Annotated in this window: 416 protein-coding genes, 11 tRNA genes, 1 rRNA gene, 2 other RNA genes and 24 pseudogenes (1 of these 454 cut by a window edge); 218 read left to right on the top strand and 236 right to left on the bottom strand. The window is 34.2% G+C overall.

Annotation, left to right across the window (positions count from 1 at the left end):
* The 9 genes from OM962_RS04760 to OM962_RS04720 form a co-directional block, all read right to left on the bottom strand.
* The coding region annotated (locus OM962_RS04760; protein WP_264330993.1) for an MFS transporter crosses the window boundary (this coding region is incomplete at its 3' end): on the bottom strand, nt 1-866 show 866 of its 1,083 nt. The annotated region extends 217 nt beyond the left edge of the window.
* 70 nt (nt 867-936) lie between these two features.
* Entirely contained in the window at nt 937-1,989 is a 1,053-nt protein-coding gene (locus tag OM962_RS04755; protein ID WP_006280070.1) for a threonine aldolase family protein, read from the bottom strand.
* On the bottom strand, nt 1,986-3,035 hold the full coding sequence (locus OM962_RS04750; protein ID WP_264331021.1) for a threonine aldolase family protein: 1,050 nt from the start codon (nt 3,033-3,035) through the stop codon (nt 1,986-1,988). Before OM962_RS04750 ends, OM962_RS04755 begins: the two co-directional genes overlap by 4 nt.
* A gap of 1 nt (nt 3,036) precedes the next feature.
* A complete protein-coding gene (locus OM962_RS04745; RefSeq protein WP_264330992.1) occupies nt 3,037-4,812 on the bottom strand; it encodes an ABC transporter ATP-binding protein in 1,776 nt (591 codons plus the stop codon).
* On the bottom strand, nt 4,813-5,802 hold the full coding sequence (locus OM962_RS04740) for a phytanoyl-CoA dioxygenase family protein (protein ID WP_319606758.1): 990 nt from the start codon (nt 5,800-5,802) through the stop codon (nt 4,813-4,815).
* A 4-nt stretch (nt 5,803-5,806) separates the two neighbouring features.
* Entirely contained in the window at nt 5,807-7,483 is a 1,677-nt protein-coding gene (locus tag OM962_RS04735; RefSeq protein ID WP_264330990.1) for a WG repeat-containing protein, read from the bottom strand.
* Nucleotides 7,444-9,771, bottom strand: coding sequence for a glycosyltransferase (locus tag OM962_RS04730; RefSeq protein WP_264330989.1), 2,328 nt, complete (start codon nt 9,769-9,771; stop codon nt 7,444-7,446). The genes OM962_RS04735 and OM962_RS04730 overlap by 40 nt, the downstream gene beginning before the upstream one ends.
* Nucleotides 9,728-10,681: an NAD-dependent epimerase/dehydratase family protein gene (locus tag OM962_RS04725; protein WP_264330988.1), complete on the bottom strand. Its 954-nt coding sequence runs from the start codon at nt 10,679-10,681 to the stop codon at nt 9,728-9,730. The genes OM962_RS04730 and OM962_RS04725 overlap by 44 nt, the downstream gene beginning before the upstream one ends.
* Nucleotides 10,682-10,805: 124 nt before the next feature.
* Entirely contained in the window at nt 10,806-11,555 is a 750-nt protein-coding gene (locus OM962_RS04720; RefSeq protein ID WP_151807609.1) for an NTP transferase domain-containing protein, read from the bottom strand.
* A 647-nt stretch (nt 11,556-12,202) separates the two neighbouring features.
* Between OM962_RS04720 and OM962_RS04715 the strand changes: the two genes are divergently transcribed.
* A complete protein-coding gene (locus OM962_RS04715; RefSeq protein WP_264330447.1) occupies nt 12,203-13,435 on the top strand; it encodes an IS256 family transposase in 1,233 nt (410 codons plus the stop codon).
* A gap of 91 nt (nt 13,436-13,526) precedes the next feature.
* Here OM962_RS04715 and OM962_RS04710 read toward each other — a convergent pair.
* The 9 genes and pseudogenes from OM962_RS04710 to OM962_RS04670 all read right to left on the bottom strand — a co-directional run.
* Nucleotides 13,527-13,985, bottom strand: a pseudogene (locus OM962_RS04710) (helix-turn-helix domain-containing protein); the annotation flags it as partial.
* Nucleotides 13,986-14,228: 243 nt separating this feature from the next.
* The gene (rsmD, locus tag OM962_RS04705; protein ID WP_264330987.1) at nt 14,229-14,777 is read right to left on the bottom strand and encodes a 16S rRNA (guanine(966)-N(2))-methyltransferase RsmD; all 549 of its coding nucleotides are present in this window, start codon (nt 14,775-14,777) and stop codon (nt 14,229-14,231) included.
* A gap of 104 nt (nt 14,778-14,881) precedes the next feature.
* A complete protein-coding gene (locus OM962_RS04700; RefSeq protein ID WP_264330986.1) occupies nt 14,882-15,511 on the bottom strand; it encodes a WD_0853 family protein in 630 nt (209 codons plus the stop codon).
* A complete protein-coding gene (locus OM962_RS04695) occupies nt 15,495-18,770 on the bottom strand; it encodes a TrbL/VirB6 family protein (RefSeq protein ID WP_264330985.1) in 3,276 nt (1,091 codons plus the stop codon). Before OM962_RS04695 ends, OM962_RS04700 begins: the two co-directional genes overlap by 17 nt.
* Nucleotides 18,771-18,851: 81 nt before the next feature.
* Nucleotides 18,852-21,857 carry a TrbL/VirB6 family protein gene (locus tag OM962_RS04690; RefSeq protein WP_264330984.1) on the bottom strand — a complete coding sequence of 1,002 codons (3,006 nt, stop codon included), beginning with the start codon at nt 21,855-21,857 and terminating at the stop codon, nt 18,852-18,854.
* Nucleotides 21,854-24,253: a TrbL/VirB6 family protein gene (locus OM962_RS04685; RefSeq protein ID WP_264330983.1), complete on the bottom strand. Its 2,400-nt coding sequence runs from the start codon at nt 24,251-24,253 to the stop codon at nt 21,854-21,856. Before OM962_RS04685 ends, OM962_RS04690 begins: the two co-directional genes overlap by 4 nt.
* A 17-nt stretch (nt 24,254-24,270) precedes the next feature.
* Nucleotides 24,271-26,844: a TrbL/VirB6 family protein gene (locus OM962_RS04680; protein ID WP_264330982.1), complete on the bottom strand. Its 2,574-nt coding sequence runs from the start codon at nt 26,842-26,844 to the stop codon at nt 24,271-24,273.
* Nucleotides 26,837-29,242 carry a VirB4 family type IV secretion/conjugal transfer ATPase gene (locus tag OM962_RS04675; protein ID WP_264330981.1) on the bottom strand — a complete coding sequence of 802 codons (2,406 nt, stop codon included), beginning with the start codon at nt 29,240-29,242 and terminating at the stop codon, nt 26,837-26,839. Before OM962_RS04675 ends, OM962_RS04680 begins: the two co-directional genes overlap by 8 nt.
* A 9-nt stretch (nt 29,243-29,251) precedes the next feature.
* The gene (locus OM962_RS04670; protein ID WP_006015054.1) at nt 29,252-29,548 is read right to left on the bottom strand and encodes a type IV secretion system protein VirB3; all 297 of its coding nucleotides are present in this window, start codon (nt 29,546-29,548) and stop codon (nt 29,252-29,254) included.
* Between the two features lie 64 nt (nt 29,549-29,612).
* On the opposite strand from OM962_RS04670, the gene OM962_RS04665 reads away from it, so the two are divergent.
* A complete protein-coding gene (locus tag OM962_RS04665; RefSeq protein ID WP_264330980.1) occupies nt 29,613-31,190 on the top strand; it encodes a lysine--tRNA ligase in 1,578 nt (525 codons plus the stop codon).
* A gap of 627 nt (nt 31,191-31,817) precedes the next feature.
* Here the strand turns inward: OM962_RS04665 and OM962_RS04660 are convergent.
* The 5 genes from OM962_RS04660 to OM962_RS04640 all read right to left on the bottom strand — a co-directional run bounded on the left by OM962_RS04660 (nt 31,818) and on the right by OM962_RS04640 (nt 35,337).
* Entirely contained in the window at nt 31,818-32,240 is a 423-nt protein-coding gene (locus OM962_RS04660; RefSeq protein ID WP_264330979.1) for a hypothetical protein, read from the bottom strand.
* Nucleotides 32,241-32,268: 28 nt separating this feature from the next.
* On the bottom strand, nt 32,269-32,745 hold the full coding sequence (locus OM962_RS04655) for an ankyrin repeat domain-containing protein (RefSeq protein ID WP_264330978.1): 477 nt from the start codon (nt 32,743-32,745) through the stop codon (nt 32,269-32,271).
* Between the two features lie 176 nt (nt 32,746-32,921).
* A complete protein-coding gene (locus tag OM962_RS04650) occupies nt 32,922-33,500 on the bottom strand; it encodes an RlmE family RNA methyltransferase (RefSeq protein WP_006014932.1) in 579 nt (192 codons plus the stop codon).
* Nucleotides 33,501-33,575: 75 nt separating this feature from the next.
* The gene (locus tag OM962_RS04645) at nt 33,576-34,091 is read right to left on the bottom strand and encodes a PopZ family protein (RefSeq protein ID WP_264330977.1); all 516 of its coding nucleotides are present in this window, start codon (nt 34,089-34,091) and stop codon (nt 33,576-33,578) included.
* A 10-nt stretch (nt 34,092-34,101) separates the two neighbouring features.
* Nucleotides 34,102-35,337: a TolC family protein gene (locus OM962_RS04640; RefSeq protein ID WP_264330976.1), complete on the bottom strand. Its 1,236-nt coding sequence runs from the start codon at nt 35,335-35,337 to the stop codon at nt 34,102-34,104.
* Between the two features lie 119 nt (nt 35,338-35,456).
* On the opposite strand from OM962_RS04640, the gene rplM reads away from it, so the two are divergent.
* From rplM to OM962_RS04625, 3 genes are all read left to right on the top strand, one after another.
* The gene (gene rplM / locus OM962_RS04635) at nt 35,457-35,915 is read left to right on the top strand and encodes a 50S ribosomal protein L13 (protein WP_264330975.1); all 459 of its coding nucleotides are present in this window, start codon (nt 35,457-35,459) and stop codon (nt 35,913-35,915) included.
* An 11-nt stretch (nt 35,916-35,926) separates the two neighbouring features.
* Nucleotides 35,927-36,364, top strand: coding sequence for a 30S ribosomal protein S9 (gene rpsI / locus OM962_RS04630; protein WP_264330974.1), 438 nt, complete (start codon nt 35,927-35,929; stop codon nt 36,362-36,364).
* A 145-nt stretch (nt 36,365-36,509) separates the two neighbouring features.
* A complete protein-coding gene (locus tag OM962_RS04625) occupies nt 36,510-36,821 on the top strand; it encodes an HU family DNA-binding protein (protein WP_264330973.1) in 312 nt (103 codons plus the stop codon).
* Here the strand turns inward: OM962_RS04625 and OM962_RS04620 are convergent.
* Nucleotides 36,814-37,521 (bottom strand): pyridoxine 5'-phosphate synthase, encoded by a 708-nt coding sequence (locus tag OM962_RS04620; protein ID WP_264330972.1) that lies wholly within the window; start codon nt 37,519-37,521, stop codon nt 36,814-36,816. The genes OM962_RS04625 and OM962_RS04620 overlap by 8 nt on opposite strands.
* Before the next feature lie 372 nt (nt 37,522-37,893).
* Between OM962_RS04620 and OM962_RS04615 the strand changes: the two genes are divergently transcribed.
* Complete coding sequence (locus OM962_RS04615; protein ID WP_007302039.1) at nt 37,894-38,349, top strand: Hsp20/alpha crystallin family protein; 456 nt, start codon at nt 37,894-37,896, stop codon at nt 38,347-38,349.
* Between the two features lie 855 nt (nt 38,350-39,204).
* On the opposite strand, the gene gltX is transcribed toward OM962_RS04615, so the two are convergent.
* Nucleotides 39,205-40,557, bottom strand: a complete 1,353-nt coding sequence (gene gltX, locus OM962_RS04610) for a glutamate--tRNA ligase (protein ID WP_264330971.1) — start codon at nt 40,555-40,557, stop codon at nt 39,205-39,207.
* A 151-nt stretch (nt 40,558-40,708) separates the two neighbouring features.
* On the opposite strand from gltX, the gene OM962_RS04605 reads away from it, so the two are divergent.
* Nucleotides 40,709-41,386 carry an ankyrin repeat domain-containing protein gene (locus OM962_RS04605; protein WP_264330970.1) on the top strand — a complete coding sequence of 226 codons (678 nt, stop codon included), beginning with the start codon at nt 40,709-40,711 and terminating at the stop codon, nt 41,384-41,386.
* 61 nt (nt 41,387-41,447) lie between these two features.
* Nucleotides 41,448-43,427 (top strand): ATP-binding protein, encoded by a 1,980-nt coding sequence (locus OM962_RS04600; protein ID WP_264330969.1) that lies wholly within the window; start codon nt 41,448-41,450, stop codon nt 43,425-43,427.
* On the opposite strand, the gene OM962_RS04595 is transcribed toward OM962_RS04600, so the two are convergent.
* Genes OM962_RS04595 through OM962_RS04570 form a run of 6 tightly spaced genes read right to left on the bottom strand, consistent with a single transcriptional unit; the run spans nt 43,410 to nt 48,102 of the window.
* On the bottom strand, nt 43,410-44,546 hold the full coding sequence (locus tag OM962_RS04595) for a COX15/CtaA family protein (protein ID WP_264330968.1): 1,137 nt from the start codon (nt 44,544-44,546) through the stop codon (nt 43,410-43,412). The two genes, OM962_RS04600 and OM962_RS04595, sit on opposite strands and share 18 nt — an antisense overlap.
* Nucleotides 44,528-46,117, bottom strand: coding sequence for a glycosyltransferase family 2 protein (locus tag OM962_RS04590; protein WP_264330967.1), 1,590 nt, complete (start codon nt 46,115-46,117; stop codon nt 44,528-44,530). Before OM962_RS04590 ends, OM962_RS04595 begins: the two co-directional genes overlap by 19 nt.
* A gap of 5 nt (nt 46,118-46,122) precedes the next feature.
* Complete coding sequence (locus OM962_RS04585; RefSeq protein ID WP_052264897.1) at nt 46,123-46,599, bottom strand: F0F1 ATP synthase subunit B family protein; 477 nt, start codon at nt 46,597-46,599, stop codon at nt 46,123-46,125.
* Between the two features lie 7 nt (nt 46,600-46,606).
* Nucleotides 46,607-47,086 carry a F0F1 ATP synthase subunit B family protein gene (locus OM962_RS04580; RefSeq protein WP_264330966.1) on the bottom strand — a complete coding sequence of 160 codons (480 nt, stop codon included), beginning with the start codon at nt 47,084-47,086 and terminating at the stop codon, nt 46,607-46,609.
* Between the two features lie 3 nt (nt 47,087-47,089).
* On the bottom strand, nt 47,090-47,317 hold the full coding sequence (locus tag OM962_RS04575) for a F0F1 ATP synthase subunit C (RefSeq protein WP_264330965.1): 228 nt from the start codon (nt 47,315-47,317) through the stop codon (nt 47,090-47,092).
* 59 nt (nt 47,318-47,376) lie between these two features.
* Nucleotides 47,377-48,102, bottom strand: a complete 726-nt coding sequence (locus OM962_RS04570) for a F0F1 ATP synthase subunit A (protein WP_264330964.1) — start codon at nt 48,100-48,102, stop codon at nt 47,377-47,379.
* A gap of 217 nt (nt 48,103-48,319) precedes the next feature.
* Between OM962_RS04570 and OM962_RS04565 the strand changes: the two genes are divergently transcribed.
* Nucleotides 48,320-48,589: a hypothetical protein gene (locus OM962_RS04565; protein WP_264330963.1), complete on the top strand. Its 270-nt coding sequence runs from the start codon at nt 48,320-48,322 to the stop codon at nt 48,587-48,589.
* Between the two features lie 112 nt (nt 48,590-48,701).
* Nucleotides 48,702-51,041, top strand: a complete 2,340-nt coding sequence (pheT, locus tag OM962_RS04560; protein ID WP_264330962.1) for a phenylalanine--tRNA ligase subunit beta — start codon at nt 48,702-48,704, stop codon at nt 51,039-51,041.
* 34 nt (nt 51,042-51,075) lie between these two features.
* Here pheT and tnpC (OM962_RS04555) read toward each other — a convergent pair whose 3' ends face one another.
* The 3 genes from tnpC (OM962_RS04555) to ileS all read right to left on the bottom strand — a co-directional run bounded on the left by tnpC (OM962_RS04555) (nt 51,076) and on the right by ileS (nt 58,548).
* Entirely contained in the window at nt 51,076-52,428 is a 1,353-nt protein-coding gene (gene tnpC, locus OM962_RS04555) for an IS66 family transposase (RefSeq protein ID WP_264330462.1), read from the bottom strand.
* Between the two features lie 61 nt (nt 52,429-52,489).
* The gene (locus tag OM962_RS04550; protein ID WP_264330961.1) at nt 52,490-55,333 is read right to left on the bottom strand and encodes a hypothetical protein; all 2,844 of its coding nucleotides are present in this window, start codon (nt 55,331-55,333) and stop codon (nt 52,490-52,492) included.
* Between the two features lie 44 nt (nt 55,334-55,377).
* The gene (gene ileS, locus OM962_RS04545) at nt 55,378-58,548 is read right to left on the bottom strand and encodes an isoleucine--tRNA ligase (protein WP_264330960.1); all 3,171 of its coding nucleotides are present in this window, start codon (nt 58,546-58,548) and stop codon (nt 55,378-55,380) included.
* A 138-nt stretch (nt 58,549-58,686) separates the two neighbouring features.
* Between ileS and OM962_RS04540 the strand changes: the two genes are divergently transcribed.
* Nucleotides 58,687-58,920 carry a hypothetical protein gene (locus OM962_RS04540; RefSeq protein WP_264330959.1) on the top strand — a complete coding sequence of 78 codons (234 nt, stop codon included), beginning with the start codon at nt 58,687-58,689 and terminating at the stop codon, nt 58,918-58,920.
* 63 nt (nt 58,921-58,983) lie between these two features.
* Here OM962_RS04540 and miaB read toward each other — a convergent pair whose 3' ends face one another.
* On the bottom strand, nt 58,984-60,306 hold the full coding sequence (gene miaB, locus OM962_RS04535; RefSeq protein WP_264330958.1) for a tRNA (N6-isopentenyl adenosine(37)-C2)-methylthiotransferase MiaB: 1,323 nt from the start codon (nt 60,304-60,306) through the stop codon (nt 58,984-58,986).
* A gap of 659 nt (nt 60,307-60,965) precedes the next feature.
* Here miaB and recJ point away from each other — a divergent pair.
* Complete coding sequence (gene recJ / locus OM962_RS04530; protein ID WP_264330957.1) at nt 60,966-62,705, top strand: single-stranded-DNA-specific exonuclease RecJ; 1,740 nt, start codon at nt 60,966-60,968, stop codon at nt 62,703-62,705.
* A gap of 18 nt (nt 62,706-62,723) precedes the next feature.
* Here recJ and OM962_RS04525 read toward each other — a convergent pair whose 3' ends face one another.
* On the bottom strand, nt 62,724-63,896 hold the full coding sequence (locus tag OM962_RS04525) for an NADH-quinone oxidoreductase subunit D (RefSeq protein WP_264330956.1): 1,173 nt from the start codon (nt 63,894-63,896) through the stop codon (nt 62,724-62,726).
* Between the two features lie 264 nt (nt 63,897-64,160).
* Here OM962_RS04525 and OM962_RS04520 point away from each other — a divergent pair, with 264 nt between their 5' ends.
* The 11 genes from OM962_RS04520 (at nt 64,161) to OM962_RS04470 (ending at nt 75,349) form a co-directional block, all read left to right on the top strand.
* A complete protein-coding gene (locus OM962_RS04520; protein WP_264330955.1) occupies nt 64,161-64,682 on the top strand; it encodes a cytochrome b in 522 nt (173 codons plus the stop codon).
* Between the two features lie 5 nt (nt 64,683-64,687).
* Nucleotides 64,688-65,683: an NAD(P)H-dependent flavin oxidoreductase gene (locus OM962_RS04515; RefSeq protein ID WP_264330954.1), complete on the top strand. Its 996-nt coding sequence runs from the start codon at nt 64,688-64,690 to the stop codon at nt 65,681-65,683.
* 132 nt (nt 65,684-65,815) lie between these two features.
* Nucleotides 65,816-67,195 carry a DUF350 domain-containing protein gene (locus OM962_RS04510; RefSeq protein WP_264330953.1) on the top strand — a complete coding sequence of 460 codons (1,380 nt, stop codon included), beginning with the start codon at nt 65,816-65,818 and terminating at the stop codon, nt 67,193-67,195.
* A gap of 104 nt (nt 67,196-67,299) precedes the next feature.
* Complete coding sequence (locus OM962_RS04505) at nt 67,300-67,665, top strand: hypothetical protein (protein ID WP_226079535.1); 366 nt, start codon at nt 67,300-67,302, stop codon at nt 67,663-67,665.
* Between the two features lie 51 nt (nt 67,666-67,716).
* On the top strand, nt 67,717-70,071 hold the full coding sequence (locus OM962_RS04500; RefSeq protein WP_264330952.1) for a VirB4 family type IV secretion/conjugal transfer ATPase: 2,355 nt from the start codon (nt 67,717-67,719) through the stop codon (nt 70,069-70,071).
* Complete coding sequence (locus OM962_RS04495; protein WP_264330951.1) at nt 70,052-72,853, top strand: hypothetical protein; 2,802 nt, start codon at nt 70,052-70,054, stop codon at nt 72,851-72,853. The genes OM962_RS04500 and OM962_RS04495 overlap by 20 nt, the downstream gene beginning before the upstream one ends.
* A 292-nt stretch (nt 72,854-73,145) precedes the next feature.
* Nucleotides 73,146-73,325 carry a transposase gene (locus OM962_RS04490; RefSeq protein ID WP_264330453.1) on the top strand — a complete coding sequence of 60 codons (180 nt, stop codon included), beginning with the start codon at nt 73,146-73,148 and terminating at the stop codon, nt 73,323-73,325.
* A complete protein-coding gene (locus tag OM962_RS04485) occupies nt 73,313-73,492 on the top strand; it encodes an IS630 transposase-related protein (protein ID WP_319606739.1) in 180 nt (59 codons plus the stop codon). Before OM962_RS04490 ends, OM962_RS04485 begins: the two co-directional genes overlap by 13 nt.
* A gap of 10 nt (nt 73,493-73,502) precedes the next feature.
* Nucleotides 73,503-73,901, top strand: a complete 399-nt coding sequence (locus OM962_RS04480; protein ID WP_319606757.1) for a transposase — start codon at nt 73,503-73,505, stop codon at nt 73,899-73,901.
* Between the two features lie 21 nt (nt 73,902-73,922).
* Nucleotides 73,923-75,155 carry an IS256 family transposase gene (locus OM962_RS04475; protein WP_264330447.1) on the top strand — a complete coding sequence of 411 codons (1,233 nt, stop codon included), beginning with the start codon at nt 73,923-73,925 and terminating at the stop codon, nt 75,153-75,155.
* 41 nt (nt 75,156-75,196) lie between these two features.
* The gene (locus tag OM962_RS04470) at nt 75,197-75,349 is read left to right on the top strand and encodes a transposase (RefSeq protein WP_264330950.1); all 153 of its coding nucleotides are present in this window, start codon (nt 75,197-75,199) and stop codon (nt 75,347-75,349) included.
* Nucleotides 75,350-75,370: 21 nt separating this feature from the next.
* Here the strand turns inward: OM962_RS04470 and OM962_RS04465 are convergent, their stop codons facing one another.
* The 9 genes from OM962_RS04465 to OM962_RS04425 all read right to left on the bottom strand — a co-directional run bounded on the left by OM962_RS04465 (nt 75,371) and on the right by OM962_RS04425 (nt 84,807).
* Nucleotides 75,371-76,444 (bottom strand): ankyrin repeat domain-containing protein, encoded by a 1,074-nt coding sequence (locus OM962_RS04465; protein ID WP_264330949.1) that lies wholly within the window; start codon nt 76,442-76,444, stop codon nt 75,371-75,373.
* Nucleotides 76,445-76,534: 90 nt separating this feature from the next.
* Entirely contained in the window at nt 76,535-77,314 is a 780-nt protein-coding gene (locus OM962_RS04460; protein WP_264330948.1) for an SDR family oxidoreductase, read from the bottom strand.
* 5 nt (nt 77,315-77,319) lie between these two features.
* Nucleotides 77,320-77,964 (bottom strand): alpha/beta hydrolase, encoded by a 645-nt coding sequence (locus tag OM962_RS04455; RefSeq protein WP_264331019.1) that lies wholly within the window; start codon nt 77,962-77,964, stop codon nt 77,320-77,322.
* Between the two features lie 208 nt (nt 77,965-78,172).
* Nucleotides 78,173-79,495, bottom strand: coding sequence for an ankyrin repeat domain-containing protein (locus OM962_RS04450; RefSeq protein WP_264330947.1), 1,323 nt, complete (start codon nt 79,493-79,495; stop codon nt 78,173-78,175).
* Nucleotides 79,496-79,650: 155 nt separating this feature from the next.
* Complete coding sequence (locus OM962_RS04445) at nt 79,651-80,016, bottom strand: hypothetical protein (RefSeq protein WP_264330946.1); 366 nt, start codon at nt 80,014-80,016, stop codon at nt 79,651-79,653.
* A gap of 94 nt (nt 80,017-80,110) precedes the next feature.
* The gene (locus tag OM962_RS04440; protein ID WP_264330945.1) at nt 80,111-81,907 is read right to left on the bottom strand and encodes an aminopeptidase P family protein; all 1,797 of its coding nucleotides are present in this window, start codon (nt 81,905-81,907) and stop codon (nt 80,111-80,113) included.
* Between the two features lie 8 nt (nt 81,908-81,915).
* Complete coding sequence (mnmG, locus tag OM962_RS04435) at nt 81,916-83,964, bottom strand: tRNA uridine-5-carboxymethylaminomethyl(34) synthesis enzyme MnmG (RefSeq protein WP_264330944.1); 2,049 nt, start codon at nt 83,962-83,964, stop codon at nt 81,916-81,918.
* 89 nt (nt 83,965-84,053) lie between these two features.
* Nucleotides 84,054-84,584, bottom strand: a complete 531-nt coding sequence (locus OM962_RS04430) for a hypothetical protein (RefSeq protein WP_264330943.1) — start codon at nt 84,582-84,584, stop codon at nt 84,054-84,056.
* A 147-nt stretch (nt 84,585-84,731) separates the two neighbouring features.
* Nucleotides 84,732-84,807 (bottom strand) — tRNA-His (locus OM962_RS04425).
* Nucleotides 84,808-84,938: 131 nt separating this feature from the next.
* Here OM962_RS04425 and murJ point away from each other — a divergent pair.
* A complete protein-coding gene (gene murJ / locus OM962_RS04420) occupies nt 84,939-86,435 on the top strand; it encodes a murein biosynthesis integral membrane protein MurJ (protein WP_264330942.1) in 1,497 nt (498 codons plus the stop codon).
* A 404-nt stretch (nt 86,436-86,839) separates the two neighbouring features.
* Nucleotides 86,840-89,338, top strand: a complete 2,499-nt coding sequence (locus OM962_RS04415; protein WP_264330941.1) for an AsmA-like C-terminal region-containing protein — start codon at nt 86,840-86,842, stop codon at nt 89,336-89,338.
* Between the two features lie 263 nt (nt 89,339-89,601).
* Here OM962_RS04415 and OM962_RS04410 read toward each other — a convergent pair whose 3' ends face one another.
* Genes OM962_RS04410 through OM962_RS04390 form a run of 5 tightly spaced genes read right to left on the bottom strand, consistent with a single transcriptional unit; the run spans nt 89,602 to nt 92,851 of the window.
* Complete coding sequence (locus OM962_RS04410; RefSeq protein WP_264330460.1) at nt 89,602-90,084, bottom strand: IS630 family transposase; 483 nt, start codon at nt 90,082-90,084, stop codon at nt 89,602-89,604.
* A 28-nt stretch (nt 90,085-90,112) separates the two neighbouring features.
* Entirely contained in the window at nt 90,113-90,232 is a 120-nt protein-coding gene (locus OM962_RS04405; RefSeq protein WP_264330464.1) for a hypothetical protein, read from the bottom strand.
* A 47-nt stretch (nt 90,233-90,279) separates the two neighbouring features.
* Nucleotides 90,280-90,459, bottom strand: a complete 180-nt coding sequence (locus tag OM962_RS04400; RefSeq protein ID WP_264330453.1) for a transposase — start codon at nt 90,457-90,459, stop codon at nt 90,280-90,282.
* Nucleotides 90,449-90,706 carry a hypothetical protein gene (locus OM962_RS04395; RefSeq protein WP_264330940.1) on the bottom strand — a complete coding sequence of 86 codons (258 nt, stop codon included), beginning with the start codon at nt 90,704-90,706 and terminating at the stop codon, nt 90,449-90,451. Before OM962_RS04395 ends, OM962_RS04400 begins: the two co-directional genes overlap by 11 nt.
* A gap of 18 nt (nt 90,707-90,724) precedes the next feature.
* Nucleotides 90,725-92,851 (bottom strand): ComEC/Rec2 family competence protein, encoded by a 2,127-nt coding sequence (locus tag OM962_RS04390; protein ID WP_264330939.1) that lies wholly within the window; start codon nt 92,849-92,851, stop codon nt 90,725-90,727.
* Between the two features lie 96 nt (nt 92,852-92,947).
* Between OM962_RS04390 and OM962_RS04385 the strand changes: the two genes are divergently transcribed.
* Both OM962_RS04385 and OM962_RS04380 read left to right on the top strand, forming a co-directional pair.
* Nucleotides 92,948-93,024, top strand: a tRNA-Met gene (locus tag OM962_RS04385).
* A 365-nt stretch (nt 93,025-93,389) separates the two neighbouring features.
* Nucleotides 93,390-94,070 (top strand): hypothetical protein, encoded by a 681-nt coding sequence (locus OM962_RS04380; protein WP_264330938.1) that lies wholly within the window; start codon nt 93,390-93,392, stop codon nt 94,068-94,070.
* A gap of 25 nt (nt 94,071-94,095) precedes the next feature.
* Here OM962_RS04380 and tmk read toward each other — a convergent pair whose 3' ends face one another.
* The gene (gene tmk, locus OM962_RS04375; protein WP_264330937.1) at nt 94,096-94,689 is read right to left on the bottom strand and encodes a dTMP kinase; all 594 of its coding nucleotides are present in this window, start codon (nt 94,687-94,689) and stop codon (nt 94,096-94,098) included.
* A 102-nt stretch (nt 94,690-94,791) separates the two neighbouring features.
* Between tmk and OM962_RS04370 the strand changes: the two genes are divergently transcribed.
* From OM962_RS04370 to OM962_RS04360, 3 genes are all read left to right on the top strand, one after another.
* Nucleotides 94,792-95,364, top strand: a complete 573-nt coding sequence (locus OM962_RS04370) for a thioredoxin family protein (protein ID WP_264330936.1) — start codon at nt 94,792-94,794, stop codon at nt 95,362-95,364.
* A 5-nt stretch (nt 95,365-95,369) separates the two neighbouring features.
* The gene (locus OM962_RS04365; RefSeq protein WP_264330935.1) at nt 95,370-97,088 is read left to right on the top strand and encodes a monovalent cation:proton antiporter-2 (CPA2) family protein; all 1,719 of its coding nucleotides are present in this window, start codon (nt 95,370-95,372) and stop codon (nt 97,086-97,088) included.
* Nucleotides 97,089-97,177: 89 nt separating this feature from the next.
* On the top strand, nt 97,178-98,338 hold the full coding sequence (locus OM962_RS04360; protein ID WP_264330934.1) for an aspartate kinase: 1,161 nt from the start codon (nt 97,178-97,180) through the stop codon (nt 98,336-98,338).
* Nucleotides 98,339-98,355: 17 nt separating this feature from the next.
* On the opposite strand, the gene recF is transcribed toward OM962_RS04360, so the two are convergent.
* Both recF and bcp read right to left on the bottom strand, forming a co-directional pair.
* Nucleotides 98,356-99,435: a DNA replication/repair protein RecF gene (gene recF / locus OM962_RS04355; protein WP_264330933.1), complete on the bottom strand. Its 1,080-nt coding sequence runs from the start codon at nt 99,433-99,435 to the stop codon at nt 98,356-98,358.
* Nucleotides 99,436-99,443: 8 nt separating this feature from the next.
* Nucleotides 99,444-99,911 (bottom strand): thioredoxin-dependent thiol peroxidase, encoded by a 468-nt coding sequence (gene bcp / locus OM962_RS04350; protein WP_006013317.1) that lies wholly within the window; start codon nt 99,909-99,911, stop codon nt 99,444-99,446.
* 63 nt (nt 99,912-99,974) lie between these two features.
* Here bcp and gshB point away from each other — a divergent pair, with 63 nt between their 5' ends.
* The gene (gene gshB, locus OM962_RS04345) at nt 99,975-100,901 is read left to right on the top strand and encodes a glutathione synthase (RefSeq protein WP_264330932.1); all 927 of its coding nucleotides are present in this window, start codon (nt 99,975-99,977) and stop codon (nt 100,899-100,901) included.
* Here the strand turns inward: gshB and OM962_RS04340 are convergent.
* On the bottom strand, nt 100,886-101,908 hold the full coding sequence (locus OM962_RS04340) for a UDP-N-acetylglucosamine--N-acetylmuramyl-(pentapeptide) pyrophosphoryl-undecaprenol N-acetylglucosamine transferase (RefSeq protein ID WP_264331018.1): 1,023 nt from the start codon (nt 101,906-101,908) through the stop codon (nt 100,886-100,888). The two genes, gshB and OM962_RS04340, sit on opposite strands and share 16 nt — an antisense overlap.
* 73 nt (nt 101,909-101,981) lie before the next feature.
* Here OM962_RS04340 and OM962_RS04335 point away from each other — a divergent pair, with 73 nt between their 5' ends.
* Together OM962_RS04335 and OM962_RS04330 are read left to right on the top strand one after the other, a co-directional pair.
* Nucleotides 101,982-102,317, top strand: coding sequence for a hypothetical protein (locus OM962_RS04335; RefSeq protein WP_264330931.1), 336 nt, complete (start codon nt 101,982-101,984; stop codon nt 102,315-102,317).
* A 34-nt stretch (nt 102,318-102,351) separates the two neighbouring features.
* Complete coding sequence (locus tag OM962_RS04330; RefSeq protein WP_264330447.1) at nt 102,352-103,584, top strand: IS256 family transposase; 1,233 nt, start codon at nt 102,352-102,354, stop codon at nt 103,582-103,584.
* Between the two features lie 35 nt (nt 103,585-103,619).
* Here OM962_RS04330 and tnpC (OM962_RS04325) read toward each other — a convergent pair.
* From tnpC (OM962_RS04325) to priA, 12 genes and pseudogenes are all read right to left on the bottom strand, one after another.
* Nucleotides 103,620-104,882, bottom strand: a pseudogene (tnpC, locus tag OM962_RS04325) (IS66 family transposase); the annotation flags it as partial.
* Nucleotides 104,883-105,159: 277 nt separating this feature from the next.
* Nucleotides 105,160-106,356 (bottom strand): 5-aminolevulinate synthase, encoded by a 1,197-nt coding sequence (hemA, locus tag OM962_RS04320; RefSeq protein ID WP_264331017.1) that lies wholly within the window; start codon nt 106,354-106,356, stop codon nt 105,160-105,162.
* A gap of 64 nt (nt 106,357-106,420) precedes the next feature.
* A pseudogene (locus OM962_RS07785) lies at nt 106,421-109,624 on the bottom strand (ankyrin repeat domain-containing protein).
* A gap of 38 nt (nt 109,625-109,662) precedes the next feature.
* A complete protein-coding gene (gene htpG, locus OM962_RS04305) occupies nt 109,663-111,567 on the bottom strand; it encodes a molecular chaperone HtpG (protein ID WP_264330928.1) in 1,905 nt (634 codons plus the stop codon).
* A gap of 150 nt (nt 111,568-111,717) precedes the next feature.
* On the bottom strand, nt 111,718-112,929 hold the full coding sequence (locus OM962_RS04300; RefSeq protein WP_264330927.1) for a KAP family P-loop NTPase fold protein: 1,212 nt from the start codon (nt 112,927-112,929) through the stop codon (nt 111,718-111,720).
* Between the two features lie 14 nt (nt 112,930-112,943).
* A complete protein-coding gene (gene recR / locus OM962_RS04295) occupies nt 112,944-113,531 on the bottom strand; it encodes a recombination mediator RecR (protein WP_264331016.1) in 588 nt (195 codons plus the stop codon).
* A gap of 139 nt (nt 113,532-113,670) precedes the next feature.
* Nucleotides 113,671-114,249: a hypothetical protein gene (locus OM962_RS04290; protein WP_264330926.1), complete on the bottom strand. Its 579-nt coding sequence runs from the start codon at nt 114,247-114,249 to the stop codon at nt 113,671-113,673.
* Nucleotides 114,250-114,360: pseudogene (locus OM962_RS04285) on the bottom strand (hypothetical protein); the annotation flags it as partial. It abuts the gene before it with no gap.
* Nucleotides 114,312-115,055, bottom strand: coding sequence for a hypothetical protein (locus OM962_RS04280; protein ID WP_264330925.1), 744 nt, complete (start codon nt 115,053-115,055; stop codon nt 114,312-114,314). The pseudogene OM962_RS04285 and the gene OM962_RS04280, both read right to left, overlap by 49 nt.
* A gap of 569 nt (nt 115,056-115,624) precedes the next feature.
* Nucleotides 115,625-115,924, bottom strand: a complete 300-nt coding sequence (locus tag OM962_RS04275) for a hypothetical protein (protein WP_264330924.1) — start codon at nt 115,922-115,924, stop codon at nt 115,625-115,627.
* 33 nt (nt 115,925-115,957) lie between these two features.
* Complete coding sequence (locus OM962_RS04270; protein WP_264330923.1) at nt 115,958-116,410, bottom strand: ankyrin repeat domain-containing protein; 453 nt, start codon at nt 116,408-116,410, stop codon at nt 115,958-115,960.
* A 117-nt stretch (nt 116,411-116,527) separates the two neighbouring features.
* Nucleotides 116,528-119,113: a replication restart helicase PriA gene (gene priA / locus OM962_RS04265; RefSeq protein ID WP_264330922.1), complete on the bottom strand. Its 2,586-nt coding sequence runs from the start codon at nt 119,111-119,113 to the stop codon at nt 116,528-116,530.
* Nucleotides 119,114-119,214: 101 nt separating this feature from the next.
* Here priA and OM962_RS04260 point away from each other — a divergent pair, with 101 nt between their 5' ends.
* Both OM962_RS04260 and tnpC (OM962_RS04255) read left to right on the top strand, forming a co-directional pair.
* Nucleotides 119,215-120,726, top strand: a complete 1,512-nt coding sequence (locus OM962_RS04260) for an ankyrin repeat domain-containing protein (RefSeq protein ID WP_264330921.1) — start codon at nt 119,215-119,217, stop codon at nt 120,724-120,726.
* Between the two features lie 138 nt (nt 120,727-120,864).
* Entirely contained in the window at nt 120,865-122,217 is a 1,353-nt protein-coding gene (tnpC, locus tag OM962_RS04255; RefSeq protein WP_264330462.1) for an IS66 family transposase, read from the top strand.
* A 106-nt stretch (nt 122,218-122,323) separates the two neighbouring features.
* Here tnpC (OM962_RS04255) and dapE read toward each other — a convergent pair whose 3' ends face one another.
* Nucleotides 122,324-123,520 (bottom strand): succinyl-diaminopimelate desuccinylase, encoded by a 1,197-nt coding sequence (dapE, locus tag OM962_RS04250; RefSeq protein ID WP_264330920.1) that lies wholly within the window; start codon nt 123,518-123,520, stop codon nt 122,324-122,326.
* 42 nt (nt 123,521-123,562) lie between these two features.
* On the opposite strand from dapE, the gene OM962_RS04245 reads away from it, so the two are divergent.
* Nucleotides 123,563-124,828 (top strand): iron-containing alcohol dehydrogenase, encoded by a 1,266-nt coding sequence (locus tag OM962_RS04245; protein WP_264330919.1) that lies wholly within the window; start codon nt 123,563-123,565, stop codon nt 124,826-124,828.
* A 556-nt stretch (nt 124,829-125,384) separates the two neighbouring features.
* Here OM962_RS04245 and OM962_RS04240 read toward each other — a convergent pair.
* The 6 genes from OM962_RS04240 to dnaE all read right to left on the bottom strand — a co-directional run bounded on the left by OM962_RS04240 (nt 125,385) and on the right by dnaE (nt 131,818).
* Nucleotides 125,385-125,456 (bottom strand) — tRNA-Met (locus tag OM962_RS04240).
* Nucleotides 125,456-126,748 carry an adenylosuccinate lyase gene (gene purB / locus OM962_RS04235; protein ID WP_264330918.1) on the bottom strand — a complete coding sequence of 431 codons (1,293 nt, stop codon included), beginning with the start codon at nt 126,746-126,748 and terminating at the stop codon, nt 125,456-125,458. The genes OM962_RS04240 and purB overlap by 1 nt, the downstream gene beginning before the upstream one ends.
* A 112-nt stretch (nt 126,749-126,860) precedes the next feature.
* Nucleotides 126,861-127,385 (bottom strand): 50S ribosomal protein L9, encoded by a 525-nt coding sequence (gene rplI / locus OM962_RS04230; protein WP_264330917.1) that lies wholly within the window; start codon nt 127,383-127,385, stop codon nt 126,861-126,863.
* A 3-nt stretch (nt 127,386-127,388) separates the two neighbouring features.
* Nucleotides 127,389-127,667 (bottom strand): 30S ribosomal protein S18, encoded by a 279-nt coding sequence (rpsR, locus tag OM962_RS04225; RefSeq protein WP_264330916.1) that lies wholly within the window; start codon nt 127,665-127,667, stop codon nt 127,389-127,391.
* Nucleotides 127,667-128,440, bottom strand: a complete 774-nt coding sequence (gene rpsF, locus OM962_RS04220) for a 30S ribosomal protein S6 (protein WP_319606755.1) — start codon at nt 128,438-128,440, stop codon at nt 127,667-127,669. Before rpsF ends, rpsR begins: the two co-directional genes overlap by 1 nt.
* Before the next feature lie 48 nt (nt 128,441-128,488).
* Entirely contained in the window at nt 128,489-131,818 is a 3,330-nt protein-coding gene (dnaE, locus tag OM962_RS04215) for a DNA polymerase III subunit alpha (RefSeq protein ID WP_264330914.1), read from the bottom strand.
* A gap of 199 nt (nt 131,819-132,017) precedes the next feature.
* On the opposite strand from dnaE, the gene OM962_RS04210 reads away from it, so the two are divergent.
* Nucleotides 132,018-132,968, top strand: a complete 951-nt coding sequence (locus OM962_RS04210; RefSeq protein WP_264330913.1) for an ankyrin repeat domain-containing protein — start codon at nt 132,018-132,020, stop codon at nt 132,966-132,968.
* A 210-nt stretch (nt 132,969-133,178) separates the two neighbouring features.
* On the opposite strand, the gene OM962_RS04205 is transcribed toward OM962_RS04210, so the two are convergent.
* Entirely contained in the window at nt 133,179-134,090 is a 912-nt protein-coding gene (locus OM962_RS04205) for an LD-carboxypeptidase (protein WP_264331015.1), read from the bottom strand.
* A gap of 293 nt (nt 134,091-134,383) precedes the next feature.
* Entirely contained in the window at nt 134,384-135,001 is a 618-nt protein-coding gene (gene lipB / locus OM962_RS04200; protein WP_264330912.1) for a lipoyl(octanoyl) transferase LipB, read from the bottom strand.
* A 304-nt stretch (nt 135,002-135,305) separates the two neighbouring features.
* Between lipB and OM962_RS04195 the strand changes: the two genes are divergently transcribed.
* The 8 genes from OM962_RS04195 (at nt 135,306) to OM962_RS04160 (ending at nt 142,178) form a co-directional block, all read left to right on the top strand.
* Nucleotides 135,306-136,718 carry a hypothetical protein gene (locus OM962_RS04195; RefSeq protein ID WP_264330911.1) on the top strand — a complete coding sequence of 471 codons (1,413 nt, stop codon included), beginning with the start codon at nt 135,306-135,308 and terminating at the stop codon, nt 136,716-136,718.
* A 273-nt stretch (nt 136,719-136,991) separates the two neighbouring features.
* Nucleotides 136,992-138,167: a phage portal protein gene (locus OM962_RS04190; RefSeq protein ID WP_264330910.1), complete on the top strand. Its 1,176-nt coding sequence runs from the start codon at nt 136,992-136,994 to the stop codon at nt 138,165-138,167.
* A 51-nt stretch (nt 138,168-138,218) separates the two neighbouring features.
* Nucleotides 138,219-139,211: an ankyrin repeat domain-containing protein gene (locus OM962_RS04185; protein WP_264330909.1), complete on the top strand. Its 993-nt coding sequence runs from the start codon at nt 138,219-138,221 to the stop codon at nt 139,209-139,211.
* A gap of 127 nt (nt 139,212-139,338) precedes the next feature.
* Nucleotides 139,339-139,929, top strand: coding sequence for an ankyrin repeat domain-containing protein (locus OM962_RS04180; protein WP_264330908.1), 591 nt, complete (start codon nt 139,339-139,341; stop codon nt 139,927-139,929).
* Nucleotides 139,919-140,266: an IS630 transposase-related protein gene (locus OM962_RS04175; protein WP_213864026.1), complete on the top strand. Its 348-nt coding sequence runs from the start codon at nt 139,919-139,921 to the stop codon at nt 140,264-140,266. Before OM962_RS04180 ends, OM962_RS04175 begins: the two co-directional genes overlap by 11 nt.
* A gap of 212 nt (nt 140,267-140,478) precedes the next feature.
* The gene (locus OM962_RS04170; protein ID WP_264330606.1) at nt 140,479-140,778 is read left to right on the top strand and encodes a transposase; all 300 of its coding nucleotides are present in this window, start codon (nt 140,479-140,481) and stop codon (nt 140,776-140,778) included.
* A gap of 180 nt (nt 140,779-140,958) precedes the next feature.
* Entirely contained in the window at nt 140,959-141,231 is a 273-nt protein-coding gene (locus OM962_RS04165) for a hypothetical protein (RefSeq protein WP_264330907.1), read from the top strand.
* Nucleotides 141,232-141,266: 35 nt separating this feature from the next.
* Nucleotides 141,267-142,178 (top strand): RluA family pseudouridine synthase, encoded by a 912-nt coding sequence (locus OM962_RS04160; RefSeq protein ID WP_264330906.1) that lies wholly within the window; start codon nt 141,267-141,269, stop codon nt 142,176-142,178.
* A 6-nt stretch (nt 142,179-142,184) separates the two neighbouring features.
* Here the strand turns inward: OM962_RS04160 and OM962_RS04155 are convergent, their stop codons facing one another.
* From OM962_RS04155 to OM962_RS04140, 4 genes are all read right to left on the bottom strand, one after another.
* Nucleotides 142,185-142,532, bottom strand: a complete 348-nt coding sequence (locus tag OM962_RS04155; protein WP_007302306.1) for a diacylglycerol kinase — start codon at nt 142,530-142,532, stop codon at nt 142,185-142,187.
* Nucleotides 142,533-142,803: 271 nt separating this feature from the next.
* Entirely contained in the window at nt 142,804-146,022 is a 3,219-nt protein-coding gene (carB, locus tag OM962_RS04150; RefSeq protein WP_264330905.1) for a carbamoyl-phosphate synthase large subunit, read from the bottom strand.
* A 116-nt stretch (nt 146,023-146,138) separates the two neighbouring features.
* On the bottom strand, nt 146,139-146,903 hold the full coding sequence (locus tag OM962_RS04145) for an SDR family oxidoreductase (protein ID WP_006013430.1): 765 nt from the start codon (nt 146,901-146,903) through the stop codon (nt 146,139-146,141).
* Entirely contained in the window at nt 146,890-147,705 is an 816-nt protein-coding gene (locus OM962_RS04140; protein WP_264330904.1) for a YihY/virulence factor BrkB family protein, read from the bottom strand. The genes OM962_RS04145 and OM962_RS04140 overlap by 14 nt, the downstream gene beginning before the upstream one ends.
* Nucleotides 147,706-147,833: 128 nt before the next feature.
* On the opposite strand from OM962_RS04140, the gene OM962_RS04135 reads away from it, so the two are divergent.
* The 3 genes and pseudogenes from OM962_RS04135 to OM962_RS04125 all read left to right on the top strand — a co-directional run bounded on the left by OM962_RS04135 (nt 147,834) and on the right by OM962_RS04125 (nt 148,904).
* Nucleotides 147,834-148,154 (top strand): TrbC/VirB2 family protein, encoded by a 321-nt coding sequence (locus tag OM962_RS04135; RefSeq protein ID WP_264330903.1) that lies wholly within the window; start codon nt 147,834-147,836, stop codon nt 148,152-148,154.
* A gap of 20 nt (nt 148,155-148,174) precedes the next feature.
* Nucleotides 148,175-148,527, top strand: a pseudogene (locus OM962_RS04130) (TrbC/VirB2 family protein).
* 179 nt (nt 148,528-148,706) lie between these two features.
* The gene (locus OM962_RS04125) at nt 148,707-148,904 is read left to right on the top strand and encodes a hypothetical protein (RefSeq protein WP_264330902.1); all 198 of its coding nucleotides are present in this window, start codon (nt 148,707-148,709) and stop codon (nt 148,902-148,904) included.
* 475 nt (nt 148,905-149,379) lie between these two features.
* On the opposite strand, the gene purF is transcribed toward OM962_RS04125, so the two are convergent.
* Complete coding sequence (purF, locus tag OM962_RS04120) at nt 149,380-150,765, bottom strand: amidophosphoribosyltransferase (protein ID WP_264330901.1); 1,386 nt, start codon at nt 150,763-150,765, stop codon at nt 149,380-149,382.
* A gap of 249 nt (nt 150,766-151,014) precedes the next feature.
* Here purF and OM962_RS04115 point away from each other — a divergent pair, with 249 nt between their 5' ends.
* Nucleotides 151,015-152,247 (top strand): hypothetical protein, encoded by a 1,233-nt coding sequence (locus OM962_RS04115; RefSeq protein WP_264330900.1) that lies wholly within the window; start codon nt 151,015-151,017, stop codon nt 152,245-152,247.
* A gap of 127 nt (nt 152,248-152,374) precedes the next feature.
* Here OM962_RS04115 and OM962_RS04110 read toward each other — a convergent pair whose 3' ends face one another.
* The 3 genes from OM962_RS04110 to def form a co-directional block, all read right to left on the bottom strand.
* Nucleotides 152,375-152,902 carry a demethoxyubiquinone hydroxylase family protein gene (locus OM962_RS04110; RefSeq protein WP_264330899.1) on the bottom strand — a complete coding sequence of 176 codons (528 nt, stop codon included), beginning with the start codon at nt 152,900-152,902 and terminating at the stop codon, nt 152,375-152,377.
* Nucleotides 152,903-153,348: 446 nt separating this feature from the next.
* Nucleotides 153,349-154,122, bottom strand: a complete 774-nt coding sequence (locus OM962_RS04105) for a uracil-DNA glycosylase (RefSeq protein WP_264330898.1) — start codon at nt 154,120-154,122, stop codon at nt 153,349-153,351.
* On the bottom strand, nt 154,112-154,651 hold the full coding sequence (def, locus tag OM962_RS04100; RefSeq protein WP_264330897.1) for a peptide deformylase: 540 nt from the start codon (nt 154,649-154,651) through the stop codon (nt 154,112-154,114). Before def ends, OM962_RS04105 begins: the two co-directional genes overlap by 11 nt.
* 131 nt (nt 154,652-154,782) lie before the next feature.
* Here def and ftsA point away from each other — a divergent pair, with 131 nt between their 5' ends.
* Nucleotides 154,783-156,021: a cell division protein FtsA gene (gene ftsA / locus OM962_RS04095; RefSeq protein ID WP_264330896.1), complete on the top strand. Its 1,239-nt coding sequence runs from the start codon at nt 154,783-154,785 to the stop codon at nt 156,019-156,021.
* A 103-nt stretch (nt 156,022-156,124) separates the two neighbouring features.
* A pseudogene (map, locus tag OM962_RS04090) lies at nt 156,125-156,922 on the top strand (type I methionyl aminopeptidase); the annotation flags it as partial.
* 30 nt (nt 156,923-156,952) lie between these two features.
* Here map and OM962_RS04085 read toward each other — a convergent pair.
* Complete coding sequence (locus OM962_RS04085; protein WP_264330895.1) at nt 156,953-158,164, bottom strand: MFS transporter; 1,212 nt, start codon at nt 158,162-158,164, stop codon at nt 156,953-156,955.
* A 205-nt stretch (nt 158,165-158,369) separates the two neighbouring features.
* Here OM962_RS04085 and rsmH point away from each other — a divergent pair, with 205 nt between their 5' ends.
* Nucleotides 158,370-159,326, top strand: coding sequence for a 16S rRNA (cytosine(1402)-N(4))-methyltransferase RsmH (gene rsmH, locus OM962_RS04080; RefSeq protein ID WP_264330894.1), 957 nt, complete (start codon nt 158,370-158,372; stop codon nt 159,324-159,326).
* A gap of 825 nt (nt 159,327-160,151) precedes the next feature.
* Here the strand turns inward: rsmH and OM962_RS04075 are convergent.
* Nucleotides 160,152-160,451 carry an ETC complex I subunit gene (locus OM962_RS04075; RefSeq protein WP_264330893.1) on the bottom strand — a complete coding sequence of 100 codons (300 nt, stop codon included), beginning with the start codon at nt 160,449-160,451 and terminating at the stop codon, nt 160,152-160,154.
* Nucleotides 160,452-160,593: 142 nt separating this feature from the next.
* Here OM962_RS04075 and OM962_RS04070 point away from each other — a divergent pair, with 142 nt between their 5' ends.
* Nucleotides 160,594-161,205, top strand: a complete 612-nt coding sequence (locus tag OM962_RS04070; protein ID WP_264330892.1) for a 50S ribosomal protein L25/general stress protein Ctc — start codon at nt 160,594-160,596, stop codon at nt 161,203-161,205.
* Nucleotides 161,205-161,759, top strand: a complete 555-nt coding sequence (gene pth, locus OM962_RS04065; protein WP_264330891.1) for an aminoacyl-tRNA hydrolase — start codon at nt 161,205-161,207, stop codon at nt 161,757-161,759. Before OM962_RS04070 ends, pth begins: the two co-directional genes overlap by 1 nt.
* A 377-nt stretch (nt 161,760-162,136) precedes the next feature.
* Here pth and recA read toward each other — a convergent pair whose 3' ends face one another.
* Nucleotides 162,137-163,204: a recombinase RecA gene (gene recA / locus OM962_RS04060; RefSeq protein ID WP_006012936.1), complete on the bottom strand. Its 1,068-nt coding sequence runs from the start codon at nt 163,202-163,204 to the stop codon at nt 162,137-162,139.
* A gap of 113 nt (nt 163,205-163,317) precedes the next feature.
* Between recA and truA the strand changes: the two genes are divergently transcribed.
* On the top strand, nt 163,318-164,055 hold the full coding sequence (gene truA, locus OM962_RS04055) for a tRNA pseudouridine(38-40) synthase TruA (protein ID WP_006013481.1): 738 nt from the start codon (nt 163,318-163,320) through the stop codon (nt 164,053-164,055).
* Between the two features lies 1 nt (nt 164,056).
* On the opposite strand, the gene dnaN is transcribed toward truA, so the two are convergent.
* The 7 genes from dnaN to ffs all read right to left on the bottom strand — a co-directional run bounded on the left by dnaN (nt 164,057) and on the right by ffs (nt 170,047).
* Complete coding sequence (dnaN, locus tag OM962_RS04050; RefSeq protein ID WP_264330890.1) at nt 164,057-165,208, bottom strand: DNA polymerase III subunit beta; 1,152 nt, start codon at nt 165,206-165,208, stop codon at nt 164,057-164,059.
* Between the two features lie 111 nt (nt 165,209-165,319).
* Entirely contained in the window at nt 165,320-165,817 is a 498-nt protein-coding gene (locus tag OM962_RS04045; RefSeq protein ID WP_264330889.1) for an invasion associated locus B family protein, read from the bottom strand.
* Nucleotides 165,810-166,703, bottom strand: a complete 894-nt coding sequence (locus OM962_RS04040; protein ID WP_264330888.1) for an RNA polymerase factor sigma-32 — start codon at nt 166,701-166,703, stop codon at nt 165,810-165,812. The genes OM962_RS04045 and OM962_RS04040 overlap by 8 nt, the downstream gene beginning before the upstream one ends.
* A gap of 304 nt (nt 166,704-167,007) precedes the next feature.
* Nucleotides 167,008-167,676, bottom strand: a complete 669-nt coding sequence (locus tag OM962_RS04035) for a P44/Msp2 family outer membrane protein (RefSeq protein ID WP_264330887.1) — start codon at nt 167,674-167,676, stop codon at nt 167,008-167,010.
* A 336-nt stretch (nt 167,677-168,012) separates the two neighbouring features.
* A complete protein-coding gene (locus OM962_RS04030; RefSeq protein WP_211908748.1) occupies nt 168,013-168,327 on the bottom strand; it encodes a YbaB/EbfC family nucleoid-associated protein in 315 nt (104 codons plus the stop codon).
* 21 nt (nt 168,328-168,348) lie between these two features.
* Complete coding sequence (gene dnaX, locus OM962_RS04025) at nt 168,349-169,932, bottom strand: DNA polymerase III subunit gamma/tau (protein ID WP_264330886.1); 1,584 nt, start codon at nt 169,930-169,932, stop codon at nt 168,349-168,351.
* A gap of 16 nt (nt 169,933-169,948) precedes the next feature.
* Nucleotides 169,949-170,047: signal recognition particle sRNA small type (gene ffs / locus OM962_RS04020), an RNA gene on the bottom strand.
* 109 nt (nt 170,048-170,156) lie between these two features.
* On the opposite strand from ffs, the pseudogene OM962_RS07765 reads away from it, so the two are divergent.
* A pseudogene (locus OM962_RS07765) lies at nt 170,157-170,279 on the top strand (WPE palindromic element domain-containing protein); the annotation flags it as partial.
* A gap of 203 nt (nt 170,280-170,482) precedes the next feature.
* The gene (locus OM962_RS04010; protein ID WP_006013494.1) at nt 170,483-171,136 is read left to right on the top strand and encodes a glutathione S-transferase family protein; all 654 of its coding nucleotides are present in this window, start codon (nt 170,483-170,485) and stop codon (nt 171,134-171,136) included.
* On the opposite strand, the gene OM962_RS04005 is transcribed toward OM962_RS04010, so the two are convergent.
* The gene (locus OM962_RS04005; protein WP_264330884.1) at nt 171,108-171,785 is read right to left on the bottom strand and encodes an O-methyltransferase; all 678 of its coding nucleotides are present in this window, start codon (nt 171,783-171,785) and stop codon (nt 171,108-171,110) included. The genes OM962_RS04010 and OM962_RS04005 overlap by 29 nt on opposite strands.
* Nucleotides 171,786-172,035: 250 nt before the next feature.
* Between OM962_RS04005 and OM962_RS04000 the strand changes: the two genes are divergently transcribed.
* The gene (locus OM962_RS04000) at nt 172,036-172,314 is read left to right on the top strand and encodes a DUF2671 domain-containing protein (protein ID WP_007302334.1); all 279 of its coding nucleotides are present in this window, start codon (nt 172,036-172,038) and stop codon (nt 172,312-172,314) included.
* Between the two features lie 28 nt (nt 172,315-172,342).
* Here the strand turns inward: OM962_RS04000 and OM962_RS03995 are convergent, their stop codons facing one another.
* From OM962_RS03995 to ssrS, 3 genes are all read right to left on the bottom strand, one after another.
* Nucleotides 172,343-173,035, bottom strand: coding sequence for a DsbA family protein (locus tag OM962_RS03995; protein WP_264331014.1), 693 nt, complete (start codon nt 173,033-173,035; stop codon nt 172,343-172,345).
* A 53-nt stretch (nt 173,036-173,088) separates the two neighbouring features.
* The gene (locus tag OM962_RS03990; RefSeq protein WP_416647722.1) at nt 173,089-173,550 is read right to left on the bottom strand and encodes a type II toxin-antitoxin system RatA family toxin; all 462 of its coding nucleotides are present in this window, start codon (nt 173,548-173,550) and stop codon (nt 173,089-173,091) included.
* 17 nt (nt 173,551-173,567) lie between these two features.
* Nucleotides 173,568-173,729: non-coding RNA, 6S RNA (gene ssrS, locus OM962_RS03985), on the bottom strand.
* Between the two features lie 117 nt (nt 173,730-173,846).
* On the opposite strand from ssrS, the gene OM962_RS03980 reads away from it, so the two are divergent.
* Both OM962_RS03980 and OM962_RS03975 read left to right on the top strand, forming a co-directional pair.
* Nucleotides 173,847-174,431 (top strand): MlaC/ttg2D family ABC transporter substrate-binding protein, encoded by a 585-nt coding sequence (locus tag OM962_RS03980; RefSeq protein ID WP_264330882.1) that lies wholly within the window; start codon nt 173,847-173,849, stop codon nt 174,429-174,431.
* On the top strand, nt 174,428-175,738 hold the full coding sequence (locus OM962_RS03975) for a bifunctional folylpolyglutamate synthase/dihydrofolate synthase (protein WP_264330881.1): 1,311 nt from the start codon (nt 174,428-174,430) through the stop codon (nt 175,736-175,738). Before OM962_RS03980 ends, OM962_RS03975 begins: the two co-directional genes overlap by 4 nt.
* 5 nt (nt 175,739-175,743) lie before the next feature.
* Here OM962_RS03975 and OM962_RS03970 read toward each other — a convergent pair whose 3' ends face one another.
* From OM962_RS03970 to OM962_RS03960, 3 genes are all read right to left on the bottom strand, one after another.
* Nucleotides 175,744-176,664 (bottom strand): molecular chaperone DnaJ, encoded by a 921-nt coding sequence (locus OM962_RS03970; RefSeq protein ID WP_264330880.1) that lies wholly within the window; start codon nt 176,662-176,664, stop codon nt 175,744-175,746.
* Nucleotides 176,665-177,495: 831 nt separating this feature from the next.
* Nucleotides 177,496-177,969, bottom strand: coding sequence for a hypothetical protein (locus tag OM962_RS03965; RefSeq protein WP_264330879.1), 474 nt, complete (start codon nt 177,967-177,969; stop codon nt 177,496-177,498).
* Nucleotides 177,970-178,030: 61 nt separating this feature from the next.
* Nucleotides 178,031-178,115, bottom strand: a tRNA-Leu gene (locus tag OM962_RS03960).
* 62 nt (nt 178,116-178,177) lie between these two features.
* Between OM962_RS03960 and tldD the strand changes: the two genes are divergently transcribed.
* The 3 genes from tldD (at nt 178,178) to OM962_RS03945 (ending at nt 181,334) form a co-directional block, all read left to right on the top strand.
* Nucleotides 178,178-179,608: a metalloprotease TldD gene (tldD, locus tag OM962_RS03955; RefSeq protein WP_264330878.1), complete on the top strand. Its 1,431-nt coding sequence runs from the start codon at nt 178,178-178,180 to the stop codon at nt 179,606-179,608.
* A gap of 867 nt (nt 179,609-180,475) precedes the next feature.
* Complete coding sequence (locus OM962_RS03950) at nt 180,476-180,823, top strand: IS630 transposase-related protein (RefSeq protein ID WP_213864026.1); 348 nt, start codon at nt 180,476-180,478, stop codon at nt 180,821-180,823.
* A 10-nt stretch (nt 180,824-180,833) separates the two neighbouring features.
* On the top strand, nt 180,834-181,334 hold the full coding sequence (locus OM962_RS03945; RefSeq protein ID WP_319606738.1) for an IS630 family transposase: 501 nt from the start codon (nt 180,834-180,836) through the stop codon (nt 181,332-181,334).
* A 170-nt stretch (nt 181,335-181,504) separates the two neighbouring features.
* On the opposite strand, the gene petA is transcribed toward OM962_RS03945, so the two are convergent.
* From petA to OM962_RS03915, 6 genes are all read right to left on the bottom strand, one after another.
* Nucleotides 181,505-182,104 carry a ubiquinol-cytochrome c reductase iron-sulfur subunit gene (gene petA, locus OM962_RS03940; protein WP_006014178.1) on the bottom strand — a complete coding sequence of 200 codons (600 nt, stop codon included), beginning with the start codon at nt 182,102-182,104 and terminating at the stop codon, nt 181,505-181,507.
* Nucleotides 182,105-182,198: 94 nt separating this feature from the next.
* A complete protein-coding gene (gene gyrA, locus OM962_RS03935) occupies nt 182,199-184,901 on the bottom strand; it encodes a DNA topoisomerase (ATP-hydrolyzing) subunit A (RefSeq protein ID WP_264330877.1) in 2,703 nt (900 codons plus the stop codon).
* 51 nt (nt 184,902-184,952) lie between these two features.
* A tRNA-Val gene (locus tag OM962_RS03930) sits at nt 184,953-185,025 on the bottom strand.
* Between the two features lie 64 nt (nt 185,026-185,089).
* Nucleotides 185,090-185,956, bottom strand: a complete 867-nt coding sequence (locus OM962_RS03925) for a tetratricopeptide repeat protein (RefSeq protein ID WP_264330876.1) — start codon at nt 185,954-185,956, stop codon at nt 185,090-185,092.
* 68 nt (nt 185,957-186,024) lie between these two features.
* On the bottom strand, nt 186,025-186,423 hold the full coding sequence (locus OM962_RS03920; protein WP_319606745.1) for a DUF1284 domain-containing protein: 399 nt from the start codon (nt 186,421-186,423) through the stop codon (nt 186,025-186,027).
* Nucleotides 186,420-186,947, bottom strand: coding sequence for a biotin transporter BioY (locus OM962_RS03915; protein WP_211907622.1), 528 nt, complete (start codon nt 186,945-186,947; stop codon nt 186,420-186,422). The genes OM962_RS03920 and OM962_RS03915 overlap by 4 nt, the downstream gene beginning before the upstream one ends.
* Nucleotides 186,948-187,043: 96 nt before the next feature.
* Here OM962_RS03915 and OM962_RS03910 point away from each other — a divergent pair, with 96 nt between their 5' ends.
* On the top strand, nt 187,044-187,616 hold the full coding sequence (locus OM962_RS03910) for a nitroreductase family protein (RefSeq protein WP_264330874.1): 573 nt from the start codon (nt 187,044-187,046) through the stop codon (nt 187,614-187,616).
* On the opposite strand, the gene OM962_RS03905 is transcribed toward OM962_RS03910, so the two are convergent.
* Nucleotides 187,592-188,704, bottom strand: coding sequence for a glycoside hydrolase family 5 protein (locus tag OM962_RS03905; protein WP_264330873.1), 1,113 nt, complete (start codon nt 188,702-188,704; stop codon nt 187,592-187,594). The two genes, OM962_RS03910 and OM962_RS03905, sit on opposite strands and share 25 nt — an antisense overlap.
* Before the next feature lie 105 nt (nt 188,705-188,809).
* Between OM962_RS03905 and dapF the strand changes: the two genes are divergently transcribed.
* Entirely contained in the window at nt 188,810-189,604 is a 795-nt protein-coding gene (gene dapF / locus OM962_RS03900) for a diaminopimelate epimerase (RefSeq protein ID WP_010403976.1), read from the top strand.
* Nucleotides 189,605-189,610: 6 nt separating this feature from the next.
* Here the strand turns inward: dapF and sucD are convergent, their stop codons facing one another.
* The 11 genes from sucD to hemF form a co-directional block, all read right to left on the bottom strand.
* Entirely contained in the window at nt 189,611-190,492 is an 882-nt protein-coding gene (gene sucD / locus OM962_RS03895) for a succinate--CoA ligase subunit alpha (protein ID WP_264330872.1), read from the bottom strand.
* Nucleotides 190,493-190,495: 3 nt separating this feature from the next.
* On the bottom strand, nt 190,496-191,656 hold the full coding sequence (sucC, locus tag OM962_RS03890) for an ADP-forming succinate--CoA ligase subunit beta (RefSeq protein WP_006014489.1): 1,161 nt from the start codon (nt 191,654-191,656) through the stop codon (nt 190,496-190,498).
* A 30-nt stretch (nt 191,657-191,686) separates the two neighbouring features.
* A complete protein-coding gene (gene rpsU, locus OM962_RS03885) occupies nt 191,687-191,887 on the bottom strand; it encodes a 30S ribosomal protein S21 (RefSeq protein ID WP_015588134.1) in 201 nt (66 codons plus the stop codon).
* Between the two features lie 198 nt (nt 191,888-192,085).
* Nucleotides 192,086-192,159: transfer RNA gene (locus tag OM962_RS03880), tRNA-Pro, on the bottom strand.
* A gap of 122 nt (nt 192,160-192,281) precedes the next feature.
* Nucleotides 192,282-192,977, bottom strand: a complete 696-nt coding sequence (locus OM962_RS03875; protein WP_007302351.1) for a 16S rRNA (uracil(1498)-N(3))-methyltransferase — start codon at nt 192,975-192,977, stop codon at nt 192,282-192,284.
* 32 nt (nt 192,978-193,009) lie between these two features.
* Nucleotides 193,010-193,081: transfer RNA gene (locus OM962_RS03870), tRNA-Glu, on the bottom strand.
* 68 nt (nt 193,082-193,149) lie between these two features.
* A complete protein-coding gene (locus tag OM962_RS03865; protein ID WP_264330871.1) occupies nt 193,150-194,289 on the bottom strand; it encodes a hypothetical protein in 1,140 nt (379 codons plus the stop codon).
* 60 nt (nt 194,290-194,349) lie between these two features.
* Nucleotides 194,350-194,832: an IS630 family transposase gene (locus OM962_RS03860; protein WP_264330460.1), complete on the bottom strand. Its 483-nt coding sequence runs from the start codon at nt 194,830-194,832 to the stop codon at nt 194,350-194,352.
* Nucleotides 194,833-194,860: 28 nt separating this feature from the next.
* A complete protein-coding gene (locus OM962_RS03855; protein WP_264330464.1) occupies nt 194,861-194,980 on the bottom strand; it encodes a hypothetical protein in 120 nt (39 codons plus the stop codon).
* A gap of 47 nt (nt 194,981-195,027) precedes the next feature.
* Nucleotides 195,028-195,207, bottom strand: coding sequence for a transposase (locus OM962_RS03850; protein WP_264330453.1), 180 nt, complete (start codon nt 195,205-195,207; stop codon nt 195,028-195,030).
* An 84-nt stretch (nt 195,208-195,291) separates the two neighbouring features.
* Nucleotides 195,292-196,116 (bottom strand): oxygen-dependent coproporphyrinogen oxidase, encoded by an 825-nt coding sequence (gene hemF / locus OM962_RS03845; RefSeq protein ID WP_264330870.1) that lies wholly within the window; start codon nt 196,114-196,116, stop codon nt 195,292-195,294.
* A gap of 159 nt (nt 196,117-196,275) precedes the next feature.
* On the opposite strand from hemF, the gene OM962_RS03840 reads away from it, so the two are divergent.
* The 3 genes from OM962_RS03840 (at nt 196,276) to OM962_RS03830 (ending at nt 200,546) form a co-directional block, all read left to right on the top strand.
* Nucleotides 196,276-198,756 (top strand): response regulator, encoded by a 2,481-nt coding sequence (locus tag OM962_RS03840; RefSeq protein ID WP_264330869.1) that lies wholly within the window; start codon nt 196,276-196,278, stop codon nt 198,754-198,756.
* An 84-nt stretch (nt 198,757-198,840) separates the two neighbouring features.
* Entirely contained in the window at nt 198,841-199,683 is an 843-nt protein-coding gene (locus OM962_RS03835) for a ParA family protein (protein WP_264330868.1), read from the top strand.
* Entirely contained in the window at nt 199,680-200,546 is an 867-nt protein-coding gene (locus OM962_RS03830) for a ParB/RepB/Spo0J family partition protein (protein ID WP_006014524.1), read from the top strand. Before OM962_RS03835 ends, OM962_RS03830 begins: the two co-directional genes overlap by 4 nt.
* 84 nt (nt 200,547-200,630) lie before the next feature.
* Here OM962_RS03830 and ispD read toward each other — a convergent pair whose 3' ends face one another.
* Nucleotides 200,631-201,836: a 2-C-methyl-D-erythritol 4-phosphate cytidylyltransferase gene (ispD, locus tag OM962_RS03825; RefSeq protein WP_264330867.1), complete on the bottom strand. Its 1,206-nt coding sequence runs from the start codon at nt 201,834-201,836 to the stop codon at nt 200,631-200,633.
* Nucleotides 201,837-201,937: 101 nt separating this feature from the next.
* Between ispD and OM962_RS07835 the strand changes: the two genes are divergently transcribed.
* The 9 genes from OM962_RS07835 (at nt 201,938) to OM962_RS03775 (ending at nt 210,765) form a co-directional block, all read left to right on the top strand.
* On the top strand, nt 201,938-202,828 hold the full coding sequence (locus OM962_RS07835) for an alpha/beta hydrolase family protein (protein WP_458694676.1): 891 nt from the start codon (nt 201,938-201,940) through the stop codon (nt 202,826-202,828).
* Nucleotides 202,829-202,877: 49 nt separating this feature from the next.
* A complete protein-coding gene (locus OM962_RS03810) occupies nt 202,878-203,951 on the top strand; it encodes an AI-2E family transporter (protein ID WP_264330864.1) in 1,074 nt (357 codons plus the stop codon).
* A 679-nt stretch (nt 203,952-204,630) separates the two neighbouring features.
* Nucleotides 204,631-206,178, top strand: coding sequence for a group II intron reverse transcriptase/maturase (gene ltrA, locus OM962_RS03805; protein ID WP_264330863.1), 1,548 nt, complete (start codon nt 204,631-204,633; stop codon nt 206,176-206,178).
* Entirely contained in the window at nt 206,175-206,336 is a 162-nt protein-coding gene (locus OM962_RS03800) for a hypothetical protein (protein WP_167470140.1), read from the top strand. Before ltrA (OM962_RS03805) ends, OM962_RS03800 begins: the two co-directional genes overlap by 4 nt.
* Nucleotides 206,337-206,354: 18 nt before the next feature.
* The gene (locus OM962_RS03795; RefSeq protein ID WP_264330862.1) at nt 206,355-206,990 is read left to right on the top strand and encodes a DnaA ATPase domain-containing protein; all 636 of its coding nucleotides are present in this window, start codon (nt 206,355-206,357) and stop codon (nt 206,988-206,990) included.
* Nucleotides 206,991-207,361: 371 nt separating this feature from the next.
* Nucleotides 207,362-208,348, top strand: coding sequence for a site-specific tyrosine recombinase (locus OM962_RS03790; protein ID WP_264330861.1), 987 nt, complete (start codon nt 207,362-207,364; stop codon nt 208,346-208,348).
* Between the two features lie 56 nt (nt 208,349-208,404).
* Nucleotides 208,405-209,130, top strand: coding sequence for a lysophospholipid acyltransferase family protein (locus OM962_RS03785; protein ID WP_319606754.1), 726 nt, complete (start codon nt 208,405-208,407; stop codon nt 209,128-209,130).
* Nucleotides 209,131-209,173: 43 nt separating this feature from the next.
* The gene (rpsT, locus tag OM962_RS03780; RefSeq protein WP_006013011.1) at nt 209,174-209,443 is read left to right on the top strand and encodes a 30S ribosomal protein S20; all 270 of its coding nucleotides are present in this window, start codon (nt 209,174-209,176) and stop codon (nt 209,441-209,443) included.
* An 80-nt stretch (nt 209,444-209,523) separates the two neighbouring features.
* On the top strand, nt 209,524-210,765 hold the full coding sequence (locus tag OM962_RS03775) for a citrate synthase (protein WP_264330860.1): 1,242 nt from the start codon (nt 209,524-209,526) through the stop codon (nt 210,763-210,765).
* A 44-nt stretch (nt 210,766-210,809) separates the two neighbouring features.
* On the opposite strand, the gene OM962_RS03770 is transcribed toward OM962_RS03775, so the two are convergent.
* From OM962_RS03770 to OM962_RS03705, 14 genes and pseudogenes are all read right to left on the bottom strand, one after another.
* Nucleotides 210,810-211,127: a hypothetical protein gene (locus OM962_RS03770; RefSeq protein ID WP_264330859.1), complete on the bottom strand. Its 318-nt coding sequence runs from the start codon at nt 211,125-211,127 to the stop codon at nt 210,810-210,812.
* A gap of 49 nt (nt 211,128-211,176) precedes the next feature.
* Nucleotides 211,177-211,533: pseudogene (locus OM962_RS03765) on the bottom strand (IS66 family transposase); the annotation flags it as partial.
* A 22-nt stretch (nt 211,534-211,555) separates the two neighbouring features.
* Entirely contained in the window at nt 211,556-212,908 is a 1,353-nt protein-coding gene (gene tnpC / locus OM962_RS03760) for an IS66 family transposase (protein WP_264330459.1), read from the bottom strand.
* Between the two features lie 107 nt (nt 212,909-213,015).
* Nucleotides 213,016-214,029, bottom strand: a pseudogene (gene tnpC / locus OM962_RS03755) (IS66 family transposase); the annotation flags it as partial.
* 318 nt (nt 214,030-214,347) lie between these two features.
* Nucleotides 214,348-216,282 (bottom strand): excinuclease ABC subunit UvrB, encoded by a 1,935-nt coding sequence (uvrB, locus tag OM962_RS03750; RefSeq protein WP_264330858.1) that lies wholly within the window; start codon nt 216,280-216,282, stop codon nt 214,348-214,350.
* Nucleotides 216,283-216,368: 86 nt separating this feature from the next.
* Complete coding sequence (locus OM962_RS03745) at nt 216,369-217,130, bottom strand: cytochrome c1 (protein WP_264330857.1); 762 nt, start codon at nt 217,128-217,130, stop codon at nt 216,369-216,371.
* Entirely contained in the window at nt 217,130-218,356 is a 1,227-nt protein-coding gene (locus tag OM962_RS03740) for a cytochrome b (RefSeq protein WP_211907500.1), read from the bottom strand. Before OM962_RS03740 ends, OM962_RS03745 begins: the two co-directional genes overlap by 1 nt.
* Nucleotides 218,357-218,486: 130 nt before the next feature.
* Nucleotides 218,487-219,860, bottom strand: a complete 1,374-nt coding sequence (locus OM962_RS03735; protein WP_264330856.1) for an ankyrin repeat domain-containing protein — start codon at nt 219,858-219,860, stop codon at nt 218,487-218,489.
* 30 nt (nt 219,861-219,890) lie between these two features.
* Nucleotides 219,891-220,763: an IS982 family transposase gene (locus OM962_RS03730; protein WP_264330502.1), complete on the bottom strand. Its 873-nt coding sequence runs from the start codon at nt 220,761-220,763 to the stop codon at nt 219,891-219,893.
* Nucleotides 220,764-220,798: 35 nt separating this feature from the next.
* A complete protein-coding gene (locus tag OM962_RS03725; RefSeq protein ID WP_264330855.1) occupies nt 220,799-221,071 on the bottom strand; it encodes an ankyrin repeat domain-containing protein in 273 nt (90 codons plus the stop codon).
* Nucleotides 221,072-221,325: 254 nt separating this feature from the next.
* Nucleotides 221,326-222,375 (bottom strand): ankyrin repeat domain-containing protein, encoded by a 1,050-nt coding sequence (locus OM962_RS03720; RefSeq protein WP_264330854.1) that lies wholly within the window; start codon nt 222,373-222,375, stop codon nt 221,326-221,328.
* 273 nt (nt 222,376-222,648) lie between these two features.
* Entirely contained in the window at nt 222,649-223,740 is a 1,092-nt protein-coding gene (locus tag OM962_RS03715; protein ID WP_264330853.1) for an ankyrin repeat domain-containing protein, read from the bottom strand.
* Between the two features lie 248 nt (nt 223,741-223,988).
* On the bottom strand, nt 223,989-225,089 hold the full coding sequence (locus OM962_RS03710; protein WP_264330852.1) for an ankyrin repeat domain-containing protein: 1,101 nt from the start codon (nt 225,087-225,089) through the stop codon (nt 223,989-223,991).
* A 90-nt stretch (nt 225,090-225,179) separates the two neighbouring features.
* Entirely contained in the window at nt 225,180-225,431 is a 252-nt protein-coding gene (locus tag OM962_RS03705) for a J domain-containing protein (RefSeq protein ID WP_245609393.1), read from the bottom strand.
* Between the two features lie 169 nt (nt 225,432-225,600).
* On the opposite strand from OM962_RS03705, the gene OM962_RS03700 reads away from it, so the two are divergent.
* The gene (locus OM962_RS03700) at nt 225,601-226,173 is read left to right on the top strand and encodes a NifU family protein (protein WP_006015115.1); all 573 of its coding nucleotides are present in this window, start codon (nt 225,601-225,603) and stop codon (nt 226,171-226,173) included.
* The gene (hisS, locus tag OM962_RS03695) at nt 226,170-227,393 is read left to right on the top strand and encodes a histidine--tRNA ligase (RefSeq protein ID WP_264330851.1); all 1,224 of its coding nucleotides are present in this window, start codon (nt 226,170-226,172) and stop codon (nt 227,391-227,393) included. The genes OM962_RS03700 and hisS overlap by 4 nt, the downstream gene beginning before the upstream one ends.
* Here hisS and surE read toward each other — a convergent pair.
* Nucleotides 227,390-228,160: a 5'/3'-nucleotidase SurE gene (gene surE, locus OM962_RS03690; RefSeq protein WP_264330850.1), complete on the bottom strand. Its 771-nt coding sequence runs from the start codon at nt 228,158-228,160 to the stop codon at nt 227,390-227,392. The genes hisS and surE overlap by 4 nt on opposite strands.
* Before the next feature lie 202 nt (nt 228,161-228,362).
* A complete protein-coding gene (locus OM962_RS03685; protein ID WP_264330849.1) occupies nt 228,363-229,724 on the bottom strand; it encodes a hypothetical protein in 1,362 nt (453 codons plus the stop codon).
* 169 nt (nt 229,725-229,893) lie between these two features.
* On the opposite strand from OM962_RS03685, the gene OM962_RS03680 reads away from it, so the two are divergent.
* Nucleotides 229,894-231,168 (top strand): APC family permease, encoded by a 1,275-nt coding sequence (locus OM962_RS03680; protein ID WP_264330848.1) that lies wholly within the window; start codon nt 229,894-229,896, stop codon nt 231,166-231,168.
* 70 nt (nt 231,169-231,238) lie between these two features.
* A complete protein-coding gene (locus OM962_RS03675; protein ID WP_264330847.1) occupies nt 231,239-232,525 on the top strand; it encodes an APC family permease in 1,287 nt (428 codons plus the stop codon).
* A 28-nt stretch (nt 232,526-232,553) separates the two neighbouring features.
* Here OM962_RS03675 and OM962_RS03670 read toward each other — a convergent pair whose 3' ends face one another.
* Nucleotides 232,554-232,970, bottom strand: coding sequence for a hypothetical protein (locus tag OM962_RS03670; protein WP_264330846.1), 417 nt, complete (start codon nt 232,968-232,970; stop codon nt 232,554-232,556).
* A gap of 138 nt (nt 232,971-233,108) precedes the next feature.
* On the opposite strand from OM962_RS03670, the gene OM962_RS03665 reads away from it, so the two are divergent.
* Nucleotides 233,109-234,131 (top strand): aspartate-semialdehyde dehydrogenase, encoded by a 1,023-nt coding sequence (locus OM962_RS03665; protein ID WP_264330845.1) that lies wholly within the window; start codon nt 233,109-233,111, stop codon nt 234,129-234,131.
* 1 nt (nt 234,132) lies between these two features.
* Here OM962_RS03665 and OM962_RS03660 read toward each other — a convergent pair whose 3' ends face one another.
* The gene (locus OM962_RS03660; protein ID WP_017532205.1) at nt 234,133-235,209 is read right to left on the bottom strand and encodes a 5-(carboxyamino)imidazole ribonucleotide synthase; all 1,077 of its coding nucleotides are present in this window, start codon (nt 235,207-235,209) and stop codon (nt 234,133-234,135) included.
* 106 nt (nt 235,210-235,315) lie between these two features.
* On the opposite strand from OM962_RS03660, the gene apaG reads away from it, so the two are divergent.
* Nucleotides 235,316-235,720: a Co2+/Mg2+ efflux protein ApaG gene (gene apaG, locus OM962_RS03655; protein ID WP_039950787.1), complete on the top strand. Its 405-nt coding sequence runs from the start codon at nt 235,316-235,318 to the stop codon at nt 235,718-235,720.
* Nucleotides 235,721-235,922: 202 nt separating this feature from the next.
* On the opposite strand, the gene OM962_RS03650 is transcribed toward apaG, so the two are convergent.
* Nucleotides 235,923-237,521: an ABC transporter permease gene (locus OM962_RS03650; protein ID WP_264330844.1), complete on the bottom strand. Its 1,599-nt coding sequence runs from the start codon at nt 237,519-237,521 to the stop codon at nt 235,923-235,925.
* 130 nt (nt 237,522-237,651) lie between these two features.
* Here OM962_RS03650 and trhO point away from each other — a divergent pair, with 130 nt between their 5' ends.
* The gene (gene trhO, locus OM962_RS03645; RefSeq protein ID WP_264330843.1) at nt 237,652-238,497 is read left to right on the top strand and encodes an oxygen-dependent tRNA uridine(34) hydroxylase TrhO; all 846 of its coding nucleotides are present in this window, start codon (nt 237,652-237,654) and stop codon (nt 238,495-238,497) included.
* 199 nt (nt 238,498-238,696) lie between these two features.
* Here trhO and OM962_RS03640 read toward each other — a convergent pair whose 3' ends face one another.
* Complete coding sequence (locus OM962_RS03640; RefSeq protein WP_264330842.1) at nt 238,697-238,894, bottom strand: hypothetical protein; 198 nt, start codon at nt 238,892-238,894, stop codon at nt 238,697-238,699.
* 386 nt (nt 238,895-239,280) lie between these two features.
* Between OM962_RS03640 and OM962_RS03635 the strand changes: the two genes are divergently transcribed.
* Nucleotides 239,281-240,171 (top strand): hypothetical protein, encoded by an 891-nt coding sequence (locus OM962_RS03635; protein WP_264330841.1) that lies wholly within the window; start codon nt 239,281-239,283, stop codon nt 240,169-240,171.
* Nucleotides 240,172-240,660: 489 nt separating this feature from the next.
* On the opposite strand, the gene OM962_RS03630 is transcribed toward OM962_RS03635, so the two are convergent.
* Nucleotides 240,661-240,960: a type II toxin-antitoxin system RelE family toxin gene (locus OM962_RS03630; RefSeq protein WP_264330840.1), complete on the bottom strand. Its 300-nt coding sequence runs from the start codon at nt 240,958-240,960 to the stop codon at nt 240,661-240,663.
* Nucleotides 240,944-241,177 carry a hypothetical protein gene (locus tag OM962_RS03625; RefSeq protein ID WP_264330839.1) on the bottom strand — a complete coding sequence of 78 codons (234 nt, stop codon included), beginning with the start codon at nt 241,175-241,177 and terminating at the stop codon, nt 240,944-240,946. Before OM962_RS03625 ends, OM962_RS03630 begins: the two co-directional genes overlap by 17 nt.
* Before the next feature lie 217 nt (nt 241,178-241,394).
* Between OM962_RS03625 and OM962_RS03620 the strand changes: the two genes are divergently transcribed.
* The 4 genes from OM962_RS03620 (at nt 241,395) to OM962_RS03605 (ending at nt 243,850) form a co-directional block, all read left to right on the top strand.
* Nucleotides 241,395-241,742 carry an IS630 transposase-related protein gene (locus OM962_RS03620; protein ID WP_213864026.1) on the top strand — a complete coding sequence of 116 codons (348 nt, stop codon included), beginning with the start codon at nt 241,395-241,397 and terminating at the stop codon, nt 241,740-241,742.
* 10 nt (nt 241,743-241,752) lie between these two features.
* Nucleotides 241,753-242,190 (top strand): IS630 family transposase, encoded by a 438-nt coding sequence (locus OM962_RS03615; protein ID WP_319606753.1) that lies wholly within the window; start codon nt 241,753-241,755, stop codon nt 242,188-242,190.
* 70 nt (nt 242,191-242,260) lie between these two features.
* On the top strand, nt 242,261-243,493 hold the full coding sequence (locus OM962_RS03610) for an IS256 family transposase (RefSeq protein WP_264330447.1): 1,233 nt from the start codon (nt 242,261-242,263) through the stop codon (nt 243,491-243,493).
* 9 nt (nt 243,494-243,502) lie between these two features.
* Nucleotides 243,503-243,850: a hypothetical protein gene (locus OM962_RS03605; RefSeq protein ID WP_264330838.1), complete on the top strand. Its 348-nt coding sequence runs from the start codon at nt 243,503-243,505 to the stop codon at nt 243,848-243,850.
* Nucleotides 243,851-244,538: 688 nt separating this feature from the next.
* Here OM962_RS03605 and OM962_RS03600 read toward each other — a convergent pair.
* Nucleotides 244,539-245,681: an alpha/beta hydrolase family protein gene (locus tag OM962_RS03600; RefSeq protein ID WP_264330837.1), complete on the bottom strand. Its 1,143-nt coding sequence runs from the start codon at nt 245,679-245,681 to the stop codon at nt 244,539-244,541.
* Between the two features lie 68 nt (nt 245,682-245,749).
* Here OM962_RS03600 and OM962_RS03595 point away from each other — a divergent pair.
* A pseudogene (locus OM962_RS03595) lies at nt 245,750-246,799 on the top strand (phage terminase large subunit); the annotation flags it as partial.
* 95 nt (nt 246,800-246,894) lie between these two features.
* On the opposite strand, the gene ltrA (OM962_RS03590) reads toward OM962_RS03595, so the two are convergent.
* Nucleotides 246,895-248,598 (bottom strand): group II intron reverse transcriptase/maturase, encoded by a 1,704-nt coding sequence (ltrA, locus tag OM962_RS03590; RefSeq protein WP_264330835.1) that lies wholly within the window; start codon nt 248,596-248,598, stop codon nt 246,895-246,897.
* A 504-nt stretch (nt 248,599-249,102) separates the two neighbouring features.
* Between ltrA (OM962_RS03590) and terL the strand changes: the two are divergent.
* Nucleotides 249,103-249,456, top strand: a pseudogene (gene terL / locus OM962_RS03585) (phage terminase large subunit); the annotation flags it as partial.
* Nucleotides 249,457-249,586: 130 nt separating this feature from the next.
* Entirely contained in the window at nt 249,587-250,108 is a 522-nt protein-coding gene (locus OM962_RS03580; protein WP_264330834.1) for a pyrimidine dimer DNA glycosylase/endonuclease V, read from the top strand.
* A gap of 204 nt (nt 250,109-250,312) precedes the next feature.
* Here the strand turns inward: OM962_RS03580 and trmB are convergent, their stop codons facing one another.
* On the bottom strand, nt 250,313-250,957 hold the full coding sequence (trmB, locus tag OM962_RS03575; protein WP_264330833.1) for a tRNA (guanosine(46)-N7)-methyltransferase TrmB: 645 nt from the start codon (nt 250,955-250,957) through the stop codon (nt 250,313-250,315).
* A gap of 103 nt (nt 250,958-251,060) precedes the next feature.
* Here trmB and OM962_RS03570 point away from each other — a divergent pair, with 103 nt between their 5' ends.
* From OM962_RS03570 to OM962_RS03560, 3 genes are read left to right on the top strand one after another with little or no spacing between them, the layout of a single operon-like run.
* Nucleotides 251,061-252,713: a 30S ribosomal protein S1 gene (locus tag OM962_RS03570; protein ID WP_264330832.1), complete on the top strand. Its 1,653-nt coding sequence runs from the start codon at nt 251,061-251,063 to the stop codon at nt 252,711-252,713.
* Between the two features lie 19 nt (nt 252,714-252,732).
* Entirely contained in the window at nt 252,733-253,011 is a 279-nt protein-coding gene (locus tag OM962_RS03565; RefSeq protein WP_006014469.1) for an HU family DNA-binding protein, read from the top strand.
* Nucleotides 253,012-253,054: 43 nt separating this feature from the next.
* Entirely contained in the window at nt 253,055-253,372 is a 318-nt protein-coding gene (locus OM962_RS03560) for a cell division protein ZapA (protein WP_010404232.1), read from the top strand.
* Here OM962_RS03560 and OM962_RS03555 read toward each other — a convergent pair.
* A complete protein-coding gene (locus OM962_RS03555) occupies nt 253,350-253,616 on the bottom strand; it encodes a succinate dehydrogenase assembly factor 2 (protein WP_010404229.1) in 267 nt (88 codons plus the stop codon). The two genes, OM962_RS03560 and OM962_RS03555, sit on opposite strands and share 23 nt — an antisense overlap.
* Nucleotides 253,617-253,715: 99 nt before the next feature.
* Here OM962_RS03555 and rseP point away from each other — a divergent pair, with 99 nt between their 5' ends.
* The 8 genes from rseP to ffh all read left to right on the top strand — a co-directional run bounded on the left by rseP (nt 253,716) and on the right by ffh (nt 265,270).
* Nucleotides 253,716-254,831 carry an RIP metalloprotease RseP gene (gene rseP, locus OM962_RS03550; RefSeq protein WP_264330831.1) on the top strand — a complete coding sequence of 372 codons (1,116 nt, stop codon included), beginning with the start codon at nt 253,716-253,718 and terminating at the stop codon, nt 254,829-254,831.
* Between the two features lie 7 nt (nt 254,832-254,838).
* The gene (gene bamA / locus OM962_RS03545) at nt 254,839-257,169 is read left to right on the top strand and encodes an outer membrane protein assembly factor BamA (protein ID WP_264330830.1); all 2,331 of its coding nucleotides are present in this window, start codon (nt 254,839-254,841) and stop codon (nt 257,167-257,169) included.
* The gene (locus tag OM962_RS03540) at nt 257,170-257,730 is read left to right on the top strand and encodes an OmpH family outer membrane protein (RefSeq protein WP_264330829.1); all 561 of its coding nucleotides are present in this window, start codon (nt 257,170-257,172) and stop codon (nt 257,728-257,730) included.
* Between the two features lie 4 nt (nt 257,731-257,734).
* A complete protein-coding gene (gene fabZ / locus OM962_RS03535; RefSeq protein ID WP_264330828.1) occupies nt 257,735-258,166 on the top strand; it encodes a 3-hydroxyacyl-ACP dehydratase FabZ in 432 nt (143 codons plus the stop codon).
* Nucleotides 258,167-258,211: 45 nt separating this feature from the next.
* On the top strand, nt 258,212-261,277 hold the full coding sequence (locus OM962_RS03530; RefSeq protein ID WP_264330827.1) for a WPE palindromic element domain-containing protein: 3,066 nt from the start codon (nt 258,212-258,214) through the stop codon (nt 261,275-261,277).
* A gap of 85 nt (nt 261,278-261,362) precedes the next feature.
* Nucleotides 261,363-261,764 (top strand): hypothetical protein, encoded by a 402-nt coding sequence (locus OM962_RS03525; protein WP_264330826.1) that lies wholly within the window; start codon nt 261,363-261,365, stop codon nt 261,762-261,764.
* A 618-nt stretch (nt 261,765-262,382) separates the two neighbouring features.
* Nucleotides 262,383-263,942, top strand: coding sequence for a proton-conducting transporter transmembrane domain-containing protein (locus tag OM962_RS03520; RefSeq protein WP_264330825.1), 1,560 nt, complete (start codon nt 262,383-262,385; stop codon nt 263,940-263,942).
* The gene (ffh, locus tag OM962_RS03515) at nt 263,927-265,270 is read left to right on the top strand and encodes a signal recognition particle protein (protein WP_264330824.1); all 1,344 of its coding nucleotides are present in this window, start codon (nt 263,927-263,929) and stop codon (nt 265,268-265,270) included. Before OM962_RS03520 ends, ffh begins: the two co-directional genes overlap by 16 nt.
* Nucleotides 265,271-265,483: 213 nt before the next feature.
* Here ffh and OM962_RS03510 read toward each other — a convergent pair whose 3' ends face one another.
* From OM962_RS03510 to OM962_RS03490, 5 genes are all read right to left on the bottom strand, one after another.
* Nucleotides 265,484-265,966 carry an IS630 family transposase gene (locus tag OM962_RS03510; protein WP_264330460.1) on the bottom strand — a complete coding sequence of 161 codons (483 nt, stop codon included), beginning with the start codon at nt 265,964-265,966 and terminating at the stop codon, nt 265,484-265,486.
* 28 nt (nt 265,967-265,994) lie between these two features.
* Nucleotides 265,995-266,114: a hypothetical protein gene (locus OM962_RS03505; protein WP_264330464.1), complete on the bottom strand. Its 120-nt coding sequence runs from the start codon at nt 266,112-266,114 to the stop codon at nt 265,995-265,997.
* Between the two features lie 47 nt (nt 266,115-266,161).
* Entirely contained in the window at nt 266,162-266,341 is a 180-nt protein-coding gene (locus tag OM962_RS03500; protein ID WP_264330453.1) for a transposase, read from the bottom strand.
* A gap of 128 nt (nt 266,342-266,469) precedes the next feature.
* Complete coding sequence (locus OM962_RS03495) at nt 266,470-267,171, bottom strand: ABC transporter ATP-binding protein (RefSeq protein ID WP_006014440.1); 702 nt, start codon at nt 267,169-267,171, stop codon at nt 266,470-266,472.
* The gene (locus OM962_RS03490) at nt 267,164-267,946 is read right to left on the bottom strand and encodes an MlaE family ABC transporter permease (protein WP_012481974.1); all 783 of its coding nucleotides are present in this window, start codon (nt 267,944-267,946) and stop codon (nt 267,164-267,166) included. Before OM962_RS03490 ends, OM962_RS03495 begins: the two co-directional genes overlap by 8 nt.
* 231 nt (nt 267,947-268,177) lie before the next feature.
* Between OM962_RS03490 and rpmF the strand changes: the two genes are divergently transcribed.
* The 4 genes from rpmF to OM962_RS03470 all read left to right on the top strand — a co-directional run bounded on the left by rpmF (nt 268,178) and on the right by OM962_RS03470 (nt 270,571).
* On the top strand, nt 268,178-268,360 hold the full coding sequence (gene rpmF, locus OM962_RS03485; RefSeq protein WP_006014434.1) for a 50S ribosomal protein L32: 183 nt from the start codon (nt 268,178-268,180) through the stop codon (nt 268,358-268,360).
* 8 nt (nt 268,361-268,368) lie between these two features.
* A complete protein-coding gene (gene plsX / locus OM962_RS03480; RefSeq protein WP_264330823.1) occupies nt 268,369-269,406 on the top strand; it encodes a phosphate acyltransferase PlsX in 1,038 nt (345 codons plus the stop codon).
* Nucleotides 269,399-270,355, top strand: coding sequence for a beta-ketoacyl-ACP synthase III (locus tag OM962_RS03475; RefSeq protein ID WP_264330822.1), 957 nt, complete (start codon nt 269,399-269,401; stop codon nt 270,353-270,355). Before plsX ends, OM962_RS03475 begins: the two co-directional genes overlap by 8 nt.
* Before the next feature lie 142 nt (nt 270,356-270,497).
* Nucleotides 270,498-270,571: transfer RNA gene (locus OM962_RS03470), tRNA-Arg, on the top strand.
* A gap of 8 nt (nt 270,572-270,579) precedes the next feature.
* Here the strand turns inward: OM962_RS03470 and OM962_RS03465 are convergent.
* Together OM962_RS03465 and OM962_RS03460 are read right to left on the bottom strand one after the other, a co-directional pair.
* On the bottom strand, nt 270,580-271,530 hold the full coding sequence (locus OM962_RS03465; RefSeq protein WP_176691187.1) for a complex I NDUFA9 subunit family protein: 951 nt from the start codon (nt 271,528-271,530) through the stop codon (nt 270,580-270,582).
* A 48-nt stretch (nt 271,531-271,578) separates the two neighbouring features.
* Nucleotides 271,579-272,955, bottom strand: coding sequence for a UDP-N-acetylmuramoyl-tripeptide--D-alanyl-D-alanine ligase (locus OM962_RS03460; RefSeq protein WP_264330821.1), 1,377 nt, complete (start codon nt 272,953-272,955; stop codon nt 271,579-271,581).
* A 184-nt stretch (nt 272,956-273,139) separates the two neighbouring features.
* Here OM962_RS03460 and OM962_RS03455 point away from each other — a divergent pair, with 184 nt between their 5' ends.
* The 7 genes from OM962_RS03455 to mdh are packed head-to-tail and all read left to right on the top strand — an operon-like array spanning nt 273,140 to nt 276,924.
* Nucleotides 273,140-273,874, top strand: a complete 735-nt coding sequence (locus OM962_RS03455) for a hypothetical protein (RefSeq protein WP_264330820.1) — start codon at nt 273,140-273,142, stop codon at nt 273,872-273,874.
* 3 nt (nt 273,875-273,877) lie between these two features.
* The gene (locus OM962_RS03450; protein ID WP_319606744.1) at nt 273,878-274,159 is read left to right on the top strand and encodes a hypothetical protein; all 282 of its coding nucleotides are present in this window, start codon (nt 273,878-273,880) and stop codon (nt 274,157-274,159) included.
* A gap of 6 nt (nt 274,160-274,165) precedes the next feature.
* Entirely contained in the window at nt 274,166-274,534 is a 369-nt protein-coding gene (locus OM962_RS03445) for an HIT domain-containing protein (RefSeq protein ID WP_264330818.1), read from the top strand.
* A gap of 17 nt (nt 274,535-274,551) precedes the next feature.
* A complete protein-coding gene (locus OM962_RS03440) occupies nt 274,552-274,905 on the top strand; it encodes an NADH-quinone oxidoreductase subunit A (RefSeq protein ID WP_006014410.1) in 354 nt (117 codons plus the stop codon).
* A complete protein-coding gene (locus tag OM962_RS03435; RefSeq protein ID WP_264330817.1) occupies nt 274,896-275,399 on the top strand; it encodes a NuoB/complex I 20 kDa subunit family protein in 504 nt (167 codons plus the stop codon). Before OM962_RS03440 ends, OM962_RS03435 begins: the two co-directional genes overlap by 10 nt.
* 1 nt (nt 275,400) lies before the next feature.
* A complete protein-coding gene (locus OM962_RS03430) occupies nt 275,401-275,976 on the top strand; it encodes an NADH-quinone oxidoreductase subunit C (protein ID WP_214249946.1) in 576 nt (191 codons plus the stop codon).
* 3 nt (nt 275,977-275,979) lie between these two features.
* On the top strand, nt 275,980-276,924 hold the full coding sequence (gene mdh / locus OM962_RS03425) for a malate dehydrogenase (RefSeq protein ID WP_264330816.1): 945 nt from the start codon (nt 275,980-275,982) through the stop codon (nt 276,922-276,924).
* A 5-nt stretch (nt 276,925-276,929) separates the two neighbouring features.
* Here mdh and OM962_RS03420 read toward each other — a convergent pair whose 3' ends face one another.
* From OM962_RS03420 to OM962_RS03410, 3 genes are read right to left on the bottom strand one after another with little or no spacing between them, the layout of a single operon-like run.
* Nucleotides 276,930-277,718 carry a TatD family hydrolase gene (locus OM962_RS03420; protein ID WP_264330815.1) on the bottom strand — a complete coding sequence of 263 codons (789 nt, stop codon included), beginning with the start codon at nt 277,716-277,718 and terminating at the stop codon, nt 276,930-276,932.
* Entirely contained in the window at nt 277,708-278,196 is a 489-nt protein-coding gene (locus OM962_RS03415) for an RNA pyrophosphohydrolase (RefSeq protein WP_264330814.1), read from the bottom strand. The genes OM962_RS03420 and OM962_RS03415 overlap by 11 nt, the downstream gene beginning before the upstream one ends.
* A complete protein-coding gene (locus tag OM962_RS03410; protein ID WP_405196972.1) occupies nt 278,189-278,710 on the bottom strand; it encodes a hypothetical protein in 522 nt (173 codons plus the stop codon). Before OM962_RS03410 ends, OM962_RS03415 begins: the two co-directional genes overlap by 8 nt.
* Before the next feature lie 168 nt (nt 278,711-278,878).
* Here OM962_RS03410 and OM962_RS03405 point away from each other — a divergent pair, with 168 nt between their 5' ends.
* From OM962_RS03405 to tyrS, 3 genes are all read left to right on the top strand, one after another.
* Complete coding sequence (locus OM962_RS03405) at nt 278,879-280,966, top strand: aldehyde dehydrogenase family protein (RefSeq protein WP_264330812.1); 2,088 nt, start codon at nt 278,879-278,881, stop codon at nt 280,964-280,966.
* 18 nt (nt 280,967-280,984) lie between these two features.
* Nucleotides 280,985-281,311: a ribosome silencing factor gene (gene rsfS, locus OM962_RS03400; protein WP_006014384.1), complete on the top strand. Its 327-nt coding sequence runs from the start codon at nt 280,985-280,987 to the stop codon at nt 281,309-281,311.
* A 230-nt stretch (nt 281,312-281,541) separates the two neighbouring features.
* Entirely contained in the window at nt 281,542-282,804 is a 1,263-nt protein-coding gene (gene tyrS / locus OM962_RS03395; RefSeq protein ID WP_264330811.1) for a tyrosine--tRNA ligase, read from the top strand.
* 102 nt (nt 282,805-282,906) lie between these two features.
* Here tyrS and OM962_RS03390 read toward each other — a convergent pair whose 3' ends face one another.
* Nucleotides 282,907-283,659: an ankyrin repeat domain-containing protein gene (locus OM962_RS03390; protein ID WP_319606752.1), complete on the bottom strand. Its 753-nt coding sequence runs from the start codon at nt 283,657-283,659 to the stop codon at nt 282,907-282,909.
* Between the two features lie 228 nt (nt 283,660-283,887).
* Here OM962_RS03390 and tnpC (OM962_RS03385) point away from each other — a divergent pair, with 228 nt between their 5' ends.
* Entirely contained in the window at nt 283,888-285,240 is a 1,353-nt protein-coding gene (tnpC, locus tag OM962_RS03385; RefSeq protein WP_264330459.1) for an IS66 family transposase, read from the top strand.
* A 149-nt stretch (nt 285,241-285,389) separates the two neighbouring features.
* Here the strand turns inward: tnpC (OM962_RS03385) and pdxH are convergent, their stop codons facing one another.
* Genes pdxH through OM962_RS03370 form a run of 3 tightly spaced genes read right to left on the bottom strand, consistent with a single transcriptional unit; the run spans nt 285,390 to nt 287,053 of the window.
* On the bottom strand, nt 285,390-285,983 hold the full coding sequence (gene pdxH, locus OM962_RS03380; RefSeq protein WP_264330809.1) for a pyridoxamine 5'-phosphate oxidase: 594 nt from the start codon (nt 285,981-285,983) through the stop codon (nt 285,390-285,392).
* Between the two features lie 15 nt (nt 285,984-285,998).
* Nucleotides 285,999-286,814 carry a bifunctional DNA-formamidopyrimidine glycosylase/DNA-(apurinic or apyrimidinic site) lyase gene (mutM, locus tag OM962_RS03375; protein ID WP_264330808.1) on the bottom strand — a complete coding sequence of 272 codons (816 nt, stop codon included), beginning with the start codon at nt 286,812-286,814 and terminating at the stop codon, nt 285,999-286,001.
* Between the two features lie 17 nt (nt 286,815-286,831).
* Nucleotides 286,832-287,053: a hypothetical protein gene (locus OM962_RS03370; RefSeq protein ID WP_264330807.1), complete on the bottom strand. Its 222-nt coding sequence runs from the start codon at nt 287,051-287,053 to the stop codon at nt 286,832-286,834.
* A 19-nt stretch (nt 287,054-287,072) separates the two neighbouring features.
* On the opposite strand from OM962_RS03370, the gene OM962_RS03365 reads away from it, so the two are divergent.
* Together OM962_RS03365 and OM962_RS03360 are read left to right on the top strand one after the other, a co-directional pair.
* A tRNA-Thr gene (locus OM962_RS03365) sits at nt 287,073-287,145 on the top strand.
* Nucleotides 287,146-287,342: 197 nt separating this feature from the next.
* Complete coding sequence (locus tag OM962_RS03360) at nt 287,343-288,575, top strand: IS256 family transposase (RefSeq protein WP_264330447.1); 1,233 nt, start codon at nt 287,343-287,345, stop codon at nt 288,573-288,575.
* 35 nt (nt 288,576-288,610) lie between these two features.
* Here the strand turns inward: OM962_RS03360 and OM962_RS03355 are convergent.
* The 4 genes and pseudogenes from OM962_RS03355 to OM962_RS03340 form a co-directional block, all read right to left on the bottom strand.
* Nucleotides 288,611-289,156 (bottom strand): annotated as a pseudogene (locus OM962_RS03355) (helix-turn-helix domain-containing protein); the annotation flags it as partial.
* Between the two features lie 698 nt (nt 289,157-289,854).
* Entirely contained in the window at nt 289,855-291,381 is a 1,527-nt protein-coding gene (locus OM962_RS03350; RefSeq protein WP_264330806.1) for an acyl-CoA carboxylase subunit beta, read from the bottom strand.
* 124 nt (nt 291,382-291,505) lie between these two features.
* Nucleotides 291,506-292,147, bottom strand: a complete 642-nt coding sequence (locus tag OM962_RS03345; protein ID WP_264330805.1) for a hypothetical protein — start codon at nt 292,145-292,147, stop codon at nt 291,506-291,508.
* On the bottom strand, nt 292,140-292,331 hold the full coding sequence (locus tag OM962_RS03340; protein ID WP_264330804.1) for a hypothetical protein: 192 nt from the start codon (nt 292,329-292,331) through the stop codon (nt 292,140-292,142). Before OM962_RS03340 ends, OM962_RS03345 begins: the two co-directional genes overlap by 8 nt.
* Before the next feature lie 135 nt (nt 292,332-292,466).
* Here OM962_RS03340 and der point away from each other — a divergent pair, with 135 nt between their 5' ends.
* From der to tnpC (OM962_RS03315), 5 genes and pseudogenes are all read left to right on the top strand, one after another.
* Nucleotides 292,467-293,792 carry a ribosome biogenesis GTPase Der gene (der, locus tag OM962_RS03335; protein ID WP_264330803.1) on the top strand — a complete coding sequence of 442 codons (1,326 nt, stop codon included), beginning with the start codon at nt 292,467-292,469 and terminating at the stop codon, nt 293,790-293,792.
* A gap of 132 nt (nt 293,793-293,924) precedes the next feature.
* Complete coding sequence (locus OM962_RS03330) at nt 293,925-294,977, top strand: hypothetical protein (RefSeq protein ID WP_264330802.1); 1,053 nt, start codon at nt 293,925-293,927, stop codon at nt 294,975-294,977.
* A 79-nt stretch (nt 294,978-295,056) separates the two neighbouring features.
* Entirely contained in the window at nt 295,057-295,536 is a 480-nt protein-coding gene (locus tag OM962_RS03325) for a disulfide bond formation protein B (protein WP_064085878.1), read from the top strand.
* Nucleotides 295,537-296,222: 686 nt separating this feature from the next.
* The gene (lpdA, locus tag OM962_RS03320) at nt 296,223-297,608 is read left to right on the top strand and encodes a dihydrolipoyl dehydrogenase (RefSeq protein ID WP_264330801.1); all 1,386 of its coding nucleotides are present in this window, start codon (nt 296,223-296,225) and stop codon (nt 297,606-297,608) included.
* A gap of 117 nt (nt 297,609-297,725) precedes the next feature.
* Nucleotides 297,726-299,077, top strand: a pseudogene (tnpC, locus tag OM962_RS03315) (IS66 family transposase).
* Between the two features lie 128 nt (nt 299,078-299,205).
* Here tnpC (OM962_RS03315) and OM962_RS03310 read toward each other — a convergent pair.
* The 4 genes from OM962_RS03310 to OM962_RS03295 all read right to left on the bottom strand — a co-directional run bounded on the left by OM962_RS03310 (nt 299,206) and on the right by OM962_RS03295 (nt 304,443).
* Entirely contained in the window at nt 299,206-300,438 is a 1,233-nt protein-coding gene (locus tag OM962_RS03310; RefSeq protein WP_264330447.1) for an IS256 family transposase, read from the bottom strand.
* A 29-nt stretch (nt 300,439-300,467) separates the two neighbouring features.
* A complete protein-coding gene (locus OM962_RS03305; protein WP_264330800.1) occupies nt 300,468-300,842 on the bottom strand; it encodes a hypothetical protein in 375 nt (124 codons plus the stop codon).
* A gap of 171 nt (nt 300,843-301,013) precedes the next feature.
* Nucleotides 301,014-301,520: a hypothetical protein gene (locus OM962_RS03300; protein ID WP_264330799.1), complete on the bottom strand. Its 507-nt coding sequence runs from the start codon at nt 301,518-301,520 to the stop codon at nt 301,014-301,016.
* Nucleotides 301,521-301,650: 130 nt separating this feature from the next.
* On the bottom strand, nt 301,651-304,443 hold the full coding sequence (locus tag OM962_RS03295; protein WP_264330798.1) for a collagen-like protein: 2,793 nt from the start codon (nt 304,441-304,443) through the stop codon (nt 301,651-301,653).
* Nucleotides 304,444-304,519: 76 nt separating this feature from the next.
* Here OM962_RS03295 and OM962_RS03290 point away from each other — a divergent pair, with 76 nt between their 5' ends.
* Both OM962_RS03290 and OM962_RS03285 read left to right on the top strand, forming a co-directional pair.
* Entirely contained in the window at nt 304,520-304,867 is a 348-nt protein-coding gene (locus tag OM962_RS03290; RefSeq protein ID WP_213864026.1) for an IS630 transposase-related protein, read from the top strand.
* 10 nt (nt 304,868-304,877) lie between these two features.
* Nucleotides 304,878-305,378 carry an IS630 family transposase gene (locus OM962_RS03285; protein WP_319606738.1) on the top strand — a complete coding sequence of 167 codons (501 nt, stop codon included), beginning with the start codon at nt 304,878-304,880 and terminating at the stop codon, nt 305,376-305,378.
* On the opposite strand, the gene OM962_RS03280 is transcribed toward OM962_RS03285, so the two are convergent.
* The 7 genes from OM962_RS03280 to purE form a co-directional block, all read right to left on the bottom strand.
* A complete protein-coding gene (locus OM962_RS03280) occupies nt 305,308-305,841 on the bottom strand; it encodes a hypothetical protein (protein WP_264330797.1) in 534 nt (177 codons plus the stop codon). The two genes, OM962_RS03285 and OM962_RS03280, sit on opposite strands and share 71 nt — an antisense overlap.
* A 352-nt stretch (nt 305,842-306,193) precedes the next feature.
* Nucleotides 306,194-307,657 carry a DegQ family serine endoprotease gene (locus OM962_RS03275; protein WP_264330796.1) on the bottom strand — a complete coding sequence of 488 codons (1,464 nt, stop codon included), beginning with the start codon at nt 307,655-307,657 and terminating at the stop codon, nt 306,194-306,196.
* 3 nt (nt 307,658-307,660) lie between these two features.
* Nucleotides 307,661-308,533 (bottom strand): protease modulator HflC, encoded by an 873-nt coding sequence (hflC, locus tag OM962_RS03270; protein WP_264330795.1) that lies wholly within the window; start codon nt 308,531-308,533, stop codon nt 307,661-307,663.
* Nucleotides 308,534-308,535: 2 nt separating this feature from the next.
* Nucleotides 308,536-309,561 carry an FtsH protease activity modulator HflK gene (gene hflK / locus OM962_RS03265; RefSeq protein WP_264330794.1) on the bottom strand — a complete coding sequence of 342 codons (1,026 nt, stop codon included), beginning with the start codon at nt 309,559-309,561 and terminating at the stop codon, nt 308,536-308,538.
* Nucleotides 309,562-309,694: 133 nt separating this feature from the next.
* Nucleotides 309,695-309,994: a hypothetical protein gene (locus tag OM962_RS03260; protein WP_264330793.1), complete on the bottom strand. Its 300-nt coding sequence runs from the start codon at nt 309,992-309,994 to the stop codon at nt 309,695-309,697.
* Complete coding sequence (gene mutL / locus OM962_RS03255; protein WP_264330792.1) at nt 309,969-311,798, bottom strand: DNA mismatch repair endonuclease MutL; 1,830 nt, start codon at nt 311,796-311,798, stop codon at nt 309,969-309,971. The genes OM962_RS03260 and mutL overlap by 26 nt, the downstream gene beginning before the upstream one ends.
* Nucleotides 311,798-312,298 (bottom strand): 5-(carboxyamino)imidazole ribonucleotide mutase, encoded by a 501-nt coding sequence (purE, locus tag OM962_RS03250; RefSeq protein WP_264330791.1) that lies wholly within the window; start codon nt 312,296-312,298, stop codon nt 311,798-311,800. The genes mutL and purE overlap by 1 nt, the downstream gene beginning before the upstream one ends.
* A 267-nt stretch (nt 312,299-312,565) precedes the next feature.
* On the opposite strand from purE, the gene OM962_RS03245 reads away from it, so the two are divergent.
* The 11 genes from OM962_RS03245 to OM962_RS03195 all read left to right on the top strand — a co-directional run bounded on the left by OM962_RS03245 (nt 312,566) and on the right by OM962_RS03195 (nt 319,568).
* Nucleotides 312,566-312,913: an IS630 transposase-related protein gene (locus OM962_RS03245; RefSeq protein ID WP_213864026.1), complete on the top strand. Its 348-nt coding sequence runs from the start codon at nt 312,566-312,568 to the stop codon at nt 312,911-312,913.
* Between the two features lie 10 nt (nt 312,914-312,923).
* Complete coding sequence (locus OM962_RS03240; protein ID WP_319606738.1) at nt 312,924-313,424, top strand: IS630 family transposase; 501 nt, start codon at nt 312,924-312,926, stop codon at nt 313,422-313,424.
* A gap of 653 nt (nt 313,425-314,077) precedes the next feature.
* On the top strand, nt 314,078-314,374 hold the full coding sequence (locus OM962_RS03235; protein WP_211907726.1) for a helix-turn-helix domain-containing protein: 297 nt from the start codon (nt 314,078-314,080) through the stop codon (nt 314,372-314,374).
* Nucleotides 314,375-314,434: 60 nt separating this feature from the next.
* The gene (gene rpoZ, locus OM962_RS03230; protein WP_264330790.1) at nt 314,435-314,827 is read left to right on the top strand and encodes a DNA-directed RNA polymerase subunit omega; all 393 of its coding nucleotides are present in this window, start codon (nt 314,435-314,437) and stop codon (nt 314,825-314,827) included.
* 28 nt (nt 314,828-314,855) lie between these two features.
* Complete coding sequence (locus OM962_RS03225; protein ID WP_319606743.1) at nt 314,856-315,101, top strand: monovalent cation/H+ antiporter complex subunit F; 246 nt, start codon at nt 314,856-314,858, stop codon at nt 315,099-315,101.
* A 6-nt stretch (nt 315,102-315,107) separates the two neighbouring features.
* A complete protein-coding gene (mnhG, locus tag OM962_RS03220; RefSeq protein ID WP_012481981.1) occupies nt 315,108-315,380 on the top strand; it encodes a monovalent cation/H(+) antiporter subunit G in 273 nt (90 codons plus the stop codon).
* A gap of 11 nt (nt 315,381-315,391) precedes the next feature.
* Nucleotides 315,392-315,916, top strand: coding sequence for a DUF4040 domain-containing protein (locus OM962_RS03215; protein WP_010404272.1), 525 nt, complete (start codon nt 315,392-315,394; stop codon nt 315,914-315,916).
* Nucleotides 315,909-316,328: a Na(+)/H(+) antiporter subunit B gene (locus OM962_RS03210; RefSeq protein ID WP_010404274.1), complete on the top strand. Its 420-nt coding sequence runs from the start codon at nt 315,909-315,911 to the stop codon at nt 316,326-316,328. Before OM962_RS03215 ends, OM962_RS03210 begins: the two co-directional genes overlap by 8 nt.
* Nucleotides 316,325-316,627, top strand: a complete 303-nt coding sequence (locus tag OM962_RS03205; RefSeq protein ID WP_264330789.1) for a cation:proton antiporter subunit C — start codon at nt 316,325-316,327, stop codon at nt 316,625-316,627. Before OM962_RS03210 ends, OM962_RS03205 begins: the two co-directional genes overlap by 4 nt.
* A gap of 139 nt (nt 316,628-316,766) precedes the next feature.
* Nucleotides 316,767-318,650, top strand: coding sequence for an RNA polymerase sigma factor RpoD (gene rpoD, locus OM962_RS03200; RefSeq protein WP_264330788.1), 1,884 nt, complete (start codon nt 316,767-316,769; stop codon nt 318,648-318,650).
* A gap of 774 nt (nt 318,651-319,424) precedes the next feature.
* The gene (locus OM962_RS03195) at nt 319,425-319,568 is read left to right on the top strand and encodes a hypothetical protein (protein WP_029237693.1); all 144 of its coding nucleotides are present in this window, start codon (nt 319,425-319,427) and stop codon (nt 319,566-319,568) included.
* 711 nt (nt 319,569-320,279) lie between these two features.
* Here OM962_RS03195 and OM962_RS03190 read toward each other — a convergent pair.
* Entirely contained in the window at nt 320,280-320,897 is a 618-nt protein-coding gene (locus OM962_RS03190; RefSeq protein ID WP_039950891.1) for a hypothetical protein, read from the bottom strand.
* 153 nt (nt 320,898-321,050) lie between these two features.
* On the opposite strand from OM962_RS03190, the gene OM962_RS03185 reads away from it, so the two are divergent.
* The 19 genes from OM962_RS03185 to rnc all read left to right on the top strand — a co-directional run bounded on the left by OM962_RS03185 (nt 321,051) and on the right by rnc (nt 340,985).
* Nucleotides 321,051-322,554: ribosomal RNA gene (locus tag OM962_RS03185) — 16S ribosomal RNA — on the top strand.
* A 102-nt stretch (nt 322,555-322,656) separates the two neighbouring features.
* The gene (gene sdhC / locus OM962_RS03180; RefSeq protein WP_264330787.1) at nt 322,657-323,034 is read left to right on the top strand and encodes a succinate dehydrogenase, cytochrome b556 subunit; all 378 of its coding nucleotides are present in this window, start codon (nt 322,657-322,659) and stop codon (nt 323,032-323,034) included.
* Nucleotides 323,031-323,396: a succinate dehydrogenase, hydrophobic membrane anchor protein gene (gene sdhD, locus OM962_RS03175; RefSeq protein ID WP_264330786.1), complete on the top strand. Its 366-nt coding sequence runs from the start codon at nt 323,031-323,033 to the stop codon at nt 323,394-323,396. Before sdhC ends, sdhD begins: the two co-directional genes overlap by 4 nt.
* Nucleotides 323,397-323,472: 76 nt before the next feature.
* Complete coding sequence (locus OM962_RS03170; protein ID WP_264330785.1) at nt 323,473-324,711, top strand: hypothetical protein; 1,239 nt, start codon at nt 323,473-323,475, stop codon at nt 324,709-324,711.
* Nucleotides 324,712-324,829: 118 nt separating this feature from the next.
* Nucleotides 324,830-326,131 (top strand): sugar phosphate nucleotidyltransferase, encoded by a 1,302-nt coding sequence (locus tag OM962_RS03165; RefSeq protein WP_264330784.1) that lies wholly within the window; start codon nt 324,830-324,832, stop codon nt 326,129-326,131.
* 116 nt (nt 326,132-326,247) lie between these two features.
* A complete protein-coding gene (locus OM962_RS03160) occupies nt 326,248-327,477 on the top strand; it encodes a lipoprotein-releasing ABC transporter permease subunit (RefSeq protein ID WP_006015719.1) in 1,230 nt (409 codons plus the stop codon).
* The gene (locus OM962_RS03155; protein WP_007302451.1) at nt 327,470-328,201 is read left to right on the top strand and encodes a hypothetical protein; all 732 of its coding nucleotides are present in this window, start codon (nt 327,470-327,472) and stop codon (nt 328,199-328,201) included. Before OM962_RS03160 ends, OM962_RS03155 begins: the two co-directional genes overlap by 8 nt.
* On the top strand, nt 328,198-329,418 hold the full coding sequence (locus tag OM962_RS03150; RefSeq protein ID WP_264330783.1) for a tetratricopeptide repeat protein: 1,221 nt from the start codon (nt 328,198-328,200) through the stop codon (nt 329,416-329,418). Before OM962_RS03155 ends, OM962_RS03150 begins: the two co-directional genes overlap by 4 nt.
* Before the next feature lie 166 nt (nt 329,419-329,584).
* Nucleotides 329,585-330,457: an ATP synthase F1 subunit gamma gene (gene atpG / locus OM962_RS03145; protein ID WP_264330782.1), complete on the top strand. Its 873-nt coding sequence runs from the start codon at nt 329,585-329,587 to the stop codon at nt 330,455-330,457.
* A gap of 18 nt (nt 330,458-330,475) precedes the next feature.
* Nucleotides 330,476-331,810, top strand: a complete 1,335-nt coding sequence (locus tag OM962_RS03140; protein WP_264330781.1) for a TldD/PmbA family protein — start codon at nt 330,476-330,478, stop codon at nt 331,808-331,810.
* Nucleotides 331,811-331,984: 174 nt separating this feature from the next.
* On the top strand, nt 331,985-332,236 hold the full coding sequence (locus OM962_RS03135; protein WP_006015726.1) for a cold-shock protein: 252 nt from the start codon (nt 331,985-331,987) through the stop codon (nt 332,234-332,236).
* A gap of 52 nt (nt 332,237-332,288) precedes the next feature.
* Entirely contained in the window at nt 332,289-333,425 is a 1,137-nt protein-coding gene (locus tag OM962_RS03130; protein ID WP_264330780.1) for a DEAD/DEAH box helicase, read from the top strand.
* Between the two features lie 369 nt (nt 333,426-333,794).
* The gene (locus OM962_RS03125; protein ID WP_264330779.1) at nt 333,795-336,074 is read left to right on the top strand and encodes an AAA family ATPase; all 2,280 of its coding nucleotides are present in this window, start codon (nt 333,795-333,797) and stop codon (nt 336,072-336,074) included.
* Between the two features lie 56 nt (nt 336,075-336,130).
* On the top strand, nt 336,131-337,129 hold the full coding sequence (locus tag OM962_RS03120; protein ID WP_264330778.1) for a molecular chaperone DnaJ: 999 nt from the start codon (nt 336,131-336,133) through the stop codon (nt 337,127-337,129).
* Between the two features lie 58 nt (nt 337,130-337,187).
* Nucleotides 337,188-338,078 (top strand): class I fructose-bisphosphate aldolase, encoded by an 891-nt coding sequence (locus OM962_RS03115; RefSeq protein WP_006015733.1) that lies wholly within the window; start codon nt 337,188-337,190, stop codon nt 338,076-338,078.
* A 6-nt stretch (nt 338,079-338,084) separates the two neighbouring features.
* Nucleotides 338,085-338,156: transfer RNA gene (locus tag OM962_RS03110), tRNA-Cys, on the top strand.
* Nucleotides 338,157-338,263: 107 nt separating this feature from the next.
* Nucleotides 338,264-339,061, top strand: coding sequence for a hypothetical protein (locus OM962_RS03105; protein WP_006015735.1), 798 nt, complete (start codon nt 338,264-338,266; stop codon nt 339,059-339,061).
* Nucleotides 339,062-339,132: 71 nt separating this feature from the next.
* Entirely contained in the window at nt 339,133-340,200 is a 1,068-nt protein-coding gene (locus OM962_RS03100; RefSeq protein WP_264330777.1) for a quinone-dependent dihydroorotate dehydrogenase, read from the top strand.
* Between the two features lie 92 nt (nt 340,201-340,292).
* Entirely contained in the window at nt 340,293-340,985 is a 693-nt protein-coding gene (gene rnc / locus OM962_RS03095; protein WP_039950902.1) for a ribonuclease III, read from the top strand.
* 52 nt (nt 340,986-341,037) lie between these two features.
* Here rnc and OM962_RS03090 read toward each other — a convergent pair whose 3' ends face one another.
* The 3 genes from OM962_RS03090 to OM962_RS03080 are packed head-to-tail and all read right to left on the bottom strand — an operon-like array spanning nt 341,038 to nt 343,051.
* Nucleotides 341,038-341,637, bottom strand: a complete 600-nt coding sequence (locus tag OM962_RS03090) for an SCO family protein (protein ID WP_264330776.1) — start codon at nt 341,635-341,637, stop codon at nt 341,038-341,040.
* Between the two features lie 35 nt (nt 341,638-341,672).
* Complete coding sequence (gene dnaQ, locus OM962_RS03085; RefSeq protein WP_264330775.1) at nt 341,673-342,377, bottom strand: DNA polymerase III subunit epsilon; 705 nt, start codon at nt 342,375-342,377, stop codon at nt 341,673-341,675.
* A 14-nt stretch (nt 342,378-342,391) separates the two neighbouring features.
* A complete protein-coding gene (locus OM962_RS03080; protein WP_264330774.1) occupies nt 342,392-343,051 on the bottom strand; it encodes a Tim44/TimA family putative adaptor protein in 660 nt (219 codons plus the stop codon).
* 163 nt (nt 343,052-343,214) lie between these two features.
* Between OM962_RS03080 and secB the strand changes: the two genes are divergently transcribed.
* The 21 genes and pseudogenes from secB (at nt 343,215) to uvrC (ending at nt 364,972) form a co-directional block, all read left to right on the top strand.
* On the top strand, nt 343,215-343,718 hold the full coding sequence (secB, locus tag OM962_RS03075) for a protein-export chaperone SecB (RefSeq protein ID WP_264330773.1): 504 nt from the start codon (nt 343,215-343,217) through the stop codon (nt 343,716-343,718).
* Between the two features lie 6 nt (nt 343,719-343,724).
* Complete coding sequence (gene acnA / locus OM962_RS03070; RefSeq protein ID WP_264330772.1) at nt 343,725-346,328, top strand: aconitate hydratase AcnA; 2,604 nt, start codon at nt 343,725-343,727, stop codon at nt 346,326-346,328.
* A 127-nt stretch (nt 346,329-346,455) separates the two neighbouring features.
* Nucleotides 346,456-347,686: pseudogene (locus OM962_RS03065) on the top strand (proline dehydrogenase family protein); the annotation flags it as partial.
* 46 nt (nt 347,687-347,732) lie between these two features.
* Nucleotides 347,733-347,912 carry a transposase gene (locus tag OM962_RS03060; protein WP_264330453.1) on the top strand — a complete coding sequence of 60 codons (180 nt, stop codon included), beginning with the start codon at nt 347,733-347,735 and terminating at the stop codon, nt 347,910-347,912.
* The gene (locus tag OM962_RS03055; protein WP_319606739.1) at nt 347,900-348,079 is read left to right on the top strand and encodes an IS630 transposase-related protein; all 180 of its coding nucleotides are present in this window, start codon (nt 347,900-347,902) and stop codon (nt 348,077-348,079) included. The genes OM962_RS03060 and OM962_RS03055 overlap by 13 nt, the downstream gene beginning before the upstream one ends.
* A 10-nt stretch (nt 348,080-348,089) precedes the next feature.
* Entirely contained in the window at nt 348,090-348,590 is a 501-nt protein-coding gene (locus tag OM962_RS03050; protein ID WP_319606738.1) for an IS630 family transposase, read from the top strand.
* Nucleotides 348,591-348,600: 10 nt separating this feature from the next.
* Nucleotides 348,601-350,511 (top strand): annotated as a pseudogene (gene putA, locus OM962_RS03045) (bifunctional proline dehydrogenase/L-glutamate gamma-semialdehyde dehydrogenase PutA); the annotation flags it as partial.
* Nucleotides 350,512-350,677: 166 nt separating this feature from the next.
* A complete protein-coding gene (locus OM962_RS03040; protein ID WP_064085711.1) occupies nt 350,678-351,319 on the top strand; it encodes a protocatechuate 3,4-dioxygenase in 642 nt (213 codons plus the stop codon).
* Between the two features lie 96 nt (nt 351,320-351,415).
* Nucleotides 351,416-352,912 carry a leucyl aminopeptidase gene (locus OM962_RS03035; protein ID WP_264330770.1) on the top strand — a complete coding sequence of 499 codons (1,497 nt, stop codon included), beginning with the start codon at nt 351,416-351,418 and terminating at the stop codon, nt 352,910-352,912.
* Between the two features lie 51 nt (nt 352,913-352,963).
* Nucleotides 352,964-353,113, top strand: coding sequence for a hypothetical protein (locus tag OM962_RS03030; RefSeq protein WP_264330769.1), 150 nt, complete (start codon nt 352,964-352,966; stop codon nt 353,111-353,113).
* 19 nt (nt 353,114-353,132) lie between these two features.
* Nucleotides 353,133-353,345, top strand: coding sequence for a hypothetical protein (locus OM962_RS03025; RefSeq protein ID WP_264330768.1), 213 nt, complete (start codon nt 353,133-353,135; stop codon nt 353,343-353,345).
* Nucleotides 353,346-353,350: 5 nt separating this feature from the next.
* Nucleotides 353,351-355,399 carry an NADH-quinone oxidoreductase subunit NuoG gene (gene nuoG, locus OM962_RS03020; protein WP_264330767.1) on the top strand — a complete coding sequence of 683 codons (2,049 nt, stop codon included), beginning with the start codon at nt 353,351-353,353 and terminating at the stop codon, nt 355,397-355,399.
* A 172-nt stretch (nt 355,400-355,571) separates the two neighbouring features.
* Nucleotides 355,572-355,832, top strand: a complete 261-nt coding sequence (locus OM962_RS03015) for a hypothetical protein (protein ID WP_264330766.1) — start codon at nt 355,572-355,574, stop codon at nt 355,830-355,832.
* A complete protein-coding gene (nuoH, locus tag OM962_RS03010) occupies nt 355,816-356,841 on the top strand; it encodes an NADH-quinone oxidoreductase subunit NuoH (RefSeq protein WP_264330765.1) in 1,026 nt (341 codons plus the stop codon). The genes OM962_RS03015 and nuoH overlap by 17 nt, the downstream gene beginning before the upstream one ends.
* Nucleotides 356,834-357,832: a porphobilinogen synthase gene (gene hemB, locus OM962_RS03005; RefSeq protein ID WP_264330764.1), complete on the top strand. Its 999-nt coding sequence runs from the start codon at nt 356,834-356,836 to the stop codon at nt 357,830-357,832. The genes nuoH and hemB overlap by 8 nt, the downstream gene beginning before the upstream one ends.
* A 590-nt stretch (nt 357,833-358,422) precedes the next feature.
* On the top strand, nt 358,423-358,770 hold the full coding sequence (locus OM962_RS03000) for an IS630 transposase-related protein (RefSeq protein ID WP_213864026.1): 348 nt from the start codon (nt 358,423-358,425) through the stop codon (nt 358,768-358,770).
* 212 nt (nt 358,771-358,982) lie between these two features.
* Nucleotides 358,983-359,282 (top strand): transposase, encoded by a 300-nt coding sequence (locus OM962_RS02995; RefSeq protein WP_264330606.1) that lies wholly within the window; start codon nt 358,983-358,985, stop codon nt 359,280-359,282.
* 134 nt (nt 359,283-359,416) lie between these two features.
* Nucleotides 359,417-360,175, top strand: a complete 759-nt coding sequence (locus tag OM962_RS02990; protein ID WP_264330763.1) for a phosphatidylglycerophosphatase — start codon at nt 359,417-359,419, stop codon at nt 360,173-360,175.
* Nucleotides 360,176-360,219: 44 nt separating this feature from the next.
* On the top strand, nt 360,220-361,059 hold the full coding sequence (locus tag OM962_RS02985) for a glycine--tRNA ligase subunit alpha (RefSeq protein WP_264330762.1): 840 nt from the start codon (nt 360,220-360,222) through the stop codon (nt 361,057-361,059).
* A gap of 3 nt (nt 361,060-361,062) precedes the next feature.
* Nucleotides 361,063-363,171: a glycine--tRNA ligase subunit beta gene (glyS, locus tag OM962_RS02980; RefSeq protein WP_264330761.1), complete on the top strand. Its 2,109-nt coding sequence runs from the start codon at nt 361,063-361,065 to the stop codon at nt 363,169-363,171.
* On the top strand, nt 363,155-364,972 hold the full coding sequence (gene uvrC / locus OM962_RS02975; protein WP_264330760.1) for an excinuclease ABC subunit UvrC: 1,818 nt from the start codon (nt 363,155-363,157) through the stop codon (nt 364,970-364,972). Before glyS ends, uvrC begins: the two co-directional genes overlap by 17 nt.
* A gap of 11 nt (nt 364,973-364,983) precedes the next feature.
* Here uvrC and OM962_RS02970 read toward each other — a convergent pair whose 3' ends face one another.
* Entirely contained in the window at nt 364,984-365,475 is a 492-nt protein-coding gene (locus OM962_RS02970; RefSeq protein ID WP_264331011.1) for a Smr/MutS family protein, read from the bottom strand.
* Between the two features lie 91 nt (nt 365,476-365,566).
* Between OM962_RS02970 and rlmB the strand changes: the two genes are divergently transcribed.
* Both rlmB and OM962_RS02960 read left to right on the top strand, forming a co-directional pair.
* On the top strand, nt 365,567-366,334 hold the full coding sequence (gene rlmB / locus OM962_RS02965; RefSeq protein ID WP_264330759.1) for a 23S rRNA (guanosine(2251)-2'-O)-methyltransferase RlmB: 768 nt from the start codon (nt 365,567-365,569) through the stop codon (nt 366,332-366,334).
* 121 nt (nt 366,335-366,455) lie between these two features.
* Nucleotides 366,456-367,688, top strand: a complete 1,233-nt coding sequence (locus tag OM962_RS02960) for an IS256 family transposase (protein WP_264330447.1) — start codon at nt 366,456-366,458, stop codon at nt 367,686-367,688.
* A gap of 82 nt (nt 367,689-367,770) precedes the next feature.
* Here the strand turns inward: OM962_RS02960 and OM962_RS02955 are convergent, their stop codons facing one another.
* Together OM962_RS02955 and OM962_RS02950 are read right to left on the bottom strand one after the other, a co-directional pair.
* Nucleotides 367,771-369,096: a hypothetical protein gene (locus OM962_RS02955; RefSeq protein ID WP_264330758.1), complete on the bottom strand. Its 1,326-nt coding sequence runs from the start codon at nt 369,094-369,096 to the stop codon at nt 367,771-367,773.
* Nucleotides 369,097-369,428: 332 nt separating this feature from the next.
* On the bottom strand, nt 369,429-370,589 hold the full coding sequence (locus OM962_RS02950; protein ID WP_264330757.1) for a hypothetical protein: 1,161 nt from the start codon (nt 370,587-370,589) through the stop codon (nt 369,429-369,431).
* A gap of 70 nt (nt 370,590-370,659) precedes the next feature.
* Between OM962_RS02950 and tnpC (OM962_RS02945) the strand changes: the two genes are divergently transcribed.
* The gene (gene tnpC / locus OM962_RS02945) at nt 370,660-372,012 is read left to right on the top strand and encodes an IS66 family transposase (protein WP_264330462.1); all 1,353 of its coding nucleotides are present in this window, start codon (nt 370,660-370,662) and stop codon (nt 372,010-372,012) included.
* Here tnpC (OM962_RS02945) and OM962_RS02940 read toward each other — a convergent pair.
* The 4 genes and pseudogenes from OM962_RS02940 to OM962_RS02920 form a co-directional block, all read right to left on the bottom strand.
* Nucleotides 372,009-372,815, bottom strand: a pseudogene (locus tag OM962_RS02940) (hypothetical protein); the annotation flags it as partial. The gene tnpC (OM962_RS02945) and the pseudogene OM962_RS02940 overlap by 4 nt on opposite strands.
* 171 nt (nt 372,816-372,986) lie before the next feature.
* Nucleotides 372,987-373,996 (bottom strand): annotated as a pseudogene (locus OM962_RS07680) (hypothetical protein); the annotation flags it as partial.
* Nucleotides 373,997-374,051: 55 nt separating this feature from the next.
* Nucleotides 374,052-374,948 carry a cation diffusion facilitator family transporter gene (locus OM962_RS02925; protein ID WP_264330753.1) on the bottom strand — a complete coding sequence of 299 codons (897 nt, stop codon included), beginning with the start codon at nt 374,946-374,948 and terminating at the stop codon, nt 374,052-374,054.
* 28 nt (nt 374,949-374,976) lie between these two features.
* A tRNA-Val gene (locus tag OM962_RS02920) sits at nt 374,977-375,049 on the bottom strand.
* A gap of 513 nt (nt 375,050-375,562) precedes the next feature.
* Here OM962_RS02920 and OM962_RS02915 point away from each other — a divergent pair.
* Nucleotides 375,563-377,977, top strand: coding sequence for a hypothetical protein (locus tag OM962_RS02915; RefSeq protein WP_264330752.1), 2,415 nt, complete (start codon nt 375,563-375,565; stop codon nt 377,975-377,977).
* A 20-nt stretch (nt 377,978-377,997) separates the two neighbouring features.
* On the opposite strand, the pseudogene tnpC (OM962_RS02910) reads toward OM962_RS02915, so the two are convergent.
* From tnpC (OM962_RS02910) to OM962_RS02885, 6 genes and pseudogenes are all read right to left on the bottom strand, one after another.
* Nucleotides 377,998-379,349, bottom strand: a pseudogene (gene tnpC / locus OM962_RS02910) (IS66 family transposase).
* A 199-nt stretch (nt 379,350-379,548) separates the two neighbouring features.
* Nucleotides 379,549-380,124: a glycerol-3-phosphate 1-O-acyltransferase PlsY gene (plsY, locus tag OM962_RS02905; protein ID WP_264330751.1), complete on the bottom strand. Its 576-nt coding sequence runs from the start codon at nt 380,122-380,124 to the stop codon at nt 379,549-379,551.
* Nucleotides 380,125-380,361: 237 nt separating this feature from the next.
* Nucleotides 380,362-381,828, bottom strand: a complete 1,467-nt coding sequence (locus tag OM962_RS02900; RefSeq protein ID WP_319606742.1) for an alanine/glycine:cation symporter family protein — start codon at nt 381,826-381,828, stop codon at nt 380,362-380,364.
* A 2-nt stretch (nt 381,829-381,830) separates the two neighbouring features.
* The gene (locus OM962_RS02895) at nt 381,831-383,165 is read right to left on the bottom strand and encodes an alanine/glycine:cation symporter family protein (RefSeq protein WP_264330749.1); all 1,335 of its coding nucleotides are present in this window, start codon (nt 383,163-383,165) and stop codon (nt 381,831-381,833) included.
* An 8-nt stretch (nt 383,166-383,173) separates the two neighbouring features.
* A complete protein-coding gene (locus OM962_RS02890; protein ID WP_264330748.1) occupies nt 383,174-383,959 on the bottom strand; it encodes a CDP-alcohol phosphatidyltransferase family protein in 786 nt (261 codons plus the stop codon).
* Nucleotides 383,956-384,639 (bottom strand): phosphatidylserine decarboxylase, encoded by a 684-nt coding sequence (locus tag OM962_RS02885; protein ID WP_264330747.1) that lies wholly within the window; start codon nt 384,637-384,639, stop codon nt 383,956-383,958. The genes OM962_RS02890 and OM962_RS02885 overlap by 4 nt, the downstream gene beginning before the upstream one ends.
* A 218-nt stretch (nt 384,640-384,857) precedes the next feature.
* Here OM962_RS02885 and OM962_RS02880 point away from each other — a divergent pair, with 218 nt between their 5' ends.
* From OM962_RS02880 to OM962_RS02850, 7 genes are all read left to right on the top strand, one after another.
* Complete coding sequence (locus OM962_RS02880; protein WP_264330746.1) at nt 384,858-385,724, top strand: ankyrin repeat domain-containing protein; 867 nt, start codon at nt 384,858-384,860, stop codon at nt 385,722-385,724.
* A 76-nt stretch (nt 385,725-385,800) separates the two neighbouring features.
* Complete coding sequence (locus OM962_RS02875) at nt 385,801-386,130, top strand: hypothetical protein (protein ID WP_264330745.1); 330 nt, start codon at nt 385,801-385,803, stop codon at nt 386,128-386,130.
* Nucleotides 386,131-387,033: a hypothetical protein gene (locus tag OM962_RS02870; RefSeq protein WP_264330744.1), complete on the top strand. Its 903-nt coding sequence runs from the start codon at nt 386,131-386,133 to the stop codon at nt 387,031-387,033.
* Nucleotides 387,034-387,254: 221 nt separating this feature from the next.
* Nucleotides 387,255-389,627, top strand: a complete 2,373-nt coding sequence (gyrB, locus tag OM962_RS02865; RefSeq protein WP_264330743.1) for a DNA topoisomerase (ATP-hydrolyzing) subunit B — start codon at nt 387,255-387,257, stop codon at nt 389,625-389,627.
* A 185-nt stretch (nt 389,628-389,812) separates the two neighbouring features.
* Entirely contained in the window at nt 389,813-391,279 is a 1,467-nt protein-coding gene (gene gatA / locus OM962_RS02860) for an Asp-tRNA(Asn)/Glu-tRNA(Gln) amidotransferase subunit GatA (RefSeq protein ID WP_264330742.1), read from the top strand.
* Between the two features lie 111 nt (nt 391,280-391,390).
* On the top strand, nt 391,391-393,919 hold the full coding sequence (polA, locus tag OM962_RS02855; RefSeq protein WP_264330741.1) for a DNA polymerase I: 2,529 nt from the start codon (nt 391,391-391,393) through the stop codon (nt 393,917-393,919).
* Nucleotides 393,920-394,818: 899 nt separating this feature from the next.
* Entirely contained in the window at nt 394,819-395,778 is a 960-nt protein-coding gene (locus OM962_RS02850) for a hypothetical protein (RefSeq protein WP_264330740.1), read from the top strand.
* Between the two features lie 37 nt (nt 395,779-395,815).
* Here OM962_RS02850 and OM962_RS02845 read toward each other — a convergent pair whose 3' ends face one another.
* Together OM962_RS02845 and OM962_RS02840 are read right to left on the bottom strand one after the other, a co-directional pair.
* Nucleotides 395,816-396,598 carry an exodeoxyribonuclease III gene (locus OM962_RS02845; protein ID WP_264330739.1) on the bottom strand — a complete coding sequence of 261 codons (783 nt, stop codon included), beginning with the start codon at nt 396,596-396,598 and terminating at the stop codon, nt 395,816-395,818.
* Nucleotides 396,598-397,305 carry a uroporphyrinogen-III synthase gene (locus OM962_RS02840; protein ID WP_264330738.1) on the bottom strand — a complete coding sequence of 236 codons (708 nt, stop codon included), beginning with the start codon at nt 397,303-397,305 and terminating at the stop codon, nt 396,598-396,600. The genes OM962_RS02845 and OM962_RS02840 overlap by 1 nt, the downstream gene beginning before the upstream one ends.
* Nucleotides 397,306-397,518: 213 nt before the next feature.
* Here OM962_RS02840 and OM962_RS02835 point away from each other — a divergent pair, with 213 nt between their 5' ends.
* Nucleotides 397,519-398,751, top strand: coding sequence for an IS256 family transposase (locus OM962_RS02835; protein WP_264330447.1), 1,233 nt, complete (start codon nt 397,519-397,521; stop codon nt 398,749-398,751).
* Here the strand turns inward: OM962_RS02835 and OM962_RS02830 are convergent.
* Nucleotides 398,748-399,944 (bottom strand): cysteine desulfurase family protein, encoded by a 1,197-nt coding sequence (locus OM962_RS02830; protein ID WP_264330737.1) that lies wholly within the window; start codon nt 399,942-399,944, stop codon nt 398,748-398,750. The genes OM962_RS02835 and OM962_RS02830 overlap by 4 nt on opposite strands.
* Before the next feature lie 134 nt (nt 399,945-400,078).
* On the opposite strand from OM962_RS02830, the gene OM962_RS02825 reads away from it, so the two are divergent.
* A complete protein-coding gene (locus tag OM962_RS02825) occupies nt 400,079-400,777 on the top strand; it encodes an alpha/beta hydrolase (RefSeq protein WP_264330736.1) in 699 nt (232 codons plus the stop codon).
* Nucleotides 400,778-401,023: 246 nt separating this feature from the next.
* On the opposite strand, the gene OM962_RS02820 is transcribed toward OM962_RS02825, so the two are convergent.
* Both OM962_RS02820 and OM962_RS02815 read right to left on the bottom strand, forming a co-directional pair.
* Entirely contained in the window at nt 401,024-401,698 is a 675-nt protein-coding gene (locus OM962_RS02820; protein ID WP_264330735.1) for an ABC transporter ATP-binding protein, read from the bottom strand.
* Nucleotides 401,699-401,724: 26 nt separating this feature from the next.
* Complete coding sequence (locus OM962_RS02815) at nt 401,725-402,171, bottom strand: HesB/IscA family protein (protein ID WP_264330734.1); 447 nt, start codon at nt 402,169-402,171, stop codon at nt 401,725-401,727.
* A gap of 47 nt (nt 402,172-402,218) precedes the next feature.
* Between OM962_RS02815 and OM962_RS02810 the strand changes: the two genes are divergently transcribed.
* Both OM962_RS02810 and ribD read left to right on the top strand, forming a co-directional pair.
* Nucleotides 402,219-403,418, top strand: coding sequence for a deoxyguanosinetriphosphate triphosphohydrolase (locus tag OM962_RS02810; protein WP_264330733.1), 1,200 nt, complete (start codon nt 402,219-402,221; stop codon nt 403,416-403,418).
* Complete coding sequence (gene ribD / locus OM962_RS07810; RefSeq protein ID WP_264330732.1) at nt 403,418-404,827, top strand: bifunctional diaminohydroxyphosphoribosylaminopyrimidine deaminase/5-amino-6-(5-phosphoribosylamino)uracil reductase RibD; 1,410 nt, start codon at nt 403,418-403,420, stop codon at nt 404,825-404,827. The genes OM962_RS02810 and ribD overlap by 1 nt, the downstream gene beginning before the upstream one ends.
* Nucleotides 404,828-404,898: 71 nt before the next feature.
* Here the strand turns inward: ribD and OM962_RS02800 are convergent, their stop codons facing one another.
* Nucleotides 404,899-405,384, bottom strand: a complete 486-nt coding sequence (locus OM962_RS02800; RefSeq protein WP_264330731.1) for a hypothetical protein — start codon at nt 405,382-405,384, stop codon at nt 404,899-404,901.
* 132 nt (nt 405,385-405,516) lie between these two features.
* On the opposite strand from OM962_RS02800, the gene truB reads away from it, so the two are divergent.
* Genes truB through pnp form a run of 3 tightly spaced genes read left to right on the top strand, consistent with a single transcriptional unit; the run spans nt 405,517 to nt 409,179 of the window.
* Entirely contained in the window at nt 405,517-406,608 is a 1,092-nt protein-coding gene (gene truB / locus OM962_RS02795) for a tRNA pseudouridine(55) synthase TruB (RefSeq protein ID WP_319606751.1), read from the top strand.
* A 7-nt stretch (nt 406,609-406,615) separates the two neighbouring features.
* Nucleotides 406,616-406,888 carry a 30S ribosomal protein S15 gene (rpsO, locus tag OM962_RS02790; protein ID WP_264330729.1) on the top strand — a complete coding sequence of 91 codons (273 nt, stop codon included), beginning with the start codon at nt 406,616-406,618 and terminating at the stop codon, nt 406,886-406,888.
* Between the two features lie 14 nt (nt 406,889-406,902).
* On the top strand, nt 406,903-409,179 hold the full coding sequence (gene pnp / locus OM962_RS02785; RefSeq protein ID WP_264330728.1) for a polyribonucleotide nucleotidyltransferase: 2,277 nt from the start codon (nt 406,903-406,905) through the stop codon (nt 409,177-409,179).
* A 100-nt stretch (nt 409,180-409,279) separates the two neighbouring features.
* Here pnp and rpe read toward each other — a convergent pair whose 3' ends face one another.
* From rpe to tnpC (OM962_RS02765), 4 genes and pseudogenes are all read right to left on the bottom strand, one after another.
* Nucleotides 409,280-409,960, bottom strand: a complete 681-nt coding sequence (gene rpe / locus OM962_RS02780; RefSeq protein WP_108783939.1) for a ribulose-phosphate 3-epimerase — start codon at nt 409,958-409,960, stop codon at nt 409,280-409,282.
* A 162-nt stretch (nt 409,961-410,122) separates the two neighbouring features.
* Nucleotides 410,123-410,788: a hypothetical protein gene (locus OM962_RS02775; protein WP_264330727.1), complete on the bottom strand. Its 666-nt coding sequence runs from the start codon at nt 410,786-410,788 to the stop codon at nt 410,123-410,125.
* Between the two features lie 57 nt (nt 410,789-410,845).
* A pseudogene (locus tag OM962_RS02770) lies at nt 410,846-411,592 on the bottom strand (IS982 family transposase); the annotation flags it as partial.
* Nucleotides 411,593-411,614: 22 nt separating this feature from the next.
* Nucleotides 411,615-412,967, bottom strand: a complete 1,353-nt coding sequence (gene tnpC, locus OM962_RS02765) for an IS66 family transposase (RefSeq protein WP_264330459.1) — start codon at nt 412,965-412,967, stop codon at nt 411,615-411,617.
* Nucleotides 412,968-413,344: 377 nt separating this feature from the next.
* Here tnpC (OM962_RS02765) and OM962_RS02760 point away from each other — a divergent pair, with 377 nt between their 5' ends.
* Together OM962_RS02760 and tnpC (OM962_RS02755) are read left to right on the top strand one after the other, a co-directional pair.
* Complete coding sequence (locus OM962_RS02760) at nt 413,345-414,139, top strand: hypothetical protein (RefSeq protein ID WP_264330726.1); 795 nt, start codon at nt 413,345-413,347, stop codon at nt 414,137-414,139.
* A 77-nt stretch (nt 414,140-414,216) separates the two neighbouring features.
* On the top strand, nt 414,217-415,569 hold the full coding sequence (gene tnpC, locus OM962_RS02755; protein WP_264330459.1) for an IS66 family transposase: 1,353 nt from the start codon (nt 414,217-414,219) through the stop codon (nt 415,567-415,569).
* A 16-nt stretch (nt 415,570-415,585) separates the two neighbouring features.
* Here tnpC (OM962_RS02755) and OM962_RS02750 read toward each other — a convergent pair.
* A pseudogene (locus OM962_RS02750) lies at nt 415,586-415,729 on the bottom strand (IS982 family transposase); the annotation flags it as partial.
* 58 nt (nt 415,730-415,787) lie between these two features.
* Nucleotides 415,788-416,372: an N-acetylmuramoyl-L-alanine amidase gene (locus tag OM962_RS02745; protein WP_264330725.1), complete on the bottom strand. Its 585-nt coding sequence runs from the start codon at nt 416,370-416,372 to the stop codon at nt 415,788-415,790.
* Nucleotides 416,373-416,491: 119 nt separating this feature from the next.
* Between OM962_RS02745 and tnpC (OM962_RS02740) the strand changes: the two genes are divergently transcribed.
* A complete protein-coding gene (gene tnpC, locus OM962_RS02740; protein ID WP_264330462.1) occupies nt 416,492-417,844 on the top strand; it encodes an IS66 family transposase in 1,353 nt (450 codons plus the stop codon).
* Nucleotides 417,845-418,271: 427 nt separating this feature from the next.
* On the opposite strand, the gene hslU is transcribed toward tnpC (OM962_RS02740), so the two are convergent.
* Complete coding sequence (gene hslU / locus OM962_RS02735) at nt 418,272-419,723, bottom strand: ATP-dependent protease ATPase subunit HslU (protein ID WP_264330724.1); 1,452 nt, start codon at nt 419,721-419,723, stop codon at nt 418,272-418,274.
* Nucleotide 419,724: 1 nt separating this feature from the next.
* Entirely contained in the window at nt 419,725-420,279 is a 555-nt protein-coding gene (gene hslV / locus OM962_RS02730; protein ID WP_026092657.1) for an ATP-dependent protease subunit HslV, read from the bottom strand.
* 82 nt (nt 420,280-420,361) lie between these two features.
* Here hslV and gshA point away from each other — a divergent pair, with 82 nt between their 5' ends.
* Together gshA and tnpC (OM962_RS02720) are read left to right on the top strand one after the other, a co-directional pair.
* Nucleotides 420,362-421,546: a glutamate--cysteine ligase gene (gshA, locus tag OM962_RS02725; RefSeq protein ID WP_264330723.1), complete on the top strand. Its 1,185-nt coding sequence runs from the start codon at nt 420,362-420,364 to the stop codon at nt 421,544-421,546.
* Between the two features lie 61 nt (nt 421,547-421,607).
* On the top strand, nt 421,608-422,960 hold the full coding sequence (tnpC, locus tag OM962_RS02720; protein WP_264330462.1) for an IS66 family transposase: 1,353 nt from the start codon (nt 421,608-421,610) through the stop codon (nt 422,958-422,960).
* A 40-nt stretch (nt 422,961-423,000) separates the two neighbouring features.
* Here tnpC (OM962_RS02720) and OM962_RS02715 read toward each other — a convergent pair whose 3' ends face one another.
* From OM962_RS02715 to OM962_RS02705, 3 genes are all read right to left on the bottom strand, one after another.
* A complete protein-coding gene (locus tag OM962_RS02715) occupies nt 423,001-423,858 on the bottom strand; it encodes a hypothetical protein (protein WP_264330722.1) in 858 nt (285 codons plus the stop codon).
* A 61-nt stretch (nt 423,859-423,919) separates the two neighbouring features.
* Nucleotides 423,920-424,873 (bottom strand): ferrochelatase, encoded by a 954-nt coding sequence (gene hemH, locus OM962_RS02710; protein ID WP_264330721.1) that lies wholly within the window; start codon nt 424,871-424,873, stop codon nt 423,920-423,922.
* A complete protein-coding gene (locus OM962_RS02705; RefSeq protein WP_319606741.1) occupies nt 424,870-425,631 on the bottom strand; it encodes a hypothetical protein in 762 nt (253 codons plus the stop codon). Before OM962_RS02705 ends, hemH begins: the two co-directional genes overlap by 4 nt.
* A gap of 105 nt (nt 425,632-425,736) precedes the next feature.
* Between OM962_RS02705 and ndk the strand changes: the two genes are divergently transcribed.
* The 6 genes from ndk to folD all read left to right on the top strand — a co-directional run bounded on the left by ndk (nt 425,737) and on the right by folD (nt 430,509).
* On the top strand, nt 425,737-426,156 hold the full coding sequence (gene ndk, locus OM962_RS02700) for a nucleoside-diphosphate kinase (protein WP_015587995.1): 420 nt from the start codon (nt 425,737-425,739) through the stop codon (nt 426,154-426,156).
* Between the two features lie 122 nt (nt 426,157-426,278).
* Entirely contained in the window at nt 426,279-427,457 is a 1,179-nt protein-coding gene (locus OM962_RS02695; protein ID WP_264330719.1) for an aspartate aminotransferase family protein, read from the top strand.
* A 68-nt stretch (nt 427,458-427,525) separates the two neighbouring features.
* A complete protein-coding gene (locus OM962_RS02690; protein ID WP_006014632.1) occupies nt 427,526-428,803 on the top strand; it encodes an HlyC/CorC family transporter in 1,278 nt (425 codons plus the stop codon).
* A gap of 9 nt (nt 428,804-428,812) precedes the next feature.
* Nucleotides 428,813-429,070, top strand: a complete 258-nt coding sequence (locus tag OM962_RS02685; RefSeq protein WP_006014634.1) for a DUF2312 domain-containing protein — start codon at nt 428,813-428,815, stop codon at nt 429,068-429,070.
* Nucleotides 429,063-429,638, top strand: a complete 576-nt coding sequence (locus OM962_RS02680) for a UbiX family flavin prenyltransferase (protein WP_264330718.1) — start codon at nt 429,063-429,065, stop codon at nt 429,636-429,638. Before OM962_RS02685 ends, OM962_RS02680 begins: the two co-directional genes overlap by 8 nt.
* Nucleotides 429,622-430,509 carry a bifunctional methylenetetrahydrofolate dehydrogenase/methenyltetrahydrofolate cyclohydrolase FolD gene (gene folD / locus OM962_RS02675; RefSeq protein ID WP_264330717.1) on the top strand — a complete coding sequence of 296 codons (888 nt, stop codon included), beginning with the start codon at nt 429,622-429,624 and terminating at the stop codon, nt 430,507-430,509. The genes OM962_RS02680 and folD overlap by 17 nt, the downstream gene beginning before the upstream one ends.
* Before the next feature lie 99 nt (nt 430,510-430,608).
* On the opposite strand, the pseudogene OM962_RS02670 reads toward folD, so the two are convergent.
* Nucleotides 430,609-430,791: pseudogene (locus tag OM962_RS02670) on the bottom strand (cell envelope biogenesis protein OmpA); the annotation flags it as partial.
* Between the two features lie 44 nt (nt 430,792-430,835).
* Between OM962_RS02670 and OM962_RS02665 the strand changes: the two are divergent.
* The 3 genes from OM962_RS02665 to OM962_RS02655 are packed head-to-tail and all read left to right on the top strand — an operon-like array spanning nt 430,836 to nt 431,693.
* Nucleotides 430,836-431,015: a transposase gene (locus OM962_RS02665; protein ID WP_264330453.1), complete on the top strand. Its 180-nt coding sequence runs from the start codon at nt 430,836-430,838 to the stop codon at nt 431,013-431,015.
* A complete protein-coding gene (locus OM962_RS02660; protein WP_319606739.1) occupies nt 431,003-431,182 on the top strand; it encodes an IS630 transposase-related protein in 180 nt (59 codons plus the stop codon). Before OM962_RS02665 ends, OM962_RS02660 begins: the two co-directional genes overlap by 13 nt.
* A 10-nt stretch (nt 431,183-431,192) precedes the next feature.
* Nucleotides 431,193-431,693 (top strand): IS630 family transposase, encoded by a 501-nt coding sequence (locus OM962_RS02655; RefSeq protein WP_319606750.1) that lies wholly within the window; start codon nt 431,193-431,195, stop codon nt 431,691-431,693.
* Between the two features lie 9 nt (nt 431,694-431,702).
* Here the strand turns inward: OM962_RS02655 and OM962_RS02650 are convergent.
* The 14 genes and pseudogenes from OM962_RS02650 to OM962_RS02590 form a co-directional block, all read right to left on the bottom strand.
* Nucleotides 431,703-432,230, bottom strand: a pseudogene (locus OM962_RS02650) (cell envelope biogenesis protein OmpA); the annotation flags it as partial.
* A 103-nt stretch (nt 432,231-432,333) separates the two neighbouring features.
* The gene (locus OM962_RS02645; RefSeq protein ID WP_264330716.1) at nt 432,334-432,891 is read right to left on the bottom strand and encodes a hypothetical protein; all 558 of its coding nucleotides are present in this window, start codon (nt 432,889-432,891) and stop codon (nt 432,334-432,336) included.
* Nucleotides 432,892-433,011: 120 nt separating this feature from the next.
* On the bottom strand, nt 433,012-435,471 hold the full coding sequence (gene leuS / locus OM962_RS02640) for a leucine--tRNA ligase (protein WP_264330715.1): 2,460 nt from the start codon (nt 435,469-435,471) through the stop codon (nt 433,012-433,014).
* A 4-nt stretch (nt 435,472-435,475) separates the two neighbouring features.
* Entirely contained in the window at nt 435,476-436,066 is a 591-nt protein-coding gene (locus OM962_RS02635; protein WP_264331009.1) for a murein hydrolase activator EnvC family protein, read from the bottom strand.
* A gap of 52 nt (nt 436,067-436,118) precedes the next feature.
* Entirely contained in the window at nt 436,119-436,445 is a 327-nt protein-coding gene (locus OM962_RS02630; protein WP_264330714.1) for a MerR family transcriptional regulator, read from the bottom strand.
* Nucleotides 436,442-436,741, bottom strand: a complete 300-nt coding sequence (locus OM962_RS02625; protein ID WP_264330713.1) for an integration host factor subunit alpha — start codon at nt 436,739-436,741, stop codon at nt 436,442-436,444. Before OM962_RS02625 ends, OM962_RS02630 begins: the two co-directional genes overlap by 4 nt.
* Before the next feature lie 38 nt (nt 436,742-436,779).
* Nucleotides 436,780-437,976 carry an MFS transporter gene (locus tag OM962_RS02620; RefSeq protein WP_264330712.1) on the bottom strand — a complete coding sequence of 399 codons (1,197 nt, stop codon included), beginning with the start codon at nt 437,974-437,976 and terminating at the stop codon, nt 436,780-436,782.
* Between the two features lie 917 nt (nt 437,977-438,893).
* Nucleotides 438,894-440,246, bottom strand: a complete 1,353-nt coding sequence (gene tnpC / locus OM962_RS02615; RefSeq protein WP_264330462.1) for an IS66 family transposase — start codon at nt 440,244-440,246, stop codon at nt 438,894-438,896.
* A gap of 138 nt (nt 440,247-440,384) precedes the next feature.
* Nucleotides 440,385-440,861 carry a hypothetical protein gene (locus OM962_RS02610; protein ID WP_264330711.1) on the bottom strand — a complete coding sequence of 159 codons (477 nt, stop codon included), beginning with the start codon at nt 440,859-440,861 and terminating at the stop codon, nt 440,385-440,387.
* A gap of 50 nt (nt 440,862-440,911) precedes the next feature.
* Nucleotides 440,912-441,039: pseudogene (locus OM962_RS07745) on the bottom strand (IS982 family transposase); the annotation flags it as partial.
* Nucleotides 441,040-441,183: 144 nt separating this feature from the next.
* The gene (locus OM962_RS02605; protein ID WP_264330606.1) at nt 441,184-441,483 is read right to left on the bottom strand and encodes a transposase; all 300 of its coding nucleotides are present in this window, start codon (nt 441,481-441,483) and stop codon (nt 441,184-441,186) included.
* 212 nt (nt 441,484-441,695) lie between these two features.
* Nucleotides 441,696-442,043 (bottom strand): IS630 transposase-related protein, encoded by a 348-nt coding sequence (locus OM962_RS02600; protein WP_213864026.1) that lies wholly within the window; start codon nt 442,041-442,043, stop codon nt 441,696-441,698.
* A 171-nt stretch (nt 442,044-442,214) separates the two neighbouring features.
* The gene (locus tag OM962_RS02595) at nt 442,215-443,096 is read right to left on the bottom strand and encodes an FKBP-type peptidyl-prolyl cis-trans isomerase (protein ID WP_264330710.1); all 882 of its coding nucleotides are present in this window, start codon (nt 443,094-443,096) and stop codon (nt 442,215-442,217) included.
* Nucleotides 443,089-443,871: a polyprenyl synthetase family protein gene (locus tag OM962_RS02590; RefSeq protein WP_264330709.1), complete on the bottom strand. Its 783-nt coding sequence runs from the start codon at nt 443,869-443,871 to the stop codon at nt 443,089-443,091. The genes OM962_RS02595 and OM962_RS02590 overlap by 8 nt, the downstream gene beginning before the upstream one ends.
* Before the next feature lie 127 nt (nt 443,872-443,998).
* On the opposite strand from OM962_RS02590, the gene acpP reads away from it, so the two are divergent.
* From acpP to thyX, 4 genes are all read left to right on the top strand, one after another.
* Complete coding sequence (acpP, locus tag OM962_RS02585; RefSeq protein WP_010406451.1) at nt 443,999-444,259, top strand: acyl carrier protein; 261 nt, start codon at nt 443,999-444,001, stop codon at nt 444,257-444,259.
* A 6-nt stretch (nt 444,260-444,265) separates the two neighbouring features.
* Nucleotides 444,266-445,537, top strand: a complete 1,272-nt coding sequence (fabF, locus tag OM962_RS02580) for a beta-ketoacyl-ACP synthase II (protein WP_264330708.1) — start codon at nt 444,266-444,268, stop codon at nt 445,535-445,537.
* Between the two features lie 222 nt (nt 445,538-445,759).
* Entirely contained in the window at nt 445,760-447,046 is a 1,287-nt protein-coding gene (murA, locus tag OM962_RS02575; protein ID WP_264330707.1) for a UDP-N-acetylglucosamine 1-carboxyvinyltransferase, read from the top strand.
* Complete coding sequence (gene thyX, locus OM962_RS02570) at nt 447,039-447,872, top strand: FAD-dependent thymidylate synthase (protein WP_264330706.1); 834 nt, start codon at nt 447,039-447,041, stop codon at nt 447,870-447,872. The genes murA and thyX overlap by 8 nt, the downstream gene beginning before the upstream one ends.
* Nucleotides 447,873-448,293: 421 nt before the next feature.
* Here thyX and OM962_RS02565 read toward each other — a convergent pair whose 3' ends face one another.
* The 10 genes and pseudogenes from OM962_RS02565 to trmD all read right to left on the bottom strand — a co-directional run bounded on the left by OM962_RS02565 (nt 448,294) and on the right by trmD (nt 455,852).
* Nucleotides 448,294-448,884 (bottom strand): hypothetical protein, encoded by a 591-nt coding sequence (locus OM962_RS02565; RefSeq protein ID WP_264330705.1) that lies wholly within the window; start codon nt 448,882-448,884, stop codon nt 448,294-448,296.
* A 27-nt stretch (nt 448,885-448,911) separates the two neighbouring features.
* Nucleotides 448,912-449,058 (bottom strand): annotated as a pseudogene (locus OM962_RS02560) (ankyrin repeat domain-containing protein); the annotation flags it as partial.
* An 8-nt stretch (nt 449,059-449,066) separates the two neighbouring features.
* The gene (locus OM962_RS02555; RefSeq protein ID WP_264330704.1) at nt 449,067-449,402 is read right to left on the bottom strand and encodes a transposase; all 336 of its coding nucleotides are present in this window, start codon (nt 449,400-449,402) and stop codon (nt 449,067-449,069) included.
* A gap of 176 nt (nt 449,403-449,578) precedes the next feature.
* A complete protein-coding gene (locus OM962_RS02550; protein ID WP_213864026.1) occupies nt 449,579-449,926 on the bottom strand; it encodes an IS630 transposase-related protein in 348 nt (115 codons plus the stop codon).
* Nucleotides 449,927-449,974: 48 nt separating this feature from the next.
* Nucleotides 449,975-450,913: an ankyrin repeat domain-containing protein gene (locus OM962_RS02545; protein ID WP_264330703.1), complete on the bottom strand. Its 939-nt coding sequence runs from the start codon at nt 450,911-450,913 to the stop codon at nt 449,975-449,977.
* A gap of 116 nt (nt 450,914-451,029) precedes the next feature.
* Complete coding sequence (gene tnpC / locus OM962_RS02540) at nt 451,030-452,382, bottom strand: IS66 family transposase (protein WP_264330462.1); 1,353 nt, start codon at nt 452,380-452,382, stop codon at nt 451,030-451,032.
* 66 nt (nt 452,383-452,448) lie between these two features.
* Nucleotides 452,449-453,279: a phosphoribosylformylglycinamidine synthase subunit PurQ gene (locus OM962_RS02535; protein WP_264330702.1), complete on the bottom strand. Its 831-nt coding sequence runs from the start codon at nt 453,277-453,279 to the stop codon at nt 452,449-452,451.
* The gene (locus OM962_RS02530) at nt 453,276-454,526 is read right to left on the bottom strand and encodes a PstA family ABC transporter permease (protein ID WP_264330701.1); all 1,251 of its coding nucleotides are present in this window, start codon (nt 454,524-454,526) and stop codon (nt 453,276-453,278) included. The genes OM962_RS02535 and OM962_RS02530 overlap by 4 nt, the downstream gene beginning before the upstream one ends.
* 253 nt (nt 454,527-454,779) lie before the next feature.
* The gene (rplS, locus tag OM962_RS02525; RefSeq protein WP_006014069.1) at nt 454,780-455,157 is read right to left on the bottom strand and encodes a 50S ribosomal protein L19; all 378 of its coding nucleotides are present in this window, start codon (nt 455,155-455,157) and stop codon (nt 454,780-454,782) included.
* Nucleotides 455,154-455,852, bottom strand: a complete 699-nt coding sequence (trmD, locus tag OM962_RS02520) for a tRNA (guanosine(37)-N1)-methyltransferase TrmD (RefSeq protein WP_063630865.1) — start codon at nt 455,850-455,852, stop codon at nt 455,154-455,156. The genes rplS and trmD overlap by 4 nt, the downstream gene beginning before the upstream one ends.
* Before the next feature lie 74 nt (nt 455,853-455,926).
* Here trmD and purC point away from each other — a divergent pair, with 74 nt between their 5' ends.
* Nucleotides 455,927-456,649 carry a phosphoribosylaminoimidazolesuccinocarboxamide synthase gene (gene purC, locus OM962_RS02515; protein WP_264330700.1) on the top strand — a complete coding sequence of 241 codons (723 nt, stop codon included), beginning with the start codon at nt 455,927-455,929 and terminating at the stop codon, nt 456,647-456,649.
* Here the strand turns inward: purC and purM are convergent.
* On the bottom strand, nt 456,646-457,683 hold the full coding sequence (gene purM / locus OM962_RS02510) for a phosphoribosylformylglycinamidine cyclo-ligase (RefSeq protein WP_264330699.1): 1,038 nt from the start codon (nt 457,681-457,683) through the stop codon (nt 456,646-456,648). The two genes, purC and purM, sit on opposite strands and share 4 nt — an antisense overlap.
* A 137-nt stretch (nt 457,684-457,820) precedes the next feature.
* On the opposite strand from purM, the gene OM962_RS02505 reads away from it, so the two are divergent.
* From OM962_RS02505 to virB9, 3 genes are all read left to right on the top strand, one after another.
* Nucleotides 457,821-458,096: a hypothetical protein gene (locus OM962_RS02505; protein WP_264330698.1), complete on the top strand. Its 276-nt coding sequence runs from the start codon at nt 457,821-457,823 to the stop codon at nt 458,094-458,096.
* 14 nt (nt 458,097-458,110) lie between these two features.
* Nucleotides 458,111-458,446 (top strand): histidine phosphotransferase family protein, encoded by a 336-nt coding sequence (locus tag OM962_RS02500; RefSeq protein WP_264331008.1) that lies wholly within the window; start codon nt 458,111-458,113, stop codon nt 458,444-458,446.
* A gap of 534 nt (nt 458,447-458,980) precedes the next feature.
* Nucleotides 458,981-459,766 (top strand): P-type conjugative transfer protein VirB9, encoded by a 786-nt coding sequence (gene virB9 / locus OM962_RS02495; RefSeq protein WP_006014058.1) that lies wholly within the window; start codon nt 458,981-458,983, stop codon nt 459,764-459,766.
* A gap of 7 nt (nt 459,767-459,773) precedes the next feature.
* Here the strand turns inward: virB9 and OM962_RS02490 are convergent, their stop codons facing one another.
* On the bottom strand, nt 459,774-460,367 hold the full coding sequence (locus OM962_RS02490; protein WP_264330697.1) for a ribonuclease HII: 594 nt from the start codon (nt 460,365-460,367) through the stop codon (nt 459,774-459,776).
* Nucleotides 460,368-460,372: 5 nt separating this feature from the next.
* Nucleotides 460,373-461,353: a phospho-N-acetylmuramoyl-pentapeptide-transferase gene (gene mraY / locus OM962_RS02485; protein ID WP_264330696.1), complete on the bottom strand. Its 981-nt coding sequence runs from the start codon at nt 461,351-461,353 to the stop codon at nt 460,373-460,375.
* Nucleotides 461,354-461,373: the final 20 nt, after the last annotated feature.

The following is a 461,373-nucleotide window of genomic DNA, read 5'->3' as shown; positions in this document are numbered from 1 at the left end:
GCTATACCCAACATATAAAGTGATGCCAGCAAGCTTCTATTTTGAAAGAAGTACATATCACTAATTCTTCCTGTTATTAAAGTTCCAAGGATTCCACCTAAATCATATACGCCTGTTATTAGTGAGGATTGTACAAGAGAAATTTGTAATTTATCCTTTAAAATTATAGGAAACCAAAAGAAGATTCCCATTTTTATAATATAAGCACAAAAAGTAGCACAACATAGAAACCATATGGAACTTGTTACCTTGATACCTATTTGAGATTTCTGCACCTTATAATAGGTAGTAAAGTTGGCACTTTCTTTGTAATATGCCTTTAATATTATATAAATTCCAAAAAGTAAGCATAAGAAACCAGAGTACAAAAATGCACTTTTTGCATCATATATTTTAATTATACTTGGTAATACAATTAAAGTAATACAAGAACCAAGTTGCTGAGATGCGCTCATAACTCCCCATGATGATGCAATTGAAGAGATGCTAGAGTTTGTAACCATAAACTTGGTAATAGCTGGCCAACCTAACCCTTGTGTCCAAGCTAATAATATTAATGTTAACAGTAATAAAGTTAGATTATTATATGATAAAGTTATACCAATGGTTAATAATCCAGTTGCAATATTGCATAGCCCAAACATAAATAATGGATTATTTTTGGAGTCCATGATTATTCCATTAACAAATTTTGATACTCCATAAAAAAAAGAAAAGCAGGCAAAAAAATAGCTTAATTTTACATGGTCAGTATCTATTAACAGTGGTAGAGCAATTGGTATACTTTGTCTTGATAAATAAAGCAGCATATATCCACAGAAGAATAGTAAATATTGAAAGAAGACAAAGTTCACACCTATTCCCAAATAGCTCTATGCAGATGCTAGCATAATACTATATTGGTATAATATTGTTTGACAAGAAGTTTGCAAACAATTAGTGCAGAAAATTACTTAGTATCTTTCTTATAGCAGATACAGTAGTATTAATATCTTCATAGCTTATATCTCTATGTGTTATAGCTCTGATTTTACCTTTGATGTTAGCCATTCTAATTCCATAATTTGTCATTAGTACGTTTATTAATTCTTGAGTAGATATACAATTAGTACGTAATGAAAAATACGCTATATTAGTTTTATACAGGTCGATATCAATTATAACTTGATCTATGGAGTCTAGGCCTTCTATAAGGTGCTGCATTTTTTTATGATCTTCTTCTAAAGAATTTACATTATTACGTAGAGCATATAAACATGCAGCTGAAATAATGCCAGCTTGGTGCATACCTCCGCCAATTTGAAACTTATAGTACCAAGCTTTTTCAATAAAATCTTCACTTCCAAGCAATATTGCGCCCATTGGAGCACCTAATCCTTTACTAAAATCAATGAATACCGAATCAAAATAACTTGCATACTCCTTTGGAGATATTTTAGTATGAGCACAAGCGTTGAACAGTCTTGCTCCATCTAAATGAGTGAATACGTCATTCTCTTTGCAGAGACTTGAGATCTCTTGAATATATTCTAAAGGCCACACAGCTCCACCACCAAAATTTGTCGTTTGTTCGATAGAAACAAGCCCAACTCTCGGAATATTTCTTAAACTAGGACGAGTAATAAACTCAACAATTTGTTCTCCAGTAAATATTCCTCTCGTACCTTTGATGGGCAAAGGAGTGGCATGTGCCTGGGCTGCGATCAAGCCAGATTGTACTATGAGCGGATGTGAAGTTTCATCAAGCAGCAAGTAATCACCAGGTCTTTGAATGTGTACTTTATAAGCAATTACATTGGACATCGTTCCTGAAATCAAAAAGATTCCTGCAGGTTTACCTAATATTTTACATGCGGTTGCCACTAATTCGTTCACAGTTGGATCTTCACATGCAGCTTCGTTTCCAACTTTTGCTTTAGCCATCGCTTCCCTCATTTTAGCTGAAGGGTCAGTGTTTGAATCGCTAAAGAAATCTATTTTTACTCTCATATTAAATTTAACACAACCTCCTTTATAATTTCAGCAGCTTTCATGATGTCTGTTTCCTTTGTGCCAAGATGGGTAACTGCTCTTATATGAGACTCGAGCCAAGGAAAAAGCAATAAACCATAAGCTTGGCACTTACTCAAGAAAACCTCATTAGTTACATTTAGTGCTTTTATACTAAAGCTTACTATATTAGTTTCTGGATAAGGTAGTACCAGTTTTATGTGTGGAATTTCCTTAATCTTGTCTGCAAACAGTTTGGCGAGTTTATTGTCTTCTTTAAGCCTAGAAATATTGTTCTGTAGTACATACTTTGCTGCATTAGCACAATACCCTATCTGATGATAACCACTACCTAGCCAAACCTGTAGCTTTTTAGCCCTTTCAATTATCTCTCTTTTACCCATAAGCATTGAACCAAAAGGAGCTCCAAGTCCTTTGGTAAAAGAAAAGCTCATTGTATCCACATATTTAGCATAATCTGCTAAAGCAATATTTGTTTCGACATGAGCATTAAATATTCTTGCACCGTCTAAATGAAGATTTACATTGTGAGCTTTTAAAAAGTGATATAACTCGACTTGTTTTTCAAAAGGATAAATTTTACCATTAAACCCGTTTATACTATTTTCTATAGAAACAAGACTCACCTGAGCAAAAATTTTGTACCTTGGCTTAGAATTAATAGCATATTCTACTTCATCAACATCTAAGATTCCGCTATTATTTCTAATACAATTAAATACGATATTATTTACTTTTGCATTGCCTGCGCTATCGAAAAAATTAACGTGATAATTATAATGAGTTATTAGTTCATCACCAGGACTTGTTTGACTGGCAATGGCTAATCTATTTGCAAGCATACCGCTGGTTACAAATAATGCTTCTTCTACTTTGAATAATTGTTTGCAATATTCTGATAAGTCATTACAGCTTTTGTCTTCACCATAAGCAAAATCTCCAACAGTTGCATTACTTATTGCATGTATAACGTTGGAGCTCTGCAGAGTTGTAGTGTCACTTCTCAGATCAATAATTTTTTCCATCTTATTTCTTGCCATTCAAACAACCAATTTGAGCATTCCAAAGTTCCTTGTAAAGACCTTGCTTAGAAACTAGTTCAGCGTGTTTACCATCTTGGACAATTTTTCCTTTGTTAAATACTAGAATTCGGTCCATGTGTAAAAGTGTAGAAATACGGTGTGCTATAGTAATCGTAGTTTTATTTTTCATCAGTTTAAATAAACTCATTTGAATTGTTTTTTCTGTTATAGAATCTAACTGACTAGTTGGTTCATCGAGAAATAATATTGGAGCGTTTTTTAAAAATGCCCTTGCTATTATTATTCTTTGTCTTTCTCCTCCAGATAGCTTGATGCCTTTTTCTCCGACTGTAGTTTCATATTGATCTGGTAGCGCCATAATGAAATCGTGAACACCAGCCAGCTTTGCAGCTCTCATTATTTCTTCGATAGTAGATTGAAGTTTACCATATATGATGTTTGCTAAAATAGTATCATGAAATAACAATGGGTCTTGAGGTATTACAGATATTTGTTGCCTCAAAGAACTCTGTGTAACTTCTGATACTATTTGATTATCAATCTCTATATTACCTTTTTTAACATCAAATAGCCTTAGGATTAAGTTTATAAAAGTAGATTTACCACCTCCAGAATAACCAACTAGGCCTACCTTTTCGCAAGGATTAATGGTAACTGAGAAATCTTGAAATAATGACTCCTGACCTTCATAAGAAAAAGAAACATTATTAAACGTTATTCTTCCACTTAATAAATTTAATTCTTTAGCATTTTCCTTATCTTGAATTTCTGGTACGGTATTCAAGATTGGCAATGCATCTGAAACTTTGCCGAAATGAGTAGAAAATTGGGTAAGATTCCTAGTTAGATGGTTAAGAAACTCTATAATCGATATATTAATTCCAAGTACAAGAGCAATATCTCCTATTGCGACCTTGTTCAATTGATAATCATGAATTAAAAAATACAAGTTTACTGCTTGGAGTATATCGAATGAATAGCCATATATAAACCAAAGACAAAAGTATGCCCATTGTAATTTTCTCTCTGCAATAGTTCTTTTCTTGCATATTTGAAAAAATTTGTGTCTCTCATGTGCTTGCTGAGAAAATAACCTTACTGATATAACATTTAAAATACTATCTGCTATACTAGCTATTACTTGTGAATTTTGTTTAGAGTAATTATCAGCTAGTTCAGTAAGTACACGAAAGCTGAAAATCGATACTAAAATAAAAATGCTTACCCAAGTGAATGTAGCGATTGCAAATTTTATGTTTACTAATGATAAGGTATAAATAGCTAAGACTAATGCTATGCTGTAACTGAAAAAACAATCTATAAGCAATCTTATTAACTCTATCACACTATCCATTAAGTTACTGACCTTATGTACTAAGCTTCCAGATAAATTGTTCTGATAATAGGAATGGTCTTGCTGGAGTAGCCTACAAAAAGACATATCAGCTATCTTTTGACGCATTAAGGTAAACATTCGAATGTCAACAAAATAGCCATAGAATCTAAAAGCAGTAGTGATAAGTAATGCCATACCAAGATAAGCGCTTACAGGTAATAAAAGATTTTCAATTACATTACCTTCCTGATATTTTACAGCTGTATCTAGAATATTTTTTACTAAATACTTTCTAAAAGACAAATCAACAGCTACCACCAGGGCAACTAAAGACATTATAAGTACATTAAGTTTGAATTTAGATACTATATTCAGGATGAACATCAATACACATTTGAAGCTATCAACTCTACTTCTGTTCATTTACAATGCTAGCTCCACTACGTTGACTTTTTTATTGAGAAATACAAGTAGTGAAAACCATAAATTTTTGTATATTTTTCCTGAGATGTCTCCAGCATCATGTAGTACTGATGCTTGATTTAGAATAAGCAGCTTATATAAATCTCGCTTAGCCTCAGTAGTGTCGATCTCAGAAATATTTGTAGTTGTGTCTATAATAAAGGCTAACCAGCTCTTGATAAGTTCTTCCATGTTTTTTGCTTTTATACTTTCCTGGTAGCCAAACAATGACAAGCATTCTCTCAGTATAGATTCTGTTAACTCACCACAATTGAGTATACCAAAAACTGAAGGCTGAGGTTTTGGCACATAGGGAAGGTCTTGATCTTTTATAATCCACCTTGTTACATAAGCAAATCTATCTTTAGCATCTGTATTTTTATCACTACCATGCCATAACCGTGAATCAAAAACTATCGCATCTCCTGCTGAAATAGGTAGTGACTTAATTTTGTAATTTTCTCGGTTGTTTGAGTACTGATCAAAAAAATATGGGTACCAAAAATCAACTAAAGGCTGTATTTCCCATTTATGACTGTTTTCTATAATTTGCAGTGCACCTGAAGTTTCACTGACATTATTCAAAGCTAACCAAACAGAAAAGTGGTAAGGATCATTGAAACTATAGGAGATGTCTTGATGGAAGGGAACTGCATCTATTAAATCAGCAGTTTTACATATAACATTTGATTTTTTCTGCAGTATCTGACACTGAAGTGACTTTTCAAGGTAATTTTTAATAATTTTATCTAATGCTTGAGAGATAATTCTAGTTACTTGAGATGACGTGCCCCATCTGCCGGTACAGTTTAAGTAGTCAGAAGTTGAAACACTTAGTTCTTGGGATAGCTTTGATATTTTATTTGTTATATCACTTAAAGACTGATTTATTAGTTCTAAAGGAACCAGATTTTTGATAATAAAAAAACCATTTTTTTGTAGTATTTCCATATGATTAATACCTGACATCAATGACTGACAAGTAATCTGTTAAAGGTACAACAGAAGAAATTTTGAATCCTTTTACTTGTTTGAGTATTTTTTCCCAATCGCTTAACGTTCTTAGTTTACCTCCTGTTTCAACCATTACATTAATATCTACAGAGCCTCCAGCTGGAGAGCGGTAATCTAAAATGGTTTCTATCAATAAAATACGAGATATTCCTTTGACCAATTTTAAATAAGATAATACTTTATCATCATCATAATGCTGCAGAAAGCGGCAAAAGACACCTAATTCATAATTTGTAGCTGATAGTTCTTTCTGAGTTATAAGTTTGACTTTTAAATTTTCTACTAACTGTCTTGGCACTTTATGTTCGTTATATAGGCCTATGGAACCTTTATTGTGTATACCAGAATAAGCAAGAAATAAAGAATGTACACCAAATAGCAATATATTCTTAGCATCATCTATATTAATTCTAGAATTAAACTCTTTAGTATCAAACCTAGAATATCCTAGCAATGCTTGGTAAAACGCTATTTTCTTATTTTCTGATGCTTCTCTTTCCTTAAAAGATTCAAATGAAGAGATTGACTTCTGTTTTAGTATATCGGCAATATTTAACCAATTCTTTTCAGCGGCAACTCTTGCCCACATCGTTGCTGCTTTTGGCAAAAATGGTATTCCCTTAAAACACTTACCTTTTGATGATAGTTGCCATAAGTCCTTGTCCTTATCGTAATCAATAAACCCTATTTCCCACAACGCCCTTAACAGCCTTTCTAGATTTGGTACGATAATGTTTAACTTTTTAGATAAAATCGGCATAGTTGCAGGTAAAATATTTAACAAATCAAGTTCAATAGCAACGTTTGTTAGGTACGTTTTCCAAAAGGCTGAAAGTTCTGCAGAAATCTTATGCACTTGAGATTCTTTACCTAAATCAAAAATATTAAACTTTACATTTCCGGTAATATCGATTTGTCCTAACACACCCTCAAAAGTTTCAACTTTTGCCATCCCATTATAGAATGCTTCTACCATTTTAAATCTCTGCTGGTAAACAGGATCACCATTAATATCTATATGAAACCAACCATGTTGATCTTCTGCAATAGAATATCCTTTATGAAAAACATTAAGTTTTTTATACCATTTATTATGTACTAACTTTCCATGATGATTAATATGTGTAGCTTTGCCATCCTTATAGACTACAGCGATACCATCCTTAAAATCTCCAACATAATCATATTCCTCTTGATAAATCCTGTTGCCATTTAAATTAATATGAAAACATTTATCATGTCTTCTAACTACACAAGCATCTTCCTGATAATTTCCAATCCATTGATACGACTGTTTGTATACTCTACATCCAGATGAATCAATATGGTAACACCCTGTATCATCTTCTACGGCCGCTCTATTAAAGTAGAATCCAAAAGTTTTTAGAAATCTATGATGATAAACTGCTTCTCCTCTCACATTGATATGATAAGCGCCTATCTGATCATAAACCGGTGCAAGACCGGGCTCATGAAATTTACCAACCTTTATAAACCTATTTTCATACAAAGGATTTCCTAGCAACTCGTGAAACCTCTCACACGGTGAAATTTTAATAGATCTAAGATTATCTTTGATTAATTGATCAAAGGTTTTCTCATGTTGCATGTTTTGCATAATTTGTAATTTAAATAATTCTTTTGTAAGCTTAGGTACTCACTACTCTGCCATATTTCCTCGAGTTTAACCTCATTAACATTACCAAAATTTCCTAATGTCTTACGGAGTTCATCTGGGGCACAGCAAGGACTAAACTTTCCTTCATTGTTTATCCATGCTTCTTTACCTAAAAATGGGCATTGACCACCTGGAGCCAAATCCTTAATACCTTCTTGAGAAAGGATTGTGAAATTTTCTAATTTTATCTTTTTACCATTTGGCAATAGCATATTATCTCTAAGTTCGTATAACCTTCTCACCTCCGTGTTCCATCTACTAATTGCTAATTCATCTCTTCTCATAGATAGATCCTGAATTTCCTCAAAATGTGCCCAAAGATGATGTCCTTTGACTCTATCTATGCCGTTCTTTATGGCCATCTTAACTATGTCATAGAGTTCATGTAAATTACTTTCCAAAAATGTTAATTGTAAAGTAACGGTACACCTTTCACCTGTATCGCTAAAGTATTTATCTCTAACTTCAAGGAAAGTTTTTAAATTTTCTGTCACTACTTCCCATTTTGAACCTTTCATGATTCTTTCATGAGTTTCTTTAGTTGCCCCATTCCAGGAAATCTTAACATCAGATAAAATTGGTACCAATAGTTCAGCCCATTTTCTAGCTCCTTTAATAGGAAAAGAACCATTAGTTGTTAGGTTAAGCTTCAAACCAAACTCATGGCACAAATTGATTATTTCATCAAAGCTTTTGTACATTAAAGGCTCACCCATAGTAGAAGGAATGATTTCCTTTAAAGGTGTGCCAGCTGCTTCCTTAATTACTTTTCTGATAGTTTCTATCGACAATATCTTAGGTTTTATTCCTTTAGCTTTCTTTTCTTCTTTAACTTTGCTGTATGGTGAAAAACATTCGCACATTATACAAGCAAAATTGCAGTAGTCTGGATTAGTATCAAAAGTAATTCTCCAAGGACCGGGTTTCACAGCTACTGATTTGCCTTTCTTTTCAATAGCATTACGGTAAATCTTGTTAAGTTTCTCAGTATGCTCACTTATAGAAGGTATATTTCCATTTTCAGTATAAGGATAGCCTTTTTGGGTAAGTTTATTGTATAACTCCTGATTTGTAGATAGGACTTGCATTTTTTCTGACAAACTACTTGCATCTCTGTGCTTAAATAATAGTCCATCTCTTACATATTCTGCCATGCCACCATAATCGGCTGTTATAACTGGTATTCTAAGTTGCTGTGCTTCATGTATTACTAACGGTGAATTTTCACCCCAAATTGAAGGAACGACTATTGCGTCAACTTTATTAAATACGTCAGTAACTATATTCTTATTATCATAACTTCCCATCCACTCTATTCTTTCTTTAACAACAGGTGAAAACTGATCGGCAATCGCTTTTAAAGCTTTAGTTTCTTCTCTTGCTGCTCCCCAAATTCTAAGTTTTGCTTTAGATGATAAGTGAGAAAAAGCTTTCAATAATAGATCAACACCTTTTTCGGGAGTATGAGTACCAATATAACCGAAAATAAACTCTTTTTCTTGTGCTCTATTTCTATTCTTAAGACGATTGAGATCAAAACCATAATCAAGATAAGAAATTTTGTTTATCGGAACATTAAAATCCTGAGTAAATTTGTCCATCAAGAATTTCGATGGGGAAATAAAGTAATCTATATAGTCTATTATTTTCCTTGTGTGCTTCATTCTAGTTGCAACCCATTGTTCCCAATAATTTATGTCTAAATTCAGGAATTCTTCATCTCCTGTAAAATATCCTTTGTAACATTGGGTTGCACATTTTTGATCCTTTTGTCCATCACAAAGCCGTAACAAATCTTCAGAATTGCGTTGAATAAACCTTCCTCTTGGACACATTAACCAAAAGTCATGTAGCGTAAAAATTGTAGGTATATTTTCTTTAAAAGCAATTTCTGGTAAAGTAATTGATAGATGATTAAGATGACCAAAATGTATAAGATCTGGCTGAAAGTTATCTATTACTCTTTTAAATTGTATATCTACTTCTTCATTGATAAATTTGTAACGATATTTAGCTATGGGTATATTAATTAAATGCAGTAAGATTCGAGAATCACTACGATCTAGGACTGTAGTGTAATAAAAATCAGGTAAAAAGCTATTTTCATACCTAGTAAATACTTGTACCTCATTGTTATTTGCTAGTTCATGAGCAAGAGTTTGGCTATAAACCTCTGAACCAGCACTATAATAAGGAGGGTAACCATGAATAACTTTTAATATTTTCATATATTACCATATCTATATTGTTAGGATATTCTTGTGTATTGTTTTGTAGACTTTTTATAAATTTACTTAATCCTACTTCTAATGAATGTTTTGGAGACCAACCAAGTAGCTCTTTAGCTCTAGTAAAATCACCATAGAACTTAGTTACGTCAAAATTTCTTGGAGGATAAAAATCAATTCTAGAATCACTTTTCGTGACTTTTAATATTGTTTTTGCTAAGTTTTCTAAAGTACATGGGCTATTAGTAGTAAGATGAATAGCAGGAAGAGAAGATTTTTCGCTTTGTAAATATTTAACAGTTAAGCATATACCCTCTATAACATCATACAAATAGGTAAAATCAAAAACACATTCTTTACCTTCTATTTTAATTGGATCACCTCTTAATGCATTAATACAGAGTGCAGGAATTACTCTACTGTTATGATCTAGTAAACCACCGTATACATTTGAAAAGCGTAATATTGCTACATTAAAATCTTTTGAACTTGTTATTTGTTCCTCAATAAATGCTTTACCTTTGGCATAATTATTTATTGGATCGATACTAGCAGATTCTGTAACTGGCAGTTCCTTCTGCTCTCCATAGACTTCCCTACTACTTGCATATATAAACCATGGTTTATTTGGAAGTGACTTACATAACCCTAAAAACCGCATTGTACCATCAACATTAATTTTTTGACACAGTGTAGGATAAAGTTCACCATGTATAACTCGAGAAATTGCAGCCAGATGAATAATTCCTGTACACTTAGCAAGTAGTGGTACTATATCTTCTGAAAAAAAACTGAGTGGATTGTTGCAAAACCTAATATCGCAGCTTATTACTTCATGGCCTTGGTTTTCTAACTTTTTCACCAAGGTCGACCCTATCAAACCTGCAGCACCTGTTATTAATATCCCCATGTATACCCTCTACTACAACTAGGAAAATTTGTCGTACCAATTATCTTACAAGTAAGAATCAAAAGGTATTATAAAACCAGTATAAAACAAATGTCAACTTAAATTAATGAATAAAAAAATTTAGTTATGAAAGAAGAATTGGCTGCCTTCTTTCTTGAAAATAGTGTTCGGCTTTAATCAAATCCTCTTTATTATTTACTCCCATTGCTTCTTTTTCATCAGAAACTACATAACCTACACTCAAGTTATTGTTTGCTGCAATGGGTACTATATCATTAAGACAATATTCATTGGTCGAATTATTAAATTTTATTTCTTTTACTAAGGTAAAAAGATCTTTAGCATATGAAACTATTATTCCAGAGTTTGCAAGAAGCATTTTATCGCCATTTTTTAGGATTTTTTGAACATTTCCGTAATTATCAATTACTAACCTTCCATATTGTTCATCTTGACTATTGAATCCAAGAAGAACTAAATTATTATACTTTAGACAATCAGTCATCTTCATAACTGTATCACTAGATATAAATGGAGTGTCCCCATACTGTATTAAAACCATATCTTGATCAGATAACTTCTCCAGATTTTCTAGGGCAATTTTAACTGCAGTGCCAGTACCTGTAATATCTTCTTGAACTATTAGTTTTATATTGTATTGATCGATTATACTTTTTAGGGTATCAAACCTTTGTAAATCTTTTAGAAGAGACTCATTAACAACAATTGATAAGCTTTTTAGACTCAGCGATTTTGCATTAGAAATTATATGCTCTAAAAGAGTAAGATTTCCCACTTGGTGCAACGCTTTTGAATATTCAGAATTCATTCTACTGCTCTTTCCTGCTGCTAATATTATCAAAATGTTACTCATACATAACTCAGGAATTAATTAGGTAGTAAGTTAATTTATAATTAATAAGATGTAAAGTCCACTTTGATTTTCTAGAGGAAGATAACTAACATCGAACAGACAAAATTCGTTAAATTAGCATCTGTAGTAATTCTTAGCAGTTCTTAAGTAAAATTTTAGAAAGAGACGCACCATAGTTATAATTGAGTGTGTGCTACTTTCAAGTATGGTTTTTATTGATGAAACCTCTTAGACCACTCTGTTTGAAATAAGGTAACTACTGCTTAATTCACCAAAAAGTCTGTAATTAAGTTTTAAAGCGAGTGTGCCCACCAACCCAATCGATTGTACCTCTTTAGCGCCTGTAATGCCCTTTAAAATTTGAATAAAAGGTACTTTTACTAATTCTATTAGTATAGAATAAACGTGTGCATAACCCTATAGTCATTGTTATTTATTGTAAAGAAAATTTTGTATGAAGGTTTTTTAGAAAACTCACTTACCCCTCTTAAATGTTCTCAACATCCTGAAAATTTGAATAAATGAAAACATAGGCTGTTTGTAACAAAAAAGTAATTGCTATTTTCAGAAACTTTTGGGAACGTTCAAAAAAGTGTGTCAAACCGAGAAGTAAAGTAATAAATTGATATAAAAAATGGAGGTTTGATATGAGTCAAGCAAATAGAACTAATGGGTTGGTAGATTATAAAGAATTAGAAACAAATATCCTGTCATCTATACGAGAAGGAAAACCATTGACAGGAAAAGATGGAGCATTAACACCGTTTATAAAAAGGTTGCTAGAGGCAAGTCTGGAAGGTGAAATAGAAAACCACATGTCAGCTAAAAGTGAAGAAAATAACCGAAGAAATGGGAGAAACGCAAAAACTTTACGCACGAGTGGAGGCTCATTTGAGCTGCTAACACCAAGAGATAGGGAGGGAAGTTTTGAACCACAAATAGTTAGAAAAAGGCAAACAAGCCTACATCCAGAACTTGAAGCAAAGGTATTAAGTACATACGCCAGTGGCATGGGATACAGAGACATAGCTTCACACGTTGAGGAAATATATGACCACAAAATATCAGCAGCAGAGATATCCAGTATTACTGATAAACTGCTACCAATAATCAATGAATGGCGCAGCCGTCCACTGCAATCAGTATATCCAATAGTGTTCATGGATGGCATGTTTTTTAAGGTTAAGGAGGATGGACATTGTGTAAGCAAGTGTATGTATAACATATTAGGCATAGATCAAAATGGCAGAAAAGAAGTATTAGGTTTTTATTTGGCTGAAAGTGAGGGAGCTAATTTCTGGTTGGGAGTGCTAAATGACCTCAAAGAAAGAGGAGTAGAAGATATTCTAATTGCCTGCATTGATGGGCTAAAAAGCTTTTCTACAGCTATAAATAGTATATTTCCTAAAGCAGAAGTACAACTATGTATAGTGCATCAGATAAGGAATTCACTGAAATATGTATCTAGCAAAGATGTAAAAGTTTTCATGAATGATTTGAAAAAAATATATCGTGCTTCAAGTAAAGAAATTGCCGAAAATTATTTGCTTGAACTGGAGGAAAAATGGGGCGAAAAGTATCCATTAGTCATAAAATCTTGGCAGAATAATTGGGAAAATTTGTCCAGTTATTTTAAGTATTCAGGTCCTGTTAGGAGGCTAATTTATACCACTAATCCTATTGAGGGACTGCACAGACAGATTAGAAAATTTACTAAAACCAAAGGCTCATTTACTAATACAAATGCCTTGTATAAACAGGTATATTGTGCTATAAAAAAAGTAGAGCAAAAATGGGCTATGGCTTTACCTAATTGGGCTTTAACTATATCTCAACTTGATATCTTTTTTCCTGATAGATTAAAAATTGAGTTGAATTAAAAATACGGTTTGACACACTTTTTTGAACGTTCCCACCCTTTTCAAAACCTGCTAGCTGTTGTTTCTTAAACCACACCTCTGAACGGATACCCTCTTTTTCTTCCTTAGCCTTTTCTAGAGCTGTTATCTGTTCTTCTGTTAAAATGATACCATCCTGAGCTACTTTTGCTTCTAATGCCTTTAACCTCTTTTTAAAATTTTCAAGATCGTTTCTTTGCCACACTGATCTTATTCCACTTGCAGAGATGAGAATTCCTCTCTTTTTCAGTTCGTTTGCTGCTCTTTCTTGTCCGTATGCTGGAAACTCTATTGCTATTTCAACTACTGCTTTTTCTATATCCTCCGACACTCTATTTGCATACAATGGCTTGCTTTTGCTTATCTCGTGTAAAGCCTCTTCTCCTCCTGTTTCATACAGTTCTTTGAAGCGGTAAAATGTATCCCTTGAATATCCCATTACTTTACACGCCTGTGATACATTTCCTAATTGCTTTGCAAGTTCTAGCAATCCCAACTTTGGTTTTAGTATTTTTTCTTGTGTTGTATTCATATCTGACACTCCTTTAAAACTTGTCTATATTTTTATCTTACTTTGTTTGCCTGTCAGATCAAGTCTAAACTATTACATAATACCATAATGGAACTTTATCATCCATTTTAGAAAATACTATAGTATATCAACTCGTATTGATTTGCTGTTACACACCCTATTCCCACCAAAACGAATTGATTTTTTCTTTCAGTCCTCGGAAAAATCTTACTTAGCTTAGCTATAGATGTTTACAAAAGAAATTCAAGTGAGTGAAGAAAGAAAAATTATTTTTGCAATACCGTAGGTACGCTCCACAACTATATTGAAGTTTTTATTGCACTCAAAACCTTCATTTTTCCTCATTTCTAGAATTATTAACGCATTATCATTTAACCAGCCTGAGTGAGCTAACTCGTCTAAAGTTGAGTTAACCAGATTGATATTATAAGGTGGGTCCATAAAAACTATATCGCACTTTGAAATAGGTCTTGGTAATCCGTTAGCATTGCAACAAATTAACGTGATATCGTTCGTAATTCCAAAATCTTCTGCTGTTTTTTTAGGCAGTTGCAAATTGTAATAATCTGAATCTACCATGAATGCATGTTTAGCACCTCGAGAAAGTGCTTCAAATGAAAAAGAGCCACTTCCGCAGAATAAATCAAGTACATTTAGGTTATAAATAGGTTTTCTTGAAGAAAGTATACTAAATATTGCTTCTCGGACACTACTCATAGTGGGCCGTGCAGATAAATTCTTGCCTGTAGTTATTTTTCTTCCACGATATTTACCCGCAATAACACGTAACATATAAAACAAGTTCGAAGTTAACTAATTATTTATAATACACATTTAATGTCAACATAGCTTCAGCAGTCTAATAGAAAGAAGGTTGCTTGTGGAGGAACGCAAGATCAATCGCTTTTCTTTGATTTATTTTCTATACTGATTGCACGACCAATCTCGTCTTGTAAATCATCATGGTTGTTTTTTTCATCATGACCCATCCCTTCAATTCTACTTTCTAACTCTAACTTAATTAAAGTATTGATTTTCTCTATACTATCGAGGAAATTGTGACACTCTTCATCACTATATTCCTCACCAGATGCTTTTTTTTCTATAAATAGACTTTTAAATCCTACTAAATCAGAACTCTGATCGGCATTCAACACAATATTTCTCTCTATAAAACTAAGATCTGATAGTAACAAACTAACCTCTAATAGATCTTCACTTTCAATGTTTGCAAGATTATCAAGATCGTCTAAAATAGAGAACATCTTAAGCTCCTTCTGTGCAATTTCTTTGTCTTCTTTGTCAAATTCTGACGATAGCCCTTTATCATCTATAAGTCTCTCATTCAGAGCTTTATTTAGCTTTGAAAGACTAACATCACCTTGCTTAGTGCTATCTAGTAACAAATCTACCCTCGCTCTGCGCGCATTTAAAACATCATTGTAATCGTTTAACTTGATATTACCATCTTCGTCTTGCTGAAGACCATAATCACTTAGCCCTTTGAAATTACGATTCTTCATCATTCTCTATGTTCTCATTCCTTTCATTATCTTGACGCTCTCTATCTTCTCCGGCACGTATAGCTTCTGTAGTGTTTTTTAGGGTTTCTGGTTCCGTACCTAATTTTCGATTTGATTGATTAGGCTTATTTTCTTTTGATGATTCATCTTCTTCTGGTTCTCTCTTGCGGCCAATAGTGTAGTCATGAAGCTTCTCAAGAAATTCCCGTCTATATGTTTTTGCTCTATAGAGTAGATTATGCTGGTAACCATCCTTTTCTCCTGTAGCAGGGTTAATTCCTATAGAGTCGAGACCATGTTCCCAAGTAAACTTCATAGCATCTTCTATTGTATAGCCCAAATGTGATCCTACATATCCTTTATAATATTCTAAATATTTATCAATTCTTCTATGTGCAATATCTTCTTTATCAATTCCAAACGCCCTGTAGATTTTTTCCTCAAGCTTATCAACATCATTTTTAGGTGATGTTGCAAATTTTGTTGCTTCAATAGTAGCACCTACAAGCTTACGTGGCACATTAATAGCATATTTCAGCACACCCCCAACTCCTGGTATTCTACCTAGCAAATTAGCTGTACCTCCAGCTAATCTGTCTGGTACATGAGTAGCCCAATCACCTAAAGACTCTAACTTTCCGCCAGCAAAGTTCTGCCACTGCTGCTTTAATCCCTCTGTGACACCAGTTAGAGGTGATGCTTGATACATACTAGATATATTGTAAACACCAAACCCACCACCGGCAATGCTTGAGCCCATCTGTTGTACAAACTCCTTCAAAGAAAACATCAAAAACGAAAGCAAGAACAATACAAAGATCTCTCCTGCGTTGATTAAATAACCTCTCTGTATGTCTTGCACCCTTTGGTAATCACTATTTTCTTGATAATTTTTGCAATCCTCACAATCTTTACAATCTTTACATTTCTGACAGTATTCACTATTGGGATCCTTATATAAATCATGAAGTTTCAGTATTCTACAACCTTGTTTTTCTACCGCACTCCGCACTAAAGATCTTATTTCATTAATTATTTCCCTATAACTATTGCATTTATTTATATCTTGACAGTAGCGTTTTATTATTTCACTAACATCACCTATCCTTTTCTCTATATTGTTGATCAGTAATATAATGTCAGCCCTCTCTGATGCATGTAATAAACTATTCGTTAGACGCACTAGATCTTTTTCACTACAATTAGCATCAACTACTATATCACTTTCTGCTATATAATGGTCTGCTGGATTTTTCTCAGTACCAGGCACTGGGTTAAAGAAAGGGTAATCTATATAACGAAACCCTTTTATATGTTCACCATTTTTATCTTTAGGGTAATTCGGTGGAAGCGGGATATATCCAGCGCCTCCAGTAAATTTTATTGTACCACCTTCTCTGCTTATCTTTTCTATACCTTCTATACTTTTATCCATGTTAAGAGAAGAAGCTTCTCCAAGAGTGTAAGGTACAAAAATTTGCCCTGGAGTCCAGCTAAAGTATTCTTTATCAATTATACAAAAACCACCAAATACCCATTTTGGAGCACATAACTTTATTTCAAGCCATTTATTATAGCACACAGTAAAGCCTAACTGTTTATAAAAGGTATTCATTATCATCGCAGCAAGTAATGACAGCAGGGTAAATATCATAATTGATTGCAAACAGAAACTAATACAGAATTTTATCCAACCTTCAAATAGACTTTTCAGTGGTGAAAATAAAATAGAGATTAGGAATAGCGGCATTATAGCTACAAGAAAAGCTATACCCATAAAACCAGAAAGGAATATTATGTAAGCATACATACACAGCAGGAAATATAAGACAATCCCTATAAAAATTGCCGGTATCATAAGGAGACTTGCCCACATTTGATAATGTAAAAATGCTGCAAACTTTTTCCAAACAGAATAAGCAAAAAACTTATTGAACATGTCCTCCATGAAGCTAAACAACTTAGCTTCATCTCCTTGAGTAATACTTCCGGTGTTCATGTTGGGAGCAAAGTTAGTAATTACACTTATCAAGTGTTCAAGACCTTTAACGAATAAAACAAGAAAATGATCATAGAAAAATCTAAAACTTCCAGGAGATATAAGCACTATTACTAGAGTGATTTTCATCATTCTGATGAGCATATCATGCTTAGTTTCTCGTATCATGCCAAAAAGATAAAGAAGCGATGAAATCATTACAAATAGAACAAGCAAGGAAAGAACAAAATTGTGAAAGCTCGTACTTTTTTCAGCTATATTTTCGAACATCGCCTGTGCAGCTGCAGGATCATTGCTATCAAAATGCTTTTTACAATTTTCGTTAATCAATAATACACATTTTAGATAGTTATAAACGTAATCAAAAAATCCAAAGTTACTTGGTTTCTGCACTCCGTTCAAAAATTCAAAAGAGTAGCCACCTGCATTATCTAGATAATATCTATCTAATATCTTTACATATATTTTCCATCCTTTTTCTAACCCCACCTTATTACAATTTCTGTCCTGTAATGTGGTGTTATTTCTGTCTAAAGTAAAAAGCCCACTTCCATCTTCCGCTACGGAATTGTAACCTAGATGTACAGTAGGAGACTCAGGGTTACGCATGGATTTTAAATTTTCGTTAGGACTAGAATCGCTAGGCCTTTTAAATAAAAGATAAGCACCATGGCCGTTAGTAAACCAACATGGAGCACCACGTGATACTGTATTTGCGCTATCATCTTCATTAATGCACTTGCAATTTACAGTGCAACTTGCATTAGGCTTACTTGAAAATTTTTGTATGCTAGGTTTATAATCATTACAAACCAAGTGAAAGTCAGGCAGACTGTTGTCACCTTCCCCTCTTTCAAATTTGGTTGCATATTTTAACTGCTCCAAACTTTCCAAACTATAACTACTTTGAGATTCCTTCTTATTACTATTGCTCCAAGATGTCCATGCACCATTTACTCGTACTACTAAACTATCTCCATTGGTTTCAAGGCCGGTATCCTTCCACTTCACTACTTGATTAGGGTGAAAACCATAATTGATTTCTCCGGTTTCAGGATCAATAGGTTCTCCACTTTCACCTTCTGGAAAAAACGCATCATGACCGATTGGAAAATGAGCACCAATTGCAATGGGTTCAGGACCAAAATAATCAGCAGATATACATCTTGGAAAAGGCATATCATTCTTACTACAACCTGTAACCAGCACACAGATTACCAAAATTAATAACCTAAACCAACATTTGCCTAAGCGTGATTGCATACCTAAACTTTTTCCAATACAGAATAAATTTCTAAAACCTTACTTCAAATATCTTTTTAATTAGTTACTCCATATATCTCATCAATCTTCCTTGACTTGTCCTTTTGTTTTATCAGAATCCTTTTGCTTATCTGGCTGGCTTAGTGTTTCAGATTTGCTCATTTCTCTGCCAGTACTCGCTTTCCCATCTGCTTGCTTTGGTGTATCAGGCAATTTAGCTTCAATTTTGCTACGATCTTTACTCATTCCCTGCTTGATGTTATGTATCATATTTTGGGTTCTATCATCAAGGCCAACAGTTGACAGCATAGCTTGTGATGCGCTCCTAGAAATATGACTAACACTTTGGGCAACTCCATAACCAGAGCTGAACAACGCCTGCGCCATAGTTTCTGATATAGAAACAAAAGCTTCCATTGCACTAGCAATGATGAGATATATAAATGCCTGGATTAGATCTATAGGTAATGCTGCAAAGTGCCCACCAGCCCTTTCTCCAGTACTGAGCGCAACATCAACACTAGTACCAGGACTATACCCAAGAGGTAATATTGATTTCATAAGACACAGATCATACGATAAAAAATTTACACTAATTAAGCATTGATAGCATGCAGAAAAATTTGTGAGGTTGTATAGAACTGAATACATTAACTGGTTTAAAAGAGACAAGGATGAAAATAAAATGACTGGTTGCAATGAAACATGAGCCAGCGTTTTTATCCAATTATCAAATAATGTTTTAGTTTGTTGAAATAGAATAAATACGATAAATAAAGGTGCCAACGACAATAAAAATGCTACTAAAACAGTAGATATTACATACTTAAACGTAGCACTAATAATGCATCTTAAAAACACAAAAGTGGCATAAAGTATTGCCAAAAATGCAATAAAGCCAAAAGGTCCTGATAGCATTAAAGACAAAAATTTCAGCCATGTTTCTCCTGTAAATAATACTCCCGCTGTTAAATCTAAGAATGCAAATTTTTTACCTCCTTCTCCTATATAGCCAGAAAAACTATCAACTAAATAAATGCTACCATCAACAAAAAGCCCAGACAAAGTTGTACCAAAGAATTCCCAACTTCTATCACTAAAAGCAAAAGCTATAAATGCTATTTTGAATATTCTTATAATAAAATCGAATTTACTTAATTGTATTGTTCCAAGCATATAGCCAACAACAGTAAATATAACGTATAGAATAAGCAAAGCTCTTACTCCTTGTAGAAGGCCTCTTGCATATCCTTTGTATAAATCTTCAACACTACCTACAATTCCTGTTTCGCATTTTTTTCCTGCTGTCTCAGTACATGAGGAGCATTTTTCTCTTGCTGTTGTATCACATGAGGGGCATTCTCTTCCTGTTGCAATACAAAAGATATTTCTTATAGTTGATGAAATAAAATCGTTTATTTTTCTTTTTAAAAATAAATTTACTGTGTATTTGTTATCTTCATAATATTTGCCTTCTTTGTCCGTAATATCATCTTTCTCTACATTGTGCACATTAATACCAAAATATACCTTCTTAGATTCTTTATCCCCCAAATGACTTCCATCTATTATGTAATATTTTATGCTATCTTCTTTAACTTTAATTAAATCTCTTACTCTTTTAAAATTATTAGTGTCAGCAGGTCTATTTTTAGGCAGCTCATCACCTAGATACACATACAACTTTCTGCCGTCAGTGAATTTGCACGATCTAGTCACTTCAACATGATATCCACCTCTATGAAGTTGGTAGTTGCCATTACTTGCTATAGCAAGCATCACACTACTACCAGGTGTTATACCTTTTATTTTATAATCATGATTTAATCTCAGAGAGTAATCTTCAAATTTATAATTAATCTGTGAACATACATTATCTCCTTTCGCACCTTTCTCATTTGGAAAACATTGAATACCTTTAGCAGTATCCTGATCATCAAAATCGCCAATTTTTGCAACAAGAGCTTCGGCCCAAGAAATATCTCCTCTGTCCTCTTTGAAGTTTAATTTAGAATTTGATATTAAATTAATGTCAATCTGCTTAGAATCCCTCTTATTTTCTTCAATCTTTTTTAGTTCATCCTCAATACCTTTAAGGTGAGAATACATGTCACATGTATTTCCTTTATCATACTTCTCATACCTGACAGAAGAAACACAATTTCGTTTTCCTTCTGCACCTATCCCAAAACTCCATATACCCTCTTTATTGTAACATACGTTCTGATAGTAACAATTAAGTTCATAAGAACTGTACTTGTTCAGCTCATTAAAATCACACCTTTTCCCATTACATAATTCATTCAGTCCTATTTTAGTTCGTCGTAAATCTAACAATGCACCATTTATCCATGAATTTTGAATATAATCCTTATTAAAATGTACCTTATTATCATATGGAGTGTAGCCATTGCCAACTAGCACTCTTCTTTTATTCATTTCTTCTTTATTCAGCGGCGGAAATTCTACTACAGTTCTTTTACCACTTTCTCCACAAAAGAACTTTCCTCCGTTTAGCATGTCTCTTATTGTAGCTCTGTCTTTTTCATCCCCTTTTTCAGTTCTATAGCAATTATCATCAAAACTGATACCTTTTCCTTGTGGATTGTCATAATCAATCGTTATCTCTCTGGGAACTAAGCTAAAGCTTAACTTATCACCAGGATTTGCTTTAATTCCAGTATCTACATAACGTCTATTGCTATAGAATTCATTATTTCCAAAGCCTATGTCCCCACATATTTCTCGTTCATCAAGACTAGCATTATCAGTTAACTTATTACTGTAATTTGGTATTAAATCATTAGCACAAAATACAGCGGGCACAAGTACTCTCTTTGGATTTTTCCCTTCTTTAAGAGGACAAAGATTTACTGACCCACCAAGAGTAAATTTGATTTTCTCATCCTTGCTAATTACTTGACCAGAATCAACCCAATGAATTTTAACTCCTTCGCCAGCTTCACGAACTGGAACATCTATACTGACACTAGTATTTCTGCTCTGCAACCCAGGTTCAACACAATCCATTGTGCAGCCAGTAATTACAAGACATAGTATCAATAATAATGATTTTCTGCTCATCATTGATTTCCTGTGTTTGTCGGTATTTTAGGTGCTGATCTTTGAGCTGATTGTGGTATTTGAGGTCTTCGACTTGGTGTACCAGATTGCTGACCTGCTCTTCTTTGGATACTTTGTTCATCTAAACCTACTGTTCCCATTAAGCTTTGCTGATATTGCCTTCCTGGTTCGCTTGCTACATAAACACCAAACAACGAATCAGATATTGTTGAAGATGCCTCAACTAAAGCTTTCATAGCATGTCCCAAAATCACAAAAGCCATCATAGCTGTGATGTTAGGTGCATGTTTGGAAGCATAACCATAAATAATACAAGGATTAAAAATCTTTAAGTTAAGATTAAGTATACATGTAGGACAGACCTCAAAATTAAAGACCGAATACACAATATAATCCATAACCTGGCTTATTAATGATATAAAAATTAAAAGCACTACCGGATGAATTGCAAATCTTGCTAAATTTTTGACCCAATTGTGAAACATCTGTCTAGTATATCCAAATAGAAGGCAAATAATAAAAAGAGGCGCCAAGGAAAGCAATAATGCAACTATTGCTATAGATGTGATAAAAGAAAATAAGGCGTTAAACATCGATAAGCTCACTGTTATCAAACCCCAAATCACCAAGCAAAACGATACAATACCCAAAGGACCGGAGAATATAAGAGATACTATTAGTAACACTGAGTGTGCTGATAAAAACCTATTGAGCGGTAAATCAAGAAATTCAAAAACATTTGATGTTGTACCTCTGAAATTTGCTATTTCTATTAACTGTTTTGGAGCATTAACAAAAATAGAAAATGCATTGTTATAAAAAAAACTCCAACTGTTATCGTTCAGCAATTGGGTAATAACTCCTATCTTTACACATATAATTAAAAATTCATATATAGAAGCATGAGACAATCCAAAAAAGTAATAAAGGGTGTATAAAACTATATATAATACTAATAACGACACTATTGTAGATCTGATGGTATTTGTTCTATTTGATGCTACAAAACTTTGATAAAGAGACTTCACAGGGCTAGTATCAGAGTGAATCGCGTTAGTGTCTTTGTAGCTAGAACCGAAAAATGCAGTTTTTACTTTTTCATCAAAAAAATTATATATCGCACTAAAAGTTCTTACAGGTGGCTCTTTAGTTGTAAGGTTAATGCTAAACTGACCCTCATTTTTCTTATAATCACAGCCATGATCTCTTATTCCGTAATATATAGTGCCACTCTTGTCCTTTAGCTTTTCTTTTAAGCCTTCCATATATTGAGTATTATAAACTTTGCTAATGTCTACAGGTATATCTCCCTGAGTTTCATCGGGCTCACGCTCAGGAAATTTGTCAGAAACGCTTATATATAAGCTTTTTTCTAAATTAGGGATTCTTGTTACTCTTATGTTGAAACCACCCTTGCCCTTACCATCACCTAAACTAAAAGTTAACTCTGGTTTTGGATGGTTACGATCTATCTTATGATCACAGTTAATACATATACCGCCTCCTGGAATGTGTTCAAATTCCTCATTATCCATGTGAACACGTAATAGTGTAATGTCAGTTTTTACCCGTTTTTCCTTTAATACGTTATCAATAATTTCAGCAATAACAGATTCACCTCTAGAATTTAAAGTATTGAATATCTCACCTTCTATACTATTGTATTCAATATATACGCAACCTTTTTCTCCGCTGCCGAAAGAAAATTTACATATACGTCCACAGAGTAAATTTAAAATGCGCGTATCTATCTTACTTGCACTGCTCTCTGAAAGCTTGCTACAGTCTACATTTTCCCCTTGCTGTTTTATAGAGTCGATGACATTTCTAATTTCCTCTCTTTCACTTTGATCTAATTCTGAAGACCAGTACTCTTTTCCATTTAACCATTGTGCATTGCCTATTTCATATTTATTAGGACATATTGTGTACTTGTATTCTCCATTTTGCCATATTGCCTGACATTCATTTTGATTTAAAACATGTGCAAAATACTCCGTCTCTCCTTCACCGCAATTTTCGTCAATTTTTTTGTAGGTGACCATGCCATTATTGTTTTTACACATTTTACTTCCAACAACACTAAAGCTTATCGCATCGCCAGCTTTAAGCGCAAACGGTAATGTAACGTTTCTTACTCCAGGTTCAATTGCAAAATCTTTATATTGCGAACAAAAATTAACCTTATTAGGTACTATATTAATCTCTGTTACTTTTATTTTATCCGAAATATAGACTCCAGAATCAACCCATTTCTGCTCTGTTGACACTATATCCAATTTCTCACGCAAACCTGATGAATCTTCTGGCTTAATACACCCGCACCCAGATAATAAAAAGAGTATCACAAAACTTATGCATAGCTTAACCAAATTTTGGTTGCTCAAATGTTCAAACATCTGTTACTCACCTGCGCTCACTCTCCACCTGATTTTATAGATTCACTAGAGGAAGATCCCGATCCCTTATTATCATCTCCACCTCCTCCAATAGTCCCTCTTGCCTTATTTACAGCCGCAGCAGCAACTTGACCAGCACCTCCAGCAGCAGCTTTGGCAGCAGATAAAGCTTTATTCACCATTTGTGCAGGAGTGCTACCTGAACCAAGTGCTGCTCTGTGATTACCAGCAAGCTCAGCAGCCATGCCGGGAAGAACGTTTAAAAAGTGGTAAAAGAGGAATAATACTAAACACAATTTTAATAATTCTCCGATTAGAGAGCTGCCAAACTCCATGTATGTAAAGTCGAATAGACCAAGTATGCTGCTCTTTTTAAAGCTATAATTTTGCATCATACATGCGAGAGTAGTTTCATTTTTATCACATTCCCTATCTTTCAACTTAAACCACTGTTTTTTCTTACTATATGAGATTTCTGCTTGTTTCTTTTCATATGACTTGTCTGGTTGTTCATTTTTATATGACTCGTCCAGTTTAAAATTTAAATTTTTAAAATAGATTTTATCACATGCTATGAACATAAAGGATAAAAACGCAAAAAGGATAACTGGGTATAAACTGTAGGTAATTAACTCTTTTAGCCAACCATCAAAATATCCCTTAGTATGTTGAAACAAAACCATAGGAATGAATAAAGGCGATAAGATGATAATTACACTAAGCGCAACTAAAGATAAGATAAATACATAGCACATCCACAAAATAACCATCATCATCAAAATGGCCATAAATATACAGACAAGAGCTACTAAGATCTGTCCACCAGCGAAAATAATACCAATCACCGAACCTGCAACTAACAAGACAGGAGCAGCGCCAAGCAAAACCGCTAACGTTGCAACACCTCCAGTACCAATTTTGCCACCAATTCCATCTAAAGGGGCACCTAAATAAAATAAAATTCTGCAATCAAGCCTATCCCAAGGTGCAAGATAACTGTAGGATACCCTCTTTCCTGCGCGATCGTATTCATAATCTGTACCTGACTCATAATTACATATATTTTTACTTTCAGATGACGCTTTAAGCACTATCTCTGACAAACCATTTGAAAGCTTTGTTAATTCCCCGTAATAATGAAACATAGTGCTACCTGTCGTAAAGTAAATCACTAAAGCGAATTTAATGATCAACATGTACATTTCTTGCGGACTACGCACTCCACCAGACATAACTTTTATAGAGAACAGTATTAAAGCTAAAACTAGAACAGCAGTTACAGTATTTTTCAACCTTCCTTGTGCTACAGACAAAAAACTACCCTTAGCATGCCCATTTTTGTCTGTAAGTAAGTTACCACTTGAATCAATACCTGCCACTAAATTATCTAACGACTCCTTAATACATTGCACTATCATAGAAGTTATGGGAATAGGAGATAATGACTTACTTCCCGCTTGATTGTAGCAAGCTTCAGAGACATACGAGCTAAAACAGCTTTTATTGTCATAACCTACAAAAATTTTTCCTTCTTTTTCTTTTTTCCTGATAAGAGTTTTATAATCGTCATCCCTGTTGATAAAACTCCTTTCTTCACCACCTGTACCATCTTTATTTTTGAATAATATCACAGATTGTTCACACATAGGAGCAATCGGATCAGGTGGTAATTCCGTGCATCCTATATCAATTCCTTGCGGCCAAGCAGTTCCAGCTGCCCTAACTTCAGCCAATTCCACACATAACCTACCCATTTTTCTCAGTGCCCTGAACGTTGATCCATATATGTCTTCGCTCTGTCCAGCTTTAAGCACTTTACATTCTAGATCGCCATCAACCTTCGGAGACCATGACCCACTTTCATATCCAGTATCTTTCTCTCTGATATCAAAGTCTATGTATCCATCTTCCCCTCTGAAATTAAAGTCATTCGTCTTGAAAAGGTTGCCAAATGTTAAAGGATTGCGATGACATACTTCTATGTATTCACTATATTGCACACCATTTTTTGGCCAGTAGTAGTGTTCCCTATCAACATTCACAACATCCCAATCAGTAAAGTTTAAAATATCTTTCTCTGTTTGTTTTCCATCTTTTCCTGATCTTTTCTGTAATGCAGAAAAATATTCATCTTCTGTTCGATAATTTTTATCTGTGTCACCACTATAACCTGTGTCTTTTAGTTTAAAATTTTTATATCTCCCATCATTATCGTATGCAACTGGATGCCTAACAAAACTATGCTGACAAACAATAAGTCCCCCCACTGCCTTCCAGACTCCAACAATTGCAGCTATCATTCCAACGATAACAAGAGCAGTAAATAAACCAGCAGAAGAGACAATCAAAACAATACCAGTAAATATTGCACCAATAGCAATTGCTATCCCAGCAACTGCTGCAGCTGTTTCAAACGCCTTACAGTCAGGATTAGAAGCACGACTAAAGCTGCCAGTAGAATTAAATCTGCTAACAAATTCCGTTTTGTCAGTACCACTTACTGTATCTGCAAACACTGGATATGAGAGCAAAAAATCTATATTTAACAAAAATATCGCAACTAACAGTAATGACAGTTTAGTTTTAAACATTTTTCACCTTTTGATAAAACACAGGCAACCACATCTTTGGATCATCTCCGACTTCTTTCAGTATATCATGTAACAATAGGACACTTTCTGCACGTCCAGATAACACGTTGACCACATCATCCAAATCTTTCAGATCTATTCTAGCTACTACAGCATTAACTCCCTGCTTTACTAAAAAGAATCTAGTACTTGGATCTGTGTGTTTGATCAGTATGTACTCACGTTCAGTTAACATAAAAACATCTCGATAGACACTAGTAGCTTTCAGATTTGGCAAAAAAATTTGTGTTGCTGTCTGCTGTACAAGTGTATCACTAATAGCACTTTTACTTGCATCTTCAACACTCTGAGTAGCAAAAACCACAAAAGCATTTAACTTTCTCAGCACTTTCAACCAGTCTTTTATCTTAGGTGCAAAAACTGGATTATCTATTAACGCCCATGCTTCATCAAGAACAATAATAGATGGAGTGCCATCAAGTGATATACTAATCCTATGAAACAAATAAATCAAGACCGGCCCAAGAGCAACAGGATCTTTTAGCAAGCTAGCCATTTCAAAGCCAAACACTCTTGCTTTTGAAAAATCTAGCAAATCTTCTTTATTGTCAAATATTGCAGCATGAGAGCCATCATCATGCCACATAGATATTGCTCCAGCTAGAGTATCAGGGCCTGCAAGTCCTAAAAATGGTACAAGATTTCTCAAAAATCTGTCTTCTTTTTTTAATTTAAAATTTCCCTCAATTGCATCATTAATTCTAGCAATATCTTCTGAAGTGAATTTATCGTTGTACACTAAAATTAAAGATTTTATCCATTCCATCAAAAATGTTTTATTATCAGGAGTATCGTCAAGTTGCAGAGGATTAAAATTTGTCTTAGTTCTTGGTTCTATTATAGTATAGATACCACCAAGTGCTCTTAAAAAAATTTCTGCACCGCGATCTTTATCAAAAAAGAATATTCTTGGAGAAAATTTCATTGCTTGAGCACATAAAAAATTCATTAAAACAGTTTTGCCAGCACCTGTTGGCCCAATTATCATAGTATGTCCAACATCCCTTATATGAAAGTTGAAGAAAAATGGAGTGCCAGATGTTGTATCAAAAACTGTAACAGCATCTCCCCAGTGGTTATTGAATTTTTTACCAGTAGGATAATTATGTTGAGATGCAAAACCGGCCAAATTAAGACTACTTATTGTACCTTTTCTTACTATATAATCAAAATTACCAGGAATTTGCGCCCAAAATGCTGGTTCTAGATTAACCCTCTCACGAACAGGATAAACACCACAATTAGAAAGCTCCGATTCAACCAATGATAAAGCATTGTCCAATGATTTAGGGCTTTTTTCTATACATAAGATAGTTAAATGGTGTTCACCAAACGCAATTTTACCACTCATTGCATCATCAAGCGCATGAGAAATTTCTGCTATTTGAGAAATAGCTTTATCTGCAGATTGTATCATACGATTTTGCTGTATCTGCATTTTCGCAATTGCCATTTGCCTATTTGTAAATTGAAAAGACTGCGTGATAATAAATTCATAAGGAAGTTGTAAAAAAGAATCAAGCATTCCTGCAGAAGTATTATTTCCATATTCTTTGATACTAACTATTCCAGCATATTTACTTTCATTATGAGTCACAACCTGTATCATCTTATGGCCAAAAAATAACCTATGAACTGGTAAGTATCTTGATATTTCAGTTTTTAGTGGAAAAAGCGTATTTGTAACAAAGCCACAATTTACAATTCTAGACAGAAACTCCATCATTTCACAAAACAGTCCGTTTGGAGTTTCTTTTACTCCAAGGACTTTAGGCGAATAATTCCTAAGGCTTGTTACTATACGATTTGTCGTTTCCTCTAAATCTTCATAGGTATCACGCATATCACTTTCCCAAGCATGTTTTGAAGTTACATGCCCAAATTTTTTCAGTAGATGTGATAAAAATTCTACTCCCTTTGTATCTGCCCTACGAATAATCGTAATGTATAAATCATTAATAAAAGATTGCCTAGTTGCGTGTTTTTCTCTCCATTTTAGATTTACATGGTTAGCAAAAAAATTTGGTAAACTCTGGTTTGCAAATTCATCAGAAAAGATATTCTTCTTACGCCTGATGGTATGAAAGTACAAACTAAATGCTGGAGATGAAATGCTTCTTAGCATCTGATTTCTGAGATTATTTTGTATCACCAAGTCTTCATCATCGGCCGTTTCAAACGCAAAGCCATTTAATTTTATAAATTTAACTAACCAATTCTGCTTTGTTATCAAGGTTGTACTATTCCAATAGCAAGAATAAGGTATAAATTCAGCAGCGTGAACCTCTCTACTTAGAATAGATTTATTCTTTGATTGAATAGCTCTAAATCTCAACATTGCATAACATCAAGTAATGTCATAAGAATTGGCTCCATGATAAAACCGATTTAAACATTTGGAGCATTTTCCCAACTTTACCATAAATAACTCAATAAACAACGGTTCCTTTGCAGAAGCTATATAGCCAAGTCCATGTATACCTGGTAACATCAGGAGAATTACTCTAAGATCATTTGTATTAATGAAAATTAGCATGCAAATTAGAACGTTTAATATTGCAAACATATAACTCACACCAAAGAGCATTGCAGGTCTTGTAAGACCTTTAAATAATTGATTCGTTTGTATGCTGCCAGTAGACATATCTTTAACCTTCTAATAAGAGCTCTAACACTAATACTACATCATTAATTAAAAATCTATTGAAATGAATAGCACTTTAGGTAAGATAATTAATTTAAATTCAATGATTATAAGCTGGCCATTTCAAGAAGCAGAAAAAATACTACAAGAATTCCCTAATAAAAAAGAGATAATATTTGAGACTGGTTATGGTCCCTCAGGTTTACCACATATTGGTACTTTTGGGGAAGTTTTTCGTACCACAGTTATTGCAAACGCTCTAAAAAAAATAGCTCCTAGTATAAAAACCAAAATCATTGCAGTTTCCGACGATATGGATGGTTTGCGAAAAATACCAGATAATGTACCAAATCAGGAAATGCTAAGAGAGAATCTGAACAAGCCATTAACCATGATACCTGACCCATTTGGCACTCATGAGAGTTATGGTCATCACATGAATTCGTTGTTGTGTAAATTTCTTGATTTGTTTGGATTTGAATACGAATTTAGGAGTGCAACAGAGTGTTATAAATCTGGCGTTTACGATGAAAAACTTTTACTCCTGCTGAAAAATTATGATAAAGTGATGGAAGTAATGCTTCCATCATTTCGGGAAGAAAGGCAGCAGACTTACAGTCCATTCTTGCCGATATGCCCAAAAACTTACCAAGTTTTACAAGTTCCAGTAATTGAAACAAATACAGATAAAGGAACAATCACGTATGAAGACCGAAACGGGAAAAAAATAGAAGTTCCAGTGACAAAAGGAAAATGTAAACTGCAATGGAAACCTGATTGGGGGATGAGGTGGGCTGCATTCGGAGTTAATTACGAAGCTCATGGAAAGGATTTGACTCCATCTGCTGTGCTTTCAAGTCAAATATGTAAAATACTTGGAGAAAAGCCACCGCTTTTGTTTTGCTATGAGTTATTTCTTGATAAAGAAGGAAAGAAGATATCAAAATCAAAAGGAAATGGTATTTCAATTGAGGAGTGGCTAACTTATGCACCCACAGAGAGTTTAGCGTTATACATCTTTCAGAGTCCTAAAAAAGCTAAACGTTTATATTTTGATGTGATACCAAAATCAACTGATGAATATTTGGAGTTTGTTAAGCGTTATAATGAAAGTAAAGAAAAGGATGTAAACAGTCCTGTATGGCACATCCATCAAGGTAAAGTTCCAAACGTAGAAACTTCAGGCATAAATTTTTCGTTACTTTTAAACCTGGCAGCAGCTTGTAATGCTGAAAATAAAGAGATTCTTTGGGGTTTTATATCAACTTATGCACCAAACGTTACACCAGAAAGCAACAAAATGCTAGATAGGCTTTCGGATTTTGCAGTTAGGTATTATCACGACTTTATCAAGCCAACAAAAGCGTATAAAGCTTCAAACGAAAAAGAGAAAGAAGCGTTACTAGATTTAAAGAACAACCTACATTCCCTGCCTATTACAGCCACTACTGAAGAGATTCAATCTCAGGTTTTCTCCATCGGAAAAAAACATAATTACAATAACTTACGCGATTGGTTTCAGTTTTTGTATGAAACATTACTTGGACAAAAAACCGGTCCTAGAATGGGATCTTTTATCAAGCTTTATGGGATAGATAATACAATCTCTCTTATAGAAAGTGCTACTGAACGTACACTTTAGAGTTTACCTTCTTTCATTTGAGCCCTATAGTTTTACTACTTGACAAACTTTCCCACTTTTCTTATCATACTAATAAGAGTATTTATCCTTGTTTTTGGGCTCAACGACAAAATTCAGTAAAAAACTCAGATATTTATTGGCAAATTACACAAAAATTATAGCGGCTTTTTTTATTTTTTCTACATTCAGCCAAAACGCGCTTTAAATAAGCGTTAGCACATTATTACAACGCCAATTTACATTATTATAGGGTCAAAACTCGCTATACGGGGATTCTTTTGTCTTTTTTTTATTCAGTAAATTTCTTAATATTTATAACTAAAGTAATTTTAGAGAGCCAGCGCGTGACCAACCTGGTCAGTTTTCTGGATCCCAGTACTGGGATGACAAGAAGAGAGCTGACTTGAATGACACCAAATGGACACTGGGACAGAGGCTACTTTAATAATATTTCACCATGTCATTCCAGCACTTGATGCTGGAATCCAGAAGTTTTTTTGAGCACAAAAGTTATGCTAAGTTTTTCTTGGTAAGAAACCAGTGTCAGCTACTTGAATGAAACTATTTTGGATGAAAATCAGTGTCAGCTACTTGAAAAGGAAGAAGGGACTTCTTCCTTCTACTTAACTACACTGTTACACTTGACTGTGAAGAAACTTCTGATTGTACAGCAACTCCATTTAGCTTCTGACCAGGACTTGACTTTGCTTTTGCAATAGCGTCCTTTAACTCATCACAAGGCTTATACACTTCATACGTAATACCACCAGCAACAAGTCCCATTACTACAGCAGCAGCCACAGCTATCCCAGCCATAGCACCTACTGATAATGACACACCAAAAAAATATGCATAAGTAACTACTATAGCAGCTATACAAGATGCAATAATAAATATATGAGCACCCAAGACTATTCCTCTCATAATCGCATCTTCAGTAACCATTTCTGCTAGATTTTTGTTATCACGATTACCTAATAAAGGATCAGCACCTTTTTCTAATAGAGCTCTTACTATCTTTTTATGATGTCCCCGAGCAGCAACGTACAAAGGAGTGTCTCCATATTTATTTGGAAGATCAATAACTAGGCTTCTTAGCTAATAGAGCCTCTACTATCTTCATTTTGCCTTTCTCAGCAGCAAGACATAAAGGAGTGCTTTCACTTTTATCTTGCAAATCAACATTTATTCTGTCTACTGCTAATAGAGCTTTTACTATATTTTCGTTACCTTCTTTAATAGCCAAATGTAAAGGAGTTTCTTGAGATTGATTTTGCAAATTAACATCTATACCTTGTGCTGCTAATAGAGCTTTTACTACATTTTCTTGATTATCTAGAAATGCTACATGTAATAATGTTAATTCTTTTTTGTTATAATAATCATTATAACTAAATTCATAATTTATATCAAAATTTTCCTTCTCCCATTCTTGATAAGTAGATAGGTCTCTTTCTCCTATTTCCTCTTTTATTTTTTCAACTATGTTATTACCATTCAAATCACTTCCACGATTTACTATACTTAATATCTGTTTCAACAATGCTAAATACATATCAAACTCTCCTATAAAAATAATAATATACTTTAATTATTATATACTTAAGTAATAAAGTCAAGAATTTAATTAATTATCATAAATATTTAAACAAGAAAAAGGGGCTTTTGTGCTAGAGTTATTAATCTTCAGTTTAATAGGATAAGATTCGTCAACGTTTCTGTAAGTACCTGCTATACAGAATAGTTGCCACCAAAAAAGCCTAAACTTACTAAATACATTTCTGTAGATTCAGATCTACTTGATTTTGGTTTGAAGTATCTTACTGTTTTGAACATTTTTTTTAGCTCATTGCAGAAATCTTTATCAGACTCTCCTTGAAAAATTTTTACTACAAATTTGCCATCATGATTCAAAAAATGCTTTGCAAAATTGAGTGCTGCTTCGCATAAAAGCATAATTCTGATATGATCTAACGATTTTAAACCGCAAGATTCTGGTGCCATATCAGATAAAATTACATCAAATTTGTGATCCTTGAATTTTTCTCTTAAAATTTCAAGTTCGCTGATAATATCACACTGTATACACTCTACTCCACTAATTGCGTTTATTGGTTTTATGTCAACAGCAATCACACTCGCTCCTTTCTTAGATGCAACTTGTGACCATCCACCAGGAAAAGCGCCAAGATCAATAATTTTTTGCCCTTGTTGGAGTAGTTTAAATTTATCGTCTATTTCTATTAACTTATATGCCGAGCGCGATCTATAACCGTCCTTATTGGTTTTTTGCACATACTGATCATTCAAATGGCGATGTAGCCATCTTGTTGAAGATAATTTTCTACCTCTAGCTGTTTTTACTCTGGTCTTTATACTAATAACCTACTTATTATTGATTATATCTTTGAGCTCTTTTTCAACTACTTCTTTTACCAATGCATGTAGATACTTATTCAGCCACTCTGAAAGCTGAGGTTTTAAAAGAGATACAACTAATTCTTCAACAGTAAGATCCGCTCTTTTTTGTTGTTTATGCCGTAGTTCGCTTTGCATCTTTTCAAGCAATGTTTTAATTTCCTCCATATTTTCTTTTAAAACTAAATGCTCGTTACTTTGTTCTTGATAGCTCACTTTGTTACTACTCATTTGGATATTATTATACAAATTTTTCTCTTCTGAGTTGTAACTATTAAATTGGTTATTCATTTTCTCACTTTGGCAATTATTCTCTTCTTCACTATTTTCTTTTTCTTCGATATCTTCTGGGTACTCCTCTTCAAGGCATAATACTTCATCATCTTCATCTATTATTTCTGCTCTATCGCCACTTGGATTTTTACCCGATATAGCTTTTTTTATATCTTCTAGTATATCTTTTACAGATTGATTATCGCTCATACCATTAAATTTAAAGGTTTATACTATTTATCATAAAAAGCAAGTTGTAAACACTAATTACATAATTGCTTTTTGCCTGAATTAGATCGGAACGTGCTTTAAATAGTTCATCTTCAGTATCCAAAAGATCAATTGTGCTCTTTAAATTTAAGTTTACTTCTTGCGCAACTCCTTCCAATGCTAAAGCTGCTGCTTTTTCTGCTTCTTGACTTGCTTTAATAATAGCTTTTGCTGTCAGCACGTTATTCCAAGCATTTATAACTGCTTGTTCTATATTTTTTACTGCTTCGTAATAATCGTAAGTGGATTGTTTTGCATCCATTTTAGCTCTACTAACACCAAAAACATTAACTCCTCTTTTAAAGATCGGAATATCAAGAGTAAAGACAACATTCACATTTTCTAGTAACGTGTCTAATTTTATATTGTCCTTTCCAAAATTTTTACTTGCGCTTAGATTCAAAGAAGGAAGCCACTTGGAACTTTCAGCAATCACTTCCATTCCAGCAGCTCTTTTTTTATAAATAGCTGCTTTTAGGGACAAGTTGTTGGTTTTTGCTAACTGTAAACATTCATTTAATTCTGGTATAGAAGGTAGTTTACCATTAGTCTCGTGAAGATTATCAGCATCTTCACCAATTAAATGATAGTAAGCAATATTAGCGAGCTTTAATTCACCTTCAGCATCAACTCTTTTGGATATCGAAGATGAAAATTTTGCTTTTGCGAACAAAACCTCAGCATTAGTAACTTCTCCAAGAGAAAAGCGTTTTTTCATAGCTGACAAATGTTCTAAAGAAACACGTTCTTTATGTTCCCCCAGTTTTAATATTTCTGCCTTTTGTAAAACATTAACATATGCTTTCACAGCGCTGAGTGCAACTTCTTGCTTAGATTGCTGAAATCTAATTTTTGCTGCTTTAAGAAGATGATTTGATCGGCTGAATGTAGCAAAAGTGCCACCACCATCTATTATTCTTTGACTTAATGTTAGACGTTTTCCAGAGTTTTGTAGACCGTTAATAATATTAAAATTACTATCGAAATTATATTGTAAATTGATGTCAGGTAAAAACCCAGCCAATCCAGAAGATTTTAGTTGTTTTTCAGCACTCTTATATTGGTAAAATTGAGACTTTATTTTTGAGCTGTTTTTGATAGCTTTGCTTATAGCTTCCTCCAAATCAATTGCATAGCAACCTATGGTACAAAAAGCAATTACAAATATAATAATCAATCGAAACATTTTGCTTTCTAGCATGTTGTTTAAGTTATTAGCATAAATTACTTTAATAATCAATAACTAATGTTGTTGACACTATCAAGCAACTTAGTATATCATAATCTACTGTTATGTATTGATATATGAAGACTTTTTTCTTAAAAGAGAAACAAATTGATAAAAAATGGCTTGTTATAGATGCAGAAGGATTAGTAGTAGGAAGGCTTGCAGCATTTGTAGCAATGCTATTGCGTGGAAAACATAAACCTGAATATACACCTCATATGGACTGTGGTGATAATGTAATCATTGTTAATGCAGAAAAGGTACATTTTACCGGAAAGAAATTTAAGGATAAAATCTACTATAGGCATACAGGTTATTCTGGTGGTTTAAAGAAAACTACTCCAGATAATATTTTAAATGGCAAATTCCCTGAGCGTGTGATAAAAATGGCAGTAAAAAGAATGCTTGATGATGGTCCTATGGCACGTAGACGATTTGAAAATTTGTATGTTTATTCTGGTTCAGGACATAAGCATCAAGGACAGCAACCTGAAAAAATAGATTTTGCCTCTTTAAATCGTAAAAATAAGAAATAATGGAGTAAAAAGTGAAAATAAATAATAATGATCAGCCAAAAAAGGCAATAATTGACTCACTTGGTCGTTCATATGCCACAGGTCGAAGGAAAGAATCTGTAGCAAGAGTATGGATAAAGCCAGGAAGTGGAAAATTTAGTGTTAATAAAAAAGATGATTTAATTTCTTATTTTAAAAGAGAATCAGTGTGTCAAATGATTAAAGCGCCATTCATAGTAACTTCTATGTTAGATAGGTATGATGTGTTTGCAACTGTAAAAGGTGGAGGACTATCTGGCCAAGCAGGTGCCTTAGCTCATGGAATAAGCAGAGCTTTAAATAGTATAAGTCAAGATCTACACTCTATATTACGTAAAGGTGGATTCCTAACTAGAGATTCACGTGTTGTTGAGCGTAAGAAATATGGTCAACATAAAGCTCGAAAAAAATGTCAGTTTTCTAAGAGATAATTGTTTCATAATGGTATTTTTTTGTAAATATTATACAAGTTCTTACAAGGGTTTATGACATTTTCTCTTTTTATGACGAATTTAGTTGACTATTAGCATTAGCATAATATGCTGTTTATGTAATTTTTCAATATTAAGGTAATTTATGAGTAAAGAAGATATAGTAAACCAACTGAGTAAAGAGTGCTCTAGTCAAGGTATAGATATAACAAAAGCTAGTTTAGGTAAGCTTCATGATATTTTTATGGAAACAATCAAGAACGATCTAATTTGTCAGGGTGAAATACGTTTGCATGGAATAGGGACATTCTCTACTGCTATAAGTAAGGAAAGACAATGCCGCAATCCTCAAAATGGTGAGATTATGACTGTTCCTGAAAAGAAAAGGGTAAAGTTTAAAGCAAGTCAAGCTCTTTCAAGTGCTTTAAATAACAAAGAGAAAGCATCAGCTATTTAGATATAGTCATTTTCATCTTTTTAGTTACACTGTGTAAGCCATGAAATATAGCCTCGCTGATTAAAGAATGGCCTATATTAAGAGCTGAGATGTGAGGTATCTCTTTTATTCTTTTAGCATGTTTATAATTTATGCCATGCCCTGCATGGCATTCTATTCCTAGCTTATTAATGTATTCTGCAGAGTTAGTAATAAGTTTTAATTTTTCTTCTGATGGATTATCACAGTAATTCCCCGTGTGAATTTCTATTATGTCAGGCTTTCTTTCTAGCTTCTCAAGATATTTTAGTTGATTAATATTTGGATCGATAAACAGTGAGACTTTTGTGTCAAAGCTGTGCATTTCCTCTATTATACCAGAAAGTTTACTGTGCATATTCACGATATCCAAGCCACCTTCGGTTGTTAATTCTTCTCTTTTTTCTGGTACTATACAAATCGAGTAGGGTTTTACTTCTTTTGCTATTTTGAGCATTTCTTCCGTAGCTGCAATTTCAAGGTTCAACTCAGTGCTAATGTTTTGTTTTAGATTGAATACATCCTCATCTCTGATATGCCTTCTGTCTTCTCGTAAGTGTACAGTGATAAAATCTGCTCCAGCATCAATAGCTATTCTTGCTGCTTTTAATGGATCTGGATAAGAAGCTCCACGTGCGTTGCGAAGGGTTGCAACGTGATCAATATTAACGCCCAATTTCACAATTTACCTCAAAAATTATTTATAAATTATACATATTATTAGATCTTATGCATGTCATTGTTTAATGCCATAGCTGAAAGACGGAGCTAGCAGTTATACCAATTCTCATTGTTGGCAAGTCAAATAAGAAACATTCAAAATTGTTTGATTGTGGAAGTGGAAAGAGAAGTAATAAATTTGCGTACACTTGCCCTTTTTTACAGTTAATCTAGTTTATAGAACTACTCGTGGTAATCCAAATAAGATTTTTTCTCATAATCAAGTTATAGTAAACTGGAACAATTTTTCGCATCTAAAAAATTTTAGATTTAGGATTGAAATTAATAAGTGGAGTGATTATATAATGCATGTATTAGTAAAAGGAGGTACAACATGAGTAATATAGTTCATTTAAATAAAAACAATAATCGTGATAATTTTAGTGTAAGAGGGTTACAAAGAGCCGTTGATGACATATTTGATAGCTTTTTTACAGGATGGAACCCAGAGCTTTCTAAAAGAGGCAGTAGCCTACTACCAGTTTGTGACCTTTATGAAACAAAGGAAAGCTATTGCCTATCATTAGAGTTACCAGGTATTCCTAAAGAAAGCATAGATATTAGTATATCTGGCGATAACTTAATAGTGAAGGGTGAAAAAACATGTGATAATGAATCAAAAGATAAGCAGTTTTACCATAAAGAAAGGTACTATGGTTCTTTCTATAGATCTATTCAACTTCCAACAAATGTAGAGCAAGATAAGGTATCTGCCAACTTTTTAGATGGGGTATTGCATGTAACCATACCTAAGTCAGAGAAACACATCAAGAAAATTGATGTAAAGTAACCAGTAAGTAATAGCAGGCTTCTGACCTTGAGGCTTGCTATTTTAATATCTGTTCAGCAGAGTGGCAAAATAAGGTAAACGAGAAAAGACAACTAAATGAGTGTCATGAAAGTAACTGATGCTGGCTCCCTTATGAAGGTGTCATCTTAGCACCCAGAGACTGTTTTTTGATTGAAAATATTGTCTTGTTTGTGATAAATTTTTCTGGATTCCAGTGCCGAGCACTGGCATGACATTATAGAAGCTGGAATTACAGTGTCAGCTACTTGAATGACAATATTTGCTGTGTAATTTACCTTAAAAATGAATATTCCTACAGCTACGTGTAAGCTACTTTCATGATACTCATTTACTTGTCTTTTTTGCCACTCTGCTGAACAGATATGTAAAATATTAACTTAGCAATACAAAAAATTATCTATAGATTAGACACACCATTAGATCTTATGCATAGTCATTTTTTAATTCCATAGCTGAGACGGAGCCTGCTCCCCTTATCATGAAACTGAAGTCTATATGGTACCACAGTATAATGATATAATAAAATATGAAAAAAATACCAATAAAAAAAGGCAAAAAAAGTCCGTATTAACTTTAACAATTTAAAATGATTTAATGTGAAAACCATAGGCGCCAATTGTTTTTTTAACTTAAAAATAAAAGTCAAGTATCAGGAATTCTAGACATAAACCCTCCTATATGAATAAAGAGCTAGCAAAAATAAACTTATATATTTTTTGCTGAAATTTGATTATTTGGTGAAAAAACCTGCAGGTGAAGATAGATTTTGGATCCTAAAAAATCTTAATTTTCCACTATAATGAAGCCACCAGAGTCTGTCAAGTAATTTTTTATTTAAACTGCTCGCAATCTTTTTATACACTCATCTTTACCAAGAATTACCATGATATCGATGATTCCAGGCGCATCCATTATTCCAGCTATTGGGGCGCGTAATGAGTGGTATATATCGCTCATTTTTATATTATGTAATTTTGAAAATTCCTTAATCTGAGAAGATAAAAAATTCTTATTCCAATCTTCACTACCTACACTCGAAAGAAATGATGCAAGTAACTTAATTACATCGAGGTTAGATTTGACAATTTGCTGAGCTTCTTCACTAAAATCAACTTGAATATAAAATTTTGCTAAATCCAATAATTCGGTCAGATAGTTTGCTCTTTTTTTCAGCTCTGTCAGTCCCTGAAGTAAATAGCCCTTTTTTTTGTCAGTTAGAGTATTTTCTTCAAAAATAAGAGTAAGGATATCTTCATTGCTCATGTTACTAATATAATGATTATTTAAATGTTCCAGTTTTTTAAAATCAAGTCGTGCAGGTGAACGACCGATATTTTCCAAATTAAACCACTCTATTGCTTGCTCATCGCTAATAATTTCATCGTTACCATGACTCCAACCAAGTCTAAGAAGGTAGTTACGCATTGCTTCTGGCAATATTCCCATCTTTTCATAATCGCAAACACTTGTAGCACCATGTCTTTTAGATAACTTATTCCCGTCTTCTCCATGAATTAGCGGTACGTGTGCAAAGCGTGGGACATCAAAATCAAGAGCCTGATATATCAGCAATTGTTTAAAGGTATTAGTGAGATGATCAGAGCCACGTATAATATCGGTTATTCCAGCATCATGGTCATCAACCACTACAGCAAAAATATATGTTGGAGTATTGTCAGAGCGCAAGATTACTATGTCATCAAGCTGGTCGCTACTTATTGTAACTTGGCCGTATATTTTATCGTCAACAACAATATTTTCTGAGTCTGGCACTTTAAAGCGAACAACAGGCTCTGCATTTGATGTCGAATGAGTACACTTATGCTTATATATTTTTCCTTCTTCTCTTGCTCTTATTTTCTTCTCCGCAACTTCATTCTCGGGGCAGTAACAATGATACGCCCTACCCTTTTCAACTAAAAGATTTGCAACCTCAATGTGCTGCTCTATTTTTTTTGATTGATATATTATTTCCCCATCATAGTTTATTCCAAGCCATTTTAACCCATCTATTATTGCATCAATTGCTTCCTGTGTTGAACGTTTTCTGTCGGTATCCTCAATCCTTAGTAAAAACTGGCCACCATAACGCTGCGCATAGAGCCAATTAAATAAAGCTGTGCGAGCTCCTCCAATATGTAAAAATCCTGTTGGTGATGGAGCGAATCTAGTGACTATACCTGGCATATTTGTCTATTGTGATAACGTAACCGATGATAACTAAAATTTGCACTTGCAACAACGTGGAACTATAGTAAATTTGAAAGATCAATTTACATTTATTTTTAACAAACTGCATTGTATAATTTAATATTAGTGAATGCAGTGAGGTGTATATATGGATAATTTATTTGAAATTGCAAGAGGAGTTGTAACAAAAGAGGATGAAAATAAATTTATTGAAGCTTGCAAGAAAAGAGTTGCTTGTGTAGCTAAGCATAGAATTGATAAAAATGGAAACCCATTTCATATAGCAGCAAGTAAAGGGTTTCTATTATCTGCGTTACAGGAGATCATAAAGTATTTAGAAGAAGATACTGAGAGCAAAGTCAAGAAAGCAAAAGAAGCTAAAGATTGGGAAGAAGTAAAAAGATTAGAAAAGGAACTTAAGAATAATAAGAAATATATTAAGGAAGCACTCCTCGATAAAAGCTATATTAAGGATGACGGGAAGAAGGCAGTATCACCCCTTTATTTCTTGGACCCTGCAGAGCGGAAGGAAGTTAAGCAAATTGCAGATATAAAATGTGGCTTTATATGTAATAAGAAGTTTCATATATGCTTATATATAGTAGGAGCTATAGTGTGTGCTATCACTATGTGTGTATCTTTGTATCTTCTATTTTCGGCTTCTCAATCTCTTGCATTGGCTTCAATAGCAACAATAGCTTCTGGAGGATCTTCATATCTGTTATTTAAGGCATGTAATGAAGTATATGGCCTCTATAACGAAAGTACTATAGTGACAGATCCTGATGTTATGCAACTTTTAGATAGTGGTTTAGCCCCAGTGTGAAGTATTTGCAGGTAGTAATATAGAAATTTACTTTCTTAACTTAAGAAAGTATACTGATAAGATGATAAGAAAGAAGTATAGTAAGATTTTAGTAGCGAACAGAGGGGAGATTACCTGCAGGATAATCAAAACTGCGCACAAGATGGGCATATCTTGTGTGTCTGTGTACTCAGATGCAGATGCAAATTCTGTGCATGTAAAGCAAGCAGATGAGTCAAGGCACATTGGCCCTTCGCCTGCTTATCTTAGTTACTTAAATATCGAAAAAATATGCGAAGTAGCAGTTGAAACAGGTGCCGAGGCGGTTCATCCTGGCTATGGGTTTTTAGCAGAAAATCCAGATTTCCCCCGTGCTCTGGAAAAACATAACATAGATTTCATTGGTCCAAGTGCAGAAACAATAGAAGTTACAGCCAATAAAATAACAGCAAAAGAAGAGGCAAGAAAAGCTGGAGTAAATGTAGTGCCAGGATATATGGGTAAGATCGAAGATGCTGCCCACGCAGCCATCGTTGCTGAAGAGATTGGTTTTCCTGTGATGCTCAAAGCTGCATCAGGCGGTGGTGGCAAAGGAATGCGAATTGTATATTCCAAAAAAGAAATTGAACTAGCATTTACATCAGCAACAAATGAAGCAGAGAAAAGTTTTAAAGATGGTAGTATTTTCATAGAAAAATATATAGAACTACCAAGACACATCGAAATACAAATTATTGCAGATAAATACGGCAATATAGTGTGTCTTGGGGAGAGAGAGTGCTCGGTACAGAGGAATAACCAGAAAATAATAGAAGAAACACCAAGCCCATTTATTAGTGAAGAAGTAAGACAAAAAATGTATGCTCAATGTGTTTCTTTGGCAAAGCAAGTTGATTATTTTTCAGCAGGTACTGTCGAGTTTGTTGTAGATAAGAACCAAAACTTCTATTTTCTTGAGGTAAATACGAGATTACAAGTTGAGCATCCAGTAACAGAATTTGTCACTGGAATAGATATAGTGGAAGAGATGATCAGAATTTCTTGCGGAGAAAAATTAAGATTTGGTCAGAATGATATTAAACTTATTGGCTCTGCAATAGAAAGCAGAATTTGCGCTGAAGATCCATCAAAGAGATTTTTTCCTTCCAGCGGAAGAATCAAATATTACGACAAACCAGATGAAAATGGTCATGTAAGAATAGATGATGGAGTAGCTAGCGGTTCAGAAATCAGCATGTTCTACGATTCAATGATTGCAAAGGTGATAACCTATGGAAAAGATAGAATAGAGGCAATCAGCAGAATGCAAAAAGCTTTGTCTGAGTGCTATATAGGGGAAGTAATAAACAACATAGAATTTCTAGAATCCATCTTCCATAATCCAAATTTTATTGCAGCAAAACTCCACACAAGATTTATTCCCAACCATTATCCCAGTGGATTTCAAGGTGATTTTATCACAGAGGAATATATTAAAATATTTATTTTTACTGCACTGTATGTTCACTTAGAAAATGAGGAAAGGTATTACAGTAAGTCAATAGATGAAGCATTCATAGTGAAAATAGACGATAATGAGTACTCCGTAAATGCAAAGTATCAAGATAACACATTAACAACAGTATATAACCACAATAAATACTCCGTGTTAGGTAGGTGGAAATCAAGTTACAGATTACTATATATCACAATTAATGACGATACCAACATAGCACTTAAAATAGAAAGACAAGACAGCAAATATTTCGTAAGGCACGCAGGTATGAAAGCTGAATGTTGTGTATTGAAACCTCATGTAGCTAAACTAAGCAAATTAATGCTAAACAACAAAACAGAAGGGATTTCAGTAGACACTGTGAAATCTCCAATATCTGGTTTATTGGTTAAATTACATGTAAATGCTGGAGATCATGTAGAGGTAGGACAACCTCTATTTGTTGTAGAGGCAATGAAAATGGAAAATATAATATGTGCTGAATCAGAAATGGTGATAAAAAATATCCCTGTTAAAGAAGGAAAAAATATACATGCTGGTGATTTAGTATTAGATCTGGTTTCTTAAATAACATAAGCAGTATAAACTTGACCCGAATAAGATAAATGAAAACATCTGATGGGCTATAGCAATGGCCATTGGTATATGCAGCAACAAAGTGACTACTCCTAGAATTACCTGAATGATGACGGAGAATAGCATAACATATAATGGTTTTATACTGGCATTTTTTATTGTGAGTATTGCTGTCAGAACTAATATCAGCAATGCCAATGCCCGGTGTATGAATTGCACTGTTACTCTATTTTCAAAGATATTTAGCCAAGCAGGCTGTAAGTAAAATAAATCTTCTGGAACAATTTGTCCATCCATTAGTGGAAAGGTATTATAAATTAAACCAGCATTTAGCCCTGCAACAAATGCACCGAAGATTATTTGTATTGCGATTAGAATCAGAGTAAGTGTTGTGTAATATATACTACTGTTAATGGATTGAAATTCTGTCATCCCAGTGCGTGACACTGGGATCCATTTACATTTAAAAAATTTAAGAAAAGCATAGATTCCAGTGTCACGCACTGGGATGACAACATTGCTTTTTTTCACACAAGGCAATTCTGAAGTACATCTAGTCTTAGTTTTGTTTTGTAAACTTATCTGATAGTCAAAAAATTGATATGACAATAATGCAAAAATAACCAATGCAAGCAGTAAGTGAAGTGCGAGCTTATAGTGACTAACATGAGGATTGGCTACCAAACCGCTTTTAACCATATACCAACCAGCAAAAGCTTGTAAAATCCCAAATAATAGTGCTGTAGATAACCTTATTACTGCATTTTTAGGTATTCTTTTTTTTAGTGTAAAATATATAAATGGTAAGATAAAAACTAAACCTGTCAGCCTTGCAATCAACCTATGCACATATTCTATTAAGTATATGGTGCGGAATTCTTCCATACTCATACCATAGTTAAATGCTTTATATTCAGGTGTAGCTTCATATTTTGATTTTTCTTTTAGCCAGTCTTGTTCACTCAGCGGTGGCAATGTTCCGGTAATTGGTTTCCATTCCGTGATTGACAATCCTGCTTTTGAAAGTCTGGTAAATCCACCAATTCCCACCATGCAAATCACCATGAGAGAGCAGAGAAAAAGCCAAATAGCTACAGGTTTTGCTTCCATAATCCATGCTGAGTTTTATTCCATTGCTGAGGGTGAATAACAAATTCCCACAAAGCGAGAAAAGCTGCAACGCTATGTAGTAGACTATAGACGGGAAAAAATATTGATACTATATAAAAATAAAAAGGCATTTTTTGTTGTCTGATAGCTATTATCAAAAAAATCAAGTTAATACCGTATACTATTATAAAATAATATAAGAATAATTCATTCAAAATTTGAGTCAGCACCAATGAAAGTAACAAAAAAGGAGTCGTGAAAAATATAAAAGCTGAGGAACCAACAAAAAGGTTTAATAGCAAAACTCCCTTAAGCCCAGTGTGCTTAAAAAGTAATTTTATATTTTTTAAATGAATGATATAAGTTTGCATATAACCTTTAATCCAGCGTGCTCTTTGTTTGATCCAAGCAAACACAGTAGTTGGTGATTCTTCCAATGTTTCTGAATCAATAATCCTGGTTTTATATCCCATTTGCGCAAGTCTCAAACCAAGATCAGCGTCTTCAGTGACATTGTAAGCATCCCAAAAAAGCACTTTCTTTAAAATTTCCACTGAAAAATGGTTACTGCTACCACCCAAAGGTATTGGCATGTTCATTTTTTGAAATCCAGGCAAAAAATATTGAAACCAGTTCATATACTCGAGAGAAAAGAATTTTGTAAGAAAATTGCAACCAAAGTTATAGTAATTTAATTTCGCCTGTACACAAGCCAACTTTTCGTCACCATTATTAAATTCAATTAGTGCTTTTTTCAACTGCAACGGATCTGGCCTATCATCTGCATCATATATTACCACATACTTTCCTCTAGCAAAGCTCATAGCATAATTGCATGACTTAGCTTTTGTTCTAGGCAGAGAATGAGGCACTTTTATTACTTCAAAATACTGTGGTAAAGTGCATTTTTCTATAGCTGCCAACATTTCTTGGTCATCGCTCTCTATCACAAGCTTTACATCTAATTTTGATTTTGGATAATCCAAACTTTCAATGCTCTTAATCAATTGCTTTATAACCGCATTCTCTTTAAAAGTAGGCAATAAAATAGTATATATAGGTTCATTCATCTTATCATAATCTGCTTTTTGGTTAGAAATTTTACGCAAGCCAAAAATTTTAGTTACAAATTTGAATAAAGAACTAGAACATCCGATTATAAATATCAACATCAAAGCAAAATATGCATATTTTTTTGTCAGTGTTAAAGTCGAAATTATAACAAAAAAAGAGGAAAAAAAGATTGAACTGAGCCTAATGCTTTTAGCTGAAAAATTACGATTCTTATAATATAAGTAGTTACTTGCGAATTCTGAAATACCAAAGTGCGAGTTAAGAAGATTTAAAATCTGTTCACTATTCGCTTTTATTAATACATATTCAATACCGTAATGAGATTCGACCCAAAGGTTGATATCTTGGCTTATGTCTTCAACCATAAAAAAAGTAGTATCATTTAATTTTTGCCAAGGAATTATATTAAACCTATAGTAGAAAAGTTTCTCTTGTTCTTTGCATAAACTAGAATCAAATTTAATTTTTTCTACATTATCAGTTTGAAGTACAGGCATTAAACTTAATGCAACTTTTTGCTCAAGTCACGTGAAAACGAAGATATAACCTCACTACTACGCTTATCATCTTTACGTTCATGCATTATTTTTTTTACAGCATCAGCAGCTATACTCGCTGTGTTAGCTTGTAAATCCCCAAGAGCTTTTTCAACTTGGTCAGTAACTTTCTTCAAATTAGAATGGGCATTTTCATCTAACGTTTGATCGAGTTGCTGTCTATTATGCTTAATAATACTATTAGCCTTATCAAGTGCTTCATTCATCATTTTGTTAACTTCTGCATCTAATTTTTTGTATTTTTCAGAAGATTTTTTGTAATACTCCAACATATCTTTTCTGAATTTTTCAGTTTCTTCACTTGAAAACTTGCTTTTGTTACGTTTATTGTTAAGTGCGTTTTTTATTACCTTCCTTAGCAATTTATACGAAAGGATAAAACCTACTAAAAAAGCAAGACTGATAACTAGTAATGTAGACATAAAAACCCTAAAATTCTTTGGACACCAAGTCAGCAACAAATTCCTCTTCAATTTCAGAATTAGTTAACTTAGTGTAGTAAATTAAAGCAATACTAGTAGCCATTTGTTTTAACTCACTAATATACTTAGATTTAAATTTCGCCACTCTTTCTTCAACAAGCTTGACTATTTTTTTGTCTTCCTCTTCTAATATATTCTTAACACTCGCTCTCATTTCTTCCACCTGAGCAAGTGCATCATCTATGATTTTTTTTGCCCGTACTTTAGCTTGATTTAAAGCTGCATCATACTTGGCAATCTGCTCTTCTGCACGTCTTAAAAGGTGAATAGAACTATTAAAAGAATCTAATACTGCTTTACTCCTAGTGTTTATTATTTCATCTAACTTTGGTAAGAATAAACAACTTACTACAAAAAAAAGTGAAGAGAAAAAAATCAAAAACCAAAAAATTTGAGAAGAGAAAGTTGAAACATCAAGCTGTGGCATCTGTTAAGCAGCAAATATTAATAACATTGCAAGTACAAACGCAAGCAACCCCATGATTTCAACCATGGCAGCACCAATATAAACGTAACTTTTCATTTTACCTTCTGACTCAGGGTTTCTCGCAATCCCATTTAACATAGTAGAGAAGATATTAGCTATACCTAAACCAGCACCGAGCATTCCAAATACAGCCAAACCAATTGCTATAAATTTTAAAGCCACTAAATCCATATATTACCTTTAACTATTTCTTTATAATATAATTGTAAAATATTCTGCAAGGAAGTCAATTACTTTACTGCATCTGACAAATATACACATGTTAATATAGTAAATATATAAGCTTGCAAAACTGCAACAAATACTTCAAATCCTATTAGTGCAATTATAAACAAAAAAGGTGCAGGTGTAAAAAATATGTTCATATTTACGATAAATCCTGCTATCACTTTAATGATCGTATGACCCGCAATCATATTTGCTGCAAGCCTTATTGATAGGCTAATCGGTCTTACTAAATAAGCAAATAACTTAATAATAATTATTATAGGCGCAAGCCACGAAGGAGTTCCTTTTGGTAGCAATATGCGCAAAAATCCTACTCCTCTTTCCTTAAACCCAACAATCGTTATATAAATAAAAGCCACCATCGACAAAGCAAAAGTGACTATTACATGACTTGTGACCGTGAAACTATAAGGCAGAACACCAACTAAATTACATGATAAAATGAAAATAAATACTGTAAATATCAATGGAATATGTTTTAGACTCTTACTTCCAGTGTTATTTTCTATTATTGAAATAACAAAATCATATACATATTCAACTGCGGCCTGCAAATATCCTGGTATTACTGCCCCTTTTCTTACTCCAAGAAGCAAAAAGAGTACTGCCAATATTACCGAAATCATCATAAAAAGAGATGAATTGGTAAAGCTTATGTCATATCCAAATAACTTTGGTAGCTCTATTATTGTATATACTTTAAATTGTTCTAGCGGATTTAACGCCATTTTGACCCTGTATACTTAAACTGCAGAAGTAAATAAAGTATAAATTTTATAGAATAAAGTCAAGAATTAATCATAGGGAGCTCTGTATTATTATAGCATTAACATATTAACAAAATATACAATTAAAATGCAAATTATAGTCAGCTACCAATCTTATTCTAAATTCTTGACTTAACATCTTATTTTAACTATAATTTAATTTTAATATGAGGCAATTATGAACGAAATAGATTTTACTAATCCACCTTTAAATTTAGAACAAGAATGTGGCAACGGTTATGTCAAGTTTACAGATTATTCTTCTAATCCAGACACTGGTCTTTTCCACATGGCAGGTGAAATGCTAGATGAAAACCATGATATTATAGGAAATTTCACCGGCGATGCTTACATTTATAATTTCCATATAGATGATCACAATATGAATATTCAACTCTGCATGGAGATGGATTATAAAGGTGATATAAAGAAAATTCTTTCTTTGTAGAAAAAGTAGGCTTCTCCTTCGTTTTTTACAATTAGAGAAGCTACTCACTACAACAAGCTTTAAAATCATTATATTTTACATTACAATAACTTTTTTATTTTCTGTTAAATAAATGAAGTTCACATTATCTTGGTTACTAGATCATCTAGAAGCCAATGCCAGTTTAGAAGAAATTACTGATAAGCTAACTCACATAGGATTGGAAGTAGAAGATGTGATCGACAATGCTAAATTGGCTGGGTTTATTGTTGCAGAAATATTAGAAATCGCACCTCATCCAGATGCTGATAAACTAAAGCTATGCAAAGTAAATGATGGAAGTAAAGTTCTGCAGATAGTCTGTGGAGCAAAGAATGTTAGAGAAGGAATGAAAACCGTACTTGCATCTCTTGGCAGCACATTACCAAAAAGTGACTTCACAATTAAGCTTGCAAAAATACGAGGAGTGTTAAGTGAAGGAATGCTCTGCTCTGCTTTCGAACTTGCGCTGACTCAAGATGAAAGTGAAGGAATCATTGAGCTTTCTGATGATTATAAAGTAGAAGATAAATTTTTCAATTGTGATCCTGTAATTGATATAAATGTCACTCCAAATCGTGGAGATTGCCTAGGTGTTTATGGAATAGCACGTGATCTAGCAGCAACTGGAATTGGGACACTCAAGACTTTAAGCATTACACAACTTACCTATTCTATGGCCTCACCAATAAACGTCAAAGTCATCGATGGGGAGAGCTTTATTAGTGGAATATACATCACCAATGTAAAAAATAAAGAGAGCCCAAAATGGCTGAAAGATAAATTGGAATCGATAGGAATGCGCTCCATTTCTGCAATAGTTGATATTACTAATTACATCATGATATCCTTTAATCGCCCAATGCATGCATATAATGCAAAAAAAATAGAAGGAGAGCTCACAGTACGTAAAGCAAACGATGGAGAAAAATTTATTGGTTTAAATGATAAAGAATACTTATTGAACAAAGACATAAGCGTTATTTCTGATGATAAAAATGTTCATGCAATTGCTGGAGTTATGGGTAGTAAGTACAGTGAATGCACTCTTGAAACTACTGACATCTTTTTAGAGTCTGCTTGGTTTGACCCTATTTCTATCACTAAATCTTCAAGGCAGCTAAGCATCTCCACAGACTCAAGTTACAGGTTTGCACGTTCAGTTGACCCTAGTTTTACCCTTGATGGACTCAATCTTGCAGCCCAGATGATTTTAGATTTATGTGGTGGAGAAGTGTCAAGTGTAGTGTCTGCTGGCAATCTGAATAAGGCTGATACCAAGATAAATTTCGATTATCAAGATGTAAACAAACTTGGAAGTGTATCTGCATCACCTGATGAATTATTCAATATTCTAACAAAATTAGGGTTTAGTATTGATAAAAGAACTGAAAATAATTGGAGCATACATGTACCAACCTGGAGATCGGACGTAACCATACCTGCTGACTTAGTTGAAGAGGCAGTAAGAATATACAGCTATGATAAAATAAAGGAAGAGCCACTAGCAGAAGACGTTACAGTAGAAGAAGAGACACAAGATGATTTGCGCATTTTTATGACGAGCAGAGGGTTTCATGAAGTGATAACTTGGTCTTTTATGAGTGAATCAACATCTGAAAAGTTTGGTTACTTGAATAAATTATTTATTATCGATAACCCATTTAATAATGACTTTAATATAATGAGACCAAGTATCATACCAAATTTGTTGAAAGTTACTGCAGATAATACTGCCCATGGTACACTTGATTTTGCAATTTTTGAAATTGGACCAATTTATAATGATGAAGCTCAGTCTAAGTATGTTTTAAGCGGAATCAGGTCAGGAAATAATCTACCACGAAACCATTATAACACTGACAGGAAAGTAGATGTTTTTGACGCAAAGGCTGACCTCATAACAGCTTTGGAACTTTTTAATGTCAATTGTGATAATTTAGCAATAGAGAGAGCAGAAAAAGAATATTACCACCCAGGAAAGTCAGGTACCTTATCTTTTAGAAGTAAAATAGTTGGTTATTTTGGAGAACTGCATCCAAGTATACTGAATTTTTTTAACATCAAACAAAAAGTTGTAGGCTTTGAGTTAATATTAGAAAATATTGAAAATTTACCTGTAAGTAAGAAAAAATTTATCGATTATAAATATCAAAGTGTAAAACGCGACTTTGCATTTATTGTAAATAAAGATGTAGCAGCAGGTAATATAATCAATATGGTGAAAAAAAGCTCAGAGCTCATCACAGAAGTTTTGATATTTGATGTATATCATGGAAACAATATAGAATCGAATAAGATGTCTATAGCATTTTCAGTTACTTTCTGCTCTCCAACTCACACTTTAACTGAAGAGGAAATCCAAAAAGAATCAAATATGATAGTCAACTTAGTGTGTAAAAATACTGAAGGAACTTTGAGAGCTCATTATTAAGCTGTAATCACAGGTATCCGTTCAGAGGTGTGGTTTAAGAAACAACAGCTAGCAGGTTTTGAAAAGGGTTTAATTCCTTTTGTTTCCAAGTCAGATACAACGAAATTATCCGCTCAAGAAATCTATTCCCTCGCTCTGACTGTGCAAAATATGAATTCTTACGATAGACAACATAATGCCGTATCTGTCGCTCAACATGGTTATTCGTTAATGGAATATTCTCTGGGTCATCCAAAAATGTCCACATCATTGACTCGGATTTTATAATACCCTTTACCGTTCGTGAAGCTCCTTTTGCTTCAAGTATATAAGATATTTTTATCATGCAGTACTGTATGTATCTTCGTAATTCTTTAGCTTGCTTAGTGAACTTTGAAATACTAATTTCATTTTCTGACAAAGCGTTTTTTAATACAAACAATCCATTAGCTGCGTCTTTTAAACAATGGCCAAGTCTCATTACTTCACTATTCCAACTATGAGATAACCTCTCGAAATTTCTCAATAAGTGAGCCCAACAAATTTGTCGTTTTTCATCACTGAAGTGGTTGTAAACTGCATATCTGTCAGTAATTACCAGGTTTTTGTAATCACAAAATGCACTATTCTTTAAAAATTTCATTCCTCTTGTATCTGCTAACTTCATAAGACTTGCTTTATTGTTGGCAAACATCCAGCACCATCCCAATTTGCCTTTGTTGTAGTGACTGGTTTCATCAATATGCAAAATTTCGCTTGCTTTTATTTCTTCCTCTATTTGTTCATAGGCTTCTTTACATTTTGACGAAACCCTTGCTTCACTATTGGACACACTACCAACACTTATACTCATGTTAAAGATGTCTTTCATAATATTCGCTATTTCTCGCTTTGAATTCTTATAAAACCCACTTAGTGATGCAACTACTGACTTAACTCTAGGACCAAAGGTATCCGGTGTAACTCCTTCTGGTAATTTGCTACTCCTTCTTTTTCCGCATTTACGACAGCGACCATGTTCTAATTGATACTCAACTACGTAAGGCTTAATTTCTGGTAAATCAACTTTTTGATAGACATATGGTTTTTCCGATATTGCGATTTCTTCACCACACTCGCATCTATTTGGTAACTCTACCTTCACCACCTCATCTGCTTCCATTTTAGCTCGGCAATTCCCCTTATGTCCAACTTGACCACCTATCTTCCTGCCGCCCTCTGACTTATCTTCTGGTGTGTCTTTTTTTATTTTGTACAGCTCTTTTGAACTTGGTAAAGATGAATTCCTTGAGTTTAAGCCGAGTCTCTCTCTTAGTTCAGCATTCTCTATTTCTAAGATTTTATTTTTTTCTTCAAGCTTTGCTACTTTCTGCTCTAAGTTTTTACATAACTCTACAATACTGATCAACAATTGAAGCATCTAGCCTTACTTTACTATCAACATTTTGTGTTATTACTACTTTAATATATTATGTCAATTGTTTTTTATCCTTGCCACACCTCTGAACGGATACAATCACAGTTCCCTGATTTTGCTGTGTCACGTTTACTTCATCCAATTTATTCCCTATCTTGAATTCAATATCCTTGAAAAACCTATCCCACATTCCATGCAAATGCTCTTCTACTTTAGGCCATACATCATTTTTAAATGTCGTTCCATCATCAGAAAATAAATTGCCTAAAAAGCCTCCAACTCCTTCATAACTTGATTGAAAATGTTGAAGAAATGTTTCTACTTCCTTATGAGTATCATGCGCCACACTCAACGCTTTTCCCTCTGCGCTCTTATCCCCATGCATTGCAACGGCAAGACCTGTTTTAATATATCCCAAACCTGTCTTAACAGCTTTCATAGGCTGGAGCCATGAACTCTTATCGCTTTTTGGTACATTATTTACTATATTTTCCACCAATCTGTTTATTAAAGGAGACAGTAAATCTTGACAAAAGTGTTTGATATTATCTTTTGTTTTAATTACAGGACTTTTTATGAACTTTTCTGCCAAATAGTACTCAAGTTCTGCTCTCCCTAGTAACTTCTTAATTGCTTCTTCATCAAGAATTTCATGCTCGAATGCTTTAAGTAAATCATCTTCTATTATTGCAAATTTTATTTTTTCACGAGATTCCAGTTCTTCTCTATAATCATTTTTTGTTTTTTCATTTATCAACAATCCTTTTTCTTCTAATTCTAACTGTTTTAATGCTTTCAGAATTTCTTGGTTATTTTTCAAGTGCTTCTCTATTAATTTTGTACTTGGATGCTTTTCTCCTTTTATCTTTCGCTCATCTTCTAAGTACTTATTTAAATCCTTACTCCCTTCTATTATTTTTCTCAATAGCATAGGTTGTTCAGGTCTTTTTAAGTATTTTTCAATTCTCACTCGATGTGAATTAATCTTTTCTACTAGATCTGGTGCCTCCCTTTCTAATAACTTACATGAATTCTCTATACCCTTTGCTTGACTTTTAAACAAATCTTGCGTTTTACGTTTCGTTATTTCTAAATACATCTTTGCTATAAAAGCATTCACTTTACCTGAAGCTTCTTCTAAACTTTCCCCATTCAAAGGACCTTTTATCTCCTCTTCTAAATCTCGAAACTGGTCTATTAAGCTTAGTATTCCTAACAGGCCTAACTCACCCTTAGCTTTTTTCATTACTGATTCTACTAGCCTTCGCTCAACTTTTTGATCACCATACTCGAACTTAAAAAGACCTTCTAATTTCCTTTTTAAATCATCGTTTGTTAAGTTGTTTTTCCCTTCATCATATACTTCTTTCAATTTTTCGCGTACTCTAATATATCTTTCTCGTCCTTCTTCTTTTAAATCCTTAATTCTCTTTTCAGCATTATTTAGAGCTTTTTCTGTTTCTCCAGGATTTATACCCTTATAAACATCAGTTATTGTTTTCTTAGTTATCCTCCCTTCTTGTATAAATCGTTCCCATTCTGCTTTAAATACAGGAAGTGCATCATCACTTATATCACCTACTTTCATAAGGGACTCTAGCAGATCATCTTCATCAGTCAAATTACGTGACTCCTTTATTTTTAGTTCTTTCAAATCTTTGATTATCACTTCTTTCTCATTTGGTAATTCCTTACCTTGATTCTCCAGTTCTTGTTTCACTAAAGTATTTTTTAGCTCATCTTCCAGTGAAAAATCTTCTCCCCGTCTATTTTGCTGAAACTTAATTGCTTGTATAAAGGCAACTTGATAAGCATTTTCTATTAAGTGAGTTGTCAACTTAGAACCTATACTATCCACCACTTTTAACCTGAATTCGTCCAACAATTCCTTCAATTTATCATATGTAATATCTTTCTTTTCTAACTTCATCAGCTCTTCCATAGTCTTTGCGAATTCCTGAATAGAAGTTGCAAGTACATCCTTGATTTCATTGCGTAAGGGCTTAAGACCATTTTTTAAATTGATGTTAGTTGACAATTTCAGTACGATGCTATGCTCTGAATCCCGTGTCACATCAAACCACTTGTTATTTTCATTTTCATACAAATCTCTAAGCAATCGTTTAAATTGCGGTGGAAATTTTACTTCCATATCCCATGCAATATTTGGCTCAGAAACTTCCTTTTCACAAAAAGACACCTCAATATTTTGATGCTTATTAGAATACTGCCCCATACTTATTTTAAGAGCAGCAACTAAAGAGTGAGATAAATCTCTATTTAAAAGATAAAAAGTAGCCAAAGCAACTGTTGCAGGAACGATTAAGGCTACAAGTACAGTTACATTAACAAAAATTGCTATTGCAGCAAGAGCTCCGTATGCCAATCTTTTTGGTACACCGGTTTCACTCTTTTTTGTCTTATCTTCCCCTACACCTTCTTGTGTCTTGCTATTTGCTTTAAATCTACTGTATATGACTAACCCTAGTGCAGTAAAAGCAATATAAGGGAGCATTAAAACTGACAGAGCTAAATTTAATACTTTCTTCTCTGGGCAAGCTCTGTTTATCTCTTTCAATATTTCGCTTGACATATTATACCAGGAGGTAAAAAAGTCAGAATTATAACCTTTATAATGAAATATACTGAGTGGGATATTAAAATCAGTTAACCAATTCTGCTTACTTACAGCATCAAAAAACTCTTCTTCCTCTTCTGAATTAGCAAGACCTAAATCATTCCCTTCTTCTACATTAGAAACATCTTCCATAGCATCAAAAAACTCTTCTTCCTCTTCCAAAGCAACATTGGAAATAGATTCTACTTTACCTAAACCATCACTGTTGTTATTTAAATCAATAACTTCTCTATGACCATCTGCAACAACTTGATTCATATCACCACCCTACTTAAAGTAATTTAAGTATAGCATAAACATTACTAACTTTGCAACTTTATTAACTTAATACCAACTGTCAAACCTTGGTATTCCTTAAAATAGAAATCGGCCTCGATCTCTTTATTAGTGTCAAAAGATAAGGCAAGGGTCTGCTCTTTTATATATTTATTCCATGTAGTTATTGCTTCCTTAATTTTTTCATCTTCTGTTTTTATTGTTACTCTAATTCTATCTGATATATGAAAATCAGCTTGTTTTCTAGTTTCTTGAATAAGCCTCACAACATCTCTCGCAAGCCCTTCTAGAATTAGTTCGTCATTGAGCTCAGTACTCAGAACAACAATCCCTTTATTGTTATCAAATACAGAAGAATATTCACTGTCTGCTTTTAACAATAGTTCATATTCACCTTTTTCTATAGTATAGTTCTCTGTTTCATCCCCCAGAAATATTTGCTCATTCTCAATTTGCTTCCACTTTTCTTCTTTGACATATTGAACTAGTTTCTTGATTTTATCTGCAATCTTCTTACCAAGTAGCGGAAAATTTAGTTTTAGCTCTAGTGATGCAATATCTTCAAGTCTGTTTACTAATTCTAATTTTTTTACATTTACCTCATCTCTTATTATCTCTTGATATTCATTTTCAAGGAAATCGCAGGAAGAACTATGATAAATGGTCATACTGCCAAGTGGCTGCCTGATACGTATATTAAACGTATTTCTGATGGATAATGCAGAGTTACATATCTCTCTTACCAAATCCATCTTGACAATGAGTTCACTGTCATATCTATCTGATTGTGGAAAATCAGCCAAATGAACAGATGTTTCTTTGTACTTAAGCCCTTGCCATATAGTCTCTGTTATGAGTGGCAACAAAGGAGCTGCAGCTCGAAGCATGTAATAAAAAACTGTGTACAGAACATTATAAGCGTCGGTTTTGTCTTGATCTAAATCACCTTTCCAAAAACGCTCACGACTGCGACGAATATACCAGTTATTTAGCACTTCAAAGAAATCTGTCAGGATTTTGCAAGCCTCCTGGGAGTTATAGTTGTTCATAGAAGCTTGGATACCTTCCACAGCTTCAAAACATTTTGAAATCATGTAACGATCAATAGTACTTTGATAATCTTGACAAATCTCAGCTTTAATTCCATCTGCATTTGCATACATAGTAAAAAAGTGATAACTGTTCCAAATAGGTTTTATTACGTTTTTTAGAACATCACGCACTAAATTTCCTTCTTTATCGAGTAGTAAATTACCACCGCAAACAATGGAACCAGACAGCATAAGAAAACGCAGCGCATCAGAACCATATTTGTCAAAAACCTCCATTGGATCTGCATAATTATTCAAACGTTTGGATAATTTCTGACCTTTCACATCAAGAACCACACCGTGGCATATGCAATTCTTAAATGGCTCACTATCAAATAAAGCAGTGGAAAGCACAAAAAGCGTATAAAACCATCCTCTTGTTTGTGCTATATATTCAGTGATAAAATCCGCAGGGAAATTACTCTCAAACCACTCCTTATTTTCAAAGGGATAGTGAACTTGCGCGAACGGCATCGATCCAGATTCAAACCAACAGTCAAACACATCAGGCACACGACGCATAACTGATTTTCCTGTTGGATCATCAGGATTTGGTCTTATCAAAGTATCGATAAATGGTCTGTGCAAGTCATCTATTTTAACATTAAAATCTCGCTCTAGTTCTGCTATTGAGCCATACACATCCACTCTTGGATATTTTGTATCGTCTGATTTCCACACGGGAATTGGAGTACCCCAAAATCGATTGCGTGAAATAGACCAATCGTGTGCTCCTTCAAGCCATTTTCCAAATTGACCATCTCTAATATGATTCGGCATCCAATTAATTCTCTTATTCAGTTCTGCCATTCTCCCCTTGAACTTTGTCACAGCAACGTACCAAGAAGGCATAGTGCGATAGATCAAAGGAGTATCAGTTCTCCAGCAGTGAGGATAATTATGAATATGTTGCTCAGTCTTAAACCAACTCCCCTGCTCTTTTAATTTTTTTATTACTGTATCATTGGCATCAAAAACATGAATTCCTGTTAAATCTGAAACTTCAGCAGTAAACTTTCCAGCGTTATCAATTGGACAAACAGCCCGAATATCATGTCTTTGGCAAAGGTAAAAATCTTCTTCACCAAAGCCAGGAGCAGTGTGCACAACACCAGTACCATCTTCTGCTGTAACATAATCGGCAATGAAAACACGGAACGCATTTTTTGTATCTTTAAAGTAATCAAACAGTGGTTTATAGGAAAGACCTGCAAGATCACTCGCTTTAAGTTTTGTATTACAGTTTTCATATTGAATATTGCTTTGTTCACAGTGGCTGACAAATTTCTCTAAATAACTTTCAGCAAAGATGCAGACTTCACCATTTACTAACACCATACAATACTCAATATCCTCCCCTACTGCCAGTGCGAGGTTGCTTGGCAACGTCCAAGGGGTTGTAGTCCAAGCAAGCAACTTACATTTTTGTTTAAATTGCTTTGGGTTTTCTAAAAGTTCAAACGCAACAGTTACAGCCTTGCTAGCTTTTTCTCTATAAGCATTATCTAGTCTTGTTTCAAAATTAGAGAGTGGAGTTTCGCACGCCCAGCTATAGGGAACAACGCGTATTGATTCATACACCAGACCTTTATCATAAAGCTGCTTAAATGCCCACATGACCGACTCCATGAATGACTTATCCATAGTCTTATAGTCATTGTGAAAATCTACCCATCTTGCTTGTCTATTTACATACTTCTCCCATTCTGATGAAAATTTCATCACAGAAGTACGGCAATGATTATTGAATTTTTCAATGCCAAACTTCTCTATCTCAGTTCTACCAGATATTCCAAGTTCCTTTTCTGCACCCATCTCAGCTGGTAAGCCATGGCAATCCCAACCAAATCTACGCTCAACCCTTTTTTGCAGCATAGTTTGATATCTTGCAAATGCATCTTTTATAAAACCAGTAAGCAAGTGTCCGTAATGCGGAAGTCCATTTGCAAACGGAGGCCCATCATAAAATACAAAACAATGACCCTTGGAACGTTTCTCGACTGACTGCTCAAAAATTTTATTTTCCTGCCAAAATTTTATGATTTCCTTTTCTAGCAATGAAAAATCAGGACTGCTGCTTGTATCAGGATAATACTTCATATTCATTTTAACTGGATAAAATCAAAGAATATAGAGCTTTCTGGAAAATTACAAATTCAAAAACTCTGTTTCTATAAACATAGATAGGTATTGACATCATTATACAACATATTAATTCATTAGACTTATTTATTGAGGTTGAAGATGAATAAAGACAATAGAAGTTGGCCTTATCAGAAATTTCATGATGCTAACAAAAATAATAGTAAAAGCAGCTTTGTTTGGGAATCAGTTTCTTATGAATATAATAATTCTGGAAAGATTAAAAAGGTACACTATCAGTGGGAAAAGAAAAAAAATCCCGCAAATCTATTATATCAAGTCTCATATGATTACGTAACAGAGAGCTGTAGTCCTTTAAGGATTAAATCTAGATAGCTTATAAACTTATAAAACACACAAAGTGCTTCTACATGAGACCATGGGAGCACTTTTCTCTAATTAGGCAGCGCATCCCAACAAACTATTTTGCCTAGCTTCCAATATCCTTACATTTACTATTTTATCTTTGTATTTGTCGTCAGGATCATCAACGCATACTGATTGCATGTATGGGCTTTTACCAATAATTTGATTTTGGTGTTTACCTTTTTTATCACTGAATAGAACAGGAATAGTTTTTCCTATCATACTCTGATTAAATTCAAGTTGTTGCTTGCTAATTAATTCCTGTAACCGAAGAAGACGCTCTGTTTTAACCTCTTCTGGTACTTGATCTTTTCTTTCCGCCCCTGGCGTTCCTGGCCTTGGGCTATATTTAAAACTATAAGCCTGAACATATTTTATTTTTTCTACTAATTTCATAGTTTCCTCAAAGTCTTTTTCAGTTTCTCCAGGAAAACCAACAATAAAATCAGAAGAAAATTCAATTTCAGGTTTCAATTTGCGCAATCTGTCTATTATTTCCAAATACTCCTCTGCCGTGTGTTTTCTATTCATTGCATGCAATATTTTATTCGAACCTGACTGCACAGGTAGGTGAACAAACGGCATGAGTTTTGATTCCTCCGCATGTACCAAGTAGAGAGATTCGTGCATATCTCTTGGATGAGAAGTTGTGTAGCGGATTCTTTCTAGCTTTTCAATTTTAGCAATGTGACTAATTAATTTTCCTAAATCCCACACTTCTCCCTCACACTCCCCATGATAAGCATTGACATTCTGACCAAGCAAAGTAATTTCCCTTGCTCCACTTGCAACTAACTTTAATGTTTCACGGAATATTTCATTTACTGATCGTGAATACTCAGCCCCGCGAGTGTAAGGCACCACACAAAACGTACAAAATTTATCACAACCTTCTTGTATAGCAAGAAACGCAGAAGACCCCTGGCTATTGCCATAGCATTCATCTGGCAATTTATCAAACTTTGCAACTTCTGGAAAATCAGTATTTATTACATGACCTTTACTTCTACTTGCTTTGACTATCAGCTCCGGTAAAACAGCGATACTCTGTGGACCAACAACAATATCAACAAAAGGAGCCCTTCTGAACACTTCTTCTCCCTCTGCTTGCGCTACACATCCAGCCACCACTATGGTCATTTCCTTATTTTTTTGTGATGAATGAATTCTTCCAAGCTCTGAGTAGAGCTTTTCTGCTGCCTTTTCTCTAATATGACAAGTATTTAATATCACCAAATCAGCTTGTTCTGCATCACTCACAACACTGAACCCTAGAGGCTTAACTATATTCTCCATTAAAACAGAGTCATAAACGTTCATCTGACAGCCGTAAGTTTTAATATATAGGCCTTTCATATTTAAAATTCTTCACACAAATTCTAGCAAATTATACGAAAAACTGAATTCTAGTACAACAGCCAATAAAGATTGCTTGACAAACCTTCTCGCTTTCCTTACTCTAACAGTAGGGGTATTTTAAGAGCTCAAAAATCTATCTCAGTCTGCAGACTTTTCAGTCAATTTCTCAATAAAAAGTGTAGCGTATCCTCTTCGGTGTATACTGTAGTATGTGCGCTGCATTTTCTTTCTAATCTTTCAGGAGGATTTTATGTCCAGAATTCCAGATACTTAACCTTTATTCTTAAGCTAAAAACCGATTGGTACCTATGGTTTTTATAAAGAAAGTGCAAAAAATACTTTAAAGAATATGAAATAAAGTTAGAAAAGGCTTAAGTAGCCAAAAACTGTTTCCAGGCATAAATTTGTCATGTATACCAAAAAGTAATTACACTAATATAATGTTCACACTTACATGCTAATATAGATATGATGCTAATTAAAGAGCATGTTATGCAAGAAGAAGTATCAGATTTTACAGATGCTCTTTGTCAAAATAAATGTGATTCCTTTCGAGTGACACTCTCCTATATCCTTCCTTTAGGTTATACAGAAATCTAACACAATTATAGAACAAGCGTAAAAGTTCTGGTAAAGTAGTTTTATTTATAAAGAGCATGCTACTTGATATTGAAAAACGCAGCATAACAAATGCACTGTGGAAGTTACAAGAAGCAGATCAAAGGGAGATTTTTACTCTTATACAGAGATTTGAGTTGCCAGAAATATTAGCAAGAATATTAGTTGCTCGTGGTGTTAACATAGAAAATGCACATGACTTCTTACACCCACTAATTAGATCGCTATTACCAGATCCCTTTCACCTCCTTAATATGGATAAAGCTGTTTCTCGCATAATAAAAGCAATAAACAATAATGAGAATATTGCAATATTTGGTGATTACGATGTTGATGGTGCAACGTCATCAGCATTGATTAATAGGTACCTAAGAGCGATTGGGACACACTCTATAATCTATATTCCAGATCGTGTTGATGAGGGCTATGGATTGAACACAGATGCTTTATTACAACTTAAAAAGAATGGTATTGATTTATGTATTTCTGTTGATTGCGGTACGCTTGCATATCAACCAATAGAAGAGGCAAGGGTTTTTGGACTTGATATTATAGTTGTCGATCATCACCTTGGTATAGAAAAATTACCAAGTGCTGTAGCAGTTGTTAATCCCAACCGCCTTGATGAGAGCTCTCCTTATAATAACTTAGCAGCAGTTGGAGTGTCATTTCTGCTAATTGTTGCTCTTAACAGAAGCCTACGTGAGCAAGGATTTTTTACCAACAAAAAAGAACCAGATTTATTTGATCTACTGGATTTGGTTGCTCTTGGAACTGTTTGCGATGTTATGCAGATTACAGGCCTAAACAGGGCTTTTGTTTTACAAGGATTAAAAGTTATGTCAGCAAGAAAAAATGTTGGCTTACGTGTTTTGTTTGACGCTTTGGGAATCCTTGAAAAACCAAGTGTTTCACGATTAGGGTTTAGTATTGGGCCATGTATAAATGCCGGAGGAAGAATTGGAGAAGCATCGCTCGGTGCAAGGTTGCTTTCCACTGATGATGAAGAAAAGGCGCATTCAATCGCGCTAAAACTAATAGATTTGAATAATGCAAGAAAAATGCTAGAAAATGAGGCTATTTTGGAAGCTACAACACAAGCGGAAAATTTTGCCCACTTAGGTGTAAATTTTATAATGGTAAGTGGTAATTGGCACCAGGGAATAATTGGTATCATTGCATCAAGACTAAAAGAGCAGTTTCACTTACCAACGATAGTGATATCTTTAAACAATGGAATAGGAAAAGCAAGCTGCAGGTCAATTTCTGGGATAGATATTGGCGCTGCGGTTCTTTCTGCAAAATTTACCAACCTAATCATTGAAGGTGGTGGTCACAGTATGGCAGCAGGATTTTCGATTGAAGAAGATAAAATAAGTGATCTACATGATTTTTTTACTGCAAGATTTGCAAACTCTACAAATGACAAAATCATAAAAGCCGATGGCATAGTAACAGCTAAAGCAATAAACTTATCCCTGTGGAATCAACTGCAGCGCTTAGAGCCATTTGGAGCTGGCAATCCTGAACCGAGATTCATCATTCAAGGAGCAAAGATAAGGAGGCCTGAAGTTGTAGGAGTTGACCATATAAAATGTTTTATTGCTGACGATAATGTTATGGTCAAAGCTATTGCGTTTCGCTGTGCAAATACTGAGCTTGGCTCTGCTATTATGCAGGGTAATGTTAAAGCCATTTTGGGTAAAATCTCTATGAATTACTGGAATGGCAATGAATTTATACAACTTATGATAGAAGATGTTTTAACCATTAGTTAAGTTACTATTTTACAATAATTACCTATCAATCTCACCAAAGACTATATCGAGTGAACCGATAATTGCTGCAATGTCAGCAAGCATGTGTCCTTTTGCCATGAAATCTAAGGCCTGTAAATGCGCAAAGCCAGGTGCTCTTATTCGACATCTATAAGGTCTATTGGTACCATCTGAAACTATATATACTCCAAACTCACCTTTTGGTGCTTCAACTGCAGCATATGCTTCACCTTCTGGCACATGATATCCTTCTGAATAAAGCTTAAAATGATGAATCATAGCCTCCATAGATTCTTTCATTTCTGCTCTTGGCGGTGGAGAAATTTTTCTATCTTCAGTTTTTATTGGCCCTTTAGGAATTTTCTCTATGCATTGCTTCACTAAGCTAATAGATTGCCTAATCTCTGCCATTCTTACTAAATAACGGTCATAACAGTCACCATTTTGGCCGATAGGTATATCAAAATCTAATTGATCATATATCTCATATGGCTGGCTTTTCCGCAAATCCCAAGCGAGACCAGCAGCACGCAGCATCGGTCCACTAAAGCCCCAATCAAGAGCTTCTTTAATTGATATCTTGCTGATTTCTACAGTGCGTTGCTTCCATATCCTGTTTTCTGTTAGAAGCTCATCAACATCATCTATATACTTTGGAAATTGCGCTATAAATTTTGCAATATCCTCAATCAAACCTTCTGGAATATCTGCTGCAACTCCACCTGGTCTTATATAAGCTGCGTGAAATCTTGCACCTGAGGCCCTTTCATAAAATTCGAGTATTTTTTCTCTCTCTTCAAAGAGCCACAAAAGAGGGGTCATTGCCCCAACATCAAGCGCTTGGGAAGAGATATTTAGTAAATGATTTAGTATTCTTGTCAGCTCACAAAATAGAACACGCAAATATTTTGCCCTAATCGGAACTTCGCACTGCAATAATTTCTCTACACATAACGAATATGCATGCTCTTGCGACATTGGTGACACATAATCAAGGCGGTCAAAATAAGGCAGAGCTTGAAGATACGTTTTATGTTCTATTAACTTCTCAGTGCCGCGATGCAAAAGTCCAATGTGGGGATCTGCCCTCTCGATCACTTCACCATCCATTTCTAAAACAAGACGTAGCACCCCATGTGCAGCTGGGTGCTGAGGGCCAAAGTTTAGCATCATTGTCTTTAGATCTGGCATGTTTGGAAGTTTAAGATGTTAAAATTGTATAGGGTAAAATGTGCTTAAAGTCAATAGGCTTCTTGTACAAGCTATAACTCATCGTTACAATAGAAAAACTCTCAAAAACTTCACCACTTCTTCATGATCTGATAGACAATGTTTATGTATCACATACAATTATTGCACTTATGTTGATCAAGGCAGCGAAATTATGTATAGATAATTTTGATTGAGAAATAGTTTTTCTACTATATAAATTCTACTTTAGAGTAATCAAAATTAATGAAAGACAATAAATATAGTTTAGGCTTAAGGATCATTCATTGGTTAATGTCTGCTCTTATTATTGGCATGCTTTGTTCTGGACTTTACATGAAAAGTTTGCCGATTAGCAGTGAAATTAAATTCAGCATATACACTATTCATAAGGCTTGTGGTATCACCGTTCTTGGATTAATTATAGTACGTATATTTTTTCGCGTCTTTACTTATGTTCCGCCATTACCAGCCAATTTTTCTCGATTCGTAATCAATGCGAGCAAAACGATACACTTTGGTTTGTATTTTTTGATGGTGCTAATGCCATTATCTGGTTATGTCATGTCTTCTGCTTCTAGTAAAGAGATCAAATATTTTGTTCATATCCCTTTGTTAATCAATGAAAACAAAGAGCTAGCTAGTGCAGCTAATCAGCTACATTCGATGCTTGCATATCTTATGATAGTCTTTATAACCTTGCATATACTTGGTGCTTTAAAACACACATTTATAGATAAACAAAACATTTTTAAACGTATGATATAGGTTGTATGTTAAATAGCCTCTGGAAAAAAGGAACGAATTTTCTTGGTAGTGAGTTTGCAGTAATGGGTGGTGCTATGAGCTGGGTTTCAGAGAGAAATTTAGTTTCAGCAATCTCAAATGCCGGTGGTTTTGGTGTAATTGCATGTGGTGCAATGTTTCCAGACTTACTGAAAAAAGAAATCATAGAGACACAGAAATTAACTCATAAGCCATTTGGTGTCAATCTAATTACTATGCACCCAAATTTGAGTGAGTTAATAGATATATGCATTGAAACAAAAGTAAGCCATGTAGTTCTTGCTGGCGGATTACCAACAAAACCTAATATAGCAAAAATCAAGAATGCAGGCATTAAAGTTATGTGCTTTGCACCAGCATTAAGCCTTGCGAAAAGGTTAGTAAACATGGGGGTAGATGCGTTAATAATAGAAGGTATGGAAGCAGGAGGACATATCGGTCCTGTTAGCACTTCTGTTCTCGCACAAGAGATATTACCTCATTTTAAAAATGAGAAAACACCGGTGTTTGTTGCAGGTGGAATAGGAAGAGGCGAAATGATAGTGAACTACCTAGAAATGGGAGCAAGTGGCTGTCAAATAGGTACATTATTTGTCTGCACGAATGAGTCAATCGCTCACAAAAATTTTAAAGAAGTATTCATCAAATCAGCTGCGCGTAATGCTGTATCTTCTGTGCAGATTAGTGCTGATTTCCCTGTAATTCCAGTAAGGGCTATAGCTAACAAAGCAAGTGACGATTTTATGGAGCATCAAAGAGACATTATTGATAAATATCAAAATGGAGAAATCTCAAAAGAAGAGGGGCAACTTGAAATAGAGAAGTTCTGGGCTGGTGCTTTAAGAAGAGCTGTAATTGAAGGGGACATTGAAACAGGATCTTTAATGGCCGGTCAAAGTGTTGGCATGGTTGATAGAGAAAAGCCTGTAAAAGAAGTAATAGATATGCTAGTTCAACAGGCAAGCAATTATGTTGAAATGTAAAATCAGTAATCAGCAAAGAAAATAGTTAGCAAATTGCTATAATTATCCGCAATAAGGCATAATTGCCCAGTTTTAATGTAAAATTAACGCTAAAGAGGTATTCATACATTTTATTTGTATGAGAGGAATGTTATGCTAGGTACTTCAAAAAAATCTAGGAGTAATGATTTACCTTGTAAAATAAAAGAGCTTATTCAATCTTTGAGTAATGAAGAAGATCGTAAACTGTTCACCAATATATACAAAAAGGTCACAAAAAAAACACATAATCATGAAAATCTAAAAAAGGGAGATGGAACTATCGCAAAATGCATAGAGTTGTTCAACAAAGAAGCTGATCCTAACATATTAATTAAATTAGCAAAATTACTGAGAGAGAAAGAAGAATATCAAAAATATTATAATTATTACACCGAGAAATTTCTTCCAGCATTGGAAAAAGAAGTAATGGGATCAGAAGTCGGACTTCCAGTATTTAAGAATGAAATAGAACAATCACAAGGATCACCAACAAGAAGAGGAAAAATATTAGGAATAATTTCAAAGCTTACTAATAAAAGTAGTAACAAAAATCATTCTAGTAGCGTTATTCAAAATCAAAAAGATAGACAAGGTAATGCTATGGAACTATTTAACAAACAAAGTCTTTCTGGTGAAGTTGAAATTCCCAAAAATTCAGGTATTAATCCTCTGGAAAAGGATTCTTTAGCTAAGGGTGTAAGTGGAACAGGAATCTCTGGAACATATAATAAATTTGGAAGTTCAATTCATTGTGGTGATTTAACAACTCCTACATCAAAACAATCACAAGCAAAAAAGGAGATCCCACAATTACAATTGAATAGTCAATCTGACCTTTCGATTGATAGTAAAGATTTAAAAAATGAAAAGCCTAATATAACTGTGAATGCTGTAGAAGTGCCAAGCGGTGCAAATACTTCTAAACTCAGTAGTAGTGATTTAGATAGTGGAATAAATTCATCTAGCTTGGCATCAAGTAGCAGAAGGAACAGCTTAACTTCAGTAACAAGCATTTCATCTGAGGAAAGTGTACACTTAAAATTAAACCCTGCTGAGGAAGATAATAGTTTGCAACTAGAAGATGAAGAAAAAACAAAATTAGCACATCCGAACAAAACAAGGCCCAAAGGCCCAAGCGGAAGAATATCCCCTTCTAAACATTATAAGAAGACTGAAGAAGGGCCTCATTGTGTGATCTCAGTGACAGGCAGTAAGGTAAAAGATACAATGCAATCCAATAATTATGAAAATAATAGTAAAATCAAAAACAAAAATCTTCACGTCGCACTTGTAACAAGTTCTGCTCTCTTAGCAATAGGGTGCATTGTTGCAGGAGCAATGACATCAGGATTAGTAGGAGCAGGACTGTTTGTGGTGGCTGCGGTGTTTGCTACAGCTGCTGCTGCTGAATTGTGTTCAAACTTTCTGTCAAGTAAATTGACATCCATTAGTGTGAGTCCTCTTGTTGATAATAAAGAGCTAACACGGTGATAAAAGTTAAATATGAGTTACTTATGGTGAGCAAGTGAATTCGGTTCTTGCCTATTGATGTAAAAATTGTTACATTTGAGGAGTATCTTAAAGGTATTTAGCTGATGCATATTCAATTGGGTAGAGTTTTTGCTATTGTAGCCCTGTTAAGTTTTATCTTCATGTCATGTTCTAGCAAAGCAAGTGATGAATTGAAAAATATACCAGGAACGTTGAAAGAACTTATTTCTTCATTTTCAGTTAAAGATACTGTAGAAAATATGAGTCCCTCAACAATTATAGGTTTATGTATAGCTACAGTGATACTTGCAGTAGTGTTCAGAGGCCTAATTTTTTTCATGATAATATTTGGCGTACTGATCATGATGTTTGGAAGCACAGAAAAGGCAACAGATTACCTGAAAGAAAAATTCAACTTTGCAAAGGACATACAGTTACAATCCAATAACAAAAAAGAAGATAAGGATTAAGTAAGATAGATGATTCTTTATTATCTTTTTATTGAATACGCATGATATTGTATGCAACCAAAAGTACCAGCCACTAGCTCTAATTCTGAAAAAAAGAACAATTTAGCGTTACTAGAAAGTATTAATTTAGATTTTATCCCTTATGCTTGCCACTACGATGAAGAAACTATACTAACAAAACAGGGGGAATTGTTAAAAATAATCAAATTAGAAGACTATTCTTCAGTTGATAACTATGGTGATCTTAGAACTGAAATTAGAAAAAGTATATCAAAAAATATCAAGAGTTTATATTTTACCGTTTGGATTCACACTGTCCGTAAGCGCAATAAACTGAGCTTACAGTGGAATAAAACTTCAGACTTTTCCGATCAGCTACACTCAACGTGGTTTAATAAACTAGTTGATAGTAAACTACAGTATATAAATGAGCTATACATTGTGGTGTTACTTAGTGATTTTGGCAAACATATTAATAATGCATTTTTTTTTGGCGGGATAAAGAATAGGCACAAGTTATTTTTACAAAAAAATCATCAAGAATTACAAAAAATAACTGACCTGATTCAAAAAGATTTAGAACCTTTTGGAGCTAAAAAACTGGGCCTTAGATCTAGTGAAGGCAAAATATATTCTCAAATGATGGAATTTCTCCATTACATTATTACATTAACGCACAAAGATTATCCAATATGTGAAAGGGATCTATCGCAGCATGTGAAAAACCTAAAAGTAGCTTTCGGTTTCAATAAATTTCAAACATCGTTTGAAGGTCAACAGAAGTTTGGTTCTATTTTTTGCATAAAGGAATATCGAGAAATCCCCTTAGAAAATATAGATAGGTGTTTGCAACTTGACTCTGAGCTTATCATCACAGAAATAATAATATTTACTAGTAATAATAAAGCAGTAAAAGAATTCAAAAAACAAATTAATATACTGCAAATCAGTGAGGACAATACCTTACTTCAAAACTCAGGAATAAATGAAATAATAGAGCTTGAAAAAATTTCTGCTATGGATTTTTGTCAACAGAAAATTATTGTTACAATCTTTGCAGATGATAAGAATAGGTTAGCTAAAAATATCAGCGATTTATCCTCTGTAATGTCGTTAATCGGGTTGATGATGTTTAGGACTGATCTGCACATGGAAAATCATTTTTGGGCACAGCTTCCTGGAAACTTTGCTTTTGTTACACAACCAAAAAATATATTAGAAAAATATGCTTGCAGCTTTGCTATGTTGCATGATTTTACATCAGGTACGTTAAAAGGAGGAAGATGGAAAGAAGCAGTAACAGTTTTTTTTTCAAAAAAAGGCAGTCCTTACTTTTTTAACTTTCATGGAAAGAAAAATAATGGTCATACCACAATACTTGGAGCTCCAAATTCAGGTAGAACCTCACTGATCAATTTCTTACTTTCGGAATCAAGAAAATTTAACCCTAGGATTGTTATATTGGATAATACTGGAAAATCAATAATATTTACTAAAGCAGTAAGCGGCCAATATTACATAATTGATCCAAAATATAAAGATAAAAGTCTAAAATTTAACCCACTGAACATTGAAGATAGTGCTTCTAATCGCAATATGCTTGTTGAATTGATCAAAAGGATGGTTGCAGATGCAAGTTTGGTAGACGTAGAAGAAAAGACAAAAAAAATTGTAGATTCTATATTTGCTATACCAAGAGAATCGCGCTCTATTTCTCAAATTTCTGAAGTGCTTTTACTTCTTGGGGGTAAAATAAGTAAATGGTGTGGTGATGGTGAATTTGCTTACTTATTCCAAGATGGTGATGAGTCAGACATTGACTGGGAAACAAAAATCATATCTCTCAATACTGCGAATCTCACTAAGCAAAAAGAATGTATGTCCGTGATACTTTACTATTTCTTATACTCTTTCGAAGCAAAATGTGATGGCTCACCTGCAATACTTGTTTTGGATGAAGCATGGGAGATAAGTAATATTTTTCCTACAGAGGGAGAGTTTGACAACTGGATGCAAAGAATGACAAAGTTAAATGTTGTAGTCATTCTAAGTACTGAAAACTTAAACCTAGCATTTGCTAGCAAGTTTACTCAATATTTAGATAAGCATGTCGATACCAGGATTCTGATGCCGAACATCAATGCAAACAGATTATACATGAAGGCATTTTCTCTGTCGAAAGAGGAACTGAATGTCATTTTGCAAACACCAACACAGGAAGGTTTATTTTTGATCAAGCAATACAAAGGTTTAGTAACTTTAAATCTAGATTTGAAAAATATGAAAGAAATACATGTACTTTCAGCTAATAAAGAGACTATAAAGTATATGTATGAGGCGATGAAGGAAAAAGGCGAAAAAGTGAGTAAGTGGTTACCGGTGTTCTATGAAAAATGTAAAGCTTAATTTTTTATTGATATTCTCCTTGATATTTTGTCTTTCTTACCAAGGATATGCTGATTGTCCAACATTTGTAAAAAGTAATACTGAAATTGAAGCTGCAGGAAGTAAAGCAGGAAAAGGTATTGCAAATTTTTTTAAAGGCAAGTGGAGCGATTTAGACTTTGACGAAAAATTATTGCAATTTATTAAAGTTACAGCAGTAAATAATCAGGGACCAGAAGGTTACTTCGATCCAAAGATTAAGGTCTGCGATTACGAAGGAAACGACAACTGTTATATATTATCCAGTGGAACATTCTGCCGCCAGATATATGGAACGCAGAGTACAGGAGCTGGAATTTCTGCAGCAGCTTTTATCGATTGGGAAGGAGATAAAACAAAAGCTGGAGGAGAAATTGCCCAAGGTCTTGGATGGGAATGGGCAGATGGTGTTACTGATGAAGAAAAAGTAAAATTTGCTAATGCCCCTAAAATATGCGCTTGCAGTCAGAAAGGGGCTTGTATGTCAGGAATTTCTTCATGGGGCTCTAGAGTATTTTCTGGGGAAAATATTTTTCGTCCTGGAGAGATGGAAAAAGCTTGTGATACATGCTATCAAACAAAAGTAAAATGTGCCCCTGTGCCACTTGCACCTGGTCCACCTCCATTTTGTGAACAACTTGCGATGTCACCACCGCAAATTAGAATTGTTCCTATAAGAAACCAAGATAATGATTACTTTAATCCAAGAGTTGGAGTCATTATTGGTGAGACGAGAGAAAGAAGAGAGCTACCTTTTCCACGCGTTGTTTCAAGCAATGAGAATATTCAAAGTGCTACATACTCTATTCCAGATCAAGATACTTACCATTACTTCAAAACCTATAGAAAAAAAGGTCAGCTCTGCACTGAATATTATGGTACTGAGAGAGAAGAATCTAAAAGAAAATTACAGTTTCCTGCCCGTTGTTTTCCATCACCAACTGCTCCAAAGCCTGAGGAAATAAAGGTAGTAAATGAAAATACGCTAGAGGTAAAAATGAAGATGAGTGAGAACGTTTGTACTTATGACGCACGTGGAACTCACAGTAATGGCATCTGTACTTTTTATGTTAATAAAAATTCTCCTACATACATTGGCCATCTGCCTTTAATAGTAGTAAAGCCAGCAATAGTAAAAAAAACAACTGGTAACGGTAACATAAAAAGCGATATCGATAACATAATAGAAGGTATATTAAAAAATAACTCTCAGTTTGAGGTTTTAAAAAAGTATGGATATGTTCCCGATATTGAAACAGAATGTAAAGAGCTTCAGAATGGTAAGTGCAAACTAGATGACTCAGGATATCCAAAAGTAGAAATAAAATATAAAGAAAATCCTAAAAGTAAAATGCTCTGCCTTTCTGGTTGGCAGCCGGAACCAGAAGAGCTTGTTCTTGAAAAAGGAAGTGAGCTAATATCGCTGAAGTCAGTAGGAGCAAGCTATGCTAAACACAATACTGTTTACTCGAAAGAATCAAATCAATCTTATTATTTTCCTTGCAAAAAAGGGGAAATTATTGAATTAGTTGATGTTTTAGCAAAGCCACAAGATGCACTGAATGAAATAATATTCAATAAGAAAGGATATATTTCTATTCCTGAAGAAAATAAGCCTAGAGACAATTGCATGGCAAAAGAGGATAAAGAGGTAGATACAAAACAAAATTGTGACAAATGCAAGATAGTATATGAATTAACAGATGGGAAACACAAAAAAGAATGTAAGCAAGGTGATGATGGTTGCCTCTGCTTTGATGGAGTGTGTAGTCGCTCAACACAGTATGTGAACAAGGACAACAAGCCTTTTTACTTAAGAGTTTCACAGGATGAAAATGGAGTTGTAAAGAAGTTAGATAATCCAATTAAAGCAAATAGAACAGAAGTCTTTTTCGCTGATAAATTATGCAGGTTCGATTTAGACGGTTTAAAAAAGAGATTGCGTGAAATAATAGTAACACAATTGAAACATAAGAAGCAGATTATTGAAGACAGGGATCAAAAACTTTATGAGCTTGGAGATGGCTATACAGATGATCTGTCAATGTACGATTACGTTGAAATAGAAGCATGGGGAGGTGGTGAAGCCGGTCATATAAATAGTACAGCTCAGTCTACAGAAAATAGACCAGGAATGCCAGGTGATTACATTAAAGCTAAACTGAGAGTCAACCCTAGTTATCCATATATTAAAGTAAAAGTAACAGAAGGAAGTGGTGGACAAGAAAATGATAAATCTAACAAGGATGGGGGACCTACTTTAATAAAAATGTGCAGAGACCTTTCAGAAACAATTTGTAAAGATTTAATTACTGTTGCAGGTGGAGGTACATACAGAACCTATGGGGGAAAGAATTACAAAGATACAATAATTCATGAGCAAAATTTAAAGCTAGAAGAAGAAGTTGTAAAAGGAGATAAGTTAGACTCTAGAGAGGATAATGAAATAGCATACATAAGGAATGGTAAGATTGAGTATGAAAATGTACCAGAATGTAGTAAAAGCTACACTAATATAATATATGGTGCTGGCGGCTGCATCAACGAAAGCAGCAAAAATTATAGCAAGGGCGCTCCTGGTTATGTGAAAATTAAACCTATATTTGAGGAAATTAATGAAAAAAGAGTAAAAAAAATAGATGATGCTATTGAAAAAATGATACAAAATCCAGATGATATCACAGGTATTGATGATTCCTTAATAAATAAACTTGATAAAAAGATTATTGAGACAATTAAAAAAGAAATCGAAAACGAATTGTAAGGACCCTTGAGGGTTACAAATGGAGTAACAGTGAATTTACATCACTGAGAGTATCTATTCAGATTGCATGTCAAACCAGTGTTTCTTTTCTTGTATCTCAGTTCCCATAATGTCATCCCAGTGCTTGACACCCATTTCTTTCTAGTGCTTCCTTCCTTGTCATCACAGCTTCCATAATGTCATTCGAGTAGCTGACACTGAAATCCATGTAAATTTAACTGGACGCCAATGTCACAAACTATAGTATTTCCTAAAGTAAATGATAAAGGTATAATAAAGTATTTGAGTTATAATGGCATATAGTGTGGATTTAAGGGAAAAGGCAGTATTGATGATAGAAAAAGGTAAGACAAAGGTTGAGGTAGCAGAGCTTATGGAGATAGGAATAGCAACTCTGTACCGTTGGTTAAAAAAGAAAGCTGCTGGTGAAAGCCTCAAGCCATCTAAAACGGTAGCTTTATTCGAAAAATAGACCCCAAAATACTCGAAGAATATGTTACAAAGAATCCAGATCATACTCTGGCAGAGATGAAACAAAATCTTGGATTTGGAATAAACTCAATTTGGTATAGACTAAAACAGCTAAAAATTACTTTAAAAAAAAGTCACACTATATCAAGAGCGCAATCAAGAAGATAGGGAGCAATTTATTGATAAAATCTCAAAAATAGACCATTCCAGCATCTTATATATAGATGAAGCAGGAGTTGATAATAAGTTATACCGAGAATATGGACGCGCTCCAAGAGGAAAGAAAATTTATGCAGATATTCCAGGGAGAACTCGAGAGAGAATCAGTATAGTAGCCGGGTGGATTGGAAAGAGATTTATTGCACCAATGACTTTCAAAGGTGGGTGTGACAAAGAGGTATTCAATACATGGTTGGAGAAGATGTTATTACCTAAATTGCCACTTGGCACAACTATAGTTATGGATAATGCTACATTTCATAAGACCACTAAAACAAAATCATTAATAGAGTCTTTTGGCTGTCATTGGGAACGTTCAAAAAAGTGTGTCAAACCGAGAAGTAAAGTAATAAATTGATATAAAAAATGGAGGTTTGATATGAGTCAAGCAAATAGAACTAATGGGTTGGTAGATTATAAAGAATTAGAAACAAATATCCTGTCATCTATACGAGAAGGAAAACCATTGACAGGAAAAGATGGAGCATTAACACCGTTTATAAAAAGGTTGCTAGAGGCAAGTCTGGAAGGTGAAATAGAAAACCACATGTCAGCTAAAAGTGAAGAAAATAACCGAAGAAATGGGAGAAACGCAAAAACTTTACGCACGAGTGGAGGCTCATTTGAGCTGCTAACACCAAGAGATAGGGAGGGAAGTTTTGAACCACAAATAGTTAGAAAAAGGCAAACAAGCCTACATCCAGAACTTGAAGCAAAGGTATTAAGTACATACGCCAGTGGCATGGGATACAGAGACATAGCTTCACACGTTGAGGAAATATATGACCACAAAATATCAGCAGCAGAGATATCCAGTATTACTGATAAACTGCTACCAATAATCAATGAATGGCGCAGCCGTCCACTGCAATCAGTATATCCAATAGTGTTCATGGATGGCATGTTTTTTAAGGTTAAGGAGGATGGACATTGTGTAAGCAAGTGTATGTATAACATATTAGGCATAGATCAAAATGGCAGAAAAGAAGTATTAGGTTTTTATTTGGCTGAAAGTGAGGGAGCTAATTTCTGGTTGGGAGTGCTAAATGACCTCAAAGAAAGAGGAGTAGAAGATATTCTAATTGCCTGCATTGATGGGCTAAAAAGCTTTTCTACAGCTATAAATAGTATATTTCCTAAAGCAGAAGTACAACTATGTATAGTGCATCAGATAAGGAATTCACTGAAATATGTATCTAGCAAAGATGTAAAAGTTTTCATGAATGATTTGAAAAAAATATATCGTGCTTCAAGTAAAGAAATTGCCGAAAATTATTTGCTTGAACTGGAGGAAAAATGGGGCGAAAAGTATCCATTAGTCATAAAATCTTGGCAGAATAATTGGGAAAATTTGTCCAGTTATTTTAAGTATTCAGGTCCTGTTAGGAGGCTAATTTATACCACTAATCCTATTGAGGGACTGCACAGACAGATTAGAAAATTTACTAAAACCAAAGGCTCATTTACTAATACAAATGCCTTGTATAAACAGGTATATTGTGCTATAAAAAAAGTAGAGCAAAAATGGGCTATGGCTTTACCTAATTGGGCTTTAACTATATCTCAACTTGATATCTTTTTTCCTGATAGATTAAAAATTGAGTTGAATTAAAAATACGGTTTGACACACTTTTTTGAACGTTCCCCTGTCATTTGCTGTATCTTCCAACATATTCACCAGATTTGAATCCTATAGAATACTGTTGGCATACCATCAAAAGCCGCCTCAGACCTCTCATGTATAAATATACAGACTTACAGCTTTTGGTTGGTAATACCATAATGGAACTTTATCATCCATTTTAGAAAATACTATAGTTTTCTCATCTATCTTATTTTGCTACTCTGCTGAACAGATACGTCAATTTCATCTACTGATGAGCTAGGTCTGCTATCCTTTATATGTTGTACCAAAAGCTCCATAATTTTTTTTTGCTCATAAAATTGCTGAAATGAATATATTCCATTCGAGCCAACTAACACGAAGAATCCTCCTTGTACATTTGGAGGATTATCATGCCAGCTAATGTTTCTTACGTATTCAGCAGCTTGTAAGGAAGTATCTCCTGAAAGGTTTTTAATATTAGGATCAGCACCTTTTTCTAGCAGTAATCTTGCCATTTTTTCATTACCTTTCATAGCTGCTATATGTAGAGGTGTATTGCCAAGCTGATTGCCAATATTGACATCCACCCCTCCTACACTAAGTAATAATTGAGCTACCTCGTCATGGCCATTATTAATAGCTACACACAAAGGATTCATACTGGTATCACAGCCATTGACTTTAGCACCATTATCAAGAAGCAACTTAACTACTGCTGCATGCCCATTCTGAGCAGCTAGATACAAGGGTGTGACATTATTTTTTTTATCTACTATGTTAACATCAGCATTTTTTGTGCTAATTAATAGTTCAACTATTTCAGTATGTCCGTTCTGAGAGGCTAAGTACAGAGCTGTTATACCAAATTCATTGTCTTTAGCATCAATCTTAATTTCTTGAGTATTAAGTAACACCTTTACAACTTCTACAAGTCCATTTTGAGCAGCAATATGTAAAGGTGTCTTACCATCAGTACAGTCTTTTATATTGGGATCAGCTCCCGCTTTAATTAACTCCTCTACTATAGCTTTGCTTTTAGCTACAACAGCAAAGTGTAAAACTGTACTGCCTTTAGTAGTTCTTGCATGAATATTAGCTTCTTTACTGATTAGTAACTTTACTACGTCTAAATGTCCTGAATAAACAGCAAAATGCAAGGCTGTAAATCCTTTTTTATCCTTGATATTGATATCAGTTTTTACATTAAGTAATAACCTAACTTCATTTATGTTACCGTTATAAGCGGCTTGATTTAATAGAATATTTTCAACCGGAAGCGATTGAGTGCTGAACATATTTACCTCTATATAATAGTATGCCTAGTGGTACTACATCAAAACAAGGAACATTCAAGAAAAATTTTTGCATCTGGCAATCTATTTTCTCTATTCTAATATATACAAACTCTTTAAACCTACCTTGTAATCAGGATAAACTAGAGAGACACCAAGATCTTTTTTAATTTTAGTATTGCTTACTTTTTTTGACCCTAAATAAAAACCCCGTGCGTAATTTGGTACGGAAGAAATCTCAACTGGCTCTGGAGGGCTAATATTGAGAAGCTCGGCTGCATACGTGACTACTTCAGATTGCGTAGCAGGTAAATCATCTGCACAATTGTATATCTCATAAGGCTTTATATTTTGCATGGAAGAAAATAAAATATTCGATATATCTTCAACATGAACACGAGAAAAAATTTTTTTTACATTTCTTGCTTTGCCAAGCTGCAGGTCAATTAGCGCATTTCTACCAGGACCATATATCCCAGCCAAACGAAAAATATGTACAGGCAATTTGCTACTTAGCCACTTCTTTTCAGACTCAAGGCGCTTTTCTCCTCTTATTTCTATAGGCTTTGTTTCAGATTCCTCATTCACCCAATTACCACAGTGGTCACCATAAACATTAGTTGCAGACAGATAACCAAGCCATTTAATATTCTCCAGACAATGACCGTATCTCTCCATAACATCATCGCCGTCTGGAGGAATAGAAACTAAAACATGCGTTACGCTTTTAAGCAGATCTTGATCAACCTTGTCATAATCAAAAAGTTGTATATCTTTATTTCTTGATGTACCGTTAACTTTCCAGCCTAAGTTTAGCAATTTTTTCGATAGAAATTTAGCTACATATCCGTAACCAAAGCAAAACAAGTGCATGGAAATTAATTTCCAAAATTCTTCTTGATAAACTCAACCCCTAACCTTATTCCTTCTTCATTAATAATATGGCCTAATCCATGAATTGGGTATCCTTGAGCGTTTACTCCATTTTCTTTCAGAGCTTTAACCGCTAAATCAAGGGAAGAAAAAGGTACCACATCATCAGCGTCACCATGAATAACACATATGCTGGGTTTTGATTTGATCTCCGGTGCAATTTTTGAAGGTGAAAGAAACCTACCAGAATATGCAACAACCGATGCACAAGACTGAAGCCGGGTAAGAGCTACATGCATTGCAAGCATTGCCCCTTGAGAAAATCCAACTAAAGAAAGCTGAGTATCTTTTAAATTAAGCTCCTTTAATTTTGTACCAATAAAATGATTTACAATTGATGCAGCATTTTTCACCCCATTATATAGTGCTTCCTCACTACGATCCTCTAAACTAAACCACTGATAACCATCACCTATTTCTCTTTCAAATGGAGCATTGGGAACTACTAAATATGAATCAGGCAAAAACTTGCTCATAACTTTAGCAAGATGCACGAAATTATCGCCACTTGAGCCCCAACCATGAAAAAAAATAATCAAATTTTTCTTATTTCCATTTGGGCAAATTTCTTGGCTTTGTAGTTCAATCATCTCTTTTGTGTTTATGTTTTTTTGTAAAACTGACTCATGCATCAATATTAAACAAAATTCTATAAAATTCAAGAATTTCCACATCACCCAAAAAGGTAAAATACTATTTTAAAGATAAAAATCCTATTTAAAAACAAAGCAGTATCTCAAAAGAGCTATATCTTTTCAAATACTTTTTTATTGTTATTTAAATCCGAGCTTCTCGTCCTTAGCATACTGTCGGCCAGGTACTCCATTGAATAGTAAGGATATTTTTAAGTGCAGTAACTACAGCTATATCTGGATCTTCACGTTTTTCTCTTTTTACTTTTATAGCTAAATAACCAACTACTGCACCCAATAATAAACCAGTAACAGCTGATGTTGCACACGTTGCAATAGCTGCTTGTGTATTATATGCTACCGCAAAACCTGTAATAAAACCTACTGCACCACAAACGCTAATGCAGACACGCTCCTTCCGAAGTTCTATTTCATTAATTTTTCGTACATGATTTTTCAAGTACTTTCTTACATCTTGAGTAGTACGTATTAGAGCAGTTGCTCCATAGTAGTTTTTTGTGTTAGCATCTGCTTTTGCTTCTACCAGGCACTTTACTATACCTAAATCACCTCTCTGAGCAGCTAGCATTAGAGAAGTGTTTCCTTTTCTATCTTGCGTATTAACATCTGTATTTCCTTCTTTTACTAGATACTTTACTACATCCAAATGAACCTTATATATAGCTGATATTAGAGCAGTTGTTTCTTCAAAGCGTCTACCATTACTTCTTGCATTAACATCTGCTTTTGCCTCTACCAGGCACTTTACTATACCTAAATGACCATTTTCAGCAGCAAATATTAGAGGAGTATCTTCACAGTCATTTCTTGCATTAACATCTGCTTTTGCCTCTACCAGGCACTTTACTATACCTAAATGACCATTTTTAGCAGCAAACATTAGAGCAGTTTCCCCAAATTCATTTTTTGCATTAACATTTGCTTTCGCTTCTTTTACTAGATACTTTACTACATCCAAATGACCATCTTCAGCAGCAAATATTAGAGGAGTGTTTCCAAATTCATTTCCTGCATTAACATCTACTTTTGCTTCTTTTACTAGATACTTTACTACATCCAAATGACCACTTGCAGCAGCAAACATTAGAGAAGTGAATTCAAACATATCTTGTGCATTAACATCTACTTCTGCTCTTTCTACCAGGTATTTCACTGCCTCTAAATCACCATTTTTGGCAGATGAAAATAATTTAAAAAGTAGCTCAGTACGACTTCTAACTATTCGTGCAATTGATAATGCTTGTAACGTAGAAGGTTGTCTCAATTCTTGAGTATCACCTTCTAATTTTGGTACAAGATTTTTTAGCCAAGGAGCTACATGTGTGAAATAATTAAGATTCTCTTTTGTGAAACGATTCAATAAATTTTTTACAGTATTAGATTTGTCACTTTCTTCAATTTCTCTATTTATACCATAATATTCTAACAAAGCATCAAGTATTGCTTTATTGTTAAAATTATACACCATTTACTAGCCCCCTGAATAAACTTCGAAACCATCTTAATCCCTATTAAGGAATGAAAGCATTTTGTAGACTTTTTCTTTTAATACTTATGCCTTTTATTTAAAATTGGAATGAGAGCAACCTCACTACTGCTATAGCTCTTTGATATGAATAAATACTACTTAGCTTCAACTTTCTCTATCAATTTCTTGACCAAGCCTCTCAATCTTCTGCTGGAATCATCAAGCTCTTGAATTTGTGAAGCATCTTTTCCCATGAGCTCTTTGTGATTACTCTTTATGTAATCATACATTTCCTTCATCTGAGCAATCATCTTGTTGATATCCATACCACCCATATCAGGTATCATGCTAGGCATATTTCCTTCTAGCATACCACCAGCCATAAGTTGCTGAGACATTTGCATGAATGGCTTTAAGGTCTGTTGAAGCAAATTAGGGTCGCTTGCCAATTTTTCTATTTGCTCTTTGCAAGTATCCATGTACTGCTTCATAAATTCATCATCTTGCATTTTATCTGTCATAATTACACCTATTTGAAACTAATATTATATATTGTTTTTAATTAAAAACAATACAAGAACAACTATATTAATACTTGATTAAATGACAAATTAACTATTTTAAAGGTTCACATACTCTCTTTAACCATTCCTTATCTTTTATGCCATTTTCTATATTTTTATAAACAAATTGGTGATAGCTATTTATCCATTTAACTTCATCTTCAGTAAGCATTTGTATATCTATTAGCTTTTTATCATAAGGAACAGAGGTCAATTGTTTAAAGCTTAAAAAGACGTTTTCTCGCCTTTCAATATACATCAGATTCTCAATTCTTATTCCATACTTTCCTGGAATATAATAACCAGGCTCGTTAGAAAGTATCATGCCTGGAATGAGTTCCACTTTATTTCCTCTTGATATTGCTTGCGGTCCTTCGTGTACTGAAAGGTAACTTCCTACTCCATGTCCTGTACCGTGCATGTAATCCATTCCAAATTTCCATAAATGTATACGCGCTAATATGTCCAATTCCCCACCAGTGGTGCCAGGGAGAAAGACTGCACTTGCTATCGAAATGTGAGCTTTTAGTACTATTGTGTAATGAGCCCTTTGCTCATTAGTTGGATTGCCAACTGCTATAGTTCTTGTAATATCGGTTGTACCATCAAGGTACTGACCACCAGAATCGATCAAATATAGTCCATCTTTTTTAATAGCTTTATTTGTCTTATTGCTTGCACGATAATGAATGATTGCTCCATTCTCGTTGAATGCTGAAATTGTTGGAAAACTCGATTGCTTAAACAAATTCTGCCCTTTTCTGTATTCTAAAACTTTTTCTTCAGCTTCAAGCTCAGTAATTTCACTGTCAATATTGTTTTCAAGCCAACATAGAAAATTTGTAACTGCTACTCCATCTTTGATGTGCACACTTATAGCTCCAGTTATTTCAGTTTGATTTTTTACCGCTTTGTGAATCAAACAAGGATCCTCCTTCTCAATTATCTGCTTATTTTCTATTAGACCTCTTTCATTACTTATTGTCATCCCAGTGCTTGACACTGGGATCCATGCTTTTTTATTTCTGGTCAAGCACTGGAATGACACCGAAGCTGATTTTTCATTTAAATAATGGTTATACAAGGGATCTATTGCATTCATAATGCTCATTGGAGTCGTGCTTGGATCTATCACCACCAAATTTAACTTATGTAGTGAATTTTCTAGCTCACTAATATCAAAAACATTTATATGGTTATCAAAATTTGCTTTTATAGTTGAATGTTCTTTATCTTGAATAAATAAATCAACATTGGCATTTTTATACAATATAGCACGACCCAATATACAAGGAGTATATTCAGCACTTTCATTTCTTAAATTTAATAACCACGAAATTGAATTTGGATCAGTCAGAAGCACTGCTTCAGCCTCTATGTTTTTAGCTACTCTTTCACATTTATCCTTACCACTCTCACCAGATACATGTGAGACTATTGTTTGTGCTTTATGACTACTATCTTTTTCAATTAAGTATGGTACTAGTTTACAAATGCCTTCATATTTTCTTATGTCCTTCATAGTAAAATATTGCGGATAGTAACCCAGTGAGGTAGTCAATGTTAAGTTTGCTTTTACCCATTTGTGTGGATCCTCTTCTTGTATATTATATACTCGAAAACTGCCCTGATCGAGCTGACTGCGAGCTTGTGTGATATAGCGTCCATCTGTAAAAAATGGGCACTTATTACTCTTTGTAACGATAAGTAGCCCATTTGTTCCCGTGAAGCCACATAACTCTGCTAACTCTTTTGAATATTCATTTAAATACTCGTCTTTAGTATGCAACATAAATGCATCAACATTTATTTCGTGCATAAAAGAGCGAAATTCTTCGATTTTTGACATGGAATACCTTACGCAGAATTAGCAGCTATTTTCGTTTTCTTATTCCTAAGGTACACTAATATGCTAACTATTGCTGCTGGAGTGATGCCCTGTATTTGCTTTGCAATGCCAATTGTTGCTGGTTTTATTGATTGCAACTTCTCTATCACTTCAGTTGACAAGCCTTTAATCTGTGAGTAGTTGAAATTAGTTGGAATTTGAGTATTAACTTCCTCTTGTAGAAACTTCATATCTGCTTCTTGTCTTACTAAATAAGGCTTGTATTTTGCTTCAATTGCAACTGCTTCATATATTTCATTCTTGGCTATGCTATCAGTTATAGTGTTATTCCAGCACATGACGCTGGAATCTACATTTTTTTCAGTGTCAACTGCATCCATTCCATCATCATTCAAGTACTGGATCCCAGTGTCAGCTACTTGGATGACAGGAAGAGGTGCTTTGGCGTTATGCAAGTAGCTGACACTGGAACCCATGTTTAACTCTTGCCATATTTCTCGTAATTTATTCCAGTCAATATTTGGATAACCGAGCAAATCTAATGCTGTTTTTCTTATTCCATCATAAGATATTTTAATGCCATAGGACCTGAGATGCTCAGGAGTAATTGTTAGGCTCTCTAATTTCTCCTCAAGTTGCTTAATGGATTTAAGTTTACCCTGCAAAACAGAGTATCTCTCATGCGATACAAGGGAAATGTCATAACCTTTTTGTGTCAACCTTCTATCTGCATTATCTGACCTAATCGCCAGCCTGTACTCTGCGCGTGAGGTGAATAATCTGTAAGGCTCAGCAACTCCCTTAGTGACCAAGTCGTCTATCATTACACCGATATATGAGTCTGTACGATGAAGAACAAAACTTTTTTGAGATAAAGAGAGTGCTGCATTGATTCCGGCAATAATTCCCTGCCCGGCTGCTTCTTCATATCCAGTGGTACCATTAATTTGACCAGCAAAATATAGTCCTTTAATTTTCTTAGTTTCGAGAGTATGAAATAGCTCTCGTGGATCGATATAATCGTATTCAACTGCATATCCAGGTCTTAATATTTCTGCATTTTCAAGCCCTTTTATACTCTTTATCATTTCATACTGCACTTCGATGGGCAATGAATTTGAAATTCCATTTGGATATATAGTGTTATCATCAATCCCTTCTGGTTCTAGAAATATTTGGTGATTATTTTTTTCTGCAAATTTTTTAACTTTAATTTCAATTGATGGGCAGTATCTTGGTGCAATAACGTTATCTAAATATGAAGAAGCTGATCTGTGAAGATTCTCTCGAATTACTCTGTGTGTATGTTCATTAGTATGAGTAATAAAACATGAAACCTGAGGCTGGTTAATTTTCTCTGTAAGATAAGAAAATGGTGTAGGTGGATTGTCACCCACTTGTTCTTGTAATACCGACCAGTTTATAGTGCCACGATCAAGCCTCGGTGGAGTTCCGGTACGTAACCTGCCCAGTTTAAAATCATACTTCTTTAGCGTGTTTGCAAGCTCTATTGCAGGTTTATCTCCCATTCTTCCAGAAGGAGTTGTTTGCTCTCCTATATGAATCACACCACGTAAAAAAGTCCCTGTAGTCAAAACAACTCTGCTTGTCAGTATACGTTCACCTGAGTCTGTTATTACAGCTTTTATATAAGATTCTCCATTGCTATCACTTTCGATAAGAAAATCGTCAACTGACTCTTCTTTTACTGTCAAGTTGTTATAATTTAGAATAATTTCCTGTATTGCTTTTTTGTATAATTTTCGGTCTGCTTGTGCACGTGGGCCCCATACTGCTGCGCCTCTGCTGCCATTTAAAACGACCGAGTGTATGCTTGCTCGGTCGATAGCTCTCCCCATTATTCCATCAAGGGCGTCTACTTCTCTAACTACAACACCCTTTGCAACTCCTCCAATTGCTGGATTACAAGACATCTCTCCTATAGTTGAAATTTTGTGAGTTATAAGTAGCGTGCTTGCACCAAGGCGTGCTGCAGCTGTAGCTGCTTCACACCCGGCATGACCGCCACCTACTACCACTACGTCGTACTTATGCATCTTCTTGAGTAATTCCTACTCTATAATATTCCAACTATCAGTGATTGATGTCAAATTTTACAGATTCCAGTGTTACACACTAACTTAGCTCAAATTATCGTCTCTTTTACAGAAGAAACTTTTTCAACTGTAGGAGAGGTAATACACTCATCCACTTCTTCTTCCTGAGATATTCTAACAAATGTAGAATCTGTAATCGAAGTTGCACTTGCTGCAAATGTAATTGCTGCTTCATCTGCACAATGCACTAAAGATGTGGCTACATAAACCCCCATAATTGTTGCTATTAGCCCTGTTATTGCACTTACTAAGATAATCACTGTTACTACTGGATTAGGAAGAACAGCAATCACACTTGCATTAAGCACTGCCCCAATCATAGTACTTATAGGTATAGCCATACCCAAAAAAATTGCTATTTTTCCATGATCTTCCTCAATAGGATCTCTTTTGCAAAACTTATATAGCAAACATCCTACGTGCAAAACCGCAATCAATGCTAGAGCCATAGAACCAGCAATTGCACCTATGGCTAAAGGTGATGAAGTGTCAAAACTCAACCACCAAGCTAATATTCCTAGTGCTGACACTATACTATAAGCTAACAAACAAATATACATACAATCCCTCTCACTAATTAATAGGCATCATTTTTACTCTAAATCGCAAACTTCCCCTCCGCCATCTAAATACTAGAGCAACAAGGAATGCTAACGGCCGTGCAAAAATATCTAATGTTTATATTTATGTAAAGTGAAAATTTTCAGTGGGGCGAGCGACCAGGATTGAACTGGCGACATTCAGTACCACAAACTGACGCTCTACCAACTGAGCTACGCCCGCCAAGATATAAAATTTTTAACATACGAGCACAAATAGTCAATTAATTATTTAAGCTACCTCCTTTTGCAGAGGGTTTTAAATATTTTCATTCATGCTTTTATCATTATACTCAATCGTATTGACACCGTGATATGTTTAAAAGTATTTTCACATTTAGTTTTTTTACAGCTATTTCAAGAATCTCAGGGCTAATAAGAGATGTATTGATTGCTACGGTTATTGGTGCAACCTCTCTTGCAGATATATTCTTTTCCTCGTTTCGCTTTGCTAATTTATTTCGATCGTTTTTTGCAGAGGGGGCATTTACTACCTCATTCATACCATTATACTCTGCAGAGTCATATGATAATAAAAAGGCATTTAATTTCGCAAGTAGTGTAATATCCATTACGTTTATTATTCTAGTAATTTTTTGCCTTATCACACAAACCTTCTTCCCTTACATGATCAAAATCTTCACTCCTGGATTTGACCAAAATAAATTTACCTTTACTGTAACTTTGTCGAAAATTATGATGCCCTACATAATCTTCGTGTCAATCGCATCACTTATTGGTGGAATGTTGCAAGTAAAACAGCATTTTGCTTCAACAGCTATTTCACCAATCATTTTGAACCTCTGTTTAATCATCAGTTTGTTTTTACCTTACATTGAAACACCGGCTCATAACCTTTCTATAGCCGTCCTGATTGGAGGGATTTTGCAGCTACTTTTAATAATATTTAGTGCATACAAATTAAAGGCTTTCTTTTCTTTTAGTTTAGAATTAAGTAACGAAGTGAAGTTGTTTTTCAAGCGTGTAATACCTGCAATTATCAACAATTGTGTAATACAAATAAGTGTATGGATTGACACAATCATGGCGAGTTTTATACCAAATGCAGTTTCTTATATATATTATGCCGATAGACTAAATCAACTACCGCAAGGAGTAATTGGCACTGCAATTGGTACAGTACTTCTTCCCCTGATTTCAAAACGAATAAATGATACTGAGAATATAGTCAAAATACAGAACAAGGCCCTTAATATAGGGTTAATATTAATTATGCCAATAACTGCTGCTTTTATCATTATTCCTGACATAATTTTACTTACGCTTTTTTCTTACGGCCGATTTGATTATTATGCAGTGCAGCAAACTGTTCCTACATTAGTAGCATTTTCTCTTTCTTTACCCGCATTTATTATAAATAAAGTATTGCTACCCACATTCTTTGCTAGGGGAAAGCTAAAAATACCAACTATGTTCTCATTAACGTGCCTTGGAATTAACGTAATACTAAATCTCCTATTAATGAACAAATACCAACATATAGGAATTGCTATTGCTACTTCCATTTCCACTTGGATAAATTCTATTTTATTGATTAATTATTTAACAATAAATAAGATGTATAAGCTTAGCCAAGCATTATTACTAAATATTGTAAAAATTCTCACTGCAACATTGGTTATGTCAATAGTTCTTTATCTCTCTAATTACTTATCAGCAGGGTTGTTTTTCGATAGAGGGCTAGCTCGTATTGTTTATTTAGTAACTTTAATAGCTTTGAGTGTTATTATTTATTCTAGCACTCTTTACCTAATTTTTAGAGGAAATTTGAATAATTTGAAATATGTGTAAATTACACCCTTTGTATTGCTATATGTCATTTCAGCTACTATTCCAATATCCACTCCTTTCATCCCATAACCTATTCCTTTCATCCCAGCACCTATTCCTGTCATCCCAGTGCTTGACACTGGGATCCAGAAATTTTGTTGATCATATAATCTGGAAAACCTTATTTAAGTCACACTGGATCACAGTGTCACACACACAACTGTATAAGTGTTGTGGTTTGAGAGCAATTTCCACTGGGAACCCAGTGCTCATCAGACCAGCTTCTCATGTAAAAATGCTGTGCTTTAACATAAGAATAGCTACTTTTTTGCTAATTAACTTAATGTCTAATCAAATTTCCTGGATCCCAGTGTCAAGCACTGGGATGACAAGAAGAGAAGGGATGCTGGAATGAGAGGTCTATTATGAAACTTTCTTTATACGCCATATTATCAATCTCGTTGCTATTAATTCTCATGCACGTTGCTGCAACTTTCAAGGATTGGAGTGGCTACAGAGAATATATCGTAAAAGAGTTAGAGAAGACGTATGATGCTAAAGTACATGTTGGAGGAAAAATTGAAGTTTCGCTCATTACTCCAAAACTTACTATTCACAATGTATATGTACAATACAACAAAAACAAGGAGCAAAAATTATCAGATTTAATTAGTGCAAAAAAAATTGAAATAAGGCCATCGCTATTATCGTTGTTTTCATTTTCATTGCAACCAAAGTCAATCTCATTTTTGGGCATGAAAAGCAACAAAGAAAATTTACTTAATATTATGAATACGAAAGCCAATGATAATACAGTTGATATATTAATAAAGGACAGCCAAATAAGTTTTAACGCCGATACTATTAATATCAAGGAAGTTGCTATAAAAAAAAATAAGCAGTTTTTTGGTGAAGTACAGATTGGTGACAACAATTACGATTTTTCTGGAAAGGTTAATGTCACAAAAAATAATGTACACATTAGTGTTGATTCAAATTTTGCAAATTTGCTATTTAAAGGTAATAGAAATCAAGAAGAGCTCAAGGGCAATTTAGTATTGACGATTAATAATAATTCTGATTCTATGAGCGACTTGGCAAAAATCATTAATCTTAGCTTCCTTTCTTATGTAATTCCCAGCGAAAATATTGAGATATCATCCAATATCAATCTCAATGAAAGCGAGTTTACGGCAACTGATTTAAAAATTGAGTCCAAAAGCATGCAAGGCACTGGTATAATACAAAATGATAGAAAAAGTGATCATACTAATATCAATATTAGTTTTAGTAAAGTCGACCTAAAAAACGGCTCACACAAAACAACAGATATGAAGGGTCTTTTAGAATCTTTTAGAGAGGTTGTGCCAAAGAACCTGAGCTTGGATTTTAATATGGAAGCTTCAAATATTCAATATCAAAACAGGATATTGGACAAATTTCATGCTACGCTAAAATTTGCTAATGGCGAAATAAACGTTGATACTCTTCTTCAGTTTCCTGGAACCAATAATATATCTCGCTTATCAGGAAAAGTTTCAAACAATGGCAACTTGTCTGAATTTAATGGTGATATATTGATAAAGGGTGAGTCGTTCATTTCACATATTTTACCTTCTATCAAGATGCAAGAAAGAGAGAAAAGTCAATTTACAGCAAGTTCTAAACTATATTTAGCACCTAGAATATTATCTCTTTCAGATATCAGATTGCTAAATAACAAAGAATCTTGGCAAGGATCAATTAAGGTAAATCACACAAAAAAACACAATATGATCGATAGTAAATTTAGCATACATAACATTAATATAGATAAATATGATTATTCATTATTCAGCAAAGTGCAATGGCTGAAAAATCTTAAATATGATGTAAATATAAGAACTAGTGTTAAAGATTCTATATTCAATGGTACAAAAATTGAAGATTTGGATTTTTCATTAAAAATACAAGAGAACAAGCTAGTTGCAGATAAAATAAAGTTATTCGGAGAAGATTTCGACATTACCGGTAGTGTAAAAATATTAGTGGATCAAAAATACACTAAGCCTTTATTAGACGTAAACCTTACAGGTAATAAATTTAATGGAAATATCTTTAAATTACCAAAACTATTAGAGGTAAAAAGAAACTCAAGAAATGAAATAAATCAAATTCAATGGTCAACAAAGCAGCTTAATTTTTTAGATGAGAAAGGAGATTTTGATGCAAACGTGCAAATCAAAACTACAGAATTTAAAATTGGGCAAAACGTCTTAAAAGATTTTAACTTGGATACAGTGATAAGAAACAACACTATCACTATCAAACAGATAAGTTACATACTAGAACATGGACAAATGTTTTTTCAGGGTTATCTAAAAGCAGGCTCAATTCACATAAAATTTTCTATTGCAAATTTGGACACCAAGGAAGTTATAGGAGTTAATAACATAAATGGCAAGATAAGCTTAAGTGGTGAAATCAAAACTCAAGGAACAAGCTTTGATGATTGGGCTAGTAACTTATCAGGAAATGTAAACTTTCAAGCACAGAAAATAGAGTTTACAAATGTGGATTTTAATTCATTCATCACTAAGTTGTTAAGCAGTAAGAATAAACCTGAAATTTCCAAGCTTGCTTACGTTGATATATATAATGGCAGTACGCTTTTTGAAAATATTAATGGAAAAGTAAGTATTAACAGTGGTGTATGTTCAACTAGTTCACAGTTTAGTATCGATCAAGCATCAGGTTCTATCTCTTCTAATTTAATCTTATCTAAGTTCTCCTTAACTTCTATATTCAGACTCTTTTTCATACTACCAAATCATAATAGTCCTCTTTATATCGAGGCACACTTAGATGGCCCTATTTGGTGCCCTAAGATGAGTTTTGATGTAGACCAAATTTACAACACCTTAGTTAGCAAGAAAAATAGTTAACTCATTTAGCTACATTATTTAGGGTATCCGTTCAGCAGGGTGGCAAAATAAGATAGACAAAAACGTAGCAACAAATGGTCAGTGCCTGACACTGGCTTTTTCACAAAAAACGTTGTAGAGCGCTTTCGTCAAACTGGATCCCAGTGTCAGCTACTTTCATGACAAGAAAAAAAGGACTAATTTCACATGAATCTGAACAGATACGATTTAGGAGATAGTAAACTTCATCTACCCTCTAATAATAAGACTTACTATAGTATTTTCTAAAATGGATGATAAAGTTCCATTATGGTATTACCAACCAAAAGCTGTAAGTCTGTATATTTATACATGAGAGGTCTGAGGCGGCTTTTGATGGTATGCCAACAGTATTCTATAGGATTCAAATCTGGTGAATATGTTGGAAGATACAGCAAATGACAGCCAAAAGACTCTATTAATGATTTTGTTTTAGTGGTCTTATGAAATGTAGCATTATCCATAACTATAGTTGTGCCAAGTGGCAATTTAGGTAATAACATCTTCTCCAACCATGTATTGAATACCTCTTTGTCACACCCACCTTTGAAAGTCATTGGTGCAATAAATCTCTTTCCAATCCACCCGGCTACTATACTGATTCTCTCTCGAGTTCTCCCTGGAATATCTGCATAAATTTTCTTTCCTCTTGGAGCGCGTCCATATTCTCGGTATAACTTATTATCAACTCCTGCTTCATCTATATATAAGATGCTGGAATGGTCTATTTTTGAGATTTTATCAATAAATTGCTCCCTATCTTCTTGATTGCGCTCTTGATATAGTGTGACTTTTTTTTAAAGTAATTTTTAGCTGTTTTAGTCTATACCAAATTGAGTTTATTCCAAATCCAAGATTTTGTTTCATCTCTGCCAGAGTATGATCTGGATTCTTTGTAACATATTCTTCGAGTATTTTGGGGTCTATTTTTCGAATAAAGCTACCGTTTTAGATGGCTTGAGGCTTTCACCAGCAGCTTTCTTTTTTAACCAACGGTACAGAGTTGCTATTCCTATCTCCATAAGCTCTGCTACCTCAACCTTTGTCTTACCTTTTTCTATCATCAATACTGCCTTTTCCCTTAAATCCACACTATATGCCATTATAACTCAAATACTTTATTATACCTTTATCATTTACTTTAGGAAATACTATAGTTATTATTATTGCAGCTACATAAGCCAAAGAAAATTGAAGCCAAGTATTTACAGCCGCTATGGGCAGAGTGTTACTTACAGAATACTTTCTTGCTGCACGCCATAATCTAGGGAAAAAACCAATAGCATCATCTATTTTGGCAAAATTATGATCTACTTTAACACTTAAAGGATTTATTATATCTAAAGGCATAAACTTTCTAGCACCTAATTAATTATATACTAATAACACTTTTAAAACAAGTTTTTTTGGCTTATGCCAAGGACGATTAGAACGCACTTTACTAACCTTTATGCCACCATCTGTTAGCCAAACAGAGTGTGTGCCATATGCCTCTAAGTCAGCATACTTGATGGTTTTAGTATTGCAAGCTGGATAGTTGAATTTGCTTAGCTGAATTATTAGATTAACGTTATCACAACTTTCCATAATATCCTCTTTCTTATAAGCTAACAACACTGATCTATCATTCTCTTTGCTATATATGCAACTATACTTTAGCCTTTTGTTTGAGTTGTGGTATTTAGTGTGATTTACAATTTGATTCTGCCCATTTTGCTTTGCCCACGTTTTGACAACAAAATTCCTGTTTTTTCTAGTAAGAGAATATAGCAAATTGTCATCTTCTTTTACAGCAGCATTATCAGCACTAACTAGAATGTCAGGGGTTCTATACATAGCGCTAGAGAAAATACCCAGTACAATAAAGAAAATTCCAAAGAAACGCCAATTTCTTTCCCACAGGCATAGCCATAATAACCCAAGTGTTATGATAACAATTGATGAGGCAGGAAAAGTGTGAATAGGAATAACCAGATACTGAAGACTAGCAATCGCGTTTGTTATATATAGAACGCTGTCAATTGGGCGTTCTATGAGTAGCGTTATAATCCATTCAATGCCTAAAGGAATCAATAAAACATAGATTATTCCAAGTGGAATAATAATGAGTGTAACTATTGGTATAGCAATCAAATTTGTGATAATGCCACTGATTGAAAAATAGTTGAAATTACATATTGTGTACGGAACAGTTGCTAAGCTTGCTATTACTGAGCTGATCATTATCGACACAAAATATTTTATTATTTTTATTTTAAATAACTTATTGGCATTAATCTGATAACTGGCAACTAGTGCCAAAACAGCAGAAAATGACATTTGAAAACCTGGCTTTAAGATTGCTTCTGGCTCCACTATGAGTATCACCGAAGCAGCAAACGCAATTGCTATTAATCCTCGATATTTTCTCTCTATCATTATTGCAACAAGTACTAAAATTACCATAATATACGCGCGCTGAGCGGAAATTTGCATACCAGTGATCAATAGATAAAACGTGGTTGGCAAAATGGTAAGAAATGCAGATATTTTCTTGGTGTTATACTTAAGAGTCAAAGTTTCAGATATTGCAAATAAATTACGGAATACTATAAAAAATAGACCAGCAACAAACGATAAATGTAAACCAGATATAGCGAATAAATGTGCTATACCTGAATCTCGTATCGCATTCATAGTTTTTTGATCTATCCCGTCTTTTTTGCCAATTAATAATGCAGAGATTATGTCCGCGTGTGGCTTTTTGGTATTTTGCTGTAGGTTTTCATAGATATATTGACGGAAAGATTCTATATACTCTTGAAATTTTCTTGCTTCAGCCTTTTTGTACAGGACTATTTTGCTTGTTGCAAAGCCTGTTGCACTTATTTTCTGATAATATGCTATTCGTGCAAAGTCATATGCATACTCCGAAGGCACAATCTTTAGAGGGAAGAGTTTTGCTGATAATTTTACTTGATCGCCTATTTTTATGCCTTCTTCCACTTTAGTTCTAACTGATATTCTGATGTTATCTAGAGCTCTATACGGTGTCATTCCAGCGCGTAACGCTGGAATCCATATCTTTTTTTTCTGGATCCCAGTATCAAGTACTGGGATGACAGGAGAGGATTTTGAGGTAGTAGAGACAGAAAGCAGAAATTGTTTGTATGAGCCCCTGTTATTAATATCCTTCACTGTAGCAACAATATCTTTCACATACCTTTCCTTATCAAGAATGTGAGTATTAACTGAATCTGTTCTGAATTTGCTGGTTGTAAATCCTATGAGCACTGCAATTAAAGAAATGCATAATATTACGCACTTCCTGTATAATGTTGCAATCAGAATTAGTATAGGTGAAAGCAAGAGAAAAATAGATATAGTGAAAGCACAGCTTGGTTCAAAATTTAATGAGAAATAGGTTAAAATTCCTGCACACTGAAAAACAGGGAACCACAATATCAAGTTATATTTTTCATTGCACAGATTGTTATGTATATAATTTACTATCATGTTAAGAAAGGTTAATAGATATATAAATATATGTAATAGTGTGATTTTATTCTTTTATTTATTATTATTACGCATATAATAATAAATAAGCAACGACGCGGGATGGAGCAGCTCGGTAGCTCGTCAGGCTCATAACCTGAAGGTCGTAGGTTCAAATCCTACTCCCGCAACCATCTTGCAATTGTACAAACATCGCGATTTCTCTTAATTATAATAGCAATGATATTTCTGACTCAAAGCTTGTTTTTGACCTGTAGGCTCAATCGCAGCATTCAGTAAAAAACTTAAGGTATTTATTGGTGAATTACATTAAATTATAGTGGCTGCATGTCTTTTTTATTTTTTCTACATTTAGCCAAATCACGCTTGTTAGTACATTATCAATTTAAATTATTAAAACTCGCTATTCGGGACTTCTTTTGCCTTTTTTCTATTTGGTTGGATGATTTTATAAATTAATTAAAATATTCATAATATTGATTTCTTATCACAACAATGCTATTATTAAGCTAATATTACTTTTAGTGAGGTGTGAGCAATGGTTGATGTAGCTTTTATTGGTGTAAATACAGTTATTGATAACGGATACAGAAGAAAAATAAAACTCGTTATGTCAGGGTTATTTTTAGCTGTATCAGCAGCAACTGCTGTTTGGTTTATCTTTCCTGGATCGCAAAATGTACTTGCTCCTTTCTTGCTTCCAGTTATATTCCTTCTTTTGACCCTATCTATGGGATATTATACGTTTCTTTTTGGTTGTGAGAAAAAGTCTGTAGTAGAGAATGTTCTTGGTATGGTTGAACCTGCTGAATCAGTTAAGAGGGTGCGTTGCCAAGACGAGATCGAATATTTGCTAGCAGAAACAAGAGATATTACAAAAAGTAAGTTTTGTAACGTACTGATTAATCTTTGTTTTGAGGATCGTAGCAAAGCGCACAAACTTGCTTTATATGTAAGAGACATTGATAGCGTTGCATCCTTGATAAAAGACGAGGATCTGTTAAATCACTTTGATCAATTTTTTACCATAACTGAAGCAAGCAATAAGAATAGTAGAAATGAGCTAATTAATCGCGCAAGAATATATAGAACAATAAGTGAAAAACCTAAAAATGAAATACAAAGTTTTTTAGATAATCAAAAAGAGAGTCTTTCATATGAAATAATGTCACCTAAAATTGACAATTTTTTGCTACAGGCTAGTATGGTGACTGTTTAAACTAGCAAAAGTTCAATGCGTGTAGCTAAGTTTTTGCAATATCAATAATTTCATTTTGTACGTGATTATCACTTTTTGTTTCAATTTTAGTAATAACACTGCACCTGTTGGGTTCTTTTTTAGCTATTTCTTGAAATCCTTCTCGAACTTTATTATAAAAATCAACGTTCATCTCTTCATATTTATTTTTGTCTTTTGCTCTGCTGAGTCCAACTTGAACATCAATATCTAAAATAAATGTGATATCTGGATATTTAATTTCCACTAATTTGTGTAAGTCTCTTATTAGACTCAAGTCAACACCTAGTCCATACCCTTGATACGCAATAGTTGAGTCAATAAACCGATCACAAATCACTATTTTCCCTTCTAAAAGAGCTGGCAATATTAATTTTTTCATATGTTCGTGCCTCATCGAGATAAGCAGCAAGAGTTCAGAAATAGGATCAATATTATCCTTAAGTAGTAATCCTCTTATTTTTTCTGCAAAATCAGTACCACCTGGTTCTCTAGTCAATACGACATTATTTTCACCGTGAATTTGCTTGAAATAATTTGCAAGTAACTCAGACTGTGTTGTTTTACCAGAACCATCTATTCCTTCAAAGGTTATGAACATAAATTTTATAATTACAATGCTAAATGCAAACAGTTTACATAGAAACCATTTGACATTTAAGCAATAAGATCATAAATTATGGTATACAATTCTCTATGAGCTATGGTTACGCTAGACACTCCTAAGATAAATTTAGACTTTACTGCAAAGAATTTCAATCTCCTGGGAGTGGATAACAAATATTATACATTAAGTGACTGCTATGGGGAAAATGGTCTCATTGTAATGTTTATATGCAATCACTGTCCTTACGTTCAATCAATTATTAGCAATCTAGTAAGCGATGTTAATTTGTTAAAAAAAGATTATCAGGTAAACACCGTTGCAATCATGCCAAATGATGTAAATGAGTACCCAGAAGACTCCTTTGAAAACATGATTAATTTTGCCAAGGAAAATAAGTTTACATTTCCATATTTGATTGACAATAACCAAGAAGTAGCTAAAGAGTATGGTGCTGTTTGTACCCCTGATTTTTTTGGCTTTAATTCCAAACTAGCCCTCTGCTATCGCGGGCGTTTTAACAACACAAAAAAAGAGAAAGTTCAAAATTACGAAGTAGGAAGTAGTGATTTATTTCAAGCCATGAAATTTATTGCAGAAACTAGCAATCCTCCAGTTGACCAAAAATCAAGCATTGGTTGTTCAATAAAATGGTCTAATTCTACAGGTTGAATATTATGCACAGCGGCTCTCAGCATTTGTTTGATATTATAATTTTACTCTCTGCTGCTGTGTTTATAGTCATAGCGTTTTGGAAAATGAATATTAGCCCAGTACTTGGTTACTTTGTTGCAGGTGCGTTGATTGGTTCTCATGGGTTTAATCTGATAAATTCAGTTGAAGTAATGGATAACTTTGCAGAGTTTGGCGTAGTTTTCCTATTGTTCATTATAGGTCTTGAATTGACATTTGAACGCCTTATCGCTATGCGTAGGCATGTGTTTGGGTTTGGTTCCCTTCAAGTTATAGTTACCATGATAGCAATATGGTGCATTGCTCTTGCCTTTGGAGTAAATACAAACATGGCAGCAGTTATCGGTGGTGGACTTGCACTATCCTCAACAGCAATAGTGTTGCAGGTTCTGCAAGAAAAGGGTTCTCAAGCAAGCCAAGTTGGTAGATTGTCAATAGCAGTGCTACTAATGCAGGACTTTGCAGTGGTACCTCTAATAGTACTAGTGCCTCTGCTTACTGGCAATTCTGAACACAGCTTAATAAGCTCGTTGGCAGGCTCATTAGTGCAAGCAGCTATTGCATTGGTGTTGATATTTGTAACTGGTAGGTTATTACTGAGGCCATTGTTTTCGGTTATTGCCAAAATGGAGAGTAATGAGATCTTTATATCAACAACACTTCTGATAATATTAGGATCAGCATTTATTACTGAACAATTTCATTTATCAATGGCATTAGGCGCATTTGTTGCTGGGTTACTAGTTGCAGAAACAGAACACAGGAATTCGGTAGAGCATGCAGTATTGCCATTTAAAGACTTATTTCTTGGTTTATTCTTTATGACTGTTGGCATGTCTATTGATATTGACCTTTTACTCAATAAGTTACCACTCGTTACTTTATTATCAATTATCCTTATCGTTTTAAAGACGTCCGTTATATATACATTGTGTAGATTTTTTGGATTTAGAAGTGCACCTGCAATACAAGCTGGATTACTGCTTGCACAAGGCGGTGAATTTGCATTTATTTTATTCCGTTTAGCAGATGAATTAGATGTACTATCAAGTGAAATCGCTCAAGTGCTTATGATGGTAACTACAGTAACTATGGCTTTTACTCCTCTTTTATCGGGAATAGGAGACTGGATAGCAAATTCATTTAGCACTGAAAAAATAATACTAGACGATGAAGCAATCGAAACAGACACACAAGATCTTTATAACCACGTAATAGTTGCCGGGTTTGGTAGAGTGGGATATATGGTAACGAAAATGCTTACTGCAGAGCATTTAAGTTATGTTGTTGTAGATATTCAATCAAAAATAGTGAAAGAAGGAAAAAATGACAGTTTCCCTATATATCTTGGAGATGCTACAAGATATGAAATTTTAAAATCAGTAGGAATAGAAAGAGCTCAAGCTCTTGTGGTTTCAATAAAGAACGAAGTCACTATAAAGAAAATAGTTTCTCTAGTTGCAACAAACTTCCCGCATGTAAATATTATAATACGTTTACCAGATTTGAATAATGTGGAGGTTTATAAAGATCTAGGGGCTAGTAAAGTTATTCCCGAAACGTCTGAAATTGGATTGCAGCTAGGTGGAGCAGCATTAAGTTTAAGTGGTATTAGCGAAAGCGGAGTTACATCTTTAAAAGGTAAATTCAGAAAAGGCAACTACAGTATGTTAAAAGACCTTGGTAGTGATAAAGATGAATAATCCTCTATCACTTTAATTAGTGACCAGAAAAACACATTTAATTAAGCAACTATACTCTCTAGAAAGGTGAAATTGACCTTATTGTAACTATGAACAAAATAATAATAAAAAAATTTGGTGGTACTTCGCTAACTGACTTAAATCGAGTTGCAAATCTAATAAAAAACGATATTGAAAAAGGTTATAATGTAATTGCTGTTGTATCTGCTGCTGCAGGATTCACTGACCAAATGGCTTTTCAAGCCAGGCAAATTTCAAATTTAAATTGTAGACAAGAGTTATCAGAGTATGATGTCCTGCTTTCAGCAGGAGAACAAATCTCTTGCGGGTTATTAGCTATCACTCTTCTGTCTGTTGGAGTTAATGCTAAATCATGGCTCGCCTGGCAGTTACCAATTCTAACGGATAATTTTTATTCTGAGTCTAAAATAAAAAAGATAAAAATTGACCATGTAAAAAGATCTTTTGCTGAGGGTTATACTGCTGCAATCATTGCTGGTTTTCAGGGTATATACGATGATAGAATCACTACTTTTGGTAGAGGAGGATCTGACATCTCAGCAATTGCCTTTGCTGTAGTCTTTGGTATTAGGACTTGTGAAATTTTTACTGATATTGACGGAATATATACAGCAGACCCAAAAATTGTTCCAAGGGCACGCAAGCTTAAATCTATCTCTTACAATGAAATATTGGAGATGTCGTCATCTGGTGCTAAAATATTGCATAATCGTTCAGTACAACTTGCAATGAAGCATAATATTAAGGTGCAAGTGTTATCCACTTTTGAGGAAGTAGAAGGCACTACAGTACTACACGAAAAAGATGTACTGGAAAGATACTTAATTACTGGAATAACTTATAGCACTCACGAAGCTCTTGTAACTTTTACTAACTTTGCAAATACTCTGGATACTTTAAGAGATATAGCAGGAGCAAACGTTAAAGTTGACATGATACATGGGTCAAGCTTTTTGATTTCTAAATTTGATGTTGATTTAATGACAAAGTTATTGAACAAAAATGAAAATTATGTCGTAAACAATAATATAGCTAAAATTTCAATAATTGGTATTGGTATTATGTCTAACACTGAAGTGATGTACCGCACACTCAAGGTTTTAAGCGAAAAAAAGATAGAAATACTTGCTGTCACAATGTCCGAAATCAAGATCAGTATAGTTGTTCAAAAAAAACACGCTGAGGCTTTAATTAGAGATTTACATACCGAATATGAGCTTGATGTATGAGACAGCACGCTTGAAATTTATTTACTTGATAATTCAACAAACTTGAAAGAGCAAAGATAGTTATTGAAATTATCTTGATTTACATCGGTTATCCAAGTTTGACATTGAATGCTTAACACCTCCTCCATTAACACCTTTCTGTAATCTTTATCCAGATGCGACATTATATCGTCAAGCAGAAGAAGAGGTGCTTTATTGTAGTAAATACACCTTGCTTTTACACTGGATAAGATGATAGAAAGCAGTAATAGCTTTTGCTCTCCAGTAGAACAAAGATTTATTGGCATGTCCCCTTTTTGGCAAAAAACCCGAAAATTATCATTATGTACAGAAAAGGTTACTCTACCAGTTAATGAGTCTTTTTCTCTGTTTTCCTTTAGACGATTCTGAAAATATTCTGCAGTATCGTTCAAAGTTAGCTGACTGCTAAATTTCAAACTTGCCTTTGGAAAAAACTCACAAGAATGGTTATCAATTGTGCCCTGTAGTATTTTTAAAACAGACAAACGCATACGTAAAATATCAACTGCATTGGTAGCCATGACATTTTCAAGGCTAGAGAGCCAATTTCCGTCTAAAATATTCTCTCTAAGCAGTTTACTTCTCTCATGTTTAGCTTTCCTGTATTTCATATAGCAATAAGTGTAATTTTCTTCAAACAGTGAGACGATACGGTCTAAAAATTTTAATCTGTCGCTCGGAGAATTAAGAAGAATATAGTCCATTTGTGGAATGAGCCATATTACATTGGATATTCTATACAGAGATGAATAACTTGATTGTGTTTTTCCATCAATTTGTATTAGTTTATTATTAAGATTCTTTCCTATACCAATTGAGTTAAAGTATGTTCCATTAAAAAAGTCATAATGCACTGCCCAATCTTCATTACTGAGTCTATTTTGCATCTCACTAATTTTTACTTTTTTCATGCCATTACTTTTAGCAAGCAATGAGATTGCTTCAAGTATATTAGTTTTACCAATACCATTTTGACCAGTTATTACAACCGATCTATCGTCTAAATCCAGTTCGAAATTTGAATGACTACGGAAATTATGTAATTTCAATTTTTTTATATAGCAATGGGTAGCCATTCTTTAATTTATATTCTGCTTACTTCCTCTAAAACCTCATCAACATGTCCACTCACTTTTACATTTTTCCAAATCTTCACTACTTTGCCTTTTTTATCTATTAAAAAAGTAGTACGCTCTACTCCCATATACTTTTTGCCAAACATACTTTTCTCTACCCAAACACCATACTTTTCCAACATTTCAGCATTTTCATCAGAAACTAAAGAAAATGGCAGAGAATATTTTGCTTTGAAGTTAGCGTGGCACTTAACGCTATCTTTTGATACACCAATTATCACTGTGTCAAGAGAAGAAAAATTTTCTATATTGTCTCTAAAGCCTTTTGCCTCCATTGTGCAGCCCGGAGTATCGTCTTTAGGATAAAAATAAAGAACTACATTTTTTTTATTAAAAAATTCACTCAGTGATAAAATCTCACCAGAATCTGTTGGCAAGCTAAAATCAGGTGCATTATTTCCTATTGTTAATTCCATACTTTGCTCCATTATTAACACTTTTATGGTACTATATTATATTGTAATAGGAAGGGAGGATAAATGAAAGTAGCTTTTCAGATGGATGAAAGTATAAATTTTGAAGCTGATACTACATTTTCATTAATAAAAGAAGCGCAAAGAAGAAGGTACGAAATTTTTGTTTATGTACCTAATAATTTAGCACTCAAGTTAAATCAGCCAATTGCCCTTTCTCAGAAAGTCAGCGTTGATGATTGTAGCTTCATTTCAAAAGAGGATGTAGTAATCAACCTAAATGAAATGGATATCATATTTATCAGACAGAATCCACCATTTGATATGCGGTACATTACAACAACCTATATCTTAGAAAAGACTACTGCGTTAGTAATAAATAATCCAACAGAAATAAGAAACTGTCCTGAAAAATTAATTACTTCACTATTTCCAGAGCTAATTCCTCCAACTTTGATCACTGAAAATATATCGATGATTAGAAATTTTTGTCACGACTATCAAGATATCATCTTGAAACCACTATATAGCTATGGAGGAAATGACGTAATAAGAATACAAGACCAAAATAGCATTCAAGTGGTAGTCGATCTCATGATTGCAAAATATGAATGTCCTGTAATTGCACAAGCATTTTGTAAAAAGATAAATACAGATAAAAGAATACTGCTACTGGATGGAAAGCCAATAGGAGTAATGAAGCGAGTTCCAAAATCTAGCGGAGAAATCAGAACAAATTTGAGACTCGGAGCAAGTTTTGAGCCTACCCAAATGAATGATAGAGACAACGAAATATGTAATAAAATTGGTCCTGAGCTAAAGAAAAGAGGGCTAATATTCGTTGGCATTGATATTATAGATAACTTCCTTCTTGAAATTAACACAACTTCGCCTACGGGAGTAGTTTATATCAATAAGTTGTATAGTAAATCACTAGAAAAAGAACTATGGAATGCATTTGAAGAAAAAGCAATTCGTCAACTAAGTTCTTGAGCTATTGCCTTAATAAATTCAGTAACTCCATTCCTTATTCTTGTTTTCTTAGTATTATTAGCCATATCACGCAATTTTTGACAATTTTGCAATAAATCAACTAGCAACTCTCCTAGATTCTTTTTCGCGTTACTATTTTGCTCAAACATTACAGCTGCTCCCGAATCTTCAATATGTTTTGCATTATAAAATTGATGGTTATCTTTTGAGTGAGGATAAGGAATATATACAGCAGGACGCTCAGCAAGAGTAATCTCTGCTATTGAAGTTGCCCCCGCTCTGCTAATTACCAAATGAGCATTGGCCAGTTTATTTTCCATATCATCGAAAAACTCACTTAACTCACAATCAATTCCTTCACTTTTGTATAGACTCTTGACCTTGTTTATATTTTTCTTCGTACATTGCTGCGTTACTCTAATCCTCTCTTTTACTTCAACAGGTAGATCACAAATTACGCTGCTCACTACATCATCAAAAAAATTTGCACCCTGACTGCCTGCTATTATTAACACGTTTAAAACTGTTTCAGCTCTAGAATAGCCTTGTGCTTCTATACCGACAAAATTTCCTGTAAAAACGCATTTACTACCTTCTGCATACTTAGTCTCTGGAAAGCTAGTTGCAATTAATTTTGCACTCTTGAAAAAGAATCTATTTACTCTCCCTAAAACTATATTTTGTTCATGTAAAATTATAGGTATAGAAAAAATCTTTGCTGCAAAAAGAGTTGGAAAAGAAGCGTAGCTACCAAAACCAATGATTAGCTTTGGTTTTAATTTTCTTGTTTGATACAGTGCTAATACACAACTATACATTAACAAAAAGAGAAACTTCAATTTGTTGCCACTTGGCTTGCACAATGGTAAAATATAACTTTCTATATTGATGGTTTTTTGATCAGTGAATAATATACAATTGTGCCCTTGTACCTTTAGTGCTTTTGCTAAGGTTATAGCTGGAAAAACATGCCCACCTGTACCGCCTGTTGCTAGAATAATATCCATCTGTAAATAGCAATTTGATAATAGATTATTAATCATTTTTTAATAATCTGCATGTTAAATTTTATTAAGCTTTATGATAGTTGAGTTAAAAATGCCTGAAAGCAGCAACAGTAAAAATGTGAAAAACAAGCCTCAAGAGCAAAGAGAAGGCGGAAGCGGAGGTTTTATAGGATTGTTAAAAAGCATAACAAAAGCTCTTTTTAACTCAGTTGTTGATCTACCTCAGCAAGAACAACTCAATAAAAATATTGATAGACAACAAGGTTTAGAAAGTAAAAGAAAAAGCCCAGAGGATCTTAATCAGGAAAAAAAGCTTGAAGTGAAAGAAGCCGCTGAAGGGTTAAAAGAAAAGTTAGAAAAATCTGATATTGGGGGAACGTTCAAAAAAGTGTGTCAAACCGAGAAGTAAAGTAATAAATTGATATAAAAAATGGAGGTTTGATATGAGTCAAGCAAATAGAACTAATGGGTTGGTAGATTATAAAGAATTAGAAACAAATATCCTGTCATCTATACGAGAAGGAAAACCATTGACAGGAAAAGATGGAGCATTAACACCGTTTATAAAAAGGTTGCTAGAGGCAAGTCTGGAAGGTGAAATAGAAAACCACATGTCAGCTAAAAGTGAAGAAAATAACCGAAGAAATGGGAGAAACGCAAAAACTTTACGCACGAGTGGAGGCTCATTTGAGCTGCTAACACCAAGAGATAGGGAGGGAAGTTTTGAACCACAAATAGTTAGAAAAAGGCAAACAAGCCTACATCCAGAACTTGAAGCAAAGGTATTAAGTACATACGCCAGTGGCATGGGATACAGAGACATAGCTTCACACGTTGAGGAAATATATGACCACAAAATATCAGCAGCAGAGATATCCAGTATTACTGATAAACTGCTACCAATAATCAATGAATGGCGCAGCCGTCCACTGCAATCAGTATATCCAATAGTGTTCATGGATGGCATGTTTTTTAAGGTTAAGGAGGATGGACATTGTGTAAGCAAGTGTATGTATAACATATTAGGCATAGATCAAAATGGCAGAAAAGAAGTATTAGGTTTTTATTTGGCTGAAAGTGAGGGAGCTAATTTCTGGTTGGGAGTGCTAAATGACCTCAAAGAAAGAGGAGTAGAAGATATTCTAATTGCCTGCATTGATGGGCTAAAAAGCTTTTCTACAGCTATAAATAGTATATTTCCTAAAGCAGAAGTACAACTATGTATAGTGCATCAGATAAGGAATTCACTGAAATATGTATCTAGCAAAGATGTAAAAGTTTTCATGAATGATTTGAAAAAAATATATCGTGCTTCAAGTAAAGAAATTGCCGAAAATTATTTGCTTGAACTGGAGGAAAAATGGGGCGAAAAGTATCCATTAGTCATAAAATCTTGGCAGAATAATTGGGAAAATTTGTCCAGTTATTTTAAGTATTCAGGTCCTGTTAGGAGGCTAATTTATACCACTAATCCTATTGAGGGACTGCACAGACAGATTAGAAAATTTACTAAAACCAAAGGCTCATTTACTAATACAAATGCCTTGTATAAACAGGTATATTGTGCTATAAAAAAAGTAGAGCAAAAATGGGCTATGGCTTTACCTAATTGGGCTTTAACTATATCTCAACTTGATATCTTTTTTCCTGATAGATTAAAAATTGAGTTGAATTAAAAATACGGTTTGACACACTTTTTTGAACGTTCCCTATTCCCTCGCTCTGACTGTGCAAAATATGAATTCTTACGATAGACAACATAATGCCGTATCTGTCGCTCAACATGGTTATTCGTTAATGGAATATTCTCTGGGTCATCCAAAAATGTCCACATCATTGACTCGGATTTTATAATACCCTTTACCGTTCGTGAAGCTCCTTTTGCTTCAAGTATATAAGATATTTTTATCATGCAGTACTGTATGTATCTTCGTAATTCTTTAGCTTGCTTAGTGAACTTTGAAATACTAATTTCATTTTCTGACAAAGCGTTTTTTAATACAAACAATCCATTAGCTGCGTCTTTTAAACAATGGCCAAGTCTCATTACTTCACTATTCCAACTATGAGATAACCTCTCGAAATTTCTCAATAAGTGAGCCCAACAAATTTGTCGTTTTTCATCACTGAAGTGGTTGTAAACTGCATATCTGTCAGTAATTACCAGGTTTTTGTAATCACAAAATGCACTATTCTTTAAAAATTTCATTCCTCTTGTATCTGCTAACTTCATAAGACTTGCTTTATTGTTGGCAAACATCCAGCACCATCCCAATTTGCCTTTGTTGTAGTGACTGGTTTCATCAATATGCAAAATTTCGCTTGCTTTTATTTCTTCCTCTATTTGTTCATAGGCTTCTTTACATTTTGACGAAACCCTTGCTTCACTATTGGACACACTACCAACACTTATACTCATGTTAAAGATGTCTTTCATAATATTCGCTATTTCTCGCTTTGAATTCTTATAAAACCCACTTAGTGATGCAACTACTGACTTAACTCTAGGACCAAAGGTATCCGGTGTAACTCCTTCTGGTAATTTGCTACTCCTTCTTTTTCCGCATTTACGACAGCGACCATGTTCTAATTGATACTCAACTACGTAAGGCTTAATTTCTGGTAAATCAACTTTTTGATAGACATATGGTTTTTCCGATATTGCGATTTCTTCACCACACTCGCATCTATTTGGTAACTCTACCTTCACCACCTCATCTGCTTCCATTTTAGCTCGGCAATTCCCCTTATGTCCAACTTGACCACCTATCTTCCTGCCGCCCTCTGACTTATCTTCTGGTGTGTCTTTTTTTATTTTGTACAGCTCTTTTGAACTTGGTAAAGATGAATTCCTTGAGTTTAAGCCGAGTCTCTCTCTTAGTTCAGCATTCTCTATTTCTAAGATTTTATTTTTTTCTTCAAGCTTTGCTACTTTCTGCTCTAAGTTTTTACATAACTCTACAATACTGATCAACAATTGAAGCATCTAGCCTTACTTTACTATCAACATTTTGTGTTATTACTACTTTAATATATTATGTCAATTGTTTTTTATTCTTGCCACACCTCTGAACGGATACGATTGTTTAGACTGGATCCTATGGTCAAGCCATAGGATGACAAAAGAGTAAACTTTACCTGTGTGAGCTATAGATCCCAGTGTTAGCTACTTTCATGATAAGAAATAAAGCACTGATTTTGTACATTAACCATGCTTTTAAATAGATACCTTATTCTTGGCAACTTTAAACTCAACAACAGACACAAACAGACAATTTCTCAAAAACTTTTACAAGAGATTTTGTTAAATGCTCTATCATTTCATTTGTATGGTAAGGCGTAGGAGTAATACGGAAGCGCTCAGTCCCCTTTGAAACTGTTGGGTAATTTATATGTTGTACATATATTCCATACTCATCAAATAACAATTTTGATGCTTTTTTGGACAACTCAGGATCGCCAATTATGATTGGAATTATATGAGTTTCTGTTTGCATAAAATTCACTCCTGCGTTTCTCAGTGAGTCTTTTACCTTTTCAACAGACTGCTTTTGCTTCTCTCTTTCAACATTGCTCGATTTTAAATGCTCAACGCTTGCCTTTGCTGCTGCTGCTAAAACGGGTGACATAGCAGTAGTAAAAATAAATCCTGGGGCTGAACTTCTTATTACATCCACCAAGCTCTTTGAAGACGCTATATATCCACCCATCACTCCAAAAGCCTTTGATAATGTACCCTGAATAACAGTTATTCTATCCATCAAACCTTCTCTTTCTGCAATTCCGCCACCGCGCGGTCCATACATGCCAACTGCGTGTACCTCATCCAAATAGGTAATTGCATTATACTGATCTGCTAGATCACATATCGCTTCAAGCGGTGCTAAATCACCATCCATTGAGTATACAGATTCAAGCGCTATTATTTTCGGTGTTTTTATATCTATAGATCTTAGCAATTGCTCTAAGTGATCAGTGTCATTATGCCTAAATATGTGCTTCGGTCTTTTGCCTGACTTTATACCTTCTATCATTGAAGAGTGATTTTTCTCATCTGAAAAAATTACCACACCCGGAATAACAGACGATAAAGTACTAAGTGTAGTTTGGTTGGCAAGATAGCCACAAGCAAAAGTTAAAGCAGCTTCTTTTTGATGCAAGTCAGCCAAAGACTTCTCGAGCTCAACAACTTCCTTTGTTGTACCTGATATATTTCTTGTTCCTCCAGCACCAACAGATGAATTTTGAATAGCAGCAATGACACTATCGTTTTGTGACATTCCCAGATAATTATTACTGCACCAGACAATAACCTCTCTATTTCTTTCATAATCCATAATATAGGGAAGTTTGCCAGGTAATGACGCAAAATGCGTGAATTCACGATAGCGCCCTTCTTCTTTTATATCTTTGATTTTATTTAAGAATATTTTTTCGTAGTCTACCAAGTTTTTATCTATTAACAATCAATATAATTATAATAAATTATTAAATGATAGACTACTATATTTATTACTTAGACTGACATTCTTCTGTCTGCATAACCTTTTTGACCTGATTATCCTCAACTAAGCTTTTAGGCCTATAGCAGTACGTAATTGTAGCTGCAATAAGACAACAAACTGCAACTGCTATTCCTATTGCTAACATTTCCAAGTAAACTGCAACAGCTGCTCCTAAGGCAATACCAGTTATTGCAAGCGCAGAAGCAGCTACGACATACTTTTTTGTGTTTTGTGAATTTTTTTTGAGGCCACTTTTGCTGCTTTGCTCATTAATTCTTGGCAATTCTGTTTTTGGCTGTCCATTTCCGTTAGCAACTTGTTCTACATGTCCAGTAGGTTGATTAACGTTAACACCATTATTAACATCTTCAATTGCAATCGAAAGAAATTCATCTTCATCATCACTTGTTAATTCTATTCTTGAAGTACAAGGAACAGGATTACTAGAAACATTACCATTAGCTGTTGCTTCAGCTTCCACTGTGTCAATTACAGATATTCTTGTTTCATGACCTTCTTCACTAATTTTTTCAAATGGAGAATTACTATTAGAGTCTGAGGAAGTTCCGGCAGAGCAATCACTTTTATTACCTTTAAGTTTAGAAAAATCATCATCTTCAGAACTCGACGATGCTAAATTTGATTTACTTCCTTCAAGCTCCAATACAGGGACTTCTTGTCTACTTACAGTAGTTTCTACATCATTGCTCATTGATAATATGGCAATATTATCGAGTTCTTTTTTAAGCAACTCTTTAATTTTTTTGAGCTTTTTTCTAAATGCTGTACTTTGTTGCTTAACTCTCGTCTCATTAGCTTTCTTGAAAGCTTCATTCATGATAGGTGCTACATTATTGCCCTCTTGCTTTGCCTGCTCTACTAAAGACCTTACTTTTTTACAATCAAAACTAGAGATAGCATCAAACAACATTTCCCTTACAGTTTTTATATTTTGATCACTACTATGCATTTTACCCCTCCTATAATTATTATTATCTATAGTTTCTTCTATTGAAACCTTTTTATTATTCATAATATCTTCTTCTTTATTAACAATACTCCTTTGTGGCTGTTGATTATCAATATTTTTGGATTCTGGATCTTTTTTAATATTTAAATGCAAAGGTGTTCTATCATCTAAACCTTCAAGAAATTTTGTGATTTTTGATTCACTAGAAGATTTTTCCCTGTTTTCTTCCCTTACCAAATATAAACTTTTCGTTCCTACCAGATCTAAAGCTGTTTTGCCATCTCTATCTTTAATGTTCCAATCAGCTCCCTTGTTTACAAGTAATTTTACTATTTCAAATTTATCATGGTAAGCAGCCCAATGTAAAGCTGTTCTGCCATGCCTCTCATCTTGAACATCAACATTAGCACCATTTTTAATAAGTAAGCCAATTAATTCTAAATTATTACGTGCCACAGCCCAATGCAAAGGTGCATGCCCTGAATTGTCTATACTATTAATATCAGCAATTTTATGATTAATAATAGTCTTTGCTACATCTATAAAATCTTGTTGTATAGCATAGTGCAAAAATTTTTCTGACATATCAGAAACTCTAGACCTGGCTTCAGTATCTTTAAATTTATCTAATACCGCTTTCACGCATTCTTGATTACGAATAGACAACGCCCTTCAAAGTTTTTCACATATGCTATGCCAAGGTAGAATAGTACTTCGATTTTTTTCCAAATCTTCTAATAAAAGCTTAGTATAGCGCTGTCCACCAACACCAATAAGTAGCCTATCGAGCCCTTCATCTTGCGTAAATAATATACTTTTATGCGTTTCTGCATACCTTTCCACAAGTGTGTCATCAGCTGCAATGGCTAGTAGTGAAAGCTCTTTTACTGAATAATTATAATAACCATTTGTTTCATCATAGCTATTATTCAACAGCACATTGTGCATATGATCAGTCAAATTAAGCTGTTGAGAGCAAAAATCCTTCAAATTACCACAATTCAAATCAGTAATAAATTTATCGCTTTCCTCTATATTATTTATAGTTTTATCTAAACCTGTGTAATCACCATAATTTTTTGCTTTATTTATAACGTCTATTAATCCATCAAAGGTTAAATTTTTAGGGATAATGGTAAATTCTTCTTCATTATGCCTTGGTTCTATATTAACCTGATCTTGAGGCCAAAATAACTCTGTTGCTACAACTGCTGTCACTTCTGCAACACCTACCAATACATTCGCAACATTACCTAAAATGCCTGGATCAGTAACTACTTTGTTTGCTACTTCACTACTATCAGATGAACTCTCAGTAATAGACAAGTCTTCAGCAGCAAATGACTTAGGTCCTTCATTCATATTTTTCTCAAGAGTCTCTGTAATTCTATTATCCTCATCTTCGAAATGCCTATTTATTTCATCTAACAAACTTTTGCCATCAGCTTTGTAATTCTCTAATTGTTCAGGAATGGCAAGTGTTACTTTGCCGTTTTCATACTCTACCTTACTATCTCGAAACTTAAGGGTGAACTCTAAAATAGCATCAACCCTGCATATTTCCTTATTCGTATCAAGTTCTCTAACAGGCATACTTGGACAATACTGAATATTGAGAGAACCTTGGCTATTATATACAATACTTATCTTTCTATCGTTGGCATGAGGCAAGCTTAGTTTATGCTTAGAGAATATAGGGGAAAGCTGCATTAACAAAGAGCCATCATACCCAGCCTGATTGCAACTAGTAATTAATTCTTCTAATAGATTATCATTTGGAATTTCTGCTTTAGCATGTTCAAACATTTTTGTAAAAACATGTTTTGCGATTTGGCGTTGGTCATTTTGATTACATTTATCACGAAGCTGGCTAACAAAATTCTTGTCTATAACTTGACCATTAATTACAAAATCCATCCTGGGTAGGTCTTTGTAAGCTTGCTTGCCAGAATTTGCATCCCTATTATTCTCACTTGCCTTTACTTGACTTAGCAGAGATTTTGTTAGTTGAAACTGTAACGTAATTGGTACACTAGGTTCAACATCAGAATCCCTCACATCAGCTTCTTCTTGACTCTCATTACTTGAATCTCCAGAGTAGCGACGCTCCTTAATTTCTTCTCGCCCTAAAATTTCAAACTCCTCTTCAGTGCCTGAATCTCCAGAATGGCGACGCTCCCTTTCTTCTGCAGTATCTACTGCTGGCGGCATGAGCCCACCAAGTAAATTCCAACCACCCATGATTTACCCCCTAACTATTAGCTAAGTTAATTATAGCATTAAACAGAAATTTTGCCAAGCAAATTATTGAGTCTTTTAGCAAACAGACTTACGTCTTCCATCTCTTCACCTTCTACTATACAAGCTTGATAGAACAATAAGTAAATCATATCTCCAAGTGTTGAATTTTCACCATTTTCAGCGTGAGATTCCATTATGTTTCTTATCAAAGGATGCTTAATGTTAATTTCAAGTACTTTTGGCGTGCGGTAATTTAGCTGCTTCTGTTCACGTAAAAAACGCTCCATACGAAGATCCATAGTTCCTTCATCAACTGCTAAACACACAGGACTATCGGTTAATTTCTTAGAGATCTTTACACTTTTTACTAAGCTTCCAAGAACCTTGGTGAAGTATTCGAGTATAGAATCCGCGTTTTCTTCGCTTTTGTTTTCATCTGATTTATTTTCTTCATCTTTCTTACCTTCTTCTGAAGAGAATTTTTCTAAATCAACATCAGCACGAGTTACAGATTTAAATTTTTGATCTTTATATTCATGAATCACGCTAGTCCAGAAATCATCAACTGGATCAACAAATAGAAGCACTTCCAATCCTTTGCTGACGAATCCTTCAAGTTGTGGACTGTTTTTTACTGAATCGAGACTATTTCCTGTGAGATAATAGATATGTTCCTGTTCAGGCTTCATTCTGCTTATATAATCATCAATACTAACTAGCTTATCATCACTGGTGCTATGAAATCTGCAAATGGAAAGCAACGCTTCTCTTTCATCAGTTGGCATAGCTTCGCAAAGACCTTCTTTTAACACCGCACCAAAATTGCCCCAGAATTTTGTGTATTCCTCTAAATTATCTTTTGCTTTTTTGCCAAGCTCTGATACCGCGCGTTTAGTTAGGGATTTCCTAATCTGCTCAACAACGCGATTATTCTGCAGTGTTTCTCTGCTGATGTTGAGAGGCAAATCTGGTGAATCAACCACACCTTTCAAGAAACGCAGGTATTGTGGTATAATTTGTACATTATCTTCAGTAATAAATACTTTATTGACATATAACTTTACAGAGCAGCGTCTATCTGGATGAAACAAATCATAAGGCTTGATAGAAGGAATATAAAGCAAATTCGTATATTCTATTGCACCTTCATTTTTATTATGCAGTATCATCCAAGGCTCACCACCTACATGCGCAACACCACGGAAGAAGTCGTTGTGCTCTTCTTGAGTAACGTCATTTTTTGGCTTAGTCCAAATTGCAGCTTTGCTGTTTAATTTTTCACTTTTTCCCTCTTCATTTACAAACTCAACGGGAAAATTTATGTGGTCAGAGTAAGTAGTAACAATGTTTTCAATACGAAATTTGTCTAAAAATTCGCTTTCTTCAGGACGCATGATGAGCGTAATTTTTGTGCCACGAGAGATTTGACCATCTAACTTGCTGATTGAATATTCTCCATCTCCTTTAGATTTCCATACCCAAGACTCTTCTTCTCCTGCTTTTCTTGATTCTACTATAACTTCTGAGGCAACCATGAAGCTTGAATAAAAACCAACACCAAATTTTCCAATCAGTTCTACAGCTTGGTTTGAATCTTTATTATTCTTAATTGCATCCAAGAATTTTTGCGTACCAGAACTTGCAATCGTACCAAGATTATCTATTAAATCCTGTCTGTTCATTCCAATTCCATTGTCGGTTATATACAGCTCATTCTTATCTTTACTGGAGCTAATAGTAATCTTCAACTCATCACTTGAATCTAATAAATCAGCATTTAATTGTGATTCATAACGCAATTTATCACATGCATCTGATGCATTTGATATTAACTCACGCAAGAAAATATCCTTATTGGTATAAAGTGAATGAATTACTATATTTAGTACTTTGCCTACTTCAGCGTCAAATTTTAAACTTTCAGTTTCTTGTATGTTGTGCATTTTGAGCTCCATTATTAGCCTGCTATTCTAATAATTTAAGTATTGCACAGCGATCTTTCAAGGTCATATATGCTAAAATTTATGTGAGCCAATTTGTCATGCAAGCTGAAATGATAAGAAGAGGGTTCTGTTCTACAATTCTCTTTATTCTTAGAATAAGATATCTCTTATTTGCTTCAAAGATTTGTGAGTCTTTGATTCTTTTTCTTTAAAAGTAGTCTCAAGAGAAGTTTTAAGCTTTTCCCATTCTTCCTGACCGTTTAGAATCAAAGCGCTCTCAATCTTCTCCAGTGCTTTTTGAGGTGATGAATATAATTCCTCATACAAATCAGTGTTTACTGACTGTAGTATTACTAAAAATGTAAATAAATTTGGATCAACTTTCACATAGTTTAAAAAACATAGCTTTATTTTCTTTACGCAGTACTGTATTGCTTTTAATGATAATGAGAAGCTTTCTGCGTAAAATATAAAGCTATCTATTATTAAACTCTTTGATTTTTTCGGTAATTCAACACTTTCAAATAGCTTTCTTATAAACCTCTCTGTTGGCTCTTTTGGTAAATGCAAAGAGAGATCAGTAAAAGATTTTAGGCTGAAATTTGGTCCAAGTATTGTGCTGATTGCTCTTTGCACGTTACTTTTATCTTGACTAACAGAGATAATGAAAACCAGTCCCTCAACATCAAGCATGTACTTTATGGATTCTAAAAAATCGACAATGAATTTAGGGCGACATATATCAAGATCATCCACCATTATATAAATGTTTTTGTCTTTCCTGATTTTATTAACCACATCTGCTAGTTGTATTTTAAAATCTCTAATGTTCTCTTTTCTCCTTTGGAGAAGATTTAACTCATCCAAGACAAAACCAATATCTTTCTTATCAGCCTCTTTTGCAGCATCGAGAAATACTGAAAGCATAGCAAGTGGAGATTTACTGATTAACTTTCCTAATGTATTGAGAGAAAATAGTTCTTGGTTTATGTTTTTGAACTGCTGTATAACACTCCTTTTTACTTTGTATGATGCGAATAGATCCTCAAACAGGAAATGCAAAAAAGAAGGCAATGGTTGATCTAGCGCACTAATATCCCATGCGCTGTAATAAGCTGCAATTTCATTTTGCTGCTCTAGATCCTTTACCCATTCTTTCAAAAAAAATGTCTTACCCCACTTATCATATCCTTCTAAGGATACGATCGAAAAAAACTGATCAATTGTCTTAATTATATTACTAAATCTACTTGCAACTTGTTTATAGCCTAAGCAATCATTCTCCCAAGTTGTTACCTTAGGCAATTGCTCCTCTTCTTTTTTTTTAAATGTTATTAGCGATATAAGTTTTTTTAAGCACATACCTTCTTTTGTATTTACTCATACTCTTGTCTTGAAGTAAGTGCTATCTTCAGCGTTCCTTCATCTAGGTAGTCGATTTCTCCACCTATCGGTATGCCGCAAGCAAGGCGCGATATTTTGACATTCAAGTTTTTTAGCAATTCAATTATATATTGTGCAGTAACTTGGCCTTCTAATGTCGGATTGATTGCAATAATGACCTCTTCAATTTTAAATTCTGTAACTCTTTTGGGAATGTTATCAAGATTCAGTTCTTTTGGACCTATACCATTTATTGCTGATAGCCTTCCACCCAAAACATGATACATACCTGAATATATATTTCCTTTTTCAAATGCCCATAGATCACCCAATTCTTCTACTACACACATTAACTTGGTGTCACGCTTTGGGTTAGTACAAATAGAACACGGCGATTTAGTATCTAGGTTTCCACAAATCTTACACTCTATTATAAGATCTGCTAACTCTCTAATCAAAGATGCAAGTGGTAGCATGACCCTCTCTTTGTTCTGGAGCAAATGTATAACTAACCTCCTTGATGATGATGGCCCTAAACTTGGCAATTTAGAAAAAGCATGAACTAAATTCCTTATATTAATGTTCATTCAGTAAATTCAAGATAGTTCAAAAATGATAACATCAAACCTTTCGTAAAGAAAGTAGTAAGTCTTTATCTTGCTTAGCTATAGAAAAATTTTTCCACTTTTCTCAGAAGTTGTCTTGAAAAAAGTAATGTAATCACAATCTACTGTAACTTAAGTCTGACTCAGGTGTAACTGAAATTATCTCAGACATTTGAGTATTTGTTCTAGTATTTCTTTTTTGAAAATGACGCAATTTATTTTTCAACATATTTCTTTCTTCTACATAACTGTCTGACTCTTTATTCAAACTAGAATTTTTTTCTTCATACTTGGAAAGTATTGTATCGATCAAATAATTAAAAAATAATATTAGACCTGTAGTGTTGGCAAGCAATGCAAGAGAATAATATAACATATCTTCACTCACTTCTTCATTTATTATGTCATGGGAATTTCTATACATTCTAAAACAAGAGCCGAAGGCTGCTAAGCATACACAAGTAAGTTTTGTTTTGTTTAGGACGCACTTAATTCGTGCTAGTTTTTTATTATTATCTTCTAATTTTATACGTAACTCACTAATTTTACTACTATAGTGCTGAATAAACAATTCTATTACCTCTTTGTTATTAGCATAATTATATGCTTTGTAAGATTCCTTATCTATGAGTTCAGTATCTATATCCTTTGATTTGAGAAGCTCTTTGATTGCTTCATTTTTGTTAAGAAGCATAGCTTCGTGTAGAGGTGTGTACTCATTTTCAACATCTTTTCTTCTGTTAATATTTTCACGAGTTAAGTAGTTAAAAAGAGCTGAAATGCATTCTGAATTATTGCTTTCAATAGCCAGAGTAATTGCATCTTTTCCATCCTTGTTATTAGTATTAATAACTTTGAAAAGCGGCTTTTCATTCTCTTGCTTATGTGTTCAAAATATTTGCGTTTGTAAAACTCACTTGAACAGTATGGTTCCTTAAGAATACACAAAAGTTTTTCTACAAAACAAGTACGATTTCTTTTTATAGCTACATGTAAAGGTGTGTCATGATTCTCCTCGTCTTGCAACAATAAGACATCATACAAATAACCCTCTTTATATAAAAAATTAATCTCTTGATCAAAAGAGATATCTTCTTCTCCTTTACAGATATTTAGTAGCCGTAACCCTATACTTTCTGTAGTACTGTAATCAATTGCAGAGCTACGTTGCACTTTAGATTGATAAAGGGTTACGTCCATACTATTCCTACCTTTAAACAACCCAGCTATACCTCTAAATATTCCAGCTATACCTGATTCACTCCGAGCAGCACAAGGCGTTTTATCTTGAATGTGAATCTCAACATTTTCATTAGAAAAAAGTTCTAAAACATGCGAGCTGCCTCTTCTACTGGAAAAAGGCGCCTCATTCTTTTTATCTTTAGCTTTAACACTATTTTCTAGATTTTCATTCGAAGCACTTATAGGGTTAGCTAAACAATCAAAATCCTTATTTTTAGATACAAAGTCTTCTGATTGAAAATTTGCTGCAGCGTTCATTTCACCTTTCATATTTCTTTTTTTACAGAAGTTGCATTTCAGGTAGGGTATCTCATCTTTAAAATTTTTCAACTCTATTTAAATTTTTTTAAAATAGTTTTTGATAAAAATACTTATGAAACTAACTTCTGTGTTAATTTTTTAGAAGATTTTATAGCTAAAAAATTACTTCCGCATATTTTAAATCTGATTACAATTACAGTTAGAGATATTTATTGAGCTCAAAAATCTATCTCCGTCTGCAGACTTTTTTATTAAACTCATTAAAAAATGTAGCGTATCCTCTTCAGAGCATATCTGTCGTATGTTCACTGCATTTTTTCTAATCTTTTTTATACAGGGGGATCTTATGTTCAGAATTCCAGATACTTGACCTTTAATTTAGCTAATAAAAACCAACTGGTACCTGCGGTTTTTATAGCTACGTTTTCTCAAATAAGTTTTAAATGAATAGATTTCTTGCATAATCAGATGTCATCCCGGTGCTTGACACTGGATCCAATAAGAAAAATGCGCTGGAACTTTCGAATTCCAGTTATGCAAGAAATCTAATGTTAAAAAACTCACAGTTATCCTAGTACTGCTTTATTATCTGCAGTCTTTTCATGCTCGACAGAAGAGAATTGAGAATTAACAGCTTCTTCTATTGATTTAGCCTGTTTATAGTCTTGACTTAGGAAATATATAGCCACTCCAACTGCTATTCCAGCAACAAGAGCAGATACTGCGAGTGCGCATAATATAATAGTCATTGAAGGGACTAAAGCACCACCAACACCGAGTCCAATGCCAAGAAAAACGCCAGGTATAATGCCAATCAAACTATTACATCTAGCACTTTCTTTTTTCGATTTAGCTTGATCTTTCATAGATTTAATGAGTGCTTCTCTTGTTTTTTCTTCTTAAGCTAAATCTAATGGCATTTTGTCTCCTTTATTCCTTATCAAAGGATTTGCACCATATTTCAAAAGGGCTTCTATTGCATCAGTGTTATTGCTTATAACAGCTTGGTGTAATAATGTATTTCCACTTTGATCTCGAAAATTGATCAATTTGTAGAAATACTGGGGAGTAACAAATCTATTCACCGCTTCATCTAAAATCCTCATCACGTTTTGGAACGATAATTTCTCTTTTTTCTCAGATATTGCACTATCGTGTGCAATGCAGTGTTGCAAAATAAGATGCACCATCTTTTTTCTTACATCTACAATATCCTCTGTAAATAAAACAGATTTAAATAATTCCTTGTCAATAGTTATTTCGATATCCTTATTAAGGAATTCCTTCAATTCTGTAATTTTTTCGTTATGCCTTATCCCTTTCCTACAGACGATTTCAAGTAAAGTAGTCATATTATTTACCCATTCTAATTATATCAATAATATAATAAATTCTAATAAAAGTCAAATTTTTAATTAAAGAATTAATAGAACTTATTAGCAATAAATGTCAAATAAATTCAAATAACATTAAAAAAAACTCACAGGATCAACATCTATTGTTATTGCAATGTTTGAACTCAAGTTACAGCAATGTTTCAGCTTTTTCTTTATAAATCGACTATGTTTATTGTATATCTTGAGTAACACTCTGTATCGATATTTATTATTTAAAAAATTTATTGCTGCTGGTGATGGGCCAAAAATTTCAAGTTCTCTCAGCGTCAAGTGCTGAAAGGTAGTTGAACATTGATTATGTAAAAAGCTTGTTAACTCACTTGCTGCTTTCTGCGTGGCAAATTGATCCTTACCGCAAACTATAAGCGCTATTAGTCTACTAAATGGGGGCATTTTAGCTTTGCGTCTTGACTCAAGTTCAATTTCATAAAACAAATCCCTTTTTTGCTGCTGCAATGCTTTTATTATCAAACTTTCAGGATTATTAGTTTGCACTATTACCGTTCCTTTTTCGTTGAACCTCCCAGATCTACCCGCAACTTGATGCAATAATTGATACGTCTTTTCTGCTGCCCTGAGGTCAGAATTTTCAAGGCCTAAATCTGCGTTTATCACTCCAACCAAAGTTAACTTAGGGAAATTATGCCCTTTAGCAATCACTTGTGTACCGATTATAATATTCACTTCTTCTTTGAGCACTGAGTCAATTACGCTACCAAGCGACTTCTGGTCGCTGCTAATAATCGCAGTCTTTGCGTTTGGTATTAATTTTACTATTTCTTCAAGTAACCTCTCAATTCCTATACCACAAAGGGATAATGACTGCTGACTTTGACAATTAGAACACTTTTCTGGAAGTTTTAATTGATAAGAACAGTGATGGCATAAAAGGACATTCTTTTTCTTGTGATACGTAAGCCAAACAGCGCAATTTGAGCAGGAAATTTTGTATCCACACTTTTTACAAACTACAAGTTGTGCATACCCCCGGCGGTTTAGAAAGAGCATAACTTGCTGTTTTTTCTCTATGGTTTGTTTTATGCCTTCGAAAAGCTCATTGGAAATCCATTGTTTGTTGTTTCTCATATCTACCACTTTAATTAGTGGCAGTTCTGCACCACCGAATCTTTTAGTTAGCTTTACATGGTTGTAATTCCCTTTTTTAACATGATAAATTGTTTCAAGCAGCGGAGTAGCGGATGATAAAATAATCGGAATATTTTCGAGCTTGGCTAAGATAATGGCCATATCTCGAGCATTATATATAATCCCCTGTTCTTGTTTAAAGGATGAGTCATGCTCTTCATCGACGATAATTAATTTTAGGTTTTTATAAGGCAAAAAAAGCGCTGACCGTGCTCCAATAATTATCTGCGCACTTCCATTTGCAATACTGAGCCAATTATTTCGGCGAGCTTTTGGAGTAAGTCCTGAATGCCACTCAGCTATATTGCCAGATGTCTGACTGCGAACACGATTTACCAATTGTGAAGTTAGAACAATTTCTGGCAGAAGGATAAGGACTTGTGCATTACCCTCTTCTGGTGTCATTCCAGTGTGTAACCTTTTGGTGTTTGAACATTTGCAGGTAGTTTTAGTAGTAGATGATGTCATTCCAGTGCTTGACACTGGAATCCAGTCTTTATCGTACAACTGCTTAGTGTACTGATTTGAAATTAAGTTCCAGTGTCGGGGCACTGGGATGACATCCTTTTTGGTAAAAATTACTCTTATATTGTAACATTCGTCTAGTTGTGTATTGAACGCTGGAATGACATAACGTTTATTTTTGAAAGTAAATTGCATAGCAAATGGTGTCATTCCAGTGCTTGGCAAAGGCAGTATGCTAAGTGTTACAGTGGGTTTTACCTTAAATATAAGGGTGTCATTCCAGTGTTTATCCAGGAATTTTGATTCTAAATTTGGTATTGATTTTAAATTAAAATAAATGTTTGTGATGAGATTATATGAAAAACTGGATCCCAGTGTCGGGGCACTGGGATGACAAGAGAAGAGGGCACTGGGATGACAAGAGAAGAGAGCATTGGAATTGCAAAAAAAGTAGGCGCTGTGATGACAGGAGAAGGAGGTACAGGAAAAGGAAACACCGGAGTGACACCTTTTTGGTAGACAATGTTCGTAAATACTATGATTCTTAATTAACTGTGCAATCACAGAGAGATAAACTTCTGTTTTTCCAGACCCGGTTTCACCGTCAAGTAAAGTTACTGAATACTCATTCAAATTACTTATTATTTTATCTCGAGCTGCTTGCTGCTCAGGGCTTAATTGGTAATCTATTTCACTTATTTCTTGCTTTTGCTTAGTGCAAACTAACTTATCTATTTGATTTACCTTTAATACTCCTCCCATTATCACTTTGGCAAGCATACCAATAGGTATTACATTATATTGCGCAACCCACTCTGCAAATTCGATCAGTTTTGGTCTGATGCTCGGCAAATCGATCTTTTGCTCAATAAATTTTAATTCTCGATCGCTTTTGCTACTTTCTCTCCAAACTATTCCAATCAAACGCTTTCTGCCAAACGGCACCACTACGTAATCTCCAATTGAAACTTCAGTATCTTCCTCAACTGCATATGAAAATAACTGATCAATTGGAAGCGGTAGTAATACGTCAACTGCTTTCTTCATAGTACCTTAAGTTTAGCACCGTTTTGAAAATATTAGTTTTGATTTTTGTGGGTTAAACTGGTATAATGTTATACTAAATTAATTTGATTGGGGGAGTGAGTATGATTCCAGAAACACGTAAAGAGGCATTCAAAGTATTAGGATTGTCAGAGAGTGCAAGCACAGAAGAGATTAAGAAGGCATATCGCGAGCTTGCATTGAAATGGCATCCCGACAAATGGTCAGATAAAAGCCAAGAAGAGCAAAAGACAGCAACAGAAAAGTTTAAAGAAATATTAGTAGCATATAAAATATCAATAGGCGAGATAACTGAAGAATTCATTAGCCAACAGCCTAATGATGATTGGGTTGATGAGTGTATGGGAGGCATTTTTGGATCACACTTAAATTATATAGAAATTGATTTATTCACTGTTCTTGCAGGTAGATTTTTGAAAGAAGCGGAGTTATTATTACCAAAAATTACAAATCCTAATATAAAGATTCAACCTGGTAATGTTGGTATTAAGGGCAAAGCACCATTACATTATATTGTGCAAAATGCTTGTGATAAGCCTAACAGTGGTTGGGAAGTACTTCTTGAGAAATTTTTATCATCAAATAATGATACAGGAACAGGTGTAGCCATAAATTCGATGCTCCCACAGAAAGAATTTGTAGATGTTAATATTGGCGATCAAATAGGTACTACCCCTCTTCACGTGGCTTCAAAGTACGGTCGTATGGACTTGATACAAGTTCTTTTAAAATATGGAGCAGATGTGAATAAGCTGGATAAATTGTCATGCAGTCCATTATATCAAGCTGCTAGTGGTAACCATGTTCAAGCTGTAAAACTGCTTTTAGAGCACAAGGCTAAAATTAGTAATGGTGAGAGGTTTCTTAATTATGGTACAATTCTTTATGACCTTGCTAAAGGGGAATATAGTGCAGAAGTGACAACAATGCTTTTAGACAGAGCTTCTACCGAGGAAAAGAATAAAGTATTTTTAGAGTCTTGTAGGATAGGCAAGGTTGAGCTTGTAAGCAAGCTACTTTCTGAATATAGAGTTAATCCTAATCTGATATCGATAGATGGGTGTGCAACTATTTTGCAAGATATATGTCAATTCAACAAACCTAATTCTGTTAACATCGCTAACCTTTTATTACAAGCAGGAGCTGAACAAACGCTAGTAGTAGGAAAGTGGCCAAGTGCATTAGAAATTGTTCAACAAGAGAAAAACAAGGAATTTATAGAATTATTTGCTCAGTATAAAAATAAAACAGGTTCACCCGTACAACACACTAATAATCATTTCCAACCAACTTTAGGACCAGAAGTGCAAAGTGCTCAGCCACCTATAACAGATAATAAGAATCATCATTCTCCACAAAAACAATTTTCAGGAATTTCTTCGAGAGAATGGACAATGGGCTTAGCATTATTGTTTGGTACTGTAGGAGCTACATTAGTTGCAATAGGAATTATACCTGAAATTACTGCTATTGGAATAATTGCAACTGCTGTGTTATTAGGAATTGCGAGTGCAGCATTAGGTGGCGTAGTAGGGTATCTTATAGACATAACAGTAAACAACTTTCATAGCGAAGCTACTATGAAAGTTGCATAACTCATCTCATTCAAATAAAACATACTTTTTCTGTATCCGTTCAGAGGTGTGGCAAGGATAAAAAACAATTGACATAATATATTAAAGTAGTAATAACACAAAATGTTGATAGTAAAGTAAGGCTAGATGCTTCAATTGTTGATCAGTATTGTAGAGTTATGTAAAAACTTAGAGCAGAAAGTAGCAAAGCTTGAAGAAAAAAATAAAATCTTAGAAATAGAGAATGCTGAACTAAGAGAGAGACTCGGCTTAAACTCAAGGAATTCATCTTTACCAAGTTCAAAAGAGCTGTACAAAATAAAAAAAGACACACCAGAAGATAAGTCAGAGGGCGGCAGGAAGATAGGTGGTCAAGTTGGACATAAGGGGAATTGCCGAGCTAAAATGGAAGCAGATGAGGTGGTGAAGGTAGAGTTACCAAATAGATGCGAGTGTGGTGAAGAAATCGCAATATCGGAAAAACCATATGTCTATCAAAAAGTTGATTTACCAGAAATTAAGCCTTACGTAGTTGAGTATCAATTAGAACATGGTCGCTGTCGTAAATGCGGAAAAAGAAGGAGTAGCAAATTACCAGAAGGAGTTACACCGGATACCTTTGGTCCTAGAGTTAAGTCAGTAGTTGCATCACTAAGTGGGTTTTATAAGAATTCAAAGCGAGAAATAGCGAATATTATGAAAGACATCTTTAACATGAGTATAAGTGTTGGTAGTGTGTCCAATAGTGAAGCAAGGGTTTCGTCAAAATGTAAAGAAGCCTATGAACAAATAGAGGAAGAAATAAAAGCAAGCGAAATTTTGCATATTGATGAAACCAGTCACTACAACAAAGGCAAATTGGGATGGTGCTGGATGTTTGCCAACAATAAAGCAAGTCTTATGAAGTTAGCAGATACAAGAGGAATGAAATTTTTAAAGAATAGTGCATTTTGTGATTACAAAAACCTGGTAATTACTGACAGATATGCAGTTTACAACCACTTCAGTGATGAAAAACGACAAATTTGTTGGGCTCACTTATTGAGAAATTTCGAGAGGTTATCTCATAGTTGGAATAGTGAAGTAATGAGACTTGGCCATTGTTTAAAAGACGCAGCTAATGGATTGTTTGTATTAAAAAACGCTTTGTCAGAAAATGAAATTAGTATTTCAAAGTTCACTAAGCAAGCTAAAGAATTACGAAGATACATACAGTACTGCATGATAAAAATATCTTATATACTTGAAGCAAAAGGAGCTTCACGAACGGTAAAGGGTATTATAAAATCCGAGTCAATGATGTGGACATTTTTGGATGACCCAGAGAATATTCCATTAACGAATAACCATGTTGAGCGACAGATACGGCATTATGTTGTCTATCGTAAGAATTCATATTTTGCACAGTCAGAGCGAGGGAATAGATTTCTTGAGCGGATAATTTCGTTGTATCTGACTTGGAAACAAAAGGAATTAAACCCTTTTCAAAACCTGCTAGCTGTTGTTTCTTAAACCACACCTCTGAACGGATACGTTTTGAGTCAAAAATACCCTTAATATTATAATAAGGGGTTAGTAAAATGTGTCTAGTAAGTTTTCTTCTCTATGCAACTGCACCTCAAGCTAATAATGGACCATCAGGCGTATTACCAATTACATTGATTTGGTTTAATATTTTATTACTGGGGTAAAAATAATTTTTTATAAACTCCTTATATATAGCTGTTAATTTATGTATATCGTCTATTGATACGCATTCATTTACCTGATGTGCGGTTTTGTTGATCATACCAAATTCAATTACTGGACAAATATCCTTAATAAACGCAGCATCAGATGTGCCACCATTTGTACTCAGCACAGCATCAATACCGGTAATTTTATTTATCGCATCAAGCATAATATCAGTATTTCTATCAGGAATAGAGAGAAAAACGTCCCTGCTGCTCTGCATAGACAGTTTATAATCGTTAGTCACATTGGTGCATATTGCATCAATCATCTTATATAAAACGTCTGGTGTTTGTGTATTGTTATATCGAACATTAAAACCTGCTGCTATTGAACTAGGTATTAGATTATTAGTATTATTTCCAACGTCGATAGTAGTAATTTCGCAATGTGAAGGCTGAAAGTATTTATTACCAGTATCAAAAGTGGTATCTTTTATCTTACTTAGTATCGATACCATTTTATATATTGGATTATCTGCTAGATCTGGGTAGGCAACGTGCCCTTGTTTACCATGGCAAATCAATTTAAATGTTGCAGAACCTCTTCTACCTATTTTTATGGTATCACCTAATTTCTCACTACTCGTTGGTTCTCCAACTATACAAAAATCTATCTTTTTTTGCTTGCTTTTCATCCATTCCAAAATGGCCTTTGTTCCATGTTCTTCCGTGCTTTCTTCAGCGCTGGTAATCAATGCACTGATTGAACCGCTGAATCGAAACTTACCTGCAACTGAATCTACGATAGCAGCAATAAATGCAGCTACTCCGCCTTTCATATCAGCTGCTCCTCTTCCATATAGCATTCCATCTCTAACTTCTGGCTTAAATGGATCAGATATCCAATCTTTTAACTCACCTGGTGGTACAACATCAACATGTCCAGCAAAACACAAGTTTGGTACTCCATTTATATATTTCGCATAAAGATTTTTAACTTTATCACCAAACTCTAAAATCTCACATTCAAAACCACTTTTCTTGAGAATGGCTGCTATATGCTCTATTGCCCCATCGTCTTTTGGTGTTATACTTTTAAAAGAAATTAATTTCTTAGTTAGTTCTACAGGGTCAATCTTCATATCAATCTTGAAATACTAACATTACCGTATTGTAAACATTCTATGCGATATTTAAAACAAATATTACAGCACACAGAACAAGTTCTTATAAGGGAAGTAACAGTACTTGCTGATAATATCTATGAAATATGTAGACAATACGGAAATGACATTTTTCTGATTGCAGATGAAAATACAGCAAAACTTTTAAACAAAAACATACTTAATAAAGTTTCTCATTTAATTATTCCAGCCACACCTGTCATTCCAGTGCGTGACTATGATGGATCGCAGTGTCACGCTACTTGGATGACACCAAATAGACTGAACAGAGCTGCTTCTCTCCAAGCTGTAAACCTAGTTAGAAATAAAGCAAAAGATAGTGACTTAATGGTTGCATTTGGCAGTGGCACTGTTAATGATATCTGTAAGTACGCAAGCTATTTAGAAGGCAAAGACTACATATCCTTTCCAACAGCTGCTTCCATGAATGGATATAGCTCTGCAAACGCTTCAATATTAGTTGATGGATATAAAAAATCGTTCGGAGCACATCTTCCAAAGGCAATATACATTGATACCGATATAATTGTCAACGCACCACTACGCCTCACATTAAGTGGATTTGCAGATTTCATCTGCCGTTCAACAGTACAAGCCGATTGGCTATTATCTAATCTATTACTTGGCACAGAATATAATGAACTCCCCTTTAAACTTGTTCGGGATCTGGAGGAAATTTTGCTCAGAGAACACTTGGCACTTGCTAAAAAAGATAAAAGAGTAGTTTTATTACTTATGGAAGCCTTATTGATTTCAGGACTTGGAATGGTGATGTCAAAAGGCAGCTACTCTGCAAGCCAAGGAGAACATATGATAGCTCATGCAATGGAGACGGTAACAAAAGATTATTCCTCCTCGTTACATGGCGAAAAAATTGCTGTTACGACGATTACTATGGCTAACTTGCAAGAGGAGATATTGTCAATACAAAACCCGATTACCAAACCGATCACTTTAGATGTAAAACATATAACTCAGTGCTTTGGTAATACCGAATTTATAAAAATTCTAAAGCAGAAGCAAATTATGCAGCAAAAAATTCAAGAGATTATTTGCAAAGAATGGAGTAATATTTCTAGTTTAATTAAGCAAAATTTACTATCTGCAAAACACCTGCAGAAAGTATTTGAAGATCTATCAATTCCGTACTTACCGGAGCATCTTAATTGGAACAAAGAGCAATATTGCAAGGTAGTCAATCTTACATTTGCAACAAGAGATAGATTCACCTTTCTTGACCTAGCTGGTTGTATAGAAAAAAGTTAGATTTTGTGTATTCGTTCAGTAGGGTAGCAAAATAAGATAGACAAAAACACAGTAACAAATGGTGTCATTCAAGTAGCTATCCAGCCTTTCTTAACAACAAAAACTTAGCATGACTTTTGTGCTCAAAAAACTTCTGGATTCCAGCATCAAGTGCTGGAATGACATGGTGAAATATTATTCAAGTAGCCTCTGTCCCAGTGCCTATTCAGTGTCATTCAAGTCAACTCTTTTCTTGTCATCCGAGTGCCTAGACACTGGGATCCAGAAAACTTCACTTTAAATGAGTGCATTAGATTGTCTTTATATAGATGCCAGTGTTAGCTACTCGGATGAAATTCATTTAGTTGTCTTTTCTCATCTACCTTACCACTTTCTTGAACGGATATCATTAGCCATTTCCCTGAATAGATACAACAAATGTTGTATCTTTATCACTTCACATACATTATTCCATATACTATATGAACAACTGAAAAAAAAACTTCAGTTAATTGGACAATGAATCACGTTATTTTGTCAAATGCGCTGCTCTTGCCAAACCATAGTTTAGCTTGAGTGGCTGAGGAGGGATTTGAACCCCCGACCAAGAGATTATGATCCTCCTGCTCTACCACTGAGCTACTCAGCCTAATTAAAAACCTTGCTATATATGTAATCTATATGTTTCATATAATACTTCAAATCAAACAAAGACTCAAGTTTTTCAGAGTCAATAATTCCATGCAAGGATTTATCTTGTTTCAATTCGAACAGAAAATCACTGTTATCTTGCTTTACTTTCATTGCATTATTCTGAACAATTTTATATGCCTCTTCCCTAGTTAAACCACTACTTACCAACTCAAGCAATACACGTTGTGAAAAAACCAAGCCTTTTGAAGAATTTAAGTTCTTTTCAATATTTTCCTTATTGATCACCAATTTATCTATCAAATCTGTTAATCGTACTAAAGCAAAATCCATTGCTATACAAGCATCAGGAGCAATGCACCTTTCCACAGACGAGTGCGATATATCTCGTTCGTGCCATAGTGCAACATTTTCTAATGCAGGAAAAACATAGCTGCGTATTAAGCGTGAGAGCCCAGTCAAATTCTCACTTAAAATAGGATTACACTTATGCGGCATAGCAGAACTTCCCTTCTGCCCAGTGGAAAAATATTCAGAGATTTCGCCGACTTCAGTTCTTTGCAAATGACGAATCTCAATTGCAATATTTTCTATTGAGCTTGCAATTACTCCCAAAATTGAAAAGAACATGGCATGTCTATCACGAGGGATGACTTGAGACGATATGGTTTCAGGTATGAGTCCCATTTCTTTCGCTACATACTCTTCAACAAATGGATTAATATTTGCAAAATTACCTACTGCACCTGATATTTTACAAATTGAGATCTCTTTTTGCGCGCTAATTAATCTCTGATAATTGCGTTTAAATTCAGCATAAAATCTAGCAAATTTTAACCCAAGAGTTATTGGTTCTGCATGCATTCCATGACTGCGCCCAACACAAACAATATCTTTATAGTCCTCAGCTTTTTTTTTCAATACTATAAGTAAATTTTTTAGATTCTTGAGTAAAATATCACATGACTCTTTCAACTGCACTGCAAGGCATGTATCTAAAACATCAGAACTTGTCATTCCGTAATGGAGATAACGAACATCAACTCCCGCTTTTTCAGCAATATATGTCAAAAAAGCTATAACATCATGTTTTACAATGGATTCAATTTCGTTAATACGCTCAATATCAAATTCAATAGCACCAGAGAGCTTTTCAGCAACATCATTTGGAATAACTTTTAATTTTGCTTGAGCTTCACATGCTAATTTTTCTATTTTGAGCCATATGTTGAACTTATTTTTTTCTTCCCAAATGGAAGAGATTTCTTTGCGGCTATAGCGTGGGATCATTAGATGATCCCTGTCTTATCTTTGAACATGCTAGATCCCAGTGTGTAACACTGGGACGACAGAAAAAAAGTGCACTGGAATGACAGGAGTAGTTGAAATATTTTATTCACTGCTATTCGTTATTTGTATCTTCTTGTTGCTCAGATTTCTGATTTTGCAACTTTACTTGCCTCAATTCATGTGCATCTTTCTCAGATCTGACAACGTATATAGTAATTGGCACTATCACTTTACTATGTAATTCTATATTCACTTGATACTCGCCCAAATTTTTGATACTTATTCCACCAAAAGATAAACTATGATGACTTATATCATATCCTTCTTGTGATAAAGTTTTTGCAATTTCACGTGTGGTTACAGAGCCAAAAATCTTTCCATCCTCTGAAGCTTGCTTTATTAATATAATAAATTTATCATGCAGTGATGATGCAAGCACTTTTGCTGCATTTAATTTTTTGGTATTTTCTTCTTCCAATAATAAACGCTGTTCCTCTAACTTTATTAAATTTTCCTTAGTGGCTTTTATCGCCTTTTTTTGTGGAAAAAGAAAATTACGTGCATAACCTGGCTTAACTTTGACAACTTCACCAATCTTACCTAAAGTTGTTATATTTTCCTTTAAAATTATTAACATAAATTACCTAACTTTTTTAGTACAGTAAGGAGCAAGAGCTAAAAAGCGTGCTCTTATAATTGCTAAGCGCAACTTTCTTTGTTTTCTTGCGCACATACCTGTTAACCTTCTAGGTAATATTCTACCATAGTCAGAGGTGAATTTGGACAATAAATCTATATTCTTATAGTCTATGTCCTCATCTTTAGATGCAGCAAGAGGACAGACCTTAGGACGCCTAAAGCCAGTTCTGTTATTTACAGACACGTAAGAATTATTAAAACTATTTCGTCTTTTCATCATTATGCACTTTTCTCCTCAATTTGTTTATCCATCATGTAAGATTTACCTTTAAAAAACTCATTAACCCGTACAGACAAGTGGCGAATAATATTCTCATTCAGTTTTACTCTACGCTCAAATTCATCCATAATGCTTGAAGTAAAACTTATACACATCATACAGTAATGACCACTTTTCATCTTATTTATTGGGTATGCAAAATCCAATAGACCCCAATATTCATATTTTATCAATCCTGAAGCTTCAATATTTTTCAAAAGCACTTCCAGCGTTTTACTCAATTGATTTGAGTCTACTATTTTAAAACTTTTTAAAACCTCTTGAAGGGGCTTTATTAGATGTTGTGAAATATTTTCCTTAAAAGCATTTACTACATTATAGATAAATGCACTTTTAGTTTTAGCTCCTGGAAGGTCCATAAAATTTTGTTTTATTCCCGTATCACTTAGTTCATTTTTCAATTCTTTATCGATTCTTGACTTTATTTCTTTTAAATTTGAAAAATCTTCTTCCAATTCAAACCATAAAATTTTTGTCAGAGTTTCCAAAAAATCAGAGTAAACAATCAGACTTTTTTTAATGCTTTCAGTACTTGCCTCTAGCTCTTGTTTTGTAACTGTGCTATGTTCTCTTTCTATGAGACCTTTAACCTCCTGAGAAATAACATCTGCTTTAATATTTTTCAACAAAATAGCCAATTCTTGGACCATTTCTTCTACTTCTTGCTGCAATAAGTTCGGTTGTGCTATAAAAGTAAATTCATAGAGATTCACTATATCTTCCTTTAATATCAATTAAACACTTTATTATATAAAACTTTTTTATATAAGCAAGTTATTTGTATTAATTTCTACGCCTTCAATCCAACTTAAGTGAGATATTTCATAAATAGCTTGGGGGGTGATTGAATATGCACCTGGCAACAAGATGCTGACTTTATGTTTTTCGAGAAGAAACTTTAGCATTATTTTGGTTTTGCCTCCATTTTTCAATACTGAATTCAACTCCTCAGCAACTTTTTGCGAGTCTGCACATACAGCAGTTAAAACTAATCCTTTCATTAGAGAAGTAACCTTCTCTGTAAATTCAGATATGTCCTTTCCTGATAGTCTCGTTGTGTTTTCTGAAATTTCAAGATCAATTATCACAAATGCTCCAGGTGAAAATAGATTCCTTTTTTCTTCTATTATTTCATTATTGTAGAATGCTATTTCAGAAACATTGTGGGGATCAGAAAGTGTTAGGATAACAAATCTTCCACGTTCTGAGGTTCTCATACGCACATTTAATATTACACCAGCAGTTTTTATCGTCTTACTCTCTCCGATAAACCCAATATTTAATTTTTTCAAAAGAGTTTTAAATTTTTTAAGCGGGTGATTAGTTAAATAAAACCCTAGTGAAAACAACTCATGCTCTAATTTTTCCTCTTCATTAAAATCTTCCACGTTCTCAAGTTTTGGCTTGAGGACATCAAGATTGCCAAATAAAACAGCTTGATTTGACTGCCTATTTTTATTTGCAAAGTAAATCAATGTGTCTATTGACTCGTATAACTGCTTTCTATTTTGGTGCACACTATCGAATGTTCCAGATTTAATTAAACTTTCTAATGCCCTTTTATTTATTATATGCCCCAAATTTTGAATGAATTCCCATATGTCCTTATAAGAACTTGAGCGTGCATTTACTATTCCTTCTGCTATAGCAAAACCAACATTACGCAAAGCAGCAATTCCGTAGCGTATGTGCTCACCCTCTATTGAAAATTCAGCCTTAGATTTGCTGATATCAGGCGAAAGAACAGCAACTCCACTGAATTTTGCAGCATGATAAAACAAATTCAGTTTGTCTCTATCATCAATATTGAGATTCATCAAGGCCGTAAAAAATTCTAGCGGGTAGTTAGCCTTAAGGTAAGCTGTGTGGTAAGATATAATCGCATATGCTGCAGCGTGGGATTTATTAAATCCATAACCAGCAAATTTTGCAACAAGATCAAAAATATAACTTGCCCTGTCGTAATCAACACCGTTTTTTGTTGCTCCTTGAACAAAAAGTTCACGTTGTTTATCCATCTCTTCCTTAATTTTCTTACCCATGGCACGTCTGAGTAAATCCGCCTCTGCTAAGCTATATCCAGAGAGAATACGCGCTATTTCCATTACCTGTTCTTGGTAGATTATTACTCCGAATGTTTCTTTTAACACCTTCTCAAGCAATGGATGAATGTAATCTGGCTTTTCAAGTCCATGCTTTCTTGCAACATAAGTTGGAATGTTATCCATAGGCCCTGGGCGATAAAGAGAAATTAAAGCGATGATATCTTCAATGCAGTCTGGCTTTAGTTTGATTAAAGCTTCTCTCATTCCCGAACTTTCAAGCTGAAACACTCCGATTGAATCACCTCTTGAGAGCATTTCATAGGTTCTTTGATCAATCAAAGAAACCGAGGAAATATCAAATTTTTTTTCATCACGATTAATTAAACGACATACATGATCTATTAGTGTTAGCGTACCAAGTCCAAGAAAATCAAATTTTATTAACCCAGCTTTCTCTACATATTTCATGCTGTATTGAGTGATTGGCAGAGCCGAATTTGGATCATAATAGACGGGAACAAAATTTTCTAATTTTTGATCGCATATTACAATTCCAGCAGCATGAGTTGAAACGTGACGATATATTCCTTCGAGCTTTAGTGATATATCAAGAAGCTTTGCAATTACCTCATCACTATCTCGTTCTTTCTGCAGGTTTTGATCAAGCTCTATCGCTTGCGATAAAGTTACAGGATTTACTGGATTAAATGGAACCATTTTAGATATTTTATCCACTTGAGAGTAAGGCATTTGCAATACTCTACCAACATCACGCAATACTGCCCTTGCTTGCAATTTTCCAAAAGTGATTATTTGAGCAACATAACCGTACTTTTTCTGAACATAATCAATAACCAGGTCCCTTTTCTCTTGGCAGAAATCGATATCAAAGTCAGGCATTGATATACGATCAGGGTTTAAAAATCTTTCAAAGATCAGACCAAATTTTATTGGATCAAGATCTGTAATCTGCAAGCTCCAAGCAACAATTGATCCAGCACCAGAACCTCTTCCCGGTCCAACTGGAATGCCATTTGCTTTGCTCCAACGAATAAAATCAGAAACTATCAAAAAGTAGCCAGCGTAGTTCATCGAAGTTATTACGCTTAGTTCGTAATTCAGCCGATCGTAGTATTGTTTAAGGTCTATGTCCGTTTCATTTGCAATGCGGAATTCTAATCCTGCAACTGCCTGCTCCCTCAGTTCTTCATTCTCAGTTTTATTTTCTCGACAAGGAAATTTAGGCAAGATAGGCTGCCTGCTTCTTGGCATGTAAGAGCACCGCTTAGCTATCACTAAAGTGTTATAAATTGCTTCGGGAATGTCGCTGAACAGTTCCTCCATTTCTTCCACAGATTTGAAGTAATGCTCGGTAGTTAACTTCTTTCTGTTATTCTCCAGGCCATAACTGCCCTCCGATATGCACGTTAATATATCATAAGCTTCATAATCAGATCTATTTGAAAAAAACACATCATTCGTTGCAACTAGTGGTATATTGCGCTGATAAGCAAAATCTATTAAAGCTTCTTCAAGCTCTAGCTCTTTATTCAGCCCATGACGCTGCAATTCAACATATAAATGACCATCGAATGCTGAAAGCAGTTTTTCAACCGTTTCTTTGTCTTGCTTCAATAACAGTTGAGCCAATATGCCGTCATATCCACCAGTTAAGGCGATTAAGCCTGAACTTAAATTTAATAGCTCATCAAAATCAACGTAAGGAATATCGCTGTTATTCTTGCGCTTTTTAAAAGACTCACTCACCAAGGTGACTAAATTAGTGTACCCTTGTTCATTTTTTGCAAGTAGCAGTATTGATAAATTTTGTTCTAAGTGTCGAACGATAATATTGCATCCTATTATTAACTGTATTCCCCTATTAGCTGCATATTCTGCAAATTCAAGTGAGCCAAATAAGTTGCCTGAATCAGTAACTGCAACTGCCGGCATTTTGTTCTGCAAACAAAGACCAATCAGCTCCTCAATTTTAACCGAACTCTCAAGCAGAGAATAAACGCTATGAACACGCAAGTGTATGAACATAAAAAACTTTAGATTAGCAATAAAAGGATAACATTAATTTGCTTGTAAGGATATGAAAAGGTCTAACACTGAAATAACACAAAGAGGCTATTTGAATCTAATTTACTATTCACAATCCCGGTTATTAGCTTATTTGAGTTGACTTTTCATCATAATTATGTAATAATTAAACATATTGTTTAATATTGAAGGTAAAATTATGCCATATAAATCACTGAAAAAAGTACTGAGAACAATTAACGATAAGAAAGATTTAGATAAAGATAATATAATTGAGAAAATAAAAACAGAACTAAAGGAACAGGATCAAGGTCTATATCAAAAGTGGGAGAGCAATGGATCTGATGTAAATTATGTATTTAATTCTTCCCTCTCATCGATGAAATTTACGTTATTAACGATAGCTGCTGAGTATGGTTACGCAAATATAGTAAAGATTTTACTAGAAAAAGAAGCAGATGTTCATAAGAAAGGTCACTTCGATATGACTCCTTTGCATTTCGCTGCTCGGAATGGTTACGCAAATATGGTAAAGATTTTACTAAAAAAAGGAGCAAATGTTAATGAGAAAGGTTACTTCGATACAACTCATTTGCATTTCGCTGCTTGTAATGGTCACGAAAAGACAGTAGAGGTTTTACTAGAAAAAGGAGCAAATGTTAATGAGAAAGGTTACCTCGATATGACTCCTTTGCATTTCGCTGCTTGTAATGGTCACGAAAAGACAATAGAGGTTTTAATCCAAGCAGGAGCAAATGTTAACGCAGTAGATGAATATGGAAAGACTACGTTAGGTCGTGCTAAGGAATATATTAAAAAGTGTGCTGAAGGTTATGCTAAGGGTAAAAACGCAATAAAAGCTCTATTAGAGGCAGGAAGGGGCCCTTTTGTGAAAGCGTGTAATAAATCAATGATTGCCGGTGGAGTAACTGGATTATTAGGCACTGCTATAGCAGTGGCACTTTTTACAACTGGAACAATTGCAGTTCAGTTGATACCTATAGTTATAGCAGTGGTTGCAGTTACAGCAGCAGCACTGGTAGTTGGTTGTGCTACATATGAATTGTTAAAGCCTAGTACTAAAGTTGATGGAGCAGAAAAATCATCGGCCGTCTTAACAACAAATGAACAGCGAGAAGCTGCTTTATAGTAGAGCGCGTTACGCACATCTGTACAGAGTTGAAGATGTCATGCAAGTAGCTGACACTGGCATCCAGTTTTTTTTGTGCAATTCCGTCAAAAAAAAGCGCTTTCGTGTTTACCAACTTAGTTGGATTCCAGTGTCAAGCACTGGAATGACACCAAAGAGGCTACTCGGATGACAACGAAGATGCTGGAATGAAAGGAGTGTTAGATAAAGCTACTTGTATAACTGTTGCACATCCATAAACTCCTTCTCGTTTTGAATGCTGATGATAGTGTGAGTGTTGAAAGGTAAAGGGTCATTTATATGTCCATGGCCTACTCCTTTCATTGTAAATACTGGAAAGTTGACACTTTTTGCAAACCTTTCTTTTACAATTTCGACAAGATTATCATTATAACAGTTAATAAAGTCTCCAAAGATTACTGCATCTACTCCATCAAAAATATGAGCTTGTTTTAGGTGATCTAGACTGCGCTCAATTGAATATGGATAAACTTTTATGTCTTCTAAAAATAGAATTTTGTTTTTTGCGTTTATTTGCCAAGCAGTTCCTATGCTATTTTCAACCAAAGTCATATTACCACCGATGATTTTAGACTCTAATCTGCCATTTTTTAGTCTAACTCCATTATTTATCATCTTTAAGTTGTCAAATCTGATAGAGTTGTGTTGGTTAAGAATTAATTCTTTTAATTTTTCAACAGAGCTTTCAGCAACAGAGTTATTTACTATCATTTCCAACATGGTACCGTGAAGAGTTTGCCAATCATATTTAACTTGCAGATAAATATGTAAAGCAGTGATATCACTATAGCCTATAAGAATTTTTTTGTTTTGAGCAATTCTTTCTTTTTTATCATCGGGCAGCTTTTCTAGGTAAGGAATTAGCCGAGAAGCCCCTTCTCCTCCTCTGATACACCAAATTATTTTGCTATCATCAGTGAGCGCATTAACCAAATCATTCGCTCTAAACTCATCAGAGTTAGAATAAAATGGGTTGTCATTACTGTATATTTTCTCCGAAATGTGAGGATTAAAATCCAAAGTTTTTACGTATTCTCTTATAGTAGGCAGATCTGATTCTTTTCCTTTCGAAGAAGGAGCAATAATATCAACTTGGTCCATTGCATGAATATCTGTGTTAGCACCATAGCTGTACGAACATTCATTTTTGAAGACAGCAAATGGTGTCATTCCAGTGCTTGACACTGGAATCCAGAAATTTTGCTTATAACTGAGCTGATGAGCTAAAGGTAGTTGTCTTACGCTAAAACAAACGTTTTTAATTAAGTTGCATAGAAGCTGGATCCCAGTGTCTGGGCACACCCCACTGGTGGGAATTGCTCCCAAACTACAACGTTCGTACAGTTGTGTGTTAGCACATAAAGTGAAAATAAAATATAAAAGGTAAATGATCATTAAAATATCTTATAAAACTCTTTTTTTAGTATATCATCGAGTTCAGAAAGTAGAACTTTTACTCCTAGTTTTTCCATTGATGTAACGCCGTAATCTTTTAGTCCACAAGGAATAATACCCTCATAGTGGGAAAGGTTTGGAGAGACATTAAGTGCTATGCCATGATAAGTTACCCATTTTCTCAAGCGAATGCCAAAAGCTGCTATTTTTTCTTCTACTCCGTTGTTGTTCACCCAAATGCCTATTCTATCTTCCTTAAATTCCCCAAGTATATTAAAGTGTTTTAAAACATTTATGATCCAATTACTTAGGTCTCTGATATATAGTTTTATGTCACATTTGTTTCTTTTTTTAAGATTTAGCATTAAATATATAATGCGCTGCCCTGGTCCGTGATATGTATATTTACCACCCCTACCTGTTTTATATATAGGAAATAATTTTTCAATAATGTCATCATCTGTTGCACCGATTCCTGCAGTATAAAGTGGAGGGTGCTGGAGCAGCCATACTAGCTCATCAGATAAATTATTGTAAATTTGTTGAATTTTTGCTTCCATGAATTCTACAGCATTGTTATAATCAATAAGTTGGTTAGATATTAGCCATTCCGTCATATTCAATTTCTTTTATTAAACTTCATACTACTCAATAAGTAACTTGATTTTCAAGCAAGTTTAGGCTTTTGGTGAGCTCCTAAAGCTTTCCGTGTAAAGTTGTGTAGGGCTTTGTAACGAAAAAAGGAAGCCATTGCCTGATGATGAAGAATTTGACATATGTTGCTAGATATGCTAACATCATTAATAAATATTTAACATTTATATTTTTAGCTAGGAGGTAATTATACCAAATATAAGTACAGAGTTTAAACAAAAAACTCAACTTCTTGAAAAACATTTTCATGATAGAACACTTCAGCCTATGAGCGAGTTCAAGAAAGTAGGAGAGAAGGAAGTAGGCTGCAGTTCAGGATTTCAAGCAGAGCATGAGTATAGTAACAATGAAGGTGACAAGGCAGCTTTCATGGTTAAGTCTGTTCTAAACCATACTCTGACAAAAGAGGAAGAACAGTCTAAGTTAGCACAATTCAAAGAATCTTTTTACAAAGGATCAAGAAAAGCTACAAAATTGCAAAATCCTTATTTGCCGGATTTTATAATAAACAGTCTTATTGATTTATTATGGCTGCAGGTAGAAAGCAGTATATGTTATGACGACTTAAATATTGCTGATTTTATCAGGGAATATGTTGCTGGTGATTTATATAAGCTGTTTTTATATGACAGAGCTCCAATTGTTGAATTGGTAACAAATAACGATTTGCCAGAGGAAAGATTTGCTAATGGTAATGATCAATTTAAAGAGCGCATCGAGCAAGAGAAAGATCAAGAGCAACTTCATCTGAGATCAAAGTTTTTGAGTAAGTTTACAACATTAATGGATCTTAAGAAAAAAGGTGAAAATTACCAAGATGCAAAAGGTTTTGAGAAAATACTGGCTGCTCAAATATTGCTTGGAGAAGCTGATATTGTGAACCCAGAAAATTTTGGTGTAATAGAAAAGGAGTATGAAAATGCAAAGGGTGAAAAAGTAAAAGAAAAACTCTGGGCAAAAATTGATCATGGTAGGTCATTCTATTTAAGCTTTAGTAATGTCAAAGGTTATTTACAAAACTTTTTTACCTTTCTGATCCCATTGAGAAGCTATGGCATAAAAATAGATCTAGAAAAGCTATCAAAAGAATTAGAGGATTTTATTGACTATTATGATCAGAATAAAGAAAAATTTGAAGCTTTAATAGATAGGAAGGCAAGCACTTTAAATCATGTATTGAATCCTAATATGGAATTTAAGCTTAGGTATACTAATGGATCCAGATTTAATGTTAGGAATTTTAAGTACATGAATGGGGAATTTAAAGTCCAAAAGAAGCAAGTAAGTTTTTTTATTAAAACTCCTGATAACAATTCTCCAAGTACTAGTTTTAGTGATTACTTTAAGCAAAACTTAGAAACTCAGGTTAAAATGGCAAGAAATCTTACTGGTCCATTGAAAGATCTTGCTGAACCATGGAAAATTTTCGATAAAATTGAAAAGATTAATAGCTACATAATTAAACCTTCATTCTGTCTATTTGTTCCAACGTTAATAGCAGCTATATTCACAAGTGGAACTTTATGCACAGCTTTTACTGTAGCTGCAGCGGTAACAGGAATGTGTATGCTCGTTGGAATAGTGACAAGCATTTGTCTTAATGTTTATGCAATGAGTAGCTGCAATAGCAAAATTAACAACCCAAAAGTTGAGGGATTTCAAGGAGAGCTTCAGCTTTGATAACAGCTTTTCTGGTTTCTTTAACGATGGTGTAGTTGAAGTAGTCCATGTTTGTCATCCGAGTAGCTGACACTGGGATCCAGCTTTTCATACAATCTAGTCAAAGGTGTTCGTTCTGGTATAAAACAGCTATGCTCACTAGTTAAGTGCGCTATCTACAATTAAATTCTTGGATCCCAGTGTCAGCTACTCGGATGACATCATTCTTGTAACACTAATTGATATAATTCAACTACAATTTCAAATTTTTAACAAAATTTTCAGGAGGCACATATGAATTTTAATATTTTTCAAAGAAAGAAAAGCAGTGAATACTCTGCTTTGCAACTAATGATGGAACCAAGTTGGAGTAGGCGCGATTATGCAAGTTTTGCTGAGGAAGGCTACATAAAAAATGTCATTGCCTTTCGAGCAATTAATATGATCGCAAGTGCTGCATCTTCGGTACCTTTTATTCTCTGCCAGCTTACTGACCAGGGAAAATCACAACTAAAAACACATCCTTTACTAAAATTACTTTATTCTCCTAATCCAATGACATCAAAATCGGAATTTATTGAAGGGATTGTGACTTATCGATTAGTTAATGGCAATTCTTATGTATTGATGATTGAGGCGCAGAACAAACCAACAGAGCTTTATCTTCTGCGCCCCGATAGAGTTGAAATTGTTCCGGGGAGAAGTAACGTTCCTTATGCCTATCGTTATACCGTAAATAACAACAGTTATGACTTTAAAGTTGATAAATTGACTGGGCGTTCAACAGTACTGCATCTTAAAACCTTTAACCCTTTGAATGATTGGTATGGACTTTCACCAATTGAGGCAGCTGCATATAGTATATATCAGCATAACCAAGCGGGAGCTTGGAATCAGGCAATGCTGCAAAATGGAGCAAGACCAAGTGGTGCAATAGTTGTGAAATCAGAAAAGGATGGAAGCGTTGGAAACTTAAGTCAAGAGCAGTACCAACGCTTAAAAGCGCAGATAAATGATCATTACTCAGGTCCTGTCAACGCTGGAAGACCTATATTGCTTGAAGGAGGTTTAGAGTGGAAGGAAATGAGCTTATCACCGAGGGATATGGATTTTATTGAGTCAAAACATAGCTCAGCTCGTGATATTGCGCTAGCTTTTGGCGTTCCGCCGCAGTTGCTTGGCATACCAGGTGATAATACTTATAGCAATTTGGTTGAAGCACGCCTTTCCCTTTGGGAACAGACAGTCTTACCGACGCTAGAAAATATTATTTGTTACCTGAATTCTTGGCTAGTGCCCAAGTTTGGCAAAGATTTATGTTTGTCATATGATAAAGACGCGATAGAAATTCTAATGGAGAAAAGACAAAAGATGTGGAAATACGTAGAAAACGCAAGCTTCATGACGCTCAATGAAAAAAGAGAAGCTTTTGGCTTGCAACCGTTACCCGGTGGTGATAAATTGGGTTGATATTATTTTTTTGCATATTAAATTAACTACAATGAAATTGTGGGGTAAATTATGAATGAAAGGGAACAAAGAGAATTGGATGAACTATTAATGAATTCTTCTAAAGGAGAGAATATACAGCAGATTACGGAGTTGATAGAAGCTGGAGCAAATATTAATGCAGTAACAACTGTGCAAAAGGAGACTCCTTTACATATTGCAGTTAGGTATGGTCATAAGGAAGTAGCAGAGTTGCTGCTTAATAAAGGGGCAAATGTTAATGCAGTAGAAAGGCGAAAGTGGACTCCTTTACATACTGCAGTTAAAAGTGGCAAGGTGGAGGTAGCAGAATTGCTGCTTGATAGAGGAGCAAATGTTAATGCAGTAGATAATCTGGATATGACTCCTTTACATTTTGCACTTAAGTATAATCGGGAGGAATTAGTAAGGTTGCTGCTTGATAGAGGAGCAAATGTTAATGCAGTGGACAAGAAAGGAAGGACCCCTTTATCTATTGTAGCTAGTGATGATTACCACATAGGGTATTGCGATAAACCGATGGTAGTAAGAACTATAATTGCATATGCTGTGGTACATAGTGGTATCACAACGAAACCAGAGTGTATTGTCAAAAATATTGAATTGTCCAAATTTTGGGATGATTATCAGAATGAGATGATGAACGTCAGGCTTAGTAACAGCAATATATCATTATATCAGTTTCTGCGGGAGACTGATGAGAATAAATTAGCAGGTTATTTTTCTGGTAGAGAATATGATGAAATAAGGTGTTCTGACGCATTGGAATATATATCAGAATTTCCTGAACACGTTAGTACGATAGTAAGCCAATTTGATAAGGCATCGGACAGAAGGGGTTTATTGGATAAAAGTAAAGCAGCTATAGAGAATTCTAATTTGTGGGTGTTACATCAAGTTTTTGACGAAGTAACTTATCACTTAACAGATAAAGAGTTAAAGAACATTATAGAGGCATTTCCAAGTCGGAATTTGGATAATCCAAGTGCTGAACAACTTCAAGCAGCTGCTCAAGCTCATAATTAGAGTAATGTACACAGGCCTATGCTCATTATAAAAGGAAAAAGTTTTACCATTACCCTGATGATAAGTTGAATTGATGTTTATATAGTGTAGATATTTATACTAAGCTGTAAGAAATTAGAGGTATTTTATGTATCAAGAACAAGAAAATTCAGTAAGTAATTCTCGATTTACTCTTCCTCATATGGAATTATCGTTGAGAGCCAAACAAGATACTAATCCAACAGATAATGAAGGTCTTGTCCCTTTACATTATGCTGCTTGCGGAAATCGCTTAGAGCAAGTGAAATTATTGCTTAAAAACGGAGCAAATGTTAATGCAGTGGATAATTATGGTTTTACTCCTTTACATTATGCTGCTTCCCTAAATTGTAAAGAGGAGGTGGAATTATTGCTTAAAAACGGAGCAGATATTAATGTAAGAAATCATTTCGGTGCTACTCCTTTATATTTAGCTGTTCAGGGAGGCCATGAGAATGTGGTAAAATTATTGCTTAAAAGCGGAGCAAATATTAATATAGCAGATAATTCTAGCAAGACTGTTTTACATTTATCTGTTCTCAAAGGCCACACAGAGATAACAAAGTTATTGCTTGGAGATATGGAGAGTCCAAGTACAAGCTGCAGCGATATAAGCATTGAAGAGTTACAAGTAACTATAGTATTTCCTAAAGTAAATGATAAAGGTATAATAAAGTATTTGAGTTATAATGGCATATAGTGTGGATTTAAGGGAAAAGGCAGTATTGATGATAGAAAAAGGTAAGACAAAGGTTGAGGTAGCAGAGCTTATGGAGATAGGAATAGCAACTCTGTACCGTTGGTTAAAAAAGAAAGCTGCTGGTGAAAGCCTCAAGCCATCTAAAAACGGTAGCTTTATTCGAAAAATAGACCCCAAAATACTCGAAGAATATGTTACAAAGAATCCAGATCATACTCTGGCAGAGATGAAACAAAATCTTGGATTTGGAATAAACTCAATTTGGTATAGACTAAAACAGCTAAAAATTACTTTAAAAAAAAGTCACACTATATCAAGAGCGCAATCAAGAAGATAGGGAGCAATTTATTGATAAAATCTCAAAAATAGACCATTCCAGCATCTTATATATAGATGAAGCAGGAGTTGATAATAAGTTATACCGAGAATATGGACGCGCTCCAAGAGGAAAGAAAATTTATGCAGATATTCCAGGGAGAACTCGAGAGAGAATCAGTATAGTAGCCGGGTGGATTGGAAAGAGATTTATTGCACCAATGACTTTCAAAGGTGGGTGTTGACAAAGAGGTATTCAATACATGGTTGGAGAAGATGTTATTACCTAAATTGCCACTTGGCACAACTATAGTTATGGATAATGCTACATTTCATAAGACCACTAAAACAAAATCATTAATAGAGTCTTTTGGCTGTCATTTGCTGTATCTTCCAACATATTCACCAGATTTGAATCCTATAGAATACTGTTGGCATACCATCAAAAGCCGCCTCAGACCTCTCATGTATAAATATACAGACTTACAGCTTTTGGTTGGTAATACCATAATGGAACTTTATCATCCATTTTAGAAAATACTATAGCAATGAAGACAGTGCTATTCCTCCTTCTCCTCTTGAAGAACAGCGAGATGAAGAGAGAAAAGCAATAGAGAAAAATAGACTATTAAAATCAAAAAAAAGGACAAAAGAACTGGAGAAAGAAAATGCAAAATTGGAAAAAGAATTATCTGAACAAGAAAAAGCAGATGAATGGAAAAAAAAATTAATGGCAAAGCAAGTGAGTTTTTCTTCTATTTATTAGAATCTATCAAGTTGGAAGAAAAAAAAGATGATAAGGAAGAAAAAGTCAGTGAGGTAACATTAAGAAATTTTGATAACAAGGTAATAATCCACTGGAAAGATGGCTCTCAAATGACTTTTAATATCCAGAAACAAGATGGGCTTCAAGCTCAACCTAACACAAAAGTTGATTTTGTGGATCCAGATGTTCATGCAGCATTTGAAGTAGCTTATTCAAGGTAGCTACTATAGATATATAGTCTTAGATATTGTTAGTAATGAAAAGGCTAGATACCTACATAGCTAAAAAGTGTAACATATCACGCAGTAAAGCACAAAGATTGATACAAGATGAGAGGGTAACATTACTTGGCACGCCGATAATTAATAATGACCACATAGTAAAACCAGGTGAAGAGTATATAGTACATCTCGTTCAACCTGACATATCCACATCAATTGAACCTAACTATAATATAAAGCTTGATATCATCTACGAAGATGGGGACATTATAGTTCTGAGTAAACAAAGTAGATTAACAGTACACCCAGGTGCTGGAACAAACAATGATACACTCCTGAATGCAGTGATCGCTCACCTTGGCAAAATTCCATATACAAATACAAAACCAGGAATTGTTCACAGGCTTGATAAAGATACTAGTGGACTCATGGTAATTGCAAAAAATGAACAATCCCACAGCTTCTTGTCTGAGCTGCTATCAAATCGTAAAATAAAACGGGAATACTTAGCAGTAATTTGGGGAGCATTACCTAATCTGCAAGGAACAGTAAAAACCCATATTGCTCCAAAACGCAGTAATAAAGAAATGATGTGTGTCACAAAAACAGCAGGTAAATTAGCAATCACTCATTATTCAGTGAAGAAAATTATAGGGCAAGCAAGCCTGGTTAAATGTACTTTAGAGACAGGCAGAACACACCAAATTCGAGTACACATGAGCCACATAGGACATTCTGTAGTTGGTGATCAAGTTTACGGAAAAAATAGTAGTAAAAGTGAAAAACATGCTAAAAACTCTGACTTTATCCGTAATTTCAATAGACAGGCACTACATGCTCACACGCTAGGCTTATACCATCCAAAAAGTAAAGAATATATGGAATTTGTTTCTGATTTACCACAAGACATGCAAGTCTTAATCGGTGAATTTGAAAATATATCTTAACAACATTCATATCAATATTATCATCCATGTTATCAAGAAGTTAATTAATGAGAGAAAAACTGCTGCACTACCTAGATCTTTCACTTTTTTTGAAAGTATATGTTGTTCACTGGAAATACGCTCAATTGTTGTTTCAAAAGCAGTGTTAATAATTTCTACAATTAACACCAAAAATAGGCTACTTACCATTACTGCACGTTCTAAATTACTTACATCTAAAACAAACAAAGTTGAAACACATATTATAAAAAGCAGTAACTCCTGTCTGAACGCAACTTCTGATACAAAAGCTGATTTTATTCCTTCACAGGAGTATTGAATTGCTTTTATTAGACGAGTAATGCTTTTCTTCATTATCAATTTTGGAAACTCAATGAATTACACTTATTGCACTCAGGTAAAAAATGCATGAAAACACCTTTCAGTCGTGATCACTTACAAAGATTTTTAAGTTAAAGTCTAGCATATTGTTTGAATCAAGAAAATTAGTACAAAGCCTTTCAACAAACGCTCAAGGCAGTTATATATTGATACTGACACAAAAATCCTTTAATTACATTTCTCTCGCCTTAGCTTACACGATCCTCATTTTGAAATAAGTAATAATTTATTATAGTCTTGATATTTAAACATTTTGTATCTGCTGTAATGATTTCACTTCCAATTTGCTATTCTTTACATATTGAATTGCAAGCGCTAACGCTTTACTCCCAGAAGCTGTGGTGCTATAAGCTATATTTTGCAAAATAGCAGTTCTCCTGATATCTTTGCTATCTGAAACTGATTTCACACCTTTTGAAGTATTGATTACTAGATTTATTTTTCCATCTTTGAGCATATCAACTATGTGGGGTCTGCCTTCTCTCACTTTATTTACAGCTTTTGCAGCAATGCCGTTATTGTTCAGATACAAAGCTGTGCCTTTGGTGGCATATATTTCAAAACTCAGTTCTTTCAACATTCGTACAACAGGCAATATATACTCTTTATCATCATCTTTTACTGAAACCAGAGCTGTTCCTTCTGTTGGTAACTTGTATCCTGCAGCCATGTGCACTTTTGCAAGTGCAGCTCCGAAAGATAAGTCAATTCCCATCACTTCTCCTGTTGATTTCATTTCAGGACCAAGTAAAGTGTCAATTCCCGAAAAACGCGTGAATGGAAAAACAGCAGCTTTAACTGCAAAATGATTGAAAGGCTTGTTTTCCTGATTCAATTTTTTACCCAAAATAACCTGAGTGGCAAGCTTTGCAATAGGAATATTGATTACCTTGGAAATAAAAGGAACTGTACGGCTAGCCCTTAAATTCACTTCAAGTATGTATACATCACTCTCTTGAACAGCAAACTGAATGTTTATCAGACCTTTCACTTCTAGTGCAAGAGCTATTCTTTCAGTTTGGAGCTCGATCTCTTTTATTACTTCGTCACTCAATGTATTTGTCGGTATTGAGCATGTTGAATCGCCAGAGTGGATACCAGCTTCTTCAATGTGCTCCATGACCGCTGCAATGAAAACTTTTTTCCCATCACATACAGCATCAACGTCAACCTCAACTGCATTGACTAAAAATTTATCAAGAAGCAGTGACCCGTGTTCAAAAATTTTGGTTTGATTCAAGACATACTCTTTAAAGCTCTGAGTATCGTGTCTAATCGACATAGACTGACCGCCGAGGACATATGATGGCCTGACTACTAGTGGAAACCCCACCTTTTCTGCGTTGGTTAACGCTTCTTTTACTGAATGGCAGATAGAACTTTCAGGTTGTTTTAAATTAAGTTGCAAAGCAAGGTTTTTAAATCTCATGCGATCTTCTGCAAGGTCAATAGAATCAAACGAAGTTCCCAGAATTTTGAAACCTCTCTCGTTAAGCACTTTGGCTAACTTTAAAGGTGTTTGACCACCTATTTGAACTATTACACCAACCAGTGTGCCATTTTCTTGCTCTTTGCTTAGTATTTCAAGCACATCCTCTGCAATCAGTGGGGCGAAATATAAACGATCAGCGGTATCATAATCAGTTGAAACGGTTTCCGGATTACAGTTAATCATTATTGTTTCATACCCCATTTCTTTGGCGGCAGAAGCTGCATGTACGCATGCATAATCAAACTCAATACCTTGACCAATGCGATTTGGACCACTTCCTAAAATAACAACTTTTTTTCGATCCGAAATATTCGCCTCACATTCCGTTTTATTTTCAACATCACCCTCATAGCAGCCATACATATAAGCAGTGCTCGATTCAAATTCAGCTGCACAGGTATCTACACGCTTATAAACTGGATTAACATCAAATTTTTTCCTTATTGCTTCAATTTGTTCTACTTTCTTATTGCTTAATTTTGCCAATCTTGCATCTGAAAACCCCATTTTTTTCAGCTCTAACATTTCATATGCAGTTCCAGGAAGGCCGTTTTCCTTGATTTTTTGTTCAGCCAAGATGATTTGCTGTATATTTTGCAGAAACCATAAGTCATATCCTGTAATCGAATTTATTTCTTCTATGCTAATTCCGTGACGCATTGCGTCAGCAGCAATCAGTAATCTGTTTGGCAGCAATTTTGCTAATTGAGATTTAACATCTGTGTCTTCAGAAAACACTTCATCAAGTCCCGTGAGCCCTGTTTCAAGTGAGCGAAAAGCTTTCTGTAGTGACTCATTAAAAGTGCGGCCTATAGACATTACTTCTCCCACTGATTTCATGGAGGTTGATAGTTCACAATTCGTCCCCTTAAATTTCTCAAACTCAAATCGAGGAATTTTAGTGACGATATAATCAATCACTGGTTCGAATGCAGCAGGTATAACTGGAGCACAGTCGTTACATATTTCATCGAGCGAATAGCCAATAGCAAGTTTAGTTACAACTTTTGCAATAGGATAGCCTGTTGCTTTCGAAGCAAGTGCAGAGGAGCGAGAAACCCTTGGATTCATTTCAATTACAACGAGGCTTCCATCTTCTTTAGGATTCACTGCAAACTGAACATTTGCACCACCGGCGCTAACATCAATTTCTCTCAGCACTGCTATAGATGCATTTCTCATTTGTTGATATTCAGCATCACGCAGAGTCAAAGCAGGAGCAACTGTGATACTATCTCCGGTGTGCACTCCCATTGGATCAATATTTTCTATTGAACACACTATTATACAGTTATCCTTGCAGTCACGGATAACTTCCATTTCATATTCCTTCCAGCCCATAATTGATTCATCTATCTGAACTTCATTTATTGGTGAAATTTTTAGAGCACTTTCTGCAATATTGAAAAACTCCTCTTTATTGTATGCTATGCCGCTACCTGCGCCACCAAGAGTGAATGATGAACGGATGATTGCTGGTAATCCAATGTAATCCAAAGCCTTTTTTATTTGTTCTTGATTTTTTATAATGATACTTTTGGGGTATTTTAGACCTATTTTATCCATGGATTGGCGAAATAATTCTCTATCTTCCGCTTTTTTTATTGCTTCTCTATTTACTCCTATTAATTCTACGTTGTATTTGTCTAACACTCCATCATCTGCAAGTTTTATTGCACAATTAAGTGCTGTTTGCCCTCCCATTGTTGGTAATATTGCGTCTGGCCTCTCCTTAATTATAATTTTCTCTATGATTTCAGGTAGCACCGGCTCAATATAAGTTGCATCAGAGAATTCAGGATCTGTCATTATAGTTGCGGGGTTGGAGTTAACTAAAATGACTTTATAACCTTCACTTTTTAATACTTTACAGCTTTGCGTTCCAGAATAATCAAACTCGCATGCCTGACCTATAACTATTGGGCCTGCTCCTATTACTAATATAGATTCTATATCTGTGCGTTTTGGCATAATTACAATAATAGTCTCGACTCAAATAATGTTACCAATCTTTCCTGTGTATGTGAATTTTTATTAAACCTAACTACCTTTAGGCTTAACGGTATCTTTGCAGATACTATGGTAATTTACTCGGGAGATTTGCTAAGTGGTAAGATTTGTCCTGATATGCTACAATCTTCAGAAGCAAGTTCTACAAATTTGTCTGTCAGTTTATCAGGTGGCACCAATTCAGATATATCTTTTCCCGAAAATGCTTGCTTATACATTTCACTATCGATAGGCCCTTCCGAATACACGGCATTTATGCATAAGTTCGTATGTTTTGTCTCAGATGCATATATCTTCACCATTGCTTCTAGTGCAGCCTTACTTGCAGCATATGGTACCCAATATGGATAAGAGGAAGGAGAAAGTGTTATCTCTGAGGTCATGAATATCGCTCTTCCAGCATTAGACTTTTTTAGTATTGGACCCAAATTTTTTAGCAAGTACCAACTGGCAGTAAAATTTGTATTCATTACGTTCTGTAGATCTTCAAGCTCACAATCATGAACAGAGCTCAACTTACCTAAAATTTCAGTGCATGCAATCAGTATATCAAGTGTTCCAGATTCTGATAATTTTGGGCTTTCTATCATATTTGCCAGTTTTTCTACGTTTTCAAAGTCTAAAAGATCAAGCTGAATTAGTTTCACAGAGCCTTCTTTCAGCTCTTCAATTTCGTTATACAATGGCTTGAGATTATCAAGAGATCTGGAAATCAGAATTACACATGCACCTTCTTTTACAAATCTTTTTGCAACAGAAGAGCCTATTCCACCTGAAGCTCCGGTAATTAAAGCTATTTTACCTTCTAAGTCACCCATTTCTTTCTCCTTAGCAAGATCCATTGAAATATTTTAGCTGAAAATTAAATTTTGCTCCATATATAAAAATCAAACTTAGCACATAAAAAAATAGTAACGATACTATCACACCACCTAAACTTCCATATATCAAATTCAGTTGGTCAAAGGAAGCTTTTAAGTATTGCTTGAAAGCTGAAGCAGAGATCGTCCAAAGAATAACAGCTACACAAGATCCGGGAAATACGTCTGATAAGTTTTGTTTTATGTTTGGCAATGTAAAATATAGCCAAGATACTATAGTAAAAAGCACAAACTCAATAAGTAAATATCTAGTATAACTTAGCCCTTGGTAAGAAAAATCAATTAACATTGGCACTAATGTAAAAAATACTATAGTCAGAGTTGTAACAAGCGTAATTGCTAAAAATTGTAATATACTGAGCACCCTTCTCCATATATAAGGCGATGAAACCGGGACTTTATAGGCCTTATTCAATATCGTTCTGAATCCTTCAATTGTCGATGAGGCAGTCCAAACAGCGCCTACAATTGCCAAGGTTAATAAGCTTTGCGGAGGGCCTGATATTATCTCCCTAATACGTGGCATCAAAGATGATAAAATATCCTGTGGCATGTTATCAATAATAAATGCCCAGCCGACATTGTATTGATCTAAGAAATTTGCGAACGTTGATGCCATGGCCATTAAAACAATAAGAAAAGGAAATATTGATAACAGGATTAAAAATGATAGATATCCTGCGTGCTCCACTCCATCATTATAAATTGTGTCAATTAAAGCACGATAAAGGCAATAAACGATACTATAAAATTTCTGTAGCACTTGTAATATAAATAAACTAAGAAAAGTATTCTAAATGAAATAAAGCATACTTTTAAGCAAAAAATCCTCACCGTTTACTAAAATTTAATCAAAATGATAGATAATCCAGTGTTAAATACGGAGGCATAATGAAAAATTTTCTTCTACTTGTAGCTTTAATTCTTTCCTTTGCATTTGATGCAAATGCTAAAAATACTTTTGTTGATAAAAATGATACAACATCATCAGTGATATGCAAGATAATAGGCTATACTCACGGCATAGGTGGACCGATGATCACAATAGTGATAATTGGTGCAGCTTTGCTTGCGATATTCGGCAGAATGCCATGGCCAGCGCTTTTTGCACTCGGTGCGTTCACTGCTGTGTTTTTTGGCGCTCCTGTAGTCGTTTCAAAAATAACACCAGAAGGTGTGATTTGTAAAGACGGTGCAGTAGCGGATAAGTAATAGAAATTACTGGAGGCATAATGAAAAATTTTCTTCTACTTGTAGCTTTAATTCTTTCCTTTGCATTTGATAATGCTTTTGCTGCTGCTGTTACTGATGATGCAACAACCAATACAATATGCAAAATGTAGGCTATACTCACGGTATAGGCGGGCCTATGATTACAATAGTGATAATAGGTGCAGCATTGCTTGCAATATTTGGCAGAATGCCATGGCCAGCGCTTTTTGCACTTGGTGCATTTACTGCTGTGTTTTTTGGTGCACCTGTAGTTGTTTCAAAAATAGTACCAGGTGGTGTGATTTGTAAAGATGGTGCAACTGCTTGCCCTGATGGTAAAACATGGAATGCAACAACAAATACATGCGCATAATAAGCATTAAAGCTTCAAAACATTAGCAAATGGTGCTTCTTAAAGAAGCACCATCATTGCACGAACTTGTGATTTAAGAGCAATTTTTGCCAGTTCATCCAAGTACTGGTTTACTTTATGACGGTGTCATCCCAGTGCTTGACACTGGGATCCAGGAAATTTGATTGGATATTAAGTTTATGAGCATAAAAGCAGTTAATTTTATGTTAAAACACAACATTTTTGATGATCATGAAAAAACTGGATGCCAGTGTCTGGGCACTGGCATGACATCATCTTTTTTATCAGATACATATGAAATCAGCGCTTTCTTTCTTGTCATCCCAGTGCTTGACACTGGGATCCAGCCTTTACTTACCAACAAAAACTTAGCATAACTTTCATGCTCAAAAAATTCCTGGATTCCAGCGTCACGCGCTGGAATGACATCTGTGCTCTTTTTGCTATAAATATTAAGAAATTTACCAAACGAAGAAAAAAGGCAAAAGAATCCCCGTGTGACGAGTTTTGACCCTATAATAATGTAAATTGGCGCTGTAATAATGTGCTAACGCTTAAAATAAGCGCGTTTTGGCTGAATGTAGAAAAAATAAAAAAGACATGCAGCCGCTATAATTTTTATGTAATTTGCCAATAAATATCTGAGTTTTTTACTGAATTTTTGTTGTTGAACCCGCGCGGATCGAAAACAATGATAAATACTCTTAGTATCATAGTAAAGGGAATGACGAAATTTGTAAAGTAGTTTTCACTCAAATGACGCCCAGGCAAAAACTATATGGTTATGCAAAAAATCTATTTTTAAAACTGTTAATATAACATAGAAAAAACCTCACCTTCATTAATAATAGATTACTTACCAATCGGATAATCACCAGTGAAACAAGCATCGCAATATTGCGGTGTAGCGTTGTTACGTTTTTCTTCTTTAACAGCCCTGTATAGTCCATCAATACTCAAGAAGGCTAGGCTATTTACTCCTATAATTTCCTTAATTTCCTCTACAGATTTATTTGCAGCAATTAAATCTTTGCACTCTGGCGTATCTATTCCATAAAAACAAGAATGCTTAATTGGTGGGCTTGAAATTTTGAGGTGAATCTCTTTTACTTCCGCATCCTTTAGCATAACTATTATATTTCTGAGCGTACTACCACGCACTATACTATCATCTATTAAAATTATGTTTTTGCCTTTCAAAGTGTGCTTATTAGCATTGAATTTTAATTTTATTCTAACTTTACGTACTTCAGCGGTGGGTTGTATAAAAGTTCTTCCTATGTAATGATTACGAATTATCCCCAGTTCCATAGGTAATCCTGAATGCTTTGCATATCCAATAGCTGCAGGTATTCCAGAATCAGGTATTGGTACAACCATATCTACATTGTTTTTTGGTGGGCTCTCTTCTGAAAGTATTCTTCCTATTTCTTTTCTTATGTCATATATGGACCTATTCTCCATTATGCTGTCTGGTCTCGAGAAGTAAACGTATTCAAAAATACAAAAACTTGATTTTTGCTGTGGGAAAGGAAACATTGAGGCTAGCTTACTATCCGAACTGATGGTAACTAATTCGCCTGGTTCTATTTCTCTAATAAACTCTGCATTTATTATATCAAGAGCACAAGTTTCAGATGCAAGAACGTAAGAACCGTTTAACTTTCCTAAAACAAGAGGCCTGATTCCAGATGGATCACGTACTCCAATAACTACTTCTTGATTGATTGCCACAAAAGAATAAGCACCTTGTATTTGCTTTAATGCATATATAAAACTCTCTAAAAAGCTATCTTTTTCACCGCTTGCTGTCAGATGCACTACTACTTCTGTATCAATATCTGACTGAAAAACGCACTCTTGTTTAATTAATTGTTCGCGTATCGGAGAAATATTAATTAAATTACCATTATGTGCTATGGCAAAATCCCCAAATTTGCCACTTTTGCCAAACATGGGCTGCACTCCAAATTTACTACCACTTGTTGAGTATCGAACATGACCTATTGCACAATCTCCAGGTAAGGATTTCTTTATTTCATCTATATCATCAAATACACTGCTCACTTGACCTTGAAAGTGATAAGAGTGCAGCTTATCGTTGTTACTGGTTACTACGCCAAAAGACTCTTGACCTCTATGCTGCAAAGCGTGGAGAGCAAGTATAGAGTTAAAAGCAGCACTTTGGTTGTAACTTATGCCAAATACCCCACACTCCTCATGTACTTCATCAAGCATGAAAAATATTAAATAAAGCCTGATTGTACTTTAGTAGAGGCAAAGTACAAGAATTTTATTTGTTAATCCCTTTCAAAGTTGAAGCTTTCTACGGTAGTTTTGATGTATACCAGAAAGTAGGTTATATGCAATTAACCAATTTTGAGATTTTTGACAATTTTTTAGTACTGAAGAGAAAAAGATATTTTTATTGACTTATCTATGTATTGAAGTAATCACTAAAAAGTTTTAGTGGTTATGGTATATAATATGTCTAAGCAAGTAGGTAAACAAGGTGAAAGTAATCTTATTTTAGAGCCTGAACAGTTCTCTAACAGCTTCTTCAATAGTCAACAGAGTAGTTCATCAAATCCAAAATTACCGACTATAAGTCGTAAAGATAGGCATATGGATTTAACCAAGAAAAGGTACGCAAAAAACAAAGATGTTGCAGAATATCTAAGGAGTTATGACTTTATTAAAAGAGCAGAGGAATTGTCAATAATTTATCTTTTTGAGCGAGACCCATCTTCTACGAAATTGCAAATACCATTGACTACAGATGAACAAATTCTAGTTAAAAAATTTTGTGATGAGATGATAAAAGGTATAACAGAACACGATGAGCAAGAAAGCGTTTTAAAGTACATGGAACGCATAATAGAGGATTATTTAAATCAAGGAATAAGATTAAACTCATATTACGGTAAGGATAATAAGACTGTAACAAATTTTATATTTGAAAAAATGGAAGAATTAATTAATCGCTTTCATGCAAATCCACACAATTCAACTACAAAAAATATCATACAAAAGATCACTCGTAATTTAGTGTTAAAAGGTGGGGTAGAAAAAGGATTATCTTTTTACAGCGATATTGAAGGCGGATATTACGGCTCTAATTATTTAAATGATCTTAACGAACAATGTAAGAGTAAGAAAAAAATGCTAGAGGGTCTAGCATATGAAGGTATTGTGAAAGAAAATAACAAGCAAATTGATAAATATGATCTTGAAGTAGAAGTAGATAATAAATATTTTTATATTAAGTATCCACAAGGTAGTATTGTTGAAACTGCAAGAACTTTAAATAATGAAAAAGCTAAGGATTTAGAAGTTGGCATATTTCAGATTGAGGAAAGTATAGTAAAAGTTGAAATTACAGAAGATGGAAAAAGAAATTACACAGATATCTTAAAAGGTGGTATTGAAATATTTTTTACTACTAAAATAGGAGAGATTAGTATTTATCTACGGAAAGATGGTAACAAAATGGTAGTAGAAATTGATGAGAAAAGCAAAATAAGGTTTAGCAAGTTAGAAAACAAATCAAGCTTTGGAGGGAATTGTCTTATACAGGGGAAAAGTGTTTTAGAAGTTATGGGCAAGAGTTTTGAAAATATTCCTGAGGAGTTAACTCAGACTATTAAAAACGTTCCATCTACTAGTCTTATGCAAACATGTTTACAACAACAAGAAAACTCTAGTAGGGAATTAAATTAATGTATTTTTAGGATAAGAATTAAGAAGTTAATTATAAACATCCATACGCATTCGATTGGAGTAGAGGATATGGGGCAGCAATTAGCACAAGGACTAAAGGCAAATATGGTTGTCAAATAGTGATTGATTAAATCAATTTAGAGAAGTAAATAGCAGCTTTGCAGCTTGTTTTTATGAACAAAGATAAAACGTTGTAGCCAAGTGCGCTTTCAGCATTGTGCTGAATTGCAATATCTCTGTGTTCTAACTCCTCATCACGAAACTTACTTATAGTTTCTCTTAATTCCCCATCTTCTAAATGTAAGACCTGCTTCTTGTAATGCTCTCCGATCACCTCTTCAACTGCAGCAGTGCAAGCCATAGCAGCTTTTTTACCCATCATAGCAGTTACAACACCAAGTGACACCCCTAAAACATTCCAAACTGGCAGCAAAGCAGTAGGACGAACTCTTTGCTCCTTGATTTTCTCATTAAAATAGTGGAAATGTTCTTTTTCCTGCTCCTCCATTTCAATTATTTTGTCAATTATAGAAGATTTTTTAAGAATAAATTTTTGACCAGAATAAATGCAAATGGCTCCATATTCGCCAGCATGATTTACTCTAACTGCTTGTTCTAAAAAATTTCCTTTCAATTTTTTTATATTGCTTTCCAATGTCTCCTCCCTTTATTTCTGCATTAGTACTACTATAAACCAACATATTATAGAGTAAATAAAATTCCATGCGTACATTGCACAAACATTGTGATTACAGGAACTCAAGCAGCTATAGCAACGGCAAGAGTTACTTGACGGACTCCTCCATTCTCCTTAAAATAAGGGTGAAGATATATTATTTATCTTCAGTCTGTGCAGATAAAGCGACAAAAAGCTCAATATACTTGATGTTTAATTTTTTGCACTATGTGCACTCTATGTCTTTATAAAACTTTTACCCACATAAGCTAAAATGCGCTTATCAAAGGATTTAACACAATGAAAAACGCCAATTAAAAAAATAGGTAGTAGCTGATAGATTTTCTTTTGCCTTTTTCTCTGTTTAGTAGATTTTTCAATATTTAATTCAATTAGCCGGTACTAAGATGATAACGAGTAGTAAGCTAAACATCCGTGTAGTTATTGGTATTATCAAGATATTCCCTAATCTTCTTCAAATCTTCCCAAGCTAAGCGTTTTTGTGCTGGTTGACGAAGTAGATAGGCTGGATGAAATATAGCGGCTGTAGTAATTGAATGAGATAAATATTGGTTAGTATAAGTATGAAATCTGCCACGCAAGTTCGATATAGTCTTTGTGTTATCAAGAAGGCTATAACATGCAATTCCTCCGACAAAAATCAGAATTTGCGGTAAAATAAGAGCAATGTGCTTCTCAACAAATGGTCTGCACATATCAAGCTCTAGGTCAGTTGGTTTTCTATTACCTGGTGGACGCCAAAACACCGCGTTGCTTATGTACACCTTAGTGCGGTCCAAACTAATTGCACTGAGCATCTTATCAAGCAGCATTCCGCTTGCACCACAAAATGGTATGCCTTTAAGGTCTTCATTTGCTCCTGGTGCTTCACCAACAAGCATGATTTTTGCATTTGGATTACCATCGGAAAAAACAGTATTAGTTGCAGTTTTTTTTATTTCACAACCCTCAAATGACTTAACTGCACTTCTTAGTTCATCTACACTACCACATTCACTTGCAAGTTTCCTTGCTTCAATGATCCAGTCACTTGGGAACATGGCTTTTTTCTGCTCGATGACAGAAGACTGTACAGCTCTCTCATTTTCCATTTTTTTTTCCTCTTCACTTTCAGTTAGTGTGCAATCAACTCCCACTTCATGATAGAACTTCAACAATTCTAGATCTTCATTGCTCATAGTGTCTCTTAACCTTTTGTGCTTTTTTCATAGCCAAATCATACTTCAACTTAGATAAATGTCTAATGTATAATATACCATTTAAGTGATCCAATTCATGCTGAATACACCTTGCAAGCCAACCACTAGCTTTTAGCGTCTGTTCTTCGTTATTTAAGTTTTTATATTTTACAGTTAAATATTTTGGACGCTTGATTTCATGGCTTTGCTCCGGAATTGAAAGACATCCTTCGCTCATAATCACTTGTTCATCGGATAATTCCTTAACTTCAGGATTAATCATGCAAAACTTACCAACTGAATCATATCCTACTAACTCATCTCCAGCCTTTTCTGTCTGAACGTCCATGACAAAAATTCTCTTCAGCACTCCAACTTGTACTGCAGCAAGACCAAGACCTTCTGCATCGTACATAGTTTCGAACATGTCGTTTACTAATTCTTTAATTTTATCGGTTATATCTGTTACTTCACTGGCGCGTGTAGTTAATCTTTCGTCAGGGGCAATTACAATTGGTAACTTAGACATAAAAATTGTAATTCTGTGTTTTATTTTTCTTTTTGTCTAGGTATATTAAAATGTTGCTACATTTATGATAGAAATATAAATTCATTCAGGGAAGCTACAATTTAAATGGAATCGCATCATAAGGTCAACCAATGTACTCTGCAGTAATAACAAAACCAAAGCAGAATGTTTTTGCTGTTTTAGACGTGGGTACAACAAAAATTATCTGTCTCATTGTTAAAATCAATAGCAATTTTAGCTATAAAATAATAGGAGTGGGTTATAAAAGTGCAGAAGGTATAAATGGTGGATCAATAACTGACGCAAAGCATGCAAGTTACTCTATTTCATCAACTGTAGGTTTAGCTGAACAAGTATCAGAAGAGACTATAGACCAGATATATGTGAATGTGGCTGGATGTGGGATTTCGTCTTTTAACGTACATAACGAAATAATTGCAGCTAATCACGAAATTTTAGACCGAGATATAAAACGTGTAGTCTTTCAGACATTTGAGAAATATATCGAAGAAAATGTTATAATTCACAATATACCACTTAAATATCACTTAGATGATATGACTGACATAAAGGAGGTCAGTGGATTATATGGAAAAAGATTGTCTGCTGATGTTAATGTTGTCACTGCTTCGCGTCCAGCTCTTACCAACATTGAAAATTGCATAACTAATAATAGTGGGATAAGTATGGCTGGTTGTGTTGCTTCTGCATATTCTGCAGGTCTTGCTTGTCTAAGTGAAGATGAAAAAGAGCTAGGGACTGCCATTGTTGACATAGGAGGTGGATGCACTGCAATTGGAATTTTTAAGAGAGGAAAACTTGTGTACACAAGCAGCATTCCAATTGGTGGCATTCACATTACCCGAGATATAGCTTATGGACTATGCACAAGTATAGAGCATGCTGAACGCATAAAAATACTATACGGTAGCACTATTGTAACTTCAATAGATGAGAATGAATGTATTGCAGTGCAAAGTAATGAAAGCGATGAACCAACTCAAGTGTTTAAGTCTGAACTTGTTAACATCATAAGACCAAGGATTGAGGAAATACTTGAGCTGATAAGAGAACAATTTCAAGAACAGAAAGATCCAATTAATAAAGTAGTGATCACAGGTGGAACCAGTCAACTCACAAGCATGAAAGAAATTGCAAGCTATATATTCAATAAACAAGTCCGTATCGGATGCCCTGAATCTTGTAGCGGTCTTGATGGCGAATACGACAAAAATCCTGTATTTTCTGCTGCTTTAGGCTCTATAAAGCTAATAGTTGACACCTTTTATAGAAATAATTCTGGAATGCTTGGTCACGATGGCAAAATAAGTAAGTTATACCATTGGGTTAAATCAAAAGTCACAGTCTAGATTTTTGTCTTTATCTCTTAATATACAAATGGCTTGATCTAGGAGCTTATTTTTATAGTATTATTACACTGATGTATCCGTAAGAGAAGCAGAAAATTACAATAAAAACGTAAGAAACATGAACATAACTATACATTCACAAGAAGATTTTGACTTTATGCGTAAAGCTGGCAGGCTTGCAGCTGAAACCCTTGATTTTATTGCACCATACGTCAAAGTAGGCGTAACAACTAATGAATTAAATGATCTATGTCATAATTTTATAATCAATGCAGGTGCAATTCCAGCACCACTGAATTATAAGGGATATCCGAAATCAATTTGTACTTCGAAAAATGCTGTTGTATGTCATGGTATTCCTGATGATAAACCTCTTAAAGATGGAGATATTTTAAATATTGACGTTACAGTGATTTTAAATGGCTGGTATGGTGATACAAGTCGCATGTTTTGGACTGGTAAACCCTCAATAAAAGCAAAGCGTTTGTGTAATGCTGCCTACAATGCGCTAATGGAAGCGATAAAACAAGTTAAGCCCGGCAATAAGTTAAATGAAATAGGATTTGCTATAGAAAAATATATTGAAGATTTTGGATATTCTATCGTACGCAATTATTGTGGACATGGCATAGGAAAGGTTTTTCATGCTCCACCAAATGTTGTACATTTTTATGATGAAGGTGAGGATCTTATCTTAAAAGAAGGCATGTTTTTTACGGTAGAACCAATGATCAATGCTGGAAAACATGAAACTCTTCTCAGCAAGCTAGATGGCTGGACAGTGACAACACGTGATCTTTCACTTTCTGCACAGTTTGAGCATACGCTTGGAGTCACAAAAGATGGAGTTGAAATATTTACACTATCACCTAAAAATTGGCATTTTCCACCTTATGATTAGATTTTTTAAACACTTGGTTTTTGAAAAAATCTAACTCTTAACTTGTGATATAGCAACTAACCCAATTAGTGCACAGAAAATCATGTAAAAACTTGCTAAAGTTCCTTGTCCTGTAACTTTGATAATAGTTGTGCATATAAATGGTGCAAGACCACCAAAAAATCCCGAAGCTATATTTCTTGATAAACCAAATCCACTGTATCGTACCTTTATTGGGAATAATTCGCACATAAACGCGCTAACAGGACCAAGAGAAGCAGCTATTGGGATTATAAAAAGAACGTGCGCCATTATGGTGAGCAAATTATTACCACTTAGTATCATTGAAAAAACTGGATAACTTACTACTATAAAAGTCACAAATGCAAATTTCATGACTCTTTTTCTCCCTACCTTATCAGAAAGCATTGCAAATAGTATAGTCAATCCTCCAAGTGCAACCTGATTCAATATTTCTACTGCGTGATTAAAGTGAGTGTTTATTGTTGATGCAAGTAGATTAAAAAACACTAAATATATGTAAAGAGATGCATTCTCAACTATGTCAACTCCAATTGATATTAGAAAAGGTTTTTTATAGCCATTTAACAGTTCTTTTAACGGTAGTTCATGTGGCTTTTCCTGCTTTTTATATTCTGGGCTTTCATCGAGTATATATCTCATATATATACTGATTAATCCTATTACAAAACTGAAAATAAAAGGCAATCTCCATCCCCAAGATTCAAAATCGGATACTTTTTTGCATATAAGCACCACTATAAGACTTAATATTGAGCCAAGAATTGCGCTCAATACTTCAATACTGCCAAAGAATCCTCTTTTATTTTTAGGAGCATGCTCTATTAAAAATGGGGCATTTCCTGCCTCTCCTCCAAGAGATATACCCTGCAATAATCTTAAACATACCACCAGTACTGATGCGAGTACCCCAATGTTCTGATACCCTGGAACAAATGCAATAAGTACGGTTGATAGAGTCATCAATATGATAGAGAGAAATAGAGCAATCCTTCTTCCATATTTATCGCCAATGTGGCCAAATATAGCAGCACCAATTGGTCTTATTAAGAAACCCACTGCAAACACTCCAAAAGCTTTAAGTATGCTGACTAATTTGTCGTCTGATGGAAAAAACACATCTCCGATTATGCTTATTAGATGGCTGAAAAGCATGTGATCATACCACAACAAAGTGTTACAAATTAAACTTGATAGTATTACTTTTGTTATTTGTTGCACAAAATCTTCCGTAATTTGTTTGATATTATAGTAATATTACTTACTTTTTCAAACGTGAATTATGTAAATGTTATATTAATAATATTATCTTATTAAATTTTTATATCGTTGATTATATTTAAATATTCTTATACTATACCTATATATTTCCATATATTTTTTGGCGAGAAAGTTATTTTAGTTTAAGTGCACAAAGTCTCTTGATATGACACATATCCCAGTTTTGTTAAAAGAGATGCTACTGCAATTGTCACCACACAGTGGTGGTATATATGTGGATGCCACGTTTGGAGCTGGAGGATATAGCAAAGCAATATTGGAATCTGCTGATTGCAAAGTTTATGCAGTTGATAGAGATGAAACAGTTACTAAATTTTATGATGATCTAAATGTTAAATACCCTAATAGAATAAAGTTATTTATTGAAAAGTTTAGTAATATCAAAAGTATACTGAATAAATCCTCTGTCATCCCAGTACTTGATACTGGGATCCAGAAGAAAAATAACTGGATTCCAGCGTCACGCGCTGGAATGACATCAAATGGAGTGGACGGCATAGTTTTCGACGTTGGAGTTTCATCTATGCAGCTTGATAATGGAGATAGAGGATTCTCATTTCTACGTGATGGCCCACTTAACATGAGCATGGATAACTATTCTCATATGAATGCTTCGACGTTTGTTAACGTTTTACGTGAAGAAGAGATTGCAAACACTATATATAATTATGGGGGTGAGCGTCATTCCCGCAGAATCGCAAGAGCGATAGTAAATGCGCGGAAGAAGAAAATTATCAAAACTACATTTGAACTTGCGGATATTGTACGTTCTGTAGTGTTTCGTGGAAAAAGCAAGATTGACCCTGCAACTAGGACATTTCAGGCAATCAGAATATGGGTAAATGATGAGTTAGGAGAGCTTGAAAAGGGTATTAAAGCTGCGTCTGAAATTTTAAGTGAGAACGGCAAATTAATTGTAGTTACTTTTCATTCTTTAGAAGATCGTATAGTCAAAACTTTTTTTAAAGATTTATGTGAACCAGGATCTACTAAAACATTCTCCCTTTTAAACAAAAAAGTGATTAAAGCAAGTGCAGAAGAAATAAATGCAAATCCGCGTGCGCGTTCAGCAAAATTAAGAGCTATACAGAGGTTGTCATGAGAACCTTCTGTATTATTTCAATAACTATGTTTTTATTATAGGGTTATTTAAGGTAAAATTACATGTCCACTCACTAAATAAATAGCTAACACAAATAAAACGTGAAATTAATTTAGTGCAAAGCGGCATAAAAGTCCTGCGAGCAGAGTGGAGTTATTTGAGTAATCCAAAAAAACTTGCAGTCTTACGGAGAAATACCTAAAAAATAACTCTTTGATACCTAGCTAGCCAGGTTCAACTCTCTAAGTAGCCGCAGTGCGTTATCACAATTTAAAACCTAGAGTAACAATTAGAACCTATCTTGAAAGGGAAATTTGAAATATTAACGTAAAAAATTGCTTCCATATATTTTAAATCTGATTATAATTACCAGTTAGAGATATTTTAAGGGCTCAAAATCTATCTTTGTCTGCAGACTTTTCAGTCAAATTTTTAATCAAAAAGCGTATTCTTCAGAGCATGTAAGTGTGCTTAATTTCTGTCGTATGTGCGCTGCACTTTTTTCTAATCTTTTTTACACAGGAGGATTTTATGTCCAGAATTCCAGATACTTGACCTTTACTTTAGCTAAAAACCAATAGGCGCCTATGGCTAATTAAAATAAAAATTTTTCTAATATATAGAAGAATTACAAAATCACTGTTACTGAAAACGGGGCAAGAAAGCTGCTAATGTCAAAGAATTTTAGGTAAACATTGTTTGCTTGACGTATGAGCGTGCTCTCCTTATTTCAAGAACTCTTTAATATGACTATGCTTGCTACTTAGGTCCTTTCAAGACAGGTTCTTAAATTTAAGCTTTTAGATAAACACATTACGATAAAATTTATTTTAGTATGAAATTATTCGTATAAGATTTTGGCAGTCTTTTAACATCTTTTGGCATTTCAATTGTGTACTTTGTGTTGTGTTTCTTTGCGTAAGATACTGCTTTTTCAAGAGAATCAAACTTTAGTACAATCTGTTTTTTGGGGTCTTTTGAACCAATCCATCCCATCAAAGGTTCAATATAGTAAGAACAAGTCTCAATTTTTAGGTGCCAGAATTTTGTATTACCTAAACCAGATTGTGTTGCAGTTTTTGTTGGCTTATAAATCTTAAAAACTACTTGATCGTCAATACTCATAGTCCTTACTACGTAATCTTAAGTATATATCTAAATAAATTTTTCCACAAAGAATTAGTGTGAAAGAATGAAGTTTGAAATAAATATTTTTATGTTATATTATTAAATTATATAAAAAGGATTAGCTGAATAGGAGTAATCGATGGCACAGCAAGAAATGGTAACAATTAATGCAGAGTTACGTGATGTAAAAAAAAAGAAAGCGATGCAGGCTCTGAGGGAGAAGGGAAGTATACCTGCAGTTATATATGGTAAAGGGCATGATAACGTAAATTTGACATTTTCTGCAAAGGAATTTACTAAACAATATAAATCAGGTGCTCTTTCTGCACATTTAATAGAACTAGATATTTCAGGGAAAAAAGAATATGCTCTTGTTCGTGATATTCAATGGCATGTAGTAAAGGATACTGTGCAACATGTTGATTTTCAGTTTGTTGATAAAGGTAGTGAAATTAAAATAGATATACCTTTATCATTCATCAATGAAGGTAAATCACCAGGAATCAAATTAGGTGGAGTGCTTAATGTTTTGTGTCGTTCTATTACTGTCAAATGCTCTCCTGAGAAAATACCTCAAGTCATAGAAATTGATTTGTCTGGCAAAATGATTGGTCAGTCTATACATATCAATGATGTAAAATTGCCAGAAGGTGTTAAATTTGTAGCTCATGAGGAAGAAAATTTTACCATTGTCACAATTTCTGCTGCTGATAGTGATGTTGAAGAGCCTCAAACAAAAACAGAGGAGTAGTGCATTTAATAGCTGGGCTTGGTAATCCTGGTAGTAAATATGAATTAACTCACCATAATATTGGCTTCATAGTTATTGATGCAATTCACAAATATTGGAACTTTCAGTCATTTTCTAATAAAGCTGATTACTTGATAACCTCTGGCATAATTAATAATAATAAAATTATGCTGATAAAACCTTATTCATTTATGAATAATTCAGGTATTCCTATTGCAAAAATAAAAAATTTTTACAAATTATCGCTAGACAATATTGTTGTCATACATGATGATGCTGACTTGAAATTTGGAAGAATAAAAGTAAAAAAGGGCGGTAGCTCAGCCGGACATAATGGACTTAAGTCTATAGATAGCCTTATTGGTAATGATTATTGGCGTCTGAGATTTGGAGTAGGTAGGCCTGAAGACCAAAAAAGCTTAGCAGACTATGTGTTATCAAAATTTGAAAATTTTGATAACGTTATCCTCTTAGTGGAAAAAATAGCAAAAAATATACACCTGATGCTACAAGGAGATAACACAGCTTTTATCAACTCAGTTGGGAGAGTGTGAAATATAGCAATTGAACAGGACATCCTATTCAATATAAAACTTGTATCCGTTCAGCAGGGTAGCAAAATAAGATAGACAAAAATATAGGAACAAATAGTCAGTGTGCAAACACACAGCTATACGAACATTGTGACAATTTGCGTAACAAATGGTGTCATCCCAGTGCTTGACACTGGGATCCAATTTTTCATTTAAGCTCATTAATTTAGCATAAGCTTACCGAATTAGTTTGCCTGTGAATTTTCTTAGATCCCAGTGTCAAGCACTGGGATGACACCAAAAGGGCTACTTAGGCGACAAGAAAAGAAGCACTGATTTCAACATTTGCACATTAGCCATGCATCTGAATGGATACTAAAACTTCACCCTAATCTAGATTAGAATACTGATTCTTCTAGAAGTTGTTCGCGTTCCTCTTCTATTACAATAGAATTATCATTATTTTTAAATAAATCTCTGATTTTTGTTTCTATTTCATTTGCAATTTCTTTGTTTGCCTTGAGGTAACTTTTTACATTTTCTCTTCCTTGGCCAAGACGCGTATTGTTATATGAATAATAAGCGCCTGCCTTTTCAAGGACACCAAGTTTTGCTCCTATATCTATTATTTCCCCAAGTTTTGATATGCCTTCATTATACATTATATCAAATTTTGCCTCTCTAAATGGAGGAGCGACTTTATTTTTTACAACTTTAACTCTCGTTTCATTACCCGTAATATTCTCTTTATCCTTTATTGCACCAATTTTTCTTATATCAAGTCTTATAGAAGTATAGAATTTTAACGCATTCCCACCGGTGGTAGTTTCAGGATTTCCATATACTACTCCTATTTTCATACGAATTTGGTTAATAAATATCAATATACAGTTTGCTTTTGAAACTGCAGAGGTGAGCTTTCGTAGCCCATGACTTAGAAGTCTTGCTTGTAGTCCCATGTGCTGATCGCCCATATCTCCTTCAATTTCAGCTCTTGGAGTTAGTGCTGCAACAGAGTCAATAACTATTACATCAACTGCACCAGAACATACTAAATACTCAACAATATGCAACGCTTGTTCTCCAGTGTCTGGTTGTGAAATCACTAAATCATCGGTGTTTACTCCAAGTTTACGAGCATATATAACATCCAGTGCGTGCTCCGCATCGATAAATGCACATAAACCTCCTTTTTTCTGTGCTTCAGCAATTACATGCAAAGCAAGGGTAGTTTTACCAGAACTCTCAGGGCCAAATATCTCAATTATACGTCCTTTTGGCAATCCCCCAACACCCAGAGCTGAATCAAGTGCAATCGACCCTGTAGATATCGTGTCTATTTTTTCTACAGGGTTTTGCTTTAGCTTCATTATTGCACCTTTACCGAATGCTTTTTCAATTTGACTTATTGCATTATCTAGTGCTTTTTGCTTATCATTATTTCTTTCTTCTGGATTATGTGCCATGGATCATTTATTAACTTGTATAGTCTCCATGGTAATTGAACGCAACCAATCTGCCAAGGGTTTTTTAATAACGAAGAACGTTAGTTACCTAAATTAGATAGATAGACTTTGTAGTGCGATACAAAATAACGATAGAATACAATGGCAGTGGTTTCTCTGGCTGGCAAAAGCAACAACACTCTGCTAACTCAATTCAGGAAACCATAGAAAACGCTATATTTAATTTCAGTGGCGAGAGAGTCTCTTTGCATTGTGGTGGCAGAACTGACGCAGGGGTTCATGCTTTAGGGCAAGTTGCTCATTTCAATATGGAAAGGCAATTTGAGCTTTACAGAATAAGAAATGGAATAAACTATCACTTAAAAGCGATTCCTATAGTTGTGCTTGGTGCAGAAGCTGTAGATGATGCATTTCATGCACGCTTCTCAGCAAAAAAAAGATGTTATGAATATAGAATAATTAATCGCTACGCTCCTGCAGCTCTGGAAATCGGTTATGTGTGGCAAGTATTTAACCCACTTGACGTAAACATCATGCGTGAAGCTGCTAGACACCTGCTTGGAAAACATAATCTTTCAAGCTTCCGCTCAAAAGATTGTCAAGCTACAAATCCGGTCAGAACAATCGATGATATTGATATAGTACAAAATGGAAGTCACATATACATCAAAATATCTGCGATTTCCTTTTTACATAACCAAGTGAGAATTATTGTTGGTACTTTAGTTGAATTTGGAAAAAATAGAACTAATCCACAAGAAATGCTAAATATATTAAGTCAATGTAAAAGAAACGCCGCTGGGGTCACTGCGCCGCCTCACGGCTTATACTTAGTAAAGATAGATTACTAGCTTAAGTCCTCATTGGCATTACTATATATAGTGCACTTGGATCATCTTCATCAGTGATAATTGTAGCGCTATTACCATCTGATAGGCTGACCTTACATTTGTTTTTTATACAAGATAAAGCATCAAGCAAATAACGAGAATTAAATCCTACTTCCATAAGAGCTCCATCGTAATCCACCTCTATAGACTCAGTCGCATCACTGCACTCTTGGGAATTTGAATGTAGAGTTAATAAATTCTCTTGCAATGAAAATTTAATTGATTTTATTTTATCGGATACAACAACGGAAACTCGGTCTATAACACTAGCAAGTTTGCTACTCTCAACAATCATTTGTTTATCTTGAGACGTTGGAATGACAGCTTTGTAATCTGGAAAAGTCCCATCTATCAATTTTGATATTAGAATATACTCACCACATGTAAATTTGATTTTTCTATCTGAAAGTTTTATATTTATCTCATTACAATCACCCAATACTTTCAACAGTTCCATGATAGTTTTACGTGGAATGATCACACCAAATTCTCCGTTGATATCTTCAGGTTTAGGCCTTTTTATACGTGATAAACGGTGGCCATCAGTTGCAACGCAGTACAGAAATTGCTCATCTGTATGCAGATATATCCCGTTTAAATTATACCTTGTATCATCCAGCGACACAGCAAACTTCGTTTTAGTCAACAAGTCTACCAAATCTGCACTTAGTAGAGTGAAATCGTATTGATGATCACCTTCTTCAAGAACAGGGAAGTTATTTGAAACTACGTTCGGTAAAGAAAAGTTTGCATTTCCACAGGATATCAATAATTTTCCTTGATTATTCATTTCGAAATTGACATCCAAATCAGTTGGCAACTTCTTCACTATGTCATGTAAAGTATGTGCTGAGATTTTCACTTCTCCTTCTGCTGATACATTTGCAGTAAGTGAGGCAAATATTGAAATATCAAGATCAGTAGCCTTTAGTTTTATGCTACCATATTGTGCTTTGATATTTATACACGCTAAAACATCTATTGCGTTGCGCCTTTCAACCACTCCACTTACCCTGGATAGCGTATTTAAAAGGCTTGCACGACTTACACTAAAACGCATTTGTTCACACACAGAACCTTGTTCTTTGATTCCTATATCTACAATTTTTGACATATTAATTCTCAAAAATATATTTTAAATGATATTCATATTCTATGTAAAGTGATATCCATATTTTTGTCTGAGAGGCAAAAGAGCCTATCTTATACTTTAGTGATCAATAATTTACTTTGTATGGCATAAGTCATGCATTTTTTGGTACGCTTTTTGAAAGCCAAGCAAGGAATAATTATCATCAACATTTGCTGTTTTTACTTTTCCATTAACTACCATTGATAATCCCTGCTTCATTTTTAGAATCAAATCTTGGTCCATTTTTGTATCATCTGTCCACGCAAGACTTCCCTGTATTATTGGCAATTGATATTTAATTTTTTTATCGATATTGAGAACTACAGGCTCATTATTATACTGAAAGCCAGAAGTGACGCTCACCTCATCTGCTTTTTTATCAACGTAACTGACCATTACATACGGCTTGCGATTGGCTGTATAATGTTCACTTTTTTTCTTAGGATATGACACAATATAACACACTTTTTCACCATCTTCCAGTGCAGTATACACAAACCAATCTTTATATTTTTCGCTCAGTTGTACGTTATTAACCGATGCAAGAGCACCTGCTGAGAGAAATATTAGAAGTACGAAAAGACTACGCATGTAACCCAAGTTTCAAACTCTCTGATTTTATGTATTGTTTTACCTTACTCATCGCTTGCTCAGCCAGCTGTCTTATTCTTTCTCTTGAAACACAATATTTTTTGCTAAGCTCATCCAAAGTCTGAGTATTCTCAGACAAATATCTGCTAATGAAAATGTCTCTTGATCTTTCATTAAGACTTGCCAGCGCATTGCTTAAAATTGTTTCTTTTAATGCCTTTTCTTCATGATTCTGGTAAGCTAATTCTTGATTGACTAAATTACACGGAATCATATCTTGTAACTCCTTTTTAGAGTCATCACCTATTTTTATACAATTATTTAACGACTGATCCTTACAAGCCAAACGATAGTTCATCTGTACAACATCTTCTTCAGATACAGAAAGCTCGTTTGATATTGCTTTTATTTCTTCTTTACTCAAAGTTTCTCTGTTTGTGTATTGTAAAATTCTTTTTTTTATTTTACGTAAACTAAAAAACAATCTCCTTTGTGCTTGCGTTGTACCTATTTTTACAAGTGACCAAGATTTTAATATAAAGTCTTTCATTGAAGCTTCAATCCACCATACTGCATAAGTTGAAAAACGAAATCCCAAGTTAGGATTGAACTTTTTCACTGCATGCATTAAACCCATATTTCCTTCCATGACTAGGTCCATCAACAATAGATCGTAATTCTTAAATTTCATTGCAATTTTTACTACCAAATTCAAATGGCTAGTAATCAACCTGTGAGCAGAAGAAATATCCTGGTATTCTTGCCAATTTTTTGCTAATCGAACTTCCTCTTCTTGTGAAAGCATAGGAAATTTTCGCACTTCAGCAATATATTGCATGAGATTAGTGCTACTATTAACAGATAAATTCGCTACTGGGGTCAACATAATAACTTAAATTAAAACTCCATGTATATAATATATTGATTTTCAGTGAAAAATTCAAGCTTTAATTAAAAAAAGCATAACTTTATATCTAATTAAGATCTTAGCAACATTAAACTTCAACAAGAACTACCTGAATGTAGAATTAAAATTACTAATGTGTAATGATAGGCTATATAATTTAAAGTAAACAGTGTGTTATTCCAGTGTTTAAACACTGGAATTCACATTTCTTTTTTCTAGATCCCAGTGTAATGCTACTTGGATGACAAGAAAAAACCCACTGGGATAATAAGACAAAGATAGACTAGAAATTAAATGCTACTCCAGCTTCTGCACCAACAGCGCTGTAAAGGACGTTGATCTCTTTAGTAGCTGATACTGTTTCTTTATTAAAACTAGCACCATAAGAACCAAAATAACGAGCACCAGCAAAGAGTTTGATTTCTGGAGTTACATCATAACTAACACCAGCTTTTGCTTGATAAGCAAAACCAAATCCTTTTTGCTCTTTAACTGCATCAGCTTTTGAAGGATTGCTGATATATGCTGCACCAACACCAACACCAACGTATGGAGTGATAGGCATATCTTCAATCGCTATATCGTAATAAACGTTAACCAATCCTGAAAATGCTGTTACACTATCTGCAGCCTTGTTATCAGATACTACAGTTGCATCTTTAGCCAATTGTGAGTAAAGCCCTTCAACATCAACTCTAATGTCGTCCATTTTATAACCAAATGCACCACCACCAGCTATAAAAGATGCTTTTAAGGGACTTTGACCTGATGTATGTGTAATACCATCAATCTTTGTTTTAAAAGGTAAAACTTCACCATTATATTGCAAACGAACATAGTAGCTAGTTTCTTCATCACTTATTGGACCAATAGGGTCTGATGAAAAAGCAGAGTTTGATAGGCTTAGCAACGTCACTAAAGCAGCTGCCGAAAAAAACTTTTTATAATGCATAATTGCCCTCGTTAAAAAAATTAAAATTCCACTTTAGCAGTCTAAATAATAACTAAAGTTAAGTCAAGTGCTAACTTAATAACACAAAACCTTCTGTATCTTAACTAACTTTTAGGAAAATACAAAGATTTTATTAATTAATAAATAGAGTTACTCTACTTTTTTTACTCTTGATCTTCTGACACCTATTTCACTGATGTCTTTTTATCTTCTGATCTGCATTCATCATTGTGAATTGCTTCATATTCATGCAGTAATATGAATGTACTTCATGGAAGTACTAGTATAAAAAGAAAACACTTAGTTACTGCATTAAGGTAAACTTCAGTAATAAATTTAAAAAGGAAGTTTAAGTCCAGGCGGTAAACCCATCATACCTGCAAGATCAGAAGTTGCATTTGCCATATCTTCTTCTGCTTTTTTGATGGCATCATTGAATGCTGCTGTCACTAAATCTTCTACTATATCTTTTTCTTCATTTCTCATAAGTTCTAAGTCTATATTTACCTTTTTAGCTTTATAGCTACCTATTTTTATCACTTCCACTAATACAGAAACTTTACCACCACCAGAAATACCTTGAAACTCTTTTCCTATATACTTTTCTTGAGCTTCCGCAAGCTTTTTTTGCATTTCTTGCGCTTGCTTCATTATTTGACTGAAATCCACAACCTACTCCTTATTTTCTATATTAACTACCTTTGCACCTTTAAACGTATTTAATATATCCTTAACTGCAGGTGCATAATTTAAATTACTCACTTCCCTATTCATATAACTCGTATCAACTATAATAACCCACTCCTGATTAGTAGCTTGATTTAAGTAACTTTTCAAGTCATTACAAAAATTACTGTTCAAGTTAGATACAGCTTTTAATTTTAAATACCCAAATTTACAATCTATTAATTGTAGATTACTACACAGTTGTTTGTAAAGATAAATTTGGTTACTCCGCCTTAATAGTTGCAAAATCTTATCAAAATCGTAATTTTGTTGTTTATTTTTCACATGGATCCCAGTGTCACACACTGGGATGACAGAGTGGGGTTTTTCCACATATTTTTTTGGATCCGAGTAGTCAGCTACTTGGATGACAGAGGGGGAAGGTGCAACAGGTCTGCCCTGTCTATTTCCTTGCTCTACATTCTGTGAAAGAATTTTTTTGATCACCTGTTCTGGAGAAGGTAGATCAGAGAGATAGCAAAGACTAATTAGCATCATTTCAGCAGCAACATCGTTGCATGTTGAAACCTTTATATCTTGAATACCCTTAAGCAGCACCTTCCACAATCTCGAAAAAAATATTAAAGACTTTTTTGCACTCAAATCTTTTACTCTGCTCTTCTCATATTCTGTATCAATCTCTTTTGTAATTAAAAAACGGCATATTAACTGGATTGTTTGCAGCAGATCTTCAAAAATATTGAGCGGATTTGCTGTTTTTACCACATTGTCGAATACTAACAAAGCCTTCTGTAAATCACTATCTAATACTGCTTCCAGTAGATCAAATATAACGTTTCTATCTACTAGACCAAGTATGTCTTTAACACTTTGAGTGGATATTGTACCATCTTTGCTATATAGCACTGCTTGATTCATCAAAAATAAAGCGTTACGCATTGAATGATTGCAGTGGTGAGCAATTAATCCCGACGCTTCTTTTTCAATAAAATAATTTTCTTTTTGTGCAATATCATTTAAACGCTCCATTATCTTAGCTGAAGGAATGTTATGTAAGTCAAACCTTTGACAACGTGCAATAATAGTTATTGGTATCTTTTTTATTTCTGTAGTTGCCAGAATAAACTTTACGCTAGATGGTGGTTCTTCTAGAGTTTTAAGTAATGCATTAAATGCATTACTGGATAACATGTGTACTTCATCTATAATGTAAACTTTAAATTTAGAACTTATTGGTAAATAGCAAATATCTCCCAAGATCGCTCTAACATCCTCAACACTAGTGTGACTTGCCGCATCGATTTCAACTACATCTGGATGGCTTGAATTTTTTATTGCCAGACAACTTGTACATGATCCACAAGGTTCAAAAGTTGGCCCCAATGAGCAGTTCAAACATAAAGCTATTATTCTTGCAGTGGTGGTTTTACCAATTCCACTGCTACCAGAAAGCAGTATAGATTGTGGAATTTTGTTGAGAGTAAAAGCATTTTCTAGTATACGCACCAATATATCTTGACCTACTAAATCTTTAAAGCTACTAGGACGATATTTTAATGCTATGTTCATAGCCTAGAATAAAACAAATAGTACAAATAGGTATGCAACCCAAAAAGATTCTGATATGGTTGCTTCATTTCTGACCTGACCAAGTTACAGAATTTTTGCCTGCATACCTTATAAAAGGTTATACTTTTTTTTTTTTTTAGCAAGGTATATTCTATATTAGCCTTATAATTTATATGTTAGACCTTTTGCAACATTACTTTGGAGTAAACAGCTGTTACCTAAAATACTCTTCTTCTGTCATCCCAGTGCCCAGACACTGGGATCCAGAAAACTTAATTTTAAATGAATACATTAGGCTGTTGTATAATAAGAACTGGATTCCAGTGTCAATCACTGAAATGACACCCTTCCGGTGGGGATTGCTCTCAAACTACAATGTTCGTACAGTTGTACTGGGATCCAAGTATAAAAATATTTGGAAATTACACAATGTACAATGGATTCTAGGAATATATGTTAAAAGTAATGTCCATAATGAAATAAGCTGGATTCCAATGTCACGTACTGGAATGACAACATATAGGTATTGGAATAACAAAAGAGGAATATTATGATTTTATATCATTTTCCTCTTTGTCCGTTTTCACGAAAAGTTAGAGCTCTTCTCAAGGAAAAAAAGCTGAGTTGTGATTTGGTATATGAAAATCCATGGGAAAAGCGGAATGAATTCATGGAGATCAATCCAATCGGACAAGTACCAGTATTAATAGATAATAACTTTGTAATAGCGGATAGTAATGCCATTTGTGAATATATAGAAGAGACTTACAATAGCGACGTCAAATTACTTGGTTCATCCACTATTATTAAGTCTAAAATACGCGCTTTAATCAATTGGTTCGATAGCAAATTTTACAATGAAGTTACTAAGTATATTATGAATGAAAAAGTAATTACTAACCGCAGCCCTGACTCTAGATTTCTTCATGCAGCTCAGCATAACCTGCCTTGCCATATGGAATACATCGAACACTTAATTAACAAGAACGTTTGGCTTGCAACCGATAAGTTCACTTTAGCCGATATTACTTTAGCATCACATATTTCTATAATAGACTACGTAAATAGTTTCCCATGGGAAAAAAGTAAGATTTTAAAAGAATGGTACTCCATTGTTAAATCAAGGCCTTGTTTTCGCGAAATATTATTAGAGAGAGTTTTTGGCTTAACTCCCCCTAGACATTACGCTGACCTTGATTTTTAACTTGCGTTAGTTTTAAAGCTACAGTCATTCCTTCGTCAGTAGGAATCAATATGGAGAAATATTTTTTTTCATCTGACAATCTATCATTAAACTCTCTCATAGCATGCCATGACTTTTCTGATACTTCTTTTGGAGGAGATTCTAAAAATACTGTATCAAATAATAGAGTGTTATCTGCAACGATTAGCCCATCTTGTTTAATGTATGACTCTGCCCAATCTAAATACTTAGGATAACTACTTTTATCAGCATCGATGAATATCATGTCAAATGGTGCCTTTGCTGATAATTCATTAATTTTTTCCAGTGCATCACCTTCTATTAGGGTAATTTTATCACTTAGATTAAAAGCACTAAAATTTTTTTTTGCTATTCTTGAGTGTTGAGGATTATTTTCTATTGTATATATATGACCATCTTTCGGTAAAGCTTTTACCATACAAATTGACGAATAACCATATAACGTGCCAATTTCAACTATGCTTTTAACTTTATGGATTTTGATAAATAAATTTAATAATTTTCCTTCTTCAGGAGTGATTTGAATACGTTGTTTCTTATCAAGAGTACAATGTTCTTCTACTTTTTTATACTCTTTTGCAAATAAGCTTCTTATGTACAACGATTTTCTGCTAAAGTTATGACGCATTAAGTTTTATAATATAAACTAAGGAGGTTTAATCTATATAAGATTTATAAATATAACAATAGGGTTAAGAATAATAAAATTTTTTATTTTAAGTTGTTATTTTATAAAGTAAAATTTTAAGTGACAAAGATTATTATATATTTTACTATAGTTAACTAGTATAATAACCAATTGTTATACTAGAATTAAGGGATCGTTTATTTACATCTCTCTTAAAATGTAATTTTTATAATCAATTAGAGGGGGTTATATGTCTTATAACATTGCTAACGAAGTTGAAACGTTAAGCAAGAAGTCTAATAATAATGAAGGAGTGAAATTACTGCACAATCCAGCTTATCGCGAGAAGTACAAAGAACGCTTTAACGAAGCTCAGAAAAAAGTTATGGATATGGTCCAATTTTATGATGGAACGATAGTATTAATAGAGAATAAAATTGCTATGTATTATTATGCTTGGCACAGTAAAAAAAGAGAGTTTGAGCGTAAAAAGCAACAAACAGTATCAAAAAATAATGATTCAGCATAGGGTTTTTATATGGTAAGCTACAGTGTTATTACTTCACTATAGCTTTTCCATATAACTCATCTATTACATTAGTGAAGTATTCCAGCTCTCTATATCCTTCATGTTTGATTTTACCATTCTCTACATATGATTTGTCATCGTTAAGCTTGATGATGAATACAGGAGTAGCTGTGATATCAAGTTTATTAATTGCAAGTGATTTATCATTTATAATTTTGTCCATCATCTTTTTATCATTAATGCATTGGTTAAATACATCTTGCTTCAAATTGCTTAGTGCAGCAATTTTTTGTAGTATAGTTAAATCACTAAAATTAGAGTAGTTCCACGAGTCTATTGCATTAAACACAGCTTTGTTAAAATTAAAATAGTCTTCTTCTTTTTCATAGCAATAACTTAGCATTGCAGCTTTTAATCCTCTGTAATCTAGAGGAAAATGACGGAATATGTATAACATCTTACCTGTATCTATGTACTTCTCTTTGATTTTAGGAAAAACTTTCTTATGAAAAAGAGAACAGTGATAACAAGTGAGCGAGGCGTATTCTATCATTAAAATTGGTGCTTTTCGATCTCCTAATAATTTATCATCAGGCAATAGCAACAGTAGTTCTTTTGGTGTTATTTCATCAGTTTTTTGAGTGTTGGGTAAGTTTTGTTCAATAGCTGCATAAGAACTAACACTTATAAAAATAAGCAAGAACAATAATCTAAAAATCATTACAATGGAAATACTGAACTTATTAAAAAATTTATGCATTTATATAAATAATGTCAAGATAACTTTTGCTTAGCAAGACTTTCTACTCTGTCTTTAAATGCAGTAATTATTTTATTTTGTGCATATTTATACACCGAGTTTAATAAAGTAGAAAACAAATTGGATTTAAACTCAAACTCTATATAGAACTCTACCATAGTTTTATTTTTGCTCATAGGAGTGAATTTCCATTCATTGTATAAATGTTTAAATATTCCATTTGATGACACAGCTTTTATCCAGCTTTCATTTATTCCATTTGGAGAAAGAAAGGTCACTTCTGATGTATAACTTCCTTTAATGCCATGAAAAGCTGCAAGGAGGTCCACAATCATTTGGCTATCAGTTTTTTCTTTTATATAAACAGCTTTGCACCAAGGAACAAAATCAGGATACTTCTCAACGTCAATTACAACTTGAAACACCCTATGAGATGAACAGAAAAAAATACCTTTTTCTTTATATTGGTGAAGCATAAAACTGAATAATAAAAATGGGATCCATATCTACCGTCAGTCTTAGTAGATTCCTGAGACCTAAAGTTAAGGTGGGTATCACATACTAATTTCAATGAAATTAACAGAGGCAATCCCCTTGATCAGAGATTATCGCTCGGGAAATTTAACTTAACTCATAACGTATAGCACAGACCCCTAAATTAATTATAGATTATTTATATAGAGTATGTCTATAGATATATTAAAACTAGCGATCATTATTTTGCCTTTGTTAAATTTTGCATTTTAAGTATCATAGCTAATAAATATATCTTATGAATGTTATTAAGCTCTTAACCATTTTTATTTTAATATCCTCAAGTGCTTATGCGAGTTGTATAGGTCACAAAACTTTTGTGCTTGCCATGAAGCAGCAAGTAGATAATACGTCTATGAAAGGGAATAGAAAAAATTCAGAACATATACACGAAAAGCTTCAGAAGATTATTCAGAATAATGTTAACCTCAAAGGAATATCTCGATTTGTCATAGGGAAATATTGGAATTTATCTACTCAGAAAGAAAAAGAAGAGTTTCTAAAAGAATATGAAGTATATCTCGCGCGTTTGTGCGCTAAAATTTTGTATAAATACATAAATAATAGTGAAATGATCATAATGAGTACAAAAGCAGTTAACGATGAAACTTGTCTGATAGGAACAAGATTTTCTTATGGTGATGAGGAATTTACAAATATTGACTTTAAAGTTACTAAAAGTGACAGTTCTTTCTTAATAAACGATGTTGTAATGAGTGGAATAAGTATTTCTATTAATCAACGTTCTCAATTTAGTGAAAAGATCGACACGAATGGCATGGCAAGTGTAATAGATGAATTAAAACGTAACAATAATTTATGATATACATGCCTCATTGGCCTAAGCCGATTGGCAGTAGGCCAAAGGATTTTTCTCTTGATCGCATAAAAAGTTTTCTAAATAAACTGGGTAATCCCGAGAAAAAAATACCGCCAATAATTCACATAGCTGGCACTAATGGCAAAGGATCAACACTATCCTTTATAAGATATATAATGCAAGCAGCAGGGTATAAAGTTCATACGTACACTTCTCCACATTTAGTGAATTTTAATGAGAGAATAGTTGTTGCAGGCAATGATATCGATGATAGTGAATTACATAACTCACTGGAAGAATGCCGTATAGCAGTCGCAGAACAACCCATCACTCTATTTGAAGCCGCAACGACTGCAGCCTTCTTAGCTTTTTCTCGTCATAAAGCTGATATTACTTTAGTTGAAGTGGGTCTGGGTGGAAGGCTTGATGCAACAAATGTTATAGATAATCCGATTCTAACGATCATCACTTCCATTGCACTTGACCATACAGAATATCTTGGTCCTACCGTAGAAACCATAGCGGGTGAAAAGGCTGGAATAATGAAACCTAATGTTCCTTGCGTAATAGCACCACAAGAAAAATCTATAATGAACACGCTAGAACAACACGCAATAAACAAAAAATCTCCCTTATATAGAGGAGGATTTGAGTGGAATTGCGAAAAACAGAATAACAGAATAGTCTTTCAATCGACTATTCAATCAATAGAATTTTCTTTGCCATCTTTAAAAGGAGATCATCAAATAATCAATGCAGGAAACGCAATTGCAGCATGTAGCATTTTAAGTGGGAAGTATGGATTTAATATTGGAGAAGAGGACATTGCTTCAGGTTTACAGCGCACTTATTGGCCTGCGCGGCTAGAGTCTATAAAAGAAGGTAATTTAATTTCTTTATTACCAAAAGATTGGCAATTATTTCTAGATGGCGCGCACAACAATGATGGTGCCAGAGTGTTAGCTAAGTGGGTAAGAGACAATTTTGCTGAAGGTATCTATATGATCTTTGGTGTTACTCGTAACAGAAACGTCGCAGAGTTCTTAGAGCACTTAAAGCCATATATCAAACTACTATGCGCGATTTGTGTTAAATCTGAACCTAAAGCAACAAGTACAGATTTAATTAGAGAAGGAGCTCATAATATAGGAATCAATGCTATCGAATGTGAATCAATCAGAGATGCTATATCAAATCACATACTAAAAGCTTCTATACAAAACGTCAAAACCATACTAATCTGTGGCTCGCTATTTTTAGCCAGAGATTTGAGTATGGAGAATAGCTATCAATTAATCCAAGAACAATAAATGCACTACACAACTTGCTCTCTTCCATGAGCGTGAACACTATCGGGATTTATAATGCTGCTTGGCTTTTCGGTTAATGCTCCTATAGGTACATTTTGTTCATCACCTCTTCCTTCAGTTTTTACAAGATTTACAACTTTTCTCTCGTAGATCTCACTTGCTAATTGTAATAATAAAGTACAACCTAGTACTATAGCAAATCCAATGAGTATTTTACTGTCTACGCAACTAGATTGGTACTGTAACACCAAACCTGCTATTAATAAAATAGGAGGGAGATAACTCGAACATTGGGAAGTAAAAATGAAATATTTAAATCTTTTACTTTTTAATATTTCTTCCCGTCTCTCTTCTTGATCTAAATTTTCACCTTGTTCCCGTTGAGAATTTTGCAAATCCACAGCTTCTTTAACTACAGAAGCTATCAAATAAACAGATAAGAAAAAAGTTGTAACTAATGTTATTAGGCTCGCACTAAACAAAATGCCAGGTGCGTCAGTAAAATTAGCAGCCTTATATAGCTTAAACCCCAAGTAAATATACGACACTAATGACGAGACGGACAGTAGGAATCTTACCAAACTAAAAACAACATAATACTTTGTACGCTTATCATTCTGACCTTGCTGAATTGACTGTAAACACCTTTTCCATTCCTCAGTAATGATTAATCCCTGATTCTTTCCACTTAGTGGTTTAATATATTGCAAAAGTGCTGCTTTATTTCTGTTAAGGGCCTGCATTTTTTCATCGCTACCTCCTGGTTTATCTGGGTGACACTTTCTTGATAACCTTTTATAATTTTTTGCTATTATATTAGATATTTCTAAGAAGTTACGACCTTCTACTTCTTGTACTTGAATACCTATCTCTTTAAATAAACTTTCATTATAATTATATTCTCTTTTTCTTAACTTATATCCCATATCTCCACCTAATAAATTAACTAACTATTAATACTTTATAATATGTAAATTCTTTCATTCATGCTTATTGTACGAATTATTTCTTTCACGACAACCATGACAAGTGTATGAAAGTTATCATTTAGTGCATAATAGTGCTTCAATGTTTAGGGTTACAGTTTTCATTGGTCATTTGAGTTACTCAAATCCAATTCATGCCAGTTCTATCTATCTTGTCATTTAAGTAGCCTCTATTTCAGCACAGGAATCTACTTTATAGTGATGTCATTCAAGTATCTGACATTGATTCCTTTATAATGCTGTCATCCCAGTGCTAGACACTGGGATCTAGTTAAATTTACGAGTATAAAAGTAATCAATGTTTTGATGATTATGAAAAAGCTGGATTCCAGTGACCATCTACTATATAAATAGTACCTTCAAAAATAAACGTTAGTGCGGTTGTGTGTCCCACACTGGCTCTTTTAAATTACTTTAGCTACAAATATTAAGAAATTTACTAAATAAAAAAAAGACAAAAGAACCCCCGTATAGCGAGTTTTGACCCTATAATAATTTAAATTGGCGTTGTAATAATGTGCTAACGCTTGTTTTAAGCGCGATTTGGCTGAATGTAGAAAAAATAAAAAAGACATGCAGCCGCTATAATTTTTATGTAATTTGCCAATAAATATTTGAGTTTTTTACTGAATTTTGCTGTTAAATCCGCGGAGATTAAAAACAAGGGTAAATACTCTTGCTATCATAGTAAGGGGGATGGCGTAATTTGTCAAGTTAAATAAGCTAAGTTATTAACATGTAATAATTAGGCAGCTATTGCAGATTGAATGTTCAAATGATCACTAACTTTGAGGTTTTGGTTTCATCTATTTGCGGCTGACTAATCATAGTTCGAATGAAATTGGTTGCCATAAAGGTACAACCTAGAATAAAAAAAGCAACGGAAATAAAGGGGATAATAGGAAATTCAAGAGGTAATATAGATGTAATTCCTCCTATTAAAAATGAAACGTTAGATGCAATGTCGAGGCAGATCTTCATTAATTTCTCTTGCCAAGAGGTATCGAGTTGCTTATTAAGGCCACACTGCCTAAAATGATCAGTTAATGACCATATATTTAAAGCAAGCGAAAGTGCACTTAGCATAGTGCTGACAATAGTAAAATACAAGCTTAAGGAAGAAATATTTAGGGCTAATGCTGCTATGTACCCACTCAAAGAAGCAATAGATAGTGCAGTAACTAAGCGTTTTGAATAAGTTCGTATTTTTTTTCTGTAAATAAGCCCCTCTTTCTCATAACTCATAAACTTAACAGTAAATACATATTATATCATAACATTAATTGACTTGAAAATCAATACAGAGTGCCCGGGAGAAGACTTGAACTTCCACAACTTGAAAAGTTACTAGCACCTGAAGCTAGCGCGTCTACCAATTCCGCCACCCGGGCTTTTTGTGATTTACTATGTTAAAATAAAATAATATACTCAAATAGTTTTTAACTTAAAGGTAATGCCAAATCTAGATCAAATATTTTTTGCTCAGAACAATGTTAATATTAATAATGTATATAAAATAGTCAACAACGCTTTGAGCAATAGTGATGGTGGTGAGCTATTTTTAGAGTTTTGCCAATCAGAATCCCTAGTTTTTGATGATAATATATTAAAACATATGGATTTAAATATCAGAAGAGGATTTGGTCTAAGGTCTTTTTGTGAAGATAGTACGTCTTTTGTTTGCTCTTCTGAGATTAGCGAAAAAGAAATTAGTAAAGCTGCTTCCATGGTAAAAAGTTCAGCATCTTTAAGCAAAACGAATTCAGTAAACTTAAATGAGGAGGCAAAAAGCCTGTATTCAACGATTAATCCCATAAATGAAATGGACCTGAGCTCAAAGATTAAACTACTTAATGAGGTTAATGAGTATGTAAGGTCGAAGAATAATTGCGTGAAGCAGGTAAAAATAACTCTAAATGGAGAATGGCAAGTTGTACAAATAATAAAAGATGATCACAGGTTAAGCGATATTAGGCCTTTGGTACGTTTTAATGTACTAGTCATCGTAGAGAAAAATGGCCGAGCTGAGAGAGGTTCTGCAGGGCACGGTGGAAGAGACTCTTATAGTAAATTTGTTTCTGAGAAGAAGTGGAAAGAAGTTGCAAACCAAGCGTTAGAGCAAGCGCTAGTAAATCTTGAGGCAATTCCAGCTCCGGCTGGAGAGATGACAGTTGTTTTAGGTTCAGGTTGGCCAGGAATATTATTGCATGAAGCTGTAGGTCATGGACTTGAAGGTGATTTTAACCGTAAAGGAATCTCGGCATTTTCAAATTCTATGGGTAAACAAGTGGCAGCCAGTAACATTACTGTAATTGATGATGGAACTCTACCTAATTTGCGTGGTTCTATTAGCATAGACGATGAGGGTACTTTACCTGGCTATAATGTGCTTATAGAAGATGGAATTCTAAAAGGATATATGCAAGATCATATGAACGCTAAACTTATGGGTGTAAATCCAACTGGTAATGGTAGAAGAGAAAGTTACAAAGAAGTTACTATGCCACGCATGACAAACACCTATATGTTGCCAGGAAAATATACACCAGAAGAAATAATATCCAGTGTAAAGAGAGGCCTATATGCAGTAAATTTTGGTGGTGGACAAGTTGATATAACATCAGGAAAATTTGTTTTCTCATCTTCGGAAGCTTACCTAATAAAAAATGGTAAAATTACACAACCAGTCAAAGGAGCAACGCTAATTGGTGATGGGCCAACAGTGCTAAAAAAAGTATCAATGATTGGTAATGATCTAAAGTTAGATCCTGGTGTTGGCACGTGCTCAAAAGACGGACAAAATGTGCCTGTTGGAGTTGGTCAGCCAACACTCAAGGTCGATGCAATAACTGTTGGTGGAACTGAATATGTAGATAAGGGCTAAGCGAACTCAGCTCATGCTGTACAATTGTACAAATATTGTAACCATTATTCAAGTAGCTCATATAGATGCAAAAACTACTTAACAAATCTCTCTGCCTTCCTTGCCATAACGTGTATAACAATCTCACAAAAAATAATATCATAGAATTCAATAGGTGGTCTTTAAAAAATCCTTAAGGAAAGTAAAATACTGTTTAAATAGGCCGATATAGATGGTTTTACGATATAATAAAATTATTATAAACAAGAACTTATAAACTCTAGCAAATGAATTTGTGAGTTTAGTGGTGTTAGGAATACCTGGCTCTTTTATGTGGATTGACATTCTCAATAACCTGCTCTAGAGATAGATTATATAATTTTGACAAGGTTCTTGGCATGTGATATTTTTCTCGAATATAGGGAATGGTATAAATGACTTTATATCTATATCCAGCTCTAGGGGAAGATCTTCAATGTTTACGTCCATCCCTGATAAAGGATATTCTATGTCAATGTGCAGCTTTGGGGGATAGTTCTACTTTGAAGATTTCTTTCACTTTTACTATTGCGACTCCCGATTCCATTGAAATCACTCTTTCCCTTAATTCATATTGATATGGTTACTCCATTTATTCCCTCACTTTCAGCTTTTCTTGCTTTACCATATCTCTTCCCCTCTTGTCTCTATCTTTATGTATTAAGCTATATAACTCAAAATCTTGATAAAATGCAGAAAAGTTTTTTTAATTTCAGCTCCATCCTCGAAGAGTTAGAAAATAACTTTAAGCAAGTTAGTCAGAATTTTTCTGACGCAAAGGAACAAGTTTTAAATTTATAGTATTTCCTAAAGTAAATGATAAAGGTATAATAAAGTATTTGAGTTATAATGGCATATAGTGTGGATTTAAGGGAAAAGGCAGTATTGATGATAGAAAAAGGTAAGACAAAGGTTGAGGTAGCAGAGCTTATGGAGATAGGAATAGCAACTCTGTACCGTTGGTTAAAAAAGAAAGCTGCTGGTGAAAGCCTCAAGCCATCTAAAAACGGTAGCTTTATTCGAAAAATAGACCCCAAAATACTCGAAGAATATGTTACAAAGAATCCAGATCATACTCTGGCAGAGATGAAACAAAATCTTGGATTTGGAATAAACTCAATTTGGTATAGACTAAAACAGCTAAAAATTACTTTAAAAAAAAGTCACACTATATCAAGAGCGCAATCAAGAAGATAGGGAGCAATTTATTGATAAAATCTCAAAAATAGACCATTCCAGCATCTTATATATAGATGAAGCAGGAGTTGATAATAAGTTATACCGAGAATATGGACGCGCTCCAAGAGGAAAGAAAATTTATGCAGATATTCCAGGGAGAACTCGAGAGAGAATCAGTATAGTAGCCGGGTGGATTGGAAAGAGATTTATTGCACCAATGACTTTCAAAGGTGGGTGTGACAAAGAGGTATTCAATACATGGTTGGAGAAGATGTTATTACCTAAATTGCCACTTGGCACAACTATAGTTATGGATAATGCTACATTTCATAAGACCACTAAAACAAAATCATTAATAGAGTCTTTTGGCTGTCATTTGCTGTATCTTCCAACATATTCACCAGATTTGAATCCTATAGAATACTGTTGGCATACCATCAAAAGCCGCCTCAGACCTCTCATGTATAAATATACAGACTTACAGCTTTTGGTTGGTAATACCATAATGGAACTTTATCATCCATTTTAGAAAATACTATAGCTGTCAACTCTGAAGATTTGGCAGGCAAGTTTCTTAATTATCACCCGAATATGTGCATAGTATAAAATTAGCTTGATAGACTTCAAGAGCTTTGCCTATGAAGTCAGTGTGCTTCTTGAAATGGAATATACTTTTATTACTTTAATTATAAAAATCCGTTAAGCCTTCTTGCCAATTACTACAATATTTTCACTTGGAAAAAAGTAGTCAGGTATAGCCATGTTTTTTGGTGCAGGACCGCCAATTACTCGGCCTGATGTGTCATAATATGAACCGTGACAAGGGCAGAACCAACCGTTGCCGTCTTTTGTAGCGTGATCAACTGGTACACATCCAAGATGGGTGCATATTCCAATCATAATTAACCATTCATCTTTGCCTTTGTATACTCTTTTTTCATCTGATTCAGGATCTCTCAAATTTTCTGCATTTATGGCTCTTGCAGCCTCAATCTCTTGTTTTGTGCGCTTACGGATAAATACTGGCTTACCTTGCCATTTTACCTTTTTTCCTTGTCCTTCTTGAATATCAGATAGATTAACCTCAACCGTAGACATCGCTAAAACCTCAGCAGAAGGATTCATAGACTTAACCAATGGCCAAAGACCGCTTGCAGCTCCTATACCTGCCATGGCACACGTAGTTAATGTGATAAAATCTCTTCTACTCTTATTTTTGGCAAAATCTTTAACAAGAGATGTTTTTTTATTCTTCTCATTCGTTAATGATTTTTTATTTTTAGTTAACTTCTTATCCATCAATCTCTACTTGAACATAGACATATATTTTAATTTAAATACTATAGATTAATCAATAGAAATTTGCACTATTTGCTTAACCTTTGCTATACAGTTAAGAAGAAACAGAGTTTTCAATTTCGGAAATACTATCTTCAGTGGAATCAGGATCCTCAATTTTCGCTACTGACACCACCTTCTCTCTACTCTCTGTTTTAAACAGAGTGACTCCTTGAGTGCTACGTCCTGCAATTCTGATATCATTTACTGAAATACGAATTAACTTTCCTTTATCTGTAATAAGCATGATATTATCACCCTGTTCAACTGGAAAGCTAGCAACAACATTACCGTTTCTGTCGGTAGTAAGGATATTTGTAATACCAACACCACCTCTATTTGTTACCCTATACTCGTACGCAGAAGTTCTTTTACCAAAGCCATTTTCAGTAATAGTTAATATGAACTCCTCATTCATTGCAAGTTTTAAGAACAGTTTGTTATCTATTCCTAAATCATTCAAAGTTTTTTCTAATTTAGAATCAATTGAGTTGTTGGTTACAGCTTCCATCCTTTTTGCAAGCGGAACTCTTAAGTAAAGCTCTTTTGTTTCTGTTGCAATACCTATGCCGTTTAGTATGGTCATGGATATCACACTGTCATTTTTTGCAAGTTTGATACCTCTTACACCATCTGAATTACGACTCTTAAATTGACGCACATCGCTTACAACAAATCTGATGCTTTTTCCAAGTGTTGTTGAAAGTAGAACATGATCAATTTCGCTACATACTTTAACTGATATTAACTTATCCCCTTCGTCGAGCTTTATTGCTATTTTTCCATTGCTTGGAATATAGTGAAAATCCGCTAAGGAGTTACGCCTTATGTTCCCATGAGCAGTAACAAAAACTATATTTTGATTTTCGTCATTCTCACTCGGAAGCGGCATAATGTTAGTTATTGTTTCACCATCGCTAAGCGGAAATATATTAACAAGTGCTCTTCCACGTGCAGTTGGTTCTGCAAGAGGCAGTTTATAAACCTTTAATCTGTAAACTCGACCAGTATTAGAAAAGAATAAAAGACTAGTGTGGGTATTTCCAACAAATAATTTTGTAATTACGTCCTCCTCTTTTAATCCCTGTCCTAGCTTTCCCTTTCCACCACGATGCTGGGTTTTATAATGAGAGAGTTTCACACGTTTGATGTAACCATTCATAGTTACGGTTACTACCATATCCTCTTGTAGAATTAGATCTTCAGCTTCGATGTCCATATCTGATTCTTCTATTGAAGTTTTTCGCGGCACAGTAAATCTGTTCTTTATTTCTTGTAGATTGTTTTTTATTTCTTTCATCAACTTCTCTACTGAACCAAGAAAAGCGATATATTCTTTTATCAGGTTAATCATTGAACTTAGCTCAGCTTCTAATTTGTCTTTTTCAAGGCCTGTTAAACGTTGCAATTTCATGTCAAGAATAGCTTTCGTTTGCAGCTCAGTTAATCTATACACTCCGTCTTTCAAAAAGCTCGTGCTGTCTGAGATTAATCCAATAATTGTGCTTATCTCAGCTGAAGTTTTCCATTCTTTATTTAAAAGTTCTCTACTTGCTTCCGCAGGATCTTTTGCACCACGGATGATTTTTATCACTTCATCTATGCTCAAGACCGCAATGTAGAGCCCTATATATATATGAGCTTTTTCCCTCGTTTTTCTTAGACGACACTCTGTTCTCCTGATTAATACTTCTTTTCTAAAATCAATAAAAGCAGCTATAATTTCTTTCAACGACATCAAAGCAGGCCTGTTGTTGTTGAGGACTAAAGTGTTAACACTAAAACTACTTCTTAGTGGAGTTAGTCCCAATATTTGATTAAGTATAAAACTTGCTTCAGCATTTCTTCTGAGGTCAATTACTACCCTAATACCAGACTTATCAGATTCATCCCTAATTTCTGTTATGCCATCAATTCTTTTTTCTTTTACAAGCTCACCTATCTTCTCAATTAATTTTACTTTATTTACCTGGTAAGGTATTTCATCAATCACTATTGCTTGCCTATCTTGTGGCAGGTCTTCCATGTGAGTCTTGCCTTGCACAACAATTGATCCACGACCCGTTGCAAATGCTGATCTTATTCCAGACCTTCCAAGAATCGTTCCCCCAGTTGGGAAATCCGGTCCTGGCATCACTTCAAGTAACTCATCCAAAGTAACTTCAGGATTATCTATATATAACATACAAGCATCTATTATTTCTCCAAGGTTGTGAGGAGGAATATTGGTTGCCATACCAACTGCAACACCGCTTGCACCATTTACCAATAGATTCGGAAATTCTGCAGGCAGTACAACAGGCTCTGTTTCATTTCCATCATAGTTTGGCCTAAAATCAACTGTATCTTCGTCAATATCATTTAGTAAAAAATGCGACACTCTGTGGAGCCTTGCTTCTGTATATCGCATTGAAGCTGGCGGATCTCCATCTATCGAACCAAAGTTACCTTGCCCATCAATAAGTGGTAAAAGAAGAGAAAAATCTTGAGCCATCCTGACCAAGGAGTCATAGATAGCCATGTCACCATGTGGGTGATATTTTCCCATTACATCCCCGACTATACGAGCTGCTTTTTTATACGGTTTACCGGCATCGAACCCAGCCCTCGACATTGCGTATAATATGCGCCTATGAACAGGTTTAAATCCATCTCGCACATCAGGTATAGCTCGACTTATGATCACACTCATTGCGTAGGAGAGATAAGAATCCTCTAGCTCTTTCACTATTGAAACTGGTACTATGTTGTCTTGCATTTTCTATACTTTGATTGAAATAATTGTAATATTAATATTCAACTAGGCTAATGGGCAATGACAGACTTGAACTGCCGACCTCCTCGGTGTAAACGAGATGCTCTACCAGCTGAGCTAATTGCCCCTCTAGATATAATTCTATAGTTCAATGTTGTTGTTGTAAACAAAAATAGCGATACAAGCAACTCTTATGGAATCGCTGGGTGCGCACTATGGAGTTGTATGAATTTTAGTCTTGCTGCTACCTTGTATAAAGGTATTCTTTCACTTGCATTTTTTGACATGTTCAACAACTTTGAATAACATGCTGTGGCATTTTTAAAATCTGAGAGCTTATCTAGAATAACAGCTAAATTATAGGTATAAAAAATATTGTTTTGATCTAAAGAAATTGCTGCTTTCATATATTCTTTAGCTTTTACGTAATCCCCTTTTTTCATATAGATCAAACCTAAATTTGCTGATAAAGGGGCGCTATTTCTGAGTGTATCATACAATTTCAACATTTCACTCAATGCTAAATTAGGATCATATTGTGAGATTATCGTCAGAAAATTCTTTAATACATAAGGGTTGCTAGGATATTCTTTTAACAGTCTTGTGTAAATCTCTACAGCTTTTTTAAATTCTTTGTTAGCGTAATAGATATTCCCTAGTCCAATTAAAGCACTTTCATGATAAGGAAATTTTGCGATAATCTGATTGAGGAGAGAAGTAGCTGTTTCACTATCTCCTAACTCAAAGGAATCTTTTGCTTTTTTTAAAATAGAGTATATGTCAAAATTCTTGCCAGAATTCTGCGAAATTTTGATATTAAATTTGTCACTTTTTCTCTCGAGAACATCAAGATCTTTATATTTTTTATCAGCTTTTATATGCTTGACAACACTATCAAAGACCTTCTGTATCTCCAAATTTTCACTAGCATAGGTAACAGAAGACCTCCATAAAATCACAACGCAAATTAACATGCAGACAAACATAGATCCTAGTGTTATGGCATTGGCTGCAGCGCGTAACCAGTAAATCTTATTTCTTTGAACTATACGCAACACATTACAAATTCATAAATGCTAAATTACTTATCTAATATAATAATAAAGATATTATTAATTGGCAGATACTATTTAGAATGAGTTAAAAGAGCACTTCTACACATTCCATATGGTTGACAATTACACTCCTCACATGCGTAGTCAAATTTCTCTAAAGACATTTTCTTTCTAATTCTTTTTACTGCTTCATTCCAGGTCAAAATCTCGCCAATTTTTATTCCTAAAATTTCCATATGCCTTCTATCTAGCTCTAAAACTTTAGCCTGTGTGGTACATTTACCTTGTTTAGTCTGGTTTGGGCAAACACTACAAATAGCGTCAAGATTATCAACTACTTCGATTTTAGTATTAGGATCACTAATTACTTTACTTGCTATCTTTTTGTAATTTTCTACAAAGCTCTGAGAATATCCATACCCTTGAAATGTAAGAGTGCACATAAAATGATGAGGACGAAACCTTATCACTTTTTCAAATACTGCAAAGCTGCTACAAGTAGAAAAATTTTTACCAAACCAGGAAGGATGAATGGTAAAACACCTACCATTATTGCTTGTTTCAGACCCACGTAAATAGTAAGCCAACTAATACCACAAATAAAGATTACGACTGTACCCGCCAGACAACTTAAAGAATTACACATAAATGATTTATATTTAGAGTTCAGTAATTCATTTACTCTGCTCATTACTACAACAGCAACTAAACAGCCAATCAAATATCCACCTGTTGGCCCGAGAAAAATATGATGACCACCAGAAAAATTCGCAAAAACAGGAAATCCTGCTGCACCAAGTGATAGATATGTAAGCACAGAATAGAATGCTGTTCTGCGGTTAAATTTAAGCCCAACAAGCATTAATCCCAAAGTTTGCAATGTGATAGGCACAGGCTGCAATGGTATGCTTATTTGAGCCATCAAGAATAAAAGTAAAACGCAAGACAATATTTCAGCCAGTGTTGACCTACTGCTTGATTGTGTTATAAACATATCTTCCCAATAAAAATAACTTACTAGATATAATATATGTGTATAAGAGGTTTTGCAATTTAAATTTTGCTTATATTGCGCTACAATGAATTATTTATGCACTATTTAAAAATGATGAGTAAACAAGATCTATTATCGTTGATGAAGGAAAGACACAGCGGACGTTCATACGATCCTACAAGAGCAATATCTCAGAAAGAAATGGATATTTTAATAGAAGCTGTAAGGCTAACACCCTCGTGTTTTGGTGATGAACCTTGGCGATATGTGATATGCAACAAACAGAACAATCAAAGCGCATGGAAAAAATTGCTCGGTTGCCTTGATGAATCTAATCAAAAGTGGGCAAAAGATGCACAAATACTAATTATATCTCTAAGCGCTAAGAACTTCCGTAAACAAGGTAAAGGAGAAAATTTTTGGGCTAAGCATGATACTGGTGCAGCAAATTATGCACTTATGCTGCAGGCTGCAGCTATGAACTTAATGGCACATCAGATGGGTGGCTTTGACAAGAAAAAAGTAACAGAAAGTTTTAATATACCTGATGATTTTAACATAATGTCAATAATAGCAGTTGGTTATGAGGAAGAGGGTGCTGAAGTCAAAGAAAAAAAAAGAAGACCAATAGAAGAAACATTTTTTTATGACGAATGGCCAGCGAGCTGACTTGACCATTCTTCTCTTAATATCTTAAAAACTGGATTATCTGGCAAATAACTTTTTTTCATCCTACCCTCTTCAATTGCTTGCCAATCTTTCCACGGTAATTTCTTACTTCCAAGTTCATAATCCATACCATCCCACATATCTTCTCGAAAGCCATAAACAGCAAAATGCCAATTATATTCATTAAAAATAGAAGTAAGATCTCGAAAATAGTTCTCTAATCCTTTTGAACAGCGATGCCCGCCAAACTCTCCAACAAAGATCTTATAATTTGGTATATTATATCTCTCTTGGAAAACTTTGACTGGTTCTATATATGATTTTAACTGATTCTTATCCCAATGCTCCATTTTATTTGTATCAGAAGATTGAATATGCCCAGGGTAGGCAAAGTTACCTTGGTTTAATTTTAAGTTTGTATAAGCAAAGGGCTCATATATATGAAATGAATAAAGAACATTTTTATCACTAACTGGTTCAAATTTGTTAAAAGTATTAGAGTCAGCATAACTGCTGCTATCAAGTATTATTGGGGTCTCTGAGTCAACTTGGCGGATACTGTTTACCACGCTGCTATAAAAGCCAAATAGATTCTTCTGAACTTTGCTTTGTTCTACGTTATAAATAGCCGAATCTGCAGTATTATAAAGCCTTTCTGGATGTGGTTCATTTAAGATATTATATCCAACAATAGCAGGATGATCTTTAAGCTCTTTCGCAAGATCTTGCCAAAATTTTGCTGCTTGTTTTTGAAAAGCTTGATCTGACCATAAACGTAAATCATCTTTATCGTTATTATTTTGCTTCCATCTAGATCCAGGTAAGCTAAGCATCGTTAATACTACTGGTATTTTTTGTTGATGAAAAGCATCTAAAACATCTTTCAGAACTTTCAGGTCTTTGGAAATCAGGCCCGGATAATTGTCTGCATTGCCTAAGAGGAAGTCACGTTGCGTAGTTTCAAATTTGTCAGGAGCAAGACGAATAAAACCAATTTTGTATTCCTTTGCTGCTTTGATTAAGTCACTATCAACTTTTCTATTGAAAACATTTGCTCCCTTTCTAACTCCAGTTTGCCAAAAGAGCATTTTGCTGTTCTCCGGTATTGACTTAGCACTCACATTACAGAAAACTATAGAATACAAAACAGCTGTAATTAGAAGAAAAATTTTCACTTATATAATTTTGCTATAATGGTAAGTAACCTAACAGACAAGATCCCGTTTGTAAAGATGCACGGTACTGGCAATAGTTTTGTTATCATAGACTCACGTTCAGCAAATAATTTAGACTGGAATTATAGGCAAATTGCTGATCAAGGCAGTTGTGATCAAGTGATAATTATAACAATGTCTAATGCTGCAAACTGCTTTATGCATATCTACAATGCTGACGGTAGTCGAGCTGAAATGTGTGGAAACGCAGCACGCTGTGTTGGATATTTGATAATGTTAGAAAAAGGTACTGAATATATCACTATTGAGCTGATAAATAATCGTATCTTAGAATGTTTTAAAGTAGGCGATAAATCAATAAAGGTCAATATGGGTAAACCACTGCTTAAATGGAATGAAATTCCTCTTTCTTGTGAATGCGATCCCCTTTATCTACCTATAGAGCTTGAAATGCTGAAAGAGCCAGTTGCAGTAAATATTGGTAACCCTCATATAGTTTTTTTTGTTGATAACATAAGCGAAATACCATTGCAGAATTTAGGACCAAAGCTAGAAAATCACGAATTATTTCCTCAGAAAACAAATGTTAGTATTGCACAAATAGAAAAATCTGGAGAAATAAACTTAAGAGTTTGGGAAAGAGGAACAGGTATTACTGCTTCATGTGGTAGTGCGGCTTGTGCAGCATTTGTTGCATCTATACTTCGTAAGTGTTTGGCTACTAAACAAACTTCAGTACATTTACCAGGAGGTCAGTTACTGATTGAGTGGTCAAAAAATATACTGATGACTGGGGATATAGGGTTTTTATGACCTAGGCTAGGCACTGACACTCATTACTTCTAACACCTTTTTACCAATCACAGCAGGAGTTTCTGCAATTGCAATTCCAGCACTCTTCATAACTTCTAACTTTGCACCAGCACTTCCTCCACTTGAAGAAATAATAGCTCCAGCGTGCCCCATACGTCTTCCTGGAGGTGCTGTTTGGCCTGCTACAAATCCAATAATTGGTTTTTTAGTTTTTTCCGCCTTTATAAAATGTGATACATCTTCTTCTTCGTTTCCACCTATTTCACCAATAACTACAATACCATGAGTATCGTCATCTTTTAAAAAGAGCTCCATACAGTCAACAAACGTCATGCCATGAACAGGATCGCCTCCAATTCCTATACATGTTGACTGACCAAGACCAACAGCGGTTGTTTGTGCTACCGCTTCATAAGTTAAAGTTCCAGAGCGAGACATAATTCCTATATGTCCACGTTTGTGAATATGTCCTGGCATAATTCCTATTTTGCATTCTTCGGGTGTAATAATTCCTGGACAGTTTGGCCCAATCAATCGGCTTTTTGAGCCAGTAAGTGCATGCTTCACTTTTACCATGTCAAGTATAGGAATGCCCTCTGTAATACAAACTATCAATTCTATTTTTGCATCTATTGCTTCAAGTATTGCAGCAGCAGCAAATTTAGCAGGTACATATATTACCGTAGCATTCGCATCAGTTTTTTCTCTAGCTTCTGCTACAGTATTAAAAACTGGTAAATTAAGGTGAGTGCTATCACCCTTTCCAGGAGTTACACCGCCAACCATTTTCGTCCCGTAGTCAATAGCTTGTTCTGAATGAAACGTACCTTGTGCACCAGTAAAACCCTGGCATATTAACCTTGTATCTTTATTTACTAAAACGGACATGCTTTATTTTACCTCTTTTACTATCTTTTGCGCGGCTTCATCTAGCTCATCTGCAGCAATAATATTTAATCCCGACTCTTCTAAAATTTTTTTTCCTTCTTCAAAATTAGTACCTGATAATCTAACCACTAGAGGAACTTTAATGCTCATTTCTTTTGCAGCCGCAACAATTCCACTTGCAATAATATCGCAACGCATTATACCACCAAATATGTTAACCAAAATTCCTTTTACGTTGCTATCAGACAATATGATTTTAAATGCTTCAGTTACAGTTTCTTTACTCGCTCCACCACCAACATCTAGAAAGTTAGCAGGCTCTGCTCCGTAGTACTTTATTATATCCATTGTTGCCATAGCAAGACCTGCACCGTTTACCATACAGCCAATATTGCCATCCATTTTTATATAACTGAGCCCATGCTTTGAAGCTTCTATTTCTTCTTTGACTTCTTCATCGTAATCACGTAGGCTCACGATTTCTGAATGACGGTATAGAGCATTGTCATCAAAATTAATTTTAGCATCAAGTGCAATAAAATCTCCGGCATTCGTTTCAACTAGTGGATTAATTTCTATCTGGCTCGCATCAGTTGTAATAAACGCATCATATATATTTTTTGCAATATTCGTTACCTTTCCTATTTGTTCCGAACTCAGATTAAAGCTATTGAAAAGCTTATTGTTATCAAGACTTGTAAAACCAGTAGCAGGGTCAATATTAAAATTCACAATCTTTGTAGGAGAATTTTTTGCCACTTCTTCGATATCCATTCCACCTTCTGAAGAAAATATAAATACTAGCCTACTAAGCTTTGGATCGACTACTAGACTCAAATAGTACTCTTTTTTAATGCTTGAACCTTCTTCAATGTATACTTTCTTTACCTGCTGTCCGCTTGACCCTGTTTGATGAGTAACTAAAGTTATGCCAAGCATGTCCTTTACAAGTTGTTGAGCTTCTTTAGTTGACTTTGCTAGCTTTACGCCACCAGCCTTACCCCTACCACCTGCATGAATCTGAGCTTTAACCACAAACACGTCAGATTTTAGTTGATTTATTTGAGTTTCTACTTCTTCTGCAGATGTAGCAACAAAACCCTTTGGTACCGGGACATTAAACTTGTGTAAAATTTCCTTTGCTTGATATTCGTGAATATTCATAAGATAACTAATTATTAACCTTAGTAAAAACTACCAACCATAACGCTGTCTTCTGCATTCTTGCTGATATCTCTTTTTCCTTGCTTCAGCTTTTTTTTTAGCTGTTTTCTCTGATTTCTTTTCGTGATATTTTTTTTTCATTTTGAGCCCTCTTCCTTCCTTTTGAATTATTTTTTTCAACACTGGAAGAGCTCTATCTACATCACCATAATGGACTGATACTTCAATCAAACTCTATACCTCCTTCGGTAATCACTTCAAAATCCATTTATAAATTAGAAAATTAACATTGTCAATTATTTTATAAACTTGAGCGATAGAATATGATATGCAGTGATTTATATGAAAAAAGCTTCATTCTGCTGTCAATCATTTACTTGCTGATAAAAATTGCTCTTAGGTTACAGTGCTCTTGTAATTTTTCTAATCTCGGGGCGGAGAGATTTGAACTCCCGACCCTTTGGTCCCAAACCAAATGCGCTACCAGGCTGCGCTACGCCCCGACTTCTTTACTAAGAGTATCGATAGTTCGGAAAAATGCAAGTTTCATTTATTTCTTTTAGGAAAAATATAATGCAGATTTCTTTATATAGAGTGTCAAATTGCACTAGCCATATTAAAAAATCTAGCTATACCAATTGGTGAAGGTTAATGCAGCAACTACAGCAGTATCAACTCTCAAAATTCTTTTTCCTAGACTCAGTTTCTGACAAAATTTATTGGCAGAATCAAGTTCGCAAGATGAAAAACCACCTTCGGGGCCAACAATAATAGCAACGTTTTTCTTGCCTTTTAGAACTTTATTAGGAGGTTGTCCTTCACCTGTTTCATCACACAAAACAAAATTTTTATTCTGAGAATCGGATAATTCACAAAAATTAATAGGAAGAAAAATCTGTGGTATACTTGTCCTACCGGATTGTTCCGCAGCTTCAATTGCCTGTAATTTCGCTCTACTTAGGTTAATGTTTTTTACTACTGTACGTTCTGTTGAAATAAATTGAATGCAGGTTACTCCCATTTCAGTTGCTTGTCTTACTATGTTGCTTAAGGCGCCGCTTTTTACCAGAGCACAATACAAATATAGATTTTTTTCATGTTGTTGTTGTTTAGTGCGTTCTTTTATTATAATTTTTGTCGATTTACTTGATATATTCACTACTTCTCCTAACCATTCTCCATCCTTTCCATTAAAAAGATAGATGTTATCATGCTTCTTAAGCCGCATTACATTGTAAATATAGTGACTTTGTCGTGGATGAAGCGCCAAACTTACATTTTGTGATAAAGCTTCTTCAACATAAAGCCTAATTTTTTTCATTCAAAACTTTAGTTATTTGCATTCTGTTTGAGTGACTCTTACGGGATTTGAACCCGTGTTACCACCGTGAAAGGGTGGTGTCCTAACCACTAGACGAAAGAGTCGACTTGAATCTAACAGAGTTATATCGATTATACATATAAAGTCAATTCAATTATTTTGAATCACACAGTTAGAGTGATATATCAGTGATTTTATATCGACAGCCTCCTATTACCCCATGTTCAATGCTTACTGAACCTATCTCAGATTTAGGAGCTTTAGATCCTAATTCTAATTTTTGTTCAACTTTTGTATCTGAATCATAGCCAGAATCGTATCCAGAATCTCTACGCTCAAAATTTTGCCTTATTTCTTTTACGTTAAAGCCAGCCTTGGTCTTGATTTGCTGACTCGCTGGCTTATTAGCACTTTGCTCATTTAGTTTTACTTGCAAATTATTCACTTTATCCTGCACTAATCCATGATAAGTCCCAGAATTATCTTTTATATGTTTTGCTTGTCTTTCTGATCTCTTTTTCGATAAATCTACCTTAGCATAAATAGGCTCTGGTTGCTCTTTATGATTTAAGCTAGTGGGCTTTTTTTGCTCTGAGAAATCATCTACATCTTCATAAATAGGTTCTCCTGATATACTAGAACAACCACTATCTTTCAATGATAAATTTTCAGTAGATCTTTTATGCAAATCATATACTTCAGCATAAATGGATTCTTCCGATACGCTCAACTCTTCTAATGAGTTACTAACCTTAGCGTCATATACCTCATCATAAATGGGCTCTTTTAAAAGTAAAATATCATCATGCTCAAAAATTCTAGGAGGTTTTTTAGGTGAGTTGGCCTTAAATTTTAGCTCTACTTCCTCTTTAAGCTTGTCACAACTTTCCGTTTGTTTCAAAATCTCCAATATTTCTTTTCTTTCTTTTTTTATTAGCTCACCAAGCACTAAACAACATTTTTCTTTACGATCTTTGAGACTGTCCTTATCTCCGTACTGCATAGCTTCTGATGCTCTTTTGTATTGAAGGATTACATTTCCTATACTATTATTTATTTCACTAATATTTGCTCCAGCACTAATAAGTAACGTCATTACATTATGATCAAGATTTGTTACTGCATACTCTAAAGCTCGATTTAAAGTTTGATCATTATTCAAGTCAAATGACCCCTTGTTCCTAAAAGGATTAATTCTAGAAAAGAGTTTTTCAAAGCTGTTTACTATATTATGAAGACTTAAAGCTAGCCTCAAGCCTCTTATATTGCTATTTCTAGCGGATTTAATTAAAAAACTATCTACTATACCCATGATTGTACCCCTCTATACAAAAGCTCACCATTGTGGTACAATTTTAAACTATAGTATTTTCTAAAATGGATGATAAAGTTCCATTATGGTATTACCAACCAAAAGCTGTAAGTCTGTATATTTATACATGAGAGGTCTGAGGCGGCTTTTGATGGTATGCCAACAGTATTCTATAGGATTCAAATCTGGTGAATATGTTGGAAGATACAGCAAATGACAGCCAAAAGACTCTATTAATGATTTTGTTTTAGTGGTCTTATGAAATGTAGCATTATCCATAACTATAGTTGTGCCAAGTGGCAATTTAGGTAATAACATCTTCTCCAACCATGTATTGAATACCTCTTTGTCACACCCACCTTTGAAAGTCATTGGTGCAATAAATCTCTTTCCAATCCACCCGGCTACTATACTGATTCTCTCTCGAGTTCTCCCTGGAATATCTGCATAAATTTTCTTTCCTCTTGGAGCGCGTCCATATTCTCGGTATAACTTATTATCAACTCCTGCTTCATCTATATATAAGATGCTGGAATGGTCTATTTTTGAGATTTTATCAATAAATTGCTCCCTATCTTCTTGATTGCGCTCTTGATATAGTGTGACTTTTTTTTAAAGTAATTTTTAGCTGTTTTAGTCTATACCAAATTGAGTTTATTCCAAATCCAAGATTTTGTTTCATCTCTGCCAGAGTATGATCTGGATTCTTTGTAACATATTCTTCGAGTATTTTGGGGTCTATTTTTCGAATAAAGCTACCGTTTTAGATGGCTTGAGGCTTTCACCAGCAGCTTTCTTTTTTAACCAACGGTACAGAGTTGCTATTCCTATCTCCATAAGCTCTGCTACCTCAACCTTTGTCTTACCTTTTTCTATCATCAATACTGCCTTTTCCCTTAAATCCACACTATATGCCATTATAACTCAAATACTTTATTATACCTTTATCATTTACTTTAGGAAATACTATATAACGATTTATTTTATATTAATAACCGCTTTTCACACCCACTTAACAAGAGGCGGCATCGACATCATAATTGCATCGGGGTTACCATTAGTCATTAAACCAAACCTTGTACCACGATCATAAAGAAGATTGAACTCCACATATCTGCCACGTTTTATCAATTGTTCTTCTCGTTGTTCTTTTGTCCAAGATTTTTGCATATGTTTGTGTATGATGTGTAAGTAAATTTCTAAAAAGGCTTCACCTACTGCTTTTGTGAACTCAAAATCATTTTTCCAGTTGCCAGAAGTTAGATTGTCATAAAAAATTCCACCAATACCACGTGGCTCTTTTCTATGTTGTAAAAAAAAGTAATCATCACATTGCTTTTTAAATTTCGGATAATATTCGATGTTGAACTCATTGCAAGTTGCTTTAATTGATTCGTGAATATACTTGCAATCTCCCTCATCTTTATAAATTGGAGTAAAGTCCATTCCTCCACCAAACCATTGTTTTGAGGTATATATCAGCCTTGTGTTCATATGTGCTGCAGGGATAAGGGGAGATTGCATGTGAGACACTAAAGATATACCGCTTGCCCAAAACTCTCCATTGCTTTCACTTGCACCAGGAATTTCATTAATGGCTGAGTCTTCGAGCTTTCCGTATACTCTTGAAACGTTTACTCCAACTTTTTCAAAAATATTACCAAAGATAATTGTAGATTCACCACTTCCTCCACCTGGTCGGTTCCACTTTCTTTTTTTGATTTTTGGTTCTGTGAATGACTGTACCTCAATTGATAAGAAAGATTCGGTGATCTTGTTTCTCAGTGTGCAGAACCATTCAAATGCTTGTGCCTTTTGTTTTTCCATAATACCTTCTATTGGCTTATTAATATTATTGTACTCTATATTTACAGGACTTAATTAGATTGGGATAGTAACTACCCATCAAGGATGTTAATAAATCTATAATAATTAAATCAATATAGTAGAATATTTTTATATGTGCAAGGATGCCAAGCAATAATAATGAGTAAAAGATACATAGATAACAAAAAAGAGAACAGAGTTGACTTCATACTAAGAAATTATGGGATGTCAATTATTGTGATGGCAGTCATTATGTTCTTACCTCCAATAGCAATATCAGTACTCTATTTTTCTAATGTATATAGTCAGCATGTTAATATAGAGATTAATTTATTAATTAGCATTCTAATGACTCTCTTTGTGGTATATAATATAAAACGTTACAAGTATCTACTTAATATCATAGAGTTTCAAAATGCAATATTTGCAAATGCGCTGAATCATAATACAGAGTTTTGTCTCATTTTACATAAAGATGAGGGTATTATTTATGCTGATGCGAGGTTCTACGAAAGGTTTAAAGATCACATAAACGATGATGTTACGCTAGATAAAATTCTTGAAGCAGGAGATGTGTCAGAAAAAGACAGAAAATCACTCTATCATGCGTTAAGAAATAACACTTCTGTAAAAGTATGCATTTCCTTAAGCAAGAAGAGTAGAATATCTAACTTTCTTTTGCTCTCTGAACCAATACCGGATAATCCACAAATTGCTATAAATAGTAATAAGACTTTAAATTTATCATTAGTCCCAATAGCAAGACCGAATGGGTATTTTGTACTGAAGGCAACACAGATAAACAAAGAGCAGGTATATGAAGAGTTGATAGAGAAACACAATATAGCAACTTACGTTGCAAATACAAAAGGAGGTATCTTATCTGTAAATAAAAGATTTTTAGACATGTTTGAACTAAAAAAATTGGAAAAAGGTAGCTCAATCAATGATTTTATATCTCAATCTAAGTATGACGATACAATAACCAGAAATGAAATTATGTTTTTTACTATAAGCGGTGCTCCATTTAAGGCTTATATGAGTACTGCTATATTTTGTGATAAATACAATCATAGCTATATACACGGCTTTATAACACCAACTGAATCAAATATTGTTGATTATCAACTACACCCTTGTTTTACAAATTCGTCAATTGCTATTGCACAATGCGACATAAATGGCAACTTTATAAAGAAAAATATAGCATTAGTAAAACTTGCGGGGTCAAATAATGGTTCTATCTTTGCATTGATATCAGATGGTTATCATATGAAAGTGCGTGAATATTTTTCAAGTAATAGGATAAATAATGCGTCCTTTGACGTGCAGCTCAATGGCGGTAATAACATGAAAATATATTTTAATAAGTTTCTTCATAATAAAGTGATGTTCATACTTTGTTATTTTATTGATAATACTGAACGTAAAAAACTAGAGATAAAACTTGAGCATTATCAAAAGGTGCAAGCTATAGGGCAATTAGCAGGTGGTATTGCACATGATTTCAATAATATATTAACCGGAATAATAGGATTTTGTGATTTGCTTTTACTCCAGCACTCAGCTAGCGATCCATCTTTTGGAGATATAATACAGATACAGCAAAATGCAAAACGTGGGTCAAATTTAGTAAGACAACTGCTTGCTTTTTCAAGAAGACAGACTTTGCAGCCAAAGATTATTAATGTAAATGGTACGATAGCTAATCTTTATGAAATGATCAAAAGATTAATAGGTGAAAATATAAAATTTAATATTTATTATGGTAGCGATTTGGGCGCTGTTAGGGCTGACCAAGGACAATTAGAGCAAGTTATGCTTAACTTAGCAGTTAATGCTGGTGCTGCTATGGAAAAGGGGGGAGAGTTAACTATACGAACCTTTAATCAAAAGGTTGATTCATTAAATTCTACACCTCAGGATATGTTTTCTCCAGATAAGGAAACGATTGAACATGGGAATTATGTTGTGATTGAAGTGATTGATACTGGATGTGGAATGACGAGTGATATAATTGAAAAGGCATTTGATCCATTTTTTTCTACCAAAGATATTACTTCTGGTACAGGTCTTGGCCTCTCTACTGTATATGGCATTATTAAACAAACCGAAGGATACATCTATGTTGCTAGCAAAGTGAATCATGGAACTAAATTTAGCATATTTTTGCCCATAGTTTACATATCGGATGAAAATGATAAAGAGGAAGATAGTAAAGAAATAGAGAAACCGGTAGAGATTAAAGGTAATGGTATAATTTTATTAATTGAAGATGAAGATTCAGTAAGGGAATTTACTGCTAAGGCTCTTACAAGAAAAGGATTTAATGTAATAGAAGCGAGTATAGGCAGCGAGGCACTAGAGATCATTAGAAAAAAAAATCAACACATAGATCTAATAATCACTGATGTAATCATGCCAGAGGTGAGTGGTCCAGAAATAGTTAAAGAAACATTGATACATAGGCCAAACATCAAAGTTATTTTTATTTCTGGGTATGCAGAGGATGCTTTTTTAAAGAGCGATGAAATCAATATAGAAGACTTCCATTTTTTACCCAAACCATTTACTCTGAATGAGTTAGGAAATAAGGTTCAAAGTGTGTTACACAAGACAAAAAAAGGCAGTTTACTTTGAGCATGATTGGCAACAAAAATTTTTCTAATGCAAAAATTTCTTGCATATATACAATAGAGTTATTTTATACATAAGATAAAAGGCGTGAGCAAGATCATTGCAATAGTAAATCAAAAGGGTGGAGTTGGTAAAACTACAACTAGTATAAATTTATCAACAGCCTTTGCTGCTGTGGGAAAAAGTACTTTACTGGTAGATCTTGACCCTCAAGGAAATGCTAGTACAGGACTTGGGATTTCTTATCGTAGCAGGGAAGAAAAAAATATATATAAAATACTGCTGAGCAGAGAAAGTGAATTGGTGGAATCGGCAATTTTCAATATAAAGGAAATTCCAAATCTATCGCTGATTTCATCAGTGGTTGACTTATCAGCTGCAGAAATTGAGCTATCACAACTTGAGCAGGGAAAATTCGTACTAAAAGATACGCTAGAGAAAGTACGTAATAATTATGAGTACATAATTATCGATTGTCCTCCATCACTTGGTCTGCTTACTATCAATGCTCTGACCGCTGCTGACTCGATTATTGTTCCTCTTCAGTGTGAATTTTTCGCTCTGGAAGGATTGAGCCATTTAGTTAAGACTGTAGAGCTGATAAAAAGAAATAACCTAAACCCTTTCCTGTTAATAGAAGGAATATTGCTCACAATGTATGACAGACGCAACAAACTTAGTGAGCAGATTAAAAATGATATTTGCCAATATTTAAATGATAAAGTATATAAAACTATTATCCCCTTGTATGAGACCATTATTCCACGTAATGTACGGTTATCAGAAGCGCCTTCTCATGGAAAACCTGCTATTGTATATGATCTTAAGTGTCCTGGTGCACAAGCATATATAAGTTTGGCAAAAGAAATTTTAAAGAAACACATGAGCATCTGTAAAGAGAAAAAGCTGATAAGTGAGGGTGCAGCGTGAAGGACAATAGGCGCTTAGGTAGAGGTCTTGCTGGCCTCATAGGCGATAATTATGGTAATAAAGAAGATCGGTTACCTATTTCATTACTACACCCGAGCAAATTTCAGCCGAGAAAATATTTTGATGAGGAGTCATTAAAAGAACTTGCAGGTTCGATAGAGAAAAATGGTATAATACAACCTGTTGTGGTGCGCAAAGATCCAAATAATGAAGGTTATGAAATAGTAGCAGGGGAACGTCGTTGGCGAGCAAGTAAGGTCATAAATCTTGATAGTGTGCCGGTTATCATAAAAGATTTAAATGACAAGGAATGCTTAGAAGTATCGATAATTGAAAACATACAGAGGCAAGATATTAATCCAATAGAAGAAGGTGAGGCGTACAGAAAATTAATAGATGAATTCTCCTATACACACGAAGAATTAGCCTTAACTTTAGGCAAAAGCCGCAGTCACATAACCAATATGATACGAATGCTGTCACTCCCTAATGGAGTAAAAACAATGATCAACGAGAAAAAATTGTCTATGGGTCATGCAAGAGCATTGATTAATGTTGAAAATGCGGAAAGTATTGCAGAAAGAATAGTTTCTCAGGGCCTGAGCGTTAGACGAACTGAAAAATTGATAAAAGACTTACAACAAAATAACGACCGAAAAGAGCATAAGTGTACTAAAAATCAAGATATGGCAGCATTAGAAGGAGCTATATCTTCTCAGCTTGGTTTAAAGATCAAAATTAATGACAGTAATTCTAAGGGTAAAGTCATGATACGTTATAACAACTCAAATGAATTGGATTTTATATTGAAAATTTTGAATAGAAGACTTGAATCAGCTATTAATGTCGAAAGTAGCTCATAGAAATTTCTTGACAAACCTTCCCACTTTCCTTGCAATGGAAGTGAAATGGTGGAGTTTGTCAAGTAAATTATTTCGTTTCTACCTTCAATAAAAATTTGCACGCAATAGCACAGAAGCATACGTTGCTATTGCCTCATTTCTTCCAATAGAACCTAATTTTTCCGCTGTGGTTGCTTTGATATTTACGAATTCACCATTAATTTCTAATATTTTTGATATGAATTCCTTCATTCCTGCTTTGTAAGGCGATATTTTAGGCTCTTCACAAACTATAGTAATATCTAAATTAGACACGCTATATCCTTTTTCCTGTGCTTTTTTAGCAGCAAAGTCAAGAAAATGAGATGAATTGCAATCCTTCCATTTAGAGGAATTAGGAGGAAAATGTTCTCCTATATCGCCACATCCTAGTGCTCCGAGTATTGCATCAACGATTGCATGTATTGCAACATCACCATCGGAATGTGCCTCTATTGCCATATTATGCTCAATTTCCACACCGCAAATTTTTATAAAGCTCTTAGCATCATTTTGAATTTTAACAAATTTATGTATATCATAACCGGTTCCGACACGTAATTTTGGCTCTCCAAAGAGAAGTTTTGCCATATTGATATCCTCTTTTGTAGTTAACTTAAAATTCTTTTTCTCACCTTCAATAATCGCAACATGTTTTTTATGCTCCACCATTAGTGATGAATCATCAGTAAATTCTTTGACTGATTGATGGCACGATAATAATTCTCTGAAATTAAAAATTTGAGGAGTTTGCATGGCTCTAAGTTTTTCTCTTGAAATCATAGATTCAATGAAATTATTACTCACCAACGATATAGTATCCTCGACTTCTATTGCTGGAACTACCCCTGTATATTGACCATTAATCATAGATTCAATCAAGTTGTTTATTAGAATATTTGATACAAAAGGCCTACAAGCGTCATGTATAATAACAAAATCTGGATTGATCTTTTGCAAACTCTCTAGTCCAAGTTTAACTGAACTCTGCCTGCTTTTTCCTCCACATATTGGACTCAGCAATTTAGTATCTATAGTTGATGACGTAACTTCTTTATAGAAATCTTTTTGACTTTCATTCACTACCACTCTTATGTAACTTATGTACTGATTAGCTAAGAATTTTCTAATTGTGTGAAATAAAACAGACTTACCTGCCAATTTTATATACTGTTTAGGGATTTTGGCATTGCATCTACTGCCTACTCCTGCTGCAACTATTAATGCTGCTATCTTGTATTCCTCAAGTCTGTTAGTGTGCATGCTTACCATTTTCGGTGTTAATACAAGTTATCTAGCATTTTAAAAAAGTTGATCCAATTCTCAAAAAAGAATATTCTTTTACTAGGTGTAATATATGCTAGAGGAAAATAATACACGTTGCTAAGTATAATAAAGAAAATGAGATACATCTTATATTTTTTCATGGAATAGGTGATAATTATAAGAATGCGGCCAGGTATATACAAGATAGATCTACATATCTCCATAGGTCTAATTTTCACACTCATGCACATAAATACCCAATTGCATTTCAAAACTATATAACTTACGCAATAGCTAGTTTCTTGTTTTTAGGAACATCAATACTATTACCAACTTTAATATTACTTACTAATCCAATGACATCTAGGATAGCAAGTTTAGCCATCTTAGCAGCTTTAACTTGCACCTTTTTATCTGTACCACCACTCATGATTCCGTTTATAAATAAGAATCAAAGCTTGTCTCAGCCTTCAATAAAAGAAATCAGTAAATTAATTGACAATGGTGTGAAGCCTGAAAACATTATACTTCTCGGCCATTCCTTTGGAGGAGCAATTGCATCAGAAGTGCTGAAATATTTTACAGACAGAAATATTAAACTCGGAGGTATTATTTTTACCAGCACTTTCAGCTCTTTTTACAATGCAATAAAGCATTTTCCAATTTCTCAGACAAAAATTCTAAGCATACTACCCTCTTGTTTGTTAAAAAAAATGCTTAAGTTCCTAAATTTAGACTTTGATATAGTAAGCAATATACAAAAGCTACAAAATAATGATATATCAATAGCGGTCATTAATCATGAAAGAGACACCTTAATACCATATCCTGCACAATTAGCAAAAGGACTAGAAGATAATCAATCGTTAAATAGAAATTTGACCAAAATCGTTAATTTGAAAAGCTTTGAATATGACCCGCACAACGGAGTTTTATCTGGTTGGGAATTGGATGAAAATTTAGCTGATCTAATACTTAATAAAACAATGAATAGATAGTATTTACAAAAAACTGTATATTTTTTGGTAAATCGACTATGTTAGACATATGCAAAAACGTCATATAACTATTTGTTGTGTACTACTTTTTATAATAGGGGCATTATTTTTGATGCGTCCTATGATTGCTCCGTGTCTAATATCCGTTTTTGTTGCACATTTGTTTAACCCTCTAGTAACCAAGTTTGAAAAATACAGAATACCGCGTTCATGTTCTGTAGTTTTTATAACACTTGCCTTATTGATAGCTTTTATATTAGTTATTACATTTGTTTTACCTATTATATATTTTCAAATTACTTTAATATTAAATTTCTTAGTGAATAAGATACCTTCACTAAAACTTAAAGTGATTCCTTCTGTGCTAGAATTTCTTAATATAAAAACTGAAGATAGTTTATTTGATCACTTGTCTAAAAATCTAGTAGAAAATTACAGTGATTATATATCTTATTTTATAAATGCTCTTAGCATGGGCAGTAATCTTATAATTCAAGTGCTAAGTTCAAGCTTTAGTTTGATTTACATGGTATCATTAATAGCTATTACGCTTATGGTGTTTTTTTATGTATTACGTGATTGGCCTTCAATTGTAGAAAAGGTTAGTAAACTAATACCCATTCTTTACAGAGAAAAAGCTGCAGGTTATTTTTCCAAAGTAGATTTCATTATATCTAATTACCTAAAGGGACAGCTAAACGTATGTATAGTTATGATGATCTTTTACTCCGTGGGCCTTAGCATAATTGGGCTGAAGCATTCTGTAGCGATTGGAATTTTATCAGGAACATTAACATTTATACCCTATATAGGTCCATTATTATACATTATTATCGGATTTTTGAGCGCCATTACTCAATTTAGTGGATGGTTTGAAAGTGCTGCTGTCTTGCTATTATTTAGTGTTGGTCAATTAATAGACTCAAGCATATTAGTCCCTTTATTAATAGGAAAAAAAGTTCATATACATCCAACTATCATTATTTTAGGAGTTGTCATATGCACCTCATATTTTGGGTTTATAGGTATATTATTTTTTATTCCAATAATAGCAATGTTCAGTGTATTAGTAGAATATACAGTCAATAAATATTTTGAAAGTGAGCTTTATAAAAATGGCTAATTAGTTCATGATAAAAAGAAAGGATCTCTGATACATTTGAGAAATGGTGCGACCTGAAAGTCTTCGGTCATATTGTTTAAAAGGAGAGGAATTCATTCAGAAAGAAACTGAAAGGATTCTAAAACTTATTAAACCAGATGTTTTGCCGTCTGAGTCTACGCATTAGTGCGAATCGGGCAACCGGTTGGTGCCAAGCGATGCGGACAATGAACCTCCTCTTGAAAAAGAAGATGCTCAATCGTGAGAGGGGCATAAACTGCAAGCATCATGTGGTTGGAGGGCTAGGCTAGTGGTATGGTGAACGTAAGTGAAGCTTTATAAGTACCGATACGATGAAAGAGCTAAAGATGCTGATAAGCTCTGACCAAAAGGTAATGTGGATAAGTTACATTTTTCATTTCTAGATGTACGCAAATAATAACTCCACCGGTATAGAGAAGCCACCTAACCCACTGTTGTATGACTGGAGAAACAGGGTAAGCCTGTATTTTCGCCTACATGGCAAGCAAACCGCAAGGAATGCTGATGGAAGTGCAGGTAAAGGAGAATGGAGAAAGCGAATGCCATTTTGTAACGAAATGGATAGAATTTGTAACATTAATTCGCGTGAAAACGAGCAGACTTCCGTTTGGTCCCTCGTGACAAGAAACTTTGTTAACCACTTAAGGTAGGAAAGCAGATGATTACAAGTAAACCTGTAAGTGCATCTACCAAAAGCTTTGAAGCATGGAAGCAGTTGCCATGGAAGAAATGCCAGAAAGTTATTGTGAGGCTACAAAGACGTATTGTTAAGGCTGTCCAAGAAGGAAGATGGGGTAAGGTAAAAACTTTACAACATCTTCTCACACGCTCTTTTAGCGGAAAAGCTTTGGCTGTTAAGAGAGTAACTGAAAACCAAGGAAAAAACACAGCGGGTGTAGATCGTCAACTATGGTCAACTTGCAATGCTAAATTTCAAGGAATAAAGCAGTTAAAGCAAAGAGGATATAAACCTTCTCCGCTAAAACGGATTTATATCAGTAAATCTAATGGCAAAAGAAGACCTCTTGGAATACCCACGATAAAAGATAGAGCCATGCAAGCATTATATCTGTTTGCTCTGGAACCGATAGCTGAAACGATCAGTGATCGTCACTCCTATGGCTTTAGACCTAAAAGATCCTGTGCAGATGCTACAGTAGCTTGTCATTTGTTACTGGCAAGTCGTAATCAACTACAATGGATACTTGAAGGTGATATCAAAGGATGCTTTGACAACATTAATCATGAATGGCTTATGAAGCATATTCCTATGGAGAAGAAAATTCTGCATAGTTGGTTAAAAGCTGGCTTCCTAGAATCAAAAACTCTGTATCCCACAACTGCAGGTACCCCGCAAGGTGGTATAATTTCTCCAATACTAGCCAATTTAGCCTTAAACGGACTTGAAAAGTTATTGGAAAGTCGATTTGGTAAACTCGGCAGTAGAAAAAGAAACAAAATCAGAAGTGGAGTGAATGTAATCAGATACGCAGACGACTTTATTATTTCAGGTTTCACACATGAAGTACTGGAAAAGGAAGTTAAGCCTTTAGTATCATCTTTTCTTCATGAGCGAGGTTTAATTCTGTCAGAAGAGAAGACAAAGATTACATCTATCACAACAGGGTTTGACTTTCTTGGTTGTAATGTACGTAGATATAATAAGAAGTTAATTATTAAACCTTCGAAAGAAAGTATTAAAAGACTTCTTAATAAAGCACGTACATTGATAAAAGCAAATATAGCGAACACTCAGGCTATAGTAATTAAGTCACTCAACTCTCTACTGAGAGGATGGGGAAATTACTATCACCATGTGTGTGCTAAAAAAGCGTTTAGAAAGATCGACAATGAAATTTGGCATAGTTTATGGAAATGGGCAAAGAAAAGACATCCTCGTAAAGGATTACGTTGGATAAAGAATCGTTACTTCAAAGTAATGGGTCAACGCCAATGGGTTTTTGCTGCACCCCTATGCAAGAACAAACCAAAAGAGATACGGTATTTAAGACTGCTTAAGCTGATTGATATACCTATCAGACGACATGTTAAAATCAGAGCGGATGCAAATCCCCTTGACTTAAAATGGAAAAAGTATTTTGATGAGAGAGTGAAACGAACAAGAATGTTAGCAAGCTCTTTCTCAAGAGAAGGTTCTCTACTGTTGGTGTCACCATTAAGAATGATGTTTCCTGAGGAATCATGAAGGACAAGCCGGTTCTAGAAAAGAAGAACTTAGATAAGGGGCTCAAGCGTAGTGTGGGGAAACCTGCATGCTGCGTTTCTAAGGGAGGGGGTAGTAGTAATACTGCTTCCTTACCTGACCAAGTAAATTCTTATGCAAAAATTATTATCAAAAAGTAGAAGTGTCAGAGGCTTTACGTGCAATTAAATTTATTTAGCAATAATCAAGTTGATTATTGCTGGCAAAACTATATCACCTTAGACGAAAATAAGCACGTATATAACTCAATAGTTAACGATTTATCTTGGAAATGCCTGATTCTTTTTGGACCTAACAGCTCTGGAAAAACTCACCTTGCTCATATTTGGCAATCAATAAACAATGCAATTTTTATTAATGTGAATAATTTTGTAAGCGAAATTAGGTATAGCGATGCGTTTATTTTAGAGGATGTACAAAACATTAAAGATGAGGAAATGTTGTTACATTGTTATAATTATATGAAAGAAAATGATAAGAGACTGCTAATCACTTCTTCAATTTCACCAAAAAAGCTTAACTTCAAACTAAGAGATTTAAGCTCCCGAATATTGTCAACTACCAGCGTAAAAATTTTGCCTGCAAGCGAGGAATTATTAAGAATTATGCTAATAAAACGATTTTCAGATAAACAGTTAAAAATTGATTTAAAAGTGATTAATTATATTCTAGCAAGAATAGAACGTTCTTTCCACAGCATTAATAAAATTATAGAAAAAATAGATAGTGAATCCATAGGATCAAATGTAACCATTCCTTTTATTAACACTTTATTAAAAAAAAGTGCCAATTGATTCCTTTTTTTGTAAGGTATTTATTATATATATTAAAAATTTATTAATACCCATACAATAATGAAGTTGAAATCACTATTTCTTTATGTTAAAATTATAATAAATACTATGATGTAATAAGAATAAACAGACATAGCTAAGGGATATTTTATACGATAGTAAAATTTACTCTACAGGATGTTTTTTATAGATTCAATGTTATAATTGAAATATGGTAAAAATAAGATCAAATTTAAAAAAAAGGTTAAAACAAAGGTTTGTAGTACTTACTTTATTGATAAATGCTTTGTTTATCTCATATTTTCTTATAAAAAACACAAAAAATACTTTCAATCAAATTATAGTCAAAGAAATAAATATAGGAGCTGATAATGAAAAATAAACAACTACAAAATAAAAAAGAGAATCTTTACATAACGTATTACATAGATACTTTGATTTCCGAAAAATCCTCTACACAAAATACTTTGGAAAGTTATCGTTCAGATTTACACCAACTTGAAAAATTTTTATTAGAAGGAGGCACTACCTTAGTTGGTGCAAGTAAAGCTAATATTAAAGATTATGTAAACTTTTTACGTACACAAAAGAAATATAAAACTAGCTCTATATCAAGAAAAATATCTGCTATCAAAAATTTCTATAAGTGCCTATTTAATGATGGAATAATAGACTTTAATCCAGCACCGGCTAATGATAATGAATTAAGAAATCCAAAGGTTTCCCTTCCTTTGCCTAAGTATTTAAGTGTTCAAGAAATATTTTTGCTCATGGAAACAGTAAAAAAATCAGCAAGCGGATCGAATAAAAAGATAAGCAGTAAAAGGCTATGTGCAATTTTAGATATCCTTTACTCTTCCGGGATGCGTATTTCTGAACTAATTAATATGAAGTTATGTGAAGTATCACATTTAGTAAACAGTAACGGTAAAGAAGGCTATATAATAATAAAAGGAAAAGGTGGCAGAGAAAGGCAAATCTTTTTTAATGAGCAAGCATTGCAAAGCCTTAAAGATTATTTATCAATTCGTGACAATCTGCTCCCTAACAACAAAAAATCTGATTGGCTATTCCCAGGTGATAAACCTAATAAACCAATTACAAGGCAAAGAGTTGGTCAATTAATAAAGGAATTAGCAAGAAAGTGCGATATTGATGAAAATAAAATCTCTCCACATGTGATTAGGCATTCTCTTGCTACCCATCTACTGAATAGCGGAGCAAATATTGTGCTGATACAAAAAATTCTTGGCCATACTAATCTTTCTACAACGCAAATATATACTCATATTGCTAACGAAAAGTTAAAGGACAAATTAGCTGATTCTCATCCTATTACTCAGATGATCAATAATTAAACTTATTGCTTTTAGTTTTGTAGTAAAGTTAAATTCAAATAAGTTTACGTGTGTTTGTGATTGCAAGTTTATTGTTTAATTTACTCCTTATATTATGGGAAATATTCTATACTTTAATTACTCTCCCTGTAATTTTCTTTCCTGAGTGTGTAATAACCATTTTCCTTGTTTGCTCGGTGAGAGTTGTATTATTCATGTTGCGTTTATTATGTGGCATTAAATATGAAGTGAGGGGAATGGAAAACATTCCTAAGCAACCTTTTATAATTGCATCTAAACACCAATCTCCATTTGAAACATTTATTTTTATACTACTCTTTAGAAAAGCAGTTTTTATTTTAAAACGTGAATTGAAATGGATTCCATTCATTGGTTTGCATCTCATGGCATTAAAAATGATTTTTATTAATCGCTCAGATGGTATTAGTTCTGTGCGTCATATCATGAAATTAGCAAAAGTGTGTATAAAAGAAAATAGAGGCATAATAATATTTCCTGAAGGTACAAGAACAACTATAAACCAAAATATAAAATATCAATCGGGTATTGCTGCTTTATATAGCGTATTATCTGTTCCTGTGTTACCGATTGCTTTAAACACTGGTTTGTTTTGGCCAAAAAGCATACTTTCTCTGAGAAAGAATCCTGGAAAGGCGGTAATAGAAATATTACCTCCCATATATCCTGGGTTAAACAAAAATGAATTCTTGCAAAGTTTAGAAAAAATCATTGAAGAAAGAAGTAGTAGATTAATTGCAGAAAAAACTGATATTGCAAATTAACAAAAAAACTTTATAATTAAAAGAAAAGTACAGGTATTAATATATGGCAAATCATAAGAGTGCTAAAAAAATGATGAAGGTAATAGCAAAGCGTACTTTAGTAAATAAGATGCGAAAAAGCAAAACTCGTACTGCTATTAGAAAATTGGTTGATATAATCAAGTCTGGTGATAAAGAGAATGTTGTCTTGGCATTTCGGAATGCTGAATCCAATTTACACAAATGTGTAAATAAAGGTGTCATTCATAGGAATACCGCTGCGCGTAAAATAAGTCGCTTAAATGCAAAAGTAAAAGCATTGATGACCGCTTAATACGGTTAATGTAAAGTTAGCTGTATTAATATATACTCTTCAGTTTGTATATTCTGTATAAAATTTAAGTAGCTCAAGTGATGGATAAAAAAGCATTATTGGAACTAAGTAATGGGTCAAAAATTGATCTGCCCGTATTAAGTGGAACAGTAGGTCCTGATGTGTTAAATATTAAGGACTTATATAAGAAGACAGGATTATTCACTTACGATCCAGGGTTTGTTTCTACAGCTTCATGCTCTTCTACAATTACATTCATTGATGGAGATGAAGGAGTTCTTAAATATAGGGGACATAATATAGCTGATTTGGCAGAGAATAATAATTTTACTGCTGTGATTTATTTATTGCTCTATGGTGAATTACCCAGTTCAGAGCAACACAAAAAATTTCTTCTCAAAATACAAGAATCATCCAAAGTATCAGAGCAAGTTACAAATGTAATCAAAGCATTTCCAAAAACTGCTCACCCTATGTCGATTTTAGTTGCATGTTTTGCAAATTTGTCAGCGTCTTACCATGAAATGCATGGCAAAAATGTCAATGGTGAAGATTTAGATTTTGGAATTTCTGCAATAGCAAAAGTTCCTGCAATTGTTGCAATGATTTATAGACATATCAACAATCAGGAATTCATAAATGCTAATAATAAATTAAGTTATAGTGAGAATTTCTTAAATATGATATTTGGCAGTGCTGTTAATAATACCCTTTTTGTAAAAGCTCTGGATAAAATATTTACTCTCCATGCTGATCATGAACAGAATGCTTCTACAGCAGCTGTCAGATTGGTAGGGTCAGCTGGTTCTAATCTATTTGCAAGCCTGTCTGCAGGAGTTGCTACACTTTGGGGTCCAGCACACGGTGGAGCTAATGAGGCAGTTATAAATATGTTAAAAGAGATAGAGCAAAGTGGAGATGTAGATAGATTCATTGAGAAAGCTAAAGATGATAAAGATCCATTTAAGCTAATGGGATTTGGACATCGTGTTTATAAAAACTATGATCCGCGCGCGCTTATATTAAAGGATGCTTGTCATGAGATTTTAAGCAAACTAGAGCAAAACAATGAATTACTTGAAATTGCAAAAAAACTTGAAGAAATAGCTTTAAAGGATGAGTATTTTATTACACGTAAGTTATATCCAAATGTTGATTTTTATTCAGGTATAATAATGAATGCTATTGGTATCCCTTCAAGTATGTTTACACCCATTTTTGCACTTGCAAGAACCACTGGGTGGGTTGCCCAGTGGTATGAAATGATAAACGATAAAGAAACCAAGATTTGTAGGCCAAGGCAGCTATACCTTGGCAAATAAACTTTCATTCACAATTCGTCCTCAAATAGTCTAATTTTCTTTAGCTATAAAATACAACAAGTTGATGTACGCTTTTTTGAAGAACATTGGTCAGGCTGTGATATAGAAGGTTGGTTAAATGTTGTTTTGGGCTTATTAAAAGAAGATCGTGCTGAAGAATGTCCAAAGCCACTATCTTTAGCCGAAGCATCACCCCCACCTTTACCTTCACCATAGTAGTCGGGCCTAAGGAATTTGCTTGAGTTTCCAGTATGTGATTTACCTATAGCTGAATTCTTAGGTGAACCACCAAAACCACTATCTGCACTTGGTCCATCTATCCCTACTTTTTCTTCAGAAGGGGCAAGAGTTTGTGGTTTCATAGCTGGCACACGCGCAGGATCAATGGACGTATCCGTTCAGAGGTGTGGTTTAAGAAACAACAGCTAGCAGGTTTTGAAAAGGGTTTAATTCCTTTTGTTTCCAAGTCAGATACAACGAAATTATCCGCTCAAGAAATCTATTCCCTCGCTCTGACTGTGCAAAATATGAATTCTTACGATAGACAACATAATGCCGTATCTGTCGCTCAACATGGTTATTCGTTAATGGAATATTCTCTGGGTCATCCAAAAATGTCCACATCATTGACTCGGATTTTATAATACCCTTTACCGTTCGTGAAGCTCCTTTTGCTTCAAGTATATAAGATATTTTTATCATGCAGTACTGTATGTATCTTCGTAATTCTTTAGCTTGCTTAGTGAACTTTGAAATACTAATTTCATTTGTATCCGTTCAGAGGTGTGGTTTAAGAAACAACAGCTAGCAGGTTTTGAAAAGGGTTTAATTCCTTTTGTTTCCAAGTCAGATACAACGAAATTATCCGCTCAAGAAATCTATTCCCTCGCTCTGACTGTGCAAAATATGAATTCTTACGATAGACAACATAATGCCGTATCTGTCGCTCAACATGGTTATTCGTTAATGGAATATTCTCTGGGTCATCCAAAAATGTCCACATCATTGACTCGGATTTTATAATACCCTTTACCGTTCGTGAAGCTCCTTTTGCTTCAAGTATATAAGATATTTTTATCATGCAGTACTGTATGTATCTTCGTAATTCTTTAGCTTGCTTAGTGAACTTTGAAATACTAATTTCATTTTCTGACAAAGCGTTTTTTAATACAAACAATCCATTAGCTGCGTCTTTTAAACAATGGCCAAGTCTCATTACTTCACTATTCCAACTATGAGATAACCTCTCGAAATTTCTCAATAAGTGAGCCCAACAAATTTGTCGTTTTTCATCACTGAAGTGGTTGTAAACTGCATATCTGTCAGTAATTACCAGGTTTTTGTAATCACAAAATGCACTATTCTTTAAAAATTTCATTCCTCTTGTATCTGCTAACTTCATAAGACTTGCTTTATTGTTGGCAAACATCCAGCACCATCCCAATTTGCCTTTGTTGTAGTGACTGGTTTCATCAATATGCAAAATTTCGCTTGCTTTTATTTCTTCCTCTATTTGTTCATAGGCTTCTTTACATTTTGACGAAACCCTTGCTTCACTATTGGACACACTACCAACACTTATACTCATGTTAAAGATGTCTTTCATAATATTCGCTATTTCTCGCTTTGAATTCTTATAAAACCCACTTAGTGATGCAACTACTGACTTAACTCTAGGACCAAAGGTATCCGGTGTAACTCCTTCTGGTAATTTGCTACTCCTTCTTTTTCCGCATTTACGACAGCGACCATGTTCTAATTGATACTCAACTACGTAAGGCTTAATTTCTGGTAAATCAACTTTTTGATAGACATATGGTTTTTCCGATATTGCGATTTCTTCACCACACTCGCATCTATTTGGTAACTCTACCTTCACCACCTCATCTGCTTCCATTTTAGCTCGGCAATTCCCCTTATGTCCAACTTGACCACCTATCTTCCTGCCGCCCTCTGACTTATCTTCTGGTGTGTCTTTTTTTATTTTGTACAGCTCTTTTGAACTTGGTAAAGATGAATTCCTTGAGTTTAAGCCGAGTCTCTCTCTTAGTTCAGCATTCTCTATTTCTAAGATTTTATTTTTTTCTTCAATCTTTGCTACTTTCTGCTCTAAGTTTTTACATAACTCTACAATACTGATCAACAATTGAAGCATCTAGCCTTACTTTACTATCAACATTTTGTGTTATTACTACTTTAATATATTATGTCAATTGTTTTTTATCCTTGCCACACCTCTGAACGGATACTTTCATTTTCTGACAAAGCGTTTTTTAATACAAACAATCCATTAGCTGCGTCTTTTAAACAATGGCCAAGTCTCATTACTTCACTATTCCAACTATGAGATAACCTCTCGAAATTTCTCAATAAGTGAGCCCAACAAATTTGTCGTTTTTCATCACTGAAGTGGTTGTAAACTGCATATCTGTCAGTAATTACCAGGTTTTTGTAATCACAAAATGCACTATTCTTTAAAAATTTCATTCCTCTTGTATCTGCTAACTTCATAAGACTTGCTTTATTGTTGGCAAACATCCAGCACCATCCCAATTTGCCTTTGTTGTAGTGACTGGTTTCATCAATATGCAAAATTTCGCTTGCTTTTATTTCTTCCTCTATTTGTTCATAGGCTTCTTTACATTTTGACGAAACCCTTGCTTCACTATTGGACACACTACCAACACTTATACTCATGTTAAAGATGTCTTTCATAATATTCGCTATTTCTCGCTTTGAATTCTTATAAAACCCACTTAGTGATGCAACTACTGACTTAACTCTAGGACCAAAGGTATCCGGTGTAACTCCTTCTGGTAATTTGCTACTCCTTCTTTTTCCGCATTTACGACAGCGACCATGTTCTAATTGATACTCAACTACGTAAGGCTTAATTTCTGGTAAATCAACTTTTTGATAGACATATGGTTTTTCCGATATTGCGATTTCTTCACCACACTCGCATCTATTTGGTAACTCTACCTTCACCACCTCATCTGCTTCCATTTTAGCTCGGCAATTCCCCTTATGTCCAACTTGACCACCTATCTTCCTGCCGCCCTCTGACTTATCTTCTGGTGTGTCTTTTTTTATTTTGTACAGCTCTTTTGAACTTGGTAAAGATGAATTCCTTGAGTTTAAGCCGAGTCTCTCTCTTAGTTCAGCATTCTCTATTTCTAAGATTTTATTTTTTTCTTCAATCTTTGCTACTTTCTGCTCTAAGTTTTTACATAACTCTACAATACTGATCAACAATTGAAGCATCTAGCCTTACTTTACTATCAACATTTTGTGTTATTACTACTTTAATATATTATGTCAATTGTTTTTTATCCTTGCCACACCTCTGAACGGATACTCACTGTTTACTGAAAACGGGCCAAGAAAGCTGCTAATGTCACAGAATTTTAGGTAAACGTTGTTTGCTTGACGTATGAGTGTGCTCTCCTTACTTCAAGAACTCTTTAATATGACTATGCTTAACCACTTAAGTCCTTTCAAGATATGTTCTTAGATAATAGTTTTTCAAATCTTTGGTAAATCAAAGTCAGCTTAACTATTAATTATTTATCCTTTTTCTAGTTATGTAACGGGTCTGTTATTAAATTTTTCAATAATACCTTTTATTTTTGCCGCCTCTTCAAACTCTAAATTTTCAGCATGCTTCAACATTTGCTTTTTCAAACTATTTAGATCATTCTTACTAAAATTCTCAACTACCACTTTTTCCTGTAAAGTATTTGATATAGGCTTTATTATAGTTTTTGGTACAATATTATTCAGTGTATTATGCTCTGTCTGTTTCTTTCTTCTCCTTTCAGTTTCTTTCAGTGCACGATCCATAGAATTAGTAATTTTGTCTGCATATAAAATTACTCTGCCTTCAACATTGCGTGCAGCACGGCCTATCGTTTGAATGAGCGAAGTCTCTGATCGTAAAAAACCTTCTTTGTCAGCATCTAAAATTGCAACCAGCCCACATTCGGGAATATCAAGACCTTCCCGCAATAAGTTAACGCCAACAAGAACATCTATTTCTTTAGATCTTAATTTGCATATAATTTCAATTCTTTCCAGTGCACCAATATCTGAATGTAGGTAAGTTACTTTCATACTGAGCTCACTCATATGCTCAGCTAGCTTTTCAGCCATTTTTTTTGTCAATGTGGTAATTAGAATACAAAATCCTTTTTTTATTGTTACTTGCGCCTCGTGAATCACATCATCAACCTGACTCTCTGTTGGTTTTATGGTGCAGATGGGATCTGTCAGTCCTGTTGGGCGGATAACTTGCTCTATGAATGCGTGATTAGTCTTTTCTAACTCATATTTTCCTGGAGTAGCCGAAACGTAAATAGTCTGGGGCCGTATTGCCTCCCACTCTTCCAATTTTAATGGACGGTTATCAAAAGCAGAAGGTAGCCTAAAACCATAATCTATCAATTTCTTTTTACGTGCTTCATTACCGCTATACATTGCACCTATCTGGGGAACGGTTACATGGCTTTCATCAACAAATAAAATTACATCTTTAGGTAAATACTCAAACAATGTAGGCGGTGGATCTCCGGCTTTCATTCCATAAAGATAACGCGAATAATTTTCAATACCTTTACACACTCCCGTTGCCATCATCATTTCAATATCAAAATTAGTACGCTGCTCAAGGCGTTTTGCTTCAACAATTTTGTTCTGTGAATAGTAATAATCCAGGCGTTCATGTAGTTCTTTTTTAATCAGTTGAACTGCTTGCAAAAGAGTCTCACGTGATGTAGTGTAATAGCTATTTGGAAAAATGGTGACTTTATCTATGCGTCTGATAATATTGCCGTTCATGGCATCAATCTCAGAAATTTCTTCTATTTCATCACCAAACAATGATAAACGCCAAGCTTTATTTTCATAATAGGCAGGAAATATATCAATAATATCGCCGCGCACTCTGAAATATCCTCGCTCAAATCTGACATCAGAACGTTTATATTGGAGATTAGCTAAATTATTCAGAAAGTCATTAACATGAATCTTATCTCCAGCACTTAAAGTCAAGGTCATGCTGAGATAGCTCTCAGGCGAACCAAGACCATATATACAAGAAACACTCGCAACTACAATCGTGTCCCTACGCTCCAAAAGAGAGCATATAGCAGAATAGCGTAGCATATCAATTCTTTCATTTATTAAAGAGTCTTTTTCAATATAAGTGTCTGTTTGTGGCGAATAAGCCTCAGGCTGATAATAATCATAATAAGAAATGAAGTATCCAACAGCATTGTGGGGGAAAAATCCTCTCATCTCCTCGTAAAGCTGTGCCGCTAAAGTTTTATTATGCGCCATAATTAACGCAGGCCTGTTTGTTCTTGCAATAACATTTGCCATAGTAAAAGTTTTTCCAGAGCCAGTTACTCCAAGTAAAACCTGATCTCTTTTTTTGTTATTTAGTCCTTCAACTAAACTATCTATTGCTTGTGGTTGATCCCCAGCTGGCTGAAAATTTGTAACTATTTGAAATGCCATAATCCCTATACTTTCATAATATATTTATCATTACATAATACACATGATATTATGAGTAAGGTATAAAAACGAGCGTAAATGAAGTTCTATTTTCCTTTTTTATAGAGTTGGCTCCAAACTCTATTGTTAGTGAGAACAAAAAACACCGTCAAAATTATAAAATATGTCACTACTTTTAGCCCAAGTTTATGTCGGCGCTCCAGTTCTGGCTCTGCTGCCCATTGTAAGAAATTTACCACATCATATGCCATATTTTCAACTGTGGCTTGCCTTGTACCATCATATTCTACCATTCCTTCAGAGAGTGGTGGTGCCATAGCTAACCTGCCTGTTGAAAAATATGGATTAAAATATAAACCGTTCTCATCATGTTCACCGTTTTGATAACCAATTAGTAGTGAATAGATATAATTTGCACCATCGTGCCTTGCTTTAACAATGAGTGATAAGTCTGGTGGAATTGCACCATTATTACTTGCTGCAGCTGCTTCTTTTGTATCAAAAGGTGCAATAAAATAATCCGAAGACACTCCCGGCCTATCAAACACTTCACCCAAATCATTTGGACCATCTTTCACTTGGTAAGAGGCTGCAATTTGTTTTACATCCTCTTCGGAAAAACCAACATCTTGCAAATTACGAAACGCTATTCTATTCATTGAATGGCAAGCAGCACAGACTTCCTTGTATACTTTATAGCCACGCTGAATTGACTCTCTATCGAAAGATCCAGTAATTCCATCAAAACTCCAGTCGATTTTCTTATTTGGTAAAGGTTTAAACTCCTCTGCAGAAAGAGAATTAGTGAGAAATAATACACAAAACAGAGCAACTTTAACCAACAGCATCACTTCATCTCCGGAACGGAATCGCTTATTGTTTTTGGTAATTTTTTTGGTTTCTCATATTTACTAAGTAAAGGTAAAACTATCACAAAATATGAAAAATAATAAAGAGTTGAGAGTCTACTTAAAGTAATGTAAGGCTCTTTAACTTCCTGCCCCCCAAGCCAAGCAAGAAATGCAAAATTTATTGCAAAAACCCAAAAAAATTTCTTAAATAATGGGCGATAAGCACCACTTTTAACTTTTGATTTATCAAGCCAAGGCAAAAGAAACCAAACTAAAATAGATCCAAACATGGTAAGTACACCAATGAGCTTATTTGGAATTGAGCGCAACATCGCATAAAAAGGTAGGAAATACCACTCTGGTACTATGTGTACTGGAGTTACCATAGGATCAGCTTCTATATAATTATCAGGATGCCCAAGATAATTAGGGGCATAAAAAACAAATCCAAACAAAATTATAAAAAATAAACCAAAAGTTATGCAGTCCTTTGCTATATAATAAGGATAAAAAGGGATAGTGTCCTTACCTGACCTTACTTCTATTCCACTTGGGTTATTAGAGCCAAATCTATGCAGAGCAACAACATGCAACATAGCTAAAGCAATAATAATGAAAGGAAGAAGATAATGAAGTGCAAAAAAACGATTGAGCGTTGGGTTATCAACGGAAAAACCACCCCACAACCATATAACTATTTTATTGCCAATTAAAGGTATGGCTGAAAATAAGTTAGTTATAACTGTTGCACCCCAAAAGCTCATTTGTCCCCATGGAAGAACATATCCCATAAAGGCAGTTGCCATCATTGCAAAAAATATAAATATGCCAATAAACCACACCATTTCTCGCGGTCTCTTATAAGATCCGTAATATAATCCACGCATGATATGAACATAGACCACCATAAAGAAGAGTGACGCCCCAACAGCATGAGTATAACGTATCAGCCATCCATAACTTACGTCACGCATTATACGCTCCACACTATTAAATGCATGATCAACATGCGGAGTGTAGTGCATGGCAAGAAATATACCTGTTATTATCTGCAAAATTAGTGCTATACCAGCCAAAGAACCAAAATTCCAAGCATAATTTAAATTTTTTGGTACTTGATAAGAAGCAGTATGTTTTAGAAAAGAAAATATAGGCAGTCTATACTCTATCCAACCTAATATACCTTTTTCTTCTGTTATTTCTTTCTTGCTATCATCTTCCATAACTTAAAGTTTTTTCATCTTAACTCATTTTATTGTAACAACTTACCTACAACGCACAATAAAAAGTTTAATTTAAATAATAGATTTCACGAAAACAAGCACTCAGACTTGAGTGCTTGTTTTAACTGATTTAGAGGTGCTTTTGATGACGTACACCCTTGGATATTGTTAAGTTGCTTGATGAACTTTCAGGACATTGATAAAGTTTTTCATACTTACTGAGTGCCATCTCAACATTTTTTACCATAGCGTTAAGCTCTCTTTCTGTAATTCCTTCTTTTATAAAAAGCGGATTATTCAATGGGTCTAAACATTCTTCCCCTGTAAACTTCTTGAACATTAAATAACCTAACATGGCTGTTCCATTAAAATCAACTTGTGAAGAGTAGATGGGACTTCCAGCCGAATGAGCAACAGATTGCTGTGCAGAAGGTAAAGTAGGAGTATTTCGACCCAATGTAGAAGCAGTTGTCCAACTAAATATACTATTAATAAGAGAGGAAGGTTTTACTGCACTGCTTGTTGCGTTACTTGCCACGCTGCTAGCTTCCAATTCTTCTTTAAGACTTACTTTAGTAGAAGTTAATATCGCTTTGCAATCAATTGAAACGGCACCACTTAATATAGATACTATTCTTTGCATTGCACTACTGTTATTACACATATCTCTTCTGTAACCTCCAACAACATCCGATGCTGTTCTGCCATTTACATCTTTAATACTAATATCAGCATTGTTGCAAAACAAGAGTTTTACCATATCTGATTGACAATGAAACGACGCTAAGTATAAGGGTGTAAAACCTTTATAATTTGTAGCATTGATATTAGCACCACTATCAATTAGAAGTTGTGCTATTTCCTGTTTACCATTAATAGCAGCAATGTGCAGAGAAGTATTAAAATATTCAGTATTAGTAGCATTAATATCAGCACCTTCATTAAGCAAAAGCTGCAATATTTTTAAATCGCACTTGTCAGTAGTAAAATGTATAGGTTTTATACCATGCCTTTCACTACTCAAGATTTCGCTTTTTATACCTATACTCTCCGCCTCTTTAATGCACTTTTCAACTTTCTGAAAATTACCTATGTTTATAGCAGCAAATAATTCATCTATGAATAGTTCAACTTTTTTGCTTGTTACATCTGCGGTACTATAATTATTACCCATTTCTAACACTGTCTGTATAGTTCCTATAGAGCTAACTTTAGCAGTATGTTCTAGCATAGATGCTATTTTTCGTCTTGCATCGCTATCACACATATTTCTTCTATAACCTTCAACAACATCCGATGCTGTTTTGCCATTTACATCTTTAATACTAGTATCGGCATTATTAAAAAGCAAAAGTTTTACCATATCTAGGTAACAATAGAAAGATGCTAAGTACAAAGGTGTAAAACCTTTATAATTTGTAGCATTGATATTAGCACCATTATCAAGTAGAAATTGTGCTACTTCTGCTTCGTTAGCAGCAGCAATATGTAAGGGAGTACTCAAATATACAGTACTAGTAACGCTAACTATGGATTAGCGAACAAAAAAAGAATTGGAAATGGAAGGTTTTTTACGTTGTAAAGAGTATGAAATGAGTGTAGAAAAAATATGAACCAGAAAGTTAAAAGGAGATCGGTGGCGAGTGTGCTCAATTTCTAATCTATTTTTTAGGTAACCAAAAACTGTTTCAATAATAGATCTTTTCCTTAAAAAAATCTTCTCATTTAGAGAGATTAATGCGTTTTTCATCCCTTTTTTTATCTTGGTAACAAGCTTTAAATTTCTATCAAGTAATTGTAGAAATAGACCTTTTTGGATATAACCTTTATCTCCAAATAATAAACCCGTTAGTTTTTTAGTCAGATCTAAAACTGGCTTTCTATCGTCAATGTTACCTCTGGTTAGCGTAACACCTTGAATTTCGCCTATTTCATTGATTACTACATGTAATTTAAAACCAAAAAACCAGCCATAAGTGCTTTTGCTTAATTTTGCAATTCCAGTAAAAACTTTATTTTTAGATATTCTTTTTGCATGACAGACCGTGATAGGAGTTGAATCAATGTAGGAAATACCTGTATTTTTTGCCTGCTCACATAACCACTGTAGCAACATTGCTAAATACCATAAAACTCGAGGTTTTAGCGCAATAAATCTATCATAAGAAGGTAGTCTGGAAAAGTCTGACTTATGCAGCAACTGTAAGTAACATATGTAAAATGATTTAAAGTTTTCATATCTAGATTGCTGATATAACAGAATTATTGTTATAATTTCGGAATGCGTTATTTCTGGCACTCTTGTAGGTTTTTTACCATTGGATAATAATCTACCTGCAAAATTTTTGTCTATTATTTTACAATAATCATCTACAAAACAGAATAATTCTGTTACATTCTTATTCACTGGGTAACCTCCTATTATCTCTAAAATACTGGAGTTTACCTTCTTTTCTTCTTCTCTTCTAATCCATAGTTAGCGTTAGTAGTAACATTAATATCGCCACCTTTGGCAATTAAAAAGCGTAATATCCTTAAGTTACGTTTTTGAGTAGCAAGACGCAGAGGATTTATAACGTGCTCTCTACTATTCAAAACCTCATTCTTTACATGCTCACTCTCTGCCTCTTCAACATATTTTTCAACTTTCTGAAAATTACCTATGCTTATAGCAGCAAGTAATTCTTTTCTTAATTTCTCAACACTTATTGGCATAAAAACACCTTTAAAAAAATAACATTCCCGGCTTTATATCATGTAATTGAGTATGCACAAGTGAAATTTATAGAGAAAAAATTTCAATAGTGAAGAATTAGGTCTTTCAACAACCTATCACGCAACTTTTTTGCAAAATATTTTAAGCCCCTAATTCAAAATTTTTATTACTTGATAATAAGCAATCTGCTTTAGAAGAGGAAACAAGGGATAGAAAAACAAGCACTCAGACTTGAGTGCTTGTTTTAACTGATTTAGAGGTGCTTTTGATGACGCACGCCTTTAGATATTGTGAAGTTGCTCAGTGAGCTTTCAGGATACTGATAAAGTTTGTCACACTTGCTAAGTGCCATCTTGACATCTCTTTCTAGAGAATTAAGTTTTCTTTCTTTAACCTGTCTTATCGTTAAAAGTGAATCATCCAGTGGCATTGAATATCTTTCCCCTGTGAATTTACTTATTGCTATAGCAGTTAGGAGAACTGTTCCATTACAATCGACTTGTGAAGAACCAATTGAGCTTCCAGTCGAATGTGCAATAGATTGCTTTGCAGGAGGTAAAGCAGGGGCACTCTGAAATAGGCTACTGAGTGCAGCAGTTGTTGAAGTTCCCATCCAACTAAATACACTATTAATAAAAGAAGAAGGTTTTACTGCGCTGCTTAACACACTTGTACTATTATGATAGCTAAAGTTATTGCTAGCTTCTATTACCTTAAGATTTGTCCTAGAAGCTAATGTCTGACAATTAACTTTATCAGCACATTTTAATATAGATATTATTTTTTGCCTTGTATTACTATTACATATAGATTTTGGATCATCTCCAACAACATCCAGTGGTATTCTACCACCCGCATCTCTTATATAAATATTAACATCATGCTTGATCAGAAGTTCCACCATTTCCACTTGGCAATGGAAAGACGCTAAGTGCAAAGGCACCTTACCCATTATATCTTGCAAATTGATCTTAGCATAACGACTAAGTAGAAACTGTCCTGCGTCTTCTCTACCATATTCAGCAGCAACGTGCAAGGCAACTCTCAAACTTTCACTACTAGCAGCATTAACATTGGCACCGTTATTAACCAAAAACTTCAATGTCTTGAAGCTATTTTCTTTAACAGCAAAACTTATAGGTTTCATACCGTATCTTTCACCAATAAAAACCTGATTTTTTAGTTTCATCATCACTGCAGTTTTGATACATATGTTAGCTTTTAGAAGACTATGCTCTTCTATAGCAACAAATAACTCATCTATAAAGTTCTCAATCCTTATCCGTTTTTGCATATATTGCATTAAATACTTCCCAAATTACACCGTTCCTGGCTTTATATCACACAAGTTAGTATGCGCAAGCAAAATTTACAGAGAAAAAATTTCAATGGTTAAAAATGAGGTCTTCAGCAACTTATCACGTAACTTTTGTGCAAGATATTCGAAGCCCCTCATTTAAATTTTCAGTACTTGATAAGAAGCAGTATGCTGAAGAAGGAGGAAAATAAGCACTCAAACTCGAGTGCTTATTTTAAAGGGACTTTTGATGCATGCCTTTAGATATTGTTGAATTGCTTAATGAATTCGAGGACATTGATAACGTTTTTCACAATTACTAATTGCCGTCTCGACTTTTTTGTCTATAATATCAATTCTTGTCAGAGGTGGATTGTCCAGTGGCCTTAAATATTGTTTTCCTTTAATATAACTTACTGCCATAGCAATTAGCGTAGCTATTCCATTACAGTCAATTTGTGAAGAACCAATAGGGCTAACAGCCAAGTGATCAACAGATTGTTGTGCAGGAGGTAAGGCAGGAGCACTGCTGAACAAGCTATTGATGGTAGTAGTTATCCCACTAAATATACTATTAATAAAAGAGGAAGGTTTTACAGCATTGCTTGCAGTGCTGCTAACTTCTTCAAAATTTTCTCTGATAAGAGTGGAGGAAGAGTTCACTGTGCTACTTGCCAAGTTTTTGGTATTACTAACTTCCAATTCTATCTTAATTGCTTTGGTAGGGGATAATTGAAGACTCGCTGCACTACTTACAAAATCTGTGCTGTCGTTAGCGTCTTTAATACCTGCTTTTATAGAAGTTAATTTTGCTTCACAGTCAGCTTCAGTAGCACTGCTCAATACAGATTCTATTTTTTGAATTTCACTACTACTACATTCATCTTTTCTAGCATTTCCAACAACATCTAATGCTGTTTTGCCGTAACGACTTTGAATACTAGCATCAGCACCTCTACAGAGTAGGAGTTTTACCATATCTAAATGACAACCGTTAGATGCTAAGTACAAAGGTGTAAAACCTTTATAATTTGTAGCATTGATGTTAGCATCACGATCAAGTAAAAACTTTGCTATTTCTAGTTTGTCATGTCTAGCAGCAATGTGCAAGGGAGTACTCAAATATCGATTACTAATAGTAGTATTAACATCAGCACCGCTGTTACATAAAAACTCTAATATCTTTAAATTACCCAAGAGAGTAGCATGATGTATAGGTTTCATATAGTATCTTTCATAATTCAAAACTTCATTTTTTATTTGTTTATACTCTATCTCTTTAATACATTCTTTAACTTTCTGAAAATCACCTCTGCTTATAGCAGAAACTAATTTTCTTCCTAAAATCTCAATTATTTTTTGTTTTTCCATCAAATACCTCCTAAAAGAGAATGCTCCCGGCTTTATATCATGCAACTTAATATGTGCAAGCAAAATTTACAGAGAAAAATTTCAATAGTTAAAAATTAGGTCTTCAGCAATCTATCACTTTAACTTTCGTACAAGACATGCTGAGCTTCCTTATTCACATTTTTTTGCTCTTAATAAGAAGCAATCTGCTTTAGAAAAGGAAATAAGGGATAATAAGCACTCTAATTAGAGTGCTTATTTTAACTGATTTAGAGGGACTTTTGATGCATACCTTTAGATATCGTTAAATTACTTAATGAACTTTCAGGACATTGATAAAGTTTTTCACACTTACTCAGTGCTGTCTCGAAGTTTTTTTCTATAGTGTTAAGCTTTCTTTCTCTAATTTCTTCTATTGTGAGAAGTGAATCTTCTAGTGGGCTTGAGTATTTTTTCCCTGTGAACTTTCTGATCATTACATCAGTTAGTAGAGCTGTTCCATTAAAATCAACTTGTGAAGAACCAATTGGGCTACCATCTAAGTGGTCAACAGATTGCTGTGCAGAAGGTAAAGCAGGAGCACTGCTGAATAAGCTGCTGAGTGTGGCAGTGGTTACCCAACTAAATATATTATTAATAAAAGAAAAAGATTTTACTGCACTGCTTGGTGCAGGATCTGGAGTATCACCAGCTTCCAATCCTATCTTAGTATCTGCCCTGGTGGAGGCTGAGAAAGGGTTCGCTGTACTACTTGCTGCATCTGGAGTATCACCAGCTTCTAATTCTAACTTAGTATTTATTCTAGCAGAAAGTAATAGTTCTGTACAATTATTTTTGTGAAATTTTGATAAATCTAAGTATATTTTGCTCATGTCACAGCCATCACTGCAAAGGCTTTCATAACCTGGAATAACCTCAAATGCCGTTTTGCCATTTGCATTTCTAATAATAACATTAATAATGTTATTATTGAGCAGAAGATTCGCGATATCTAATCGACAATAAAAAAAGGCTAAGTGTAAAGCTGTAAAACCTTGCATTACTTGGGAAGTGGTACTACTAGTACAATGATATATCATTTCTTTTATTTCTGTTTTGCTACTCATGGTAGTAACGTACGAGTAAGGAACAAGACATCCATCACTAACAGCATTAATATTAGCATTATTTTTAAGCAAAAACCGCACTATCTCTAAGCTACCTTTATAAACAGCAAGATGTATAGGTGCCATACCATCTTTTTTACCATTAATAATCTCTTTTTCTTTATTTATATATCTTGCCTTTTTAACATATCTTTTAACTTTCTTAATATTAAGCTCATCTATAGCCGCAAATAAATTCTTTCTCAATCTCTCAAGTTTTTTCATCAAATACCTCCTAAAGAATAATGTTTCCGGTTTTATATCATGCAACTTAATATGTACAAGCAAAATTTACAGAGAAAACAATGGTTAAAATTAGGTCTTCATCAACCTATCACGTGCTGCGTTTAACTTTTGTGCAAAATATTCCGATCCTCCCTTGTCTGGATGGACCAGTTTCATTAAATTTTGGTATGCCTTATTGATTTCATTTTGGCTTGCCTCGGAATTCAGCCCCAGTATTTTTAATGCTTCATCTTTGGACATATTATCACCAGTGTAATTTTTGGTGTAACTTTTACTACTGTTAAATTCGTTCAAAAACTTACTTAATATAGAGTTCATCATAAAACTTATGTTATTTCTCTTTGCCAAAAAGAGAAAAAATACAACAACGCTAGGTAAAACAAACGTGATTATTGTGAATATCAAAAAAAGGAAGAAGATGAATGACATGTATATTTTTTTATCATTTTATGATTAAATAGTAACAATTATAATTGTCATGGTAAATAACATGTTTATCCAGATTGAAGAAACACCAAACCCAAACACGCTGAAATTTCTTCCTGGTTTTGAAATTCTGAGCGAAGGAGAAACAGCTGATTTTTCAAATGCAGATGAAATAAAGAACTCCAAACTAGCAGTAAATCTTTTTCAAATAGAACATGTTGTAAGAGTATTTTTTGGTCATGATTTTATTTCAGTAACAAAATCAGATAGAATGAATTGGGATATAGTAAAGGTGGAAATTTTAACTACAATTATGGATCACTTTACTTCTGGTGGAAAAGCATTTGATAAAGAAGGAGTAAGTGATAATAAAATGCTAGAGGAAGAATTCTTTAATGAAAATGATATAGAAATTGTAAATAGAATAAAAGAATTGATGGAAAGTTATATTAAACCTGCAGTTGCTCAAGATGGTGGTGATATCAAGTTCCGTGGCTATAAAGACGGAATAGTTTACGTTGAACTGCAAGGAGCTTGCTCTGGGTGCCCAAGTGCTGCAATTACCTTAAAACAAGGAGTGCAGAATATGCTAAGCTATCACATACCAGAAGTTTCAGGTATAGAGACTATGCTATGACTAATCAAACAGTTAAAGGAACGAAAGATCTTCTGTTTGATGAATGGTATAAATTTAAATACATAGAGCAAACAGCAAATAGAATCTCAAGTTTATACGACTTTTTACCTGTTCAAACTCCGATATTTGAATACACAGAAGTCTTTACAAAGACTTTAGGTGATAGTTCAGATATCATAAATAAAGAGATGTATACTTTTATTGATAAAGGAGGAAAGAGCATGACTCTGCGTCCTGAATTCACTGCAGCTATTGTTAGGTTACTCATTGAAAAAAAACTGCAAACACCGATAAAATTATTCTCAACAGGACCTGCATTCCGCTATGAAAGACCACAAAAGGGACGACAAAGGCAATTTCATCAGATAAATTTTGAGATTTTTGGCATAGAAGATCCGAAAGCTGATATTGAATTGATATCACTTGCTCAGCATTTACTCACTGAATTTGGCATCAATGAGAATGTAAGACTGGAAATCAACTCTTTGGGTGAGAGTGAAACAACAAGTAAGTATAGAGAGGCTTTGATATCGTATTTAAAAAAGTTTCAAAATGACCTATCAGAAGATAGTCAAAATAGATTGATTAAAAACCCACTCAGAATATTAGACTCTAAGGATAAGATAGATAAAGAAATAATCTCTGACGCACCAAAAATCAGTGATTATTATACAAAAGAATCTTCATATTTCTTTGACCAGGTGTTAAATGCACTGCAAGCTCTTGGCATACCTTACACTGTAAATAGCAAATTAGTTCGAGGTCTAGACTATTATTGTCACACAGTATTTGAATTTGTCACAGAAGATTTAGGTGCACAAGGAGCAGTTTTTGCCGGTGGAAGATACGATAATCTAGTATCTTCAGTAGGTGGAAAACACACTCCAGCAATAGGATTTGCAGGGGGGATTGAGCGTATAATGGAATTAATCAACTATGCTGAAAAAAAAGAGAGGCCTATTTATATAATTCCAATCGGTGGAGAAGCTGAAGAACATGCTCTAACACTTGCAAGTGAATTACGCAGAAATGGTTTATATGTGATTTACGAATATAGTGGAACTCTAAAAACCCGAATGAAAAAAGCAAATCAAGCAAATGCAAAAGTTGTATTAATCTTTGGTGATGAAGAGCTAAGCAGTAAAACTTTAAAAATTAAAAACATGGACACGGGTGAAGAAAAAATGATTGCTCGAGATAAAATCGTAGAAAATATCTAATCAGAAGCAATAGGAGTGTTAGCTATAGAAGAAAATTCCTCTGCACAAGAATTTTTCATAGCATTTAATATATCATAATCTGTAAAATCTAATTTTATCGGTGTAATAGTAATAAAACCTCCTTTTATTTTATTTATACTACCACTGCCTGAGTGCTCTCGAGACCAATTTAAGCTCAAAGAACCATTCAAGTTTTCAGTAAAAGTTAAATCACCATCAATGTTATATTCACCTTGTTCAGCAAATTCGACCCCTTTCACTTTTTCTGTAGCAGGAAAATTTATACTCATCACTATATTCTTAGGCCAACCAACTTTCATTAGCTTGGCAATAACCTTTGGTGCAAAAATCTTTGTATTGTTCCAGTCTATTTTACCATGATAAACTTGGCTCAGCGCAATAGAAGGTATAGATCTTGCAGCACCTTCCATTGCAGCACCGATTGTGCCTGAATAACAAATATCATCGCCGACATTTGATCCAATATTTACTCCAGATAATATTAAATCTGGTTTTTTATTCATAATCTTATTTAGTGCAATAATGACACAATCTGCGGGAGTACCAGACACACTAAACTCCCTTTCACTATGTTGACTTATTTTAATAAATTGCTTTACTGGATAGTCAAGAGACCTTGCAGCTCCACTCCTATCAGTATCTGGTGCCACTATCCATACTTCCGATGCAAAATTGTGTGCAATTTCTTTAAGTAGTCTTATTCCTTCACTTTCAAAACCATCATCATTTGTTATCAATATTATCATATGTAATACTAACCTATCAAAGTATACTAATGAGGTTTGAAGTTTCTTTTCATAACCATAACAAAGAACCTGCCACAAATCAATAAGGAAAAATTGAAGTGTTTCCAGGTTGCCATTGTTTAGTTTGCTGTGAGTTAATTGTAAATACCAATTTTAACTTTACGCCTAACTCACAATCAAAGCTTAGGCAAGTCTCAGAGCTCTAAGCAGCAGAGAATCTTGTATGCCCTGCAAAAAATGCTTTCATCTTTTCAAGATAAGTAGATGGTTTTTCAGGGATTTCTATATTATCTATTACAGCACTTACTGCTTCCTTGATATCCTCATCTGTAATTAGTTCTTTCAATTTCTGCTTTATAGGGCCCCTTCCAACTTCTTGACCATATCTATTATAATAATCAATATACAATTTATTAAAGACAAATTGCTTTGCCTCTTCCATCAACTTACCCATACTATCTTTTACTTCAAGATCCATATCATTCTCAGAGTAGAAATTGTCAAAATTATCCTTTAAAATCTTCATCTTTTTACTTTTACAATGCTTAAGAAACTCTTCCGTAATGCTCGGCATTCTTTCGTATACTTGAGCATTTACCTCGACTGTAAAGTTGTTTTTTGCTTCAAGACAACTAAGTGAATAAATAATACGATTAAACATTCCAAGATGACATGCACCACTTCCTTCTTGTAAACGCATGAGTAACATGCATTTTAGTAAGTCTACATCTAACTTCTGATTCTTAGCTGCAGCTAAAACTAAGTTTGCAGCTTGTGTTAGCGTTAATCCAGTTCTTGATTCTCTATAAGTTGCTCTATTGGAGCCATTAAAGTTAAGATAAAGGTTTAATTGCTCTTTTTGTGGAGGTGTAAGCTCATCTGAATTATTTATGTAGTCTGCAAACTCTTTATTGAGCATATTTGGTTGATTTCCGAATTTCTGCTTTAAGTCTTGAGCGCATTGGAGAATGCTGTATTCAAAACTACTCGTATGAACACTCTGACTGCCGGTGCCTACATCACTTACATTAAACAAAAAGCTCATTTGCTTTACACTTAAACCCAGAGGCGAGAAGAGCTTTATCAATGGATACTTTATTAACTCAAGAAGTGCTACTGGGATCAATAATATAGTATTAATAAGCACTAAACATATTCTAAGACCCAACGCTCTACTATTTGATAATGTTCTGCTAAGCTCTGATATCTTCGATGAACAATACAAAAATGGTAATTGGATACAATATATTGAGTATATAGAAAAAAACAGAATCTTATCTTTCAACCCTATTGTCGGGTCATTATATACTTCAGAAAAAATGTTATCATTACTATTTTCATTTTTGAAAGACTGATAGCTGCTTGTAATCCTTTCTGTAAAAATAGAACAGAGCTTATGCAGTCCGTAACACGAAACGCCAACAGCTAGAAAAATTGCAAGTGTTCCCAAAAAAGCTAATATTTCACTTGAAGTTTTAGCAAGAAGAAATTGAAAAAGCATATCAGTGAAGATATCAAGCAAATATTCAAGTAAAATTATTGCTGCAATAGCGGAAACAAGCAATAAAATACTTCCACAAATAATCAAAAAATTTCTTAACCTCGGATTCATAACCCACCCCTTAATATACTTCTCATTGTATGCTTAAATTAAAAAAATGCAAATTTTGTAAAGACCGATTGAAATTTCTGAGCTTCAATCATATTATTAATCTATTAAGATAAAAATTATTGTGTCAAATAAAATAGGCTTTTTGGCTATTTTCGCCTTGGTGATCAGTAGCCAAATCGGCTCTGGAATTTTTATGCTCCCAATTAGCCTTGCACCATACGGCGCTTATAGCCTCATAAGCTGGGTTATATCAGGATTTGGTGCTATATCTCTTGCTTTAGTTTTTGCTTCACTCTGCGCAAAATTTCCAGAAACGGGTGGTCCTCATATTTATGTGAAACATGCCTTTGGCTCTACAGCAGCTTTTTTTGTTGGCTGGACATATTGGGTAAGCTCGTGGGTAAGCTCAACAGCTGTGACAATTGCAAGTATTGGTTATTTAGCCCCGCTTTTTCATAATGATATACAAGATATACGTTTGCTTTTAGAAATAACATTAATTTTAGCTATCATGCTAATAAACTTAAGAGGGGTAACTACTGCTGGGCATGTTGAGCTTCTTCTGACCATTGTTAAAATTATCGCACTTCTTGCAATACCCATAGCAGGATTATTTTTCTTTGATAGAAATAATTTTGTTGTAAGTGAGGAAGTATCAAACTTTACGATGTCTCAAGTCCTTGCGCGCTCTACACTCCTTACTCTATGGTGTTTTATTGGACTTGAATCAGCAACAGCACCTGCAGGATCGGTTAATAATCCAGCTAAGACAATACCAAGGGCCATTGTGCTCGGAACAATTTGTGTTGCTGTGATATATTTCATCAATAGCCTTTCAATCATGGGGTTAATAAGCGGTCACGACCTAGCAAGTTCAAAAGCACCATATGTTGATGCAGTAAAAATTATGCTTCCAGGTAATTGGCATTTGATAATTTCTGTTATTGCTTTTATTGTCTCTGTAAGTAATTTAAATGCTTGGTTTTTAGCTGATGGACAGGTCACCTTAGGCCTTGCAGAAGATAAGTTAATGCCGCAATTTTTTGCAAAAAAAAACAAGTACGATGCTCCATTCTGGGGAATAATACTCAGTACTTTAGGGGTGTTAGTTTTACTTATCTTAACGTCAAACAAAAGTTTTGCTGAGCAAGTAACTTCAATAATTGATATCTCTGTGGTGTCATTTTTGTTTATCTACTTAGCATGTAGCCTTGCTTTTCTCAAAGTTAATATACAAGACAAAAGCTACTGCAAATTTTTAATTGGAGGTGTGGCTGTATCTTTTTGCTGTTGGATAATATACGAGACTTCTATAAAAACATTGTTAATATCAAGTCTATTCCCTTTAAGCGGAACACTTATTTATCTACTTTGGTATCATAAACTAAAAACTTAACTTAAATTTTTTATTTGCTAAAATTCTTAAGCTATACTACTGGCTTACATTAATAGAATTAAGAGGTATTGTGTCAAATAAAATAGGTTTTTGGGCTGTTTTTGCTTTAGTCATTAGTAGTCAGATCGGCTCTGGGGTTTTTATGCTTCCAATTAGCCTTGCTCCATATGGCGCTTATAGCCTTATAAGTTGGATGATATCAGGAGCTGGTGCTGTGTCTCTTGCGCTAGTTTTTGCTACGCTATGTGCAAAGTTTCCAGAAACAGGAGGTCCTCACGTTTATGTGAAACATACTTTTGGTCCTGCTGCAGCGTTCTTTGTTGGTTGGACATATTGGGTAATCTCATGGGTTAGTACAACAGCTTTAATAGTTGTGGGTGTTGGCTATCTTACACCATTTTTCCATGAAGATATCAAAAGTATGCGTTTATTTTTAGAGCTGTTGTTATTTACAATCATTACATTAATAAATTTAAGGGGAATAGCTACTGCAGGGCACGTTGAGTTTCTGCTCACGGTTGTGAAGGTTGCTGTATTGCTTGCAATACCTGTAGCAGCGTTGTTTTTTTTCGATAGAAATAATTTTATCATAAGTGAAGAAATATTAAGTCTTACAACATCGCAAATTCTTGCGCGCTCTACACTCCTTACTTTATGGTGTTTTATTGGACTTGAATTGGCAACAGCACCTGCAGGGTCAGTTGATAATCCAGCTAAAACTATACCAAAAGCTGTGGTGCTTGGCACAGTTTGTGTTGCTGTTATATATTTTATCAACAATTTTGCGATTATGGGATTGATCAATGGCAACAATTTAGCAAGTTCAAGAGCACCATATGTTGATGCGATAAAAATTATGTTTTCTGGTAATTGGCATTTAATTGTTTCTATAGTTGCATTCATTTTTTGTGTTGGCAGTCTAAATGCCTGGGTTTTATCTAGTGGACAAGTTGCTTTTGGTCTTGCAGAAGATAGACTAATGCCAAAATTCTTTGCTAAAAGGAACAAGCATGGCTCTCCTTTTTTGGGAATAACAGTTAGTTCAATTGGAACTGCAATTTTACTAATTCTCACTTCAAACAACAATTTTGCCCAGCAGATTACGTCGATTATTGACTTTTCTGTAATTTCATTTTTGTTCGTTTATCTTGCGTGCTGTTTTGCCTTTCTAAAGGTTATTATACAGGAGAGGAGTTGTTATAAGCTTTTAATTGGTAGCATAGCAACAACCTTTTGTTGTTGGGTGATATTAGAAACCCCTGTAGGTACTCTGCTGATTTCGAGCCTGTTCACTGCAAGTGGCATACCCATTTATTTATTTTGGTACTGCAAAACTTCTGTGCAACAAATTCAGTAGTGAGAGATACACTTTAAATGGTTAATATTTATGGGCCAAGGTTTTTTTTCTCTTTATCTACTTGTTCAATATTACCATTCTCAAGTTTGCTACCTACTTCTTCTGTGCGTTTATTATCTATGTAGATCTCATTTTTTGCTTTATTAGAAAGACCTATTTGCGATTGCAGTTTTTTATACTCTTCTTTTTCAGGCGTGAAAATTTTCACTAAAAATCTTCCTATTATTGGTATTGAACTTAAAAAATCTCTTAATCCAAAAGATTCTTGCTTCTTGTTTGAAAGATGCTGGTCTATCTTAGAAATTTTCACACCATACTTTTTATCATCAAAATTTATCGCTGGCTTGCTTTTTTTCGAAAGAACATTTTGAATCTCTAATCTATTGACTTTTTCAGGCTTTTGAAATGCAGATTTGACCTTAGTGTCATCATGTTTTTTACTCATTTCATTCTACCATGCAATATTACTAGTATCTTATAATTATAACTAAATTATGGTTAATTGCAAGGTAAAAATATTAAAGTAATTGTAAATTTTATCAGTAAAAATATAATATAGCTTTAAAGTCAGAGGTTTATCTATATGGGATATAAAATTGCTGTTATTGGAGCAACAGGAAGAGTAGGGCGTGAGGTATTAAGCGCCCTTGCCGAGTTTCAAGACGAAGGAAAAATTTCAATAGATTCTGTTGTTGCTTTTGCATCAAAAAAATCAGAGGGAAAAAAGGTAAGTTTCGGCGATGAAGAATTAACTGTCTTAGACCTTGAGAACTACGATTTTGTTGGAATTAATATAGCAATTTTCTGTGCTGGGTCTCATGTTTCCGAGAGATACGTACCGATTGCAACTGAAGCTGGATGTATTGTCGTAGATAATACCTCTCGTTTTAGGATGAAAGAAGGCGTGCCACTAGTTATTCCAGAGATCAACAAAGATAAAATTATGGAGTATAAAAACCATAACATAATATCTAATCCAAACTGTACTACAATACAAATGTTGCTGGCATTACATTTATTACACCAAAAAGCAAAAATAAAGAGAATCGTTGTTTCAACTTATCAATCAACTTCTGGTGTAGGTAAAGCAGCAATGGATGAGCTTTACAATCAGACAAAAAAAATCTTTATGAATGAAGCTAAAAAACCTGAAATATTTCCTAAGCAAATAGCATTTAATTGCATTCCTCATATAGGAGAGTTCATGGAAGATGGTTCTACAAAAGAGGAGTGGAAAATGCAAGAGGAGGCAAAAAAAATTTTAGAAGAGGATATAAAAGTAACTGCAACTTGTGTCCGAGTACCTGTTCTTGTTGGTCATGCTATAGCAGTAAATGTAGAATTTGATCAGCATATAACTGAAGAAGAAGCTCGTGAAATGCTCAGTGAAGACGATGGAGTTTTAGTGCAAGATAAGCGCGAAAATGGTGGATATATGACTCAGATTGATGTTGTGCAAGAGGATGCCGTATACATATCGCGTATTAGACAAGACGATACCGTTAAACACGGATTAAATATGTGGATAGTAGCTGATAATCTACGCAAAGGTGCAGCACTAAATATAGTGCAGATCTTGGAGATCTTGATCAAAGAGCATTTATAGCTCAATAACTTAAATCTATATTGACATGTCCCATTTTACGCTTGTCCCTAACCTCTTTTTTCCCATATATGGTTAAACTAGCTTTTTCGTTGCTCAAATATTTGTGAGAATTATATATATCATTACCTATTATATTTTTTGTCATGCAAGGAAAGCGTAATACTACTTCCTGCATAGATAGACCGCATATTATCCTAACTAGCTGCTCGAATTGACTAACGTTGCATGCATCCAAGCTCCAGTGGCAAGAATTGTGGGGTCTTGGGGCCAGTTCATTAACTAGTAATTCATGATTTTGAGTGATGAAAAATTCAATAGCTAGAATTCCTACTACATCAAGTGCAGTTGCTATTTTCTCTGCAGTTTTTTGTACCTCTTGGGCTAATTTATTATCTATTTTAGCTGGTGCTATTGAAGTATTAAGTATTCCGTCAACGTGGTGATTCTCTGCTATAGGAAAAAAAGCTACTTTACCGTTTTTATCTCTTGCAACGACTATTGAAACCTCTTTCAGTAAATCAACACTTGCTTCAAGAATGTACTCTTTATTCCAATCGAAGGAAGCAAATTGCTTCAGTTCAGAATCATTTTCAATCACATATTGTCCTTTTCCATCATAACCCATTTCTGTTGTTTTTAGCCTCACTGGATAGCTAAAAGTTTCACTACTTTCTAGTAGCTGATTATAATTTTGTATACTTTTGTAATCAGCAGTTTTTATGCTTAAATCTCTAATAAAATCTTTCTCTCTCAGCCTATTTTGCGAAATGTGTAACGCCTTTTTACCTGGATAAAAATCTGTATGCTGCGACACAATATCAATTGCACTACATGGAATATTTTCAGACTCAATAGTGACTAAATCCACACTCTGTGCAAAAGATTCAAGTGCCCTCTTATCACAGAAGTCTGCTATTGTTAAATCATCAGCAACAGAACAAGCTGGATCGTTTTTAGTACTGGCAAAAATATGCGTTTTGTGCCCAAGTTTTATTGCAGCGATAGCAGTCATTTTACCTAATTGCCCACTTCCTATTATTCCTATCACTTTTTTATCCAGTGGATCTGTTTTGTTCATCATGTAGATTAATATTTCCTAGTTAGAGTACGATAATATGCTTGGAAAATCTATGAAAAAAGTGTATAATTGAAGTGTGTTAAACTTTTATCATGAACACTTTACGATGACCATGAAATACACACTTATTACTAATTCTGTTGAAGTTACAGTTTTGCCAATTTACATTGAAGAGCAATCCATTCCTTATGAAAATTGTTACGTATGGATGTATAATGTTAAGATAAAAAACAAAAGCTCATCAACCATTCAATTATTAAGTCGCTATTGGCAAATAATAGATCATAAGGGCAAAATAAATGAAATTGCCGGAGTTGGTGTTATTGGAGAACAACCTGTAATAAAATCTGGAGAGGTATTCAAATATACAAGTGGAACATACTTAAATACACCATCAGGAATAATGCAGGGTAAATATGAATTTCTGAACGAAGAGAGCATAAAAACCTTTGATGTTATGATACCACCCTTTTCCTTAGACAGTCCATACGTTAACACTAGACCTCATTGATTATCAAGATAGTGTATTTGTTCAAGTGCATCTGAAACCAATGCTTCTTGTTTTGTCATTTGAGCTTCCATAATGTCATCCGAGTAGCTGATACTGAGATCCAACTAAGTTGATAAACACGAAAGCACTGACCATTTGCTTCTATAGTTGTCTTTTTTCGTCTATCTTATTTTCTTACTCTGCTGAACAGATGCAAAATAGTTTATTTTTGATTCTTATCATCAAGTGTGAATAAGATTATTGTAGAGGTTAAACCTATAATAACTATCATTAACGAAAATGGGGCAGCTTCTCTGTAACGCTCATCGCTGACAAGTTCATATACTCTAGTTGATATAGTTTCAAAATTAAATGGTCTGATAATTAGTGTTGCCGTGAGTTCTTTTACCGTATCCATAAACACAAGCAGAAATCCCGATAGTATACTTTTCTTGATAAGGGGAATATGAATATTCAGGCACGTGGAAATAGGCCCATGACCCATAGTATATGCAGTCCATTCAATTTCATTTGGTGTTTTTTTGAGTCCCGACTCTATCGCCTTGAAAGATATAGCAAAAAAACGAAATAAATATGAGTAAACTAATGCGCCAATAGTTCCTACCAAGCTAATTTCTACAATATATTGAGTAATGAAAGAAGATATTCTGCTTAAAAACATTATTATGCTAATTGCAATAATTGCATTTGGAATTGCATATCCAAGAGAAATGAGACGTGCTATATTGCTTATTACCTTATTTTTACGTGCTGTATATCCAATAATTATTGCAATGCTGATCGAGATTAGCGCGGTAATAAATGATAAACTAATACTGTTTGTTATTATATTATAAAATCTTGCTTCGTATATGAAAAAGCCTTTCTCTATGCTCCAATATATAAGTGGAATCATTGGTAAAATAAAGCCTATTAATATCGGCAATAAACACATAAGATAAGAAAAGATCAACGATATAGAACCGTTTATACTACGTTTATTGTGATAATCTGCATTAGTATTGATTGAAGAGTAAGATATTTCTCTTTTTTGTAGTTTTTTCTCGATAACTATTAGTGTTGCAACGAAAATCAGTTCTGCAACTGCCAAAACAGTAGTTGAATATTTGTCATGCAATAAAAACCAAGTACGGTATATTCCTGTCGTGAAAGTATCGATAGCAAGAAACTGTGGTGTGCCGAAATCTGTAATTACTTCCATTAGTACCAAGGATAACCCAGCTATAATTGATGGACGTATGGAGGGTATGATGACAGAAAACAGACTCTGTAATGAGGAGAACCCAAGTGTTGATGCAATAGTGACTGAGTTACTAACGCTCTTTAGACTTGAGCGGACCAACATATAAACGTATGGATATAGACTAAATCCCATTACTAATATTCCACCACCTAGGGATTTGATCTCGGGAAACCAATAGTTACCTTTGCTCAATTGAAAAGTATCTCTTAACAAGCTCTGAATTGGACCTGAAAACTCTAACGTGTTTACATAAACAAACGATACTATATATCCAGGAATTGATATCGGAAAGAATAAGGCAATCTCAAAAATTCTACTTCCGGGAAACGAAAAAAATGTAGTAAGCCAAGCTGGAATTACTCCAAATATAAAGGATATTAACCCTACTCCTACCATCAAAATCAACGTATTGAGTATATATTCAGGAAAAAGTCTACTAATTACCCATCCAGAGTTTGCTGATTCTGTAAATAGAATCGATATTAACGATAGTATAGGGCAGACAAATAATACACTTACTAAAAACAAGAATATATTTTTAAATACTCTCAGAAACATTAACTTGAATCTATATTTGATATTGAAATGTTATATGCAAAAACTAAAGATATCCAGTAATTAACAGCCGTCCTATTGAATATCTTCATAATTTTATATATTATGTTTTAAATCGATAAACTAATTAATTATGAGTTTTGTCATTGCAACTTTCTATCATTTTGTAAAACTCTCTAATTATTATGACATGAAAGACGAAATAAAAGTTGTATGCGACAACGTTGAATTAAAAGGCACTATACTCCTTGCAGAAGAGGGTATTAATGCAACTGTATCTGGAAAAAGAAACGCAATTGATAAAATACTTGATTTTCTACGTTCTGATGACAGGCTAAAAGGTCTTACTTGGAAAGAGAGCTCGGCAGAATATCAACCATTTAGTAAGATGAAAGTGAGATTAAAAAGAGAAATTGTGAATCTTGGTGTAAGTAATCTCGGTACTTCCGTTAGAGGCCAGTACGTTGATCCAGAACATTGGGATGATTTTATCTCTCAACCTGATGTTTTAGTAATAGACACACGAAACGAGTACGAAGTAAAACTAGGCAAGTTTAAAAATGCAATTAACCCACATACTCAACGTTTTCGCGATTTTCCTCAGTGGGCAGAGTCTTTCTCTGAGAGTAAAGATCTGAAAGTGGCTATGTACTGCACTGGTGGAATCAGATGCGAGAAATCTACAGCATATATGAAAAGCCTTGGATTTAACGATGTTTACCACCTTAAAGGCGGTATTCTTTCCTACCTTGAAAAAACTCACAACAAAAGTGGTAGTTGGGAGGGCGAGTGTTTTGTTTTTGATGATAGAATTGCTGTTGATCACTCACTCGCCCCAAGTGATAAAATAAAATGCATATTCTGCTCAAGTAAAGTTTCAACTGATGAGCTGAAATCAGTTCCACGTGGCCAGGTAGTTTGCTCTGATTGTAAATCTTTAAGTATTGAAAGAAATTCAGAATATAACACGAACCTTTAACAACTTCTTTCTCCTTGCATATTTGTAACCTTAATTTTGTCAAGGCATTTACCTACGACATAGCCCGCTCCAGCTCCAAGTAATGCACCAACTATAGCAAATGCAATCAACACTACACCAGAAACGCCAATAAGAGCTAAAGTTTCTTGCCCTAAACAACATCCTGCAACTAGACCAGCAACTAAACCAATTCCTACACCTATGCATCTAGGTTCATATTATTACCTCTTCTAGATTTTATGTTATGACTAGTATCATGATCTCCAAAACCAAATTCTTTGATATCTTTTCTTTCTTTTATAAAATCGATAAGCTCACATATTTCTTTGTTACTTGTGTCGTTACGCAAATCATATAAATTTATAATACCATCGTTTACATATTTTTCAAAGTCCATTTTATTTTTCCATACTATTAGAATATATTTTTACTACACTTAATGTCTTAATAGTTGGTAAATTCCCATATAAGAATAAGTAGATAATCTTACCACTATAGGTGGGACTAAAGCGCTATAAGATTAAATTCCTGAAAAATGTTGGTAAGAAGAGCTTTTCCAAAAACAATAAAGTTAAGAGTTGAAGAGATAGTAAAAGAGCGACTTACAGTTAATCCAATTGATTTTGGTGAATCGTTTTGTTACAAACTCAAAGGATACAGAAAACTGAGAACTGGCGATTATATGGGAGCTTTCTTGTGAAAGCTCTTTTGCATAAGAGATTTATAATTGACCTAGAAGGTCAACGCTGATATACCTTTATATAATTTAATGCGTGGAGGTATATGTTAGGTAATCCTAAAGGTCTAATTAAAACTATAGGTTCTCTTAGTCAAGAGACAGGTGAGAATTTTTATTTGTGCTTAAAGGATGAGTTCTTTAAAAGTGTAAGCCCAGATAGTAAAATACTTATAGATTCTGAAGAGAAGAACGAAGAAGTTAGTATTGATGATGATAAAGTGTGGTTTAAACACTTTTCTACTGTGGTTCCTAGTGAAGAAGGGCAGCAACAGTATAGATATGAGGTTAACGGCAGATATGAATACAAATATGCTAATAAGTACGATAGCAAAAATATTGTAGGCAAAATTGCTCAAAAAATTGCACAAGGCGTAAATGAAAGTATAAAAGACAATACTTTAGAATATGTAGGAATTAAAGAAAGTAGAAAGAAAGGTAAGATTAAACCTGCACTCAGAATTATGCTCAGCGATCTTACAAAACCAGTAAATATGGTTGATATTCTAAATAGTGATGCATGCAGAAAATATAATGTAGATGGAATTACATTATTACTGCCTAATCAAAGTAAGTGTGAAACAAGAGGAATACGCTGCAGAGTTGATGAGAATGGAGTAAGAATTTATGAGGTGGCTAATGGTTCATATGATATGGATTTAACGTGGTATGTTGAGGGAAAAGAGTGTAAAATAAAAATTATCATTAGGGATAATGGTTCTGTAGAGTTTATTGAAAGCAATGGTGTCACTTGGGATCAATTAGCTGCACATAAAGAGGTGAAAGTAGGAAGACAATATGAAGCAAAAACTCTATATGACGCATTGTCATATTTAAAGCAAGAAAGCTCTGAAGTAATAAAAGCTTCATGTCAGCCTCCAACAAGTGTGGAAAGCATCCAAATCACTACGGGAGTTAACAGACAAGCAGCTATTTAAATTTAGAATTTGAAATGAAGCCTTTTTTCAAAGGCTTCATTTCAATATCCTGCCAGTATCAACCTGATAACGCACAGTGACTTTGCCGGTTGAGCCACTTCTATTTTTTGCAACGTTTATCAAAAAAACTCCGTAAAACCCCATCCTTCAGGGCGGGGATATAAGGCGGAAGCGGACCGAATATACGCCAAACTATAATAGATTTAGCGGCAGGGCATGCCGTGTTATGCCTGTGGAGGGGATAGTGCATTTAGCCTCCCGATGAAGCAGGAACCCGCCGAGATGATTCAGACTTCGGTCTGAACGTGGTAGGAATCCTTGCCCTTTAGGGCGGGGAGGATGTCAAATTATATATAAATAATATAACTTATAGTGGGGGGTACCCCAAAAAAATGGTTTTTTTTGAGCTGAGCAAAGCCGCCTAAGGTGAAGAGGAAGGAGAGCTGTATAATAATATATTTATAATTTACTTACTTAACGAAACAGAGTTTATTGAAGAACATAGTTATTTAGTACTTTAAGAGCCTTCTCGTAAATAGTGTCTCTATGTCCTATTGTAACGATAGTTACTTCATGTTTTTTGGTGTCTGTATAATACATGATACGATAGTCGCCAACCCTTAGTCTTCTGAACCCTTTAAAGCTATGATATAAAGGCTCACCAAGATTAACTGGATCGACTGTAAGGCGTTCCTGTATTGCTTTATTTACTCTTGATTCTATTTTTATCGGTAAAGCTGGAAGATCTTTTTCAGTGACATTCTTCAAAAATTTAATCTTGTAATCCACTTGATCTCCACTTTACATCTTTGTAATCAACTGTTTCTGCACCTTCAATATCATATTGATCAGCAACTACAGATAGTAAAAAATCTTCCATTTCACTATCTATTGCTTCTTTAAGTAGTTTTTCTGCTAATGCTTGAGCAGGTTGCTTAGTAAGTTCAGATAATTTAGCAAGATGCTGTAAGGTTTCTTTACTGAAAGCTAAATTAGCGTTTGCCATAAGTTTTACCAAGTTCTACTACTGTATAATTATACAATATTTTCCTAAAATTTTCAATAAAGAATTATATCGGAAGAATGGATCAGGAAGAAGGGCTGTATAATGTATATTTAATGTTTATATTTATTTTTTATAAATATCACATCTATGTCCTATCTCTGTGATATAGTATTTCCTAAAGTAAATGATAAAGGTATAATAAAGTATTTGAGTTATAATGGCATATAGTGTGGATTTAAGGGAAAAGGCAGTATTGATGATAGAAAAAGGTAAGACAAAGGTTGAGGTAGCAGAGCTTATGGAGATAGGAATAGCAACTCTGTACCGTTGGTTAAAAAAGAAAGCTGCTGGTGAAAGCCTCAAGCCATCTAAAAACGGTAGCTTTATTCGAAAAATAGACCCCAAAATACTCGAAGAATATGTTACAAAGAATCCAGATCATACTCTGGCAGAGATGAAACAAAATCTTGGATTTGGAATAAACTCAATTTGGTATAGACTAAAACAGCTAAAAATTACTTTAAAAAAAAGTCACACTATATCAAGAGCGCAATCAAGAAGATAGGGAGCAATTTATTGATAAAATCTCAAAAATAGACCATTCCAGCATCTTATATATAGATGAAGCAGGAGTTGATAATAAGTTATACCGAGAATATGGACGCGCTCCAAGAGGAAAGAAAATTTATGCAGATATTCCAGGGAGAACTCGAGAGAGAATCAGTATAGTAGCCGGGTGGATTGGAAAGAGATTTATTGCACCAATGACTTTCAAAGGTGGGTGTGACAAAGAGGTATTCAATACATGGTTGGAGAAGATGTTATTACCTAAATTGCCACTTGGCACAACTATAGTTATGGATAATGCTACATTTCATAAGACCACTAAAACAAAATCATTAATAGAGTCTTTTGGCTGTCATTTGCTGTATCTTCCAACATATTCACCAGATTTGAATCCTATAGAATACTGTTGGCATACCATCAAAAGCCGCCTCAGACCTCTCATGTAGGGAACGTTCAAAAAAGTGTGTCAAACCGAGAAGTAAAGTAATAAATTGATATAAAAAATGGAGGTTTGATATGAGTCAAGCAAATAGAACTAATGGGTTGGTAGATTATAAAGAATTAGAAACAAATATCCTGTCATCTATACGAGAAGGAAAACCATTGACAGGAAAAGATGGAGCATTAACACCGTTTATAAAAAGGTTGCTAGAGGCAAGTCTGGAAGGTGAAATAGAAAACCACATGTCAGCTAAAAGTGAAGAAAATAACCGAAGAAATGGGAGAAACGCAAAAACTTTACGCACGAGTGGAGGCTCATTTGAGCTGCTAACACCAAGAGATAGGGAGGGAAGTTTTGAACCACAAATAGTTAGAAAAAGGCAAACAAGCCTACATCCAGAACTTGAAGCAAAGGTATTAAGTACATACGCCAGTGGCATGGGATACAGAGACATAGCTTCACACGTTGAGGAAATATATGACCACAAAATATCAGCAGCAGAGATATCCAGTATTACTGATAAACTGCTACCAATAATCAATGAATGGCGCAGCCGTCCACTGCAATCAGTATATCCAATAGTGTTCATGGATGGCATGTTTTTTAAGGTTAAGGAGGATGGACATTGTGTAAGCAAGTGTATGTATAACATATTAGGCATAGATCAAAATGGCAGAAAAGAAGTATTAGGTTTTTATTTGGCTGAAAGTGAGGGAGCTAATTTCTGGTTGGGAGTGCTAAATGACCTCAAAGAAAGAGGAGTAGAAGATATTCTAATTGCCTGCATTGATGGGCTAAAAAGCTTTTCTACAGCTATAAATAGTATATTTCCTAAAGCAGAAGTACAACTATGTATAGTGCATCAGATAAGGAATTCACTGAAATATGTATCTAGCAAAGATGTAAAAGTTTTCATGAATGATTTGAAAAAAATATATCGTGCTTCAAGTAAAGAAATTGCCGAAAATTATTTGCTTGAACTGGAGGAAAAATGGGGCGAAAAGTATCCATTAGTCATAAAATCTTGGCAGAATAATTGGGAAAATTTGTCCAGTTATTTTAAGTATTCAGGTCCTGTTAGGAGGCTAATTTATACCACTAATCCTATTGAGGGACTGCACAGACAGATTAGAAAATTTACTAAAACCAAAGGCTCATTTACTAATACAAATGCCTTGTATAAACAGGTATATTGTGCTATAAAAAAAGTAGAGCAAAAATGGGCTATGGCTTTACCTAATTGGGCTTTAACTATATCTCAACTTGATATCTTTTTTCCTGATAGATTAAAAATTGAGTTGAATTAAAAATACGGTTTGACACACTTTTTTGAACGTTCCCAATATAAGCCAAATTTCTGCAAGTTACTTAACGATAAACCATCTTTTTTTATTGCAAAAGGAACTACTAATCAAGATTCTTCAGGCCACTGCCCAGCTGATGTATTTGAATTAACAAAAAGTGGAAAAGGTAAGAAAATGGCTACATTAATTGATCAATTTGGCGTTTTTAATAAAGAGGGTAAGTTTCAATATTGTGATTACCATAGAAAAGCAGATTACGATATTTATGATTCTTATAAAATTAATAAAGAGTACACAGCAACAGATGAATTTCTCTTCAATGATGACATAGTTCTTTATACTATTCCAGAGCTATCTTAACCACACACAAAGTATATTTGAATTGTTTCAATAATTGTTTTAAAATCGAATTGAGTAAACTTTCAAGCAGTGTAAGAATGTATTCTTTTTAGTTTAGATTCGCTACCATTTTACCGCTCGTTAGTACCGCAGTGGTTTTGTAATAGAACACAAGCTGCAAAAACTTAAGGAAAAATGGGTCAGTGCTTGACACTGGCATCTAGTTCTTTCCATCAAAAATGCTGTAAAGTGTTCACCAATTTAGTTGGATACCAGTACTGGGATGATATTATGAAGACCTAGCAGTTTATGACGGTGTCATTCCAGCGCGTGGCGCTGGAATCTAGTTCTTATTACCTGAGTCTTCTGGGTCCCAGTACTCGTATGACAAGAAAAGGGAGTATTGGTTTCAGCATTAGCCATGCATCTGGATCCCAGTATCAAGTACTGGGATGACAAGAGAAAGAGAACACTGGGATGAAATTATGAAGGCCGGGATAAACACTATGAGGACTGGAATGACATTATGAAGACCTCTAGCAGTTTATGACGGTGTCATTCCAGTGTGGAATCCAGCTTTTTTGTAACTTCATTGAAAATATCGTATAGCTATTTGTTCACAATTAATTCTTCTGGATCCCAGTACTCGGATGATAAGAAAAGAAACACTGGTTTCAATATTTGCATGCATCTGAACAGATACAGATGGCTAAAATATTGAAGAAAGCATACGCGTCAAGTTAAGAGCAACTAGCCTTCTTTGACTTGTTAAGAAAGGTCTTTTTTCCCCAGATTCTATTATCACATGCTGAAATGACATCAAAGGATGCTCTTGCTTCTTCATGTAATTATGCAAAAAGTCCTTTGAATTTTTGCAGCTTGAAAAATCTTTATAAAATTTACTTTCTTTAAATGCTTTAATCTTCCCTTCATTATTTAATGAGCCATATTTAGAAAAATATTCATCTGTAATGTGAATATATAAACTAATCAACTCAGGAAAAGTGTAATCAGTTTTGTTGGAAGACTTTAAACACGTAATTGGCAATTTATGTATATCTTTATCAGCTTTTTTAGAATCAATACATTTATCATTCTTTCTTAATGTTGTATGCTGCTTAAAAAAGCCTTCATATTCCTCAAAATCTTCAAATATTTCTTTCTTTTGATAATCTTTCCTTCTACCGCTTTGATCTATTTTTTCTATTTCTGTTGCAAGTTGCGCTGGCTGTTTTATCGTTTTATCTCCCTCTCGATTAAAGTAGATTGTATAAGGAGTAATTGAATTTACGATTTTATATGTCTTCCAGTGGCAGCCAAAAATCTTTAGTACCAATTTGATTATCGGAGCAAGAAAAATTTTTAATTTTGCTATGAATCCAAAATAATAAAGAGAAGCTTGTTTAAGTGAACTTGCAGCATTGCTAACGATGCATCTTAAATGTATATCCTTACACTTAAAATTTTTATGAACCTCTGCAGCCACATGTCCACCTAGGCAGTCTCCAAACAATATAATATCATCTGGTTTTATACCTTTTTCCAACAAGTTAGTTACAACTGCTATACCAGATTTAACTCTATTGCTACGTATCAATGAACTGTTTTTACTTAAACCAAGTCCAGGATAATTAAAAAGATGTACAGTTATCCCTTGCTCTGTGGCCCAATTCCAATTTTGGGAATAATCTTTACTAGGACTTAATGCTCTATTTCCGCCAATAAAGTATATCAGATGTTTTTCACCTTGATTACTATTTTGATTTTTACCAAGAAGCGTAATTGTCTCAATTTTCATCCCGTTTTGAGTTTTTATAAATTCTTCTTTAGTTCGTGTTTTAATTTTTCTCATATTTCAATCCTCACTATCCTAATTTAATAATAAATAAAATCTTAAAAAAATCAACAAATCTTAATTTTATGAACAATATAAACTTTTCAAAATTTATTGAACTATGCTTTCAAACGGTAGTGCCGGGGTGTGAGTATAACAATTATCAGTATATAAAAGTCATAGCAGATAGGCTTGAAGCAGCAAGTGCAGGTGAAGTGAGACGAATAATATTCAATATGCCGCCACGTTCAATGAAGTCCATTTGTGTAAGTGTTGCATGGCACGCATGGATACTTGGGAATCAGCCAACTGCAAGAATAATAGTTGCAAGTTACTCTCGGCTGCTTAGCGAAAAGCACTCACTCGATACCAGGTGCATAATGCAATCTGATTGGTATAGAAAGCTATTTCCGAAAGTAGAATTATGCAAAGATCAAAACACTAAATATAAATTTCAAACAGTGCAAAGAGGATGTCGAATTGCAACATCAGTTGGGGGAACATTAACCGGTGAAGGTGGAGATTTCATTATCGTGGATGATCCACTAAGTCCCGCACAAGCTTTGAGCGAAACATTTAGAAAGCGTGCTGCAAACTGGTTTGATCAGGCTTTAGTAACCAGGCTCAACGACAGAAAAAAAGGAGTCATTGTTCTTGTAATGCACAGGTTACACCTGGAAGATTTAACTGGTCACCTCCTCTGTAAACCAAAAAACATATGGCACCATGTATGTTTACCAATAATAGCTGAAGATAAGGAGATTATTTATTCAGTTAATAATCATATTCCAGAGCATGAACAGGAAATATACTCAAGAAAAGAAGGTCAATTGTTGTATTCCCTAACTGAAGGAAAAGAAGAAATTGAGATGATAAAAGCTGAACTTGGGAGTTATGGTTTTGCTGCTCAATACCAACAAAACCCTCTACCACTTTCAAGTGGTATAATTAAACGAGAGTGGTTGAAGCGCTATAAAAATTTTCCTGATAGCCTCTTGCATGTAACACAAAGTTGGGATACTGCAATTTCAACAAACAATACAAGTGACTTTAGTGTCTGCACTACCTGGACAAAAGTAGATAATACATTCTATTTACTCGATGTATATCGCGCAAAACTTGAATATCCAAAACTGTTGTCTAAGTGAAGAAGGTCGCCCTTCCTCACTCGACTGCAAAACCGTACGTGAGACTTTGCGCCTCATACGGCTTCTCTCTAATTTGGTGCTTTTCATGCACACCTCCTGTGTAATTCATCGTGACAATGTCCATGTAACAAAGATAAGTTTGTGATCATATTGTTTCGTCTATTCCGGTCTTTGTGATGTATTTCTATTATATCATCACTTTTAAACCATAGTCTACAATTATCGCATTTACTTTGTTGCAACCTCAATAATTTTATTACTCCTAGTGGCTTATCTGGTATTTTTCTCAGACGTTTACCCCAATATACCCAATCACCATCATATGGGGATCTGGTTTTTTGCACTTTGATATGTCGTTTAATAACATGATCGCTGTGTATAGTAAGACGTACCTTGTTACTTGTCATAAAGCGCCAGTTTTCGTTATTATACTTCTTAAAGTACTTTCTTTTTATCCAGCATCTCCCTTTGTTTGGGTGCCTAAAAACTGCCCACTTCCAGAGTTTTCTATGCATAATATTATCCAATGAGCTAAAGATTTTACATGAAACTACCGAGGAGTAATATTGACTCCATCCTCTGTTTATTGGATTGAGATCCTTTATCACCCGTTCTTGTGGTGCTCCACGCATTTCTCTGAGTTTATGTTTAATAGCTAGTGTATGCTGTTTTATAGAATTACGACTTGGTTTGATTAATAACTTGTAACCTTTCTTACTTTCTTTTATTGGATATTGTCTTATTGAAAATCCAAGAAAATCAAATCCTGGTTTTGTTTCGTCAATGGTTCTTAATGTATGAGAAACTCTTGTTTTAGAGGGCTTTAATTTTAGTCCAATGGTTTCTAACCATTCTTCAACTAAAATTTTTGCTTTAAGAATAATCTCTTCGTTTTCATGTATGATGACAAAATCATCACAGTAGAAAATTACACTAATAGACTTTTGCGCGTTTCTATGCGATATCCTACCATATTTTCTTTTCATGCATTGAAAGAGTTCGTTTGTTAATGCTTTTTTGACATGTTGCTCTAATCCGTGTAATGCAACACAAGCTAGCAACGGTGAGATCGTCCCTCCTTGAATTGTACCACGTTTTGTGGATTGAAGCTTTCCATCTTCCATAACACCAGCTCCTAACCATCCTTTTATGATTTTCTTTAATGTTGGTGTGGTATTGAGCTTTTCAAGCAATTTATTATGGTTAATATTGTCAAAGCATCCAGAAATATCAGCATCTAATACATATGCTGTTTTCTGTTTTAGCACATCAAATATGGCTTCAATTGCATCATAACATGATCTACCAGGTCTAAAACCATAAGTGTTTGGCTCAAGTTTTGCCTCCCATTCTGGTTCTAAAGCCATTTTTACAAGTGTTTGTTTTGCTCGACACGATATAGTGGGTATACCAAGTGGGCGATGCTCCGATGGCTTACCAGATTTTGGAATCCAGACACGTCTTGATGGCTTTGCTTTTTCTTTTATATCTAAAGAATATGATAGTTGTAATCTTTCTTTTTGATTAAGGTTAGCTTTTCCATCAATACCTGCAGTCTTCTTCCCCCTATTGTCCTGTGTTACTTTCTTAACAGCGAGTGTTTTTGCACTTGTTGATTTGAGTAATAATCTCTGAAGATTATGCATCTTTTTGATATCATTACATTTAGAAGCTTGGTAAATTCGTTTTTGTAGCTTAAATGAAGATTTCTTTAGCTTGCGCCAAGGAATTCCATTCCATTCATACCTAACTTTTTGCTGGTCCATAACATATTCACTACTATTCACCACTTTACCTTCCAAATTAAAGTGTTTACGTCTGCATATCCCAGATATTACTTTGGGCATTAGCTTCTTAAACAATCCTTCCACATAGTAGCTTGTGGCTGGCTACTTACTTATATTTTAATGAATATAAGAGCTTCTATGTGGTTACTCTGTTCCATGGCTTCGTTTCACGTTAAACTTAGATTCCTACTATTTGCCGGAAGCTTGGAACATCAATAACTAAAGTCTTCAATCTTTAGTTCCCTTTTTGCTTCGTACCATTTTGGTCTATGCGTAGTTCAATCTCTTTTCGCATATTATGCTTTGACGACAATTCAAACATAGGTTTCTCTCGTAATCATATCTAACTCTGTTTGCAGGGATTCACCACGAGATTTAGTGTTACCTGCTTTTATCTCATGCTTGCATCCCAGAGGTTGCCACTCTTTGAAATGTGAGATATACATTATCCCTGATGTCTGGGAAGATGGAATTTAACCACCACAAAACCATGACCTTCCAGGTCGCACTAAAGAGAAAGTTCTATCGCTGGCTGCAAGGTGGAAGCCACACGCAATTTTAATCGAAGCAAAAGCAAGCGGTCAGCAATTGGTTCAGGAGCTCAGGAAAAACAGTGATTTACCTATTATTCAAATAGTACCACATGATGACAAATTAACTCGATTTCACCGAATTGTCCCAATTATAGAATCTGAGCGGGTTTTTCTCCCTAACCAAGGAGTATGGCTTAGCAACTTTGAGTATGAGATTTTAATGTTTCCAGAAACCCGTCACGACGATCAAGTAGACAGTACCGTGCAATATCTTCAGTGGGTGAGAAACAATATTGCTAGAGTGGTAGCTATACGTTCATTGTAGCTTGAAAAGGTTCCTCGGAATTGTGTATAATTTTTTTAACTGAGCTTATTTAACTTATCCATTTTCTAAATGATATTTTAGGGTTTATTGAAATAAATACTACGCAAAAATTCTATCTCTGGGTGCTTAGATGAATATCTTTATATTAGACGAAAATCCTGTAACTGCAGCACAAATGTTATGCGATAAGCACATAGTAAAAATGCCGCTAGAAACTGCTCAATTGCTTAGCAGTGTTTTTTCAATAGCATTAAAAGAGCCAAATCCTTTAGTTAGCATTACAAACCAGAATATAGAAGTTCCATATAAACTTACTCACAAAAACCATCCTTGTTCTTTATGGGCTAGACAATCAAAAGGAAACTTTGATTGGTTAATAAAACATGGAAAAGAATTGTGTATAGAATATAGCTTGCGATACAAAAGAACGCATAAATCCGAAGAAGTTATAGATTGGTGCAATAATAACAAGGATTTGCTAATATTTCGATCAGCTGATATACAAGCTTTTACACAAGCGTTACCTGATCGATATAAATGTAGTAACCCAATAGAAGCCTATAGAGAATATTACCTAAAAGAAAAGATGAGATTTGCTAAGTGGGAAAAAGGTAGAGAAGCACCAGATTGGTTGCTAGACAAAATGCTATAGATTATAAAATTATCCAAATCGGTCATAAAAAAGGTAAATTGAAGCTACAAAAGCAATGCTGGCTGATAATGTTGATATTTATCAAGTTTATTGATCTTCCTAGTGAGATTAAAGAATTTAGTGAACTGTTATTTCCAATACATAATGGGCTACTTGCACTATAGAATGTCATGTACACATCTGTACTAACAAGTAGAGGTAAATCTAAGTCAGTTTAGATATAACACTTACTTTAAAAAACTTTATTTTACGCTGATATTCTAGCGCTTTTCTGTGGTATTTTGTTGGGGTATAATTTGCAAAACTATCTTCCTTATAAGTTAAAGAGTTACACTGCTTTATATGTAACTCTATCCACTCTGCATAATCCTGATGATCAGTTGCAATAAATATTTCCCCTGTGACAAGTATTTTTTTTGCTAATAAATTTAAAAATTCCGTATTAATTAACCGTCTTTTGTTGTGACTTCTTTTCGGCCATGGATCTGGAAAGAGAATAAAGAATTTTTCAACACTGTGGTCAGGAAAATTGACAATTAATTCTCTTGCATCTTCTGTCCATATTAAAATATTTTTTATGCTGTGTGCTTCTATGCTTTTTAGCAAGGAAGAGACCCCCTTTAAATAAGGCTCACATCCTATAAATAATAGATCAGATTCATTGAATGCCTGATGGAGCATATTTTCACCATTACCGAAACCTATTTCTACCCGTATTCTTTTTTGTAAGTCTACGATCTTTTTTATAGATTCCTTGCTGTTTTTAATAGAATACTTCTCCAAAACATTCAACTTCAACCTAGATCTTCTGGAAAATGACCTAATCCAATTATTATTCCTAGATAGCATATCTTACATAACTTAATCTTTTATAGCTTAAACAATTCTCGAAATGAATTAATGAGAATTTACTTGTCACTAATTATTAATATTATATAATATATGAGTTCTAATGAAGTTAAAATTAAAAGGTATGGAAAGTACAGTTGCTATCAAGAGACTATTATCAAATAGGTTCATAGAAGAGATATTTCAAGATCAATTTGATAATCAAGATAATGACTTTTGTGAAGATTCTTTTGCTAACAAAATCAAAGAAGGAGATGTGGTAGAAGGTATAATCACAAGAAGAAATTCTAATGACATTGTGGTTGATGTTGGTTTAAAGTCAGATGGAAGAATTCTGATTAAGGAGCTCAGTTGTAATGATGATATCACTGTTGGCTCGAAAATTAGAGTTTATGTTGAAAGAATTGAAGATTACCATGGTAATGTTGTTCTTAGTCGTGAGAAAGCAATCAGAGACGAAAAATGGAATAAATTGGAAGAAAGCGCAGTTACAAAAGATGAAGTAACAGGAATCATTAAACGCTCAATTAAATGCGGTTTTATTGTTGATCTTGGTGATGGAATAAGTGCGTTTTTACCGCTGAGTCATGTGGATTTGAAGCAAATAAAAGATGCTAATCACCTTATTGAAACTGAACAAAAATTCATCGTGCTTAAAATGGATAAGAAGCAGGGGAATATTGTAGTATCAAGAAAGCTGGTATTAGAGAAATTGCATGCTGGTGAAAAAATTAAGTTTTTAGAATCTTTAAATGAAGGTGATGTAGTAGAAGGCAAAATAAAAAGCATCACTAACTACGGTGCATTTGTTGGCATTCATGAATCAGATACAGTGGGAGTTATAGATGGGCTGCTACATATTACAGATATCTCTTGGAGTAATGTAAGTCATCCATCTGCAATTTTTTCTTGTGGTCAGCATATAAAAACTAAAATTATAAAAATAGATAGAGAAAATGGAAAAATCTCCCTGGGTGTAAAACAATTAGGAGCCAATCCTTGGCAAGATCTAGAGTCAAAATGTCCAATTAACAGCGTACACAAAGGATGTGTAACGGGTATAAAAGATTGTGGATTCATTGTTGAGATTAAACCTGGGATTGCGGGTTTGGTACACTCATCAGAAATAACTTGGAGCAAGAGTAATTTACCAATTAGTAGTTTTGTAACAATAGGACAAGAAGTGGATGTAAAAATTCTCGGTATTGACATTATTAAAAATAAGATGAGTTTAAGCACAAAAAGGTGCGTAGAGAATCCTTGGCAAGTATTTATTGATAAATATCCCCTTGGTTCTATTGTTTCTGGTAAAGTTAAAAGCAACAATGGTTCACAAATATCTGTGACTTTTGATGATTCTGAGATATCTGAGGATGTAGAAGGAACAATTTATATGCAAAATCTAAGTTGGTCCAAAAACAATTCAGATGAAATAAAAAAGTATAATGTAGGTGATGAAATAGAAGCAAAAGTGATAAGGGCTAACGTAGATCGAACAAGAATTTATCTTGGAGTAAAGCAAATAGAGTATGATCCTCTTGAAGAACTGATAGAGAAAGTTAAAGTAGGGGATAAAATGCAGGTTACTGTAAATAAGAGAGAGGAAAATGGTCTAATCGTTGAAATTGAGAACAATGTAACCCTTTTAGTAGATCAAGAGCATTTACCAGAAAATAAAAAGTTTTCTATATCAGAAAAAATACAAGTGGAAGTAGTAGGTGTTGAAAAATATAATATCATATTATCTGCCAAATAACTTCTTGTGCTTCATATAAATGGCAACGAAATCTGATATAACAGCAAGAGTGGCAAAAAAACACCTTTTGTTAGATAAGGTCATTATAGCAGCCATAGTTGATATTTTTTTTCAAGTGTTTTCAAACACGTTGAAATATCATAATAGAGTTGAAATCAGGGGGTTTGGTTCTTTTTCAATTAGAAGCTATAACTTGAAAGAAGCAAGTAATTTGACGTCACAGAAGGTTGCAAAACATCAATACTTTAAAACTTATTTTCGTAGCAGTAAAAAGTTATCCCTCTTGATAAATGAATGAAAATCTATATTGTAGATTTGAAAGTTGTACAATATAGCATCATATGCAAGTAGTAGAAATAGTTATACATAATAACACATATAAAATATCTTGCGAAAGTAAAAAGAAGGACCATTTATTACAACTTGCTAATAGCTTCAACAAGCTAGTTAGCTCCATATCTCAAAGAACTGGAGGTAAGGGCTCAGATGCATTAAATTTCTTACTTGCAGCATTGACTCTCGAAGACAAAATTTTAGAATTAACAAAGCGATTAGACGAAATAAATCAAGAATGCAAAAAGTATAGGGAGGAAAAAAGAGTAGAATATGCTGAAGTATTAGATAGGGTAAACAAGATTATTGGGTGCATAAGTGATTAAAGCAAGCAATCAAATCGACTACCTCACTACTCAAATCAGGGGGGAGAAGTTTCTTACGAGTTATGTAACAATATAATTCGCAATCATCAAGATCAACTATTTTTTCGTATTCAATTAGTTCACTTAAGGAAAATTTATCAAGATATTTCAATGCAAAATGCCCTAAAAGTATATCAGTTTCTTTACAACCCCTATGCCAACTCCTATACATCAGTTTTCTTCTTAATAAGGAGATATCTATCATTGTCATTAAACTTTTTTTTAATTTAAAGACTAAACTAAATACTTGTCAAGCAAGGCGCATTTTAATATACTCAACGTTTGATTAAGATTTAAAACATAGGTGGAATTAATTTCTCATCAACTTAGCGCTGGAATATATTATTTTTTATCGTTTTCTTTAATAATTTCTCTCATAGTATTCGTGCATGAATGTGGGCATTATATTGTCGCTAAAGCATGCAAGGTTAAAGTTGAATCTTTTTCTATAGGCTTTGGTCCTGAAATTTTTGGTTTTAACGACAAGTCTGGAACTAGATGGAAATTAAGTGCCTTTCCATTGGGTGGCTACGTTAAAATGTTAGGGGATACTAATGCAGCAAGCGTTCCTGTTGATCAACAAAAATTAACTGAAGAAGAAAAATTATACTCATTCCATACAAAACCTCGATATCAAAAAGCAGCAATAGTTTTTGCAGGGCCTTTTGCAAACATGATATTTACCGTTATAGCTTTCACAATATTTTTCAGCGTGGCAGGTTATTATCGTACTCCACCAGTAATTGGTAATGTAATTGAAGAAAGTGCAGCAAAGCAAGCTGGCCTATTACCAGGTGACACTATTACACAGATCAATGAGTACAAAATAAAATACTTTGAAGATATTTCACGCGTGATAATGTCCAACCCTGAAACAAGAATAGAAATTAAGTATAGCAGAAATAACGAAGAGTACAGAACTATTCTAACTCCGTTTATAGTTGAGGATAGAGATGTCTTTGGTAACATAATAGAAAGAAAAACTATAGGAATTACCTCAATTAATATGATAGGGTTAAAACAGTCATCTTTTCTTGGAGCTGCTAGCCTATCAGTGAATGAAACTTACCACACTATGTGTTTAACAATCAAAGCACTCTTTCAAATTGTTGTTGGTAAAAGGAGTATAAATGAAATAGGTGGGCCAATAAAAATTGCAAAATATTCAGGGCAATCAGCTAAAAAGGGACTTATTATGGTTCTATATTTTATGGCAATTATTTCAGCTAATTTAGCTGCAATTAACTTGCTGCCAATACCACTACTAGATGGTGGGCATTTATTTCATTATATTATAGAAGCAGTTATACGTAGAGATTTGAGTTTGAAATATCAAAAATATGCAGTCACTTTTGGTGCTACCATACTGTTTTTGTTGATGGCAGTTGCAATCACAAATGATATTAGGCATCTTTTTTAAGATACATATGAAAAAGTTATTTCACATACTAATAATATTTATTTCTTTTCCCACTCTACTTGTTGCTCTAGAAAATAAAGAAAAAGTACAGATAAAAAATATTAAGTATATTGGCAATGAGCGAGTAAGTGATCAAACAATAAGGTTTTATACAAAATTAGAACCAGGTAGTCATATAAATGATGATGATGTAGATTCAGTTATAAAAGATTTATACAAAACAAAGTTATTTGCTAGTATTAACGCCTATATCGATGATGAAAAAAACTTAGTAGTAAAAATTCATGAGAATCCATTGATTAACAAAGTAATATTGAAAGGCAATAAGTTATTTAACAGTAAAGAGTTGCTAAATAACGTTATCCAGTCAAAATCACTAACTATTTTCACTGAAACAAAATTACAAAACGATTTAATAAATATAGCTACTCTTTATAGGAACAGTGGTAAAATTGGTGTTAAAATTGCATATGAGCTAGATAAGCTTGGTAGCAATAGGATAAACCTAATTTTTAAGATAAAAGAAGGAAGAACGTCTAAAATTAAGGGTTTACGATTCATAGGTAATAAAAACTTTTCAGCAAATGAGCTAGAGCAAGTTATCAAAAGGCATAGCAATGATATATTTAGTAAGTTATTTAGAGCCATTTTTAAAAGAGGAACTCATTATTCACCTCAATATCTACTGATTAACACAGAACTGCTTGATCGCTTCTATTCATCTAAGGGATATATTCAAAATAATATCCAACCAATTGTTGAGGTTGATAATAACAACCAAATAGAGTTAACTTTTTTGATTGATGAAAAGCAGCAATACTTATTTGGAAATAATGAAGTTGATATTGAAACTGAGATTCAGGATTTAAGTTTAAGGGAAGAAATATTAGAATTTATCAAAGAGGAAAATAATCAAATATTTAATAGAGTTAAAATTAACAATACAGCAGAAAAAATAAGTAAACATTTAAACGAAAAAGGATATATATTTGCAAAAGTTAATCCAGAATATACACAACATAACAATATTGTGGATGTAACTTACAAAGTGCTACCAGGTAAAAAGATTTATATAAACCAAATTACCATTGATGGCAATGACCGCACTTTAGATAAAGTAATTAGAAGAAAACTTAGCATGGCAGAAGGCGACGCATATAACACATCTGAGATTCAAAAATCACGTAGAAAACTTATATATAGCGATTTTTTTGAAACAGTAAAAATAAATAGTTATATAGTGGATGAAAATGCAGTAAATCTTGATTTAAATGTCAAAGAAAAAAGAACTGCCTCGTTATCTTTAACAGGTGGCATGTCTCTTCCTGGTGGAGTATTTGTTAAAACCGATTTCACAGATCGTAATTTATTTGGTAGTGGTAAAGAGGTATCTTTTGCTCTTGAAAAGAGTCAATATGTTCTTTCTACTAGTATAGACGCTGTTGAAAATAATTTTAACGACTCTGATACTTCACTAGGCATGAGTATTTTTTATGAAAAACAAGACAAACCAAACACTACTTTCGATACCTGCAACTGGGGAGGAATAGCAAAAGTATCATATAAAATCTCAGAAAATCTAACCAATTCCTTTCAATATTCTTATAAGTATAATCACATACACATGGACAATAAGGGTGGAAAAGATGAGGATATCTCTGAGATAATAAGAGATCAAGAAGGTGAGTATCAGGTTTCATCAGTGGGATACACGTTAGCGTACAATAAACTGGATAACCTCTATACTCCTAAAGAGGGATATTTATTGCGCTTAAATCAAGATATTTCAGGATTGGGAGGAAATGTAAATTTCCTAAAATCTGAGTTTTTGTCTTTTTATACACGCCCTATACTAAGCAAAATTGATGATGATATAACACTGCGCTTTAAAATAGCAGCAGGTCATATTTTCTCTTATACCGATAAAGAGCTAAATATTGGACAGCACTTTTTTAAAGGTGGTAATGAAATTAGAGGATTTGACCTCTCTGGTATTGGACCAAGAGCAAAAGATAAAAATGATAGCTCGTTAGGAGGTAAAACTTATTTTAATTTAACACAGCAAGTAGATTTTCCATTACCTAAATTATACGACTACACTGGTATCAAAGGCTCACTATTTGTTGACTATGCAACACTTTTTGGTTTAGATGAAAAAGAGGTATATAGTGGAGAATATTACGATAGTAAGCTTATAAGAGTATCACCAGGTTTTGGCTTTTCAATGCCTTCTCCTTTTGGTAGAATTAGATTAGATTTTGGGTTTCCTTTAGTAAAGGAAGCTTATGACATAATACCATCGACAAACGTTAAAATTTCTATTGAAGCGGGGATTTAAATGAAATATATACAGTTATTTACATCAGTTATTGCCTTAATTATTTCCTTATTTGTGGGGTATAAGTTTGTAGGGTATCAACCTCAGAGCACGCTTAATACAAAGGCTGCCATTATTGATAGTGATAAGGTTATCAATGAATCTCTGGCTCTGCAAAATATACAACAACAAATAAAGGAGCAGAATTCTAGATTACAGAAGGAATTTGAAAATGAGTTAGAAAAATTTAAGCCATCGAAAGAAGAATTTGACCTTTTGTCAGAAGAAGCAAAAAAAGAAAAGACAGAACAATTTAGTAAGCATACTGTAAGTGTTAGGGATAATTACGCTAAGAAAATTTCACATTTAGAAGAAAATTATAGAGAAGCAGTAGAAAGTGTCTTTAACAAGATAAAAGAAGTTGCTAAAAAAACAGCAGAAAAAAACAACATAGATTTGGTACTATTTATTTCAAAAAAGAATCAAGTTTTATATTCTATGGATGAAGTAGATTTATCGGATGTAGTATTAAAAAATGTAAACAAGGAAATACCCGAATTTGCTTTGCAAAACATTGAATAGACTTATGCAATGTAATATCAATGATATTATAAAAATACTACCACATTCTTATCCTTTTCTCTTAGTAGATAGGGTTATAGAATGCGATCCTGGTATGAGTATAAAAGCAATTAAAAACGTGACTTTCAACGAGCAATTTTTTATTGGTCATTTTCCTGGCCATCCGATAATGCCAGGAGTTTTGATAATTGAATCTTTAGCTCAGGCATCTGCTATATGTGTTCTCGATAAAAAAACAGTAGAAAATAAAGTTGTATACTTTATGTCCATTGAAAACGCAAAATTCAGAAAGCCAGTCACTCCAGGAGATACCTTAATTCTTCAATCTAACTTTGAAGGTTTGCGTTTAGGTGTATACAAATTTAAGTGTGTTGCATCTGTTGGAAAAGAAGAGGTTGCAGGAGCAACAATCTTAGCAAAACTGCAAGATAAATAAAATCTTCATCTGCAAGAAACAGTATGTACACTGTATAGTATAGCGATGCAACTGAATTTCAAAATCTCATTTTCAAACTTATACACTCGTAGTGGATTAATAAAATTAGATGAGACGTTTTTAGATTATATAAAATCGTCCGATGAAAGCTTGTTTTGTTCATTAATTGAAGCAAGAGAAAAAGCAGCTTCTTCTTCGATGTCATCCCAGTGCTTAACACTGGGATCTAGAAAACAAGAAGGATGGATTCCAGCTTGGATGACAGATGATTGTAATAGCCAGTTAATAATAGACCTCTCATATTTACTTGATGAATTTATTGCAAAACTTTTTAATATTGGAAAAGAAGTAGAGAAGCTAAAGAAAAAGCACAACGACTTTGCTGCAATATATAAGTGTAAAAGGTTATTTGTTCAACGCTATGCATTAAAGAAGTACACTGATATAGCAGATATAGATATTGATTATGTTACCAGCAAATTAAATCGCTTTCTTGTCCTACCAACAACAGAAAAAAATTTTGTTGAGCAGGTGATGCGTTGGTTTGAAAATAAAGAGGATCACAAAGAAGAAATAGAACTTGCAGCGCAATATGCGGTGTGGAGAGTGAAAAATAAACAGAGTATACTTTTTAGTATTCACAGAAAAATTGATCACGAAAATCTCGTATCGTTCTTCAAAAAAGAGGTAGACAAAGTTGAGGTATTGTATTCAAGCAAAACAAAAAGACGACATGGTTTTGATCTGACAAGTGAAAAGGTGAGTTTGAGTAAAGCATTGGATAATGCTCATTACTGCGTATTTTGTCATAAGCAAAATAAGGACAGTTGTTCAAAGGGGCTAATTAATAACGACAATACCTTTAAACAGTCCCCACTCAAGGTTGAGCTGCACGGTTGCCCACTAGAGCAGAAAATATCAGAAATGAATCTGGTAAAAAGCGAAGGATACAGCATAGCAAGTCTTGCAATTGTGATGATAGATAACCCATTATGTGCGGCTACTGGACACAGAATATGCAATGACTGCATGAATTCGTGCATATATCAAAAACAAGAACCCGTAAATGTGCCAGCAATTGAAACAAGGATTCTAGATGATGTGCTTAGTTTACCGTATGGATTTGAAATATATTCTCTGCTTAGCCGTTGGAATCCTTTAAATTTTCAGCGTCCATTGCCAAAAGGAAACACTGGAAAAAACGTTCTAGTTGTAGGCCTTGGTCCTGCGGGTTTTAATTTAGCTCATCATTTATTAAACGATGGGCATAACGTTATCGCCATTGATGGACTAAAGATTGAACCTTTGATCGATAATTTACAGCTAATTAAAGATTTTGAACACGAAAAATTGAGTGAACGCACGGCAGATGGGTTTGGTGGAGTGTCAGAATACGGCATTACTTCTAGGTGGGATAAAAATTACTTAAAGATTATTAGATTACTGCTGGAAAGACGTGAGAATTTTGCACTTTATGGAGGCATTCGTTTTGGCAGCACGATAACTGTTGATGACGCATTTAACTTGGGTTTTGATCACATTGCCTTGGCACTTGGCTCTGGTAAGCCACGAATGATCAAAATAAAAAACATACTAGCCCGTGGAGTGCGCATGGCATCTGACTTTCTTATGTCGTTACAACTGACTGGCGCTCTTAAATTTGATTCTATAGCAAATCTGCAAGTTCGTATGCCGATAGTTGTCATAGGTGCAGGACTCACTGCAATTGATACTGCTACTGAAGTTTTAGCTTACTATCCGATTCAAGTAGAAAAATTTCTTCTTCGTTATGAAATATTGGTTGATAAGTATGGAAAGAAATATGTCGAAAAAGATTGGAAAGAAGAGGAATATGAACTTGCAAATGAGCTGATATCACATGCACAATTGATCCGAAAAGAGCAAGAATCAGCAAAAAAAGAGAATAGAGAAGCAAAAATATTGGAACTAATGCAAAGTCTAGGGGGAGTGAAAATTGTATATAGAAAAGAGCTAAAAGATTCACCAAGTTATCGATTAAATAGCGAAGAGGTGCAAAATGCACTATCAGAAGGGATTTACTTTATTGAAAACTTAGAGCCGATTGAAGTTGTAACAGATAAATATAACCACGCTGAATCAATAAAACTAATAGACACAAAATCTGATGAAATCAAGCATATAAAAGCACGTTCTATTTTTATAGCAGCAGGTACTGAGCCAAATACAGTTATTGCAACAGAAGATAAAAAGCATTTTAAATTAAGTAACGGATATTTTACTCATTTGAATTCATCGGGAAAAGAAATAGATCCTATCTTTTCTCCTAAGATGCAGAATAAAGACAGAATATTAGTATATAAGCAAGGCAATAAAACAATTAGCTTTTTTGGTGATCTTCATCCTTCGTATAGCGGCAGCGTCGTGAAAGCTATGGCAAGCGCTAAGAATGGTTACCCTATCATTTCTCAGCTTTTGAATAGAGTTAATAGCTTCATTTATGTCACTCCGGCTAGAATCTCGGAGTCATATGCACAATTGTATGAATGTTGTAATATAAGAGTAACTTTCACCAAAAAAGATGTCATTCCAGTGCCCAGACACTGGAATCCAGAAAACTTAATTTTGAATGAGTACACCAGATGGTTGTATAGTCAGAACTGGATTCCAGTGTCAGCTATTTGCACGACACCACCTGCTATGCGAATTACCTACAAATTGCAGAATTTGCACACTAAAGCGTCACGCGCTGGAATAATATCAGAACACCTAGCTAACAAAGAATTTTTCAATAAAATCAAAGAGCAATTCACTGCAAAGGTTATAAAAGTTCAATATTTAACAAACAAAGTTGTGGAAATAGTGATCAAAGCACCACTTGCGGCAAAGAATTTTAAACCTGGACAATTCTTTAGGTTGCAAAATTTTGAAACCAATAGCAGAAAAGCCAATAATACAAACCTTGCTATGGAAGGTATAGCAGTAACCGGCACTGAAGTAGACAAAAAAAAAGGATTTATTTCCACTATTGTGCTTGAAACTGGCGGTTCCACTAATTTATGTAAATGTTTTAAAAAAGGTGAACAAGTAATTCTTATGGGTCCAACTGGGAGTCCTACTGAGATTGGTTAAACCTATTTTGTACTAATTATACCATAATGTATATTATTTATTAATAAATCTATACTACAATAATGATTTTTATTAAGGTAGTATTATGACACATCAGTTAATATTCACACTTCCAAAAGAAAGCTACTCTATAGCTATAGGACCATGTTCTGCAAAAAGTAGAAAGTGTAAGGAGTTTATAGCAAAAAACGAAGACGTAGGTATGAAATTTCTTATTTCTACTAAAGATGATACTGGCAAAACAGGAAAAATGTCCCTTTGTAAAGATAATAACGGTCAAGATGAGTGTACAACATCCTACACAGTTCAATTTCCAGTAATTTATAATGATCTTTTTAATGATAGCTTGAGCTACGTAAGTGTTCTTTTGGATCATGATAAAGGACATTTAACTAGGATGCGCAATGAATTCGATAAATATAATATTGATTACACAGTTATGGACAATGATACAACACAGAATGTGTTGTCAGAGGTTTTTATATAATCTAATTTTCATTATACAGCTACTCAGAGCTCTCTTGGTTCCATTATCTCTACTCGAATGCCGTTATTACAGTGCTTGATACAGGGATCTATAGATAAACAATTTAATATTCCACTACGTGTTAGCGGAACCTATCTATATCATTATCCAAAAAACATAAAAAACTAAATTAACGAAGAATTCTTTAATAGAATCAGATATTGCGAAGAGCATAAAAGTCGAATGAGTGCATTAAAAACTGGCAGCTCCATTATATTTATGCAAATACTGAAGAGAAAGCGAGTAAATAACTCTCAACTGACAGACTTAATGAAGTTCTAGATATTAAAGTGATGCCAAACTTTATTTCAAAAAGTAAATAATTTACTAACGCTCGTGCACAAATTAAAAATAAATTATGCACGAGTGTAGCACTGTGAATTAGGAGTGCTATATTAAAGCTTACCTCACTATTAAAGCTATCGGTCAGATTAGATTAAAAACCTAATCTGACCGGTTTCTCTATAACCTTCTAAACCCTGATATAATTATATGGTAATTAGCTTAACTAGTGGTTAATATGCAAATTGATTTTATTTGTATGTTGAGGTAGCATAAACCATACTGTTTTACATCATTGTGCAACTTTATAAATTTTTATTGCTACTTCTATTGACTACATTAATAGTGATAGTCCTAATATTACCTGAAAATTTAGGTACTACACTGAATTGCTCTCATCCAGTTCTAAATTTTGATTTATCTTTTCGTATCATACTAATATCTTTTTTATCAGTTGCATTTTTAGCTGTTCTACCAGCACAAAATTTGACTTTTTCAGAAATGCTATCTTTTGCTGCTTACACTATTAGTTCACTTTATGCAGTTTTATCTGAACATATGATATTGGTTATAATATTCTGTGAATTAATGACCGTCAGTGCATTTTTTACTATCGCAGCTGGCTGTAGAGATAGTGGACCTACAATAAGGTACGCTTGTGTACACTTTTTCGTTGGAGTTATATTAATAGCAGGATTGGCACTTCAAAGCACTAACCTGATGATTTTGGGTTTATTGATAAACTGCGCTTGTTTTCCTTTTTCGTTTTGGATTGTTGATGCATATCCTGCTGCATCGCTACATGGCACCACATATCTCTCTTTATTTACCACTAAAGTCTCTTTTTTAGTGATGCTTTTACACACTTATAACCTATGGCAAGATTGTACTGAAATATTAGCGCTTGTAGGCGCCATCACTGCAATTTACAGCATTATATTTGCTTCTCTTGAGCAAAATATTCGAAGATTTTTATGCTATAACGTTGTAGGACAAATGGGCTTGCTGATTATTGCAGGAAGTTTGCTCAGTCCTTCGGAAAAAGCAATACCAATTTTGATACTGCATATAATTTTCTCTCTTGTTTATCAATCATTATTGTTTGTGGTCAGTAATTCGATTATTTTACAAACAAAAACAATTAGTTTTAATGGAGTGGGTAAACTGATGTCAGTGGAAGGCATGTGTGCTATAATCGCAATACTTACAATGGCTGCATTTCCTGGAACCGTTGGATTTATCAGTAAATCATATATCACAGCTGAAATTGAAATGAACACTGTTGCCTTAAAAGGGTATAAAAATTTATATAAGCTTCTAAATTTGCTGCTTCATTTAAGCGTGGGACTAAAGTTTCTTTATTACTTATTTATTGCAAAAAGTAAGTCAAAACCTTTAGCAGAGAGGGGAGGCAAAATGACTATGATTATTTTAGCATTTATATGCGTAATCGCTGGCAATCCTTACTTACCTATTTATAATAAATCTTCGATTTTCGATTTTGTGTACAACACAAAAAATATTTTGTCGCAATTTAATTTGTTACTATGTACCACTTTATTGTTTATTCCTTTACGCAAGTTATTTTACCCGAGAGTAAATTTTAAAATGGATGTTGATTGGACTTTTAGAGCTTTCATACCCTATATTGTCTTGCTGTTCAATCAACTGGTCCTTAAAGTGAGAGAAATGTCTGCCAATGTACTGCAAAACTTGACTAATTCACTTACTAGTTTATACTTTAATAATATTACCAAACTTAAAGAAGTGCTGAGTTATAACTCAGTGAGTTTTGTTTCAGTTTCTTCTCTCTTTTTAATGAGTATTCTACTAATGCTATTATGTTTAAATCGTTAACCGAAAGTTTAAATTCCGTATTTAGTAAACTGAGAGGAAAGTCAATCATTTCTGAAGATGATTTTAATCTTGCCATGCGTGAAATACGTATAGCTTTAATTGAAGCTGACGTTTCACTTGAAGTTGCGAAAAAATTCATCAATGACATTAAAGATAAAGTGATCGGGGAAAAAGTCATAAAAAGTGTTTCCCCAGCGCAAATGATAATCAAAATTGTGCAGGATAATTTAGTTGCAGTTCTCGGATCAGAGAAAAGCGACTTAAACCTAGCAACTAAACCCCCTGCTGTGATTATGATGGTGGGCTTACAAGGTGCAGGTAAAACAACTACCTCAGGAAAGCTTGCTTTAAAACTAAAAAAGCAAAAGAAAAAAGTGATGCTTGCCTCTTTAGACATTTATAGGCCTGCTGCCCAGAAACAACTTGAGGTGCTGGGTAAACAAATAGACGTACAAACTTTATCTATAGTAAGAAATGAAGGGCCTATTGCAATTACAAAAAGGGCACTAGCAGCAGCAAAGAACGATAATTATGATGTATTAATACTAGACACCGCAGGCAGGCTTCATATTGACAATAATATGATGAATGAGTTGAAAGTCGTAAAGGAAATAGCTTCACCTACAGAAGTTATTTTAGTAGCCGACGCAATGATAGGCCAGGATGCGGTCAATATTGCCAAATCATTCAATGAGGTAATAGGTGTAACTGGCATTATTCTCACCCGTGTTGATGGTGATGCACGTGGTGGTGCTGCTCTTTCTATGAAAATGATCGCCAATTGTCCAATTAAATTTATTGCTTGTGGTGAAAAATTAAGTGACCTCGATGATTTTTATCCCGATAGAATTGCAAAAAGGATACTTAGCATGGGTGATGTTGTATCATTGGTTGAAAAAGCTGCTGAGATTGTTGGTCAGGAAGAAATTGATAAGTTACAAAAGAAAGTAAAAAAGGGTAAATTCGACCTAAACGACCTAGTGGGAATGTTAAAAACTCTGAGTAAAATGGATGGCATTAGCAACATAATGAAATTCATCCCTAGTTCATTCACAAAAAAGCTAAGTAGCAGTGTGCCAGATGACAATAAAGTGAAAAAATATATAGCCATCATAAACTCAATGACCGAAAAAGAAAGGCAAAATCCAGATATTTTAAATGGCAAAAGAAGACTTAGAATTTCTAAGGGGTCCGGAACAAGTGTAACTGACGTTAATCTTCTAATTAAGCAGTATAATCAAATGAGCTCTATGGTGAATAAGTTCAGTAAAGTTGACCATAGTAAACTCAAAGAATCTGATTTGATGGATATGCTAAGCAGAAAGTAAGTCAGCAGGTAGTGGAATGAAATAAAATCATCAGTTGTAATTGCTGTTGAATAGTAAAGTATATTATTTTAGCGTGAAGTAATAAATTCAATAAATTTCTTCAGTTGGAATTGGCATGATAATAAAAATTGATACAAGTTACTTTATCTATATTTAATGCGCTGTTTTATAGCTAACACACTATACCACCGTAGCACTACACTATAGTATTTTCTAAAATGGATGATAAAGTTCCATTATGGTATTACCAACCAAAAGCTGTAAGTCTGTATATTTATACATGAGAGGTCTGAGGCGGCTTTTGATGGTATGCCAACAGTATTCTATAGGATTCAAATCTGGTGAATATGTTGGAAGATACAGCAAATGACAGCCAAAAGACTCTATTAATGATTTTGTTTTAGTGGTCTTATGAAATGTAGCATTATCCATAACTATAGTTGTGCCAAGTGGCAATTTAGGTAATAACATCTTCTCCAACCATGTATTGAATACCTCTTTGTCACACCCACCTTTGAAAGTCATTGGTGCAATAAATCTCTTTCCAATCCACCCGGCTACTATACTGATTCTCTCTCGAGTTCTCCCTGGAATATCTGCATAAATTTTCTTTCCTCTTGGAGCGCGTCCATATTCTCGGTATAACTTATTATCAACTCCTGCTTCATCTATATATAAGATGCTGGAATGGTCTATTTTTGAGATTTTATCAATAAATTGCTCCCTATCTTCTTGATTGCGCTCTTGATATAGTGTGACTTTTTTTTAAAGTAATTTTTAGCTGTTTTAGTCTATACCAAATTGAGTTTATTCCAAATCCAAGATTTTGTTTCATCTCTGCCAGAGTATGATCTGGATTCTTTGTAACATATTCTTCGAGTATTTTGGGGTCTATTTTTCGAATAAAGCTACCGTTTTAGATGGCTTGAGGCTTTCACCAGCAGCTTTCTTTTTTAACCAACGGTACAGAGTTGCTATTCCTATCTCCATAAGCTCTGCTACCTCAACCTTTGTCTTACCTTTTTCTATCATCAATACTGCCTTTTCCCTTAAATCCACACTATATGCCATTATAACTCAAATACTTTATTATACCTTTATCATTTACTTTAGGAAATACTATAGTAACAGACCGAAGGTTATCGATATCTCAAGTTAGGCTAGTTACAGCATCCACAATATCGTTTGTAAACCTGTAGCTATATACAATAAATGAACTTTTTTATATATTCGTTGTTAGTATTTTGTATTTCCTGAACAGTTCCGTGAAAAATGATCTCCCCTTCATATAATACTGCTATTTTGTCAGCTATTTTAAATGCACTATGAATATCATGTGTAATCGTGATAATTGTAGGACGAAGATCTTGAGATAATTTTATTATTATCTCGTTTACTACATCTGACATGATTGGGTCTAATCCTGAAGTTGGCTCATCCAATACAATAATTTCTGGGTTGTGTGCAATTGCTCTTGCAAGTGCCACTCTTTTCTTCATTCCACCTGATAGTTCTACTGGAAACATGTCTGCTATGTTTGCTTCCAGTCCAACGTCATTTAACTTCTCGATTGCTAGGCGTTTTGCCTCCTTTATGCTGATATTAAAGCGTTTTTTATAATTAAAAGATATATTTTCCCACACTGTAACGTAGTCAAACAAAGCGGAATTTTGAAATAAGACTCCAAATTTATTTTTGCTTTTACTATTTATTTTAATAGACCCTGAGTCTGGTGTCAGTAATCCAATAATTATTTTTGTTAATACAGATTTACCACTTCCTGAGCCGCCAAGTATGACTAATGATTCTCCTTTCGATATATTGAAAGTTATGTTGTTTAATATCGTTCTATCATCAAAGGATAAGCTTAGATTCAATATTGATATTATGGGGCTATGCATGTATTAAAGTAATCAAGTAATTTGCTAAAATTATCAATATAGAGGATATAACAACAGTTGATGTTGTTGCAATACCTACTCCTCGTGCACCTTCCCTACAATGGTAACCGTAATAACAACTTGAAACAGAAATTATGGCGCCAAAAGCAGTCGCTTTCATTAGCCCAACAATAAAATCGTACATATTAAAGAATTGAGCTGTATATTTTATGTATATATTTAAATTGTGGTTAAATTCAAAGACTGCGGTGACATACCCTCCAAATATTCCTATTAGATCTGCACATACTGTAAGTATTGGAAATACTATAACTGACGCTAGAATTCTTGGTACAATTAAATATTTGAAAGGATTGATGTCCAAAGTTGTAAGTGCATCTATTTGTTCAGTGATGCGCATCGTGCCAATTTCTGCTGCAATTGAGGACCCAACCTTTCCTACCATTATTAAGCTGATCAAAACTGGCCCTAACTCTTTAATGATAGTGATCGTAACAAGTTTAGGTACTACTTGTTCTTGATTAATCAATATACCACTTAAGCTACTCTGTAAAACTATCACTGCTCCTATAAAAACTCCAGTGAGCCCAACAATTGGCAAAGAGAAAAAGCCTATCTCTATAATTTGTCTTGCCACATTGCTAAAATAATATGGAGGAATAAAGCAGTGGTATAGAGATTGAATAAAAAATACAAATGCGTTACCAATCCTCAACAGAAAGTTCATAAAGCATCTACCGATTATTCTAACGCTGTCTATATTAAAGGAACTCACTTTACATTTATCTTAGCTAAAATTAGTTTTACTGATTTTATTAAAATTTTTATTAACTTCGCCAGAGTATAGTCAAGATATGTCTTAAGTTCAATATACTTTGATCAAAATGCTTGAGTTTAAGTTTATAAGACTGAATTGTATAAGAAAACCTTACTTATTTCGCTATTTACTTCTTGTAAAAAACATGCTACTAATAAATTGTGTTATATAGTTGAATTGGAGTAAGTTTTGGCAGTTCCAAAGAGAAAAAAGTCAAAGTCAAGGCGTAATATGCATCGTTCTCATCATGCTATTAAGCCTAAGAATATTGTGGTATGTGCAACAACTGGAGAATTCATGTTGCCTCACAACATAGCAGTTGACAATAGTTACAAAGGAAAACGTGTTTTCATTAAACAAAAGGCGGAGTAACTCATGATATGTTACCCACGGTCAACAACAACATAGTTATCGCACTTGATGCTATGGGAGGGGATTTTGCACCTCTCTCCGTAATTCAGGGTGCTAGTTTTTTCTTGGATAATCTTGTTGACCCAGGTGTTGAAGTTTTTTTTCATATTTATGGAGATCAGAAAGAAATATCTCCTTTGCTTTCAAAATACAAAAAAGTAAGCGATAACTCCGAATTTACCCATTGCTCTGATAATGTTCTCCCAAATGATAAACCCTCTTTTGCACTTAGACATCGCAAAGATTCAAGTATGAAGGCAGCTGTTGAAGCAGTGAAAAAAGGTAAAGCTTTTGGGATGGTGTCTTCAGGCAACACTGGAGCATTGATGGCTATCTCCAGATTTATTTTAGGAACATTACCCAATATCTATCGTCCTGCTATTGCATCTGTCTGTCCAACTAAGACAAAAAGCTTTGCATTGCTTGATCTTGGTGCAAATGTTGACTGTAATACTGACTCATTATTTCAATTTGCATTAATGGGGAGTATATTTGCAAAAATAGCATTAAAAGTTGAAAATCCTGAAGTTGCTTTGCTAAACATTGGTACAGAAGAAGTGAAAGGTACTGACTCAGTAAGAGGAGCTTTTGAGTTACTCAAAAATGCTCCAAGTATTAACTTCAAAGGATATATAGAGGCAAGTGAATTTTTAGATGGTAATATAGACGTAATTGTTGCTGATGGTTTTGTTGGTAATGTAATGCTCAAGACAGCTGAGGCAACTGCTGGTACTTTTATCAGTCTAATAAAACAGGAAGTATTTAATTCATGGATGACAAAAATGCTTGTCGGCATATTGTTGAAACCCAAGCTAAATAAAGCATTAGAACGTTTTAATCCTAAAATTAGAAGTGGAGCTATGTTTTTAGGGCTAAATGGTATCATTATAAAGAGCCACGGAAATTCTGATGCTATTTCTTTTGCTCACGCTATGAAATTTGCAGTAAATGCAATCAGTCAAAATTTAAACCAGAAGATAATTAACGGGGTAAGTCATATTGAATAAAAGTTTCATATTAAGCACTGGTTCTTACCTACCAAAAAAAATTTTGAGTAATAACGAAATTGCATCGATAGTTGAAACAAACGATGAATGGATAAGGCAAAGAACAGGAATAGTTCAAAGACATATAGCAGATGAAGAAGAATTAACGTCAGATCTAGCTGTTAATGCAGCAAAAAATGCTATAGAAAAAGCGAAAATTTCAATAGATGAAATTGGTTTGATCATAGTTGCAACAACAACACCTGACAAAACTTTTCCTAGCTGTGCAACGATTATACAAAGTAAATTAAAGTGTAAAAACGCATTTGCTTTTGATGTACAGGCGGCATGCTCTGGTTTTATATATGCAGTTACAGTTGCTGATTCACTTATAAAGTCTAACGATAGAATTAAATACGCGCTTGTTATTGGTGCTGAAATAATGTCTAGGATTGTTGATTGGGAAGATAGGTCAACTTGTGTACTCTTTGGTGATGGTGCTGGTGCAGTGATAATGAAATCAGAAATGAGTAGCAGTAGCATTATATCAACAAACTTACACTCTGATGGCAATGTGGACTTATTATGTACAAACGGAGGAATATCCTCTACTCGTGATTCTGGAAAGATACTTATGAATGGAAGAGAAGTGTTTAAACATGCAGTAGAGAAATTAACAGCCTCAGTAGAGGAAACTCTAAAATGCAATAGTTTGAAGATTACTGATATTGACTGGTTAATTCCCCATCAAGCAAACATTCGTATTATTGAAGCAGTAGTAAAGAAATTAGATTTTCCTATAGAGAAAGTGATTAATACCGTTGATAAGCATGCAAACACCTCAGCAGCATCAATTCCACTGGCCTTAGACTATGCAATACAAGAATCAAAAATAAAATCAGGAAATCTGGTACTGCTGATTTCAATAGGTGCAGGCCTGACCTGGGGTTCTGTGTTACTGCGCTATTAGACTTCCTATTACCCACGCTTCTTTTTTCTCAGTTTTATCGTTACATGCTGTACTGACAAAGTTTTGAGATATTATCACAAACATTATATTCACAAGAAATACTTGACTTCACGTGTACTAAGAAGCATTTTATATATGATGTGTGCCCGTAGCTCAGTTGGATAGAGCAACAGCCTTCTAAGCTGTGGGTCGTAGGTTCGAATCCTACCGGGCACATTCTTCTATCAATGCTTTCTATAAATTTTCAAGTATTCTGGTACCACATTTTCAATTGCTAGTGGTCTAATTTTCATTGTTCCGAGATCATCTGACTTTTCGATTGAACTACTCATCATAACTTTCACCTGATCTCGAGTAAGTATAGGGCTTGCATCTCCGGTTATAGGTTTTAACAGCACAGAAACAACTTTACTTTCTAAGAAAAAGGCTATCAATCTTGCCATTGGAAAAGGTACATTGATCAGTAGACACTTTCTGTTAGTCACATTCAGAATAAACTTTAATAAGCTTTTAAAAGAGTAAACTTTTGGTCCACCTATATTATAAATTTTTTTATCTTGCTTATTAAAGCTGATAATACGGTATACCACTTCAGCTAAGTTTGTTACACATATCGGCTGAAACTTCGTTATTCCACTACCGATTAACGGCAAAAAAGGAAGAATTGTTGCTAATCTTGCAAATTTATTGAAGAAACTATCTTCTTTACCGAATACAAGACTTGGCTTAATTATTATTGCTCCCTGAAATGCTGAAGTTACAGCTTTTTCACCTTCTAATTTACTGTGGGCGTATCTTGACAGCTTACTATTTTCTATTCCCATGGCAGAAAAATGTATCATCATGTATACACTTTTTATTTGCGCAGCTTTTGCTATTCTTTCAGCTACTCCAACATGAACGTCATAGAAATCGTATTTTCTTTTTTCATATAATATTCCTACTAAATTTATAACAACATCACACCCCTCCATACTTTCTAAAATTGATTTTTCATTAAAAAAATCTCCTTCAATTATTGATATTTGTCCTAAATTTCCACATAACTTCAGACAAGCAGCTTTTTCCTGATCACGAGTAAATATTCTTATTAAATACCCCGCCGCTGCCAAGCGTCTTACGATGTGTTTTCCTATAAATCCCGTTCCACCAAAAATAACTATACGTTTTATCACAGTTAAAACTTCCAATAACTTAACTTTAAATTAATACAATAGTTTTATTTAATATTCTATTGTGAATTCCTGCACTATAAGGTCCATTCTCATTCCATGAGAACCTTTAACTAAAATTACATCATTACCTTGAACAATATTAGCTAAATTACTTTTCAATTGGTTAGAATCATCGAAATGCATGCCTTTTATATTCTCCGGTAAAAGTTTATTCAATTCTAACATAAATTTACCAACTGTATGAACTTTATTCACATTTTGTTCTACTATAGAGTCAAGCAATTCTGTATGAAATACTATGCTTTCATTACCAAGTCCTAACATATCGCCAAGTAGTGCCACTTTTCTTAAATTAGAATATGTACCTAAAGTTCTTATTGCAGCCTTCATTGAAGTAGGGTTAGCATTATAGGAGTCGTTAATCAAATGTACTAATTTTCCATTGTATTTAGCTTGATGAACATTACCTCTACCTTCTGTTACAGTAAAATTCTCAAGTGCTAGTGGTAATTTAGATAAATCAAGTTCGAGACTTTGCAAAACTGCTGTAACAACTAATGCAGAGTATGCAAAATGTTCGCCTTTTACAGGTAAATTACAGTTCATAATTTGACCACTGTTCAGTTTGATTTTTAAATTTAGACCGTTATCGTCTCTTATTAGGTCTAACAAACAAACAGTAGCACTTTCATTCTTACCAAAGCTTACTACATTTCTGTTAGCATTTGATAAGAGATAATCATAATGTTCATTATCCTTATTCAAAACCAAAGTACCATTATTTTTCATACCATGTAGAATTTCTAATTTCGCTTGCGCAATATCAAGTAGAGATGAAAAATTTTCAACATGCGCAGGTTCAATGTTGGTAATAACTGCAATATCCGGATTGCTAATCTCCGATAACTCTTTTATTTCACCAGCTCTACTCATTCCTATTTCAAGGATTAAATACTGGCAGTCTTCTGGCGCTTTTAGAATCGTAAAAGGCAATCCTATATTATTATTCAAGTTACCTTCATTTACATGAGATACTCCATAATGCAACAAAACAGTGTTAAGCATATCTTTTGTAGTGGTTTTCCCAACACTACCTGTAATTGTGATAACTTTAGCATTAACAAGAATATTTCTAATGTAATATGATGCCATATTATGCAAAGCTTTTAGAGTATCTTGCACAATAATTAGAGGAAAATTTCTATATTTATCTTCGCTTACTACCGCAGCAACAGCTCCTTTTAAAAATGCTTCATGTAGAAAATCATGCCCATCAAATTTCTTTCCCTTGAGAGCAATAAATAAATCACCTTTTTTTATGCTTCTTGTATCCGTTGAAATATTTGAGCTATACACCGAATTACAAACACCATCCCCTCTTCCGCCAGTAGCATCGATAATATTATTTGCGTTCCATTTTAACATAATTTATCTTTAAAGGTAATTTGAACAAGAAAAGCAGCAAAAATACTACATACTTTGGTAATGTACAAATAATGATTGCTATCTCTATAATTTCATCTTATAATAAATATACAAGCTTAAATATTTTCGTCTATAATTGGGTGTATTTTACTATCTGATTGTAGAAAGTGACTTGGAGGTATGTATGGCAAAAGATGAGTTAAATAAAAAGTCTATTTTGGCTAGGATAAAAGGCGTGTTTTTTCTTGTGCCTAAAGCACTTATTTATCCTATAAAGAAACCGTTTGCTTCAATTGATGAAATGAAGCATGATGCTAAAGTTTCATTAAAAAAGGCTGTGAGTGATGTACCTAAAGAAGAAGAGAAATATGACCCACCTATAAAAACCACAGAAGCTAGTAAGTACCTTGGTATACAAATAACAAAACAAGAAAAAGGTAAGGTAAGTTTTTTAGCGTCAAGAACTTTAACGGGGGATATACCTTACTTGAGTCCAGAGAAGTTAGATAAAATAAGGAAAGATCTGCCAAATATAACTATTTTTAGAGAAGAAAACAAAATTGTAATTGAAGTTGATGTTGAAAAGATTATCAAAGAAATAAAAGATAAAAATCCAGGTATAGATGAAAAAGTAATGAAAAAGTACGCTCTTGAAGGAATTTATAATAAAATTGATTGTGATCTCAAAAATTTGGCAAAAATTACTGGTGGAGAGTTTAAAGTTCACACAGACCGAAAGTTGCTGTATGATATTGCAGAAAAGTTGTATAGTGGATACGATAGTAAAAAGCAGCAGTCAAAGGAAGTTGTAAGTCCCACGGATAAAGAAAAGTCATCAGAGAAAATTCTAAATAATTGGCAAAAAGCTATTAAACAAGATTTTGAAAGTTGCGAAAGCATAAGAGGTAGGGGGAAATAAATTATGGAGAGTGTTATGAAAGAAGTTAAAATAGAGGAAAGGTATCATAGCCTAACTATTCCTGGAGATATGTATCATTTACAACCAGAAGTTATTGCTGCAAGAAGGGCAAATAGAATAGAAACGTTTTCAAAAAGACACCAAATGGACTATGGGTCAGTTTTACGTGGACAAGATATACAGCTAAAAGACGTTTCAAGTCTTGAAGATGCTTCTAGCGAAGCAGCAATAAGCCCACCTTCTACACCAAATCATAAGCAAAATAGAAGAGGACCAGGAATTTAATAAAGTATGGTTAGTACAGCTTATGATGACAATAATATCTTTGCTAAGATATTAAGAGGTGAGTTGTCTTATGAGGAAATACACAAAAATGAAAATGTGCTAGCTTTTCGTGATAAGTATCCTGATGCACCAGTTCATATTCTAGTTATACCAAAAGCTCAATACGTTTCATATGATGATTTTGTTCTGAAAGCTTCCGAAGAGGAAATAGTAAGTTTTTTTAAAACTGTTAGAGAAATAGCACATAAATATAACTTAGAAAAAACAGGATATAGATTAGTTACTAATCACGGTAAAGATGGAGAGCAAGTTATACCGCACTTTCACATACATATTTTAGGTGGTAAAAGATTAGGAAAGCATGTAAATTCATAGTGTTATATGTTTTTTAAATGAGTGAATATTTAACCATATTAATTTTTATCTGTGTATCAATTGTAGTATCCTTTACTTTAGGTGTATTACCTATGTTTCTTGCAGTCAGTAACCCAGATGGTGAAAAGCTTTCTACATATGAGTGTGGCTTTAATCCTTTATCAAGAGCCAGAAAAAGTTTCGACATAAAATTTTACTTAGTTGCAATATTGTTCATAATATTCGATTTAGAAATTGCTTTTCTTTTCCCTTGGGCCGTTTCTTTATCTAAAATAAGCTATTGCGGATTTTGGTCTATGATGATATTCCTTGCAATACTTACTATAGGCTTTATTTATGAGTGGTGTAAAGGTGCGTTGGAATGGAAGTAAATTTATCTAATGGCGACTGGAATCGTTACAAAAAAGAAGGTTTTCTTATCACTAAATTTGGCGATTTAATAGATTATATAATGAACTGGGCAAGGTCTGGTTCATTGTGGCCAATGACATTTGGTCTTGCATGTTGCGCAGTAGAGATGATGCACACTGCATCCAGTCGTTATGATCTTGATAGATATGGCATAATCTTTCGTGCAAGCCCAAGGCAAGCAGATGTTATGATTGTTGCTGGCACGTTAACTAATAAAATGGCAGCAGCATTGCGTAAAGTTTATGATCAAATGGCGGACCCCAAATACGTCGTTTCTATGGGAAGTTGTGCAAATGGCGGTGGCTATTATCATTATTCTTACTCAGTAGTCCGTGGTTGCGACAGAATTGTACCAGTTGATGTATATGTTCCTGGATGCCCTCCAACTGCTGAGGCGTTACTATATGGAATGCTATGTCTACAAAATAAAATAAAACGAACTAAGAATATATAGCATGGATAAAACTGCAAAATACATACAAAAAAAGACTAAATGTGAATGTATTCAGAAAAATGATGGCACTATTGTAATATATTCAGCTTTGAATGACATTGAAAATCACTTACTCTTTCTACGTGATGATGAAAAGTGTAGGCTTGAATTATTAGTTGACGTTTTTGGAGTTGACTACCCAGATAGAAAAAAACGTTTCGAGCTAATATACAATTTGCTCAGCCTTGTGCACAATATCAGAGTGCACATAAAGCTTCAGTTATGTGAAGGTGATATACCTCTAAGTGCAGCAAAGATATTTAACGCAGCTTCGTGGTTTGAGCGTGAAGTATTTGATATGTATGGAATAGAGTTTTCTAATCACCCAGATTTACGTAGGATTTTAACGGATTATGGATTCAAAGGTCATCCAATGTTAAAAGATTTTCCTCTCACTGGCTACGAGGAAGTAAGATACGATATAGAGGCAAAAAAGGTTGTATATAATCCTATAGACTTACCGCAAGATTTTCGTATGTTTGACAGCTTATCCCCTTGGGAAGGTAGTAAAGCCACAAAAGTAAATATAAAGGAGTAGAAAATGACAGCACAAAGAAAAAAAATATCTTTGATTGGTGCAGGAAATATCGGTGGGACTCTTGCCCATATGATTGCACTAAGAGAGCTAGGAGATGTTATTTTGCTTGATGTAAGCGATGGAATACCACAAGGTAAAGCGCTTGACATTACAGAATCATCTCCTATTGATCGATCTAATGTCAATATTACTGGTACAAATAGGTATGAAGATATAAAAAACTCTGACGCAATTATAATAACTGCTGGAATTGCCAGAAAACCTGGAATGAGCAGAGATGACCTTCTGCAAACTAATGCTGCAGTAATGAAAGAGGTTGGGGAAAATATTAAAAAACATTCTCCAAACGCATTTGTAATAGTGGTTACCAATCCTTTAGATGCTATGGTTTCAGTGGTGCACAAATCTTCGAGTCTGCCAACTAATATGATTGTTGGTATGGCAGGAGTGCTTGACTCTGCTCGTTTTCGTTATTTTCTTGCAAGTGAGTTAAATATTTCTGTCGAAGATGTATCTGCTTTTGTGCTTGGAGGACATGGTGACACTATGGTACCACTAATCAATTATGCTTCAATTGCTGGCATTCCACTTACCCAAATCATTGAGATGGGTTTGATTACGCGAGGAAAAGTTGATGAAATAGTTGAGCGCACTCGTAATGGTGGAAAAGAAATAGTTGATCTACTTAAATCTGGATCTGCATACTATGCTCCTGCATCTTCAGCCATAAGCATGCTAGAATCATACTTAAAAGATAAAAGGCGTATATTACCATGCGCTGCTTATCTTAATGGTGAATATGGTGTGAAAGACTTATTCATTGGTGTTCCTACTATTATTGGCAAAAATGGAGTTGAGAAAGTTCTAGAAGTTAAAATGAACGATAGTGAACAAGAGATGTTTTATAAATCTGTAAGTGCAGTAAAAGAGCTCTGTCAGCTAAATTAATTGCCCTATAGAATTTCTTTGAGCTCAAGCTTCGAAAACAGTCTAAAAAAATTATTTGTAGTTATTTTTGCTACTTCTTCTGGCGATTCATTCCATAATTTCGCTAAACAATTCACAACGTATTTCACCATTGCCGGTTCATTTTTTCTTCCTCTGTAAGGCTCAGGAGATAGATAAGGTGCATCAGTTTCAACTAAAACACGCTCACGTGGCACATTTTGTGCAATTTCTCTTAGTAAGTTTGCATTTTTAAAAGTAATAATTCCAGAAAATGAAATGTATAATCCCAAGTCCATAGCCTTATAAGCAAGCTCTTTAGAAGAAGCAAAGCAATGCATTACTCCACTAAAAGCGTCCTTCTTCATTTCTGAATTTAACATATCAATCATCTCACTATCAGCACTTCTAGTATGAATAACTAAAGGTAATCCTGTTACTTTTGCCGCTTCTATGTGTGATGCAAAACTTTTTTTTTGATTGCTTTTGTTATCAGATTTATAAAAATCTAATCCAGTTTCACCGATACTAATTACCTTTTGACCCTTAGTAAATTCAATCAATTCATCAGCATTTATACACTCACCTTTTTCCACAGTAGTATCAAGCGGATGTATACCAACGGAGCAGTAGACTTGATCATAGGATGAAGAGATTTTTAATAATTTAGGGATATCATTAATGCTTATACATATGTTATGCAAAATTCTCACACCATTTTGCTCTGCTCTTGAAATTACCTTTGGTATTTCATCATCAGAAAAATAAATTAGATGACAATGAGAATCAACTATCATAAATAGATCCTTTTATGATAGAAGAAAACTCTTCTATCACTTTTTTATAAACTTCTTTTTTGAACGGTATGGCACTGGCTACCAAATCATCCACATTTTGCCAACGCCACTCTTTGAACTCTGGATGATCAGTATAGTTAATATTAATATCCTTATCCTCCCCACAAAATTTCATTAAGAACCATCTTTGCTTTTGGCCAGAATATCTCCCATTCCAGCATGTTGGTATAACTTCCTCAGGTAAGTTATAGTGTATCCACTCTTTATTTTTAGCCACAATTTCTGCTTTATCAGTACCAACTTCTTCCAATAGCTCACGTAGCGCTGCCTGCTCTAGCTCTTCACCATCGTCAACTCCCCCTTGCGGCATCTGCCAATAAGAGTCACTATCAAAGCGTTTTCCAATAAAAATATTCCCCTGTTTGTTAAATAGCATTATGCCAACACAAGGGCGATACTCTTTCTCCTGGCTAACCACAAATATTCTCTGTTACTAAATTATCTATCATAGAAGTTTCAACTACTTTTTTACCATTCATTCTTTCAACAATTTTTTTTGCAACTTCCTTCGCGCTTAGGTTTGAGTTATCAATTTCAAGTGAACCTTGAGGCACAAATAGTTTCTTTCCTTTAATTCTTCTCATAGCAAAATCTGAATCAGTAATTTTTCTCTCCTGCTCTCTTTCCTTTAATTGAACGCGCTTTACTAGTTCTCCACTATTACAATATAACACCACAGGGAGAATCTCCACATTCATTTTTTTACTTAAATTCACCACTGAGTTGTATACTCTTTGATCATAGGAATCACCTTTTATCAATTCGTTTGTAAATATATAATGCTTTGATTCTATATGGTATTTTTCCAATATTGCTAACATATTCTCTCTAATCACAAAAATTTTTTCCCATATTTCACTTGTAACCTCAGCATTTCTGAAGTCAATCATATCAAATATAATATTATTAAACAGGTTATTGTCTACTATCACCCCATCAATAATATTACACAGCTCTTTTGCAATCGTAAGTTTGCCACTACCTGGAAATCCGATTAAGTAAATAAGAGTAGTATTCATAATAATGTGTGTCTTTAAATTTGAATTATAATTTCTTAATGTTTACAATATCATGAAATTGTAAATAAGCTAGAGGTATCGATGAGTATATTTTATGGAAATCAAGAAGAGCAAGAGATTTATAAGAAATACGATGAATTAAGACAAATTCTTACAGATAGTAAAAAAGGCAAAGATATTAAAGATTTACTTATTTCATACCAACCCGTCAGCGTAACACAGTATGAAATTGATCGCTGTGTATATACGCTGGAAAATATTCGCACAATCAAAAAATATCTAAAAAATCAAGCAGATATTGACATTACTGTTTTCTTACCTTCAAATTTGCCATTGTATTCATTATTGCTGTTCGTAATAATGCCCAGCTTTGTTTCCAGAAGTGTGGTTTTACGCCCTAATACCGCATTAATAGAGAAATGTGCTATAGAAGAATTATTTAACATATTAAGGTTAAAGGATATTTGTCCTAATATAGAAATTTTTTCAGGAAGTAGGGATGAATTTCTACAAAATCATGTTAGTCGGTCAGATTTAATTATTTTTACAGGTCGTAATGAGACAAAAAATAAAATTAAAAAATGCATGAAACTTAATGCATTGATGATAAATAACGGGTCTGGTCATAATCCGATTGTAGTTACTGAAGATGCTGATGTTGACAAAGCTATAAAAGGCCTTGTATACTCAAGGTTCTTCAATAGTGGTCAAGATTGTGCAGGTCCTGATGCAGTTTTTGTTCATAAAGAAATAAGAAATAAATTCATAGAAAAGCTAAAGGAAAAAGTTTCTAGCTTAAAAGTGGGAGACCATTCTGATCCAGATACAATATTAGGCAGGATACATAGAAAAGAAGAATTAGAAAGATTGCACAGCGTAATTGAAAGTAATAAAAGTAAAATAATTCTAGGTGGAAGAGTGGATATGCAAAGTACAATTGTGCATCCAACGATTGTTCTATCAGGTATTGAATCTGGAAACTTAAATTATAAGGAAGTATTTGGTCCAGTTTTATTCCTTTATACGTATCAGGACGATGAGCAATTACAACTCTATTTTGAGGATAAAAATGGAGTGTACATACAAAATAAGATGTATGTTTCTTTGTTTGGAACAAGTCCATATATTGAATCTAGAGATGATAATAATTTAGTGAGGGAAAATGGTAGTGCAAAAGGTAAAGTGGGAATAGTTCTAAATAATAAGATTATACACGACATTATAATAGATAATGGAACTGTACCTTATGGTGGATACAGTAAGGGTGCATCTTCTATAATACGTAAAAGAGAAGACAAAAAATTTGAAAGCATTGCAATTCCTATATTAATTCCAGAGGTAATATATGAAATTTTTATAAAAGAGATTAAAATAAATGACTTGGTGCATAGAGTTGAATCAGAGCAAGTACAGGAGGTCATTAACAAAAAAAATTTACAAGAAACAAGACGTAAAATATCAGCAGAATTTATTAAATTAACAAAAGAAACATTTAAGGATAATCTAGTATTTGCATTTATATTCGGCAGTATAGCAAGCTCTACTTTTCAGCACAATAAAAGCGATATGGACACTTTTGTTTGCTTGAAAAAAAAGGAAGAGAAAATTAGATACTTTATAAGTGAAGTGAAAGTTCTTCATGAGAAATTTAATCTAAAAGTTGACGATGATTATCCATCTGAGATAGTGGAATATTCTACTTTAATAGAAGAGATATATCATTTATACTATCAATTATATGGTATAAATTACAATCCTTGGTTAGACAATGAAAAGTATGATTACCGTTTTCTTGTAAAGTTTGAATGTTGTAGCGATAAAATATATGATATAGTGCTTTGGTCAGCTATAATTGCAACAGGTGCAAAAATTGCTTTAATCAAGAAGGATAGTAATTCATTGTGTCAGCTTAAAGAACATGCCAAAGATTTAATAGCTAGTATAATTGAAGAAATTCTACAGAATATTGAAAATATTGAAACAGCTGATTTGCCAAAAGCTTTAAAAAAAGAATATCCTGGGTGCAGCAGTAAGGAAATAGCTAGTAAATTAAGAGAATTGAACTTTTGTGAAATATTACTGCATACTATAGATTGGCCTAAGACGGAACTTATCGACGTAAAGGTAAGTAGCTATGGCAAAAAGGTTGCTTCTTGTTCACCACTTTAGTAAAATGAATTAAAAACAATGTCTAAGGTATACAATAACACAGAATCAATAAAAAGTAAGATTGTAGATATAATAGATCAAAACAAAGGTCAAGATATAGTTACTTTTGATGTGCAGAATAAAACTGTCATTGCAAAATATATGATCATTGCATCCGGTGATTCGAGCCGCCATGTAAAAGCATTAGCTGAGCACGTGATGAAAAATCTCAAGCAATATGATAAAATAGATGTAGAAGGTATGGATGAAGGTAACTGGGTGATTGTGAATTTTCAAGGTATAATGGTTCACCTATTCAGGCCAGAAGTAAGAGAATATTATAAGATAGAAGAGTTATGGAATTGATTATCCAGGTAGCTGGTATACACTTGCTCAAATGTTGTAATTTTGAAGGCAACCCTTATGAAGTTGGTGGTGTCATTCCAGTGCTTGACACTGGAATCTAGAAAACTTAATCATAAACGAGCACACTATACAACATTTTTGATGAAATTTCATAATAAACTGGATTCCAGCGTCAAGCACTGGAATGACACCATCGTTAACAACACCGTTTACACACAAAATAACATATTATGAAACATAAATCCGAGTTTTTAAATTTCATTCAAGAAAGAGGATACCTATATCAATGTACAAACATTGAAGGGTTAGACCAGCTATTATCACAAGATAATTATATAATTGCATACATTGGGTTTGATTGCACTGCACCAAGTCTGCATATTGGTAGTCTCATTCAAATTATGATGCTCCGCCACCTACAAAAATTTGGTTATAAACCAATAGTTCTACTTGGAGGTGGTACAACAAAAATTGGTGACCCTTCTGGCAAAGACAAAGCAAGAAGCTTCTTGCCGATAGAAGATATCAAACAAAATATACTAGTTATAAAGAAAACTCTCGAGAAAATGATATCTTTCGATGATGGAAAGACTGGCGCAGTGGTAGTAAATAACTCAGATTGGCTAGATAACATAAAATACATAGATTTTTTGCGTGATATAGGTGCACATTTTTCTGTAAATCGCATGTTAGGCTTTGATAGTGTGAAAATTAGGCTAGATAGGGAGCAAAATCTAAGCTTTCTCGAGTTTAACTACATGTTGTTACAAGCCTATGATTTTGTCGAGTTGAATAAAAAGTATGGCTGTCGTCTCCAGATTGGAGGATCAGACCAATGGGGAAATATAGTAAATGGAATTGAACTTGGCAAAAAGTTGAATTTATCTGAGCTGTTTGGTCTTACCACGCCTCTTTTACTAAATGCACAAGGAAAAAAGATGGGCAAAACTGAAAGTGGAGCTATATGGCTTGATGGAAGTATGCTAAATCCTTATGACTACTGGCAATATTTTCGCAATGTTGATGATCGAGATGTTGGCCGTTTTTTGAGACTTTTCACCGACTTATCAATTGATGAAATAAAAAAACTAGAGTCCTTGAAGGATCAAGAAACAAACGAAGCAAAAAAGGTTTTGGCAACAGAAGTGACGAAAATATGTCACGGTTGCAAAGAAGCCGAACTTGCACGATCTGCTGCAATCTCTGCTTTTGAAAATGAAGACAGTTCATTGCTTTCTGGTTACACTATTACAAAAGAACAAATTGCAAATGGTATACCCTTGATAGACCTGCTGTATGACACCGGTTTTGAACCTTCAAAAGGTGCGGCAAAGCGTTTAATACAAGGCAATGGATGCAAAGTTAATGATAATACTATAAACGATGTTAACTATACAATAAAATCTGAAAGCTTTAAAGGTCAGCCATTTATAAAATTATCTGCAGGAAAGAAACGCCATATTAAAATTTTAGTGAGTGAAGTAAGAAAGTAAATTTGTCTCTGTTCAGCAGAATAGCAAAATAAGGTAGCCAAGAAAAGACAATTATAGGAACAAATGGATATCATTGAAGCAGCTGACACTGTGGCAGAATCGCTAGGCAACCCTACTATCGCTAGCAGTTTCTTGCTGTCGATTTGCTGAGATTGGTTTATCAACTTGAGTATCAGGCTTTGACAATTTATATATAGCATTGCCAACTATTAGTGCTGTTGCTGTAATTGCAACTACTGCTATCACTATAGGTATTAACTCAGCTGTAATTGCTCCGGCTGTAAAAAGTGCTATAGATATAGCAGTACCTAATAATGCAGTTACTCCACCGGCAATCCACCCTTTCTTGATTGCTTGACAATTAAGATAGTATAAAGGAGTCTCTCCCCACATATCTACTGCATTAACATTGACACCTCTTTCTACAAGAGCATCTATTATGGCCATACTGCGAAATAAAGCAGCATAGTGTAAAGGAGTCCTTCTCCATATATTTATTGCATTAACATCTGCACCTTTTTCTATGAGAGCGTTTGCTATGTTTATACTATCAAGATAAGTAGTATTATGTAAAGGAGTATCTCCTTTTACATCTTTTTCATTAACATTTGCCCTTTTTTCCATGAGAGCCTTCGCTATATTTTCTAGGTTAAAGGAAGCCACCAAGTGCAAAAGAGTCGCTTTTTCACCATCTTTAAACACATAATTTATATCAAAGCCAGACTTTTCCCACTCTTCATATTCCTTTGAATATCTTTTCAGCTCATTTTGTATTTTTTCAATTACGTTATCTTTGCTTAAATCTTTGTCAACATTAACTAAACTCAATAATTCGTGCCAATTTGAAATTTCCATTGCCATAACCTTACCTTTAATTTTCAATAATGTATTTAATTATATGATAAGAAGTCAATTTAAATAAATTACACATACATGGAACTTATCAGATAAATATATAATATGAACTAGATTCCAGCGTATCCGTTCAGAGGTGTGGCAAGAATAAAAAACAATTGACATAATATATTAAAGTAGTAATAACACAAAATGTTGATAGTAAAGTAAGGCTAGATGCTTCAATTGTTGATCAGTATTGTAGAGTTATGTAAAAACTTAGAGCAGAAAGTAGCAAAGATTGAAGAAAAAAATAAAATCTTAGAAATAGAGAATGCTGAACTAAGAGAGAGACTCGGCTTAAACTCAAGGAATTCATCTTTACCAAGTTCAAAAGAGCTGTACAAAATAAAAAAAGACACACCAGAAGATAAGTCAGAGGGCGGCAGGAAGATAGGTGGTCAAGTTGGACATAAGGGGAATTGCCGAGCTAAAATGGAAGCAGATGAGGTGGTGAAGGTAGAGTTACCAAATAGATGCGAGTGTGGTGAAGAAATCGCAATATCGGAAAAACCATATGTCTATCAAAAAGTTGATTTACCAGAAATTAAGCCTTACGTAGTTGAGTATCAATTAGAACATGGTCGCTGTCGTAAATGCGGAAAAAGAAGGAGTAGCAAATTACCAGAAGGAGTTACACCGGATACCTTTGGTCCTAGAGTTAAGTCAGTAGTTGCATCACTAAGTGGGTTTTATAAGAATTCAAAGCGAGAAATAGCGAATATTATGAAAGACATCTTTAACATGAGTATAAGTGTTGGTAGTGTGTCCAATAGTGAAGCAAGGGTTTCGTCAAAATGTAAAGAAGCCTATGAACAAATAGAGGAAGAAATAAAAGCAAGCGAAATTTTGCATATTGATGAAACCAGTCACTACAACAAAGGCAAATTGGGATGGTGCTGGATGTTTGCCAACAATAAAGCAAGTCTTATGAAGTTAGCAGATACAAGAGGAATGAAATTTTTAAAGAATAGTGCATTTTGTGATTACAAAAACCTGGTAATTACTGACAGATATGCAGTTTACAACCACTTCAGTGATGAAAAACGACAAATTTGTTGGGCTCACTTATTGAGAAATTTCGAGAGGTTATCTCATAGTTGGAATAGTGAAGTAATGAGACTTGGCCATTGTTTAAAAGACGCAGCTAATGGATTGTTTGTATTAAAAAACGCTTTGTCAGAAAATGAAATTAGTATTTCAAAGTTCACTAAGCAAGCTAAAGAATTACGAAGATACATACAGTACTGCATGATAAAAATATCTTATATACTTGAAGCAAAAGGAGCTTCACGAACGGTAAAGGGTATTATAAAATCCGAGTCAATGATGTGGACATTTTTGGATGACCCAGAGAATATTCCATTAACGAATAACCATGTTGAGCGACAGATACGGCATTATGTTGTCTATCGTAAGAATTCATATTTTGCACAGTCAGAGCGAGGGAATAGATTTCTTGAGCGGATAATTTCGTTGTATCTGACTTGGAAACAAAAGGAATTAAACCCTTTTCAAAACCTGCTAGCTGTTGTTTCTTAAACCACACCTCTGAACGGATACAAATATTTTGCGTAAGTATTACAATACGTTACATACAACAAGTTTTTAAACCATAAAAAGTTACTTGATCAGGTCCTGTTATGACAATAAATCCTTATCTTTGATCTGCAGAGTAGCTTTCTCTAACGTTAGGGATATAATTGTTCCACTTTCCAATTGCTTTTCTCAACAAGAGTATATCTAAATCTAGTGTGTCTCCTATATTCACCTTCTTGCCAAAATTCAATTACCTTTGGGATTACGCAAAATCCCACCCAAAAGTCAGGACGAGAAACTTGTGTATTGTAAAATTCTTTCTCTTTCAATTCTATAGCCTGCTCAAAATCTTGCCAATTTTTCAGAACTCTTGATTGTTTTGAGCACCACGCGCTAATTTGACTATCGCGTGCTCGAGAAGAGAAATATTCGTCAGCCTTTTTGCCGCTTAGAAGCCTAACTTCTCCTTCAATTCGTACTTGTCTAGAAAATTCTGTCCAATGAAATACGAGTGCAGCTTTGGGGTTCTCAGTCAATTCTTTTCCTTTTCTACTGTTTACGTTAGTAAAGAACACAAAACCTTCCTTACTATATTCCTTTAGTAATACCACTCTTGCAGATGGAATGCAGTCTTTGCTACACGTTGCTAGCGTCATTGCAGTTGACTCTTTACACGGAAAATTAAGTACTTCTTGATACCACTTTGAAAACAAATCAAAAGGATCTTTTTCAGGTAAGAGTGTCATATGCAAAAATAAAATTTAATTCTGACATGCATTGCAAAAATAAGTGCTACGACCATTTTGTCGTATAAGTGTTATGATATTGTTGCAGATTCTGCAAGGTTTTTGCACTTTACCATATACGTAAAAGTTATTTTGAAAGTATCCAGCAGATCCAGATGGTTGTGCATAATCTTTCAGTGTTGAACCACCAGCAGCAATTGCATCACTCAGAGTATTTTTTATTTCGATAGCAAGTTTTTCGCACTCTATATATGTTAAATCTTGCGCTAGCCTAAGTGGTGATATGCGAGCTCTAAATAAGCTCTCAGAAGCATATATGTTACCTACGCCAACTATTAGCTTATTATTCATTAATACTGATTTGATATTTGCTTTTCTGTTCTTTAGCAACTTCTGTAAATAATGTCCGTCAAATTCATCTGTGAGGGGTTCTATTCCTAGGTTATTAAAAAAATTTAGTTCTTGCTCTCTGTTTAAAACAATCACTAATCCAAACCTTCTTGGGTCATTAAAGATTAGTGAAGTGTTGTCAGAAAATAAGAATATCACATGATCATGTTTGTTCTGTGCTTGATTGTCTTCAGCATATATAAGCTTTCCGCTCATGCCGAGGTGTATGATTACAGCCATACTAACATCTATATTCGAGATTATATATTTACCTCTACGCTTGATATCATTTATAACTTTGCCCTTTAGCAAATCATCAATATTTTTTGTTATTGGTACACGCAAATTACAATTATTGACTGTCACATTGCTTATTTTCTTATTTTTGATTTTATCAAATAAGAAGTTAGAGATGACTTCCACTTCTGGCAGCTCTGGCATGATACCTCCTTAAAAACTTAAGTTTCTGATGGTAATTTTGTCGTTAAAGCTTCCTCAAATATGTTTGGGTATTCTGCGGCGCTTTCTCCTAAAAATTCCTCACCACAAACAAATTTTGAAAGGGGTCTGCTTTGTCTACTCTGTTGCTGTTTTTTTCTTTTTAGAATATTTTGCTTTAAAGCTTTTGCCAATCTTTTTCTCTCTTCTTCTTTTTCCTTATTTTTTTTTATGTTATTCATTATCATAATACGTGAACTTGCCGTTGTAGCTCAGGTGGTAGAGTACGTCATTGGTAATGACGAGGTCCCAAGTTCGAACCTTGGTAACGGCAGTTTAGAGGACGATATTCATAAAGTCAACCCTCTAGATGCTAATTAGATTATAGAAAAATGTCTAGTAAATACCTTTTATACACTACCATTAAGCTGCTTTTTCAGTATCACTATTCAATAATACCGGGAACGTTCAAAAAAGTGTGTCAAACCGAGAAGTAAAGTAATAAATTGATATAAAAAATGGAGGTTTGATATGAGTCAAGCAAATAGAACTAATGGGTTGGTAGATTATAAAGAATTAGAAACAAATATCCTGTCATCTATACGAGAAGGAAAACCATTGACAGGAAAAGATGGAGCATTAACACCGTTTATAAAAAGGTTGCTAGAGGCAAGTCTGGAAGGTGAAATAGAAAACCACATGTCAGCTAAAAGTGAAGAAAATAACCGAAGAAATGGGAGAAACGCAAAAACTTTACGCACGAGTGGAGGCTCATTTGAGCTGCTAACACCAAGAGATAGGGAGGGAAGTTTTGAACCACAAATAGTTAGAAAAAGGCAAACAAGCCTACATCCAGAACTTGAAGCAAAGGTATTAAGTACATACGCCAGTGGCATGGGATACAGAGACATAGCTTCACACGTTGAGGAAATATATGACCACAAAATATCAGCAGCAGAGATATCCAGTATTACTGATAAACTGCTACCAATAATCAATGAATGGCGCAGCCGTCCACTGCAATCAGTATATCCAATAGTGTTCATGGATGGCATGTTTTTTAAGGTTAAGGAGGATGGACATTGTGTAAGCAAGTGTATGTATAACATATTAGGCATAGATCAAAATGGCAGAAAAGAAGTATTAGGTTTTTATTTGGCTGAAAGTGAGGGAGCTAATTTCTGGTTGGGAGTGCTAAATGACCTCAAAGAAAGAGGAGTAGAAGATATTCTAATTGCCTGCATTGATGGGCTAAAAAGCTTTTCTACAGCTATAAATAGTATATTTCCTAAAGCAGAAGTACAACTATGTATAGTGCATCAGATAAGGAATTCACTGAAATATGTATCTAGCAAAGATGTAAAAGTTTTCATGAATGATTTGAAAAAAATATATCGTGCTTCAAGTAAAGAAATTGCCGAAAATTATTTGCTTGAACTGGAGGAAAAATGGGGCGAAAAGTATCCATTAGTCATAAAATCTTGGCAGAATAATTGGGAAAATTTGTCCAGTTATTTTAAGTATTCAGGTCCTGTTAGGAGGCTAATTTATACCACTAATCCTATTGAGGGACTGCACAGACAGATTAGAAAATTTACTAAAACCAAAGGCTCATTTACTAATACAAATGCCTTGTATAAACAGGTATATTGTGCTATAAAAAAAGTAGAGCAAAAATGGGCTATGGCTTTACCTAATTGGGCTTTAACTATATCTCAACTTGATATCTTTTTTCCTGATAGATTAAAAATTGAGTTGAATTAAAAATACGGTTTGACACACTTTTTTGAACGTTCCCTTCGTCCAATACCTTTGATATTACCAACATAATAACTGTCTTGGCTACCTAAGTATCCTGGATGCTCTGTTTCAATTTCTCCATGGGCCTCTTTTTCTTCCTTAGCCTTTTCTAGAGCTGTTATCTGTTCTTCTGTTAAAATGATACCATCCTGAGCTACTTTTGCTTCTAATGCCTTTAACCTCTTTTTAAAATTTTCAAGATCGTTTCTTTGCCACACTGATCTTATTCCACTTGCAGAGATGAGAATTCCTCTCTTTTTCAGTTCGTTTGCTGCTCTTTCTTGTCCGTATGCTGGAAACTCTATTGCTATTTCAACTACTGCTTTTTCTATATCCTCCGACACTCTATTTGCATACAATGGCTTGCTTTTGCTTATCTCGTGTAAAGCCTCTTCTCCTCCTGTTTCATACAGTTCTTTGAAGCGGTAAAATGTATCCCTTGAATATCCCATTACTTTACACGCCTGTGATACATTTCCTAATTGCTTTGCAAGTTCTAGCAATCCCAACTTTGGTTTTAGTATTTTTTCTTGTGTTGTATTCATATCTGACACTCCTTTAAAACTTGTCTATATTTTTATCTTACTTTGTTTGCCTGTCAGATCAAGTCTAAACTATTACAATTTTATTGCTAAGTAGGTGATAAGGATAATTTTAATTATCTCTTTAAAACTTTACTCTTCCCATATTATTGAACACCTTATAATAAAGACTGAGAAGAAAGTTATAAAGGATTCCATATTCTTATCATCATAGCGCTGTTACTATAGTAATAACACTAAGAATAACTATAAGTTTCTTTGAATGATAGTTGAATTTTGATTGAAATTTTGAGGCTATAAAAACCGCAGGTACCAGTTGGTTTTTATTAGCTAAAGTAAAGGTCAAGTATCTGGAATTCTGAACATAAAATCCCCCTGTGAAAAAAAAGATTAGAAAAAAATGCAGTGCACATACGACAGAAATTAAGTATGTGTGTATGCACCCACATAAGCTGAAGAGGATACGCTACATTTTTTTATGAGTTTAATAAAAAAAGTCTGCAGACAAAGATAAATTTTTGAGCTCTAAAAGTATCTCTAATTGTCATTATAATCAGACTTAAAATATGCGGAAGTAATTTTTAGCTAAAGTAAGAATACATTGTAGAAAAAAGAACCCAAAAGTTAGCGTTATTGGTAATCCAAGCGCTAGTCTTGGTGTAACGGCACTGTAGACCTTACAATAAAGACTGAGAGGAAAGTTACAAAGGAAGATTATCATGCTTCTTCCATATTCTTTCTACTTTCTTGTTTTTAAGTAGTTCTAGTGCTTTGTGAAGGTGATACCTTGTTTTACTTGGCACTATTATATCATCAATATATCCATGTGATGCAGCAAAAAATGGATTAGCAAATTTCTCTTTATATTCTTTGATTAATGTTTGCTGGTCTTTTTTATGCCTAAATATAATTTCAACTGCACTTTCAGGTCCCATTACAGCTATTTCAGCGGTTGGCCAAGCATAATTTATATCACCTTTTAAATGCTTTGAGTTCATAACAATATATGCACCACCATACGCTTTTCTAGTGATAAGGCTAATTTTCGGCACGGTCGCTTCAGCGTAAGCGTAAAGCAGTTTCGCTCCGTGTTGTATTATATTATTGTATTCTTGATTTGTACCTGGCAGGAAACCTGGAACATCAATAAGTGTGATGATGGGAATGTTAAACGCGTCACAAAATCTTACAAACCTCGCAGCTTTTCTTGAAGAGTCAATATCCAAGCATCCTGCAAGGTGCATAGGTTGATTTGCAACAACACCAATAGTATTTCCTCCAATTCTGCCAAAGCCAATTATGATGTTACGAGCAAAATCGGGCTTTAGTTCAAAAAATTTCCTTTCATCACACACCTTTTCAATAAGTTCATATATATCATAAGGAGTGTTAGGATTGGTAGGGACTAGAGTGTTCAAAGATTCATCAACATCATCAATTAAGTCACAGATTGTTACAGGTTTTGTCAACTCTTGATTGTTTGCTGGCAAAAAGGTAAGGAATTCACGGATTTTCAGCAGCATTTCAACATCGTTATTGAACGCAAAATCTGCTACTCCTGTTTTGCTTGTATGAATTTTTGCTCCACCGAGATCTTCGTGGCTTACGTTCTCATATGTAACTTTTTTCACTACATCTGGTCCGGTTATAAACATGTATGAGCTATTTTTTACCATGAAAGTAAAATCAGTCAGTGCTGGAGAATAAACTGCCCCACCAGCACATGGACCCATGATTAGAGAGATTTGTGGTATAACGCCTGATGCATTTACATTCCTTTGAAAAATTTCTCCGTAACCAGCAAGGGAATTTACTCCCTCTTGAATTCTAGCTCCACCAGAGTCGTTTAGTCCGATAATTGGAATCCTGGCATTAATTGCCATATCCATAATTTTGCATATTTTTTTTGCATGTGATGCACCAAGTGATCCACCAAAGACAGTGAAATCCTGAGAATAAACAAAAACTTTTCTGCCATAAATAGTACCATGGCCAATTACAACTCCATCACCTAAAAAATCAGCATTTTGCATGCCAAAATCAGTTGCGTGATGCTTCACAAACTTATCATACTCTTGAAATGAATTTTCATCGAGCAATATACTCAGCCTTTCTCTAGCGGTTAGCTTTCCTTTTTCATGTTGCTTATTAACCCTATCAGGACCTCCTCCTTTTTCGGCTTCTAATGTTTTGATCTTTAGAGTTTCTAGTATTTCAGAGTCTTGCATGTAGTAAAATAACTTTCAAATTGGTTGTAAACTTTATTGAGCTTACAAATCCTATTGATTATACACATACACCGTTACTGCATGCAACGGTGTATGTGTACGATAATTAATGCGCTAGCAATTTCTATTTAATATTTTGAGAATGCTGAGACTCACTAACATTCTGTGCACTTGCACTTGTTACACCTGTTGATGGATTAATTGTTATAACTTCTCTTTCAATTCCTTGTAAGTTTGAAGCCAATGAGACCAATTTTGCTAGAGTCATGTCATTATATTTATCCATCTTCTTATTCTCATAATAGCCAATTTTTATTTTTACAGCTTTGTTTTCCTCGAAGTCCTCAGGACTTATATTATCACTTAAATCAGTACAAAATACGTTACCATTTCCACTAATATTTAAAGCAATACTGCAATCTCTATCACCCACTTTCCAGTTAAATTTAATTATACAAGACTCATTTAGTATTTGATAAAGCCTTACACCATCATCACTTTGTGAAACACGCACCAACCTTTTATCTTCTGGAGATACCAATGTAAAAGCTTCAATTTTTGGATTACTATCCTTTAAGGCTTTACCAGGAAATGAGTTATCAAATTTTAACTCACCTCTGCCTTCTTTTAACGATACCCATGCAGTAAATGATTTATCTTCTTTTCCTCTCAACCTCACATCTATAGAATCATTACCTGTATATTCAGCAATTCCTTTTCGAATTACACTCAGAAATTTCTTAGTTTCTTCATCATTGTCACTCAAAAAAAAGCTCCTTATTTGCATGTGAACGGGATGGATCATTGAGATTTTCCAATGCTTTAGCCAAAGTTATATACTCATATATACGTGTCCTGTTGTTATAAGGTGTCCCTAATTTATAAATTCTAGGAGTTAATTGAGCAACTTGATCGAAATTCATTATTAAAGTTTCATTTGCATTATGCATAGCGCCTCCAATTCTACATAATAAACTTAAGATAAAATATCCTAATTTTAGGATAGGTATATAATCTATCAAGTCAATAGTTAAACTAAAAAATTTTGATTATAATTTACTATTTATAAAATACGCTCTTAAACTATGCTGAAAATAGTCATAATAGGCCTTCCAAATGCAGGCAAGTCAACTCTTTTTAATAGGTTGGTGAGAAGAAAAGCAGCGGTGGTTAGTGACATTCCAGGAGTAACGAGAGATAGGCGTGAAGGAATTGGAAGAATTAGTGATTTAGAGTTTAAAGTTATAGATACAGGAGGATGGAATGACCAAACCAGTTTTTCACTACAAGTTATTGAACAAATAGAGCTTTCTTTATTAAGCGCAGATGTAATTTTTTTTCTTGTTGATGCAAGAGTGCAAAATGAGCAGAACAAAGAGTTTGCAAAGTGGCTGAAGAGAAAAACGAACAAACCTGTAATACTAATAGCAAACAAATGCGAAAGTCATAAATCGGAAAACGTTGATTATTTGCAGTTCTTCAACTTCATAGGTCCGGTGTACATCTCAGCCGAACATAATCTTGGTATGATTGATCTTTATGATGCATTAGCTAGTGTTATTGAAGGTCTTAGCGAAGGCACTGAGCTGCCTGAAAGTGAGTCCATTAGACTGAGGATTGCAATCATCGGTCGCCCAAACGTTGGAAAATCAACTTTTTTAAACAGTTTACTTGCAGAAAATAGACTAATAGTAAGCTCAGAACCCGGTACCACGCGTGACTCTGTGGATATTTCATACGACCATAATGGGAAATTAATCACTCTCATCGACACTGCGGGAATCCGCAGAAAGGCAAATGTTGTTGATAACTTAGAATCAAGATTTGTTGAAAAAAGTATAGAGTCAATAAAGCGCTCTCATGTAGTGATTTTAATGTTAGATTCCTTGCTTGGCATTGAGCAGCAGGATTTATCAATTGCTGAAGCTGCAATTAAAGGGGGGAAGGGAATTATCATTGTTTTAAATAAGTGGGATTTAATAGGTAAGGATGACAGAAGTAAGTTAATAAAATTTGTCAAACAACAGGAAGTGACTCGGTTATTTTTGGAAGTGCCAACTGTAACAATTTCTGCATTGAAAGGTATGCGCTGTGGTGATGTGATAGATAAGTGTCTTGAAGTGAGTGAATCCTTAAACAAGAAGATCAGCACTGCAAAACTGAATAATTGGCTAATAGATGCCGTGGAAAAACATTCTCACCCACTTATAAAAGGTAGAGCAATTAAAATGAAGTATATTGCTCAAATTGGCACCAAACCTCCAGCTTTTTCTTTGGTATGCAACGTCCCGGAAAGTGTTGATGAGAGTTATAAACGTTATTTGACTAATGGTCTTAGAAAAAACTTCTTTGTTGAAGGTGTACCAGTTAGATTGCTTTTGAAAAAGAATAAAAACCCCTATGTAAAGTAGATAATCTTGTTTTACTAATAATATACTTTTTTATCTTAGTAATATTATTAATAAGTAAATAATATTACTTAAATAAGTAGTTGATAAATTAATATTATATAGTAAAGTATTAACTTATTTAGTACTTTTGCTATGAATTATAAAGGACAAGATTTAAGGCCTGGATCTCCACATACTTTCACAGTTGATACACCTTTAGTATTTCAGTGGCTTCCAAAAAGATATGGATACCCGATTCCAGAAAAATATTTGGAAAGATTGAGCAATTGGGCAAAAAGGGAAGATACGCGTGTAGTGAAATTAGTAATAAATGGATCTGGTTTTACTCCTGAGCAACGCAAAGAGTTGGAGAATAAAATATCAAACAGAAAATTTAACCCAAACAAAAATATAGAACTTATAGATTTTAATGAGCTGGATTTAGGAGAGTATGAATTCAGCTTTCACTTACAACCAAATAAGAAAACAGAACTATCTAAATGTCCTTTATACAATGTATCTCAATATTTCAAAGATCTATACTCTATTCCAGAAAGTAAAAGATTATCTTTTGGTGTTGAGATAGACACTATGCGTATATTTATGTTGTTAGCACTGAAGTCTCCTATGATCTATTTTGATTTTGATATCTTACCTAAAGAAGATAAGAAAGTTGGTGAGATTCAGGCTGTGCATGGCTTTTTGGTTGCTGAAAATGACAGAAAAGGTTATGACTATGATGGTATAGCAAGTATTGAAAATGCTATCATTGTTCTAAGCGATGCTGGTAGAGTAAAAATTATGGAAATTTACAATGAAGTAAAGAATAAGTTTCAAAAAGATTATCCTTTGTTTAAGTTATCAGAACATGAGATTTACAAAATTATGGAAGAGATAGTATATTTCACTCTTTCTAATGACGTTCTTCTTATATCTAGCTATCAAGATTCTAACAAACGTTACAATAGACGTTTGGAAGAAGCAAGATTGCTTATGCAAGAAACATTTGGGTTTAAAACCAATGGAGGAGAAGTTGATGTTCAATATGACAATAGCTGGACGAAAAACAAGGATGAATTGTATACCAAAGAAGAAATTGCAAAAATAGATAGTGATACTAGAGTTGCAACTGATATGAAAGGGCTGATTACTGAACCAATATACAACGGCGAGCATATGTATAGAGGTGTAAAAGTAGTAACATAGTACTTAGTGTTCTATCGTTACATGAAACGTTGTCAAACAAGAGTTGACTCTTCACAGATATTGTAGTAATTCATTAACTATGTCAGATGTAAATAACAGTTCTATAATTTTTCTCTTATCAAGCGCTGTCGCTTTAATTTTTGCATATGTGCTAGAGTATTTTTTCAATATGATACCGTGTAAGTTATGTATATACGAGCGAGTAGTTTACTATGTTACAGGGCTACTTGCAGTTGCGTATATGTTCAAAGACAACAAAATCCTAATCTATGCGATGTTTTGCAGCTATCTCATTGGTGCAATAATATCTTTTTATCATGTAGGTCTTGAACTCCACTTATTTCATGATGTTTTAGGCTGTACAGAGCAAGCAAGTGGTAACGTTAGCATAGAAGAGCTAAGAAATAATCTATTAAACCCTAACTACTCTCCGTCTTGTGACAGACCTCATTATATTTTTGGTGTTTCGTTAGCAACATGGAATCTTATTTATCTTATAGTAGCTCTATTCTTATCAGGTAAAATGTATTGTGGAGAAAGAAATAAGGTACAACAGTAACTGGTATAGACGCTGTACTTGTGCGTTACTTGGTGCTGTCCGTAATTTAAAAATTTAGCAAGTCATACCCACTGATTCTTGCACAGCTGTACGAACATTATGGTTCAGCATGCCAGTGCCCTCTTTCTTGTCATCCGAGTAGCTGAAACTGGAAGTGCGGCTATCACCCAAATAACCTTTCGTTGTTATTCAAGCAACCTATTTCTTGTCATCCTAGTGCCCAGATACTGGGATTAAGTTTGTCCATAATCTCACCAAAAACGTTGTGTTTTAGAATAATTTTGTGCTCAATATGCTTATTTGTAGTAAAGGTTTCTGGATTCCAGCATCAAGTACTGGCCTGAAGCTTTAGCTATAGATATTAATAAATTTACTAAGTAAAAAAAGGCAAAAGAATCCCTATATAGCGAGTTTTAATAATGTAAATTGATAATGTGATAACAAGCGTGTTTTGGCTGAAGTAGAAAAAATTTAAAAAACATGCAGCCGCTATAATTTTTATGTAATCTGCCAATAAATATCTGAGTTTTGTTGTTAAACCCGCGGAGATTAAAAATAAGGATAAATACTCTTATTGATATAAGAAGAAAAGTGGGAAGGTTTGTCAAGCCGCTTCTATGCACCTGAGCATTGATTATACGGGTTCCATCTGTTATATATAATCTTTTTGAATACGAAGAAAGCTGATGAATGAGTATGATATTACAGTTATAGGCAGCGGTCCTGGTGGTTATATAGCAGCAATTAGAGCGGCGCAGTTTGGATTTAAAACTGCAATTGTTGAAAAGGAAGAAAATTTGGGTGGTATATGCTTAAATTGGGGGTGTATACCAACAAAATCGCTACTTAGAGCATCTGAAATTTATAGGTTAATAACAAGATCAGAAGAATTTGGCATAAAAGTAAAGGATGCAAGTTTTGATATACAATCAATAGTGAAATACTCAAGAAACGTTGTTGATAAATTGTCAAGCGGTGTTGCATATTTGATGAAAAAAAATAACATCAAAGTTCATCAAGGCTTTGGTAAACTTGCAGGTAATCGTACTGTAAAAATTCTTAATGACAAAAAGGAGGAGGAAATTTCTTCCAATCATATCATTTTAGCAACAGGTGTTAGAGCGCGAAATCTACCTGGAGTAGAGGCGGATGGAGATTTAATATGGAATGCGCAGCACGCTATGACTCCAAAGAAGTTACCAAAATCGCTACTAATCATAGGTTCTGGTGCGATAGGAATAGAATTTGCAAGTTTTTATAGTACTTTAGGGGTTGATGTAACAATTATAGAAGTAAAAGACACTATTTTGCCGCTGGAAGATAAAGACATTTCAAATTTAGTACAAGAGATATTTACAAAACAAGGAATAAAAATATATACGAGCAATAGTATAAAAACTTTCACTAAAAATAAAGACTCTGTTCAAGTGCAGCTAAGTAGTGGTGATAACAAAGAATTCGATAGAGTAATTGTTGCAGTTGGCGTTCAAGCAAACACTGAAAATATAGGTTTAGAAAATACAAAAATTAAGTTGAGTCCTTCTGGTTTCATTGAAACGAATGAGTGGTATGAAACAAGTGAATCAAGTGTGTATGCAATAGGTGATGTAGCTGGTCCCCCATGTTTAGCGCATAAAGCAAGTCATGAAGCTGTAATCTGTGTTGAGAAAATTGCTGGTAAAAATGCTCATAAGTTAAAAAAAGAGTGCATACCAAATTGCACTTACTCTCATCCGCAAGTAGCAAGCGTTGGCCTTACTGAGGAACAGGCAATAAAAAGTGGATACGATATAAAAGTAGGAAAATTTCACTCCAACTTTAATGGTACATCTATTGCACTAAGTGAAACTGAAGGTTTAGTGAAAACAATTATAGACAAAAAAACAGGCGAACTTCTTGGAGCTCACATGATAGGAGCGGAAGTAACAGAGTTAATTAGCAATTTCGCTCTTGCAAAGCAACTAGAGGGAACAGACTGCGACATAAAATCTACGATTTTTCCTCATCCAACTATTTCGGAAATTATACACGAATCAGTACTTGCCGCAGATGGTGAATCGTTAAATAGTTAAGCTAACGATTCGTATCCGTTCAGAGGTGTGGCAAGGATAAAAAACAATTGACATAATATATTAAAGTAGTAATAACACAAAATGTTGATAGTAAAGTAAGGCTAGATGCTTCAATTGTTGATCAGTATTGTAGAGTTATGTAAAAACTTAGAGCAGAAAGTAGCAAAGATTGAAGAAAAAAATAAAATCTTAGAAATAGAGAATGCTGAACTAAGAGAGAGACTCGGCTTAAACTCAAGGAATTCATCTTTACCAAGTTCAAAAGAGCTGTACAAAATAAAAAAAGACACACCAGAAGATAAGTCAGAGGGCGGCAGGAAGATAGGTGGTCAAGTTGGACATAAGGGGAATTGCCGAGCTAAAATGGAAGCAGATGAGTGGTGAAGGTAGAGTTACCAAATAGATGCGAGTGTGGTGAAGAAATCGCAATATCGGAAAAACCATATGTCTATCAAAAAGTTGATTTACCAGAAATTAAGCCTTACGTAGTTGAGTATCAATTAGAACATGGTCGCTGTCGTAAATGCGGAAAAAGAAGGAGTAGCAAATTACCAGAAGGAGTTACACCGGATACCTTTGGTCCTAGAGTTAAGTCAGTAGTTGCATCACTAAGTGGGTTTTATAAGAATTCAAAGCGAGAAATAGCGAATATTATGAAAGACATCTTTAACATGAGTATAAGTGTTGGTAGTGTGTCCAATAGTGAAGCAAGGGTTTCGTCAAAATGTAAAGAAGCCTATGAACAAATAGAGGAAGAAATAAAAGCAAGCGAAATTTTGCATATTGATGAAACCAGTCACTACAACAAAGGCAAATTGGGATGGTGCTGGATGTTTGCCAACAATAAAGCAAGTCTTATGAAGTTAGCAGATACAAGAGGAATGAAATTTTTAAAGAATAGTGCATTTTGTGATTACAAAAACCTGGTAATTACTGACAGATATGCAGTTTACAACCACTTCAGTGATGAAAAACGACAAATTTGTTGGGCTCACTTATTGAGAAATTTCGAGAGGTTATCTCATAGTTGGAATAGTGAAGTAATGAGACTTGGCCATTGTTTAAAAGACGCAGCTAATGGATTGTTTGTATTAAAAAACGCTTTGTCAGAAAATGAAATTAGTATTTCAAAGTTCACTAAGCAAGCTAAAGAATTACGAAGATACATACAGTACTGCATGATAAAAATATCTTATATACTTGAAGCAAAAGGAGCTTCACGAACGGTAAAGGGTATTATAAAATCCGAGTCAATGATGTGGACATTTTTGGATGACCCAGAGAATATTCCATTAACGAATAACCATGTTGAGCGACAGATACGGCATTATGTTGTCTATCGTAAGAATTCATATTTTGCACAGTCAGAGCGAGGGAATAGATTTCTTGAGCGGATAATTTCGTTGTATCTGACTTGGAAACAAAAGGAATTAAACCCTTTTCAAAACCTGCTAGCTGTTGTTTCTTAAACCACACCTCTGAACGGATACAACGATTCATTGTTTTAGAGCTACAATTATCCTGATTAGGCGATTCAATTCTAATAGATTGATTACCAATATCGGGAACGTTCAAAAAAGTGTGTCAAACCGTATTTTTAATTCAACTCAATTTTTAATCTATCAGGAAAAAAGATATCAAGTTGAGATATAGTTAAAGCCCAATTAGGTAAAGCCATAGCCCATTTTTGCTCTACTTTTTTTATAGCACAATATACCTGTTTATACAAGGCATTTGTATTAGTAAATGAGCCTTTGGTTTTAGTAAATTTTCTAATCTGTCTGTGCAGTCCCTCAATAGGATTAGTGGTATAAATTAGCCTCCTAACAGGACCTGAATACTTAAAATAACTGGACAAATTTTCCCAATTATTCTGCCAAGATTTTATGACTAATGGATACTTTTCGCCCCATTTTTCCTCCAGTTCAAGCAAATAATTTTCGGCAATTTCTTTACTTGAAGCACGATATATTTTTTTCAAATCATTCATGAAAACTTTTACATCTTTGCTAGATACATATTTCAGTGAATTCCTTATCTGATGCACTATACATAGTTGTACTTCTGCTTTAGGAAATATACTATTTATAGCTGTAGAAAAGCTTTTTAGCCCATCAATGCAGGCAATTAGAATATCTTCTACTCCTCTTTCTTTGAGGTCATTTAGCACTCCCAACCAGAAATTAGCTCCCTCACTTTCAGCCAAATAAAAACCTAATACTTCTTTTCTGCCATTTTGATCTATGCCTAATATGTTATACATACACTTGCTTACACAATGTCCATCCTCCTTAACCTTAAAAAACATGCCATCCATGAACACTATTGGATATACTGATTGCAGTGGACGGCTGCGCCATTCATTGATTATTGGTAGCAGTTTATCAGTAATACTGGATATCTCTGCTGCTGATATTTTGTGGTCATATATTTCCTCAACGTGTGAAGCTATGTCTCTGTATCCCATGCCACTGGCGTATGTACTTAATACCTTTGCTTCAAGTTCTGGATGTAGGCTTGTTTGCCTTTTTCTAACTATTTGTGGTTCAAAACTTCCCTCCCTATCTCTTGGTGTTAGCAGCTCAAATGAGCCTCCACTCGTGCGTAAAGTTTTTGCGTTTCTCCCATTTCTTCGGTTATTTTCTTCACTTTTAGCTGACATGTGGTTTTCTATTTCACCTTCCAGACTTGCCTCTAGCAACCTTTTTATAAACGGTGTTAATGCTCCATCTTTTCCTGTCAATGGTTTTCCTTCTCGTATAGATGACAGGATATTTGTTTCTAATTCTTTATAATCTACCAACCCATTAGTTCTATTTGCTTGACTCATATCAAACCTCCATTTTTTATATCAATTTATTACTTTACTTCTCGGTTTGACACACTTTTTTGAACGTTCCCCTTATATTCCTTTTTCATACAGTTTAAACTTATATATTGATATTTATCTGGAATATTTGAGTATTGAGAATCGTATTTTTTATGTTCAAAAAACTCATTACCTAAGAAATTACAAAACGTTAATTTATAATCATCATTATTACTAGACTTAACGACTTTAAGATAATGAAAGTCTCTAGGAATTTTTATCTCTTCTTCTGTAATGTGATTATGTATGACCAATTGGTCATCAAGCATGCAGTAACCTATTTTTGGTAAAGTAGCTACAAGTTTACCATTCAACATGATATTTGCTTGATAGATATCATCCGATAATTCTTTTCCCTTCTGCAAAGTAAAATCCTGCCCTGCCTTAGCTGGTGTACTGCACTGCTCAGTCTTAGTTAAGTTTTTTATTATTGTTGATACCTCACTAATTTCTAATATATCATGTTCATTTTTTGTGTATTGATACTTATAGCAACTACCATCTTCACATACTGGAAGACATTTTCCTTCTTCATCTTATATATAGATATAATCACCTTCTATTGTAAAATAAAGTCCACTTTTTTCTTCTTTAATCTTTTCTAGTACTGGGTCATTTTCATCGTTAAAATTGATAAAATTGAGTACTCCAGTTATATCTCTACCAGACAATTTGAGGCCAAAGTCAGGACTATCTTTTATGTTGTAAAGCGAAATCAAGATAGGTTTTGATTCAAGCTTTTCTATAATATTGTTTCTATTTGTACTTATTATAGCTTCTTGTTCTACAATAAGATCCTCTTTAATAGAGTTTCCACTTTCATCAGATCTTTCTGCCTGCAGGGGTAAGTTTCCTTCATATAAAGATATTTTATCTCCCTGCTTCTTTAACTTTAAACCATTAATATTCTCTACTTTAATTGGACCAATATGTGAATGGATAACCTTACTATTTTTGTTTAATATATAATATTCAGCAGGAAGTTTAATCAATTTTTTATAGAGCGGATTTTTATCCTCTATTTTAAATATATGTTTTTCCATGATATTACCTTAAATAACCAACAACTTGCTGATTAATGGCACTTAGGCTACTAGGAGGAGAGACATAACTCATAAAACTCCTTGGCTGCTCATTATCTGCCACTATTTTTTCAGTATTAACGAAAGCTCTTTACTGCTCATTTAATCTTTTTTCCATATGATCTTTGAAAGTAGCCAAACATTTACTAGTTTGTTTGTAATCAGGTAATGATTTTTTCGCAGCTACACATAAGAGCTTCAACAACTCATTATGATTTTCATCATTAGATAATGACTTATTGATAATGGTTGACTGCAGTTCCACTGGATCAAAATTTAGACTTTTCTTTGAAATGCCGCATTTCACAGCTGTTTCTCCTAATACTTCTTCAAATTTTTTTACAATATCTACTGCATCTATTATTTTTGTCACTCGATTAAGCTTCTCTATTTCATTTTTTACTTTATATTCGTCCTGTCCTACCGCAGGGTAAAAGAAATTTATTACTTGAGATATAAATGAAGTTGGTCTGCTTGCTCCGCTTGTCACTGATGATTTTTTAGTTTCCCTCCTTCTTCTGCGTGCACTACAAACTTGATATGCAGGATTTGTTGTACAAAACATATCTCTTACGCTATCATGAAATGCTTCCGCGTTGTTTGCGGATTGCAGTGCTCGATCAGCAGAATCTTCAGCTTCTCCTGTAAGATTCACTGTTTGATTGTGTAGTATTTTAACCTTATCTTCCGTATCTTTAGCTTGTTTGGCAAAACCTTCTGAAGCATTTTTAGCTGCCTCTGCTGCTTTTTTAGCATCCAGAGTTTCATTTTTTGCTTTTCTTATCTCATGTAAAAACTGATCAGCTAATGTAGCACCTATTCCATCTTCTCCCTTGGAACCTGGCAATCCATTTGCACCTGGAGCTCCTTTCTCACCCCTATCACCTTTTATTCCCATGGCTCCGTCTAATCCTTTAGGACCAATATCTCCCTTTGTTCCATTTATACCTGGCTCACCTTTTATGCCTTTAGGACCAATATCTCCTTTTAATCCGTCTATACCCGGCTCACCTTTTATGCCTTTAGGACCAATATCTCCTTTTGTTCCATTTATACCTGGCTCTCCTTTTATGCCTGGCTCTCCCTTAGGACCTTGTGCACCTGGCAATCCATCTGTTCCAGTATCTCCTTTATCACCTTTAGAACCAGTATCTCCTTTGGGACCTTTTATCTTTCCTGGATTTTGTCTCAACTCTTCTGCTATTCCTTCACGTAAGACTGGATCATTTACCAGCACTTTTTTATCTTGATCATCTTTTGCTTCTAGTACTGCTCTTCCTAATTCACCTACTTTTTGAGTGTCAAAGAACTGATGAACAATATTTTCAACTATTGTTTTTGCTGCATTCACATCGCCTTTTAATTTGGCATACTCAAGCAAATACTCAACTAATTTTTCCTTGTCTATTTCTTGCTTCACGATTTCTAGAGCCTTTGGCTGCTTATTTAAATCACTATGAAGCAGAAGATACTTAGCAAGTGCCCAATCGCTCACCTTACCTTTTATAAGATTGTGAGCTTCTATCTCGCTCATACTGCTTCTATCAACAAGTAGTTTAGCAAGCTTTTCTGCAAATTTTTCATATTTTTGGAAGGCTATAGGATCGGGATTATTTTTCTTTGTGGCATCGCTTGTTATCTTACTCACAGTATCTTTTATAATGTTTTTTGCTTCCTCTAAAGAAAGTTTACTTACTACTCCTTCAGTAAGTTTTGCTACATCAATTTTATTCACAAGTTCCTGCGAATTAAGATTAATTTTACCGGCAATCTGAGTTGCAAGATTTTCACCTTTGATACCATTTGCGTTAAGAACTGCTTCTCCTAGCTCAGCTTTTTTACTGGTAACTAATTCAGTTGCAATTTCTATAGCACTTGAGGCATCTCCCTTCTCACCTTTTGAGCCAGTATTTCCTTTAGAACCTTCTGGACCAGGAAAACCTCGGTCACCCTTATTACCTTTGGAACCTTGTTCGCCCTTTAACCCCCGTTCACCGTTACGACCTGGTTCGCCCTTTTGGCCTGGAGGACCTTGTATGCCCTTAACTAACGCTTTTAAAGAATCTTCTCGCTTTACACGCTCACCAAAAAAATGTGCTATTCTTTCTGAAAATCCCATGGAATTACGCTGATCTTCTTCTATTATAGCTTCTGCTAAAGGATATAGATGGGCTCTGTTAGAAGAAAATTCGGTAACAACTTGATTAATACTTGGAGTTATTCCATTAGTGCCTTGATTCCCTTTTTCTCCTTTAGGTCCTTGATCGCCTTTTGATCCATGCGCACCTGACGATCCAGTATCCCCCTTGTTACCTTGAGGACCAGGCGCTCCATCGAAGCCTCTATCACCTTTTTGTCCCCTTTCACCTGGCTCACCTTTAGGACCTTGTACACCAGTACGTTCTAATCTGTCTATTCTGCATTTTAAAAGTTCAATTTCTGTTTCTAAATTTATATGTTCTTGAATATTCACATCAACCTCCAAAAAGTTATCAAAATTTTCTAAGTTATAATAATAAGGATATGGACCTGGTCTATTGTCGTGCTCATACCCAAAAGAATTAGGGTTAAAATTATAAAAATTTTTGCATGTGCTATTTTCATACGATATGCAACCAACATAACTATTGCCTAACTTTTTTACTGCGAAATAGGTATCTTGTGCTTTCAAGCTCTCCATTTCATGAAAAGGGAATAACTGGAATGTATTGCTTATACGAGTAAATGCTGAAAGGATATCATTCAATATGCCAACTTTTCTACCAATTGAATCATATACCTGAGCGCTACTATATGATTTGTATATATTTCTTGATTCTTTAAACAAATAGTCTCCTATTTTTATTTTGAGTCTTTTATCAGGTGAACTTTTAAGATCTTCCAAAATAAGACTGACATTTTCGCTACTATAGTATTTCCTAAAGTAAATGATAAAGGTATAATAAAGTATTTGAGTTATAATGGCATATAGTGTGGATTTAAGGGAAAAGGCAGTATTGATGATAGAAAAAGGTAAGACAAAGGTTGAGGTAGCAGAGCTTATGGAGATAGGAATAGCAACTCTGTACCGTTGGTTAAAAAAGAAAGCTGCTGGTGAAAGCCTCAAGCCATCTAAAAACGGTAGCTTTATTCGAAAAATAGACCCCAAAATACTCGAAGAATATGTTACAAAGAATCCAGATCATACTCTGGCAGAGATGAAACAAAATCTTGGATTTGGAATAAACTCAATTTGGTATAGACTAAAACAGCTAAAAATTACTTTAAAAAAAAGTCACACTATATCAAGAGCGCAATCAAGAAGATAGGGAGCAATTTATTGATAAAATCTCAAAAATAGACCATTCCAGCATCTTATATATAGATGAAGCAGGAGTTGATAATAAGTTATACCGAGAATATGGACGCGCTCCAAGAGGAAAGAAAATTTATGCAGATATTCCAGGGAGAACTCGAGAGAGAATCAGTATAGTAGCCGGGTGGATTGGAAAGAGATTTATTGCACCAATGACTTTCAAAGGTGGGTGTGACAAAGAGGTATTCAATACATGGTTGGAGAAGATGTTATTACCTAAATTGCCACTTGGCACAACTATAGTTATGGATAATGCTACATTTCATAAGACCACTAAAACAAAATCATTAATAGAGTCTTTTGGCTGTCATTTGCTGTATCTTCCAACATATTCACCAGATTTGAATCCTATAGAATACTGTTGGCATACCATCAAAAGCCGCCTCAGACCTCTCATGTATAAATATACAGACTTACAGCTTTTGGTTGGTAATACCATAATGGAACTTTATCATCCATTTTAGAAAATACTATAATTATGTCTTTTGGATCTATTAAAACCTTCCTGTTTTCTAGCAGTTCATAATAAATACTACAGCTTTCACGATTATATGCGTTAACATGTAAACCATTTGTGTAAACATGAGGTATACGATCAATAGTAGCTATGATAGTATTTTTGCCATCATAGTAATAATAATAAGGTTGATCAGAGGTAGTAACTAAAGCGAATTTGTAATCATTTCCTACCCTTTCTAGCTTTAATTGTGGCCATTCAGATAAGTCGTTTAGTATACTTGCCACGTCATGCTTCAAATCCCAAATTTGAAAACTCAGGCCAATATTGTTGTCGATGATAATGTAAGATACACTAGGCAGGCTAAATGTTGTTTTGTTATTTAATCTTATTTGTGCAGGTATCCTACGACCAGTTCTATTATTACAATCGTTTTGTGGAATATCTTCCTTTTCTAGCTTAAAACGCATCTCCACCTCCCTTTGCGATTAGATATAGTTAATTTATGGGTATTAATTATTGATTAATAATGATGATAAGTAAATATGATTATGCTTTATACTAATTTACTTATAAAGTAATTTGTGAAAGAAAGTTATTTTTTTACAACTGAGCATAAAAATGCTTTATATTATCCAATTTCTTACTACTACAGCTCTTTCATCTGATAGATGATGTCGTTCTAGTTCTTCCATAATCTCGTTGGAAACGTTTTCAGTATAGGAATAAATTCTATTAATCTATAGAAACACCCTTACCCTCAGGATAAAGAAGCTAGTTAAATTTGTCAAGCAATTTTTTCATGACCAGCTAGATAAATAGCTACTTCTTCAATTTGATTGAGGTAAAAAATTGATTGCCGTTGCGGTAAATAAGCAACATTACTGAATCTTTGCCGTCTTTCTTTACTGCTGAATCAATTTGTTTTTGAAAATCATTAGTATTTTCAATATCGATTCCATCTAGTTGAATAATTATATCACCTTTCTTAATAACACGTAGTGTAGAATTACTACTACTATCTACACTAGTAACTACTACACCCTTTGTGGGTGCATTATTTTTTAGTTCTTTTGGCAAATTTGAAACGGTTAAACCACTTATATAACTAGATGTTGATTTATTTTCTTCTTGATTATTACCTGAATCATCATTTGTAGATTCCTCGATTGCAACCTTGATATTGATTTCTTTACCTTTTCTAAGTAACTTAACCTGTACTTTCTTTCCGGGCTCAGTTCGTGAAACCATATGAGGTAATTGCGTCATTCTATCAATTTTTTTGCTGTCAAACTCTAATAGTATATCACCTACTTTGATTCCTCCTTTCTCTGCAGGACTGCCCTTTACTACGCTTGCAACTAATGCACCTTTGATATCTTTTAAACCCAAGGATTCAGCAAATTCTTTTGTTATAGGCTGAACTTGCACGCCAAGCCAACCATGTTTTATTTTTTTACCACTTTTTAATGTGTCAATAATTGAAATAGCTAGATTAGATGGTATAGCAAAGCCTATACCCACGTTACCGCCAGACTCAGATGGGGAATAAATAGCAGTATTAATGCCTATAACTTTTCCATTTAGATGAAATAGTGGTCCCCCTGAGTTACCTCTATTAATTGCAGCATCAGTTTGAATAAATTCATTCATAGTACCAATACTAATGTCTCTAGATCTTGCAGACACAATTCCTGTACTTACAGAGCCACCCAAACCAAAAGGGTTGCCTATTGCAATAACTTTATCACCAACTCTTGCTTTATCAGAATTACCAAATTCAACAAAAGGAAGATCTTTATCAGAATTAATCTTAAGCACAGCAAGATCAGTTTTTGCATCATAGCCTAAAACTTCTGCTTTGAAATAAGTATTATCGTTCATAGTAACTGTAATATCTTGGGCATTTTTAATAACGTGATAGTTGGTTACTATGGTTCCACTTTTATCTATAATAAATCCAGACCCAAGTAACGTCACTTCTCTATTAATGCTAGGAGCTCTATCAAAAAATTGATCAAAATGCTCGAAAAATTCTCTAAAGTCATCAAAGAAATTATTTCTTGGCGTAAAGGGAATTTTAGTTCTACTGTTATTTTCTTGCTTAACTATTTGCTCACTTGAAATATTTACAACTGCGGGAATAAGTTCTTCCACTATATCAGCAAGCCCTTTATTACAACTACATACAGGATCTGCAACTGTTTTTGCAAACAGATTAGCATATGAAGAAAATGAAATTAAAAAATATGCAAATATAGATAAAATAAATGCTTTACTTTTCATAAACTATTTCCATCCCTTGTTCAAAATATCTAAGAAATTATTATTTGGTGAAAGCACAAATTTAGTATTACCCTCAGCAAATGATTTATTGTAAGCTTTCATAGAGCGATAAAAGTTAAAGAACTCTTCATCAGCCTTAAATGCCTCATTATAGATTCTAGTTGCTTCAGCATAACCACGGCCTCTTATTTCATGTGATTCTTTTACTGCACTAGAGACAATTCCCCTTTTTAATTTATCAGCTTTTGATCTAATTTCTTGTCCAGCTTGTTCTCCTTCTGCTCTAATTTCTTTTGCTTCCTTTTCCCTTTCAGTTTGCATGCGGCGAAATATTGCAGAACTATTTTCTTCTGGTAGATCTGCTCTCTTAATTCTTACATCTATTATTTCTATGCCAAATTTTCCAGCTTCAGAATAAACTCCACGTTGAATTAATTGCATAACTTCTGATCTCTTTTCATTCAATAAACTAATTAATGAAAATCTTCCTATATTCTCCCTTATGTGAGCTTCTATGACAGGATATAATCTTCTAACTAGCCCTGATTCATTTTTCACAGTTTGATAAAAAGTGATAGGATCTATTATTTTATATTTTGCATAAGCATCTACTATAATACGCTTTTGATCTGCAGTTATCACTTCCCTTGGAGTTTTATCAGGACTTAGATCTAAAATTCTCTTATCAAGAAATTCTACGTTATTTATAAATGGTAGCTTAAAATATAAACCACTGTCCCTAACATCTTTTACGACTTTACCAAGTTGTATAACTATCGCTTGTTTTGTTTCTTGAACAACGAAGATTGAATTAGATAAGGCAATCAATAATACAACAAATATAAAAGCAAAAACAATTTTAATATTACTACTCATGACTATTTCCCTAAATTTGTAAGAGGTAAATAAGAGAACATACCTTTCAGATCGTCTGTTATAACAAACTTATCTACCTTGCTGAAAATATTTTCCATAGTTTCAAGATAAATACGATTCTTAACAAGAGAAGGATTTTGTCTATATTCTTCATAAAGAGATAAAAAGCGATTTGCATTACCTTTCGCTTCATTTATTATTTCGTTCTCATATGCTTCTGCATCTAACTTTATCTTTATTGCCTCACCTTTTGCACGAGGTATAATATCATTACTGTAAGCATATGCTTCGTTTATAGTACGCTCCTTATCTGCACGAGCACTTTGTACATCCCTAAATGAGCTAATCACTTTTTCTGGTGGGTCAATTTTTTTCATTTGAACAGATAAAATTTCTATACCCATTTGATATCCATCAAGAATCTGTTGCAATAAAATTCTAGTATCTCTGGAGATTTCAGCCCTACCTTGACCTTCGAGTGCAAAAGAGATCGTATTTTTACCTATTATTTCTCTCATAGCACTTTCAGCAGCATTTTTAACGCTGAAACCAGGTTTATAATCCCGCACTTTGAATAAATAATCTTTGGCATCTCTAACTCGCCACTGGACCTCAAAGTTAACGTTGACTATATTCTCATCTCCGGTAAGCATCACTCCTTCACCACGATCTGTATCTCGCCCATAAGAGCTGCTTATCCCAATTTCTTCACGATTTACTTCTTTAACATTCACTTTAAAAACCTTACCAATAGGGTAGGGAAAGTGATAACGCAAACCAGATGTTTCTGTATTGGAATATTTGCCAAAAGTAAGTTCTATACCTTCCTCACTCGGATGGACAATATAGAAACCAGTACAAAAATAAAACAACAAAACAATGAAAATGATGAAATAAGGTTTTTTCCCTCTATTTCTGGTTAAGCCATTAAAAAAGCATCTTATATCAGACACAGCTTTACTTAAAATATCTTCATTACTTGGATCTGACGGTTTCTTTCCAAGATTCCAAGGATTACGCTCATCCATAAAAATTATTAATTGTATAACTAATACGCTGATATTACTTAATCTTATCGAAAAATGCAAAACTATTTTGTTTGCAAATTGAAACGAAGAATATTATCATACACTTTCTTTTCTCTATATAGTACGGTTGATTCTATAGAATTTTCTGGCTTTTTTTAAACTCTTTATTGTCGTTTTTGATAAGTATCTTTAGTTGTATATTAATTATTAACATAAAAGACAATGCCTGGGATTTAGGAAACTTAATTTTAATCAAGTAGCTGCGTAATAAATCATTGTCAAGTGATGGAATGACATTATCTACTATGCAAATTACCTGCAAATTGCAATGTTCAAACAATTGTGTATCTGAGTTTTGAGATGACGAAACTAGGGTTGTATAATCTATACATATTTGTGATAACTTCTCACCTTCGCTCAAATAACTTTTCAATATCGCTTAATTTCATTTCTATATAGGTTGGCCTTCCGTGATTACATTGTCCAGAATAAGGTGTCTTTTCCATTTGCCTCAATAATTCATTCATCTCCTCCAATTTCATCTTTCTGCCTGCTCTTATTGATCCATAACAAGCAATTGTGGCTAGTATTTTATTCACCTTATCCTCTATAGGTAATATATCTTCTATTTCTGTTAGTCTATCCACTATATCAATGAGCATTCTCTTTGTGTCTACTGTTCCTAAGATTGCAGGAACTTCTTTTACTATGATCTTATTTTCTGATTTAATTTCAATCTCAAAACCCATCTCAAAAAGTTTATCTTTATAAGTTTTAATCATCTCCATTCCAGCTTGATTTTTGATTTCAACCATTTCAGGCAAAAGAAGTTTTTGTCTTTTTATACTTGATTTCTCCTTTAAGCACTCGTATACTAGTCTTTCATGGGCTGCATGCTGATCTACTATAATTAGTTTGTCTCTTACCTCGGCAATAATATAAGTATTGTAGATTTGACAGTGTGCAAACCCAAGTGGATAGTCCCTTATTAGATCGGTTTGTTTCCTTTCCAAAATTGTAGTTTCCGCTCGCGGAGGAGATTTTTGCATACCAGTATAATCAAACGATTTTGAATGTTCTGATAAGCTTTTTGTCTCTATATTTGGAGAAGTAAATTCTCTCATTAACTGGTTTTCAAAAGGATCCGACCTTCTTCCATAAAATTCATTTTTAAGACTAGACCTACTAAAAGGATCTGATGATAGATGATTCGTTGTTGTTCCATTCTGGGCCAATACAGTTTCTGCAAGATCTATTCTCTTTGATAGCACTTTTATTAGCCCTCTTCTCACTATTTCATATATTAGCCTCTTGTTCTGAAACCTTACCTCTGATTTATTTGGATGCACATTTACATCAACTTGATCATACGGTATCTCTAAGTGCAGCGCTGCAAAAGGATATCTATTGCTTGGAATAAGGTCGTGATACGCATAACGAATTGCACCAATAAGTAGATTATCTTTAATTGGTCTACCATTAACAAATGTATAGATCTGAGTTGAATTGCTACGATTGACAGTAGGTTTACAGATGTATCCTGTAAGTCTAATTCCATCTTCTTCTTCACTAATTTGCAAAGAGTTTTCATGAAATTCTTCTTCTACTTCGCATAGCCTGCTAAATAATGAGGTCTGCTTAGCATACTTAAGAAGTTTCTTATTATCGGAGATAAGAGTAAACTCAATTCCATAATTGATCATTGCTAAGTTGTTTACAATATCAACAATGCTTTGTGTTTCTGCCCTTTCGGTTTTGAGAAATTTTAGTCTATTTGGTGTGGCAAAAAATAAATCTCGTACTTCAATATATGTTCCTATCGATAAAGGATAAGGAACAAGCTCTCCTATTTTTTCTCCCCCCTCATACCTTATAGACCATGCTTGATCTGCTTTGCTTGCCTTAGATGATAATTTTATTCTGCTTACTGCTGCAATTGAAGGCAAAGCTTCTCCTCTAAAGCCAAGATGCTTGATCTCTATCAATTCACTGTCACTCAATTTTGAAGTAGCATGGCGCATAAACGCAAGTTCTAAATCATCCTTTTTTACTCCGCTACCATCATCGATTACAGTAATGAGGTTACGCCCACCACTTTCTATCTTAATTTCTATCTCTGAGCTTCTGGCATCTATTGCATTTTCCACTAATTCCTTTACCACACTTGCAGGCCTTTCTATTACCTCTCCTGCTGCTATACGATTTATGGTTTTTGTATCTAAAAGAACTATTGCCATTATAATGTTGGTTTTTCTTTTACTGCTTGAGTTTGCTCCTCTCTCCATTTTTTTAATCTATCTGCAATTTCACTATTAGAAATCGACAATATAGATGCAGCAGTAATAGCGGCATTGCATGCTCCACTCTCTCCTATAGACATTGTTGAAACTGGAACACCTTTTGGCATCTGCACTATAGATAATAGACTATCTAGCCCATTTAATTGTTTGCTATGCACAGGAATACCGATAACAGGTAAATAAGTAAGCGATGCAGTCATACCAGGTAAATGAGCCGCTCCTCCTGCACCAGCTATAATAACCTTAAAGCCTTTTTCTTGAGCAGACTTAGTAAAATTAAAGAGTCTCTCTGGTGTTCTGTGTGCGGATATTATAAATACATCATGTGAAATTTCTAATTCTTTTAATAGGTTAATAGCATGCACCATAGTGCCATAATCCGACTCGCTTCCCATAATTACAGCAACATCCTTTTTCATTTTTTCTGTATTAGACATGATTTTATTTACTAACCAAATAGTATTTCAGAAGCAACAGATATTTAAATTAAATTACGAATATGATATAGCATTCTCATTAAATAGAAACTTTAAAAATTGAAATGAATCCCTATATTAAAATAAATATAGAGGTATAAATTTCGGATATTAAGGGTCTATTCATAATCTTTTTAGAAGCAAAGCGGTGGAAGCAAGAAGACGATTTGTAAGCTATAGTATTTCCTAAAGTAAATGATAAAGGTATAATAAAGTATTTGAGTTATAATGGCATATAGTGTGGATTTAAGGGAAAAGGCAGTATTGATGATAGAAAAAGGTAAGACAAAGGTTGAGGTAGCAGAGCTTATGGAGATAGGAATAGCAACTCTGTACCGTTGGTTAAAAAAGAAAGCTGCTGGTGAAAGCCTCAAGCCATCTAAAAACGGTAGCTTTATTCGAAAAATAGACCCCAAAATACTCGAAGAATATGTTACAAAGAATCCAGATCATACTCTGGCAGAGATGAAACAAAATCTTGGATTTGGAATAAACTCAATTTGGTATAGACTAAAACAGCTAAAAATTACTTTAAAAAAAAGTCACACTATATCAAGAGCGCAATCAAGAAGATAGGGAGCAATTTATTGATAAAATCTCAAAAATAGACCATTCCAGCATCTTATATATAGATGAAGCAGGAGTTGATAATAAGTTATACCGAGAATATGGACGCGCTCCAAGAGGAAAGAAAATTTATGCAGATATTCCAGGGAGAACTCGAGAGAGAATCAGTATAGTAGCCGGGTGGATTGGAAAGAGATTTATTGCACCAATGACTTTCAAAGGTGGGTGTGACAAAGAGGTATTCAATACATGGTTGGAGAAGATGTTATTACCTAAATTGCCACTTGGCACAACTATAGTTATGGATAATGCTACATTTCATAAGACCACTAAAACAAAATCATTAATAGAGTCTTTTGGCTGTCATTTGCTGTATCTTCCAACATATTCACCAGATTTGAATCCTATAGAATACTGTTGGCATACCATCAAAAGCCGCCTCAGACCTCTCATGTATAAATATACAGACTTACAGCTTTTGGTTGGTAATACCATAATGGAACTTTATCATCCATTTTAGAAAATACTATAGTATTGAATTTTGCTTATCACAATTGTCTACACTTTTCTATAAGAGTATTAGAGACTTACCTTTTGACAATACGGCAAAGATCTCTACAGTTACATCCTTTTATTTGTTTCTTTGCAACTACTTTTTTATATATGTTTCAAAACACTTTCTTTACTTCCGCTATGTTTTTTACTTCATTTATTAAAATAATCTTGCCATTTTGAAAACATTGTTGATTCACTGAAGCCACTTTTTAGGACCTGTAACACTATGTAAAATACATCCTAAATCTTCTTGATTTTGTTTCTTTCTACAGAACTCTACTCAGTTTTTCTCCTACTCATCTTGCTCTGTTTTCATAATTTACATACTCTATCTCCTGCTTTATTCCTTTCTTGAGATCATATACAGTCTCTAAAACGAGTTTGTAAAATGATTATTTCTGTATTTTAAACTTTGCAATTTCAACTTATTCTCTTTAATAGTAAGTTTTTTACAAAATAATAGTTTGAAATTACTAGTATTTTGATAAAAATTATAGTCAATTTAAAATTTTGAGTATCAGATAGTTATTGACAAGTTATATACTATTAATATATTGGTATGTTAAATATTATGATATAATATTTAATAAAGCTAGTTGGTATGTGAGAGTAAAAATTATGGAAACAATATCATTAAACAATCTGGATAGTGAAGCAATAAAAAAAAAATTGCTTGGCATAATAAGTAAAATTATAGGAAAAAATACTTGGACTCAAGCTTGTGCGGCTGAGAAACTTGGTATTGATCAACCAAAGGTGTCACAAATTAAAAGTGGTAAGATAAGTGGTTTTTCTTTAGAGAGACTGTTAGGTTTTTTGAAAAAGCTTGATCATGAAATAACAATTACAATAACAGAAAATCAATCAGTAAAAGCTAAAGAAGAAAAAGTAGAATGTAGAATTGGATCTCAATAGATCCGAAGTTGACATCTTATTTTTTGTGATATAGTATAAAGCTTATCAAGGTAGTGTTTTATGGTTGAGTCTATTGTAGAAAAGTGTGTAGAACAGGTACACAACCGTTTTAAATTGGTTCTTCTAGCAAGTCAAAGAACGCATGATTTGAGTACAGGGGCAAGCGATCCCGTTGAAATGGTTAAGTTTAAAGATCATAAGGATACGATAGTTTCTTTATATGAAATAGCAGAAAAGAAGGTGAATACCCATGAGTTGTTTAACCTTTTGGTGAAAAGGTGCAAGGAGCACATGAAAGGAAACACAGATAATACTTATATTAATAGTCCAAGTAAGCTAGCAAATTTGTTAAATTTTTCTGATCATCAACTTAACACAAGTCTGGATGTAAGTCAAGAAAGCCACGATGATGAAATGGATGATCAAGATAGTGGTGAAGAAGTACCGATTTAGAAATCTGCAGAGGTTAAATAGCTTATAAATGATTAGTATTGCTATCTATGCGCTTTTGTTCTGTATGGGTGTAATGTTATGTTGTATAGTATTTAGGTCAAGTGATGTATACAATAAGATTGTAGCATTCAATAATTTATCAACACAAGTAGTTTTACTCATAACAGCAATATCTATTATTCTGAATGATTTTTTTTTAATTGATATAGCATTGCTATATGCTAGCATCAGCTTTATATCAACTATAGCGCTAATGAGATTAATGTTGTTTTGATAATTTATGGTAGCATCCATTCTCATATTTTTAGGTGTTTGTTTAATAGTCATTTCAAGCGTAGGAGTAGTAGTATTTCCTGATTTCTATACTAGACTACATGCTGCAGGTATTGCAGATTCTAGTGGAGCAATGTTGTTGTTGATTGGTTTTGCTTGGCAAAATGAATTTTCAATCAATACTATTAAAGTTATATTATTGATTTTTATAATATGGATAGCCAATTCAACTAACAGTTATATTTTAGCGCGTACTTATTATAAAAGTAAAGACTATTAAAGAAGGTTAAGATGCTAGAAATACTGAATCTAATATTACTTTTGCTGTTACTCACGGTTACAGTTTTTATAGTTCTTTCGAAACATTTGGTTGTAAGTGCTGTTCTAATGTGTGTATTTAGTTCACTTATTGCACTTATGTACTTGATTATGAATGCGCCAGATGTTGCAATTACTGAAGCTTCTGTTGGTGCAGGATTGAGCACAGTCTTTACGTTTGCAGCACTCTCTTTGGTAAAGAATTACAAAGCAAATTTATCTCATAGCCCCACAACACTTTTTTTTATGTTATTTTTGACTGCATGTTTATCATACTTTATGATTCAATTACCAGATTTTGGCAGTCATAATGCTCCAGTTCACTTGCACGTTGCTCCTTATTATGTAGAAAATACTGAAAAAGCTATTGGTATTCCTAATATAGTGACAGCTGTTTTAGCAAGCTTTCGTGGCTATGACACATTTGGAGAAACTATAGTAGTTTTTACTGCTGCACTTTGTATAATGTTAATATTAGAAGAGAAAGAAAGTGATTAAAGATCCGGTATTAAGTGCAGTAACATTTTTGATGATACCTTTTATCATTTTGTTTGGTTTATACATACAGTTTCATGGTGACTATACTCCAGGTGGAGGTTTTCAGGCGGGAATAATTATTGCTTCTGGGATAATATTATATTCTATGTTATTTGATATACCTACAACTTTAAAAGCAATACCTTACTCTATTATCAAATTTACTAACGTACTAGGTATTTTAACCTATGGAGGAGCTGGTATTATAACAGTTTTATTTGGCCAAAATTTTTTATCCTATAGTATATTGTCAGCTGATAGTAGAACAGGTCAAAAATTGGGTATTTTCTTAGTGGAGCTGGGTGTATTGCTTACCGTCTCTTCTTCCATGTTAATCATATATATAAATTTTGCTCGCAAGAAAAAACAATGACTCTATATAATTATGTAGGCATTACTATATTAATGGTGCTAGGTTTCTATATCATTGTAAATGATAAAAACTTAATCAAAAAAATGATGGGATTAAGTGTCTTACAAGCATCTGTTTTATTGTTTTACATATCTTTAGGGTATGTAAAAAGTTCTTCACCTCCTATATTGACTTCAAATTTTCACTTATATACCAATCCTATACCTCACGTCTTAATGCTTACTGCTATAGTGGTTGGAATTGCAACATTTTCAGTTGGATTGTCCATAGTAGTAAGAATGGAGAGATTAGTTGATTAAGAAGAGTGTGAATAAATTGACAGTATCTTAAACTATATGAAGTAGCAAGTAACTATAAATTAAGAATAAAACTATAAGCTTGCTAATTGTAAGTTTATTTGATAAGTAAGAAATAAAATTGTAAACTGTAAAGGTAATGATGTCAACTATTAATGGTACGGAAGATAGGAAAAAGATCATCAAAGATCTTGTAACCAAAAGTATAAGAAAGGGCGGTTTTATCACTTTTGATGATATAAATGATAAGTTGTCAGATGAAAGTTTTCCACCTGATTTTATAGATGATACTATAGCTTTATTGCAAGACTCTGGAATTAACATACTCGAAAGTAGTGAAGATGAGGAAGAAGCTCCTTCTAATGATGGTGGTAATAAGCTTGATGATGATGAGACATCGTTGAATACTACTACAACTTTAGTGCAAAATGATGATCCAGTAAGGATTTATTTACAAGATATGAGCTCTGTAAAGCTTTTGTCACGAGCAGATGAAATTAAGATAGCAAAAAAAATTGAATCTGAAAAGCATAACATGTTACGTGCAATAATTGAAACATCAGTGGCATTCAAAATAATCAAAACATGGCGTGATGATTTAAGTGGTGGAACTTTTTTACTGAGAGAAATTATAAATCTGGATGCAATTTATAACTCTGATTTCAATATGGTAGACAAAGAAGAAAGTGAAGCTGAAGATGTTAGAGATTGTGTTAATGATGAGGAAAAAGGTAATGAGAGTGAAGACATAAGTTCAGCTAACTTAAATATTTCTGTTCTTGAAATGGAAAGTGATTTATTGCCAAAGGTTATCACGGCATTGGATGAGATCATTGCTTTAACAAATGAAGCATTGGTATTGAAAAAAAATTCTAAAGATTTCTCTAATGAGCTAGAAAATTTATATAATCAAATATGGTCTGTAGCATTACAAATTCAGTTTAGTGATGCTGCTATTACCAGAATTACACAAAAACTTTACGAAATAAATAGACTAATCACGTTTGAAGAAGCTAATCTTATTACTGAAGCTAGAAAGTACGATATTGATAGAGAAAGTTTTTATAATGTTTATGATGATGTGCTTTTAGAGCACGAGTTTAGTGAAATAAGTTTTCTCAAGATTAATGAAAATCAATCTCTTTTTACAGGTGAATTAAAAAATAAATTCTTAAGGTTTATAAACGATAGCTATGAGTATATAGCTAGTGCCTTAAGCAATATTAAGAGTTATGTACAAGGAGATAAAGTTCAGGAGTTTAAGAAGGTAATCAAGAGAATACAGAAACATGAACAAGAAGTCTCTCAAGCAAAGCAAGAAATGATTAAGGCTAATTTAAGGCTAGTGGTTTCGATTGCTAAAAAGTATTCAAAAAGAGGCCTTGATCTGCTTGATTTGATACAAGAAGGTAATATTGGTCTTATGAAGGCTGTGGATAAGTTTGATTACAAACGTGGGTATAAATTTTCGACTTATGGTACTTGGTGGGTAAAACAATCAATCACTAGGGCAATACCTGAACAGTCTAAAGTAGTTAGAATACCAGTACATATGGTGGAAATTATCAGTAAAATCAACAAAGCATTAAGAAAGATGACTCATGAAATGGGTAGAGAGCCTACATTAGAGGAATTGAGTATAGAATTGGCAATGCCGCTAGAAAGAATACGCAAAGTTATGAAGATAGCAAGAGATCCGGTAAGTCTTGAAGCTCCAACAGGAAAGGATGATAGTAGTACCTTCGGTGATTGTATAGAAGATAAGCGAGTTTCTAAACCAGAGGATGCTGCAATACTTGCCGACTTGCGTGGCATTACGACCAATGTTCTTGCAACTTTAACACCAAAAGAAGAAAGAATTCTAAGGATGCGCTTTGGCCTTGGTAAAGATGGAAAGGAGCATACCTTAGAAGAAGTAGGAAAAATTTTTAATGTTACACGTGAAAGAATTAGGCAAATAGAGGCAAAAGCACTACGTAAGTTGAAACATCCAAGCCGTGCTAAAAAACTTAGAGGTTTCTTTTAAGGCAGAAGGGCTGCTCAAAAAATAGGTAAATTCAGCCAAAGTTCTATAATTTTACCCTATTTTTCTTTTTTTATAGGCTTTATAGAGCAGTATGATTAGATATTGAATGTTATGGCAAATAAAAATAATAACTCTAATTCAAAGTGTAAAAATTTTTGTGTTCTGGGTGATAGTTTATCTGATAATGGTGTAATTATTGAAATTTTAATAACTTATCCTTTGTAAGAAATGTGAAACTTAATGCCCCTTTTTATTAAGGAGGATTTTTAGCAATGGCCTTACTGTTGTTGAATATGTAGCAAAGTATTTAGGTTTAGAAGAATTTAAGTCATCATAGAGATGCTCATTTTTTGATCGATACTATGAACAGCAAGATCATAACTATGCGATTTTATATGCAACAGCATCTGAAATTCTTAACCCTATTTTTTCTTATTTCCTCAATAAATTTCGTTTAGTTAATCAGCTAAACGCAGTAATTAAACATCATCCAGACGTAGGTAAAGGAGATTTTATTTTTCATTATAATCGAGGAAATAATATTATGGGTGCCACTGCTTATAACAATGTTAAAGCAGAAAAAGTATTGAAATAAAGCGGTTAGTGAAATATGTATGCATTTGGTTCTAAATGAATATGGTGTAAAGCATGTGATTGTTGCAAATGTGACTGAGGTTGGTTTGATACTAGCTTTAATAAAGACGAAAAGCAAGAGAGCTGGCTGCAAAGCTTACACAGAGTTTCAATACAAAATTAGCTAATGATTTAGATTATATGAAGAAAGGTGCAGATCTTGAAATAAAAGCATTCGATCTTAACTCTAAAATGAAAAGTATGCTTGGTAAATATAAGAGCAAAGGGTTAAATGATCGAGATGCATACCTATCAAACATCGTAGACCAGTTTGGGGGAGGGTGATTTGGAAAAAGTATGAAGATACTCTTGTTGATATTTAAAGGAAGGCTTGATACTTACTATAATTCTGGATGCAGCACAGAAATACTAAAGGATTATTTCTTCTTTGATTATTTTTATACAACTGCAGAACCTTATTGTGAAGTTGGTAATGAAATGTATGAGTTGATAAAAAATTAGATTTCTTTTAAACATCTTTACGGTTTGTAGTAACTATCTGCGTATCTGAATGGTAAAGGTAGGGGGGTAAACAAAGTAATCTAAAATATAGAGAAAATACACAACGGTGCTTGATACATAGCTATTACGATTTTATTCTCTTTTTGTCATTTTAGTGCTAGAATGACATTCTGCTAGTGAAGTTTATTCTTTGATATATTAACTATAAATATAGAGAAGTCTTACTAAATAAAAAGGTAAAAGGAACCTCTGAGTAGTGAAATTTTGACTCTATATTACTGTAAGTGGTGCTGTAATAATGTTCTAACAAGCGCGACTTGGCTGAGTATAGAAAAAATTTAAAAAACCGCTATAATTTTACGTAATCTACCAATAAACACCTAAGTTTTTACTGGATTTTGTGATTGATCCTACAGTCAAAAACAAATTTTGAGTCATAAATACTTTTAGTGCCATAATAAAATAGGGAGGTTTGTCAAGTAAAGTTCTTTATTTCATCAGATGCGCTGCCAAATTGTTATGCAAGCAAGTTTTTTAGTTTTCGTATATCCGAAGTAATTCTTGTGCATTGGCCTTGATTAGAGTCGGACATTCTCTATCATTTAATAATGAATGCAATATTTCAATTGCACCTTTAATGTCGTTACTGTGTATCTTTACTATAGCGATAGCTTCTTGGCTTGAATAAGGGTACACTGCATTTGATTCTAAATTACTAATTTTATCTTTATTTGTTTTTTCAACGCTGGAGTGAAGTAAGCTCATTACTTCTAAGTATTGTGCTAACTCACGCAAAACATCAGGAGCATCTTTATCGTCTGCCAAATCATTATAAATAATAGATGCTGTGTCTGTTGGCATTGAATCTGAGATATGATTGAATGCGCGTTCAAAATTTGCTAAATACTCCCAATTTGAATCTATTTCTTCTAGCAGCGACTTATTATCTTTTTTTAAGAATAATACTTCGTAAAACTTGTCACCTGCAGTTATAGATTGTTTTGTGTTATCAATGTTGCGCAATAAGTATAATGTGATGCCAACTAACATTGGCGCGAGAGCAAGCAGAAAGATGTATTTTTTCATGGTAATATTCCAAATAGTTATATATTTATACATTAATGCTTTTGATTTGCAAAAACATATTGACATAGTGATTATATCACATAATAATATTCTTAAGGTTGTTTGAATAGTTGGAGATTAAAATATTTCTAAAGTAGAAATAAAGACAGCAGTATTAAGCTAAATTATTTTTTGTCGGATTTATCCGATGTACCCTCAACCTTTTATAGGTTGAAGTCTAAATTTGAGAGTTTGATCCTGGCTCAGAATGAACGCTGGCGGCAGGCCTAACACATGCAAGTCGAACGGAGTTATATTGTAGCTTGCTATGGTATAACTTAGTGGCAGACGGGTGAGTAATGTATAGGAATCTACCTAGTAGTACGGAATAATTGTTGGAAACGGCAACTAATACCGTATACGCCCTACGGGGGAAAAATTTATTGCTATTAGATGAGCCTATATTAGATTAGCTAGTTGGTGGAGTAATAGCCTACCAAGGCAATGATCTATAGCTGATCTGAGAGGATGATCAGCCACACTGGAACTGAGATACGGTCCAGACTCCTACGGGAGGCAGCAGTGGGGAATATTGGACAATGGGCGAAAGCCTGATCCAGCCATGCCGCATGAGTGAAGAAGGCCTTTGGGTTGTAAAGCTCTTTTAGTGAGGAAGATAATGACGGTACTCACAGAAGAAGTCCTGGCTAACTCCGTGCCAGCAGCCGCGGTAATACGGAGAGGGCTAGCGTTATTCGGAATTATTGGGCGTAAAGGGCGCGTAGGCTGGTTAATAAGTTAAAAGTGAAATCCCGAGGCTTAACCTTGGAATTGCTTTTAAAACTATTAATCTAGAGATTGAAAGAGGATAGAGGAATTCCTGATGTAGAGGTAAAATTCGTAAATATTAGGAGGAACACCAGTGGCGAAGGCGTCTATCTGGTTCAAATCTGACGCTGAAGCGCGAAGGCGTGGGGAGCAAACAGGATTAGATACCCTGGTAGTCCACGCTGTAAACGATGAATGTTAAATATGGGAAGTTTACTTTCTGTATTACAGCTAACGCGTTAAACATTCCGCCTGGGGACTACGGTCGCAAGATTAAAACTCAAAGGAATTGACGGGGACCCGCACAAGCGGTGGAGCATGTGGTTTAATTCGATGCAACGCGAAAAACCTTACCACTTCTTGACATGGAAATCATACCTATTCGAAGGGATAGGGTCGGTTCGGCCGGATTTCACACAAGTGTTGCATGGCTGTCGTCAGCTCGTGTCGTGAGATGTTGGGTTAAGTCCCGCAACGAGCGCAACCCTCATCCTTAGTTGCTATCAGGTAATGCTGAGTACTTTAAGGAAACTGCCAGTGATAAGCTGGAGGAAGGTGGGGATGATGTCAAGTCATCATGGCCTTTATGGAGTGGGCTACACACGTGCTACAATGGTGTCTACAATGGGTTGCAAGGTGCGCAAGCCTAAGCTAATCCCTAAAAGACATCTCAGTTCGGATTGTACTCTGCAACTCGAGTACATGAAGTTGGAATCGCTAGTAATCGTGGATCAGCATGCCACGGTGAATACGTTCTCGGGTCTTGTACACACTGCCCGTCACGCCATGGGAATTGGTTTCACTCGAAGCTAATGGCCTAACCGCAAGGAAGGAGTTATTTAAAGTGGGATCAGTGACTGGGGTGAAGTCGTAACAAGGTAGCAGTAGGGGAATCTGCAGCTGGATTACCTCCTTAGGCTTTGTACGTAATTCACCATTTCAAATAATAGTGTCATTATGTACTATACTGCTGTCTTTACTTCTACTTTATTTTTTAATTTCTCGATAACGAAATTTTATGAGTAATAGGCCTCTTTCCCCATATTTACAAATATATAAAGTACAAGTTACTAGTTTTTTTTCTATTATGCATAGATTGACTGGTATCTTGCTATTTCTTTTATTAATCATACTTTCTTGGTATTTTATATTATATGTTTACTCCCCTAAGTTAATTATAGTAAGGTGCTTAAATGCATTATTGTTCACTCCTGTTGCTAAATTAGCTTATATCTTATGCTTTGTAAGCTTTGTGTATCATTTTCTTAATGGTATTCGTCATTTATTGTGGGATGCTGGGCTTAATTTAGAAATTGCTAGTGTTTTAAAAAGTGCTATGTTACTAACAATAATGCTATTTCTTTCTACTATGGCTTTTTTATTTATATTTATATGAGTCAATCTGTAAATTCAGTACATCATTGGTGGATCCAGCGTGTTTCTGCGGTGATTTTGTTATTTTTATTTCCTTGGTTTATTTACTCATTTTCTTGCACATTTTATGTTGATAGCCCTTTATCTTTTAATGAAAGATTATTTCAGGCTATTAATCATCCACTAGAGCTTTTGTTTTTTGTTATACTGGTGTTTTGCATTTTTTGGCATGCAGTTCTTGGAATGCAAGTAGTGTGCGAAGATTACATACACAGTGTACCTCTAAGAGTTTTTACGATTACTTGTATAAAGTACTTGTCGAGCATTACTTATATAATCCTCGCTTTTACAATCTTTGTCTTCTACAGGCATATTTTCTTGTAAAATTGCCAATTCTGTGTTAATATATTATTAGTGTACTAGTTTTATCATTGAACTATAGTGATTTTGGTTTAGCAATATGTTAGAGACATTGAAAAAGTGGGGAACAGACCTTACGCTAAAAGTGAAGGATCTATTTAGTTCATCTGAGTCTCAAGTTTATGTCAAAGATCTTAGAAAGGTAATGGTATATAAGGATGGGAGGAAATGCCAGTATCCAAAAAATTATGATCAAATTGTACAGTCTGCTAAAATCATAGAAAACAGGGATATGCATGGAAATGCTATACTAGATAAAGATAAAAATCCAACCTATAAACTTTTGTATGGTCAAAAAGATGAGAATGGAAAACAACCAAGTTTCAGATTATCTTTAGTTACCGAAGATAAAGATAATGATAGATCTTATTTTACTATCAATTATATAGACAATCAGGATAAGCAAATTCCTATAGATTGGTTAAGTAAGTCATACTTTGAGCCATTAGGCTTTTCGAGAATGGATTTGAAAAAACACGTGCCAATTTTCGAAGCTCAAAAAACTAATGATCCTAAATATCCGTTTGAATTAACTCACTCTTCTGTGCTAATGAAAAAGGTAAAAAATGGAGAATTACTATACACTAGTAATTATAAAAAATTAAGCACTAATTTTTCAGAAATTAGAGATCAAAATGGTAGTCTAGAGCTAGATAAAAGTCTGATATCTGTTCCTATTGTTTTTGCTGCGGGTTTAGCTAAGATTTGTGCTAGACTGCTGACTTTCATTCCTATAAAATTAGGAGAGAATTTGATAGCTAGAAAAAATCGAGTTGCAAAATCTTTTGGTTATCTTTTTTTCACTCCTGCAGTGGTAGTAAAAAATTTAGTAAATATGGGAGCTACAATACTTAAGGTTCCAATTTTATTATTTGTAGCAAATGAGAAAAAGTATGGTGATGCTTATCTTACTATGTCGAAACACCAATTGAAAGAATGTTGGAAAGAAATAAAAAGCGACTTTAATGTTGTTACAAATGGGGAAAGGCCAAAGCCGAAGCAGAAGGATCATAAGCCACTCAGTATAGTGGGCACATGGGATGAGCTTGACGCTAGAAGTCCAGGTATTGAAAGAGACTTGGAAAAGGCGCTGAATAAAAGTAGTGAAAGTATAGATAAATCCAGAGAATCAGGTGTTGGAGAAAGCTTAAAGGAGAAGCCGCAAAACAAAACTGATAAAAAAATAGCTGCAGCCGTTAATCAAAAAAGCAGCACTCCTCATATTGATAGAGAGATAGAAAGAAGACAAGACTCATCACGAAATGTAGGGATTCCATAATGCTCGTAGTCAACCATCACTTTAAATTACTTTTTACTTTAATCATCTCACAATAAAAACTTGCATGCATTTTGCCGTTAGTATAAGATATTAATCAAATAATTAATATCTTAATTAAATGCGCCCTGTAATACTGTGTGGTGGTAGTGGCAGCAGACTTTGGCCTCTATCTAAGCCAAAGCAATTTCAGAAAATATTTAGTCAGAATACTATGTTTCACAACACTTTGTTGAGGCTAAAAGGCGATTATATGCCACCCATCATTACCACAAATATACAATATGAGTCATTATTGATGCAGGAATTACATTCATTACAGGAATGTAAAGTAGTTTTTGAACCAGTTAAAATTGGGACAGCGGCAGCAACACTAATTGCTGTGCTTCTCTGCGATAGGAACGAGACAATCTTAGTTCTGCCTTCAGACCATTTTATAGGTGATTTGAATAGTTTTTATGTTTCTATTGAGAAAGCGTCTAAGCTAGCCTCTGAAACTGACTCTATAGTCACTTTTGGGGTAAAGCCTCATGAATTCAATTCTGAATACAGCTATATAAATGCAGTATATGGTCAGAAAGAAAAATGTCATATAGTAAAAGATTTTACAGAAAAACCCGAGCGTAAGGTAAGTAACGATCATTATTGGAACTCTGGAATATTTGTGTTTAGAGCAAAACGCTATATAGATGAGATAAAAAAAATTGCTCCGACTCTCTATAATTTATGTTGTGAAAGTATGAAGCATTTTGTATCACGAGAGAGATTTCTGTATTTAGAACAGCAAAATTGTGCAGGAATGGGTGATACATCTATTGATCACCTAGTGATAGAAAAAGCAGAAAATATTGTAATGATAGAAGCCAATTTCGATTGGATGGATGTTGGCACTTGGGGTTCAGTTTTAGAGTTAAGTAAGAGATTTAATAAGAATTTTGAGTCGTTTCAAGCTGTAACCAAAGGAAGAGAGCCAGTTTTGATGACAGAAAATGATGCAAAAAATTTACTAGGTAGAGTTTATAAACGGCCAAGTAAGAGCCTAATGTTGTTCATTAATAAAGTTAAGGAAGTAAAGCCAATAAGGAAAGAGATTAAGCCATGGGGATTTTATAGTGTAGTTTTAATGGGCAAGGATTTTCTTATAAAATACCTTTTTATAAATCCACTGAGCTGCACTTCTAAGCAATTTCACCACTATAGAGATGAGTACCATATAATACTATCAGGGGTTGGATGCGTGAGTTTAGATGACAAAACATATGCTATAACAAAAAATCATGTAGTAGAGATTCCAAGGAAGGTGTTTCATAAAATTGAGAATAAAAGTACAAGATTTCCTCTTGAGATAGTTGAGTTTCAGGTAGGAAAGTTTTTATCTGATAATGATATAGTAAGATTGGACGATATATATGGAAGGTCTTAATATAGAATATTGAATATATTCTATAAGCTTGCTAAATTTAGACAACCTAATTTGAGGTAAAGGAAAAATTACAGTTATATGAAGCATAAAAAGTATGATATTTAAATCTTAGTATAATGTCTATTGCCTTTGAATTTACTATGGCTATTCGCTATTTGCGAGCAAAGAATTCTAGATTTTGCTCTATAATGGCCTTGTTTTCTATTATTGGTATTGCTCTTGGAGTTGCAACGCTAATAGTAGTAATGTCTGTAATGAATGGGTTCAGAGCAAAGCTGCTCGACTCTGTACTTGGCATTAATGGTCATATTAATGTTTACTTTGATAGAAGCATAAATTCAGATTACCACGCAGTGTTAAAATCTATTGAGAAAATCCCAGGTGTATTAAAAGCTACTTCTATGACCAATGATCAAGTGATCGTTGCAGCAAATAGTGGAATTGTGGGTAGCGTAGTCCGTGGTGTGTCAACTAAAGACTTACTTAATAATACTACCGTTAAGAATAATGTAATTATGGGTAACGTGGAAAAATTCGATGAGGGTATCATAATAGGGGCAAGATTAGCAGAAGCTTTGAATATTGATTATGGTGATAACATTATGCTTATATCACCTGAAGGATTTGATGCACTGTCTGGTGAAATACCAAAAATGAAAGAATATAAAGTTGTAGCAATATTTGATATGGGTATGTTTGAGTACGACAATACCTTGATGTATATGCCCATGAAATCAGCTCAGGCTTTTTTTAATTATAAAGATAGTGTGAGAAATATAGAAGTGTTTATAGACGATATTGCTGCGGCTAATAAGCTAGCAAATGCTATAGTAGAAGAAACAGGAATGAAAGCTGAAAGTTGGCAATCTCAGCAAAGCCATTATGTTAATGCTTTAAAAACTGAAAGAAATGTGATGTTTTTAATTCTTACTTTGATTATAGTTGTGGCAGCATTCAATATTGTTTCAAGTTTGATGATGATAGTGCAAGAAAAGAAATCTGCAATTGCAATTATGCGTACGTTTGGTGCAACAAGCGGAAGCATTATGCGCATATTTTGTGCTTGTGGATTGCTGATTGGTTTTACAGGAACTTGTCTTGGCTCTATTATAGGGGTTGTTTTTTCTCTCAATATTGAAAGTATTAGAGTGTTTTTAGAAAACATTACCAACATCAAACTGTTTGATCCTATGATATACTTTTTTTCAAGTTTGCCAGTGATATTAGTCTCTCAAGATGTGATTAACATTTCTGCACTTGCATTGTTCTTATCATTTTTAGCGACAATTCCTCCTGCATTACAAGCAGCTGCTCAAGATCCTGTGGAGATATTACGTTATGAATGATACTTGGAGAAAATGCATAGGTTGGTTCTTAATTATATTGTTGTTTGTTAGCTATATTACAATAAATAACATAATATTTTTTAAAATAAATCAGCAAGAGAGTGAAAATAGTATAAGTATTGTAACGGAAAAGATAGATGAACTTAAAATGTTGCTTGAAGTTAATCAAATTAAGGTAGAGAAAAAGATATTTGATTTAAAGAGAAATCTGCACACTCAATGTGAGCAAGGTGACGGTAGTTCAAGGCATAAGAACCTCGCAAAGTTGCTGCTACTTGTGATTAAGATGAAGAATTCGTTATTGCAAGAAGCCAAGTTTGATAATCATATAAATTCAATAAAGCCTTTGATATCAGAGCTTGACGATCCAGAAATAGAAAATGCAGTAAATGAATTGGAAAATTTGAAAGAAGTAGATACTTTATGCGGGTTGAAATTGTCTTTTGAGAAGAACATGACTGTTATTAACTACAATAAAAGTAACTTGTTTAAAAAAATCATTTCAAATTGGATAAAGATAGATGATCGTAGTGATCCACTCAGGTTAAAGCTTGCGGAAATTGAAGAATTAATAAGCGATAATGATTGGCAGAGCATAGCCACCGCAATAAGTGACTTAACATACCCAGAATTCAAACCATGGCTTAATAAATTGAATGATTTTATTGTAGCTTTCAAGAATACTTCAATAATATATCGTCACTTATTACAATACATCTCATGATTTATTTTATAATTTTTGCTTTTTCGTTTTTATTTGGCATATGGATCAAGGTAAGTGGTGAAGTAATAAAATTGGAATTAGGCAATTACACTATAAGTATTGATCTATATTTCGTTATTCTTGCTTGCGTAGTCTTATTATTTTTATTGATTGCAGTTGCACGTTTTTGTTCTTCTATTTCATCAACATTTGCTAACATAAAAAATAGAAGAAGAAGTAGGGAAGAATTGCTTCTCTTTGAAGCTTTCTTTAGCTTAGACTTAGGTAATATAGAGAACACCAATAAGCTAATTAAAAATCTAAATGAAGAAAGTGATAAATTATCTTTAGTAAAGCTCTTTAATTCAGGTAAAACGGGAAATTACAGCTTTTTCAGCCATAATTTAACGAGTATTGCAAGTAAAAATCGCAACTTAGCTCTACTTCTGATCAATAAACTGATTATTCACCTAAAGCAAGAAAGGTTAGTCTTTCAAAAATTTATAGAATATTGCTCTAGTTCAATTAATGATAAAATTTTGTCTATTCCCTTTCAAATAGAGCATTGTATATTGCAAGAAGATTGGATAAATGCAATTTCAAAGTTAAAGGAAGCTATCAAATTCAATATTTTTCTTCCCTTTGATCGTAAAAAGATGTTAGCGGTTTTTTATTGCGCTTTAGCAAAGCAATACGAAAGCAAAGGAAGTTTTTACAAAGCTATAGATTATTTAGCTAAAGCACAAAGTTATTATGCAACTTTTCAGCCCATCAATTATTTAAAGGCAGAATTATATATCAAGCTTGAAAAAATCAGAAAAGCTTCCACAGTATTAGAGGAAGAGTATAGAGTAAATCCTACTCCTCAATCAGCTAGAATGTATATCAAATTAAATAATAAAGGCGCTGAAAGACTATATAACTTACGCCCTGATTATTATTTTAGTTATTGCTTGCTTGCTTTGTCTTCAATTAGCTTAGGGAAATATGATCTTGCAAGTCAGCATTTAGATATTGCTATGAAAAAAGCTAATTACATATCAATCTACCTTGTTATGGTACAGCTCAAGATTATGCTACAAGAGTATGATCAAGCAATTTACTGGCTAAATAAGATGGACTCAGAAGCTGTGCCTGATCCAGGTTGGAAATGTGTTGATTGTAATAAAGAGCTAAAGCAATGGGATTATAAGTGCTCAAGTTGCAATAGTCTTAATTGTATTTACCTTATATTATAAGACTCCATAAGGTGTGATACTTTTACATCGAGATTGCTTTAATATAATCTTTATCTCAAAACAGTAAATCTGTGAGTTTCTTAGTTAGGTTTGACTCCAATGTCAAAAAAACTTGTTTTTAGACATTACCAGTTATATATTTTAATAAATTAGAATTATATACAAAATGAAGAGCTTAAAGGAATTATCCTTAAGAATTAAAAATATTAAGTCTGTGCAGAAAATCACGAAAATAATGCAAATGGTTTCTGCAGCAAAATTATTACAAAGCCAAAAGAAATTATCAAATTCAAAATTGCATATATCTAAGCTGCATAGCATTATTTCTTCACTAGCGCTATCAGCGGATCAAGAGTTACTAGCAAGAATTCTAAATATCAATAATGAAGATTCTTTCCTAGTATTTATTATTGCATCTGATCGTGGTTTATGTGGCAGCTTTAACTCCTCTGTTGTTAAATTCAGTCAGGAGCATATAAACAAATTAATTGCAAATGATAAGAAAGTAGACATTGTTTTTTTTGGTAAGAAAGCTTTTGAGACAGGCAAAAATAGATTTAATTCTAAAAATATCTTGAAGGTTGAAAATAGTAAGGGAATCACACTAAAGCGTGTGGAAGCCTTGGTTAGTGATATAGATCTAAGTAAATACAATAAAGTTAAGGTTTTTTACAGTAAATTCTATAATACCTTCATGCAAAAGCCAATATTAGAAACAATAAAACCATGGAGTAAAGACTCATTATTAATTGATAATTCTGTAGTTAGTCCTCTAACAGATTACAGCTATGAGTATGAACCACAAAATATTGAGTTTATTTTAAAATCTTTGACTCAAGATTATGTTACAGCTGCTCTTTATTCTGCTTTACTTGAAAGTGCAGCAAGTGAAAATAGTGCTAGGATGGTTGCTATGGAATCAGCAAACAGAAATACAAAAGAAATGCTAAATAAACTAGCATTACTTTATAATCGTTCTCGTCAAGCAGCAATTACAACTGATTTGATTGAAGTTATAGGTGGTGCAGAATCTTTATAGAAACTCAAGGAATGAAAAATGAATATATTAAATATTGCAGCAGATATCACTAAACTAATAAAAAAGCAGAATCAAGACGCAGAAGTTACAATATATGAAACTAATAAGACCTCGGTTTCTCAGCGTCTGTCAAAAATTGAACAAATATCACAATCTAGAAACTGTACTGTCGGAATTAGAGCTATAGCAGGTAAGAACAAAGCTGCGTATATTTCCACAAACGATTTGAATAATCTTAGTAGTGCAGTGAGCCAAGTGGTGGAAATGGCAAAGAATGCCCAGGAAGATCCTTATATTAGTTTTGCTGTAGATGGCAGTAATTATATCTCTTCTGCAGATTTAAATATCTCAGATAATAATGTTGTAACAATTGATAAATTAAAAGAAATTACTGAAGCTGCAGAAAATTCAGCTCTTGCACATAAAAATATTATTAATTCCGAAGGAGCTTCATCTTCACATACTTCAGTAAATACAGTATTATCAACCGTTTCTGGTTTTGTTGGTTCATTTAGTAAGTCAACTTTTGTTAATCAGGTTTCTGTTGTTGCTGGAGAAAAGAGTGAAATGAAAATAGGCTACGATTACGATGTAGCATGCAACTTCAGTGATTTAAAAACACCGGAGTCAATAGGGAAAGAAGCAGCAAAAAGAGCAATAGATCAATTGGATTCATGTACAATCAGGACAGGCAAATTTCCGGTTGTTTTTGAAAAAAGAGCAGCAAAAGAGCTAGTAAAGAGCTTTGCTTCTGCCATAAATGGTAGCAATATTGTAAATAATAGCTCTTTTTTGAGAAATAGTTTAAATACTCAAATTTTTAATACTGAGATTAGCATTATCGATGATCCATTGTTACCAAGAGGTATAGCATCAAGACCATTTGATGGGGAAGGAATGATGAGTAGGAGAAATGAATTTGTAAAAAATGGAGTACTACAAAACTGGATTTTAGATCTATATTCGGCTAAGAAATTAAACTTGGAAACGACCGCAAATGCAACTCGTACAAGTAATGCTGCAATTATTCCTTCAGCTAGTAACTTCTATTTCAAAAATGGTAATAGGTCATTTAAGGAATTAATTGAGGAAGTAAAAGAAGGAATATATGTAACTGATTTATTTGGTTTTGGTGTTAATTTAATCAATGGCGACTATAGTCAAGGTGCATGCGGATTTTTTATAGAAAATGGTAAAATAACTGACCCAATACACGAAATTACTGTTGCTGGCAATTTGAAAGATATGTTTAGCAATTTGGTTGTTGCAAATGATCTAACTTTCTGTGGGCAATTTAATTCACCAACGATTAAAGTTAGTGAAATGACAGTTGCAGGTTCACTTGGTGGTTAAAAATTTTAGTTGCATTAAGTACAATAATTGTGTACTATTACTATGTAATGTTAAGAATAGACTATGGAGTATAGAAGTTTAGTTGCAGTAACTAAGCTTAAAGCATTCTAAATCGTAATTTCAAAGTTTTTCATCACATTAATAATATTAGTTAGTAGTTTAGGAGTTATCCATATGGAATTTGGTAATATAAAATGGTTTAATGTTGAAAAAGGCTATGGTTTCATCAAGCCAGAAGGTAAAGGTGAGGACGTTTTTGTACATGTTAGTACATTAGAACGTTCAGGAATAAGACCTGATGCACTTCGAGGAGAGGATAAAAAGAAAGGAATGAAAGGGGAAAGAGTAAGTTATGAGCTTAAAGAGGAGCGTGGTAGGAACGGGGAAGATAAAAAGTCTGCAATAAATTTAAGATTAGAAGATTAGTCTATCGTGAAGCTTTTTAATAGGGTAATGTATTGTGAGTAATTTTCATGAAATGGGGCTTCCAACTTTGCTTAGGCAAGCTCTAAGTAAAAATAATCTTTGTGTTCCAACCCCGATTCAAATGCAAGCGATTCCTCTAGCTCTCCAGGGCAAAGATATTCTTGGATCTGCTCAAACGGGAACTGGAAAGACTTTGGCATTTGCTATTCCACTGGTTGCTAAATTGCTGAATGAGCCAAGCATTGGTTCAGCTTTAGTCATCGTGCCAACCAGAGAGCTTGCTCATCAGGTAACAAATGAGATAAGAAAACTCTTATCTCAAAATTCTGTACTAAGAGTCGCTTTGTTGATTGGAGGTGAGCCTATTTTTAGGCAGCTAAATCAGCTTCAGAAAAAACCACAAATCATAATAGGTACTCCTGGTCGTATTATAGATCATATTGAGCGTAAAGCTTTGATTACTCGCAATGTCAGCACTCTTGTACTTGATGAAACGGATCGTATGTTTGATATGGGCTTTGGAATTCAAATTGAAGGGATCATGAAATATCTGCCAAAAATACGTCAGACTCTTATGTTTTCTGCAACTCTTCCTAGTGATATAGTTAAACTTACTGAGAAGTACCTTAATCAGCCAGAGCGTGTTTCTGTTGATTGTCAGGCTACAACTTCTGCAAAAATTAAGCAAGAAATTGTTTATGCATCAGAATCAGAAAAATATGGAAAACTTATTACACAATTATGTCAGCGCAAAGGATCGATCATTATTTTTGTCAAAACAAAGCGAGGAGCGGATCAGCTAGCTGACAAATTGCACAAAGATGACTATAGCGCTTTGGCAATTCATGGTGATTTAAGGCAGCACAAGCGTAAAAGAGTCATTAATTCTTTTCGTCGTGGCCGCAATCAAATCATGGTTGCAACAGATGTTGCTTCTCGCGGCCTTGATATTCCGCACATTCAACATGTTATCAATTATGATGTACCACAATCGCAAGCTGATTATGTTCATCGTATAGGTAGAACTGCACGTGCGGGAGCTGAAGGATTTGCATTATCTTTTGTTACACCTCAAGATAAGAGAAGACTGCCTGCACTAGCAGATAAAGAAGGAGAGCCAAATTTTGATTGTAGTATGCAATCTCAAAAACGTAACAGCAAAAAGATCTTTAAAAGGCCAAGTACGTAAAAGGCTAAATACGGTAGAAAAAAGATCAATGTATTTAAGAAGAAAAGCAGAGTACTAGAAAAAGCGTATTAATGTACTTAACTATTCTTCTATTCTTTAAAAGCTCCAGTAAGCTTGCTGCAAAGTGAAGTGATTGGAGGATGGTAGAAAGAATATATAGCTAGCCCAAATTAGATTTACCTACAATTTGATAATCTTAATTCTGCTGCTTATAACGTTTTGAGATTATCACAACGGTATAATGTTAGGCTGTGTGGACTATAATCTGTAGCTTCATTCAATTTGGCTACAACGAGCTGCTAGATTTCAGTTTTTTTAATAATTGTGTGCTACTAATTATATATAAATTTACACTTTTAAAGATAATAGATGATTTCTAAAAATTTGGAGGCAAGTTTAAATAGAGCGTTACAGATTGCTTCTGATTGTAAGCTTAAATATGCAAAAGTGGAACATTTGTTGCTAGCATTAACCAAAGATGTGGATGTAAATTATGTTTTATCAAGATGTAACATCAGAGCTGGTGAAATCATAAATATAGATAATATTATATTAAGGAATGATCATGGTAATAATACAAAAGGTTTTTTACAAGACAACTCCGAATTAACTGTCAACAAAGTTGAGCCTGATGTGCTATTTCAACGCATAGTACATAAAGCCATGATACGAGCTCATCGTCTGGGAAGAAAAGAAATAAATGGAGCAAGTATTCTATTAGAGATTCTGTCTGAGCAAGATTTATACATTGAAGAGCTATTACGCAAACAGAATGCAAAGGATTCTAATTTGATTTATAACATATCCAATATAAAATATTCAGGTGATATAGAAGAATATGTAACTAATCGCAAGATAAAACTTGATAAGAATAACGATATCTCTACTGTAGCAAATAAAGGTGAATTATTAAAAGATGAAGAAGTTCTGCAAAATTATTGTAGAAATTTAAATGATTATGCAAGAAGCAAAAAAATAGATTATGTCATTGGTCGTGATTATGAATTAAATCGCACTATAGAAATCTTGCTAAGACGCAGAAAAAATAACCCTTTATATGTCGGAGAACCAGGTGTTGGTAAAACAACAATAGTTGAAGGCTTGGTATTGAAAATTATTGAAGGTAGTGTTCCGAGTGCACTGAGATCGAGCATAATTTATGCTTTGGATTTAGGCTCACTTCTTGCAGGAACACGCTATAGAGGTGACTTCGAAGAGAGAATAAAATCTATAATAAAAGTAATTGAGGCAAAACCTGGCGCTATTCTTTTCATTGATGAAATACACACTATTATTGGAGCAGGTTCAACAAGTGGCAGCTTTCTTGATGCTGGCAATCTGCTCAAACCTGCACTTGCAAGAGGTGCGTTGCGTTGTATAGGTGCAACTACATATAGAGAATATAGCAATAGCTTTGAAAAGGATAAAGCATTAGCAAGGAGGTTTCAAAAAATTAATGTAAAAGAGTCTTCTATTAATGATACAGTAAAGATACTAGATGGTATAAAGCATTACTATGAAAGGTATCATGGAGTGTATTACACGAAACATGCCATTAAATCTGCAGCTGAACTTTCACACAAGTATATCACTGGGCGAATATTACCTGATAAAGCAGTTGATGTTATAGATGAAGCAGGGGCATATTGTAAGTTACAAAAAAACAGGCGAAAAGTTATAAACAGTAGAGACATTAAGAGTACTATCGCTAGGATTATAAACGTACCTTGCGGGTTTGATGATATGCAAAGAGTAAAATCTTTGAAAGAAAATCTCAATAGGGCCATTTTTGGTCAAGAGCAAGCGATAGAGTTTCTCGTTAATTCTATTAAAATTGCTAAATCTGGTCTGAGAAGTTACAATAAACCCTTGGCAAAGTATCTTTTTGCAGGGCCAACTGGTGTAGGTAAGACTGAGCTTGCGAAGCAGCTAGCACAAAATATGGGTATGAACCTTATTCGGTTTGATATGTCTGAGTATATGGAACCTCACACAATATCTAGAATGATTGGTTCCCCTCCTGGATATGTGGGTTACGACCAAGGTGGATTGCTTACAGAATCTGTATCTAATAATCAATATAGCGTAGTACTTCTTGATGAAATTGAGAAAGCTCATAGTGATATTTATAATATATTACTACAAATCATGGATTATGGGTGTGTTACAGACACTTACGGACGTAAGGTTAATTTTTCCAATACGATCTTAATTATGACAACCAATGCAGGGGCATTTGAACGTAACAAAAGTTCTATTGGCTTTGGGTATAAAAACTTCAACATCAGTGACAGCGAAAAAGCAATGGAACGGGTTTTTAGCCCTGAATTTCGTAATCGTCTTGATGCAGTCATTTCCTTTTCTGATTTGGATGCGGATGTCATTTTGCACATTGTGGATAAATTTATTCAGGAATTAAAAAAACAACTTGTGCAAAAGGGTATAAGCTGCTCAGTGGAAGAAGAAGTAAAGTCTTATCTTGCGCAAACAGGTTATAGCAAAGAAATGGGAGCACGCCCAATAGAGAGGCTGATTGAAAAAGAGATAAAAAGTCATTTGGCTGAAGAAATACTGAATCGTCGATTAATTAAAGGAAAGAAATTAAGGATTTATATTGGTAAACACGGAATTGCTTTTGATATAGTTTAAATTCTTGCTTGAGTATTAAATTTGTAGTATAGTCACTATTTTTTAATGAGGCTATAGTGGCAAGTTTAACCAGAAATCAATATTACAGTAATCAAGATTTACGGAATTTATTTTCAAGGCTGGGAATAAAAGCGGAAGAAGTAATAAGTCAGGAGTTTGATGATGTACTTAAGTTAGTTGAGCGGCGCTTTAGAAGAGCTTCATTAAAATGTCACCCTGATAAAGTAGTAGGAGAGAAAGAGAAAAAAATAGCTGAAGAAGAGTTTAAAAAACTTAGTGCAGATAAAGATAGGCTAGAGCAATATCTTAACGACTTAAAAGCAGCTGGCATATCTATACCATTACAGCGAGAAGTGCAGGAAAAACAAGGAAAAATCGATGAGATTCTATCACGTAGAAACAAAGCTATAAATAGAGCGCTTTTATTTTTTATATTAGCAAATGTGGTACTTGGTCCGTCGCCTCAAGTCAAATATTGCTTATCGCAACTTGCTAACAGTGGCAAAGTACAAAACATTGCTTATAAATTTTATGCATTCAGCATCGGAGTTTGGCCATGGTTATTTATTATATCCTTTTGTAGTATTATCTATGCAGCAAGTAAACAAAGAGGCTCACAAGAAAAAAATCTAGATAGGTTAAATAGGGGATACAATTTACTTATTGCTGCTGATAATTATGTGATATGTATAGCAGCAGCGTTTGCTGTGTGCAGTTTAGCGTCGGAAATTGCACAAAATGGCTGGCCTGTTCAATATGGAATGGTGCTTATGGCTAATTTAGCATTGGATTTATTACTTATTGCTTTACTTAGAACTTTTATAAAAGCTTCTGAATTATATAGTGAGCACTGCATCCAGCGTTTATACGAAGAAGATGCAGAATTTAGCTACAAGGAAAAGTTTGCATGGTATGACTATAAATTAGTGCTTATGCCGCTCATTCTTCCTATTGTTAAAATGTATTTTGAAGATTTAATTCAAGAAAAACCACAACAGCACACCACCGATCCTAAAGTTACACCTTTAAATATAGGCGTAGGAACAAGAGCATAAAAAGGTCTTTGCTTCAACTATAGTTTTTGCTACACTTTGAGTAAATTTGAAGATATTAATGAGTGAAGAAGTAAAACAAATCCTAAGTTACTACGAAAGTGAAAACCCTGGAGTAAAAGCGAATCTTACTCGCATTCTTATGCATGGGAAACTTGGTGGAACTGGCAAGTTAGTAATTCTCCCTGTAGACCAGGGATTTGAGCACGGACCAATAAAAAGTTTTGAAGTTAACCCTGATGCTTACGATCCACATTATCATTTTCAGCTTGCAGTTGATTCAGGAGTAAGTGCATACGCTGCTCCGCTTGGTATGATCGAAGCTGGTGCTTCAACTTATGCTGGAATGCTACCACTTATTTTGAAGCTTAATAGCGCTAACTCTTTGCACTCAAAAAGCTTAACTTCAGATCAAGCAATAACTGCCTCTGTAAAAGATGCGCTGCGTTTGGGCTGCATGGCTGTTGGGTTTACTATATATCCTGGTTCTGCTAAGTGTTTTGATATGATGGAAGAAGCTCGCAAAATTATAGCTGAGGCTAAATCTTGTGGCCTTGCTGTAGTGCTATGGTCTTATCCACGTGGTGAAGGGATTTCCAAAGAAGGTGAAACAGCAGTTGATGTGATTGCTTATGCTGCGCATATAGCGGCTTTGCTCGGTGCCAACATAATAAAAGTAAAACTTCCAACCAATCATCTGGAAAGAGAAAAAATAGAAAATATTGAATCATTATCTAAAAGAATTGAATATATTAAAAAGTCTTGCTTTGCAGGAAAAAGAATAGTAGTTTTCTCTGGTGGTGAGTCAAAGTCAGTGGATGATATATACAATGAGGCAAAAGAAATTAAGCAAGGTGGTGGTAATGGTTCAATTATCGGGCGCAACACTTTTCAAAGAAAAAAAGAGGATGCTTTATCTATGCTAAAAGATATAATTAATATCTACGCATAAAAAAACGGCTGGGTGGCAGAATGGCTTATGCGGAGGACTGCAAATCCTTTTATACCGGTTCAATTCCGGTCCCGGCCTCTTACTCCAATTAGATCGTTTTTTCTTCTGAAATTTTAACAAGAAGTGTGGCTTTTAATGAAATATTTAAAAAAATAAGATACTATATTCAAAATATAAGCAGTAAAATGCCAAAGAGATTAACAGAAGTTTTATTATTGATTGGTTTGCCCTTCTTGCTTACCAGTTGCACTTTTCACTATTTATTAAAGAGCTCGTATACTCATCTTGCACCAGAAAAGTACCCTTCATCCAACAAACAGCCGGTTTACGTCGGTACAGCTTACAGTGCACAGACTATATATAATGCGTTATTTAATGACTTTCTGTTAATAGGTAAGTCATCATTCACAGCCAAACATGGGCGTGCTAGTCAATATGTTAACTATGGAAGAGAAGTTGGAGCAGATGTGATAATCGTATCATTTCAAAATATGCAAAAGGATAAAGAGCATTTTAGCATCACAGAAAAACTATTATGGGACACAAGCTTAACAACATTTCATACAAGGACCATTATAAACTTTGATCAGGACGTACTCTTTCTAAAAAAGGTAGGTGATGCAAAAGCTCCATGGGAATATGTCAAAGGAGAGTTCAAGCTTCACGAAAAAGACGATACTGATCCATATCTAGGGAATTGGGTAGGGTATAGAATATGCAAGATTGCAATATCTTCTTCAGAAGATGAATACTTAGGATTTGTAAATGAAGATAATTGTAAAGAAAAATCTGGAATAAATAAGATGCTTGCTTGGAAAAATGGGGATGTAAGGTTGCGAATTAATAAACAATCAAAACAGGGATTTTATTTAAATCGAAATAAGATTCCTATACTAATAAAATCTCAAATTAACAAATTTGGCTACCTCGAATTAGTAGATAAAAATACTGATCAAGTTCTGGTTTCCCTTCAGAAAAATTAGTTTTTACTACCCATAGAAACTATATACTTCTATTTTGATAAACCTCAAGCTTTCTAAATTATTCTTGTTGCATGGTAAAAAATAAACTAAAAATAAGCAAAGTGTTTTACAAAATGATATTACGTAATTTATTGTTTTTACTGCCGCCTGAAATTGCTCACTCCTTGGTAATAACGGCGTTAAAAAAGATGCCCTGTAGGAAACCTATAGAACTACCTAAGTCTTTAAATGTAAACTTTTTTGGTAATAAAATTAGGAGTCCTGTAGGTCTTGCTGCAGGTTTTGATAAAAATGCGGAAGTTGTAAAGCCGATGCTCTCATTTGGTTTTGGATTTATTGAGTCTGGTACTGTAACTAAACATCCCCAATATGGAAACAAAAAACCGAGAATTTTTCGATTAATTAAAGATGAAGGAATAATTAATAGATTGGGATTTAATAATAAAGGAGTAGACTATTTTCTTAAACAGATAAGTGAAACTAAACTTGGTGATTGTATTTTTGGTATAAATATAGGAAGAAACAGTACATCAAAGGACCAAATCAGCGATTATGTTGACTTAATAAAGATAGTATATGGAAAGAGCAATTATATAGTACTGAACATCTCATCCCCAAACACACCTAACTTGCGCGATTTGCACAATAAACAAGAATTATCCAAATTGTTGAAATCTATCACTCTAACCCGGAAATCAATCGATAGCTCTGAATCCATACCGATAATATTAAAAATTTCTCCAGATATAGATCAGCAAACAAAAGAAAATATCGCTGAGCTTACACTAGAATATAAAATTGACGGCTTAATAGTAAGCAACACTGCGATAAGTCGAGATTTTTACTATAATGAGAGTGGTGGGTTGAGCGGCAGACCATTGTTTCAACTTTCAACCGAGTTATTGAGTGATATGTACAAGCTTACTAAGAGCAGGATTCTATTGATAGGATGTGGGGGAGTTTCAAGTGGTATTGACGCATATGAAAAAATAAAGGCAGGAGCCTCTTTAGTACAACTGTACACTGCTCTCGTATATCAGGGGCATCAAGTTGTGAACAAAATCAATCTGGAGCTTGCAGAATTGGTAAAAAGAGATGGATTTAGTAACATTACTGAAGCAGTGGGTTGTATACATTGATTTTGGAAGTTATTGATATTGTTTTAGTAAAGTAGAGCTAACTTTTTAGTGTAAAGGTATGATAGGGAGTGCTTTTCTTTTGAATGATGAACATGAAAGTTTTGAACGATATAATATCTAAAGTTATTAATTATAAATTTACAGATCATGCAATATTAGAAGAGGCATTAACCCATCCAAGCGTAAATAAAAGGAATAGCGAAGACCAGATCGTAAGCTACGAAAGGCTAGAGTTTTTGGGCGATAGTATTTTGAACATGGTTGTATCTGCTATGCTGTTTAAAATGTTTCCTGAAGAAAAAGAAGGAGCATTGGCAAAAAGAAAAACGGATCTAGTTTGTGGCAGTACCATTGCTAATGTTGCTAAAGAAATAGAGTTAGGTAACTTTATCATCATGAATAATAGTGAACGTTGCAACGGAGGGAAATGTAACTTAAAAAATTTAGAAAATTCGCTTGAGGCACTAATAGGTGCAATTTATATTGACGGTGGACTTGAGAGTGTTGAAAAATTTATTATCCGACATTGGGAAAAGCTAGCTAAAGACATCCTCGATCCTCCTCAAGATCCTAAAACTTCACTGCAAGAATGGACTCAGAGAAATAAATTACCTTTACCAAAGTATGAGCTTGTAAAACAAACTGGACCAGCACACAATCCTGAATTTACTATATCAGTTTGCATAGAGAGTTATGACAAAGTTTCTGCATGCGCTCCTAGTAAGAAAATTGCTGAACAAAAAGCTGCTGAGTTGATCCTAGAAAAAATTAAAAAAACGACTTAGTTTAATCAAAATAGCCGTTAGCATAAATTTAAAGTAAGCTAAGCTCTTTAGTTCAGCTTACATATTTTTTTATCTCAGCCAGAATCTTATCAGATTGACTTTCATCTGAATTTAAATCAGCTACAAAGTGTGTGACATATTTTCCTTCAGGGCCAATAAGGTATATTATTGAAGAATGGTTAATTTCCTCTTCTCCACCTACTTTGTTTGCATATACTTTATACTTTGCAACTACTTCATCTATTTTTTGTCTTTCACCAGTTAGCATTTGTATTCTATGGTCAAATTGCTGCTGAAATTCTTTAAGCCTTTCTATGTTATCGCGCTCAGGATCAACTGTGATAAAAAATGTTTGTATCTTATTGTCAGTTTTCTTATCTAACTTTGCAAGTGTTTCTGAAATTATTCCGAGGTTCATAGGGCAAATTCTTTTGCATGAGGAAAATCCGAAAAAAATCATCATATACTTATTTTTAAAATCACTACTGCGTACTGTTTGTCCGTCTTGATTAATCAAAGAAAAATCCCCACCTATTTTAATTTCTGTATTTTGTGAAACAAATATGCCTTGCTTGGTAAAATAACAATAACCTAAGAAGATAGCTGCTACTGTTATTAGCAAACTAGACAATAACCTTATAAACTTTATCATTAAAGCGTTTCCAATAAAGTTAAATCATATCTTGATTAGTTGATTGATTCAATATATTCCTTCCAAAGTGGGTTGTTAATTTTATCTAACAATTTCTTATGCTCATTAATTTCTTTACTACTTGGTGAATGTTCTCTGCGAGCTAAATTACGCACTTTATGCTGAATAAACGTAGAGTTATTGTCCTGAGCACATTCATTATTAAATAAAAAGGTTTGCAATCCTCCTGTAAGCTCAACATAGACCTTTGCAAGCAATTGAGCATCAACTAATGCTCCATGCAACTCTCTACCTTCCAACGATATATCAAAACGTTTACATAATGCATTTAAAGAAGCAGGTGATCCTACAAACTTTTTTCTTGCAAGTGGTAATGTATCTAGCACTCTATCTGAGGAAATTAACCCAGCATTTAACTTGCCTAACTCCATATTAAGGAACTTAATATCAAATTCAGCATTATGAATTACCAAGATGTCATTAGATATGAAGTCAAGAAATTCAAGTGCAACATCTGAAAATAGTGGCTTATCTTCCAAAAACTCCTCACTAATACCATGAATCTTAAATGAGTGGTAAGGTATATCTCTCTCTGGATTAAGATATCGATGAAATGTTTTACCTGTTGGAATACGGTTAATTAGTTCTACACATCCTATCTCAATAATTCGATGGCCAGACTCAGTGTCAAGACCTGTAGTTTCAGTATCAAGTACTATTTCTCGTAGCCTACTTTCCATAGGTGTAACTAATCTTACTTGTCATTTGCTGTTAAATTTTTATCGGTACTTGCCTTCTTATAGTTAATGGAAACAAGCAACCAGGTTGGATCTGATGAATTAATATTTTTTTTGAATTGCCATACATCCTCAACTTTGTTAATAGTAGACATACTACCTGATATGATGTCTCCTTCACCATTCTTAACGAAGTGAATTTGCTCTGAAAGGAAGTATAATGCAATAAATACTACGTTTTTTACTAGCTTTATTTCTAAGATTTTTTGTGAAACAATAGAAACAATTATAGACTCGTGTATCTCTTTACGATGTTTAATCTTATCCACAAAGCTATTATACAAATCTTTGTCCAGAAGAGATTTTAATTGAGGTAAATTTCCTTGGTTGAAATATTTAATTATTAATTCAAAAGCTATGCTTGAACCTTCTATAAAATTGGAAATAGAGAACTTTCTGTTTTTTTGTAATATTTGTTCATAAGTAGCTTCTATTGAACTTTTGTTATTGCTATAAGTATAATCTTCGATATTTTCTACCACATCCTCTTTACTTTGACTTACATCTAATACACCTGTTAGCTTTTTTAGATTGAGACTGGATGATCTTCCTAAAGAATTATATAAGCGTGAAAAAATAAACGCCGCTAGTAAAGCATATATTACAAGCTCTATCATGGTAACTTACTCCTTGATATATAAAGTATCTAAATATTATTAATTATTGATAAAAATATGTTTTTCATATTAACCTATAGTTAGGTTTACTATTCATTTGTAAATGGATATATTATATAAGAAAGTATTAAACATCTCAACTTAATTAAAGGAGACGTAAGAAATGTCACAACACAAAATGAAAATTCATGGTCAGTATGTCAAAGATTTTTCGTTTGAGAATCCAAATTCGCCATTCCTTCCTTCTAGTAGAGCTCCTGATATTAATGTAATGGTTAATATTAATTCAGCAAAATTAGAAGGAACAGAAAATAAAAAAGGAATAAGTGAAGAAAAGCCTTTTCATGAAATTACTTTGCATATAGAGGCCAAAGCAACGGTAAAAGATGAAGATGTAAAGGATGATATAGCTTTCATTTGCGAGGTAAAGTATTGCGGTATTTTTTCAATAGAAAACTTTACAGAGCTAAGTGAAGAAGAGGTGAGACAAGCTTTATTTATTGGTGGACCTACTTTTCTTTTCCCTTTTGCAAGAGAAATAATTGCAAGAACTACAAGTAGTGGTGGGTTTCCTCCACTTATGCTAGATCCTATAGATTTTGAAACTATGTATCAGCAGCAAAGTCAACAACAAAAAAGTAGCGCTAGTAATTCCAATTTTAACTAATACAGGATGAACAATTCTTTAAATGCAAAGACGACTTTAAATATTGATGGAAGGTTATATAACTACTTTAACCTAAGTAACGCTGGTAAATTCTTAGGAGTAAATTTAACCAAATTGCCTTGTTCACTCAAGGTATTGCTTGAAAATTTATTGCGCAATGAAGATGGAGTAAGCGTTAAATTAGATGACATAAAGATATTAGCAAATTGCGTCAAGAAACACATTAATCACGAAATTAGCTACAAGCCAGGAAGGGTTTTGATGCAGGATTTCACAGGAGTTCCTGCTGTCGTTGACTTAGCTTCAATGCGTAATTATGTGAAGAAAAACGGAGGTAACCCAAGCAAAATAAATCCATCTGTACCTGTTGATCTTGTGATCGATCACTCTGTTCAAGTAGATAGTTACGGAAGCACTTCTGCATTTGGTAAAAACGTTGCACTGGAAGTAAAAAGAAATTTGGAGAGATATCAATTCTTAAAATGGGGAGAGTCATCCTTCACAAATTTTAGAGTAGTGCCACCAGGTACTGGAATTTGCCACCAAGTGAATCTTGAATATTTAGCGCAAGTTGTATGTAACGATAGCGGAGTTCTATATCCAGATACCTTAGTCGGTACAGATAGTCACACTACTATGGTAAATGGTTTATCGGTTCTTGGTTGGGGTGTTGGTGGAATAGAAGCTGAGTCTGTGATGCTTGGTCAACCAATTAGTATGGTAATTCCAGAAGTAGTAGGATTTAAATTAATAGGAAGACTTTCAGAGGGAGTAACAGCAACTGATCTAGTGCTAACGATTACTAATATCCTGAGAACAAAAGGCGTTGTTGGCAGATTTGTGGAATTTTATGGTGATGGCTTAGATTGTTTATCTTTGGCAGATAGAGCAACCATAGCTAATATGGCTCCAGAGTATGGTGCAACTTGTGGATTCTTTCCAATTGATCAGAAGACACTAGATTATTTAAACTTAACTGGAAGGCCAAAAGAGTTGGTTAAATTGGTTGAAGTCTATGCAAAAGAACAAGGGCTATGGCGTAGTAATGACGAATTGGCGTTCTTTGACACACTGGAGCTTGATTTATCGAGCGTAGAGCCGGTAATGGCCGGTCCAAAAAGACCGCAAGATAAGGTTTTTCTTTCGCAAGTGGCAGAATCTTTTTCTAAATCATTTCCAGTTAATGAGTCAGAGGAAAGCGATAAACTCCAAGATGGAAGTGTAGTTATTGCAGCAATAACAAGCTGCACTAATACTTCAAACCCAAGTGTAATGATTGCTGCTGGACTTGTAGCGCGTAATGCAGTCAACCTTGGATTAAAATCAAAGCCTTGGGTTAAAACTTCTCTTGCTCCAGGGTCACAAGTTGTAACAGAATATTTAGAAAAGTCAGGGTTACAGGAAGATCTAAATGCTTTGGGTTTTAATTTGGTTGGGTACGGCTGTACAACTTGTATTGGAAACTCCGGTCCGCTTCATGAAGATATAGAAAGTGATATTAAGGATAAAAACTTGACTGTTGCAGCAGTTTTATCCGGTAATCGTAACTTTGAAGGAAGAATCCATCCTTTAGTCAAAGCTAATTACTTGGCATCTCCGCCACTTGTTGTTGTGTATGCACTTGCAGGTACTGTACAAATTGACCTGACAAAAGATCCTATATGCAAAGATAAGAATGGAAGTGATGTTTATCTCAAAGATATATGGCCAACAAATAGTGAAGTTGAGAGCTGTGTTAAAAGTGTTGTGACGCGTGAAATGTTCATACAAAAGTATAAGGATGTTTTTTCTGGTGATGAGCATTGGCAAAAGATAAGGTGTGAGAAAAGTGAAATCTATGATTGGGACGCGAAAAGCACTTATATACAAAACCCTCCCTATTTTGATGATTTATCGACTAAGAACAATAAAAGCAACATAGTTGATATAAAGAATGCGCAAATACTAGCGATGTTTGGCGATAGCGTCACTACCGACCACATTTCCCCTGCTGGAAATATTGCCTCAAATAGTCCTGCAGGCATATATTTAAAAGGTCTTGGAGTTGAACCGCAAGATTTCAATTCATATGGATCTCGCCGCGGTAACCACAACGTAATGATGCGTGGAACCTTTGCTAATATCAGAATAAGAAATAAAATGGTGAGCGCTGAGGGTGGCTATACAAAACATATTCCTTCTCAAGAAACTATGTCAATTTTTGATGCAGCAATGCAATATAAAAGAGAAGCTGTTCCATTAGTTGTCATTGCAGGAAAAGAATATGGTACAGGTTCAAGTAGGGATTGGGCAGCAAAGGGTACTGCATTACTGGGAATTAAAGCTGTGATTGCAGAAAGTTTTGAACGCATACATAGGTCCAATTTGGTCGGTATGGGTGTTCTTCCACTTGCATTTCAGGATGGAGTAACGAGAAAGATATTTGATGGTAGTGAGATAGTGAGCATAAAAGGTGAAGTAGTACCAAATGGAAATCTAGAATGTATCATTAAAAGAAAGGATGATTCAGAGCAATCCATTCAACTCAAGTGCTGTGTACAAACTGCAACTGAGGTTAAGTACTTGATGAGTGGTGGAGTGTTGAGCTATATACTTGCGCAGTCCTTTTGAGCTATCACAGTCATTAACTAGGTTTTTTGAATCGATTCTCGCTCTTTATTTAAATAATAATTTATTCGATGCAAAGTTATGATATAATCTTACCTTATATATGGTAAAGGGTGTTTTGTAGATAATTATGATCAGTTCTATACAAGAACCTAACGCATTACGAAAACGATTGCAGGCATTTTATCGTGCTGATGAAAAAAGTCACGTACGTTATCTTGTAGAAAAATCAGAACTTTCGGCTGATTCAAAAAACATAATTTACAATATTGCAAAACAAATTGTCGAAAAGATTAGAGGTAGTAAATTAGGCATTATAGATTCTTTTATACAACAGTACTCACTTTCTAACGACGAAGGAGTAGCGCTAATGTGTCTTGCTGAATCATTACTTAGAATACCAGACGATTACACAATAGATGAATTGATCAAAGATAAAATTGCCAACCAAGAATGGAATAAACACTTGGGGCGTTCCTCTTCGTTGTTTGTTAATGCTTCTACATGGAGTTTAATTATAGGAAGCAGTATATTAAGAAACAATGAAGAGGATTCAAAATTCTATCACATAATTTCCAGGTTATTGAAAAATTTAGGAGAGCCAATAATCCGCAAAGCGGTGAAACAAGCAATATCCATTCTTGGCAAGCATTTTATTGTTGGAGAAACTATAGAAAAAGCATTGGAAAGCGTGAAATCAGATGACTACAGTAAGTATTTATGCTCTTTTGATATGCTTGGTGAATCTGCTTGCACAGTTGAGGATGCGGAAGAGTATTTTAATTTATACATGCATGCAATAAAAGCCATAGGTGAAGCTGCTGACATAAATGATTGCTTTAAATCTCAAGGGGTTTCAATCAAATTGTCTTCACTGCACTCACGTTATGAATTTAGCCAATTTGGTAATATAGCTGAAGAGCTGAGAGCTAAGTTGCTGGAACTGTGTCATGAAGCGAAGAAATATAACATTTCACTTTGTATAGATGCAGAAGAATCAGAAAGACTTGAGATGTCATTAGTTTTATTTGAGCAATTGCGTCTTGATGATTCACTTTCTAAGTGGGAGGGGCTTGGCTGTGCAAGCGTATCAAAAACGTGCTTTATCTGTTCTTGATTTTGTTGAAGATGTTGCCATTCGATCAAAGCATAAAATTATGGTGAGGCTTGTAAAAGGAGCATATTGGGACTCAGAAATCAAGCGCACACAAGAATTAGGGTTAATTGGTTATCCGGTGTTTACTAGAAAAAGCCACACAGATGTATGCTACCTTGCCTGTGCGCAGAAACTTTTAAGCAAAGAGAATCACTTTTATCCATGTTTTGGAACTCATAATGCTTATACTTTTGCTACTATAGTATTTCCTAAAGTAAATGATAAAGGTATAATAAAGTATTTGAGTTATAATGGCATATAGTGTGGATTTAAGGGAAAAGGCAGTATTGATGATAGAAAAAGGTAAGACAAAGGTTGAGGTAGCAGAGCTTATGGAGATAGGAATAGCAACTCTGTACCGTTGGTTAAAAAAGAAAGCTGCTGGTGAAAGCCTCAAGCCATCTAAAACGGTAGCTTTATTCGAAAAATAGACCCCAAAATACTCGAAGAATATGTTACAAAGAATCCAGATCATACTCTGGCAGAGATGAAACAAAATCTTGGATTTGGAATAAACTCAATTTGGTATAGACTAAAACAGCTAAAAATTACTTTAAAAAAAAGTCACACTATATCAAGAGCGCAATCAAGAAGATAGGGAGCAATTTATTGATAAAATCTCAAAAATAGACCATTCCAGCATCTTATATATAGATGAAGCAGGAGTTGATAATAAGTTATACCGAGAATATGGACGCGCTCCAAGAGGAAAGAAAATTTATGCAGATATTCCAGGGAGAACTCGAGAGAGAATCAGTATAGTAGCCGGGTGGATTGGAAAGAGATTTATTGCACCAATGACTTTCAAAGGTGGGTGTGACAAAGAGGTATTCAATACATGGTTGGAGAAGATGTTATTACCTAAATTGCCACTTGGCACAACTATAGTTATGGATAATGCTACATTTCATAAGACCACTAAAACAAAATCATTAATAGAGTCTTTTGGCTGTCATTTGCTGTATCTTCCAACATATTCACCAGATTTGAATCCTATAGAATACTGTTGGCATACCATCAAAAGCCGCCTCAGACCTCTCATGTATAAATATACAGACTTACAGCTTTTGGTTGGTAATACCATAATGGAACTTTATCATCCATTTTAGAAAATACTATATAATAGAGCTTGCCGATAAAAATCATCCTGGGTTTGAGTTTCAGCGCTTACATGGAATGGGTAAAAGTTTGTATGATTATGCAATTTCAGAACTTGCAACAAGCATCAATTGTCGTATATATGCACCAGTTGGTAAACATAGTGATTTATTGCCATACCTTATTAGGCGCCTTCTTGAAAATGGAGCTAATAGCTCGTTTGTCAATCAAGTAAATGATTCTGACGTTAAAATTGAAGAATTAGTCTCAGATCCATTAGAAAAAGTAAAAAGCTTAGAATATGAGCCTCATCCAAGCATTCCGTTGCCACGAGATATTTTTGGAGAGGAAAGAAAAAACTCCTTGGGAATGGATATTAGCGATTCAATTGCAGTTTCACAATTTGCAAATGATGTAAGGGAATTTAGTGAAAAGAAATGGCAAGTTGGCCCAATAATTGATGGAGAGTCGTTTCTTGACAATGCGGAATTTACCGAAGTAGTGAATCCTGCACATTTGGAAAATGTAATTGGAGAAGTGTCAAGTGCAACAAGTGCTCAGGCTTTAAATGCTCTTGAAATAGCACATAGTGCTTTTACTAAGTGGCAGAATGTTTCAGTAGAAGAGCGCGCTAAATGCCTTGAAAAAGCTGCAGATTTGCTTGAGGAAAGGATGAAAGAGTTAATTTATATTCTGATTGTAGAAGCAGGAAAAATTTTATCCGATGCAATAGCAGAAGTAAGAGAGGCAATCGACTTTTTGCGCTATTATGCAATGATAGCAAAAAATGAACTGAATGACTGGAAAAAATTGCCAGGTCCAACAGGTGAAGATAACTTCATCTTTTTTGAAGGCAGAGGAGTTTTCTTATGCATATCACCGTGGAATTTTCCACTCGCTATCTTCATTGGACAGGTTTCAGCTGCACTTGCAGCAGGTAATGCAGTGCTGGCAAAACCGGCAGAGCAAACGCCGATTATTGCCTATGAAGCCGTTAAGATACTACACGAAGCTGGAATACCAAAAAATGTGCTACACCTTATTCCAGGGGATGGTTGGTATTTAGGTAAAACATTAGTACCAGATAATAGAATTTCCGGTGTAGCTTTTACTGGTTCAACACAAACTGCTCAAATAATTAATCGAATGCTTGCTAGTAGAGATGGTCCTATTGTGCCACTTATCGCTGAGACTGGTGGATTAAATGCTATGATTGTTGATAGTTCTGCTCTTTTAGAGCAGGTAACTAAGGATGTTTTAATTTCTGCATTTCGCAGTGGCGGTCAACGTTGTTCTGCTCTCAGAGTGCTATTTATTCAAGAAGATATAGCAGAAAAACAGATAAAAGTGATATGCAATGCAGCTCAAGAACTAAAGATAGGTGACCCAATACAACTGAGCACAGATATTGGTCCAATAATTGACAAAGCATCTATTGATATGCTCACTAAACATACGGAAAAAATATCAAGGGATGAAGATTCAAACCTTTTGTCCAAGGTACCCATGGATACAAATTCTTATAATGGTTATTTCTTTCCTCCGTACATTTATGAGATACAAAAAATTTCGCAATTAAAGCAGGAAGTGTTTGGTCCTATTTTACATATCATACGTTTTAATAAGTCGCAGTTAAATGAAGTTATAAGTGATATAAATAATACAGGATATGGACTTACGTTTTCTTTGCAAAGCCGTGTACAAAGTCAGATCGATTTAATAAGCAAGAAAATATCAGTTGGAAATGTATACATCAATCGCAATCAAATAGGTGCAGCAGTTGGAACACAACCATTTGGCGGTAGAGGACTGTCAGGTACCGGACCAAAAGCTGGTGGTCCTAATTATCTGCAACGTTTTTCTATAGAAAAGGTTGTAAGTGTCAACACTACAGCATGTGGCGGTAACATTACACTTGCGTGTTTGGATTGATTTGCAATTTCTAAATTGGAAGTCCGTGCAGTTGTGTATGCAGTACTAAAACCTAAAACTCATACACTGAAAGGATAGTTGTGATTCTAAGGAGGCTTCAAAGAAAGTCTTGTCTTTAATAAAAGAAAAAGGTTGCTATAATTCTGATAAAAGCACTATAAACAAAATGAATGTAAAAAATATCTTATTAGCGTTTTTAGTACAATTTATATTCGATTTGTCATTATTTGCAGCTGATCCTATTTTGCTTAATTGTATTGAAACTCCAGGGATTTATGATCTTGAAACAAGGCCAAAAAGCTTTAACTCTTCAAATAATTTAAGAAGAAAACCTGGCTCTCCAAATAATGCAGCAGGAGAATTAATAAATGTAGTGGGTAGAGTTACTGATGTAAATTGCTTACCGATACAAAATGCTGTGGTTTCTATATGGCACGCAGACTCACTTGGCATGAGCTATTATGATGAAAATGTGGAGCTTGATCCAAATTTTGCTGGATCAGGAAGATTTGTAGTAAATAACCTTGGCTATTATAATTTTATTACAATAGTACCAGGTAAAATTGGTGATAGGGCTCCACACATCAACTTTTTGGTCCAACATCCAGATTTTCCAGAATTCACAACACAAATGTTTTTTGCTGATCATAATTGCGATAACTGTGATGATCTTCTTCTTGGTAATCTTATTGAGAGTGGACTTGCAAGCCTTCTGATAGCACCATTTACTTATAACAATCAGGCTATGAAGACCTACACATTTAATATAACCCTAGGTGGGCATAACAAATTTTCTGATAAAAGATAAAGCCCTTGCATATCAGGGGAGTTCATAGTAGTCTTAAGCGCTATTGTACTTAAAATGTATATGAAAAATATCTTACTAATGTTTTTACTATGTTTTATGTGCAGCTTACAATTATTTGCAACGGAGATGTCAACGATGAAGATAACAATTTCTAAAGCTTTACCCGATTTTGAGACGCTAGTGGTAGGTTTGTTTGAGGGTGATAAGCTCATAACTAATGTTCTACAAGATAAGCAAGCTATAGATAACATCAAGAAATTTAGTGATTTTAATGGAGGTTTTGGTGAATTTTTCTCCGTTACTTCATCAGAGGGAAAAAATATTATAGTTGCTGGTCTTGGAATGAGAGATGAATGGGATGAAAGCAAAGGATTAAATATTGGTGGTAAAATATATTGTGAGCTAAGCAGATTAAGAATCAAGCGAGCGGCAATCTCAATCGAAGGCAATGCAGCAAATGTTGCATACGGTGCATTTTTGCGCAGTTTTAAATTTGATAAGTATAAAACCAAAAAGGATGAAAAAGTTACAGAAGTAGAGGAGATCACAGTGCTAACGAAAGATGAGCAATTCAGTAGTGCTGAAAAATCATTTGAGCGTTTAAGACAAGAAGGTGAAGGCATATTTCTTGCACGTACTCTTACCATTGAACCACCTAATGTTTTATATCCAGAATCCTATGCTGATTATATAAAAACCGAGCTTACTAAGCTTGGCCTTGAAATCGAAGTGCTTGGTAAGAAGCAGATGGAAGAGAAAAAAATGGGAGCATTGCTTGGGGTAGCACAGGGAAGTAGTAAAGAGCCAAAATTAGTAGTGATCAAATGGAATGGAGCTTCCAAGGAACAAAAGCCTGTAGCTTTTGTGGGTAAAGGCATAACGTTTGATACTGGTGGAGTGTCACTCAAGCCTTCGCGTGGCATGGAGTCAATGAAATATGACATGGCGGGTTCTGCTACTGTGGTTGGGGTGATGCGTACTCTAGCTGGACGAAAAGCAAAGGTAAATGCAGTTGGTGTAGTTGCACTTGCAGAAAATGCAGTGGACGGTAATGCTCAAAGACCAAGTGATGTAGTAACTTCGATGTCTGGACAGACGATAGAAGTGTTGAACACTGATGCAGAAGGAAGGCTCATACTTGCAGATGCTTTATGGTATACACAAGATAGATTTGCACCGAAATTTATGATTGACCTTGCAACTTTAACTGGTGCTATAGTGGTTGCACTGGGAAATAATGAATATGCTGGTCTTTTTTCAAATAACGATGAATTAGCAAATCATCTGATTGATGCAGGAAATGAAGTAAATGAAAAATTATGGCGCTTTCCTATGAATGAAACTTATAACAAAATTATTGATTCGCCGATTGCTGATGTGCAAAATATAGCTCCTGCAGGTTCTGGTGGAGATAGCATAATGGCTGCACAGTTTTTACAGCGTTTTGTGAATGAAACTTGCTGGGCACATTTAGATATTGCAGGCACTGCTTGGCACGAAAAAGGTACTGACATTTGTCCAAGAGGAGCAGTAGGTTTTGGTGTAAGGTTACTTAATAAGTTGGTTGAGAAGTACTACGAAGCGAATGATTAAAGGTCTTTATATCGGCTTATTCATGGCTACATAAACGTTTATTTTCGAGAAATGAAAGTAGCTGATATATATTTCTTTTTTTCTGGTCAGGCACTGGAAGAAGTGACTTTTTATTCAAATAATGATTATAATAAGAGATCTATTGAAACTTTAAAGCCATTTAGCATTGACGGTGTATACTTAAGTGTTAAAATAAAATAAGAAGTTTTTGGGAGTTTATATGGCAGTAGGTGGAAAAGCAAAGACAGCTAGTAAAAATAACCCTATTCAGCGTAAGAAAGCCGAGCAAAAAATGTATAAAGATAAACCGGTAAAACCTGTTAGATATATAGATCGTGACTCGCGCATGAATTACATGTCTGCTCAATATGACAACGGCAATATGGTTGAAGATGAGGTAAGCGGCAATCCTATAAAGTGGGAAGCTGTATAATAGTTGTGGTTAAAGTTACTATTAATTCTAAAGAATGTGAAGTAGAGCATGGGCTCACTATAATTCAAGCTTGTGAAATTGTGGGCGTTGAAATTCCACGTTTTTGTTATCATGATCGTTTAGCAATCGCTGGTAACTGCAGAATGTGTTTGGTTGAAGTGGAGGGTGGGCCTCCAAAACCAGTAGCTTCTTGTGCAATGCCAGTTGCAGAGGGTATGGTTATTCACACGGATACTCCCAAGGTAAAAAAGGCGCGTAAAGGAGTGCTCGAATTTTTACTAATTAATCATCCACTTGATTGTCCAATTTGTGATCAAGGTGGTGAGTGCGATTTGCAAGATATAACAATGGTTTATGGGAAAGGAATAAGCAGACTTGATGAGCATAAAAGAGCTGTGCCAAAAAAACATTTTGGTCCGCTGATTGAAACTGCAATGAATAGATGCATTCATTGTACTCGATGTGTTAGATTTTTGTCCGATGTTGCAGGTACAAATGAACTTGGAGGAATTGGAAGGGGAGAAAATATAGAGATTAGCACTTACATAAAAAGGCATATTAGCTCTGAATTATCTGGAAATATCATAGATCTCTGTCCGGTAGGGGCTTTAACTTCAAAGCCTTACTCCTTTACAGCGCGTCCATGGGAGCTATCACATTGTGAGACTATAGACGTGCTGGATGCTGTAGGAAGCAGTATTAGAGTTGATTATCGCGGTCCTGAAGTGATGAGAATATTGCCAAGGCTTAATGAAGAAGTGAACGAGGAATGGATATCAGACAAAACTCGCTTTGCTTACGATGGACTCAAAGTACAACGCCTCGATCGACCTTATATAAAAAAAGAGGGCAAATTAGTGCTAGCTGATTGGAGTGAGGCATTGACTTTTGCTGCAAAAAAACTAAAGGGCACGAAGCCAAACAAAATAGCTGCAATTGCAGGTGATTTAGCAGATTGTGAGTCTATGCTTCTGCTGAAGGAAGTGATGCATAAGCTTGGTTCAGTAAATCTAGACTGCAGACAGGATGGAGCAAAACTTATACCAAGTAATCGTGGATCTTATGTGTTCAATACCACTATCGAGGGTATAGAAAATGCAGATTTATGTCTGCTTATAAATACAAATCCAAGAATAGAAGCACCAATAATTAACGTAAGATTGAGAAAGAGATATTTACAAGGTAATTTCACTATTGCAAATATTGGCCCTAATCTTGAATATCTATATAATGTTGAAAGATTAGGTGATGGTCCAAACGTTCTAAAAGAAATAGAAGAGGGAAATCACAAATTCTGCGAGTTACTGAGTGCGGCTCAGAACCCTATGCTAATTATCGGTCAAGATGCATTAATAAGAGATGATTCTGAATCAGTTTTAGCTCTAGCTGGCAAAATTGCAGAAAAATTTAACATGACCAGAGATGACTGGAATGGCTTTAACGTACTACATAAGGCTGCAGCAAGGGTTGGTGGACTAGATATTGGATTTGTTCCTAGCAAAGGTGGAAAAGACATTAATCAGATACTAAAGCAGGCAGAAAGTGGTGAGGTGGAAGTTGTTTATCTTCTTGGCGCAGATGAAATTGATACATCAAAATTAGAAAATACATTTGTAATTTATCAAGGACATCATGGTGATAGGGGAGCGCATATAGCAGATGTCATTCTACCTGGAGCTGCATACACAGAAAAATATGCAACTTATGTAAATACTGAAGGGCGAGTACAGAGAACAAATTTAGCTGTTTTTCCTCCTGGTGAAGCAAAGGAAGATTGGTTGATTATAAAAAATTTATCCCAATATTTGGGTCTTTCCTTGCTATATGATAGTTTATTTGATGTTAGGAAAAAATTAGACACTATTGGTCCACAGTTTAGAAATGCTGATCAAGTGGTAAAAAACACATGGGTGCCAATTAGCAATGATGGGATAAGCTTAAGTAATACACCTTTCACTTTAAAGGAGTGTAATTTTTATATGACGGATTCAATCAATCGCGCTTCAAAAATAATGTCAGATTGTACTAAGGATTTTTATGAACAATCTACTTAATATTTTATTTATTCTAACACCATTATTACTGATAATTCTGGTATATTTTCAACGAAAATTAAACTCTATATTTTTGTGTAAAGAACAAAATGCATTAGAAAAACAGTTCGTTTATAAGCTACTTTATTTTATCAATGATATTATTGTACTATTTACTGAAGGATATGTATGGATGGCAATAACATTTATTATAGTTACCGAGGGAAGAGGGAATTATTTGCCTCTCACAATGATCTTAATTATGATGTCACTAGTGTCATTCATATGCATATCATTTTACTATTCTATTAAGCTAAATGCTGTACAGAAAAATGTTGTCCTATTGATTTCAATAGGGACATTGTCTGCTGTGTCTAGAGGACTTGCTATATTTTTTATTGCCACAATTATGAACTATTTTTTTGATTTAGGGTTGCATGTACTTGATATTTGATATTCTTTTTCTTCTTATTCCACTTTTGCTTTCAGTAGCATATTTAGTGTACTTTGAGCGTAAAGTTATTGGTGCAATTCAACTAAGGCATGGTCCAAGTGTAGTAGGGCCATTTGGTTTATTGCAGCCGTTTGCAGATGCTATCAAATTGATAATTAAAGAGCCGATAATACCATTTAGAGCAAACACAATACTGTTTATTATGGCTCCAATGATCACCTTTATTTTAGCATTAATTTCCTGGGCAGTTATACCATTTGGAACTGAAATAACTACAGAAAATGGACAGCAGGTAATAATCCCTAAGGTAATAGCAAATATTAATGTTGGAGTGCTTTATGTTCTAGCTATATCCTCTTTGGGAATATATGGCATTATTATTGCAGGCTGGTCTAGTAATTCTAATTACGCATTTCTTGGCGCTATAAGGTCAGCTGCTCAAATGATTTCATATGAAGTTTCAATAGGTCTAATAGTTGCTACAGTTGTTATTACAACTGGCACATTAAATCTTGGAGAGATGGTGGTAGCGAAACATAATATGCCATTTTGGATTGATTTATTACTAATGCCTATAGGAATAATATTTTTTATTTCTTTGCTTGCCGAAACTAATCGTCACCCATTTGACTTACCAGAAGCTGAAGCAGAGCTCGTCTCTGGGTATAACGTTGAGTATTCATCAATGCCTTTTGCTCTCTTTTTCTTGGGAGAATATGCAAATATGATTTTAGCAAGCGCTATGATGACAATATTCTTTCTAGGAGGGTGGTATCCTCCATTAGAGCTTAGTTTGCTGTATAAAATTCCTAGTTTAATCTGGTTTGTTTTGAAGATAGTTGTACTTTTGTTTATGTTTGTTTGGATTAGAGCTACAATACCTCGTTATCGTTATGATCAATTAATGCGTCTTGGTTGGAAAGTATTTTTGCCAATATCGGTACTTTGGGTAATACTCATTTCAGGAGTGTTGCTTTTTACTGGGAATTTGCCTGGATCCAATGTTTAATTTCCAAAATACAAGGTTAAGGCGTAGGCGCTCAGGCAAGTGGATTCGCAATTTAACAAGTGAAAGCACTTTATCAGTAAATGATTTGATTTTTCCCTTATTTGTTCATGACGGAGAAGAAACAATTGAGCCAATTTCTGGCTTACCTGATATCAAATGTTATTCAATAGATGGATTAATTTCTATAATTCAGAAAGCTAAGGACTCGGGGATTAATGCTGTTGCAATTTTTCCTGTAGTTGATAGTAAACTAAAATCTGAAAACGCCGAGGAAGCGTACAATCCTGACAATTTAATCTGTAAAGCAATTTGTGCTGTAAAATCAAATGTACCGGATATTGGCATTATTGCAGACATTGCACTAGACCCATACACTACTCACGGTCATGATGGCATTTTAAAAAGCAGTAGGATAGATGTAGAAAATGACGAGACTGTGTCAGCATTATGTAAGCAAGCACTTGTTTTAGCAAAAGCAGGATGCGATATAGTTGCTCCTTCTGATATGATGGATGGCAGGATAGGAAAAATAAGAAAAGCATTGGATGATAATGACTTTCAGAATGTGTCAATATTGTCCTATGCAGTAAAGTACTGTTCTAGCTTTTATGCGCCATTCAGGCAAGTTGTCGGTTCGTGCGCATCATCAAATTTTATCGACAAAAGTGGTTATCAAATGGATTATAGAAATGCACGTGAAGCAATCTGCGAAATCGAAATGGATATAGATGAAGGTGCAGATTTTATTATGATAAAGCCGGGTATGCCATACTTAGATGTAATAAAAACAGCAAGTGAAAAGTTTAATTTTCCGATTTTTGCTTACCAAGTAAGCGGTGAATACGCAATGATAAAAGCTGCAGCAAATAATGGCTGGCTGGATTATAACAGAGTGATTTATGAGTCCTTAATTGGTTTTAAACGTGCAGGTGCAAGTGCAATATTTACCTATGCTGCACTTGATGTTGCAAAAAATTTGGTATCTACTTAGCAGTGTGGAACATCTAAGTAGGTAGCTTGCCGAAGTGACTTGACAAACCTTCCCACTTTCCTTATCATATCAATAAGAGTATTTATCCTTGTTTTTAATCTCTGCAGATTTAACAACAAAATTCAGTAAAAAACTCAGGTATATATTGGCAGATTACATAAAATTATAGCGGCTGCATGTCTTTTTTATTTTTTCTACATTCAGCCAAAATGCGCTTAAAATAAGCGTTAGCACATTATTACAATGCCAATTTACATTATTATAGGGTCAAAACTCACTACTAGGGGATTCTTTTGCCTTTTTCTCGCTTGGTAAATTTTTAATATTTATAGTTAAAGCTTCAGGCCAGCGCGTGACGCATAGCTATACGGAGATTAAAGATGTCATTCAAGTAGCTGACACTGGAATCCAGGAATTTTTTGAGCACAAAGGAGATCTTATTCTAAGTTTTTATTGGTAAGAAAGGCTGGATCCCAGTGTCGGAGCACTGGGATGACAAGAAGGGGATAGCACTGGGATGACAAAAAAGGAGGCTACTATAGTATTTCCTAAAGTAAATGATAAAGGTATAATAAAGTATTTGAGTTATAATGGCATATAGTGTGGATTTAAGGGAAAAGGCAGTATTGATGATAGAAAAAGGTAAGACAAAGGTTGAGGTAGCAGAGCTTATGGAGATAGGAATAGCAACTCTGTACCGTTGGTTAAAAAAGAAAGCTGCTGGTGAAAGCCTCAAGCCATCTAAAAACGGTAGCTTTATTCGAAAAATAGACCCCAAAATACTCGAAGAATATGTTACAAAGAATCCAGATCATACTCTGGCAGAGATGAAACAAAATCTTGGATTTGGAATAAACTCAATTTGGTATAGACTAAAACAGCTAAAAATTACTTTAAAAAAAAGTCACACTATATCAAGAGCGCAATCAAGAAGATAGGGAGCAATTTATTGATAAAATCTCAAAAATAGACCATTCCAGCATCTTATATATAGATGAAGCAGGAGTTGATAATAAGTTATACCGAGAATATGGACGCGCTCCAAGAGGAAAGAAAATTTATGCAGATATTCCAGGGAGAACTCGAGAGAGAATCAGTATAGTAGCCGGGTGGATTGGAAAGAGATTTATTGCACCAATGACTTTCAAAGGTGGGTGTTGACAAAGAGGTATTCAATACATGGTTGGAGAAGATGTTATTACCTAAATTGCCACTTGGCACAACTATAGTTATGGATAATGCTACATTTCATAAGACCACTAAAACAAAATCATTAATAGAGTCTTTTGGCTGTCATTTGCTGTATCTTCCAACATATTCACCAGATTTGAATCCTATAGAATACTGTTGGCATACCATCAAAAGCCGCCTCAGACCTCTCATGTATAAATATACAGACTTACAGCTTTTGGTTGGTAATACCATAATGGAACTTTATCATCCATTTTAGAAAATACTATAGTATAAAGGGGCAACGGTTTAGATCGTTTTTAACTATTTGCCTTTTTTCTATGCAAGAAGTGTATTGATAAGTCCATTACAATTCAGTATTGTGAAAAATATAAGTCAAGTGTTAGTTAGGACATGGGGATTTTTTTTCAATTTTTGGGTAAGATGCTAGGCAAGGTTTTTCCTGCCAAAATAGTAAGCTCTTTTTTAGGAGTAGGATATTTACCGGGTTGGCAGCATTATTGGTCTTCTTTTCTAATATTATTTATTACCGACATTATATTAATGCTTACATACGGAGGTGATTTTATACTATATAAAATGCCGAATTCAGGCATAGTTGTAGCTGCTATTTTTACCAAGCTAGCAATAGTTATGTTAGTGCTGCAATTAGTTGCAATATCCATTTTTCACATTCAAGATCCTTCAGCCAGCAGTGATGAGAATATAGTAGTACAAATAGCATCAGGACAGGTGATGACTGTTGCGTTTTCGATGCCGGCAATAATGTCAATTTATTATATTGTAAGTAAATTCTATTTAAGTATATGCAAGGCAATACTTCAATGTCCATTTTGGTTTAATGATCTTATGCATTTGTTCTTTTTCTTTATAATACCTTATTTATTTTTTAATATTGTAGAAGTAATAAAACCATGGCCGATAAGTACGATACAGCTTAGTTATAACAATGCAATATCAATCACATTTGAAGGGATTTTTCATGTGTTTTATGCAGTGATTTTATTGTACTTGACTGCATTTATATTCTGCGATCTGACTATGCATGATGCGATTGTTTTAAACAAAAGCATATTTGAGTATGTAAAAGAAAGTTCAATAGCCTTGAGTGACTATTTTCATGGCACTATTAAAAAAATAAGTATAGAATAGTACTTATTTGCTTATGTATTCAGTTTAAAAGATATACAGTTTGCGTGAATCTACAGGATATAATAAAGGGATTACAAGATTTTTGGGCAGATGAAGGGTGTACTATACTTCATCCATATACGTCTGAAGTTGGAGCTGGAACACTACATCCCGCAACAATCATGTCAGCAATTGACGAAAAATCAACAAAAATTGCGTATCTACAACCAGTAATAAGACCTACAGATGGGCGTTATGGCGACAACCCTAATCGCTTATATCAGCATCATCAATACCAAGTTATAATAAAACCATCTGGCAGCAATTTGCAAGATGTTTACTTAAATAGCTTAAAAGCTCTTGGTGTATCGACAAAAGAATATGATATTAAGTTTATTGAAGATGATTGGGAAAACCCAAGTGTTGGCGCATCGGGACTTGGCTGGGAAGTTACATGCAATGGAATGGAAGTAACACAACTTACTTATATACAGCAAGTGGGAGGCATTGAATGCAGAATAATTCCTGGTGAGGTGGCATATGGGTTGGAACGTTTAGCAATGTGCATACAAGGTATAGATAATGTTTACGATATAATGTGGAACGATAATGGTGTAACTTATGGAGATATTTTTAAACAAAGAGAGCGAGAGTTTTCTTACCTGGCACTTGATTATTATGATACTAAAGTAGTACAACAGCAGTTTGAGGATACAGAAAAACTGTGTAAATTCCTTGTTGAAAAAGAATTGCCGATAGCAGCTTATGACCAATGTATTAAAACGAGCCATCTACTTAATCTACTTGATGCAAGAGGTGTGCTTGGTGTGAATGAACGTACAGCCTATATTGGTAGAGTGAGAGAGTTAACAAAAAAATGCTGTGAATTATATAGAGCAAAGTAGAATATGTTGTCACAATTATTGTTTGAATGTCTTTCAGAAGAAATTCCATCAAGAATGCAGAATTCATCTGCAGCTCAGGTTAAGAGCTATATCACTAATGCTTTTAGTAAAAATAATGTGAAATTTGCATCTATAGAAATTTATGTGACTGCGCGTCGCATTGCTCTTTTTATTGATGGCATAAGTGCTTTGGAGCTAAAAGATTCTAACAATGAGATTAAAGGACCAAGAGTTAATGCACCGAAAAGTGCTATCGAAGGTTTTTTGAGAAAAAATCGGAAAGGTGAAGAAGATTTACTCATTCGCAAAGTAAACGATGAAGATTTTTACTTCATGAAGAGAGAAAGCTGCTTATTTAACATCAACGGGTTTCTCAAAAATCAACTGGAGGAAATGCTAAAAAACTTTTCTTGGCCAAAGAGTATGAGATGGAGTGAAAGAAAAGAGAGATGGGTTAGGCCAATTAAAAATATTCTATGTATTTTAAATGACGAAATAATACCTATATCTTTTGCAGGGGTTACAGCATGCAACGTGACGTGTGGTCATAGGTTTCTTTCAGGTGATGCAGTACTTACTGTTAAAACACCCAAAGACTATTTTGAATTGTTAGAAAAAAATAATGTCATTCTCCAGTTGGACAAAAGAAAGCAATTTATACTAGATCAGATTAATAAGTTTACAAAAGAGGAGAACTTACAACTTGAAAAAAATGATTATTTGCTTAATGAATTGGCAGGGCTTATAGAGTGGCCAATAGTATTATTTGGTAAAGTAAAATCATCAGAATTACCGAAGGAAGTAATACTTAGTATAATTAATACGCAGCAAAAGTATCTTGCTTTAAGTGATGGACAGAAAATATCACATTTTGTTACTGTTGTAAATGTTAACAATAATGAAGTTGTCAAAGGTCATGAAAGAATATTAGAAGCACGTCTTGCTGATGCCCAATTTTTGATGTCTCAAGACAAAAAGGAAAACCTAGATTACTATGTCAAAAAATTGAGCTCTATTTCATTTCATGCTTCGCTCGGTAGCGTAGAAGAAAAAGTGAAGCGTATTATCGCTCTTTCAAAGTATATAGCGATATTTATTACACATGCTCCACTAATTAAAGTTGAACGTGCTGCATATTTAGCAAAGGCAGATCTTGCAACGTTGATAGTGAAAGAATTTCCGGGATTGCAAGGATTAATGAGTGGATATTACGCTTCTTACTTTCAAGAAGATAAAGAAGTAGTAGAAGCTATAACTGAGCACTATAAGCCAATTGGATCGGAGCAAGAATGTCCTAAATCTCCTACTGCGATTGCTGTAGCTATTGCAGACAAGATGGATAGTTTGGTTGGTTTAATTGCAGCAGGTGAGAAAATCTCTGGTTCGTATGATCAGTTTGGTTTGCGGAGAATGACAATTGGTATAATTAGAACAATACTTGAAAATAATTTGCATATTCCAATTAGATTGCTGATAGATAAGTCAGTATCTTTATGTTCAAGACTTCTATTGAATAAAAATATAACTCCAGTTAATAAGCCAAGTGAAAAACAAATTTCAGAACTAGTATTTAAATTCTGCTTAGAAAGGTTCAAGATTATTTTAAAAAATAGAAATATAAGGCAAGATGTTGTAGATTCAATACTATATAAAGTCGATATTAATGATCTGCTGAAAGCGGAAAAGCAAACTGTGATATTGGATCGTTATCTTAGTACAAAAGAAGGTGAACAGGTTCTAAGCACTTATAAAAGAGCCAGTAATATGATGAGCAAAGTGAGAAAAAGTGATGGCACTACTTATAATGCATCTTACAGTAAGAAGTTTTTGATTGAAGATGAGGAGATTGCGCTATCAAATTGTGCTATAGCTGCTTGTAAAAACATCAAACAAGCGATAGAAAATAACGACTTTAATACAGCGCTTGATGAACTTGCTCGTTTTGCTCCATTTATCAATCAATTTATGGACAGTGTAAAGATTAACTGTGATTCTAATGAGCTTAGAATAAACAGGTTATCTTTGCTTGCAAATGTTGTTTCTACCTTTCATTTAGTAGCAGAGTTTAACCTTATACAGGTTAAACAATTGATAAATGCTCAGGCAATATAAGGAACAAATCAAATCATCTCCACAATCCTGTGGCGTTTATAAGATGGTTGGAGATAAGAATAAGGTTTTATACATTGGTAAAGCAAAAAACTTGAAGTCGAGATTATCCGACTACCTTCAATTCGAAAACCTTTCTGAACGAATCAGAGTAATGATCTCACAGGTTATTAAGGTTGAAATATTCATCACTGAGAATGAAATCGAAGCATTGCTTCTTGAAGCACAGTTAATAAAATCGTTAAAACCATCTTATAATATTTTGCTTAGGGATGGAAAATCTTATCCTTATATAACAATTTCTAAGCATGATTATCCAAGAATAGCGAAATATAGAGGTAAGTTTAAGAAGAATGAGTTTCATTACTACGGCCCTTTTCCATCTGCTGCTGCTGTTAAGAACACTATATTATCATTGCAAAGAGCTTTTCTCTTGAGAGTATGTTCAGATCAATATTTCTCTTCAACAAAAAGACCATGTCTTGAGTATCAAGTTAAGCGCTGTTCAGCACCATGCGTAGATAAAATTACAAAAGATGATTACTGCAAATCAGTAAAACAAGCACAAGATACTCTGCTAGGAAGGAATAAAGAAGTGCAAAGACAGCTATTTTCTACAATGGAAAAGTGCAGTAGGGAGATGAACTACGAGCTTGCTGCTGTCTATAGAGATCGATTGAAATTTCTTCAGCAAATTCAAATGCAGCCAATGGATTTTTCTTTTGAAGAAGATGCAGATTTCTTTAGCGTTGTACGTGAGGCAGACTTAGCATGCATTGGTGTACTATCTTTCAGAGATAAAGGTAACTATGGAAGCATTCCTTACTTCATTGAGAATTGTAGTGATCATCCAAATGATGAAATTTTATCCACCTTTTTGGTCAATTTGTATAATCCAGTTAGCACACCACCAGCACAAATTTACGTTCCCGATTTTATTAAGGATAAGGAAATTATAGAACAAGTACTTTATGCTCTTACTCAAAAATCAATAAGAGTTTTGCATACGAAAAATAGTAAAGAGCGTGATTTGTTGAATTTTATTTACAATAATTCTAAGCATAGCCTAGAGCAGAAGCTTACTGATTATAGAAATAACCTAGAAAAGCTCGAAGAGCTTAGGAAGATTTTCTCGTTACCAAATATTCCAAAGCGTATCGAGGTTTATGATAATAGCCATATATCTGGAAATCAACAAGTTGGTGTGATGATTGTTGCAGGGCAGGAAGGTTTTTTAAAAAGTGAATACAAAAAATTTACTATAAAAGAAGAAATTTCAGGTGATGACTATAAAATGATGAGAGAAGTGCTGACTAGACGTTTCTCTGGCAATATAAAAGATATAATCCCTGATTTTTTACTGATTGATGGCGGTCCAGGACATGTTTCCATAGTGCATAATGTGTTGGAAATATTGAATATAAAAGTTCCTTTTGCTTGTATGGCGAAAGGTCATGATCGTAATGCAGGAAATGAAAGATTTTATGTGCCGAGCAGAGAAGAATTTACTCTAGCAAGTGACAGCAAGGTCATGCTTTATTTACAATTGCTGCGTAATGAAGCTCACCGTTTTGCAATAACTTCGCATAGAAAAAAACGCGATAAACAATTTTTTGCTTCACAATTAAGTAAAATATCCGGTGTTGGCAGTAAAAGAAAGAAGGCACTCATGTCTCATTTTGGTTCGGTAGAAAATATAAGCAAAGCTTCTCTAGCTGAAATTCAAAACGTACCTGGAATTAGTAAAGGTTTAGCAGAAATCATTCTTCAACACGTGAATTCTAAGAAAGGTACTCCTAAATAGGTACTCTAAAATTAACCTTTATTTCTTCTTAATAAGACATAAAAAGCTCCTTTGCCACCATGTTTTTTTATGGCTTTCTGATAGTATAAGATCATATTCCGAACTTTTGTGTCATTCAACCACTTATTTAAGCTATTCTTTATAGTGTCTATTTTATCTGTACTATTACCATGCCCCGTAATTACCAATAAGCACCTATTCCCTGCTTGATAATTTTTGATAATAAAATCTATCAATTTACAATAAGCATTATCTATACTATAGCCGTGCAAATCGAGTTTATCGCTTATAAAATATTTGCCCCTATCGATCTTTAATTTTGTATTGTAGTCAAGACAAAATGATGAATCACCATTATCAGTATTAAGAAAATTTTCTTGTAAACTAGAGGCACCTTTATCAATCATAGATTTTATATTTACTTTGTGATCAACTTTCAAAGTAACTTTTCCACATTCTATTGGCTTAACATTTTTTTGCCAATCTAACTCATCATCTGACATAAATTCATTAATTGAACTCATAATTTTACAACAATATATAAACACAGTAAAATATTGCTTACTCTATAAAAATCTGATTTTTAATAATGAGATGAAATCATCAAAAGCTAATGAAAACTGTTGGATATATGGAAAGCACACTTGTATTTCAGCATTAAGAAACAAAAATAGGCGGTGTATAGAACTGTTAGTAACAGAAAATTTCTACAGAGAATTTGAGAAAGAAATTAAACAATGTGCAGATAGTAAGGGCATTAAAGCTCGACTGGTAGAGAACAAAATGTTCAATGATGTTTTACCCAAAGGTGTAAATCACCAAGGAATTGCTTTAAAAGTTACTCCTATTTTTCACAGCTTAAATATTGAAGAAATAGCTGAAAGATCAGGTGAAAACTCTACTATAGTCATTTTAGATCAAATTACTGATACACACAATATAGGTTCGATTTTAAGAACCTCAGCTTGTTTCAACATTGATGCATTGGTTTTACCGTATCACCATTCACCAAGCGAAAATGCATCTATCGCAAAAACAGCAAGTGGCGCATTAGACATTGTTCCTCTAATATACGTTACAAACATAGTAAAGACGATGGAGTCTTTAAAAAAGATAGGCTACTGGTGTTATGGGTTTGATTGCAATGCAAAGGAAAATATAGATGAAATAAAGAATTTTGGGGAAAAAAGAGTAATTGTTTTTGGTTCTGAAGAGAAAGGAATGCGGAGGCTAGTTAAAGAAAGTTGTGATTATCTTTTAAAAATCCCAATGTCAAACGTAATTGATAGCCTAAATGTTTCAAATGCAGCAGCAATAGGACTATATTCCATTTACATTAAAACAAAAATCACTGCAAATTAGTTGCAATAAAACAAGGATGTCATTCCAGCATGTGATACTGGAATGACAACGGGAACGTTCAAAAAAGTGTGTCAAACCGAGAAGTAAAGTAATAAATTGATATAAAAAATGGAGGTTTGATATGAGTCAAGCAAATAGAACTAATGGGTTGGTAGATTATAAAGAATTAGAAACAAATATCCTGTCATCTATACGAGAAGGAAAACCATTGACAGGAAAAGATGGAGCATTAACACCGTTTATAAAAAGGTTGCTAGAGGCAAGTCTGGAAGGTGAAATAGAAAACCACATGTCAGCTAAAAGTGAAGAAAATAACCGAAGAAATGGGAGAAACGCAAAAACTTTACGCACGAGTGGAGGCTCATTTGAGCTGCTAACACCAAGAGATAGGGAGGGAAGTTTTGAACCACAAATAGTTAGAAAAAGGCAAACAAGCCTACATCCAGAACTTGAAGCAAAGGTATTAAGTACATACGCCAGTGGCATGGGATACAGAGACATAGCTTCACACGTTGAGGAAATATATGACCACAAAATATCAGCAGCAGAGATATCCAGTATTACTGATAAACTGCTACCAATAATCAATGAATGGCGCAGCCGTCCACTGCAATCAGTATATCCAATAGTGTTCATGGATGGCATGTTTTTTAAGGTTAAGGAGGATGGACATTGTGTAAGCAAGTGTATGTATAACATATTAGGCATAGATCAAAATGGCAGAAAAGAAGTATTAGGTTTTTATTTGGCTGAAAGTGAGGGAGCTAATTTCTGGTTGGGAGTGCTAAATGACCTCAAAGAAAGAGGAGTAGAAGATATTCTAATTGCCTGCATTGATGGGCTAAAAAGCTTTTCTACAGCTATAAATAGTATATTTCCTAAAGCAGAAGTACAACTATGTATAGTGCATCAGATAAGGAATTCACTGAAATATGTATCTAGCAAAGATGTAAAAGTTTTCATGAATGATTTGAAAAAAATATATCGTGCTTCAAGTAAAGAAATTGCCGAAAATTATTTGCTTGAACTGGAGGAAAAATGGGGCGAAAAGTATCCATTAGTCATAAAATCTTGGCAGAATAATTGGGAAAATTTGTCCAGTTATTTTAAGTATTCAGGTCCTGTTAGGAGGCTAATTTATACCACTAATCCTATTGAGGGACTGCACAGACAGATTAGAAAATTTACTAAAACCAAAGGCTCATTTACTAATACAAATGCCTTGTATAAACAGGTATATTGTGCTATAAAAAAAGTAGAGCAAAAATGGGCTATGGCTTTACCTAATTGGGCTTTAACTATATCTCAACTTGATATCTTTTTTCCTGATAGATTAAAAATTGAGTTGAATTAAAAATACGGTTTGACACACTTTTTTGAACGTTCCCATGACAACAGTAAATGACATCGTACTATGTCATTCACCAGCACTTAAATTACCAATCCCAAGAAAGTGCTTCACTTGAATCTTTTGGAGTTTCAAAAGATGGCTGTGACACTATCTCTTTTATCTCATTTTTAAGCCATTCGCTACCATCTTCTCCAGCTTCTTCAATAGCTTTCTTGAAACTGCTCTCTAGTACAGCTTTAGCAGCTGCAGCTGCCTTAGGACTACCATTTAGAGTTTCTGCTATTGTAGTTAACTTAATTATTAACTCAGCAGGCATCTTATCAGTCTTAGCCTTTATAGCAGTGACATCAGCTCCTAAGGTATCTGTAATATTATCAGTTTTAGTTTGTATTGCAGTAACCTTATTTCCTAAATTAGCTGCATTTGTAGCATCTTTTATAGCAGCAACATCAGCAGTAAAGGTATCTGGAATAAATTCAGTCTTAGCCTTTATAGCAGTGACATCAGCTCCTAAGGTATCTGTAATATTATCAGTTTTAGTTTGTATTGCAGTAACCTTATTCCCTAGATTAGCAGCATTTGTAGCAGTTTCTATAGCAGTTACTTTAGCTGTTAAGTCAGCTGGAATAGTATCAGTCTTAGCCTTTATAGCAGTAACGTCAGCAGTTTTAGCTAAAGGAGCTAGTTCAGCAGATTTTGCTAACTTACCTAACTCAGTTCCTAAATCGTCAGGCATCTTATCAGTCTTAGCCCTTATTGCAGTAACATCAGCAGTTTTAGCTAAAGGAGCTAATTCAGCAGTTTTAGCTAGAGGAGCTAGTTCAGCGGTTTTAGCCAAAGGAGCTAGTTCAGCAGTTTTAGCTAACTTACCTAACTCAGTTCCTAAATCGTCAGGCATCTTATCAGTTTTAGTTTGTATTGCAGTAATCTTGTCTCCTAAATTAGCAGCATTTGTAGCAGTTTCTATAGCAGTTACTTTAGCTGTTAAGTCAGCTGGAATAGTATCAGTCTTAGCCTTTATAGCAGTAACATCAGCTCCTAAGGTATCTGTAATCTTATCAGTCTTAGCCTTTATTCCTGATATCATATCTGTTCCGACTTGAGTTTTTATGGTAACTAAGTCAGCGCTTAAGTCAGCTGGAATAGAATCAGTCTTAGTTTTTATTGAATCTACATTAGTTCCAATACCTAATAATGTAGCAATTGCACCTCCAGTCATGAAGTTTGTTGCTGTAGCACTGTAATCTATTTCAGCAGCACCATTAGGTTCATACCTAAAAGTGTTGAAAACACTAGTATTATCTACACCAAAGGTATACTTATTCTGTGCAGCATCTTCATAAATTATGCTTTTAATGGTAGGGGATACTACATTTGCTCCAGCACTGTCTTTAAAAGTTAAACTAGCCATATCACTTTCCGTTAATTATAAAAACCATAATGTGCATGAAAATAATATAAATTCCGTAAATACTAGATTTTGCATAAGATTTCCTTGAAGCTTTTCGCTTCAGAATTCTTCTGTTGCCGTCCCAGCCCCCCCCTTTCATTCCAGTCCTCTCTTCTGTCATCCCAGTGCTTGACACTGGGATCCAGGTACGGCCACTTATTTAAAGTTAAGTTCCAGTGTCTGGGCACTGGAATGACATCTTTTTTCTGGAGACAAGTATATCTCAATGTTCGTACAGTTGTGTATCTGGGTATTGGAATAACAAAAAGAGGGCAGGGCCCTCCTTGTATGTATTAGATGTAGGCCGAGTTATGATCGTGATAAACATAATCGCTTGTGCAATCGAACATTGTCACAAAGCCATTCTCCAGATAGAGATTGTATTCATGATGCTGATCTGATAATTCAATGTTATCTTGCGTTTCTAAGTTGAAATGACTTGAGTCTGATAGCAATTCATAATTTGGATTATCTATTTTACTAATGCTGCTTATTACTTTGCCATTATCACTTGATATAGCCAAACTATAACTATCACCATCCTTCATTATTTTGATGGATACCTTATCCTCAGGTAACACTATAAGCTTTTTTGTATCACTATCGTGAATTACAAATTTGCTATCTTTAAAGTAATATTTTTCTCCTGGCAAAGCACCAACCTTATAATTCGATGTATGCAGCTTGTTCCAAAAATCTAACACAGATTGCTTTTCTGCTCCTTCTGCTCTATCATACAAGGCTTTCACATCATTATAATCTATGGTTACATTTGCCTTATGCTTTCCTTCTGAATCTCGATCAGAGCTCCTTTCTATTTTCAAGATTGTGTCTTTCAATATTACCTGCTCTTTCTCCTCAACTAAAGATGCTCTTTTTGTTCTTGTTAAACTTTGTGATGAAATTGACTGATCAGACTGCATTTCGTCTTCTCTCATAAAAGTTTGTTCTTTAGCGGCTTGTGCAATGATATTAGTAGTTCTATGTGAAGTATCAACTTCTGTCTCAGTTTTGCTTACACTTACCTGTTCTTTTGGACTTTCGATTTCCCTTGTGTATATCCTTTGATAGTCAGTGTAGCCTCTATTAGTGTCACCGATATCGCCATCACCTTGATCAAAAGTTATTTTTTTACTTCCATTTCCCATATCCTCAATTTCAACTTGAGGAGAAACAGATGCTAGGAAATCGTTATAACTGTAGTTATAATCAGCAGAAAAGAATATTTTTCCTTTGAAGTTATGGAAATTATTAGATAACATTCCAATTTCTTCATCAGTATCACCATCAAATAGTTTTACTTTAGTGAAATATCTTTGATTGTTGATTCTCACTATTTCACCACTCGAGTTTCTTTGTATCTGATAATCATTTGGATCATGTTTAATGGTAAAAAGTTTACCAGGGGCATATTTTTCGTATCCGTTCAGAGGTGTGGCAAGGATAAAAAACAATTGACATAATATATTAAAGTAGTAATAACACAAAATGTTGATAGTAAAGTAAGGCTAGATGCTTCAATTGTTGATCAGTATTGTAGAGTTATGTAAAAACTTAGAGCAGAAAGTAGCAAAGCTTGAAGAAAAAAATAAAATCTTAGAAATAGAGAATGCTGAACTAAGAGAGAGACTCGGCTTAAACTCAAGGAATTCATCTTTACCAAGTTCAAAAGAGCTGTACAAAATAAAAAAAGACACACCAGAAGATAAGTCAGAGGGCGGCAGGAAGATAGGTGGTCAAGTTGGACATAAGGGGAATTGCCGAGCTAAAATGGAAGCAGATGAGGTGGTGAAGGTAGAGTTACCAAATAGATGCGAGTGTGGTGAAGAAATCGCAATATCGGAAAAACCATATGTCTATCAAAAAGTTGATTTACCAGAAATTAAGCCTTACGTAGTTGAGTATCAATTAGAACATGGTCGCTGTCGTAAATGCGGAAAAAGAAGGAGTAGCAAATTACCAGAAGGAGTTACACCGGATACCTTTGGTCCTAGAGTTAAGTCAGTAGTTGCATCACTAAGTGGGTTTTATAAGAATTCAAAGCGAGAAATAGCGAATATTATGAAAGACATCTTTAACATGAGTATAAGTGTTGGTAGTGTGTCCAATAGTGAAGCAAGGGTTTCGTCAAAATGTAAAGAAGCCTATGAACAAATAGAGGAAGAAATAAAAGCAAGCGAAATTTTGCATATTGATGAAACCAGTCACTACAACAAAGGCAAATTGGGATGGTGCTGGATGTTTGCCAACAATAAAGCAAGTCTTATGAAGTTAGCAGATACAAGAGGAATGAAATTTTTAAAGAATAGTGCATTTTGTGATTACAAAAACCTGGTAATTACTGACAGATATGCAGTTTACAACCACTTCAGTGATGAAAAACGACAAATTTGTTGGGCTCACTTATTGAGAAATTTCGAGAGGTTATCTCATAGTTGGAATAGTGAAGTAATGAGACTTGGCCATTGTTTAAAAGACGCAGCTAATGGATTGTTTGTATTAAAAAACGCTTTGTCAGAAAATGAAATTAGTATTTCAAAGTTCACTAAGCAAGCTAAAGAATTACGAAGATACATACAGTACTGCATGATAAAAATATCTTATATACTTGAAGCAAAAGGAGCTTCACGAACGGTAAAGGGTATTATAAAATCCGAGTCAATGATGTGGACATTTTTGGATGACCCAGAGAATATTCCATTAACGAATAACCATGTTGAGCGACAGATACGGCATTATGTTGTCTATCGTAAGAATTCATATTTTGCACAGTCAGAGCGAGGGAATAGATTTCTTGAGCGGATAATTTCGTTGTATCTGACTTGGAAACAAAAGGAATTAAACCCTTTTCAAAACCTGCTAGCTGTTGTTTCTTAAACCACACCTCTGAACGGATACATTTTTACTCTTGTTATACTCTCTACTTCTTGAGGTATTAAAAATTCATCTTCAATGAATCTTTGCTTCACTTCTTGTATTTTTTCATAAAGTGTGGTTACATTGCGCTTATTTTGATTATAAATATCTTCAATCTCTATCTCTAGCCTGTGTGAAGCTTCTTTTTTTAACATGTTATTTATCACTGCTTCTGTTATTGCTAGCTTTTCTTGCAGAATTTTCTTTATTTCTTCTTTATCGTCTCTGCTATTTTTACTCAGTTCCGTGTATACCCTATAACACCTTTTCTCTAGTGGTAACGTTCTTAAACTATCTAACATTCTGGCCACTTGACCCTTAATAGTCTTCTTGGCTTTCAATTTTAATTCTTTTACTTCTTCTTTTATTATTTTGCTAGCTATTCTCTTAGCTTCAGTTAAAGATGAGTCCTTGAGAAAAAAATCTGTTCTAAGTAAATTTTGGTTTAAAAGCTCCAAAAAGACTTTTCCTTTGATGTTTTCGAGTTGATCGTCTAAACCATCCCCCTGTAGTTCATTTGTTATGTGCTGAGACAGCGCAAAGTGCTCTAATTTATTTAACTTTACAGAGTTAATATTTTTCATTAACGTCAGCACAATTTGTTCACTATATTGAGAAGTAAAACTCAGTAATCTTCTCATTAAAGTAATGCTTACTTCTGCAATAAAATCATCAACTATTTTTTGACTTTTATCATCTTCATAATTATTTTGGGCGTTATGCCAAGCCCTAAGAATTTCTTTACTGTTTTTCTTATTTTTTAGTATCCGTTCAGATGCATGGCTAATGTGTAAATATCGAAGCAAAAATGGTGTCATTCCAGTGTCAAGTACTGGGATGACAGAGAAAGTATCATATTGGGATGACACCATTTATTTCTATGTCTGTCTTTTCTATCTTATTTTGTCACCCTGCTGAACGGATTCATTTTTTAGCCTGTCTAACATAAACTTACGTGCTTCATTTTCTGCTTCTGTAAGGAGCATTTGTCTGGGTGGTGTAAATTTAATCTCTGGATCGGAATGAATACCCTCTAATGTACTTAACATTCTGTAGATAACACCAGTAAAACATGTGTTAGGAATTCGTTCTTTTCTAGAGAAAGTTTGGCTATCTAGTAAATTTGCAATCAACGCGTCTTTTTTATTTTTTACATCTTCTCTATCTCCATCATTGCAAGCTCTCAGAACTAACAGAAGAATTTGTCCACCAGTGAAGCCAGAGCTATGTTTCTCATTACCTTTGCAAAAATCTTGCAAAAACATTACTAATTTTCCCTTATTCTCATTACTAAATGGTTGGCCATCAAGCATATGTAAGTGATTTATATATTCAATAAATTCTTTAAATCCCTCATTATTAATAGTGTCTTCAGATACTTGTTCAGTATATTTATCTTTTAATTTGTCAATATTTTTAATGATATCATTATTTAATTGATGGGGCAGTAAATGCTCATAAGTACCATCAAACTTATTTGTCATACTGCGAGTATTTTCTTTTATGCCTTCTAAAAAGAAACTTATAGCAGCTTTGAGTAACGTAAATGGATTAAATCCTTTGGCCTTAATTCACTTTGTAATAGAATTAAAACCATTGCAAGTGGTATTGTTGCAAGTAACGAAACGAGCAGAAAAGTAGTTGTAAAGGTTAGATATGTTACAGAAGCAAAAAATAAAAGGAAAGATGCTATCTTAATTTTATTTTTCTCAAAAAATATTTCCCAATATTCCTTTTTACTTATTTTTTCCTGCTTTGCAGCTTTTATGTCTTTATAAACGTAAAAAGTTTTTATTTCAGATCTAAAAAACAATGTGGCAAAAGATAAAAAGACATTGGCAGGATTAACTAAAATGCTTAAAGAAACAAAAGCTGCGAAGTAACTTGCTGTCTTTAATCTGTAAGAATCCTTTCCAGGAAATTGTATTTGGGAAATACCTATCATAGCCTACTCTCTATAATATTATGATATTGTAGTAATAACAAATAGCCTATAGATGTCAATGCTTAAGTATTTTACTGTCTACGCACTCATCGTATTCAATTTCAACTGTAGAGTGTGCAATTTCAAATCTATTTAATAGTATTTTTTTTATCTCATACAAAATATTAGTGTGTTGTCCATTTTGCTTTATCTTGGCATGCATAGTAAGTATAAAATAATTATCAGATAGTGACCATGCATGTATATGATGCACATCTATTACTTCAGGTAACTTAGATACAATCTCACTTTTTATCTCCTCAGCAGATACACTCTCAGGTGTACCTTCAAGGAGTATATGGCAAGAATTCTTGAGAATTTTATAGCCACTGTTTAAGATTATTACACTGACAAATACTGACAAAATAGGGTCCACTATTTGCCATCCGGTAAACATGATAATTATGGATGCAAGTATAGCAGCTACAGAACCTAAAATATCTCCGATAACATGCAATACAGCACTTTTTATGTTTATATTACTTTCGCATTTACTATGTAATATAAAAAAGACTATAATGTTAGAGATCAGGCCAAGTGTGGCAATTATTAGCATTACTTTCCATGCAACATTGACCGGACAAATGAATCTCTTTATTGATTCAATGATAATGACTGCTGCAATGAAAAATAGAGTTAAACCATTAACAAATGCTGCAATTATCTGCAATCTGTGATACCCATATGACCTCTGTAAATCAGATTTCTTAGCTGAAAATTTGTGCGCTACCCAGCTTAAAATCAAGGCAAAAAGATCAGTGAGCATATGCCCTGCATCTGATAACAGAGCAAGCGAGTGTGAAATTACTCCACCTACTATCTCCATAAGCATTGTTATTGCAACTATTATTATGGAATAAATTAAGCGCTTGGACTCTGCTATTGAGTGTTTGCCATTGTGCACTGCTGTCATATAAAATCTTTTTATGAGCAAAAAAACGTGGGTAACACTGGGCTCGAACCAGCGACCCCTTGCACGTCAAGCAAGTGCTCTACCAACTGAGCTAATTACCCATCGTAGCTTTAGTATAGTGCTTCAGTGAAATGAAAGTCAATTTGCTTTTAGACTTCTTGCTGAATGAAACTCCTTGACAAACCTTCCCACTTTCCTTATCATACCAATAAGAGTATTTATCCTTGTTTTTGATCTGCGCGGGTTCAACAACAAAAATTCAGTAAAAAACTCAGATATTTATTGGCAAATTACATAAAAATTATAGCGGCTGCATGTCTTTTTTATTTTTTCTACATTCAGCCAAATCGCGCTTGTTAGCACATTATTACAACGCCAATTTACATTGTTATAGGGTCAAAACTCGCTACATAGGGATTTTTTTGCCTTTTTTAAAATTGATAAATTTCTTAATATTTATAATTCCGTTACTTGTTAGCAGCCACCTAAGGTCAGCTATAGAATTTTAGCCACATTCTAAATGTTACATATTAAGTTAACTATCTATACTTTTTTATTAAGATATAAATTATACCAATATGAGAATTTACGTTTTTTTTCAGATGAGTCACTTTATGCTTGATATTGTAAAGACTAATAAATTAGAGGTTAGAATTATGACAATTAATCAACAAGTAAATAAAAATATAACTAAAGAAGAATATTTTAACGATAAGCATGTTATAGAAGTTAAAGATTTAAATATTAAAGTAGAGGTTTATTCTCACGATTTAAGAGCAAGTAAAGTTGCTAAAATTGAAAGTGAAATAAGAGAAACAGCTACTAATTTTAAAGATGCATTTAAGTTGGAGCCTGGTAGCTCAGAACAAACGTTCAAAATTTATGTGTTTGATGATAAGGCTGATTACACTCATCTTGGCGGAAGCGAACGTTTTGGTTCTTACCTTGGAGATGAGGGTGGTAAATGTTACTACAAAGGAGAAGCTGATGTTTTTGCTGAGATGTATGTCTATCAGCAAGGTGGCGTTCATAACCTTCAGCATGAATTTGCACATGGTTTAACTTACTTGGCTACAGGAGGAAAATCTCTACCTACAGTATTAATGGAGGGAATTGCAGATTACTTTGAACATCATTCAGATCACAAGTTCAATGCTCAAGGGTCAAGCATTGATAAAACTGAAGCCGCAAATTTGGATCTAGGTGGAATTTTAAATTTACAATACTCAGCCAATGGTGAAGAAAACAGTTTAGTGTATAAAACTGGTCATGCGTTGATAATGTACTTACAGGAAAAAGATCCTAGTTTATTAAGAGACTACCTAGATGCTTTACGTCAAGGTAACTCAGATGAATCAAAAAGTTTCTTGAAAGACATAAAAGGACATGATGCTGACTTCAAAAGTTGGCTTGCTGAGAATGATACAGAAACTGCAATGGAACATCTCAACGCTTTGCAAGTTACAAAAGGAGATTTTATAGCAACTGGTCAAGAAATAGTGGGTGGAGAAATTAAAAACATATCCTACTATAAAGCAAATATAGAAAAGATAGATGGAGAAAACGTTGGAAGTTTTTCTCCTGTAGAACATGTTGCATTTTATGATGTTGCTCGTGCTATTAATAGGGCAACAAATGATAACCTCGATATATCAAAGGAATATCATTTCTTAAAGGCAGTAAAAACTACTGATGGGCAGGTTAAGCTGACTTACTCTGATCAACAAGGTAATGAATATCAAAACAGTCAAGAGTATAAAATGCAAGCTTTGAGGATATTATCAAAACATGGTGAAGATCTTAGAAAATCTTACTATGATGGGAAAGAAGACTTAGATAAGCAGAAGGATATAAAATATAATGATGTGTTGAAAAGCCTGCGTGAACAGGAAGAAACACAGCGTCATGATGCATACGAGCAATACAAAAGAGGAGAGATCTCTTATGAGAAATTTGTAGAAAAATGCAATTCAGCCAGCACTAATTATCATAATGAAGATAAGAGATTATATAATGCTACACAGGACAAATATACACAACTGAAAGATGATTTGCTTGATAAAACCATAAACGCTGGCTTGAAACAAGTAAAAGAAACTCAGAACATTGACGTAGAAAAGATGTTAGAAGAGATGGTTAATATCGATCCAAACCTAATCAGAGGTGCTCATATTAATCTACAAGAAGGTAAAGTTTTCTCTATCAAAGCTCTTGGTCACGGAGATATGGGTGCACTATCTATATATGATGGGAATACAAAGCTTGGAGAGTTGTCGAGCGAATCGGGCTTTTTTAAGCAAGTTGAAGGTCAAACTAAAGAAACTTTTGTTTTTGAGGACATATTGCACAACTTGAATACTCAATATGACGGTGGTGCTTATATGGCTATTACAAAAGAAAATGGTCATTATAAAGCTTCTCTGATAGATGGCAGAACAGTTGAACGTGATGAATACTTTGATGAAGCACATTTACATGAAAATGAATTGTTGCATCCTAGCACTGGACACATTCAAAAAGATTTAGATTCTCTGCTTCTTAGAGGGACCAAAATTCTAAATCATCAGGATTCAAAGCATGCTCAATATTCTGATGAGCAAAGAGAAAGCGGCGTAATCGTAGAAAAAGGAACATTATTGGATGATAAAGGGACTGATAGAACAGACGACGATGTATACGAAGCGGTTGTAAAGCAAGGAGGCGAAAATCTACATGCATTCAAAAATATGGGTTTCTATATTACTGAAGAGATAAAAAATGAAAGAGGTGAAGTTATAAATGAAAGTAACTTGTTCATTCATGATCATGGAAAAAACGTAAGGTTTCAATTGCCAGGCAATGTTACTCACCTAAAATTGGTGGAAAAAGATGGACAATATAAATTAGCACCATCTGATTCTGAAGGAAGAGAATATAGTAGCATACCAGACGAATACAAATATATTGACCCAGTATTTGCACATGAATATGAAAAGAGAGATTATTCTCATAAACATATAAATGTGGGCCTTATAAACTTAGAAAAATAGTATCCGTTCAGAGGTGTGGTTTAAGAAACAACAGCTAGCAGGTTTTGAAAAGGGTTTAATTCCTTTTGTTTCCAAGTCAGATACAACGAAATTATCCGCTCAAGAAATCTATTCCCTCGCTCTGACTGTGCAAAATATGAATTCTTACGATAGACAACATAATGCCGTATCTGTCGCTCAACATGGTTATTCGTTAATGGAATATTCTCTGGGTCATCCAAAAATGTCCACATCATTGACTCGGATTTTATAATACCCTTTACCGTTCGTGAAGCTCCTTTTGCTTCAAGTATATAAGATATTTTTATCATGCAGTACTGTATGTATCTTCGTAATTCTTTAGCTTGCTTAGTGAACTTTGAAATACTAATTTCATTTTCTGACAAAGCGTTTTTTAATACAAACAATCCATTAGCTGCGTCTTTTAAACAATGGCCAAGTCTCATTACTTCACTATTCCAACTATGAGATAACCTCTCGAAATTTCTCAATAAGTGAGCCCAACAAATTTGTCGTTTTTCATCACTGAAGTGGTTGTAAACTGCATATCTGTCAGTAATTACCAGGTTTTTGTAATCACAAAATGCACTATTCTTTAAAAATTTCATTCCTCTTGTATCTGCTAACTTCATAAGACTTGCTTTATTGTTGGCAAACATCCAGCACCATCCCAATTTGCCTTTGTTGTAGTGACTGGTTTCATCAATATGCAAAATTTCGCTTGCTTTTATTTCTTCCTCTATTTGTTCATAGGCTTCTTTACATTTTGACGAAACCCTTGCTTCACTATTGGACACACTACCAACACTTATACTCATGTTAAAGATGTCTTTCATAATATTCGCTATTTCTCGCTTTGAATTCTTATAAAACCCACTTAGTGATGCAACTACTGACTTAACTCTAGGACCAAAGGTATCCGGTGTAACTCCTTCTGGTAATTTGCTACTCCTTCTTTTTCCGCATTTACGACAGCGACCATGTTCTAATTGATACTCAACTACGTAAGGCTTAATTTCTGGTAAATCAACTTTTTGATAGACATATGGTTTTTCCGATATTGCGATTTCTTCACCACACTCGCATCTATTTGGTAACTCTACCTTCACCACTCATCTGCTTCCATTTTAGCTCGGCAATTCCCCTTATGTCCAACTTGACCACCTATCTTCCTGCCGCCCTCTGACTTATCTTCTGGTGTGTCTTTTTTTATTTTGTACAGCTCTTTTGAACTTGGTAAAGATGAATTCCTTGAGTTTAAGCCGAGTCTCTCTCTTAGTTCAGCATTCTCTATTTCTAAGATTTTATTTTTTTCTTCAATCTTTGCTACTTTCTGCTCTAAGTTTTTACATAACTCTACAATACTGATCAACAATTGAAGCATCTAGCCTTACTTTACTATCAACATTTTGTGTTATTACTACTTTAATATATTATGTCAATTGTTTTTTATCCTTGCCACACCTCTGAACGGATACGTAAAAATTACAATCTTAAATAAAGAAGATAAAATAATACCATCAAGCAGTTTATCTCGTAGTTTAAGTGTCAGTGATTTAACATCTCATTGCTTATAAAAACTTATGCTCTCTGCCTTGCAGAAGATTTGCAATATTTTTGTAATGCTTCAAGAAAATTAATATCGCTACAGTGAGTAATATAAGGAATAACTCCTTTTGAAAAAAGAAAGATGCTATAACAGCTGCTGCAGTAGCAGCCAAGGAAGCAAGAGAGGAGTACCGAAAGATAAAAAATACTATTAGCCAGACAAATACAAATGCTAATGCTATAGAAATGTTAAGTGCTATCAAAACTCCCAAAGTTGTTGCAACTCCCTTTCCTCCATTGAACCTTAGCCAAATAGGAAAGATATGCCCTAGAACTGCTAAAATTGCAGATACATATATATAAAAATCGTTATTATCACAAAATTGTTGTGCTGTATAAACTGCGATAAACCCTTTAGAGGTATCCAGAAATAACGCAATAGCAGCAAGAAATTTATTTCCTGTCCTTGCAACATTTGTAGCGCCAATGTTTCCTGAACCTACTTCTCTTAAATTTATACCATTTATTTTTGCAATAATTAAGCTAAACGGTATTGAACCTAGTATGTAGGATAATATAAGAATTATATATTTCTCCATTATTCTAGCATCCTCTCTCTTGTCATCCCAGTGCGTGACACTGGGATCCAGCGAACTTTATTCGCAAACGAATCTAGTAGATAAATATAAAATTTTACATTAAAATATAACACTACGGTGGAACTATATGCAAAATAGATCCCAGTGTCACGCACTGGGATGACAAAAGGGAATTTTGCTATGAAAAGAAGATGGCACTGGAATGACATCTGTTGTTGTACCTTCATATGCCAGAATTTAATTAATTTTATTATTCCTTAGCCTTTTTAGATAACATTGGACTTCATTGTTAATCTGATTGCTAAACAGTATAAGTGCTGTCATATTGATGAGTGCTAAACAAGAGAATAAAGCCCCACCAATATTAGCAATAGCCATTATATCTTTAGACAAACCTGACAAAAATGCAACTACTACCACCGCTATACGATATATTACTACACTTTTTACACCAAACAAATACAGCCATCCCATTTCACAACAATATACAAATGAAATTACTGAGGAAAACGCAAACAAAGGCGCAGCGATGGTTAAAAGTATAGGAAACCAAGAAGAAACTGTTTCAAATGCTTTTTGGGTGATCAATATTCCCTCGCCAATGCCGGTCTGGTATGCACCTGTTATTACTATTGTTATTCCTGTCAAGCAACAAATTAACATTGTATCAAAGCATGGTTCTATCATCGCAACCAGCCCAGTTCTAACTGGCTCCTCATCTTTAGCTACAGCGTGAGTAATTGAGGCAGAACCAACACCTGCTTCACTAGCAAAAATTGCTCTTTGAATTCCAGCAACAAATGCTCCTACTACTCCTCCACCAACAGCATTGAAGTCTATCATACTGGAAAACAATATTTTCAATGTATTGCTAAAATTGTGAATATTGAATGCAATGATTGTGACACAGCTCAAAATATATATGAGTGACATAATAGGAACTAGTGCAGAAGATACTCTAGCTATTCTCCTTATTCCACCGATAATTACCAGAGCAAGTAACGTAGAAATTATGGAAGAGAGAAACCAAGGATGACCATCTATCCAATTTGAATAGCCAGATAATATTGAAACCATTTGGTTAGTCTGAAATGCCACACTTCCACCAAGACCTGATAATATAAAAAACACTGCATATATTGCAGCTAGGACAATACCAAGTTTCTTAAATCCAAATTTCTCTAGTCCATTTCTTATATATTGAAAGGGACCACTGAATAACTGCTCCTGGCCTTCTGTTCTGTGTCTGAATGCTAAAGTTACTTCAGCAAACTTTGCAGACATACCAAAAAAACCTGTAATCATCATCCAAGGTACCGCTCCTGGCCCTCCCATTGAAATTGCGATTGCAACACCAGCAACAGTTCCAAGGCCTACTGTGCTTGACAGCGCGGTTACAAATGCCTGAAAATGCGTAATGTGACCATCATGATGATCTGTGTCATATTTTCCACATAAAATAGCGAACGCATGCTTAAACATCCTTATGTTGAGAAATCTAAAACGTAGTGTTAGAAATATATAACCAAAGGCCAATAAAAGAATTATAAATGGTACGTAAAAGATCTTGAAAAACAACACTTCATTCATGAAGTTGCTTACTCCATTTAATGCAGTGTCATAACTTTTATGAAAAATTGAAGCAGCGTATACATCATTAAATGGTAGGCAAAATAACACCATATAAAGCATTCTATAAATCATGTTTAATACCTTTTGTAATAAGAGTCTATTGTATTTAAGACTTCCCTTCTCAGTAGATATATCACAACAGCATTTGGGATCATAAGGCACATAAACAGGCTATCACCTAAATAAGATATAAATTCTATATTTTTTGATATACAGCTGATATACACTGAACCTACTATAAAAAACTGAAACAATATCAGTACTTTTTTGTTACCAAATAAGTACACTAGGGCAACTTCACAGTAGTAATAGTAAGCTATTATTGTGGAAAATGCAAAGGAAAACATTATCAGCGGAAGAGCTAGCTTGCTAAATAAAGGCAAGCCTGTTGAAAATGCTGAGCTAACTAACGTAATATCACCTACGGTATTAGTGCTATGCATATCGGTGATAATTATCACAATACCAGTCAAAAATGAGACTAATATTGTGTCTACAAATGGTGCAATCATTGCAACACTTCCAACTTTAACTGGGTCTTTCTCTTTTACAATCGAATGTGCTATAGCTGCTGTTCCAGTACCTGCTTCATTAGCAAACACTGACCTTCTTACCCCTGCTATTAATCCACTCAATACTCCACCTCCTATAGCTGATTTGTTAAAGATATCTTGAAATATTATAGATAGAGCATTCAGTAGATTATTTCCGTTTACACAGATTAAATATATACACATGCCTATATATAACATTATCATGATCGGCCCTAAACCTGTTGCAACTAAAGCAATTCGCTTTATTCCTCCCAGTATTACAATTAATACAAATAGCGAGATAATAACAGATGTGTTGTATTCAAATAAGTTACTTGACAACGCTGCAATTTGATTTGCCTGAAATGGTATGCCGCCTAGAATCATTGCAACAAGCAGCATAACTGCGTAGATAAATGCAAGGAATTTGCCAGTCTTCATAAATCCAATCTTTGCAAGTCCATGTTCCATATAATAAAAAGCCCCACCAGTTGTGTTTTCAGAGCGATGAGTAAATGCAAGCACTACTTCAGCAAATTTTATTGACATGCCAAGTACCCCGGTAATTATCATCCAAAAAACTGCACTTGGCCCCCCTATTGTAATAGCTATTGCAACTCCTGATATTGTTCCAAGACCAACTGTTCCTGAAATTACCGTTGCAAATGCCTGAATGTGGGTGATTATGCCGTTATTATTATGGCTCTCTAGGTTGAATAGTGTTTGTATCCCATGTTTGAACAACCTAAAGTTAATGAATTTGAATCGAATCGTACAAAAAACCCCAGTTGCAATTACCCAAATAATTATAAATGGTATGTTGAATATCTTTATATATAAAAAAGAGTTTAATAGATCAGTTACTTTTATAATCATGCTGCTCACTATTTTTTATATAGCTGACTAGTTTTATATGCGTAATGTATATAAAGTCCGGTACTTATTGGAATAGTCAAGATATAAACTGCACCTAAAATTGGTAGTGTTATCCAGGGCTTACTTATAAAAAATATGATCAATATTCCAAAAAATGACACAAATATATAAGATAAACTTTTAGGGACAGAAATGTATTTTGCAGAGAAAGTTGGAATATGACTTATCGAAAAAAATGAAATGGCCAAAAAGTAACAAGCTGTATTCTTTACGTTAAAAAATTGCTCTATAAGAAGTAAATATTCACTTTCATGAGATTGAAAGGTAATAATTATTGGAAACAGAACAAGTAAAGCGCATACAGGAGCTGGAACACCAGAAAAGAAAAATTTTTTCCAGTATACTTGCTCTAAATGTAGCGAAACATTGAATCTTGCAAGTCTTATTGATATGCAGATTACATATATCATTACTAAAATCCATCCTACAACTTTAATTTCATTTAACTTCCAAAAATATAAAAGAAAAGCAGGTGCTGAACCAAAATTTAGAAAATCTGCAAAAGAATCGAGTTGTGCTCCAAAATCGCTAGTTGATTTTAAAATTCTGGCTATCCTGCCGTCCATTCCATCTATTATTGCTGCAATGATAATAAAAATTGCTGAAAATTCCCATTGTTCATTAAATGTGAATTTAAGTGAAGTAAGGCCAGCACATAAACCTAATAAAGTTATAAAGTTTGGGAATAACTTGGTAATAGGTAAAAATTTACTGTTACTTTCATCGTTATTCATATAACATCAAAAGTAAGCTTCTCTTGTTTATTAAAATCTGCTATAACTGTCTCACCGCCAATAACAGTTTGCCCTTCTGAAACTCTTACTTCTATTCCAGCGGGAATATAAATATTTACTCTGCTACCAAATCTTATAATTCCAAATCGTTCACCTACTTTTACGCTCTGAGATGTCCTCAAATTACAAACAATGCGGCGTGCAATAAATCCAGCTATTTGCTCTACAATGATTTCTTTTCCCTTCTCATATTCAATCGCAATAACCTGCTTTTCATTCTCATTACTAGACCTATTGCTTATTGCGGAAACAAACTTGCCTTTTTTATAACTCATTTCCTTTATTGTACCAGATATTGGTATACGATTAACGTGGACATTCAAAACACTTAGAAATATGCTAACAAGCGTAAACTTCCTTTCTTCTTCATTCTCTTCTGATAAAGAGTAACTAACTTCTTCTATCTTTGAAATTACACCATCAGCAGGACTTAATATAAAGTCCTTATTGTTTGGTACAGCTCTTGCTGGATCACGAAAAAAATAGGTACATAATAACGTTGGAAATAAGCAAGTAATTCCAGCTCCCCAAGATATAGAGAATGCTATACATGTTACGATAAAGGAAACAACTATAAATAAATAACCTTCTCTGTTTATATTAGGCAAACCAAGGCACATAATTTATTCTCGATAATTCATTATTAACAATTTATCATTTATAATTTCTCATGAAAAGCTTTTTTTCACTTCTTCACTTTTGGAATGCTTATATAAGCATTGATGGATATTAAATCTTTAATAAAAATTAAAGATTTTTAGCTGTTGTTAATATTATTTTAATAAAAAATTAATAATAATTCTTGATAATGTATGAATCATTATGTTCGTAATTTCGTATGACAGGGGAAATAGAAAAAGATGAATCTCCTTCCTTATACTCTGCAATTCGGATGGGTGATATTGAAGCTACAGAGCTGCTAATAAAGTTTGGTGCAAATGTCAATGATAATTATGAACGTAATCGTACACCACTACATATTGCTATCGGGTATAAGCAGTTTGAAATAGCGAAATTGCTGATAAATAACGGAGCAAACGTTAACGCAAAAACTGAAAATCATGGCAAAGATGACTTAACACCAATGCACCTTGCAATTTTTGCAAACACGCCAGAGTTTATAGAATTGCTAGCTAGCAATGGTGCGTCAATTGATGAAAGAGAAAGCACTGAAGGACATACACCTTTTCACCTTGCTGCTTTATATGGAAATAAAAGTGTAATACAAGCCTTAGTTGATAAGGGACAGAATATTGAAGATATTGATAATAATGGGCGTACAGCTTTATTTTTAGCTATTAGGCAATGCACTGGAGCAGAGGGTGATAGCAGAATAGAAGTTATCGAGTATTTGATAAATAAACTCAAAGCAGACATAACGAAAAAAGATAATAATAACAACACAATACTTTTTCCTGCTGCTAATAATTGTCCTGGAAAGGTAGTAAAATTCATTATTGAACAATATGTAGAAAGTTTTGGTAAAGACAAATTAAAAGATTTTATCAATCACAAAAATAAAGCTGGTATGGATGCTTTGGATATTGCGCTCAATAGCGGAAATGAAGAAGCCATTGAAGTACTTAGCTCATATGGAGCAGATATCGAGAATAAAGCAACTCCCAAGATTACTGTAGAAAAACCAAATAGTACCTTAGATGGAGCAGAAAGTGTAGAAGTGGTATCCCCAATTAAGCAAAAATAAAAGCAGCTCTAAATTTCTTGCTTTATTTAAATTCTTTCTATAGCATGATATATTAATGTTAGAATGGGGGTGTGTTATGTTTGTAGGTCAAAATAATAATCAACAGCAAAATAGAAATAGAGTACAGGCTTTAATAGAAAGAGTGCAAAATGCTTACAACAACACTAATAAAATTAAAAGATTCATTAATATAGTTTTATTAGTAAGTATGATTCCTTCATTTTTTCTTCTTGTACAGCTCTCTTTGTATTTATCATTAGTAAATTATTTTTTCAAACCAAGGGAAAATGAAAAAAGATTATCAGCGTGGCCAAAAAATGTTATTAGAATAACATTAAGCATTTTTTTAATTATAAACATTATTAATTCCTGTGTGCTTTTGGTACTGCCTATATTGTGCTTATAGTTGCTAAACAAATCACTCATTGAAGAAATACAGCAGTTTAACTATTTAATACAACAAATTCCAGAGGAAGAAAGGCCTATTTTCTTTCAAGATTTAGCAGCCATTCCTTTTATGGCACAAACTACTCATGATCCAAGTGCAGTTGCTAGTATAAACTTGAGTGTTGATAGACTCATAGAAAAGTATAAAGAGAATTTAAGCAAAGATGAATTCTATGTACAGCTAAATAGAGGCAACACAACCGACATTGAAGAGTACATCAAACAGTCAAATGAATTTACAGAAGGCGATAAATCTCATGCACTTGAATGCTTAAGATTTATCAATAGAACAGGAGATAATTTTGAAGACAATCATAGTAAGTTAACACTAAAGCAAGCAGCTATTTTGTGTTGGAAAGCCTGCAATGATAGAAATACAGGTACAGAAAATCAAAGAACTCCTTTGAATGATGAAGACATAAAAAACAGAAAAGATATGTTTTTAAAAGGTCTTGTAGACGCTGCAACAACTTACGGTAATCAAGGTCAAAGTTGTGCAGGTGGAACATACAATAAATTATTTGAGTCTTTATCTGGCTTACATCCATCAGTGGTTATTACACTCGATGGAGAAGAGGCTAGAGCAATGATAAAAGAAACGATCACACAAAAATTCCCTGAAATGGCCAGAGCCAATTTCACCAATTTCTCTGGAAAAGAACAAGAAAGGATCCGTAGCGAGTTACCAGAGTTATCATCTGAAACAGTAAGGTATATTATGACTACGCATTCAGCTCTTGAGAGAAGGTGTCAAGAGTTCAGCAATAGATTAAACAATGATAAAAAGAATGAAATATTAGAAGAGTGTATGAGCAACTTATCCTGTGTTGAGCTAGAAAGTCCAATTGAAAGAAGAAGGTAAATTGTATTTGATTGTAGCCATTTATCTTGAAATATGAAGCAGAGTTTTGTATGATTATTTGAACTTAAGTTTATGTATTGAAATAACATGTAAAACCACTCCGTGTAGGTGATACGTTATGTTTTATCTACATGTCAAGGATTCTTCTCTCAACTTAAAGATGTTGCTAATCAGCACATACAAATGTAATATTAATTAATATTTATAAATAAAGCAATTCCATGGAAAGTAACTACAACGCTGACGCAATAAAAATCCTAAGAGGTCTTGATGCTGTGAGAAAGCGTCCGGGTATGTACATTGGTGATACTGATGATGGATCTGGTCTGCACCATATGGTGTATGAAGTTGTTGACAATGCGATAGATGAGTCTTTAGCTGGGTATTGCAGTAAGATTGAAGTTAGCATAAATGAAGATGGTTCAGTTTCTGTAACCGACAACGGTCGTGGCATTCCAACAGACATTCACCCAGAGGAAGGGATATCAGCAGCAGAAGTGATAATGACCCAATTACATGCAGGAGGTAAATTTGACAGCAATACCTATAAGGTTTCTGGAGGATTACATGGTGTTGGAATTTCAGTTGTTAATGCGTTATCGAGTTGGCTGGAATTAACCATCTGGCGCAATAAGAAGGAATATTTCATGCGCTTTGAAGATGGTGAGTCTATTGAATCTTTAAAGGTAATTAATGAAAACACAAATAAAAGAGGAACTAGAGTAACGTTTATGCCATCAACGGGGACTTTTAGTAGTATTGATTTTAGTTACTCCACTCTTGAGAGTCGCATCAGAGAATTGGCATTTTTAAACTCAAATATTGAGATCATTTTGCTTGATCTCCGTAATAAACCACATGTAAAGTCTCATTTTAACGATAGTAAAGAGTCTGAAGATAATTTTGGTACAGCTAATTTTGTACGGTACTTAGACAAAAATAAGACACATGTTACTAAAATTGCCAGCATTAGAGATAATGTAAAAGATCTAGGTACCAGTGTAGAAATATCAATGGAGTGGAATGATTCCTACTATGAGAATATGCTATGCTTCACAAATAATATAAGACAACGGGATGGTGGTACGCATTTGGCAGGGTTTAGATCTGCACTAACCAGATGTATCAATAACTATGCAAACAATGAAGGTTTTTTGAAGAAGGCAAAAGTGAATTTGACTGGAGAAGATGTTAGAGAAGGCTTAACTTGTGTTTTATCTCTCAAGATGCCTGATCCTAAATTTTCTTCACAGACAAAAGATAAATTGGTCAGTTCTGAAGCGCGGGCAGTTGTAGAGAGCATAGTTTTTGACAAGTTGAGTACAATACTTGAAACTGACCCCAAGTTAGCAGCAAGTATAGTAGAAAGAGCGATTAGGTCAGCAAAAGGAAGAGAAGCCGCAAGAAAAGCACGAGAGTTAGTTAAAAATAAAAACAATATTAATATTGCAACTCTACCTGGAAAGCTTGCCGATTGTCAGGAAAAAGTTCCTGAGTTATCGGAATTGTTTATAGTAGAGGGTAATTCCGCAGGTGGTACTGCAAAGCAGGGACGTAATCGTAAAACACAGGCGGTACTTGCTTTAAGAGGGAAAATTCTAAACGTAGAACGTGCAGGGCTGGATCGTATTTTTTCATCTGCAGAAATTGGCTCTCTGATCACGGCAATTGGAGCTGGAATAGGGAGTGAGCACTTCGATATTGAAAAAACTAGGTATCATAAAATTATCATTATGACAGACGCAGATGTTGATGGCTCGCATATAAGAACTTTGATTCTAACTTTCTTTTTTAGACATATGCGTGAAGTAATTGAAAAAGGATATTTATACATAGCGCAGCCACCGCTCTATAAAGTTACAAAAAATGCTAAAGATACTTATATCAAAGATGATGAAACTTTTGAAGAGTATATAGTAAATTCAGCGATTAAAAAATTAACATTAAATGGTGTAGGCAAAGATTTGCGTTTCGTTTTGAATAAGTGCCTCAGTATTTCAAACATTAGCAAAAATTATGATAGGGAAATACCAAAAGATCTCTTAGAATCATTGCTAATTTTAAGCAAAAAGAATGCTCTATTGTCTGCTGATGAGATATTAAAATATTTAAAATTGATGTATAGTGAATATACTTGGGAAGTAGAAGTAAAAGATGAGGAAATTCACATTGCTAAATTGTTTCAAGGGTTAGCAGACAAATATGTATTCTCGCTTAGTATGCTTGAAAGTAAAGAAATACGGAATATATTGAGTTCTCTTGATAACATAATTGATTTATTTGATGGTGATTCATTTTTACAGTCGCAAGAAACTGAAATAAAAATAAAGTCTCCAAGTGCACTTGCAAAAATAGTGATGGATTATGGTAAAAAAGGTTTAACTCTGCAGAGATTTAAAGGCCTTGGTGAAATGAATGCTGATCAGCTTTGGGAAACTACACTCAATCCAGAAACTAGAACTCTGCTAAAAGTTGAAATAAAAGATTGTGAAGAAGCAGATAGCATATTCTCGGTGCTAATGGGTGATATAGTTGAACCACGTCGTGACTTTATAAATAACAATGCACTTAACGTGCATGATGTTGATATTTGATTTTAGAAACGCTAAACCCTTATGGCTTAGCATTGTGTGCCAAACTGGCTATTTAAAACGTACTACTAACTAATCCATTTCAGAAATCTGAATTGATCTCGGTTGTATTCCCGTTTTCGATCATAAATATATAGATTTTCTGTCCTATTGTTGTTATAATTAATGCCTCGCTAAATTGAATATTAATGAATGAATTGAGAAGGCTCACTATTACAGAGATGCATGATGGACTAAGGCGGGGGGATTTTTCTGCTGTTGAGCTTGTAGAAACGCATGTTAGTGCAGTTGAAAATGAGCAACTAAATGCATTTGTAACAAAAACCCCAGAAATCGCGATAAAAGCTGCTAAAATAGCAGATGAATACTTTTTGAAACAAAAAGATAATATTTCATCACTTATGGGCATACCAGTTGGTGTTAAAGATTTATTCTGTACACAAGGAATAAAAACAACAGCATGCTCAAAAATGCTGGAAAATTTCATCCCGACTTATGAATCTACGGTATCTAATGTGCTTTTAAAAAGTGGAGCAGCCATGCTTGGTAAACTTAACATGGATGAATTTGCTATGGGCTCTGCGAACACAAATAGCTATTTTGGTCCTGTTAAAAATGTATGGATTAGAAAAAGTGACGGAGAAAAAGTTGTTCCTGGTGGATCATCTGGTGGATCTGCAGCATCAGTTGCTGGGTTTTTATGCGCTGGAGCATTAGGAAGCGATACTGGTGGGTCTGTACGTCAACCAGCAGCTTATTGCGGAGTAGTGGGAATAAAGCCAACTTATGGAAGGTGTTCGCGTTTTGGTATGATTGCGTTTGCAAGTTCTCTCGATCAAGCAGGAGTAATTACTCGTTCCGTTTCTGATTCAGCGTTAATGCTGGAAACAATTTGTGGCTATGATGAAAAAGATTCAATATCGAGCGAAAGACCAGTGCCTAAATTCTCTAATCTTATAAATGGTGATATCAAGGGTAAGCGCATTGGTATACCAAAAGAATATAGAATGGATGGAATTTCAGAAGAAATCGTTCATCATTGGGAAAAAGTTTCTTCCAATTTAAAAGAAAATGGTGCTGAAGTTATTGACATTACTCTGCCTCATACTAAATATGCGATACCGGTTTACTATCTAATTTGTTCTGCTGAAACTTCATCTAATCTTGCTCGCTATGATGGTGTACGTTACGGATTTAGGGTTGATGCTGATACCCTTGAAGAAATGTATTCGCTAACAAGAGCAGAAGGTTTTGGTAAAGAAGTGAAAAGGAGAATTTTAATTGGTTCTTATGCGCTTTCTTCAGATCATTACAATGAGTATTATGAAAAAGCACAGTGCATTAGGGCATTAATCAGAAATGATTTTACAAAAGCGTTTGAAAAAATAGATTACATATTTGTGCCATCTGCTCCAACAGAAGCTTTTGGCTTAAATGAAAAGCCAGACCCGCTAATTATGTGCATCAATGATGTGTTTACCGTGCCGGCAAGCTTAGCAGGGTTACCTGCTATTTCTGTTCCTGTTGGACTTTCCAATGAAGGCTTACCACTTGCTTTGCAAGTAATTGGAAATTATTACGATGAAGCTGGAATATTAAATATGGCAAGTGTGATAGAGCAAAATTGTGGCAGAATAGTTAATTCCCTTACGTAATATGTTTTCTTATAGTAACTATAGCATTATGATTATTTTGGCTATAGGAAACAAGAGCTTGATTTTTATAGCTAAATAACAGACCATCAAAGGCACACATAAATATCTACAATGAAAGAAAAAACTTTCACAATCATTGATGGTTATGGTTTTCTTTTCAGGGCTTACTATGTCTTACATCATTTAACTACCACAGCTGGTATTCCAGTAGGTGCTGTGTACGGTTTTCTTAATATGGTTCTGAAGTATATTCCCCATTCGGACTACTTAACTATAGCACTTGATTCTGGCAAAAAAAATTTCAGGCACAGTTTGTATTCTGAGTACAAAGCAAACAGAGTAACACCTCCTGAGGATCTAATTCCACAATTTACAATACTGAGAGAAGCGGTAGAAGCTTTTAACTTTAGCTATGAAGAGATTGAAGGCTATGAAGCAGATGACATAATTGCAACACTAGCTGCAAAATATGCCAACCACGAAGACTTTAAAGTAGTAGTAGTCTCATCAGATAAAGACTTATTTCAACTTTTGAATTACAACATTCTAATATTTGATCCTATCAAAAATATATACGTAGATGAAAAACAAGTGATAGAAAAATTTGGTGTAAATTCAAATAAGCTTCTTGATTTATTTTCTCTAACTGGAGATGCATCTGATAACATTCCAGGCGTTCCAGGAATAGGGCCAAAGACTGCAGCTAAATTACTAGATGAATTTGATTCATTGGATAACGTTATAGAAAACATCAATAACATTGAGCAAACAAGAGTTCGTAATATTCTTACTGAGCATAAGGAAAAAGCACTAATTTCAAGAGAACTTTTGTCACTATGCAAAAAAGTAGATCTTCAACATGATATTGTAAAATATGAAGTCCATCCTCCAAATATGGAAAAATTGTTATCCTTTTTGAAGAAATATGAATTTAATTCATTGATAGGAAAAGTAGAAAAGCTCTTTTCTTATAGTGGATCTAGCACAAAAGAGAAAATAGAATATAGTAGTGAAGAATTAGAAAAATTTTTGGAGTATTGCAGATATGAAGGTAAAATTGCAATTCATTGCCACTTTGAAAACAATAGATTGAATAAAATCTCCTTATCTTGTAGTGAGGATAATATTTTCTACATAGATCAAAGCTGCCTACAAGATGCACTTACTATAATAAATTCAACTTTATTTTCAAATGGGGTGCTTAAAATAGTACATGATATTAGAAAGATCAGAGAAATATTTCCTACAATAGAGAGAGTGCTAGGCTCAATTGATGACCTGATGATCATGTCATACAGCCTTGACACAGGTAAGCATGATCACAGCATTCCAAACATAATTGCACACAATTTAAGTAAAAATGTAGAAACTTTCTCGGCAAAAATTTTAATAGCGATCCATGAGAAACTGACACAAAGATTATTTCAGGAAAAACTTTTTACGATTTACGAGCGCTTTGATAGACCTCTTATGAAAGTAATATTTGATATGGAGCAAAATGGAATACTGCTCAATATTCAAAAACTACAGGAATTGTCTGATAAGTTTGAGCAGCTAATTGCTGTACTTGAAAACGATATACATAATTTAGCAGGAGAAAAATTCAACATTGCATCGCCAAAACAATTAAGTGATGTTTTGTTTAATAAAATGGAGCTAAGTAAAAAGAAAAAGTCAAAATCTGGGTCTTATAGCACAAACTCTAAAGTTCTAGAGGCACTTGAAGAGGAGGGGATAGAAATCGCAGGTAAAATTTTAAGTTGGCGACATTCAAGTAAATTAAAGGGTACCTATACTGACGCGTTAATAAAACAGGTTGATCCGCTTGATGGTAGGATACATACAAGCTTTTCAATCACTGTGACTGCAACTGGAAGGCTGAGCTCTAGCAATCCTAATTTACAAAATATTCCTATCAGAAGCGAAGAAGGTAGTCTTATCAGGCAAGCGTTTATTGCGCCAAAAGGGTGCAAGATAATTTCTGCAGACTATTCGCAAATAGAATTAAGACTCCTGGCACATGTGGCAGATGTTGCGGCATTTAAAGAAGCTTTTGCAAATAGGGAAGATATTCATGATATTACCGCAAGACAAGTTTTTGGAGTTCGAGAAATAGATGAGCAATTAAGACGCAAAGCAAAAACCATTAATTTTGGAATTATATATGGAATTAGTCCATTTGGCCTTGCAAAGCGACTTGGAATTACCTTTCAAGAGGCTGCTGAATACATTAATTATTATTTTTCTTGTTACCCAGAAATAAAGGTCTATACGGAAAAAGCAGTATCTATTGCTAGACAGCATGGTTATGTAGAAACTTTGTTTGGCAGAAGATGTTTTGTAAGAGACATAAATAATAAAATTCCTTATCTAAGACAATTTGCAGAAAGGGCAGCAATCAATGCACCGCTGCAAGGAACCGCCGCTGATATAATAAGACGTGCAATGATTCAGCTTTTTGATCAATTGAAAACAGGTAAAATAATCCTCCAAGTCCACGATGAGCTACTAGTTGAAGTAGAGGACGACAAGGTACAAGAAACAGCAAAACTTATGAAAGACGTAATGGAAAATGCGATAGAAATCTCTATACCACTTGAAGTAGAAATAAAAATTAGCGACAACTGGGGCTTTTCTTAATTATGTTGCACACTCTAAGAACATATCTTGAAAGGACCTAAGTAGTATCTGTTCAGATGCATGGCTAATGTGTAAATATTGAAGTAAAAATAATGTCATCCCAGTGCTTGACACTGGGATCCAAATTGCTCACAAGCAACCTAATCATAGATATTAAAAGCAACGCTTTCAATGAGACTACAAAAGGCTGGATTCCAGTGTCAAGCACTGGAATGACACCTTGTTGTTGTAGATTCACTTTTACCTTATTTTACCACACCCCTGAACGGATGCCTTGAGTAGTTAATTTCGTAAGTATAATAGTAGTCATATTAAAGAGTTATTGAAGTAAGGAGAGCACGCTCATACGTCACGCAAACAACGTTTGGGAATAATCTAAGGTTCTGTGATATCAGCAGCTTTCTTGGCAATAACATCCCGCTTTCAGTAAATAGTGATTTTGTAATTTTCCTATATATTAGAAAAATTTTTATTTTAATTAGTGTTAAACCATAGGCGCCTATTGATTTTTAGCTAAAGTAAAGGTCAAATATCTGGAATTCTGGACATAAAATCCCCCTGTGTGAAAAAGATTAGAAAAAAGTGCAGCGCACATACGACAGAAATTAAGCACACTTACATGCTCTGAAGAATACGCTTTTTGATTAAAAGTTTGACTGAAAAGTCTGCAGACAAAGATAGATTTTGAGCTCTTAAAATATCTCTAACTGTAATTATAATCAGATTTAAAATATATGGAAGCAATTTTTTACGTTCCCTTATCACTTATATCATTTGTTACTCTTCTATTTTTTGCTTTATTCTTTTCTTTTTTCCCTTTCAAGATAGGTTCTAAGAAATTTGAACTAATGTGAAAAATATGCTATAATTAAAACATAGGTTAGTACGAATAGATCATTATGACAGTTCCAAAAGCAAAAAATAAGCCTTTAGAGTCATCTACTCAGGTGAACGGGCAAAATGAGATGCTCTTCAAGAAGGAACATAAGGAAATTTACGATTGCTTTGTAAAAGTATTAGAAGTTAAAGCCAAATTAAGGGAGAACAAAGGAATAACTGATTATTTTATATCAGCTTATAAGGACATACTACTTAATAATGTCAATCCAAAAGATATAAAATCACTCAGTGAGGAGAATTTTTGTCAGTTTTTACTTTCTGTATTTAAAGAAGTTAGAGAGAAAAAATTAGCGAACAAAGAGAATGTCAAGAATGTTGAAATAAAGAAATTAGTAGATGATTGTGTAGCTGATATACGTGGTACAGAAGCTAAGGATTCACTAATAAAACTTGTTGGGTTACCATTGGGAATAAAAATAGACCCGAAAAATATTTCTGGCTCCTTTATGGATGGAGTGAAAGAAAAAATACCATTTTTAGGTGGGGATAAAAAAGAAGAGGATGAACCACTACTTAGTGATGAAGAGATGGTAACAAAGTTCTTACGTAAAGTTTTTCTTCCTATTCTTTTTTCCATTGCTTCAATATTAATTTTTGGTCCTACTACACTTGCGATAGTTGCTGCTGTTATTGGTACAATATTTGCTGTAAAGGGAGGAGTTGAGGTTCTTTTTTCAAATAATAGTCCAGGTACTTTATATGACCCTAGCTCACCAGATAAAGATGATACAGAAAAGAGAGCAAAATTGAATGAAAAAATTCACAAGGGTATTGATGATATTTTAAAAACCCCAATTGAAAGCTCTCTTGAAACAATTGCTGACGGGAGTAAAAAGCAACCTACTCTGGAACAAGCTCCTCAGGTAGGAAATAAAGGGGGTGAGCAGCTTACTATGCTTGATGGAAAAATTACTATAGATCAGCCAGCCAAAAGCACAGAAAAGACAGCAGTCAAGTAAGACCTATTTGCCAAAGGTGAATTGTGTAATAGGTCTTTTATTGTTTTATAACACATACAACGGGAGTATGATCAGATGGGTTTTCTAGTTTACGCAACCTATCATCTATGTAACATATTTCCAATTTATCTGCAGCTTGTGGCGATAATAGCATATAATCTATTCGCATTCCTTGATTGTTTCTGAGTGAATTGCCTTGATAATTCCACCAAGTGAATTGTTGCAAATTTGGGTGAGATATTCTAAACGCGTCTTTAAATCCAAGATTCAAGATTCCTCTTAACTTCTCACGCTCTTTTATATGAAAGCACACTTGGCCATTTAATAAATTTGAATCAAAAACATCAATTTCATCCAGTGCAACATTATAATCGCCAGCTATGATGGTTAACTCTTCATTCTTCAACAAAGTGCCCATCCTTTCATATAGGTTATCAAAAAACTTGAGTTTATACTCAAACGTATGAGAGTCTGGGCTTTGACCGTTTGGAATGTATACACTTCCTACCCTTACCTTATTGTTGGTGTGTTTTATCACACACTCTATATAACGTGCTTCTTGATGACTTTCCACAATATCAATTTTAAACTTCTCCAGTATTGGATATTTAGATAAAACACAAACGCCATTTCTTGCAACCTGTCCATAGATAGCATATTCATATTCTAATTCTTCTATTTCTGCATAAGGAAATTGCTCTTCCGTACATTTTATCTCTTGCAGCAAAACTATATCTATCTGACTATCAACTATAAAACTACAAAGTTGGTTAATTCTTTTACGTATGGAGTTTACATTCCAAGTTGCAATCTTTAGCATCAACAATCCTTATTAATTATATCAATTAAACTCTCCCCTGTAGGCAACCTCGATGTTATAATTTTTTTCCACTTGATTAACTTTAAACTATCAGCAATGTTTTTACTCATGGTATATGCAACTGTATTATTCATCACAGGAGATAGCCCACTTTTTAGAACTAATGAACAAAATACCCTTGCAGTTTGTGAGGAAAAAAAAGCAACGCTATCAATTTTACCGTCCAATAGTAAATTTTTACACCTATTAGTTAGACTCCTTTTAGTAATTGTTTTATAGAGTACAACTTCTCTTACGTTAAAACCTTCTTCAGATAATCTCTTTTTTAGGTCACATGATACTTCTTGTCCCCTTATATATAAGAACTTTATTGTATTTGAATAATGAGATTTTATGAATGATATCAGACCATCAACGTTGCTGTCTGCTGAGATTATATCGGAAAATCCCAAATTTTTTGCAGCCTGCATAGTTGAATTACCAACCGTAATAATTGGAAAGCCATACTCTTTACATATTTGACTGAAAGCCTTTACACTGTTTTTACTTGTAGATATCACAACGTCAAATTCATACGTAGATATATCAGGATTTAAGTACTTTATTGTGAATACTGGCTCTATAAAAACTTTGTATCCATATTTTTTTAGCGTGCTTCTTGTGCTCAACGAATCTAATAAAGGCCTTGTCAATAAAATAGACTTCATTCTGGTTTATTTCACTAGCAGTAAAATAATATCCCTTATACACAAATTATTGAATAAAAACTTTTATTTTTTAAGTTTCTTGCGTAACCTATGAAAAAGGCAAGAGAAACTCAATAGTTGGCCTAGTAATAAAAAATTGATCGGGAACGTTCAAAAAAGTGTGTCAAACCGAGAAGTAAAGTAATAAATTGATATAAAAAATGGAGGTTTGATATGAGTCAAGCAAATAGAACTAATGGGTTGGTAGATTATAAAGAATTAGAAACAAATATCCTGTCATCTATACGAGAAGGAAAACCATTGACAGGAAAAGATGGAGCATTAACACCGTTTATAAAAAGGTTGCTAGAGGCAAGTCTGGAAGGTGAAATAGAAAACCACATGTCAGCTAAAAGTGAAGAAAATAACCGAAGAAATGGGAGAAACGCAAAAACTTTACGCACGAGTGGAGGCTCATTTGAGCTGCTAACACCAAGAGATAGGGAGGGAAGTTTTGAACCACAAATAGTTAGAAAAAGGCAAACAAGCCTACATCCAGAACTTGAAGCAAAGGTATTAAGTACATACGCCAGTGGCATGGGATACAGAGACATAGCTTCACACGTTGAGGAAATATATGACCACAAAATATCAGCAGCAGAGATATCCAGTATTACTGATAAACTGCTACCAATAATCAATGAATGGCGCAGCCGTCCACTGCAATCAGTATATCCAATAGTGTTCATGGATGGCATGTTTTTTAAGGTTAAGGAGGATGGACATTGTGTAAGCAAGTGTATGTATAACATATTAGGCATAGATCAAAATGGCAGAAAAGAAGTATTAGGTTTTTATTTGGCTGAAAGTGAGGGAGCTAATTTCTGGTTGGGAGTGCTAAATGACCTCAAAGAAAGAGGAGTAGAAGATATTCTAATTGCCTGCATTGATGGGCTAAAAAGCTTTTCTACAGCTATAAATAGTATATTTCCTAAAGCAGAAGTACAACTATGTATAGTGCATCAGATAAGGAATTCACTGAAATATGTATCTAGCAAAGATGTAAAAGTTTTCATGAATGATTTGAAAAAAATATATCGTGCTTCAAGTAAAGAAATTGCCGAAAATTATTTGCTTGAACTGGAGGAAAAATGGGGCGAAAAGTATCCATTAGTCATAAAATCTTGGCAGAATAATTGGGAAAATTTGTCCAGTTATTTTAAGTATTCAGGTCCTGTTAGGAGGCTAATTTATACCACTAATCCTATTGAGGGACTGCACAGACAGATTAGAAAATTTACTAAAACCAAAGGCTCATTTACTAATACAAATGCCTTGTATAAACAGGTATATTGTGCTATAAAAAAAGTAGAGCAAAAATGGGCTATGGCTTTACCTAATTGGGCTTTAACTATATCTCAACTTGATATCTTTTTTCCTGATAGATTAAAAATTGAGTTGAATTAAAAATACGGTTTGACACACTTTTTTGAACGTTCCCTTTTTGCATTTACTAAAGCATTCTTCTTATAGACACTATACCAACAATCCACTATTTTTTCTATGTCTCGCGGTTTAACCTCTGGACCTATACTGATTCTAATTGAACATTCTGCTTGCTCTTTTGTTGCTCCCATTGCAAGCAAAACATGAGAAGGTCCAACTTTTCCAGAAGAACATGCAGAACCATTGCTGACTGCAATATTATTTAAGTCAAAGTGCATGAGCTGCAGATCATTCTTCACTCTCGGCATATAAATGAAACTTGTATTTGGCAATCTTTTAGAATTTCTGCCAAAGATCTTGATATCACTGACAAGACTTAATAACCCACACTCCAATTGATCACGCAGCTTCTCTACTTCATCCATCTTTGATAGAAGATCTGGAATGTTTTGCAATGCAGCAGAAAGACCTACTATTGCAATAATATTTTCTGTACCACCACGCAATCCTTTTTCTTGCCCACCACCTATTATAGTAGGTTCTATTACAAGCTTTTTGTCAAATATTAAAACTCCACTACCTGCTATACCACCAAATTTGTGAGCAGATAAAGTAAGTAAATCCACTTCTAAATCTTCCATATTTAATTCGATTTTCCCAACACTTTGAGCAGCGTCAGTGTGACAGATTGCCCCGAATTTATGTGCCATTTTAGCTATTTCCTTAACAGGCTGGATAACTCCAGTTTCGTTATTAGACATCATCACTGAAATTATTACTTTATTCCCTTCAAGTTCGCTTAGAATTTTTTCTAGCTCTAAAAAGTCAACAATACCCTCTTGATTAACGGGTATTATATGTGGATTATATGCAGAATTAAGAATTGAAGGATGCTCTGTAGCTGAAATTACATGCAGATAGCCTTTTATTCCTCTCATGACGAGGTTGTTTGCTTCAGTTGCACCAGACGTAAAAACTATTTCTTTATCATCTGGAATGCTAAGAGCATCACGTACGTTATCTCTTGCCTCTTTAAGAATCTTCCTCGCTTCTTGTCCTCTTTTATGCAGGGATGATGGATTTAGTGTTTGTTTTGACAAAATCTCAAGTATACTTTTTTTTACATTTTTACTCACTGGAGCAGTTGCATTATAATCAGCATACATGTAACTACTATCTTCCAGGGAGAATAAACTCACAGGCTTATTTGTCACTTACCATCAACCAATTATGTATGTTAACTTTAACACAATAAAAATTTATTGCAAAAACAGCAAAATTAATACATAATTAATAAACAATTTACATTATCAACCCCTGTCAAAACAGGTTTTTATTAGGAGTCATCATGGTAGAAGTCTTTTTAAATAATTCAACAAAAAAGATAGAAGGTAGATACCATCAAAGCAAAGATACCAATGCACCGGTTGTGCTAATTTTACATCACCATCCCCAATATGGTGGTAGTATGGATAGTAAGATTATACATAGTATATGTGAATCTTTTATCGATAATAACTTTTCTGCATTGACAATTAATTTTCGTGGCGTCGGAAAATCTACCGGAACTTTTGATAAGGGTATAGGAGAATTAACTGATGCTGCAGTAGCTATTGATTGGCTTCAGGAGCATAACTCTAACAACGTTCCAATTTGGATAGTCGGTTTTTCTTTTGGAGCATGGGTAGCTATGCAGTTGACAATGCGCCGTCCAGAGATAGTAAGTTTTGTTGCCCTTTCTCTTCCAGCAACTAAATACGATTTCTCTTTTCTCTCTCCTTGCCCAGTTCCTGGACTTATAATACAAAGTAATAATGATATAATTTCAGAAGAAAGCGATGTAACAGAATTAGCACAAAGGTTAATAAATTCGGTAAAAAATAACCATATGGAATACCATATAGTAGACGATACTAACCACTTTTTAAGGGATAAAGAAGAGGAAGTAGCTCAAATTATAGATAATTATATAAAACTACGCTTAAACAGTGCAGCCACTTCCTCCAAAAAAGTAAAAAAAGAGATAAGGGTAAAAGAATATGCCTAACTTTACAAATGAGAGAAATGAATGTATTAATATAAATAAAAAAAGTCTTGTTATGTTTAGGCAATTATTATTTCTCGTTTTAGCGATGTTTATGCTGTCAGGATGCTTCCTAAGTAAACAGCGTAAATTAAAGAGTCCGTGTATAAAAAGCAATGAAAGTATTTCGTGCGAATTATACTCCGTTAATGATCATTGGTTAAATAAGTACAAGTTATAGGTAGCTTTGTATTGTACTGTTTCTTCCATTCACAGCTTTACTAATGATCGGTTTTTTAGCTGAAAAATGTGATCTGCTTTTTCTGCAAGAATATAGTTGTGTGTTACTATAAGCATAGAGCTGTTATTTTCCTTTACATATGAATGTAACAGCAAAAATACATTCAAAGAATTTGTTGGGTCTAAATTTCCCGTTGGCTCATCTGCAAGTAAAAGCTTTGGAGAGTTTACAATGCCCCTTGCAATTGCAACCCTCTGCCTTTCTCCACCAGAAATTTCAGATAACATACTACTTGCTTTACTTTCCAGACCAAATTTCTCTAATATTGCTTGCGATTTTTTTTTTGCTTCAGTTTTGCTTTTTCTTGCAATAAGCTGAGGAAGCATAACGTTTTCCAACACCGATAACTCTTGTAATAAATAGTGAAATTGATAAACAAAGCTAAGAAAATTTCTTCTTACATGAGTTTTATATTTATTGCTGGCTTGCGTACAATTTACTCCATCTACTGTCACTACACCTAAAGTTGGCTTATCCAATAGACCTGCAATTTGTAGTATAGTTGTTTTTCCTGATCCCGAACTACCAATCAATGCAACTACTTGCCCTCTTGTAAGACTCAGATTGATATCTTCTACAATAGCAGGACTTTCTTTGAAGCTCTTACTTACAGAAGCTAGCTCTAGTGTTACACAACTACCCATATTATAAAAAGATCCAGGAGGGAGAATTAGACCGAGAAACTGTTACCACATCCACATCGAGACTTAGCGAGAGCATTCTTGATTTGAAAACCAGAACCACTTAGATCTTCAGTATAATCTATAGTTGAGTTATTTAAAAATTTCGCTGAACAATTATCAACCATTAATACAGGGTTTCCATTCTCATCATTAATTACTATATCTTTACCTTTTTCACTAAAGCTGGAGTTGCTTCTATAATCCTCGCTATCTTCGTCATCGTCAAAATCGTCGTCTTCATCATCGTCAAAATCGTCATCCAAAGACATCTTCTTATTTATTTGATCCATAAGAAAATTATACTTGAAGCCAGAGCATCCACCACCTGAAACTGCAACCCGCAAAATAGAACTCTCATCTCCTTCCTGTTCTACAAGGGAGTGGATTTTCCTTAATGCATTGTCAGTTAAGCTAATATTGTAATCTGTTGACATAACAACCACCGTTCATTATTGATAACCTATTATAGTAGAAATTTTACATGTCAAACAATAATTTTCTATTAAGTTACGCGTGCTTTCCAAATAAAACAAAAGGAAGAAATTTTAAAGAGCCAGAAGATGAAAATCGCAGTTGCTTTCAGCGTGATAGGGACCGCATTATTCACTCTAATGCGTTTAGGAAATTAGGATATAAAACACAAGTTTTTATCAATTATGAACATGATTACTATCGTACTCGGCTTACTCATAGCCTTGAAGTTGCACAAATTGCAAGGTCCATTGCTCGTAGACTTGGCTTAAATGAGGATATCACTGAATGCATAGCGCTCGCACATGATCTTGGTCATCCTCCATTTGGTCATGCAGGTGAAGATGCTCTAAAGAAATCAGTTCAAGATTTGAATCTTGATAATGAGAAGTATGAGTTTGATCATAATGTTCAAGCTATAAGGATTTTAACTTATCTTGAACAAAAACATGCTGATTTTGATGGTATGAATCTAAGTTGGGAGGTGATTGAAGGGGTTGCAAAACATAACGGTCCCTTGCTTGATCAAAACGCAGAGTATTCTACAAATAATCAGCTATTATTAAAATATAATGAAAAATATGATCTAAAACTTGAGGAATTTTCAAGCATTGAAGCACAAGTTGCTTCAATTGCCGATGACATCGCTTACAGTGTGCATGATCTTGATGATGCACTCAGAGCAAATTTAGTAACTATTGAAGATTTGCTTAATGTCCCCTTAATTGGCAAAATGTTTAAAAACGTAAGGAGTGAATATTCAGACTTGTCTCAGAGCAAACTCATACATGAATCACTGAGTAAAACTATAGGGATTATGATAAATGATGTCGTTTTTCAGACTAAAAAAAATATTAAAGACTACAAAATAAAAAGCGTAGAAGATGTAAGAGGTCTAAATACAATGCTAGTCACATTTTCACCAGAAATTGCAAATGCCACAAAAGAGATGAAAAAATTTAACATGGAAAAAATATACAGAAGCTATAAATTGAATAGAACAATGAACAAAGCAAAACGTATAGTACAGGAGCTTTTTCAATGTTTTTATGAAAACCCAGGGTTATTACCTATAGAGTGGAACAAGCTTGCTTGTGAATCTCAGCGTTCAGTAATAATATGTGATTATATCTCAGGTATGACAGATAGATTTGCCATACACGAGCATAGAAGAATCTTTGATACCTCATACGAAATGACTTCTTTCTAATGACCGACAATTATTTCATGTCGATCGCATTAAAGCTTGCAGAAAAAAGTCTTGGAAGTGTTGCACCAAATCCCGCTGTTGGATGTATCATTGTAAAAGACGGTATGGTGATCAGTGAAGGCTACACAGAAATCGGTGGACGTCCACATGCGGAGGTAGTCGCTTTGCAAAATGCTAAAGATTCAACTCATGGTGCAACTATATATATCACTCTTGAGCCATGTTGTCATCACGGAGTCACGGGGCCTTGCACTGCGAAAATCATAAAAGCTGGAATAAAAAGGGTAGTAATTGCAACTATTGACCCAGATAGTAGAGTTTCAGGTGGAGGAATTAAAGCTCTGAAAGAAGCAGGAATTGAAGTTGAGCAAGGTATTATGCAAAAAGAGGCAGAAGAACTGAATGTCGGTTTTTTTACCACTAAAGAATTACATAGACCATTTATAGCTTGCAAAATCGCAACAACTCTTGACGGAAAAATCGCAACATTTACAGGCGATAGCAAATGGATAACAAGTGAGGATACGAGAAATTGGATACATGAGCTTAGAGCAAAATATGACGCAATTATGATTGGCAGCAATACCCTTGTTAGTGACGATCCACTCTTAACTTGCAGATTACCAGGGCTGGAAAATAGATCACCAATAAGGCTAATTATCGATAGCCAAGGGAAATTGAAGGAAGAGCATAATATTGCAAAAACTGCAGATAAAGTAACAACTTGGGTAATCACAAATAAAGAAGTAGAGAGAAAAATAAAAGACATTAATTATTTGATAGTTAATACACCTCCTTTCATTCCAGTGCCCAGACACTGGGATCCAGGAAAATTGATTGTGCACTATACAACATTTTCGATCAAAAAACTGGATTCCAGTGTCAAGCACTGGAATGACACCACCGGCAAATTTCAATGTTCGTATAATTATGTGCTCGGACACTGGAATCTAGAAAAAACATGGATTTCAACTTCAAGTGCTCAACTGTACGAATGCTGTAATATAAGAGCGACTTTCACCAAGAAGGGTGTCATCCCAGTGCCCAGACACTGGGATCCAGAAAACTTCAAGCAATTGCGTAGTGAAAACTGGATTCCAGTGTCAAGCACTGGAATGACATCAGATCGAAAAGTCTGCCTAAAAGACATGGCATCAAAACTTGTTTCAGAAATTGGTATAACAAGGTTATTAGTTGAAGGTGGAGGAGTGTTGATTACAGAATTATTAAAGCACAATTTAATCGACAGGTTGATAATCTGCCGTAGTGGTAAAATTTTAGGTAATGATGCCACTCCCTTTATAGGAGATTTAGGGATTCAATCCATCAACAACTGCTACCGATTCAAAAAAACAGAAGTAATAGACTTTGATGAGGATGTAGTTGAGTTGTGGGATAGGCTATTATAACTTTTACACATCCAGATGAAAGGAGAAAAAAAGAGGTAGAAAACCTACCTCCAGTCATACTAATTTATTTATTAACTGTTTGCCAATGCGTTTTTAACATTCACAGTAGCAACATCAGGATCTACTAAGAGAGTAGGTAAAATTTCTTTAACTTTTTCTCGAAGATTATCTGAATTCAGTTTTTCAGCCAATTCAGTTTTAGTAGCTAAATCTTTAGTTTTTGCTTCAATTGCTGCTTCAGCACCTGTTTTAGCTGCTTCAGCTTTCTTAGCTGCTGTTTCAGCACCTGTTTTAGCTCCACTTATTTCTTCATTCTTATACATTTGCTGATATGAAACATAAGCTGCTGCGGCAAAATATACAGCGGTAATAAATAGAACTGCAATTCCAGCAGGGCTAGCAATAAGTGCTAAAGATGCAGGTCCAGCAATTACTTTAGTAGCAATCAATAATGTTGTTATTGCTGCTGCTAAAGATGCAGTTGCAACTAAACCTTCAATACTCATTTTTGTTATGTGTGCAGTGTTTTCCCACTTCAATACGTTTTTTATAGTCATAATAGTCCCCTTATAATAAGGCTAATAAAAAGATTAAGTAGTGTGTATTAATAATGCATGTTGGTCAAGCTACTTTTCACATAAAGTATATATTTCAAGCTAAACTGTTATCAGTTGTATATAATTAAACGTATGAAACATGGTTGGCTGAATCTCGATAAACCAATAGGAATTAGCTCTGCACAAGCTGTAACCCAAGTTAAAAGGATTTTTGGAATAAAAAAAGCCGGATATTTGGGAACACTTGATCCTTTGGCTTCAGGTATATTACCGATCGCTCTTGGTGAAGCAACAAAAACTATACCATATTTATCTTGTAACTTAAAGGCATACAATTTCACAATCAAATGGGGAAAGCAAACAACTACGGACGATTTAGATGGTGATATTATTAGAACTAGCACTATAAAACCTGAATATAACCAAATAAATTGTGTGATTAAGGATTTTATTGGTGAGATAACACAAACTCCTCCTCAATTTTCAGCAGTGAAAATCAAGGGAGCAAGAGCATATAAATTAGCAAGAAGTGGGCAAAAGGTAAATATAAAACCTCGACAAGTCAAAATACATGAACTGAAGATGATATTTTTGGACACCATAAATAATAGTGCCGATTTTTCTATGATCTGTGGTAGCGGTGTATATGTGAGATCAATTGCAAGAGATCTTGGAATTGAATTAAATTGCTTTGGACATATTACAAAATTAAGAAGAACTATGGTAGGTGATTTCAAGGAAGATGAATCAGTAACAGTCGAGCAAACTGCACAATTGCATAAATATTGCAATTCGGACTTACCAGTAGGATGTCATCCCAGTGCCCAGACACTGGGATCCAGATATACAAATACTTACAAATCATGTAATAGACAAAAGATTCTAGGAGCATATGTCAAAAACAATGTTCGTGATGCAATAAGCTTGATCCCAGTGCTTGACACTGGGATGACAGAGGGAGGTGGGATGGCAGAAGATGATGGAGGTAATACAAAAAGTTTCATCATCCCCATTGAATCTGCTTTAAAATCGATGTTCAAAGTTGAAATTTCCTTAGAGGAGGCGGAGAAAATCAGAAAAGGTCAAGAAATTATATTAAATAACTTGCGTGGTTTAAAGAATTATGATATTTTTTGTACGATAGTGGGTGATGTGCCCATTGCAATTTGCAGTTTTACTCATGGTTATGTGAAGCCTGTTCGTGTTTTTAATATTTTGAAATGAGGTTTAGATGTCAATAACATCCCAAAAGAAAAAAAGTTTGATTAGTACATATGCAATTAAAGAAGATGATACAGGTTCATCTTTTGTACAGTGTGCAATTTTAACCGAGAGAATCAGTAATTTAACTGAGCATTTTAAAATGCATAAGCATGACCATAATTCTAAGCGCGGTTTACTTGTATTGATAGGTAGAAGGCGCAAGCACTTAAATTATATAAAACGTAAATTTGGTAATGAAGCCTATCAAGAGTTAATAGAGAAGTTAGGCATTAGAAAATAATCGAGGAATTTTGTATGTTTGAAATTATAAAAAAATCTATAGATTGGGAGGGGCGTACCTTATCTTTAGAAACTGGGAAAATAGCACGTCAAGCTGATGGTTCAGTAGTTGTAAATTATGGAGATACTTCTATCTTAGTCACTGTTGTACGAAAAAAGAAGGAAGAAAGTGTTGATTTTCTCCCTTTAAATGTGCAGTTTATTGCAAAAAGTTATGCCATGGGTAAGATTCCTGGTGGTTTTTTCAAAAGAGAAGGAAAACCATCTGATAGAGAAACTTTAATTTCAAGAGTAATAGATAGAAGTATAAGACCGTTATTTCCTGAAGGTTTTCATGATGAAATTAGTGTAGTATGTAATCTATTAACTTACGATACGGTCAATTCTCCTGAAGTACCAGCATTGATAGGTACCGTCGCAGCTCTTGCAATTTCTGGTGTTCCTTTCCACTTTACTATAGCTGGAGTTATGGTCGGTTGTGATGAAAATAACAATTATATACTCAATCCTTCCGTTCAAGAGATGAAAGCAAGCAACTTGGATCTGTTTTTGTCTGGTGATGAAAATTCGATCTTAATGGTCGAATCGGAAGTCAAAGAGCTCTCTGAAGAAAATGTTTTGAGTGCAATAAAATTCGGCCATGAACATCTTCAACCTGTTATTAAGCTTATAAAAGAATTTGCTGATACAGTAGGCAATAAACCTGAAAGCTTTGCTCCTGTTGATATATCAGATATAACTCAAGAACTTGAAAAATATCGAAAAGACTTTGAAGAAGCATATTCAAAAACAGTAAAACAAGAGCGAGTTCAAGCTCTAGAAGTAGTCAGGAATAATATATTGAATACTCTTAAAGAGGCTGGAAAAGACGAAAAGTTAATTACTTATGCAGTAAAAAGCTTTGAAAGATCTTTAGTGCGTGAAATGATTAGAAGGAAAAGTGTGAGGATAGACAGCCGTAAGTATGATGAAATACGCCAGATAGAAATTGAGGCTGACATTCTACCCAAGACTCACGGTTCTGCGCTATTTACAAGGGGTACCACTCAGGCACTAGTTGTTACTGCTCTTGGTACTACACAAGATGAGCAAATTGTGGATGACATTGAAGGGGATAGACGTGAACATTTTATGTTGCATTATAATTTTCCTCCATTTGCTGTTGGAGAGGCTTCTGCTATACGCGCACCAGGAAGGAGAGAAATTGGTCATGGTAAACTTGCTTGGAAAGCAATTCATCCTGTTTTACCTGATAAATCTGAATTTCCTTATACAATAAGGGTAGTATCTGAGATTATGGAATCTGATGGTTCTTCTTCTATGGCAACAGTTTGTGGAACTTCCATTGCATTAATGGATACAGGTGTACCAATAAAGGCTCCCGTTGCAGGAATTGCTATGGGTCTCATCAAAGACAAAAATGAGCATATAATACTTTCTGATATACTGGGCGATGAAGACTATCTTGGTGATATGGATTTCAAAGTAGCAGGAACTAGCGAAGGGATTACAGCACTGCAGATGGATATGAAAATTCCTGGTATAAGCTTTGAAATTGTTGAAAAATCTTTAGAACAAGCAAAAGTCGGAAGATTACATATCTTAGAAAAAATGAATGCAGTAATTTCAGAACATCGTAAGGATATAAAAGATCATGTACCAAGAGTGTTATCGTTTTATATAGATAAAGATAAAATTTCTGCAGCTATTGGTGCTAAAGGAAAAAATATACGCAGTGTATGTGAAAGAAGTAATGCAAAAATTGAAATAGGGGATGACGGTAAAGTTTCTGTTTTTGCCATTAGTAGTACTGAAGCTGAAGCTGCAAAGGATATGATGATTGATTCAATAACAGAGCTAGAACAAGGTTCTATAATTGATGCTAAAGTTGTAAAGATAGAGAAGTCTATTGTAGAGTTAGAACTTCTTAATGGAAGAAAAGGAAAAATGCATATAAGCGAGGTAGCTAATCAACATGTAGAGTCCATTGAGGATATACTTAAACAGGGTGATACCTTCAAAGCTTTGATAATTGACTTTGAAAAAGGTGGATGTCCAAAATTATCAAGACGTCGTGTTGATCAAGAAACAGGTGAATTTTTTGAAGGTAAGCTTTACAATGAAGAAAGGAGAGATGGTTTAAATAATAGGGATAATTATTATAACAACTCGTTTAATAAAAAACCTGGAGATAATTATCATAGTAATAGACCTACTCGTCCTCGTTCTGGTTTTAGTAATAGAAACAGACCAAAATTTGGTAATAATGACTCGTCATCAGGTTTCTATTGAGGTTGAACTTACTTTCTATTATCTCAGTGTCGAAACACTGGGATAATAGGAATTTTTAAAACTGACAAGATAACCAAAATGGTTTGTGTTATCTGTAGGGTTATAACGAAAGATTTTTAAGATCGTTTATAGTCTTTTTCACGTCTTCAGCTTTAAATATTGCTGATCCAGCAACTAATATATTTGCACCTGCTTTTATTACATCAGCTGCGTTAGAAAAGTTAACTCCACCATCTACTGAAACTTGTGTTTTAAGATTACGGTCCTGTATCATTTTCCTCACGGTAGATATCTTACTCAACTGCGAATGAATAAACTCCTGTCCTCCAAATCCAGGATTGACTGTCATAATTAGTACAATATCTAGCTCATGTATTATATATTCAAGCACGCTTGGAGAAGTTGAAGGAACAATTGAAACTCCAACTTGTATTGTTTTTTTTGTATAATTTATGTCTTTGTATGATTTTATCTTTCTTACTAGCCTCTCAAGATGTATCTCTGCTTCTGCATGTATAGTGATAATATCAGCACCAGCATTTATAAAACTTTCAATATGGTTACCAGGAGATTTAATCATTAAGTGTACATCAAAAGGAAGATTGCTATATTTACGTATCGCAGAGATAACATTCGGACCTATTGTAATATTTGGAACAAAATTTCCATCCATAACGTCTATGTGTATATAATCTACATTCAAGTCGCTAATTCTTTTTACTTCCTCTCCTAATTTTGCAAAGTCTGCTGAAAGTATAGAAGGTGCAATTTTAATACCCATAGACTACTTTTTACCAAAAATAAAAAAAAGTAACTTATTTTTTAAACTCTGTCATCCCAATACTATATTAATCTCATTTAGAAATTTTTGTATCCTTCCAGATGCATGTGAAACCAGTCCTTTATTTTTCTCTGCCCATTCATCTTGCCATCGTAATACTCATTAGACTTCTTTCTTCGCCTCTTCTAAATATTCCAACACAGTTTCATGCAACGCAGTCCAAGACATTTGCTTTTCCATATTCGGTATAAATTTTTGTTTCCAAGTGTCCTTAAATTCTTGAAACCACTGCTTCTCAAAGTTTTGGAAATCAGATAAAACTTCTGACCTAAATCCATTAATTAAATTCGAAACTTCTATAGCCTTTTCAGGGCTTATAGACTTAAAAGATAATATTTCGTTCTTTAAAATATCTAGCTTTTCAAATGAATTAAGTCTAAATGGAATATAAAGTGAAGATCTTATATTGTATCTTAGATAAGAGTCATAATATAGCTTAATCTTGTACATGAGCATAGCAAATGCATCAGAAGAAATATTATTTTCATATTCTGCAAGAGAAGATAATAAATGCTTATAATCCTCTTCATTCAAAAATGGTGGCTTTAAGCTTAATTTAGTTTTATCACTTAAAGATAAGAATTCACTAAAAATAAGATTACTATACTTAACTAAAAATTCAGGCAAAATATCTTCTTGTTCTAATTTTAGAGGCAAGTCTTTTCTAATTTCTTTCGGCAAGTGGTGCATTGAAAACTGATTGATAACCCAAGCAAAATTCTCATCAAACTCATTTGAGTAATCAGCATTATTGTCAGGAAAAATCATATTACCTTTCCTATCGTTCCAAGGCAGTATTTTATAAAAAAAACCGTTTAACGCTAACTATGGATTAGCGAACAAAAAAGAATTGGAAATGGAAGGTTTTTTACGTTGTAAAGAGTATGAAATGAGTGTAGAAAAAATATGAACCAGAAAGTTAAAAGGAGATCGGTGGCGAGTGTGCTCAATTTCTAATCTATTTTTTAGGTAACCAAAAACTGTTTCAATAATAGATCTTTTCCTTAAAAAAATCTTCTCATTTAGAGAGATTAATGCGTTTTTCATCCCTTTTTTTATCTTGGTAACAAGCTTTAAATTTCTATCAAGTAATTGTAGAAATAGACCTTTTTGGATATAACCTTTATCTCCAAATAATAAACCCGTTAGTTTTTTAGTCAGATCTAAAACTGGCTTTCTATCGTCAATGTTACCTCTGGTTAGCGTAACACCTTGAATTTCGCCTATTTCATTGATTACTACATGTAATTTAAAACCAAAAAACCAGCCATAAGTGCTTTTGCTTAATTTTGCAATTCCAGTAAAAACTTTATTTTTAGATATTCTTTTTGCATGACAGACCGTGATAGGAGTTGAATCAATGTAGGAAATACCTGTATTTTTTGCCTGCTCACATAACCACTGTAGCAACATTGCTAAATACCATAAAACTCGAGGTTTTAGCGCAATAAATCTATCATAAGAAGGTAGTCTGGAAAAGTCTGACTTATGCAGCAACTGTAAGTAACATATGTAAAATGATTTAAAGTTTTCATATCTAGATTGCTGATATAACAGAATTATTGTTATAATTGTATCCGTTCAGAGGTGTGGTTTAAGAAACAACAGCTAGCAGGTTTTGAAAAGGGTTTAATTCCTTTTGTTTCCAAGTCAGATACAACGAAATTATCCGCTCAAGAAATCTATTCCCTCGCTCTGACTGTGCAAAATATGAATTCTTACGATAGACAACATAATGCCGTATCTGTCGCTCAACATGGTTATTCGTTAATGGAATATTCTCTGGGTCATCCAAAAATGTCCACATCATTGACTCGGATTTTATAATACCCTTTACCGTTCGTGAAGCTCCTTTTGCTTCAAGTATATAAGATATTTTTATCATGCAGTACTGTATGTATCTTCGTAATTCTTTAGCTTGCTTAGTGAACTTTGAAATACTAATTTCATTTTCTGACAAAGCGTTTTTTAATACAAACAATCCATTAGCTGCGTCTTTTAAACAATGGCCAAGTCTCATTACTTCACTATTCCAACTATGAGATAACCTCTCGAAATTTCTCAATAAGTGAGCCCAACAAATTTGTCGTTTTTCATCACTGAAGTGGTTGTAAACTGCATATCTGTCAGTAATTACCAGGTTTTTGTAATCACAAAATGCACTATTCTTTAAAAATTTCATTCCTCTTGTATCTGCTAACTTCATAAGACTTGCTTTATTGTTGGCAAACATCCAGCACCATCCCAATTTGCCTTTGTTGTAGTGACTGGTTTCATCAATATGCAAAATTTCGCTTGCTTTTATTTCTTCCTCTATTTGTTCATAGGCTTCTTTACATTTTGACGAAACCCTTGCTTCACTATTGGACACACTACCAACACTTATACTCATGTTAAAGATGTCTTTCATAATATTCGCTATTTCTCGCTTTGAATTCTTATAAAACCCACTTAGTGATGCAACTACTGACTTAACTCTAGGACCAAAGGTATCCGGTGTAACTCCTTCTGGTAATTTGCTACTCCTTCTTTTTCCGCATTTACGACAGCGACCATGTTCTAATTGATACTCAACTACGTAAGGCTTAATTTCTGGTAAATCAACTTTTTGATAGACATATGGTTTTTCCGATATTGCGATTTCTTCACCACACTCGCATCTATTTGGTAACTCTACCTTCACCACCTCATCTGCTTCCATTTTAGCTCGGCAATTCCCCTTATGTCCAACTTGACCACCTATCTTCCTGCCGCCCTCTGACTTATCTTCTGGTGTGTCTTTTTTTATTTTGTACAGCTCTTTTGAACTTGGTAAAGATGAATTCCTTGAGTTTAAGCCGAGTCTCTCTCTTAGTTCAGCATTCTCTATTTCTAAGATTTTATTTTTTTCTTCAATCTTTGCTACTTTCTGCTCTAAGTTTTTACATAACTCTACAATACTGATCAACAATTGAAGCATCTAGCCTTACTTTACTATCAACATTTTGTGTTATTACTACTTTAATATATTATGTCAATTGTTTTTTATCCTTGCCACACCTCTGAACGGATACCTATTTTTTCTTCATCATCAAGTAGCTGACAATGCTTTTTCAGCTTTTCAGTAGAGTAAGATAGGATATCCATTTTTTTCAATTTTACGATTACGATACCCCATTTTTGTTGAAACTGAAATAATTTTTATAGGATGTGTTTTTCTAGTGTAGATGCCCGCAAAACTTGTTATTATAATATACAGTAAATCAATAAGTCGTATAATATTAACAATTAAATAATATTTATCACGATATGATCGAATAGTAATGAAATTAAGTGAGGGTTACAATGAAAAAAATAAATGGTAAAAAATTGTCTAGTAAAATGTTAAAAGCGGTAGAGCGAATAGCAAAAGAAGGGTTATTACCTAATTTTATAAAAGCTGCTCCAACAGCAAATAAAAAGATTAGTAAATTACCTGTCTTAACATATCCTGAGGAGCTCAATCCATTTCGATCAGCTTTATGCAAGATAAGGCTAAGTGAATATGAAAATGTGAAATTAAATGAATTCTTGGAAAAAGCTATTGCAGCTGAAAATCTAGACAAATTAAGTAAAATCGTCGATGAAGCTTTGGATTTAGGAATAAGAGTAAACGCTCGCAACGAAGATGGCTTTAGCTTCACTAACGTTACAATGTTTAAGATGTATCGTGATGAATTCAAAGAAAATAAACAAGAAGATATAATCAGAAAGTTAGCCTTACATGGAGCAGATTTTAATGTACAAGTTGATAAGAAAATAGCTGAAATGTATCAAAAAGTGCAAAAAGAAATTGAGCCACAAATATATAGTAGGCTCAAGAAACTTAGGGAAGTTGGAGAAGACGCTACTATAGAAGGAACTGTTGAAGATGTAGAAATCGATAATAAGACCTTCTATATTGAATTTTCACATAGCTGCATAGTTGATGTTGCCAAAGTTGTAGAAGGTGCAAAAAATTTGGGCTTAAGTAAAGGAGACTTAAACCTTGGCGGTAGTATCATAAAAATAGGTGATGGTGAAGTTGAGGTCAAAACTGGGAAAGACGGTAAAAGAAATTACGTAGATATATGTATCCGTTCAGAGGTGTGGCAAGGATAAAAAACAATTGACATAATATATTAAAGTAGTAATAACACAAAATGTTGATAGTAAAGTAAGGCTAGATGCTTCAATTGTTGATCAGTATTGTAGAGTTATGTAAAAACTTAGAGCAGAAAGTAGCAAAGATTGAAGAAAAAAATAAAATCTTAGAAATAGAGAATGCTGAACTAAGAGAGAGACTCGGCTTAAACTCAAGGAATTCATCTTTACCAAGTTCAAAAGAGCTGTACAAAATAAAAAAAGACACACCAGAAGATAAGTCAGAGGGCGGCAGGAAGATAGGTGGTCAAGTTGGACATAAGGGGAATTGCCGAGCTAAAATGGAAGCAGATGAGGTGGTGAAGGTAGAGTTACCAAATAGATGCGAGTGTGGTGAAGAAATCGCAATATCGGAAAAACCATATGTCTATCAAAAAGTTGATTTACCAGAAATTAAGCCTTACGTAGTTGAGTATCAATTAGAACATGGTCGCTGTCGTAAATGCGGAAAAAGAAGGAGTAGCAAATTACCAGAAGGAGTTACACCGGATACCTTTGGTCCTAGAGTTAAGTCAGTAGTTGCATCACTAAGTGGGTTTTATAAGAATTCAAAGCGAGAAATAGCGAATATTATGAAAGACATCTTTAACATGAGTATAAGTGTTGGTAGTGTGTCCAATAGTGAAGCAAGGGTTTCGTCAAAATGTAAAGAAGCCTATGAACAAATAGAGGAAGAAATAAAAGCAAGCGAAATTTTGCATATTGATGAAACCAGTCACTACAACAAAGGCAAATTGGGATGGTGCTGGATGTTTGCCAACAATAAAGCAAGTCTTATGAAGTTAGCAGATACAAGAGGAATGAAATTTTTAAAGAATAGTGCATTTTGTGATTACAAAAACCTGGTAATTACTGACAGATATGCAGTTTACAACCACTTCAGTGATGAAAAACGACAAATTTGTTGGGCTCACTTATTGAGAAATTTCGAGAGGTTATCTCATAGTTGGAATAGTGAAGTAATGAGACTTGGCCATTGTTTAAAAGACGCAGCTAATGGATTGTTTGTATTAAAAAACGCTTTGTCAGAAAATGAAATTAGTATTTCAAAGTTCACTAAGCAAGCTAAAGAATTACGAAGATACATACAGTACTGCATGATAAAAATATCTTATATACTTGAAGCAAAAGGAGCTTCACGAACGGTAAAGGGTATTATAAAATCCGAGTCAATGATGTGGACATTTTTGGATGACCCAGAGAATATTCCATTAACGAATAACCATGTTGAGCGACAGATACGGCATTATGTTGTCTATCGTAAGAATTCATATTTTGCACAGTCAGAGCGAGGGAATAGATTTCTTGAGCGGATAATTTCGTTGTATCTGACTTGGAAACAAAAGGAATTAAACCCTTTTCAAAACCTGCTAGCTGTTGTTTCTTAAACCACACCTCTGAACGGATACTTATAATTTCGGAATGCGTTATTTCTGGCACTCTTGTAGGTTTTTTACCATTGGATAATAATCTACCTGCAAAATTTTTGTCTATTATTTTACAATAATCATCTACAAAACAGAATAATTCTGTTACATTCTTATTCACTGGGTAACCTCCTATTATCTCTAAAATACTGGAGTTTACCTTCTTTTCTTCTTCTCTTCTAATCCATAGTTAGCGTGTTTAACCTTTTTTTTAATTTCAAAATATTTTCACTCTTATCGCCTACCTTATACAAAACCTCATTTACTTTTTGTTCTGCGTCTTGAGGACTGATTCTATCACCTATATGCAATCCGATACCACTTTTCTCTAATAACTCCCAATCAAATAACTTATGTGGATCAGGCTTACGCATTGCGTAACCTTCAATTGCTGAGTTGTACACTATAGTACCTATCTCAGCGTGACTAAATATCATATCTTTTCTAATCTTAAAGCGCTTCATGAGGTACAAAATCAGATCTTTGACAGATTTCATTTGCTCTTCTGGAAAAGGCTCAAGCCCTGTGTTTACAATCTCTATGCCTATAGAATAATCATTCAGTTTCCGTAGCTCTTCAACCACATTATCTACTTGAACTTTCGCATAACTTATACCAGCATGCCATGCTCGTTTTTCAAGTGGAACCATCAGAGTAATGCTACCATCTCTATCAACAATAAGCTGTACTGATATCCCTGAAGAATTTAATGCGCATTTTGTGCTTTTTAATGTTGGTGATTCGGTATGGTGCACCACCACCATCAACACTTTTTTGGTATCCGTTCAGAGGTGTGGCAAGGATAAAAAACAATTGACATAATATATTAAAGTAGTAATAACACAAAATGTTGATAGTAAAGTAAGGCTAGATGCTTCAATTGTTGATCAGTATTGTAGAGTTATGTAAAAACTTAGAGCAGAAAGTAGCAAAGCTTGAAGAAAAAAATAAAATCTTAGAAATAGAGAATGCTGAACTAAGAGAGAGACTCGGCTTAAACTCAAGGAATTCATCTTTACCAAGTTCAAAAGAGCTGTACAAAATAAAAAAAGACACACCAGAAGATAAGTCAGAGGGCGGCAGGAAGATAGGTGGTCAAGTTGGACATAAGGGGAATTGCCGAGCTAAAATGGAAGCAGATGAGGTGGTGAAGGTAGAGTTACCAAATAGATGCGAGTGTGGTGAAGAAATCGCAATATCGGAAAAACCATATGTCTATCAAAAAGTTGATTTACCAGAAATTAAGCCTTACGTAGTTGAGTATCAATTAGAACATGGTCGCTGTCGTAAATGCGGAAAAAGAAGGAGTAGCAAATTACCAGAAGGAGTTACACCGGATACCTTTGGTCCTAGAGTTAAGTCAGTAGTTGCATCACTAAGTGGGTTTTATAAGAATTCAAAGCGAGAAATAGCGAATATTATGAAAGACATCTTTAACATGAGTATAAGTGTTGGTAGTGTGTCCAATAGTGAAGCAAGGGTTTCGTCAAAATGTAAAGAAGCCTATGAACAAATAGAGGAAGAAATAAAAGCAAGCGAAATTTTGCATATTGATGAAACCAGTCACTACAACAAAGGCAAATTGGGATGGTGCTGGATGTTTGCCAACAATAAAGCAAGTCTTATGAAGTTAGCAGATACAAGAGGAATGAAATTTTTAAAGAATAGTGCATTTTGTGATTACAAAAACCTGGTAATTACTGACAGATATGCAGTTTACAACCACTTCAGTGATGAAAAACGACAAATTTGTTGGGCTCACTTATTGAGAAATTTCGAGAGGTTATCTCATAGTTGGAATAGTGAAGTAATGAGACTTGGCCATTGTTTAAAAGACGCAGCTAATGGATTGTTTGTATTAAAAAACGCTTTGTCAGAAAATGAAATTAGTATTTCAAAGTTCACTAAGCAAGCTAAAGAATTACGAAGATACATACAGTACTGCATGATAAAAATATCTTATATACTTGAAGCAAAAGGAGCTTCACGAACGGTAAAGGGTATTATAAAATCCGAGTCAATGATGTGGACATTTTTGGATGACCCAGAGAATATTCCATTAACGAATAACCATGTTGAGCGACAGATACGGCATTATGTTGTCTATCGTAAGAATTCATATTTTGCACAGTCAGAGCGAGGGAATAGATTTCTTGAGCGGATAATTTCGTTGTATCTGACTTGGAAACAAAAGGAATTAAACCCTTTTCAAAACCTGCTAGCTGTTGTTTCTTAAACCACACCTCTGAACGGATACGAAATCTAGAGCAGAAGTATATACATACGATCCAATTAATGGCGAAGTTGGAGACAAGGTAGCAAAGCTCAATACTACTATTTTACACGGAGACACAATCTGTAGCTATTTACTTGCTCTAGGTACTTCTTACGGCAAGAGTGACTATGATGATAGATACTTCCCTATTAGTTCAAAAAAAATTATAGTCCAGAAAGAAGAAAATGGCTCTTATGAGATAGAAATAGACAACCCACTTCTTAATATCCGTGAAGAAAATACTAAAGTTAGCAAAAAAATGATAAATTTGTTTCTAGATGATTTACTGTGTTTATGTGATGAAAGCGTATTGTCAGATGGTTATGGTGTGGAAATTTCTGGGTGGTAAGAATGTGTCTCTTTAGAGAAGCAATTTGAACTGCTTCTATTAAAGTATAAACTTAGATAAATCAAGCTGCTTTGAAATTGACTCTAGTTTATCTCTTACATATTTGCTATCTATAACAAATTTTTCACTATTTTTTTCAGAAGCGATAAAACTTATTTCATCCAAAAGCTTCTCCATGACAGTATGAAGTCTTCTTGCACCTATATTTTCCACTTCTCTATTAACTGTAAATGCTATTTCAGCTATAGTCTCTATACCATCATCAGTAAACTCAAGTGTTACATTTTCCGTTTTCATTAACGCTATATACTGTTTTAACAAACTAGATTCTGGTTCCTTTAATATTTTTATTAGATCCTCTTGAGTAAGCGCCTTAAGTTCCACTCTAATTGGCAATCTACCCTGTAATTCTGGTAAAAGATCAGATGGCTTAGATAAATGAAAGGCACCAGATGCAATAAATAATATATAGTCTGTTTTTACGGGGCCATACTTAGTTGAAACAGTTGTTCCCTCAAGTAATGGTAACAGATCGCGCTGCACTCCTTCTCTGTTGACTTCACCTTTTATTTCTGTACGTGCTGCAATTTTATCTATTTCATCTAAAAACACTATGCCTTCATTGCTAACAAGATCAATCGCTTCTTTGATTATCTTGTCTTCATCCATTAACCTTTCGCTTTCTTCATTAATCAATATTTCACGTGCTTCTTTCACTTTAACTGTAATAGTTTTTGTTTTTTTGCTCCCATTAAACATCTTGCCCACGATTTCTGTTACGTTCATCACACCAATTTGCCCACCTGGCATGCCAGGTATATCAAAAGTGGGTAACATACCCTTGCTCTCCCTGACGTTAATAGAAACTTCTCCATCTTCAAATTCCTTATTTCTCAGTCTTTCTCTGAAAACTTTTTTGCTTTCCTCGGTTGCATCTTCACCAACCATGGAGTTGACTATTATCTTTTCAGCCAAACCTAAAGCTTTTTTAGTTAAGGCTTTACGTGCTTTTTCCTTAACTAAAACTATTGCTGCATCAACTAAATCACGTATTATCGAGTCAACATCACGTCCAACATATCCTATTTCAGTAAATTTCGTTGCTTCAACTTTTATAAAAGGTGCACCAGCAAGCTTTGCTAAACGGCGAGCTATTTCAGTTTTACCAACTCCCGTATGGCCTATCATGAGTATATTCTTAGGTATAATCTCTTCACGTAGTGGAAGTGGGACTTTATTTCGACGCCAACGATTTCTGAGTGCAATAGCAACAGCGCGCTTTGCGTCATTCTGCCCGATTATAAATCTATCCAACTCTTTAACTATCTTCTGTGGTGGTAGATCATCTAATAAAGCTTGTGAGCTTTGGATGCTGCTACTTTCTGTACCTTCATTTTCATAGAGGCCGTTTTTTTTATTGCAGTCATCATTATTATCAGATTGACCTACTACAGGTTGACCAGAAGAATTGGTACACAAAGTTCTTGACATATTACTCCTTTATTTTTTCAATAATTAGATTATGGTTTGTATAAACACATATATCGGCAGCTATCTTCATAGCCTTTTTTGCAATCTCCTCTATTGATATTCCTTCAACGTCAATCAAAGCTTTTGCTGCAGATAAAGCAAAATTTCCTCCAGAGCCAATGGCTGCAATGCCATCTTCAGGTTCAAGAACATCACCCGTTCCTGTAATGACCAATGAAATGGACTTGTCTGCCACGATCATCATAGCTTCTAATTTTCTTAGATATTTATCCATTCTCCAGTCTTTTGCAAGTTCAACACATGCCCTCATTAACTGTCCTGGGTGCTTATCAAGTTTAGATTCTAGCCTTTCGAAGAGAGTAAATGCATCAGCTGTTGCTCCAGCAAAACCGGCAATTACGGAATCACCAGAAAGACGCCTAACTTTTTTTGCTCCAGATTTTATAACGGTATGGCCTAGCGAGACTTGCCCATCACCTATTACTACTACATTTTTGTCTCTTCTAATTGATAGTATAGTAGTACCATACATTTTACTGCTGTCATGATGAATCATTTTTTTGTTATTTTAATTCGTTATATTATATTAAGATTATAACTTATAATATAGTACTTTTCTTATAACATTTAAAGTGTAGATGCAAAACATAATTCGCCCAGATTTGGAAAAAAGTATAAATAATTGGTTTGAGGCAAAATTTAACGGCCTTACATTGCCATTTTATAGCTCTATAGATCTTAGAAACTCCAGCTACAAAATTGCCCCAGTGGACGCTAATTTATTTCCTGCAGGGTTCAACAATCTAAGTGAGACATCAAGAGCAATAGCAGCAAAACTAATAAAAAGTTATTTTGAAACAAAACAATATAAAAAGACTCTTATAATACCGGAGAATTACACACGAAATAAAATGTATATAGAAAACGTATTTGTTATAGAGAAAGTACTGCAACTCGCAGGTTTTGAAACTAGAATTGGCCTCTTTCATAATGAAACGTACAATTTAATAGAACAGTATGAAACTGTTGTGAAAGAAAACTCTTTGCTGAAGACAACTTCAGGATTTGTGCCTGATGTTATTATACTGAACCGTGATATGACGAGCCACATTCCAGACACACTAGAAAACGTAAAACAAGAGATAGTGCCAAGTCCATTATATGGCTGGCACAGTAGGCAGAAATTTCAATATTTTGAAATCTATCAAAAATTAGTGTCCGAATTTTGTGGCGAATTTAAAATGGATCCATGGCTTATTTCTGTGCTTACAGAAAGCTGTAATGGAGTTGACTTTAATGATGATTCATCACTAGGAGCAGTAGCGACTAAAGTTGACCAAATATTATCTCTAGTGCAAAAAAAATATGAGGAATATGAAATAAAAACACAACCTTACGTTTTTATCAAAGCAAGCAATGGCACATATGGAATGGGCATTATAACAGCAACAAGTGGAAAGGAAATATTAAATCTCAATAAAAAAAAGCGTCATAAAATGAAAAAGATAAAAGAAGGAATAGCAATCAATAGTGTTATTATACAAGAAGGTGTACCAACTATTGACATATTTAAAAGTAGTTCTGCAGAACCGCTAATATACTATATAGGAGATACTCCAACATGTTACTTATACCGATGTAATAGCAGGAAAGATGTATATTCTAGCTTGAATTCCACTGACTGTGAATTTTATGACATCAGCCAAGAAAATAAAACTTTGCCACTTTGGAATATTGTTAGCAAATTAGCAGTGCTAGCATTGGCAGTAGAAATTAAGGTATCCGTTCAGAGGTGTGGCAAGGATAAAAAACAATTGACATAATATATTAAAGTAGTAATAACACAAAATGTTGATAGTAAAGTAAGGCTAGATGCTTCAATTGTTGATCAGTATTGTAGAGTTATGTAAAAACTTAGAGCAGAAAGTAGCAAAGCTTGAAGAAAAAAATAAAATCTTAGAAATAGAGAATGCTGAACTAAGAGAGAGACTCGGCTTAAACTCAAGGAATTCATCTTTACCAAGTTCAAAAGAGCTGTACAAAATAAAAAAAGACACACCAGAAGATAAGTCAGAGGGCGGCAGGAAGATAGGTGGTCAAGTTGGACATAAGGGGAATTGCCGAGCTAAAATGGAAGCAGATGAGGTGGTGAAGGTAGAGTTACCAAATAGATGCGAGTGTGGTGAAGAAATCGCAATATCGGAAAAACCATATGTCTATCAAAAAGTTGATTTACCAGAAATTAAGCCTTACGTAGTTGAGTATCAATTAGAACATGGTCGCTGTCGTAAATGCGGAAAAAGAAGGAGTAGCAAATTACCAGAAGGAGTTACACCGGATACCTTTGGTCCTAGAGTTAAGTCAGTAGTTGCATCACTAAGTGGGTTTTATAAGAATTCAAAGCGAGAAATAGCGAATATTATGAAAGACATCTTTAACATGAGTATAAGTGTTGGTAGTGTGTCCAATAGTGAAGCAAGGGTTTCGTCAAAATGTAAAGAAGCCTATGAACAAATAGAGGAAGAAATAAAAGCAAGCGAAATTTTGCATATTGATGAAACCAGTCACTACAACAAAGGCAAATTGGGATGGTGCTGGATGTTTGCCAACAATAAAGCAAGTCTTATGAAGTTAGCAGATACAAGAGGAATGAAATTTTTAAAGAATAGTGCATTTTGTGATTACAAAAACCTGGTAATTACTGACAGATATGCAGTTTACAACCACTTCAGTGATGAAAAACGACAAATTTGTTGGGCTCACTTATTGAGAAATTTCGAGAGGTTATCTCATAGTTGGAATAGTGAAGTAATGAGACTTGGCCATTGTTTAAAAGACGCAGCTAATGGATTGTTTGTATTAAAAAACGCTTTGTCAGAAAATGAAATTAGTATTTCAAAGTTCACTAAGCAAGCTAAAGAATTACGAAGATACATACAGTACTGCATGATAAAAATATCTTATATACTTGAAGCAAAAGGAGCTTCACGAACGGTAAAGGGTATTATAAAATCCGAGTCAATGATGTGGACATTTTTGGATGACCCAGAGAATATTCCATTAACGAATAACCATGTTGAGCGACAGATACGGCATTATGTTGTCTATCGTAAGAATTCATATTTTGCACAGTCAGAGCGAGGGAATAGATTTCTTGAGCGGATAATTTCGTTGTATCTGACTTGGAAACAAAAGGAATTAAACCCTTTTCAAAACCTGCTAGCTGTTGTTTCTTAAACCACACCTCTGAACGGATACAAATTAAGTCTTTTCATCTCTAATAATTAATTTCTACAATGCTGCCATTATGCTGAATATGGTGAGCGTCATCAAGTCCAGTAGAAGGATCAGTACCATTATTAGGTTGATTGACAAACTTATTGATGTTTGATACTAGATATGCTATGCTTAGTATCAAACTGACCGTAACAGTTAAGTTGAAATTATAGATTATGCCACCACCCAAGTCTATTGGTATGGTTGGAAGTTCCATTCTTTTTAATATGAAGCTTAACAAGCCCAATGACAAAGTGAATGTGCTAAACATAACATTCTTCTTGCATTTAGCAAGCTCAGTTTCACATTTCGTAAGTTCGTCATCACCCTTTTTGTATTTTTTACATGCTTCTTGATATTTTTTATGCACTTCCTTATATTCTTCGCACTTATAATAACAGCTTACGAATTCTGAAAATAGAAATAGAACTGCTGATGTTAAGCTAATATAACTTATTACATCCTTGTTGTTTCTAGCTAAGAAATGAATGATTTTTGCCTGCATCAATATTCCTATGATACAGCTTGCCAAGTACGCTGAGTTACCTACAACCTGTATTGGTTTTTCAGGTTTATTTTCCTCTTCACCATTCGCAGGTTTCTTAGATTTATATCCAGCTAGATTTAGCCCAAGATGAAGAGCAAATATTATTGATGTTGGTGGTTTTATGAACTTAGAAATATCTAATACAGTGCAAATACTTGATCTGTTGTTGTCAATAAAATCGCAACAAAATTGCAATGAAATTTTACATAATATACCTGTTAAACCTGTTGCAATACAATACATCTTTCTAATATCATGATTGTGAACATCATGTATACTTTGTATAAATGTATTTGGTTTACCTTTTGGCATAAGTAGATAATAAAATAATAACTTTTTAATATTATACTATAAAAATCTAAAAAGAAAAGTGCTATAAATCAGTACTTTGAGAGTGATCTAAACATAAATCGGCCAAGCACTTGATAAATAAGAGATCAGTACTGAGAGTTGGTACGCGAAAGTAATATCCGTCTTTGATAACTGCTTTATACTCTATATCAAGTTCAACCAGTGTTTCAGAATGCTCAGAAACAAAAGATATAGGTGATAAAACTACAGGTATATTATCGTCTTTCGCGCGTGATAGCTCACTTTCAGTGCTAGGCTCCAACCATTTTACAGGGCCAACCTTACTCTGATAACATATTCCCCAATCAAGATCTTCAATATTCAATTTTTTTACTATTAATTTTACTGTTTTTTCTATCTGTGAAGCGTAAGGGTCGCCTTTTTTAATGATACTAAGAGGTAAGCTATGAGCCGAGAATAGGACTCTTGGCTTACCGATTTTGCTAGCTAATTTATAATATTTAGACGTCAGATTAACATGAGCTTCAATAAAGTCTTCATTGTCATAATAATGGTGAATTGTTTTTGTGTTACATTCCAGTTTGGCATTTTTTTGCCAATTCTCGATGGATGATAGAGTTGTGGTGGTTGAATATTGCGGATATAGTGGTAGTAGAATGACTTCGTCAGGGTCGAATTGCTTTACGTTTTTAACAACTTCATCAGCAAATGGATGCCAATAACGCATGCAGATGAATATCTTATATACATGGTTTCCATTTTCATTTAATTTTAGTTCTAAAGCATCAGCTTGTGCTTTCGTATTCTCCAAGATTGGCGATTTACCTCCAATGTGCTCGTATATTTCTTGTGCAGTACTTTCTCGCCTTTTGGAGATAAACTTTGCTAAAAGAAAGCGGAAAGGATTGGGTAGATTGACTATTCTTCTATCATAAAATAGATTAAACAAGAAAGGACGTACTGCACTTAGTGAATCAGGTCCACCAAGGTTAAATAAGATTACTGCCTTCTTCACTGACAGCACCTTTCTTCAGGTTTGCCTATAAAATCAGCTACACACTCATCAAGTTTAGTTACAGGCACTAAATTTCTCACACTAGCATACAATAGATGACCAGATCTCTTCACGTTACTCTGTGTAGATACAAAATTTCTATCAAAAACCACATCAACACAAAAACTTGGCACTGCTTCAAAAAGTTCAACAGCAGCCAAAGATATCATTATGCAGCTTTGTAGAGCCTTCAGAAAAATCGTAAGGGGAAAAAGTAGAACCCTAACAAAGAGAGAGGGAGGGCTTTCATTCATTAGTTGTTCTTGATTAGGAGAATTATACTCAATATGCTGTCTGTTTTTATCAAAGATAGGAAATTTTATAGTGTCTTTCTTAAATTCCGGCTCTATTTGTTTCTCGGTATAATTTTCATTATTAGTCATTTTTTTCAATAACTTTTCACGCAAGTGAAAGGTTCTTACAACAAAACATGTTGCAACCATCAGTGCAGCACATATAAGTGCGCACTCGATAAGGCTTATGTTGCCTACCATAGCTGGTAATACAAAGCAAACAAACAGCGGTATGGAAATCATTTCACCAAATGGAACAACGTTCCTTTTCATCGCAAAAGCGGCACCTTCTTTTAATTTTGTATTATTGTGTAAGCTATACTCTAAATAACTTAAAAGTGCCAAATTAAAGGTTAAAAAACCTTTTGTTCCGCAGAAAATTGATGATTTAAGATTATTCACTAGTTTCTTACGACGGTAAACCATAAACTACCCCTTGATGTTTTATTCTTGACTATAAATAAAAAATCTCTTTGATGGAACAAAAATTCACAATAAAGTAAATATACGATCTTAATATAAGGAAATGATATGGCAATTGAGAGAACACTTTCGATATTAAAACCTGATGCAGTAAAAAATAATATTACAGGCAGTATAAATTCTTACATTGAAAAATCTGGACTAAAAATTATAGCACAGAGAAAGATGCTGCTGACAAAAAAACAAGCAGAGCTGTTTTATGAAATTCATAAGGATAGGCCTTTTTTTGAAGAGTTGGTGGAATTTATGACTTCTGGGTCTGTGATAGTTCAAGTTTTAATTGGTGAAAATGCAGTCAGTAAATACAGACAAATCATGGGTGCTACAGATCCAAAACAGGCAGATAAAGGTACAATTAGGGGTGATTTTGCTAATGATATTAGTGAAAATAGAGTGCATGGTTCTGATAGTCTAGAGAATGCTCATAGAGAAATAGCTTTCTTTTTTGCTGAATGTGAATTGGTGTAGTTTTACTTTTTTACATATTAAATTTCTGAATTTTATGTTGAACTGTATAATATTAGCCCAATTTTTAGTTTAAGCAATATTAAGGGAAAGCTTTTTCATGCACAGTATAGATAATATTTAAAATGGATCATGTTGTTAATGCTTATAATAGATCTGAAGCTTCTATAGTTAGAGGAGAAGGAGTATATCTCTTCGATAAGGATGGTAAAAAATATTTAGACTTTGCTGCAGGAATTTCTACAACCTCTCTAGGGCATTGTCATCCATACATTACAGATAAACTGAAGGAGCAACTGGATTCATTATGGCACTGCTCTAATATTTTTACTATTCCCCAGCAGGAAAGGCTTGCTCAGCGTTTAACAGAACTTACCTTTGCCGATAAAGTTTTTTTCTGCTCAAGTGGACTTGAAGCAACAGAAGCTGCAATTAAATTTATTCGCCGCTATTTCTACTTAAATGGACAAGAAAAGCGCAGTCACATCATTACAATTGAAGGAGGTTTTCATGGCCGCAGTATTGCTGCAATTTCAGCTGGGGGAAATGAAAAATCACGCGAAGGTTTTGCTCCACTCCTTTCTGGTTTTGATAAAGTTCCAAGAAATAACATTGAAGCATTAGAAAAGAAAATCAATAGCGAAACAGCTGCCATATTTTTAGAGCCCATACAAAGTGAAGGCGGAGTACATCCATTGGACGTAGAGTATCTTAAAAAAGTAAGAGAGATAACAAAAGCTCAAGGAATAATTTTATGCTTTGATGAAGTGCAATGCGGATATGGAAGGATTGGCTCTCTATTTTACTATCAAAATATAGGAGTTGAACCTGATATGCTCACTTGTGCGAAGGCTATGGGTAATGGATTTCCTCTGGCTGCATGTTTAGTAAAAGATTATATAGCAGAAGCAATCACTCCAGGAACTCATGGGTCAACTTATGGAGGTAATCCACTTGCTATGACTGTTGGTAATGCAGTACTCGATGTAATGCTAAAGGAAGGCTTTTTTGACCATGTTAAGAAGGTCAGTAAATATCTAAAAGAAAAGTTGTTGCCTTTGACTGAAGAATTTCCGAAGATCGTTTCAGAAGTTCGTGGGGAGGGTTTATTGATAGGGATAGAGCTTAGATTACCTTTGGCTGATAAAATTGTTAAACAATCTCTTGACAAAGGCTTAATAATGACTAAAATTTTAAATAATAGAGTAATAAGAATAACTCCTCCACTTGTTGTTGAGAATACGCATGTGAATGCAGTGTGTGATATATTTCATGATTTATTTTTTTATATTAAAGATATATAGACTTGCAAATGCTTCTTACAACATATAAAATCAACTCTGTTTCTATATCGCAATAACATCATACTTTAATGGATTGGTTATTGATTTCAGTATTGTCAGCAATTTTTTTCTTATTGATTTTATCGTTTTTGTTCTCAGGAGCAGAAATAGGGTTAACCTCAATTAGCCGATCCCGAGTGAATAAACTAAAGCTAGAAGGTAACAAAAAAGCCAAGATAATAGAGCTTTTGTTAGGTAAAAAAGAATTAACAATAGGAACAATATTACTGTGTAATACAATTATTAACATTACTTGCTCTGCTTTATTTACAGTAATATTTATAAATTCTTTTGGGAGTGAGGGCATATTTCTTTCAACATTCATGATGACGTTTTGTATTTTGCTATTTTGTGAAGTTTTACCAAAAACTTACGCCATGCAAAATCCTGAAAAATTTACATTACTTTCTGCTTATTTTATGCTGTTTTTTGTCAAGATTCTTTCTCCATTGACATTAGGCATTCAGTTTATTGTCAATATCATTCTGAAGTTATGTGGGCTTCATAAGAATAGGGAGGTAATATCTGCAGCAGATGCAATGCGTAATATGATTACTCTTCACCGCAGTGAGGGCACTATGTTACAACAGGATTTAGATATGCTAAATAGTATACTTGATTTGGCTGAGACAGAAATATCACAAATTATGACCCACAGGAGAAACTTATTTTCTCTTGATATAGATCGAAACAAAGAAGAGTTAATAAGAGAGATTTTAACCAGTAGCCATAGCAGAGTACCTTTATGGCAAAAAGAACCAGATAATATTGTTGGAGTGGTTCACGTGAAAAATCTAATAAATGCCTTGCGTGAAAAGGATAATAAAATAGAGATTGCCAAAGTTATGTCAAAGCCTTGGTTTATACCAGAAAGTACTCCACTCAGTGTACAACTTCACAACTTCCGTAAAAACAGGAAACACCTTGCATTTGTTATTGATGAGTATGGAGCACTACAGGGAATCGTAACTCTTGAGGATATACTGGAAGAAATAGTTGGAGAAATTTCAGATGAACATGATTTGATCACAGAGAATTTTATAAAAAAGATATCCGATAATATGTATCACATAGAAGGAAAATCTACTATTAGGGATATTAATAGACAGTTACATTGGGATCTTCCTGATGAAGAAGCTACAACTCTAGCAGGTATGATTGTAAACGAGATAGAGCGCATTCCTGAAGAAAATGAAGAGTTTTCCATGTACGGTTTTTACTTTAAGATTTTAAAAAAAGATAAAAATATTATTACTATGATTGAAGTACAAGTAAAAACTGATAATACTGTAGTAGCAATTAATTAGTTGGGTTCTATGGAAGATACAGTAAAAATAACGGCTGAAGATTTGAAGAGCTATATAGAGAGAATCGAAAAACTTGAACAAGAAAAGAGGGATGTGCAAGATCACATTCGTGATGTATATGCAAAAGCTGCAGATGAAGGTTGGGATATAAAAGTGATGAAACAGATTATTAGGCTAAGAAAGATGGATGATGATGACAGGGAGGAACAGGAAATATTACTTGATACCTACAAACGTGCATTGGGAATGAATTACGAAGGTGAATAGTAGGATTGTAATTGGAATAAGTGGAGCATCTGGTTCTATTTACGGTGTACGGATTCTAGAGGCACTAAAAAATACCAATCATGAAACTCATTTAGTGATCAGCAGTGCTGGAAAAATAACTATAGCTCATGAGATTAAAGAAAAACTTGAAGATATTATATCGCTTGCAGATTTTTACTATTCTGAAGAAAAAATAGGAGAAAAAATAGCAAGCGGCTCATTTAAAACCTCAGGTATGGTTATTGCTCCATGTTCTATGAAAACAATGTCTGAAATAGCATCGGGGGTGACTTCCAATCTATTAACAAGGGCTGCAGATGTAACTCTAAAAGAAAGAAGAAAATTAGTTCTTATGGTGCGAGAATCTCCACTACATCTTGGACATCTCCGAAATATGTTAAAACTAACGGAGATGGGAGCAATTATTGCTCCGTCGATGCCTGCTTTTTATATTAAACCAAAATCTTTGGATGATATTGTAAATCATTCTGTTGGTAAAGCATTGAATTTATTTGATATCGCATTACCTGACTTCAAGGAGTGGCAAGGAAATGTCAATTATTATTAACGGTAAAAAAATAGCAAATGATCTCTGTGAGGAGCTATCAAAAAAAATTGATATTTTAAAGAAAGAGTATAATGTTTTTCCTTGTCTTAAAGTAATTCTTGTGGGTAGCAATCCAGCAAGTCAGGTCTACGTTCGTAATAAACAAAGAAAAGCAGAATCAATAGGCATAAGTTCTGAAACTATTGTTTTGCCTGATAGTATCTCAGAAGATGAATTGATTGAAAAAGTTAATACATTAAATGAAGATCCATCTGTGCATGGAATTTTAGTTCAGTTACCTTTACCAAAGCACATCAGTGCAAGCAGAATAATTAATACAGTAAGTGTTGAAAAAGATGTAGATGGCTTTCATGATGAGAATGTTGGCAGGTTAGTTAAAGGTGAAAAAAATTGTCTGATACCTTGTACTCCCAAAGGTTCTTTGCATTTAATTAAGTCAGTTGAAAATAATCTGTCCGGTAAAAATGCGGTAATCATTGGCAGATCAAATATTGTGGGTAAGCCAATGTTTCACCTATTGTTGCAAGAAAATTGCACTGTTACCATCTTGCATTCACAAAGTAGGGATTTAGCTGATTATTGCTCTAAGGCGGATATAGTAGTTGCAGCAGTTGGAAAGCCAAATTTTGTTCAACCAGATTGGATAAAAAAAGGTGCAATAGTGATTGATGTTGGCATAAATAGCATTAACATAGGAAATCAAAGTAAGCTTGTGGGTGATGTTGACTTTGAGGGAGTAAAAGAAAAAGTCAAAGCTATTACTCCAGTGCCTGGTGGAGTTGGCCCGATGACAATAGCATTTCTTATGATAAACACTGTAGTTGCTGCTTGCTTACAGCGGGAAGTTGATCCTTCTGATTTTATTGCTTAAGGTTTAGCTTAATGTTAGCATAAACAGAATACCTTTACAAATAGCACATATATAGCACCGAGCATACAACTGTGTATAAGGATTCAAAGTGTTCATAGCTTAAAAATTATAACGTATACCTACTTCTATGATTGCATCTGGTTTTTTCATCGGTGGTTTAAAGCCACTTAATTGACCGCTTGCAGCAATAGCAACTGTACCAACTATCTGCGGAGTAATTTCATAATCAACACCTAACTTTACTTTATAGGAAATAGCACCCAGTATTTTATCTATAGTATTTCCTAAAGTAAATGATAAAGGTATAATAAAGTATTTGAGTTATAATGGCATATAGTGTGGATTTAAGGGAAAAGGCAGTATTGATGATAGAAAAAGGTAAGACAAAGGTTGAGGTAGCAGAGCTTATGGAGATAGGAATAGCAACTCTGTACCGTTGGTTAAAAAAGAAAGCTGCTGGTGAAAGCCTCAAGCCATCTAAAACGGTAGCTTTATTCGAAAAATAGACCCCAAAATACTCGAAGAATATGTTACAAAGAATCCAGATCATACTCTGGCAGAGATGAAACAAAATCTTGGATTTGGAATAAACTCAATTTGGTATAGACTAAAACAGCTAAAAATTACTTTAAAAAAAAGTCACACTATATCAAGAGCGCAATCAAGAAGATAGGGAGCAATTTATTGATAAAATCTCAAAAATAGACCATTCCAGCATCTTATATATAGATGAAGCAGGAGTTGATAATAAGTTATACCGAGAATATGGACGCGCTCCAAGAAGAAAGAAAATTTATGCAGATATTCCAGGGAGAACTCGAGAGAGAATCAGTATAGTAGCCGGGTGGATTGGAAAGAGATTTATTGCACCAATGACTTTCAAAGGTGGGTGTGACAAAGAGGTATTCAATACATGGTTGGAGAAGATGTTATTACCTAAATTGCCACTTGGCACAACTATAGTTATGGATAATGCTACATTTCATAAGACCACTAAAACAAAATCATTAATAGAGTCTTTTGGCTGTCATTTGCTGTATCTTCCAACATATTCACCAGATTTGAATCCTATAGAATACTGTTGGCATACCATCAAAAGCCGCCTCAGACCTCTCATGTATAAATATACAGACTTACAGCTTTTGGTTGGTAATACCATAATGGAACTTTATCATCTATTTTAGAAAATACTATAGTGTTTCATTTTGACCTGCGGCTGCAGCTACAGTTGCAGCTGAATTTGGAGTGTTAACTGCATTTGTATCCTCACCAAGACCAAAAGATGGCAATATTCGAATATATCCACCCAGTCCTATACTAGCATATAATTTAATAGGATCAATTTCAAGATCAGGATAGTAAAGGTAATTTGCCAACAAACTAGCTCCTACTTTCCTTTTTTGTTTATCAGTTATATCACTTGTGTTAGCAAGAACCTCAAGTTCAAACTTAGAATTTTTGTTATGATGATAACCAAAGACAACTTTAGGGTTCAATTTAAAGCTTTCACCCCATCGAGTCCCAAAGTTTAAACCTACATAACCTACATAGTAATGATCTTCGTACTGGTCTTCATATCGATCTTCACAATGATCTTTGTACTGGTCTTCATACCGATCTTTGTACTGATCTTCTAACTCACTTGTACCATTACTAGCTGTACTTGCTAAAGCAATCAACACAGCGAACACTTTCATCGTTCTCATATAATTCATACACATTACTTCCTTAAAACAGACTGGAATAAGTGTTCAAACATGCTAGCAGCAAGTTTTGAGCATTGCTTATGGTTACACCTAAACATGTACACAATGCCATCCAGCATTAAAAACTATAACGTACTCCTACTTCCAGCATCATATCCGGTACTGCCATTGCTTTTAAACCACTCAGTTGCCCGCCTACGGTTAAAGCAGCTGTACCAACTATCTGTGGAGCAACTTCATAATCAACACCAACCTTCAGTTTGTACGAAATAGCACCCAGTATTTTATCTAGTGTTTCACCTCCGCCAAGAGAAAAAGGCATTACTTGTAGATGTCCTCCTAAACCTCCACTGACATATAGTTTCACAGGATCAATGTTAACGTCAGGATAATAACGGTAATTTGCTAATAAACTAGCTCCCATTTTCTTGGTTTCCTTACCAAACATATCACTTACGTCAGTGAGAATCTCAAGTTCAAACTTAGAGCTTTTATCATAATTATAACCAAAAACTAAGCCAGGTTTTATTTTTAAGCCAGTACCCCATCCACCACCAAAGTTTAAACCTGCGTAGTACTGCTCTTTTGCACTATTACTAGCTGCTTTATTACTAGCTGCACCTGCTAGAGATGAAGTGAGCAAAACAGCTAAAACACACAATCCTTTTATTTTCATATAACTACCCATACAAAAAAATATATAATGCACAAGTATATATCTTTTATATTAAAAAAGATATAACCGCATATCAAAAAAAGTATACCTGCGAAATTAGGGACATGCTACTCAAAATTTTTATATAACTATGTTTACTACCTTATTTGGTACAGCATATATAATGCGAATTTTGCTTTGATCGATTTTGTTAGATACAGAATCTGTTGCTATTTTTTTCAATTTTTCTTGAGGTAAATCAGTTGCCACTTCAATGGTCGCACGCAACTTTCCATTGATCTGCACTGCTACAGTCACCATATTATCAATTAGTAGTGATTCATCAGCTTGTGGCCAAGGCTTTAGATATAGCATGCCTTCGCCTCCTATTTTTTGCCATAAATTTTCAGCCAGGTGTGGCATGAATGGCTCAATTACTCTGATTAGTATGCATATACCTTCATCAATAAGAGATTTTCCAGTTTTTACGTCTATTTCAGCTATTAAATTTGTCATTTCACGAAACTTTGCTACCACACAGTTTAATCTGCAGTTTTCCAAGTCATCTGTAAGCACTTGCAATAGTTTATGGATTTTTTTTCTGTACTCTAAGAGTTTACCTACAATGTTTTCATTATCATAGTGTATGTTTACGGGTCTAAGTTGCACTACCATACGCCACAATTTATTTATGTAGCGAAAACAACCTTCCACGCCATCATCAGACCATTCCATATCTTTTTCTGGGGGGGTATCGGATAATACAAACAAACGAGCAGTATCAGCACCGTATTTTTCTATGATAAAGTTTGGGTCAACTGTATTCTTCTTTGACTTACTCATCTTTTCGACTTTTCCAACTTGGATCTTAGCACCCTTCGCAATCAACTCTTTTGCTTCTTCGGGAAAGAGCCATTTGCCATTCTCATCTTTATAAGTTATATGGCAGACCATTCCTTGAGTGATTAAAGTAGAGAAAGGCTCTTTAACGTCAAAATAGCCACATTTAGTTAAAGCACGGCAGAAAAACCTTGAGTAAAGCAAATGTAGAATTGCATGTTCTATTCCACCTATGTAATAATCAACAGGCATAAAACGATTACAAGTATCTTTATTAATCGATTTATTTTCACTGCAAAATGCAGCAAAATACCAAGAAGATTCAAAAAAAGTGTCAAATGTATCAGTTTCACGTTCTGCTTGCTTTCCGCACTTTGGACAATCAACAAATTTCCAGGTTGGGTGCTTATCCAGGGGATTACCACCACTTGTAAATTCTACATCCGTTGGTAGAACAACAGGGAGGTCTTTTTCTGGAACTGGAACAATTCCACAATCTTTACAATGTATAATAGGTATAGGACATCCCCAATAACGTTGCCTTGAAATTCCCCAATCATGCAAACGGTAGTTTACTGTTTTTTTGCTTATTCCTTTTTCTTCAAGCTTTTTAATGATTACTTCCTTTGCCTCATTAATCATTAGTCCGTTTAAGAATTCAGAATTGCACATCACTCCATCACCGAAGTACGGTTCTTTTAAGATCTCTTTGGTCTCTTCACAAACTACAGGAATAATCGGTAAACCATACTTCTGTGCAAATTCAAAATCACGCTGATCATGTGCAGGGCAACCAAAAATCGCACCTTCTCCATACTCCATCAACACAAAATTCGCTATGTACAGTGGCAACTCTTTATCAAGAAATGGATGTTTGACATTTAATCTTGTGTAAATCCCGATTTTTTCATCATTCTCCCCCTTTGCCTTCACACTGTCGATAAAGCCTTGTATGTCTTCGTCCTTAAGGTCTTGTACAATAGGGTGCTCTGCTGCTACTGCAAGAAAAGAAGCTCCAAATAAAATATGAGGAGAAGTTGTAAAAATCTTTAATTTCTTATTCAGGCCAACTATTTCAAAATCTATAGTTGCCCCTTCAGATTTTCCTATCCAGCGCTCTTGCATAGTTTTGACTTTTTCTGGCCAATTTTTTAAACTTTGCAAACAATGAAGCAAATCTTCAGCAAAATCAGTAATCTTTAAAAACCACTGAGATAACTTACGTTTTTCAACAACTGCACCTGATCGCCATCCTTTTCCATCAACCACTTGCTCATTTGCAAGCACTGTTTGGTCCACTGGATCCCAATTAACCCACGACTCTTTTCGATAGGTAAGACCATGCTTTAAAAAATCCAGAAAAAATTTCTGTTCGTGTTTGTAATAATCAGGCTCACATGTGGAGAGCTCACGATCCCAATTGTATGAAAGACCTATAGATTTTAGCTGCGCGCGCATATTATCTATATTATCTTGTGTCCATGCTGCAGGGTTAATGTTATTGTCCCTTGCTGCATTTTCAGCTGGTAATCCAAACGCATCCCAGCCAATTGGGTGCAAAACCTCAAATCCACGAGCTCTCTTGTAACGTGCTATAACATCTCCTATTGCATAGTTACGCAGGTGCCCCATATGAATCTTACCAGATGGATATGGAAACATTTCCAACACGTAACATTTCTTCTTTTTACTATCTTTGCTTACAGAAAAATCCCACTTATTTTGGTAGAATTTTTCAACGTTTTTAAAATCATATTTCATAAATTCAATCACAGTTTATATGTACTAAAGGATCGACTGCTTGACCATTATGCCTTATTGTGAAACACATCTGCGGATCTTTATCTTGTGTGCTTGATTTACCTGCAGATCCAATTACTTGACCTTGTTTTACTTTATCACCAATTTCAACTTGTATGTTTTTTAAATAGGAGTACATAGTCATGTAATTATCTTTATGTTCCACTATAATTAAATTTCCGTACCACCTCAGGCCTTTGCCTACGTATATTACTTTGCCAGGTGCAGAAGCAATAACCTTTGTTCCACTTTGAGCAGTAATTTTTATGCCATCTTGACATATTTTATCAGAAGAGATAACTGCACCTTTAACCGGTATTACAAATTTACACATGCTTTGTGTATTATTGTTATATACCTTATCTACGAAGGCTTTTCTACTTTCTTTTTGCAGCGAAGAATCAACATTTTCTTTAATCAGATGATACTCCCTTGTGTACTCCAGGTCTCTTTTTCCATAAAATTCTTCGCCTTTAAGTACTACAGGTGCAGGTTTTTGCAGGCCACAGCTTATCAGTATTGCTGATAATATAAAGAACAAGGCTATACGACACATACACTTATCTCTAGATATATCAACTTTCACAAAACTTTATAGTGTTTTTCGTCTATTTATTACTTTCTTCATTTATTTTATCAGTCAAATAGTCTCTTAAATCGGTAAGTTCTTGCAACAAATTTCTTGAATAATGATCAATTCTTACATCGTTACCAAATTCCTTTTGTACTCCTTTTATTTTATATCCTTTGTCATATAGCATATATTTTATTTTCTTTATTGCCTCTATACACTTATGATCATATAGTCTTCTTCCCTTCCGTTTTATGGGTTTAATTTGATGGAATTGACTTTCCCAGAATCTTAAAACATGCTGCTCCAAATGTAGTTCTTTAGCTACTTCTCCAATTGTGTAAAATAATTTTTCCTTATTCATCGGTTATTTATTAATTTCTTCATCATTTTTGAAGGTCTAAAAGAAATTGATTTTCTCGCTTGAATTACTACCCTTTCCAATGTCTTTGGTATATTTCCTGGTCTTTCTTTCTTGTTTTTAACCAAAAATGTTCCAAATGAAGATATTTTTACTATCCCATCCTTTGCTAAGCTCGTTTTTATCTCATCCAATATATCATCTATTATTGCAATAGAGTCTTCTTTCGATAATCCAATTTCCTGGTTTATACATTCAGCTATTGTTGCCTTAGTTACTGGTGTGTCTTTTATTGTCATAATTTATTATAGTATGTTAATATAATATAACAGTCGACTCAAGATTCAGCTACTTTATTTTTATAGTATGTTTCTTTTGTAGCATAATTAAAAATACTAGCAAATGTTAACATTGTAAATATTGTGAAAAGCGCCATTTGATGATCTGAAAAAAGTGCTAAAATTGACACTAAAATTCCACTCATAACAAACATAAATCCATTGATAATGGATGATGATGTGCTAATATACTTCTGCTCAACAATCTCACTGCCAACAGTAAAATTAAGCATATGTCCGCCTGCAAAAAAACCAAACATTAACATACAAAAGTATATAATATGAACTGTTAAATTGCCGTATAGTAAAATAATAACTGAAATACCTTGCAATATGGCAAAAGCAGAGATTACGTGCCTTCTATTTTTAAATAGATTTGAGATTAAATCTGCAATTGGAGCACCAACTGCAAGACCAAGCCACAATATTGCAGTTGCCACACCTAACTCCATTGTATTTAGTTCTAAGTTGCTTAGTAACCTTGGTGCCCACAGCATATTAAGCGCTAAAAATGTTCCAAAAGTAATAGCACCTACTACTGAAGTTATCCAGATATCTCTTAATTTTAGCACCGTTAGTATAGAACATATTACTGTTTTTATAGAGCTTTTTATTGTGCATTTTTCCAAACTTTTTTTTGAAAGTCCTTTCGGATAAAAAAACATAAGTACAAATATCGATACGCCAAATAATATTACGTATACAATCAAATTCTTCCAATCCATACCTTCAGCAAGGAAGCTAGAGAACAACATTTGAATCATCAAAGCTGAAAGACTTGAAATTGTCTGCACTAGTGAGAACATCAGTCCAAATTGGGTAATGGGAAAATATGTGCTACTTATATGAGCAGCTCCAACAAAACCAAATGATGCTCCAATTGCAATCAAGAATTGAGATAAAATTAGATGGACAAAACTGTCACTACTAATAAGGATAAAAAACCCAAAGATCATAATCGATAATGAGAGAAAATAAATTTTTTTGCTGGAAAAAACATTAAACATTGCCCCACTAAAAATTTGTGAGATAGCAAAAGTCCAAGTATATGCTGAATTAGCCAGTGCAACTTGCGCAATCGTGATCCCAAGTTCTTTTTCAAGATCCACACTTATAAAGGTGTAGATTATTTGCATATTGCTGAATATAACAATTAAGTTGCTGATCAGCCAAATGAACCAAGCTCTACTTTCCATAAGATTTTATAAGTAATCCATTAATAACAAGCCTCTTTTAGGTTCTGATTAATGTTAAAACAGTTGCAATTATAGATTATATAAAAGCTATGAAACAACAAATTTGTTGTGAGATTTTAATTGTTAGAATCTGTATATGATCTCAAAAAAAGAATAGATTTTTGCTTTTTATCCCCTGTTATAAAGGAGTATACAGCGTACGGTGAAAGGCCTGGGTAAAGATGATATAATTCCAACAAGAGAGATACCCTTCAGATCATCTTCCATTGAATGTAATGGTTGATGTCACAGTTGAACAGCACAAGCAAAGACAATTAGAGTTATAAAATCTTGTTTAATACACATTAAAGTGGACCTATGTTTTGCCACTCAGAACCTGTCTTGAAAGGGAAAAAAAAGAATAAAGCAAGAAATAGGAGGGTAACAAATGATATAAGTGACAAGGCCAAATGTTGCACAAGGAGCAATAGGGAGAGCAAAAACATAACAATTATTAATGCGATAAAATATGTAATGAGGAGTAGTTGCTGGTGCTAACCTTTAATATAGTTATGCAAGAGGCCTAATTTAAAATATTAAATAGCTAACGTAAAAAATTGCTTCCATATATTTTAAATCTGATTATAATCACAGTTAGAGATATTTTAAGAGCTCAAAATCTATCTTTGTCTGCAGACTGTTCAGTCAAATTTTTAATCAAAAAGCGTAGCGTATCTTCTTTAGTGCATATCTGTTGTATGTACGCTGCACTTTTTTCTAATCTTTTTTACACAGGGGGATTTTATGTCCAGAATTCCAGATACTTGATCTTTACTTTAGCTAAAAAACAATAGGCGCCTATGGCTAATTAAAATAAAAATTTTTCTAATATATAGAAGAATTACAAAATCACTGTTGTATCCGTTCAGAGGTGTGGTTTAAGAAACAACAGCTAGCAGGTTTTGAAAAGGGTTTAATTCCTTTTGTTTCCAAGTCAGATACAACGAAATTATCCGCTCAAGAAATCTATTCCCTCGCTCTGACTGTGCAAAATATGAATTCTTACGATAGACAACATAATGCCGTATCTGTCGCTCAACATGGTTATTCGTTAATGGAATATTCTCTGGGTCATCCAAAAATGTCCACATCATTGACTCGGATTTTATAATACCCTTTACCGTTCGTGAAGCTCCTTTTGCTTCAAGTATATAAGATATTTTTATCATGCAGTACTGTATGTATCTTCGTAATTCTTTAGCTTGCTTAGTGAACTTTGAAATACTAATTTCATTTTCTGACAAAGCGTTTTTTAATACAAACAATCCATTAGCTGCGTCTTTTAAACAATGGCCAAGTCTCATTACTTCACTATTCCAACTATGAGATAACCTCTCGAAATTTCTCAATAAGTGAGCCCAACAAATTTGTCGTTTTTCATCACTGAAGTGGTTGTAAACTGCATATCTGTCAGTAATTACCAGGTTTTTGTAATCACAAAATGCACTATTCTTTAAAAATTTCATTCCTCTTGTATCTGCTAACTTCATAAGACTTGCTTTATTGTTGGCAAACATCCAGCACCATCCCAATTTGCCTTTGTTGTAGTGACTGGTTTCATCAATATGCAAAATTTCGCTTGCTTTTATTTCTTCCTCTATTTGTTCATAGGCTTCTTTACATTTTGACGAAACCCTTGCTTCACTATTGGACACACTACCAACACTTATACTCATGTTAAAGATGTCTTTCATAATATTCGCTATTTCTCGCTTTGAATTCTTATAAAACCCACTTAGTGATGCAACTACTGACTTAACTCTAGGACCAAAGGTATCCGGTGTAACTCCTTCTGGTAATTTGCTACTCCTTCTTTTTCCGCATTTACGACAGCGACCATGTTCTAATTGATACTCAACTACGTAAGGCTTAATTTCTGGTAAATCAACTTTTTGATAGACATATGGTTTTTCCGATATTGCGATTTCTTCACCACACTCGCATCTATTTGGTAACTCTACCTTCACCACCTCATCTGCTTCCATTTTAGCTCGGCAATTCCCCTTATGTCCAACTTGACCACCTATCTTCCTGCCGCCCTCTGACTTATCTTCTGGTGTGTCTTTTTTTATTTTGTACAGCTCTTTTGAACTTGGTAAAGATGAATTCCTTGAGTTTAAGCCGAGTCTCTCTCTTAGTTCAGCATTCTCTATTTCTAAGATTTTATTTTTTTCTTCAAGCTTTGCTACTTTCTGCTCTAAGTTTTTACATAACTCTACAATACTGATCAACAATTGAAGCATCTAGCCTTACTTTACTATCAACATTTTGTGTTATTACTACTTTAATATATTATGTCAATTGTTTTTTATCCTTGCCACACCTCTGAACGGATACTAGATTTCTCACCTATAGCCTCCCCAAATTCTTTAGACGTTGATGGCTTGATAATGAATGATGGGAGCCAGTCTTTCCTTACATACTTGTTCAGTTCTATATCTCCCCCCCCCTACAAGATTACATTTACTTATACTTATTCGTGCTCCATCCTCAGTTTTTTTGAATATAGTACCATCTTTATCACAAAGCTCCAGCCTATGAAACTGTCCTTTCTCGCAAGGCAACACTTTTAAATAATTTGCATTTTTTCCCGTTACACTTGGGTAATTCCCATCGCCTAGCACATCAAAAACAAGCTGTTCTCTATCTCCTTTAAGTTGAAAATACCAAGCTGACTCGTTTACACCGCCAACTTCTTCACCAGTTTTTATTGATTTCACTATCGGTTTATCTCTGAATGTCTTAAAAATCTCACAATCTAATTTGCAACCAGACTCTGTTGCCTCTACTATACAGTGCTTTTCATAGTCCTCTTTTTTTTCCTTTATCAGACCTTCATAACTCAAGAAAAAGATTAACCCACAAAATAAAGCTAAGAAACACATGGCTTTTTTAATTACATTGAATAGGAAATGGGAGTAGAGAAATATACACTAAGAAATTTACTGAGAATCTATGATAAGTATGCTCAAGTTCAAATTTGTTCTTCAGGTAGTCAAAAACTGTTTCAATCATAAATTTCCTTCAGAAAAATTAATGCATTTTTCACACTCTATTTTTTCCTTGTGTATATATTAGCATACAAAAGTAAAGTTTTAATAAAATACTATTTAAGTAATCTCATCAGAGTCTGGTTTTCTGCATTAAGATTTTACACTATAGTATTTTCTAAAATGGATGATAAAGTTCCATTATGGTATTACCAACCAAAAGCTGTAAGTCTGTATATTTATACATGAGAGGTCTGAGGCGGCTTTTGATGGTATGCCAACAGTATTCTATAGGATTCAAATCTGGTGAATATGTTGGAAGATACAGCAAATGACAGCCAAAAGACTCTATTAATGATTTTGTTTTAGTGGTCTTATGAAATGTAGCATTATCCATAACTATAGTTGTGCCAAGTGGCAATTTAGGTAATAACATCTTCTCCAACCATGTATTGAATACCTCTTTGTCAACACCCACCTTTGAAAGTCATTGGTGCAATAAATCTCTTTCCAATCCACCCGGCTACTATACTGATTCTCTCTCGAGTTCTCCCTGGAATATCTGCATAAATTTTCTTTCCTCTTGGAGCGCGTCCATATTCTCGGTATAACTTATTATCAACTCCTGCTTCATCTATATATAAGATGCTGGAATGGTCTATTTTTGAGATTTTATCAATAAATTGCTCCCTATCTTCTTGATTGCGCTCTTGATATAGTGTGACTTTTTTTTAAAGTAATTTTTAGCTGTTTTAGTCTATACCAAATTGAGTTTATTCCAAATCCAAGATTTTGTTTCATCTCTGCCAGAGTATGATCTGGATTCTTTGTAACATATTCTTCGAGTATTTTGGGGTCTATTTTTCGAATAAAGCTACCGTTTTTAGATGGCTTGAGGCTTTCACCAGCAGCTTTCTTTTTTAACCAACGGTACAGAGTTGCTATTCCTATCTCCATAAGCTCTGCTACCTCAACCTTTGTCTTACCTTTTTCTATCATCAATACTGCCTTTTCCCTTAAATCCACACTATATGCCATTATAACTCAAATACTTTATTATACCTTTATCATTTACTTTAGGAAATACTATAGCTTACTTGTACAAGCGAAATTTTTTGAACTTCAGTGTAATATTTTTACTCTATACTATTTTGTCTATCTTACGTTCTCTTCTCTCTTAATTTGCTATCTTTGCCAATCATAGTTAAGCTATTCCTTAATGGCAAAATCTAAGCTTAAATCAATTATTGAGATATTTTCTTCATCAAAATCTATTTCTTTTATTAATATACCAGTTAAAAGATCAGGTGGAGAAAGAACTGTTCTTTTATTACCAGCCCTCATTCCCACAACTCCAAGTTCTATAGCAAGTGGTATTTTTTTGTCACCAACCTTAAACTGCACTATTTGATCTTTGATTATATACTCACCATTATGTCTCTTTATGCTATATTGAACTGATATCTCATCGCCACATTTTACTCGTTTTCCAGTTTTGTTAATTAAGTCATTAAAAATCATTAGGTTATTTACTGAATCAGGATATTTATCTTTTACTTCAATCAGTTTGATGTAATAAGAGTTAAAACTCATTTTGTTGTCATCAGCAGCAATAGTAACTACACGCTCTCCGCCTTCTTTCATACCTATTACCCCTAAACTCACTTCTTTTAAGTAATCCTGACCTATTTTCAAATTGACATCAGTCGGAAGTAGCGTTGCTAGGTTGTTGGAGACTTTGTACATTTGTAGCAGAACTTCTTGGCCACAGAAAACTTTACTGCCACTACCTTCAGTAATTTCATAAAAGTTTATCATCTCTTCTTCTTTTTGCTGTGTTATTTCTTCTAAATACTCTGCTAACCCATGCTTTTCAATATAACGATCAAGAGCTGATTCAAGTATCGGCCTGACCAAATAACTTGCTATCATCTGTGTCAAACCACCATGTGTAGCATTTATTTCGTAAAGCTTTTCCCTTTTCTCTGGTTTATCTTTGTTTATATAAACAATCGTAATTATAAAAGCAGAAGCTAAAGTGAGAATCATTACTACAGAGATAAACATTTGTAATATAATTTTTCTAACCATCTTTTTTTACTTGATTCAATAAATCATATAAGTCACTAGTATTCCCTGAAAGCGTACTTAAATTATTTGAGGCCTGTTTAAAGAGACTATCTATATAGTTTTCCATTTCATTTTTTCCAAGCACGGACATTAAATTGTTTGTTTTATCTTGCTCATAATCTTCGATATCATCCTTGGCTTGAAAAATAAGCCCTAGATTTATTCCATAGTTATATAATGCTTCCCGCTCCTTGTCTGTAGCGCCTCCTATTATAGCCCCTATTTCACATGAAGCTGCAAATAGTTTTGCAGTTTTCATCAAATGAATTTCTTTTATTTTGTCAAAATCTGCACCTATATCTAAAATCTGCCCTCCCACCATTCCCTTCATTCCTATTGCTTGAGAGAGCACTTTTATGATCTCACAATTTAACAAAGATAATACCTCAAAAGCCAGGGTAAGTAATGCATCTCCGGCCAGTACTGCTGTTGCTTCACCAAATTTTTTGTGGCAGCTTGGCTGGCCTCTGCGGGTGTCACTGTTATCCATACATGGCAGATCATCGTGAATGAGGGAGTAAGCATGAATAAATTCAATTGCTGCTGCTGCTGTTATTGCTTTTTCAACCTTTATGTTGAATATCGACGAAGATGCTATAACTAAAAAAGAACGTATATGTTTTGCAGGAGCAAGAAGCACATAACGCATAGCTGATATAAGTTTATTCTCGCTATTTTCAGGTAAGAGCTTATTCACTTCTACAACAAGCAAATTTTTTGTTGTTTCGTCTAGCATTTTTAAATTTATTAACTATCGAGTGCTAAGAGATAGGAAGTTTTTAATAGTTTATATAATCATAAAAGCTATTGCAAACATCAAAATTTCTTATAACATCAGAGAATAGGTTATTTTTTAGTAAGAAATGAGCGAATTGGCAAAAAGCACTAGGGAAGATATAGAAGAAAAAGTAAAGAAGATTATACTAGAGCACATCAGTAAGGATGTAGAGGGATTTGGTAGTTCTTCAAAGCTTTCAGACCATGGCACAGATAGTTTAGATGCAGTTGAAATAATCATGGCAGCTGAAGAAGAATTTGGTATAGAGATTCCTGATGAAGATGCGCAAAAAATGGAAACTATGGAACAGATAGTTGAATATGTAGTAAACAAAGCAAACAATTGATGTTGAATGAGCAGAAGAGTAGTAGTTACCGGTGTTGGCTTAATTACTCCACTAGCAGCAGATGTTAATAACACCTGGTCAAAGCTGAAAGAAGGTAAATCTGGCATCAAAGCAATCAATACAGATAGGTTCGACTCTTCTGATCTTGCTTGTCAGGTTGCAGGGCAGGTGCCTATGCAATCCGATAACATTGAGCATTATTTTAATCCACCAGATTATATTTCTGAAAAAGACCTAAAAAGAACAGATCGTTTTATTCACTACGGAATTGCAGCAGCTGTTCAGGCAGTAGAAGATTCACTAATTTTGGAAAATAAAAATATTAATAAAGAGCGAATAGGTGTAGCTATTGGTTCTGGTATAGGTGGTCTTCCGTCAATTCAAGAAAATGTAATTACCATGCAGGAGAAGGGGCCTAGACGTGTTAGCCCATTTTTTGTTCCTGCAAGTCTAATAAATTTGATATCTGGTCATATTTCTATTAAATACGAATTTATAGGTCCAAATGACTCAGCGGTAACTGCATGTGCAACAGGTGCGCATGCGATTATAAACTCAGCAAGAGCTATAAAACTCGGTGAAGCTGACATTATGATTGCAGGCGGAGCAGAAAGTGCGTTATGCAGAGTTGGAATTGCAGGTTTTGCATCGATGAAGGCGCTATCAACTAAATTCAATGATAAGCCTGAAGAGGCCTCAAGGCCATGGGACGAAGAACGCGATGGATTTGTCATGGGCGAAGGGGCAGGTATATTAGTTCTGGAAGAATATGAACATGCAAAAAAAAGGGAAGTAAAAATATATGCAGAACTCACTGGATATGGACTCACAGGAGATGCGCACCACATCACAGCACCACATCCAGAAGGAAGAGGCGCACTTAAGGCAATGGAACTTGCTTTAAGGAGTGCACAAGTAAGCCCAAGTCAAATTGGGTATATCAATGCACATGGGACTTCAACAACACTTGGGGATAAAGTTGAAGTAATAGCAATGAAGCAGTTATTCGGTGACTATGCCTATAAAATACCTGTTTCCTCGACTAAATCTTCTATAGGACATTTACTTGGTGCCGCAGGAAGTGTTGAAGCAATATTTAGTATCCTTGCATTAAACAATGGAATTGTTCCACCAACTTTAAACCTACACAAACCTTCAGAAGGGTGTGATTTAAATTTTGTACCACTTAAAGCTCAAGAGCATAAAATTCAATATGCGCTTTCTAATTCATTTGGTTTTGGTGGTACCAACGCGTCTCTCATCTTTGGAAAGGTGTAGTTAATTATGCTATTTTGAATCGACTACGAAAATGTTATTCGAGTAGCTGAAACTGGAATCCAGTTAAATTGGTCAGCATAAAAGTAATGTTGAAATATAACATTTTGATGATGAAATGGATCCCAGTGTCAGCTACTCGAATGACAGAAGAAGAAAAAGCAAAATTTTGCCTTTTACGGCTAACCTATTATACTTACTTGATAAGTTCTATCGCTTGATTAAATGCATAAAATATTAGTAAGAAGTAACCATAAGCCCTTGATTGGAAAAATCAAGATTAATGGTTCAAAGAATGCCGTCTTGCCAATAATGGCGGCAAGCTTGTTTAGTAATTCTTCAATAACTTTGCATAACGTACCTGATTTAATTGACGTGCATTTGATGTCTGAGCTGCTTAAGAGTCTTGGTGCAGAAGTAAATTTTATATGCAATAAAGACTATAAAGCAAATCATACTTTGGAAATTGACTGTAGCAATATCAATAACTATTTAATATCACATGAAATTGCAAGCAGACTGCGAGCATCTTTTTTAATGCTAGGTCCAATGCTCAGCAGATTTGGTAAAGTTTCAACAGTATTTCCTGGTGGATGTAATATTGGAAAACGTCCTGTTGACATGCATATCAAGGCACTCGAAGAAATGGGAGCTAAAATTGAAATTGATAGCTGTAATATAACTGCAACAACAAAGGGGAAATTGCAAAGCAAAGAAATAACATTTGAAAAAGTAAGTGTTGGCGCAACAGAAAACATAATCATGGCAGCAACACTTGCAGAAGGAGTAACAACAATAAACAATGCCGCAACGGAGCCGGAAGTTCTTGATTTAATAGAGTTTCTAAAAAAAATGGGTGCCAATATTGAAGTTAATAATACAAAAATCACAATAGAAGGTGTTGAAGCATTAAATGGGTGTGAGCATAAAATAATACCAGATCGCATAGAGGGCGGTACTTATGCTTTGGCTGCTGTCATTACCGACGGCGAGCTAAAGTTAGAAGGAGTAAGTTTGTCTGATATAGAATGCATTGCAAATGAATTGAAGACTATAGGAGCCAGAGTTGAGTTACATGATGATGGTATTATTATTTCTAGAAAAAATGGCCCTATTAAATCTGCTCATGTTGCAACAAATCCATATCCTAACTTTCCCAGCGATATGCAACCACAACTAATGTCTGCTATGTGCATTGCAGATGGAATATCAATCATTGAAGAGAATGTTTTTGAAAGTAGATTTGCACATGCGAATGAGTTAAGAAAATTAGGTGCTAATATCAGCATCGAAAAAAGTAAAGCTACTATAAGTGGAACAAAGAGTCTATCTGGAGCTAATCTGCATGCTAATGACTTAAGATCAACCGCAGCTTTAATTCTTGCTTCTTTGGTGGCTAAAGGAGAAACTATAATAAATAACTCACATCATTTATGGAGAGGCTATGAAGCAATGGACGAAAAACTCAATTCGTGTGGAGCCGATATTTCCTTGAGGACATGTTATGAATAAGCGAACTACAGTAAAAGAGATAGATGAAATTCTATACGAAGAACATAAGGCGTTAGATCATGGATTTGTTCGAGTAATTGATTATATGGGCTCTGATAGCGCCATAGTTCAAGCTGCTCGTGTTTCTTATGGAAAAGGAACAAAACAGATAAATCAAGATGAAGCGCTTATAAAGTATTTGATGAGACATCATCATACAACTCCATTTGAAATGTGTGAAATTAAGTTTCACGTGAAACTTCCAATTTTTATTGCAAGACAGTGGATAAGACACAGAACTGCAAATGTGAATGAATATTCCGGAAGGTATTCGATACTTGATAATGAATTTTATATACCAGAACAGGTTGCAAAACAATCTGATAATAATAAACAAGGCAGCGGTGAAGCTTTTGACTCAAGTACTTCAAAAGAAATAATAGATTCCCTAATAAATGATTCTAATTTGGTATACTCTCATTATGAGAAATTTATTGAACAGGGCCTTGCAAGGGAAATTGCCCGAACTAATCTAACACTTAATTACTATACCCAATTTTATTGGAAAATTGATCTACACAATCTTCTTCATTTTCTAAAGCTCAGAGCTGATAAGCACGCCCAATATGAAATTAGAGTCTATGCAGAAATTATGTTGGACATAGTGAAGAAATGGGTTCCGCTGGCCTATAATGCTTTTGTTGAATACTCCTTAAAATCAGCCTGCATTTCAAAAACTGGTCTTGAAATAATTCGCAAGCTAATTAAAGGAGAAAATATTACTAGAGAAGAAAGTGGCATTGGTAAAAGAGAATGGGATGAGCTGATGTCTATACTTGGTAAATAATCTTGAAGATAAATGTATAGTTGTTATTTACATAGCGTTTGCAGGATAGCTGTACAAAACCCAAACCAGTCACAGCTGTACGAACATTTTGGTAATTTGCATAGTAGATGATGTCATTCCAGTTCTTATTATGCAACCACCAGGCGTACTCATTTACAGTTAAGTTTTCTGAATGCCAGTGTTTCTTTCTCCTGTCATTCCAGTGCTTGACACTGGAATCCAGGAATTTTGATTCTAAATTGGGTATTGGTCTTAAATTAAAATAAACGTTTGTGATAAAATTATATGAACACTGGATCCCAGTGTCGGGGCACTGGGATGACAGGAGAAGGAAATGCCGGAATGGCAGGAGAAAGAAACACTGGGATGACAGTGGAAGATCTAATTCCTTATATCAATTAATTCTCATCCACCTTTTATGTTACATAAACTCATCACTTTTATAGAACATCTCATTAAAATCATTCAAAATTCCAAAATCTTGATTTTTAATAAATAGATGATCATTTGTAACATAAGCTTCAGAAAGAGTGATCGGCTTTCCATCAAGATTGGAATCTTGCACATAAACTTTATTATACAGAGCTATCATTTGATTATAATTGTATTTCCCAGCAGTATACTGACTGCTTAAGTTCTGATAAAAATTATCTATGTCTTGATTTTGAGCTTGCAGCACCGCCTTATATTTACCATCTCCAATAGCTTCACCTACTTTGATTTTTAAAGGATGTTGTGATTCTTCTTTCACATTATCTATAACAGTTATTTCCTCTTGCTTCTCTTCATCTTCTACTAGCGACCTTTTATTCCTTTCTTCACTTGCAGGTTGATCTGCTGGCGTTTGATTTATATTGTTCTCTTGCAGAGTAATTTTTTTAAGGTAGCTAAGCATATACTCTCCAGTCTCCTCCAAAATTGCAGCTTTTTTTGAAAGCTTTTGATAATGAGAATCGTTATCGTCATATTTTTTACTTTCTGCTACATCTTTGTGTAGTTTTGCATCTTTCATACAAAACGTGATATGATCAAGTAATCTATCTCCTTCTTTACCTACAACATTAATATCAGCACCGTTTTCTATCAGATGCTTCACTGCATCTAACTGCCCATTCCTCACTGCATGAACTAAAGGTGTCCAGCCATCATTATCCTGAGCATTAATGTTTGCACCTTTTTCAACTATAGTATTTTCTAAAATGGATGATAAAGTTCCATTATGGTATTACCAACCAAAAGCTGTAAGTCTGTATATTTATACATGAGAGGTCTGAGGCGGCTTTTGATGGTATGCCAACAGTATTCTATAGGATTCAAATCTGGTGAATATGTTGGAAGATACAGCAAATGACAGCCAAAAGACTCTATTAATGATTTTGTTTTAGTGGTCTTATGAAATGTAGCATTATCCATAACTATAGTTGTGCCAAGTGGCAATTTAGGTAATAACATCTTCTCCAACCATGTATTGAATACCTCTTTGTCAACACCCACCTTTGAAAGCCATTGGTGCAATAAATCTCTTTCCAATCCACCCGGCTACTATACTGATTCTCTCTCGAGTTCTCCCTGGAATATCTGCATAAATTTTCTTTCCTCTTGGAGCGCGTCCATATTCTCGGTATAACTTATTATCAACTCCTGCTTCATCTATATATAAGATGCTGGAATGGTCTATTTTTGAGATTTTATCAATAAATTGCTCCCTATCTTCTTGATTGCGCTCTTGATATAGTGTGACTTTTTTTTAAAGTAATTTTTAGCTGTTTTAGTCTATACCAAATTGAGTTTATTCCAAATCCAAGATTTTGTTTCATCTCTGCCAGAGTATGATCTGGATTCTTTGTAACATATTCTTCGAGTATTTTGGGGTCTATTTTTCGAATAAAGCTACCGTTTTTAGATGGCTTGAGGCTTTCACCAGCAGCTTTCTTTTTTAACCAACGGTACAGAGTTGCTATTCCTATCTCCATAAGCTCTGCTACCTCAACCTTTGTCTTACCTTTTTCTATCATCAATACTGCCTTTTCCCTTAAATCCACACTATATGCCATTATAACTCAAATACTTTATTATACCTTTATCATTTACTTTAGGAAATACTATAACTGCTCTATCATCTTCTTATTCCCAAGATCAACAGCAAGATGCAAAGGTGTTAAGCCATAGCTATTCTGAATATCAATATCCGCATTATGCTCTATGAGATATTTAACTACTTCCATATTTTTCATGTGCATGGCAAAATGTAGTGGAGATTTACCAGAGCTGATATCACGGGTATCAACATCTATACCACGATCTATTAAGTATTTAGCAATTTCCGTATGTTTTAGCTCAATTGCATAGTGCAGCAGTGTTTGAGCTGACGTGTTCTTGATACCAAGATCTGCGCCATGCTCAACTAAACTCTTAACTATTTCCGCATGCCCTAGCTTAATAGCAGCAAGCAATGGAAAAGTATAAAAACCCTTACTGTTAGGATCTGCGTTATGATCTAATAGATACTTCACTATTTCTGTATTACCTGAATAAATAGCACTGTATAATGGCGTTTCGGAATAAGCATCTTGAATATTAGGATTTGCACCACGATCTATTAGATATTTAACTATCTCTGTATTGCCAGATTCAATAGCATAGTGTAAAGGTGTTTTGGAATAAGCATATTTAGCAGTTTGACGATAAGGATTGTCCTGGATATTAAGATTTGCACCATTATCAATGAGATATTTTGCTACTTCCGTATTTCCTGACTGAATAGAGTAATGTAGTGGCGTTTGTCCGTTATGGTCTCTTGTATCAATATATGAATTGTGTTTCAGTAGCGTTGCTACTTTGCTTAAATCTCCCAATGAAGCAGCAGAATGTAAACTCGTCGCACCTGTTACCTTATTTATCTCGTTTACTTTTCCTATAGTGTTTTCTACATTATTGTCATCAATATTCACCTTTAAGAAAGGCTGTTTATTATACTTCATAACTTTTGTTGTAACAGCTTTTCCTTGTTCGTCTTCACTCGCTTTTTTAGCAGGTTGCATAGAATCTTCTCTACTGACACTTTCTATCTTGGTTTTATCACCACTTACATTATGTACTGGGCTATAACCATATAGACCCTTGCCTGCACTTTGTTGTATCCGTTCAGAGGTGTGGTTTAAGAAACAACAGCTAGCAGGTTTTGAAAAGGGTTTAATTCCTTTTGTTTCCAAGTCAGATACAACGAAATTATCCGCTCAAGAAATCTATTCCCTCGCTCTGACTGTGCAAAATATGAATTCTTACGATAGACAACATAATGCCGTATCTGTCGCTCAACATGGTTATTCGTTAATGGAATATTCTCTGGGTCATCCAAAAATGTCCACATCATTGACTCGGATTTTATAATACCCTTTACCGTTCGTGAAGCTCCTTTTGCTTCAAGTATATAAGATATTTTTATCATGCAGTACTGTATGTATCTTCGTAATTCTTTAGCTTGCTTAGTGAACTTTGAAATACTAATTTCATTTTCTGACAAAGCGTTTTTTAATACAAACAATCCATTAGCTGCGTCTTTTAAACAATGGCCAAGTCTCATTACTTCACTATTCCAACTATGAGATAACCTCTCGAAATTTCTCAATAAGTGAGCCCAACAAATTTGTCGTTTTTCATCACTGAAGTGGTTGTAAACTGCATATCTGTCAGTAATTACCAGGTTTTTGTAATCACAAAATGCACTATTCTTTAAAAATTTCATTCCTCTTGTATCTGCTAACTTCATAAGACTTGCTTTATTGTTGGCAAACATCCAGCACCATCCCAATTTGCCTTTGTTGTAGTGACTGGTTTCATCAATATGCAAAATTTCGCTTGCTTTTATTTCTTCCTCTATTTGTTCATAGGCTTCTTTACATTTTGACGAAACCCTTGCTTCACTATTGGACACACTACCAACACTTATACTCATGTTAAAGATGTCTTTCATAATATTCGCTATTTCTCGCTTTGAATTCTTATAAAACCCACTTAGTGATGCAACTACTGACTTAACTCTAGGACCAAAGGTATCCGGTGTAACTCCTTCTGGTAATTTGCTACTCCTTCTTTTTCCGCATTTACGACAGCGACCATGTTCTAATTGATACTCAACTACGTAAGGCTTAATTTCTGGTAAATCAACTTTTTGATAGACATATGGTTTTTCCGATATTGCGATTTCTTCACCACACTCGCATCTATTTGGTAACTCTACCTTCACCACCTCATCTGCTTCCATTTTAGCTCGGCAATTCCCCTTATGTCCAACTTGACCACCTATCTTCCTGCCGCCCTCTGACTTATCTTCTGGTGTGTCTTTTTTTATTTTGTACAGCTCTTTTGAACTTGGTAAAGATGAATTCCTTGAGTTTAAGCCGAGTCTCTCTCTTAGTTCAGCATTCTCTATTTCTAAGATTTTATTTTTTTCTTCAAGCTTTGCTACTTTCTGCTCTAAGTTTTTACATAACTCTACAATACTGATCAACAATTGAAGCATCTAGCCTTACTTTACTATCAACATTTTGTGTTATTACTACTTTAATATATTATGTCAATTGTTTTTTATCCTTGCCACACCTCTGAACGGATACAAATATTTTAGTGCATTCTCAAATATGAGCATTCCATCACCATATTTTGGCATAGCCACTCCTGAACGTTTACATTTTTCTTTTTCAAGAGGCCAGTTGTCCTGCTGAGTAAAAAATATTCCTCTCTCTGGGTGAGGCATTAAAGCTAGTACTCTTCCACTTTTATCTGATAAAGCTGCCAGGTCGTATATAGATCCGTTTGGATTGTAAGGAAATTGTAAATTTGCATAGTCACCATTTTCATCAACGTAACGCAGTGCAACGGAATTATTTTCAATCAATTGATTCAAAGTATCTTGATCCATAAAAAATTTGCCTTCCCCATGAGCAATAGGGAGATATAGTTCACTCAGGCCCCGTAGCCAAACAGAATTACTCTGCGGATTAACTCTCACTCTAATCCAACGACATTGGTAATTACCTATATCATTAGAGGTTAAAGCTAGATTAGAGAATTCTGGAACTAACTTTACTAATATCTGGCAACCATTACATATCCCTATAATAAGCTTATCCTGAGATAAGAAATTTTGAAATTCGTCTAACAAGTTGTTTTTTATACGCAAAGCAAATGCATTGCCAGCACCAGTGTCATCACCGTAAGAAAAACCTCCTGGAATTGCAAGTATATTACTTGATTTTAGTTCATCTGAATTACTTATAACTTCATTAATGTGAACGATTTTTACTTCAATATTATTAATACCAAGCTTTCTGCTGCATTCCATAAATGCAAATGCAGTTTCTTTTTCACAATTCAAGCCATAACCAGATAAAACAATAATTTTCATGAATCAAAAAACTCAAACTTTCTTTTTACAAAATTTGCTATTAAATTCAAAGCAAATAGCATTAACAATAAAGCTATAATTGCAATGGCAGCAAGCTCAATAAATGCAATTTCAGGACTACTTGACCATATGTATATTTGTACAGGTAAAACAGTTGCCGGATCGAAGAAGGATGTAGGTGTATCAGCAATAAATGCTACCATGCCTATCATAAGTAAAGGGGAAGATTCGCCTAAAATCCTTGCAATTGCAAGCACTGCACCATGTATTATCCGTGGCAATGCAATCGGTAAAGAGTGATCCAATATCACCTTGATGTGAGGTGCACCTAGCGCAAACGCTGCATCTTTTATTGCAATAGGAACGTTTGTAAAGGCATTTTTTGTTGCAATAATAATATTAGGCAGCATCATAAATGAAAGAGTCATCCCGCCAACAAGCGGTGAAGAACGGGGTAACCCAAATATGCCCAAGTAGAGAGTCAGTCCTACCACACCAAATATTATTGAAGGCACTGCAGCAAGGTTATTCATGCTAATTTCTACAATACTGGTTATTAGCCTATTTCTAGGCATAAATTCATAAAGACAGATACCTGACATAATTCCTATTGGCAATGCCAACGCTAAGCATACTATAATTGTCATTAATGAACCGATAAATGCCCCTAAAATCCCTGCATTCTCAGGTTCACGAGAGTCAGATTTAAGGAATAAAGACTTATTAAAAAATTTTTTCACTCTCCCCTTTTCTTTTAGCCAATCAAGTAATTTAGCATAACGATCATTCAAATGTTTATCTTTATTTATTGAATTAATTATACTTGACGCGGTAAACCAGATCTCATATTCACCACTATTTTTTACTCTCTTACGAAAAAATTTCTCTAGTTCTTTGTAAGAATTACGACTTAAAATTTCGTCACCGTCTTTAAAATCAGTTCCTTCAAACACCTTACGTAAAGAATTGTTGAGTAAGCCAATGGACTTATATCGTAAATCACCAGGATTATTAGTTAAAATAAGATCAGCATTTATTTCAACTGGCAATAAAATTTTCGTTACTGTTAAAGCACTGTAAGAGTTAACTAATATACTCAACAATATACACACAGGACAGCCAAGTGAGATAACTAGTGCCGTGAAAGAACAAAAGCGTAACGCTCTGTTCTTTTTATTTTTTCTTTTTACACGAGCATGTACGCGCTTAGATTGAAGTAACTTAAGAAAGTTTTTCTTTATACTCATTTACTTTTCTTTACATGAGGATTTGAAAAAACTTTCCCCTTTTTCCAGTGCTTGACACTGAGATCTAGCAGGCTTTGCCTGCAAATAATTTTTATATTTTCCATGAAAGCACAAACCAAAAGGAGAATCTAGATTCCAGTGTCAAACACTGGGATGACACCACAGCGGGAGGCAAAGTACAGTTGTGCGTCACACATTGGGATAATAAGAGAGGGTTTTGAGATGATACAATTGACATCACTCCCTATTGTATCTACTTAGATTTTTTTTTAACATAAGTAGTACGTTCTTTGATCCTTGCAGCTTTCCCAAATAGCTTGCACAGATAATATAATTTTGCTCTACGGACCTTTCCCTTTCTCATCACTTGTACTGAAATTAATGCAGGAGAGTAAACAAAAAATTGTGATACTATACTTTCTCCATGACTTACCTTTCTAACTGAAAAAGAAGAGTGTAATCCACGATTTCTTTTTGATATACATACGCCCTCAAATATCTGTATACGCTCACCCGTACTATCAACTACCTTAAAAGTGACCTTCAAATCATCGCCAGGACAAAAAACCGGCATCTCTTTGGCTAATCTTTGTATTTGTTGTTCGTTAAATTTTTCAAGCAAGTTTGTCATTTATCATCTCCATTCAACAATTCAGGTCGACGTTCCTTTGTTCTAACGTATGACTGTTCCCTTCTCCAATCACTTATTTTTCTGTGATTGCCAGACAACAGAACCTCAGGAACTTTGTACCTACTCCACTGCTCAGGCCTAGTATATTGAGGATATTCAAGCATACCACCACTATAACTAAAACTTTCTTCAGCAACGCTATCGAAATTATTTACTACACCTGGAAGAAGCCTAATACATGCATCAAGAACCACCATCGCAGCTGGCTCACCTCCCGAAAGTATATAATCTCCAATACTTAACTCATAAGGAGTATACACATCAATTACTCTTTGGTCAACACCTTCAAATCGACCACACAATATTGTTACATGAGGAATTTCTGTTAACTCCTTTGCAATTCTCTGATTAAATTTTGTACCAGATGGAGTCATATAAATAAATCTAGTATTTTTATGAGCAGAAAGCACATTATCAACTGCATTACCAATCACATCTGGGCGCATAACCATCCCTGCTCCACCTCCATATGGAACATCATCCACAGTTGAATGTTTATCTTTAGCAAAAGAACGAATATTTACTATTTCAAGATTCCATATTTTTTTTTCCAACGCTCTTCCAGCAAGAGAATAGTTCAAAAATCCGGGGAACATTTCTGGAAATATGGTTAATATTGTAACATTGAACGCCATTAAGGTTTATTTTAAGTTATTTGGGGCTATACTCTAAGAACAGTAAATTGATATGATACATAGTTAAATTAAATATGCCACTGAATAAAACTATATACGAAGGTAAAGCCAAAGTCATTATTGAAACTGAAGACTCATCAACTGTTATACAGTACTTTAAAGATGATGTTACAGCATTCAATAAGGAAAAATATGAAATTATTGAGGGCAAAGGAATAATTAATAATCATGTTAGTGCTTTTATCATGGAAAAGCTTGAAGAAGCAGGAATTAGCACGCACTTTATAAAAGCTCTAAACGAAAGAGAACAGCTAGTCAAAAAGCTCAAGATAATACCTCTTGAGGTAGTGGTTAGAAATATTGCAGCTGGCAGCTTTTGCAAACGTTTTAATATCAAAGAAGGTGAGGCACTTACATCTCCTATAATCGAGTTTTTTTACAAAAATGATGACCTAGTCGACCCAATGGTGAATGAAAATCACATACTATATTTTGGTTGGTTATCCCATAAAGAAATGGAAGAAGTTAAAACTACAACTTTAAAGATCAACAAAATCTTAGTCGACCTATTTTCAAATGCAAATATATATTTAGTTGATCTCAAGTTAGAATTTGGCAAATTGATAAACAACAGCACTAAAATCATTTTAGCCGATGAAATCAGCCCTGATAATTGTAGGCTATGGGATAAAAATACTCATAAAAAGCTAGACAAAGATGTTTTCCGTTTAAATCTAGGAAACTTAAAGGAAGCATACTCAGAAGTTGCAAAAAGACTGTCGGTAAAGTTAGACTAACTAAATACTACTCTATCAAGTGGAGGCTGACATGCTTCATCAAGTTTTCCAATAATCTCAATTTTTTCTCCACGCTTTTGGAAATGGCTTTCCACATCCTTCATATTATCGGGATCTACAATCAGTACTATACCTATGCCGCAATTAAATGTTTTTAACATTTCTCTCTTTTCTATTTTGCCTTCTTCTTTCAGCCATAAAAATATATCTGGCCATTTCCAAGAATTAATATTTATGTCTACAAATAAATTTCCTGAGAGAATTCTTGGAATATTGTCTATTAACCCGCCACCTGTTATATGCGCAATGCCTTTTACCTTTGGCATAATAGGCAACAAAGAATCAACATATATCTTTGTTGGCTTCAGTAATATTTCACCCCAAGATTTATTATTCCATGGAGATATATCATTATAATTTATACCTAAGCTTTTAAAAATATGGCGCACCAAAGAAAATCCATTTGAGTGAATTCCATTTGATTCTAAACCAACTACACAGTCACCTGCTTTCATTATACTACAGTTTGGAAGAATTTGCTTTCGATCAACAACACCAACCACAAACCCTGCAAGGTCATAGTGATTGTTACCATACATTCCAGGCATTTCTGCAGTTTCTCCACCAACTAATGCTATTTTAGATTCCTTGCACCCTTCTGCAATGCCCTGGATTACAGACAATAAAACGTTTTTGTTTAAAACGCCTGTTGCAAAGTAATCAAGGAAAAATAAAGGTGTTGCTCCTTGTGCAAGTAAATCATTTACACACATTGCAACTAAGTCTATACCTATAGTATCATGCTTATTCACCTCTTGAGCTATTAATAGTTTTGTGCCCACTCCATCAGTTGAGGAAACAAGTACTGGATGGTCGTATTTCTTACTCAGCGAAGAAAAGTCAAACAATGCGGAAAATGATCCTACTTCACTAATTACTTCTTCTCCTTTAGTCTTTTCAATAATAGGTTTAACTTTTTTTATTAGTTCATTATATAGTTTAAGGTCTATTCCAGATTTAGCATAAGTACTCATAGCGCCTTCATAAATCTTATAATTATTAATACTACATTAATGCTTTGACACAAAAAGCGCAACGAAACTTTCTCTTAAATTGACTACTACGTGCCTACCAATATAGGGTTAACTTAAATCATTTATACTTTTATCCAATGAATAAAAACATAATGTTAATAACAGAATGCCTATCAGGACGAATTCTTCATGATTTTGCTAGTTCTATGCAAGGAATAGTGGGTGGATTGGAAGAGCTTGAAGAAAACAATTCTAATATGCTAAAAGAAATAACATCACTACTTGAAGAAAGCTCTAATGATTTAATATATAAATATAAAGTTATGAAGCAAGCGTATTCTCGTTCATCAGATAATAGCAGCTTTGATAAGACTAAATCCAATATAGAAAATTATTTATTAAAAAAAAAGTAAAGCTTAAGTGGAAGATAAGTGAATGCCCTACAGAAGACTTAATTGAAAGAATAAATAAGATAATCTCCAATATGGTGATAACTATAGTCAGTGCAGTGGCACAAATTGAATTAGTGTCTATTTTGCTGGCTAAAACAGAAGATAAAACACTACTAACTATAAAAGTAGAAAATGAACATAGATCAATAAGCACATCATTAGTAAGCAAGTTAACAAAAAAAAATGATATTCCTTTGGACACAAAAAACATTAGTATCTATATGACTTCTTTACTGTTAGAGCATTATAACACTAAAATCAATTGTATTTGCGAAAGTAATTCGCTGAATATAGGCTTAACTATAACTTGAGATGGCTTCATATTTCATGAAAAGGACTCGATACTATAAATTTGAATCTTGGATAAGGAAAGAAAAAATTTTGTGGAGTAACCTAGACATAAAATCTGTAGTTAATTTGCAGGAAGTGTTAAATAAACCATACGCGTCAAGTTAAGGAAATATCGTGAAATATAGCAACATTTGAGATGGGCATTTTATTTGTTACATTTATTTTTTTAGGGAGTTCTTATCTAGAAGAAGATGATTTTTTCAGAAGAATCTATAAATTAATAACTTTATTACTTAATATATAAAATAGTTTTTTTCGTTTCCTTTCTTCCTTATACCACTTTTCCTTAACTTGACGCGTATGGTTTATTTAACACTCCCTAATTTACCTCACAACTCATTTTAACATATATGAAAATAATGTTTAAAGAATTTTTTCCTGCAGTAATGAATTATTATGAAGCTTGCATCTTCTGTCGCTTACTACTGGGATAGCTTGATAGTTGCAGTACATGTCTATCAATGATAAAATAAAGATCAGTTTATTTTGATACTATGATTAGGGTACTCTTTGTTGCACTATTATTTTTTTGTGGTGGTTATGCACTTGCAAAACAGGAACCAAGACCAATAGCTGGTGATAACCACATAAAGGTAATGAATTATAATCCACAGGCTATACATAAGTACACGGGCTTTTATGGTTATCAATCCAGCATATTGTTTGAGCCAGGGGAGGTAATAGAGAGTCTTTCAATGGGTGATGCAACCGGTTGGCAACTCCTTCCTCAAGGTAATAGATTATTTATTAAGCCTATAGATGATATTGCCGATACTAATGCAACTATAATTACCAATAAAAGAGTTTATTATTTCGAATTTCATGCTGAAGAAGCAAACGGGCTAGATGATCCAAGGTTAGCATATGAAGTAAGGTTTCTTTATCCACTGTTCAACAGTGATGAAATTTATTCAACGAGTAACGGTGATATTCTAGAGCAAGCTAGTTATACCACTATCCCTGATATAAGTGATATTGAGGTTATAAAGAAAGGCTTGAATTTTAACTATTCCATCTCGCACGTTAAAGGCAGTCAATCAATAATACCAATTAAGGTTTTTGATGACGGAAAATTTACATATCTACAATTTAATAAAATAAACTCTGATTTCCCGGCAGTTTTTATGGTTGATTCTGCAGGATATGAGTCCTTGATAAATTTTCGTACAGTTGATGACTACCTGATAATTGAAAGAGTAAGCTCGGTATTTACCTTAAGAAACGGATCAAGTACAGTCTGCCTGTTTAATGAAAACATACCTTTCAAAAAAGGTAAGTGATTAAAGGCTATAGTATTCTTATAGGTGCAAAATTCTTTCTATGGTGCTTCGTAATTCCATGAAGGCCAATAGCGCTGAGGTGTTCTTTTGTTCCATATCCTTTATTTTTATACCAATTATATTGAGGATGTTTATTATGCAATTCTTCCATAAGCCGATCTCTTGTAACTTTTGCAACGATTGAAGCGGCTGCGATTGATATACTTAAGCTATCACCATTCACTATAGATTTTACTTGCCATTTTACTTCAGGTGGTTGATTACCATCAACTAACACATAATCTAGTTCTAAATCTAAATTTACCAGAGCACGTTTCATTGAAAGCTTTGTTGCTTGCAAGATATTGTATGAGTCTATCTCCTCTACACTTGCCATTCCTATACCAAATTTTGCAACAGGCGTTATTTTTTCGTATAGAACTTGCCTACACTTAGGGGTTAGCTTTTTTGAGTCGTTTATTCCATCAATAACCGTATCTCTATCAGTAAATATTACAGCTGCAGATATCACTGGACCGGCAAGCGGACCTCTTCCAACTTCATCTACTCCTGCTATAATTCCTGATAATGTATTTTCTAATGTGAAATCTGGATATTTCATAGTTCCTATAATAAGAAAGTTAAAGCAAAAATCGAACAAACGAAAGAAATTATCCAAAATTTTATAACTATTGTATTTTCTGACCACCCTTTCTTTTCAAAGTGATGATGTATTGGTGTCATAAGGAAAATTCTTCTTCCTGCTCCATATCTAAATTTTGTATATTTAAAATATGATACCTGAATAATCACAGATAAAGTCTCTATTACAAAGATTATTCCAATAACGGCAAAAAGCATTTCTTTTTTAATTAGAACACTAGTGAGTCCTAAAGCTGCACCGATTGATAGGCTTCCAACATCACCCATAAATATTTTTGCTGGATGTGTGTTAAACCACAAGAAACTTAAAATAGCTCCTATAAATGCAATGCAGAAGAAAGTAATGTTTACATCTGTCCGAGTGATGTATGCAACTAGTCCCAAAAAAGCAAAGGAAGTAATGGCTTGAGTTGCAGCAAGGCCATCCAAACCATCTGTGAGATTCACAGCATTGGCAGAGCCAACAATAACAAATGCAGCAAACGGAAGATATAGATAGCCAAGGTCGATTGCTACTTCTCTAAATAGAGAAATTTTTGTAAAACCTTCAGCAGATTGTAGCTTAAGTATAAACATACAGACCAGAGTAACGACAAACTGAATAAGTATTTTGGTTTTTGCACTTAAACCTCGGTGGTGATTTGTTTTCAATTTTAAATAGTCATCAATAAATCCAAGTAGAGCAAAAAATAGGGTTATAAATACTAAAAATAAAATTTCTTGTGTTAATTGAGTCCAAAACAGGATTGGTAATAAAGCAGAAGTGAGTATTATTATTCCACCCATAGGTGGTATATTCTTTTTTGTTATTAAATGACTTTCTGGTCCATATGATCTGATTGGTTGTCCATCTTTACTTATCTTTTTTAGAAGTTTTATAAAATAGGGAAAGAGAATAAACCCAAAAATAAATGAGATAAAAAACGTCTTTTTAGCTAAGATCACTTGCCTATTCAAATTGACTA

The sequence above is a fragment of the Wolbachia endosymbiont (group B) of Erebia ligea genome, assembly GCF_947179575.1.
GTDB lineage: Bacteria > Pseudomonadota > Alphaproteobacteria > Rickettsiales > Anaplasmataceae > Wolbachia > Wolbachia pipientis_C.
This window is presented reverse-complemented; position numbering and strand designations above follow the sequence as displayed.

Coding starts and splice junctions, on each gene's coding strand:
- OM962_RS04755 (WP_006280070.1), bottom strand. CDS start 1,989: ATGAGAGTAAAAATAGATTTCTTTAGCGATTCAAACACTGACCCTTCA.
- OM962_RS04750 (WP_264331021.1), bottom strand. CDS start 3,035: ATGGAAAAAATTATTGATCTGAGAAGTGACACTACAACTCTGCAGAGC.
- OM962_RS04745 (WP_264330992.1), bottom strand. CDS start 4,812: ATGAACAGAAGTAGAGTTGATAGCTTCAAATGTGTATTGATGTTCATC.
- OM962_RS04740 (WP_319606758.1), bottom strand. CDS start 5,802: ATGGAAATACTACAAAAAAATGGTTTTTTTATTATCAAAAATCTGGTT.
- OM962_RS04735 (WP_264330990.1), bottom strand. CDS start 7,483: ATGCAAAACATGCAACATGAGAAAACCTTTGATCAATTAATCAAAGAT.
- OM962_RS04730 (WP_264330989.1), bottom strand. CDS start 9,771: ATGAAAATATTAAAAGTTATTCATGGTTACCCTCCTTATTATAGTGCT.
- OM962_RS04725 (WP_264330988.1), bottom strand. CDS start 10,681: ATGGGGATATTAATAACAGGTGCTGCAGGTTTGATAGGGTCGACCTTG.
- OM962_RS04720 (WP_151807609.1), bottom strand. CDS start 11,555: ATGAGTAACATTTTGATAATATTAGCAGCAGGAAAGAGCAGTAGAATG.
- OM962_RS04715 (WP_264330447.1), top strand. CDS start 12,203: ATGAGTCAAGCAAATAGAACTAATGGGTTGGTAGATTATAAAGAATTA.
- rsmD (WP_264330987.1), bottom strand. CDS start 14,777: ATGTTACGTGTTATTGCGGGTAAATATCGTGGAAGAAAAATAACTACA.
- OM962_RS04700 (WP_264330986.1), bottom strand. CDS start 15,511: ATGATGAAGAATCGTAATTTCAAAGGGCTAAGTGATTATGGTCTTCAG.
- OM962_RS04695 (WP_264330985.1), bottom strand. CDS start 18,770: ATGCAATCACGCTTAGGCAAATGTTGGTTTAGGTTATTAATTTTGGTA.
- OM962_RS04690 (WP_264330984.1), bottom strand. CDS start 21,857: ATGATGAGCAGAAAATCATTATTATTGATACTATGTCTTGTAATTACT.
- OM962_RS04685 (WP_264330983.1), bottom strand. CDS start 24,253: ATGTTTGAACATTTGAGCAACCAAAATTTGGTTAAGCTATGCATAAGT.
- OM962_RS04680 (WP_264330982.1), bottom strand. CDS start 26,844: ATGTTTAAAACTAAACTGTCATTACTGTTAGTTGCGATATTTTTGTTA.
- OM962_RS04675 (WP_264330981.1), bottom strand. CDS start 29,242: ATGTTGAGATTTAGAGCTATTCAATCAAAGAATAAATCTATTCTAAGT.
- OM962_RS04670 (WP_006015054.1), bottom strand. CDS start 29,548: ATGTCTACTGGCAGCATACAAACGAATCAATTATTTAAAGGTCTTACA.
- OM962_RS04665 (WP_264330980.1), top strand. CDS start 29,613: ATGAATAGCACTTTAGGTAAGATAATTAATTTAAATTCAATGATTATA.
- OM962_RS04655 (WP_264330978.1), bottom strand. CDS start 32,745: ATGTATTTAGCATTGTTGAAACAGATATTAAGTATAGTAAATCGTGGA.
- OM962_RS04645 (WP_264330977.1), bottom strand. CDS start 34,091: ATGAGCGATAATCAATCTGTAAAAGATATACTAGAAGATATAAAAAAA.
- OM962_RS04640 (WP_264330976.1), bottom strand. CDS start 35,337: ATGTTTCGATTGATTATTATATTTGTAATTGCTTTTTGTACCATAGGT.
- rplM (WP_264330975.1), top strand. CDS start 35,457: ATGAAGACTTTTTTCTTAAAAGAGAAACAAATTGATAAAAAATGGCTT.
- OM962_RS04625 (WP_264330973.1), top strand. CDS start 36,510: ATGAGTAAAGAAGATATAGTAAACCAACTGAGTAAAGAGTGCTCTAGT.
- OM962_RS04615 (WP_007302039.1), top strand. CDS start 37,894: ATGAGTAATATAGTTCATTTAAATAAAAACAATAATCGTGATAATTTT.
- gltX (WP_264330971.1), bottom strand. CDS start 40,557: ATGCCAGGTATAGTCACTAGATTCGCTCCATCACCAACAGGATTTTTA.
- OM962_RS04605 (WP_264330970.1), top strand. CDS start 40,709: ATGGATAATTTATTTGAAATTGCAAGAGGAGTTGTAACAAAAGAGGAT.
- OM962_RS04600 (WP_264330969.1), top strand. CDS start 41,448: ATGATAAGAAAGAAGTATAGTAAGATTTTAGTAGCGAACAGAGGGGAG.
- OM962_RS04595 (WP_264330968.1), bottom strand. CDS start 44,546: ATGGAAGCAAAACCTGTAGCTATTTGGCTTTTTCTCTGCTCTCTCATG.
- OM962_RS04590 (WP_264330967.1), bottom strand. CDS start 46,117: ATGCCTGTACTTCAAACTGATAATGTAGAAAAAATTAAATTTGATTCT.
- OM962_RS04585 (WP_052264897.1), bottom strand. CDS start 46,599: ATGTCTACATTACTAGTTATCAGTCTTGCTTTTTTAGTAGGTTTTATC.
- OM962_RS04580 (WP_264330966.1), bottom strand. CDS start 47,086: ATGCCACAGCTTGATGTTTCAACTTTCTCTTCTCAAATTTTTTGGTTT.
- OM962_RS04575 (WP_264330965.1), bottom strand. CDS start 47,317: ATGGATTTAGTGGCTTTAAAATTTATAGCAATTGGTTTGGCTGTATTT.
- OM962_RS04570 (WP_264330964.1), bottom strand. CDS start 48,102: ATGGCGTTAAATCCGCTAGAACAATTTAAAGTATATACAATAATAGAG.
- OM962_RS04565 (WP_264330963.1), top strand. CDS start 48,320: ATGAACGAAATAGATTTTACTAATCCACCTTTAAATTTAGAACAAGAA.
- pheT (WP_264330962.1), top strand. CDS start 48,702: ATGAAGTTCACATTATCTTGGTTACTAGATCATCTAGAAGCCAATGCC.
- OM962_RS04550 (WP_264330961.1), bottom strand. CDS start 55,333: ATGAATCAAGTTGTTGCAGATGGTCATAGAGAAGTTATTGATTTAAAT.
- ileS (WP_264330960.1), bottom strand. CDS start 58,548: ATGAATATGAAGTATTATCCTGATACAAGCAGCAGTCCTGATTTTTCA.
- OM962_RS04540 (WP_264330959.1), top strand. CDS start 58,687: ATGAATAAAGACAATAGAAGTTGGCCTTATCAGAAATTTCATGATGCT.
- miaB (WP_264330958.1), bottom strand. CDS start 60,306: ATGAAAGGCCTATATATTAAAACTTACGGCTGTCAGATGAACGTTTAT.
- recJ (WP_264330957.1), top strand. CDS start 60,966: ATGCTACTTGATATTGAAAAACGCAGCATAACAAATGCACTGTGGAAG.
- OM962_RS04525 (WP_264330956.1), bottom strand. CDS start 63,896: ATGCCAGATCTAAAGACAATGATGCTAAACTTTGGCCCTCAGCACCCA.
- OM962_RS04520 (WP_264330955.1), top strand. CDS start 64,161: ATGAAAGACAATAAATATAGTTTAGGCTTAAGGATCATTCATTGGTTA.
- OM962_RS04515 (WP_264330954.1), top strand. CDS start 64,688: ATGTTAAATAGCCTCTGGAAAAAAGGAACGAATTTTCTTGGTAGTGAG.
- OM962_RS04510 (WP_264330953.1), top strand. CDS start 65,816: ATGCTAGGTACTTCAAAAAAATCTAGGAGTAATGATTTACCTTGTAAA.
- OM962_RS04505 (WP_226079535.1), top strand. CDS start 67,300: ATGCATATTCAATTGGGTAGAGTTTTTGCTATTGTAGCCCTGTTAAGT.
- OM962_RS04500 (WP_264330952.1), top strand. CDS start 67,717: ATGCAACCAAAAGTACCAGCCACTAGCTCTAATTCTGAAAAAAAGAAC.
- OM962_RS04495 (WP_264330951.1), top strand. CDS start 70,052: ATGAAAAATGTAAAGCTTAATTTTTTATTGATATTCTCCTTGATATTT.
- OM962_RS04490 (WP_264330453.1), top strand. CDS start 73,146: ATGGCATATAGTGTGGATTTAAGGGAAAAGGCAGTATTGATGATAGAA.
- OM962_RS04475 (WP_264330447.1), top strand. CDS start 73,923: ATGAGTCAAGCAAATAGAACTAATGGGTTGGTAGATTATAAAGAATTA.
- OM962_RS04465 (WP_264330949.1), bottom strand. CDS start 76,444: ATGTTCAGCACTCAATCGCTTCCGGTTGAAAATATTCTATTAAATCAA.
- OM962_RS04460 (WP_264330948.1), bottom strand. CDS start 77,314: ATGCACTTGTTTTGCTTTGGTTACGGATATGTAGCTAAATTTCTATCG.
- OM962_RS04455 (WP_264331019.1), bottom strand. CDS start 77,964: ATGATTGAACTACAAAGCCAAGAAATTTGCCCAAATGGAAATAAGAAA.
- OM962_RS04450 (WP_264330947.1), bottom strand. CDS start 79,495: ATGGTGTATAATTTTAACAATAAAGCAATACTTGATGCTTTGTTAGAA.
- OM962_RS04445 (WP_264330946.1), bottom strand. CDS start 80,016: ATGACAGATAAAATGCAAGATGATGAATTTATGAAGCAGTACATGGAT.
- OM962_RS04440 (WP_264330945.1), bottom strand. CDS start 81,907: ATGTCAAAAATCGAAGAATTTCGCTCTTTTATGCACGAAATAAATGTT.
- mnmG (WP_264330944.1), bottom strand. CDS start 83,964: ATGCATAAGTACGACGTAGTGGTAGTAGGTGGCGGTCATGCCGGGTGT.
- OM962_RS04430 (WP_264330943.1), bottom strand. CDS start 84,584: ATGTATATTTGTTTGTTAGCTTATAGTATAGTGTCAGCACTAGGAATA.
- murJ (WP_264330942.1), top strand. CDS start 84,939: ATGTTTAAAAGTATTTTCACATTTAGTTTTTTTACAGCTATTTCAAGA.
- OM962_RS04415 (WP_264330941.1), top strand. CDS start 86,840: ATGAAACTTTCTTTATACGCCATATTATCAATCTCGTTGCTATTAATT.
- OM962_RS04400 (WP_264330453.1), bottom strand. CDS start 90,459: ATGGCATATAGTGTGGATTTAAGGGAAAAGGCAGTATTGATGATAGAA.
- OM962_RS04395 (WP_264330940.1), bottom strand. CDS start 90,706: ATGCCTTTAGATATAATAAATCCTTTAAGTGTTAAAGTAGATCATAAT.
- OM962_RS04390 (WP_264330939.1), bottom strand. CDS start 92,851: ATGATAGTAAATTATATACATAACAATCTGTGCAATGAAAAATATAAC.
- OM962_RS04380 (WP_264330938.1), top strand. CDS start 93,390: ATGGTTGATGTAGCTTTTATTGGTGTAAATACAGTTATTGATAACGGA.
- tmk (WP_264330937.1), bottom strand. CDS start 94,689: ATGTTCATAACCTTTGAAGGAATAGATGGTTCTGGTAAAACAACACAG.
- OM962_RS04370 (WP_264330936.1), top strand. CDS start 94,792: ATGGTTACGCTAGACACTCCTAAGATAAATTTAGACTTTACTGCAAAG.
- OM962_RS04365 (WP_264330935.1), top strand. CDS start 95,370: ATGCACAGCGGCTCTCAGCATTTGTTTGATATTATAATTTTACTCTCT.
- OM962_RS04360 (WP_264330934.1), top strand. CDS start 97,178: ATGAACAAAATAATAATAAAAAAATTTGGTGGTACTTCGCTAACTGAC.
- recF (WP_264330933.1), bottom strand. CDS start 99,435: ATGGCTACCCATTGCTATATAAAAAAATTGAAATTACATAATTTCCGT.
- bcp (WP_006013317.1), bottom strand. CDS start 99,911: ATGGAATTAACAATAGGAAATAATGCACCTGATTTTAGCTTGCCAACA.
- gshB (WP_264330932.1), top strand. CDS start 99,975: ATGAAAGTAGCTTTTCAGATGGATGAAAGTATAAATTTTGAAGCTGAT.
- OM962_RS04340 (WP_264331018.1), bottom strand. CDS start 101,908: ATGGATATTATTCTAGCAACAGGCGGTACAGGTGGGCATGTTTTTCCA.
- OM962_RS04335 (WP_264330931.1), top strand. CDS start 101,982: ATGATAGTTGAGTTAAAAATGCCTGAAAGCAGCAACAGTAAAAATGTG.
- OM962_RS04330 (WP_264330447.1), top strand. CDS start 102,352: ATGAGTCAAGCAAATAGAACTAATGGGTTGGTAGATTATAAAGAATTA.
- htpG (WP_264330928.1), bottom strand. CDS start 111,567: ATGCACAACATACAAGAAACTGAAAGTTTAAAATTTGACGCTGAAGTA.
- OM962_RS04300 (WP_264330927.1), bottom strand. CDS start 112,929: ATGTGCTTAAAAAAACTTATATCGCTAATAACATTTAAAAAAAAAGAA.
- OM962_RS04290 (WP_264330926.1), bottom strand. CDS start 114,249: ATGCTTCTTAACAAAAATGAAGCAATCAAAGAGCTTCTCAAATCAAAG.
- OM962_RS04280 (WP_264330925.1), bottom strand. CDS start 115,055: ATGAACGCTGCAGCAAATTTTCAATCAGAAGACTTTGTATCTAAAAAT.
- OM962_RS04275 (WP_264330924.1), bottom strand. CDS start 115,924: ATGAAAGATCAAGCTAAATCGAAAAAAGAAAGTGCTAGATGTAATAGT.
- OM962_RS04270 (WP_264330923.1), bottom strand. CDS start 116,410: ATGACTACTTTACTTGAAATCGTCTGTAGGAAAGGGATAAGGCATAAC.
- priA (WP_264330922.1), bottom strand. CDS start 119,113: ATGAAGAAAGCAGTTGACGTATTACTACCGCTTCCAATTGATCAGTTA.
- OM962_RS04260 (WP_264330921.1), top strand. CDS start 119,215: ATGATTCCAGAAACACGTAAAGAGGCATTCAAAGTATTAGGATTGTCA.
- dapE (WP_264330920.1), bottom strand. CDS start 123,520: ATGAAGATTGACCCTGTAGAACTAACTAAGAAATTAATTTCTTTTAAA.
- OM962_RS04245 (WP_264330919.1), top strand. CDS start 123,563: ATGCGATATTTAAAACAAATATTACAGCACACAGAACAAGTTCTTATA.
- purB (WP_264330918.1), bottom strand. CDS start 126,748: ATGATCCCACGCTATAGCCGCAAAGAAATCTCTTCCATTTGGGAAGAA.
- rplI (WP_264330917.1), bottom strand. CDS start 127,385: ATGTTAATAATTTTAAAGGAAAATATAACAACTTTAGGTAAGATTGGT.
- rpsR (WP_264330916.1), bottom strand. CDS start 127,667: ATGATGAAAAGACGAAATAGTTTTAATAATTCTTACGTGTCTGTAAAT.
- dnaE (WP_264330914.1), bottom strand. CDS start 131,818: ATGTTCATACACTTGCGTGTTCATAGCGTTTATTCTCTGCTTGAGAGT.
- OM962_RS04210 (WP_264330913.1), top strand. CDS start 132,018: ATGCCATATAAATCACTGAAAAAAGTACTGAGAACAATTAACGATAAG.
- OM962_RS04205 (WP_264331015.1), bottom strand. CDS start 134,090: ATGGACCAAGTTGATATTATTGCTCCTTCTTCGAAAGGAAAAGAATCA.
- lipB (WP_264330912.1), bottom strand. CDS start 135,001: ATGACGGAATGGCTAATATCTAACCAACTTATTGATTATAACAATGCT.
- OM962_RS04195 (WP_264330911.1), top strand. CDS start 135,306: ATGAGCGAGTTCAAGAAAGTAGGAGAGAAGGAAGTAGGCTGCAGTTCA.
- OM962_RS04190 (WP_264330910.1), top strand. CDS start 136,992: ATGAATTTTAATATTTTTCAAAGAAAGAAAAGCAGTGAATACTCTGCT.
- OM962_RS04185 (WP_264330909.1), top strand. CDS start 138,219: ATGAATGAAAGGGAACAAAGAGAATTGGATGAACTATTAATGAATTCT.
- OM962_RS04180 (WP_264330908.1), top strand. CDS start 139,339: ATGTATCAAGAACAAGAAAATTCAGTAAGTAATTCTCGATTTACTCTT.
- OM962_RS04175 (WP_213864026.1), top strand. CDS start 139,919: ATGGCATATAGTGTGGATTTAAGGGAAAAGGCAGTATTGATGATAGAA.
- OM962_RS04165 (WP_264330907.1), top strand. CDS start 140,959: ATGGAAAAAAAAATTAATGGCAAAGCAAGTGAGTTTTTCTTCTATTTA.
- OM962_RS04160 (WP_264330906.1), top strand. CDS start 141,267: ATGAAAAGGCTAGATACCTACATAGCTAAAAAGTGTAACATATCACGC.
- OM962_RS04155 (WP_007302306.1), bottom strand. CDS start 142,532: ATGAAGAAAAGCATTACTCGTCTAATAAAAGCAATTCAATACTCCTGT.
- carB (WP_264330905.1), bottom strand. CDS start 146,022: ATGCCAAAACGCACAGATATAGAATCTATATTAGTAATAGGAGCAGGC.
- OM962_RS04145 (WP_006013430.1), bottom strand. CDS start 146,903: ATGGATCTTGCTAAGGAGAAAGAAATGGGTGACTTAGAAGGTAAAATA.
- OM962_RS04135 (WP_264330903.1), top strand. CDS start 147,834: ATGAAAAATTTTCTTCTACTTGTAGCTTTAATTCTTTCCTTTGCATTT.
- OM962_RS04125 (WP_264330902.1), top strand. CDS start 148,707: ATGAGCATAAAAGCAGTTAATTTTATGTTAAAACACAACATTTTTGAT.
- purF (WP_264330901.1), bottom strand. CDS start 150,765: ATGCTTGATGAAGTACATGAGGAGTGTGGGGTATTTGGCATAAGTTAC.
- OM962_RS04115 (WP_264330900.1), top strand. CDS start 151,015: ATGTCTAAGCAAGTAGGTAAACAAGGTGAAAGTAATCTTATTTTAGAG.
- OM962_RS04105 (WP_264330898.1), bottom strand. CDS start 154,122: ATGAGCAATGAAGATCTAGAATTGTTGAAGTTCTATCATGAAGTGGGA.
- def (WP_264330897.1), bottom strand. CDS start 154,651: ATGTCTAAGTTACCAATTGTAATTGCCCCTGACGAAAGATTAACTACA.
- ftsA (WP_264330896.1), top strand. CDS start 154,783: ATGTACTCTGCAGTAATAACAAAACCAAAGCAGAATGTTTTTGCTGTT.
- rsmH (WP_264330894.1), top strand. CDS start 158,370: ATGACACATATCCCAGTTTTGTTAAAAGAGATGCTACTGCAATTGTCA.
- OM962_RS04075 (WP_264330893.1), bottom strand. CDS start 160,451: ATGAGTATTGACGATCAAGTAGTTTTTAAGATTTATAAGCCAACAAAA.
- OM962_RS04070 (WP_264330892.1), top strand. CDS start 160,594: ATGGCACAGCAAGAAATGGTAACAATTAATGCAGAGTTACGTGATGTA.
- recA (WP_006012936.1), bottom strand. CDS start 163,204: ATGGCACATAATCCAGAAGAAAGAAATAATGATAAGCAAAAAGCACTA.
- dnaN (WP_264330890.1), bottom strand. CDS start 165,208: ATGTCAAAAATTGTAGATATAGGAATCAAAGAACAAGGTTCTGTGTGT.
- OM962_RS04045 (WP_264330889.1), bottom strand. CDS start 165,817: ATGCGTAGTCTTTTCGTACTTCTAATATTTCTCTCAGCAGGTGCTCTT.
- OM962_RS04040 (WP_264330888.1), bottom strand. CDS start 166,703: ATGTTGACCCCAGTAGCGAATTTATCTGTTAATAGTAGCACTAATCTC.
- OM962_RS04035 (WP_264330887.1), bottom strand. CDS start 167,676: ATGCATTATAAAAAGTTTTTTTCGGCAGCTGCTTTAGTGACGTTGCTA.
- OM962_RS04030 (WP_211908748.1), bottom strand. CDS start 168,327: ATGAAGCAAGCGCAAGAAATGCAAAAAAAGCTTGCGGAAGCTCAAGAA.
- dnaX (WP_264330886.1), bottom strand. CDS start 169,932: ATGAACATAGCATTAAAATATCGTCCTAGTAGCTTTAAAGATTTAGTA.
- OM962_RS04010 (WP_006013494.1), top strand. CDS start 170,483: ATGATTTTATATCATTTTCCTCTTTGTCCGTTTTCACGAAAAGTTAGA.
- OM962_RS04005 (WP_264330884.1), bottom strand. CDS start 171,785: ATGCGTCATAACTTTAGCAGAAAATCGTTGTACATAAGAAGCTTATTT.
- OM962_RS04000 (WP_007302334.1), top strand. CDS start 172,036: ATGTCTTATAACATTGCTAACGAAGTTGAAACGTTAAGCAAGAAGTCT.
- OM962_RS03995 (WP_264331014.1), bottom strand. CDS start 173,035: ATGATTTTTAGATTATTGTTCTTGCTTATTTTTATAAGTGTTAGTTCT.
- OM962_RS03990 (WP_416647722.1), bottom strand. CDS start 173,550: ATGCTTCACCAATATAAAGAAAAAGGTATTTTTTTCTGTTCATCTCAT.
- OM962_RS03980 (WP_264330882.1), top strand. CDS start 173,847: ATGAATGTTATTAAGCTCTTAACCATTTTTATTTTAATATCCTCAAGT.
- OM962_RS03975 (WP_264330881.1), top strand. CDS start 174,428: ATGATATACATGCCTCATTGGCCTAAGCCGATTGGCAGTAGGCCAAAG.
- OM962_RS03970 (WP_264330880.1), bottom strand. CDS start 176,664: ATGGGATATAAGTTAAGAAAAAGAGAATATAATTATAATGAAAGTTTA.
- OM962_RS03965 (WP_264330879.1), bottom strand. CDS start 177,969: ATGAGTTATGAGAAAGAGGGGCTTATTTACAGAAAAAAAATACGAACT.
- tldD (WP_264330878.1), top strand. CDS start 178,178: ATGCCAAATCTAGATCAAATATTTTTTGCTCAGAACAATGTTAATATT.
- OM962_RS03950 (WP_213864026.1), top strand. CDS start 180,476: ATGGCATATAGTGTGGATTTAAGGGAAAAGGCAGTATTGATGATAGAA.
- petA (WP_006014178.1), bottom strand. CDS start 182,104: ATGGATAAGAAGTTAACTAAAAATAAAAAATCATTAACGAATGAGAAG.
- gyrA (WP_264330877.1), bottom strand. CDS start 184,901: ATGCAAGACAACATAGTACCAGTTTCAATAGTGAAAGAGCTAGAGGAT.
- OM962_RS03915 (WP_211907622.1), bottom strand. CDS start 186,947: ATGTTTATAACACAATCAAGCAGTAGGTCAACACTGGCTGAAATATTG.
- OM962_RS03910 (WP_264330874.1), top strand. CDS start 187,044: ATGCACTATTTAAAAATGATGAGTAAACAAGATCTATTATCGTTGATG.
- OM962_RS03905 (WP_264330873.1), bottom strand. CDS start 188,704: ATGCTCTTTTGGCAAACTGGAGTTAGAAAGGGAGCAAATGTTTTCAAT.
- dapF (WP_010403976.1), top strand. CDS start 188,810: ATGGTAAGTAACCTAACAGACAAGATCCCGTTTGTAAAGATGCACGGT.
- sucD (WP_264330872.1), bottom strand. CDS start 190,492: ATGTCCGTTTTAGTAAATAAAGATACAAGGTTAATATGCCAGGGTTTT.
- sucC (WP_006014489.1), bottom strand. CDS start 191,656: ATGAATATTCACGAATATCAAGCAAAGGAAATTTTACACAAGTTTAAT.
- OM962_RS03875 (WP_007302351.1), bottom strand. CDS start 192,977: ATGAAAAAAATTAGGCTTTATGTTGAAGAAGCTTTATCACAAAATGTA.
- OM962_RS03865 (WP_264330871.1), bottom strand. CDS start 194,289: ATGGGTATAGTAGATAGTTTTTTAATTAAATCCGCTAGAAATAGCAAT.
- OM962_RS03850 (WP_264330453.1), bottom strand. CDS start 195,207: ATGGCATATAGTGTGGATTTAAGGGAAAAGGCAGTATTGATGATAGAA.
- hemF (WP_264330870.1), bottom strand. CDS start 196,116: ATGGAAAAACAAAAGGCACAAGCATTTGAATGGTTCTGCACACTGAGA.
- OM962_RS03840 (WP_264330869.1), top strand. CDS start 196,276: ATGAGTAAAAGATACATAGATAACAAAAAAGAGAACAGAGTTGACTTC.
- ispD (WP_264330867.1), bottom strand. CDS start 201,836: ATGGTAAGCATGCACACTAACAGACTTGAGGAATACAAGATAGCAGCA.
- OM962_RS03810 (WP_264330864.1), top strand. CDS start 202,878: ATGCAAAAACGTCATATAACTATTTGTTGTGTACTACTTTTTATAATA.
- ltrA (WP_264330863.1), top strand. CDS start 204,631: ATGATTACAAGTAAACCTGTAAGTGCATCTACCAAAAGCTTTGAAGCA.
- OM962_RS03800 (WP_167470140.1), top strand. CDS start 206,175: ATGAAGGACAAGCCGGTTCTAGAAAAGAAGAACTTAGATAAGGGGCTC.
- OM962_RS03790 (WP_264330861.1), top strand. CDS start 207,362: ATGAAAAATAAACAACTACAAAATAAAAAAGAGAATCTTTACATAACG.
- rpsT (WP_006013011.1), top strand. CDS start 209,174: ATGGCAAATCATAAGAGTGCTAAAAAAATGATGAAGGTAATAGCAAAG.
- OM962_RS03775 (WP_264330860.1), top strand. CDS start 209,524: ATGGATAAAAAAGCATTATTGGAACTAAGTAATGGGTCAAAAATTGAT.
- OM962_RS03770 (WP_264330859.1), bottom strand. CDS start 211,127: ATGAAACCACAAACTCTTGCCCCTTCTGAAGAAAAAGTAGGGATAGAT.
- uvrB (WP_264330858.1), bottom strand. CDS start 216,282: ATGGCATTTCAAATAGTTACAAATTTTCAGCCAGCTGGGGATCAACCA.
- OM962_RS03745 (WP_264330857.1), bottom strand. CDS start 217,130: ATGCTGTTGGTTAAAGTTGCTCTGTTTTGTGTATTATTTCTCACTAAT.
- OM962_RS03740 (WP_211907500.1), bottom strand. CDS start 218,356: ATGGAAGATGATAGCAAGAAAGAAATAACAGAAGAAAAAGGTATATTA.
- OM962_RS03725 (WP_264330855.1), bottom strand. CDS start 221,071: ATGCCAATAAGTGTTGAGAAATTAAGAAAAGAATTACTTGCTGCTATA.
- OM962_RS03720 (WP_264330854.1), bottom strand. CDS start 222,375: ATGCAATATATGCAAAAACGGATAAGGATTGAGAACTTTATAGATGAG.
- OM962_RS03715 (WP_264330853.1), bottom strand. CDS start 223,740: ATGGAAAAACAAAAAATAATTGAGATTTTAGGAAGAAAATTAGTTTCT.
- OM962_RS03710 (WP_264330852.1), bottom strand. CDS start 225,089: ATGAAAAAACTTGAGAGATTGAGAAAGAATTTATTTGCGGCTATAGAT.
- OM962_RS03705 (WP_245609393.1), bottom strand. CDS start 225,431: ATGATGAACTCTATATTAAGTAAGTTTTTGAACGAATTTAACAGTAGT.
- OM962_RS03700 (WP_006015115.1), top strand. CDS start 225,601: ATGTTTATCCAGATTGAAGAAACACCAAACCCAAACACGCTGAAATTT.
- hisS (WP_264330851.1), top strand. CDS start 226,170: ATGACTAATCAAACAGTTAAAGGAACGAAAGATCTTCTGTTTGATGAA.
- surE (WP_264330850.1), bottom strand. CDS start 228,160: ATGATAATATTGATAACAAATGATGATGGTTTTGAAAGTGAAGGAATA.
- OM962_RS03670 (WP_264330846.1), bottom strand. CDS start 232,970: ATGAGTAAAAAACATGATGACACTAAGGTCAAATCTGCATTTCAAAAG.
- OM962_RS03665 (WP_264330845.1), top strand. CDS start 233,109: ATGGGATATAAAATTGCTGTTATTGGAGCAACAGGAAGAGTAGGGCGT.
- OM962_RS03660 (WP_017532205.1), bottom strand. CDS start 235,209: ATGAACAAAACAGATCCACTGGATAAAAAAGTGATAGGAATAATAGGA.
- apaG (WP_039950787.1), top strand. CDS start 235,316: ATGACCATGAAATACACACTTATTACTAATTCTGTTGAAGTTACAGTT.
- OM962_RS03650 (WP_264330844.1), bottom strand. CDS start 237,521: ATGTTTCTGAGAGTATTTAAAAATATATTCTTGTTTTTAGTAAGTGTA.
- trhO (WP_264330843.1), top strand. CDS start 237,652: ATGAGTTTTGTCATTGCAACTTTCTATCATTTTGTAAAACTCTCTAAT.
- OM962_RS03640 (WP_264330842.1), bottom strand. CDS start 238,894: ATGGACTTTGAAAAATATGTAAACGATGGTATTATAAATTTATATGAT.
- OM962_RS03635 (WP_264330841.1), top strand. CDS start 239,281: ATGTTAGGTAATCCTAAAGGTCTAATTAAAACTATAGGTTCTCTTAGT.
- OM962_RS03625 (WP_264330839.1), bottom strand. CDS start 241,177: ATGGCAAACGCTAATTTAGCTTTCAGTAAAGAAACCTTACAGCATCTT.
- OM962_RS03620 (WP_213864026.1), top strand. CDS start 241,395: ATGGCATATAGTGTGGATTTAAGGGAAAAGGCAGTATTGATGATAGAA.
- OM962_RS03610 (WP_264330447.1), top strand. CDS start 242,261: ATGAGTCAAGCAAATAGAACTAATGGGTTGGTAGATTATAAAGAATTA.
- OM962_RS03600 (WP_264330837.1), bottom strand. CDS start 245,681: ATGAGAAAAATTAAAACACGAACTAAAGAAGAATTTATAAAAACTCAA.
- OM962_RS03580 (WP_264330834.1), top strand. CDS start 249,587: ATGAATATCTTTATATTAGACGAAAATCCTGTAACTGCAGCACAAATG.
- trmB (WP_264330833.1), bottom strand. CDS start 250,957: ATGCTATCTAGGAATAATAATTGGATTAGGTCATTTTCCAGAAGATCT.
- OM962_RS03570 (WP_264330832.1), top strand. CDS start 251,061: ATGAAGTTAAAATTAAAAGGTATGGAAAGTACAGTTGCTATCAAGAGA.
- OM962_RS03565 (WP_006014469.1), top strand. CDS start 252,733: ATGGCAACGAAATCTGATATAACAGCAAGAGTGGCAAAAAAACACCTT.
- OM962_RS03560 (WP_010404232.1), top strand. CDS start 253,055: ATGCAAGTAGTAGAAATAGTTATACATAATAACACATATAAAATATCT.
- OM962_RS03555 (WP_010404229.1), bottom strand. CDS start 253,616: ATGATAGATATCTCCTTATTAAGAAGAAAACTGATGTATAGGAGTTGG.
- bamA (WP_264330830.1), top strand. CDS start 254,839: ATGAAAAAGTTATTTCACATACTAATAATATTTATTTCTTTTCCCACT.
- OM962_RS03540 (WP_264330829.1), top strand. CDS start 257,170: ATGAAATATATACAGTTATTTACATCAGTTATTGCCTTAATTATTTCC.
- fabZ (WP_264330828.1), top strand. CDS start 257,735: ATGCAATGTAATATCAATGATATTATAAAAATACTACCACATTCTTAT.
- OM962_RS03530 (WP_264330827.1), top strand. CDS start 258,212: ATGCAACTGAATTTCAAAATCTCATTTTCAAACTTATACACTCGTAGT.
- OM962_RS03525 (WP_264330826.1), top strand. CDS start 261,363: ATGACACATCAGTTAATATTCACACTTCCAAAAGAAAGCTACTCTATA.
- ffh (WP_264330824.1), top strand. CDS start 263,927: ATGTTTAAATCGTTAACCGAAAGTTTAAATTCCGTATTTAGTAAACTG.
- OM962_RS03500 (WP_264330453.1), bottom strand. CDS start 266,341: ATGGCATATAGTGTGGATTTAAGGGAAAAGGCAGTATTGATGATAGAA.
- OM962_RS03495 (WP_006014440.1), bottom strand. CDS start 267,171: ATGCATAGCCCCATAATATCAATATTGAATCTAAGCTTATCCTTTGAT.
- plsX (WP_264330823.1), top strand. CDS start 268,369: ATGTTACCCACGGTCAACAACAACATAGTTATCGCACTTGATGCTATG.
- OM962_RS03460 (WP_264330821.1), bottom strand. CDS start 272,955: ATGTTAAAATGGAACGCAAATAATATTATCGATGCTACTGGCGGAAGA.
- OM962_RS03455 (WP_264330820.1), top strand. CDS start 273,140: ATGGCAAAAGATGAGTTAAATAAAAAGTCTATTTTGGCTAGGATAAAA.
- OM962_RS03450 (WP_319606744.1), top strand. CDS start 273,878: ATGGAGAGTGTTATGAAAGAAGTTAAAATAGAGGAAAGGTATCATAGC.
- OM962_RS03445 (WP_264330818.1), top strand. CDS start 274,166: ATGGTTAGTACAGCTTATGATGACAATAATATCTTTGCTAAGATATTA.
- OM962_RS03440 (WP_006014410.1), top strand. CDS start 274,552: ATGAGTGAATATTTAACCATATTAATTTTTATCTGTGTATCAATTGTA.
- OM962_RS03435 (WP_264330817.1), top strand. CDS start 274,896: ATGGAAGTAAATTTATCTAATGGCGACTGGAATCGTTACAAAAAAGAA.
- OM962_RS03430 (WP_214249946.1), top strand. CDS start 275,401: ATGGATAAAACTGCAAAATACATACAAAAAAAGACTAAATGTGAATGT.
- mdh (WP_264330816.1), top strand. CDS start 275,980: ATGACAGCACAAAGAAAAAAAATATCTTTGATTGGTGCAGGAAATATC.
- OM962_RS03420 (WP_264330815.1), bottom strand. CDS start 277,718: ATGATAGTTGATTCTCATTGTCATCTAATTTATTTTTCTGATGATGAA.
- OM962_RS03405 (WP_264330812.1), top strand. CDS start 278,879: ATGAGTATATTTTATGGAAATCAAGAAGAGCAAGAGATTTATAAGAAA.
- rsfS (WP_006014384.1), top strand. CDS start 280,985: ATGTCTAAGGTATACAATAACACAGAATCAATAAAAAGTAAGATTGTA.
- tyrS (WP_264330811.1), top strand. CDS start 281,542: ATGAAACATAAATCCGAGTTTTTAAATTTCATTCAAGAAAGAGGATAC.
- OM962_RS03390 (WP_319606752.1), bottom strand. CDS start 283,659: ATGGAAATTTCAAATTGGCACGAATTATTGAGTTTAGTTAATGTTGAC.
- pdxH (WP_264330809.1), bottom strand. CDS start 285,983: ATGACACTCTTACCTGAAAAAGATCCTTTTGATTTGTTTTCAAAGTGG.
- mutM (WP_264330808.1), bottom strand. CDS start 286,814: ATGCCAGAGCTGCCAGAAGTGGAAGTCATCTCTAACTTCTTATTTGAT.
- OM962_RS03370 (WP_264330807.1), bottom strand. CDS start 287,053: ATGAATAACATAAAAAAAAATAAGGAAAAAGAAGAAGAGAGAAAAAGA.
- OM962_RS03360 (WP_264330447.1), top strand. CDS start 287,343: ATGAGTCAAGCAAATAGAACTAATGGGTTGGTAGATTATAAAGAATTA.
- OM962_RS03350 (WP_264330806.1), bottom strand. CDS start 291,381: ATGCAAGACTCTGAAATACTAGAAACTCTAAAGATCAAAACATTAGAA.
- OM962_RS03340 (WP_264330804.1), bottom strand. CDS start 292,331: ATGCATAATGCAAATGAAACTTTAATAATGAATTTCGATCAAGTTGCT.
- der (WP_264330803.1), top strand. CDS start 292,467: ATGCTGAAAATAGTCATAATAGGCCTTCCAAATGCAGGCAAGTCAACT.
- OM962_RS03330 (WP_264330802.1), top strand. CDS start 293,925: ATGAATTATAAAGGACAAGATTTAAGGCCTGGATCTCCACATACTTTC.
- OM962_RS03325 (WP_064085878.1), top strand. CDS start 295,057: ATGTCAGATGTAAATAACAGTTCTATAATTTTTCTCTTATCAAGCGCT.
- lpdA (WP_264330801.1), top strand. CDS start 296,223: ATGAATGAGTATGATATTACAGTTATAGGCAGCGGTCCTGGTGGTTAT.
- OM962_RS03310 (WP_264330447.1), bottom strand. CDS start 300,438: ATGAGTCAAGCAAATAGAACTAATGGGTTGGTAGATTATAAAGAATTA.
- OM962_RS03300 (WP_264330799.1), bottom strand. CDS start 301,520: ATGGAAAAACATATATTTAAAATAGAGGATAAAAATCCGCTCTATAAA.
- OM962_RS03290 (WP_213864026.1), top strand. CDS start 304,520: ATGGCATATAGTGTGGATTTAAGGGAAAAGGCAGTATTGATGATAGAA.
- OM962_RS03280 (WP_264330797.1), bottom strand. CDS start 305,841: ATGCGTTTTAAGCTAGAAAAGGAAGATATTCCACAAAACGATTGTAAT.
- OM962_RS03275 (WP_264330796.1), bottom strand. CDS start 307,657: ATGAAAAGTAAAGCATTTATTTTATCTATATTTGCATATTTTTTAATT.
- hflC (WP_264330795.1), bottom strand. CDS start 308,533: ATGAGTAGTAATATTAAAATTGTTTTTGCTTTTATATTTGTTGTATTA.
- hflK (WP_264330794.1), bottom strand. CDS start 309,561: ATGGATGAGCGTAATCCTTGGAATCTTGGAAAGAAACCGTCAGATCCA.
- mutL (WP_264330792.1), bottom strand. CDS start 311,798: ATGGCAATAGTTCTTTTAGATACAAAAACCATAAATCGTATAGCAGCA.
- purE (WP_264330791.1), bottom strand. CDS start 312,298: ATGTCTAATACAGAAAAAATGAAAAAGGATGTTGCTGTAATTATGGGA.
- OM962_RS03245 (WP_213864026.1), top strand. CDS start 312,566: ATGGCATATAGTGTGGATTTAAGGGAAAAGGCAGTATTGATGATAGAA.
- OM962_RS03235 (WP_211907726.1), top strand. CDS start 314,078: ATGGAAACAATATCATTAAACAATCTGGATAGTGAAGCAATAAAAAAA.
- rpoZ (WP_264330790.1), top strand. CDS start 314,435: ATGGTTGAGTCTATTGTAGAAAAGTGTGTAGAACAGGTACACAACCGT.
- OM962_RS03225 (WP_319606743.1), top strand. CDS start 314,856: ATGATTAGTATTGCTATCTATGCGCTTTTGTTCTGTATGGGTGTAATG.
- mnhG (WP_012481981.1), top strand. CDS start 315,108: ATGGTAGCATCCATTCTCATATTTTTAGGTGTTTGTTTAATAGTCATT.
- OM962_RS03215 (WP_010404272.1), top strand. CDS start 315,392: ATGCTAGAAATACTGAATCTAATATTACTTTTGCTGTTACTCACGGTT.
- OM962_RS03205 (WP_264330789.1), top strand. CDS start 316,325: ATGACTCTATATAATTATGTAGGCATTACTATATTAATGGTGCTAGGT.
- rpoD (WP_264330788.1), top strand. CDS start 316,767: ATGTCAACTATTAATGGTACGGAAGATAGGAAAAAGATCATCAAAGAT.
- OM962_RS03195 (WP_029237693.1), top strand. CDS start 319,425: ATGAAGAAAGGTGCAGATCTTGAAATAAAAGCATTCGATCTTAACTCT.
- OM962_RS03190 (WP_039950891.1), bottom strand. CDS start 320,897: ATGTCAATATGTTTTTGCAAATCAAAAGCATTAATGTATAAATATATA.
- sdhC (WP_264330787.1), top strand. CDS start 322,657: ATGAGTAATAGGCCTCTTTCCCCATATTTACAAATATATAAAGTACAA.
- sdhD (WP_264330786.1), top strand. CDS start 323,031: ATGAGTCAATCTGTAAATTCAGTACATCATTGGTGGATCCAGCGTGTT.
- OM962_RS03170 (WP_264330785.1), top strand. CDS start 323,473: ATGTTAGAGACATTGAAAAAGTGGGGAACAGACCTTACGCTAAAAGTG.
- OM962_RS03165 (WP_264330784.1), top strand. CDS start 324,830: ATGCGCCCTGTAATACTGTGTGGTGGTAGTGGCAGCAGACTTTGGCCT.
- OM962_RS03160 (WP_006015719.1), top strand. CDS start 326,248: ATGTCTATTGCCTTTGAATTTACTATGGCTATTCGCTATTTGCGAGCA.
- OM962_RS03155 (WP_007302451.1), top strand. CDS start 327,470: ATGAATGATACTTGGAGAAAATGCATAGGTTGGTTCTTAATTATATTG.
- OM962_RS03150 (WP_264330783.1), top strand. CDS start 328,198: ATGATTTATTTTATAATTTTTGCTTTTTCGTTTTTATTTGGCATATGG.
- atpG (WP_264330782.1), top strand. CDS start 329,585: ATGAAGAGCTTAAAGGAATTATCCTTAAGAATTAAAAATATTAAGTCT.
- OM962_RS03140 (WP_264330781.1), top strand. CDS start 330,476: ATGAATATATTAAATATTGCAGCAGATATCACTAAACTAATAAAAAAG.
- OM962_RS03135 (WP_006015726.1), top strand. CDS start 331,985: ATGGAATTTGGTAATATAAAATGGTTTAATGTTGAAAAAGGCTATGGT.
- OM962_RS03130 (WP_264330780.1), top strand. CDS start 332,289: ATGGGGCTTCCAACTTTGCTTAGGCAAGCTCTAAGTAAAAATAATCTT.
- OM962_RS03125 (WP_264330779.1), top strand. CDS start 333,795: ATGATTTCTAAAAATTTGGAGGCAAGTTTAAATAGAGCGTTACAGATT.
- OM962_RS03115 (WP_006015733.1), top strand. CDS start 337,188: ATGAGTGAAGAAGTAAAACAAATCCTAAGTTACTACGAAAGTGAAAAC.
- OM962_RS03105 (WP_006015735.1), top strand. CDS start 338,264: ATGCCAAAGAGATTAACAGAAGTTTTATTATTGATTGGTTTGCCCTTC.
- OM962_RS03100 (WP_264330777.1), top strand. CDS start 339,133: ATGGTAAAAAATAAACTAAAAATAAGCAAAGTGTTTTACAAAATGATA.
- rnc (WP_039950902.1), top strand. CDS start 340,293: ATGAAAGTTTTGAACGATATAATATCTAAAGTTATTAATTATAAATTT.
- OM962_RS03090 (WP_264330776.1), bottom strand. CDS start 341,637: ATGATAAAGTTTATAAGGTTATTGTCTAGTTTGCTAATAACAGTAGCA.
- dnaQ (WP_264330775.1), bottom strand. CDS start 342,377: ATGGAAAGTAGGCTACGAGAAATAGTACTTGATACTGAAACTACAGGT.
- OM962_RS03080 (WP_264330774.1), bottom strand. CDS start 343,051: ATGATAGAGCTTGTAATATATGCTTTACTAGCGGCGTTTATTTTTTCA.
- secB (WP_264330773.1), top strand. CDS start 343,215: ATGTCACAACACAAAATGAAAATTCATGGTCAGTATGTCAAAGATTTT.
- acnA (WP_264330772.1), top strand. CDS start 343,725: ATGAACAATTCTTTAAATGCAAAGACGACTTTAAATATTGATGGAAGG.
- OM962_RS03060 (WP_264330453.1), top strand. CDS start 347,733: ATGGCATATAGTGTGGATTTAAGGGAAAAGGCAGTATTGATGATAGAA.
- OM962_RS03040 (WP_064085711.1), top strand. CDS start 350,678: ATGAATGTAAAAAATATCTTATTAGCGTTTTTAGTACAATTTATATTC.
- OM962_RS03035 (WP_264330770.1), top strand. CDS start 351,416: ATGTGCAGCTTACAATTATTTGCAACGGAGATGTCAACGATGAAGATA.
- OM962_RS03030 (WP_264330769.1), top strand. CDS start 352,964: ATGAAAGTAGCTGATATATATTTCTTTTTTTCTGGTCAGGCACTGGAA.
- OM962_RS03025 (WP_264330768.1), top strand. CDS start 353,133: ATGGCAGTAGGTGGAAAAGCAAAGACAGCTAGTAAAAATAACCCTATT.
- OM962_RS03015 (WP_264330766.1), top strand. CDS start 355,572: ATGGCAATAACATTTATTATAGTTACCGAGGGAAGAGGGAATTATTTG.
- nuoH (WP_264330765.1), top strand. CDS start 355,816: ATGTACTTGATATTTGATATTCTTTTTCTTCTTATTCCACTTTTGCTT.
- hemB (WP_264330764.1), top strand. CDS start 356,834: ATGTTTAATTTCCAAAATACAAGGTTAAGGCGTAGGCGCTCAGGCAAG.
- OM962_RS03000 (WP_213864026.1), top strand. CDS start 358,423: ATGGCATATAGTGTGGATTTAAGGGAAAAGGCAGTATTGATGATAGAA.
- OM962_RS02990 (WP_264330763.1), top strand. CDS start 359,417: ATGGGGATTTTTTTTCAATTTTTGGGTAAGATGCTAGGCAAGGTTTTT.
- glyS (WP_264330761.1), top strand. CDS start 361,063: ATGTTGTCACAATTATTGTTTGAATGTCTTTCAGAAGAAATTCCATCA.
- uvrC (WP_264330760.1), top strand. CDS start 363,155: ATGCTCAGGCAATATAAGGAACAAATCAAATCATCTCCACAATCCTGT.
- OM962_RS02970 (WP_264331011.1), bottom strand. CDS start 365,475: ATGTCAGATGATGAGTTAGATTGGCAAAAAAATGTTAAGCCAATAGAA.
- rlmB (WP_264330759.1), top strand. CDS start 365,567: ATGAAATCATCAAAAGCTAATGAAAACTGTTGGATATATGGAAAGCAC.
- OM962_RS02960 (WP_264330447.1), top strand. CDS start 366,456: ATGAGTCAAGCAAATAGAACTAATGGGTTGGTAGATTATAAAGAATTA.
- OM962_RS02955 (WP_264330758.1), bottom strand. CDS start 369,096: ATGGCTAGTTTAACTTTTAAAGACAGTGCTGGAGCAAATGTAGTATCC.
- OM962_RS02925 (WP_264330753.1), bottom strand. CDS start 374,948: ATGACAGCAGTGCACAATGGCAAACACTCAATAGCAGAGTCCAAGCGC.
- OM962_RS02915 (WP_264330752.1), top strand. CDS start 375,563: ATGCTTGATATTGTAAAGACTAATAAATTAGAGGTTAGAATTATGACA.
- plsY (WP_264330751.1), bottom strand. CDS start 380,124: ATGGAGAAATATATAATTCTTATATTATCCTACATACTAGGTTCAATA.
- OM962_RS02900 (WP_319606742.1), bottom strand. CDS start 381,828: ATGATTTATAGAATGCTTTATATGGTGTTATTTTGCCTACCATTTAAT.
- OM962_RS02895 (WP_264330749.1), bottom strand. CDS start 383,165: ATGATTATAAAAGTAACTGATCTATTAAACTCTTTTTTATATATAAAG.
- OM962_RS02890 (WP_264330748.1), bottom strand. CDS start 383,959: ATGAATAACGATGAAAGTAACAGTAAATTTTTACCTATTACCAAGTTA.
- OM962_RS02885 (WP_264330747.1), bottom strand. CDS start 384,639: ATGTGCCTTGGTTTGCCTAATATAAACAGAGAAGGTTATTTATTTATA.
- OM962_RS02880 (WP_264330746.1), top strand. CDS start 384,858: ATGACAGGGGAAATAGAAAAAGATGAATCTCCTTCCTTATACTCTGCA.
- OM962_RS02875 (WP_264330745.1), top strand. CDS start 385,801: ATGTTTGTAGGTCAAAATAATAATCAACAGCAAAATAGAAATAGAGTA.
- gyrB (WP_264330743.1), top strand. CDS start 387,255: ATGGAAAGTAACTACAACGCTGACGCAATAAAAATCCTAAGAGGTCTT.
- gatA (WP_264330742.1), top strand. CDS start 389,813: ATGAATGAATTGAGAAGGCTCACTATTACAGAGATGCATGATGGACTA.
- polA (WP_264330741.1), top strand. CDS start 391,391: ATGAAAGAAAAAACTTTCACAATCATTGATGGTTATGGTTTTCTTTTC.
- OM962_RS02850 (WP_264330740.1), top strand. CDS start 394,819: ATGACAGTTCCAAAAGCAAAAAATAAGCCTTTAGAGTCATCTACTCAG.
- OM962_RS02845 (WP_264330739.1), bottom strand. CDS start 396,598: ATGCTAAAGATTGCAACTTGGAATGTAAACTCCATACGTAAAAGAATT.
- OM962_RS02840 (WP_264330738.1), bottom strand. CDS start 397,305: ATGAAGTCTATTTTATTGACAAGGCCTTTATTAGATTCGTTGAGCACA.
- OM962_RS02835 (WP_264330447.1), top strand. CDS start 397,519: ATGAGTCAAGCAAATAGAACTAATGGGTTGGTAGATTATAAAGAATTA.
- OM962_RS02825 (WP_264330736.1), top strand. CDS start 400,079: ATGGTAGAAGTCTTTTTAAATAATTCAACAAAAAAGATAGAAGGTAGA.
- OM962_RS02820 (WP_264330735.1), bottom strand. CDS start 401,698: ATGGGTAGTTGTGTAACACTAGAGCTAGCTTCTGTAAGTAAGAGCTTC.
- OM962_RS02815 (WP_264330734.1), bottom strand. CDS start 402,171: ATGTCAACAGATTACAATATTAGCTTAACTGACAATGCATTAAGGAAA.
- OM962_RS02810 (WP_264330733.1), top strand. CDS start 402,219: ATGTCAAACAATAATTTTCTATTAAGTTACGCGTGCTTTCCAAATAAA.
- ribD (WP_264330732.1), top strand. CDS start 403,418: ATGACCGACAATTATTTCATGTCGATCGCATTAAAGCTTGCAGAAAAA.
- OM962_RS02800 (WP_264330731.1), bottom strand. CDS start 405,384: ATGACTATAAAAAACGTATTGAAGTGGGAAAACACTGCACACATAACA.
- truB (WP_319606751.1), top strand. CDS start 405,517: ATGAAACATGGTTGGCTGAATCTCGATAAACCAATAGGAATTAGCTCT.
- rpsO (WP_264330729.1), top strand. CDS start 406,616: ATGTCAATAACATCCCAAAAGAAAAAAAGTTTGATTAGTACATATGCA.
- pnp (WP_264330728.1), top strand. CDS start 406,903: ATGTTTGAAATTATAAAAAAATCTATAGATTGGGAGGGGCGTACCTTA.
- rpe (WP_108783939.1), bottom strand. CDS start 409,960: ATGGGTATTAAAATTGCACCTTCTATACTTTCAGCAGACTTTGCAAAA.
- OM962_RS02775 (WP_264330727.1), bottom strand. CDS start 410,788: ATGATTTTTCCTGACAATAATGCTGATTACTCAAATGAGTTTGATGAG.
- OM962_RS02760 (WP_264330726.1), top strand. CDS start 413,345: ATGAAAAAAATAAATGGTAAAAAATTGTCTAGTAAAATGTTAAAAGCG.
- OM962_RS02745 (WP_264330725.1), bottom strand. CDS start 416,372: ATGGTGGTGGTGCACCATACCGAATCACCAACATTAAAAAGCACAAAA.
- hslU (WP_264330724.1), bottom strand. CDS start 419,723: ATGTCAAGAACTTTGTGTACCAATTCTTCTGGTCAACCTGTAGTAGGT.
- hslV (WP_026092657.1), bottom strand. CDS start 420,279: ATGATTCATCATGACAGCAGTAAAATGTATGGTACTACTATACTATCA.
- gshA (WP_264330723.1), top strand. CDS start 420,362: ATGCAAAACATAATTCGCCCAGATTTGGAAAAAAGTATAAATAATTGG.
- OM962_RS02715 (WP_264330722.1), bottom strand. CDS start 423,858: ATGCCAAAAGGTAAACCAAATACATTTATACAAAGTATACATGATGTT.
- OM962_RS02705 (WP_319606741.1), bottom strand. CDS start 425,631: ATGGTTTACCGTCGTAAGAAACTAGTGAATAATCTTAAATCATCAATT.
- ndk (WP_015587995.1), top strand. CDS start 425,737: ATGGCAATTGAGAGAACACTTTCGATATTAAAACCTGATGCAGTAAAA.
- OM962_RS02695 (WP_264330719.1), top strand. CDS start 426,279: ATGGATCATGTTGTTAATGCTTATAATAGATCTGAAGCTTCTATAGTT.
- OM962_RS02690 (WP_006014632.1), top strand. CDS start 427,526: ATGGATTGGTTATTGATTTCAGTATTGTCAGCAATTTTTTTCTTATTG.
- OM962_RS02685 (WP_006014634.1), top strand. CDS start 428,813: ATGGAAGATACAGTAAAAATAACGGCTGAAGATTTGAAGAGCTATATA.
- folD (WP_264330717.1), top strand. CDS start 429,622: ATGTCAATTATTATTAACGGTAAAAAAATAGCAAATGATCTCTGTGAG.
- OM962_RS02665 (WP_264330453.1), top strand. CDS start 430,836: ATGGCATATAGTGTGGATTTAAGGGAAAAGGCAGTATTGATGATAGAA.
- OM962_RS02645 (WP_264330716.1), bottom strand. CDS start 432,891: ATGAAAATAAAAGGATTGTGTGTTTTAGCTGTTTTGCTCACTTCATCT.
- leuS (WP_264330715.1), bottom strand. CDS start 435,471: ATGAAATATGATTTTAAAAACGTTGAAAAATTCTACCAAAATAAGTGG.
- OM962_RS02635 (WP_264331009.1), bottom strand. CDS start 436,066: ATGTGTCGTATAGCCTTGTTCTTTATATTATCAGCAATACTGATAAGC.
- OM962_RS02630 (WP_264330714.1), bottom strand. CDS start 436,445: ATGAATAAGGAAAAATTATTTTACACAATTGGAGAAGTAGCTAAAGAA.
- OM962_RS02625 (WP_264330713.1), bottom strand. CDS start 436,741: ATGACAATAAAAGACACACCAGTAACTAAGGCAACAATAGCTGAATGT.
- OM962_RS02620 (WP_264330712.1), bottom strand. CDS start 437,976: ATGGAAAGTAGAGCTTGGTTCATTTGGCTGATCAGCAACTTAATTGTT.
- OM962_RS02600 (WP_213864026.1), bottom strand. CDS start 442,043: ATGGCATATAGTGTGGATTTAAGGGAAAAGGCAGTATTGATGATAGAA.
- OM962_RS02595 (WP_264330710.1), bottom strand. CDS start 443,096: ATGGTTAGAAAAATTATATTACAAATGTTTATCTCTGTAGTAATGATT.
- OM962_RS02590 (WP_264330709.1), bottom strand. CDS start 443,871: ATGCTAGACGAAACAACAAAAAATTTGCTTGTTGTAGAAGTGAATAAG.
- acpP (WP_010406451.1), top strand. CDS start 443,999: ATGAGCGAATTGGCAAAAAGCACTAGGGAAGATATAGAAGAAAAAGTA.
- fabF (WP_264330708.1), top strand. CDS start 444,266: ATGAGCAGAAGAGTAGTAGTTACCGGTGTTGGCTTAATTACTCCACTA.
- murA (WP_264330707.1), top strand. CDS start 445,760: ATGCATAAAATATTAGTAAGAAGTAACCATAAGCCCTTGATTGGAAAA.
- thyX (WP_264330706.1), top strand. CDS start 447,039: ATGAATAAGCGAACTACAGTAAAAGAGATAGATGAAATTCTATACGAA.
- OM962_RS02565 (WP_264330705.1), bottom strand. CDS start 448,884: ATGAAAGATGCAAAACTACACAAAGATGTAGCAGAAAGTAAAAAATAT.
- OM962_RS02550 (WP_213864026.1), bottom strand. CDS start 449,926: ATGGCATATAGTGTGGATTTAAGGGAAAAGGCAGTATTGATGATAGAA.
- OM962_RS02545 (WP_264330703.1), bottom strand. CDS start 450,913: ATGCAACCTGCTAAAAAAGCGAGTGAAGACGAACAAGGAAAAGCTGTT.
- OM962_RS02535 (WP_264330702.1), bottom strand. CDS start 453,279: ATGAAAATTATTGTTTTATCTGGTTATGGCTTGAATTGTGAAAAAGAA.
- OM962_RS02530 (WP_264330701.1), bottom strand. CDS start 454,526: ATGAGTATAAAGAAAAACTTTCTTAAGTTACTTCAATCTAAGCGCGTA.
- rplS (WP_006014069.1), bottom strand. CDS start 455,157: ATGACAAACTTGCTTGAAAAATTTAACGAACAACAAATACAAAGATTA.
- trmD (WP_063630865.1), bottom strand. CDS start 455,852: ATGGCGTTCAATGTTACAATATTAACCATATTTCCAGAAATGTTCCCC.
- purC (WP_264330700.1), top strand. CDS start 455,927: ATGCCACTGAATAAAACTATATACGAAGGTAAAGCCAAAGTCATTATT.
- purM (WP_264330699.1), bottom strand. CDS start 457,683: ATGAGTACTTATGCTAAATCTGGAATAGACCTTAAACTATATAATGAA.
- OM962_RS02505 (WP_264330698.1), top strand. CDS start 457,821: ATGAATAAAAACATAATGTTAATAACAGAATGCCTATCAGGACGAATT.
- virB9 (WP_006014058.1), top strand. CDS start 458,981: ATGATTAGGGTACTCTTTGTTGCACTATTATTTTTTTGTGGTGGTTAT.
- OM962_RS02490 (WP_264330697.1), bottom strand. CDS start 460,367: ATGAAATATCCAGATTTCACATTAGAAAATACATTATCAGGAATTATA.